This is a genomic window from Aeromonas sp. 97A, assembly GCF_051919185.1.
Taxonomy (GTDB): Bacteria; Pseudomonadota; Gammaproteobacteria; order Enterobacterales; family Aeromonadaceae; genus Aeromonas; species Aeromonas veronii.
Genome location: NZ_JBQBFF010000001.1, coordinates 1,497,140 through 1,958,512, shown reverse-complemented (window position 1 = coordinate 1,958,512; position 461,373 = coordinate 1,497,140). Strand labels below are relative to the sequence as shown.

Below are 461,373 nucleotides of genomic sequence, written 5' to 3'. Positions count from 1 at the left end.
GGGTATCAAAAGGACGGGGTACTCAGGCAAGGGACTTTTGCATATACAGCGGGACAATAATGAAACAAACAATGTCGGATCTCTCCATCTTGCAGCGAGTCTACCTTGGCTTCGCGATCCTGGTGGCCGTGATGGTGGCCAGTTCACTGCTCACATTTCGTAGTCAGGAGACCCTGGGGAACGCACTGGAGCAGGTGACCCAGCAGTCTATGCCGCTGGTGATTGCCAGCAGCCAGACCCAGATCACCCTGCTCAGCGCCAACAAGTGGCTGGGGGATGTGCTCACCGAGCAGGACCCCAAACAGCTGCCAGCCGAAGTGGCCGAACTGAAACAGGCCAAAGCTGCGGTGGGCAAGAGCCTCGACGTCTTGCGCCAGCAGGTGGCCCACCACCCCGAACTGCAAGGGGAGATGAGCAGCCTCAGCCAGCAGGTCGACAGCTATCTGCAACTGACCGATACCCTGCCCGGCGAACACGAGGCGCTGCTCACCCGGCTGCACAAGGTCAATCTGGCCAAGGGGCAGTTTCAGGTCAGTCTGCCCCAGTTCAAGAAGAGTCTGGGTGACATGATGGTCACCATCGACGACAGCTTTATCAAGATGCTCTCCGAGACCCTGACCACCAAGCTCTCCGCCATCGAACTCTCCACCATGGACGCCCTCAACCAGAGCATTCCGGCTCCCATCGAAGGGGCGCTCAAGCGCAACAAGATGCAGATCGAGGGGTTCAACAGCACCATCAAGGATCTGCAGGGGGAGCTGAAGAACTTCGAGAACGACATGGGCCACTATGTTCATGGCTTTGTGCGCGACACTACCGCAAGCGAAGGCGTGCTCTCCCAGTATCTGGCGCTGATGAAGCAGCAGGAACAGATGCGGGAGAAGAGCAAGCAGGCGAGCGCCCTGATCGTCGAGATCCAGAACCGGCTTGAGCGGATCACCGGCCAGAGTCAGCAGCTGATGAGTCAAAGCATTCAGCACGCCAAAGCCACACAGAGCCAGAGCACCCTGACCCAGGGAACCAGCATCGTCGTCGCCATCCTGATCGCCATGCTGGTGGCTTATACCCTGGGCAAGGCCATTCGCCGTCCGCTCAGGGAGTTGCTGCGGGTGCTGACCGAAGTGACCCAGGGCGACATGACCCAGCGCATCGGTTTTCAGAGCAAGAACGAATTCGGCCAGCTGGGCAGCCAGATCAACCTGTTGATTGCCCAGATGGGGGAGGTGCTGGCACAGCTTTCACAAGCGTCTGCCCAGCTTAACGATGCCGCCCACGGCAACCGCCACACTACCGAATCAGTGCGGGCGGATCTGGAGAAACAGCGGCAGGAGACCGCCTCGGTCGCCGCCGCCATGACCCAGATGGAGGCCTCGGTGCGGGAGGTGGCGCAGGCTGCCAACCAGACCCTGGAGCGGGTGCAGGATGTGGAGAAGGCCTCCGAGATGGGGCGCAAGGTGATGGCCGGCAATATCACCACCACTCATCAGCTGGCGGGCAAGCTGCAACAGACTGGCAAGGTGATTGGCGATGTGAGCGCCATGAGCAGCCAGATCGGCAATATCCTCGATGTCATTCGAGGCATCGCCGAGCAGACCAATCTGCTGGCCCTCAACGCCGCCATCGAAGCGGCGCGGGCCGGCGAGCAGGGGCGCGGATTTGCGGTGGTGGCGGATGAGGTGCGCAGTCTGGCGGGCCGTACCGCCCAGTCCACCAGCGAGATCCAGACCATGATCGAAAACCTGCAGCAGGGAGTTGCCAAGGCGGTGACCGTGATGCAGGAGTGCTCCCGCGAGATGGACAGCTGCGTGGATCAGAGTTCTCACGCCAACAACGCCATGGAGGAGGTGCAGGGGATTGTGGTGCTGATCAGCGACATGTCGAGCCAGATCGCCTCTGCCGCCGAGCAGCAACAGGCCACCAGCGCCGATATCGCCACCAACCTCAACCGCATCTCCGATATCTCGGATCTCAACTATCAGGGGATTGAGCGGGTAGCCGAGACCAGCCAGCAGCTGGACTCCCTTGCCGAGCAGCAGGAGAGCCTGGTCAAGCGCTTCCGCCTCAGCGCCTGATGGTCGAGAGTTGAAACAACAAGGCCCCGCAGATGCGGGGCCTTCTCTTTATTACGGTAGTGACAAGGGGATCAGGCGTAGGCAATCGCGCCCTTGCCGACCCCTTCATAGGCGACAATCTTGACGAACTTGTCGCCCACCATCTTCTTCACTTCGCGGGCAATATAGCAGGCCAGCAGCTCGACCGTGGTGTCGGTGTCGATCATCTCCACCTCGGTGCTGGGGATGGCCAGCTGGAACAGCCCTTGCGGCGCCACATATTTGAAGCCGCAGTGATGCTCGCCAAGCTGGGCATTGGCGCGAGGGCTCAAAGCGAGCTCGGTCAGCGCCACCTTGTCCTCCTCGGTGCCGAGGTAGATATCCCCCCAGCGTTCGGCCCAGTTGAGCTCAAGCTCCTGGTCGCGCTCGCCATCGACGTGGATCTCGATGGGAGAGCGGTGGCCGTGGGCGATGCGCTGGCAGTTGCCATCGTGCTTTTTCAGGCCGTGGCTGTAGTGGTAGAAGGCGCCGGTGATCGCCTCCTGACGCAGGGTCAGGGAGAGATCCTTGATATTGCCCGGCAGCCGTTTGGCCAGTACCGCCAGCAGGTAGCGGGTCACCGACTCTTTATCAACTTGCGGGGCCGGGATAAAGGCAAAGCCCTGGGATGGGCAGCGCAGATGGATGGAGCGACCCGGGCGCAGCAGATCCACTGTGCTTTCGTCACCATCCAGTGTCTCGACGTGGATCAGTGGGCACTCGGTCGGCACCAGCAGCTTGTGGTCCACCTCTTCATCAATGATCGACTTGATCAGCTTCTTTACCCGGCCAAAGTCCAGCAGCATGCTCATTTCGTTGAGCTCACCGCTCATTTCGATATCTACCAGCCAGCTCTCGCCCACCATGCCGCGGCGTTCGCACAGGTAGCTGGAGTCGATCACGGTCAAATCTCTTACAAATAACTTCATCAGTCAGGCCTTGCTACAGAGAAAGGGCAGTTTTGCGCTATTATGACCCGCGATTATCGGCAAAGGAACTGGAACCCCCCATGAACAAACTGCTTATCAAGAATGCCACCTTGGTCAACGAAGGCCGCATCTATGCCTCCGATGTGTTGATCGAGGGGGAACGGATTGCCCGCATCGCCCCGGATATCGAGGCGCCCGATGCGCTGGTGATCGATGCCGCAGGTCGCCATCTCATCCCCGGAATGATCGATGATCAGGTCCACTTCCGGGAGCCGGGATTGACCCACAAGGGGACTATTGCCAGCGAATCCCGCGCCGCCGTCGCCGGTGGCACCACCAGTTTCATGGAAATGCCCAACGTCAATCCCCAGACCACCACCCTCGACGCCCTCGAAGCCAAATACCAGATCGCCGCCAACTCCTCCGTCGCCAACTACAGCTTCTATCTCGGTGCCACCAACGACAACCTTGAAGAGATCAAGCGTCTCGACCCCAAGCAGTCCTGCGGGGTCAAGGTGTTTATGGGCTCCTCGACCGGCAACATGCTGGTGGACAATCAGGAGACCCTGGCGGCCATCTTCCGCGAAAGTCCGGTGATGATTGTCACCCACTGCGAAGACACCCCGACCATCGCCAAGGCGGAAGAGGCGGCACGGGCCAAGTGGGGCGAGAATGTGCCGATGGGCGAGCACGGCCGTATTCGCAGCGACGAAGCGTGCTACAAATCCTCCAGCATGGCGGTGGCGTTGGCCAAGCAGTACGGTGCCAAGCTGCACGTGCTGCATCTGACCTCGGCCAAGGAGCTGTCGCTCTTTACCGCCAGCCACGACCTGAGCGAGCTGAAGGACAAGAACATCACCGCCGAGGTGTGCGTTCACCACCTCTTCTTCAATGAAGCCGATTACGAGACACAGGGCAGCCTGATCAAGTGCAACCCTGCGGTGAAGAGTGCCGCCGACCAGCAGGCACTGCTGGATGCGGTACGTAACGACGTGCTCGACATCATCGCCACCGACCACGCGCCCCACACCTGGGAAGAGAAGCAGAACAGCTACTTCAAGGCGCCGTCCGGTGTGCCGCTGGTGCAGCACTCTTTGCAGGCGCTGCTGGAGCTCTACCACAACGGCGTGTTTACCCTGGAGACTATCGTCAAGAAGACCTCCCATGCGGTGGCCGAGCGCTTCCAGGTGCAGGATCGCGGTTATATCCGCGAGGGCTACTTCGCCGATCTGGTGCTGCTGGATCTGGGCAAGCCCTATGTGGTCAACGATGACAACATCCTCTACCACTGTGGCTGGTCGCCCTTCAACGGCTACCGCTTCCACAGCACGGTGGAGATGACGCTGGTGAATGGCCAGATCGCCTGGCAAAACGGGCAGGTGACTGACCAGATCCTGGGCAAGCGGCTGACCTTTAACCGCTGATTGTTCGCAAAGCAGGCGAACGCACCGTGGCCGAGGAATTGGCGGCGTTTCCCTGTTGACAGGGCAGGGTCATCTCCATAAACTCTGCCCCCGTCAGCCGAGCTGACTCCGTCGGTGTGTAGCGCAGCCAGGTAGCGCATCTGCATGGGGTGTAGAGGGTCGGAGGTTCGAATCCTCTCACACCGACCAAATTCCCCGGTAAAGGCCTTGTCAAACGACAAGGCCTTTTCTTTTGCCTGCGATTTGCCGCACAGGCGTGAAGCCAGTGGTGATGCATGCGGGTCTCTGTTGGCGTGAGTCGATTGTGCAGCCATCGCGCTTTATGGTGTAGTAACGATTCTGTTGCTCATTTGCCTGGCGAGGCCTCTCGTGTCTGCATCCGTATCTAAACCCTGTTGTCTGCTGATGCTCACCCTGCTGCTGGTGGGCTGCGCCACCCCTTACGAGAGTGAAAAGTCATTCTGGAACGGCCAGACCGGTTTTTCCCAGACCCGGCTTGGCCCGGACAAGTGGCAACTGGAGTTTGTCGGCAACGATCTGGTGGACAGGGAGACCGCCCGCAAATATGTGCTCAAGCGGGCAGGGGAGCTGGCACTGGCAGAGGGTTACTCCTGGCTCAAGGTCGATGAGCTGACCATTAACCGCGATGCCGTCAGGGTGACCCCATCACGGCCGATCTTTGGCTTTGACGAGGATGAACCGGATCTCTTTATGGCCCAGATGCAGGTGCAGCATACCATCTCGGCGCTGCTCACTTTTCGCCTGTTGCCACGGGCACTCGATGAGCGAACTCTGAATGCGAAATATCTCGCCGAAATCAAAATAAACAGTGATTAATATTGGTGGTTTGCAAGATCCATATCACATACACCTAATGGCAGGATAAAATTCTGGATAAAGCCTCTAGATTTACCCCCTGCTTTTAGGCATTCTCCCAGCATACCAGCCGCCAGGAATCAACGGCTCGGATCACAAAAACGGACTGTAGTGGCTCCCACGCCACTGTTTACGGCTTGCACCAATCAAAACCGGGACTCCCCCATGAAAATGAATAAACTGACGGTCGCCATCCTCATCTCCATGATGTTTGGCATCCTCACCGGCCAGGGCTATCGGATGTTTGCCGCAGATCAGGCTGCGGATTTCGCCAATAACATCACGATCCTGACCGATATCTTCCTGCGCCTGATCAAGATGATCATCGCTCCCCTGGTCTTCACTACCCTGGTGGTCGGTATCGCCAAGATGGGCGACACCCGCACCGTGGGGCGTATCGGTGCCAAGACCCTCGGCTGGTTCATGCTGGCCTCCCTGATGTCCCTGAGCCTGGGTCTGGTGATGGTGACCCTGATGCAGCCGGGTGTGGGTCTCTCGCTCTCCCTGCCCAATGACACCGCCAGCTCGGGCATTGCTGCCGGTGCCATTACCCTGAAAGATTTTGTGACCCACGCCATCCCCAAGAGCGTGGTCGAGGCGATGGCCACCAACGAGATCCTGCAGATCGTGGTCTTCTCCCTCTTCTTCGGTCTGGCTGCCGCCGCGCTCGGCGATCTGGCCAAGCCGGTGGTGGTGCTGATGGCCAGCGCTGCCGAGATCATGCTGAAAGTGACCGGTTATGTGATGAACTTTGCACCGTTCGCGGTGTTTGGCGCCATCGCCGCCATGGTGGCCAAAGAGGGGCTGGGTATTCTGGTTACCTACGGCAGCTTTATGGCTCAGTTTTATATCGCGCTGGCCTGCCTCTGGCTGCTGCTGATCGCCATGGGCAGCGTCTTCCTGCGTAGTCGCGTCATCAAGTTGCTGGCGATGATCCGCGAACCCATCCTGCTCGCCTTCTCGACTGCCAGCTCCGAAGCCGCCTATCCGAAGACTCTGGATCGTCTGGAGAAGTTCGGTTGTGACAAGCGCATCGCCAGCTTCGTGCTGCCGATGGGTTACTCCTTCAACCTCGATGGCTCCATGATGTACTGCACCTTCGCGGTGATGTTCATCGCCCAGGCGTATGGTATCGAGCTCTCCATGGCCCAGCAGATCACCATGCTGCTGCTGCTGATGGTCACCTCCAAGGGGATGGCCGGGGTACCGCGCGCCTCTCTGGTGGTGATTGCCGCTACCCTGAACCAGTTCCATATTCCGGAAGCGGGCATCCTGCTGCTGCTGGGGATCGATCACTTCCTCGATATGGGCCGCTCTGCCACCAACGTGCTGGGCAACGCCATCGCCGCCAGCGTGGTCGCCAAGACCGAAGACAGTCTGGGTGAAACCGTCGCGCTGGGCGAGAGTGAGCCAGCCAAAGCCTGATCACAAAGCCATGAAAAATAAACAACAACGGCCCGCCAATGCGGGCCGTTATTGTTTATGGCTCGTCTACACTGCTAGATAGTTTCCATCTGGAGTGTACGGTTATGAATATTGCTCGTCGACTGCAACTGATAGCGCTGCTGGTGATGCTGACGCTCATTTTTCTCAGTTGGTTCAGTATCAATCGCCTTGGGGCAGGCAACCGTGATTTGAGCTATGTGACGGACAATACGGTGCCCAGTATTTCGCTGATTAAGGAAGTACAGGCCGATTTCTATGAATTGCACTCGCTGGTGCAAACACATGTGCTCAATACCGACTCAAGCAAGATGCAGCAGATTGAAACGGGTATCACCGAGATACGGGGACAAATCAATTCGCTGCTCGACAAATATAAGGCAGAGATGCTCTCCAATGACGAAGATCGGCGCCTGACCGACGATGATCAGCGCATTGTCGCGCAATATTATCAGGAGATAGACAAGGTTCTGCAGCTCTCTCGCCAAAACAAGAATGATGAAGCCAGAGACATGCTGGCGGGAGAGGCATACGGACTGTTCAAGCAATTTGCCAAGGCCATCGAACTTCACGTCAACTTCAATATGGATTTGGGACTGGCGCTCAAGAAGCAGGGTCAGGAGAATTATGACAACAGCCTGCAAACCCTGTTGTTGATCGCCGGTGGTGCCACCGTGCTGACGATGGGGCTGTTTGTCTGGTTGTTCAATCAGGTGGCCAATCCCCTTCGCACCGCCATGGATACCCTGACCCGGATCCAGCGCGACCTCAACTTTACCCTGAGAGCTGATGTGAAACAGCAGGATGAGATTGGCCTGACCCTCAATGCGGTCAACCGGCTGCTCGATACGCTGCAACAGACATTTACCGAATTTTCCGTCGGCAGCTTGCAGATCAAGAGCACTGCCGAATCCCTCTCTCAGGCAGCGCAACACTTGGCCAGCTCGGCTAATCAGGCCAATGATGCCACCAGTCTGATAGCCGCCGGTGTGGAAGAGATGACGGTCAGCATCACAGATATCTCCCAGCGCACTCAGGAGACGAGCCGCATCACCAACGAGTCGGGGCAACTGGCGACCGAGGGGGGCCGGACCATCGAGCGCACCGTTCATGCCATCAACGAGATCGCCGACTCCATTCGGCAGGCCTCGGCCGAGGTCATTGCGCTGGGTGAGGGCATTTCGCGCATTGGCGGTGTGGTCAACGTGATCCGTGATGTGGCGGGGCAGACCAACTTGCTGGCCTTGAACGCGGCCATTGAGGCGGCGAGGGCCGGAGAGTCCGGCCGTGGCTTTGCGGTGGTGGCAGATGAAGTGCGCAAACTGGCTGAGCGCACAGCCCAATCCACCCAGGAGATCTCCGCCACGGTAGAGGCGATCCAGCAGGAGTCGAACAATACGGTCTCCCGCATGCATCTGGTGGAGGAGAAGGTGAGCCAGGGGGTCACCATGGCGACAGAGAGTGGTGCCATTATTGCCGAGATCCGCAGTGCGTCGCACCGGGTGATGGATCAGGTGGGCGAGATCACCAATGCCATCCGCGAGCAGAGTTCGGCTGCCGAGTCGATCGCTCATCAGGTAGAGCAGATTGCTCAGGTCGTGCAGCAAACCAGCAGCACAGCGGAAGAGACCTCAGCCGCCGCCGAGGAGCTTAATGTCACCACCGAGAGCATCCACCAGCAGATATCCCGCTATCGCATTCAGTAACGCCGACGGTTGTTATCCATCTGCTATCCCCGCCAGCTGGCGGGGATTTTTTATATGGCTTGCTTAGAAGCCTGAGCCCGGTTGCTGCAAAAATGTCGCCTCTTCCGGTGTGCTGGTGCGACCCAGAATGTCGTTGCGGTGGGGGAAGCGGCCAAAGCGTTCGATGATCACCTGATGACGGCGGGCAAAGTCGGCAAATCCGGCAAAGGTCGCCTGCGCCGGTGTGCCAGCCTGCTCGGCAGCCAGTGCCTCGAACAGCGCCACACTTCTGGCCTGTTGTTCGCGGGATTCGGCATGCTCTAGCGGCAGATAGAAGAAGACCCGCTCCAGTGGCGAGAGGGATTTGTCAGCCCCGATGGATAGCCCTTTTAGGCAGAGATCCCGTGCCAGCGGATCCTGGGCAAAGGCCGCAGGCGTGCCGCGATGGATATTGCGGGGCAGCTGGTCAAGCAGCAGGAGCAGCGCCAGCCGACCGCTGGGAGCATCGGCCCAGTGGGCGAGGCTGCCCTTGGCTGCCGCCTCTGCCAGCTCGCCAAAGCGGCTGGCCAGCAGGGCATCCGTTTCGCTGCTTTTTCCCCACCAGAGGGGGGCTTGCCGTGTGGCCCGCAGGACGTCATCGGCTTCGTCGCCAAACCAGAGAGCGAGCAGAGGTTGCCAGGGTTGCATGGGAACTCCTTGAGGTGATTCAGAGGGAACCAGGAACAAATGGCTCAAGGGTGCTGCCGAAACGGCGGCTTCTCGTTACACTGTGCCATCTTTTGCCCGAAAGACGTAACCCCCTGATGGCGAGCGCCGAATTCTTGGCTCGGCCGATGATGGCCTGCGATCGCCATGAGGTGGTCCTGTTGACCCAGGTGGTTATCGGGACGTAAACCTCTCTCCCGGGGGCTGTTCTCACTGATATAAGGAATCTTTGATATGGCCGGAACCAGTTTGTTGGCCCTGCTCGATGATATCGCCAGCGTGCTTGATGATGTGGCGCTGATGACCAAGTTCGTGGTGAACAAGCGCGAGACATTTTTCGGGAAGACGTTTCTCACTGATATAAGGGATCTTTGATATGGCTGGAACCAGTTTGTTGGCCCTGCTCGACGATATCGCCAGCGTGCTTGATGACGTGGCGCTGATGACCAAGATGGCGGCGAAGAAGACTGCTGGGGTGTTGGGGGATGATCTGGCCCTCAACGCGGAGCAGGTTTCCGGAGTGCGTGCCGAGCGGGAGCTGCCGGTGGTGTGGGCGGTGGCCAAGGGCTCATTTCGCAACAAGCTGATTCTGGTGCCTGCCGCCATCGCCATCAGTGCGCTGGTGCCCTGGCTTATCACGCCACTCTTGATGCTGGGAGGTGCCTACCTCTGCTTTGAGGGGGCCGAGAAGCTGGCCCACAAGTTCCTGCCCCATGAGGCGAGTGAGGGTGAGGCACACACAGCTTCTATTCCCGATGATCTGGTGGCGTTTGAGCAGCAGAAGGTGAAGGGAGCGATCCGCACCGATTTTATTCTCTCTGCCGAGATCATCGTCATCGCTCTTGGCACGGTACAGGGAGCAAGCCTCGCGCTGCAGCTCTCGGTAGTGGCGGGGATCGCCCTGCTGATGACCATCGGGGTCTACGGGTTGGTGGGGCTGATCGTCAAGCTCGATGACATCGGTCTGCATCTGCTGCAAAAGCACGATGGCAGCGCCCTGCGCCGCGCGGTGGGGCAGGGACTGTTGGTAACGGCTCCTCGTCTGATGCACCTGCTGGCACTGGTCGGCACCATCGCCATGTTTATGGTGGGCGGCGGCATTCTGGTGCATGGCTGGCCTTTTGCCCATCACCTGATTGAAGGCGCAACCGCTGTTGTCGCCACCCTGCCCACAGTAGGGGCCGTACTGGCGGCGGTGACGCCGACTCTGCTCAACGCCGTGGCCGGTGTGGTGGCGGGTCTGCTGTTGGTTGTCTTGATGACGCTGGTGAGCCGTATTGCCCCGGCCAAGGGATAAGCGAGCTTGCGGGCCATTGTCTCTTTTTTCCTCTCTTCATTTTTTGGCCAGCGGGACGCTCGGTCTCTGGCTTGCTGCCCGCAGGTCTGTTGCGCCTCCCGATAAAGGCCTTTGCGAGAAGCTATGTATCAACAGCAGTGGAATAACGACCATATCTACCCGGGCCTCGACAGCACCGAGCTGGAAGCGGACATGCGCGCCGCCCGCCACGCGCTGGAAGAGCTGGCCAGCTATATGGCGGGTCTGGACGGGGTGCGCGACGCTGACGCTGCGCTGCTGGATTTCTTGCGGGAAGTGCGGCTGCGCGCCCGTGATATTCGCCATATCGGCTGGAACGTCGCCATTCTGGCCGCGTGCCGCGGCAGTCAGGATGCGCGGGATCCGCAGGCCAAACAGCTGGCGTCCCGTGCCCGCGCCCTCAACGCCGATCTGTTCAAGACCCTGGCGCCGGTGGAAGATCTGATGCTGGCGCTGCCGGAAGATGAATTTGCCGCGCTGATGAGTGATCCGCTGCTCGGTGAGGAGGCGTACCGCCTGCGCCACGAGCGTCGTTTGCAGGATCAGCGCCTGCCGGTGGCGGCGGAGCAACTGGTGATCGGTCTGGGCACCGATGGCCTGCACGCCTGGGGCAACCTCTACAACGATCTGGTGGGCAAGATCCGCTTGACCATTGATGGCCGCGAGATGGGGCTGGCCGAGGCGAGCAATCTGCTCTCCAGCCCGGTGCGGGCATTGCGCCTTGAGGCGTTCGATGCCATCAGCGCCGCTTGGGAAGGTGAGCAGGAGACGGTTGCCGCTATCCTCAATGCCCTCAACGGCTGGCGGCTGGAACTGGCCCGTCAGCGCGGTAAAACCCGTGTGCTCGATGCGCTGGATCTCTCCTGCCACCAGAGTCATATCGAGCGAGCCACCCTCGATGCCCTGATGAGCGAAACCTGGCGAGCCCGTGGGTTGGGTCAGCGCGCCCTGGGGCTGATGGCCGAGCGCCTTGGTCTCGACGATCTGGGGCCGGAGGATCTCTTTGCACCGCCGCCAGCTTCCAGCAGCCGTGACATTCCTTTTGATGAGGCGATCGAGTTGATTGCCGATGCCTTTAGCCGATTCGATCCCGAGATGGGGGCATTTGCCCGCATGATGGCCGAGAAGGGGTGGATTGATGCGGCGCCCACGCCAAATCGCCGCACCGGCGCCTACTGCACCAAGTTTGCCGAACCGGTCGAACCGCGGGTCTTCGTCACCTATGCCGGCACCATGGACAATGTCATCACTCTGGCCCATGAGCTGGGCCACGCCTGGCACAACTGGGTGATCCGCGATCTGCCGATGAGTCAACGCAGCTACCCCATGACGCTGGCGGAGACCGCCTCCATCTTCGCCGAAACCCTAGTGCGCAGCGCCCTGTTCGAGCAGGCGCAAAGCCCGGAAGAGCAGTTGGCGATCGCCTGGGCCGAGGCCGATGGCGCAGCTACCTTCCTGGTCAATATCCCGGCTCGCTTCGATTTCGAGCAGGCCTTGGTGGCCGAGCGGGCGCAGGGTTATGTGTCGGCAGCGCGGCTCAAGGCGTTGACCGACGAGGCGTGGGGACGCTGGTATGAGGGGAGCCTGACCCGCTATCACCCCATGTTCTGGGCGGCCAAGGCGCACTTCTCCATCGCGGGGCTGGGCTTTTACAACTACCCCTATCTATTCGGTTATCTGTTCAGCCTCGGGGTCTATCAGCAGTTGATGAGCCGCAAGGCGGCGGGGGAAGAGGGCGTGGCCGAGGCGTATCGCGCCTTGTTGCGCGATACCGGCCGGATGAGCGCCGAAGATCTGGTAGCCAAGCATCTGGGGCAGGATATCCGTGAGGCCGCCTTCTGGCAGGGGAGTCTGGCACAAGTAGCGCAGGCAGTAGAGCGCTTCGCGCAGTTGCCTGCCTGATTGGGTCAGCGGTGATATTAACAACAGGCCCCCGGACAGTCTCGCAGTCCGGGGGCCTGTTTGTTATGCCTGCTCTTGCTGCGGTTTGATGGGACCAACGAACAGAGGACGGGTCTGGTGACTCAGATCCGGCTGATAGCCGTTGAAGAAGAGGTTGAGCAGCACCGAACTGATGGTGGCCAGCAGGATACCGCTATGAAAAAGCGGTTGTAGCTGCGCCGGAAGTTGTTGGAAAAAATTCCCGGAGACCGTCGGGATCATGCCAATTCCGAGACTGATGGCGACGATATAGAGGTTGTGGCGGTTGCTGTTGTAATCGGTGCGCGCCAGGATACGAATACCGGTGGCCAGCACCATACCGAACATGACGATACCGGCGCCCCCCAGCACGAAGGGCGGTATGGAGGCGACCAGCACCGACATCTTGGGGATGAGGCCAAAGGCGAGCAGGATCCCCCCGACATCACGCAGACCCAGCGACTAGATACTCCGGTCACGCTCACCAGACCGATATTCTGGGAGAAGGAGGTGTGGGGGAAGCTGTTGAATATCCCACCAATAATGGTGCCGATGCCATCCACCCGCAGCCCGCGCACGATATCACCGCGCCTGGCCGGATGGCCGACGATGTCGCCAAGGGCCAGAAACATCCCCATGGATTCGATAAAGGTGATGAGCATGATCACCGTCAGGGTGGCGATGGAGATGGGATCGAAGGTGGGCCAGCCGAAGGCGAAGGGCACTATGGGGGCAAACCAGGCTGCCTCGCCGAGGCCATCGAGGCTCACTTCGCCCATGGCGATGGCCACCACGAAACCGAAGATGATCCCGAGCAGCACCGAGATATTGCTGAAAAAGCCCTTGGTGAAGCGGGTCACCAGCAGGATAAAGACGAGCACCAGAAAGCTGGTGCCGATATAGCGCAGGCTGCCATATTCCGGATTGCCCTTGCCTCCCGCCATCCAGTCGATCCCCACCTGCATAATGCTGATCCCGATGGAGGTGATAACCACCCCGGTGACAACGGTGGGGAAGAGTGGCATCAGCCTACCTATCAGCGGCACCAGCAGGGTCGAGATGATACCGGCGGCGATGGTGGCACCGAAGATGCCCGTCAGCCCCAGATCCGGGTTGGCTCCGATGGCCAGCATCGGCATCACGGCGGCAAAGGTGACCGACATGATGACCGGCAGCCGGATCCCGGCAAAGCGGCCAATCCCGACACATTGCAGCAGGGTGACGATGCCGCAGCAGAAGAGATCCGAACTGATAAGGTAGGAGATCTGCTCCTTGGGCAGCCCCAGACTGCCGCCAATCACCAGTGGCACCGCCACGGCGCCAGCGTACATCACCAGCACATGTTGCAGGCCCAGGGTAAAGAGTTGGCCCATGGGGAGCATGCGCTCCACTTCATCCACCGGGCGCTTGCGCGTACTCGGTCGGGGGGAGGGGGGATTGGTCTCGTTCATGAACAGATCACTCCTTGAAGCCCGCGCAACTGCTACAGGCAAGATAGTGAAAGCCGCAGCTTTCCCGGTCATTGATCTCGTGTATTGACAGAGGAGCCAGATCCCTTTGCAGTGGTGAGAGGGAGCCGGTGCAGCACGGGTCAGTGCACAAAACATGCACAACGCCGCTCACGAGAGAAAACGTTTGGCGATAACGCCTTGTTTTTGCGGGATGAGTCACATACCGGCCAGATAAGTGTCCGGCTGCTGGCAGGGGAAGGAGGTGAGGGCATCTCAGATTGGTAAGGGGTTTATCATTATCGGTCTGGCGATCTCACTTTGATAGCCAGGCACCAGAGGGTTGCTCGCAATGCGCCCCTCTGCATGTGACGGCGCTCGCGGGCTGCTGGGCGCAATCGGGGGCGGGGGCGTGATCCAAAGCAAGAAAGTTGGATGTTTTGGTGGCGCACGGGGCCGCCGCTGGGGTAGTTTCGATAAAACCGACACAGATCCTGAGGTCTTATCCATGATCATCTATCTGCATGGCTTTGATGCCACCAGCCCAGGCAATCACGAGAAAGTGCTGCAGTTGCAGTTTATTGATGATGATGTGCGTTTCGTGCACTACAGCACGGTTCACCCCCGTCATGATATGAGCCATCTGCTCAAGGAAGTGAAAAAACAGCTCGATATGAGTACCGATCCCAAGCCGCTGATCTGCGGCGTGGGTCTTGGCGGCTACTGGAGCGAGCGGATCGGCTTTTTGTGCGGCATTCGCCAGGTGATCTTCAACCCCAACCTCCATCCGGAAGAGAACATGCAGGGCAAGATCGACCGGCCGGAAGAATATGACGATATCGGTACCAAGTGTGTAACTGAATTTCGTAAGAAAAATTCAGGAAACTGCCTGTGCATCCTTTCCGTTCAGGATGAAGTGCGCGATAATCGGGACACTGAACGTGAATTGAAGAACTATTACGACATCGTGTGGGATGAGCGCGAGACTCATAAGTTCAAAAATATCTCGCATCATCTGCAGCGGATGAAGGCCTTCAAAGAAGCCTGAACCATCACGTCGACCGATTTCGTTTTAGGGAGCCAATGGCTCCCTTTCGTTTTGAGGAACCGAGGAAAATCATCATGATGAATATTGTCGTTGTAGGCGGCGGCGCCGGTGGCCTGGAGCTGGCCACCAGTCTGGGTCGCAAGCTTGGCAAGAAGAACAAGGCCAAGATCACTCTGGTCGATCGCAACCGCACCCACCTGTGGAAACCCCTGCTGCACGAAGTAGCCACCGGCTCCATGGATGCGGGCATCGATGCCCTGAGCTACCAGTCTCACGCCAAGAACCACGGTTTCGACTTCCAGCTCGGCACCCTGACCGACATCAAGCGTGACGATAAACGCATCGTGCTGGCCCCGATCCACGACGACAATGGCGATATCGTGGTCAACGAGCGCGAACTGCCCTACGACTATCTGGTGATGGCCATCGGTTCTGTCTCCAACGACTTCAACACCAAGGGCATCAAGGATAACTGTATTTTCCTCGATAGCCCCTCCCAGGCGCACCGCTTCCACAACAGCATGATGAACCGCTTCCTGCAGTTCGCCACCGAATATAAGCCGGGCGACAAGGTGAAGATTGCCATCGTCGGCGGCGGCGCCACCGGCGTCGAGCTCTCTGCCGAGCTCTACAACGCGGTCGAGCAGCTCTACGCCTACGGCTTCAAGAACCTCACCACCGACAGCCTGAAGGTGACCCTGGTGGAAGCGGGCCCGCGCATTCTGCCGGCTCTGCCGGAGCGCATCAGCGGCGCCGCCCATCAGGAGCTGGTCAAGCTGGGTGTGGACGTGCGTACCGCCACCATGATCACCGAAGCGACCAGCGACGGTCTGCACACCAAGGATGGCGAGCTGATTGAAGCTGACCTGATGGTGTGGGCGGCCGGTATCAAGGCGCCGGATTTCATGAAGGATATCGCTGGTCTTGAGACCAACCGCATCAACCAGCTGGTGGTGAAAGAGACCCTGCAGACTACCCGTGACGAGAACATCTTCGTTATCGGTGACTGCGCAGCCTGCCCGCAGCCGGATGGCAAGTTTGTGCCGCCGCGCGCCCAGTCTGCCCACCAGATGGCCAGCCAGGCATTCAAGAACATTCTGGCCAAGATGAACGGCGGCGAGATGAAGCCCTACCTCTACCACGACCACGGTTCGCTGGTCTCCCTCAGCCGCTTCTCCACCGTGGGCAGCCTGATGGGTAACCTGATGCGCGGCTCCATGATGGTGGAGGGCTACATTGCCCGTCTGGTTTACATCTCCCTCTACCGGATGCACCAGATCGCCCTGCACGGTTACGTCAAGACCGGCCTCATCATGCTGGTGGGTCGCATCAACCGGGTACTTCGCCCGACCCTGAAGCTGCACTAAGCCGGGATTTGGCAACATGTTGAATACCAAAAGGAGAGGCGATGACCTCTCCTTTTTTATGGGCGCAGATCAGGAAAGAGAGAGCTACTTGCCCAGATAAGTGCGGTCGAAGAAGGTATTGACCCAGTGGGGGCGGTAGATGGCCAGCACCGTCATCGCCATGCCGTTGAGCAGGGCTTCGGGGAATAGCAGCAGTGGCCAGATGGAGAGGTAATCCGCCGTGATGGTGTGCCAGGGGTAGCTGTGACTCAGCCCCATCAGCAACGCGCTGGCGGCCACCTTGACCGAGATGGTGATGGCGCCGCCGAGAAAGGCGGCAACGAAGATATAGACAAAGAGATGGCGCGGCAGCCAGGCCCAGCTGGCCAGAAACAGCAGCCAGCTGGTGGCTACCGGCAGGGCGATGCCCACCAGTGCCTGCCAGCCAAAATCGGCCAGATTGGTGACGCCGAAGTAACCGAGCACCAGCAGGGTCAGGCAGGGGGCGAGCAACGCCAGCCGCCAGCCAAGCAGCAGGGTGAGGGAGGTGAGCCCGAGAAAATGGACCTCCAGCCCCTCATGCAGACCGGCCCTTAGATACCAGAGCGGCACCAGCGCGATGGCACTGCCCAGCAACAGGTGCTGATAGAGGGGGTTGTCATGGAGGGTCTGCCACAGGGAGCGGCGCAGGCTGAAGGCCAGCAGTACCAGCCAGATCAGGAGGGCGGCGAGTTGTCCTTCACTCATCTTGTCGTCCATTCATGCAGTAGAGTCCGGGCGGCCTTCCCGACCGCCCATAGCAGAGCAGGCTGACGAGTCAGCCTGCTTTTACCATCAATATTTGACGTTGTTGTGGTACTTGCCGAGGATGCCCTTGACCCGTTCCATGGTCTCCTTGCTGGGGGGCTTGATCCCGCTCAGCTCGTACGGGTCGCCCAGCACATCCCACTTGTGTTTGCCGAGCTCATGGTAGGGGAGCAGCTCCACCTTCTCCACGCTCTCGCCCAGCTCGGCGATAAACTGACCCAGCCCTTCGGCGCTCTCGTCGTCGTCGCTCCAGGTCGGCACCACCACGTAGCGGATCCACATGGTCTTGCCTTTGGCTGCCAGATAGCGGGCAAACTCCAGGGTGTATCTGTTGCTGACGTGAGTCAGCGGAATGTGTTTCTCGTCATTGATCTGTTTGATGTCGAGCAGCACCAGATCGGTCTGGTCGAGCAGCTTGTCCACCTGTTCGTCGAGATGGCGGACGAAGCCGTTGGTGTCGAGACAGGTGTGGATCCCTTTCTCTTTGCAGGCGGTAAAGAGTTCGGTAATGAAAGCCGGTTGCAGCATGGCTTCACCGCCGGACGCTGTCACGCCACCGCCGGAGGCATTCATGAAGTGGCGATAGCTGGTGATGTCACTCATCAACTCCGGTACGGTCACTTCGCGGCCACCTTCGGTATCCCAGGTATCGCGGTTGTGGCAGTACTTGCAGCGCATCAGGCAGCCTTGCATGAATACGATAAAGCGTATTCCCGGGCCATCGACAGTGCCGCAGGTTTCGACGGAATGGATCCGGCCAACGGTGCCGTGAGCTCCGGCTGGCTGGCTGATTTCAACGGCAGGGATCCGATTAATGACAGACATAAACAACTCCAACGATTCGAGCAGGCCGTTATTTTATTACATAAACCCCTATTGATCCTACACCTTTAGTCCGGTGCCCGGCTGCCAAGCAGCTGCTCCAGCCCCTTGACTGTGAGCGGCCGACTGGTGAGAAACCCTTGATAATGCTGGCATCCCAGCGCTTTGAGGATGGCCAGCTGCGCCTCCTCTTCCACCCCTTCGGCGGTGACGGTAAAACGGAAGACCTGGGCCAGATCGAGTATCGCCTTGACGATGGCTCTGTCCTGTTCGCTGTGTACCAGGGTCTGAATGAAGCTTCTGTCCAGCTTCACCTCATCGGCGGGCAGATCCCGCAGATAGGCCAGCGACGAGTAGCCGGTACCGAAGTCATCGATGGAGATGAGGATGCCGAGCTCCTTGAGCTGGCGCATTCTGGCGATACTCTCCTGCCGATTCTCCAATACTACCGATTCGGTCACCTCCAGCAGCAGGCGGGAGGGGGGCACACCGGTATCGCGCAAGATGTACTCCACCTGTTGTACGAAGCCCTGGGTGTGGAACTGGCGGGCACTGACGTTGACCGATAGATGGGGGATCTGCAGGCCACGGTTGAGCCAGAAGCTGTATTGGGCGCAGGCGGTCTTCATCACCCAGTAGCCGATTTCGAGGATCAGGCTGGTCTCTTCGGCGATGGGGATAAACTCCCCGGGCGGCACCATGGTGCCGTCGCTGCGCTGCCAGCGCAGCAGCGCCTCGATGCCCGACAGCGAGCCATTGTCGACCCGGTATTGCGGTTGATAGTGGAGTTGCAATTCGTGGTGACGCAGGGCATCGCGCAGCTCATTGGTGAGGGTCAGCCGGTTCTTCTCATGCTGGGCCATCGCCTCGGTAAAGAAGACGTAGTGGCCCTGACCGGCGCGCTTGGCCATGTGGGTCGCGGTGTCGGCCTGTTGCATCAGGACCAGATGATCCGTCTCGTTGCCGGAGAAGAGGCTGATCCCCACCGAGGCGCTGCAGTGCAGTTTGTGATCGCCGATGTCGAACGGGGTGCGAAACAGCCCCATCAGCTCGCGGGCGAAGTGCTCTGCCAGAATTTTGGCGGTGACCTCGCCTTGTCCGAGCTGGGTAAAGAGCAGGGCAAACTCGTCCCCCGAGATGCGCGCCTGCACCAGATTGTCCTGGGGCAGCTCCCTGAAACGCTGCACCACGGCCTGCAGCAACAGATCGCCGCAGGCGTGACCGAGGGAGTCGTTGATCGACTTGAAGTTGTCGAGATCCACCAGCAGCAGGGCGCCCCACTGGCCGTTGGTGGCGCTCAGGGTCTGCTGCAAAATATGGTTGAGGCTGCGGCGGTTGTGCAGACCGCAGAGATCGTCGTAATAGGCGAGTTGCTCGATATGTCTGGCCGCCTCTTTTTCCTGGGTGATGTCGTAGAAGCTGCAGATGAAGTGGCTGAGCTCCCCCTGCTCATCCTTGACGCCGTTCACCATCAAGCGCACCGGAAAGAGGTGGCCATCCTTGTGCAGGCAGCGCTCTTCCCCGAGCCAGAACTCCTGCTCGTTGACGGTGCGGCTGACATCTTCCTTGAGATGATCCCCGTAGTAGGTGGGACGCAGCTTGCGAATGGAGTGACCGATCACCTCTACCTCGCCAAATCCGGTGATCCGGCTGAAGGAGTGGTTGACCTTGAGGATGATGCCGTTGTGATCCATCACGATCAGCCCATCGTGGGTATTGAAGGCTACTTCCGCCAGCCGCAGGGCATCGTCGGTGGCGAGGCGCTTGAGCTCGATGGCGGCCCGCTCGTGCTGGCTGCTCAATAGATCCAGAAGCTGTTCGGGCTCCTCAAGGGGGGTATCGAGCAGCAGGGTGATCTGGCCAATGGGGGCGCCGCTTTGACCATGGAGCGGAATGCCGATGTAGGCGCTGGCATTGAGGGCAAGCAGCCGGGTCGCCTTGGGATAGCGCACGGGCAGATCTTCCACATAGATGGCCTGACCATGCTGGAACAGCTCCTGAGCGGGGCCGGGGTCGAGCTGGATGGGCTTGAGGGTGGAGCAGATCTCCTCGTTGATGACGCAGCGGGGGATGATCCAGAGATCCTGACCGCGGGGCTGGAACTCGCCGATCCAGCCCACCCGGGCACCGCTGGCGCTCATGGCCCAGCTTACCAGCGTCTTGCAGTAGTCGATGCCGGTCTGCTGGTGCAGCTCGGGCGGGAGGGCCAGCTCGGCGCGGTGCTCTTCCGGTTGAGGTTGCCAGTGGCCGAGCAGCTGGGCGCTGCTGCGCACCAGTTGCAACATCTCCTCGCTAAGCGGGGTGGGATCGAGATACTCCAGACTCAGCACCCCGAACAGCTTGTCCTGCTCCAGCAGGGCACCATCGAGGCGTGAGCGCACACCGGCACTGGTCAGATAGAGGTGATTGCTCAGCATCGGCTGGTGGGCCGCCTCCGAGAAACTCAACGATTTGCGGGTACGCAGGGCGCGGATATAGCGGCTGTCACCACGAATGGGGTAGAGCGCCTCGACCCCCAGGGTGAACACCGGGGTGAGTTGCTCGCTGCCGAGATCGCCGTTGGCCTGATAGTGCCAGAGGATGAGCCGATCGGCCCCCAAGCTCTCTTTAAGGGCCTCGAGCAGGGGCGCATACTGTTGCTGGCTCGCCATCTGGCTGAGGCGCGGCAGTTGCAATGCCAGATCGGCGATGGGCTCCTGACGAAGGTTCTGCAGACAGATGAGCCAGAAGCCATCCTGCTCGTGAGCGAGTGCGATATGCCAGAGCTGGCTGGCAAAGCGCACGGTGATCTTGCCGCCATGGCCGTTGGCCAGCAGTTGTTCGATGGGCAGGCGCAGGGCATCGGGCAGCTGGGCAGGCCAGGGGGCGCGCGGTTCGTCGAGCCAGTAGAGCGGGGTTTGCATCACGTCGGTCAGGGCGACCAGCCGTTGACTGCGCAGGTCCAGACGGAAAAAGAGCGGCGTCTGGAGGGCAGGAGGAAGATGACTGAGTGCGGTAGACGACATGAACAAACAACATCCTGTTAAGCAACCGTCGGGGTTGCAAGAATACTGCAAAATGGTGTGAAACAAAATTTCATTGAATTCTAAATTAGAAAAGTCTAATTTATTACCCATTATCATGTATGAGGAGTCTTGCAGATGAAACGGATCCTGATTATCGGTGGTGTCGCGGGGGGCGCATCGGCGGCGGCTCGTGCTCGTCGTTTGAGTGAAGAGGCAGAGATCGTGATGTTCGAGCGGGGCGAGTTTGTCAGCTTCGCCAACTGCGGTCTGCCCTATCACATCGGGGGCGATATCCCCGACCGGGATGCCTTGCTGCTGCAGACTCCCCAGAGTTTCAAGCGCCGTTTCAACGTCGATGTGCGGGTCTTCCACGATGTGATTGAGATCGACAAGGCAGGCAAGACCTTGCTGGTGCGCAACCTGCAAACCGGTGAAGAGCAGCGCGAGCATTACGATGTGCTGCTGCTGAGTCCGGGGGCGGCGCCGATCCGTCCTCCCTTCCCCGGTATCGACAGCCCCCATGTCTATACCCTGCGCAACATCCCGGACATGGATCGCATTCTGGCGGCCCTGCATCACGATCAGCCGCGCCACGTCACAGTGGTGGGCGGCGGCTTTATCGGGCTGGAGATGATGGAGGCGCTGCATCAGCGCAAGCTGGATGTCACCCTGCTGGAGCTGGCCGATCAGGTGATGGCGCCGGTGGACAAGGAGATGGCCAACATGCTCCATGCCCGCATCCGGGAAGAGGGGATCGACCTGCGCCTGCGCACCGGCCTCACCGCCATCGAGAGTCTGGATCTGCCTGCCGAGAAAACCTCCGCCGTGCCGACCGCCAAAAGCGGTGGCCTGCGCCTGACCCTCAATGACGGCTCCCATCTTGATACCGGTCTCTTGATCCTCGCCATCGGCGTCAAGCCGGAAACCCTGCTCGCCGCCAAAGCGGGGCTGGAGCTGAGCCCACGGGGCGGCATCAAGGTCGATGCCGGGATGCGTACCTCGGATCCCTTTATCTACGCGGTGGGGGATGCGGTGGAAGAGATAGATTTCGTCACCGGCGAATCTGTGCTGATCCCGCTGGCGGGCCCGGCCAACCGGCAGGGGCGCATCGCCGCCGACAATATGCTGGGCCGAAGCGAAACCTAAGAAGACCCAAGGCACCGCCATCTGCAAGCTGTTCGATCTGGCGGTGGCCAGCACCGGGCTCAACGAAAAACGGCTGGTACAGCTGGGGTTACCGTTCGAGAAGGTTTATGTCCATCCGGGCAGCCACGCCGGTTACTACCCGGGCGCCCATCCGGTCAGCCTCAAGCTGCTGTTTGCCCCGGATGGCAAGATTTATGGCGCCCAGGCCATCGGCAAGGATGGCATCGACAAGCGCATCGACGTGCTGGCGGTGGCCCAGCGCGCCGGTCTCACCGTGTTTGACCTGCAGGATCTGGAGCTCACTTATGCGCCGCCGTTCGGCTCGGCCAAGGATGTGATCAACATGGCGGGCTTTGTGGCGAGCAACCACCTGAAGGGGGACACCCTGCTCTGCCATGTGGCCGAGGTGCAGGCTCGTAACCCCCATCAGCTGGTGGTGGATGTGCGCAATGGCCCGGAGCTCGACAAGCTGGGCCGCATTCCGGGGGCACTGCATATCCCCCTCGACGAGTTGCGTGGTCGCCTCCATGAGTTGCCCAAAGAGAAAGAGCTGCTGATCAGCTGTCAGGTCGGGCTGCGCGGCCATGTCGCCTGCCGCTTGCTGAGCCAGCACGGCTTTAAAGTGAAGAATCTCTCCGGCGGCTTCAAAACCTGGCAGATGGCCACCGCCGAGTAACCGTTTTATTTCTGTGCCTGTTTGCCCCTCTCCCTTGTGCGTGCAAGATGAGGGGCTTTTTGTTTCTGCTTTTCGCCCTTCTTGCATTCCCCTCGTTGCTGCAATATTTCGACACACTTTATTTCCTGTGCCGGACAAAATTAACGTTTTGTTCAGGGGATGGGTGCTATAACCCCTGCCTCGTTCATGATGAACCGTGTAGTAGGGAGAGTGACATGCTGGATATGCTGATGGCCATTTGGCATCAGGATTTTGACGCCCTGGTTCAGATGCAGGCGGTACCCCTGCTGATCAGTTGCCTGATGCTGGTACTGCTGCTGGAGTCCGCATTCGTCTTCCTGCCCCTGCCGGGGGACAGCCTGGTATTGCTGGCCGGTGGGTTGGTTGGCATGGGGGTGTTTGGCCCCGAAGTGACTCTTGTCTATCTGCCGTTGGCTGCTGGCATAGGTTCCGTGCTCGCCTACTGGCAGGGACGGGCGCTGCAGCGCACCCGCTTTATGGAACATATCGAGCGGATGTTGCCGCCAGACAGTTTGCCCAAAGCGACCCGGCTGCTGAACCGGTATGGTTTTCTGGCTATGTTTGCCTCCCGCTTTATTCCGTTCGTCCGGGTGCTGACCCCCATGCTGATGGGGATAGGTCGCCTGAGCGTGCTGCGCATGTGCGTGGCGAGTTTCGCCAGCGCCGTGCTCTGGTCACTTTGTCTGAGTCTGGTGGGCAAGTTGGCGATGACGGTGCCTTTTTTTGTTGCCCATAGCGAACTGCTGACCCGCATGCTGCTCATTACCTCTCTGGTGCTCTTCCTTATCGCCGTCACGGCCATCCTCTTTCGCTGGTTCAAGGGCGGCGCCAAAAGAGAGCAATCCCCCCTCCGTTGATTTCGGTCTGCTGAGTGTTCGGCCGCTCTGAAAGGGCGGCCATTGTCGCAGCCCGGTGGCTTCTGCCTGTTGCCGCGAGAATCCTCTTTGTGTCAGGGGCGCTCGATGCTTTATCCTGTTTGCTGCCTCGCTGCTGTTGCAGCGGATCCCAGCCAGGATGGAATCTATGCGCCTCTTTCACGCTCGCCCGGTTTCCCGTCGCTCTGTCCAAGGAGCACACCCTCTGAATCGTCGCCGCTGGTCGGCCCTGTTGCTATCCGGGTTGGCAGGTTTGCTGCTGGCCGGTTGCGGCCCCGACAAGCCTGTCGCCAATGGGCCGACTACAAAGCCTGCCGCGCAGCAGGAAGCGGGCGCCCCAAGCGCCGTGGTACAAGCCAATGCCCGCCAATATCGGGATGCCCCGGCACTGGCGCTGGTCTTCTCCGGCCAATTGGCGCCCAAGGCGAACTGGCAGAGCTGGCTTTCGGTGAGCGAGGGGGGCAAGCAGGTGCAGGGGGAGTGGATCCTCGCCGACGATGGTCGCACCCTCTATTTCCCTAACGTCCAGCCCGACAAGAGCTATGAGGTGAGTCTCAAGACGGGGCTAGGCCCATCCTCCCAGAGCTGGACTCTCAAGACCCGGCCGCTGGAGGCGGGGGCCTCCTTTACCGCCAGCGGCATGGTATTGCCGCTGCGCGATGAGCTGCGCCTGCCCATCAGCGCGGTCAATGTGGATGAGGTCAATATCGACTTCTTCCGGGTCGATGCCGAATACCTGCCCCGTTTCCTGGCCGAGTATCGCCCCGGTGCCGGCATGGGCAACTGGGAGCTCGAGCAGATCACCAAGCGGGCCAAGCGGGTGTTCAGCGGCCGCTATGCGCTGGAGCTTGATGCCAACCGGCGCGAGACCCGCCTCATCAATGTGAAGGAGCCGCAGCTGGCGGAGGCCGGCGTCTACTTTGCGGTGATGTCGCCCCTTGGCAACTACGACTGGCGCAAGGAGACCACCTACTTCGCTGTGAGCGACATGGGGCTCAGTGCCCGCCGTTACCGCGATCAGCTGGAGGTGTTCGTGAGCTCCTTGGCCAGCGCCGATCCGCTCAAGGATGTGCAACTCTCCCTGCTCGACGAGAAGGGCAACCGGCTACAGGTGCAAACCACCGATCCCCAGGGTCATCGCCGCTTCGATCAGGTGCAGGGGGCTCGCCTGCTGCTGGCCGAGCAGGGCAGCCATCTGGCGGTGCTGCGCCTCGACGGGGCGGCGCTCGATCTCTCCACCTTCGATCTCGGCACCCAGCCCTGGCAGGCCCAGCAGTTGTATCTCTTTAGCGGGCGCGACCTCTATCGCCCCGGCGAGCGGCTCGACAGCGAGATCCTGCTCAAGGGCCAAGATGGCCAGCTGCTTCCCGGCATGGCGGTGGAGCTGGAGGTGAAGCAGCCGGACGGTCAATTGCTCGAACAGAAACGGCTGCTACCCGATAGCCTTGGCGCCGCCCACTACGGTCTGCGCCTGCCGGACGATGCGCCGCTCGGGCGCTGGACCATTAACCTCAAGACCGCCGCTGGTAGTCGTTTCGAGTGGCCCTTTTTGGTGGAGGAGTTTTTGCCGGAGCGGCTCAAACTGCAGCTTGGCAAGGGGCCGGATGGTGAAGTGACGGATCTGGGCGCCTCCCTCACCCTGCCGCTGCAAGGGGACTATCTCTACGGTGCACCGGCGAGCGCCACCAAGGCCAAGGCGGAGGTAAAGATCAGCCGCGCCACCATGCCTTTTACCCAGTGGCAGGAGTTCACTCTGGGTGACGTGCTGCTTGCCGAGCAGGCCAAGGATCTCGAGCCGCTGAATCTCACCCTCGATGCGCAGGGGCAGGGGACTTTTTCGCTTGCTGATGAACTCGATGGGGTGCGCGCCCTCGGGCCGCTGGAGGTGGCCTATCGGGTGTCGCTCGCCGAGCCCGGTGGCCGCGCCGTCAATCGCAGCCGCACCCAGTATGGCTGGCCCGCGGGCAGCCAGTGGCCGGCGCTCAAGGCCGACTTCGTGGCGGATCGGGTAGAGGGGGGTAAGCCGCTCCCCTTCCAGATCCTCAACCTTGATGAGCAAGGCCAGCCGGTGGCGGGGGCGGTGAAGGTGCGCCTTATCAACGAGTACCGCGACTACTACTGGCATTACGCCGATGGGGAGGGGTGGAAGTACGAGTTCAACAGCCAGCCCTATCTGGAACAGGAGCAGACCCTGCAGCTGGATGGCAAGGGGCCGACCCCGCTCACGCTTCAACTGGCGGCGGGCTGGTATCGATTGGAGGTGGAGAACAGTCAGGGCCATCAATCGAGCCTGCGGGTGGAAATAGGCAGTTATGCCTGGGGCGGTGGTGGCGAGCAGGCACGGCCTGACAAGATTGCCATCACCCTCGACAAGCGCGCCTATCAGGCGGGTGACAAGGCCAAAGTGACGCTGGTGGCCCCGCGCCCCGGCAAGGGCTTGCTGCTGGTGGAAGATGGCGACGGTCTGCGCTGGTGGCAGCGTATTGAACTCAAGGGGGCCGGTGGCGATGCCAAGGATGCCCGCGGCGAGTTCGAGATCCCGGTCAGTCCCGAGTGGCAGCGCCATGACTTGCATATCTCGGCCCAGATCGCCGCGCCAGACAGCGCCTCCAAACCGGCTGGCAAGCAGCAGGGGCAGAGCCTGCGCTCGGTCGGACTGGTGCCGCTCACCCTGGACCGGGAAACGCGTCGTCTGCCGCTTACCCTGAGCGCACCGGATAAAGCGGTGCCGCTCACCCGGCTGGAAGTGACCGCCACCTCCACCCCCAACAGTCAGGGGCGCGTGGTGCTGGCGGCTGTGGATCGGGGCGTGCTCAATATCAGCGACTACCAGCCGCTCGACCCGTTCGAGATCTTCTTTGGTCGCAAGCGCTTCGCTCAAGATTTGTTCGACAACTACGGCCAGGTGATCCCGCCGCAGGATGGCAAGCTGGCCCGCCTCAACTATGGGGGCGATCGGGCGCCGCTGAAAAAGGGAGGCGCGCTGGAGAGCCGGGTCGAGATAGCTGCGCTCTGGAGCGGCGAGGTGAGTTTTGACCAGCAGGGCAAAGCGGTGATCCCGCTCGGTCTGCCCAACTTCAACGGCGAGCTGGCACTGATGGCGCTGGCCTGGAATGAACAGCAGGTCGGGGAGGCCGAGCGCGCCGTCAAGGTAGTGGCGCCCTTGGTGGCCGAGATCGGCTGGCCGCGCTTTGGCGCCAGAGGGGATGAGACCCGGGCGCTGGTGCAGCTGCGCAACATGAGCGGCGAGGATCAGACCCTATCCCTTGCCTGGACCCTCAATGGCGGGCTCAAGGCAAATGGCGAGCTGCCCGGCACCCTGGCTCTTAAAAACGGCGAAGAGCAGTGGTTGACCCTGCCGCTCACCGTGACCGGGGCAAGCGGCGTGGCAAGCCTGCAGTTGGCGGCCAGCGGCAAGGATTTTGCCATCAGCCGTGACTGGACTCTGCCGCTGCGCTCCCCCTGGCCGGCCGAAACTCGCCAGCGCTATCAGATGCTGGCCCCCGGCCAGCAGATGAGCTTTGCGCCAGCTGAGCTGGCCGGGCTGGATCGCGCCAACCTGCAGGGGCTGCTCAGCCTCTCCGGCACCCCGCCCTGGGATCCGGCAGTCCAGTGGCAGGCGCTGGCCGACTACCCCTACGCCTGTCTGGAGCAGACCCTGTCACGGGCCTGGCCTTACTTGCTGACCACGGCCGATGAGCGGGCCGCCTGGAGCAAACCCGCAGAGGGCAAGAAAGCGGCGAGTGAGGCGGATGTGCAGCGCGCCCTGCTGCAACGGCTGCAGCGATTGCAACTGCCAAGCGGTGGCTTTGGTCTGTGGGATGGTCGCTCCGACGAGGAGCAGTGGCTCACCGCCTATGCCGCCGACTACCTGCTGGCGCGCAAGGAGGCGGGTGACGCCGTGCCGGAGGCGATGCTCAATCAGGCGCTGAACCGGTTGCAAAGCTATCTCACCGACAGCCAGTACGGCGAGCGCTGGAGCAGTGCCCCCGAGCACAGCCGGCTGGCCTATCAGGCCTACAGCGCCTATGTGCTGGCCCGGGTGGGCAAGGCGCCGCTCGCTACCCTGCGACTTATCTGGGAGCAGCAGGCCGATCACGCTCGCTCCGGTTTGCCGCTCTTGCACCTCTCGCTGGCGCTCTCGGCCATGGGGGATGAGCAGAACGCCGCCAAGGCCCTCCGCCGGGCATTGGCGACCGAGCGTGGGGATGACTATCTGGGTGATTACGGCTCACCGCTGCGCGATGAAGCCCTTGAGCTCTCCTTGCTGCGTCAGCACAAGCTGGCTGCGGAGCGCTGGCCGGCCCTCAGCGCCAAGGTGGCTGATACCCTGGCTCACCGTCAGTGGCTCAGCACCCAAGAGCGGCTCGCCCTGTTGCGACTCGCCCGCTTCGATCCTGCCGTCGACTGGCAGGCCAGGGTAACTTCCTCTCTTGGCAGTGGGTCCCTGAGCGGTTCGGCTTCGCTGCAGCAGGGCACCCTCGAGGCACTGGCCGCCAGCGCCGTTACCAACGAGGGCAAGGGCTCGCTTTATGTGCAGCGCACTCTGGTCGGCTACCCCGAACAGGTGCCAGCACGGATTAGCAAAGGGATGAGTGTGACCCGCAGCTGGTTCAACAGCGACGGTCAGCCGTTTGATCCCGCCAAGGTGAAGGTGGGCGATCTGGTGGTGGTACGGCTCAATGTCAGCAGTGAATCGGCCGTGCCCGATGCCCTGCTGGTGGAGATGGTGCCCGCTGGCTTCGAGCTGGAGAACCCGGCCCTTGGCAACAGCATCAAGCTCGAAGAGCTCTCCATCGAGGGGAAACCGGCGTGGCAGAGTGAGTGGAACGACTATCTCAAGCATCAGGAGTTTCGCGATGACCGCTACACGGCAGCGCTGGATCTGAGCGAGGGGAGCAACCAGCAGCTGGTCTACCTGATGCGGGCGGTGACGCCGGGTCGCTATCAGGTGCCACCGACCCAGGTGGAGGATATGTACCGGCCCGAGCTGCGGGCTGTGGGTGAGGATATCCACGAGGTGCGTATCTCTGAGTAACAAACCCTCCCTTGAGCGGGTTCGCCCGCTCACTTTCTGGCAGCGCGGCTGGCTGAAATTGGGTCGCTGTGGCCACGCTGGCTGGCGCTGGCTTGGCCGTCTACCACGCTGGCTGCGTGTCTCGGTGCTGGGGGTTGTCGCACTGCTGCTGTCATTGCTGGCGCTGGATCGACTCTTCCCGCCGCCGCCACTCGACCCAGCCTACGCACGGGTGGTGCTCGACATGAAAGGGCGGCCGCTGCGCGCCTTTGCCGATACCAGCGGCGTGTGGCGCTACCCCGTGACCCTGGAGCAGGTCTCCCCCCGCTATATCGAGGCGCTACTGGGCTACGAGGATCGCTACTTCTGGCGTCATCCCGGGGTCAATCCGGTGGCCATGGTGCGCGGGGTCTGGCAGTGGCTGCGTTACGGGCGCGCCGTGTCGGGCGGCTCGACTCTTACCATGCAGGTGGCCCGCCTCATCGAGCCCTACCACAGGAGCGTGCCCGGCAAGCTGCGTCAGATGGCCCGTGCGCTGCAACTGGAGTGGCACTACGACAAGCGCACCTTGCTCACCGTCTACCTCAACCGGGCGCCGTTTGGCGGCAACCTGGAGGGGGTGCAGGCGGCAAGTTTTGCCTATCTCGGCAAGAGCGCCGCCAAGCTCACCTATGCCGAGGCGGCGCTGTTGGCGGTGCTGCCGCAGGCTCCCAGCCGCAACCGGCCGGACCGGCATCCCGAGCGGGCCCGCGCCGCCCGCGACAAGGTGATGCAGCGACTGGTGGCGCAAGGGGTCTGGCCCGAGCCGGTGTGGTTGGAGGGACGCATCGAGCCGGTGCTGGTTCGCGGCCATTTCACCCCGATGGAGGCGCCGCTGTTTGCTCGTCTGGCCGCCGACAGCCATCCGGGCGCCCTGGTGCACACCACCATAGACGGCGATCTGCAGCGCTGGCTGGAGACGCGGGTGGCGAGTTATATCCGCCGCTTCCCCGAGCAGACCTCTGCTGCGCTGCTGCTGGTGGACAACAAAACCATGGCGGTGCGCGCCTATGTGGGTAGCGCCGAGTATGGCAATTTGCGCCGCCACGGTTATCTCGACATGGTGCAGGCAATCCGCTCTCCCGGCTCCACCCTCAAGCCCTTTATCTACGGTCTGGCCATGGATGAAGGGTTGGTGCACTCGGCCTCCCTGCTTTCCGATGCGCCGAGGCTGGGCTCGGATTACAGACCCGCCAACTTTTCCGGCGCCTTTCAGGGGCCGGTGACGCTCGCTCAGGCACTGCAGCAATCCCTCAACGTGCCGGCGGTGCAGGTGCTGGAGGCGCTCGGGCCCGACAAGCTGGTCAGCCGCCTCGACAACGCTGGGGTGCGGCTGGCGCTCTCCGACAAACCCAATCCGGCCATCGCGCTGGGGGCGGCGGGCATTCGACTCGAGCAGCTGGTGGCGCTCTACAGTGCGCTGACCCGGCAGGGGCAGGTGGCGATGCCGGTCTGGCTGGCGGGGCAGCAGGCGGTGTCACGCCCCTTGCTGAGCCCGGGATCGGCCTGGATCATCTGGCAGATCCTGAGCGCGCAGGGACGGGCTGATCAGCCCTTTGCCAGCGAGGCGACTGGCCGGGTCAACAGGCTGGCTTGGAAGACCGGCACCAGCTACGGCTATCGCGACAGCTGGGCGATGGGAGTCTCCGGTCGCTGGACCATCGGCGTCTGGCTTGGGCGCCCCGATGGTACCCCCTTGCCCGGTTTTTATGGCCAGAGCGCGGCGGTGCCGCTGCTGCTCTCGGTCTACTCGCGGCTGGCTGACAACAGCCCCTTGCCGGCACAACCCAACACGGTGAGTGAGGCCGAGATCTGCTGGCCGCTGGGGCGCAAAATGAGCGCGACCCTGCCTGAAGCCTGTTTGCAGCGCCAGAGCGCCTGGTTGCTGGAAGGGCGCGATCCCCCCACCTTGCCGGATCCCATGGACTGGCCCTCGTCGCTGCGCCAAGTAGCGCTGACCGCCGAGGGCAAGCCGACCCTGGCACGCTGCCAGGATGCGGCGCAATCCGGTTTTCGGGCGCTCTGGCCATTGTCACTGGAGCCGTGGCGAACGCCCGGCGAGCGACGACAGGCGCTGTTGGCAAGTGGTTGTGCTGGGGAAGGGCAGAGCGCCGAGCAGCAAGCTCCAATTCGCATCATGGCGCTGGGGGAGGGCAACCTTATCCGCAGTCAGCGTTACCGGTTGCAGCCCAAGGTGCTGGGCGGTGTTGGCAAGCCAGCCTGGTTTCTCAACGGCCAGCGGCTGCGCTGGGACGGGGATCAGGTGTTGAGCGTGGCGGGGCGCTATCAGCTGGTGGTGGTGGATGAAGCAGGCAACAGCGATCGCATCGAGTTTCGCGTGGTGCATCCTGACGGTGATGCCGGCACCATCACCCGTTGAGCGTTTTGCCGACAGTCATTGAGGCGAATGTAATTAACTATTTGAAATGCATCAATATTTGATTGGATGAATTAACTTGTGAATAATTACGAATTCATTCAAATCCAATCGGGAGTTCTCTTTTGCTGCGTGTTCTGTGTCCCTTGCTGGTGCTGATGAGTTCGGGCTGTGCCACTACCAATCATGGTGATCACCATGTTTCTCCTGAACGTACCGGGTTCTATTCACCTTTCGAACCCGTTTCCGAGAGTTTTGTACGTTGTTATCAGAAACAGTTTGCCTGTACCCCTGCCAATATCCGCCGTGACAGGGCGATGGAGGCGCGCAGGCAGGCGCAAGAGCGGGCCAATCACCGGGGTGATGATTGGTAGGCCGCAGAAAACGAGAGGGGTTGGCAGATGCCAACCCCTTTTTCATTCCGCCAATTCAGCCCGGTTGGCGCAGATGACCGAGCCGGGTGAAGAAGTGCTGGCTCTTGCGCTGGTGAAAGTGGCTCTTTTTGATGGGATGGAAGATGAGGTTGCTTTCGGGGTGGCTCGCCTTTAACTGGTGGAGCATGGCTACGGCGGGCAGGCTGGTGCTGACCAGGGTGGTGAGTGGCATGCTGAGGGTCTCGGGCCCGAGCAGTTGATTGAGCCCTTGCTGAGCCTGCTCAAAGCGGGTCAGGGCCGCCGGGTCGGCATAGCCGCTACCCAGCATGGCGAGCAGGTTGTCGATGGCCAGATGAAATTCGGCCAGCTGCTGGCGAAAGCCGCTGCGCCCGCGCAGGGCAATCAGCTCTGCAAACGGAATGTCGGCCAGGTGAGTGGGCACTTGCAACGGGATTTCGAGGTGGAAGCAATCCTGACCGCCGCGATTGTGGTAGCGGGATTCGAGCAGATGGAGCAGGCGGTCGAGATAGTCGTGATCGGTAATGAGCGCCCCGTCATTGGCGAGTGCCCACTCACGGGCAAGGCGCATGGAGATCAGGTTGGCAAAGCGCCGCGCCATTCTGATCCCACCCTCATCCCGGGTCGCAAAGCCGTGAGTCAGGCAAAAGCCGTGCAGTCGCTCCAGTCCCGCCTGATCCGGGCAGAAGCAGTCGTGGTTGGCCTCCTGACGCCAGCGACCAATCAGCTCCTTGTTGCCAAACACCTTGTGGCGGACGAAATCGGGGGCCACAAGGCCGCTTATCTGGCTCTCCAATTGCGGGGTAATGGCGGCAAAAAAGGCTGCATCGGGCCGCTTGGCCAGCAGATCGGTCTGCTGTTGAAGGGTATCGAGCAGGGCGGTGAGACCGCTCTTTTCGCTGACGGTGAAGACAAAGGCAAGCCGCTCCAGATAGAGCAAGGCAAATTTGAGCCAGAGCTCGTCGCGTACCTCCATGCCGGGGTAGTAGATATAGGTCTTCATCGGATCAGTCTGTTATCAAAAATCTGGCGAGGCGCAGGGTCGGGAATATACGCAAGATTGGCGCTGCACGGCAAACACTGCGTGGGGGAATGTGAGCAAACGCTCATCCAGTAGGCGCTGGCCACAAAGTTCTGATATAATTCGCGCCCTTAAATCAAGGTCACCCGAGTCATTACCATGAAGTTCATTATCAAGCTGTTCCCGGAAATCACCATCAAGAGCAAGTCGGTTCGCCAGCGCTTTATCAAGATCCTGCAGGGCAATATCCGCAATGTCCTGCGCCGCTTCGACGACGATGCCCGCGTACGGATGGATTGGGACAAGCTGATCGTGAGCTCCCGCAATGACCAGTTCCGCGAGCAGGCTATCGAAGCTTTGGCTTGTATTCCGGGCATTCAGGCCTTCCTAGAGGTGCAGGCCAGCAAGTTCACCGACCTGCACGACATCTTCGAGCAGGTGAAAGCCGTGTGGGGCGACCAGCTCAAGGGCAAAACCTTCTGCGTGCGCGCCAAGCGCCACGGTAAGCATGAGTTCTCTTCCCTCGAGGTTGAGCGTTACGTGGGCGGTGGATTGAATCAGCACTGCGAAAGCAATGGTGTGCGCCTCAAGAACCCGGATGTGAAGATCAACCTCGAGATCGACGGCGAAGAGCTCTTTATTGTCAGCGCCATCCATCAGGGCCTGAGCGGCATGCCCATCGCGACCCAGGAAGATGTACTGAGCCTGCTCTCCGGCGGTTTTGACTCCGGCGTGGCGTCGTTCCAGTTCATCAAGCGCGGCTGCCGCGTGCACTACTGCTTCTTCAATCTGGGCGGTGCTGCCCACGAAATCGGCGTCAAGCAGGTGGCCTACCACCTGTGGAACCGTTTCGGCTCCTCCCACCGGGTACGTTTCACCGCTGTGGACTTCGAGCCGGTGGTTGCCGAGATCCTCGAGAAGATCGACAACGGTCAGATGGGCGTGGTGCTCAAGCGGATGATGATGCGTGCTGCCGCCAAGGTGGCCGATGAATTCCAGATCCCGGCGCTGGTGACTGGTGAGTGTGTGGGTCAGGTCTCCAGCCAGACTCTCACCAACCTGAACGTGATCGACCGGGTGACCGACAAGGTGATCCTGCGCCCGCTCATTACTTGGGACAAGCCGGATATCATCAGTGAAGCCCGCCGCATCGGCACTTTGGAGTTTGCCGAGACCATGCCGGAGTACTGTGGCGTCATCTCCAAAAAGCCGACCGTGAAGGCCGAGCTCTCCCGCATTGAAGAGGAAGAGGCCAATTTTGACTTCTCCATTCTGGACAAGGTGGTCTCCGAGGCCCGTTACCTCGATATCCGCCGTATCGGTGAAGAGACTGCCGCTGAAGTGCAAGAGGTGGAAACCACCCAGGTGCTGGGCGCTGACGAGGTGATCCTGGATATCCGCTCTGCCGATGAACACGACGAGAAGCCGCTGGTGGTGGAAGATCGTGAAGTACTGCATATCCCCTTCTTCAAGCTGGCCACCGCCTTTGGCGATCTGCCCAAAGAGAAGACCTACCTGCTCTACTGCGATCGCGGTGTGATGAGCAAGCTGCAGGCGCTCTATCTGAAAGAGAAGGGCTTTGACAACGTCAAGGTGTATCGCCCGTAAGCGTGTTTTTTACCTTCAATAAAAAAATCCGGCCAATGTGCCGGATTTTTTTATTTCGCAGAGTGAGCAATGACTATCAGGGACAGGGAACCGGAGTGAAGGAGTCTTGCCCCTGACAACGCCAGCCCATTTCCGCCTCCCGCATCTGCCACAGGTTGTTGCTGCGATAGAGGGTCAGGATGTAGATCATGTCGCTCTTGCTGCCGTCGAGGGCGACCGAGAGCACCAGATCATTGTCCAGCTGCTGGGCATGGATGCGGCTGGGTATGTCACCATGACCGACGAATCGTAAAGCTACCTCACGGTAGTCATTAACCCAGTTTTGCTGTTGATGGCTTGCCTGGCGTATCTGCTGGTTGAACTGCTGCACCGGCGCCGAGGCCAGTCGTCCAAATACCACTTGTGCTTCGGCGTGGGCGGCCGTCACGTTCGCCAGGAGGAGGGTGGTAAGCATACCGATTTTTCGCATGAGAGTTCCGGCTAACAACGACTGCTTCTATGACAACAGAAAAGCCTATTTGGTTCAACGCGCGGCCCACAGCGACATGATGACGCTGTGGGCCTGCTCTCAATTGCGTTGCAGCGAGAAGGTGGGCAGCGACAGATGCCAGTAGATAGCCGCGACCCGCAGGCCAAACACGGCCGTCATGCAGATGAGCATGGCCGTTACCCGGTCCATGTTGGCCTCAAGCGCCAGGGTATAGAGAATGCCGCCAAGGATACAGGCGGTGGCATAGATCTCTTTTTGCAGCACCATGGGCACCTCCCGCGCCAGTACATCGCGGATCATGCCACCGGCTACCCCGGTCATGGTGCCCATGATCACGGCAATCAGCCCCGGGGTGCCGAAGTTGAGGGCCTTCTGGGCACCGATCACGGTAAAGAGGGCCAGTCCGAAGGCATCCGCTACCGGCAGTACATACCAGGGCATCCTGCGGGGCAGTTTGACCATCCACATACCGATCAGCGCCGTCGCGATGACCACCCAGATATAGAGCGGATCGCGCACCCAGAATACGGGGGTGGCTCCCAGGATCATGTCACGGATGGTGCCGCCGCCGATGGCAGTGACCGCCGCCAAAACCATGACGCCAAACCCGTCCATCCTGAGTCGGCCAGCCACCAATACCCCTGAAAACGCGAATACCGCAGTACCAAACATGTCGCTGATGTAAACAATCTGCTCAACCAGTGTCTGCATGGAGAACAACTCACGCCAAATTGTTGATGGGGCCGCGATTTTAGGGGCTGGTGAGCCCAATCGCCAACAGTGCTCGACAAAATTGAGAGTCGGGACGGATTTTTTCTCGCGGCATGAACCGGGTGAGGCTCGTGCGTGCCTGTAGCCGTTGGCGGGGCGTTGTTTCCCAAATCAACCATCAAGCCACACCTGCCCCAGCCCCAAGTGACCGCTACACGCGGGGCTTTCTGACAGGTAGGCCAAGGGTATTCAGTTTGTTTAGGCGCTTACATACGCCATGACTTCTCCCACTTGGCCGTTGTAGTTACGCAGACGGATTTTCCCCGCCAGCAATTGCTTGAACCGATACATTGCCGTCTCTGCCAGCGAGCGACGGTGATAGCCCGACATCTTCTTCCAGTGCGCCAGCCCTCCTTTGCGCATCACTAGCACCGCCTCATTTCTCGGATGTCCCTTTTCCCATAACCCCGCGCTTTTGCGAGGCGGGACACAGGCTGTCGCCCCTTTGCGCGAGATAAGTTGATGGCTGGCTTTGCTGTCATAGGCGCCATCCGCATAAGCACGTCCCAGCTTGCGCCGCAGTGGGTTGAGCAAGGTCGGCAACATCTCGGCATCATAGACATTTTCCAGCGAGACTTCCGCCGCCACGATATCGTGAGTGACCGGGTCCACAGCCAGATGCAACTTGCGCCAGACTCGCTGTTTTTCGGCGCCGTGCTTTCTGACTTTCCACTCGCCCTCCCCAAATACCTTGAGGCCAGTCGAGTCGATAACCAGGTCGGTGATACGCCCCTTACTAGGCTGCCGATAGGCAACTGTCACCGTGCGGACGCGCTTGCTGACACAACTGTAATAGGGGTCACAAAGCGGTACGTTCATCAACTCGAACAGGGAGTCGAGTAGTCCCTGAGTGGCCCGTAAAGTGAGGTTGAAAATCCCCTTGAGCATCAGGAAGGTGGCGATGGTCTGGTCAGTGTAAAGCTGGCTGCGACCCCGGTGCCCATGATGGTCGTCGTGAAACTGTAGTGGTCAACTAAATCCGGACACTTGGTTAGGCCGATCCTCGGCTTTTGCTGGCGGTATCCCGTCATTGTATTGATGTGGACGTCGCCAGTTGTAGTGATCCATCAGGTAATAACTGATATCCCGCTTTGCTTCCCGCAGGCTCATATATCCCCTTGCCGGGAGCCACTCTGACTTCAGGCTTCTGAACAACCGTTCCATCGGGGCGTTATCCCAGCAGTTGCCACGCCGACTCATACTCTGGGTCATGCGATAGCGCCACAGTCGTTGCCGAAATGCCCGGCTGCCATATTGGCTGCCCTGGTCAGAGTGAAACAGCACGCCTGACGGACAACCCCGCTGCTGATACGCCATCTCAAGTGCTTTGATGGCCAGTTCGGCATCTGGTTTATCTGACATCGCCCAGCCCACGACCCGCCGAGTGTGCAGGTCAAGCACCGCTGCCAGGTAATGCCAGCGACCACCGGCCCAGACGTAGGTGATATCGCCACACCACACCTGATTGGGTTGCTGGACATCAAATTCGCGGGCCAGCAGATTGGGTATGTCCGGTCGTTCAGACTGTGCCACCTGATAGCGATGAGCGCCCGGTTGCTTGGATACCAGACCGGCTTCCTTCATCAGGTTACGTACTTTGAATCGACCAATCTGATACCCCAACTCCCGCATCATCGACATCAAGGCGCGGCTGCCCGTTGAGTTCCGGCTCGCTTTGAACAAACGGCGCAACTCAGAGCGCTGTTGCATACGTTCACGGTTAATCGTCCGCCTGCGAGCCAGATAATCGTAAAAACAGGAGGTGGGAACATCGAAGGCGCAGCAGACCAAAGTGATGGGGGCTTGCTCCCTTAATCGGTCTATCAGCGCGTACGTGTGAACTCGTCCGTCATCAAGAGAGCAGTAGCCTTTTTTAGAATGTCCTTCTCACGTTCGAGCCGGTTGATGCGGGCTTCCAGTTCCTGAATTTTTTGCTGCTCCAGAGTCAGTGCTTTGCTGATTGGGGTAGTGCCACTGCGTTCGGATTGCAGTTGCCGAACCCAGCGGCGAAGTATGGTTTCACCGATATCCAGTGAACGACTGGCTTCGGGGACAGAATATCCCTGGTCGAGCACCAGGGATGCGGCTTCGAGTTTGAATTCGGCAGTAAATGAGCGACGTAATCTTGTCATTGAACACCTCAGGTCATGGTGGCGACTGTACCACCTAAAATGGTGTCCGGGATGATTAGACCACTACACCAGTTACTCATGGCCTCGGCATCAACCCAGAAGGTGAGTGAACCACGGTTAATCAATGATTTGTTGTATTGAGGCCAGTTGGTGATGGGTTGAAGCTGCGTGCCCATGATGCAGATTTGAAGAGGATGGTGGTGATCAGATCACCGAGTCCTCAGTTAGTTCCATTCAAGCTGCATCTATTTGGGAAACAACGTCCGTTGGCGGGCTTCAGAAGGTTGAGTCTGTCACTGGTTTAGGCCCCATCTTTTCCTTAAGTTTTCCCTTGACCCGCCGATATATAAGGTAAGCGGCGTTAATGCGATGAAGCGTTGAAAAAAATGCTAAAGACATCCAAAAACGAGCCGTTAAATAAGATGCATCGGGCATAGAAAATAATAAAGCCAGAGCAAATAGAAGAGTAAATTTAATAGCTTAGGAGAATAGTCATGGGCCTTTATATCAACACAAACGTTTCATCACTCAACGCTCAGCGTAACTTGATGAATACGACCAAATCACTGGATACTTCCTACACTCGACTGGCATCTGGTTTGCGTATCAACAGCGCCAAAGATGATGCCGCGGGTCTGCAAATTTCCAACCGTTTGACCTCTCAGATCAACGGTTTGGATCAGGGTAACCGTAACGCCAATGACGGTATTTCTGTAGCGCAAACAGCTGAAGGTGCAATGGAGGAAGTGACCTCTATGCTGCAGCGTATGCGTACACTGGCTCAGCAATCAGCCAACGGTTCTAACAACTCAGATGACCGTACCGCCTTGCAACAAGAGTACACCCAGTTAATTACAGAAATTAACCGCGTAGCTAAAGATACCACATTCGGCGGACAGAATCTGCTCAATGGTGGCTATGTGGGCTCCTTTCAAGTCGGAGCAGATGCCGGGCAAACAATTACATTCAGAATGACATCGGCTTTTACTATTAAAGGAATGGCTTCGGCTACGAAGGGGAATGCTACAGTCGCGACTACGACAACAGGTGAACCTTACACTGTGACTAAAAGCAACACTGGTAATGTCTCAACAACAAGCATCAGCACTATTACCACAGCCAAAGATGCTCAAACGGCTATGGCAAACTTGGATTACATGATTAAAGTTGTGGACAGTAAACGTGCTGAGCTGGGTGCAGTGCAAAACCGCTTCGATTCGACCATTCGCAATCAGGCGAACGTATCTGAGAACGTTAGTGCTGCTCGCTCACGGATCCGTGATGCTGACTTTGCGACTGAAACCGCCAACCTGACCAAGCAGAACATTCTGCAGCAAGCAGCATCGACCATTCTGTCTCAGGCAAATCAGCGCCCGCAGTCTGCACTGTCACTTCTGCAAGGCTAACAAAAGAAAACAGGGCGGTTGTTCAGGCCGCCCTGATCAAGAGATGGAACAAAGGGGTGTTCGGGTCGCACTCTGTTCTATCGGGAGAGATATAAATCTCTACTAGTAATGCCAAGTGTTGTCCAGTTGTTCAGTTCTGTCACGCTTGGTCATATTCTCCTGAGCATATGCTCATCTTTAGGCCGGTTTACCGGCCTCTTTTTATTGTGCCGCCAAATTGACGTCACTCTCTCAGTACCTAGCAGGAACCGTGCCAACATACTTATTCCTGTAAACAGGGTCATCATCAGTAGTGAGTTGTATGGTGATGCTGCTCAATTCATATTCAGCTGCCGCTTCCCGGAGAAAACTTGCCGCTTTAGGCAACAATTTTCCTAAAGCTTGCCTCTGTGCTGCCGTTAAATAAAGTGAAGCAATCGAGGGGTGTTCGGAATCCAACGTTTGCACTACTGCGGGTGACCTGTTCGTTCAAACAGACACCCGCCTGAAGAGACAGGCATGTTCAACCTGTTCTTCAAACGGTGGGCCGTCGTTTTGTTTGGACGACGCAACCTGCAGTTGCATGTTCTTCGGGAGAATATTTTATGGCTATGTACATTAACACCAACGTTTCATCACTGAACGCCCAGCGTAACTTGATGAATACCAACAAGTCGCTGGATACCTCCTATACCAGGTTGGCATCCGGCCTTCGTATCAACACCGCCAAAGACGATGCTGCCGGCTTGCAGATCTCCAACCGTTTGACTTCACAGGTTAACGGTTTAGATCAAGGCAACCGTAACGCTAACGATGGTATTTCTGTGGCACAAACTGCAGAAGGTGCGATGGATGAAGTGACCTCCATGTTGCAACGGATGCGCACTTTGGCTCAGCAATCAGCGAACGGTTCCAACAACTCGGATGATCGTGTGGCTTTGCAGCAGGAATATGACCAACTGACGACAGAGATAAATCGTATCTCTGGCGATACCACTTTTGGTGGTCAAAAGCTGCTTGATGGTACTTATAAGGGCTCCTTCCAAGTCGGTGCAGATGCAGGGCAAACAATTACCTTCAAGATGACATCTGCTTTCACGATCAAGGGTATTGCATCTGCGACAAAAGGGAGTGCAACAGTAACTACCACCACCACAGGTGAACCTTATACGATTGGCAAAACAACTACAGCGGTTACTACAACTAGTGTCAGCAGTATCAAAACCGCTAAAGATGCCCAGACAGCCATGGCCAACCTTGATTTCATGATAAAGGCCGTGGATAGCAAACGGGCAGAGCTGGGTGCGGTGCAGAACCGGTTTGACTCGACCATTCGCAACCAGTCCAACGTGTCTGAGAACCTGAGTGCCGCACGTTCTCGTATCCGTGATGCGGACTTCGCGACAGAAACCGCCAACCTGACCAAGCAGAACATCCTGCAGCAGGCTGCTTCAAGTATCCTGGCGCAAGCCAACCAAAGACCGCAATCTGCTCTGTCCCTGTTGGGTTAACGGGCAGTGATGAGATAGAAAAGGAGCGACGATATGGCCAATGACATTGGAATTCCCTCATCGGTCACTCCTTCTTCTCTTCAGTCAAGTAGCAAGAGCGGCCAATCGGCCGCTCAAGTGCTATCTGGCATGGCGGAAGAGCAGCGGGTGATGACACAGGATGTGGAAAAGCAACAAGCGGAGCGAGCCAAAGAGAAGGTTCGCAAATCCGATGTCTCAGATAAGGACATTGAAAAAGAGGTACAAAACTTGCAGGAGTTCAGCAAGTTGCAGGGATGGACCGTCAACTTCAGCGTCGAAAAGGATCTCGAGCAAGTTGTTATCAAGGTGATGGACGCTAATACCAAGTCAATGATCCGTCAGATCCCAAGTGAAGAGTTGCTGTCTATCAGTAAACGGCTCAAGGATCTGCGTGAAGGTGATGTAATAGGTGGTGGCTCAAGAGTCGGATTATTGCTTGATAAAGAGATTTAATACGTAAGTTTTACGAGGAGAGTGAGAATGGCCACTATTACGTCTGCTGGTGCGGGTTCACAGCTGGATCTGGAGTCTGTTATTGCTGCGAGCGTCAATGCCAAGAAAGCACAACTGATGCAGCCCATAACCACCAAAAAGACCAATGCCCAGATCACTCTCTCAGGGGTTGGACAGTTGAAATCGGCTATCGCCTCTTTTGTGACGACACTCCAGGCCATGTCCAAGGATGATGCGTTTAATAAACGCGCCATAAACATCACCCAAGACAAAGATAATCCGGTGCTCAAGGTGGAGAGCAAAACGGGTTCCTCTAACGGGCAATACGATATAACTGTCGAAAAATTGGCGAAGGCCAGCAAATTTGAAGGTAGTTTTGACTCTTCGACTACTCCAATGATCACTCAAGATGGAACCTTGACTTTTAAGGCTGGTGATAAGACCTTTGATGTGGATGTGAAGGCGGGGGATTCGCTACAGTCCATTCGTAAACGCATCAATAATGATGGTAATAATTTTGGTCTTAATGTCAACATCATGAACACATCTGATGGTAAATCTAAACTTGTGATTGACTCTGGGGTTAGCGGGAGTGGCAAGGATCTGGTGATCACCGGAAGTACCACTGAGTTGGCAGATAACTTCACTTCTAAATTGTCAAAAACTCAATCCGCGCAAGATGCTCAAATCAAGGTAGATGGAAACACGCTGACCAGTGCTACCAACACATTTGATGGCACTATAGTTGGCCTCAAACTGACAGTTTTGAGGGAATCTGATAGTACGAGTACGACTGCAAGCGATGGTTCTGTGACCAAGACTTACAAGTCCAACAAAGTTGACGTGACCACCGACAAAGCTGGCATCAAGGACATGGTCAAGAGCTTTGTCGACGGCTATAACGCGCTGGTTAAGAAGAGTAATGATCTTGGCAAGCGCAACTCTATCGTGGCAGGGAAAAGCCAGAATGATGGTGGTGCTCTGGCGGGCGATGCAACGACGCGTGCCGTGGTCAATATGATGAATGGCACCATCACCGAGCCTTCGCAAAAGTCCTCTACTTACTCAACGATTTTCCAGATGGGTATAAAGATGGATAACAAGGGGGTATTGTCTATCGACGATACCAAATTCAACGAAGCTATCGACAAGAATTTCGATCAGGTAGTGGCGGTTTTTGGCGGCAAGGATGGGGTTGCAGGTCAGCTGGCCAGCCAGCTGGAAACCTACTCCAAGACCGGTGGTTTGCTGGCGAAAAGGGAAGACTCTTTGAATTCCGATCTGCGCGAAGTGAGCCGGAAGGAGTCCGATGTTGCCACTCAACTGACCAAGTATCAAGAGACCTTGCGGGCCCGGTACGGAAGCCTGGATGCCATGTTGGCCAAGATGAACAAGTCGGCTTCATATTTGAATTTGCTGAATACCCAAAATAGTTAATTTGAATTTATGAGTGGTGTCTCATATGTATCGTAAAAATATAAAAGCCTATACCACCCAGAATCTGCAATCCGAATTGGCAGTAGCTGATCCTTACCGTGTGATTCAACTTTTGATGCAAGGGGGCCTGGAACGTCTGGCTCAGGCTCGCGGTGCCATCGAACGTCGAGATTTTGAGCAAAAATCCCAATCTATCTCCAAAGCCATGGCTATCATCAACGGGCTTCAAGATTCGCTTGATCTCTCTTATGGTAAGGTTCCCGAAGATCTTTTTGCCCTTTATGACTATATGAAGTTTCGGATGATGGATGCTAGCCGTGATATGGATATTACAGCTATCGATGAGGTGATGAATCTGATGCTGACCGTGAAAAGCGGTTGGGATGCCATTCCTGTCGAGGAGCGTGACAAGGCCTTGGCTCAACAAAAGATGGGCCGAGTCGAATGAGTAATAACCGTTTGCCAGAATTAATCGCAGCAGGTCAAGAGTTACTGACCCTGTTCGACCAGGAGGATGTGCAAACGGCTGAACAGTTGATCGATCATTATCTCATTCTCCTTGATGCTGTTTTCCAGCATATCCAGCCACATGTAGTTATTGATATGGAGCACCAGCAAGCATTGGTGCAGTTTCAAACCTTACATGAGCGGATAGAACATGCAAAGAATCAGACAGAAACAGCTTTGTGGAAACTTTCAAAAGCAGGTCGAGCATCTGATATGTACAAGCTGAACGCGGGTTAGTACTACATGGATATTCATAAAAAAATTACAGATATAGAAAATGAGTTGGCCCGACTCGCGCAGCAAAAGCAGCAAGAAACTGCAATGCAGGAGGTGCTTCCGCTGCGCTATGAACTCAACATGGCTGCGTTTGCCAAGTACATGCCCGCCATTCATGACTTTTTCAAAGCATACCAGCCTGCCAGGCCTTTTCGTTTCTTCTGTAATGAAAATGGCGTTCCCAATATTCTGTGGCTTGACGAGGGCGTCTCGCTTTATGGGGACGATCCATTTAGCGAGGTTCAGTCGCAGATTGCCGAGGTCATTGAACAAAGCGTTTTGCAGTGCATCGATTTTGTGCCTCAGTGGTATATCGACGGCCAAATCCATATCAAATACAACAATGAAATCTCCAAATTAAAAGAGAAGTCAGCGCTGGAAGGATTGCGTCTCAACGCGGCATTACATTCTGATATTCCTCTGGCACTGATGTATGGCATTGGTTTGGGCTACCAGCTCGGTTGCTTGTATGAACAGTGCAAGATCAAGAATCTGTTTGCTTTTGAGCCTGATCTTGACATGTTTTATGCCTCGCTTTTCTGCTTTGACTGGCATCAGCTGCTCGCCTACATGGATGAGGAGTCGATCAGCCTTCATCTCTTTATCGGTGTTGACGAGCAATTGCTGGTCGCTGACATGATGGAGGCGCTGCATCGCAAGGGGGCATTCTGGTCGGCAAGCTATTTCTCGTTCTGTCATTACCATTCCCCCAAGCTGCACGCCTTGATAACACAGGTGGAAAGGGAGTTCTATCTGCTCAAAACGGGGTGGGGGTTCTTTGATGACAACATCTATGCACTTGCCCATAGCCACACCCATCTGCAAGACGGCACCCCCTTTCTGAAACGGTGGCGTGATACCCGTGCCTTCGAGCAGATCCCTGTCTTTGTGATTGGCAATGGCCCCTCACTGGATCAGAGCATCGAGTTCATCCGGCAGCATCAGCAGCAGGCCATCATCATCGCATGTGGTACGGCGGTCAGTGCGCTGTATAAAGCTGGCGTCAAACCGGATATCTACGTTGCAGTGGAGCGAACTAAAAGCTCTGCGGATTTTCTGAATATTCTCAATGCCGATGACTTTATCAAGGATACGGTGTTTCTGAGCGTTGATGTCATCCATCCTGAATGCAAGCGCTTTTTTCGCAAAACAGGATTGGCATTCAAGCCCAATGAGCCGATGTTCTCCATGCTGATTAGCGCGTTTGGTCAGGCATTCGAGTACGATAATATCGAATTTTCCAATCCGTTCGTTGGTAATACCGGCCTCAATTATGCGGCCTTGCTTGGCTTCAAGCAGGTGTATTTGTTTGGTATCGACAATGGCTATAAAACAGCCGGACAGCATCACTCCAGCCTGAGTCTCTATTACAACGACAAGCAAGAGGCTAAATACCAGGAAAACTTAAAGAATACTTTCCCGGCACCGGGTAACTTTGGCGACGAAGTGCGTATCAACCATCTATTTGGACTGGCCATTCATAATATGGCCCGTGTATTGCGTGATTATCCCGAGATGCAGTGCGTCAACAGTAGTGACGGCGCTTATATCGAAGGGGCGATCCCTCGCCGTGTTGAATCGTTGCAACCAGAATGGCCGGTACTTGACAAGATCGCACTCATGGATGAAGTGATGGCGACTTGTTTCCAGCCTTTTGACATGGCCAGTTTTGATTTTGCCGCTGCGTTGCAGGTACCGCTGTTCGTTGAGCTTGTGGACAAGTTCCGTGATGACTGGCGCCAGGTAGCCTGTGAGCACAACGCGGTGCTGGCTATGATGCAACGCCATCACGACTATCTGCTTTATCTGTTGATGAGCCGCGAATCCCATCTCTATCGGGTCTTGATCGGTTCAATGAACTATTTCTATGCCAATATCATCAGCCTGATGATGTCGCAGGTGACAGCAGAACCCGAGGTACTGGCGGTCAAGATAAAAGAGGCGCAGGCAATCCTGGAGTTATTTTTCGAGGACAGCAAAGTGATGTATGCCGATGCGTTCGATGGCCATGATACCACCTACTTTACCGGCCTGGATGTGTTCAAGCGCTAGTCCTTGAATCGGATGGGGATGACTCTGTTCATCTCCATTCCCTAACAGTATGATATAGAAGTATTTAATCCTTTCAGGTGCATATATGGCCACCCTTTCCCTGGCATCCACCGCATTTCTCATGCCCGGTAATGTGGCATGGGCTCCTTTGGCCCGACATGCACAGTTGCAATTTTGTCCTCAAGGTCAATGGCAGCCGATGGCCGCTTGTGACGGACATCTGGTGCTCTGGTTTTGGGAGCAACTGCTGACCGACAGCGAATGCCAGCATTGGCACACCTTGGCTGAACCTGCATTGTCCGAAACCATCGACACCTGGTTGGAAGCATTGCTCTCGCCACTGCGGGGGCTCCCTCATCTTTATCTCGGTGCTTGTTCACTGCAAGGAGGCGGTGTGAGTGGCGCTCTTCACCCCTGGATGATGCAGCTGGATATCTGTTTTACCCGAGCACTTGCACGTCACCATATTAGGGATTTGGGGCTGGGTCGCTGGCTCTTTGAGCAGGGGCGAGCCCATTGTGTGGACGAGCGTAATCGTTACCTTCTTTCTTGTCCTCTCTCGATGCACGGCTTGACCAGCCTTGCCGACTGGATTGCCGCGCGTTGGATGCTTGATCAGGCGCCGATACGCAAGGTGCTGGTGCTCGATTGTGACAATACCCTATGGGGGGGGGTAGTGGGTGAAGAGGGGTTGACTGGCCTGTACCTTGGTCAGGACGGTCTCGGCAAACTCTATCAGTCGTTTCAGGATGCGGCGCTCTATTGGTATCAGCGTGGCGTGTTATTGGCATTGTGCTCTAAAAACGAGCCTGCAGATGTTTGGCTGGTGTTTGAGCAGCATGGCGCCATGAGACTCAAAAGGCGAAATGTTGCAGCGTCTGCCATTGGTTGGGGCTCTAAATCTCAAGGTTTGCGACATATTGCTGCCAGCCTCAATCTGGGGCTTGAGGCCTTGGTCTTCTGGGATGACTCCCCCCTAGAAAGGGCCGAAGTTCGCCATGCACTGCCACAAGTCGATGTCATTGAACCACCAGCAGATATTTGGGTATGGCCTACAACCTTGCTCACTTATGGGGGGTTCTCGCGTACCTTCAGTGGTGATGACGCTGTTCGTCAGGCCTCCTATCTGGCATTGGCAGATGCCGCCCGGTTACGTAGCGAGGTTGGCAGTGAACAACATTTTCTCGCCTCCTTGTCGTTGCGTGCGGCGATACAGCCGTTGGCGGTGGATAACCTTGCTCGTGCCGAGCAGATCATCCATAAAACCAACCAGTTTAATCTCTCCTGTCAGCGATATGAGGCGAGCGAGCTCAAACGGCTGGCGCAGTCTGGCTGGTGCTGGCTAGTGTCGTTGCAGGATCGCTTTGCCGATCATGGTTTGGTTGGCTTGGTGCTGATCATAAACCTCACGCCCAAACTGGCATTGCTCGATACGCTGGCTCTGAGTTGCAGAGTGTTGTCCAGAGGGCTCGAATATTGGTTACTGGATAGAGTCTCGGCTGCATTGCGCGAGGCGGGGATCGAGCGCTTGGTTATTGGCTCGAACCGTTGTGCACGTAATGAACCTGCGCTGACATGGTTGGCATCCCTGTCGTTGACCCCCTGTGATAATCCGGATCCCGCCCGTTTTTCCCATGAGCATTACCATAGTCTGGCGCTCGAACAGCTGAATTTGCCTTTTTTGGAGTTTTATCACCATGACTGATCTCTTCACTCTGTTGGAACAGCAGTTTCCTTCTGCAACCGTCATGCGAGGCGACTATCAATTGGGACTTGGGGCCTTTCCGGAATGGGATTCGCTCGGTCATTTCAATTTTCTGTTACTGGTTGAACAGACGTTCTCGGTTCGCTTCGAGCCTGAAGAGCTGGCGACGATGAAACAGCTTCAGGATGTTCGTGAGGCGCTGTTGCGTCGTGGTCTTGCCCTGTGATTGAAGTCTCTCTCTCATATTCTTGGCTCCCTCGGGATCGCACGAGGGAGCGCTATAATGGTTCACTCTGACGCCATGGCTGTGGCCCAGTTTCCAGGACGGGGCAATGAAGCCGGCATACATGCTTTTTGGTTGGGGATGCAGGAGTGGCTTGGAAACGAGGGCACTCTGCTGGTGCCAACATTCACGTATAGCCTGACTCGTCAGACCTGTTTCGACAGGGCGACGTCTCCCAGTGAAGTGGGCCTGATGACGGAGCAGTTTCGCACTCTGCCAGGGGTTGCGCGGACCCGCGATCCTATATTCAGCGTTGCGGTATGGGGAGCGGGGCGTGACCAGGTGGTTGCAGCAGGGGGTCATGACTGCTTTGGTGAAGAGAGCCCCTTCGCCTGGTTGGCGGTCCACGATGGCTGGATTGCCGGTTTTGCCTGTCATCCCGATCGCATTACCTTCACCCACTATGTCGAGCAGCAACTAGGTGTCGATTATCGCTTTATGAAACGCTTTGAGGGTGATGTCCGCGAGCAGGGAATGGTGCGCCCCTGGTATTGTGACTACTTTGTGCGAAGACTCGATCTGGCCAGCGAGATAGACCTCTCCCGTCTGGTTGAAGCCCTTAAAAATCAGGACAAATGGCACCAGGGGGTGTTTGGACGGTTACCTGTCTGGGCCGTACGCTGCGCCGACTTTGCCGCGGTGGCAAAAGAGCTGATCGCTGTCCATCCCCATGCGCTTATCGGGGAGGGAAGATGAAACTGCACCATATTGGACTGGTGGTGGCCGAACTGGATCTTGGCGTACGTTATTGCTGCGAGACCCTCGGGCTTTCCCGCTTTAGCGAGCCGGTGCTCGATCCGTTGCAGCGGGTGCATATCTGTTTTGCCTATGATGATGCGGGGATTTGCTATGAACTGATTGCACCGGCCAGTGATGATAGCCCCGTCAGTCAGGCGCTACGTACCCGTCATAACCTGCTCAATCATCTGGCCTATGAGGTGGCTGACTTGGCAATGGCTGCCGAAAAACTGCGGGCCCAGCGTCATCTTCCCCTCGGGCCCAGCCAGCCCGCTATCGCGTTTGGCGGCGCCCACGTTCAATTTTTCCTAAGCCCGCTTGGGCACATTGTCGAATTGGTTCAGCATACCCATGACTCCTGACACGGATTTTTTACCTGCAGACTGGCAAGACCCGACGCAGATTGGCCAGGCCATGTATGATCTGGCGGTGCGCCTTTATCCTATCAATCGCAGTCTGACCGGTAATGGCGTTCGAGAAAGCCTGGCATTGCTATGCCATTGCCTGCCGGAGTTGCAGGTTCACGAAGTGCCGACCGGTACTGAATGTTTTGACTGGCAAGTGCCTGAAGAATGGAACGTACGCGAGGCTTACATAGTGGGGCCGGATGGGCGTCGGGTAGTCGATTTTCGCGATCATAATCTGCATCTGGTGGGGTATTCAGAGCCTGTTGATACAATTCTGTCCCTGGAAGAACTGCAGCTGCACCTGCACTCGTTACCGGAGTTGCCTGATGCCATTCCTTATGTCACTTCCTACTACCGGCGTCGGTGGGGCTTTTGTCTGACTCACAGGGTTCGTGAACAGTTGCAGCCAGGGCAGTACCGGGTAGTGATCGATGCGACGCTTGCTCCGGGGTCACTGACTTATGCCGATATGTGTTTGGCAGGAGAGAGCAAGCAAGAGATCCTGCTGTCAAGCTATCTTTGCCATCCATCCATGGCCAACAACGAGCTTTCGGGTCCCTTGGTCGGTGTGTTTTTGATGGCCTGGCTCGCCAGTATGCCGCGTCGCCGGTATAGCTATCGCCTCATATTAGTGCCTGAAACGCTGGGCGCCATTGTGTACCTGTCACGCCATCTGGCATACCTCAAGGCACAGACGCTGGCGGGGTTCAACCTCTCTTGTCTTGGGGATGAACGTGGTTACTCCTATTTGCCCTCACGCCGTGGTGGCACATTGGCTGACAGAGCCGCATTGCACGCTCTTGCCCACATTGACCCGGGATTTCATCGTTTCAGCTTTCTGGACCGAGGTTCCAATGAGCGTCAGCTGTGCGCTCCCGGGGTTGACCTGCCGATCGCCTCGATTATGCGCACAAAATATGGTTGTTACCCTGAGTATCACACCTCGCTTGATGATCTCTCTCTCGTAACTCCTGCTGGCTTGGCGGGAGGCTTTATGGCGGTGCGCAGGGCAATTGAATGTATTGAGCTGGATGGACGTTATCGAGTAACGGTGCTTTGCGAACCACAAATGGGCAAGCGCGGTCTCTATCCGGATCTGTCGACCCGCTGGTCAGGATGGGCTGTGCGAGACATGATGAACCTGCTTGCTTACAGTGATGGAGAGATGACCCTGTTCGAGATTGCCGAGACGATCCACATTCCATTCTGGCAAGCCCGCCAGCTGGCAGACATGTTGCTTGAAGCGGACTTGCTCAGTCTGGTCTAGGTGCTTAACAGAGCTGCCAGCTCACCTTCCAGCCAATCGGCTAATCCAAGCCAGTCATGGCGCTCTTGACATGCCAGCAATGCGGCAATGATTCTGGCTGCCTCGCTGCGATGTTCGTGTGGGAGCGCCAGCAAAACCTGTTCGAGTAAATCAGGAAGGGTCAGAGCACTCTCCACATGGTGGCCGAGCCGAAAACGGTGGGCGAGTGTGATGCAATGGTGTTTGAGCGTCATGATACAAAGTCCGGATGATATTCACTGCCGAGCAGAGCAGCACCATCTCGGCTGCTGTTCCAGAAATGAACTTTGGGATGGGCTGCCATATAGCGTTCTAGCTCAATTTGATAGGTTGTGAAGTTGGGATTGGTGCTGACCCGGTTCCCATGACCATCCACGACCCAGCTCAGTGCCTGACTGGCGCTGGGGCCGAGAGCTCCGTCTTGCCAGCCGGCATGGGTCTGGCCACCGGGGAAGGCAAAATCGCAACCAAGCAGGAGTACCTCAGTGCATCCGATTTGTACTGCCAGATCGACGGTCGGATGAATGACGCTTCCTCCCTGATGCAGGGTTCCCTTGGGATGTTTCCGAGCCAGCGTTGCATACATGGGACTGGCTGAGTAGGTGGTAAGCCGTGGGCCTGGCCAAGCATTCAGAGTGTCGGATGGTACCATGGGCGCGTAGACAAGAGGGACTGTATCCAACCCTGCCCCTGGCAACCTGTCTGGGGTAAGCGCATCATCAATACTGACCACTAAATGAGGCGCAAGGCCATAACTGCGTAACGAAACCAGCGCTGTATCGACGCAAATCACCAGCCAGTCGGGATGATGTGCCAGCCAGCCAGCCAGTTTTGGCAGATGTTGTGCTAGGGTGGGTCCACTGGCGATGACCAGTGCACTGCTATCAGGACGAGAGCCAAATAGAGAGCTCACGTCACCATCTTTTGCCACCAGAGACATATTCTCAGCCAGCCGGCTTAAGATCCGTGGCGATGCAGGATCAAAGCGTTGGCGAGTGTACCCAGCCAGTATCTCGCTAATCAAACGCCCACGAATGCGGCAGGCCGCATCTTCGGCCACCTCCAGTTCGCTGGGGAGGGCGAAGAAGGGGAGGACAATCTCCTGTTCATCGGCCGCGAGGCTCAGCTCTACCCGGGGGTCTTGCAGCCACTCGTCGTGCTCGAGCAAGGCCAGCACCAGAGTGAAGAGATTGTGGTGCATGATATGGACATGGAGGGTTTCTAACCGGGGGCGTGTCAGCAGCACCTTCTGCAGATCGCCGAGTCCGGTGCCATAAAGGTGCAGCACGGGTACATCGGGAAGAGTTGCCGCTTGCAGTTCGGCCTCCTTCACCCGGTCGTGCCGGCTGGTGAGCTGGATGCCATTGACCAGCAGTGTGCTGCTGAGGCCTTCACACAACTCCACCTGCAGATCGCCCAGCTGTGCCACCGTGAGGTGGGCTGCAAGCCGTGGCCAACGCTGTTCGATGATTGCCAGATGGTGGCGCAGCAGCTCTTCATTCATCTTGTGCAATCCACTCCCAGTTGAGAGGCTGATTGGCTGCCATGTCTCGGCTGACCCGCTTGCCGATGAGTCGATCGTAATCGGCCGGGGGCAGGCCGAGGGCAGGGCGAACCGATTTGATGTGTTCTGCGGTGAGCAAATCTCCGGCTGCAATATCCCTGACCAGATAAAGGGAGCGGCGAAACGCACGGTTACCCTGTTCACTGGCGGTGAGCTGGTAGTCAGCCATCCCGAGGGCGGCATGGGCGGTATTGACCGAGGCCACCAGCTCGGTGAGCTCGGCCGGTTCCATGGAGAAGGCGCAATCCGGCCCGCCGTCGGCGCGGGCCAGAGTGAAGTGCTTCTCGATGAGGGTTGCCCCGAGCGCGGTGGCGGCGATGGCCGTGGCCGATCCCAGGGTGTGATCGGAGAGCCCCACCTCGACCCCGAAGCGCTGGCGCAACATAGGGATGGTACGCAGGTTGTATTCGGCTGCCGGTGCCGGATAGCCGCTGACACAGTGCAGCAGTGCCAGCTGGCCGTTGCCATGCTTGAGCGCCATCTCGACCGCGGCGGCGATCTCGGCCTCGTTCGCCATGCCGGTGGACATGATAAGCGGCTTGCCGGTCTGGGCGGCGTAGCGAATAAGGGGCAAGTCCACCAGCTCGAAGGAGGCGATCTTGTAGGCCGGGCAGTCCAGTGATTCAAGCAAGTCCACCGCACTGAAGTCGAACGGGCTGCTAAAGACCGTCAGGCCCAGCTCGCGCCCTTTGGCAAACAGCGCCTGGTGCCACTCCCAGGGGGTGTGCGCCCACTCATAAAGGTCATAGAGGCTGTGGCCATCCCACAAACCGCCGTGGATCTGAAATTCCGGTCGATCACTTTTGAGGGTGATGGTATCCGGGCGGTAGGTTTGCAGCTTGACGGCGCTGGCACCCGCTGCTTTGGCGGCGGTCATAATAGCCAGGGCGCGGTCCAGATTGCCATTGTGGTTGGCCGACAGTTCGGCAATCACATAGGGAGCATGTTCCTGGTTGATGGGGCGATGATCGATCTGCATCTGTGTTCAGATTCCTGTGCCAAGTTGCCAGCCTTGCGGCGCCGGCTGCCAGGGGGCAGGGGGCGCTATCTGCGGTGGCTCGGCAAGATAGAGGGGAAATTGGGAGAAAATTGTTTGCAAGCGATGTGCCAGCTCTTGCCACTCCGCTGGTTGAAGTGGCCGGGCGGCCTGCCATGTCAGATGCTGACCGTCCAGAGTCAGGGTTAGCAGTGGTTTGTCATCATAGCGTAGTTGCCACTGTTGACCATCAGGTAACAGCTGATAATCGGATTGTGGCAGCAACCAGGCGGTGAGCCGATCCAGCCCCAGCCCGTCGGCCTGTTGCTGACCGCGGAGGCGATAGTCATCTGCTTGCAATTCAAGTCGTTGCAGGGCCTGCATCAGCCGCTCAGGCTCATCCAGTTCGCTCAGGGTCAGCCGCTCTGCCAGCTGAAAGCGGGCGATCACCTCATCGTTAAACTGTTGGTTGTCGACGATGGGCACCGCCAGGGTCGGCAGGCCGAGACAGGCCCGCTCCCAGGTCATGCCGCCTGCAGCGCCAATGGCAAAGTCGTGTTGTTGCATCAGTTGCGCCATCTGGTCGCTCTGGCGCAGCAGCACCAGATCGAGGTCGGTCAGTTCAGCCACTCTCTGTTCCAGCTCGGGCCAGAAGGGATTGGCGCCGCCCGCCACCAGGGTCCACCGGATAGTGCGGGCCCAAGGCAGTCGAGCCAGGCTGTTGAGGGTGATGAGGCAGGCTCCGGCCGGATCGGCACCACCAAAGCAGATGAGGCCACGTTGCCACTGGCTGACCTTTTGGCGTGCAAGCTGGCGATAGGCAGGGCGCAGCAGGGCATAGTCGGTGCCCAACAGCAGCCGACAGTCGGCAGGGACGAGTGACTGGTAATCGGCTGTGCTGCGCAGTGGCCCCTGATCCAGCAGCAACTGACCATGATGAGGGCGATCGGCCAGATCGTCGATCACCAGCAACTGACCACAGTGGATTGCCAGTGTCTGCTCGATCTGTCGATCAATCTGGTAGTGATCACACACCAGCCACTCCGGGACCAAGGTGGGCAAGGGGCCTGCATCGTCCAGACTACAAAGAGCGTGATGCTGGTGGGAGTGCAGCAGTGGCAAGAGGTGCATAGGTAGCTGATGGCAGAGGAAGTGGCACTCGGCGCCAGCCGTTTTCAGCCGATCGGCAATGGCCAGACAGCGCATCAGATGACCCAGCCCAATCTCGGCCCCGGCATCGAGCCGGAAGGCTACCTTAAACGTCATCTTGGGCCAGCACTTGATAGAGCAATTCGGCCAGGTGCCAATCTTCCGGTGTATCGATATCGACCACCCTGTGTCTTGGCAGAATATGGCCGATCCCCTCTCCGCCGACGGGGCTGATCCCGCCCAACCAGGCAGCCCGCGTCCCCCAATAGAACTGGCCTGCATCCTGATAGGCAGGCTCCAGATCCTGAGAGCGTTTCGTCATCTGCTCCGGCCAGAAGGGGGTGACCCGGCCCTGCTCATCCATGCGCACGGCGCGCTGGATAGGGAAGCCGAATTCGGCCACGGTGTAGACAAATGGAGCATTACTTGCGATCAGTCGCTGATGGGCGGCCTTCAAGTCATCGGCTTGAATAAGCGGGACAGTGGCATAGATGCAGCAGTAGTGCTCTGCCTGGATGCCGAGCTGGTCGAGCCGCTGGATTGTGTCGATCACCACAGGGGTGGTACCGGTGTGATCATCGGCGAGGTTGGCTGGCCGCAGAAATGGCACATCCGCGCCCAGTTGACGGGCGACCTTGGCAATCTCCTCATCATCGGTGGAGACCACCACCTTGCTGAAACAGCCAGATTTTTGCGCCGCCAGGATGGCATAGGCGAGCATGGGCTGGCCGCAGAAGGGACGGATATTCTTGCGTGGAATGCGTTTGCTGCCACCCCGGGCCGGGATAATGGCGATGGCCATGATGGGCTCTCTCTGCTGGATTAATGACTGGCCAAAGCCAGGATAATCGATGACAACTCTTTGATTATTTTTGATATTATACTGGTTTTTCTCCTTGTATTATCGATTTTTGCTACGGAATGGCAGCTGTGTGGTCGATAAGAGAGACAGGTCATGAAAAGTGGATGGCGTTTAAGATGAGCTATGGCGTTGAGTTACGCCCGATAGAGCCGTGGGATCTTCCTGCCTTGCGACGTTGGCGCAATAAGGATGAGGTGCGAATGCAGATGGTATCCCAGACGCGTATCTCACCACGGCAACAGCGCCAATGGTTCGCCGCCACCCGTGAGCGACAGGATCAGCAGCACTGGGTGCTCTGGTGCAAGGGCGTGCGCGCGGGTTACGTCAATCTGAAAGGTGAGTGCCAGGGTAAGCTGCAGGGTCAGGCGATTGCCGATGCGGGACTCTATCTGGGCAACTCGACCGTACGGCATCCCATGTTGGCGATTGCTGCTGCCTTATCCCAGCTTGATCAGGGTTTTGATGAGCTGCACATCGGTTGTATCCGGACCCTGGTTCGGGAGAACAATCGCTCGGCCCTGCGCTTGAATGAACAACTGGGTTACCGTCAGATAGGGCAAGAGAACGGATTTTTCGCATTGGAATTGCTGCCTGCGGATTACTATGCCGCCCGTGAGCGGCTACGGAGATTTTTCAGATGACAATCGCATTGGAACAGGTTTTTGCCGAGGCTCTGGGTATCGATATCGGCAGCGTCAGCGATGGGCTGGCCTACAATAGCATCCCGCAGTGGGATTCCGTCGCCCACATGGGGCTGATTGCCCAGTTGGAGGATAACTACGGTGTATTGCTCGACACCGATGACATTATCGACATGAGCTCGGTCGGCAAGGCGCGTGAGATCCTGGCCAAATACGGGATCGCTTTCTGATGACGGGGCTGCTGCAAGGCAAACGGGTGTTGATCACCGGTGCCGGGCGTGGCATCGGCCTTGCCATTGCCCGTCAGTTTGCCTCTCAGGGGGCTGAACTGTGGCTGGGAGGCCGTGATGAGGTGGCGATGAGCCAGCTGGCTACCGCGCTCGGTTCAGAGTTTGGCGTGCCCTGCCAGCCTCTCTGTTTTGATGTGGCTGATCCGTCGGCGGTCAAGCAGGCCTTTCAACAGCTTTTTACCCAGAGCCGATCGCTGGATGTGCTGGTCAACAATGCCGGCATGCTGGAAGAGGCGTTATTGGGGATGGCGAGCCAGGTCCATCTGCAAAAGACGTTTAGCAACAACACCTTTAGCGTGATCTACAGCAGCCAGTATGCCGTCCGCCTGATGCAACGCAGCGGTGGTGGCAGCATCATCAATCTCGCCTCCCTGATGGGGCAGGTGGGGGCGGCGGGGCTCAGCAGCTATGCCGGCAGCAAGGCGGCGGTGATCGGTATTACCCAGTCACTGGCCAAGGAGCTGGCCGCCAGCCAGATCCGGGTCAATGCGATTGCCCCAGGTTTTATTGATACCGATATGGCGCACGCCATCCCGCAAGATAAGTTTGCCGAGCGGGTGGCCAGCATCGCAATGGGGAGGATTGGTACGCCAGATGAAGTGGCCAAGGTGGCCCTGTTTCTTGCATCCGACTTGTCGAGCTATGTGACCGGACAGGTGATTGGGGTCGATGGGGGGATGGTGATTTGAGCCAGCCTGATTTGTTGACACATCTGGTTGAAAGTAATAACGAGCCAGCCTGGCGAGACCCGCAAGAGGGGTGGCTCAGTTATGGGGAGCTGGCTCGGCGTGTGGCGCAGTTGGCCACCACCTATCCCGTTGGTCGTCATTTGGTCTACCTGCCATTTGTGACGTCCACCCTGCATCTGCTTCACTACTTGCTGGCCCTGCGTGATGGCCACGCCATCATGCTGGCCGATCCTGCACAGGATGCCCAGTTGCACCATGAGCAGTGCCAGCGCTTTGGTGTCAGTCTGCGGGTATTGGAGGATGGGGCAGTTGCGCATCTTGGCGATGCGCCCTCGCTTCACCCTGAGCTGGCCATGCTGCTGCCGACATCGGGCAGTACCGGCTCCTGCAAATGGGTGCGATTGTCGCGAACCAATCTTGATGCAAATGCTGCGGCCATCGCCGAATATCTGGCGCTGAACGGGCGTGAGCGAGCCATCACCTCGTTGCCACTTTTTTACTCCTTTGGTATGTCGGTACTTAACAGCCATCTTTTGGTTGGCGCCTCGCTGGTTTCATGCACTGCCAGTCCCCTTGCGCGCCAATTCTGGGATGAGGTCAATCGCCATCAGGTCACCAGTGTGGCGGGGGTACCGTTTACCTTTCAGATGCTAAACCGCTTGCGTTTTGACTGGGCGCGTTATCCCTGTCTGATGACAATGACCCAGGCCGGAGGACGACTTGAGCCAGCACTGGCAAAACAGTTTGCCGAGCAGGCCGCTGCACTGGGACGCCGTTTTTTCGTGATGTATGGCCAGACCGAAGCGGCACCGCGCATCGCCTGGTTGGCACACGATGAAGTGATGATTGCCCCGGATGCCATCGGCCGTGCCGTACCGGGCGGGTGCCTCTCTCTGCGTCATGAGCCCGGCTTCCCCGACGGGGAGGGGGAGCTGGTTTACCAAGGGCCAAACGTGATGCTTGGCTATGCCGAGCGCCCTGAAGATCTGGTTCGGGAACGTGATATGGATGCGCTCTTTACCGGCGATCTGGCTCGTTGTGATGAGGCGGGCCGATTTTATCTGACCGGGCGACTCAACCGTTTCCTGAAGCTGTTTGGCAAACGGGTAAGCTTGGCTGAAGTGGAGGCCTGGTTGCAGGGGAGGGGCTATTCCTGCGCCGCGACTGGCCGCGATGATCGCCTGCTGGTAGCCATCGAGGCAGATGCGTGCCCCAGTGACGCACTGCAGCTGGAGCTAGCCCGCTGGCTGATGGTGCCGCCATCAAGCGTACGCATCTACCAACATCATTTGCCACGACGCAGCAATATGAAGATTGATTATCCGGCCCTATTAGCTGAGCTGGAGCAGCTATGAACAGGTTGTTTGATGCGCCGGTTTTCGGGCTGCCCCAACAGGAAAAAAGTGGGCTGCTCCTTGCTCGTCTGAATGAATTGACGCAGCGCTATGCGCAGGGGTGCCCAGCCTTTGCCAATATTCTGACGGCGTTTGGCTGGGGTCAGGCCTCGACCTATCAAGAGCTTCCCTATCTGGCCGCTCGCCTGTTCAAATTGGCCCAATGGCAGAGCGTGCCGCAAGAAGAAGTATTCAAGGTGCTCACCTCCTCTGGCACAACCGGAACGCCGTCACGGATCGTGCTGGATCGAGATACAGCCGCCCTGCAGAGCAAGGTGCTGGTGAAAATCTTGCAAGAGTTTGTCGGCAAGCAACGGCTGCCCATGCTGCTGGTGGAGCAACCAGCTCTTATCCAAAACCGCAGCGGTTTTTCAGCCCGAGGCGCCGGTGCGCTTGGGCTCTCCTTCCTTGGCCGAGACCATACCTATGCCCTCGATGAGCAGATGCGGCCCAACTGGCCGGTCATCGAGGCGTTTTGTGACAAATATGCAGGCCAGCCGGTCCTGTTGTTCGGCTTTACCTTCATGGTCTGGCAATGTTTGCTGGAGCCGCTGCGTGAGCGCGGTCTGCAACTGCCGTTGACGCAGGGCACGCTTTTTCACAGTGGTGGCTGGAAGAAGCTGCAGCACCTAGCGGTGGACAATCCTGCCTTCAAGGACCGCTGCCGCGAACAGCTGGGGCTGAGTCGGGTCCACAACTTCTATGGCATGGTGGAGCAGGTGGGGTCGGTGTTTGTCGAGTGCGAGCAGGGCCATCTGCATGCGCCTCTCTTTGCTGAGCTGCTGGTGCGGGATCCGCTGACCCATCGACCGCTCGGGGTCGGCCAACCCGGCTTGTTGCAGGTGATCTCTGCCATTCCCCAAAGTTATCCAGGCCACAGCCTGCTGACCGAGGATCTCGGCGTGCTGCTGGGGGAGGATGATTGCCCCTGCGGCCGTCGTGGCCGTTATTTCCATGTATCAGGACGTCAGCAAGGCGCCGAGGTGAGGGGATGCAGCGACACTTTCCAGTGAGCCGATCAGATGTAGAAGATGTCATGTGGCAAGCGGGGCCAGAGGTTGCTTTCGCGGCTCCCGTTAGCGGCTGGCAAGGTTTTGTCACTCGCCCGCTACCAAGTTTTGCGCCCGTCATAGGTGACTTTGTGGCTGCGCTCTCTGCACGTCTGCAGCAGGGGGGGCGAGAGAATCCGGATTTGGCCGCCTTTGGTTTTTGGTTGCGGCCGCGCCAGATTGAGGTACAGCGCAAGCGCATGGCGGGACGGGCACCGCTGGGGATGGTTTTTCATCTGGTCCCCTCCAACGTGCCGACCGTCGCGTTCTACTCCTGGATCATGGCGCTGCTGATGGGTAATGGTTCCGTGATTCGGCTCTCATCGCGCATCGACCCGGTGCAAGAGGCCATGCTGACCATCCTGAACGAGCTCTTCTCTCTGCCCGAGTGGCAAGAGATTGCCTCGCGTACCCGTTTTATCCGGTATGACCATGACGAGGGCGTCACCGCCTGGCTGTCGGCCCGGTGCCGCCTTCGCATCATTTGGGGCGGTGATGAAACTATCGGCCGGGTACGGGCTATTCCGCTTTCACCCCGCGCTCAGGAAATTGTGTTTCCGGATCGTCGCTCCATGGCGGTATTTGATAGCCAATGGCTCGCCAGCCTGGATGCAGCCGCGTGGCGGCAATTGGTTGCGGCTTTGCAACAAGACTTTACCCGTTTCAATCAACAAGCCTGCGCGTCCCCCACCACCATTTGCTGGTTGGGCACTCCCACCAGTGCGTTGCGCCGTTGTCTGCTCGAAGGGAGCTTCGCCCCATTTGCAGATAATCCCTCCCTGATGATGGAACGCCTTATTAATAGTCAACAAAATGCCGCACATGATGGCCATATGAAGCTTGACACCTTCTCTGGCGTCACCTTATTGACTCCCACCGCCTCTTTGCGGCTTGCACACATCGGAGGAGGTACAGTTGCCGAATTTGTTGCCGATACCCTTGATGAGTTGCTGTTACAGCCTTGGGATATGCAGACCTGTGTCTGGGTTGGGCCAGATAAAATGCGGTTTGAGTATGCGCTACAGCTGTCGCCTTGCTGCCGTATCGATAGGGTGGCAAGTCCGGGACAAGCGCTGGCATTCGAATGGCTCTGGGACGGCATCGACATGCTGGTGGCCTGCAGCCGTCAACTTGCTCGCATTGAATAGTGGATGCCAGGTCACATAAATCAAGTTATATCAATGAATTAGCTTGGTCAGGCACGGCTCTTGCAGTAAATATTGCCATCAAGGGCAGGAAGGGTTGACAGAGACCGTGCGGTAGCCTTGTCCATTTTCTCCAATTCGCTTCTTTTTTACTCTAATTCTGGATTCTCTATGAAAGTCAGCGTACTGGTGCCGGTGTATAACCTCGGGCGCTTTATCGAGCCCTGTCTGCTAAGTCTGCTGGAACAGCAAACCAATTTCGATTTTGAAGTGATCGCCATTGATGACGGCTCGAGCGATGACTCCTGGGCCATTATGCAGCGGCTAGCGCAGCAGTGGCCGCAACTCAAGGCACTACAGAATTCGCAGAATATGGGGTTGGCCAAGACCCAGAAGCGCTTGTTGAGAGAGGCGAACGGCGAATATATCGCCTATGTAGACGGGGATGATCTGGCTCTGCCGGGCAAGCTGCAACGTCAGGCAGATTATCTGGACGTGCATTCCGGTTGCACCCTTTGCTACCACGAAGCGGAGATGTTTGATGATGAAACTGGCGCACGGATCAAGCTATTCACCCGTGATTATTACAATGCCCGCTATCTTGAACCCGTGATGACACGGGAGGCATTGATCCGCTTCGGGGTGTTCGTCAATGCAAGTTCCATAATGTTCCGCCGTTATGAAGGGATGGAAAATGCCATCGATGAGGGGTGCAAGATCATCCTCGATTATCCCTGGCACATCTTGAACCTCTCCCACAATACGGGGACGCTGGATTTTATCCCCGAATTATTGGGCCGCTATCGCTTCCATACCCAGAGCTTTGGCGGACAGACCCGCAAATCGGCAGAACGTCGTGAGCAGTCGCTGCGCGATCTGCTGCGCGCCTGTGATAACGCCGCTGCGTTTGGGGCGGATCCTGTGGCCATTGCCCAGGGGCGTGCCCATCACTATTACTCTGCCGCACTCTACTTTCTGCGGCAGGATGACGTTGCCCGCTTCACGCAGCTTATCGAACAGTCAGTTACCGAGGTAGCGAAGCTGGCGCCAGGCTGGTTCTTCGATGAGCGACACCAACTGGCTTGGATGCAGCGGGCCCATCCAGCACGGGTTATGCAACAACTGTTTGGAGAGGCGGCATGAGTTATCAGGCGATCGTCATTGGCGCCGGGCTCTCCGGTGCCGTCATGGCTGAGCGAATGGCCAGCCAGCTCGGTTGGAAGGTACTTGTGCTGGAGCAGCGCGATCATATCGGTGGCAACTGCTTTGACGAGTATGATGCGCATGGGGTGTTGATCCATCGCTATGGACCGCACCTCTTCCATACCGATAACAAGGAAGTCTGGGATTACCTGTCGCAGTTTACCGAGTGGCTGCCTTATGAGCATCGTGTGTTGTCACGCATCGACGGGCAGTTGGTGCCGATCCCGTTCAACCTGACCAGCATCGAACGTTGCTTCCAGGCCGACAAAGCCGCCGCCATGATTGATGCCTTGCGCACCCGGTTTGGTGATGGTGCCAGAGTACCGATCCTAGAGCTACGCAAAGAGGCGCATCCCCTGTTGGGTGAATTGGCTGATTTCATCTATCAGAAAGCCTTCGTCAACTACACCAGTAAACAGTGGGGGGTACCGCCCGAGCAGATCTCCCCCGAGGTGACGGCACGAGTGCCCGTGGTGGTGAGTCGGGATGATCGCTACTTCACCGATCCCTGGCAGGCGGTGCCGGCGGAAGGCTATACCGCAATGTTTGAGCGCACACTTGCGCACCCCTTGATTGACGTAAGGTTGTCGACCCCTATGGAACAGCATGTCAGGTTGGACTGGCTGCAGAAGAGGGTGCTGCTGGATGGTCTTCCTTTCGATGGCCCACTGATATATACCGGTATGCTGGATCAGTTGATGCCGGCAGAAGGGAATTGCCTGCCATATCGCTCACTGCGTTTTGAACATCGCCATCTGGCGCAAGAGCAATTTCAACCGGTCACCACCGTCAATTATCCGAATGAAGAAGCCTTCACGCGGATCACCGAATTCAAGCATTTCAGCGGGCAGGTTCATCCCGGCACCAGTATCGTATACGAATATCCTTGTGACTATCAGCCGGAACAGAGGCTCGAGCCTTACTACCCGTTGTTTACCAACGCAGCCAAACAGAACTATCAGTCTTGCCGCGATGAATTGGCCCAGTTCCCGCAACTGATTGCTTTGGGGCGCCTTGCCGAGTACCGCTATTTCGATATGGATGATGCCGTCGACAATGCGCTGCAACACTATCGACACCTGGCTCAGCCGATGACAGGGAGATAAGCATGATGAATTATCTATCGAAATTGGATGGAGCTCTGCAAGCGCAGCCGATCCGTGCCATTTCATGTGATGTCTTCGACACTTTGATCTTCCGTCACGCCGGAACCGTCGAGCAATTCTGGCATCAGCTGGCAGTACAAGCTTACCAGTTAGGTATTCTTTGCAATGACGATCCTGATGCCTTTGTCGAATACCGTAAAGAGGCTGAATCGATGGCTCGGCGTCAGATGATGCAGCGAGAAGGTCACAGAGAGGTGCGACTAGAGCACATCTATGCTTGCTGGCCCAGCGCTCAGGGGGAGCAGTTGGCCCAGCTGGAGCAGCAGCTGGAATACGACAACTGGTGGCTTAATCCGGTACTGGTCGATTGGCTGCTCAGTCAGCAACAGCGCGGCCTACTGATCGTGCTGCTTTCCGATATGTATCTGCCTGCCAGCCTGTTGCAGCGCTTCTTCAGTACTAAGGCTCCGCAGCTGTTGCTGCATAGGATCTATGTTTCTGGCGAATATCGGGCCAGCAAACAGGATGGGGGTCTGTATCAGCGCCTGCTGGCCGAGCAGCAATGGCCGCCTGAATCGGTTTTGCACATTGGGGACGACAAAATTACCGACCTGCAGATGGCAAAGGCCTCCGGGCTAAGCGCCTGTCATGTTGGGTTAGGGGATGATTACCTCGCGCAAGTGAAGTACGAGCAGCGTCTGTTTCCTCTTTGCATTCCAGGCTTAGAGCGGTTGCGGCGCCAATGGCGCTGGCTGAGTGATGGCTCGACCAGCTCAGAATTAGCTGGTCGTATCTACGCGCCGGTCCTTTACGTGTTTGCTCGCTGGCTCATAGAGAGATGCCAGCAACAGGGTATCACTACGCTGTTTTGTCTATTGCGCGAAGGTGATGTTATCGCGCGTCTTCTTGCACAGATACCCGGACACAGACTGACTGTCAAGACTTTGGCGGTTTCCCGTCGTTCCAGCTTTCTACCCAGTCGAGAGTGGTCGCTGGATCTTGTGCATCAGCTCTGTCAGCGTCGTGGATATACGCTGACTGAGTTGCTTGATGATCTGGGGTTGACATGCCCTGAGAGCTGGGTAGCGCAGCAGCATTGCACCCTGTCGGAGCTGGTACAAACGCCGCTCTGGTGTGAGGTGCTGAGCTGGTTGGAAACTGTCCAGCCGCAGATCGTTGCCCACTTGCAACAACAGCGGCAGTGGCTGCTGCAATACCTGGTGCAACAGGGGGTAAGAAACAGCTCCGAGATCGCTATTCTCGATTGGGGATGTGGTGGCAGCCTGTTACAAAATCTCCATCAGTTGGCTGGGCTGAATGATGTTAACTACTTCATGTTTTATGCCAGTCAGCGTGCGAGCCGGGTAGCGCTAAGCCAAAAACTGCAGATATTTCAGCCCGCATCATGCCAAGCATGGGCTCAGCAATTAGCGGCCTATCCTGAAATAAGCGACTTCTTGCTCAATGGTGCGCTCAGCTCGACCCGATGCTATCAGATAACGAATGATGGCCAGATCACGACCAAACCAGTTGCACAATCTGATGATGCGATCCTCGGTCGGCAATCGCGCGAGGCGTTTGTTGGCATCCTGCTGAGATGGGGTGAGCAAGCATCTGCAGCTGGCTGGATGGAGGAAGGGCCGTCACTCGCCGAGCGTCACTATCTGGTGGGAATTCTCTATCGTCTGACTCTTTATCCTATGTGGCATGAAGCGCGTGAGTTGGCCAATTTATTGTTGCCAATGGCGCCGGGATGCAGCCAGCCACTGTTGCCACATAGCCGCGTGCTCGAGCTTAAAGAACGAGTATGCAGCGGTGAGAAGGCATATCAGTTGTTATTGGATGGCACAGATCCGATTCTACGTAATACGGTTTGGTATCCTGGACTGGTAGCTCTGGCTTTCCCTGACCAATTACAGCAGTGCGGTGAGTTGGCTACCTATCAGGATGATGAGAAGGTTGCACCGTTGTTGTTACAGAAGTTACGACAGTCAGGTATTACCAAAACGGCGTTATATGGTGCTGGTGAATTGGGATTGAAAGTGTATGAGTTTCTTACTACACATGGTATCAATATTTGCTGCGTGATTGATCGTCGGGCCTTGAATAGTTGTATTCGATTGGGTGAACATCAAGTAATCACGTTGGCAGAGGCCAAAAGACGGGATGTGGACTGTTTTACGGTCGCGTCACGGGCCTTTGCCAGCGAAATAAGTGCCGAGATCCGGCTGCAGTACAATGATAAAACCGCTTGCACTAATATTATTGTCTTCAGATAGTAATATCGGTGTTTTATAAAACAAGTGAATCAATGAATTGAAAATAGTGATATTTTCGTATTCATAATATCAAGTTGTTATAGTGTTATGACTGTTTTAGTCGTGCACTAAAAGGAGTTAAAATGACTAATTCAATTAAGGCACCTGGGTTGTTTCAGGTTGAACTGACTAATTATTGCAATATAGATTGTACCATGTGCGCGCGTTCAGCAGGTCTGAATAGACCTATAGGACACATGGACTTGGATCTTTTCAAAAAAGTTGTCGATCAATCCCGTGAATATAAAATGCCGATCCATTGGTTACATCATTTTGGGGATACCTTGATTTATCCTAAATTGCGTGATGCTCTACAATATTTCAAGGCCCATGGTTATGGCCCTGGAAATGTTTCTACTAATGCAATTTTATTGAATGATGACAAGATTGATATATTGTTGGAGTACGGCGGAAATGTACTATGTTGTATTGACACTATGGATCCAGATGCTTATAAAAAAATAAGAAACAATAATCATTTTGAAAAAGTAAAAGGTAATATTGAAAAGTTCATCGCCGAACGTGACCGCAGGAATTCTGATACCGTAATTACGATACAGTTTTTACGTACTGCGCATAATATGGATGAAGATTTGACCATTATGATGGACCACTTTGGCCAACATGATAATGTTCGATTTATAGAAAAACGTACTGACAAGCATCCTAAAGGTGGAGATATTACTATTGTAGCATTGGATGACGAATTTAATCATAAACGGACTTGCTTTAAGATTCGTTCGGAGTTGTGTGTGTTATGGACTGGCGAGTGTGTACCCTGCTGTTGGGATGCTGACGGAGAGCAGATTATAGGTGATGTGCGTGATGAATCACTAGATGATATCTGGCTGGGTGAGCGACATAAAAAAATGCAGCAACAATTATATAAGGGAGAAGAAGGCGTGTTGTCGCTGTGTGATAAATGCACTGGTCCTATCAGCGATAATATTATGGGGTTGAGAGAACAGGTCAATGCCCATGCTTTACGTTGGATTGAAGAGGGGAAGACGGTTGTGCTTGCTGCCGCCAGCAAGGCCATGTTTGATTTGTACGAAAAAACACAACTACGGAACCTGAATGTAGCGGCTTTTTGCGATATTAATCCGGAAGGGAAAGTACCCCCTGTTAATATTCCAGTCCTCCCGTACTCAGAAATTGAAAGGATCAAGCCGGATGCGATACTTATTTTCTCTCCAGCCTACAGTACGGAAATATACTTCCAACAGAAACATTGGCGTGAAGAAAATATTGAGATAGTAGTTCTCGGTGAATTTCTATAATCTGGTATGGTAGCAGGAGTACTTTATGCCTTTTTGTATGCAGAGCTATCTTGCTCCTATTCCCTCTGTGGTGCTGGATAACTATCAAAAATATCTTGCACCATTGAAAAATCAGGGTAAACGTATTGTATTTGCACCACATTGTGAACTGGTATTTAATCTGGTGTATCGTGGCTATTTCTGTCATTTCACAGTCCTTGGTGCCTTGGATAAAAATAGTAAAAAAATTGGCAAAACAGGTAATGGTATTTTTGCTTATAGCTATGACAGTCTCACCGAATTGAAAACGGATATTGTTGTCGTAGCCAATACCCGCTACCACAATGAAATTGTGGTAGCCCTGCGTACAGCCGCAGAGGCGTTAAATTTTGAATTGGTTGATCTTTGTGAAGGTTACGAGCATACTGCATTTAGGCAGGAATTAGCTGAATTTCTGGACTGCAGGAAAATAAGCCAATTACGACCTGGTTGTATCGATGTGCCAGCAACAATTACCGATACAGATGTGATGGCCGTCGAAATTGTAATTGAGACAGGTTGGGGGTTAGGTGATAAATTGTGTGCACTGAGTGCTGCTCGTGAATTTGCACGCCGTAATCCCAACCTGTCGGTTTATTACAATACCTTACCAGAAATTGTTTCAGCCTATAGTGATGAACTTTTGAAGTTGGGCTCTGGGGCCTATCCTTTGCCGGAAAATTATGCGCTGTTTCATAGAGAAAAGGATTCATCGCCAGCAGCAAATTATTTAGGCTGTTATTACCTTGGTTTAGGTATTAATTTTGATTCTAATCCTGGGCTGGAGTTGCCCGCGGTACCACCTTGTGCCGGATTAATGCCCGATAGTTATATTGCATTACAGCCTACGGCTAATTGGGCAAGTCCGAATCTTTCCTTGGATAATATAAAAAGAATCATAAAGAACGCCCCTTTACCTGTCGTTTTGACAGGGAATTATATTACCAATAACTCGACAGATAATGTCTCAGGCGAAGATAAGCTACGATTCAATCAGGAGCTTGTCACTGCAGGAGCAAATGCCTCTTATATCGGTGATGAAATGAATATGCTAAAAATTATCCGTCATGCAGCACTGGTCCTGACACCGCGTTCAGCCAGTGCACATATAGCAGCAGGTTATGGTGTCAAAACCGTTGTTTGGGTACCCAATGATGGCGAGAATTGGCATCTGGATTATCCAAACTGGCAGCACAGACGTATTTCCGCTACACAAGAACATGTTTGTGATGAGCTGATTCGTGAAATGCATACCTTGATAAAGACAAAATAACACGGAGTATATATGACATCTTTTATTCATGATTGTGTATACAAGAAAATATTCAGTTTATTGCCGGAGCTCATTCGTTCGCAAGACCGAGTTTTATTGTATCCAGCAGGGGCCATGACTAAAGAGTTGATACAAAAGAATGTATTTAAAGAATGTAATCTAATCGGCATTGCAGATAAATCATGCAGTGATGGTTTCGATGCCGTACTTAATGTCACTACGTATAGCCGAGCATCCATTTTTCAAGCTAAGCCTGAATACATTCTGATCTGTTCGCTCTCATACCATAATGAAATCATGAGTGATTTTTTCGCTGACTGTTTAGCAAAGAATATAAAATTAGTTGATTTGTCAGAGTTTTTTGAAGCCGGGAAGGAAGATATAGCGGCAGCGTATATTGATAAAGTCAATGCCTTGTTATGTTCATCAGAGATTCGTGCATTGTTGGCTGATGACAAATACAAGGATAAACGACGCCTAGAGCCCTTTGGCTATAAATGTTACTCACAGCATGATGAAGACGGTATGTTAGCTGAGGTATTTCGTAGATTGGGGGCTACCTTGCCACATACATTTGTCGAGTTTGGTGTCGGTGATGGCTTAGAAAATAATTCGTTATTACTTTTAAAACAAGGCTGGCAAGGTTTATGGATTGAAGGAAGTAATACTAATGCTGCCTTGATAAAAGAGCGTTTTGCCAAACAAATTGCTGATGGAATGTTATATTTTGAACATCAGTTCATCGACAAAGATAATATCAACCAATTGATTGGTAACCATTTCAATGGTGACATAGGCATGCTGTGTATTGACATTGATGGTAATGATTATTATGTCTGGGAAAAAACTGATATTGTGCAACCTTGGGTTGTTGTAATTGAGTATAACGCCAAATTCCCTCCCCCCATGAAATGGTCAATAGAATATAACAAGAATCACATCTGGAATTTGACAGATTATCAAGGGGCCAGTCTGGCTGCACTGGCTGAATTGGGTGACAAAAAAAATTATCAACTGGTTGGCTGTAATCTCAATGGTACCAATGCAATATTTGTGAGAAAGGACAAAGTCAATGAAAAATTCCTAGTTACCGATGAACTACTGGAATATTACCACCCACCAAGATATTTCCTAACGGATGGATACCGAATGATGTGTGGTCACGTACCTGATCCTCGAATGGGTGTTATTCTATAAATTAGCGAAAAAAAATTATGGTGCATAGTGAATTTTAAACCAGCGATCTCGCATAAATAAAACCCATGTTATCAGGGGACTATAATTATGAAAGAACTTGTTCTTGGTATTAATTATTTTGGTCATGATTCAGCCGTATCGCTGGTCAATATGGATGGTGAGGTTCTGTATTGCTTAACTGAGGAGCGTTTTTCCAATATAAAGCATGATGGGGCTTTTCCCATAATATCCATTAATACAGTTATCGATCTGATCAAACAGCATACACTTGGGAATTTGAGATATATAGCATTAAATCATGATCCTGAGCTATATGTAACCGACAAGTTATTCAGCTACATTGATAGTTGTTGTGTTCATGAACAGTCATCCCTGCTTAAAAATAATATTTTGGCCGTATTGTCTGAAATGCGCGTATGTCGGCAAGGGATGTACCCACTGAATTTTTTGCAAGAATTAATTGCTCGCTTAGGTATTTATAGAGATATATCACAAGATTTGCTTCGATATATAAAGTGGTCTCTGAATCGTTATCTTTATACGCAACAAACACTTAACAATATCAAGACTATGTTTCCTGAATGCCAAGTCATTTCAGTAGCTCATCATGTTTGTCATGCGGCCAGCGCTTTCTTCTGTTCTGGTTATTCAGAGTCTGTAATCATGACGATTGATGGTTACGGCGAGCATGATACGATTACTCTGGGTTTAGGTTGTGGAAATGATATTTCAGTTATCTCGAAAAGCTGCTGGCCTAACAGTATCGGTATTCTTTATAGCATGGTGACACAATATTTAGGTTTTGATTGGTTTGGTGACGAATATAAAGTCATGGGGATGGCAGCTTATGGCGAAATTAAGTACCTTCCGCTTTTTAGAAAATTGGGCCGAGTGACAGATGATGGGGTATTTAAATTTATTCCAGGACATCTGATGTCTGGAGATGAGGTCCCTGGAGCTCCCGGAGAACAATGGTACGCTTTTACACCACTTCTTGAACAGTTATTGGGTGGACGGCGTCATCATGATGATGAGTTCGAACAACGGCATTTTGATATTGCCGCAAGCCTACAGGCATTCGTTGAAGACTGTGGGGTCTATATGGCCAAATATCTAAAGCGTATCTATCCTCATGTCGATAAAATTTGTATCGCCGGTGGTGTCGGCCTTAATGGGTTGATGAATTCTCGTATTTTGAAAGAGGCAGGCTTTTCTAGTATTTATATTCAGCCTGCTTCATCTGATGATGGGACTGCTATCGGTGCAGCATTCAGTGTGGTTGCGTCTAAATCTGAAAACCCGAAGTTTTGTCGACTACATAATATGTTTCTTGGTGTGGAACGTTCAGATGAAGAGATAAGGCAAGTTCTGGATGATAAAGGGTTGATTTATACTCGAGAGAAAAATATATCTGCTAAAATTGCGACCTTACTATCGGAAGGGAAAGTTGTTGCTAGATATGAAGGCCGATCTGAGTTTGGACCTAGAGCATTAGGGCATAGAAGTATCATGGCGAGTCCACTACACCAGGAAATGAAGGATGTTATTAATTCAAGAATAAAGCATCGTGAACGATTCAGACCTTTTGCTCCTGCCTGTTTGGCTGAGGATATAAAAGATTATTTCTATGCTGAGGATGATGCTGAATTTATGCTGATCATTCCGCAGGTTAAACCAGATAAACAGGATATTATTCCTGCTGTTGTGCATAATGATGGTACTGCGAGAGTTCAAGCTGTTCACAAGAGTAAAAACCCTGGGTTTTATGACATTATAGAAGAGTTTAAAAAAATAACTGGTGTACCTGTCATAATAAACACTTCGTTCAATGTTAATGGTGAAACGATAGTGGAATCCCCCCTAGATGCAATAGAGTGTTTTCTATATACAGATATTGATAACTTAGCCATAGGCGATTATCTGGTTTGTAAAAGCGCGAACCTTCCTGCCATGATTAAACTATCCCGCTCGGACTTCCTGGAATTGCGCAAACAGCGCTATCGCCAGCAGAGTTGGTGTCGGCAGTTGTTTTGGTCTTCTGACACAGGTTCTGTTAGTGCGTCAGAATCCGATTTAGACGCACAAGAGCAGCGTATAAAATGGCGTCGTATGGCATCGGTACTTCATCAGCATCTGGTGGCGATGCCTTATCCTGCATTCTGTATTGTTGGTGCGGGTGAGATCGGAATTGTATTTCTAAATGCATTGCGTAACCGCATGCAGATTAGTTGTTTGGTGGATAAACAGGCTGAATCTATGCAAGGATTTTCAATACCGGTAAAAACCCTCGAACAAGCTATTGCTGAGGGCGAACGCCATTTTATAATTGCATCTGAAGCCTTTGAAGCTGAGCTCAAAGCTAGGATAAATCAGCTTTTGCCGATAGAAGAAATCGTTATGTTTGGTATTTCAGATCTTATTTCTATGATGACCAAATCTGTAGAGTGAGGTACGAGTGTTGGTGTATTCCATTTGCGAGTACGCCAGCAATTTTATTGATTTATCTACTGTTCAAAGATGGTCTATGATACTCAAAATCACAAGCAATAAAAATTATGCTTTTTATGGAGGATGCTATGGATAGTTTTGGTAATAAAGTAAATTTTGATGACGTGCTTAATTATGTTAATGATGGCGATGATGTGCGTGCACTACAAATATTAAGTTCTTGCATTTCGAACAACAATGATAATTTTCTATATTGTCATTTATATGTTTGTTGTTTAATAAATACCGGCCGTTTCTCAGAGGCAATTAGTTTTTTAAAAACAAAATCATCGACACCATTTTATAATGATTCACTTTGCAGAATTTATAACCTTACTAACAATGAACATGCGGAGATTGAACTGCAAGTTACTTCTGCAAAACAGAGAATAAAATCAAAGGAATATGTTGTCAGTGTCATAAATAAACTAATTGGTAAAAACTCTAATCGGTATAATTTGATTGCCTTTGAATTGGCGCGTAATTTTACTGACATTCATCCTGATTATCCTCTTGGATGGCAATTACTTGCTAAGTTAGCCATGTATACTGATAATTGGAGGGAGGCTGAATTAGCTTACCTGAAATTGCTGTCAATGGATGAAGGTAATGAAAATATACTAAATGACTATGAAAGTTTGTTAGCCAGAAAAACTATTGAACTCAGTTTTTTTGAAAATGAAACAGGTCTGGCACAGGGAATGGAATCAGAGAATAATAAACGCTCCATTAAAAAGCCCTATGTTATGGCACGCTATCCAATGAAAGATGAATTGATGACTAGTTTTAGAGATTCTTTTTTAAAGCATGTTGCAGTGGAGTTTAACTCTAATCCACCAAAGTTTATGCCTCATGATAAGTTTGTAACATTTGGTTCGTGCTTTGCATCTAATGTAGCTGCCGAATTAAAGTCTCAAGGTAAAGATGTGTGGCATATCCCTATTGGTGAAGATCTGAATAATACATATACAAATAAATTGTTTTGGCAATGGGTGTGTGGTCATGAAGTAGGGGCTGATCTAGAAAATAAGATGTTCAAATTATTAAATGTTTCTAGAGTAGAGGTTTTTCAAAAAATAAAAGATGCAAAATGCTTTATTTATACATTAGGGTTGGGTGCTGCTTTCTTTTCTAAAAGCACTGGTGAACTTCTTGTGCCAGATTCAGATTGGGTAGGGACAAGGGCTTTGATAGAACATGGAGAATTCAAAACGACTAGTGTCAGTGATAATTATAGAAATATCTTAGAAATAATCAGTTTGATAAGAAAGGTTAATATAGGGGCGCAGATAATAATTACATTATCTCCTGTACCATTGCTTGCTACTTTTGAACGGCATTCCGCTGTAATCGCTGATTGCCTAAGCAAGTCAGTTTTACGTGTGGCGGTCAATGAGGTCATGAATGATAAAATTGATGCTGTTTATTATTGGCCAAGTTTTGAGGCTGTTCGTTGGTTAGGCCCACATATAGGTAAATGCTATGGAAGTGATGATGGTGTTTCACGTCATATAAATGAAAGCATTATTTCAGATATCATTTCTGTATTTGTTGATTCAGTTACTGTGCGTGATTGTTAGTCATCATGGTGAAACTATTATGTCCTGATTTTGGTATGAGTATGAATTGGTTCTGAAGAAGAGTGAAACTTGTCAGTGGAATAAACGTTCCCCCCATTTAATTGCTACTTTTGGTTGACGCTTCCGTTGTGCCAGACATGAGTCTTCAATAGATGACAGATTTCGCCTTGCTGCTTGGCCTGTAGCTCCGGAAAGAGTGGAAGCGTGATGGCTCCGGCATAAAACTGCTCGGTACATGGAAGAGGAGTCTGAGTCCACTTTTGATACCAAGGTTGTTTGTAAATAGGTATATAGTGCACGTTGGCGCCGATATCCTGTTCACGTACTTTTTGGAAGAGCACACTGCGTTGTTCAGGGACTACATGGTGAACATAGAGATGGAAGGCGCTACGCCGCTCGCTGTTGAAATATCGAAGTAGTTGTTGTGGTGCCAGTCTTTCGAAGTAGTAACGAGCAATCTTGTTACGCGTGTTAATCCATGTCTCCAGATTGATCATCTGGCTCAACCCTAGTGCCGCCTGAATGTCGGTCATGCGGTAGTTGAAGCCGAGTATTTGCTGCTCATAGTACCAAGGGCCGTCGGGTTCATTGATAAAGTCTTCCGGTTCACGGGTGATGCCGTGGCTGCGGAGCATACGCATCCTCTTGGCAATCGCAGGGTCGTTGGTCATGGCCATCCCCCCTTCACCGGTGGTGATGATCTTCACCGGGTGGAAGCTGAAGACGGTGATGTCGCTGTAGCGGCCATTGCCGGTAGGTTCATCGTGATAGCGAGCCCCCAGGGCGTGACAGGCATCTTCGATGATCCGAAAGCCATATTCTTGCCCCAACCGATGGATCTCTTTCATATCGCAGGGGAGGCCGGCAAAGTGAACTGGTATGACTACCTTGGGGAGTTTTCCTTCCGCCTTGGCGGCAATCAGTTTCTTCTCCAGCTCCACTGCGCACATGTTCCCTGTATCGGGTTCAATGTCGACGAAGTCGACTTGTGCACCGCAATAGAGAGCACAGTTGGCGGATGCAACGAAGCTGATGGGGGATGTCCAGACCCAATCCCCGTGGCCAACTCCCAGCGCCAGACAGGCGATATGGAGTGCTGCAGTACCTGAATTGACCGCCACCCCAAATTTAGCTCCACAGTAGTCGGCAACCGCTTGCTCGAAGCGCGGAACGACCGGCCCCTGGGTCAGGAAGTCGGACTTGAGAACTTCAACGACAGCATCGATATCTGCCTGGCTGATAGATTGACGGCCGTAGGGAATCATTTTGCTACCTTGCTCTGGTTCATCTTCTGGAGCTGTTCGATGCTGAAAAAGTGAGGGTTGCTGCGAGAGTTATATTCGAAGCCCTGTTCTACCATTTTTCCTTTTTCGCCCGCCGCTGTTTTGGAGAAATCGTTGTTGCGATTATTGAAGTTGATGGTTGGGCCAATCACGAAGAAGTCATCAAACTCGAATGTGTGATAAGAGTCATCGGCAGGGCACATTACTTCGTGAAGCTTCTCTCCCGGGCGGATGCCGATGATTTTGTGTGGCAGGTGAGGGGCCATGGCACTGGCCAAATCTGTGATCCGAACAGATGGCAATTTGGGAACGAATATTTCCCCTCCCTTCATCCGCCCAAAATTGTCCAGCACGAAATCTACCCCTTGCTGCAAAGTGATCCAGAAACGCGTCATCTCCTCATGGGTGATGGGCAACGCATCCGCATTCTGGTCAATCAGCTTTTGGAAGAAGGGGACGACAGAGCCACGAGAACCGACCACGTTGCCGTAGCGGACTACGGCAAAACGGGTGGGATCCTGTCCCGCGATGTTGTTTGCTGCAACGAAGAGCTTGTCTGATGCCAGCTTGGTGGCACCGTAGAGATTGATTGGATTGGCGGCTTTGTCAGTGGAGAGGGCAATAACTTTTTTGACTTGATTGAGCAAAGCGGCCTGGATGACGTTCTCTGCACCATGGATATTGGTTTTAATGCACTCCATGGGGTTGTATTCAGCAGCTGGAACCTGTTTCAGTGCTGCTGCATGGATCACGTAATCGACGCCACGCATTGCCATAGTGAGCCGGTTGGCGTCTCTTACATCACCGATAAAATAGCGCATGCAGGGGTCGTTAAACTCCTGTTGCATCTCGAACTGCTTCAGTTCGTCACGAGAATAGATGATAAGCCGTTTCGGTTTATAACGTTCCAGTACTGTTTTGACCAATCGTTGGCCAAACGAGCCGGTGCCACCGGTGATCAGTAGCGTTTTATCGTTGAACATTGTGGGCATCTCGTCATAAAAACAGTAGATGAATCATATGCTAGCAAATAAAGTACCAGTTTTTTTGGCAAAGAGTGTGATCCATTCACAAAAACAGTTTTAAAGGTTTGGGTGCAACCCAGACCACCTCGGATTGGCTCTCATCAGTAAAGCTTTATCAAGATGTGCCGGTGCTTTGCGAGCTTAGCTGGATAGCTTGGCAAACCTGCTCCACTGCATTGAGGGCTCTCGGGGTGAAACGGTGCAGCTCATCCGAGTTGATCAAATCGAGTCGCTGATGCTGCACCGCGTCGAGATTTGGCCACTTTCGCCAGTGACGCAGGGCGTCAGGATCTTGACTCCCAGCCAGGATCAGCGATGGATTGGCTCTGATCACCTGTTCCATGTCCACTTGAGGGTAGGGGGTCTTGGCATTCGCCATGACGTTGAACCCGCCGCAGAGTTCGATGGCCTGAGCCGGCCAGGCATTACCACTGACGCTGGTGAGCGGTGGGTACCAGAGCTGGTAGAACACCTTGACACCGGTTGGTTGGCCATAGCGCTGTTGCAGGGAATGCAGGCGTGCCAGATAGCGATCGGCAGCTTCGTCGGCGCTCTTTTCCACCCCCAGCAATTTGCCCAGCGCCCGCATCTCGGTGGCCAGCGAGGCAAAATCGGTAGGCTCAGAGTAGAACACCGAGATACCCAGCTGTTCCAGTGGGGCCAGCATCCGTGATTGAGCCGAGCGCCAGCCGAGAATTAGATCCGGCTTTTGTGCCAGCACCGCCTCGACGTTGATGCTGCGATAATTGGCCACCTTGGGCTTGTTTTTCACCACGGCCGGATAATCGGAGGCATCGTCGATGGCCACCAGTTTGTCGCCGGCGCCAATCTCGTAGAGCAATTCGGTCAGGTGAGGAACAACGCTCACCACCCGGGTCGGTGTGGCGGCCAGCAGGGCACCGGGCAACCAAGCCAGCAGCACGCAGGGCAGCCAGACAGGCAAGCGCAACACTCTACCCATGAAATAACCCCGCTACCGTGACAACCAGCGCCAATATCAACCAGCCCCAGCCGCACCCTTGCAGAATGTTGAGCAGCTTGCGCGGTGTCTCGCTATCTGGCTCAGCACCAGTGCCGATGACGGGCCAACGCTGGAGAGTCCCCTGATAGTAGCGAGGGCCACCAAGGCGGATCCGGCACTTATCTACCAGCAGAGTGAGCAACATCCCCATGACGGGATAGGGCCAGAGCGCACCATTGCGCAGCAGCTGTGCGGCCTGTTTGAGACGGCTTGCCAGCAGTGGCAGCCCCAGCAGCAAAATGACGGAGGCATTGAGCCCCTGATAGAGGGCGCTGGCGGCGCGACCAAAGTGGTCGAAGGCGGGATCTTTGCGACTCCAGCTCTGATTCATCAGCTGCACCAGCCGCCAGAGCAGGGCGCCCTGTACGCCAGCCAGGGCAAATCCCAGCAGCGGGCCAGCCCATTGGCCGACCAGACGCAGGGCGCAGCTCTCCGTCACTGCTTTGGCGAGCCCCATGGTCGAGAGTTTACCGGTCTCCCGCTTAAGCCAGGGAGCCGCCTGCAATCTCGCCAGCGGCAGGGTCTCCTGCGTGGCGAGCGAGTGAGTGGCATGGGCGAGTTCGCGCAGTGGACGAGATTCGATCATCAACAGCAGAAACAGCAGGTCGAAGATCGGCTCGCTCAGGGCCAGATTGCGCAACGACCAGAGCCCGGCGGCGCAGGGTACCCATACCACCAGCATCGCCAGCATACCTGCTTGTAGCTGCTGGCGTGGTGTGCCATCGGCCTTGTGCACCTTGTGCCCCAGCCGGGTCAGCAAGGGCGTGACGGCCGAAAGACGCAGATGGGATGGACACGGGATCACCGCCTCCAGCAGGGCTGCCCCCACCAGAATGGCCGCCATCGTAGAAAGGAGGGCGTCGGCCATCAAATCAAGCGAGCCGGTCTCGATCACAGTTTGCCGAGCATCTTGATAATCACTTCGGCGGAGTGCTTGCCGGCCACCTCGATGAAAGCATCGAAGGATTCAACCTGTTCCTTGCCTGCGATATCGGACATGGCGCGCACCACCAGATAGGGCACGTTGAACATGTGGCACACCTGACCGATGGCGGCACCTTCCATCTCGACCGCCAGCATCTGCGGGAAGTCGGCGCGAGCCTTGGCGATGGCGTCCGGTTTGCACATGAACTGGTCACCGGTGCAGATAAGGCCAACCTTGGTCTGGTGCTTGCCCTGCTCGGCGATGCAATCCTGAGCGACCGCGATGAGCTTCTCGTCGCAGGGGAAGGCGGCGGGTTGCTGCGCCATCTGGCCCATCTCGTAACCAAAAGCGGTCACATCCACATCGTGGAAACGCATCTCGCTGGCGATCACTACATCACCGATGTGCAGGTCCTGGGCAAAGCCGCCCGCAGAGCCGGTATTGATGACGCAGTCGGGGGCAAATTTTTCCAACAGCAGGCTGGTGGCCACGCTGGCGGCGACTTTACCGATACCGGAGCGGGTCAGGATCACCTCTTTGCCTGCCAGCATCCCTTGATAGAACTCGCAGCCGCCCAGTTGCAGGGTGGTGGGGTTGCTCATCTGGCTGCGCAGCAGGGCCACTTCTTGCTCCATGGCGCCGATAATACCTACTTTCATTGCTGACCTCGTCTTGATAGCCGTGTGGCTGAATTTAAGTTGCTGTAGATCATAACAAAAGATGGCGTCGGCGCCGAGAGGCACAAGCGAAAGGAGAGATGAAGCGCGGCTCTCCATATGGGAGCGCCGCAGGTGACAAAAAGCATTGATGAGATAGGAGAGGGGCCTTTAGCCGAGCGCGGTGTCGAGCGTCATCATCAGGGCAAAGCCGGCCATCAGACCGAGGGTGGCATAGGTCTGGTGACCGTTGCGGTGGGTCTCGGGGATCACCTCGTGGGAGACCACGAACAACATGGCACCAGCGGCGAGCCCAAGCCCTATCGGGTAGGCAATGGCAAGACCGCTTGAGAGCCCCACCCCGAGCAGGGCGCCCAGAGGTTCCAGCAGGCCGCTGGCAATGGCAACCAGCACGGCCACCGAGGGGCGAAAACCGGCGGCGCACATGGCCAGCGCCACTGCCAGTCCTTCAGGAATATCCTGCAATGCGATGGCGGTGGTAAGCGGCAGCCCGACCGACATATCCCCTTGGGAGAAGCTTACCCCGATGGCCATCCCCTCCGGCAGGTTGTGCAGGGCGATGGCAAAGACGAACAGCCAGACCCGGGAGCACTGCTCATGGCCGGGGCCACAGGGGCCGGTTTTGTCATGCTCGTGCGGGGTGAACTGATCCAGCCCCAGCATCAACAGCACCCCGAGGGTCATGCCGACCACCACCACGGCGGCGGCACTAAAGCCGTTGCCGGTGATCCCCTCGGCGGCCTCCAGCCCCGGCAGCAGCAGGGAGAAGGCACTGGCGGCCAGCATCATGCCAGCGGCAAAGCCCAACATGGTGTCCTCGGCCTTTTGCGGCACAGAGCGCAGGAACAGGGCGGGCAGGGCGCCAATGGTGGTGGCGGCAAAACCGGCTGCCCCCCCGATCAGGCCGTAGCGCACGCCGCTGGTTACGTCGCCGGTCGCCAACATGATCAGGCTCTGTAGCAACAGGAGCAGCACCGCGACCAGCGCGATAAAGAGGCCGAGAGCGGTGAGCGGGCGACTTTGCATCTGGCTGCGCAGTTGCTGTGACCAGGATAACGGGGGGAGGGCAGAGAGATGGTCCATGGCATGACCTCGGATGTGCAAAGTGGATGGTGGCATTACATCGACTCGGCCACCCCTTGTCCATGTCTGCAAGACGATTGTTGCTATCGGGAAAATGGTGCCAGGTGAATTTGGGGTGGTTTTTGTGATCCGGCTCCGGTTGTTGGTTTTGTTAAGTTGCTTTTAATTTTTAAAGAAAAGTGAGGAGGTGGTCGCTTTGTGCTGGCGTGCGCGCCTTTGCGGAACCCTATCTTCCCGGTGTTCTGCTATTTTTCCCGTCAGGAAGGTCCGGGTATTTGCTCATAGGGATGTGTTCGCCACACTCCATTCGCCTGTCAGCAGTAGAGGATCACCCGCCACTATGTTTTACAAGAATCTCTCCATCGGCAAAAAGATTGCCGTGGTTTTTGCGGTCATTGCCGCAGTCAACGTTGTCTTCGGTGTTTTTCTCTCCAGCGAATTGCGCGGTGTGCGTGATCGGGTGCTGAACTTTACCGACTCTACGCTGCCGAGTGTCCTGTCGGTCGAAACCCTGCTCTATGACGTCTCCTATGTCCGTCGTGCCCAGTTTGCATTGCTGATGGTGAACGATGCCGCTGATCTGCAGGCTCGCCGCAGCCGGATCCAGCAGAATATCCAGAAAGTAGACAACGCATTTCACGCCTATGAGGCGACTGTCGGTGCTGATCATGAGCGTCAGGTGTTTAATCAGGCCAAACAACAGTGGCTCAGTTACCAACGTGCAGTGAACGAGTTTGATCAACTGCTGGTACAAGGAGAACAAGAGCAGGCCAAGGCACAGTTATTTGCCTCGAATGCTGCTTTTGGTTCTTTGGAGCGGGCAGTTAATGCTCTGATCGATGTGAACCTCGGTTTTGTGAAGGAAAACCGCAGCAGCTTGCTTGGCAGCGTCAGCATGGTGACCACTTTCGCCATGGTGAGCATTGGTGCTCTGCTGGTGTTCATGGTGGTGATGACCTGGTTCCTGACCCGCCAGATCTGCCTGCCGCTGCAAGCGGTAGTGGCTCAGGCCAACGCCATTGCCGCCGGCGATCTGACTCATCAGCTGGAGCGTCAGCATATCGGCCGCGACGAGCTGGGCATGCTGGCCAAAGCTTCCCTCAAGATGCAGGACAACCTGCGTGGTCTGATTGAAGAGGTGGTGGCTGCGGTTACCCAGCTGGGCACCGCGATTGAAGAAGTGAGCGCGGTTTCCGAACAGTCCGCCAAAGGGATCCAGAGTCAGCAGCAAGAGATCTCGTTGGTAGCGACGGCTATGGCCCAGATGAAGGCGACCGTTGCCGATGTAGCGGGTAACACCGAGAGCGCTTCCGAATCGGCCAGCTCCGCCAATGCGTTGGCCCGCAGTGGCAATCAGGATGTGCAGAGTTCGTTGGTGGCGATCACCCAGGTGGCCGAAGAGATTGAGCAGGCCGGCACGCTGGTGGCTGAGTTGGAGCGCGAGTCTGCCCAGATCAACGTAGTGGTTGATGTCATTCGTGGCATTGCCGATCAGACCAATCTGCTGGCCCTCAATGCCGCCATCGAGGCTGCCCGTGCCGGTGAGCAGGGCCGCGGCTTTGCGGTGGTCGCCGATGAGGTGCGCACCCTGGCTGGTCGTACCCAGGCCTCTACCGGCGAGATCGTCGCCATCATCGAAACCCTGCAGTCCCGCGCCAATCAGGCGAAAGAGGTGACCGGACTGAGTTGCGATATGATCCGCCAGTGTGTGACCCAGAGTGAACAAACTGGACATGGAATCCAGCAGATCGAAGAAGCAGTTGAGAAAATCGCCGATATGGCGATCCAGATTGCCAGCGCATGCGGTGAACAGGATGCGGTGTCTGACGAGCTGGGCCGCAACGTCGAGCGGATCAACGAATCCGCCAATGAGGTGGCGCTGGGGGCGGATCATACTGCTCGCGCGTGTCTGGAGTTGAGCCAGCTGGCTGTCGGCCTGAGACAGACTATCGGGCGTTTCCGTCTCGCCTGATAAGCAGGTCGATGCGCTCCATCATCACACCCGGCGATATGCCGGGTGTTTTTTATCTGTCTGTTGGCAATGAATTGGTTTGCATCTGTATCAGCGAGATCAGTTCTGGGCTGGTAAGAAGGAAGTCATTGCTGTGGCATCTCTGTATGGGTCTTGGTAACGAGAGTTTGGGAAACTGCGTGTTTGATAGCGAGATATAGCTGACAACTTGGAGTGGAAGTCTGGTAATGAGGGGATATGGCATGCAGAAATGTGGGGGGGACGGGGGGCGTCATCGTTGGTGCAGTGTGGGCTGTATTTCGGAGATAAATTGCAGAGATAAAAAAAACCGGCTTGCGCCGGCTTTTTTATCTTGGTGAATGCTGGGGCGCTGGCTTATTTGGCCAGGGATTCCGGCAGCTCTTCACGGATCTTGCCTAGCATCTCTTTCAGGACGCGCGGGTTGGCAACCACGATGTTGCCGGAGTTTTCGTAGTTGTGACCACCTACGAAGTCGGTGACGATGGCGCCGGCTTCTTTGGCCAGCAGTTCACCGGCAGCGGTGTCCCAGGGCTTGAGGCCGATTTCCCAGAAACCGTCGACGCGACCGGCAGCCACATAGGCCAGATCCAGCGCGGCAGAGCCAGAGCGACGGATGTCGGCACATTCGATGAACATGCTCTGGAACATCTTCAGGTACGGCTCGATGTGGTGCTTTTGTTTGTAGGGGAAACCGGTGGCCAGTACGGTGCCAGCCAGCTCTTTGGCTTTGCCGACACGGATGCGGTAGCCGTTCAGCTGGGCGCCGCTACCACGGGTAGCAGTAAACAGTTCGTCACGGATGGGATCATAAACAACGGCTTGTTCGGTTTTGCCTTTCACGCGCAGCGCGACGGAAACGGCAAAGTGCGGAATGCCTTTGACAAGGTTGGTTGTGCCATCCAGCGGGTCAATGATCCATTGGTAGTCCGGATTGGTACCGGCAATCTCACCGGACTCTTCAGCAACAATGCTGTGTTCCGGGTAAGATTTTTTGATGGTGTGAATGATGGCCGCTTCGGCTTCACGGTCAACGTTGGTCACGAAGTCATTGCTGCCTTTTTGGATAGCCTCAATGTTCTCGGGCTGGGAGAAGGCTTTTACTACAACTTGACCGGCGTTGCGCGCAGCGCGCACGGCGATATTCAGCATCGGATGCATAGGTTCACCACTGGATGTTAAAGAACGGGGGATAAAAGGACGCGGTATGATACCAGTATTTTGTGCGATGGCAACTGTTATCCCCCTACGACCAATTGATTAGCACTGCCAGATTTGACGGCTCCAATATAGACCAGATCTGCGCTAGTCTTATCCCAGCAGCCTGATACCGGCTGTCATGAGCATAGGGATATGAGCCATGAATTTGTCATTAGTGAGTCAGAACGTGTCAGCGACCAGTGAAGGTCTGTTGGCCATTTTGCGGTCATCACCTGAGTATGGTGATCACTTTGCCCACATCGCCGTGACCCCCCTTGCCCAGTGGCAACCGGCCAAGACGGAGGCGGCGATCCTGCTGATCGACGGGGATGCCCCCTGGCAGGATGCCGGATTTGCCCGCGCAGAGGACGAGACGATCGGCTTGCCGGTCTTGCCACTGCTGATCCGCAAGGGGGACAAGGAGTTGACGGTCAGCGGGCCGGATGTGCGGGATCCCCGTTTCTATTTTGTCTCAAACGGCATCGTGCTGGATGAGTCGGAGCTGGCCGAGCCTGCCTGCAGCCGGGTGTTGCTGAGCAAGCTGGATTCCTACTTCCCGCTGCTTTCCCGCCTGATCATGCTGCGCCAGCGCAAGCCGGTCGCCATGCTCAACTAGTCACGCCTGTTTTTTGATTACACAAACAACGCACTGCAGGCCATATCGGCTCGCGGTGCGTTGCTTTTTAATGGCTCGTTGTCGGCGATTTGTTGCAAGATGAGGCGGCAACAGTTTGGTCTCGCCATCGAGCCGAGCTATCTATACCGACCCCTAGTATTTCGAGTCGTACTATTCCGATTCGAACTATCCGGCTATGACCAACAAGGAGTGAATCATGATCGACTTTTACACCGCCGCGACCCCCAATGGTTTCAAGGTGGCAATCGCCCTCGAAGAGCTGGGTTTGCCCTATCGGGTCATTCCCCTCGATTTGTCGGCGCTGGATCAGAAACAGCCCGCGTTTCTCGCCATCAACCCCAATGGCCGCATTCCGGCGATTGTCGATCGGGATAACGACGATTTCGCCGTGTTCGAGTCGGGGGCCATCCTCATCTATCTGGCGGAGAAAGCAGGTAAGTTGCTGCCCGCCGACCCCAAACGCCGCTCTCAGGCCATCCAGTGGCTGATGTTCCAGATGGGCGGGGTAGGGCCTATGATGGGGCAGGCCAACGTCTTCTACCGCTACTTCCCCGAGAAGATCCCCGCGGCCATCGAGCGTTATCAGAAAGAGGGGCGCCGTCTGTTCGAGGTGCTCGACAGCCATCTGGCCCACCATGAATATCTGGCGGATGAGTACAGCATCGCCGACATCGCCACCTGGCCCTGGGTGCGGATTTATGACTGGAGCGGCATCTCCATCGAGGGGTTACCCCATCTGCAAGCCTGGATGGATCGGATGGCAGAGAAGCCTGCTTGCCAGAAGGGGATCACCATACCGCCGCGCAAGGAGCAGCCCGATGAGCTGATCAAGCAGGCGCAGCAGATGGTAACGCGTTGATTTTTAACTACCGACGGGGCGCTTTGCCCCGTAATATTAGAAAAACTAGGGCAAGCTGATTATAAAGATTCGTTCGTTTTTTGTGAGCTGAGTCACTATGATGCCCCCATACCACCAAGCGTCCTGTGCGGTGGTCTGGCGGGCTCCCCGCCTACTGTTTCCAACACTGTTTTTGATTGCATCACAGCATCTGTGATCGGATTCCTCTGGGCTATTTTGTGCCAGAGGGGCGGCAGCATTTTTTCGATTTTTTGGGACTGATATGGATCGGCACAGTTTTTATCCGTTGTTTTTATTGACCATTCTGATGGTCGCTGTGGGCCAGATGACCCAGACCCTGTATGTTCCCTCCATTCCGATGATGGCGGGGGACTTCAATGTGGCCTCGGGCCAGTTGCAGGCAGTAATGGCCTGTTACCTGATCCCCTATGGCCTCTCCCAGTTTGTCTACGGGCCGCTGTCGGATCGTATCGGCCGTCGCCCGGTGCTGATCGTCGGCATGATGGTGTTTCTGGTGGGCACTCTGACCATCCAGCTCATCCCGCACTTCACCGCCTTGCTGGTGGGCAGCTTTATTCAAGGGCTGGGGACCGGTGCCGGTGGCGCCATGAGCCGCACCGTGATGCGCGATCGCTACAACGGCGCCGAGCTCAACCGCGCCAACAGTCTGGTGAGCATGGGGGTGATCTTCTCCCCGCTGCTGGCGCCTGTGCTGGGTGGCTGGTTGACCGAGCTGTTCAACTGGCGCGCCGGTTACTGGTTCCTGTTCGGCTTTGGCGCCGTGGCGACCCTGGCCATTCTGGCCTGGTTTGGCGAGACCCTGCCCGTTGCTGCCCGTCAGCCGCTGCGCGTCGGTGCTGCCTATCGCCACGTGCTGGGCAACCCGCGCTTTCAGGGCAACCTGCTCTGCCTGATGGCGACCTTTGCCGGTTTGGCGGTGTTTGAAGCGGCGGCCGGTGTATTGCTCGGTGATGTGCTGCAACTGAGCGCCCGTACCGTGAGCGTGCTGTTCGTGTTGCCGTTGCCCGGCTATCTGTTCGGTGCCTGGCTCTCTGCCAAGCTGAGCTTTCGCCTGAGCCAGGGCAAGCTGATGCGTCTGGGTATCGCCTTTCTGGCGCTGGGATCGCTGATCATTCTGGTGCCGGGGCTGTTCGGTGTGGTGAGTGCTGCCTCGCTGGTTGGGGGCGCGGCCGTCTACTTCATCGGTAGCGGCATTCTCTACCCGACCGCCACTTCCTGTGCCATCGAGCCCTTCCCGGGTCAGGCCGGCACCGCGGGGGCCATTCTCGGCGGGATGCAGAATCTGGGGGCGGGCGTGGTGACCCTGCTGGCCGCCGGTTTCCCGATGACTGGACAGGTGACCCTGGGGGCCATCATGACCCTGATGGTGCTGATCGTGGCGCTGAGCTTTGTCTGGCTGCGCCACCACGGCTCGCCTCACGAGCAGATGGCGATTTGATGCCCGCGCTTGCTCTCTGAAAGCCCGCCTTCTGGCGGGCTTTTTCTTTGCCAGTGTCCCGTCCTGAATATGGTTTACACCTTTCCCCCCCAATAAATGGAGAACCCGATGGGACAAGGTGTGAAACGGACACAGCGCGATTACTCGCTGACTTTTAAACTGGCACTGGTCGAGCAAATTGAAAAAGGCGAGCTCACCTACAAACAGGCTCAGGTGCGTTATGGCATTCAGGGCCGCTCCACCGTTCTGGTATGGTTGCGTAAACATGGTCGGCAAGATTGGAGCCAGGGGGCTTCTGTGCGTGCCGGCAGGAGCATCACCATGCCTGACCCCGACAACCGGACGCCCGAACAGCGCATCAAGGAACTCGAGCAGCAGCTGGCGCTGATGAGTCAGAAAGCCCAGTTCTTTGAGGCGGTCGTCGATGTACTGAAGAATGACTACGGCGTCTCCATCGTAAAAAAGCGACCCGGCAAGTCCTCTCGCAGCGGCAAGTCGAAAGGCTGACCATTGTCAGGGCTTGCCTGTTTCTGGGGATAAGCCGGCAGGCTTACTACAAGCGCAATCGGGTCGCCGACGAGCGCCATGCACAAGGGCTACAGGTGGTGCGCTTCGTGCGTCAGGTTCGACTGCGACAACCTCGGGTGGGCACTCGCAAGCTGCATTATCTGCTGCTGGGTCAGGATGATGGCGGGCTCAAGGTCGGGCGGGACAGGCTGTTTCGGATATTGGCCGAGCACCGCTTGCTGGTGCAGCCTAAACGGGCGTATCACAAGACCACCCACAGTTTTCACCGTTTCTACCGTCATCCCAACTTGCTCAAGTCGGGGCCAGAGCAGGTCACGCCGGTGGCCCCGGAGCAGGTCTGGGTCGCAGATATCACCTATCTGCCAGCCAGGAGCGGACCGCTGTACCTGAGCCTGGTGACGGATGCGTACTCACGCAAGATAGTGGGCCATCACGTGCACGAAGGGATGCACGCCGAATCGGTGGCGATGGCGTTCAAGAAAGCCCTGAAGCAACGACGTGGCGGCGGTGAACTCATCCATCACTCTGACCGCGGCGTGCAGTATTGCTCGGGGCTGTATCAGTCATTACATGAACGGTACGGAGTGAAATGCTCGATGACGGATGGGTATGACTGTTACCAGAATGCGTTGGCGGAGCGGGTGAACGGGATTTTGAAAGGAGAGTTATTGTTGCAAAGCCCGCAGGATTTGACGCAAGCGCGGGAAATGGTGCGTGAAGCGGTGGATATTTACAACGTGGAGCGGCCGCATCATGCGTTGAAATACAGAACCCCCGATGCGGTACATAGGGGGTTCTGAGTAGAGAAATGCTAGTTGAAAATGTGTAAACCTATTTCAGGACTAGACACAGAACCTAATGCGGTCTATTGCTCGGCCTGCGTCAAGGCGCGTTTGCCGGTTCACCTTCAGCCACCAGTTCAAGAAAGGCGCGCATGGCGGGGGTGATGCTCTGCTGGCGGGTCAGAAAGGCGGTATGGCCGATATTCTCCAGCGGAGCGAGTGGCAGGCAAACGAGGTCCGAGAGTTTGCTGGCTGAGCGGGCGAGGCCGGCGCTGACGATGGCCCAGCCCAGCCGGTGGCGTACGGCGCTGACCAGATGGAACAACGAATCGGTCTCGAGTATCACGTTGAGCGAGTTTCCTCCCTGCTCGGCGGCGCGATCCAGATACTGACGAAATTGCATGGTACGGCTGGGCAGCACCAGCGGCTGTTGCTGCAGTTCAGCAAGCGCAATGTCGAAGCTGTGCGGGTACTGATCCGCTTCGTCACGGTTCATCAGCACCGCCATCTGGTTGGCGCCTTGCGGGTAGACATGAAAGGCGCGCCGGCCAGCGCCGCCGGCGGGTTCATCAAATCCCAGTCCGATATCGCACTGATGCAGCTCCAGCTGTGATAGCAGGGCTTCGTTGCTGAGCACCGACAGACGAATGACGATGTCGGGATAGCGCTGCTTACAGCGGGCGATAAACGGCATGATGTCGAGATTGGACTGGGGCACGATGCCGATGCGCAGGGTGCCGGAGAGTTCGCCCTGGAACAGGGCCAGCTCCTGCTTGAGCGCCTCCTGTTCCAGCAACATCCGTTCGGCATACTGGCGTACCAGCTCGCCGGCCTCGGTCAGGGCGACAAACTGGCTGGTGCGTACCACCAGATCGGTGCCGACACTCTTTTCCAGCGCGGTAATGCTGGCCGAGAGGGTCGGTTGGGTGATGTGGCAGGCTTTGGCCGCTTTGGCAAAATGCCGGTGTTTGGCCAGCTCGTGAAAGTAGTGAAGTTGCTTGATGTTCATCTGGTTGTAGTGGAGGCAGTGGAACCGGCTATTGAAGAATTAATCAATTGAAAAAACATCTTCGATAGAACAACTCTATCAGGATATAGATTTATTTCATTGGTTTTGCGTCAGTCGCCTCTCTAAACTTGAATGCAGTTTGCATTTTTAGGCCAACCTGCATGCCTGCCCATTCTCCCGTCGCAACCCCCGCCAACTTGCCGTCACTGGGTCATCTGGTGGAAGAGGTGGCCGTCGCCATCAACATCAATGGCATCAATCATGCGGTGATGATGGCGACCCCGGACGATCTCGACGACTTTGCCGTCGGCTTTCTGTTTGGCGAGGGGATCATCCGGCATAACCACGAAGTCCACGACATCCAGGTCGCGCCAGCCGAACAGGGTATTGTGCTGGATGTGACCATTGCTAACCGTTCCCTGGCTGCTTTGGCTGAGAACAAGCGTCGGCTGACCGGGGTGACCGGTTGCGGCATCTGCGGCGTAGCGGCGGTGGAGCAGGCGCTGCCCGCATTGCCGGTGTTGCCGCTGACGCCGCCACTGGATGGGGCCTTGCTGGCAGGGCTGCGTGCTCAGATCGCCCAGTGGCAGCTCAAGGGACAGCAACACGGCGCCCTGCATGCGGCGCTGGCGCTGGATGCCGAGGGGAGGATCCTGCACTGCCGGGAAGATATCGGGCGCCACAATGCCCTCGACAAGCTGATCGGCCTGCTGCTGCGTCAACACAGTGCGTGCGACACCCTGGTGGTGACCAGCCGCTGCGGCAGCGAGCTGGTGCAAAAAGCCGCCCGCTTCGGTACCCGTCATCTCATCTGTCTGGCATCGCCCAGCCAGTTGGCGATCAGGCTGGCCCTCAAATACAACCTCAACGTCGTTCATATTCCCAAGTTTGATGCCCCGGTCAGCTATTCGAGCTATCGCCCGGCGGATCCCATCGGAGAGTGCCATGAGTCATATTGAAAAGCCCGCCAAAGCCGGCGGTTTTTCGTCCCTGCAATCCACCATGAAACAGGTGCTGCGCAGCCAGAAGACCCGTCAGAACATCAAGAATCTGCTGCGGGTCAACCAGACCGACGGCTTCGACTGCCCGGGTTGCGCCTGGGGTGACAACGACCACGGTACCTTCCAGTTTTGTGAAAACGGCGCCAAAGCGGTAGCGTGGGAATCCACCGGCAAGACGGTGGGGGCCGAGTTTTTCGCGGCCCACTCGGTGCGCCAGCTGGCCACCCAGAGCGACTACTGGCTCGAGTATCAGGGGCGGCTGACCGAGCCGATGCGCTACAACCCGGCGACCGATCACTATGAGCCTGTGAGCTGGGACGACGCCTTCTCCCTGATTGCCGACACCCTCAAGGGACTGAATAGCCCGGACGAGGTGGAGTTTTACACCTCGGGGCGTGCCAGCAACGAAGCTTCCTACCTCTATCAGCTGTTTGGTCGCCTGTTTGGCACCAACAACTTCCCCGACTGCTCCAACATGTGCCATGAGGCGAGCGGGGTAGCGCTGATCCAGTCGGTCGGCATCGGCAAGGGCACTGTGGTGCTGGATGACTTCGACCAGGCCGATGCGGTGTTTGTCTATGGCCAGAATCCGGGTACCAACCACCCGCGCATGATGAATGCCCTGCGTCAGGCGGCGCGTGGCGGCTGCAAGATCATCAGCTTCAACAACTTGAAAGAGGTGGCGCTGGAGCGCTTCGCCAGCCCGCAGAGCCCGCTTGAACTGCTGACCCCGGCGGCCACCACCATCAGCCACCAATACCTGACGCCGAAACTGGGTGGCGACATGGCCGCCATCCGCGGCATGGCCAAGTACATCCTGGAAGAGGCGCCAGAGGCGGTGGAGCGCGATTTCATCGCCCGCCACACCCACCACTTTGCCGAGTACGAGGCGCAGGTGCGTGCCACCGACTGGGCGGCGATCGAGCAGCAATCCGGCCTGACTCGCGCCGAGATCGTGCAGGCGGCCCGGGTATTTGCCGCAAGCCAGCGCATCATCAGTTGCTGGGCCATGGGGGTGACCCAGCATCTGCACTCGGTCGATACTATTCGCGAAATAGTCAACCTGCACCTGATGTGCGGCCAGATTGGCAAGCCGGGGGCTGGGCTCTGCCCGGTGCGGGGCCACAGCAATGTGCAGGGCAACCGCACCATGGGTATCAACGAAAAGCCGACCGCTGCCTTTATCGAGCGGCTCGAGCGTCACCTGCAGGTGAGCCTGCCGCGGGCCTGTGGTCACAATGTTTACGAGGCGCTCAAGGCGCTGCACGAAGGCAAGAGCAAGGTGCTCGTCTGCTTGGGCGGCAACTTGGCGGCGGCTGCGCCCGACACCGACTTCACTTACGGGGCGATGAAAAAGGCCGAGCTCAACGTGCAGATCAGCACCAAGCTCAACCGCAGCCATCTGCAGGTGGGCAAGGCTGCGCTGATCCTGCCCTGCCTTGGCCGTACCGAGCTCGATATCCAGCGCACTGGCAACCAGAAGATCACGGTGGAAGACACCTTCAGCATGGTGCACGCCTCAACCGGGGCGGCCGAGCCGGTATCGCCGCTCTGCCTCTCGGAGACTGATATTGTGGCGCGGATGGCTCACGCCACCGTGGGCAGCGAGCGGGTCGACTGGTTGGCTCTGCGCGATGACTATGCCCGTATCCGTGATCTTATCGAGCAGACCATCGCCGGTTTTGCCGATTTCAATGCTCGCATCCAGCAGCCGTGCGGTTTTCATCTCGATAACTCAGCCGCGCAACTGACGTGGAATACCCCCAGCGGCAGCGCCGAGTTTCGTGCCAGCACCCTGCCGCGCTCTGTGCTGCCGGAGTGTACCCGCCTTGCCGAACAGATGAGCGATCAGCCAGTCCTGCTGTTGCAGAGCCTGCGCTCTCACGATCAGTACAACACCACCATCTATGGCATGGATGACCGTTATCGCGGCATCAAGGGCCAGCGCAACGTGGTGTTCATGAACGAAGCGGATGCCCGTCGCCTCGGTTTTGCCGAAGGGGACAAGGTCGATATGGCGGCCATCTGCAACGATGGGCGCGAGCGTATCGTGAACGGCTTTAGCGTGGTGATCTATGACATTCCGCAGGGCAACATCGCGGCTTATTACCCGGAGACCAATCCGCTGGTGCCCATCGACAGTATCGGGGCCGGGTCGTTTACCCCGACCTCCAAGTCGATCCCGGTGCTGGTGACGGCCTCCCGCCAGTCAGAGAATCTGTTGCTGGTCAAATAAAAGCGTTAACGCGACTGGCTGCGTTAACACAGCCTGCACAGTGAATGCGGTGATGCCCCGAGTGAGTTTTTCATCCGGGGCATTTTTCAGCTCTGAAAGGGGTAGGGTTCGTTGATCATCAGGCAAAGAAAAAGCCCGTCACGCTGGTGACGGGCTTTTGCTGTTGGTACCCCGAGATGCCGTTGCCGGTTTGGGCCCTTGAACCGTCGGTTCAAGGCGGGGATCGGATCTGACCGCAGGCTTCTCGGTCGTGCCGAGCATGCGCAATAGCCAGAAGGCAGATCCCCTGTTTGGTATGAATATCGGCTCGGGGACTTGAACCGGCTGACAAACATCCCAGGGAATTTTAAAACGGTTTGCGATTAGGGCTGTTGCCCCTCTTCGCTGGAATCACCATATTGTCCGTGCTCGATCAGAGCCGCTTCGATGGTGCGCTGCAGCATCTTGATCCGCTTGTCCATGGTCTCAGAGTATTGGTGGTTCTTCTCTTTTTCAAGGCAGAGCTCATGACAGAAATTGAGCGCCGCCATGATAGCCAATTGCTCGTTGCTGGAGACTTTGGAGCGTTGACGCAGGTCGATCAACTTGTCGGTCAGCTGCTCGGCGGCCTGGCGCAGGGCATCCTGCTGTCCCAAGGGACAGGATACCTTGTAGGGACGTCCCAAAATGACGATTTCTACGGCCTCTGTGCTCATGCCTTCCTCAATACGGCGGAGCTGATTTCCGCCTTTATCCACGTGGACAACTGGGCGGGACTATATAGCGCAGATGCATAAGTTTCAAGGCCTTGCTGGCTCTGCAAGAGGGAGAATGCTAGGATCCTGACCATTAATTCTGCAAATTTGACTGAACTTTGAGCGGATCCTCGATGAGCAAAACGAACCCCCTTAAATATGCGGCAGTGGCCGACATCATGGAACAACATGAGCTGATGGCCAGCGCAGTAGAGGCCCATGGTGTGATCTGCGGTCTGGTGTGCGGCGGTGTGGCACTGGACGACAAGAGTTGGCTGCCCCATTTCAACGATCTGGTGAACGACGGTTTCGGCCTGCCGGCCCCGGTGCGCCAGGTGATGACCGATCTTTATCACAATGTGGTCGAGAGCCTGATGGCCCAGAAGGGCGTCGAGCTGCTGCTGCCAAGTGATGATGCTCCCCTCGACGAGCGCATCGATTCGCTGGTGGACTGGTCACAGGCGTTTCTGGCCGGTTTCGGCGTGGTGCAGCAGGAGTTGTCGCGTGCCTCGGAAGAGCTGCAGGAGATGATCCAGGATATCGCCAGCATCACTCAGGTCTCCGCCGAGTTCGATCAGGAAGATGACGAGAACGAAGCCTCTTTCCTGGTGCTCTACGAACACGTCAAACTGGGTGTCATGATGGCCTTCGAAGAGTTTGGCAAGCGCCCCGATACCCCGAGCGCGCCGCCGACCCTTCATTGAGGGGCGGGTCAACGAGACCCTTACTGAATCTGCAAGAGCGCCTGATGGCGCTCTTTTTTATTTCCTTGTGGTGGCTAACCCTGTGAGGCGCAACCGGTTTTTTGCCGGTGACCTCGCATTCGGCCAGCGGCTTTGTGATAGCATGAGGCCACCTTTTTCACTTCTTCCTCTCTGCTTATGTCTCAATCTGATGTGCGACAGGTCGATGTCACCCTGGTCGGCGGTGGAATGAGCGGCGCCGTGCTGGCCCTCTCGCTGGCAGCCCTGCTTAGATCCGATGGCTCCCCCCTCGAGATCCTGCTGCTGGAGGCAAGCGTCCCCGAACAGCACACCCATTCAGGGTTCGACGCCCGCGCCATTGCGCTTTCGGCCGGTACCTGTGATGCGCTGTTGCGACGCGGACTCTGGCCGCTGTTTGCCCCCCATTGCGCCCCCATTGCCCAGATCCATGTCTCGGATCGGGGCCACTTCGGTCAGGCTCGCCTGTCGGCTGCCGAATACGGTCTGCCCGCGCTGGGCCAGGTGATCGAGCTTGCATCCGCTGGCAAGGAGCTGCAACGGGCGATGGCGGCCTCTCCCAATATCCGGGTCTGTTGTCCGGCCCGGGTGAGCGAGATTGCGCCCGATGAGGAGAAGGTGGCCCTCACCCTCGAGAGCGGTGAACAGATTGAGACCCGCCTGCTGGTGGCGGCAGACGGCGGCAACTCCTTTGTGCGTCAGCACTTCAAGTTGCCGGTGACCCGCCACGACTTTGAGCAACACGCCATCATCGCCACGGTCAAAACGGCGCAAGACCCTGAGGGACGCGCCTTCGAGCGTTTTACCGAAGGGGGGCCGCTGGCCCTGTTGCCGATGCAGGAGGGGCTCTCCTCGCTGGTGTGGAGCGTCGGGCAGCATGAGGTGGATGAGCTGACGGCCCTCGATGAGGCGGCGTTTCTTGCCCGTCTGCAGCAGGCCTTTGGCTGGCGGCTTGGTCGCTTCGAGCGATGCGGCGTGCGTAACGTCTATCCGCTCATTCTGACCGCCTGCGACTACCCGCTGGCCCAGCGCACCGTGCTGGTCGGTAATGCCGCCCACGCCCTGCACCCGATTGCCGGACAGGGCTTCAACCTCGGGATGCGGGATCTCGACCTGCTTACCGGCGCCGTAGCCAAGGCGTTGGCAGAGGGGGAGGATATCGGCAGCTTCAAGGTACTGAGTGGCTACTGGCAGCAGCGCAAGCAGGATCAGGAGCAGACCGTCTGGCTCACCTCTTCGCTGGCCCAGCTCTTCTCCAATGGTCACGATCCGCTGGTGGCGGGGCGCAATCTGGCGCTCACCCTGATGGGGCGATTCCCGTGCCTCAAGGCGCCGCTTGCCTCGCGCACCCTGGGTTTTGTCGCCGATGTGTGCGGCAACTAGCCAGCACTTGTTGAGTGGAACCTGTTGACCGGAAGATGGTGACCGCCATTCGTTGATCAAAACCTATTGAATAAAGAGGTGATGCCTGCGGGTGTCCCCTCGCTGGCCAGCCGGTCAGCCCTGAAAGGATGAGATGATGCAGATGCAAAATGTGGATGTGGTGATTGTCGGTGGCGGCATGGTGGGGCTGGGGCTCGCTGCGGCCCTGAAACATAGCGCCCTCAAGGTGCTGGTGGTGGAGGGGCAATTGCCCGATCCGCAGCTGGGGGAGGTGGCCGATAACCGGGTCAGCGCCCTGAGTCTGGCCAGCCAGCAGATCCTGCGTCATGTTGGCGCCTGGGACGGCATTGAAGCGCGCCGCTTGCAGGCCTACGACAAGATGGCGGTGTGGGAGCAGGACAGTTTTGGCCATATCGACTTCGATGCCGCCAGCCTGCGTCAGGCCAACCTCGGCCACATCGTCGAGAATCGGGTGATCCAGCAGGCGCTGTTTGAGGCGATTGAAGGTGCCAGCAATATCCAGTTGCTGACCCCTGCCAGAGCCAAGAGCCTGCAGAGCGGCCCGGCGGGCGCCCTGCTGCTCCTTGAAGATGGTCAGGCCATCTCGGCCAAACTGGTGGTGGCTGCCGATGGCGCCCACTCCTGGGTGCGCCGTCAGGCTGATATCCCGCTTACCAGCTGGGATTATGGCCACCACGCGCTGGTGGCGACGGTGCGCTGCGCCGAACCCCATGAGGCGGTGGCACGCCAGATCTTCACCCCGGATGGCCCGCTCGCCTTTTTGCCGCTGTGGCAGGAGAACCTCTGCTCCATCGTCTGGTCACTGCCTGCGGCCCGCGCCGAGGCGCTCTGCACCTGCGATGACGAGCAGTTCAATCGCCAGCTTACCGCCGCCTTCGATGCCCGGCTCGGTCTGTGCAAGGTGGAGGGGCCGCGCAGCGCGATTCCTCTTACCGCCCGCTATGCCCGCGACTTTGCCCGCGAGCGGCTGGTGCTGGTGGGAGATGCCGCCCACACCATCCACCCGCTGGCGGGGCAGGGGGTCAACCTTGGCCTGCTGGATGCTGCCGCGCTGGCGGAGCAGATCTTGCAAAATCATGCCGCGGGTGAGGATATCGGCCTGCTTGCCAACCTGCGTAGCTACGAGCGCTGGCGCAAGAGCGAAGCGGCTCGCATGCTGGCTGCGATGGAAGGGCTCAAGCGGCTGTTCAGCGGGGCCAACCCGCTCAAGAAGCTGGTGCGGGGCGTGGGATTGCGCGCGGCCAACCTGCTGACTCCGTTCAAGGAGGGGGTGATCCGCGCCGCCATGGGGCTGGAGGGCGAGTTGCCCGCATTGGCCCGGCCTGACTGGACTGTTGCTGCGACCAAGGGCAGTGCCATGCAGGCCAAGGGTGAAAAAAACTAATATTACTCGCCGTTTTTGACAACAAAAGTAATCCGACAAGGCTGATGACCCGTTTTGGGTGTCAGCCTTTAATTTTGCTCTGGAGCGAAACGTTTTTCTGCAAATTGTGACGAAACGGTAAAAATCAAAATTTAATCTCGCCTGAGTCGGCTTATGGCTGTTTTTATCACTGCATTTATCTTAGTGTCTGGAGTCAGTTTTACGGGAGGGGATTAGTTTTTTTTGAGCGGCACGCTCGCCTGCTTGTCATATAATCCGCTCCGTTCAAGGAATCCCTCTTGCCTGGCAAGGGCAGGAGCGAGCACACACTTTTGGATCCGGTCGCTTTTTGCTGTACGTATTGCAGTCAGAGCGGTGGCGCGGGTCGCAAGGGTGGTCGCCAAAGCGAAAAGGCTTTTTGCTAAGGAAAGAATGCGATGATCCAGACTACTGTACTGCATCCCAAACACCTGGAAGCCGGCGCCAAGATGGTGGACTTCCACGGTTGGGAAATGCCCATCAACTACGGCTCCCAGCTGGAAGAGCACCACGCGGTGCGCAGCGATGCCGGTATGTTCGATGTCTCCCACATGACCATCGTCGATTTGACCGGCGAACGGGTCAAAGCCTTTCTGCAACACCTGCTGGCCAACGACGTGGCCAAACTCACTGCCCCCGGCAAGGCCCTCTACAGCGGCATGCTCAATCCGGAAGGCGGCGTGATCGATGACCTCATCACCTATTACCTGACCGATACCTTCTACCGGCTGGTGGTCAACTCCGCTACCCGCGAGAAGGATCTGGCCTGGATCCGCCATCACGCCATCGATTTCGACATCACAGTGACCGAGCGTCCCGAGCTTGCGATGATTGCGGTGCAGGGCCCCAACGCCAAGGTCAAGGCTGCTGCTGTGCTGAGCGCCGCTCAGCGTACCGCCGTGGTGGGGATGAAACCCTTCTTCGGCGTGCAGGCTGGCGATCTCTTTATCGCCACTACCGGCTACACCGGCGAAGATGGTTATGAAATCGTGGTGCCGCAAGAGAAAGCCTGCGAGCTGTGGCAAGCGCTGCTGGATAACGGCGTCGCCCCGTGCGGCCTCGGTGCCCGCGATACCCTGCGCCTCGAGGCGGGGATGAACCTCTACGGTCAGGATATGGACGAGTCAATCTCTCCACTCGCCGCCAACATGGCCTGGACCATCGCCTGGGAGCCGAGCGATCGCAACTTCATCGGCCGTGACGTGCTGGAAGCGCAGAAAGCGGCGGGCAACCAGCCCAAGCTGGTGGGTCTGGTGATGGAAGAGAAAGGGGTGCTGCGTGCCGGTATGCCGGTCACCTTCACCGCGGCAAACGGTGAGAAGCGGGAAGGTGTGATCACCTCCGGCTCTTTCTCCCCCACCCTGGGCTACAGTATTGCCCTGGCGCGGGTGCCCCGCGATATCGGTGAGCTGGCCGAGGTGGAGATCCGCAAGAAGCTGGTCACCGTGAAGGTCACCAAGCCCGCTTTCGTCCGTAACGGCCAGAAGCTGGTTTAATACCGTCTTGGGGGAGGGCAGTGCCTCCCCCATCCCTTTTCATATTCGTTTTTAAACGCGACTCAAAGATCAAAGGAAGCACAAATGAGCCATATCCCGAGCGAACTGAAATATGCCACTTCCCACGAGTGGATCCGTGTTGAAGCCAACGGCGAGGCCGTGGTCGGTATCACCGAACACGCCCAGGAGCTGCTGGGTGACATGGTGTTTGTCGAGCTGCCGGAAGTGGGTAAGCAGGTCAGTGCCGGTGACGACTGCGCCGTGGCCGAGTCGGTCAAGGCGGCCTCCGACATCTACAGCCCGGTGAGCGGCGAGATCATCGCCGTCAACGACGAGCTGGAAGGGAGCCCCGAACTGGTCAACTCCGACCCCTACAGCGCTGGCTGGCTGTTCCGCATCAAGCTCGATGACGAGAGCGAGCTGGCCAACCTGCTGGATGCCGAAGGCTACCAGAATGTGGTGGACGAAGAGTAATGCCCCCGGGCCCTGCCAACACAGCAGGGCCCCTTTGTATGACCGCCAGCCGGGCAAGCACCGGTCGGTGGAAGGGTGAAGTCGTCCGCGCCTGCCGTTTGCCAGCCTAGGAGGCTAGGGGTAAACAGGCCGGTTCGCAACAAGGCGATCCCCTCTCGATGCTGCCGCAGCATCCGGTGCCGCACCCTGTCTGCGGGACCCAGAACATGAGTGGCGTCGGTATCAACCGACGATCAGGAACATCAGGTCTTGGTTATCAGGATGTCATGCCAGGACTTATTTATCAGGAAATAGGGAAATGACCCAGTCACTGTTTGAACTCGAGCAAAAAACCGATTTTGTCCGCCGCCATATTGGCCCGGGCGAGGAAGAGCTGCGCCAGCTGCTGGCGACCGTCGGGGCCGAAAGCCTGGACGATTTGATTGAACAGACCGTGCCCGCCGCCATTCGCCTGCCGGGCCCGCTGGGGATCGGTGCCGGCATGACCGAAGTGGAAGCGCTGGCCAAGCTCAGGGGCTATGCTGCTCAGAACAAGATTGCCAAGAGCTATATCGGCATGGGTTATCACGATACCCATGTGCCCCACGTCATTTTGCGCAACGTGCTGGAAAACCCGGGCTGGTATACCGCTTACACCCCGTACCAGCCCGAGCTGGCGCAGGGCCGTCTCGAAGCCCTGCTCAACTTCCAGCAGCTGACGCTGGATCTCACCGGCATGGATCTGGCCAGTGCCTCCCTGCTGGATGAAGCGACCGCCGCCGCCGAGGCGATGGCGCTGGCCAAGCGGATGGCCAAGTCCAAATCCAACCTCTTCTTCGTGGCCGATGACGTGCACCCTCAGGTGATCGATGTGGTCAAGGAGCGCGCGGTTCACTTCGGTTTCGACGTGGCGGTTGGCGCCGCGAGCGATGCGGTGAGCGAAGAGGTGTTCGGTGCCCTGTTCCAGTACCCCACCACCACAGGTGAGGTGAAAGATCTGCGCGCTCTGATTGCCGCGGTACAGGCCCAGAAAGGGCTGGCCTGTGTCAGCGCCGATCTGCTCTCCCTGCTGCTGCTCAAATCCCCGGGCGAACTGGGTGCCGACGTGGTGTTGGGCTCCGCCCAGCGCTTTGGCGTGCCCATGGGTTACGGTGGCCCCCACGCCGCCTTCTTCGCCACCCGCGATGCCTACAAGCGTTCCATGCCGGGCCGCATCATCGGTGTCTCCAAAGATGCCCGCGGCAAAGCCGCGCTGCGTATGGCGATGCAGACCCGCGAGCAGCATATCCGCCGTGAGAAGGCCAACTCCAACATCTGTACCGCTCAGGTGCTGCTGGCCAATATGGCGAGCTTCTACGCCGTCTACCACGGTCCGGTGGGGCTGAAAACCATCGCCTCCCGCGTGCACCGTCTCACCACCATTCTGGCGCTCGGCCTCAAGGCCAAGGGTGTTGCCCTCAAGCACGCCAGCTGGTTCGATACCCTGACCGTGCTGACGGCAGATAAAGCAGCACTCATTGCCAAGGCCGAGGGGCTCGGCATCAACCTGCGTGCAGACCTAGATGGTGCGGTAGGGGTGTCGCTGTCTGAAACCACCACCCGCGCTGATGTGGCCGAGCTGTTCGATCTCTTCCTCGGCCAAAGTCATGGACTGGATATCGAGGCCCTCGACAAGGCGGCTCAGACCCATCACGCTATCCCGCAGGATCTGCTGCGCACCGACGCCGTGCTGACCCACGAGGTGTTCAACAAGTACCACTCCGAGACCGAGATGCTGCGTTATATCCACCGTCTCGAAGCCAAAGATCTGGCGCTCAACTACGCCATGATTTCGCTCGGCTCCTGCACCATGAAGCTCAACGCCACCGCCGAGATGATCCCGGTGACCTGGCCCGAGTTTGGCAAGTTACACCCGTTCGCCCCGCTGGCGCAGGCCAAGGGCTACCAGTTGCTGCTGGCCGACCTCGAAAACTGGCTGGTAAAGGTGACCGGTTACGATGCGGTCTGCATGCAGCCCAACTCCGGGGCGCAGGGCGAGTACGCCGGTCTCTTGGCCATCAAGAAGTACCACGAATCCCGCGGCGAGGGGCATCGCGACATTTGCCTCATTCCGGCTTCTGCCCACGGCACCAACCCGGCCTCAGCCCAGATGGCGGGGCTCAAGGTGATCGTCACCGCCTGTGACAAGTCCGGCAACGTGGATCTCGACGACTTGCGCGCCAAGGCCGCCGAGGCGGGGGATCAGCTCTCCTGTCTGATGGTGACCTACCCCTCCACCCACGGGGTGTACGAGGAGACCATCAAGGAGGTGTGCGACATCGTTCACCAGCACGGTGGTCAGGTCTATCTGGACGGCGCCAACATGAACGCGCAAGTTGGATTGACGGCACCGGGCTTTATCGGGGCGGACGTCTCTCACCTCAACCTGCACAAGACCTTTGCCATTCCTCACGGCGGTGGCGGCCCGGGCATGGGCCCCATCGGTGTGAAGAAGCATCTGGCACCGTTCGTGGCTGGTCACGCCGTGGTCAAGACCGACAAGGAGAGTCGTGACAACGGCGCCGTGTCGGCTGCACCGTTCGGCTCGGCCAGCATCCTGCCCATCAGCTGGATGTATATCGCCATGCTGGGTGACGAGGGGCTGAAGAAATCCACTCAGGTCGCCATCCTCAACGCCAACTATCTGGCCAAGAAGCTGGGTGAATCCTTCCCGGTGCTCTACTCAGGCCGCAACGGTCGGGTGGCCCACGAGTGCATTCTGGATATCCGTCCGCTCAAGGAGGCTTCCGGCATCAGCGAGATGGACGTGGCCAAGCGGCTGATGGACTACGGCTTCCACGCACCGACCATGAGCTTCCCGGTAGCGGGCACCCTGATGGTCGAGCCGACCGAGTCGGAATCCAAGCGCGAGCTGGATCGCTTCGTCGAGGCGATGACGTCCATCCGCGCCGAGATTGCCAAGGTGCAGGAGGGGCAGTGGAGCCTCGCCGACAACCCGCTGGTCCATGCGCCGCACACCCAGGATGACGTGATGGATGCAGAGTGGTCCCGTGGCTACAGCCGCGCCGAGGCGGTGTTCCCGTCCGACGCCGTGCGCGCCGCCAAGTTGTGGCCCTCTGTGAACCGCATCGACGACGTTTACGGCGATCGCAACCTGTTCTGTGCCTGTATCCCGACTGAGGATTACGCCAAGTAAGTGGCGTCTAGGAGCAACAGTTAAGCCGTATAAACAACAGGGCCACCCAGACGGGTGGCCCTTCGTTTACATGGACTTTATCTGCATGCTGCTATCCGAATGTCCGGCTTAAGTCCTTGAGCTGGCTCGCTTTGCTCTGCAAGTTGGCACTGGTTTCACTCACCTGATCGATTTTGAGGCTGTTATCGTGAGAGAGCGAGGATATCTGGTTGATATTGCGACTGATCTCCTCGATGACCGCTTGTTGCTCGGTGGCCGCGGCGGTGATCTGGTTGGAAAAATCAGAGACCTTGTCTATCTCGACCACAACCTGATTCAGATTGCCGGTGCTTGCCCGGGTGGTGGCGAGGCAGGCGTTGGTTCTGGTCACATTGAGATGCATCATCTCTTTCCATCCCCCCAGGGTTTGCTGGATATGGCCAATGCTGTTCTGGATCTGCTCTGTCGCCTTGTGGGTTCTGGTCGACAGGCTGCGAACCTCGTCCGCCACCACTGCAAAGCCGCGGCCCTGATCGCCTGCCCGTGCGGCTTCGATGGAGGCATTGAGCGCCAGCAGGTTGGTTTGATCCGCAATGCCGCGAATTTCGCTCATGATGGTGCCGATCCGCTCGGATTCGCTCGCCAGCTCGACAGCTGACTGGAAGGCTTGCTCCGCCTGGGTGGCCAGCGCCGACATCTCTTCTCCCGCTTCCGAAAGCTGGGTGCTGGTGGTGATGCAGTGGCGGCGGGCCTCTTCGATCTGGCTGTTGCTGTCTTGAATATTGCGGTTGATCTCCTCGGCGGCCGAGGCCATCTGGGTGACGGCGGTGGCAATCTGCTGGATCTGCGTGTCTTGCGAAGAGATATCCTGGCTGGCCAGCGAGGCGGAGCCGCGCAGGTCATTGGCCATGGCATTGAGCGACGCGGTGGTGTCATCCACCCGGCCGAGTACGGTACGGATCTTCGCTTGCCCGAGCTTGATATGGAAATCGGCGATGCTGTGGGGGGCATCCCCCGAGAAGATAAGGCGGCTGATGCTGTCGTAATCCTGCTCGAGCTGCTGCAAGAATCGCGGCGTGAGGAAGAGAGGGTGGCGATTGAACCAGATTATTGCCAAGAGGGGTATGATGACCCAGAGCGCCTGCAGCGGTGAGATCAGCCAGAGCGCGCTGATCACGCTGACGAGCAGCAGGGGGATGGTCATCATGGCTGGCGTGAGTTGACGCAGGCCCATGTGAATGGCAGAGCCGGTTTCACGGGCTTTAAGGGTTTTGTACATCTGGCTGGCACGCGCTTTGTGCTCTGCGGCGGGACGGCAGCGGACGGATTGGTAACCCACCATCTTGCCATCTTCATAAATCGGGGTGACATAGGCATCAACCCAATAATAGCGACCATCCTTGCAGCGGTTTTTTACCATGCCTCGCCATGGTTTACCCGCCTGTAGGTGGGCCCAGAGATCGGCAAACGCTGCCTTGGGCATGTCGGGGTGGCGCACCAGATTGTGATGCTGTCCCAACATCTCTTCCAGGCGATAGCCTGCCACCTGACAAAACGCCGGATTGGCGTAGGTGATGTCCCCTTTGAGATCGGTCGTCGATACCAACTGGATATCGTCGGCAAATTCAACCTCGGTATCTGTGGTGTGAAGCGAGCTGGTTACCATGATCAGGCTCCGGTTTCGGCGTAACGGAATACTTCGTTTGAGTATGGCAGAGGATGTTCATTTATTGTGTTGTTGCACATTAACTCTTGTGCTACTGCGTGGGGACGGGATGGGTCTCACATTTTTACAGCGCGGTTTGGCGAGGGGAGGCAAGCCAAGTAACATGGCGTGACTTATGGCTGTGAAGCGAGACAGGTAACGCAATGAAGTTGGATGCGATTTTATGGGATTATGACGGTACTCTGGTCAATTCGGTGCCGAAGAATATCGATATCACCAAGCAGATCCTGGCTGAGGTCGCCCCCCATCTGACCGGAGAGTATCTGCCGCGCTATCTGCGCAGCGAAGCGGAGTATCACCATGCCAATCACGCCGCCAAAAACTGGCAGGCGCTCTATATGGATTACTACGGTTTGTCGCGGGACGAGATGGTGCTGGCTGGCAGTCTGTGGGCCAAGCATCAGGAGATGAACCGGACCGAGGTGCGTTTTTTTGCGGGGCTGGAGGCGGTGATTGACCATTTCTCTGCCATTCCCCACGGAATTTGTTCGCAGAACTCCCAAAAGAACATTCGCCGGGTACTGGAGCAGCATGGCGTGAACAGCCTCTTCAAGGCTGTGGTCGGCTATGATGACGTGCCCGGACAGCAGCAAAAACCCCATCCTTACGGTGGCCTCAAATGTCTGGAGTCTATCTTCGGCCCAGCTAGGTGCCAGTCGCTGATCTATATCGGTGACCATGAAGCGGATGTGCAGTTTGCCCGTCATTTGCAAGGGGCGCTTGGCGAGCAGAGCCGTGTGATCTCGGTGGCTGTCGCCTATAGCCGCGCGACCCCGGAGCGCTGGGAACACCAACCCGACCATATCGCCCGTGACGTCGAGGATCTGCTCCCCATCGTCGGGCAATATCTGTAACGCCGGTTGCAGATTGCCGTACGGAATAGACAAACGCCGATCAGTTGATCGGCGTTTGTCTATGGGAAGCCTGATGGTTTCACACTCAGCTGGCTTAACACCCTGTCTGTTTAATGATGGGCAACTTAAAACAGCAGTTGTGTCAGGTAGCCCATCAGGATCGCCATGCCGAGTATCACGGTAAGGAAGGCCGTAATCATCGGGGTTCTGAACATCGATTTGAGCAGGATCACCTCGGTCAGGCTGGCACCGGCACTGCCGATGATCAGCGCCATGACGGCGCCCATTCCCATCCCTTTACCCAGTAGTACCGACGCCAGCGGGATCACGGCCTCGGCACGAATATAGAGCGGGATCCCGACGATGGCGCTGAAGGGGATGGCCAGCGGGTTGTCGGCGCCAGCATGGGCGGCGATCCACTCGGCCGGAATAAAGCCATAGATAAATGAGCCGATAAGCACCCCCAGCAGCAGGAAGGGCAATACCGCTTTGAACTGCTGCCAGGCATCGAGGCGAGCTTTGACCCAGGCGGTGGGGAGCTGTGGTGCACGGGTAAGGGTTGCCGTGCCATCGCCGCAGCAGGAGAGGGTGGCCTGTTCTGCCATCTCTGGTTGAGGTGCCGGGCAGCACGCTGCCCCGTTGAGGGGTTTGATTGCGCGAATGGCACTGCGTTGGTTGTCACTGCAATGTGCTTGAGTGGTGGCGCGGGTTGCCGGGCCACAGCCGCTACCGCAAGAGGGGGTGGCCTCTTTGGGGTCGATGACATGGCGCTCGAACCCCAATCTGTCGAGCAGCATGCTCGCCATGACGGAGACGCTGGCGGCGATCACGGCGTAGAGCAGGGTCACTTTCCAGCCAAAGGTGGCCCACATCAAGCCGACGATGATGGGGTTCAGCAGTGGCGAGATAAACAGGAAGGTGAGGGTGGGGCCAAAGCCAGCCTTGGCCGAGAGCAATCCTCTCAGCATGGGGATGGTGGAGCAGCTGCAAAAGGGGGTGACGGCACCGAGCAGGGCCGAGAGCAGATAGCCCTTGCCATGGCGCGCCCCCAGCATCCGCTGGATCTTCTTGTCGGGGAGCTTCTGGCGGATCAGGCTGACCCCGGCGCTAATGACCAGAAACAGCACCGACAGCTCGACAGCCAGAAACAGGAACATCTGGGCTGCATCGGTCAGCATGGTTAACCACTCATTCATTGTCGTATCCTCACTTGGTTTCTATATTTCCAAAATAATCGAAATGAATGGCCGGTCAAGATATTTCTGGTATTATCGAAATATCAAATTCGTGGAGGGCGCAGAGATGCAACTGGAAGAGGTCGCCAAGGCATTGAAAGAGCTGGGTCATCCGACCCGGTTGTTTATCTTCAAGCATCTGGTCAAGGCGGGAGAGCAGGGGCTGCCGGTGGGTGAGCTGCAAAAGCAGCTGGCGATCCCCGCTTCCACCCTCAGCCACCATATCGCGGCGCTGGTCTCGGTGGGGCTGGTGAAGCAAAACCGGGAGAGTCGCACCCTGCTTTGCGTCTCTCAATACGCGGTGTTGGAGGAGATCATCGCCTTTTTCCGCGATGAGTGTTGCGTCAACAGCCCGGAGCATCGGCAAGATCAAAGGCAAGAGCTGCCTTCCTGAGGGCTATGGCTGCTAGTAGTGCTGCGCGCAATAAAAAAACGCCGATCATGCGATCGGCGTTTTGCATTGTTTTTCTCAGCTGCGGGCATTAACCCAGATTGGCTGCGACCTTGCTTTGGGCTTGTCCTTTGCGCTTGATGACAAAGCCAATGCCCAGTACCACCAGCCAGGCGGGGATCAGTTCGACTGAGATGCGGAAATCGGGGGTCATGTACATGATCACCAGGATACCAGCCATGAACGCGAGGCAGAGGTAGTTGCCGAAGGGATACCAGAACGCCTTGAACTTGGGCTGGACGCCTTCTGCGACCTTGGCCTTGCGGAACTTGAGGTGCGCGAGGCTGATCATCGCCCAGTTGATCACCAGTGCGGAGACCACCAGCGCCATCAGCAGGCCGAACGCCTTGCCCGGCATCAGGTAGTTGATCAGCACGCAGAGCAGGGTGGCGATGGCCGAGACCGAGAGGGCAACCAGTGGCACGCCGCTCTTGTTGGTCTTGAGCAGGGCTTTCGGGCCGTTGCCCTGTTTGGCCAGACCGAACAGCATCCGGCTGTTGCAGTAGACGCAGCTGTTGTAGACCGACAGTGCCGCCGTCAGCACCACGATGTTGAGTACGGTGGCGACCAGATTGCTGTCCAGAGCGTGGAAAATCATCACGAACGGGCTGCCGCCTTCCACCACTTTACCCCAAGGGTAGAGGGACATCAGGATAGCCAGAGCACCGATGTAGAAGATGAGGATGCGGTAGATCACCTGATTGGTGGCCTTGGGAATGCTCTTCTCGGGGTTGTCCGCTTCGGCGGCGGTAATGCCCACCAGCTCCAGACCGCCGAAGGAGAACATGATCACCGCCATCGCCATCACCAGACCGCTGATGCCGTTGGGGAAGAAACCGCCCTGAGCCCACAGGTTGGTGACGCTCGCCTCGGGTCCGCCGGCACCGGAGAGGAGCAGATAGCCGCCAAAGCCAATCATGCCGATGATGGCGACCACCTTGATGATGGCGAACCAGAACTCCATTTCGCCAAACGCTTTGACGTTGGAGAGATTGATGGCGTTGATCAGCACGAAGAAGAAGGCGGCCGACATCCAGGTCGGGATCTCGGGCCACCAGTACTGGACATAGATGCCCACCGCGGTCAGCTCGGCCATGCTCACCAGCACGTAGAGCACCCAGTAGTTCCAGCCGGACGCGAAACCGGCAAACTCACCCCAGTATTTGTAGGCAAAGTGGCTGAAGGAGCCGGCTACCGGCTCTTCCACCACCATTTCACCGAGCTGGCGCATGATCAGGAAGGCGATAAAGCCGCCGATGGCATAACCCAGCAGGACTGAGGGGCCTGCCATCTTGATGGTTTGGGCAATGCCCAGAAAGAGGCCGGTGCCGATGGCGCCGCCCAAAGCAATCAACTGAATGTGGCGGTTTTTAAGGCCGCGTTTCAGCTCCTCACCGTCTTGTTTCAAATCCATGGGTCTGTCCTTACGTCTCTGTTGTCTCTGGTTGGTGTTGGGCTCATCCTGAGCAGGCCGCAGTGCGTAGCCAAAACCTGACGAAAGCTGTATTTATTTCGTTACGCCATGCCATTTTCAATTTTTAGTGTTGGCTGGCAACCGAAGCAGAATAGTGATAATCCGCCATGAATGCACCTATTTTCCATCTCTAATGGCCGTATTTTGTACCAAAGGCAGCTTTTTCATGATTTGAAGAGGCTTCTTGGTAGTTTTTGGTTGATGTTTGTGCAATCGAATTCTGTTTTGTTGACATTTTGTCTTGTTGGTGTGCTTTTGTTGTGCCAAGCCACAAATGGATGCAAATGATGCCAAACAAGCAAGAGTACAGGGAAGAGTGCAGGGAGTTGGAGTACAGAGAGCGCGAAAGCGTGCTGCAACAAGGGGTTGCCCGGGGTGTGCTGGTGGCGCTCTGGTTAGGGATTGCTGCCAGTCCGCTGTTGTTGCTGGTGGCCGCCACCATGCTGCTGGGCTGGCTCTCGCTCGGTGATCAGGAGTTGCTGCACTACTGGCAGCTGCTGTTGCTGGTGGGTGGGGTAACGGGGGCGCTCGTTGGCGGCTGGTTGGCGGAGCGGGTTCGCCTGCGCCACGGTTTGCTGGCCTTCTATGCCCGGTTGATGAACAACCCTGAGCTCAATCGTTAGTGAACGCTGGCTGTTTGCCGAGCGCAGCAGAACGGAATCGAATAGCGGCTAACTGGCAGCGGGTGACAAGGGCACAACGCCAAGGTCGACAAGAAGAGGGATAAGCATTTGTGGTGCTTATCCCTTTTTTATCCACGCTTTTCACTGTCATCGATGTGAATTGCAGTTCGCCACAGCTGACTTTCGCCGCGACACTGTAATTTTTATCTTTTGTTGATGCCGATAGCTGTCAAGCTGGCTTAACAGAGCTGGCGGCGCAGACCGGTCGCCTCGAGGACCTTGGCGCTGATCTCCTCCACCGAGTGGGAGCTGGTATCGAGGAAGCGGATCGCCTCCTGGCGAAACAGCCTCTCCACGCAGGCCAGCTCCTGCTCGCACTGTTCGATGGAGGAGTAGCGGCTGTTAGCGCGGCGCTGGTTGCGGATCTCGTGCAGCCGCTGCGGCGCTATGGTGAGGCCAAACAGCTTGTGACGGTTGGCCTTGAGGGGGGCGGGCAGCTCCAGCATCCCCATGTCCTGCTCGATAAAGGGGTAGTTGGCGGCGCGAATGCCGAACTGCAGCGCCAGATAGAGGCTGGTGGGGGTCTTGCCGCAGCGGGAGACCCCGATCAGGATGATGTCCGCCTCATCGTACTCTTTGGTGGTGATGCCATCGTCGTTGGCCAGTGCGAAGTTGACCGCCTCGATGCGATCGTCATAGAGCTTGCGGTTCTCCATGCCGTGGGTGCGGTGGAGGCGGGGCTCGGCTTTGACCCCCAGCTCCTGCTCCAGCGGGCTGACGAAGGTGTTGAGAAAGTCGTGGCCGCACGCTTCCGATTTCAGTACCTCTTCCCGTACCTGCGGGTCGACGATGGTGTGAAACAGGATGGGGCGTACCCCGGTCTGGCGAAACTGCTCGTCGATCCGCATCCGTACCTGACGGGCTTTCTCCAGTGTCTCCACAAAGGGGATAGTGATCTGCTCGAAGGCCAGCGGAAACTGGCTCAATACCGCGTGACCGAACACTTCGGCAGTGATGGCGGTTCCGTCTGAAACATAAAATACGGTGTGCACGTAGGGCTCCTGTGATACCGCGGGTGGGGTCGCATGGGGTAAGGGGTGAGAAGTATCTCCCGAAACCATACCAGTTTTGTCAACCGGTCTGCTGTGCCCAAGTTGTGAAGTGGCTTGCAAACCTGAATCGTTATCTTTTTGTGTCGCCATTGTAGAATGTTCCGGTCATTCGACCATCCCCACCTCTTGCTCGGGGATTTTTTTGAAAACCAATAGAAAACGTTTTCATGGTCGTTGGCAACAAAAGAAACAGACAAGAACGCACCTGACTTACCCATAACCTCATCGATTAAATCGGGCGCACGAGGTGCTATGGCATCGGTGCCCACCAACCTGGAGACATCCAAGTGCAACAGTACGTGCTCTGGTACGAACAACTCGGAATGCAGGACGTAGAACGAGTTGGCGGCAAGAACGCATCCCTTGGCGAGATGATCAGCAACCTCTCTGGCGCCGGCGTATCCGTGCCGGGGGGCTTTGCCACCACCGCCTTTGCGTTTAACGAGTTTCTGGAGTCAAGCGGCCTCAACGGCAAGATCCACCATCTGCTCGACAATCTCGACGTGGACGATATCGCCGCCCTCAACCGGGCCGGTCAGCAGATCCGCGACTGGGTGATCGACGCCCCGTTCCAGCCCGAGCTGGAGCAGGCTATCCGGGTTGCCCATGAAAAGTTGAGTGCCGGTGTCGAAGCCTCGTTTGCGGTGCGCTCCTCCGCCACCGCCGAGGATATGCCGGACGCCTCCTTTGCCGGTCAGCAGGAGACCTTCCTCAACGTACGTGGCATCGATGCCGTCATGACGGCGGTCAAGCATGTGTTTGCTTCCCTGTTCAACGATCGCGCTATCTCCTATCGGGTGCATCAGGGCTACGACCACAAGGGTGTTGCCCTCTCGGCCGGGGTTCAGCGGATGGTGCGTTCCGATCTCGCCGCCTCCGGCGTCATGTTTACTCTGGATACCGAGTCCGGTTTCAACGACGTGGTCTTTATCACCGGCGCCCATGGTCTTGGCGAGATGGTGGTGCAGGGCGCGGTCAACCCGGATGAATTCTATGTGCACAAGCCGACCCTCAAGGGGGGGCGCCCGGCGGTGGTGCGCAAGACCCTCGGCTCCAAGCTTATCAAGATGACCTACTCGGACGATGCCGGTCACGGCCGCCAGGTGAAGATTGTCGACACCAATGAGGCCGAGCGCAGCCGCTTCTGCATCAGCGATGAGGAGGTGATGGCGCTGGCGAAACAGGCCCTCATCATCGAGCAGCACTATGGCCGCCCGATGGACATCGAGTGGGCCAAGGATGGTCAGGATGGCCAACTCTACATCGTGCAGGCCCGCCCGGAAACCGTGCGCAGCCGTCAGGAGGCCAACACCCTCGAGCGTTTTGCCCTCAAGCAAGCGGGCAAGGTGCTGATCGAGGGACGAGCCATCGGCCACAAGATTGGCGCGGGCCCGGCGCGGGTCATCTCTTCCATCAGCCAGATGGACGAAGTGCAGCCCGGCGATGTGCTGGTGACCGACATGACCGACCCGGACTGGGAGCCCATCATGAAGCGGGCCTCCGCCATCGTCACCAACCGGGGGGGGCGCACCTGTCACGCCGCCATTATCGCCCGCGAGCTGGGCATTCCGGCAGTGGTGGGCTGTGGCAACGCTACCGATCATATTCAGCCGGGCCAGCGGATCACCGTCTCCTGCGCGGAAGGGGATACCGGTTTTATCTATGACGGCGAGCTGGACTTCGACGTGGCGGTGACCGAGGTGGGCAATATGCCGCGCCTGCCCATCAAGATCATGATGAACGTCGGCAACCCGGACCGCGCTTTCGACTTTGCCCAGTTGCCCAATGCCGGGGTAGGACTGGCACGCCTTGAATTCATCATCAACCGGATGATCGGGGTGCACCCCAAGGCGCTGCTGGAGTTTGACCAGCAAACCCCAGAGCTCAAGGCCACCATCGGCAAGATGATCGCCGGTTACGACAGCCCGTGGGAGTTCTACGTGGCCAAGCTGACCGAGGGGATCGCCACTCTGGGGGCCGCGTTCTGGCCGGAGCGGGTGATCGTGCGGATGTCGGACTTCAAGTCCAACGAGTACGCCAATCTGGTGGGCGGTCGTGGCTACGAGCCCCACGAGGAGAACCCGATGATCGGTTTTCGTGGTGCGTCCCGCTACATTGCCGACAGCTTCCGCCCCTGCTTTGCCCTCGAGTGCGAGGCGATCAAGCGGGTGCGCGATGTGATGGGGTTGACCAACGTCGAGGTGATGATCCCCTTCGTGCGTACCGTGGGCGAGGCGGAGCAGGTGATCGACATCCTGGCCGAGAACGGTCTGCGCCGCGGCGAGCGGGGGCTCAAGGTGATCATGATGTGCGAGATCCCGAGCAACGCCCTCTTGGCAGACAAGTTCCTCGAGCACGTGGATGGCTTCTCCATCGGTTCCAACGACATGACCCAGCTCACCCTTGGGCTGGATCGGGATTCCGGGCTCATCGCCCATCTGTTCGACGAGCGTAACGAGGCGGTCAAGGCGCTGCTGGCGATGGCTATTCAGGCTGCGCGCAAGGCGGGCAAGTACGTGGGGATCTGCGGTCAGGGCCCATCCGATCACCCGGACTTCGCTGCCTGGCTGGTGGAGCAGGGGATCGACTCGGTGTCGCTCAACCCCGATACCGTGGTCGATACCTGGCTCTATCTGGCGGAGCAGCATGGCGCCAAGTAAGTCACTGTCAAAATGAGCAGCAGAAAGGGGGCCATGATGGCCCCCTTTGTTATTTGTCTGTCGCGACCTATTTCGGCTGCTGTTCGGCCCCCGACAGCTCGATCTGCACATTCACCCCTTCGCTCTTGAGCTTGGTGGCGATGGCGTTGAGATCGGTGCCCGATTTGGCCTCCAGCAGGGCTATGCCGCCGCTGCTCTGCTTGAAGTTCAAGCCGTGGCGAGTCGCCAGCGCCTTGGCGGTGGCATCGTCAGCTTCCACCAGCAGGGTGCCGCTGACGGTGAGCTCGGGGCTGGCGGCCCCTTGCATCAACACGTCACCGCGGCGCAGGGTCTGTTGCGGGACCTTGCTGTCAAGGCTGCGGGCGACCCGCTTCTTGCTGCCGTTGTCAGGAATGAGGTAGGTCTGGCCGTTCACCTCTATGGTGCTGTACTGCTTGCCATCCATGGTGACGGACTCCTCGGCGCAGAGCTGTCCCGAGAGGGGGGCCAGCAGGGTTGCCAGAAGCAAGGTAACAGGTTTGTTCATGGTAATACTCCTAGCGTGTTAGCTGCGGTTGGCATCGTGACCCAGGACCCGCAGGGACCATGAGATCAGCTTGCCCGGTTGGCGATTGTTGCGCTCGGTCAGGGTGGTACGCTCACGGGTCTCGCGATTGAGCAGAGAGACCTGACGGGTACCGTTGGCAACGTCGGTCACTTCCAGTCGCCATGTGCCTTGCGCCGATTCGCCGTAGAACTTGTTGGATAGCATCCGCATGTCGCGCAATCCCTTGGTTCGCACAAAGCCCAGTTGCTGCTGGTCGAGAGATTGGCCGACTAGGCTGTTGAAGGGGCTCAGCAGGATGCTGCGGGTGCCGGCGGGGGAGACCAGTTCGATCAGCAGATCGGGCAGACGCTGATGATCCAGACTCACCATCACCTGAACCGCTTCTACCGTCAATGGTGTCGCGATGCGGGTTGTTGAGCTGGTCGGGCTGTTGCCCACATCCGCAATGGCGGCGGCACTGCCGCTGACATTGATCTTCTGCCATGGCAGCTGTACCAGCGGGGGGAGGGGCTGGTGATTGGCTACCAGCTCAAGCGCCTTGTTGACGTCGATCAGACCGAAACCGTAAGTCGGGTTGAACCACATGCCGGCGGCATTGCGCTCCCACCCTTCCAGCCCTTTCACATCGCGCACCTTGCCGGTGCTGCTGGTGTAGCTGACCATCACAGGTTTCTGTGTGGCATCGACCCGGGTTGCGCTGCGCGCCAGCAGATCCCGCAGGTCACGTACCGACAGATCCGGGTAGGCGGACATCAGCAGCGCCATGGCGCCGGAGGTGCTGGGGGTGGCGGAGGAGGTGCCGTTCATCACGCCGTTGTAGTCGCAACTGGCATCCAGTTGCGGGTTGCCGTGCAGCCGGTTGGTGCTGGGATCGTCGGTGCGGTTGTAACCCATGTCGCAGCCGGGCAGATCCGTGGTCACCATCGCCGGAGCGTCGGTACCGTACTCGCCGCCGGTCGCGCTCAGGAAGATGTTGCTGCCGACGCTGGAGTAGGAGGATCTGACGCCATCGGCGTTGAGCGCGCTTACCACCAGGTTCCAGAAGTTGCTGTTGGAGGGATCGAGGTTGCTGTTTTCAAACGGCAATTTGGGGCCATTGCCGGTGCGGTTAAGCACATAGCCGCCCGCCGCTATTTTGTTGAAGCCGTTGCCGGCGGCCTTTATATAGGCCGCGCCCTGCGCCTTGAGGGTCTGCTGTTCAAACAGACGATCAAGCTGGGATTGATCCAGAGAGTTGGCAGAGCGGGGATCCACCACACTCATGCCGTAGCTCTGGTTGAACACCCGGTTGTCGCGGCTGGCATCGCTGTCGCCAAGGGCGTAGAGCCAATCTTTCTGCAACTGCTGGCTGTTGTCATCCAGCAGGTTGAACCCCTGCAGCTGAGCTCGCGGGGCAATCCCCTTGGTCCCGATGACGTTGTCTACCGCCGCAATGATGCCGGAGACCGAGGTGCCGTGGGCCGTATCCGGATCGGTCGGTGTCGGGTCATCGCTGCCGGTCACCACGTTTTTCGAACCCGGACGCACGTTGTCCGCCAGGTCCGGGTGGGCGATGGCCAGACCATCATCCACCACGGCCACATTGACTCCCTGGCCCAGCACGCCGGTGCGATGAGCCCACCAGAGGTTGAGATCATTGCCCGCTATACCGCCACGGGCGCTGAATCCATCCTGGCCACTGTTGAGCAGATACCACTGCTGATCCTGCAGGGGATTGGCTCCTGGCAGGCAGCGCTCGGTGCTGCTGCGTCCGATATCCATGCCGCTCTCCTTGCCGGTGAGCGGCGCACAACCTTCATTTGCCTGAACGAGCGCACTGGGCAGGGTCGACAGCAGTGCTGTGATCGCCAGTGCTAACGATGTTTGCTTCATTATTTTTTTAACTCCATCTTGGATCGCACCATCCTGAGTGCGACGGAAATCTATACACGGGTGGTAGGGGTTCAAAAAGAGCCATTTTCAAAAAACGCAATGCGGTTCAAAGAAATCCGATCTGGTTTATGGTAGGTATTCCAATGGCGCTGGTTATGTGTTTTATTGAGAATGGTTCTCACCGCTCACTACTGATCTTTTTATCTGTAATTCACTCCTCTCGCGGCTCTCCTTCGCCGCAGCCATCTCGATTCGGGGCAATCCCGAGGGGAGCTCGTGCGCTCTTGAACGTGAGCGGCATGGTTGTGTGTGCCAACGTGAGTACAGCTATGCATTCGGGGGTGACAGCAAGGGTGATGAGGTGGAACCAGCGGTTTATTGCTTGGCGGCGGTGGATGGCTCTGTTATGGTAATTAAAATAGCCGTTTGGATGGCTAGATTGCTGCGGTTTGAGGGGGTTAATCTCTGAGAGCCACCCCGCCGCAGTCCCATAGCTTGATGCGTACCTGACAGGGAGTCCCTATGCCGTTTCGTTCCTTCTTATCTTCTCCTTTGACTGCTTCCTTGCGCGCCACTGCTGGCGCCAGCACCTTTATTGCCGCGATGGCGGTCGGGAGCCTCTCTTTTTCCGCGGTTGCCGCCGATGCGTCCTTGCCGACCAAACAGGAGATCGTGATTGGTACTACGGTGGGGGATTTTGCCGACATGGTGACCGACTCCATCAAGCCGCAGCTGGAGGCCAAGGGGTACAAGGTCAAGCTGGTGGAGTTCACCGACTATGTGACTCCCAATATTGCTCTGGCTGACGGATCACTGGATGTGAACTGCTTCCAGCACAAACCCTATCTGGAGAGTTTTGCCAAAGATCGCGGCTTGTCGCTGGTGCCCATTACCCAGGTGCCAACCGGTCCGATGGGACTCTATTCCGGCAAGTTGGCAGCACTCGACAAGGTGAAAGAGGGGAGCACGGTGGCCATCCCCAACGATCCCACCAATCAGGCGCGGGCTCTGTTGATGCTGCAGGATCTTGGTTGGCTCACTCTCAAGGAGGGGATAAACCCGCTAAAAGCAAGCGAGTTTGATGTGGTGAACAATCCGCACAATCTCAAGCTGGTGTTGCTGGAGGCGGCGCAGTTGCCCCGCTCGCGGGAGGATGTGGACTTCTCGGTGATCAACGGTAATTTTGCTGCCTCCAGCGGTATCCCGTTCAGTGAAGGACTGTTTCTGGAGCGCAGCTACGATTTTATCAACTGGGTGGTGGTGAAAAGCGCAGATGCGGATCAGCCGTTTGCCAAAGATGTGGCGGCGGCCTACAACTCGGCGGCTTTCAAAGCCTATGCAGCCAAGCGTTTCGTCGGCTACAAGTACCCGCAAGGGTGGGGTGGCTAACTGTCGTGAACGTGGCCGGCTATACAACGAAAAACGCCCCGAATTCGAGGCGTTTTTTATGGCTCTGTCCCAATTACGTGTTGAAAGGCTAATCTTGAAGTAGGCCATCACCTTGAGGTCTACCATCATGGATACCCCAGCCTTTCAACACCTGTTGTCCCTTTTTCCCCAGTTAACCCTGCGCCAGCGCCGTGTTGCTCAGCAGGAGCTCACTGCACCCCACACAATTACCTCGCTCAATACTCAGTTACCGGCATGCAGTGGCTGCCCACATTGTCAGGCTGATGTCACCCAGCTGGCGCCTTGGGGATGGAGTCGGGGACTGCGCCGTTACCGTTGCAAACTGTGTCTGCGCACCAGCACCGTTCTGACCAAGACGCCCTTGGCCAGATTGCGTAAAGCACAGTACTGGGAAGACTACGCGCAAGCCCTCATCGAGGGACTGACTGTCCGCCAGGCCGCGCGGCGCTGTGGGATCAGCAAAAACACCGCGTTTCTCTGGCGTCACCGCTTCTTGCGCGCGATGGCAACCCATCAGGCCACCCGGGAAGAGGGCATCGTTGAGGTTGATGAGACCTTCTTCCTTGAATCGTTCAAGGGGCAGCGGGGACTGCCGCGTCCACCACGTCATCGCGGTGGTAAAGGTCAAACTCGTGGAACCGGGCCAGATTACATCCCGGTGATGGTGGTACAAGACCGTGCAGGCCACCATGCGGATTTCCAGTTGGAGAAAATAGATGCCGAGACGGTCATCGCGGTGTTGAAGCCGTTGGTGTCACCGGATGCGGTGCTGTGTAGCGATGGGGCGGGTGTGTATGCCTGTTTCAGCAAGGAACAGGGTATAACCCATCAGGTGGTGCGCAATCGTCAAGGCGAACGGGTGGTCGGTGCGTATCACATCCAGCACGTAAACGGGTATCACCATCGGTTGAAAGAGTGGATGGAGCGGTTCCATGGCGTGGCGACGCACTACCTGAAGCACTACCTGGGTTGGCGCAGGATGCTGGAGCGTTACGGAAAAGGCGTAAATATCAAAGCATGTTTACATGAGGCGCTGAGGCGCCCCATGCAACACGTAATTGGGACATAGCCTTTTTTATGGTATCAAGCCATCAACGGGCGCTTCACTGGTTGCGATAGAAGCGGTTCAGCTCGTTCATCACCTGGATCATGGCGCCCATATCCGGTGTGCCGTGCTTGATCGGGCGATAGCTGTTGCGCTCCAGCAGTTCGAAGTCACCCTGCTTGTTGAAGTGGGTGATGGTCTCCCCTTCATAGATGGCGAAGTCGTTCTGATCCCCGGCCAGCAGCCAGTTGCGCGGGCTGGTATCAAACAGCGAGCGGCCAACGCTGTAATCGCGCGCCGGATTGCGCACGCCCAGCATCCCCTGCATCAGGGTCGGCGCCAGATCGAAATGGCTGCTAGGTTGTTCCCGAACGTCACTGCCGCGCCCCGGCCAGGCCAGTACCAGCGGTACCTGCACCTGATAGGGTGAGTAGTTGCTGCCTGCGCCCCAGCTGTTGCTGCGGGTGTCGTTGAACTCCTGACCGTGGTTGGAGGTGATGACGACGATGGTGTTGCTGTCCATCCCCTGCGACTGCAATTTGGTCAGCATCTGCTCAAGCAACTGGTCGGTATAGAAGACCGAGTTCTTGTAGCGGTTCTCCAGTTTTTGCAGGTTCTCCGCCCGATAGGCGGTCGCCGGATTGAAGTTGGCAAGCTCCGGCTGGAACGGCCCCTTCATGGTGGCGGGCAACTGGTAGTCGCCGGGGCTCGAGAGATAGACCAGCGAGAACCAGGGACGCTCGGGAGAGCGCTTCTCCAGCCACTGTTGCCAGTCGGTCAGCAGCTTGCCATCGTCACTCTGTTCGGAGACAAACACCTGTTTGCGCAGACCGGCGAGGATGCTCTTGCGATACTTCTGGGCATCTTCCATCGCGCCGAACAGCCCGAACTGGTAATCCTGGCGCAGCATCTCGTCGAACAGCACCGGCGGACGTTTGTCGCTGCTGATGTCCTTGTAGTAGTGACCGGGCAACCCGTAGAAGAGGCTGAACATGCCCATCAGGTCGTCGTTGCCGCCACTCAGGTGATTGCGGAACGTCAGATGCTGATCCGCATAGCGCTGCAGATTGGGCATGTTGATGTTGTTGAGCATGTCAAAGCGCAGCGAATCGACCACCACAATCAGCAGATTGTTGTGAGTCAGGGGGGCGTTGACGTTGAGCGGGCGCAGCGGATAGTGCATCCGGCTGTCGCTGTTATCCCCCTGGGAAGCAGCCTGCTTCTCGTACTGATCCAGATCCAGCCAGCCATGTTTGGCCAGGAAGGAGCGGGCCGTCATGGGGTAGGAGAGGGGGAAGTTGGCTCTCTGCATGGTGATCGGCTGATAGAGGGTCGCATCCGCCCAGCTGTTGACCACGTGGGTCAGAATAAAGCAGATCAGCAGGGCCAGCCCCACCTGATTGCCGTACTGGCGGCGCTTGCGCTTGTTGATCTTGCGCCAGACATAGGCCGACAGCAGCAGTTGCAGCAGGAAGATGGTGGGCACGGCAACGAAGATGATGCTCCAGATTGAGCCCTCTTCGGTCTGCGCCTGATCCAGCAGCAACTGCCATACCTGACTGTTGAGGTGGAACTTGAACAGCCGGAATACCTGGGTGTCGATCAGCAGCAACACCAGCGCCAGGGTAGCGATGATGGCCGAGATGAACCGCAACGACTTCTCCTTGGGCAGCACGAAGCTGAGCGGGAAGATCGTCAACAGGTAGGTGACAAAACTCAAAAACGAGAAGTGGCCAATCCAGCTTACAACGAGATAGATCACGCCAAGCGTGGTCGATGGCCAGCTGATGGCACCCAGATAACGGGTGGCGATGAGCATGGCCAGAATAATGTTGAAGAAGGAGAACCAATGCCCCCAGGTGATCAGGCGAGAGACATTATCACGATAGGGGTTACCGGTTTCGACCATAGTGATCCATCTGCGTTGAGAAACGTCAAATCAACAGAGTCGGGGACTCAGTGTGCGTCGTGGCGATTATCGACCGATGCGGTCAGGGCCTGGACAAACTTTTCAGTGATGGCCTGGCGTTGGGCCGGTGCCATACCGTTGATGATATTGGTGGTCAGATTGCCAAGCACCATAAGGCTGAGATCTACCGGCGCTTTATGCTTTTCCAGCGCGGTGATCAGGTCGTTCATCAGGGCGTCAAATTGCTCGTTATTGTACTTTGATACGATAGGCATAATCTTCAGTTCATCTCGGTTCAAAGCGCCTTATAATACTTCACCCTTTCGGCTAACACTATGGCTTTGTGACATGAGTCTCGATATCGACAAGATCATTCTTCACTCCTTGCGCCAGGGCGGCGATGGTCAACCCCACGCCGATACCCGCAGCCAGACCCTGCCCCCTGATGAGGCGGTACAGGGACTGATGGCGGAACTGCATCGGATCTACAACGGCAAGGGCGGCAAGGGCTTTGGCTTCTTTGCCGACCCCGAGGCCGCCGTCGCCGAGCTGGCCGACGGTGAAGAGGCTCCCAAGCAGCCTTCACCCGCGTTTCGTATCGCCCTCGAACAGCTGCTCGCCGAGCAGACCGAATTCGTTCCCTTCTCGGTCACTGTGACCCAGATGCTGGTCAAGCAGCTGGTGGAGCACGCCCTCGATGAGCAGGGGGTGCTGCTGTTTGCCAAATATAACTACGTCGGGGTCGATTATCTGCTGATTGCTCTGCTGGAGGGCAAGGAGAGCGTCACCGTCAGCGAAGCGCTGGAATTGCGCCATATCCAGTATCTGGATATCGGCAAACTCAATCTGGTGGCCCGCATTGATTTGACCGAATGGAAAACCCAACCGGATTCGCGCCGCTATATCACTTTCAGCAAGGGGCGCATTGGTCGCAAACTGGGCGACTTCTTTATGGATCTGCTGGGTGCCCGCGAGGGCATGGATGCCAAGGTACAAAATAAAGGCTTGCTGCAGGCGGTCGAAGATTATTGCGACAGTCGTCAGCTCGAACCGACCGAGCGCAATGACTATAAAAAGCAGGTCTTCAAATATTGCACCGAACAGGCGAGTGCCGGTGAAGAGATCGAAATCAAGGAGCTGTCTGCAGAATTGCCCGGCGACGGTGATCTAGATTTTTACAGCTTTATCGGTCAGGAGTATGAGCTGGAAGAGCGCTTCCCGGCGGATCGCTCTACTCTGCGTGGTTTGACCAAGTTTGTCGGCTCCGGTGGCGGCCTGACTCTGAGCTTTGAGCAGAAGCTGTTGAACAGCCGGATCTTTTACGATCCCCAGACCGACACCCTGACCATCAAGGGTGTGCCGCCCAATCTCAAGGATCAGCTGCTGCGCCAGTCGTAGTCATGCTCCCGAGTGTGATCAACTCGTCATTTCTGGCAAAAAGAGACTCCGCCCCGGCGGGGTCTCTTTTTTTATTGCGCCCGGGCAGACCTCGAAACTGGCGCGGTACTTTGTTAACAAATCAAACAAAATAAACCATCTGAAAGGGTTTTCATTGAGGTGAAAACCCTTTCACTAATGAAATTTTATTTCATTTTGGTAATTATTATTCTGTGGTTGTCTGGAATTAAGCCGATAAATGGCCGTAATTCCCTGAAATAAGAAAATGTTTTCAAAACTTTCTGGAAGGAAATACGTAATTGCATTTCAAAAATGCGAGTTGCGTCATGTGAGCCGTTTGCCGCTTGGGATAATATTCATCTCGCACACAATGCTCTTACAGCGCGGAACTAATACAAGGAAAGGCTCATGAAAAAGAAATTGCTGTCATCCCTGATCGGTCTGGCCACTCTTGGCGTCGCTTGCTCTGCTACTGCTGCCATCGATGAAGGCCAGCTGACCATCTGGATCAACGGTGACAAGGGATACAACGGTCTGGCTGAAGTGGGTAAGAAGTTTGAAGCAGAAACCGGCATCAAGGTTACTGTGGCTCACCCGGATCAGGTTGAAGTGAAATTCCAGCAAGCCGCCGCCACTGGCAACGGCCCGGACATCTTCTTCTGGGCTCACGACCGTTACGGTGAGTGGGTCAAAGCCGGTTTGCTGGTTCCGGTAACGCCGAACGCTGCCACCAAAGGCAAATTTGAACAGCTGGCATGGGATGCCATGACTGTTGATGGCAAAACCTATGGCTACCCGGTTGCCATGGAAGCAGTCAGCCTGATTTATAACAAGGACCTGCTGCCCGAGCCGCCGAAAACCTTCGAAGAGATCGCCAAGATTGACGAGACTCTGAAGAAAAACGGCAAGCGCGCCATCATGTGGGCTTATGACACCCCGTATTTCAGCTATCCGCTGGTGGCTGCCAACGGTGGTTACGCCTTCAAGAAAACCGCTACCGGTTATGACGTCAAAGATACCGGCGTGAACAACGCAGGTGCCAAGATGGGCGTGGGCTACATCTCCGAGATGATCAAGTCCGGTCACCTGGAAAAAGGCATCGACTACGGTGTGATGGACGCCAAGTTCAACAAGGGCGAAGTGGCCATGATGATCAATGGTCCCTGGGCCTGGAGCAACCTGGACAAGAGCGGCATCAAGTACGGCGTAGCGCCGCTGCCGACCCTGAACGGCAAGCCAGCCAAAGCCTTCGTTGGCGTACTGGGTGCCACCATCAACGCCGCCAGCCCGAACAAGGATCTGGCTATCGAGTTCCTGGAAAACTACCTGCTGACCGATGCCGGTCTGGCGCCGGTTAACGCCGACAAGCCGCTGGGTGCCGTTGCGCTGAAATCCTTCCAGAAGACCCTGGAATCCGATCCGCACATCAAGGCCACCATGCTGAACGCCCAGGCTGGCGAGCCGATGCCATCCGTTCCCGAGATGAGCCGTTTCTGGTCTTCCTTCGAAACTGCCCTCAAGAACGTGACCTCCGGTCGTCAGGGTGTTGACGAAGCTCTGGATACCGCTGCCAAGCGTATCGTTCAGTAAGCACGCACTACCCGGGAGGCCGTCATGGCCTCCCACTCTCTCAAATCTCTCTTGGCGTTATAAAGGTTAATTGGCATGGAAGTAGTACCTTCTGTTGAGTCCTATGCCGGTCCGAAGGATAAGCACACCTGGCTTAAGTGGACCATAGCGGCCCTGGTTGCCATCCTCAACGGCTACGCAGCCGTGATGATGTACGCCAGTGGCGAGTGGGTATTCGCGCTGCTGGATCTGGTGGTGGTTTCCGTCGGTCTGTATGTCTTCATGAACAAGAAGACCTATGCCCATCGCTACATCTTTCCGGGTGTTGCGGGCATGGTTGTGTTTATCATCTTCCCTCTTGCCTACACCATTGGCATTGCCTTCACCAACTATTCGGGGTCCAACTTGCTCTCCGTGGAGCAGGCGCGGGACTACCACCTGAAGAAAACCTACAAGGTGGCGGGCGGTGAATTCGATTTTACCCTGCTGGGTGGCGACAACGGCCAGTTCCAGTTGCTGCTGACACAGGATGATCAATCCTTTATCAGCCAACCTGTTTCCCTGATGACCAACAAGGCCCGTGAGCTGGCGTCCCGCGAGGGCCGTGTGCAGAACACCCAGCAAGTGGTCGAGCTGCAGCCCTTCACTGGCGAAGCGGCCAGCAAGGCCGCACCGATCCGCGCCATTGTTGAGCATCGTACTCACCTGAGTGACCTTGATCTGGTGCTGCCGGATGGCGGTACCCACCTGACCCTGAGCAGCCTGCGCAAGTTTGCCGCCCAGAAGCAGCAATACATCCGCTTGGTTGATGGTATCAAGCTCGAATCCGGCGTGGTGATCAAAGACAGCAACCTGCTGCGTGATACCCAGAATGGCGAGCTGATGCTGCCCAATGGCGAGACCGGCTTCTATCAGTACATCGACGAACAGGGTCAGTTTGTCGGCAAGGGTATTGCTCCGGGCTTTGTGGTGAGCGTCGGTTGGAAGAACTTCGCGCGCATCGTCACCGATCCGGGCATCCAGTCACCCTTCCTGCAGATCTTCATCTGGACCGTGATCTTTTCAACCTGTTCTGTCGCCTTCACCCTGGCTATCGGCATGGTGCTGGCCTGTCTGGTGCAGTGGGAAGAGCTCAAGGGGCGCGGTTTCTATCGAGTCATGCTGATCCTGCCCTACGCGATTCCGGCGTTTATCTCCATCCTGGTGTTCAAGGGGTTGTTCAACCAGAACTTCGGTGAGATCAACATGTTCCTGGAAGCGGCGTTTGGCATCAAACCGGACTGGTATACCAACCCCTTCCTGGCCAAGGTGATGATCCTGATTGTCAACACCTGGCTCGGCTACCCCTACATGATGATCCTCTGCATGGGCCTGCTCAAAGCCATTCCGGAAGATCTCTATGAAGCGTCCGCCATGGACGGTGCCGGCCCGGTACAGAACTTCTTCAAGATCACCGTGCCGCTGCTGATGAAGCCGCTGACACCGCTGTTGATTGCCTCGTTCGCCTTCAACTTCAACAACTTCGTGCTTATCCAGTTGTTGACCAACGGTGCGCCCGACATCATCGGCGCCAGCACCCCGGCCGGTACCACCGACCTGCTGGTGAGTTATACCTACCGGATTGCGTTCCAGGGATCGGGTGGTCAGGACTACGGTCTGGCCAGTGCCATCGCCACCGCTATCTTCCTCATCGTGGGTGCGCTGGCGCTGCTCAACCTGAAATTGTCCAAAGCCGACAAGCAGCTGTAAGGAGGCTTCAACATGGCAATCGTACAACCCAAATCAGTCAAATACCGGGTGTGGGCAACCCACCTGGTCATGTGGGGCTTCCTGGCGCTGATCATCTTCCCGTTGATCATGGTTATCGCCATCTCGTTCCGTAACGGTAACTTCGCGGTAGGGGAGATCATCCCCTCCAATCCGACGCTGGATCACTGGAAGCTGGCGCTGGGCATGTCCATCACCAACGCCGACGGCAGCATCACGCCGCCGCCGTTCCCGGTGCTGACCTGGTTGTGGAACTCCATCAAGATCGCCGGCATCACAGCCCTGATGATCGTGACGCTCTCCACCACTTGTGCTTACGCCTTTGCCCGCCTGCGTTTCCGTGGCAAGTCCACCATCCTGCAGGGCATGCTGATTTTCCAGATGTTCCCGGCGGTGTTGGCGCTGGTAGCCATCTACGCGCTCTTTAACAAGATTGGTGACTATATTCCCTGGCTGGGTCTCAACACCCACGGTGGCCTGATCCTGGCGTACATGGGGGGGATTGCCCTGCACGTCTGGACCATCAAGGGCTACTTCGAGACCATCGACTCCTCCCTGGAGGAGGCGGCGGCCATCGACGGTGCGACCCCGTGGCAGGCATTCCGTCTGATCCTGTTGCCCCTGTCGGTGCCCATCCTGGCGGTAGTGTTTATTCTGGCCTTTATCGGTTCCATTACCGAGGTGCCCATGGCCTCCATCCTGCTGCAGGATGTGAACAATCTGACCCTGGCGGTCGGGGCCCAGCAGTACCTCTATCCGCAGAACTATCTGTGGGGTGATTTCGCGGCGGCCGCAGTGCTCTCCGGTTTCCCCATCACAGTGGTCTTCCTGCTGGCACAGCGCTGGTTGGTTGGCGGTCTGACTGCTGGTGGTGTGAAAGGTTAAGTTTATGGCCGGGGGAGCTGACTCCCCCCGCTATCACGATTTGCAAAGATTCAAGAGCGGAGCTCGTCATGGCTGAAGTAGTACTCAACAACGTTCGCAAAAATTACGATCCGGCTGTTCACAAGGACACCCTGCGCAATATCAATCTCTCCATCAAGGAGGGCGAGTTCATCGTCTTCGTCGGCCCGTCCGGCTGTGGTAAATCCACCCTGCTGCGGATGATCGCGGGTCTGGAAGACATCACCAGCGGTGAGCTGACCATCGGTGGTCGCTACATGAACGACGTGCCGCCGGTAGAGCGCAACGTCGGCATGGTGTTCCAGTCCTACGCCCTTTATCCGCACATGAACATCTACGAGAACATGGCCTTTGGTCTGAAGCTCAAGAAGATGGACAAAGAGAACATCCACAAGCGGGTGATGCGCGCCGCCGAGATCCTGGGTCTCGAGCCGCTGCTGGACAGAAAGCCCAAGGCGCTCTCCGGTGGTCAGCGTCAGCGGGTCGCCATCGGTCGCTCCATCGTGCAGCAGCCGCAGGTGTTCCTGTTTGACGAACCGCTCTCCAACCTGGATGCCGCCCTGCGGGTCAAGATGCGGATCGAGATCGCCAAGCTGCACAAGGAGCTTAACTCCACCATCATCTACGTGACCCACGATCAGGTGGAAGCGATGACCCTGGCCGACAAGATTGTGGTGCTGAGCCCGCTCAAGGCCGAAGCTGCCACCAACCTGGAACAGTTCGGTTCACCGCTGGATCTCTACCACAACCCGGACAACAAGTTCGTGGCGGGCTTTATCGGCTCTCCCAAGATGAACTTCCTGGCGGGCGAGTTGCTGGAGATTGGCGAGCAGGAGTGCCTGGTCAAGTTGACCTCTGGCGATACCGTGCGGGCTCGGGTCGATGCCCGCAGTGGCGCTGTGGGTGACAAGGTGGAGCTGGGTATTCGCCCCGAGCACCTGATGCCGCTGGATCACCCCCATGCGCACAGCAAGGTGAGCGGGATCGTGCAGGTGGCCGAGCACCTGGGCGCCGAGTCCTTCGTTTATATGGATGTGGATGGTCACGACTTTACCGTCAAGGCCACCTCGGATGTTGATGTGGCGACCGGTCAGACCTACAGCGTGGGTATCCCGGCCGAAGCCTGCTACCTGTTCGATGCCAAGGAGCAGGCGTTCCCCCGTACCGCCAAATATATCCGTACCTGATTTTTTGTTGTGCCGGTTTTCCTTTCTTAATAATCAATGCCTTTTTGCCGGTCGTCAGACCGGCTTTTTATTGCCTGCGATTTGAACACGCAGATAGGCAAGGTAACCCGGTTCAAGCCTCGAGTTCGGCGGTAATATCGGGCACAAAGGTCTGGCTGGCCAGCGGCGGGCGTTCATACCCTTCGGTCTTGATGGGGGGGAGTTTGATGGGCTCGTAGTGGATCGCCTCGTAGGGCACCTTGCTCAGCAGATGGGCGATGCAGTTGAGGCGGGCACGGCGCTTGTCGTCCGCCTCCACCACGAACCAGGGGCAATCCTCGGTGTCGGTGTAGGTGAACATGTCATCCTTGGCGCGGGAGTACTCCACCCAGCGCGAGCGGGACTGCAAATCCATCGGGCTGAACTTCCAGCGCTTGATGGGGGTGTTGATCCGCTCTTTAAAGCGCTTCTCCTGCTCCTCGTCACTGACCGAGAACCAGTATTTGATCAAGGTGATGCCGGAGCGGATCAGCATCCGCTCAAACTCGGGGCAGGCGCGCAGAAATTCGCGATACTCGGCGTCGCTGCAAAATCCCATCACCCGCTCGACTCCGGCCCGGTTGTACCAGGAGCGGTCAAACAGCACCATCTCGCCAGCGGCGGGCAGGTGGGCCACATAACGCTGAAAGTACCACTGGGAGCGCTCCCGATCGGAGGGGGCGGGCAGCGCCGTGACCCGGCAGACCCGGGGGTTGAGCGGCTCGGTGATCGCCTTGATGACGCCCCCTTTACCGGCGGCGTCCCGTCCCTCGAACAGCACCACCACCTTCAGTCCCTCCTGCTTGACCCACTCCTGCAGCTTGACCAGCTCCTCCTGCAGATGGGCAAGGTGGTGCTCGTAGCACTTCTTGTCCAGACGCGGCCGCTTCTTGCTCTTCTCCTTCGCCATGGGCTTCTCCTTTTGGCATCCTTTCATGGGTGACTTCTTTGAGTCACTGTCAGCTTGCACTAGGGAGGCGTCACCTGCCAAGGGGGACGTGATACACTGCCCGCCCATCGCTGGCAACAGGAGATAACATGAAGCATTTTATGGAGATAGCGGGCCGTCGGATGGCCTATCTGGACGAAGGGCAAGGGCCGGTACTGCTGTTTGGCCACAGTTATCTGTGGGACAGCGCCATGTGGGCGCCGCAAATCGAGGCGCTCAAGGGCAGCTATCGCTGCATCGTTCCCGAGCTGTGGGGCCACGGCGATTCCGACCAGCTCCCCGAAGGTGGCTGCACCTTGGCGACTCTGGCGCGGGATCACCTGGCGCTGCTCGATGCCCTCGGGGTTGACGAGTTCGTACTGGTGGGCCTCTCCATCGGCGGCATGTGGGGTGTTGAGCTGGCGCGCATGGTGCCAAACCGCCTCAAGGGGCTGGTGCTGATGGATAGTTTTGTCGGCTTGGAACCGCAGATCACCTGCGAGCGCTACCTCGGCATGCTGGCGATGATCGAGCAGCTCGGCACCGTGCCGGCGCCCATCATCGAACAGGTGGCGCCTATCTTCTTTGCCAACCAGCCCGATGCCGACTTGCTGGCCGATTTCAAGGCGCGTCTGGCCGCTTGGCCAAACGAGAAGATTGCCGCCATGGTGGCGGTGGGCCGCAGCTTTGTGACCCGCGAAGATCGTATCGAGTGGCTGGAGGAGATCACCACTCCCGCGCTGGTGATGACCGGCTGCGAGGACAAGGCCCGTCCGGTGCTGGAGGGCTATCTGATGGCCGAGGTGCTGGGTTGCCCGTTCAGGGAGATCCCGATGGCTGGCCACATCTCGTCGCTGGAAAATCCGTCCTTCGTCAATCAGGCGCTGGCTGAGTTTCTGGCCGAGCTGTAAGCCTGAATAGGCAGCTTGAGCAGGCTGTACTACCAGCCTGATGATGGCCGTGAAAAAGGGAGCCGAGGGCTCCCTTTTGTTTGTTCTTATCTCACGGTGCATCACCGTTACCAGATATAGCCGAGCGCAAAACCCGCATAGAGCTCACCATCGTGCTGGACGATGGGGCTGTTTTTGATGTCCCGATCATACCATTCGTAGTTCATGGCAAACATGCCAATCCAGTTGGGGCTGAAGCGGTAGCTGGTGATGAGGGCCGCCATTGGGGATAGGGTGGTACCGGTATCCCAAGCGGGCCGCTGTGCGGTTGCCTCGCTCTCGGAGATGCCGCCGAAGTAGTAGTTGGCCATCTTGTCGCTGCGCAGCATCAGCCCCATCCCCGGCATGATCAGCAGGTTGTCGCGCAGGATGGGGAAGTCGGCCCACAGCAGCAGCTCCTGCCCCTTGCTGCGGCCGGTGACATCGCTGTTGGCCCGCACGGTCAGCAGGGCATAGGGGGTGATGATGTTGCCACCGATCCCGCCTTCCAGCTGCCATTTTCGCTGCTCCATACCACTGAAAGCGGGCGAGTCCTCGGGATCCAGATTACCAAAACGGACCCGACCATAGCCGTAGAGGGCCACGTTATCATCCTTGTGGAAGTAGTAGCGCGCCCGATCGCCGAGAAACATGAATTGCTTGCCGAAGTAGATAAAGCCCGGGATGGCGTAGGTGGCATTATCCTGCGCCTCATAGCGGGCCTGTCCCCCGATGAGCGCCGCTCCGGCGACAAAGCCTTGTGGCACCGGGCTGGTGGGGCTGTCGCTGGTGAGCAGATCCATGGAACCAAGGTCGATATCGGCGCGGGCGGGCAGGGCGGCAGCGAGGAGCAGGGCCGTCAGCCCTGCTGCTCTGATTTGACGAAAAAAGGTCATGGACACTCCGTTGTCACGATTGCAGGGGAAGCAGGTTATTTTGCGGCACTAGGCATCTCTTCACGTTTTGGCCAGGCATTGATCACCGCCTTGACCAGAGTGGCGAGGGGAATGGCAAAGAAGACCCCCCAGAATCCCCACAAGCCGCCAAACACCAGCACGGCGATGATGATGGCCACAGGATGGAGGTTGACCGCTTCCGAGAAAAGCACCGGCACCAGCAGGTTGCCATCGAGGGCCTGAATGACCAGATAGGCCACCATCAGCCAGGCGAATTCGGGGGTGAGCCCCCACTGGAACAGGGCCACCATGGCTACCGGAACCGTCACCACGGCGGCGCCGATATAAGGGATCAGCACCGAGAAGCCGACCGCGACCGCCAGCAGCACCGAGTAGCGCAGTCCCATCAGGGCGAAGGGAACATAGGTGGCGATGCCGACGATGAGGATCTCGATCACCTTGCCGCGGATGTAGTTGATGATCTGGTTGTTCATCTCGACCCACACCCGGTTGACCAGGGTGCGGTTGCGCGGCAGGAAGCGGCGCAGGCTGCCCATCAGTACCCGCTTGTCTTTGAGCATAAAGAAGACCATCAGCGGTACCAGAATGAGGTAGATCATGATGGCAACCACGTTGACCAGCGAGCTGAGGGAGGCGCTCACCAGATGCTCGCCGCCACTGAGGATACGCTGGCGAATATTATCGATGACGGTCTCCACCAGACTGACGTCGATGAGCTCGGGGTAGCGGTCGGGCAGGGTGCGCACATAATCCTGAGCGTGGGTCAGCATGGCGGGCGCCTCTTTGGCCAGATTGATCCCCTGACTCACCAGCGTCGGGATAAGACCCAGCAAGGAGGCCACAGCCACCGCAATAAAGAGGATCAGGATGACGCTGGTGGCCAGGGTGCGCGACAGCCCCGCTTTTTGCAGCCGGGCGACCGGCCACTCCAGCAGGTAGGCCATTACCAGCGCCACCAGCAGGGGAGCCAGCAGGTCGCCAAACAGCCATAGCACCGCAAAGCCAAACACCAGCAACAGGAACAGGGTAACGGCATCGGGATCGGAAAAACGGGTCTGATACCAGCGCTTCAATACTTCTAACATGACTGCATCCTTACATCACTGGGGCTCAAGATGGTTGCTTCGCCCCGACAACCAACTGCAAAGAGAGGGTATTGTCCGGTTGTTGCTGCATCTCGACATGGTGGCCCTGACGGTGCAGATAGGCCGGAATATCCTGCCGGGAGCCCGCATCGGCCAGCCGGATGGTGACGGTTTGACCGCTTTGGGCCTTCCTTAACCAGAGCTTGAGCCGGATCAGCGGCTCGGGGCAACGCCAGGGGGTCAGGTCGAGAATTTCCATGGGGGCTCCATCAGGCAGGTGGCCGCTATTATGGCCGTGATAAGAGCATGAAACAACGCTTGTAGCCCTTGATGGGCAAGGGTATTCTGCCGAGGCCCTTTCTGATGGAGATAGAGATAACGTGGCACGTTTTTCCCCCTGATGGCATCGCTTCCCCTGCTGGCTTCCCTGATGGGCGCCACGTTTCATGCCGAGGCCAACAATCAGCTTCCCGACATCGGCACGGCCGGGGTGGCGGCCCTGCCCATCGAGCAGGAAGTGCGTTACGGCAACGCTTTTATGCGCTTTGCCCGTGCGGGTCTGCCGATCATCGATGATCCGGTGCTGAGCCAGTACATTGATGATCTGGGTCAGCGATTGCTGACCAACGCCGATGGGGTGCGTTTCCCGTTTACCTTCTTCCTCATCAATGATCCCAGCATCAACGCGGCCGCCTTCCTCGGCGGGCGAGTCAAGGTGCACACTGGCCTCTTCCTCTACGCCGACAGCGAGAGCGAGCTGGCCTCGGTACTGGCCCACGAAATCACCCACGTGACCCAGCGCCACATCGCCCGTTATATGGAGGCGCAGGCGAGCAGCTCGGCGGTGACCCTGGCCGGTCTGGTGGGCTCCATCGCGCTGGCGGTGATCAACCCGACTGCCGGTATCGCTGCGTTGCAGACTACGCTGGGTCTCTCCATGCAGTCGGCCATCAACTACACCCGCGACAACGAATATGAAGCGGATCGCATCGGCATGAAGACTCTTTATGATGCCGGTTTCGACCCCATGGGGATGGCCAACTTCTTCCAGAAACTGGCTGCCGAGTACCGTTACGCCAGCAAGCCGCCGGAAATGCTGCTCACTCACCCGCTGCCGGAGACCCGGATCAGCGAGGCCCGCGCCCGAGCAGGCAGCTATGGCCGCCGCGACTTGCCGCCCAGCCTCGACTTCTGGCTGGCCAAGGTGCGGATTCAGGTGCGTTTTGGTACCGATACCCCGCAGGGGCTGCTGAGCTACTTCGATAGCCGGATCCAGAAGGGGGATTACCCGCTCAAGGATGCCGCCATCTATGGCAAGGCGCTGGCGCTGATCCAGCTCAAGCGTACCGACGAGGCTGATACCCTGATGCAGGAGCTGGCGGCCCGTCATCCGGAAGATCTCTTTATCGTCGATGCCCAGACCGACATCGATCTGGCCAAGGGGCGCAGTGCCCAGGCCATCGCGCGCCTCGAGAAGTTCCGCAGCCGGATGCCGGATAACGAAGTGGTGGTAGTCAACCTCGGCAACGCCTACCTCGAGAGCGGCAACTACAAGAAGTCCATCGCCATCCTCGACCCCTATGCCCGTGCCCATGAGGAGAACAATCTGGCCTGGAACCTGCTGGCCGATGCCTATCGCAAGGCGGGCAGAATGACCGAGCTGCATATGGCGCGGGCCGAGATGCTCGCACTGCGCGGGGATTATCAGGCGGCTATCGACGAGCTGATCGTGGCACGCGGTACCACCAGCGATCGGATGACCCTGGCTCGTCTGGAGGCGCGCATCACCGAGCTGGAGCGGGCCAAGAAGGATCTCGACAGCCTCAAGGGCTAACGAAACCTATCAAACAAGGGCGCACTATGGTGCGCCCTTGTTGTTTATGGCGGTGGCGTTGATGTGGGGGACGGTGATAGCAGCGATGGGCTAGTGACTCATGCCGCTGGCGGTCGCCTTGAGCATCTCGATCTGCTGCTGGTCGAGCTCGCCGACCAGCGTCTGCTTGAGCTTGCCCTCGCTATCGAGCAGATAGCTGGTGGGCAGGCCGCTTGGGCGAGGGAAGGGGAGCCTGGCATCTTCATTGGCAATAAGGAGGGGCACCTTGATGTGATACTGCGCAGCCAGCTTGTCCAGCTCTGCTGGCGTGGTCGGGTCGTAGTTGATGGCCACCACTGTGATCTGGCCTTCTGCCGCCAGCGCGTTGAGGCGCGGCATCTCCCGCAGGCAGGGGGCGCACCAGGGGGCGAAGTAGTTGACCAGCAGCGGCTTGCCGGCAAAGTGGCGCAGGCTGACCGACTGCCCTGTTGCATCGGTAAATTCGGGGGCGGGTGTGCAGGCGCCCAGCAGGCCCGCCACAATCAGCCAACAAATTCGTTTCAATTCCTTTCCACTGCCGCTTACCCTGACCATCACTTTCCCCTACAATAGCGCCGTTTCTAGTCCCATCTTGCGATTAATCAGGGAGTTACCATGAGCGAGACCCAAATCTACCATAATCCGCGCTGCTCCAAGAGTCGCGAAACCCTGGCCCTGCTGGAACAGCACGGGATCGCCCCTGATGTGGTGCTCTATCTGGAGCAGGCCCCGAGCGAAGATGAGATCCGCAACCTGCTCTCTCTGCTCGGTTTTAGCGATCCCCGCCAGCTGATGCGCACCAAGGAGGATCTCTACAAGGAGCTGGGATTGGCCGATGTCAGCGGTGATGCCCTTATTCGCGCCATGCACCAGCATCCCAAGCTGATCGAGCGCCCCATTGTCATCAAGAATGGTCAGGCCCGCATTGGTCGCCCGCCGGAGCAGGTGCTGGAGATCCTCAAGTGAGCACCCGCTTCGCACGTTGGCTGACTCTGGTCGGCTTCTTTGGTCTGTTGGGCTGGGTCATCCTCTGGCATCTGTGGCTATCACCCCATCCGGACCTCAACCCTTGGCTGCTGCCGGTGATCTGGACGGTCCCGCTGCTCTTCCCTCTCAAGGGGATAGTGCAGGGCAACCCCTACACCCACGCCTGGGGCAACTTCGTGTTGATGCCCTATTTCCTGCACGCCCTTACCTTGATCACCACGGATGAGGGGGAGCGGTGGCTGGCGGTGGTGGAGCTGGTCTTCACCACTCTCGCCTTTGTCGGCACCATCTATTACGCCCGACTGCGTGGTCGGGAGCTGGGCTTAAGCATTCGCAAAAAGAAAGACGAAGCCAACTGATGGCAAATGCCCCGCAAGGGGCGTTTTTTATGGGGAAGCAGCGTTATCCAGAGGGATCACTGTGCCCCGTGGGCTGCCCGATATTGGGCCAGCTGCTGCTGGCTAAAGTCCATCAGCGCGGGATAGAAGCGCAGAAATCCCGCCTCGCATGTTTGCCACTGCGACTCATCGAGGGTCAGCAGCGCCTCTCCCAGTTGTACCGGGCGGCGCAGTCGGCGACCGATGCCATTTAGCGCTTGCCCCAGCCCCTCCCTGTGGCGGTAGGAGGCGATCCAGTTCTGCTCGGCCATCCGTTTGAGGGGGAGTGGCAGTCCGTCCGGCAGGCGTGGGTGATCCGCCAATAGCTGCTCATAACTGCGTTGCAGGAAGCGGGACAGGGGCTCGGTGCTGAACAGTCCCCAGTGCAGGCTCAGCAAGTGGTCGTAGATCATATCAACCACTATGCCGCCAAAGCGGCGCCAGGGGGCCTCGAAACAGGCGACGGCCGCCTTGTGCTCGGGGTGGCTGTCGGTGAAAGCGTCAATTTTGCGGTGTAGCCAGATCCCCTCATCGAAGTGGGCGGCAAGCCCCGTGGGCAGCGTGCCTTTGACGAAATCGCCGAGCAGATTGCCGGTGAGGGAGCTTCGGGTGTGGGCAGCCAGATGGAGATGGGCCAGAAAATTCATCGGTTGTTGTGGGTCTGTTATGGGATGGCAAGGTGCTTCGAGCCTAACGGATCCCGCCTGCCTTGACCATGATCGGGATTTTGCTACTGCCCTGTGGCTGCCTCTTGCCGGGCAAATTTAGGGCGTGCTAAGGTGATTGCCATCTTTGTCACAGGACGCGACAAACCACCATGATGCGCAAAGCCAGAGGTTTTTTTCTGGCCTTCTACTTCAAGCCTTTCTATCTCTCCGAGTGGTTCGACGAATAGATCGAACCTCTGGAGCAGTTCACTGACGCCCGCTTGGGCGTGATCTCGCTCATCCAGATTTTGCCGCTTTTGGTCATCGCATGTATTCGCCTGCGGTGCCTTGTCCGCGCCTGTGCGCTTTTTATGTAATGGAGTACACATGATGAAGATCAGACTGACCCTCTCAGCCCTGTTTGTTGCCAGCCTGCTGGCCACCCCCGCCATGGCCAAGGAGTGGAAAACCGTGCGCTTCGGGGTGGAGGGGGCCTACCCGCCCTTCTCCTGGACCGATGCGTCGGGCGAGATCAAGGGGTTTGATATCGATCTCGCCAACGCCCTTTGTCAGCAGATGGCGGTCAAGTGCGAGTTGGTGGCGCAGGATTGGGACGGCATGATCCCGGCCCTGCTGTCGCGCAAATACGATGCCATCATCGCCGCCATGTCGATCACCGACGAGCGGCGCCAGAAGGTCGATTTCACCGAGAAATATGCCCATATTCCCAATCGCTTTGTTGCGGCCAAGGGGACCGAGCTGACGCTGACCCCGGAAGGCATGGCGGGCAAGCGCATCGGGGTGCAGCGGGCCACCACCCACGATAAGTACCTGACCGACAATTTTGGCTCGAATGTCACCATCGTCCGTTACGGCAATGCCGATGAGGCCTATCTCGATCTGAAGGCGGGTCGGGTGCTGGCCCTGCTGGCCGATGCCTCTGCCATTGAGCAGGGGCTCCTTGGCAAAGAGGGGGGCGACAAGTTCGATTATGTGGGGCCCGCCCTGACCGATCGCCAGTGGTTTGGTGATGGCATGGGGATCGCCGTGCGCAAGAGCGATAAGGAGCTCAAGGGCAAGCTGGACGAGGCGATCAAGGCCCTGCGTGCCAATGGCACCTATCAGCAGATCAACCAGAAGTACTTCAAGTACGATATATATGGTGGTTGACGGGGGAGGGAGCTTGCTCCCTCTCTTTTCATTGGACAAGCGACAATCGTGCAAGGAGGATCGCCATGTTGACCCTGATCGAGGGAGCCGAGATCTTCAGCCCCACCCACCTTGGCCAGCAGGATCTGCTGGTGACCGATGGCCGTATCGCCTGGATGGGCAAGGGGTTGACGGTGCCCGCAAACTGGCCGCTGCACAGGGTCGATGGTCGTGGCCGCTATCTGGTGCCCGGACTGGTGGATCCGCTGGCCCATATCACCGGCGGCGGCGGTGAGGGGGGCTTTGCCTTTCGCACCCCGGAGCTGGCGGCGAGCGAGGCGCTCAGGGCCGGCGTCACTACCCTGGTGGCGGCGCTTGGCACCGACAGCCTGACCCGCACTCCCGCGCAGGTGCTCGGCAAGGTGCGCGAGTTTCGCGCCGCCGGGGTGAGCGCTTTTATGTATACCGGCTCTTACCATCTGCCGGTCAAGACCCTGACCGGCACGGTGGAGTCGGACATCATCCTGATCCCCGAGGTATTGGGGGTGGGGGAGGTGGCCATCAGTGACCACAGATCCAGTGCGCCGACCCACGACGAGCTGGCCAGGCTTGCCAGCGAGGCGCGGGTGGCCGGGCTACTTGCGGGCAAGAGCGGGGTCAGCTTCTTTCATGTCGGGGATGGCAAGGGGGCATTGGCCCCCCTGCGGGCCCTGCGCGATAAGACCGATATTCCGCTGCGCCAGCTCTATCCCACTCACTGCAACCGCAACCCCTGGCTCTTTGCCGAGGCCATCGAGTGGGGCAAGGCGGGAGGTTGGGTCGACCTCACCACCTCGAGCTTTCCCGATCTGCTGGAGGATGGCGAGCGGCTTGCCGCCGATGCGCTCGTCGAGCTGCTGGCCGCCAATGTGCCTGCCGAGCGCATCACCTTCAGCTCGGATGCCAACGCCAGCCTGCCGCGCTTTGATGGCGAAGGGCGGCTAATCGAGATGCGCTGCGGCCAGATTGCCAGCCTGTGGCAGCAGTGCGTGCGCGCGACCCGGCTCGGTGTCTCGCTGGAGAAGGCATTGGCCGCGGTGACGAGCAATTCGGCGCAGGCGCTGGGGCTTGGCAGCAAGGGGCGTATCGGGGTTGGGCAGGATGCGGATCTGCTGCTGGTGCACGACCGGACGTTTGCTATCGAACGGGTGATGAGTGGCGGCCAGTGGCGCGAATAAGGCTGTGGGCAATATCGCAGCCAGTGCGAGAGCATGGTTGCTCCAAACAGCAAAAGCCCGACAACAAGGTCGGGCTTTTTTATCTGCAATGTGGGAATAAGGCTTAGATCGCCAGAAACCCGAGGATCAGGATGGGGCCGAGCAGGCTCAGGATAAAGCCGGAGACAATGGCCACCGGCACCACCTGAATGCCCCCTGATTTCTGGATAACCGGCAGGGTGAAGTCCAGCGCCGTGGCGCCGCCGTAACCGATGGCCGCCGAGGGGTGGCGTCGCATCAGGACCGGGATGATCAGAATGGCGATAAGCTCGCGCCCAAGATCGTTGATAAAGGCAGCAGAGCCGAGCACCGGCCCCAGTTTGTCGGCCACCAGAATGCCGGAGAGCGAATACCAGCCGAAGCTCGAGCTCATCGCCAGACCATGGGCAAAGGGCATGCCCAGCAACTGGGCCGCCAGCAGGCTGCCCAGCCAGCTGCTGAGGATGACGGTGGCGGCTATCTTCATCCCCCAGGGGTTGAGCAGGATCTGGCGCAGCCGCATGCCAGAGTTGCGCATCTGCACCCCGATGAGAAACAGCAGCAGCATCAGTGCCCACTCGCTCCACTTGTCGATGGGCAGGGCGCGCAGATCCAGCAGTAGACCCAGCAGCACGCCGCCGAGCACCACAAAGCAGAGCTGCAGGGATTCCCACAGCAGGTGCAGCTTGCTCGGCATCTTGGCATCGCTCGCCTCATGGGTCGGCGGTGTGCGCTTGTCGAGCCACCAGAGGGCCAGCAGGTTGCAGAGCGTGATCGCGGTGAGCATCACCCCGGCGACCTTGAAGATCACCGCCAGATTGCTGCCCAGGTTCTCCACATAGGCAAGCCCGAGCCCCATCAGAAACAGAATGAGGTAGACCATCTTGCCCAGACTCTGGTTGACCAGCTTGATCAGCCGGGCAGAGGAGAGGGGAACCAGATAGCCGATTGCCAGTGGCAACAGGATCAGCAACACATTGAGCAGCATCGAGGCCTCGATCACAAAAACTGATAAAAACACCACCTTATCATTACTTATTGGCTCTGTGTCACATATCTATCGCTTTCATGGCCGAAAACAGCCCTTTTGGGGGCAGATTGTTACTTTTTTGCCACAACCTCTCTGTTTGATAAGGTTCTGTGCGAGCCCGAGTGCACCAATGAAATCAAGTTGATCCGATCGGGGGGCCGATAATTCGCTCGGCAAGGGGATGCATAAAGCCATTTTGGTGCCGGTTTGGCACACATCACGCTTTTCTCTTGCCACTGATATGATTGGGGTATAAAAATGCGGTATCGGAATAGCCATTGAAACGGCTGTTTATGCAAACAAAGTGCTGAAAAATACGCAAAGAGCGAATAAAAATAGAGCGAATCCCCTGAAGACCCTCGTTCTGTATTGTTTTTTCACTATCCGGGTGATATTTTCGCTGAAGGTTGCCATCGGTTAACTTTTTGTTAAATGGACGATGGTTGAGTCACGCCCCCTGCGGCGTCTAGGGACAGACAAGGTTGTAATGGATGAGCGACGTTGCCGCACTGGAAGTACGTGATCTGCACAAATATTTTGGCACCCACGAAGTGCTCAAGGGCATCGACATGACCGCCCACAAGGGGGATGTGATCTCCCTTATCGGCTCCTCCGGCTCGGGGAAGTCGACCTTTCTTCGTTGTATCAATCTGCTCGAAACCCCCTCATCCGGCACAGTCTCGCTCCATGGCGAGTTGATCCGGATGAAAACCAGCCGCGCCGGCGAGCGGTTGCCCGAGGATATGCGTCAGGTGGAGCGGATCCGCAGCCGACTGGCCATGGTGTTTCAAAGTTTCAATCTCTGGTCACACATGACCATCATGCAGAACATCATCGAAGTGCCGATCCAGGTGCTCAAGGTGCCTCGCGCCGAAGCACTGGCCAAGGCAGAGCAACTGCTCAACCGGGTTGGACTCTGGGAGCGGCGTGACTACTATCCCGGCCACCTCTCCGGTGGTCAGCAGCAGCGGGCCGCCATTGCCCGTGCGCTGGCGGTAGAGCCCGAGGTGATGCTATTCGATGAACCCACCTCGGCGCTGGATCCCGAGCTGGTGGGGGAGGTGCTCGGCTTGATGCGCGAGCTGGCCGAAGAGGGGCGCACCATGCTGGTGGTGACCCACGAGATGTCGTTTGCCCGGGATGTATCGAACAAGGTGATGTTTCTGCATCAGGGGCGGGTGGAAGAGGAGGGCAACCCCAAGGAGATTTTCGCCCATCCCAAATCCGAGCGGTTCAAGCAATTCATCTCATCCATCTACTGATGGCGGGATGCCTGGTTACCCAATCAACTGTTTTATCAAGGAGAGATACATGAACAAGCTGATGCTGGCGACAGCCGTAGTTACTGCCCTCGCGTCCGGTAGCCTGATGGCCAAGGAGTGGAAAGAGGTCCGGATCGGGGTTGAGGGTGCCTATCCCCCCTTTTCCTGGACCGAGCCCAGTGGCGAGGTGAAAGGTTTTGATATCGACATCGCCAACGCCCTGTGCGAAGAGATGAAAGTGAAGTGCACCCTGGTCAAGCAGGACTGGGACGGCATCATTCCGGCGCTGCTGTCACGCAAGTTTGACGCCATCATCGCCACCATGGACATCACCGAAGAGCGCAAGAAGAAGGTGGACTTCACCCAGAAGTACCAGCACATTCCGGCCCGCTTTGCCGCCAAGAAGGGCACTGATGTGCAGCTCGACAAAGCCTTTATGGAAGGCAAGTCCGTCGCGGTGCAGCGTGCAACCTCCATGGATACCTTTATTACCGACAACTTCCCCAACGCCACCATCAAGCGTTACGGTACGGCCGATGAAGCCTATCTCGATCTGAAATCCGGTCGTGTGGACTATGTGCTGGCCGACTCTGCCGCCATCACCGACGGTCTGTTGAAGAAAGAGGGCGGTGATGCCTTTGAATTCGTCGGCCCGAAACTGACCGATCCCAAGTGGTTTGGCGAGGGTGCCGGTATTGCGGTGCGCAAGGCTGACAAGGATCTGAAAGAGAAATTCAATGCCGCCATTCTGGCGCTGCGTGCCAACGGCAAGTACAAGGAAATCAACGACAAGTACTTCGAGTTCGACGTATACGGCGAGTAAGTCCAAAGACGTCTACGGCAAGTAACGACAGGTTGATCCCGTCAGTAGTCATCGGGCCCGTCACCTCCCTGAGGGAGTTTACGGGCCCGCATTGATTGCAATGGAACTGCACATATTTCATTCGGACTGCTATGGAGCCTTCTGGTTAGCAGGTGCGTGAAGATTCAGTGGCGATGGAGCTGCATATGTTTGATTTGAAAGGATACGAAGCCTCGCTGCTGGAGGGCGCCTGGGTCACCCTGGAAGTGGCGCTGGCCTCCCTGCTGCTGGCGTTGCTGCTGGGGATGCTGGGGGCGCTGGCCAAACTCTCTCCCTACAAGTGGGCCCGGGCCATCGCCACCGGCTACACCACCATTATTCGCGGTATCCCCGATCTGGTGCTGATGATGCTGCTCTTCTTTGGCGGCCAGGTGCTGATCAACGGTATCTGCACCTGGGTCAACGAGACTTACAACAGCTGGTTACTGGAGAGTAATCCCAATCAGGAGTGGGTCTCCCTGCTTCCGGACTATATCGACATCAGCCCCTTTGTGGCCGGTGTCGCGACCATCGGCTTTATCTTCGGCGCCTACATGACCGAGACCTTTCGCGGCGCCATTCTGGCGGTGGACAAAGGTGAGCTGGAGGCCGCACGGGCCTTTGGCATGCGGGCAACCCAGGTGTTTGTCCGGATCCTCTTCCCCCAGATGATGCGCCACGCTCTGCCGGGGTTTGGCAACAACTGGCTGGTGCTGCTGAAAACCACCGCGCTGGTCTCCATCATCGGCCTCGATGACATGGTGCGCAAAGCCTCGTTGGCGGCGGGCTCGACCCAGCAACCCTTCACCTTCTACATGGCGGTGGCGTTAATTTTCCTGATCTTCACCGCAGTCTCCACCTCGGCGCTCAAGTGGGCCGAGCGTCACTATGCCATCAAGACGAGGTAAGCCATGTCGTACTCAATGCAGTCATCCGTTTACTGTGAGCGTCGCGGTGCCAGTGCCGAGCGTCACTACATCACGATGAAGACGAGGTAAGCCATGGATTTCTCAATCATTCTCAAAGAGTGGCCCACCTACTGGGAGGGGCTCTATACCACCGTCTGGCTGGTGGCCCTCTCTCTGATCCTTGGGTTGATGCTGGCGGTGCCCATGGGCATTCTGCGCAACAGCCGCAACTGGTTGATCAAGGGGCCGATCTGGGCCTATATCTACTTCTTTCGCGGCACCCCGCTGCTGGTGCAGCTCTTTATCATCTACTACGGCGCTGCCCAGTGGGAGTGGCTGAAGAACAGTGCCGCCTGGTCGCTCTTCTCCGAAGCCTGGTTCTGTGCGCTGCTGGCCTTCACCCTCAATACCGCCGCTTATACCGCCGAGATCGTGCGCGGGGCGGTACACAATATGCCGCGCGGCCAGATTGAGGCTGCCAACGCCTTTGGCATGACCCGCTGGCAGACCCTGACCCGGATCATTTTGCCCAACTCGTTTCGTCGGGCGCTGCCGGCTTACAGCAACGAGGTGATCTTCATGCTGCAGGGCTCGGCGGTGGCGGGCATCATCACCATCGTCGATCTGACCGGCGCGGCGCGGATCATCAACTCCCGCTACTACAGTCCGTTCGAGGCGTTTTTGACCGCAGGGCTGCTTTATATGCTGCTCACCTTTGTCATCGTCTGGCTGTTCAAGAAGTGGGAAGCGCGCTGGCACGCCCACCTGCGTCCGCGCAATGTGTGATTGTTGTGGGATGAAAATAACGTGTCATCCTACATGGAATCAAAAGCCGCCAATAATGGCGGCTTTTGATTCCTATTCGAGAGTAAAGCATCAAAGCGATTGATATAGTTCAATCCCTCCAGATGAACATATAGTCTCATCATGTTGCTTAACTTTTTCCTCAAACATCTAGAATGACTGCGCTTATTTAACCTCTGGCATTTCTGCCCGGTTCATCTTCTGCAACTCTCCATCTCCAGTAGAAGTCTGGTTTCACCCACACTACGCTGTCTTTTGTCTTGGTCAAAAATGCATCTAGAACTTGCTTGGCTAAGACTTGATTTCCATCAACATTTTCGCGCAAGAGCTCGTCACTGCTATTTTTAACCAGATAGTCCACAACGTCATCTTGGTATAAGCACCCATCACGTTCGAGCATTTGGACCATCCACTGAGACACATCAGTTGGCGTCACTCCTATGTCCCCTTTTTTCGTACCAGCGTCAAAGATTCTTCAGGAAATTTACTTTTATCAATTTTCTTCCCTGCGAACCATTGAGCGTAATAGGTGCCTTTGAATTCATCGGTGCTACCATGGAAGACTATTGATTCTATGGCCATATCTGGGCCACCTGCAGATAGTTTTACAATGTCACCGATTTCATAAAGTGGTTGGCGTTTTTGAGTCATAGCTTGTCCTTATCTTGGTTTATGTCTCAAGTCTATTTGGGGGCTGTGTATTGAAAAATCAACATGTATTTAGGTGTTTTATGAATCCTTATAGAAAATTTTATTTTCAAGAATGAAACTCTATATTCATCTCACAACTGGCAACCGAAATAACAGCAGCCCCACCATATTGGCGGTTTTTTTAGCCCCACCATGTTCAGGTCAATGGTTTTGCTGTGTAGTCACAGAGCCGTGCCCTATGCCTACCCGGTTTGCTAAATAGTGCCCGAGCAGGGAGAATGCAGCACTCCCGAGCGCAGCCAGCCGTTGGCTGTGAGCCTTATCCCCCAGTTCCCGAGGTTTTATGTACCGGATATTGTTTGAGCATCCCGCTTTCCTGGTTATCGACAAGCAGCCCGGCATCGGCATGCATAACGAGAAGGGCGACGGTGAGTCGGTCAATCCGGGACTGGTTAATCGCGTGAAGGCAGATACCGGGCTCACCCTCTATCCGGTGCACCGGCTCGACAAGATGACCTCCGGCTTGGTGCTGCTGGCCCGCACCACAGAGGCGAATCGCGAGCTGAGCATGGCCTTTGCGGCCCGTGAGGTGAGCAAACAGTATCTGGCGCTCTCCGATCGCAAGCCGAAGAAGAAGCAGGGCTGGGTGAAAGGGGATATGCAAAAGGGGCGCGGTGGTAGCTGGATGCTAGTGCGTACTCTGGATAACCCTGCCATCAGCTGGTTTGATTCGGTGTCGGTGCGCGAGGGGCTGCGGCTCTATCGCATCAAGCCCCAGACCGGCAAGACCCACCAGATCCGGGTTGCCCTCAAAAGCATCGGCGCCCCCATTCTCGGGGATGAGCGCTATGGCGGCACACCAGCCGATCGCGGCTATCTGCACGCCTGGCGACTGAGTTTTACGCTGGCGGGCGAGCCGTTCGACTTTGTCTGCCCGCCCGATGTGGGGAGTGAATTTGTCACTCCCGAACTCACGGCAGCCATCGCAGCCCTTGCGCCCTGATGCTTATGCGCCCAGCGTCTGACACCATGATCCATTCAGCGAAAGAGCGTGATCCTGACGGACGTGCACCGCGCTGGATCCTGGCCGACTTTGACGACACCCTGGCCCCCGGCGACAGCCACGCCGGTCTGCTGCGCTATATCCTGTGCCGCCGGATCTGGCCGCTGCTGCTGTTGCCAGTGATTGCGCTGGGTGGGTTGGTCTATTTGTTGCCAAGTCAGCGGCTACCCAGCCAGCGGCGGCGCGGTATCTCCCTTATCTGGTGGGCCATCACGTTGGGGCTTTCCCCTTTGGACTGGCGCAAGCTGGTGCGCGCCTATTGCCGCATCAGGCCGGGACTGTTTCGTCAGGCTCGCGAGCTGCTGCAAAGCGAGGGGGCGCGCTGCTGGGTGATCTCCGCCAGCCCCTGCGCGCTGGTGCGAGCCCAGCTCTATCAGCAACTGCCCGGCCAGTTGCCCCACCGGATCATTGGCTCGCAGATGCACTACCGTTTTGGCGGCCTGATGCCCCGCTTCTATTGCCACGGCCAGCACAAGCTGCTGCCGGAGATCTGCGCCCTCGATGCCGAACTGGCGCTTAGCGACAGCCTGCACGATCTGCCGCTGCTGGGGTTGGGGAAAGAGGCGTGGTTGATCAATCCGACGCCCACGCGACTGCAAAAGGCCCGGGCCTGCTTGCCCCATCTGATGGTCAAAAACTGGCAACTGTAAGGCAAAGCTGACAGTCCTGCGGGTCGTTACCGTTTGATCCGCAAGGCTGCGGCTCGAATGTCACAATCCATTTACATCTTTTGCTGCCAGCTGCGAAAAACTATCTGCAACCCGCCTCTTCTCTTCCTGCTACGCCCTGCTTCTAATGAAACAAGTTGTTAACACTTGCCGCGCCGCTGGGTGCCGCAATCCGTTTTAACCGAATCAAGAGCAAGGAGCGCCCGATGAATGCCACCTCTTCCGCCACCCATACCATCAATCCGTTAGGCACTGACGGTTTCGAGTTTGTCGAGTACACGGCCCCCGATGCCAAAGGGATTGCCGCCCTCAAGAGCCTGTTCGTTTCGCTCGGGTTTGCCGAGGTCGCCAAGCACAAACACAAGCAGTGCTGGCTCTACCGGCAGGGGGATATCAATTTCGTGGTCAATGCCGAGCCTCACTCCCAGGCGGAGCAGTTTGCCAGCCTGCACGGGCCGAGCGTTTGCGGCATGGCATTTCGGGTGAGCGATGCGGGCAAAGCCCAGCAGTACGCCATCGCCAAGGGGGCCAAGCCCTTTGTTGGCAAAATTGGCCCCATGGAACTCAATATTCCCGCCATCTACGGTATCGGCGAGAGCACTCTCTCCTTTGTCGACCGCTATGGCGACAAGGGCTCCATCTATGACGTGGATTTTGTCTTCTACCCCGACTGGCAGGCCCGGATGGCCGAGGTGGATGCCGGTCTTATGGAGATCGATCACCTGACCCACAACGTCCATCGCGGCAATATGGATGTCTGGTCCAACTTCTACGAGCGGATCGGCAACTTCCGTGAGATTCGCTACTTCGATATCGAGGGCAAGCTGACCGGGCTGCATTCACGCGCCATGACCGCCCCCTGCGGCAAGATCCGTATCCCCATCAACGAGTCGGCGGATGACAAGTCCCAGATTGAGGAGTACCTGCGTCAGTACAAGGGGGAGGGGATCCAGCACATCGCCATGGCCTCCAGCGATATCTACCACACCATCCGTACCCTGCGCAGTCGCGGTACCGGCTTTATGCCGACGCCCGATACCTACTACGAGAAGGTGAACAGCCGGGTCGAGGGGCATCAGGAGGATCTGGCGGCCCTCAAAGAGCTGCGCATCCTCATCGACGGCTCCCCCACCAAGGATGGCATCTTGCTGCAGATCTTCACCGATACCGTGATTGGCCCAGTCTTCTTCGAGATCATCCAGCGCAAGGGTAACGAAGGGTTTGGCGAGGGCAATTTCAAGGCGCTGTTTGAATCGATCGAGCTGGACCAGATCCGCCGCGGCGTGCTGGGTGGCGGCGAGGATGAGAAGGGTGCCCGCAAAGAGGGAGCGAGCGATGCGTAACTGGATTAACTTCCCCCATCGGGAGGGAACCCACTCCCGGCAGGCCCATGCCGACCTGCCGGAACAGGCCATCTATGAGCGCGAGTTGGGGCGCAGCGGCTTTTTCGGCCCAGCTACCCACATGCACCACAAGCATGCCCCCACCGACTGGAGCAGTTGGGAGGGGCCGCTGCGGCCACGGCTGTTTGACCTCAATGCCCTGCAAGAGGAGGTAAGCTCGCTCTCTCCCTGGATTGCTCCCGATATTCTCAGCAACCCCCACTGCCGCTATCGCATCTGGCGGCTCTCCGAGGCAATGCCGTTTCTGGTGCGCAACGCCGACGGTGACGAGCTGCTCTTTATCCACGAAGGGAGCGGAGAGTTCTTCTGCGACTACGGCCACCTGACTCTTCGCGATGGCGACTACGTGGTGATCCCCCGTGGCACCATGTGGCGCATCGAACCCAGTGCGCCCATGTTCATCCTGATGATCGAGGCGACCAACGACAGCTATCAGCTGCCGGATAAGGGGCTGGTGGGCAATCACGCCATCTTCGACCCGGCGGCGCTGGATGTACCCGCTATCAACGAGCGCTTTTTGGCCCAGCAGGATGAGAATCCCTGGTCGCTGCAGGTGAAGCGCCACGATCAGGTGTCGGTCATCACCTGGCCGTTCAACCCGCTGGATGCGCAAGGTTGGCACGGGGACTTGTGTGTGGTGCGCCTCAACTGGCGGGATATCCGCCCGCTGATGAGCCACCGCTACCATCTGCCGCCATCGGCTCACTCCACCTTTGTGGCGAGCCGCTTCGTGATCTGTACCTTCGTGCCGCGCCCCATCGAGAGCGATCCCGGTGCCCTCAAGGTGCCCTTCTATCACAGCAATGATGATTACGACGAGGTGCTTTTCTACCACGCAGGGGATTTCTTCAGCCGCGACAATATCGAGCGGGGCATGGTCACCTTCCATCCCGCCGGTTTCACCCACGGCCCCCATCCCAAGGCGTTTGCTGCGGGGCAGGCCTATGCCAAGAAGTTCACCGACGAGGTGGCGGTTATGCTAGATACCCGCGATGCGCTGAACGTCGGCAGTCTGTGCGAAGGGATAGAGAACACCCGGTATGTCTCCAGCTGGCAGCGCCCGGACGCTGCTGCCGGCAAATAAGGAATCGCTTATGAAATTGGCAACATTGAACAATGGCAAGCGCGATGGCGCTTTGGTGGTGGTGAGCCGGGATCTGACCCGTGCGGTACGGGTGAGCGAGATTGCCCCGACCCTGCAGGCCGCCCTCGATGAGTGGGCCGAGGTTGCCCCCAGGCTCGAGGCTGTCTATCAGCAGCTTAACGAGGGCCGTGCGGTAGAGGCGTTCCCCTTTGATGAAGCGTCTTGCCTCTCTCCGCTGCCGCGTGCCTATCAGTGGGCCGATGGCAGCGCCTACGTCAACCATGTGGAGCTGGTGCGCAAGGCGCGCGGCGCCGAGATGCCCGAGAGCTTCTGGCGCGATCCGCTGATGTATCAGGGGGGCTCCGACAGCTTTTTGGCTCCCCGTGGGCCGATTGTGATGGGTTCGGAAGAGTGGGGGATCGATTTCGAGTCGGAGGTCGCCATCATCACCGACGATGTGCCGATGGGGGTGAGCGCGGAGGGGGCCGCCAGCCACGTCAAATTGCTGATGCTGGTCAACGATGTGAGCCTGCGCAACCTCATTCCGGCGGAGCTCGCCAAGGGATTTGGCTTCTTCCAGTCCAAACCATCCAGCGCCTTCTCGCCGGTGGCCATCACCCCGGATGAGCTGGGCGATGACTGGCGTGATGGCAAAGTGCATCTGCCGCTTCTGACTCACCTCAATGGTGCCCTGTTTGGTGCGCCAGAAGCCGGGGTGGATATGACCTTCAGCTTCTTCGAGCTGATTGCCCATGCCGCCAAGACCCGTCCCCTAGGCGCTGGCTGCATCATTGGCTCGGGCACCGTCTCCAACTACGATCGCAGCGCCGGTTCATCCTGCATCGCCGAGCGCCGCATGCTGGAAATTCTTGATTGTGATCAAGCTATAACCCCCTATTTGCAGTTTGGTGATAGAGTGTCGATCGCGATGGAGGATCGCTCTGGCCAAAACCTGTTTGGCACCATATCTCAACAGGTGGTGCCAGCGAGCGGTCAGGGAGGTTGATGGCCAGCGCCGGTTGGCGGCAAGGATTTTCGGGATATGTCCGGATCACGACGAGCCCTCAACCGGTGCCGGATACACAAGGAGGCAGGTGGCGAGCACCTGCCGGGCTTCGGGCCCAGATAAGATGCAGGGACAGATTATGTTGCAGTTGTTTGGCTATTGGCGTTCGTCGGCAAGTTTTCGGGTGCGGATCGTGTTGCAGCTCAAGGGGCTCGCCTACGAGCAGCATCCCATCAATTTGCGGCAAGGCGAGCAGAGCGAGAAGGCTTATCGCCGGATCAACCCGCAAGGGCTGGTGCCGTTTCTGGTGGATGGCGATGTGCAGATCGGTCAGTCGGTCGCCATCATGGAGTACCTCGACGAGACCTATCCCGCCTACTCACTGATGCCCTCTTCCCCCGACGCGCGGGCCCGAGTGCGTCAGATCGTCAACATGATCGCCTGCGATATCCACCCGCTCAACAATCTGCGGGTACTCAACTATCTGGAAGAGCACTTCAGGGCCAACAACGAGCAGGAAGCCCGCTGGTATCGCCACTGGATTGACGAGACCTTCACCGCCCTCGAACAGCTGTTGATGACTACCGCCGGTGTCTACTGTGTTGGCAACGAAGTGACTCTTGCCGACTGCATGCTGGTGCCCCAGGTTTACAACGCCCGCCGCTACGACATGACCCTGGACGATTACCCCACCATCCGCCGCATTGTCGCCAACTGCGAACAACTGCAAGCTTTTATCAAGGCGGCCCCCGCCAACCAGCCGGACGCGCAGTGACCTACTGACTTGAATCGCGGGATGGCATCAACACGCCATCCCGCGCGTTATATCTCCTCATCTCTTTATTTCCCTTCTGTATGCGCCTTGCGTGCCTCGTGTTGACGGCTGAATGTCGCCAAGGATCCTGCACTTGTCACACTTATCAATATTTTGCATCGATTGAGTCTTTGTTGTTGGTGTTTTGGGCTGCCAGTCACACTTAAGTCAGTTGATTGGGCCTAGTATCGCCACGCCAGCGGAACAGCGGAAAGCAGAAATGCGCACAGGTCGCCTATCAGGGGGCCTTGGCTACCTCCCTGGTTTCCACGGTTTATCCGCACTGCTCTTTTTCGTGTTTACGGTTTGATGGCCCGCACTGTCCGGCCCGTGTCACTGCGCAGATCCCTTGTGACAGCGGCAGGTTGACTGGCGTGCCACCGCTTATTTGCAACCACTCTGTGCAACAAGGAGATCTCATGTATTCCGTCAAAAAGTGCGTCGTCGCACTCTCCATCAACCTTGCTCTCTTCTCGTCGGCGTTCGCCTGTACCACCTTGCTGGTCGGCAGTGAAGCCAGCGCCGATGGCTCCATGATGGTGGCCCGCAGCGCCGACAGCGATGCCCTGAAAGCCCAGCATTTCGTGATCCATCCGGCCAAGCAGGGGCAGAGCGGTATGCACAGCTCCAAGGCTCACAACGGTGCCAATGATTTCAGCTATCCCTTGCCGAAAAACTCCCTGCGCTATACCACGGTACCGAACTGGAAGACCCAGCTGCACGGCGCCACCGGATTCAATGAGAAGGGGGTAGGGGTGAGCGGCACCGAGTCCATTTTTGCCTCACCCGAAGCGCTCGCCGTCGACCCTTATGTCGAGGACAAGGGGATCACCGAGGATGACATTCCCGATGTGCTGCTCTCCCGGTCTACGTCGGCCCGCGAGGCGGTCGCCCTGCTGGGCAACATCATCGAGACCATAGGTGCGGGAGAGGGATTTGGCGTCGCCGTGGTGGATGATAACGAGCTCTGGTATCTGGAGACCGCCACCGGCCACCACTGGATGGCGCAGCGTCTGCCGAAAAATCACTATTTTGCCACCGGCAATCAGGGCCGCCTGCAGCAGTACGATCCGGCCAGTGCCGACATGATGGGCTCGAAAAATCTGATTGAATTTGCCACCGAGAAGGGGCTCTACCATCCGCAAAAGGATGGGGCGTTCAACTTCTCGAAAGCCTATACCCGCGATGACGAGCGGGATCGCACCTATAACGATCCGCGGGTCTGGACCATCCAGCAGATGTTCAACCCCTCGCTCAAGCAGGCGGTGGATGCCGGTCGCCAGTTCCCGGTCACCCTCTCCCCCGAGAAGAAGATGACGCTGGAGGAGGTCAAGGCGGTGCTGCGCAATCACTATGACGGCACCGAGCACGATCCCTACAGCAAGGGGTTGAACGGTCAGGAGCCGTGGCGCCCTGTCAGTGTGTTTCGCACCTACGAGTCCCACGTGATGCAGGTACGCCCCTGGATGCCGCGCGAGGTGGGGGAGGTGACCTATCTGGGCCTCGGCATGGCGGATCTGACCGCCTTCGTTCCCTACTACAGCGGTCTGGAAGCCTATCCGGCGCACTATGCCATAGGTAGCGACAAGGCCGACAGCGACTCCATCTACTGGAAATATCGCAAACTGCAGACCCTGGTGATGACCGATTACCCCAAATTGGCCCCCATGGTGAAGCAGGCGTACCAGAGCTGGGAGGCTAAGATCGCCAAAGAGCAGAAAGAGATGGAAGCCAACTACCTGAAAACGGTCAAGACCGACAAGGTTGCCGCCAACAGCATGCTCAACGACTTCAATCTGCGGGTGATGCAGGAGGCCGAAACGCTGACCGAGGATCTGACCAACCAGATCTTCACGGTGCGCACCCAGGATATTCAGGCCGATATCTTCTTCGCCAACAAGGCGAAGAAGGATTAACCGCGACGCACTTATCATGCAGAAGGGGGGGCGGTCGGTTTGAGCAGCCGCCGGGCTAACCGGCCCCCAGCTCATTTTTCCTCTATCGATGCCGGAGCCTGTGCTCCGGCATTTTTCCTTGATGACATCCCGCCAATGTGTCTGGCCCGGGCAGTGGATTTCGCTACCCGATACGAAAGCAGAGACTTTCATTCAGGTTTTTATTTCGCCTTTCAGCATATCAGGCATGTGATCAGCTACCCACTTTTGGTTATCTGATGGCTTTTATGCAGCTTTTCTGTGTTATTTATCACTAACCATTGATTCGACTGTGATGGGCACTCTCTTTATCCATCTCATTTTTTCTCGTTAATCCAAGGCGTTATCGCTTCATCAGACGGCTGTTTGCAGAAAAAGGCGGCTGCTTTCTGAATAAGGCGACCGCGCCGCCGGATCTCGTCACGGCATCATATCCGTCACTACTCACAGGACTACCGCAATGCATATTGTCGACAGATTTTTGGGATACACCGCCATCAATACCACCACCAATCGTGAAGCGGGCGCCGCCGGGGTAATGCCCTCCTCCCCGGGGCAGCGGGTGCTGGCTGACAAGGTGGCGCAGGAGCTGATCGCCCTGGGGTTGACCGTGGAGGTGGCGGATAACGCCATCCTGACCGCCACACTTCCTGCCAATGTGGGCGGGGATCTGCCCACCGTGGCCTTCTTTGCCCATCTTGATACCAGTGCCGAACACACCAACGATACCCATGCCCAAGTAGTGGCCTATGAAGGGGGGGATATCTGCCTCAATGCCGAGCTGCAGATCACCCTGCGCCAGAGCGAGTTCCCCGAGTTGGCCAACTATGTCGGCGATCGGATCATCGTGACCGACGGCACCAGCCTGCTGGGGGCCGATGACAAGGCGGCCATCGCCGCCATCGTCAATGCGGTGGCCCATCTGCAGGCACACCCGGAGATCCCCCACGGCACCATCAAAATTGGTCTGGTACCTGACGAGGAGCAGGGGCTGCGCGGCGCAAAGGCGTTTGATACCGCCCGCTTTGGCGCTGACTTCGCCTATACCCTCGACTGCTGCGGCATTGGCGAGCTGGTCTATGAGAACTGGAATGCGGGGGATGCGGAGTTTGTCTTTCACGGTGCCTCGGCCCACCCCATGTCGGCCAAGGGTAAGCTGAAGAACTCGCTGCTGATGGCGCACAAGTTTATCGCCATGCTGCCGGGGGGCGAAGCGCCCGAATATACCGAGGGGCGCGAGGGTTACTACTGGGTCAAGCAGATGCAGGGCAACAGCGCCCAAACTGTGCTCAAGCTGGATGTGCGCGACTTCACTCAGGATGGGTATCAGCAACGAATGACCCTGCTCGACACCCTCGGCAAGAGCTGTCAGGCCCTGTGGGGTGAGCAGAGCGTGAGTTACCACTTGAGCGATCGCTACAGCAATGTCTTCAACAGCCTGCAGGGGGAGAACCGCTATCCCATCGAACTGGCGCTGGCCGCTTACCAGACGCTGGGGATCACCCCCAAGCCCATCCCGATGCGCGGTGGTTATGATGGCGCCGTGCTCTCCCAGAAGGGATTGCCCTGCCCGAACCTCTTCACCGGTGCTCACAACTTCCACTCCATCTATGAGTACCTGCCGGTCAGCTCCCTCGAGGCGGCCAGTGCCGTGGTGATCGAGATAATCAAGCTCACCCACGCCAGTTTCAGCCGCTAAGGAGTCGTCATGTTTCAGGTAGTGATTGCAGTGCTGGTCATCGTGCTGGTGGCCAGACTGATCCTCAAAGGCTATCGGGCCGAGCCGGTGCTGTTTGCCGCCGGACTGGTGCTGATGGTGGCAAGCCAGCTGGCAGGGTGGGGGAGTGTGCTGCCCAAAGGGGTCGAGAGCACCGGGATTGCCCTGTTCGATCCGTTTGAGGTGATGCGGGATCTCTTCAGTTCGCGGGCGGCCGATCTGGGGCTGATGATCATGGCGCTGATGGGCTTTGCCCATTACATGGATCATATCGGTGCCAACGATGCGGTGGTGCGCATTGCGATTCGTCCGCTGCGCCGGTTGCGCTCCCCCTATGTGTTGCTCTTCTTCTCCTATCTGCTGGCCAGCGCGCTGCAACTGGCGATCCCCTCGGCGACCGGTCTGGCGGTACTGTTGATGGCGACCCTGTTCCCCATCATGGTAGGGCTTGGCCTCTCTGCGGCCTCGTCGGCCGGGGTGATTGCTACCTCCCTCGGGGTGGCTTATACCCCGACCGCTATTGACGCCATCCGTGCAACCGATGCGGTGGGCATGGGCCACAACGTGATCGAGTATGTCTATACCTATCAGGGCCCTGCCGCGCTGGCGACAGTGCTGGTGGTGGGCTTGATGCACGTATTTTGGCAACGTCGTTGCGATCTGCAGGACGGACACCAGCATCAGGGCGCGGCTACGGTGGATGAGTCGGCGCAACAGGTCGGAGTTCCCGGCTTTTATGCCATTTTGCCGATGCTGCCCATCATCATGGCGGTGGGCTTCTCTTCCCTGTTTGTCGATCACATCAAGCTTAACGTCATCACCATAGTCATGATTTCGATGTTTATCAGCATGGTGGTGGAGGCAGCCAGAACCCGTGACATGAAGCAGGTGTGCGGCGGTTTCAGCCACTTCCTTAACGGCATGGGGTCAGCGTTCAGTAACGTGGTGGGGCTGCTGGTGGCGGCGGGGATCTTCGCCCACGGCATCAAGGTGCTGGGGGTGATCGATATCCTTATTGTCGGCGCCGAACATGTAGGTTTGCCCGCCTTTGCCATGGCGATCGTCTTTGCGCTGGTCACCCTTGCGGCGGCCATCATTATGGGCTCCGGCAATGCGCCCTTCCTCGCCTTTGTCGAGCTGATCCCGCAGATCGCAGCCAGCATGGGGGTAAATACCGCTGCCATGATCCTGCCTATGCAGCAGGCGTCTCATATGGGGCGCGCCATGTCGCCAGTTTCCGGGGTGATTATCGCCGTCGCCAGCGGTGCCAAGCTGACGCCGTTTGCGGTGATCAAGCGCACCTCGGTACCCCTGATGGTCGGCTTTGTCTTCCATACCCTGATCGTGGGGATCTTCTATCTGTAACTGCCCCTTCGGTTATCAGGAGATGAAATAACCAAAAGCCCTTCACCATGGTGAAGGGCTTTTTGCATCGTGTTATGCCACTTGCAGTGGGGGGCGTCCAGCTAAAAACGGTACTCGATATGGAGGGTATGGCTGTCCAGCCCCGGGTTCTTGTCATACATATAGGCGTTGGACATGTGCTCATACTGATAACCGATCAGCCAATTCTTGGTGATGGCGTAACCGAAGCCGATACCCAGGGCGAACTGGAAGGGGCCGCCGTAATCCTTGTAGCCGTGGCCGCGGGTTCCGAATTGATACTGATCGAGCCAGACCATTTCGCCGGGGAGCCAGGTCACCCAGTTACCCCATTGGCATTCTATACGGGCGCCACCTCCCAGTCTGGCGGTCTCTTCATCTTCTACCTTGAGCGTCCCACCACGCACCCCCAGTCCAAATTGGCAGCCAGAATCTCCCCAACGCCAAAACATATGGTGGAACTTGGCATCGGCGATTTTAATGTCTAGCTTTTCCTTGCTGAAGGCCTTGCCAAGCTGCAGCACCACGATATTTTCATTGGCCATCGTAGCTGGACTGACGAGCAGTGCTGTCAGTAGGCCAATCCTTGATAGAGTGTTAGCGTCCATGCCCCCTCCCGATCCTTGTTGTCATCGTGGTGATCCTGTTGATCACCCTTCAGGCATAGTCAATCGACGCGCTCCCTGTCAATGCATGGTCACTCGGTAAAAAAATTAAATATTTATGAAAAATCAACTATCTGCGATGGTCTGATGTGATTTGGCAGGCGTGACCGCGGGGAGATGAAAAAGCCCTTCACCATGGTGAAGGGCTTTTTGCTATCTGGCGTTATCCGCTCGCTTTGGCGTGCAGGCTCAGTAGCCCTGCTGGTGCACGTCCATTACGGCGCGGCCGGACGGGTCGGCCATCTCTTTGAACTTGGCATCCCACTCCAGCGCGGTAGGAGTGGAGCAGGCGACCGACTTGCCGTAGGGCACGGTGCGGGCTGCGGCTTCCAGCGGGAAGTGCTCGTCGAAGATGGCGCGGTAGAAGTAGGCCTCTTTGGTGAGCGGGGTGTTGATGGGGAAGCGGAAGGCCGCTGCTTCGAACATCTGATCCGTCACCTCTTGTTCCACCATGGCTTTCAGGCTGTCGATCCACGAATAACCTACGCCGTCGGAGAACTGCTCCTTCTGACGCCATGCCACTTCATGGGGCAGCAGATCCTCGAACGCTTCGCGCAGGATGTGCTTCTCGATTTTGCCTTTGCCACACATCTTGTCGGCAGGTTGCAGGCGCATCGCTACGTCCATGAACTCCTTGTCGAGGAAGGGCACGCGACCCTCCACACCCCAGGCGGCCATCGACTTGTTGGCGCGCAGGCAGTCATAGAGGTGCAAAGAGGCGAGCTTGCGCACGTTCTCTTCGTGGAACTCTTTGGCGTTGGGTGCCTTGTGGAAATAGAGGTAGCCACCAAACAGCTCGTCGGAGCCTTCACCGGAGAGCACCATCTTGATCCCCATCGCCTTGATGTAGCGTGCCATCAGATACATGGGCGTGGAGGCGCGGATGGTGGTGACGTCATAGGTCTCGAGGTGATAAATGACGTCCCGCAGGGCATCCAGACCCTCCTGCACGGTGAAGTGGATCTGGTGGTGGATGGTGCCCAGATGATCAGCCACCTTGCGGGCGGCGGCGAGATCCGGCGACCCTTCCAGACCGACGGCGAAGGAGTGCAGTTGCGGCCACCAAGCTTCGCTCTTGCCATCGTCCTCGATGCGGCGCGCCGCATAGAGCTTGGTGATGGCGGAGATGACGGAGGAGTCCAGCCCGCCGGAGAGCAGCACGCCATAGGGCACGTCGCACATCAGCTGGCGTTTGACCGCCGCTTCCAGCGCCGCTTTCAGCTCGGCCTTGTCGCTGACGTTGTGCTCGACCGCGCTGTATTCCATCCAGTCGCGCTTGTACCACTGTTTGAGCTCGCCATCCTTGCTCCACAGGTAGTGTCCCGGCGGGAAGGTCTCGACGCTCTTGCAGACCGGTACCAGCGCCTTCATCTCGGAAGCGACATAGAAGTTGCCGTGCTCGTCGCGGCCGGTATAGAGGGGGATGATCCCCATGTGGTCGCGACCAATCAGGTAGGCATCCTGTTCAGCGTCATAAAGAATGAAGGCAAAGATGCCGTTGAGATCGTCGAGAAACGCCGGGCCCTTCTCCTTGTAGAGAGCGAGCAGCACTTCACAGTCGGATTTGGTCTGGAACTGGAAGTCGACCTTGAGGGTTTTCTCCAGCTCTTTGTGGTTGTAGATCTCGCCGTTGACCGCCAGCACATGGGTGCGCTCGGGGTTGTAGAGCGGCTGGGCGCCATTGCCCGGATCGACGATGGCCAGACGCTCATGCACCAGAATGGCTTTGTCGGAGCTGTAGACGCCGGACCAGTCAGGCCCGCGGTGACGCAGTCGCTTGGACATCTCCAGCGCCGATTTGCGCAGGGCTACTGCATCGGACTTGATATCCAGAATGCCGAAAATTGAACACATTGGCGGTAATCCTCTTGATTTTTATATGAGCCCCCCACGTTTGGGCTCGAAATTCCATTTACATTCCTCGTCAGACACAATGCCTAGCGGAAAAACCTTTTGCAAGCGGGAAAACCGCAGAAAATCATGCCGTAAGCGTCAAGCGGATCAACTGGATAAGGGTTACTGCAACGGGGCAGGGTGACGTGGACGTCAAGCCGAGGCGGGTTCGAAGATCACATAAACCTTGCGACAGGGGGTGAGGGTCTCCCACTCTCCGACAAAGCCGGCGGGAATGACAAATTGATCGCCGGGTTTGAGGGCAAGCTGGCCGCCCTGACGGTCGTGGATCACCACATCCCCTTCCAGCAGCTGGCAATACTCGTGCTCGGTGTAGTGGATGGCCCAGCGGCCCGGCTCGCAGGCCCAGAAGCCCACGTGAAACTGCTGGCTGGGGTCGGAGTAGTGATTCCAGATATTTTGCGTCGGGTTGCCCGCCCTGATGCGCTCGGGGGCGGGCATCAGCGGGGTAGGGGCCGCCTCGTGGCGGTCGAGCAGGATCCAGTCGTTGAGGGTCTTCATGGTGCCTCCCTGGTAATGAGATATGAAAGCGGGGCCATCCCGGCCCCGCGTTTGTTCGTTTTATTAAACGAGGTTGAGCATAACTTAAACGATGCACATCTCCTTGCCAAGAGCCCTTGCCAAGAGCCCTTGCCAAGGGCTGCTGGCCGACGCTTCAACGCGGCTGCAAGCGGCGGATCACATGGCGGGCAAAGCCGCTGCCCGCTTCGTTGTAGACGTTGAACACCGCATCTACCCCCTGCTCCTGCAGGGAGGCGATATCATCCTCGAAGCGAACGATGGCGGCGATCTTGCCGTTAAAGCCGTGGCTGCGCAGCTTCTCGATGGCGTAGAGGTTACCCGAGTGGTGGGGCATCGCCAGCAGCACCAGATTGACCTGATTGGAGAGCAGCACCTTGTCCCAGAAGTCGGTATCGGTGGCATCCCCCTCGATGACGTTCATCCCCTGGGCACGCAGGGTAGGCAGCTTCTCGCTGTCGTTCTCCACCCCGAGGATGACGTTGCCGTATTTGTTCTCCAGCTCGAAGTAGGCCCCCTGACCGATCCGCCCCATGCCGAGGATGATCACCTCGGCATCGCCCAGCTCGATGGGCCTGTCTTCCGGATGGAGGTTGCTTGCCTGCAATCCCCGCAGCCAGTGGCCGATGCGGTGGTAAATGCGCTCGCTCTGGGCATTGAGGGGAGCGGAGATCATAAAGCTCGCCGCCAGTGCCAGCGAGACTGCCACCAGCCACTCGTGGGAGAGCCAGCCTGCCTTGGCGGCGATGGCGGCGACGATCAGGCCAAACTCCGAGAAGTTGGTGAGCGCCAGGGTGGAGAGCAGCGCGGTACGCACCCGCAGGTGAGCGCCGCTGTAGACCAGATAGTAGAGGACACTTTTGAGCGGCAGGGCCAGCACCAGCGCCAGTGCCAGCAACATGGTGTCGTGGGTCGGCAGGCCGTTGAGGCCGATGGTGAGAAAGAAGCAGACCAGAAAGAGGTCTTTGAGATTGAAGAGCGCCTTTGCAAGCCCTGCCGCAGCCGGATGAGATGCGAGCAGCATGCCGATGATGAGGGCCCCCAGATCCGGCTTGAGGCCGACCACTTCAAAACCGGCAGCCCCGACCACCAGCGCCAGAAAGACTCCGAACAGCACCTGCAGCTCGCCGTGACCGGCCCGCTCCAAGAGCTTGAAGAGCAGCGGGCGCAGCAGCGGCAGCCCCAGCACCCAGAGTGCCCAGATACTGGGCCATTTGCCGCTGGAGAAGGCCAGAAACGCCACTGCGAATACATCCTGCATCACCAGCACACCGATGGCGATGCGGGCGTAGAGGGCGTTCATGTCGCTGCGATCTTCCAGCACCTTGACCGCAAAGACGGTGCTGGAGAAGGAGAGGGCAAAACCCAGCAGCAGCGCCAGCTTCCAGTCCAGCGAGAGGGCAAGTTCAAGCCCCAGTCCCTTGCAGACCAGCAGAACTACGGTAAAGAGCAGGGTGGAGAGCAGCAGGTGCAGGCTGGTAGCGCCCCACACATCGCGCCGCATCAGGGTCTTGATATTGAGCTTGAGACCGATGGTGAACAGCAGCAAGGTGACGCCGAGATCGGCTACCTCGCTCAGGGCAGGAGTATTTTCATATCCCATGCCGTTGAGGATAAAACCGGCGGCCAGAAAGCCGAGCAGGGGGGGCAGGCCAATCAGATTGACTACCATGCCGCAGCCAAAGGCCACAGCGATCAGAATGGGTTCCATAACAGATCCTGCAAGGGCAGGAGAGACCTGCCCTGTTTAACGCTTGGGTGGTGATTAGACGATATCGATGTCGACCACGGAGTCGAAAATATGGTTCGGGCGAAACGGCATGCGGTCGATATCGGCGACCTTGCTCACCCCGGAGAGCACCAGCACCGTTTCGAGACCGGCCTGAAAGCCCGCCAGAATGTCGGTGCGCAGGTTGTCGCCGATGATGATGGTGTCGTCGGAGTGGGCCTCCATCCGGTTGAGCGCCGCACGGATGATCCAGGCGCTCGGCTTGCCGACATAGAACGGCTTCTTGCCGGTCATCCGCTCGATGGGGGCGCACAGGGCGCCGCAGGCCGGGTGCATCATGGGGCCGTGGGTATCGGGGTTGGTGGCGATAAAGCGGGCCCCCTGATCGACGAACTTGGCGCCCTGTTGCATCATGGTCCAGTTGTAGTTGCGGGTCTCGCCCACCACCACGAAGTCCGGGTCGATATCGGTGATGGTGAAACCGGCCTTGTAGAGCTCGTGGGTCAGCGCCCCTTCACCGATCACATAGGCCTTCTTGCCATCCTGTCGCTTGAGAAAGTCGGCGGTGCCCATGGCGGAGGTGTAGAAGCACTCCTCCGGCACCTCGATCCCGGCGGAGCGGAAGCGGTTTTGCAGATCTTTCTGGGTCTGGGCCGGGTAGTTGGTGAGGAACAAGAGCTTGCTGCCCTGCTCCAGCAGGCGATGGACGAAACGGTCGGCACCGGGGATGAGATCGTTGTTGTGCAGGATGACACCGTCGATATCGCAGATGACGTTCTTCTTCATGAAAACTCCTTGTCAGGGCGCAGGCGAGCCGCCAATCGTTAAGATGTTCAATCATTTATGATTTTTGTGACGCCATTATAAGTCTGTTTGATGACAAGTCTCCCCTGTCTCGCCACTTCGGTGCACAATAAAGCTGCCGTCGGGTCAGTCTGGTGGAGGGGCTGACGCCGGATCACTTTGCTGATGGAGCCGTCGCTATGGACACCCCGATTCCCAAGCCAGTCACCCCCGAACACCTCACCGCCGCGCAATTTATCGCCGGACTGCCGAAACTGGAGCTGCACCTGCATATCGAGGGCAGCCTCGAACCCGAGCTGATATTTGAGCTGGGCCGCCGCAATAATGTGCCACTGCCCTGGCCCGATGTGGCCAGCGTGCGCGCCGCCTATGACTTTGACTGCCTGCAATCCTTTCTCGATCTCTACTATTGCGGCGCCAGCGTGCTGGTGACCGAGCAGGACTTCTTCGACCTCACCTGGGCCTATCTTGAGCGGTGCGCCGCCGACAAGGTGGTGCATGTAGAGATCTTCTTCGACCCGCAGACCCACACTGCCCGCGGTATCCCCTTTGCTACCGTGCTCGGCGGTATCGAGCGGGCGCTGCAGCGCGGGGAGCAGGAGTTTGGCATCAGCTGGCGCCTTATCATGAGCTTTTTGCGCCACCTGAGCGAAGAGGAGGCCTTTGCAACGTTGGCAGAGGCTATGCCCTTCTTGTCACGCATTCACGGCATCGGCCTCGACTCGGGGGAGAAGGGCAATCCGCCGACCAAGTTTGCCCGGGTCTTTGCCAAATGCCGCGAGCTGGGGCTGCCGGTGGTGGCTCACGCAGGTGAAGAGGGCCCTGCCGACTACATCTGGCAGGCGATCAACGAGCTGCAGGTATGCCGCATCGATCACGGGGTACGCTCGGCCGACGATCCCGAGCTGCTCCGTTATCTGGCCGACACCCGGCTGCCGCTCACCGTCTGCCCCCTCTCCAACACCCGGCTCAAGGTGTTCGGCAATATGGCCCAGCACAATGTGTTGCGGCTGCTGGAGCAGGGGCTCTGCGTCACCATCAACTCGGACGACCCCGCCTACTTTGGCGGCTATATGAATGCCAACTTTGCGGCGCTGGCCGATGGCCTTGGCGCGACCATGAGTCAGCTCTGCCGCTTGTCGCTCAATGCGGTGGAGGCGAGCTGGCTAAGCTTGGCCGACAAGGCGCGGCTGACCCGGGAGATCCGCAGTTATGCCGCGACTCACGGGGTGATCCTGCATTGAGTCAGGCGCCAATGAAGTCGAGATGAGATGCAGTAGATATAAAGAGAGGCCCGTCATCACTGGCGGGCCTCTCTTATTTCAATGGCTGGTGTGGTTGCTTGAGGAGGGCTGTATTACGCCACTCGCACCAGAAACTTCTCGCCCTGTCCTTCGCGCTTGAAGCGCTCGAGCAGGGTAGGCAGTGCCTCGAAATTGCCCACCACCAGCGGCGGCAGGGTCAGCTCACCGCTCGCCATCTGCTCCATCATGGCGACACCGGCGGCCACCAGTCGGCTCCACTGCTTGTCGGTGCCAAAGGCGTGCTGGGCACCGAGCGCAATCTCGTGCAACGAATGGCAATGGGCAAAGGCGGGCAGCGGATTGTGCGGGATGCGCCCGAGCACAGTCACCATATGACCGTAGTAGCCAAGGGCGGGCAGCAGGCTCTCTGCCTGCTGGCTGGAGACCAGATCGATGATCCCCTCGAACGGCTCGTTGCCGTTGGCCACCTGCAAGGTGACCAGCCAGTCGGGATCCCGATAATCGGCCACCCCCTGCACGCCGATCTGTTTGAGCCAGTGATGGTGGTGTGGGCTAGCGCTGGCAAAGACCCGCGCTCCTTGCTGGAGGGCGAGCTGCACCGCAAAACGGCCGACGCTGCTGCCAGCACCTGTGATGAGCAGCGCTTCCCCGTGCAGCCGCGGCAGCTTGGCCAGCGCCTGCCAGGCGGTGAGGCCGGGACAGGGCAGGGCGGCGGCGGCCTCGTCACTCAGGGCATCGGGCACCGGCAGCAGGGCGCGGGCCGGTACCCGGGTGTGGCGGGCAAAGCTGCCGTGGTGGCGCAGGTCGGTGTGATAGGCGACCCGGGCGCCGAGACGCAGATGGCTGACGTTGGCGCCGAGGGCCACGATAGTGCCCATGCCATCGACGCCGGGCACCTGACCATCCTGCCAGTTGGAGTGGCCATATTCGGTCAGCTTCCAGTCCACCGGATTGAAGGCGATGACCCGGTTTGCCACCAGCACCTCGTCAGGGGCGAGCGGTGCCAGGGGCAGATCGGCGAGGGTAAGCTGGGTCGGTTCACCGGGGGCATGCCAGCACCAGGCTTGGGTGTGATTCATGATGACTCCTTGTGAAAGCGAGGGGAGATAACAACGAGATCATTGCAACAGTGATTCGGTCAGTCATATCACTGTTGCTAATGCGCAACAATACGGCAGGCCCCAACCAGTGGGGCCTGCGTTACGTGGCCGGTTGGCCATTGGCAATCAGCGGCTGGTCGCTGCGTCATCGGCCTGATAGACGGGGTAGTCGGTCAGCCCTTTTTCGCCGCCGCCAAACAGGGTGGCTGGATCGTGGGGGGCCAGCGGATAGCCGTGGCGCAGCCGGTTCGGCAGATCCGGGTTGGCAACGAAGGGGCGGCCAAAGCCAATCATGTCGGCCCAGCCCGCGTCGAGGGCGGCGCGTGCCTGCTTGCCATCATATTTGCCGGCGTAGATCAGGGTGTTGGGGAAGGCATCCCGCAGACCCAGCTTGAAGTTCTCCGGCATCAGGGGGGCATCGTCCCAGTCCGCCTCGGCAATGTGCAGGTAGACCACGTTGAGCTGGCCCAGCAGACGGGCGGCCGCCAGATAGGTCTCCTGCGGGTTGGCATCGACTGTGCCGTTGAGGGTGGTGAGCGGCGCAAGACGCACCCCGACACGTTCGGCCCCGATTTCGCTACTGACCGCCTCGGTCACCTCTTTGAGAAAGCGCAGCCGGTTTTCCAGCGATCCGCCATAACTGTCGGTGCGGGCGTTGGATTCGGAGTCGAGGAACTGGTTGATCAGATAACCGTTGGCGGCGTGTAACTCGATGCCGTCAAAACCGGCGCTGATGGCGTTGCGAGCCGCCTGACGGAACTGGCCCACCACCGCATCGATATCGGCTTGAGTCATGGCGCGCGGAGTGACGGTCTCGACAAAGCCCGGCGCATCGCTGCCGTTATCGACGAACACCTTGACGCCCACTGCGGGCAGGGCTGAAGCGGAGATGGGCTGGGCGCCGCCGATGTTATCCGGATGGGTGACGCGGCCCACGTGCCAGAGCTGGGCGAAGATGGTGCCCCCCTTGGCGTGCACGGCATCGGTCACCCCTTTCCAGCCAGCGATCTGCTCGGCGCTGTAGATGCCCGGCGTCCAGGCATAGCCCTTGCCCATGGGGTCGATTTGGGTGCCTTCGCTGATGATCAGGCCCGCCTCGGCGCGCTGGGCGTAGTAGCTCGCCATCATGGCGTTGGCCACATCACCCGGCTGACTGGCACGGGAGCGGGTCATGGGGGGCATGACGATGCGGTTGGCAAGGTGCAGCTGGCCGAGGCGCAGCGGGCAGAACAGGTGATCGTGGCTCATCTTGAGTTCCTCATGGTGGAAGTGAGGCCACTTTATGCCGCCATCTTGTTGTGAAAAAGAGGGGTAATTGCACAAGAGAATTGTGCTTGATGCAGCAATCAGTGCAACCCGCCGGGAAAGAAGGCGTTGAGGCATAAAGTTGAAGCATAAAAAAGAGGGCCGTCTGGCCCTCTTCGGTTTTCTGCTGGTGGCAGGCTCAAGCCGTGGCGGGCATCACTTTCACCCGCTCGATGCGCCGCTCGCTCACCTCGATCACCTCGAAGTTGAGCTGCTGCAGTTGCAACTGCTGACCCGGGGTGGGCAGAGTGCCGAAGTGGGAGAGCAGCATGCCCGCCAGGGTCACGTATTCATCGCTCTCGCTCACCAGTCCCTCGTGCTCCAGCACCTGCTCCACATGGTGGATGTTGGTGCTGCCGTTGATCAGCCACCCTTCGCCATCGCGCACGATATCCGGGGTTTCGTCCTCGTCCGGCAACTCGCCGACGATGGCCTCCAGCAGATCGTGGGTGGTGACCAGCCCCTGGATCACGCCAAACTCGTCGGAGACCAGAATAAGGCTCCCCTTGGCTTTGCGCAGCTCCGCCAGCAGCTTAATCACGTTGATGGTCTGCGGCACGATAATGGGGTCGTTCTGCTTGGCCAGTTCGCTCAAGGATTGCCCTTCGTTCAAGGCAAACAGCAAGTCGCGCGCCTTGACCACCCCGATCACCTCGTCCAGATCCCCGTCACAGATAGGGAACAGGCTGTGGGGCTCGCGCTGCAGCAGGGCGCGGATCTCGTCGCTGGAGTCGTTGATATCGATCCAGGCCATCTCCGAGCGCGGGGTCATGATGGTGCGAATGGAGCGCTCGGCCAGCGACAACACGCCGGTCACCATATAGCGCTCCTCCTCGCCAAAGCTCACCGGCGCTACGGCAGGGGCATCCAGATCGTCATCCGGCTGATCCTGATAGGCCTTGCTGCCCATCAGCTTGAAGATGGCGGCTGTGGTGCGCTCGCGCAGCGGCTGTTTGGATTCGTGACGTGGCGCTGCGCTGGGCCAGCTGGTTGAAAAACTCGATCAGCACCGAGAAGCCGATGGCTGCGTAGAGGTAGCCCTTCGGAATGTGGAAACCGAACCCTTCCGCCACCAGGCTGAAGCCGATCATCAGCAGGAAGCTCAGACAGAGCACCACCACGGTGGGGTGGGCGTTGACGAAGCGGGTCAGCGGTTTGGAGGCGAGCACCATCACCACCATGGCGATGGTCACGGCGGCCATCATGACGCCGAGGTGTTCCACCATGCCGACGGCGGTGATAATGGAGTCGAGCGAGAAGACCGCATCGAGCACCAAAATTTGGGCGATCACCACGCCGAAGCTGGCGTAGGCGCCGACCGGGCCGTCATCCTGAGGTTTGGCTTCCAGCCGCTCGTGCAGCTCGGAGGTGGCCTTGAACAGCAGGAACAGGCCGCCCCCCATCAGGATCAGGTCCCGACCGGAGAAGGGGTGATCCCACAGGTGCAGAATCGGGGTGGTCAGGGTGACCAGCCATGACATGACGCTCAGAAGTCCTAGTCGCATCAGCAGGGCCAGCGACAGGCCGATGACGCGGGCCTTGTCCCGCTGGGCGGGGGGCAGTTTTTTCACCAGAATGGCGATAAAGACCAGGTTGTCGATCCCCAGCACGATTTCCAGAATGATCAGGGTAAACAGACCGATCCAGATATGGGGATCCAGCAGCAATTCCATTGTATGACCTCAATAAAAACAGACAGAGCAGAGAGTGATCACGGCGCGCGATGGCCGCAGTAACAGCAAGGCAAAGGTGTTATTCAGAGGCGCTGATTAAGCAGAAAAAGATAGGCTTTGACAGAGAGAGACGAAGGGCAACTTCGGGGATTGTCCATGATGGGCAATAAAACCTCGGGTGAAAAATGAGCCCTGATGATAACGGCTGGCGCCAATTTGGCAAGAGCAGCGTCAGCGAGGCGTGATGGGGTTGTGATGCGACAGGGGAGGCGGCGGTGCCGCTCTCCCCCGTGCGGTCGTTACAACCAGCGCTTTTCGCGGGTGAAACAGACCGAGAGCCAGGCATCGCCCAGAGTGTCGCCAAGGCGAGACCAGAGCTCCTGGCGCAGGGCATCCTGACGTTCGACGGGCCACTCCTGACCCGGCGCCACCAGAATGTTCAATTCCAGATCGAAGCGGCGACCGCTTTTGGCCAGATGGCTGTAGCACTCGATGCCGTGGCGCTGGCGCAGCGCCTCGATCTCCTGCTCGACTTGCCGTGGCACATCCCCCTTGGGGGCGATCTTCAACACTTCCCGTAGGTTGCGGCCGAGCACCTTGATGGGAATGAGAGTTGCGCAGAGGGCCAGCAGCGAGACCAGCACCGGGTCTATGTAGCGGTTGTATTGGCCGTAGCCGATGGCATCAAGGCCAATGGCGACCACAAAGCCAATCAGCAGGGTGGCGCTGAGCAGGGTATCCACCAGCCACTCCTTGGAGTCGACCCGCACCAGCTCGGAGTCTACCTGTTCGGCAACCTGGGCTTCGATGCGATAGATGATGGCGCAGAAGAAGGTGGAGACGGCGGCATAGATGAGAGCGTGGCCGAGATCGATCTCTCGTCCGCCATCCAGCAGGGTGGTGATGCCGCTATAGAGAGCGCCAAGGCAGAGCAGCAGAATAATGGTGCCATTGATGACGTTGGTGATGGGCTCGAAGTGGGCATAGCCGTACTGGAAGCGCGCATCGGAAGGGCGGGTAACGAGATAGGCGGTAACAAGACCGAGGCCCGTCATGCCCATGCTGAACAGGGTGAAGATACCATCGAGCATGATGGCGTTGGAACCGACGAAGAGGCCGTAGCCGATGCCGAAGATGGCAAAGGTGATACAACCGAACAGCGACAGGGTAAGCGCCTGTTTTTCGGTGGTGACCAGCGTACTGATAACATGGCTGTGGTGAGCCATAAAAGTCCTCCTTTCAAATGGTGAATATTGCCAAGCGCAAGCGGTTTTCTAGCTGATATACTGCCCGCTCACATGTGAGCGGACTGGCCTGATTGCCATTGACAGGCGGCTGGCCAGTCGTTGTCGCCGGCGTGCCGGCATCAAGCAAAGGATGGGAACAAGGATTCATGATCCCGAGACTCGATTACCAGGACAGTTTGTCACCCACAACCCTGCAGTTTCTTGAGTTGCTAGAGCGCAGCGCATTTCGTGGTGATATCGAAAAGTCTTATGCAAGCCGGTTGGCGATGGCGACGGATAACAGCGTCTATCAGGTAGTACCTCAGGCGGTTCTCTATCCGCGCAGTGCGGACGACATAGCAGCAATGCTCAAGCTGGCCGCAGAGCCGGCGTTCGCCTCCTTGAGTTTTTTCCCTCGCGGTGGCGGTACCGGCACCAATGGCCAGTCATTGGGCGGCGGCATTATCGTCGATCTCTCCCGTTATATGAACCAGATCATGGAAATTAATCTGGAGGAGGGGTGGGTGCGTGCCCAGGCCGGGGTGGTGAAAGACCAGCTCAACGCCTATCTCAAGCCCCACGGTTACTTTTTCTCGCCGGATCTCTCCACCTCCAATCGCGCCACCTTAGGGGGCATGATCAACACCGATGCCTCGGGGCAGGGGTCTCTGGTCTACGGCAAAACCTCGGATCACGTGCTGGGCCTCAAAGCCGTGCTGGAGAATGGCGACATCATGGCGACCGAGCCGCTGACCGGTGAGCGACTGGCCGACAAGCTGGCGCTGGAGAGTCGCGAAGGAGAGATCTATCGCACCCTCTATCGTATCGGCAAGGAGCGCCGCGCCGACATCGAGGCGACCTTCCCCAAGCTCAACCGCTTTCTGACCGGTTACGATCTCAAGCACCTCTATCAACCGGATACCGACACGCTGGATGTGAGTCGGGTGTTGTGCGGCTCGGAAGGATCCTTGGGATTCATCACCGAAGCCAAACTCAATATCACCCCCATCCCGCGTTATCGCACTCTGGTCAACGTCAAGTACGACAGCTTCCCCTCCGCCCTGCGCAATGCCCCCTTTATGGTGCAGGCGCAGGCTCTCTCGGTGGAGACGGTGGACTCCCGGGTGCTCGGGCTGGCCCGCGCCGACATCATCTGGCATTCGGTGAAAGAACTTATTCAGGATGTGCCCGGCAAGGATCTGCAGGGACTCAACATTGTCGAGTTTGCCGATACCGACGAGGCGGAACACAAGGCCAAGGTGGCGGAGCTCTGCCGCCGTATCGACGCGCTGCTGGCCAAGGGCGAGGCGGGGATCATCGGCTATCAGGTGTGTGACCACCTGCCGAGCATCGAGACCATCTACACCATGCGCAAGAAGTCGGTGGGGCTGCTGGGCAACGCCGAAGGACGCAAGAAGCCGGTGGCCTTCACTGAAGACACCGCCGTGCCGCCCGAGTCACTGGCCGATTTCATCATGGAGTTTCGCACCCTGCTCGACGCCCACGGCCTCGACTACGGCATGTTCGGCCACGTCGATGCCGGTGTGCTGCACGTGCGCCCGGCGCTGGATTTGTGCGATCCCGAGCAGGAGGTGCTGCTGCGCCGCATCTCCGATCAGGTGGTGGCGCTCACCGCCAAATATGGCGGTCTGATGTGGGGCGAGCATGGCAAGGGCTTTCGCTCCGAATACAGCCCCGCCTTCTTTGGAGAGCTGTGGGAAGAGCTGCAGCGGGTCAAGGGGGCGTTCGACCCGGCCAACCGTATCAACCCGGGCAAGATCTGTATCCCCTACGGTAGCGGCGCCGAGCTGGTGTCGGTGGATGGCCCCAAGCGCGGCAAGTATGACCGCCAGATCCCGCTCGCGGTGCGCACCAGCTACACCCGCGCCATGGATTGCAACGGCAACGGCCTCTGTTTCACCTTCGAGACCGACTCCCCCATGTGCCCCTCGGTCAAGATCAGCCGCGATCGCCGCCACTCCCCCAAGGGGCGGGCGGGCCTGATGCGTGAATGGTTGCGTCAGCTGGCGGAGCAGGGCTTCGATCCGTTGGCGGAAGAGGTGGCACTGCAATCCGGTGGTGTGCGCTTCAAACAGCTGGTGGACAAGGTGCGCAACAGCTGGGCTAAACAGCGCGGCGAGTATGATTTCTCCCATGAGGTGATGGAGGCCATGTCGGGCTGTCTGGCCTGCAAGGCATGTACCAGCCAGTGCCCGATCAAGGTGGATGTGCCCGATTTTCGCGCCCGCTTTATGCAACTTTATCACGGCCGCTACCTGCGCGCCCCCAAGGATTACTTCGTCGGCACCGTTGAAAGCTATGCTCCGTTGCTTGCCAAGGCGCCGAAGCTGGTCAACTTCTTCCTCGAAAAAGAGTGGGCCCAGAAGGCGACCGAGAAGAGCATCGGCATGGTGGATGTGCCGCTGCTCTCGGTGCCGACCCTGGCCGAGAGCCTGCATGACAACCGCGCCCGCTATTTTGATCTGCCTGGACTGGAGCGGATGAGCGTCGAGCAGCGTAAGCAGGTTGTGCTCATCGTGCAGGATCCCTTCACCAGTTATTACGATGCCCCCGTGGTACGCGACCTGGTGAAACTCGCCAGCAAGCTCGGTTTCCAGCCCTATCTGCTGCCCTTTAAACCCAACGGCAAGCCCCAGCATATCAAGGGGTTCCTGCGCGCCTTTGCCCGCACCGCCGCCAACAGCGCCAAGTTCCTCAACAAGGTGGCGGCGCTTGGCATTCCCATGGTGGGGGTGGATCCGGCCATGGTGCTCTGTTATCGCGACGAGTATGCCAAGGCGCTGGGGTCGGCTCGCGGTGATTTTCAGGTGTTGTTGCCGCAGGAGTGGCTGCTCTCGCTGCCGGCAGATCAACTGCCTGCTCGAACCGACAAGACCAGGAGCGAGGAGGGGGGCGAGCCCTGGTATCTCTTTGCCCACTGCACCGAGAAGACCGCCAAGCCCTCGACCCACGGCGACTGGAGCACCCTGTTTGGCCGCTTCGGGGCCAGCTTGCAGCCGGTCTCTGTGGGTTGCTGCGGTATGGCGGGCACCTATGGTCACGACGTCAAACAGGTGGAGAACTCCAAGGGCATCTATGGGTTGAGCTGGGCTGACCCGCTCGCCCGTCTACCCAAAGCGCGCTGCCTGGCGACCGGCTATTCGTGCCGCAGTCAGGTCAAGCGGATGGAGGGGGAAAAGCTCAAACATCCATTGCAAGCCCTGCTGGAGCTGCTCTGATGCTGACGTTTCCCAAGCGGTTTCGGGTGCCGAAGGCCTATCGGCATCCACGTTTCTTGCTGTTACCCGCCACTCCTGCTCAGGCGGTGGTGGAGTTTGTTGCCATGTTGCGCGAGCGCGAGCAGCTCCATCAGCTGTTTCGCCCGCACGATCTCTGGCCCTCAGCCAACTTCAGCCTGAGCCAGCACGAAGGAGATCTGGAGTGGCAGCAGTCGGAGTTTCTGGCCAAGCGCTCCTTTGCCTATGGCCTCTGGAGCCCGGATCGGGAGCCGCAATTTTGGGGCGGGGTTTATCTCTACCCCTCGGTGCTGCCGGAGGTAGTGGTGGAGCTCTTCTTCTGGAAGGTGGCAGAGGCGCCTATCACGGATGAGGAGTTGGAGATTCAGCTGCGCGACTGGCTCGCCAGGGTGTGGCAGTGGCCAGAACCCCGTCTGCCGGGGCGAGAAGTGCCTTGGTCCGAGTGGCCCGGCGTTACCTACCCTTGGTGATATCCCGCTTAAAGGCATGATTGTGTAACACGCAGCGCCGGGTCGGAGCTGCGTTGTTACCACGTCACCCGGTAACCAACAACTCACATAACCGAACCATTTTGCCGATGGAGGGTGTTTCACTCATATCGGTACGCATTCATCGCTTACATAAGGAGTCTGCTCGCAATGAGTCACGATATTGCGCCCATCTGGCGTAAACCCATGAGTCTGGAGGGGCTCAATGCCACCTCTCGCAACACCCTGATGGCCCATCTCGATATCGTCTACACCGCTTTTGGCGCCGATTGGCTGGAAGCGACCATGCCAGTGGATCACCGTACGCACCAGCCCCTTGGCATGCTCCATGGTGGCGCGTCCGTGGTGCTGGCGGAAACCTTGGGCTCGATTGCCGCCAACATGGCGGTGGGACCAGATAGCTACTGTGTGGGGCTGGAGGTAAATGCCAACCATCTGCGAGCCAAACGGGAAGGGGTGGTGACTGGGCGTTGCACGCCGCTCCATCTGGGAGCAACAACCCAGGTGTGGCAGATTGAAATTCGGGACGAACGTGAGCGTTTATTATGCACCAGTCGGCTGACCATGGCGGTGCTCAAACACAAGCGGGGCAAGGACTCCAGCGAGGAGTGATCTGCAATAACGCACTATGAGTGCAAAATAAGCAAGCCATACTCGTCAGATCCCTCTATAATTGCCAACGTCTTGAGAGGCTTATCACATTTTTCAAGACAGCAGAACAAAGTGGCGCTATAATCGCCGCCTTTTTGCTATTCCGCGGTGTTAGCCGCCTGCCTTAATCTGGAAGAATCTATGTCTGATACCGAACAACTGCCCCTTTTTAGTGAGCTTGGACTGGCCGCGCCTGTATTGAAAGCGCTGCAGGACGTGGGCTATGAGCGCCCGTCACCGATCCAGGCCGCAGCAATTCCCCACCTGATGGCGGGACACGATCTGCTGGGGCAGGCGCAAACCGGTACAGGGAAGACCGCTGCTTTTGCCTTGCCTCTGTTGTCTCGTCTGGAAGCTGGTAACCGCAACACCCAGATCCTGGTGCTGGCGCCTACCCGCGAACTGGCGCTGCAAGTGGCTGAAGCGTGCCAACGCTACGCCCACCACATGCCCGATTTCCACGTACTGCCCATCTACGGTGGTGCCTCCTACGAAACCCAGACCCGCGCCCTGCGTCGCGGTGCTCAGGTTGTCGTCGGTACTCCGGGCCGCGTGATGGACCTGATCCGTCGCAAGAACCTGGATCTCTCCGGCCTGAAAGCTCTGGTACTGGACGAAGCTGATGAAATGCTGCGTATGGGCTTCATCGACGACGTTGACTGGATCATGGAGCAGTGCCCGAGCACTCGTCAGGTTGCCCTGTTCTCTGCCACCATGCCGGAGCAGATCCGTCGCGTGGCCCAGAAGCACCTGAAGCAGCCCAAAGAGATCAAGATCGCCTCCAAGACTGCTACCGCGACCACTATTCGCCAGCGCTACTGGCAAGTGACCGGTCTGCACAAGCTGGACGCCATGACCCGTCTGCTGGAAGTGGAATCCTACGAAGCCCTGCTGGTATTCGTACGTACCAAGAACGCTGCCGAAGAGCTGGCTGGCAAGCTGGCCGCCCGTGGTCACGCCTGTGAAGCGCTGCACGGCGACATCCCGCAGAAACTGCGTGAGCGTACCGTCGACAAGCTGCGTCAGGGCCAGCTGGACATCCTGATCGCCACCGACGTTGTCGCCCGTGGTCTGGACGTTGAGCGCATCACCCACGTAGTGAACTACGACATTCCGTACGACACCGAATCTTACGTACACCGTATCGGCCGTACCGGTCGTGCCGGTCGTAAAGGCGAAGCCATCCTGTTCGTCGCTCCCCGCGAGCGTCGTATGCTGCGCGCCATCGAGCACGCAACCCGTCAGGCCATCGAGCCGATGAAGATGCCGAGCACCGAGGACATCAACCAGCATCGTCTGGCCAAGTTCAAGGAGCGCATCCGCGAAACCATGATGGGTGAAGAGCTCGAGATCTACCACAACCTGGTGAACGAGCTGATCGAAGAGGATTCTGCCGATCCGCTGGAGCTGGCTGCCGCACTGGCCAAGCTGGTACAGGGTGACCAACCGCTGCTGCTGGATGACTCCATTCCAGATCCGCTGCTGAATGCTGGCAACGATCGTGGTGGCTTCGAGCGCCGTGACTTCAACGACCGTGGTGGTCGTGACTTCGGTGACCGTGGCGATCGTCCTGCCCGTCGCATGCCGTCCCTCGAACCGCGTCCGCTGAAAGACAACCCGGATGTGGAGATGGAGCGCTATCGCGTAGACGTGGGTGCGCATCACGGCGTCAAGCCGGGCCAGATCGTAGGCGCCATCGCCAACGAAGCGAACATCGAGAGCCGCTTCATCGGCAACATCGACATCGCTGATGATTTTTCCACCGTCGATCTGCCGAAAGGCATGACCGCCGATGTACTGGAAGTGATCAAGAAAGCCCGTGTTTGCCAGCGTCCGCTGCAGATCACCCGCTACACCGAAGTGCCGGCCGGTGGCAACACCAGCAGCCGTCCGCCCCGTGGTGATCGTCCGTTCCGTGGCGACCGTCCTTTCAACAAGGATCGCCGTCCCCAGGGTGACCGTCCGTTCAACAAGAGCGGGGAGCGCCGTGAAGGTGGCTTCAACAAAGATCGCAAATTCGGTGGCAAGCGTCGCGAAAGCTGATTGCTGATCCCGTTATGAAGAAGGCCGCTCATTGAGCGGCCTTTTTTTGTATCTGCGATAGGGACTGTACCGTCAGTTTGCCTTTGTGGGGGTCATATTTTTGTTCCACAACCCAGGTCGTGAGCCAAAGGGGCATGAATATTTTCCGATGCAGTTGTGACATTCGGAGCCAGGATGCCATGCTTTTGGTGGCATTCGGGTACAGCCTGATGCTGGTTGCCTGTTGTGGTGAGCTGGTTGCAGCAACATTGTTTTGCATTATGACTCTGCCGTTTTCCTGTGGGTGGACAGAGTGAAACCAATAAAATAAACAGTATGATACGGAGGTCTATCATGGGTGGATGGCTTGGCAGGATACTGCTGTTATCCGGCTGTCTCGTTTCTGGCATGGTGTTGGCTGATGATCCCTTTCTCAAGATCAAGGGGGATGGCTGTTGCAATGGTAAAGGGGAGGTCGTGTTGACCCGGGCCGAGTTTGAGGCTTTACCTCAGACAGAGGTCAAGACCCAGACCCCCTGGACCGAGGGGGACCACACCTATCGTGGCGTGCTGCTGCGAGAGCTGGTCAAGATATATGGTCTCAAGAGTGGGGAGGTCAAGGCGGTCGCCATCAATGACTACTGGGCGGCGGTGCCGCTGGAAGATGGAGATAAGTATGCGGTACTGCTGGCCGAGAAGCAGGATGGCAAGGCGTTGACCCTGCGCAACAAGGGGCCGCTCTGGATCATCTATCCCCTCTCTGATCACCCGGAGCTGAACAAGGAGCTCTATCACAGCCGGATGGTGTGGCAACTGACGGCGATCGAGAGCAAATAAGATGCTGCGCGGCAAGTTTCTGAGCTTGATCCTGATGGTGACTACCTTTTTGGGGGTTGCCATCTGGTCGGTCTGGAACTATGACCGTGCATTCAATGCAGTGACTCGCTATACCCAGCTCTCCGCCTGGGCGTTGGCGCAGCTGGAGTTGGAAATCCATGGCTTTGATGAAGCGCTCTCTCTCTATCGCACCGGTTCGACCAGTCAGGAAGAGATGAACAAGCGCTTTGATATTGCCTGGAACCGGCTCGATGTCTTCCTGCACGGGGAGGAGGCCAAGCCGGTGAGAACCCGCTTTGGGGCTGAACAGGCAGCAGGCAAGATCATGACTCTGTTCGAGAAGTATGAGCAGGCCGTGGTCAACGGAGAGCGAGATTCAAAAGAACTTGCTCGTTTTGCCGAGGAGTTGGCTCGGGATCTGGCTGCGATCCGCGATGTGATGGTGAAAAATTTCACCGGCCCATCCGCTATTGCCCAGCGGGAGGTACTCAACTCGTCGCGTATCCAGAACTTCTTCATTCTGGCTTTCTTGATGTTGGCGACCGTGGTGATGCTGCTGATGCTGTTTCGCGAAGTGCGCCACCAGCACTTTCTTGCGTGGAATGATGCGCTAACCCGCTTGCCGAACCGGGCCTCCTTGATCAAACACCTCAAGCAGCTGACGAGACATAAAGGGGGGCGCAGTAGCGTGACCGTCTGTCTGGTGGATCTTGGCCATTTCAGGGAGGTAAATGACAGCCTGGGCTACGAGGTGGGGGATGCATTGCTGACGCAACTGGCCGAGCGGATCCGCGCCGTATCGGTTGACGGTATCTTTGCCGCCCGCACCGGTAGCGATGAGTTTGCCATCATTATTTCCGGCGTTATGCCCACCTATTTGCGCTTTCCATTTCTGGAGCAGCTGCGTAACGAACTTGCCGGGCTCGCCTTGGCTACTGATCCCGCCCACCGGGTGCGGGTCTTTATGGGGGTCAGCCAGTACGTGCGACCGGTACACACGCCGGAGGAGATGCTGCTGTTTGCCGATATCGCCCTCGACAGTGCCAAGCGCAAGCGGCTGAATCGTTACGTGGTTTTCTCCAGCAGCATGTATCAGCACTATCTGCGTAACCGCCGTTTGTCGACCGAGTTGCGCGAGCTGATCCAGCACCACAGCAATTTGCAGTTGAGCCTCTACTATCAGCCCATTGTCCGTGGTCAAGGTAGGGTGCGACTGGGGGCTGAGGTACTGATCCGCTGGAATCACCCGGAGTACGGGTTTATTCCGCCCCTCGATATCATCTCGCTGGCGGAAGATAACGGGCTGGGGGAGGCGCTCGGGTTATGGATCTTCCGGCGCTTGCAGCTTGATCTTGCCACTTTTCCGAGCGACTTGATTGAACCGCTGGAGATCTCGGTCAACCTCTCGAGTTCCATGTTCACTATGGAGTTGGCAGCCCAGCTGGATGAGAACATGAGAGAGGGGCCGCTAAGCCTGCAACAGCTGATCGTCGAGCTGACCGAAACGATTGCTCTGGATGATATCGAGCTGAGCAAGCAAATCATCGACACCCTGCGTCAGATTGGAGTACGGGTTGCCCTTGATGATTTCGGTACCGGCTGGTCATCGTTCTCCTACTTGCGGGAACTCTATTTCGACAAACTCAAGATCGACCGCTCATTTATCACTGCCATCGACAACGATACCCGTCAGGCCTTGTTCGTCGAGGCGATCACCAGCCTCTCTCATCAACTCGGTGTGCGGGTGGTGGCGGAAGGGGTGGAAAACAATGATGAGCTGAAGGCGGTGCTGAGCATAGGGGTGGATGAAATTCAGGGCTATTTCTACTCGAGGCCGTTGCCGTTGCAGGACTTTTTGCTGTTCTGCCATCGCTATTTTATCAATCGGAGCATCATGCAGGAGGTTGCGCTGGGTTAGCGAGCGGTACCTTTTCACCGTCACCACAAGCTAACGTGCTGTTGTTTATCTAGTCGAATACAACAAGAAGGCGACCATCTGGTCGCCTTCTTGTTGTGCATTGTGACGTGCAGAGTTCGCAGCCCGAGGGGCTATCAGAGCACCATGGCGGCAATCCAGCCGAAGATCACCAGCGGGATGTTGTAGTGAATAAAGGTGGGTACCACACTGTCCCAGATATGGTCGTGCTGGCCGTCGGCGTTGAGGCCGGAGGTGGGGCCCAGGGTCGAGTCGGAGGCCGGTGAGCCCGCATCCCCCAGCGCGCCAGCGGTACCGACCAGTGCGATGATCGCCATTGGTGAGAAGCCGAGCTGCAGGCAGAGCGGCACATAGATGGTGGCGATGATGGGCACGGTGGAGAAGGAAGAACCGATCCCCATGGTGATGAGCAGACCCACCAGCAGCATCAGGAAGGCGGCAATGCCTTTGTGCTGGCCGATGCCGGAGGCGACCACCTGAACCAGAGAGTCGACCCCGTGGGTTGCCTTCATCACCGCGGCAAAACCGGCTGCGGAGATCATGATGAAGCCGATCAGCGACATCATCCGCACCCCCTGAGTGAAGGCATCCTGGCTTTCGCGAAACTTGATGACGCCTCCGCAGGTGAAGATGACAAAACCGGCCAGCGCACCCAGTACGATGCTGTTGGTCATCAGTTGTAGCCCCAGCGCCACGCCAATGGCCAGCAGGGCCACCCAGATGTGGGTGAGGTTGAGCTCGACCGCTTCGGGCTCGGCATCCAGGATCTTGGCCAGATCGTACTGGCGCGGTTTGCGATAGCTGATGAATACCGCAATCAGCAGGCCCAGTACCATACCGGCAACTGGAATGGCCATCGCCAGCGGGATCTGGCTGGTGGTGATGGGCACGCCGTTATCGATCAGGTTTTTGGCCAGAATGTTGTTCAGGAAGATGCCACCAAAGCCGACCGGCAGCACCATATAGGTAGCTGTCAGGCCAAAGGTGATGACACAGGCCACCTGACGACGGTCGATCTGCATCTGCGCCATCACATGCAGCAGCGGCGGGATCAGGATGGGAATAAAGGCGATGTGAACCGGGATCAGGTTCTGGGAGGAGATCGCCACGGCCAGCACGGAAGAGAGCAGCAGGGTTTTGACCCACATGATGCGGGTCGAGCTGGCATCCTTGCCCAGCTGGTTGATCACCTTGCGGGCCAGCAGGTCGGTGATCCCGGAGCGGGAGATGGCAACCGCAAAGGCGCCCAGCATGGCGTAGGAGAGAGCAATCTCGGCGCCACCGCCCAGGCCACCGCTGAAGGTGGTGAGGGTATCGGTCAACGACAGCCCACCGACCAGGCCGCCAGCAATGGCCCCCAGCGCCAGCGAGACCACCACATTGATCCGCAGCAGACTGAGCACCAGCATCAGCCCGACTGCGATAACAACTGGATTCATTTGATTTCCTTATAGTTTGTTATTGCTGTCTGTCATGTGAAGGGGAGTTAGTTTGCGAAAAATGTGACAAATGTCGAGAAAAAAATCAGTCAAACCCCTCATATCGCAGCAGCATGTGGCACAAGGTTGCTCAACATGAGGGTTTGTGACCTGCTTGTCTCCGTGCATCCCGTACGCAGCGGTGGATAGTGACGTTGATAGCGATTTCCGGTGCGCTGTGCAATCAATCACTTCCCCAAAAAGCGAAGGCTGCCAGTGGCAGCCTTCATCCGTTTATTCTTGCCCCTCATCATCGGCAGGGGCATCGGTTGTGTCATCATCCGGATGTGCTGGCGGCCAACCCCCCATGCTCTTCCAGCGGTTAACGATATGACAGAACAGCTCTGTGGTGCGTTCGGTGTCATAGAGGGCAGAGTGCGCCTCTTTATTGTCAAACGGGATGCGGGCGCTCTGGCACGCTTTGGCCAGCACGGTCTGACCCAGCGCCAATCCGGAGAGAGCTGCGGTGTCGAAGGTGGCAAACGGGTGGAACGGATTGCGCTTGAGGCCAGCGCGCTCGGCGGCAGCCATCACGAAGCCGTGATCGAAGGTGGCGTTGTGGGCCACTATGATGGCGCGGCCGCAATCTTGCTCCTTCATCCCCTTGCGGATCCCCTTGAAGATCTCGGTCAGCGCCTCTTTTTCCGAGACAGCGCCACGCAACGGGTTGTAGGGGTCGATGCCGGTGAACTCCAGCGCGGCCTTTTCCAGGTTGGCCCCTTCGAAGGGCTCGACATGAAAGTGGAATACCTGATCGGGAACGAGCCAGCCCTGCTCATCCATTTTCAGGGTGTAAGCCGCGATTTCGAGCAGGGCATCGGTCTTGGCGTTGAACCCGGCTGTTTCAACATCGATGACGACGGGGTAAAAACCACGGAAACGGCCCTTGAGGGTATGAACTGCGTCGGTCATGGGATCTCGGTCGGGATAAAATGAGGCGGCATTATGGCAAAAAAGCACAGGCTTGTCCCCCCATCCCACGCAGTCGGCTGCGGCAAGGTGGCGCTCGATTTAATATCTGTGCAGCCACCAGCGGGCGGCAATCAGCGCCGTGAGCGTGCCCAACAAGGCGCTGGCCAGCACATCCACCGGCCAGTGCATCCCCATTACCATGCGCGACAGACCAACCCCCAGTGCCCACAACGGCAGCAGCCAGACGCCTGTGGGGGCGCGGGCCAGCCAGATAAGGCCAAAGAACTGGGCCAGGCTGATGGCGGCGATACTGTGGCCGGAGGGGAAGGCGTAGTTCACCTCGTCCTGCCAGTGGTGGCCGAGCCACTCTGGCAGGGCCAGCAGCTGGCTGGCGGCGTGAATCTGTTCGCTGCGCACATCGACGCTACTGGCGTAGAAGTGCTTGATGGCCGGGATCAGCGCCTGACTCTCAAGCCAGAGCAGATAGGGTCTGGGCTCTTCGGTCAGGTGTTTGATCAGGCTCTTGAGCACCCAGTCGCTGGCAAGCAGGGCTGCCAGCGCACACCCCAGCGCAATGAAGGGGGCCAGCTCCAGTTTGAGTTTATAGCGGGTCAGCAGCAGCAAGATGGCGCCACTGACCCCGACCCCGGGAATATCGACCATGCGGGTGAGGGCGTATGACCACCATAACCAGCCTGATTGCAGTGAACCGATCAGAAAAGGCTGCCAGGGCAGGGTGGCGAGCAGCAGCAGGGGCAGGATCAACAGGGCAGTGAAGCCAAGCACCTGACTGCGGGTGAGTGAAGCGGTTGACATTGGGAGCGACGAAGCGTGTGGCAGCATGGCGGGTATGGGCGATCGCGAAAAAGAGGGGCATTGTGCCATCGCGGCATACCCGCACCAAGCTGAGCAGTCAGTTTGTTACCTCTGCTTACACATTTGTGGCGACATCCTCTGTTTGAGCGGGCGGATGGAGCGGCTGCCGCGCAATGTGGTCCCCTTTCGCGCCGGATTGCATCACAGGCTGAAATCTCGGGCAGCTTTGCGCTAGAATGGCGCCCCCGTGGCGGTTGTGACCAAAGAGAGCCCGATGAAGATAGTCGTTGATGAGAATATGCCCCATGCCGTGGAGCTGTTTGCCGAATTTGGCGAGGTGATCCCCTTGCCCGGACGGCAGATGCAGGCCCGCGATCTGCTGGATGCCGATGTGCTGCTGGTGCGTTCGGTCACCCGCGTCAACGGCGATTTGCTGGCGACCAGCCCCAAACTCGGGTTTGTTGGCACCGCCACCATAGGCACCGACCATGTGGACAAGGCGTTGCTGGCAAGCCGCAATATTCCTTTCTTCAGCGCCCCCGGTTGCAACAAGTATTCGGTGGGGGATTATGTGCTCTCAGCCCTGCTGGTGCTGGCCGAGCGTTACGAACTCGACCTCTCGGCCATGACTTTGGCGGTGATTGGCGCGGGCAATACTGGCGAGTGTGTGGCTGGCAAGGCCCAAGCGCTCGGCATGCGGGTACTGCGCTGCGATCCACCCAAGGCGCGTAATACCCCCGATGCGGGCTTTGTCGATTATCAGACCGCCCTTGGCGCCGATATTGTCAGCTTCCATGTGCCCATTACCCGTGAAGGGCCGGATGCCACCTACCATTTGCTCGATGCCGAACAGATTGCCGGGCGCCCTGCCGGACAGATCCTGATCAACGCATCCCGTGGCGAGGTGTGGGATAACCGGGCCCTGCTGGCGCGCCAGTTGAGCGATAAGCCGTTGCGACTGGTGATGGATGTATGGGAGAACGAGCCCGAGCCACTGGCAGCGCTGGTGCCCCATACCGAGATTGCCACCCCCCATATCGCCGGTTATAGCCTGGAGGGGAAGGCCCGCGGTACCTGGATGCTCTATCAGGCGCTCTGCCAGCAGCTGGGACGCCAGCCTCGTCAGGATTTGAGTAAGCTCCTGCCAGCCCCCGATGTGCAGGCGGTGGTGCCGGGCCGCACACCGGATCAGGCGCTGATCAAGCAGCTGGTGCATCTGGTCTATGACGTGCGCCGCGATGATGCCCGTTTCCGGGCCCGACTCGGCCTGCCCGGCAGCTTTGACGAGCAGCGCAAACACTATCCCGAGCGCCGTGAACTATCCTCCCTGCAGGTTGAGGGTGCGTTTGCCGACCAGGCGCTGGGCGAGCTGGGATTTGCGCTGTCACGCCCCTGAATCGGGGACTAGGAGTTGGAAGATAACCGGAAGGGGTGAGCCGTACTGGCTACCTCGACCCCATTTTTTACTGAGCTGGCGCAGATGCTACTGCGCCGGCTCAGCCATATCAGGCAGCGTCATCTCGCCGTGCGGGAGCCTGCCGACCATGGCGCCATCCGGCGCCATTGCAGCATTATCAGAGGAGAACAGAATGAGCCAGCAGTTTAACGTAGCGGTATTGGGTGCCAGCGGCGCCGTGGGTCAGGCGATGATCGAGATCCTGGAAGAGCGCGAATTTCCGGTAGCGACCCTCTATCCGCTGGCTTCCAGCCGCAGCGCCGGTGATACCGTGCGCTTTGGCGGCAAGAACCTCGAGATCCTCGATGTGGAGGAGTTTGACTGGAGCCAGGTGCAGATCGCACTCTTCTCCGCCGGTGCCGAGGTCTCTGCCAAGTGGGCGCCGATTGCTGCCGAACACGGCTGCATCGTCATCGACAACACCTCCTGCTTCCGTTACGACGAAGATATCCCGCTGGTGATCCCGGAAGTGAACCCGGATGCGCTGGCCGATTTTCGCAATCACAACATCATCGCCAACCCCAATTGTTCCACCATCCAGATGCTGGTGGCTTTGAAGCCGCTGCACGACGAAGTGGGCATTGCCCGCATCAACGTGGCCACCTATCAATCCGTATCAGGCTCCGGCAAAGAGGGGGTCAGCGAGCTTGCGGGACAGACTGCTCATCTGCTCAACGGCCGTCCGGTGGAACCGACCCTCTATCCGCAACAGATCGCCTTTAACCTGATCCCGCAGATCGACAGCTTCACTGACAACGGCTACACCCGTGAAGAGATGAAGATGGTGTGGGAAACCCAGAAGATCCTGGGGGATGCCAGTATTGCCGTGAACCCGACTTGCGTGCGGGTGCCGGTCTTCTACGGCCACGCCGAGGCGGTACACGTCGAGCTGCACCAGCCGCTCGATGCCGAACAGGTCAAGGACCTGCTGCGCAGTGCGCCGGGCGTGACCCTGTTTGATGACGAAGGGGATTATCCGACCCCGGTGCGTGACGCAACCGGCAAGGATGAGGTGCTGGTGGGTCGGGTGCGCCAGGATATTTCTCACCCGAGTGGTATCAATATGTGGATCGTGGCCGATAACGTTCGTAAGGGCGCGGCAACCAACAGTGTACAGATTGCCGAGCTGCTGGTTCGCGACTATCTGTAAGGCTGGTCAGATGCCACAGATGCGCAGCAGGGAGTGCTGCGCATCCGGCCTGTGATCAAACCGGGGTGTGACCCATGCCGCACTCCGTCACTTCAAGATTCTGTTGCGATATCAACTGATTAAGTTTTTTCCTACACTCAGGGTCAAGTTGGGTGCTAAATGTGTCGGACTGCTGGCTTGCCAGGCGAGCCTGATTTATATTGAACCGACTGTTTTGGGGTAACTATCCAGATTTTTCAATGTGATAGGGCCGTCATACGAAGGAACGAATATGGGACATTCCCGCATAACATTGGCAACGCTACTCGCATTGGGTCTGCTGGGCACCGTCCAGGCTGAAGACTCGGCGCGGGAGCCTTTTTTTGTCGAGCTAAAAGGCCCTGACGAACCCGCACCTCCCGCCGTCAATTCCCAGCCGCTGGCGCAGCCGGTCGCCAGACCCGTCGCACAACCGGTGCGAGCAACCGCCCAGCCGGTGGTGCGTCAGGTCACTGCCAATGCCGGTAGCTATGGCCCTGTTCGTCCGACCGATACCCTCTGGAGCCTGGCGAGCAAATATCGCCCCTCCAATCGGGTCAGCGTCTACCAGACCATGGTGGCGATTTACGAGAAAAATCCCCGCAGTTTCGCCGATGGCAATATCAACCACATTCTGGTGGGATCCCGCATTCTGCTGCCGACCGCGGCCGAGGCGAGCGTCATCACTGATGCTCAGGCCCGCGCCAAGTTCCGTAGCGACAACGCCAGCTGGAAGGGGTTAAGCCCCAAATATCTGGCTGACAAGCAGGCCCATACCGCCAAGCCGGCTGCCGCCAAACCCGCGAAGGTTGAAGCCGCCAAGACCGAGCCGGTGAAGGCTGCGCCTGCGCCGCTGCCAGTGGCGAAAGCCGCCCCCATTCCCGCTCCGGTGGTGGCACCGCAACCGGCGGCTGAAACCAAAGAAGTGGCCAAGGTGAGCGAGCCTGCGCCGAAAGAGGCGGTAGCACCTGCTCCGAGCGCTGCAGAAGGCACCACCCCGGCGCCTCTGCCTTCCGATCTGGATAAACCGGTGGGCAAACCGGCCACCGAGATGGCGCTGGCACTGGAAGATGCCAATGCCCAGCTCGGCCAGGTGACCGAGATGAATCATAGGCTCAAGCTGCGTCTGCAATCCCTGACCGAAGAGGTGGAGACCCTCAAGGCCCAGTTGCAGGATCAGACCGCGCTGCAAAAAGAGATTGCCGAGCTCAAGGCCCAACCGGTCCCGCCGGTGGCAGCCGAGCCTGAGCCTGAGAAAAACTGGTTGATGGATCTGCTCTCCTCACCGCTCAACCTCGCCATGATCATCCTGCTGCCGGTGCTGCTGGTATTGGCGCTGGTGACCCTGTGGCTGCGTGCCCGTGCCCGCCGCGAACTGGAAGAGCAGGAGAAGAGCCTCTCCGAATCCACCGCCATGATGATGGATCAGGAGCAGAGCGAGTTTGATGATCTGCTGAGCGTCGATGTGACCGACAACGATCCGGTGCGCCCGGTGCCGGATCTCAACACCCCGGATGGCTTTATGCCGATGGAGCCTGACGAGCCGGCCGCCAAGCCGGATGTCGATCTGGTGTTCAGCGACGAGGGCGAGATGGAGCTGCAGGGCTTTGAGCCCGAGCGGATGGCGGCCCAGCCAGCCAGTCGTGACCCGGATCTGGTGCCGGATCTCGATCTCTCGCTGGATGAGCCCATTGCGCTTGCCAACGAGCCCGCCATGGATCTGGCCAGCGAGTTCAAGCCCAAGCCCAAGGCCGCTGACGAGATCATGAGCGAAGAGGAGCTGCAGGCAGCCCTGTTTGCCGAGCTGGATGCGGATCTCTCCGCCGACCTCGAGCCCGATTTGAGCTCCATCGACGAAGTCGGCGCCGCTGACGACGATCTGGCGAGCTTCGATCTCGGCGATTTCGACAGTGCCCTCGACGAGCCTGTTGCTGGCAAAGATGATAACGCCATTGATCTCAGTGCCGCAGAGGACGCTGACGAGAGTGCGGATGCCATGCTGGCCGAGCTCGGTCTTGAGCCTGTCAAGGCGAAGGAAGCCGAGCTGGATCTGGAGTGGGATCCCAACGAGCTGGCGCTCTCCGATTTCGAAGATGCGTTTGCCGAGGTGGAGTCTCATCCGGCAGATCTCCAGCCCCGTGAGCAGGCACAGGAGAGTGGCTACGTCGAGATCGACAAGCTGCTGGCCGAAGCGGATGCCACTGCGCCGGAGCAGGAGCCGTATCAGGGCTTCTCGCTGGATGTGGGGCTGGATGGCTTCCCCGAGGTGCTGCCGGAATCCACCGGATTTGACGTGGATGCTGACGACGGCGGTGTGGGGGCCAAGCTGGATCTGGCCCGTGCCTACCTCGAGATTGACGACAAGGATAGCGCCCGCGAGCTGCTGCAAGAGGCGGCGGAGCAGGGTAGCGATCACCAGCGCGCCGAAGCCGAGAAGTTGCTCAAGCGGTTGGGCTAAAGCATCTCCCATCACGGGATCAGCAAAACGGGGGCAGCCAGCAGGCTGCCCTCTTCTTTTGGCGATTTGCGATGGGTGGATCATGGCCGCGCAGGCTGACCATCCAGGCCAATTGCGCGTGTGGTGGGACTTTTCAGGCTGAGCGCGTATAATGCGCCCCGTTTCTTTCACTGCGTTTTCACAACAAGACAAGTTTATCCATGCGAATTGCCCTAGGTATTGAATATGACGGCAGCCGGTATTTCGGCTGGCAGCGTCAGCGTGAAGTGATCAGCGTGCAGGCTGAACTGGAGACGGCGCTGAGCCGGATCGCCAACCACCCTGTCTCCATCCAGTGTGCCGGACGCACCGATGCCGGTGTCCATGCGACAGGTCAGGTGATCCACTTCGATACCGAGGCGAACCGCGCCGAAGGGGCCTGGACCCTGGGGCTCAATTCCAACCTGCCGCCGGATATCGCCGTGCGCTGGGTCAAGCAGGTGGACGAGAGCTTCCACGCCCGCTTCAGCGCCACCGCCCGTCGATACCGCTATGTCATCTACAACCACAACTACCGGCCGGCGATCCTCGGCAGTGGCGTCAGCCACTACCACGAGACCATCGATGCCGAGTTGATGCACCGGGCGGGCCAGAGCCTGCTGGGGGAACACGACTTCAGCACCTTCCGTGCCGTCGCCTGCCAATCCAACACCCCGTGGCGCAATGTGACCCATCTGTGTGTCAGCCGCTCCGGCCCCTACATCGTGCTCGACATCAAAGCCAACGCCTTCCTGCACCACATGGTGCGCAACATCACCGGCTCCCTGCTGCTGGTGGGGCAGGGGCTCAAACCGGTGGAGTGGATTGCCGAGGTGCTGGCTGCCAAGGATCGCAATCTGGCCGGGCCGACCGCCAAGGCCGGTGGCCTCTATCTGGTCGATGTGGATTACCCGGCCGAGTTTGCTCTGCCGCAGTTGCCGCTCGGCCCGCTGTGGCTGCCCGACTCGGCACCGGGTACGACCAGTTTTTAGTAACTGCGCCCGAAAAATTGTGGTTTAATGACCCGTCATTTGTTGCCATCGAGCTATTAAGTCATTGAACAATCTAGGCTCGATGCGTTTTGTCAGGCACAAAAGCATTAAGGAATTCCATGAGCTGGCTTGAGAAGATTCTTCCCAAGAGCAAGATCACTGCGCCCCGTCGTCACAACATTCCGGAAGGGGTGTGGACCAAGTGCAGTGCTTGTGAACAGGTGCTCTACCGGGCAGAGTTGGAGCGCAACCTCGAAGTGTGCCCCAAGTGTGATCATCATATGCGCATCAGCGCCCGCGCCCGTCTCGAGAGCTTCCTCGATGAGCAGGGTCGTACCGAGATCGGTGCCGAGCTGGAGCCGCAGGATGTACTGAAATTCAAGGATTCCAAGCGCTATAAGGATCGTTTGTCTGCTGCTCAGAAAGAGACGGCGGAGAAAGATGCGCTGGTGGTGATGAAAGGGACCCTCAAAGGGGTACCGGTTGTCGCCTGTTCGTTCGAATTCTCCTTCATGGGTGGCTCCATGGCCTCCGTGGTCGGTGCCCGCTTTGTGCGCGCCGTCGAGGAGTGCATCAAGGAAGGCCGTGGCCTGGTCTGCTTCTCCGCCTCTGGTGGTGCTCGCATGCAGGAAGCGCTGTTCTCCCTGATGCAGATGGCCAAGACCAGTGCAGCGCTGGACCGACTCACCAAGGCGGGACTGCCCTATATCTCCGTGCTGACCGACCCCACCATGGGTGGCGTCTCTGCCAGTCTGGCGATGCTGGGTGACATCAACGTGGGCGAGCCCAAGGCGCTGATCGGCTTTGCCGGTCCGCGCGTTATCGAGCAGACAGTGCGCGAGAAACTGCCGGAAGGCTTCCAGCGCTCCGAGTTCCTGCTGGAAAAGGGTGCCATCGATATCATCATCGATCGCCGCGAAATGCGTAACCGTCTGGCCAGCCTGCTCGCCAAAATGCTGAATACTCACGTCATCGAAGAGTGAAGATGAGTTCAAACATGCAACAATCCCAAAGCCGGTCGCTTGTCGACTGGCTTTCTTATTTGGAGCAGATCCATCCGGTCAATATCGACATGGGGCTGGATCGGGTCGGTGCTGTCGCCCGGCGTATGGGGCTTACCCAGCTGCCGTTCAAGGTGATCACGGTGGCGGGCACCAACGGCAAGGGCTCCAGCTGTGCCATGGCGGCCAGCATTCTGATGGCCGCAGGCTATAAGGTCGGCGTCTACTCCTCGCCCCATCTGCTGCGCTTTACCGAGCGGGTGCGGGTCAACGGGCAAGAGCTGGCCGACAGCAATCACTGCGCCGCCTTTGCCGAGGTGGAAGCCGCTCGTGGCGAGATTGCCCTTACCTTCTTCGAGTTCGCCACCCTGGCTGGCTTGTGGCTCTTCTGCCGCGCCGCCCCCGATGTGCTGCTGCTGGAAGTGGGGCTGGGTGGTCGGCTCGACGCCACCAATGTGGTGGAGTCCGATGTGGCGATGATCACCTCCATTGCCCTCGATCACTGCGACTGGCTGGGTGATACCCGCGAAGCTGTGGCGGTGGAGAAGGCTGGGGTCTATCGCGCCGGTAAACCCGCCATCAGTGGCGAGCCCAATCCGCCTGCGACTATCGCGAGCGAAGCACAACGTCTTGGCGCCAACCTGCGTCAGGTCGGTATCGATTTTCGTGGCGATGAGCACGAGAGCGGTTGGGATTATCACGGCCTCAACCAGTGGCGGGATCTGCCAAAACCAGCGCTGCCGCTGATGAACGCTGTAACCGTGCTGGCGGCGTTGGAATCCCTTGGCTTGCCGCTGCCGGAGTCCGCCATTCGTGACGGGCTTGCCAATGCCCGGTTGGCTGGCCGGATGCAGCAGTTGCAAAGTGCGCCGCTGGTGATCGTCGATGTAGCCCACAACCCCCATTCGGCGGCCTATCTGGCCGCGCAATTGCGCAAGATGCCCTGCACGGGTGTGCGCCGCGCCGTGGTCGGCATGCTCAAAGACAAGGACATGGCGGGATCCCTTGCCGAACTCGATGGTCTGATCGGCGAGTGGTATCTGGCCAGCCTCACCGGCCCGCGCGCCGCCACTGCTGCGCAGCTGGCTGCGGCGTTGGGAGAGGACAAGGGGCCTGCCAGGGAGTTTGATGATGTCAGCGCCGCTTATCAGGCAGCGTTGGCCGCATCGAGTCCGGACGATATGGTCATTGTGTTTGGTTCGTTTTACACTGTCGCCGACATTCTGGCGGGTGTCGCCGTCTAGGCCACACCCCGGCTCCCCGGCCCTCGGGCGGGGAGCCAAATCGCATATTGAGTTACGTAAAGGTAGGATTCAACTTGGCCTCGAAGTTTCAAAACCGTCTGGTGGGCACCGTCATCCTGGTGGCCCTGGTTGTTATTTTCCTGCCGGACTTGCTGGATGGTCACAAGCTGGCACAAAAGGAGGAGGCCTTTGCCAAAATCCCGCTGCGCCCCGAGCTGGAGCCTGCCAAGCCTGCGCTGCAGGTCTCGGCAGCCAGCAGCCTGCCCGCCGATCATCTGGCCAGCCAGCAACAGGCCTCTGCGGCCCAGCAGTGGCAAGTGGAAGAGGTGGCTGACCCCATGACCCTCGCCGGTCAGGGCAACGGTGCGCAGCCGGCGACAACCCCTGCCGCACCGGCGCCGGTCCAGCCGCAACAGAATGCCCAGCTCAAGCCACAGCCCAAGCCGGAAGTGGTGGCCAAAAAGCCGGTAGAACCGCCCAAGCCAGCACCCAAGCCGACGCCAGCCAAACCGGTTGAAGTGGCCAAGGCGCCCGCGCCGGCCAAGCCGCAGGCGGGTCAGATCAAGTCCCTCGACGATCTGATTGAAAGCAAGATGACCCAGCCGACCACACCCGCGCCTGCTGCGGCACCGGCACAGGGTAGCTGGATCCTCCAACTTGGCGCCTTCAAGAACGTCGACAGCGTCAACGCGCTGGTGAGCAAGCTGCGGGCAGCGGGCTACTCTGCCCACACCTCGCCGCGCACACCGGTGCAGGGTCAGCTCAACCGGGTCTTTATCGGACCGGATGTCTCCAAGGCCAAACTGCAGGGCATGCAGGGCGGATCTCCCAGATGACCGGCCTCAGTGGCTCGGTGGTTTCTTACAATCCGTGACGGCTTGCCGTTGGCAATGGCCCTCTGAAACAAACACCGCGCCCTTTGCGCGGTGTTTTTTTATCTGGCCGTCGTGATTTTTAAGGACGGCGTCGTACAGGTCACCCCCTGGTTGGGGTTTTCGGGCAGTTGGGGTAGTCTGGGGCCTTCTGCTACTCACAGGAGTTCAAGATGATCCTCTCGACGACCCCCACGCTGGAAGGCAAAACCATTCGTGAATACCGCGGCATCGTGGTTGGCGAAGCCATTCTCGGCGCCAACATTTTCAAGGATCTCTTTGCCGGGATCCGTGACATCATCGGCGGCCGCTCCGGCGCCTATGAAAAAGAGCTGGCCCGTGCCCGCGAGATCGCCTTCGATGAGCTGAAAGAGCGCGCAGCGGCCCTTGGTGCCAACGCAGTGGTCGGCATCGATATCGACTACGAGGTGGTGGGGCAAAATGGCAGCATGCTGATGGTCAGCATCAGTGGCACCGCCGTGGTGGTCTGATCGGGCACCAGCCTATGCATGGGCAATGAGCCGATAACCGGGTTATCGGCTTTTTTATTGCCTGTCTGATACGTGGCGGCTGGCAGGGTTATCACTCAACCCATTGATTTTAAATATTTATATTTATTAATAATTCCCCTATCCGGTTTTATTTTTTTTAACTGGGTAGCCCGAGAGGGTCAAGCTAGAGTGCCGCCATCAGGAACGACACCGCTCACGGACGAGGTTCTCTTCTCTTGAAGGCGTATCACTATGAATCAAAAACCTGCTCTGCTGATCCTTGTCATGTTGGCCATGACCGCCCATGCCGGCAGTGCCCTCGCGGGGCTGCCCAACTTCAGCGCCACTTGTCCCACCGATATTCGGGTCAAGTCGCAAGGGGGCAACGTCTTTATCAATGGCAAGAAGGCGACCCTGAAAACGCTGGCGCCCGCCGCCTATTCGGCCACAAACGGCAAGGTGGTCATCGGGATCTCCTTCGATCTGCCCGCCAGCGAACCCACCCTGGATTACGTCATCAAACATGATCGCCGGGCTCATGGCTTTTGCACCGTGCACGCCTGGTCGGCGGGCAAGGCCGCCGCATTGCCGATGGCCAAGGGGGACTCGCCCTATCAGGGCAAGTGGGTAGCCAAGAACCGCGAGACCGGCGCCACGGTGGCCAATATTCAGGTGGATGGCAAGGAGCAGGTGTGGGTTAACGGGGTCAAGGTGAAGGCGAAACGGGCCAATGGTGCGCTGCAGTTTCGTCAGGGCACCATCCTCTACACCTTGCAGGGGGATCCGCGTATTCGCGATGAGAGCGACTGGAATGACAGCGATGTTCAGAATACCGGCCCCATCAGGCTCGAGTAACAGACGTGCCGTGCCACGGCTTGGTCATTGATGCAAAAAACAGAGAGCGGCATGGCCGCTCTCTGCTTTGTTGTCTCTATTGGTTGATAGCCGTGCGGGGTTAGATGCCGTGGATGGCGTTGGCTTCCCCATACCAGTCCAGCTTGTCGGCCAGAGTGACCACCGAGCCGATGATGATGAGACTCGGGCTCTTCACCTGACGGGCCAGTTCGGCCAGCTGTTGCAGCTCGCCGCGCACCACCCGCTGACTGAGCTGGGTGCCTTGCTCCACCAGCGCCACCGGGGTGTGGCCGAGCATGCCGTGGGTTTGCAGCGCATCCTGAATGCGGGCGGCGTGGGCCAGCCCCATGTAGAACACCAGGGTCTGGCGTGGGGCGGCCAGCGCCGACCACTCCTGGGCGATATTGCCCTCCTTGTCATGCCCGGTGATGAATTGCACCCGCTGGGCGTGATCACGGTGGGTGAGGGGAATGCCGCTGTAGGCGGCGCAACCCGATGCAGCCGTAATGCCCGGTACTACCGAGAAGGGGATGCCCGCCTCGGCCAGGGTTTCCAGCTCCTCGCCGCCCCGGCCAAAGATAAAGGGATCGCCCCCCTTGAGCCGCACCACCTGTTTGCCCAGCTGCGCTTGTTCCAGCAACAGTTGGTTGATCGCCTGCTGGGGCACACAGTGGCGGCCCGCCTCCTTGCCAACAAAGATCCGCTCGGCATCCCGGCGAACAAGTGCCAATACCTCCTGCGACACCAGCCGGTCATAGACCACCACATCCGCTTGCTGCAACTGCTGCAGACCGCTTAGGGTAAGCAGCCCAGCATCGCCGGGGCCTGCTCCCACCAGGGTGACGCTTCCCTTGCTCTGCAGCGGCTCATCGAGCAGCTCTGCGACGCTCTGCTCGGCAGCCTGCTGTTGGCCACGGGCCAGTTGGCGGGCGAGGCGATCGTGGCGGAACAGCCGCTCCCAGAAGTGGCGGCGGGCCAGCTTGTCCGGAATGAGTTTGACCCGCTCGCGCAGCTTGCCCGCCAGCGCCGCGAGCTGGCCGAGGTGTTGCGGCAGCAACGCTTCGAATTTTTCCCGCAGCTGGCGGCTCAGTACCGGCGCCGCGCCTGCGCTGGAGATGGCCACCATCAGCGGCGAGCGGTCAATGATGGCGGGCATGATGGCGCTGCAGTGGGCCGGAGAGTCCACCACATTGCAGAAGATCTGGCGCAGGCTCGCCTCATGAAAGACCTGATGGTTGACCTCTGGCTGGTTGGTGGCGGCGATCACCAGCCACTTGCCATCGAGCAGTCCGGGATGAAAATCGGCGGCGCAGACGGTCAGGCGACCCTGCTCGGCCCAGCTCATCAGCTGGGGTTCCAGATGCGGGGCATTGATGGTGATCTTCGCCTTGGCATCGAGTAGCAGGCGCGCCTTGCGCACCGCCACCTCACCGCCGCCGACGATCAGGACCGGCTTGTTTTGCAGCTGACAGAAGAGAGGGAGAAAGTCCATAACAGGCTCCGGATGCTGGCCCGCTCGCAATGCCGCGCCGGGCGAGATAGCAGGGCGCGCTGTGACGCACCCCGGATGGTCGGGGGAAAGATCCCCCGACGGGAATAAAAAAGGGGAAGGGTGATCTACGCCCGGGCCAACGACAGATCCCCACCGGTGTCGGCCACTTGATCACGCTTCCCCAAACGAGGTTTTTCCTATTGCACCGCTTTGACGTGCATGTTGGCGACGTACTGATCTTCGGCCCAGAAGATGCGGTCAGCGACCATGGCTTCCGGGTTGAGGGTGACGCCGCGCAGCACCCGCTCCTTGAACTTGTGATAACCGGCTCGGTCGATAAGGTGACCCATGTGCAGGTAGATGGGTTTGCCATCCAGCATCTCGGCCTCGAACTCGAACAGGTTCTTGATCACCGCATGCAGCACCTCTTCGGTGACCCAGTTGAGGAAAAGCTTGCCGGTACGAGGGGTCTTCTTGCTGGTGCGTCCCCCCAGCTTGACCATGTAGAGCTGCTTGGGATCCCGCTGCCAGGCGAGGGTCGGGCAGGCCAACACGCACTCGCCACAGCCGATGCACTTGCTCTCCTCCTTGACCGCCTTGCCATGCTTGATGGCGAGGCAATCCACTGCGTGGTGGCTGCATGCCTTGACACAGGCGCCGCAGCCGATACAGCGCTCGGCATTGAAGTGGATTTTGGCGATGCCGAGGATACCGAAGTCGGCCATGTTGGCCTTGGCGCAGTCGTTGGGGCAGCCGGCGATCACCATTTTGAGGTGATAGGGGTTGGGGTAGAGGTGTTTCTCCATCCGCTGGGCCAGCCCGGTGCAGTCGATATTGCCCTTCTGGCAGATGGTGTTGCCCTGACAGGCGACGATATTGCGCCCGCCGATGGTCTGGTAACCGGCTGTGGTGTCCTCTACCTCGATGCCGCAGGTCTCCACCTCGATCTCCTTGATAAAGGGTTCGAGGGCGGCGTTGACCTTGTCCATGTCCTGATACTTGATGCCGGGCATCGCCAGCTTCTGGCGGGTGGTGAGGTGGATCAGGCCGTTGCCGTACTGTTCGGCGATCTGCTGGGCCACTGCCAGCAGGTGGGCGGGCATGATCCCGCCGGGAATGCGTACGCTGATCATCGCTTCGCCGCGCACCTTGGAGAGGCGGTATTCATTCTTGGCGCGGGCCTTGATGATGTCGATATCGAGACTCATGGTGTTCTCCCTCAGTCGATCAGATGCTGGGCCTGGTCAAAACGAAAGACCGGTCCATCCACGCAGATATAGGTGTCGCCCATCCGGCAGTGGCCACACTTGCCAACGGCGCAGGCCATGCGGCGTTCGTAGTCGACCCAGATGCGATCCTTGGGGATGCCCCGTTCGAGGAAGGCGAGCACCACGAAGCGGATCATGATGGGGGGGCCGACCACGATCACCTGGATATCCTCCTTGTCAGCGAGATCCAGCTGGCCGATGTAGTCGGTGACCCGGCCGATGCGAAACTGCTCGCTCTCCTTACCCTCGTCCAGGGTGACGATGAGGTTCTGCTGCTCGGCCCAGAGCGGCATCTCGTGGCGATAGAGCACCGCCTGCTCGTTCTTGAAGCCGAGGATCATGTCGAGGGATTTCACCTCTTCCGGATGTTTGCTGAAGCGGCGCAGCAGCCCCTTGACCGGCGCGACGCCGGTACCGCCCGCCACCACGATGAGGTGCTGGTTGCGGTAGGTCTCCAGCGGATAGCCGTTGCCGTGGACGCCGCGCATCCACACCTTGTCGCCCACATCGAGGGCAAACAGCGCATCGGTCACCTTGCCGACCTTGCGGATCAGCAGATCCACATAACCATCGCCATAGTCGGAGACCGAGATGGGCGCTTCGCCGACGGTGGGCAGGGAGATCTCCACAAACTGGCCGTAGTGAACATCAAAGTCACGGGAGACCCGAAAGTTCCACTCAAGCTCGGTGTGACGCTCGATGGCCAGAATGGTGTAGGCCTTGGGCAGCAGGCGGTTTTCGACTGCTTCCTGCTGCGGTTCTGCTGTTGCGGTTTGCTGGCACTGGCACATATCAGTTCGCCCCCTGCGCGTTGTCGGCTGCGATGGTCTGTTCGACCACATCGGTCATCTTGTTGATGATGTTGCTAAAGGAGATGTAGTGAGGGCAGCGATCGTCGCAGCGGCCACAGCCGACGCACATGTGCTCCTCTCCCTGACGGGCCTTGTAGTCGTTGACCTTGTGCAGGGCGCGATAACGCAGGCGCTCGCCATGCTTGGCGCGAAAACCGTGGCCACCGGCCATGTCGCTGAAGCCATCCACCATGCAGCTGGCCCACTGGCGACGGCGCTCGCCCTGCTGGGGGTTCTCCGCATAGGTGAGGTCATGCACGCTGTAGCAGCTGCAGGTCGGGCAGGAGGTGGTACAGCGGCCGCAACCGATGCAGCGGCTGTCGTACTCGGCCCAGACCGGATGGGCGGTGAGGATCTGGCGGATCCGCTGGGGGTCGTCACAGACGCTGTCCGGGGTGCGAACCTTGACCGGATTGCTCTGGACAAATTCCGGGGTGAAGTCATCGGATTCACCCAGTTCGGCAAAGTAGCCGAGCAGCTCGGGATCCTTCACCTCGATGCGGGCACCCTCATCGCTCAGACGAATGGCTGCGGCGTAGTCCTGGGGCTCGTTGCTGCCCATGGAGACGCAGAAGCAGTTCTCGAAGCTCTCGCGGCACTCCAGCAGCACCAGCTTGAGCTTGCTGCGCAGCCGAGCGTAGTAGACGTCGCTGTTTTGGCCATTTTTCAGGTAGACCTGATCCAGCCTGCGCAGGGCGTGGATATCGCAGCTGCGCAAGAACAGCAGGGTGGGCTTGGCCTCCACCTTTGATTCGCGCAGCTCCAGATTGTCGAAGTGGAACAGGGTTTGGGTGATGGGGATCACCACCTCTTTCGGGGAGAAGTGGGACTTCTCCTGCCACACCAGATCGGCCGGATGGCGGATGCTGTGGTAGGTGACGTTGTCGGTGTCGGAGAAGCGGCCGCCCCGATATTCGGCCGCGGGCGCCATGATCCGGTAATTGGGCAGCAGCCGCTCGAACAGCTGCGCCAGCGCGGGATGGGTGAGAAGAAACGACATAAATAAACACCTTGTATGAGGGTGAGATGCCCTGGCATAGGGATGAGGCGCGGGCCGGTCAGGGTGTCTGGCACCGGTTCTGGCCGCGCTTGCCTCGCCACGGTCTGTTTTTATGACTCATGTTGCTCAACTGACCCGATTGTTATTGTGTTGGCGGCGCGTGCGTCGCGGCAGGTCGGGTCATGCCTGTAAAACCCTTATCAATTGAGCAGGGCGGCCTGATAGCCTGCGCACTTGCCCATCACGTATCCCATCTCCAGCTTGTTGATATCGCGGGTAAAACGGGAAACGGGGAAGGAGTCGGCCGGGGCAATCACCTCGATCTGGCAGTCCTCCGGCGGATTGGCGATAAAATCGAGCGCCTCGTTGTAGCTGCGATCCCGCTGCTCCAGCGCCTGTGCCAGCGCGGGACGGGTCTTGAGCAGGGTACGGATCATCCAGGGGAAGGGCATCGGCTTGAGCCGGTAGCCAAGCGGCTCGGAGAGGATCACCGTCAGGTGACGGGCACCGCGGCGGTAGGCCTCGATCACCGGGATGGAGTCGGCCACCCCGCCATCTGTCATCGGTACCCCGTGCACTTCCGGGTATTCGTGGGAGGCGAGGGGAATGGCGCAGCTGGCCGGCAGCACCTCGTTCATGTTCTCCGGCTTGACCCGGATGTACTCCGCCTTGCCGGTCAGGGTATTGGTCACCACCGCATAGAAGGGGATGCCGGTCTCCCGGTAGGCGTGAATGTCGAGGGGATACTTGCGGCAGCTGGTGTTCCACAGCCAGTGGATATCCACCAGATTGCCTCCTTTGGCAAAGCGCAGGGGATCCATAAACTGCTGGCTGCACGCCAGTTTGGTCAGGATCTCGTGGCTGCGACCATGCTGGCTGGCGAGATAAGCCAGCAAGTTGGTGGCTCCCGCCGAGACACCGATGGCGAAGTCAAAGGGGCGATAGTCATGCTCGATAAACGCATCCAGCACGCCGCTGGCAAATATGCCGCGCATGGCGCCGCCTTCTACAACCAATGCGCTGGGGGATGCGTTTTTGTTCATGACAGGCACCTCATTGATAAGTCAGAGAGAAAAAGTGGGAAAGAGAACGTTCGGGCTGTCAGGCCGAGCATTCTGACAACCAACCGGGGTTGGCCATCGCAATGAGGTCATTCTAGGAAGGGGATGGTGTTTAGAATATCTGTTAATAATGAATTAAGTGTTTTGTATTTCTAAACGACAGTGATAAACCCGTTGTGATCAAAGGGATTGTGTAGGAGTCTCAACGACTCTGTGATGGCTGGATATTGGCAAGGATGAGTGTGTCATGACGTTATTGGTTCCCCCGCTGCTCCAACGTGGCGATACCATCGCTTTTTTCTCCCCCTCCAGCGCGGCGACCGCCTGGGCACCCAACCGTTTTGCCCGCGCAAAAGCCTTTCTTGAGGGGCAGGGCTTTAGGCTCAAGGCGGGCAGCCTCACCGGCCAGCAGGATCACTGGCGCTCCGGCTCCATCGCCACGCGGGCCGAGGAGCTCAACGCCCTTATTCGCGACCCAGAAGTGCGCTGCATCATGTCGGTGATTGGCGGCAGCAACTCCAACTCCCTGCTGCCCTACCTCGATTTTGAGGCGCTGAGGCGCGACCCCAAGATCATCGTCGGCTACTCCGATGTGACGGCGCTGCTGCTCGGCATCCATGCCCAAACTGGCCTGGTTACCTTTTATGGCCCGGCGCTGGTGGCCTCCTTTGGCGAGTTGCCGCCGCTGGTGGATGAGACGCTGGCCAGTTTTTTACGGATTGTGCTGGCCGATGAAGCTGGCGTCCCCTGCACGTTGTCCACCCCGGCAAAGTGGAGCGATGAACGGCTCGATTGGGAGAACCAGACCCGGGCCAAGCAGTGCCAGCCCAATCGGCTGATCTCGGTGGGCTCTGGCCGGGTAGTGGGGCGACTGATGGGCGGCAACTTCAACACCATGGCGGGGATCTGGGGCTCCCCCTATATGCCGCCCATCGAGCACGGCGACATTCTGCTGCTGGAGGACAGCCTGAAATCAGCCGAGACGCTGGAGCGCTCCTTTGCTCACCTCAAGCTGTGCGGGGTGTTTGAGCGGATCGGTGCGCTTATCCTCGGCAAGCACGAGTTGTTCAACGATCAGGGTAGCGGCAAGCGCCCCCTCGATATCCTGCTGGAGGTGGTGGGGGAGCCGAACTTCCCCATTCTGGCGGAGTTTGACTGCGCCCATACCCACCCCATGCTGACGCTGCCGCTGGGTATCGAGGTAGCGCTCGATCTCGACCGCCAGCAGCTCACGCTACTTGAGCCCTGGTGGCGAGCAGAATGAGGGCGAAATGAATGTCCAACAACAAGGCCGCTGATGCGGCCTTGTCTGTTTTTGTGGGGCGTGATCAGGGCAGGGCATCGGGCCGGAAGCTGGCGCGGATCTGCGGCACCAGGCTTGAAGGGTCGAACCCTTTCTCCTCGCCTAGCACCGGATGGAGCAGGGGCTTCTCTTCGATGGGGGTGATATCCCCCGCCAGCAGCTGGCGGGTGGCCTGACCCATCTGGTAGAGCTGGCGCACCGGCGCAAACTGGGTCGCCAGATTGAGGGGATCATCGGCGCGGGCAAAGGCCATCATGGGGATCTGGTAGGTGGCATCGCGCGTCGGCTTGTCACCGTGAATCCCCTTGCCGGCGGACATCAAAAACGGCTGGTGATCGCCAAAAGCCACCACCAGATAGCGCTTGCCTGACTGATCTAGGGTCTTGAGCAGTCGCTCCAGCGAGGCCATGGCATCCACCACCCCTGTGTAGTAGGTGTTGAGCAGCTGGGTGTCGCTCTCGCTCTGGTTCGGGCAGGCGCCGCTGCGCTCTTGCCCCTGATAGCGGGGGCCATCGAAGGGGCCGTGCCCCTGCATGGTGACCGCATAGGCAAACAGCGGTTTGTCATCCTGTTCGCTGCGCTTGAGTATGTGGTCGATGAGGGCATCATCTGAGATATAGAGTCCCTTGTGCTCAAGGGTGGTGAAGCGGGTGTCGAACCAGCGCTCCTCATAGCCGAGCGCCGGGATCGCCTTGGCGCGGCCCCAGAATTTTTCCACATAGGGGTGGGCGAACAGGGTCTGGTAGCCGCTCTGTCTGGCGCTCTGGGCCAGTCCCGGCACCTGCTCAGAGAGGTAGTAGTAGGGCACCACGCCCTGCTTGAGCAAGCCCACCGGCAGGCCGGTGTTCATCTCGAACTCCGCCAGTACCGTCATGCCGCCGGTGGTGGGGGAGTGGATGGTTTTTTGCCACTGCTGCACGCTGGCGGGCAGGGAGAGGGTGGGAGCCGGGGCGCAGATCTGCCCCTTCCAGTCGAGCCAGAGCGACTCATATTGCAGCACGATCACCAGATCCCAGCGCGGCGCTATGCCCTGGGGCGGATAGCTCAGCTGTGGGGCCAGCTCGTTGATCTGCAAGGGGTAGCGAAACACGCTGCCGCTTTGCAGCATCTCGTCCACCAGATTGAACAGATAGAGGCCAGGGCCGGAGCGGATGATGTCCCTGTGGTAGTTGACCGCGCGATCCACGTAGCGAATGTTGGCTCCCAGCAGCTTGTTGCCAGTCTGGGTGGCAAAGACGCAGAGGGCAAAGAAGGCGACGGTGGCAGCGGCTGTGCGCAGCACCCAGCGTGACAGGGCAAAGCGCCAGCAGAGAAACAGTGCCAGCAACACGGTGAAGATGGGCAGGATGGGGTGCTGGTCGAGCAGGATCCGCAGCAGCGCCAGCAGGTTGCCAAAATCATCACCCCCGAGCGGCACGCCGTAGATGGCGATCTTCATAAAGTTGGCCAGCAGACCTATGCCAGAAAGCGCGGTAAAGACCAGCCCCATATAGAGGTTGAAGCCCGCCAGCGCGCAGAGGCTCCAGCCCAGCACCATGCTGCCCCAGGCCAGATAGTAGTGCTCCGGCCGAAAGCCTGACCAGAGCAGAAACTCCCCCAGCTTGAACACCACGAAGCCGTGCAGCAGCACGAAGGTGAGGTTGCCGAGCAGCAGGCTGCCGATGATCCGCCAGCGCAGGCTGCGGCGCAGCTTTGGCAGCACCGTTTTGAGCACGGCGGCGCTCAGGGCCAGCACCAGGGTCAGGCTCACCACCAGATAGGTGAGGTTGAAGCCCTGCTCCGGCAGGGTTTGCAGGATCTGGCTGAAATCGCCGCTCTCGGGGCGATCCTTGAGCAGCAGACCGATGCGCAGCTGATAGCGGCTGGCCAGCGCATCATCCGGGGCGCGCAGAGTGCTGTTGAGATCCAGGGTGCAGCGGTTATTGCGGCACACCTGACGTTTATCCACCGCTTGACTCAGCTGGTCAATCCGCTCCCCCTTGTCGTTGAGCAGCTCTACCCGCACCTTGTCCCCCGCTTGCAGCGGCCCTCGCAACTGCCACTGACTGCGTACCACCAGATAGAGGCCGCGGCTGTCGCTTTTATAGAGCAGGGCGTGGCGGGTGAGGGTAGCCAGCGGATTGTCGGCGGGGCCCAGCACCAGCGGCTGTGCACGGCCCAGCCAACTGCCGGGATTGATCAGCGGCAACAACAGGGTCAGCAGCAGCAATCCGCCCAGCAGGGCAAGCAGCAGAGAGGGCAGACTCAGGACGCGGGGGCGGCCTGAGGAGGGGCGATTCATATAAGCTCATCCTTTGAGCGAGTGAGGGAGAGATCGTTCATCCGCATAGAGTTTGACCCGATGGTGCGGGCCTTGTTTCAGCTTGTCAATTTAATGACCACTTAATGAATATTTGGTTACAGCTCAACCTTGCAAATTGTGATCCCGATCGAGGGGTTGTTCGGAATATGTGATGAAAGCGTCATCATGGGGTTTTGCCACTGGCTTGGGAGGGATCTGCTGTTTAGTCTCTCGATAGCGACTGGAGGTACATGTATGAATCCCAAAGTGATGGCACGTCAGGCCAGATTGCTGCGCATGCTGGAGAGCAAGGAAGAGATCCGGATCGGACGCGAGCGCGACTGCCCGCTGCCGCTGGCCCAACTGGTCAAGCTGAAGGATAGCCATCCGGCTGTGGTAAAGGTCTATCGCCACGGTCTCACCGCCGAGGTGTTTCACCTCAAGGTGGAAGGGCATCACTGGTGCCTCAAGCGGCGCCGTCAGGATTCACTGGTGGCCAACCTTGATGGCAAGACCGCCTTTCTGACCGAGCTGGAGCGGCGGCGCGAAATCGAGGCGCTGCGCGAGCTGCACCCTACCGTCCTCTCCCACGTGGTCTGCACCAGCTTCGGCTCGGCGCGGGCCGGTGTGCTGGTCTCCCCCTGGTTGCGGGGGGTGCCGGTCCATCAGCTCAACGAGCGCAATCTGGCCCAGATGCTGGAGGTGCAGGGGGAGCTGGCCCGCTGGGGCTGGTTTGACTGGGACCCGAGCCCGGGCAACCTGCTCGATGACGGCGAGCAGATCTGCGTGTTCGACTTTGGCTATATGTGGACCTTCGATCCCCGCTTTGAATACAACTCCAACGGTCTGGTCGACCCGCAGTTCCATGTGCCGGAGCGGTTGGAGACCCGCACCCTCTCCGGACTCTGGCTCGATGAGGCCGATCCTCTGCCGCAATTTCGCTACTGGCGTGAACTCTGCCTGAAATGGGTAAAACGGGAGATCCATCACCTGATCCGCGAAGGGGCCAGCGCGCCCGTGCTGGCACGCCTGCACGCCCTGCAAGGGGAGTGGAGCGCCGCGCTGGCGAGCGACGAGGCGCTGGTCGCCAACTGGTGGCGGGACATGTATCGTAGCCACCGGCTCGATGTGGCCGATGATCTGAGCGGCCAGAGCTGCGGCCCGCTCACCCTGCGTCGCCTCGACTGGTTGATGCAGGCGGTGACGGATCACTATCCGCTGCTGGTGGACAATCTCTCGCCTCAGGAGACGGAGCTCGGCCAGACCGGGCTGCTGGCCCGCTTGCAGCAGCTGCGCCGCGAAGCTGTGGCCTGCCAGTTGCCTGCCACCAGCCTTGCCTGAGCCAATACCTTGGCGGAGTACAAATGAACAGGGCGCCTTGCTGGCGCCCTGTTGCGTGTTCGAAATTGCCTAGCGGTGAGGGTCAGTCCAGCAACTCCTGATGGAGGCGATTGACGATATTGCCCGCCTCGCTCTCCTTGACCAGGAAGCAGAGGTTGTGGGCGCTGGCGCCGTAGCAGATCATCCGGATGTTGTGCTCGCGCAGGGCGTCAAAGACCTGACTGCCCACGCCGTTCACTTCGCTCATCCGGTTGCCGATGAGCGCCACCAGTGCCAGACCGGTTTCCACCTCCACCTTGCAAAGCTGGCCCAGCTCGGCCAGTACCTTGTCGCTCATGATCGGTTCGCCGTTACTCTGGCTGCCGGTGTGATCCAGCGTCAGTGACACGCTCACCTCCGACGTGGTGATGAGATCGACCGAGATACGGTGACGGGCCAGAATGCCGAACACTTCGGCCAAAAAGCCGTAGGCGTGGAACATGTTGAGGCTGTGCAGGGTCACCAGCACCTGATGGCGGCGCAGGGCGACGGCGCGAAACAGCGGGCTTGAATCTGTGCTGGCGCGGATCCAGGTACCACCGGCGGCCGGATCCTTGGCGGAGCCGACAAACACCGGAATATTCTGGCGCACCGCCGGTTGCAATGTGGCGGGGTGCAGCACCTTGGCGCCGAAGGTGGCCATCTCGGCCGCCTCGACAAAGCTGATTTCGGGAATGGGGCGGGCGCGGGTGACGAGGCGCGGATCCGTGGTGTAGATGCCGGGCACATCGGTCCAGATCTCGATACTGGCGGCATCGAGCGCTTCGGCGAGCAGGGCTGCGCTGTAGTCAGAGCCGCCGCGCCCCAGCGTGGTGGTGCGGCCATCGCCATCAGCACCGATAAAGCCCTGGGTGATGATGAGACTGTCGCCAAGCTGCGGGCCCAGCGTCTGCTGGCAGAGGGTACGGGTAGTGGCCAGATCGACGGTGGCCTTGCCAAAGCGGCTGTCGGTGCGCATCAGCTGGCGCACATCCTGCCAGTGGGCCTTGACGCCGCGCTGGCGCAGCAGTTCGGTAAAGAGGCGGGTAGACATCAGCTCGCCGCAGGCGATGAGGCGATCGGCCAGCTCCGCATCGGTATGCTGGTGGGCTTGCTGGGCCATGAGGCGAATTTCGTCCAGCTGGCCATGAATGAGGGCGCTCACATCAACGGGGTTGTCGAGATCGGCCAGAATGGCCTGCTGGATCCCGGCCAGTTTGGCCAGCTGCTCGTCGCGGCCCGCTTCGTCCAGCTCCCCTTGTGCCAGAGCGACCAGCAGGTTGGTGACACCGGCGCTGGCGCTCAGCACCACCACCCGGGTGGCGGGATTGGCCAGCACGATATCGGCGCAGTGATTCATGGCCGGGAAGTTGGCGACACTGGTTCCGCCAAACTTGGCGACATTGATCGGGCTCATTGCTTACTCCTGTCTTATTTTAAGATTCCGGTTCCATCGGGCAAAAAAGAGAGGAGGAGGCTGAAAATGGCAGGAATGAACGAAGCTATCCCGGCCAGAAGCACTCCACCTGAAGAGCCCATCCCGTACCGCCCCTGACAGGGCGCGGTGGGGGATGATCACTACCGATGACAACCCGGGGGATTCAGCCCCCGCAGCCGACGTTGAGGTTACCAGTCTCCTCACTCGTCTCGGCGCTGCTCCCCCTGACCCAAGTTCACCGGACGCTGGCGTCCTCCCTTGGGCTGCCTGGGCAGCGCTCCTCTTCTGGCTCCACCAGGGCGGTGGAGTGCATTTAGAAATACCCTGCGTTGGATTGCACTGTCAATCGAGTTTGTGAAAAAGTTCAAATTGTCAGCTAACTCAACGCAGGATCAATGACTTAGGCAATGGTCTTTGACAAAACCTTGGAACGGCGCTGCCAGTTGTAGAGACGCTGACGCGCCACCGGCAGATCTTCCACTTCCAGCGGATCGAAGCCCCGCTCCCGGAACCAGTGGATGGAGCGGGTGGTGAGCACGAACAGGCGGCGAATGCCAAGCCGCTTGGCCCGCTCGGCCACCTTGGCCACCAGCTGATCCCCCCGGTTGGAGTTGCGATAGTCGGGGTGGATGGCGACGCAGGCCATCTCCGCCATCGCCTCTTCCATAAAGCAGTAGAGGGCCGCGCAGCCGATGATGAGACCATCGCGCTCGATGATGGTGAACTTGTCGATCTCCATCTCCAGCTGCTCGCGGGAGCGGCGCACCAGAATGCCTTCCTCCTCCAGCGGGCGAATGAGATCCAGAATGCCGCCGATATCCTCGATGGTGGCGGCGCGGGCCTGCTCGGCACTTTCCCGCACGATCTGGGTGCCGAGGCCGTCGCGGCTGAACAGCTCCTGCAGCATGGCGCCATCATCCTGATAGCTCACCAGATGGGAGCGGGGCACGCCGCCACGGCAAGAGGCAATGGCCGCACGCAGGTAGCGGGCGGTGCCGGACATCTCTTCGCCAGCCTGCTCCAGCTCCACCAGCAGCTCTTCGGCCTGCTCGGGGAAGAGCTCGGAGATGGCTTCGCCGCGTCTGTCCATTACCCCCTGGGTGCTGCTGAAACAGATAAGCTTGTCTGCCTTGAGGTCGACCGCCACCCGGCGGGCCACCTCTTCCGAGCTCAGGTTAAAGCTCTCGCCGGTGACCGAGCAGCCGATGGGGGAGATGAGCACCAGACTCTTCTGGTCGAGCTGGCGGGTGATCCCCTCCACGTCGATGCGGCGCACCCGGCCGCTATGGCAAAAGTCGATGCCATCATCCACCCCCAGCGGCTGGGCAGTGACGAAGTTACCGCTCACCACGCTGATCCGCGCTCCCTGCATGGGGGTGTTGGCGAGCCCCATGGAGAGCTGGGCGGTGATGTCGTATTGCAGGCCGCCACACACCTGTTTGATGATGGTGAAACTCTCGTCATCGGTGACCCGGATCCGCTTGTGATACTGGGCCTCGATACCGGCGCGGGCCAGCGCTTCATCGTTTTGCGGACGTGAACCAAACACCAGCACCAGGCGTATGCCCAGTGTCTGCAGCAGGGCGATATCGCTGACGATATTGGCGAAGTTGGGGTGGCAGATGGCTTCTCCCCCCATCATCAGCACAAAGGTGGCACCCCGATGCACATTGACATAGGGGGTGGATTGCCGGAAGGCATTGACCAGACTGGGTTCGCGTTCACGCACTTGATATTTCTTCCATAAAAAAACAGCGATTGGCTCAATATATGAAAATTAATTCACAAATCAAGACTAAATATTGATTTTGGCAGTTTCTGGTCTACGAGGGGCGGCTTGGCCGTGCGGATTGGGAAAGGATGGTTGGAAGCGCAGATGGCCGTTGGGGCGAGCGGGGAGGGGCCCGCCGGTTGATCCGGCGCGATAAACTGCTATCTTCGATGCTCCTTTTCGTCAGCTGTGTGATTTCACAGGGTTTTATACAAGGACAGAATTCATGGAACAGATTATTTCACCGGCAGATGCCCTGCCGGGACGACGCGAAGCGATGGTGATTGGTCAGCAGCATGCGGTGAATGGCAACCCGACCCAGGGTCCCTGGCCCGAGAACATGGAGATCGCCTGGTTTGGCATGGGCTGTTTCTGGGGCGTGGAGCGCCTGTTCTGGCAGCAACCTGGCGTCTACTCCACCGCGGCAGGTTATCAGGGCGGCGTGACCCAGAATCCCACCTACAAAGAGGTGTGCAGCGGCCTGACCGGCCATGCCGAGACGGTGCAGGTGGTGTTTGACCCGGCGGTGATCAGCTACGGCGACCTGCTCAGACTGTTCTGGGAGCAGCACGATCCGGCGCAGGGGATGCGTCAGGGCGGGGACATTGGCACCCAGTACCGCTCGGTGATCTTCTATGGCGACGAGAGCCAGCAGATCATTGCCCAGCAGAGCATGGCGGCCTATCAGCAGGCGATGGCGGCAAGCGGCGACAGTCGTGCCATCACCACCCGCATTCTGCCGCTGGCACCCTTCTATTACGCCGAGGATTACCATCAGCAATATCTGGAGAAAAACCCGGATGGTTACTGCGGATTGGGTGGCATTGGAGTCTGTTTGCCGCCCAGCCTGAACCGCTGAACAGGTTTGTAGTCGATTTCTTAATAAAAGTGAAAATAAATGGTCGGAGGAGGGAACTTATTGCGACCAGTCGGGACTAACTAGGTAGCGTCCAGGGATCGGATGCAAAGTCCAGACACATTTCTTGCCTTGATAACCGCCTGATGAATGAACGCACTGGCGGGTTGAAAATGATAGCAAGCAGGGCTGCCCACCAAGGCGGCCCTTTTCCTTATCTGCTGTTCTGAAATCTTGCGTTGGGCGGGAAAACCGGACGGCAGATCAGCCGATGGCGCTGTCGAACAGGTTCTTGATGAGATCGATAAACTCGATGAGGAAGGTTTTCTGTTCTGGGGTCGGGGCGCGCAGCCAGACGGCGGAGAGTACCTCTTCCAGATCGGCGACCACGGCGTCGGCCTCCTGCATGATGGCGAAACGCACCTTGGGATCGAGCTGGGGGTTTTGCTCGCAAATGGCCATCAGGTTGCTGGCAACACGGCCACTGACCAGATCTTCGATGGTCTCTTCACCATCGTTCTGCTGCTGGGATTCAAACAATCCCAAACTCTCCACCAGATACTCGATCAGCGAGATATAGCCTTCACTTTCTACCACCATGGTTGCTGCCTCAATACAGTAACAATACGAAAATTAAGCGTATTTTAGTGGCTTGCCCTAGCTTGGCAAGCAGCAGTGCAGGCGATGGCGAGTAAAACTGACTCCGCCCCGCTCCACGCACTCCAGCCCGGTCAACGTAAAGCCATGTCGTAAAAATAGCTCATAACTGAAGGCGCTGGCCTCGGTGGTGATGAGTGTCATACCGAGCCCTCGGGCCCCCGCGAGCGCCGTGGTGAGCAGCAGATTGCCCAGTCCCTGGCGCTGATGGTCGGCGCTGACATAGAGCAGGCTGAGGTGGCCATCGGGGCTCAGAGTGACAAACCCGAGGGGCACATTTGCCTGCTCCGCCACCCAGCCGTGGTGCTCGCGCAGCTGGCTGACAAAGCCCGGATGTTGTGAACCGAGGGCCCACTGCTCAACCTGCTCGGCGCTGTAGTGCTCGGGGCCGCTGCGTCGCACCGCCTGATCAAACAGGGTTACGAGAGCGGGGATATGTGCCTCACCAAGGGGGACAATGCAAAGTGCTGGACTAAGTGCTGGGGTCATAAGGTTGGGTCGTCAGTGGGGTCGAGGGGGCGCGGCGCCTGTGGCCGTTTGGCTTTGGGCAGACCCGCGACAACCCGCTCATAGGAGTGGTGCACCCAGCCTTGCCACAGATCATCTGGCAAGGTGCTGTTCAGGGTCACTGTGTTCCAGTGTTGTTTGTTCATATGCCAGCCCGGTTTGACCTCGGGGTGGATCTCGCGCAGCAGCAGCGCCAGCTCTGGCTCGCATTTGAGGTTGATGGTAAGCGGCTCGGCCTGCCAATCCACCAGCGCGAACATCTTGCCCGCGATGCGGTAGACCAGGATCTCCGGGCCAAACGGGGTATCTTCGGTGGCGCCCGGCAGGGTCAGCAGAAAGTGGCGCAAACGGGTCAAATCCATGGAAAGTTCTCGCGCAAGGGGTGATCCGGGTCATGTCAGGCGCATATCTATCGGCGGGCCTGTTCTGTTAATATGCGCGCAGCCGAGTATACCCCCCATCACCAAGGGAGCCTATTGGATGTTGTATCACAAGACTTTCGAACTGGGTCCCGAGCGGGATTGGGTGGTGTTTGTCCACGGCGCCGGTGGCAGCTCCTCCATCTGGTTCAAGCAGCTGCGCGCCTATCGCGAACACTTCAACGTGCTGCTGCTGGACTTGCGCGGCCACGGCCAGTCCCACCAGCTGCAACAGGTGGTCAAGGGCCACTACAGCTTTCGGGAAGTGACCGAAGATATCGTTCGGCTGCTCGATCATCTCGACATCCGCCGCGCCCACTTTGTCGGCATCTCCCTTGGCACCATCCTTATTCGCCATCTGGCCGAGCTCTGCCCGGAGCGGGTCAAGAGCATGGTACTGGGCGGCGCCATCCTGCGGCTCGATATCCGCTCGCGGGTGCTGGTGCAATTGGGCCGACTCGGCCAGCACTTCCTGCCCTATATGTGGCTCTACCGGCTGTTTGCCTTCATCATCATGCCGCGCCAGCACCATCAGGAGTCGCGCAACCTCTTTGTGCGCGAGGCCCGCAAGCTCTGCCAGAAAGAGTTCAAACGCTGGTTCCGCCTCGCCACCGAGGTTAACCCGCTGATGCGTTACTTCCGCGAACGCTCCCTGCCCATACCCACCCTCTATGTGATGGGGGAGGAGGATCATATGTTTCTGGCGCCAGTGCGCGAACAGGTGGCCCGCGATCCTTACAGCCAGCTCGAGATCATCGAAAACTGCGGTCATGTCTGCAATGTGGAGCAGCCGGAGCACTTTAATCGGCAGTCGTTGGCGTTTTTGCAAGGTAGGTAGGGCTGAGCAAAGCGAAGCCCAACGTTTGTGAGGGAACAAGGATGAGGTCGCATGCTTCTATCGATACGCAATATATTCATGGCCGTAAAGTTCGCGGTATAAGCCAAATCTACAGCTCTAGTCTTCTAACTGCTAACTTGTGAGGGCTGCATAGCAGCCTTATACCAAGTCCTTATGCATTTTTTGCGCAAGCAGCAATTTTGTCCAATAGTTTTTTAGTCTTTGATTCAAAAATTTTTTGTGAAGCTATATACGGTTTGACAAAAGATGAAGCAGCAGGTTCACCAGAAGTGAAACTTTTTTTGAAATTGCTTCCAATTGAATTCAACGATGTTCTTGCAGCTAAAACTTCCTCATAAATATCTTCAAATGCTGAACCGTAGACTTTAATGATCATTTCTAATCTTCCGAAATCATAGCTTCTTGTTTTATCGTCTTTTATAGTTTTGTCTAAATATTGGTTGTACGTTAATTTCCCATCCATAACCATCATTAGAGTTAAATAGTGACCAGTAATAACGTTAGCCCATTCATTGATGCCGGTATAGAGTTCCTCCAGTCTATTTCTATTTAACTCGCTATTCATTCTCTCTTGATTAAATTGAAGCTGAATTGTTAATTGCTTTAGTGATGCCTTATTTGAAAGCCAAGTACCAAATATACTAAGTATTGCACCGATTAGAACGCCAGCAAAACCAGCCCATGCTTCTGGTGGTACAGATTTGAGTGTTTCAAAATTCATAGTATCTCGTTTGTTGTGTATGAAAAATTACAATTTAAGCGGCCAAAGCCCAACGTTTAATTTTCCGAGCTAAAAGAATAATATATTGTTCTCGGCGAGCATTTTGTCAATGCGCCATATATCAATGACACATAAAATATGTGGTATGCATTGAGCTTAATAAATTTAGGCCAATCTACTAATGTTGTTACACGTTGTATTATTCTTTTGGCAAAATTATATAATAAGGATTGTCGTCTCCACCATATTTAGTTGAAAGATCAACTTTAATGCACGGTTTTTTTTCATCACCACATGATGATAAATCTCCATATTCTTTCAAACGATATATTTCTTTCTCTAAAAAAGTCTTTTCTTCCTTTAAAAAATTAACTTCGCTAATTGTTGGGATCTCTTTTATAAAGAACAGCCATAAAAGAGCTCCTGACAATAAAAAGAATAAAAAGAACATGGAACCTAATTTTAAAACTGAGAATTTTGCTGCGCTTTCGTATTTCTGGGCTGCCTTTTCTGCGGATTCATTTGCCGCAGCTAGTTTTGAAATAACTTCTTTGGAGATTATTTCTGCATATTTTTCACTATGGTTTTTAACTGTAATTGCAATTTTCTTATCAAGATACTTGATGTTATCATCAAGAAGTTGGATGTTTTGATCCAGTTTTTTTATTGTTTTGTCGACGCTATCCTGATTTGTTTTGCTTGCTTCTAAAAGATTAAAAGTTGAATCAACAAGAAGATTAAACTTATCCATCAAAATTTCATCCCGTTATTTAAAATTTCTTCTTGCTTGTATTCACGTTGTAGTTTTTTTTCCATAATCGAGGTGTACTCTTTTTCAACTTTCATAACGTAGTCCTTATGCTGAAGTCTGAGTTCCATGATATCTGAAAGTTGAACATATCTTATTCCCTGTTTACTTACAGATACAACCAACCCACCAGTACCTACATTCCCTGAACCTTGACATTTTGAAACTAACGCTAAGTAAGCCTTAAGCTCGTTTGAAGATATAGTTAAATTGGGATTTATGACTGAGCTGGCTATGTCAGTGATAAGGGACTCAATAGTATGCATGGATGCAGTTTCGGAAAAAGCATCTAAGTATGGCTTAATGTTGTTTAAACAAATTTCTTTGAACGGATTCGTTTCAACATACCAATGAATCTCTCTTGATATTTCTTTAATTTTATCATTTTTACCTATAGCTACAGTTAATTGATCACACCTCTTTTTTTCTTTCTTTAAATTGCTAGCGCCATTTTTGAATTCAATTAATCTAACCACACCAGGAAACTCTAATAGCATATCCCCCAACTCTTTGTCTGCGGGAGTTTGTTGTAGCAAACTAATTACAGAGAGCTGGGTTTTTTCAGGTGTAGAAATCCCAATCGAATGACCTAAACAATATAAGAAATTTCCAATAACAACATTTTCATATAATTTCATAAAATAACCCCTCTCATGTGAATGTGTGAAAAATCAATATGTGGAAACTATCCACAGTAATCTTATCTGATTGCTTATGTCAACAAAATATATCTCGTATGTTGGGTTTCGCAAGCTCAGTACTAACCTACGTACCAAATTACTAATATCGTAGGTTGAGGTTGAGGTTGAGGTTGCGCGTAGCGAAACCCAACGTTTACCGATTGGTAATTTTCCATATCAAAACCAACTTCGATAGCCCAGTCATTGTTTATCCATCCCTATGAGGAATAGATCATCCCGATATCTACAACCATCGAGAATTTGGAAATTTCAGCACAATATTCCCAGCAATTGAATAAGCATGGCGAGGGAAGTAGTGCAATGCGCTTCGTTTATTGGAACCCTACGGCCGGATGGCTACCGCACTGGGTTTACAGCTCCTTGCGTACTCTTTCTAACCGGTGCAGGTAGGGGCGATCCATAAGCATTCCTGAGTCGTGCAAAGGTTCCGGAACGGGATGATACCAAATTCCAATTGACTCTGGTGAATGAAACCTTATCTAACCGGTGGAATTTGAATGATTTTTGAAGGCGGTCAGGTTTTAAGGCCGTTGTCCTTGCATTTGGATAGAGAAGGAGAAAGGGCCAACAGCGTGACCCCCACCCCTCAGTAGCCGGTCATCTCCAGATAGCCGACCCCCTTGGCATCCCCCGAGACAGTAACAGCCCCCTCCCAGTAGTCAAAGCGACCTGTCATGGCCTGATTGGGCTGACGGGCTTTGATGGTGAGGCTCATTCCGGCGGCGTTTAGCTGCCACTCGACGGGGTAATTCTGCCCCTTGGGGCCGCGCCAGGTGTTGCCCGGGGTAAGGCGAATCGCGTCGGGGGCGAGCACCCGGCTGCTGCCATCCCGCTCAATCAAAATACCGTAGCGGTTCTCAGGCTCTGCGCGTCCCGATTTGGTGCGCAGGCGAAACAGCATCAGCTCGCGGCCATCGGCCAGTTGCAGCGAAAACCAGTCCCAGCCCGATTGCCACTCGGCCAATACCGAGCTGCTCCACTCGTGATCAAACCACCCTTGTCCGCTGACGGTGCGGGTCTCGCCATCGCGAGTCAGGGTGCCGCTCAGCTGCAGGCGTGGGTAGGAGTAGTAAAAGGAGGCGTTGCCCGGGCTCTTCTCGCTGTAACCGGCCTTGCCTTGCAGCACCCGCGGCTTGGCGGCAGTGACGGTGAGGTTTAGCTCGCCAATCTTGCTCTGCACCTTGAGGGTGGCGGGGAAGAGTGCCGCCCCTTGCGAGGCAAGCCGCCACTCCCTGAGCCAATATTGGCCGCCGCTGGCCCCTGCCAGTCCCGGCCCCTGCCGACTGGCCCGCTCATCTTGCTGGTGGGTGCCACGGTCGAGATCCGTGATGGCAAACTGGGCCAGCCAGAGCTGGGGAGTGAGCCAGGGGTTGCTGGTGCGAAGATCTTGCTCAATCCCTTGGCGAAACAGGGTCCACTGCATGCCATATTCGCGCCCCTGTTCATCCTTGAGGTTGCCGGTGAGATACCACCACTCGGAGCGGTAATCGGGGTGGGCAGCGTGATCCTCCGGCAATTGGATGGTTTGCCCCGGCAGCACCTTTTTAAAGCTGTCGCTGCCGCCGCCGAGCAGGGCGCCCAGATCGCTGGCAGCGATAGCCCCGCTATAGAGCGTCCAGAGCATACCCAGCGCCAGCGGCCATCCTTTGATCTGTTTCATACCACTCTCCTTGCCGCATACCAGGATGCCAATGCGCCACAGACCGGCGCTAGCAACAGGGCGGTGACCGCATGAAGGGGGGCGGCCTCGAAGGCGAGGCGCCAGCCAAAGGCGCGGGGGTTAACCACCTCGATCAGCACCCAGGCGAGGCCATACCCCACCGGCAGTGCCAGCAGGGCGGTGAGCAGCCCCAATCCCGCCCCTTGCCACACCAGCAGCTGGCGGCAGTGGCGGGGGCTCAAGCCCAGACTCTGCAAGGTCTGCAGCTCGCCACGGCGTGCCAGCCCCAGTACCATAAAGGCCGAGCCGATCCCGACAAAGGCGATGCCAAGGATCAGCAGTTTCAATAGCTCGGTCACCACAAAGGTCTGGTCAAACACCTTGAGCGCCGCGCTGTGAATGGCGGGGGCGGAGAGCAGATTGAGCTGCTCGCCAAAGCGCTCGCGCAGGCGGTCGGCCAGCTGCTCGGGGTCGTTGCTAAAAAGGGCGAGGGATTGCACCGCTCCCGCCTCGAAGGCATGCAGGATCTGCCCCTTGTCGTTGCCGTAATCCTGATAGACGCCGGTGACGGTGAACTGCCTTGGCCCCTGCTCGCCGCTGATCGCCAATGTCTGGCCCACCTTGACCCCGAGGCGCACCGTCAGCGGCTCGCTCGCCAGCACCTCGTCAGGACGGGTCGGCCAGCGTCCGGCCAGCAGCGGATAGGCCGCTTTAAGCTGGGGGATAAAGTCCATCTGCGCCCACTCGATGGGTTGCCCCTGCCAGCGGGCAGGATGCACCGAGCGGCGCGAGGCGGCGCTCACCAGCGGGTTGGTGAGCAGGGTCTTAAGGGTTGTATCGCTCAAGGTGCCCTTGCTGCCCGCCACCCCCTTGGGGGCGGTGATATAGAGATCGGCGGCCAGACGCTGGCCGAGCCAGATCTCCACGCTGGAGCGAAAACTCGACACCATGACCCCGATGCCGATGGCCGCCGCGATGGCCAGCTGCAATGCCATCACCGCGATGGCGGTGCGATCGAGGTGATAGAGGGTCTCGGCCACCCCGAGCCGGGCGGTGAGGGGGCCGCCCGCGCGCCGTCGCAACCAGCCAAGCAGGCCGCGCAGGGCATCGGGCAGCCAGAGCGCCATGGCCAGCAGCCAGCCGCCGGCGATAAAGAGGGCGCCACTCAGACCCGTTTGCGGCAGCCAAAGGCACAGAGCGCACAGCAGCAAGATGGCGATGGCCAGCACGCGCCGTCGCCACGGGTGAGCGGGGGGGCGGCTGCTGCCGGCACGCAGTTCGAGGGGGGATTGGCGCAGCAGTTGCCACCAGCCGGGCAGGTTGGCGGCCAGCGTGCCGAACAGCCCGATCAACAGCGCCTTGAGCAGGCTCACAGGGGAGAGGCGAAGCAGATCGATGGGGTTGGGCCCATAGAGATCGGCCAGCGCCTGGGTCAGTTGCCCCATCAGCGCCAGCGCCAACAGGCTGCCGAGCAGCACCCCGAGCAGGGTGCCGATGGTGGCAAGAATAAGCAGCTCCAGAATGAGCCAGCGGAGCACCCGGCTCGGCCCCATCCCCAGAATGATCAACTGGGCCAGCTGGGGGCGGCGCACGCTCTGCACAAATCGCTGGGCGTTGAACACCAGAAACAAGCCCACCGCCATGGCGAGCAATGAGAGCGCCGTCAGGTTAAGGGCCAGTGCATCGCCAAGCTGGCTGGCATCGAGCGCCGGGCTGATGGGCTCAAGCCACAAGGGCTGGTTCGGGTAATCGGTTTGCAGGGTGGCCTGCAGGGTGCGAGCCTCTGGTTCGCTTAGCTTGAAGACGATGCGATCGAGCCGACCCGCTTTGCCCAGCAAGGGCTGGGCGAGGCCGATGTCGGTTATCAGCAGCCGCTCCATGGGCACGGCGCCCGGTTCAAAGGTGCCTGCCAGCGTCAGGGTCAGGGTTCGGGCACCATCTCTGCCGCCCAATACAAAGCGGCGGCTCTGGCCCGCTTGCCAGCCAAGGCGCTCCGCTTCGGGGGCCGCCAGCCAGATGCTGTCGGCACGGTTTAAGGAGAACGCGGGCTCGCTCTCCCGAGTGGCGCCAAACAGCTGGCGCAGCGGGCCGGGGTTGAAGAGATCCATCCCCACCAGCTGAAAGCTGCGGCCCTGATCATCTTTGAGCCAGCCATGGAGCTGGGGCATGGCATCCAAGGCGGGCTGGCTGGTCACCAGTTGCACGTAAAGCTGCTCATCCAGCCCGCCAGCAGGGGCCAGCCGGTAGTTGGCTTCCCCTGCCAGCTGGCTGCGGGCGGCGACAAAATTGGTGCGGGCACTGTGATTGAGCAGCTCGATGGCCACCACCAGCGACACCCCCAACACCAGCCCGGCCAGACTCATCAGCAGCAACCAGGGGTGGCTGCGATAGAGGCGCAGCAGCGCTTTAAGTGGCAGCATCAGCGTGACTCCGGCAGGCGCAGTCGCTGTTTAGTCATGACGGGGCCCCTTGAGCTCGATAAGTTGGCCCCCTTCGAGGCGCAGCACCCTGTCGGCCAGCTCGGCATAGGCGGGGTTGTGGCTCACCAGCAGCAAGCCTGCGCCGGTATCGCGCACCGCCGCCACCATCAACGCCATCACCTGTTCGGCATTGTGCTCATCGAGGCTGCCGGTGGGTTCGTCGGCGAGCAGCCAACTGGGTTGATGGATGAGGGCGCGGGCCAGCGCCACCCGCTGTCGCTGACCGCCGGAGAGCTGCTCCGGCCAGGCATGGCGCTTGTGGCTCATATCGAGCCGATGCAGCAACTGGTCAATCCTTGTCTCATCCGGTGGCATACCGTTGATGGCGAGCGGCAGGACCAGATTCTCGGCCACGTTGAGGGTCGGCAGCAGGTTCAAATCCTGATAGACGATACCGAAATGGCGACCCCGCAGGCGCGCCCGCTCGTCGGGGGAGCGGGTGTCGATCCGGGTCTCCCCCAGCCAGACCTCCCCTTCATCCGGTGCAATCAGCCCGGCGATCAGATTGAGCAGGGTGGACTTGCCGCAGCCGCTTTGGCCCAGCAGCAGGGTGATCTCGCCAGCAGGGAGGGCGAGATCGAGATGGTGGAACAGCGGCAGTCGTTCACTGCCGTTATCGAAGCTCTTGCAGAGGTTGCGCAGGGTCAGCATGGGATAACCGTTTGATGGTCAATGGCTTTCATCATGCTTGGTACGCTAGCACGGCCAGCATTGATCAACACCCCTTACGGTTGATCAAGAGTGCCAGTTAGTGATCAAGGCGGCAAAAGAGCAGTGGATCCTCGCTGGATCCCGCTTGCCCGAGGTGGTTAGAATAGGGGCTTCCATGGGTCACAGGATGAGCAAGGATGTTACACAAGCAAGTCAGTTTTATCATCGATAGCAAGGGCAACAAGCAGGCTGCCGTCGTCCCCATCGAGATCTACAACGAGCTGATGACCCTGCAAAAGGCACTCTCCGACAACCGGCCGGGGGAGCGCGAGCTCTACCACTTCAACGGCAAGGGGGCCGAGGCCCACGGTTATCCGGTGGGCAAGCGGCAAAATCCGGGCTTTATGGTGCTGGCCGGTTCCACCGCCAATGGCGAGGATGCCGCCTCTTTGCGTGAAGCGGTGATCGAGCTGCGTCACGAGCTGCTGGAGAAGGGGGTCATAGTGCCCCGCAGTCAGGGCGGTTTTGTCTTTACCGCCGATCAGCTGTTCAACAGCCCGAGTCTGGCCGCCAGTCTGGTGGCGGGCAATAACCGCAGCGGTCTGGATGCCTGGCAAAACAGCGCAGGCTATACCCTCAAGCAGTCGGGTTTCGGCAAGAAATAATCCCGCGTTTCGACAGCAAACCAATTAAGCGTTAATTGACCTGGATGAATTTTTCTTTTCATCCAGGTGCTAGCATCATTGCCAGACGGTTCTAAAAGGAAGAGACCATGTCTGCGCTCACCCCTGTTATTTTGCTGCTGTCCCTGTTTATCCCTCCCGCCCATGCCAGTAGTGGCCCTGTTTTGTTGACATCCTCCTCAATCGGACTTTTTTGTGTCGGATTGTTTGTGTTGGCCTACGCCCTGGTGATGGCTGAAGAGTATCTGCAACTGCGCAAGTCCAAACCTGTGCTGGTGGCCGCCGGGGTGATCTGGATCCTGATCGGTATCGCCTATGCACAGCAAGGGATGAGCCCTGTCGCCGAGCAGGCATTTCGCCATACCCTGCTGGAATATGCCGAGCTGATGCTGTTCCTGCTGGTGGCGATGACCTATATCAACGCCATGGAGGATCGGCGGCTGTTCGATGCTCTGCGCGCCTGGCTGGTGCGATCCGGCTTTCACCTGCGCACCCTGTTCTGGTTGACCGGCGGGCTTGCTTTTTGTATTTCGCCGGTGGCAGACAACCTGACCACTGCGCTCTTGATGTGCGCCGTGGTGTTGAAGGTGGCCAACGGTGATCGGCGTTTTGTCAATCTTGCCTGCATCAACATAGTGATCGCCGCCAACGCCGGAGGGGCGTTCAGTCCCTTTGGCGATATCACCACCCTGATGGTGTGGCAGGCGGGCAAGGTGCAATTTGGCCAGTTCTTCACCCTGCTTATTCCCTCTCTGCTCAATTTTCTGGTGCCAGCCATCCTGATGAGCCTGATGGTGCCGCGTCATGTGCCGGAGGCTGATAACGAGGTGGTCGATCTCAAGCGGGGGGCCCGTCGCATCGTCGCGCTGTTCTTGCTGACTATCATCACGGCGGTGCTATGCCACAGTTTCCTCCACCTGCCACCCGTACTGGGCATGATGCTGGGGCTCGGTTATCTGCAGTTTTTCGGCTTCTATTTGCGCAAATCGCTGCCGCGATCCCTTGCCCGCAAGCGTGCGCTCTATGAACGCAATGGGGATGAGGTGCGGTTACGCAGTCTGGGTTCTGTGGTGCCATTTGACGTGTTCAACAAGGTGGCCAAGGCGGAGTGGGATACCCTGCTCTTTTTCTACGGGGTGGTGATGTGTGTCGGTGGGCTGGGCTTTATGGGGTATCTGGAGCTGGTATCACACTGGTTGTATGACGCTGGGGATCCCACCATGGCCAATATCTTCATCGGGGTCTTGTCCTCTGTCATCGACAACATTCCCGTGATGTTTGCCGTGTTGTCGATGAACCCGGATATGGCGCTGGGGCAGTGGCTGCTGGTGACCCTGACCGCCGGAGTGGGCGGCAGCCTGCTCTCCATCGGCTCTGCGGCCGGTGTTGCCCTGATGGGACAGGCCCACGGCATGTATACCTTCTTTGGCCACCTGAAGTGGCTGCCGGCCATCTTGCTCGGTTATCTGGTGAGCATAGGGGCGCACCTCTGGCTCAACAGTGCCCAGTTCTGAACGTCTGACCACCAGTACGAAAAGAGGCTTCCGTTGACGGAAGCCTCTTTCGTTTTCCCTGACAGGTGGCGGGTGATCAATCGCCTCGCTTGCCGGTCAGCAGCCAGTAACTCAGGGTGGAGCCCACGCCGCAGCAGGCGATGGCAATGGCCATGGGCAGCGGCGAGTGGGGCGGATTGAGGTTGACCAGAATGCCGACCAGGGCGCCGATGCCAAAGCGCAGGGTGCCCGCCAGTGCCGAGGCGGTGCCCGCAGATTGCGGGAAGTGGCCCATCAGGCCGGTCATGGCGTTGGCGCCCACCAGACTGATGTGGCCGACAAACAATACCACCGGAATGACGATGCCCCACAGGCCGCCGGTCTGGCTCCAGGCGTTATAGACCAGCAGAGCGCCCGCGCAGGGCAGCACCAGCAGACCGTATTGCAGCATCCGCTCGGCGCCCACCCCTTTCACCAGTCGGCTGTTGACGAAGGTGACCACCATCATCAGCAGAATATTGAGGCCAAACAGCCAGCCGTAGTGCTCGGTCGGCACCTTGAAATACTCGATATAGACGTAAGGGGAGCCGCTTAAGAAGGCGAACATGCCGGAGCTGGAGAGGGAGCCGCACAGCACATAACCCATGGCGCCGCGATGGGAGAGCACCCCCCAGTAGTTCTTGAGGATCTGGCCCAGATTTAGGGGTTGGCGATGTTCCGGTTTCAGGGTCTCCTGAATTTTCCACTGCATCACCAGACAGATCAGCAGGCTGATCCCCACCAGCAGCCAGAAGATCACCCGCCAGTCGGCGTGGGCACTGATATAGCCGCCCACCACCGGCGCTACCAGCGGCGCGAGCGTCATCACCAGAATGACGAACGACATGGCGCGGGAAAACGCATCCTTCTCGAACAGGTCTCGCAGCAGGGCATTGACCACCACAGAGCCCGCCGCGCCGCCCGCCGCCTGCAACATCCGATAGGCCAGCAATTCAGGCAGGGAGTCCGCCATGGCACAGCCCACCGAGGCGATGGCAAACATCACCAGCCCCGCCAGGATCACCGGCTTGCGGCCATAGCTGTCGGCCAGCGGGCCGTAGAAGAGCTGGCCGATGGCAAAGCCGCCCAAAAAGGCGCTGATGGTGAGCTGGGCACCGTCGATGCTGGTGGCCAGATCCCGGGCGATGGCCGGAATGGCCGGCAGATACATATCCACAGCCAGCGGGGTCAGACCCGCGAGAGCACCGAGCAGGATAAACAGGAAACGGGGGGAGAGGGCGGCAGCCTGAGCTGTTGGCGATTGGGGCATAGGGTGTCCAGTTGATGCGAAACGTCGGGTTGAAAAGCGCGAAAAAAGCAGTCTATCAGTTTTGTCGCGGCTATGGATCCGGTATGGCGAGCCAGAGTCCGGGCTCGGCGGCAAAGCGCGGGGCAAACCAGTGCTGGCGCACCGCGCTGGGCATCTCGCTCGCGGCGATGGGGCGGCGACTGAGGCGACAGGCTCCCAGAGAGAGCGCCAGCGCCGCATCCCCCTTGTACCAGCCATCGGTCACCGGCAGAGCTGTGGTCTCCCGCAGCAATCTCACTCCCCACTGGGTCACCAGCGCCGGGCAGCTTTTCTCTGCGAGCCTTGCTGCCTGCACCATGGCGGGTGGACGGGGCAGGGTAAAGGTCACGCCGAGCAGCAGCAATCCGGCGACTGCGACCACCCACTCACCACGGCGTGGCAGCCAGCCTGCCAGCAGCACAATACCGAGCAGGGTGATGGGGGCCAGATGGCGGGGATTGTCAGGGTTCTGGCCAAACAGGGTCCAGAGCAGCAGGGCAAACCAGTAGAGCGTCCAGAGCGGGGGGAGGGCGGCAGTGTGGTTTTTTGCTCTTTGCCAAAGCGGCAGTACCAGCAGTGTCCCGACAGTCAAGGGCCAAAGCGGGGTGAGCTGATCGTTGAAGGTGCTCGCCCAGCTAAGCAGCCGATCGCCGTGGGCCGCCGCCGTGTTGCCCCACAGGGTAAAGTGACCATCGGTAAAGCGCCGCCCCTCGCTGAAATAGGCCCAGCCATCGGCCTGCCAGACAAACAGCAGGCAGGCTAGCCCCACCAGCACGATGGGGAGCACAAACCTGACGCGCGTTTCCTTCTGCGCCAGCCCGAGCCACAGGGGCAGCAACGCCAGCACAAAATAGGAGGGACGCAGCGCCAGCATAAGGCCCAGTAACAGACCCGCCAGCGCTCTCTTGCGCTGCTGCAAGGCCAGCAGCGTTCCGAGCCAGGCGGCGAGCGCGGGTCCGTCCGAAAGGCCGGAGAGCGCCAGCGTCGGGGTGAGCGGCAGTGCCAGTACCAGCAACCAGACGGGGGCGAGCAGGCTGGGCCGTTGCCACAATCTGACCGCCAGCAAGGCGGCGAGCGGCGCCAGCAAACTGCTACCCAAGAGGCTGGCCCACTGCACCGCGCGGGCCGGATCGTCTACCGCCAGATTGATCAGCCGCGCCAGCCAGATAAAGGCGGGGTAGCCCGGAAAGTGGGGGGAGAACTCCAGCACGCTAAAGCGCGTCACCCCGTGGGCGAAATTGAGGGCATCGTCGGAATCGAGCGCCACCGGGAAGGCCAGCAGCCAGCCGAGCCAGGCCAGTTGCAGCAGGATCAGTAAGTAGGGTCGATTAGCGAAGCGTAATCGGCCGTGGTGACGCCCCCCTTCTCCCCTTGCGGGAGAAGGGTTGGGGATGAGGGGGGCTGTCATCATCGATGAGAGGCCATCAAAGCGGCGCCAGCACGGCCATCAGCGCTTTTTCTGCATCGCTAAAGGCGGCGGCATCAGCGGGCTTGGCGCCCACCCCGAATACCCCCGGGTTACCGATGGCATCCAGCACCTTGGCCAGCGCCTGTTCCGCTGCCTTGCGATCCCCTTCACTGAGTGATGGGAGGATCAGATCGAGGAAGCGCTTGCTCTTGACCACCAGCACCTTGGCGGTCTGGTAGTCGCCAAGATTCTGGCTGGCCCCTTCGAGGCGGCGCTCGATCTCCACCTTGTAGGCGCGGTTGAGCAGGGCGGCGGTTGCTGCGGCATCTTGGGCCTTGATGGCGGCGGCCAGCGGCCCTTGCAGCTCCACCTTGTGGTGCTGCTCCAGATAGGTCAGTTCGTCGGCAATCTCGCTCAAGGTGGCGCTGGCATCCTTGCCGCCAGTGGCGGCGCCCAGCAGTGCCTCGCGGGCGTCGATCAGTGGCTCCTTGCCGGCGGCGGCGTAGGAGTAAGCTTGCGCCTGCCCGCTGAGTGTCAGCAGCAGGGTAAGGGCGAGTAAACCCGGGCGGATGGTCATCCTGTTCTCCTTACTTATGCCAGTGGCGCGGCACTCAGGCCACGCTCTGGGTTTCAATCACGGTATTTTCGTTGCGATGGTTAAAGATGGCGTGGCGTCGGTCCACCCCGTCGATCACCATGTCGGCCGCCATCATCCCCATCTCCATGGCGGTGTCGGTGAAGATGTAGCGGAATGTCCCCTGACGGCCGGTCATGATGAGGTTTGTGATGGGCATCAGCGCCTTGATCGCTTCGTTACGACGGGCCTGATAGCCCAAATCCATCAGCGGATAGGCGTATTCGCTACGCGCTTCAAAAGTTTCATCGCCAAGCTTGGCGGTATCGACACCGAGGCTCGCGAGATCGGCGGTGACCCGACCGCGCAGATCGGCCAGCGGCGCCTGCCAGGTGGCATCCCCCGGATTGCAGGGGATCTCCAGCATCACCGAGGTCTGGCCCTGTGGCGCCATAAAGGGGCTGCGGCGGCGCGGCTCCTGCAGGCGGGTGGCCAGAATATGGGGATCGGAGAGGTACTGCCAGGTGTTGTCCGACAGGTTCTCTGTTTTAAGCGGCATATTGACGAAGCGAAGCGACCGGTAGTGCAGATCGCACGGCAAGCCCAGATGCTGGCAGGTGAGCGGCAGCGGCAGGGTGGAGATCACCTGATCAAAGCGCTCGCTCTGCTCAACGTCATCTTGTTTCCAATAAACCCGTTCGATGCGGCCATCAGCCTGCTCAAGGCGGGTGATGGTAGCGCCAGTTTTCAGCTCAACGCCTTCGGCTACCAGCCGCTCCCCCAGAGTGGTGAAGATCTGGCCGAAGCCATATTTGGGGTAGCGGTATTTGCGGGCATAGGTGCGCACCGAGATACTGCCGTTGCGTCTTGGCAACAGGCGGCGAGCCACGTCTTTCAAATCGATCAGGCTGATGCGCTGACCGGCCCAGTCGGCGGAGAGCTTGTCCGGGTTGATACCCCACAGCTTGCCGGTGTAGCCCTCGAAAAACTGGCGATAGAGGGTGCGGCCGAAGTGGCTCTGGATCCACTCGGCAAAGCTCGCCTTGGCAAAATCATCCGGCTTCTTGCTAAAGGGCAACAGCAGCAAGTCTTTCACCGCACCGGCCATCAGGGCGAGCGGCGCCGTCTTGAGCAGGTTGGGCAGGTTCAATGGGTAGTCATAGGTGCGCCCGCCAAAGCGGATCACGCTCTTGCGCTCGGCGTGGAGCAGGTCGTCCCCCATCAGCTCGTCGATAAAGGCGAGCAGCTCGGGGTTCTTGGTGATAAAGCGGTGGCCGCCGTAGTCGAAGCGATACTCCCCATCGCGTCCCTTGAAGGTCTGGGTGGCGCACATGCCGCCGACCACCGGCTCCTGCTCGAACAGGGTGACGGCAAAACCGGCGCGGCGCAGGCGCCAGGCCGCCATCAAACCGGCGGGGCCAGCGCCCAGCACTGCAATGCTTTTCTTGTTGTTATCGCTCATGACCTACCGAAACTGCTTGATAGATAAGGGAACCGCGCCAAGGCGCGGCTCCCGAATGATGTTGTTACCCCGTGCCCTTGTTGCTACAGGGCGTGCGGGCTCAGCCCTTGCTGGATGCGGCGCTCACCTGCGGGCGATAGCTGCGCTGCCAGAGGGTAACGAAGATCGCCAGATAGAGGGCCCAGGTCAGCAGCTGCAAGCCAGCGGGTGAGGCATTGTAGCCAAACAGGGCGCGCAGGAAGGTACCAAATACCCCCTGATCGTCGAGAATGTGGCTGATGTCGAACACCGGCGTGGTCCAGAAGGTGATGATATCTGCCGCCTGCAACATGTTGACGGCAGACGATAGCAGACCTGCGGCGATGATGATGATAAGCAGGCCGGTCCAGCGGAAGAAGGGGGCCAGCGCCACCTTGCGGGTGGAGCGCAGCAGCCCCCACACCAGCGCGATGGAGACCAGCAGCCCCGCCAGCGCGCCCATCAGGCCCGATTGCAGATCCACCCCTTGCCCCGAATAGAGCAGGGCGGAGAAGAAGAGCACGGTTTCAAACCCTTCGCGCATCACCGCGAGGAAGGCGAGCAGCACCAGACCAAACAGGTTGCCGCCATCGATGGCCGCATCGATGCGCGCTGTCATGGCCCCCACCTGGGATTTTGCCTGCTTTTGCATCCAGATCGCCATATAGGTGAGCACCAGAGTGGCGAAGATGAGGATCCCCGCCATCAAGAGGTGGTTGTAACGCTCGCTCTCGAACTGGCTCACCACCACCTGGAACAGGAAGGCGACGATCAGGGAGGCGATAAGGCCGAGCCCCACCCCCAGATAGATGAATTTGTTGTAGCGGCTCGCCCCCAGCTTGGCGAGGTAGGAGAGGCAGATGCCGACCAGCAGGAAGGCTTCCAGCCCCTCGCGCAGGGTAATGAGAAAACTTGCAAACATCAGGATTGAGGCTCCGTAGCGGGCGTGACGGGGAGAGGCTGCAAGGCAAGTTGCAACCGATTTAGCTGCACTATGGGTGGCTCCGGCAAGCTCGGCTCGGCGGCGCGCACCGCATCATTGACCCACTTGGGGTAGGTGCGGAAATTGAGTTTGATATCGGCCTTGAAGGGCCCTTGGGCATCTGCGGGTAGCGGCCAGGCTTCATCGCGCCAGCCATCGGCCGGAATGCGGGTATCTTCCAAGAGCTTGGCGTAGCGCCAGAACTTGAGCCCCACCGGCTTGCCCTCGGCATCGCCGAATACTTTTCTGAACAGTCGCGCATCCTCAGGGACAGCACCATCCACCGGTTGGCCGCTGGCAAGCACCAGCTTGCCGCTGGCGTCGGTGACGGTCAGCTCCAGCCAGAGTTCACGAAAATCGGCCACCCCGGTGGGCAGGGCATGGCCCGCGCCGGTATTGGCGACCCGCACCACCAACCGCTGACTATCGGCAGTCTGTTCGATACGGGCGGAGAGGGTAGCGCTGGAGCGCAGCAGGGCCAGACTTTCCTGCTCGAGTTCAGGATTGCGCAGCCCCACCAGTTGGTGCTGGGCGCCGGTAAAGTTGTGGCGATAGAGCCGCGCTTTCATGGTGCCGTTTTCGGTGGACTGGCCCGCCACCGGCGCACCGCCATTGCCCGGCTCCGGGTTCATATGGCAGTCGATACAGGTGCGCCGCTTGGTGGGATCCTCCGCGTTCGCGAAGCTGGATTTTTCCCACTCGTCCCAGGTGTTGACGATGTTGGCACCGGTGCCGGGGGCAAACTCGTTGTGGCACGACTTGCACAGGGCCGCGTCGCGGTAGAAATCCTTCTGATAGGAGGCTTTGTGGGTCGCCGGACGGGCGTTGATCTGACGCTCGGCCAGCCAATGCTGGAGGCTGCCGCCCGCGGCATCCTCGAACACATAGCTCTCGCGGTCTTTCAGATTCACGGTAAAGGCGCTGTTGCCGCCCGCATCTTCTACCTTGGTGATGCGATGGCAGAGCACGCAGCCGGTCCCTTCCTCAACCACAGGTTCACCCGCCTTGTGGGCGGCAATCAGCGAGGCGCCACCCTGCTCGAACATGTGGGAGCCCCTGGGCAGATCCAGCTGGCCGGTCATCACCTGCTGGGGCATGTGGCAGCCCTGACACCACTGGCCGAACGCTTCCCCTTCGGTTTCGCGGGCCAGCGCCTGCACCACCTTGTAGTAGGGGTGTGAGTTGCCCATCAGCCGGTGGTTGCTCTCGCTCCAATCCTTGAACGCCTGTTGGTGGCAGTTCTGGCAGGAGGCGGAGTTGAGCCACTCTTTCGGGTGAGTGGTCGGCGCCTTGGCGGGATCGGTGCGCGGGGCATCGAGCCGCAGCCAGTTGGCGAGATAGGGGAGGTTGCCATCGGCGGTGACGAAGGCGTGCAGATCTTCCATCATCGCTTTCACTTCCGGCTGGGGCTTCGCGGGGTCAACTGCCTCGGCCCCATCGCGGGGGTCGTGCCCCATGCCGCCCTGGGTCTGCTGGGTCATGCGCAGGTATTCGCCGACAAAATCCCCCGCCACCATGTTGGTGAGGTTGGCGTGGCCGTTTATGGCGTTGTCGCCGCTCTTCTGGCGATGGGCCGCCATCAGATAGCGGTTGGTGAAGTTGAACCCGTCCAGATGGCAGGAGTTGCAGCTCATCCAGTTGTCCCCCGCCATGGGGAAGCGTGAGTTGGACGCTGTGTTACCAAGGTTGAACAGCCGCTCGCCGCGCTGAAGCGGCTCGGGGCGCGGATCCGTCTCTACCAGCCTGGCAAAGTGGGGCACATCGACGGTGACTCGGGCAAACGGGCCGCTGCCGCCGCTATTGAGGCGGGTAAGATCCTGCCCCATGGCGTTGTGCACCAGAATATGGTCGCCATCGATCAGCAGATCCCGCGGATTCTGGCCCGGCAGGTGACGCAAGAGCTGGGTCGCCTTGGCGCCCCCCTGAAACTTCTTGCGGCGGTGACGGTTGTTGTTGGACTTGCCGCTGCGGGAGAGATCAAACACCAGCAGATCTTCCGAGCCCGCCAGGGTCAGATAGACCCGCTTGCCGTCGGCGGCAAAGCGCGCCGCGAACGGGTTGGAGACGATCTGGCTGCGGTTGCCGACGCTTGGCAGATTGATCTGCAAAAAGAGCTGTTTTCTTTCATCGACCCGCTCTTTCTCCTCATCGAGATCGATGATGGAGACCGCCGGAAAGACGGTGCTCTGAAACTGGAAGGGGTGCTCGAAGCTCCACAGCACATGGGGCAGCCAGGCCTCGCTGCCATCGGGGGAGAGGGCGATGCCATCGAGCAGGCGCGGCAATCCCTGAGAGTCGCTCGGCGTGTCGCTGTGGGTCTCGGCCAGGGTAATGAGCTTGGGCTTGGGAAGCGAGGAACCCTTGGCGCCGTGGCCAAGCTTGGCGAGATCATAGATGGCGAGCTGGCCGGTCATGGCGTGGGTCAGCAGCAGGCGATCGTTGTTGGTCAGGGCTAGTCCACGGGGAGTCTCGGCGGTTTCTGCATCCAGCTGGAGGTTGCCGGCGCTGTCGTAAGCCTGCAGACGAGCTGATTCGAACAGCGTGACCCAGAACCACTGCCTCTTGGTATCGAAGATGACCCCATAGGGGCGGTGGCCGGTGGGGATCGCCTTTTCCAGATCGAGATCATCATCCAGCAACAGCAGGCGATCACCGCTGTAGTCAGTGACCAGCAGGGTACCGTCATCGGCGCGGGCAAGCTGGCGCAGATCGCCCCCCAGCTGCACCTCTTTTAGGCGCTTACCACTATCGCGCTCAAGCAGGGTGACGGAACCTGCACTCAGGTTGGCGGTGACGAGGCGCGGGCTTTGCCCCTCCTCATAGGCAAGCATCCCTGCGCCCATCTGTTGGGCAAACGCGAAGGGGCTGGCTAGCAGTAGGAGGGCCAGCAGGGGTGACAAATATGCAGAGAACGAAGACTTCAACATGGGATCAGGAGCGCCATTTCAAGATGGTCCAGCGCCAGGCGTGGCGTAGCACCAGAGGAGTTAACGCCAACGCGCTCAACCAGTGGGCCCAGCTGGCGAGGTTGCCCATGGCATCGCCCGGGGTGCCGTGCAGCACCAGCAGCATGCCGCTGGCCAGACAGATCAGCAGCAGGGCTTCGATAATCCGCCCTGTGGTGCGTAAAAAGGGTTTGTTGCTGCGGTTCAACAAGCTGCGGTGGGAGAGCCAGAAGGCGCCAAACAGCAGGGGAAACAGGGTGAGCGAGAGCATCACATGGAAAAACAGATTCCAGCGTGCCAGCGACCAGAGCGGGGTCAGCGGCTCCCACAGCAGCAGGCCGGAGAAGAACATCAGATAGAGGGTGCCCTCGGCGGCCTGATGGTGGTAGGCCAGCCACTGCCAGAATTGTCGGGGTGAGAGAGAAAGGCTTGTCATAAAGGCTCCAGCACCCGGGCGGGGCAGCCCGGGGGGAGCAAGTTTATAACGCAGTAAGAGTAATGAAAAGTGTTATCAATTGTATTGCTGGTGAATCAAGGCTGAACAAGCACAGTGATCAAACTCGACTATTTATGCTCCGCCATCCGCTCGGTCACCGCATAGATGAGCGCGGCCAGCGAGAAGGCGAGAAACACCACCACGGACCACTTCATATCGACTTCGTTGATGATGCCATCTTCGAGAAACGCCTTGAGCACCTCCACTCCGGCGATGGTCACCAGCGAGTTAATGACGATGAGCTTGAGGGAGGCAAAGTTGATCTTGCTAAGCCAGTTGCTGCTAAGGGAGGCGCGCTGCTCTTCCGTCTGGATAAATTGCACATAGCCACAGATGGCGACCAGGATCAGCATCTGGGCCACCAGTATAAAGTCCACCAGGGTCAGCACGCCGGTAATGAGATCCAGATAGGGGATCTCGAAAATGTTTACAGAAAGCTGATAGAGCTGCATGGCAAATTTCACCATCAGCAATACCACGCAGATGAGGATGCCAATGTAGAAGGGGAACATCATCAATCTGCTGCCATTGAGCATGAAATTGAATCGACGCATGAGAACTCCGATGTTGGGAACAGGGCTAAATAGAGTGAGTATGGCGCGAGCAGCCCGCAGCGTTGCAAGGCTGTGGGGGCTCATTATGCCGGGTCGCCCCCTGCTTGCGCCTATAAAAAAATAAAAAGCCATCATAAAAAATAAAACCGCATCCCGCTGTCTTATTTGTGATTTTTCCCTGCCGTAACATGCCGCTTCTCAATTCAGGGGGGCGACTGTCTCCCTCCTATTTATCAGGCTCGGCCCACCGAGAGTGGCCGCTTGCCAGGAGTGTTGCGATGCGTATTGGTCTGCTGTTGAGTATGGGGATGCTGGTTGCAAGCGGGGTTCAGGCTGAAGCTCTGGGTGCCATTCCTGAGGAATCTGGCTTTTCCGGCAGTGTGCTGGCGGGAGCCAGCGTTGGCGAGACCAAGTCCAATTTTGCCACGGGGAGTGCAGGTAGCGAGCGTATTGACGCTTTGAGTGCTGCGGCGCAGCAGCGCCACCTTGATCCGGTGATCAACGGGGATCTGCGCTACACCTTTGCCTCCACCGGTAGCCAGCTGTTCCTGGGCAACCTCATTCAGGATGCCATTCGTGGCGACGGTACCCAGCAGTTCGGGCTGCGCCAGCAACTGGGGGACAAGGGGATCGTGGCCGGTTCGCTGGTGTTCAATGCCACCCCGGTCAAGGTCTGGCGCGATCCCTTTGCTGTGGGTGTGGAACGCGAGCAGAGTGACGTGCGATCCCGCGGCGCCCGTCTGGCGTGGGACAACATCTGGGGCAGTGCGCTCAGTGGCAGCATCACCAGCCGCGACGTCAAGGTGGATGGGGAGTCCAGCGGCGAGCAATATGGTCGCGCTGTGATGGGGATGCTGGATCGCAATGGCCGGGTCAACTCCGCCGAGGTCTCCTACCAGTTCCGGCTAACAGACGATCAGTTCCTCGAGCCAGCATTGCGCTATGAGAAGGCTGATCTGGCGGGCAGTGCCGAGTCTTATGTGAGCAAGGGGTTGCAGCTCACCTACGCCAAAACCTCGCCTCGCTGGTCGTTCGTCAGCAACCTCTATCTGGGCAAGCGCGACTATGACGAGGCCAATCCGCTGTTTGGCCTGTGTGCCGACAGCCGCGACATGGCTATCGATGCCACCCTCTTCTGGCACCAGCTGTTTGGCATTGCGCCGCTCTCTGCACTCCTGAGCGCCAGCTACGCCAATGCAGACTCCGGGATCGACTTTTACGATATTCGCGCCACCAGCATCACCACGGGTCTGCTCTACCGTTTCTGATCCCGGCATCCGGCAGTGAGATGAGGTACACACACAGGGGCTGGTCAATCCAGCTCTATTGTTTATGGGATGGAGCTCAATAGACAATTCAAGCTGTATGCAGGTTGGTCATCACATGCAGACAAGAGACGTTATGACAGAGGGCATTTGAAGGGCGCGCGTGACAGGGAAGGGGGCGAACAGCAGATACGAAAAAGCCCAGCCAAAAGGCTGGGCTTTAGAATTTGGCTCCCTCGACAGGACTTGAACCTGTGACATACGGATTAACAGTCCGCCGTTCTACCGACTGAACTACGAGGGAATTGGCTCCTCCTACTGGACTTGAACCAGTGACATACGGATTAACAGTCCGCCGTTCTACCGACTGAACTAAGGAGGAATTGCCTGTCTCGTTAAGACGGGGCGAATATTAATGACCAGGGCGGCGGGTGTCAACCCGCGAATTTCCCGAAAACCGGATTTTCGGACTGTTTGCCCAAAAGTTGCGCTTTGTGGTTTATTTTCAGCACAATCAGTCTCTTGCCATCACCGCCCCCAACCGGCCCAGGGGGCATTGGTTCGGTTCGCATCAACCTGATGATGCCAGCATGATGTCGCGAACGTGCTGGCAATCTGGTGAGGCTCAAATGGTAATCTTTGTGGCTAAAAGGGGGAGAGCTGGAGTCAAGATCGGCGATTTGGCGGCAAATAGGCCAAATAATGGGTGAGCGCGCGTTTCATTGATCCTGCCCATCGAAAAAATGGCCCGTCTGGAGTAAGGTTACGCAGGATACCATCGCCGCGTCGACAGCCCTGCCGGCCCTTGATGATGATCGGGCGCCGGATCTCTCCGGCCTTTATCTCCCTCTTCTGGTATTACGATATACATGCACAAGCAAGCCTCTTTAAATAGCGTGAAGCTCGCCATAGCCTTACGCCAGTCCTGTATTGATGAACCCTATAGCATGGCCCGCTTCGGCCGTGATCTTATTGCCGGTGTGACGGTGGGCATCATCGCCATCCCGCTCGCCATGGCGCTGGCCATTGCCAGCGGTGTACCGCCGCAACACGGTCTCTATACCGCCATCATCGCCGGTATCGTGATCGCCGTGACCGGTGGTTCCCGTTACTCCATCTCCGGCCCGACCGCTGCCTTTGTGGTGATCCTCTATCCGGTCGCCCAGCAGTTCGGGGTCGGTGGTCTGTTGATGGCAACGCTCATCTCCGGCCTCTTTCTGGTGGCGATGGGGATGGCCCGTCTTGGCCGCCTTATCGAGTACATTCCTCCGTCAGTGACGCTGGGCTTTACCGGTGGTATCGCCATCGTGATCGCCACCTTGCAGATCAAGGACTTCTTCGGCCTGAGCGTGCCCGAGATGCCGGAAACCTATCTGGGCAAGGTCGAGGCGCTGGCCGCCGCCCTGCCAAGCTGGCAGTGGGGCGATACCCTGGTGGGGGTCGCAACGCTGGCCGTGCTGCTGCTCTGGCCGCACCTGCGTCTGCCTGTGCCCGGCCACTTGCCCGCGGTGCTGGTCGGGGTGGGTCTGGGTTTTGGCCTCCATTACTTCGGGGTGGATGTGGCCACCATCGGCAGCAAGTTCAGCTATACCCTGGCCGATGGCACTCAAGGGATGGGGATCCCGCCCATCGCTCCGACCCTGGTGATGCCCTGGGCCTTGCCCGGACCGGATGGTTTGCCGGTTGAATGGAACCTGGCGGCTGTTGAGCGGCTGCTGCCTGCCGCCTTCTCCATGGCAATGCTGGGGGCGATCGAGTCGCTGCTCTGCGCCGTGGTGCTCGATGGGATGACCGGTCGCAAACACAGCTCCAACGCCGAGCTGGTAGGGCAGGGGCTTGGCAACATCTTCGCTCCCTTCTTTGGCGGCATTACCGCTACCGCCGCCATCGCCCGCTCTGCCGCCAACGTGCGTGCCGGCGCTACGTCCCCCATCTCGGGGATCGTCCATGCGCTGGTGGTGCTGGCCGCCATTCTGGTGCTGGCCCCCTGGCTCTCCTGGTTGCCGCTCTCGGCCATGGCTGCCTTGCTGCTCATCGTGGCCTGGAACATGAGTGAAGCGCACAAGGTGGTGGAGCTGATCCGCCGCGCGCCCAAATCCGATGTGCTGGTGCTGCTGGTCTGCCTGTCGCTCACCGTTATCTTCGACATGGTCATCGCCATCACCTTCGGGGTGATCTTGGCGTCCCTGCTCTTTATGCGCGAAATCGCCAAGATGACCAAACTGCACGATTTGGCTGAGCACAAGCGCTATGCCCACGAGGTGCCGGACAACGGCCTGCTCTACAAGATCAACGGCCCGCTCTTCTTCGCAGCGGCCGAACGGGTCTTTGCCGAGCTGGAAGCGCAAGTGAAAGGGCACAAGGTGCTGGTGTTGCAGATGGAGGCGGTTTCCATCCTCGATGCGGGCGGCCTGTCTGCCTTCCTCCACTTTGGCAAGCAGATGGCCAAAGCCGGTGTCGAGTTGCGGGTGGCCGAGTTGCAGTTCCAACCGCTCAAGACCCTGGCACGGGCCAAGGTGCGGCCGCAGCCCGGCAAGCTGGAGTTTTACGGCTCGCTGGAAGAGGCGCTCAAAGGTGAACATTTGCACGAAGCGGCAGTAAATTGATTGAAAGGGATACGAAACGGCATATTTTTGGTCACTTAGTTCGGATATTGAGCAAACGAACGCAAAAAGTAAAAAATTGCATTGACCAAAAGCCATCGTATCCCTTACATTACGCCCCGTCGCCGCGGCATGGTTCGCAAGCGAATGTGCAGCTCAAGCACATAAAGCAGTGAGCAAAAATTTGGTGAGGTGTCCGAGTGGCTGAAGGAGCACGCCTGGAAAGTGTGTATACGGCAACGTATCGAGGGTTCGAATCCCTCCCTCACCGCCACATTGCAAAGCCCTGATGGAAACATCAGGGCTTTTTGCTTTCTGGCTAAATCCCGAGCGGTTGTCAGCATAGGACTGCAAATCTTCATTCTTAATAGCCCAGCATCTGGCTGAACCGCTTGGGCAATCGCAGTGAAAAGCCTCGGTGACCTTGACGCCACGGCCAGCCCATTGGTCGCTCCTTTTAAAGTTTCCGCCCGATTCAGTACAAGGGCCTCTCGCAAGAGAGGCCCTTTTCATTGCTCGCTGATTTGCCCTGCTCGGCACTTGAAAGGCATTCCGTGGTGATACCGATTAATGCTCCACAGTCAGCGGATCCGGGGGCAGGTTCAGATGCTTGGTGATGGCCTGATAGAGCTGGGGGTAGTTATCGTCAAAATGGTGTCCTCCCGGCAGGGTGACGGTCGTGACGTTGGGTTGGTTGAGACGGGGGCAGAGGCGGTCGTCGTCATCGTCATCGGCACCTTGCAGGCAGAGCATCGGCAGATCCCGGATGGTTTTCACCTGCGGCTCGGTCGGATAGCTGCGCGTCTTGTGGGTCAGCATGTCGCTGACGTGGATCTCGAAATCCGAGCTGGTGGAGGGGGAGAGCATCACGGCCCCGACCAGTCCCTGACGATAGTGCTCCGGCAACCGGTTGATGACGAAGGGGACAATCTCGGCACCAAACGAGAAGCCTACCAGCAGCCAGCGGGGGCGCTGCCAGCGAGTCTGGTAATCATCGAGGATCCGCTCCAGATCGGCGGTCACCTGCTCCGGGTTTTTTTTCTTCCAGTAGTAGGTGAGGGAGCTCCAGCCCACGACCGGCATGCCGTGCAGCTGAAACTGGGTGCTCAACCCCTTGTCGAGGGCTGCCCAGCCACCATCGCCGCTGAGAAAGATCACCATGGGGGCGTCGGAGGGCTGCTTGACCGGCAGCTCAATCAGGCTCAGGTCATCCTTGACCGGGGCGGCGTGCGCCGCAAAAGATGAAACGGGCAGTACGAGACTGAGTAACAGCAATATCAAGGCTCTCATTGGCCATGCTCCTATTTCTTGATCAGCCCCAGCGGGCCGCGGCTAATCAGGGTGATCAGGTGAGTCAGGGTTCTGGGCAGTACCAGCTTGCTGCTGCAGAGCAGGTAGCGGGGTTCCCAGCGGGGCGAAAATTTCTCCTTGTAGCGTCTGAGCCCCTGGAAGTTGTAAAAGCGGCTGCCGCGCACAAACAGGGTATTGCCAAGGCGGGCCCAGTAGCTGCCGAGCGGGTGATCGTTGAAGCCGGACATGGGGGCCATCCCCAAATTGAAGCTGGCGTACCCTTGCGCCTTGCCCCACAGCAGCAGCTCGACAAAGAGAAAATCCATGATGGGGGCGGTGCCGGTATCCAGGCTGTAACGCATCAGATCGATGGAGAGCATCTCCTTGTTATCGCTCACCCAGAGGTTGGCAAAGCCGACAATCTGCCCCTCGTGCCACACCAGTGCAGCCGGGCTCAAGGTCAGGTAGTCAGGCTCGAAGCGGCCGACCGAAAACCCCTTCTCCTTGCCCATTTTGCTCTGCAGCCAGGTATCTGAGACGGTCTGCAATCTGGGCAGCAGGGGAGCCACGGCGCTCGCCTCGACCACCTCGAAGGTCAACCCTTCCCGTTTGCCCTTGGCGTGGCTCTGGCGCAGGTTGCGCAACCGACTGCCCGCCAGATCGAAGGTAGCCAGATCGACCATCGCCTCTTCACCGAGCTTGAAGGGGATCAGCCCGAGCTCCAGATAGAGCGGCAGATAGCGGGCCGAGACCTGATAAAAGACCGGGTTGGCGTCGTGCTCGTCGCACCGCTCGCGAAATTGCCAGAGCAGCTCTTCGATCTGCTCGGGGCGACCGACCGGATCCCCCATTACAATCCAGCTGTTGCCCTCGATGCCATACATCAGGAAGGCGTCACCGGCGGGGTGGAACAACAGGGACTTGTCCTGCAGCTGGGCCAGATAACCGTGGAGCCCCCCTTCGCGCACCACCAGCTCGTGAGCGCGCGCCAGCGCTTCCTTGTCCGGCTTTTCACCGACCACGCGCAGCGGTGCAAGCAGCTGGGCAACCCCGGCCACGGCTAGCACGGCCACCACGCTCCCCATGGCGCGCAGGCCGCGGGCCGCCCCGCCGTGGGGCGAGAAGTGGAACCAGAGGGCGTGGTCATACTCCACCTGACGGTAGGAGAAGAGCAGCAGCCACAGAGCTCCCAGCAGCACGGCGCCGACCGAAATGAGCCAGCCCGGAGTGTACTGGGGATAGAGCAGCGACCCCTTGCGATAGAAGAGTGAGCGGCAGGGGGTCATGATGAGCAGGAAGCTGCCGAGCAGCAGGGCTGACTCCCAGTCCCCCCCCTTGAGCAGGGAGAAGGCGATCCCCAGAGCCAGCAGCAGCTGGGTGATGCGAAACGCGGCGTCGTGACGGCGATAGAGGCTGCGCGCCAGCAGGATCAGGAGGATACCGCTCACGCTGCCGAGCACGTGGGAGAGCTCGAGCAGATGGAGCGGCAGCACCTGCAGCCACACTTCGATGTGGCTGCGCATGGTCGGGATCATGCCCGAGCAGAGCAGCAGGCTACCGGCGGCGAAGGTTCCCATGCTGATAAGGGCGGGCAGAAATTCGCGTACTGCGCTCATCAGCCCCTGTAGCAGCTGCCAGCGCGCTTTTTGTTGCAGCATCTCCTGACTCGCAAAGAGCAGCAGGGCACAGAGAAAGGGAAGCAGATAATAGATGCAGCGATAGAGCAGCAGCGAGGCGAGCAGCTTGTCGGTTGGCAGGTAGTGGGCCAGCAGCAGGCTCATACTCGCTTCGAACACGCCGATCCCTCCCGGCACGTGGGCCAGTACCCCGAGGAAGCTGGCCAGCACGAAGGCACTGAGCAGCACAGGGTAGGGAACGCTATCTGCAGGCAGCAGCACAAACAGCACGGCAGCGGCGGCCATCCAGTCGGCCAGCGCGACCAGCAGTTGCAACAGACGTATCCGAAAGCCCGGCAGGGTCAGGGTGTGTTTCCGCAAAGAGAGACGTGGGGCGGGCCAGCAGAGGTAGCAGGTGACCAACAGCAGTGCCATGACGCCCGCCAGCCTGAGCAGGGTATCTGCCCACTGCGGCCAGTCAGGCAGCAGCTGTGATACATCGCAGGTCAGTAGGGCGCCACCTCCCCACGCCAGCAGGCCGAGGAAAAAGGTGATGGAGCAGAACAGCACCACTCGGGCTACCTCACCGGTCGCCAGACCGAGAGCTGAGTAGAGCCGATAGCGTACCGAGGTGCCGGTCAGCAGGGCAAATCCCAGGGTGTTGGAGAAGGTGTAGGCGATAAAGGAGGTGATGCTGACCTGTTGCCAGGGAAGGCGCTTGCCCAGCGCATGGAGCGCCAGCATGTCATAGCTGCAGAGGCAACCATAACTGAGCAGGGTCAGCAACAGGGCGCCCGCCAGTCGCAGCAGGGGTTGGGACCAGATGGCCACACGAATATCGTGCCAGTGCCATGCCTGAGTCAGGTGATACAGCACGGTCAGTGCGGTGCCGAGCAGCAGCAAGCTGCACAAGGGGCCGAGCCATTTAAGCAGATGACGCCACATGCCATGTTCCTGTGGTCATTGACCGTTTCCCGCAAAGGGGCTGGGTCGTGGATCCGGTTTGGACGAGGGAGGCGCTCGTCAGGATAATTTCGGGAAGAGATGGAAAGGGAGGCGTCAGCCTCCCTCTGTGTTATCCAGTGACCGGTTGGATCACTTGGTTTTCGGCGCGACTTTGACGGTCGGGGTCTTGGCGTGGGTGGCTTTATGGTGTTTTTTCACCACCTTGGTCTGGGTAGTCTGCGGTGTGGCTGTCTTGGTCGGGGTGGCCGCCATGGTGAAACCGGAAGTGAGGGCGAAGACGGCTGCCAGGGTCAGAGGAATGATCTTTTTCATGTTCAATTTCCTTATTCGGGTTGATGGTATGGAGCGTTCTCCATGACAGTCATCCTATGACGGTTGCAGCGGCCCTTCAGTGAGCGGTTGGTGACGGTTTGTATCCAAATGTACAGGCAGGGTGAGGCAGAAGCGGGCGCCGTGGTCACTGGCCAGCAACGCCACATCCCCCCCGTGATGACGGGCAATGCTGCGCACGATGGCCAGCCCCAACCCGGTGCCGCCGGTGCGACGATCCCGGCTCTGATCAAGGCGTACGAACGGCTCGAAGATCTGGGGCGCCAGCGCGGGATCGATCCCCGGCCCATCGTCGCTAACCTCCAGCAGATAGTTCTCCTGTAGCCGCGAGATGGAGAGGGTGACCTCGCTCTCGGCGTAGCGCAGAGCATTGCCGATCAGGTTCTCCACCGCGCGCGTCAGTAGACGCTGATCGCCGCACCAGGGCATGTGACGTGGCGGCAGATCGAGGGTGAGCTTCTTTTCGGGGGCCAGCGCTTGCCAGTCGCCGAGATGCGCTTGTGCCCAGTTGCTGAGCTCCAGCTCGTCCTGCTGCAGCGGCAGTTCGGGTCTATCCAGCTTGGCGTAAGTGAGCATCTCTTCGATCAGGGCGTCCAGCGCTCCCAGATCTCGCTCCAGCGCCTGCTGCTCCTGCTCGGCAGGGGCAGGATCGAGCATGGCAAGCCGATAGCGCAACCGGACCAGCGGGGTGCGCAACTCGTGGGCGATGGCATCGGTCAGTTGCTTGCGGCTGGCAATCATGGCCTGCAATTGGGTCGCCATTTGATCGAAGGTGCGTCCCACCCGGGCCAGACTGCTGCCCGGTGGCAGATTGGTTCGGCAGGAGAGATCCCCATCGCCTACGCGACGTGCGGTCTGCTCCAACTGTTGCAAGCCGCGCCAGTGGGGACGTAGCCACAGAAGGATGGGCAGGCCGAGGGATAGGCCGATCACCAGCAGCAGGCCCACATCGACCCAGTGCAGCTCGTGCAGGTAGGAGAGATAGGGAACCGGGCCGACAATCAGCACCCGATCGGTATCGGGGATGCGTTGCAGGAAGGTGTCATCCTCCTCGACGATGACAATGTTGCCGGCGGCCAGAAAGGCTTGATCCTCGCTGGCCAGGGGCTGGCGCACCAGCTCGCCGATCCTGAGGGGGAGGGTAAACTGACTGCTCTGCTCGGCCAGCCGATCGGGCCAGCGCTCTGGCGGGGTTCTTGCCAACTCGCCGGTCAACAGGCCAAGAGAGCCCTGCATCATGCGTTCGAGATAGCGATCACCCGCCCGTTCGGCGGTCACCTGATAGACCACACCCACCAGCAGGATGGCCAGGGTGAAGCAGCCGATCAGCAACAGATAGAATTGGATAAAGAGACGGCGCATGGCGGTGCTCCCGAAAGAGGGTTATTCCCAGGCGTGGGGGACGAAGAGGTAGCCTTTCTGGCGCACCGTCTTGATCCGGGTCGGGTTGTCGGGGTTATCACCCAGTTTGCGGCGCAGGCGGGAGATGGCCACATCCATGCTGCGATCCTGACCGTCGTACTCCCGGCCGCGCAAGCTGCGAAAGAGGGCTTCCCGACTCAAGATTTGGCCCGCGTGGCAGGCGAGCTCCCACAGCAGATCAAAGTCGGCGGTCGAGAGAGCAATGCTCTCGCCATCGAGCCGCACATCTCGCCCCGGGCCATCCACCCGGAGCCGACCAAATTGCAGCTGCTGGGGAACGCTGCTGGTGGCGGCCGGTTGGGTTGATGTTTGCTGGTGTTGGCGAAACTGCACCCGAAGTCGGGCCAGTAGCACGGGGGGCGGGGTGGTTTTAAGGATGTAGTCGTTGGCGCCCAGTTCCAGACTCAGGATCTGGTTCATATCGCTGTCCAGCGAGGTGAGCATTACGATGGGGCCGTCGAAGCGCGGCCGCAGATCCCGACAGAGGGACATGCCATCCTGCCCCGGCAACATGATATCGCAGCAGCACCAGATCGGGCTGTTCGGCCTCGACCCGGGCCAGCGCCATGTCTCCTCTGGGCTCGAGGATCACTTCCATATCGTGGCGGCCGAGCCAACTGCTGATGAGCTGGCCAATCTCGGGATCATCTTCGACAAAAAGAATGCGTTGCATAGAAAAGCTCCAACGGGAAGCAGGAGAGAAGAAGAGCGATCAGCATATCAATGGCGCTTGGGAAATACAGAAAAAGAACCGGGCTGGCTGATGTGTGGGGGAGAGTGGCGGTGTGTATCGATGAGGAGGCGCGAATCGTGACAAATGGGCGGAGCCGCGTTTATCGATCTGGAGGATGATGGCCTTGCAGACAAGGCATGGCACAGTCGAGCGCAAAACAAAAAACCGGCCAAGGCCGGTTTTTCGCGGAGCATACCAGAAGGTCACTGCACCAAGTCGATGGACATCACCTTACGGCGATTATCGACAGAATAATGGGGTGGCTGATGGGGCTCGAACCCACGACAACCGGAATCACAATCCGGGACTCTACCAACTGAGCTACAGCCACCACTGAAATTTTCATCAACGCTCGCCAATCCAGAAGAATTGGGGAATATCAATGGCGCGCCCTGCAGGATTCGAACCTGCGACCCACGGCTTAGAAGGCCGTTGCTCTATCCAACTGAGCTAAGGGCGCTTTGTATCAACACGTCTTAAGGACGAGTCGATGAACATGGTCGGTGATAAAGGATTCGAACCTTTGACCCTCTGGTCCCAAACCAGATGCGCTACCGGACTGCGCTAATCACCGAAAATCCCTGACCAGCATATCGACATGAGTCGTACTGGGCAACGGGCGGGCATCATAGCCAAGCGTAAGGGCCAGCGTCAACGACTTTTTCCCCCAGTAAATTCAAGTGCCTACTTATTGCCCGCTACAGGTATGGCGTGCGTCTGCCGCTAACATCCCGGCTAAAAAAATGCGACAATGCGCGGCAGTTGAACACATGGTGAGTGGAGAACGATGTCTGCCAAAATCATAGATGGAAAACAGGTTGCGCAAACGATTCGCAGCCAGGTCGCGGCGCAAGTCCAACAGCGGTTGGCGGCAGGGAAACGGGCTCCAGGGCTGGCAGTCATTCTGGTGGGGGCGGATCCCGCCTCTCAGGTTTATGTCGGCAGTAAACGTCGGGCGTGCGAGGAGGTGGGTTTTCTCTCCCGCTCCTATGATCTGAGTGCAACCGCCAGTCAGGAAGAGCTGCTGGCGCTGATCGACCAGTTGAATGCGGATAGCCACGTAGATGGCATTCTGGTTCAGCTGCCGTTGCCGGATCACTTTGATACCACTCAGGTGTTGGAGCGGATCCAGCCTGACAAGGATGTAGATGGATTCCACCCGTATAACGTCGGTCGTCTGGCCCAACGTATTCCGGCGCTGCGCCCCTGCACTCCGAAAGGGATCATGACGCTGATCGAGACCACCGGCGTGAAGACACATGGTCTGCATGCGGTTGTGGTGGGAGCGTCCAACATAGTGGGGCGTCCCATGACCCTCGAATTGTTGCTGGCGGGCTGCACAACCACGACCTGTCACCGTTTTACGCGGGATCTGGAAGAGCAGGTTCGCCGTGCCGATCTGCTGGTTGTCGCAGTCGGCAAGCCCAACTTCATTCCTGGCGAGTGGATCAAACCGGGGGCACTGGTAATCGATGTGGGCATCAATCGCCTAGCTGATGGCTCGCTGGTCGGGGATGTGGAGTTTGAGACGGCGCGCAGCCATGCCTCCTTCATTACTCCGGTACCCGGTGGCGTGGGCCCGATGACGGTCGCCAGCCTGATGGAAAATACCCTGATCGCCTGCAGTGAATATCACGACTGATCATGGCTGGTGATAACCCTGTGATCCCGTGAGGAGGCAGGATTCGCCAGAAATCTGACAATAAAAAACCGGTTGCTCAGAGAGGAACCGGTTTTTTATTTATCCAACGGGTGTTATTTACATATTTTGTGCTTCGTTTGGCACAATCACAGAGGCGTGATTTCCTTTCGGCCCCTGTTGCAGTTCAAAATTGACAGCTTGACCCGCTTTCAGGGTCTTGTAGCCCTCCATTTGAATCGTGGAGTAGTGAGCGAATATATCCTCACCGCCCCCTTCCGGACAGATAAACCCAAATCCTTTTGCGTTGTTAAACCACTTAACTGTGCCGGTTGCCATACTTCTACATCCTTTTATTGATTACCCAGAAGTCGTTGAGTAACCTGCGCCAGCCCTTTATAACTAGGGACATGGGCCCATAGCAGACGGGCACAGATTAGCAAGTAACCAATCTAGTCTAACTTTTGAGCGAGTCAAGAAGTTGTTAACAGCTGATGTGATCTGGTTAACAAGTCTATTGACAACCTTGTGTTAGACGGTAGTAATCTAGAGGTACCAAAGCGCGATTATGAGCAAGCAGAAAGAACTCTTTGCTAATGAAGAGATTGCAGAAGCAGAGAAAACAAAGCTGCAGCCGCCACCCATGTATAAAGTTGTGTTGAACAACGATGACTACACCCCGATGGAGTTCGTGGTGGAGGTGCTGCAAAAGTTCTTTGGTATGGATTTGGACAAGGCGACTCAGGTCATGCTGAGTGTGCATTATAGTGGTAAGGGTGTCTGCGGCATGTTTACCGCAGAGATTGCCGAAACCAAGGTTGTCCAGGTCAACACCTATGCACGTAACAACGAACATCCACTGCTCTGTACTATGGAAAAGGCTTGAATCTGATGACTTGATGGCGAGTGTGACACCACATTGTAGCTGTACTAGGGGAGGTGCCTATGTTGAATAAAGATCTAGAAAAGACGCTGAACGAGGCTTTCAAACTGGCCCGTGACGAGCGCCACGAATTCATGACCGTCGAGCACCTGTTGTTAGCCCTTCTGGATAACAGTTCAGCCCATGAGGCGCTGAGCTCCTGTGGTGCCGATGTCGAGCAGATGCGCAAGGAGATCCGCGCATTTATCACCCAAACTACTCCGCTCATACCGCGCGATGATGAAGATCGGGAAACCCAGCCGACACTGGGCTTCCAGCGCGTGTTGCAGCGTGCCGTCTTCCATGTGCAATCCTCCGGCAATACCGAAGTCAGCGGCGCCAACGTGCTGGTTGCTATCTTCAGTGAGCAGGAGTCACAAGCTGCCTATTTCCTGAAAAAAGCCGAGATCAGCCGTCTCGACGTCGTCAATTTCCTCTCCCACGGGGTTCGCAAGGACAGCAAGCCTGATCTCGGCAGCAATAACAATCCCGAGTCTGATGATGATGTCTCGGCCGCCCAGATCGAGAGCTTTGCCACCAACCTGAACCAGCTGGTGCTGGAAGGGCGCATCGATCCGCTGATTGGTCGTGATCAGGAGCTCAACCGTACCATTCAGGTGCTCTGCCGTCGTCGCAAGAACAACCCGCTGCTGGTGGGTGAAGCGGGTGTGGGGAAAACCGCCATTGCCGAAGGTCTGGCCTATCGAATCGTTAAAGGCGATGTGCCCGAGGTGATTGCGGGCAGTACCATCTATTCGCTGGATATGGGTTCTCTGCTGGCGGGCACCAAGTACCGTGGTGATTTCGAGAAGCGCCTCAAGGTACTGCTCAAGCAGATTGAGCGTCAGGAAGGGGCCATCCTCTTTATCGACGAGATCCATACCATCATCGGTGCCGGTGCGGCATCCGGTGGTCAGCTGGATGCAGCCAACCTGATCAAGCCGCTGCTCTCCAATGGTTTGCTCCGCTGTGTGGGATCCACCACTTATCAGGAGTACGCCCAGATCTTCGAGAAAGACCGTGCGTTGGCCCGTCGCTTCCAGAAGATCGATATTGTCGAGCCGACTATCGATGACACCACTCGCATCCTGATGGGCCTCAAGAGTCGCTATGAAGCTCACCACGGCGTGCGCTATACCGCCAAGGCGATCCGGGCAGCTGCCGAGCTCTCTGCCAAGTACATCAATGATCGTCACTTACCCGACAAGGCGATCGATGTGATCGACGAGGCGGGCGCCGGTCAACGGTTGCTGCCTGCGAGCAAGCGCAAGAAAGTGATCAATGTGCAGGAAATTGAGTCCATTGTGGCCAAGATCGCCCGTATTCCGGAAAAATCAGTCTCCTCTTCAGATAAAGAAGTACTGAAGAACCTGGAGCGCAATCTGAAGATTGTGGTGTTTGGTCAGGATAAAGCCATCGAGGTGCTGACCGATGCGATTCGCCTCTCTCGTTCAGGTTTGGGTAACGAGCGTCGCCCGGTTGGTTGCTTCCTGTTTGCCGGTCCTACCGGTGTTGGTAAAACAGAGGTGACCCAGCAGTTGGGCAAGGCATTGGGTGTCGAGATGCTGCGCTTTGATATGTCCGAGTACATGGAGCGTCACACCGTCTCACGTCTGATTGGTGCGCCTCCCGGCTATGTTGGTTTTGAGCAGGGTGGTCTGTTGACTGATGCGGTGATCAAGCATCCTCATTCCGTTGTGTTGCTTGACGAAATTGAGAAAGCTCACCCGGACGTATTCAATCTGCTGTTGCAGGTGATGGACAACGGCACCTTGACCGACAACAACGGGCGCAAGGCGGATTTCCGTAACGTCATTTTGGTGATGACTACCAACGCCGGTGTGCAGGAGACTCAGCGCAAATCTATTGGCTTCCAGCAACAGGATTTGAGCCACGATGCCATGGCGGTGATCAACAAGACCTTCAGTCCGGAGTTTCGCAACCGGCTTGATCACACCATCTGGTTCAACCATCTGGATATGACAGTGATCCATCAGGTGGTCGACAAGTTCATTGTCGAATTGCAGGTTCAACTGGATGCGAAGGGAGTTTCTCTCGAGGTGTCAGAGCGTGCCCGCCACTGGTTGGCAGAGAAGGGATATGACAGAGCCATGGGCGCCAGACCGATGGGTCGGGTGATCCAGGAGCACCTCAAGAAGCCCCTGGCCAACGAGATCCTGTTTGGTTCACTGGTTGACGGGGGGGTAGTGAAGGTTGAGTTGGTAAATGACAGCCTCAGCTTTGATTTTCAGGTCAATGTTGAAGCTGTTTCCCACTAAGCATCAGTGATCAGAAAACGACAAAAAACCCCAACCGAAAGGTTGGGGTTTTTTGCTGAATTCCTGGCTTAGCGAGAGCGGAAAACAATACGTCCCTTGGAGAGATCGTAGGGAGTCAGTGCTACCGTTACTTTGTCTCCAGTCAGGATACGAATGTAGTTTTTGCGCATCTTGCCTGAAATATGAGCGATAACCACGTGACCATTCTCCAGTTCCACACGGAACATGGTATTGGGCAGGGTTTCGAGAATAGTGCCCTGCATCTCAATACTGTCTTCTTTAGCCATTGAATCCTCTTGATAAGCCACAACAAAAAACCGCTGGATCATGCCGGATTTAAGGCTATGTGTAAAGTTTACTCGGGCTTGGTGTCGATATTTTTCCATTCCCCCTGAATTAACAGCTCATGAGGGAGGTAATTGCGTTTGTAATTCATCTTGCGACACGCCTCTACCAGATAGCCAAGATAGAGCCAGCTTCGCCCGGTTCGCCTGGCCAGATCGAGCTGGCAGAGGATGGCAAAAGTGCCCAGGGAGCGATCGGCATAGTCAGGATCGAAGAAGGTGTACATGGCGCTCAAGGAGTGGGGCAGCAGGTCTGTGGTGGCGACACCGATAAGGCGGCCATCTTTGCGCATCTCCAGGTAGAGCGGCGGCATCCAGTCACAATGGAGAAACCCACGATACTGGCTGCGGTTGGGGGGATACATGCTGCCATCGTGGTGGCGTTCGCGGATATAACGTTCGTAGAGCAGGTAATACTCGGGCTTGTCGTCGTAGCTCAGGACGATCTCGATATCTTTGTTGAGCTGGCGGATCCGCTTCTGGCCACGGCTGGGACGAAAGCGCTCGCTGTGAATTCGAAGGGATTGGCAGGCATGGCACGCCGGGCAGTGGGGGCGATAGATGTCGTTGCCACTGCGGCGAAAACCGGCAGTCAACAATCGCTCGTAGCCGTTGGCGTTGAGCAGATTGTGATCCATCAGTACCAGCAATTGCTCCTGCTCATGGTCCAGATAACTGCAGGGATGCTTGGGAGTCAGCCCTACTTTAAGGATCACTTCTTCAGTCATAGGCTGATCTCCCCTTCTTGCCAGCAGGAAGCCAATAGTGGTTGATGCCCAAGGCGTGCCAGCTCGGCCAGAAAACGGGCCCTTGGCCACTCCTCGATACCCAGGGTCGCCAGAAACGGGTTTTGCATCTGGCAATCGATGAGGGCGCCGCGATGGCGTGCGAAGTGGCGACAGAGTGCCACCATGGCAAGTTTGGCGCCGTTATCAATCCGGCTGAACATGGATTCACCGCAAAACAGTCGGCCGATAGAGAGGCCATACAGTCCCGCTTGCAGCTCTCCCTCCTGCCAGATCTCGATAGAGTGGGCATGACCCAGCCGGTGCAACTGCTGGTAGGCCTCGATCATGGGTTGACTGATCCAGGTGCCATCGGCAGTGCGACGAGGGGCGGCGCAGGCGGTAATGACTTCATTAAAGGCGCGATTGACGGAAATATCGAATGGGGTTCGACGGATAATCTTCTGCAGTGTCCGCCCCACATGGAGTTGGTCGGGACGGATCACCCCGCGGGGATCCGGTGACCACCACAGGGTCGGTTGGTGGGGTTCATTCCACGGGAAGATCCCCTTGTGGTAAGCTGCCAGCAATCTGGCAGGGGAGAGATCCCCGCCGATCGCCAGCAAGCCGTTGGGTTCTTCCAGCGCATGGCTGGGGTCGGGAAACCAGCAAAGCTCATCATCCAGTTGGGTAAGATAGCGAGACATAAGGCAACGAGGTTCATAGATGAAGGCCATTATCCTGATAGTATCCAGCTTGCTCTGCTTTGTCACGGCGCCCGCCGGGGCGGAGGTTTACCAGCGCAATACCGCGCGGCCGGTCAATCAGGTGGTGTTTGGTCAGGTCGAAACGGTGCGCAATATTACCCAGCGCCAGATCCTGGAGTCAGAGCACTCTGGCTGGAAGACGCTGGGTGGTGCCGTGTTGGGCGGCCTGCTTGGCAACCAGTTTGGCGGCGGTCATGGCCGTGAAATCGCCACCGCCGTCGGCGCACTCGCGGGGGCTGCGGCTGCGCAGCAATACCAGTCCGGGGGAACCGTGGTGGAAAACAAGCTGGTGGAGCTGCTGATCCGCAACGAGCAAAATGCCCTTATCAACGTGATCCAGGATTATGATCCCGCCATGGTCTTTGCCAATGGGGACAAGGTGCGCATTCTCTACTTCGATGATGGGGTGCGGGTCGACAAGACTTACTGACTTTCGATAGTCATTGTGATGGGGAGACTGTGGCAGTAAAGGAACCCGCAGACTCTCCTGCTAGAAAGTCTGTCGGGCGGTAATACACGGGACTGATGCCCTGAGGATTCAGATAGCTGTCTCTTGAGAGACTATCTTGTCGCGACCGGTGTTCTTTGCCTGATAGAGCAGCCGATCCGCTACGCTCAGCGCCTCGTCCATGGATATCCGCCCGACGCTGATCACGCCGTAACTGGCGCGAACAAAGAGCGGGGTTTCCGGTGACAAGGGTTGCTGGCGCAGCTGCTGACGCAGCCCTTCAAGACGCTTGATCAACACGGGGACGGTACAGTGAGGCACCATCATGGCAAACTCCTCTCCGCCAAACCGGGCGATCATGGCATCGGGGAAGAACTGGGTCAGTAGCCGGGTCAGATGGCAGAGCAGTTGATCGCCGATGGCATGGCCCCAGTGATCGTTGACCTGCTTGAAGTGATCCACATCGAGCACACAAAGTGCCAGAGGCGTCTGCTGGCGCTGATGCTCTTCAAACCATTTTTGCCCTTCGTTGAACCAGTAGCGCCGGTTGTAGAGACCGGTCAGGTAGTCACGATTGGCTGACTCCTGAATGCTGTTGAACTGCTCGAGCGCCTCCAGATTGTGGCTGACCCGACACTGCAGCTCTTCCGGCTCGAACGGCTGGTTGAGAAAGTCGTTGGCGCCTTGCTTGAGGTAGCGAGCAGAGAGACCGCGCTTGTCCGAGACCGAGATCCCGATAATCGCGAGCTGCTGCTTGCTGTAACGCTCTCTCAGCATCCGCACCAGACTGATGCCATCGATATCCGGCATATAGTAGTCGACCAGTGCCAGCCGGATGTCCGGGTGTTGCTCCAGCATCGCCATCGCTTCACGGGCATGACTGGCCTCATGCACCTGCAACAACTGCTTGCGCAACTGGGCCATGGTGCGGTGACGGGAGGTGCGTGAGTCGTCGACCACCAGCACTTCGATGGATTGGTTGAGATAGAGGCGGTGCACCAGACTGACGGCATATTGCAGCGAGTGGCGCGAATCCTTCATCACATAGTCCAGCACGCCGGTTTCCAGCCAGGCGGCACGTTTATCCTCGCTGATGTCGGCAGTGAGGATCACCACCGGCAAACCTCGAGCCAGCAGCTCGTTGACCGCTTCGCCACGGGGCGCATCCGGCAAGGTCAAGTCCACCAGCGCGACCACATACTCCTCTCCCCGACAGTGACGGGCACCTTCGAGGGTATCGAAGGCGTCAATCTCGAGGCCAGTTTGCTGGGCAATGGCCTGAGTCAGCATACGGCGGATGGTCAGGCTATCTTCGACAATCAATATCTTCTGTTTCATTAGACTCCTTTAAATAAAAAAGGCATACCGACTGGTATGCCTTATATCACATCTGCGCTTGTTTATTGCGCGTCGAGGTAGCGTTCGGCATCAAGGGCAGCCATGCAGCCGGTACCGGCAGAGGTGATCGCCTGACGGTAGTTGTGGTCGGCCACATCACCGGCAGCGAAGACACCTTCAATGCTGGTCTGGGTGGCAAAACCGTCGAGGCCGCCACGTACCTTCAGATAACCGTTTTGCATCTCCAGCTGGCCATCGAAGATCTGGGTATTGGGCTGGTGGCCGATGGCGATGAAGACGCCCATCAGCGGCAGCTCGCTGGTGCTGTTGTCCTGAGTGTTGCGCAGGCGCACACCGGTGACCCCCATCTGATCGCCCAGCACTTCGTCCAGGGTCTGGTGGGTGTGCAGCACGATGTTGCCGTTCGCAACCTTGTCGTGCAGACGCTTGATCAGGATCTTCTCGGCACGGAACTCGTCGCGGCGGTGGATCAGGTGCACCTTCTTGGCGATGTTGGCCAGATACAAGGTTTCTTCAACTGCGGTGTTGCCGCCGCCAATCACCGCCACTTCCTGATTGCGGTAGAAGAAACCGTCACAGGTGGCACAGGCGGAGACGCCGCGCCCCTTGAAGGCCTCTTCGGAGGGCAGACCCAGATACTTTGCGGAGGCGCCGGTCGCGATGATCAGGGCATCGCAGGTGTACTCGCCGTTGTCGCCCTTGAGGCGGAACGGGCGCTGAGTCAGTTCGACACTGTTGATGTGATCAAACAGGATGCGGGTGTCGAACTTCTCTGCATGCTCTTTCATGCGCTCCATCAGGGCAGGGCCGGTCAGCCCTTCCGGATCACCTGGCCAGTTTTCCACTTCGGTGGTGGTGGTCAGCTGACCCCCTTGCTGCATGCCGGTGATGAGCAGGGGATTGAGGTTGGCGCGGGCGGCGTAGACGGCCGCGGTGTAACCGGCCGGGCCTGACCCTAAGATCAGCAATTTGCTGTGAGTGACTTGGCTCATGATGTCATTTCCGGGATGTGATGAGTTTGCGCGATTGTAGGTAATTCGTGATCCGGGGTCAAAGGCTGGTGAGTCGATTGCACTAATCGTGTTCACAAGGGGTGACATGCAAAATAAAGGAATAAAAAAACCGCCCATCGCGGGCGGATTTTCACTCATCTCCAACTGGCGCAGGCCAGCGCAGATCAGTTCAGCAGGGTCAGGGGATCCGTGTAGGCAAGGCCATGTGCCACGGCCACTTCCTTGCAGGTGAGTTTGCCCTCCATCACGTTGAGCCCGTGCAACAGGTTCGGATCGCTCAGCAGTGCCTGACGATACCCTTGCTGGGCCAGCTTGATGATAAAGGGGAGGGTGGCATTGTTGAGCGCCACGGTCGAGGTGCGGGCCACCGCCCCCGGCATGTTGGCGACACAGTAGTGCACCACCTCATCGACAATATAGGTCGGATCCTGGTGGGTGGTGGCGTGGGAGGTTTCCACACAGCCGCCCTGATCGATGGCCACATCGACGATGGCAGAACCCGGCTTCATGCGCGCAATGTGGTCACGGCGGACAAGTTTTGGCGCAGTGGCACCCGGTACCAGCACACCGCCGATGACCAGATCGGCCGCCAGCAGATGGCGTTCCAGCGTCTCGCTGTTGGAGTAGACCACTTTGGCCGCTCCCTGGAACTCGTTATCGAGACGGCGCAGGGTATCGACGTTGTTATCGAGGATGGTCACATCCGCGCGCAGGCCAATGGCCATGCGGGCTGCATTGGAGCCGACCACGCCGCCACCGATGATCACCACCTTGGCCGGTTCGACACCGGGTACGCCGCCGAGCAGCACACCGCTACCACCGCGCGATTTTTCCAGCGCTTGGGCACCCGCCTGAATAGACATGCGTCCGGCCACTTCCGACATGGGGGCCAGCAGGGGCAGGCCGCCACGGCCGTCGGTGACGGTTTCATAGGCGATACAGATGGCGCCGCTTTTCAGCAGGGCTTCGGTCTGGGGCAAGTCTGGCGCCAGATGCAGATAGGTGAACAGGGTCTGACCCGGACGCAGCATGGCACATTCGACAGGCTGAGGTTCCTTGACCTTGACGATCATCTCGGCTTTGGCGAAAACCTCTGCTGCAGAGGCCAAAATTTCGGCTCCAACAGCGATATAATCTGCATCGCTGAAGCCAATGCCGTTTCCGGCACCGCTTTGGACGAAAACAGTATGGTTTCGTGCTGTCAGTTCACGTACACTGGCCGGAACCATGCCTACGCGGTATTCATGGTTTTTTATCTCTTTAGGTACACCGATAATCATGCTATCCCTCGTCTATAGATTGGTGTTTCATGTTGCCAAAATGTTAACCAACATTTGCGCCTAGTATATTCAGGTATTGACAGGATTTGTGACCATAATTATAAAATGACTGGTGATTCTTACCAAAAAATAGCCAAAGGATGGAATAAAATGATGGAAGCTAAGAGTCGGCTAAAGGATTTGGACAGGATTGACCGCAACATTCTTAATGAACTGCAAAAGGATGGCAGGATTTCGAATGTTGAGTTGTCCAAGCGAGTTGGCCTGAGTCCTACACCGTGTCTGGAACGGGTTCGTCGCCTCGAGCGACAAGGTTATATCGAAGGATATGCCGCTATTCTGAACCCTCATTATCTGGACGCATCTCTGCTGGTGTTTGTAGAGATAACCCTCAATCGCGGGGCGCCTGATGTGTTTGAACAGTTCAACAAGGCTGTTCAGGTACTCGAAGAGATCCAGGAGTGTCATCTGGTTTCCGGTGACTTCGACTATCTGCTCAAGACCCGAGTCAGCGACATGTCGGCTTACCGCCGTCTGTTGGGGGAAACCCTGCTGCGTCTGCCCGGTGTCAATGACACCCGCACCTATGTGGTGATGGAAGAGGTCAAGCAGAGCAGTCGTCTGGTGATCAGCACCCGATAAAGCAGGTTATGCCGTGGTATCTTTTCCATATGAGACACCATGACAGTCAGAAACGAGCGGCCGGTCCGCTCGTTTCTTCTTGTAAAGATAATTGCAAATATGGCCCCGTCCCATCAGGCTCTGGCTGACAATCGATGGGCTTTTCGGGGATACTAGGCCCCCTTATTTCCTGCATTACATGTTTTCAGAAAGGAGCCGGAGTTTGGCCGATAAAAAGCTGTTTACTCCTTTATCAGGTACACAACGGATCTTCGAAGCCGTCTTGATCGCCATCACCCTGATGGCTGCTTATCTTCTGCTTGCCCTGTTGTCCTATCATCCCGCTGATCCCGGCTGGTCCCAGACCTCCTGGCAAGGGGAGGTGAAGAACCTCGCCGGTAGTGCCGGTGCCTGGCTCGCCGACATCACCATGTTTACCTTTGGTGCCTTCTCCTATCTGGTGCCGCCGCTGGTGGTACTGCTGGGCTGGAGTCTCTTCTGGCGTCCGAGCCGGCTGCTTGATGTGGATTACCTCACCCTGGGGGTGCGGATCATCGGCTTTATCCTGACCGTGCTCGGCATGTCGGCCATTGCCAGCATGAACTTCAACGATATGCAGAACTTCTCCGCTGGTGGTCTGGTGGGGGATGTGATCGCTTCTGCAGTGGTACCGCTGTTTGGCGGCGTCGGGGCCAACCTGATGCTGCTCTGCTTCGTGGCAACCGGGATCACCCTGTTTACCGGCTGGTCCTGGCTCACCATCGTCGAGCAGATCGGCGCGGCCTGTACCGGTTCTGTCAGTGCTGTTTACCACTTCCCGACCACCCTCGGCCGCTGGCTGACCGGTGGCTGGCGTCAACCCCGCAACGAGGGGCCGGATCCCTTGCTGGAAGGCGGGGTAGGGGCCATCGCGTTTGATGACGAGGAAGATGAGCCGCACACCAGCTGGACTCGCAAGCCCAAGGCCAAGAACCAGAAGGCTGCCTCCGAAGAGTGGCTGCCCGAACTCGACGATGATACCTTCGAGTTCGATCCCCAGTTTGATGATGAAGATGATGAGCCGGCTCCGGCTGCCAAGCCTAAACGTGCGGTGGCGGCCGCCAATGGTCGCCGCCAGCCGGTACTGGCTGTGGCCGATGACGATGATGAGGACGATCTGGATCTGCCCTGGGCCGAAGGGGACGACGAGGTTGCCGCGCCGGTAGCCGTCGCACCGACCAAGCCCAAGCGTCGTCCGCAATCTACGCTGCCGCCGTTGCCGAGTATCGAACTGCTCGACCGTCCACCCGCCAAGACCCAGATGATGAGCAAGGATGAGCTGGATCGGATGGGCCGTCTGGTGGAGGCCAAGCTTGCCGACTACAACGTGCAGGCCAAGGTGGTCGGTGTCTATCCGGGCCCGGTTATTACCCGTTTCGAGCTGGATCTGGCGCCGGGTATGAAGGCGAGCAAGATCACCAACCTCTCGCGCGATCTGGCCCGCTCCCTCTCTGCCAGCAGCGTGCGGGTGGTGGAAGTGATCCCGGGTAAAACCTATGTCGGTATCGAGCTGCCCAACCGGGTGCGTCAGACCGTTTACCTGCGCGAAACCCTTGACTGCGATGCCTTCCGCGATAGCCGCAACCCGCTCACCATGGGCCTGGGTCAGGACATCGCAGGGGAGCCGGTGGTGGTGAACCTGGCCAAGATGCCGCACCTGCTGGTGGCCGGTACCACAGGTTCCGGTAAGTCGGTGGGGGTCAACACCATGATCATCTCGATGCTCTACAAGTCATCCCCCGATGATCTGCGCTTTATCATGATCGATCCCAAGATGCTGGAACTCTCCGTCTACGAAGGGATCCCGCACCTGCTGACCGAGGTTGTGACCGATATGAAGGATGCCGCCAACGCCCTGCGCTGGTGTGTGGGCGAGATGGAACGCCGTTACAAGCTGATGTCGGCAGTCGGGGTGCGCAACCTCAAGGGCTACAACGACAAGGTACTGGCCGCCATTGAGGAGGGGGAACCCCTGCTGGATCCGTTGTGGCGCCCGGGTGACTCCATGGATCAGATGCCGCCGGAGCTGGAGAAGCTGCCCCACATCGTGGTGGTGGTGGACGAATTTGCCGACATGATGATGATCGTCGGCAAGAAGGTGGAAGAGCTGATCGCCCGTATCGCCCAGAAGGCACGGGCCGCCGGTATTCACCTTATTCTGGCGACCCAGCGTCCGTCGGTGGATGTCATCACCGGTCTTATCAAGGCCAACATCCCGACCCGGATCTCGTTCCAGGTGTCGAGCAAGATCGACTCGCGCACCATCATTGATCAGGGCGGCGCCGAATCTCTGCTCGGTATGGGCGACATGCTCTACATGCCGGCCGGTACCTCCAACCCGACCCGGGTACACGGTGCCTTTGTCGATGACCACGAAGTGCACAAGGTGGTGGCGGACTGGAAACTGCGCGGCGAGCCGAACTACATCGAGGAGATCCTCTCCGGTGAGTCGGGGGGCGAAGGTGGCAGCGGCGAATATGGCGGTGGTGGCGATGAAGAGCTCGATCCCCTGTTCGACGAAGCGGTCGCTTTTGTGGTGGAGTCCCGCCGTGGCTCGACCTCCAGCGTCCAGCGCAAGTTCAAGATTGGTTACAACCGGGCAGCCCGTCTCATCGAGCAGATGGAGAATCAGGGCATCGTCAGCTCACCGGGTGGCAATGGTCAGCGCGACGTGCTGGCACCGCCGCCGGTGCGGGACTAAGCCTCACCGTTTCATACTATCCCTGGCCATGCCCTCCGCGGGCGTGGCCTTTTATCGAGAGCGTCTTTATGAAGAGCGTGATGAAAAAACAACTGTTGATGGGTACCGTGCTGCTGATGGCCAGCAGCCAGGTGTGGGCCGATGCGGCCAGCGATCTCAAACAGAAGCTGGCGGGTGTCAGCCTCTTCTCCGCCAAATTTGCCCAGACCGTCTATGACAGCAAGGGCAAGGAGCTGCAAAAGGCCAGCGGCGATCTGCTGGTGCAGCGGCCAAACCGTTTCAACTGGCACACCACCTCGCCGGACGAGAGCCTGATCGTTGCCGATGGTCAGGATGTCTGGGTCTATGATCCCTTCGTCGAGCAGGTGACCGCCCTCAAGCTGAAAGATGCGGTGCTCAACACCCCCTTTATTCTGATCGCCGGCAATGACGACAAGTTCTGGAAGAACTATGACGTGACCCAGCAGGGGGATGTCTACACCGTCACCAGCCGCAACAAGGATGAGCTGATTGCCTCCTTCCGTGTCACCTTCGACAGACAAGACAACATCAGTCGTTTCGATGTGAAAGAGGCGCAAGGGCAGTGGAGTGAATTCACCCTGAGCAGCTTCAACCGCAAGCCGGTGCTCAAGGGCAACGAATTTGTTTTCAAGATCCCGAAGGGGGTCGAGCTGGACGACCAGCGCTAATGAGCAAGCGGTCGTTGGATTGCTCGCCACTGCGCCAGTCAAAGGCGAGTGGCGTGACGCTGGGTGATCAATACAGATGAGCAACTTGTCGCTGGATTTCTCGTCGGACTTTCGTCCGCTGGCGGCCCGGATGCGGCCGCAAAACCTCGACCAGTATATCGGTCAGCAACATATCCTGGGGGCTGACAAGCCCCTGCGCAAAGCCATTCTGTCGGGTCACTGCCACTCGATGATCCTGTGGGGACCGCCCGGTACCGGCAAGACTACGCTGGCGGAGTTGATGGCTCACTACTGTCAGGCGGAAGTGGAGCGACTCTCTGCGGTCACCTCCGGTATCAAGGAGATCCGCGCCGCCATCGACAAGGCGAAGGAGAATAGCTGGCGCGGGGTTCGCACCATTCTGTTTGTGGATGAGGTGCACCGCTTCAACAAGAGCCAGCAGGATGTGTTCCTGCCTCATATCGAAGATGGCACCATCACCTTTATCGGTGCCACCACTGAAAACCCCTCGTTCGAACTCAACAACGCACTGCTCTCCAGGGCCCGGGTCTATCTGCTCAAGCGACTGGAGGAGAGCGATATTCTCGCCATGCTCGATCAGGCGATGACCGATCCCCGTGGTCTCAATGATCCGGCACTCACCTTTGCCCCCGGCGTCAAAGAGGCGCTGGCCAAGGCAGTTGATGGGGACGGGCGAAAATCCCTCAACTATCTGGAGCTGTTGGCCGACATGGCCGAAACCGACAGCACTGGGAGGCGGGTGATCGACAGTGCCCTGCTCGCTGCCGTGGTGGGGGAGCACGTGGCCCGCTTCGACAAGGGGGGCGATCACTTCTACGACCTCATTTCCGCGGTGCACAAATCCATTCGCGGCTCGGCGCCGGATGCGGCGCTCTATTGGTACGCCCGCATGGTGAGCGCTGGTTGCGATCCCCTCTATATCGCCCGCCGCTTGCTGGCGATTGCCTCGGAAGATGTGGGCAATGCCGATCCGCGCGCCATGCAGGTCGCCCTGTCGGCCTGGGATTGTTTCCATCGGATCGGTCCGGCGGAAGGGGAGCGGGCCATCGCCCAGGCGATCGTCTATCTCGCCTGCGCCCCGAAAAGCAATGCGGTCTATACCGCCTGGAAGGCGGCGCTTCATGATGCCAAGAACCTCCCTGACTTCGAGGTGCCGGTACACCTGCGCAATGCGCCGACCAAATTGATGAGCGATCTGGGCTATGGCGCCGAGTATCGCTACGCCCATGACGAGCCGGGCGCCTATGCTGCGGGCGAGCAGTATTTCCCGCCTGAGCTGGCGGGCAAGCAGTACTACCAGCCCACCGATCGCGGCCTTGAAAAACAGATTGGCCAGAAGCTTGATTACCTCCATGAGCTGGACAGGCAAAGTCCGCAGCAAAGGGGCAAATAGCCCCTTTGTTACCCCGCATGGCTGAAAATTGGTCAGGCGTTTGAATATGCAGGACGGTTTGCGTGCCAAAGTCGGTAAAAACGACACAAATAGTCCCTGTTCGGGCGGGGGGGCGGTCTGCTACACTGCCCGTCTGACCCCGCTTGTCTTGGCCTTGCGCCATCTTCTTGATCTCGAAGGCCTGATTGTTGAGGCCCGATTCTGAAGACGATTGGGGTGCGCCAACCGATGTTAACTTCCGGATCTGTTTCCCAGCCCGTCATGACGACTCAGGCCCAGATCCCATTTTAAAAAAGTAGGTAAACCATGCTGGATCCCAAATATCTGCGCAGCGATATCGAAGAGGCTGCCGCTCGTCTGGCGACACGTGGCTACGTTCTGGACGTAGCGGCTGTCAATGCTCTGGAAGAGAAACGCAAGGATCTGCAGTCCCGTACCCAGGAGCTGCAGGCCGAGCGCAACGCCCGCTCCAAATCCATCGGTGAAGCTGCCCGTCGTGGTGAAGATGTTGCCCCGCTCAAGGCCGAAGTGACCAAGATCAACGACGAGCTGGAAACCAGCAAGGTCGAGCTGGATGCCCTGCTGGCCCAGCTGAAAGCCATTGCCGACGCCATCCCCAACCTGCCGAGCGAGACCACTCCGGTGGGTCGTGACGAGAACGACAACGTGGAAGTGCGTCGCTGGGGGACCCCGCGCGAGTTCAGCTTCCCGGTACGCGATCACATCGACCTGGGCGAAGCGGCCAAGGGCGTTGACTTCAAGAATGGCGTCAAACTCTCCGGTACCCGTTTTGTGGTGATGAAGGGTCAGATTGCCCGTCTGCACCGTGCCTTGGCTCAGTTCATGCTGGATCTGCACACCCAGCAGCACGGTTACACCGAGTGCTACGTGCCCTATCTGGTGAACCCGGACAGCCTCTATGGCACCGGCCAGTTGCCGAAATTTGCCCAGGACCTGTTCAATACCGGTATTGAAGGTGAAGGGGAAGAAGAGGGCAAGCTGCGCAAGTTCTCCCTGATCCCGACCTCCGAAGTGCCGCTCACCAACATGGCCCGTGACGAGATCTTTGACGCCCAAGAGCTCCCGATCAAGATGACCGCTCACAGCCCCTGCTTCCGCTCTGAAGCCGGTTCCTACGGTCGTGATACCCGTGGCCTCATCCGTATGCACCAGTTCGACAAGGTCGAAATGGTTCAGCTGGTTCACCCGGAGAAATCTTGGGATGCACTGGAAGAGATGGTGGGTCACGCCGAGAAGGTGCTGCAACTGCTGGAGCTGCCGTATCGCGTGATGGCGCTCTCTACCGGTGACATGGGCTTCTGCGCTTCCAAAACCTACGATCTGGAAGTGTGGCTGCCGGCCCAGAACACTTACCGCGAGATCTCCTCCGTCTCCAACTGCACCGACTTCCAGGCGCGCCGCATGCAGGCTCGCGTGCGTGTCGATGGCAAGCCGCAGCTCATTCACACCCTGAATGGCTCCGGTCTGGCTGTAGGCCGTACTCTGGTGGCGGTGATCGAGAACTACCAGCAGGCAGATGGCCGCATCGCTATCCCGGCTGCGCTGCAATCCTACATGGGCGGCCTGACCCACATCGGGTAAGTTCACGCCGCAGACCACAACGCCATGGCATTGCCATGGCGTTGTGCATTCTGGCGCCGATCAACCGTTTTAGTGCTGAAAAAATGCGGCTTTTCGGCGTCGCTTTGAACAGTTAACACATTTTTATCAAGCAATGCGCAATCGTTTTTGTTAGACTGCGCCGCAATTTCGCAGGACATCTTTTTCTATGGTCTGGATTGATTACGCCATCATCGGCATCGTCGGTTTCTCTGCTCTCATCAGCCTGGTGCGCGGCTTCGTCAAGGAGGCCATGTCTCTTGTCACCTGGTTCGTCGCCTTCTTTATTGCCAGCCATTTCTATCCCGATCTCGCCGTCTATTTCACCTCCTTCTCCGACGCGCTGGTTCGCAACGGTCTGGCCATCGCAGCCCTGTTTGTGGCGACCCTGATCCTCGGCAGCGTGGTCAACTATGTGGTGGGCCTGTTGGTGGACAAGACGGGTCTCTCCGGTACCGATCGGGTGCTGGGGGTCTGCTTCGGTGCAATTCGCGGGGTGCTGATCGTCAGTGCCCTGCTTTTTTTCATGGATACCTTCACCAGCCTCTCCCAGAGCGACTGGTGGGTGGCGTCCAAGCTGGTGCCGGAGTTCAAGCCGGTGATCCAGTGGTTTTTCGGGTTCATGTTGAACTCATCCAGTTTTCTTAAACAGGTATAGTGACTTCGAGGTAGCAAAGACATGTGTGGTATTGTCGGTATAGTTGGCACCACCCCCGTCAATCAGGCCCTCTACGACGCCTTGACGGTGTTGCAGCACAGGGGACAGGATGCCGCCGGGATCGTGACCATTGATAGTGGAAACTTCCGGCAACGCAAGGCCAATGGCCTGGTGAAGGACGTGTTTGAAGTGCGCCACATGCAGCGTCTGCAAGGGAACATCGGCATAGGTCATGTCAGATACCCCACCGCAGGCAGCTCAAGTGCCGCAGAAGCCCAACCTTTTTATGTGAACTCACCCTACGGCATGGTGCTGGCCCATAACGGCAACCTCACCAACGCCAAGGAGCTCAAGGAGCAGCAGTTCAAGGTCGCCCGTCGTCACATCAACACCACCTCCGATTCGGAAGTGTTGCTGAACGTGCTGGCCCACGAACTGGATCGCTGTGACAAGATGGCCCTGCGCCCCGAAGATATCTTCGCCGCGGTGCGCAGAACCCATCAGCAGATCCGCGGTGCATATGCGGTGGTCTCGCTGGTGATTGGCCATGGTCTCATCGGTTTTCGTGATCCCAACGGCATTCGCCCACTGATCCTCGGTCGTCGTCAGGACGAGCAGGGCCAGGTGGAGTACATGCTCGCCTCCGAGAGCGTGGCGCTCGACGCCATCGGTTTCGAGACGGTGCGGGATATTGCGCCGGGTGAAGCCATCTACATCACCGAGCAGGGCCAGCTCTTCTCCGAGCAGTGTGCGGAGAACCCGCAGATGAGCTCCTGCATCTTCGAATACGTCTACTTCGCTCGTCCCGATTCGTGCATCGACAAGGTCTCGGTCTACGCCGCCCGCCTCAACATGGGTCGCAAGCTGGGTCAGAAGATTGCCCGCGAGTGGGAAGATCTCGACGTCGATGTGGTTATCCCCATTCCCGAGACCTCCTGTGACGTGGCGCTGGAGATCGCTCACACCCTGGATCTGCCATACCGTCAGGGCTTCGTGAAGAACCGCTACATCGGCCGTACCTTCATCATGCCGGGCCAGACCCAGCGCAAGAAGTCGGTGCGTCGCAAACTCAACGCCATCAGCTCCGAATTCAAGGGCAAAAAGGTGTTGCTGGTGGATGATTCCATCGTGCGTGGTACCACGTCCGAGCAGATCATCCAGATGGCCCGTGAAGCGGGGGCTGCCAAGGTCTACTTCGCCTCGGCGGCGCCGGAAATTCGCTTCCCCAACGTCTATGGCATCGATATGCCCACCGCCAACGAGCTGATCGCCCACGGCCGTGAAGTGGAAGAGGTGTGCAAGCTGATTGGCGCTGACGGTCTGATTTTCCAGGATCTGGAAGATCTGGAAGCCGCCGTGCGGGAGATCAACCCGGATCTGCGTCACTTCGAGACCTCGGTCTTCAATGGCCACTACGTCACCTCCGACGTGGACCAGTCCTATCTGGATCACCTCAATGCCCTGCGCAACGATGACAGCAAGGCGGTGCGCGAGTGGCAGGAAGGGACCAGCAATCTGGAAATTTTTAACGAAGGCAGTTAAACGTTTTCCTTCTAACTGGTTTGCATAACGCAATGGGAGCCTTGGCTCCCATTGTTGTTTTTGCTGGGAGATGACGAAAGGGGAGAGATGGCATCTGTTTGAAAAAACAGCGCTTATCTTGCCAGATATGGGCATGCAACGGCTGATCCGCTAGCATAGGGCCACTTTTCTCATACGCCTTTAACGAGAGTTCAGATGGATGATCTGCTAGCCCCCGTGCGCCAGTTCTTGCAGTGTGAAACCCCTGACGAGTGGGTGGAAATGGCGCGGGATCCGGCCCGTTTGCCAACCCTGCTTATCGATCACGCCAACTGTGAAACCAAGGCTGCACTCACTGCCCACAGTCTGGTGCGTCGCTACTGCCTGCCCAAGGGCAAGCGCCATCTGCTGCCCAAGCTGGAGTTCTATCGCGAGCTGGATGCCATTCCGGAGAAGGCCGAGATCCTGGGCAAACGCAGCATGGGGGAGTCTGATCGCACCGTCTTTGCCGAGCTGGAGCGCAATCCACTGCTGTTTCCCATGGTGCGGCTCATTCAGGAGGAGCTGCATCATTTCGAGCAGGTGCTGGAGATCATGCAGGCCCGCGGCATCGAATACGGGCCGGTGACGGCCTCCCGCTATGCCCGCCAGTTGATGCAGCATGTGCGCACCCATGAGCCGGCCACCATAGTCGACAAGATGATCATCGGCGCCTATATCGAGGCCCGCTCCTGCGAGCGGTTTGCAAAGTTGGCGCCCCATCTGGACGAGGAGCTGAGCCGCTTCTACGTCTCTTTGCTGCGCTCCGAGGCGCGCCACTATCAGGATTACCTGAGCCTGGCCGAACAGTACGCAGGGGAGGATATCAGCGAACGGGTGGCCTTCTTTGGCAAGCTGGAAGCCGAGCTAATCTGCTCGCCGGATCCGCAGTTCAGGTTTCATAGCGGCCTGCCTGTCACATCTGACAGTTGTTGACGCACAGGGGGCAAACTACTATTGCCCTGTTCCTACTACGAGCGACAAGTAGTTACTTTTGAGCGCAATTCCCGGCCCTGAGCCGGGATCTTTTTTTCTGTCGTACCTCCCTCCTGCTTTTGGCGCTCTATGCTGAATCCCTGGCTATTTTTGCGTCTTCCCCTTGCGATGAAATCCTGTTCGATCAGCCGGTTATTGTGGTGATAAAGTGCTCATTCAGGTGGCTCACCCTTGTAGAAACGGGCGAAACCGTGTACTTTTTTGCCTTCGCAAGATTTGAATAACCAATCAATAGGAGCGTGTATGCGCATTGTTCTGTTGGGGGCTCCGGGCGCCGGCAAAGGTACCCAGGCTCAGTTCATCATGGAAAAACACGGTATTCCCCAGATCTCCACCGGCGACATGCTGCGTGCGGCGATCAAAGCGGGCACCGAGCTCGGTCTGAAAGCCAAAGCTGTGATGGACGCAGGTCAGCTGGTCTCTGACGACATCATCATCGGTCTGGTCAAAGAGCGCATCGCTCAGCCGGACTGCGCCAAAGGCTTCCTGTTGGACGGTTTCCCGCGCACCATTCCCCAGGCGCAAGCCATGAAGGACGCCGGTGTCGTGGTTGATTTCGTGCTGGAGTTCGATGTGCCGGACGAAGAGATCGTCAAGCGCATGAGCGGCCGTCGCGTTCACTCCGGCTCCGGCCGTACCTACCACGTGGTGTTCAACCCGCCGAAAGTGGAAGGCAAGGATGATGTGACCGGTGAAGATCTGGTGATCCGCGCCGACGACGAAGAGACCACAGTACGCAAGCGTCTGGATGTATATCATCAGCAGACCGCGCCGCTGATCGGTTTCTACGGCAAAGAGGCGGAAGCGGGCCACACCCGTTACGTCAAGATCGACGGCACCCAGCCGGTTGATCTGGTCAGCAAGCAGCTTGCCACCATTCTGGGCTGATCTTTGCTGCCGGCACTGTTTCCCGTGCCATCAGATAAATAAAGAGAAGGGCCCTGTCGGGCCCTTTTTGCATAATGACAGATAGACAGGAAGCCAACGTGACCACGAAAACCGGAATATTGCTGGTCAATCTGGGTACCCCAGCCGCACCGACCACCGCTGCCGTCAAAGCGTTCCTCAGCCAGTTCCTGCACGATCCCCGTGTGGTGGACCTGCCCCGTTACCTCTGGTGCCCGCTGCTCCACTTCATCATCTTGCCGACGCGCTCGCCCAAAGTGGCCAAGCTCTATCAGCAGGTGTGGACCGAGCAGGGCTCGCCGCTGATGGTGATAAGCAAGCAGCAGCGCGCCGCACTGGAGCAGGAGCTCAAGCGGGAGGGGGTTGAGGTGCCGGTGGAGCTGGCGATGACCTATGGTTCCCCGTCGGTGAATGATGGCTGGCAGGCGCTCAAGGCCAAAGGGGTCAACCGGGTGATCCTGTTGCCGCTCTATCCGCAATATTCGGTCAGTACCACCGCCTCGGTCTTCGATGCCTGGGGCAAGGCGATGAAGAGAGAACGCAATCTGCCGGTGGTACGGCTCATTCGTGATTACCATGCCCACCCCGAATACATTCAGGCGCTGGCCATGAGCGTGCGCCGTCACTGGGAGCTGCACGGTCAGGGTGATCACCTGCTGATGTCGTTCCACGGTATTCCCGAGCGCTACGAGAACGAAGGGGATCCCTATGGTCACCAGTGTCGCCATACCGCCAGCTTGCTGGCCGAGGCGCTCGGGCTGGAGGCCGGGCAGTGGACGGCCAGTTTCCAGTCCCGCTTTGGCAAGGAGGAGTGGCTCAAGCCCTACACAGACGTGACCATCGGCGGTATGCCTGCTGCGGGCATCAAGCGGCTCGATGTGATTTGCCCCGCCTTTGCCGCCGACTGCCTCGAAACCCTCGAGGAAATTCAGGTACAGAACCGGGAGATCTTCATGGAGGCCGGTGGCGAGCGGTTTGAATATATTCCGGCCCTCAACAGCGATCAGGCCCACATCAGGATGATGGTCTCGCTCATTTGCCGCGAATTGGCATGAGTGACCGGCAGACAGTCAAACAAGGAGTCGAGTCATGGTACATATCACGCTGAGCTACGCAGGCCTGCTTGGGCTGCTGTTTCTAGGGCTCTCCTTCTGGGTGGTCAAACGCCGCGCCCAGTTCGGGGTGATGATAGGGCAGGGGGAGGCCCCCGAGCTGCTGGCGGCGATCCGGGCCCACGGTAATTTTGCCGAGTATGTGCCGCTGACCCTGCTGCTGATGGCGCTGTGCGAGCTCTCCGGTGCCGATGCGCTCTGGCTGCATGCCGGTGGCGCCATGCTACTGGTTGGCCGCATCCTGCATGCCATCGGCATCCAGATCCCCAAAGCCCCCAATGTGCCCCGTTTTCTGGGCACCTTGCTGTTCTGGCTCGCCCTCGGCCTCTTCTCGGTGCTGGCTCTGTTGCAGGGCATGGCGGCCGCCTGAAAACCGGCGCTTTTGTATGCTACGGAACCACCCTGGGTTGGGTGGTTTTTTTATGGTGAAAAGGCAAACGTTTTTCCTTGCAAGCCTTGTCTATACTGACTCCATTATTTAAACAGGGCGACTTTTCGGGGCGGCGGATTGTGTTAAAATCCCGCCCCTCTTTCCCCCAGAGCACAGAACATTGCCATGAAATTTCCCGGTCAGCGCAAGTCCAAACACTACTTCCCTGTCGACAGACGCGATCCCCTGGTTCCGCAAAATCCCCTGTTAACCGAGCTGGGCAAAGCCTACGTGGTCGGGATTGATCAGACCCTGGTTGATATCGAAGCCCATGTGGATGAAGACTTTCTGACCCGTTATGGTCTGAGCAAGGGACACTCCGTCGTCATCAATGACGACGTGGCCGAACGGATTTATGACGAGCTCAAGGCCAATAACATGGTGGTGAGCGAGTTTGCCGGTGGCACCATTGGCAACACGGTACACAACTACTCGGTACTGGCCGATTCCCACTCCATCCTGCTGGGTGTGATGAGTCAGGACATTCGCATCGGCTGCTACGCCTACCGTTATCTGTGTAACACCTCTTCCCGCGTCAATCTGGACTATCTGCAGCCGGTTGATGGCCCCATCGGCCGTTGCTTCACTTTCATTACCGAGTGCGGCGAGCGCAGCTTCGGTATCAACGCTGGCAAGATGAACCAGCTGGATGTGCAGCACATTCCGGAGGATGTGATCAAAGGGGCGTCTGCACTGGTGATCACCGCCTATCTGGTACGCGGTGACGATGGTGATCCGATGAAAGAGGCGGCCATGACCGCGGTGCGTTATGCCCGTGAGGCCGGTATTCCCGTGGTGCTGACCCTGGGCACCCGTTTCGTCATCGACGAAAATCCCCAGTGGTGGCGCGACTTCATTGCCGAGAACGTGACCGTGCTGGCGATGAACGAAGACGAAGGGGAAGCCCTGACCGGCATCGCTGATCCGCTCGGTGCTGCCGACAAGGCGCTCGACTGGGCCGATATGGTGCTCTGTACTGCTGGCCCCATCGGCCTCTACATGGCGAGTTATACCGACGAGGACTACAAGCGCGAGACCACCCATACCCTGTTGCCCGGCGTTATCCCCGAGTTCAACATGTATGAGTTCAGCCGCCCGATGGCCCGGGCCAAGTGCCGCAAACCGGCCCGTATCTACTCCCACATCTCCCCGTACATGGGGGGCCCGGAGAAGATCAAGAACACCAACGGGGCAGGGGATGGCGCCCTTTCCGCCGTGCTGCACGACATGGTGGCCAACTCCTATCACCGAATGAATGTGCCCAACTCCGCCAAGCATATCTCCGAGTTCCTGACTTACTCCTCACTGGCTCAGGTATGCAAATACGCCAACCGCGTCAGCTACGAGGTGTTGGCCCAGAGCAGTCCCCGTCTCTCCCGCGGTTTGCCGGAGAAAGAGGACAGTCTGGAAGAGGTTTACTGGGAGCGTTGATCTCCTGAATCTGCAAGGCGCCTCCATCGGGAGGCGTTTTTGCAGGCAAATATGAGTTATCCCGGCTTTTTTCCCGGAATAACCCCAATATGCTTGAGTCCATGTCACTTTTGCGACACCATTTGGCCATCGTATTGTCGCCCGACAATACCGCAGCACCCGAAAGAAAGAGAGAATCCCATGAGCATGCTTAACGACAACCTTGACGCCAATTTCCAACTGTTTATCGAACAAGTCCGCGAGTCGGGTCAGGTGTGGGGTCTGCGCTATGGGGAAGACTGGGTCGTCTGCCGCTCCGCCGAATTTGAAGATGCCGACGTGATGCCGCTCTGGTCTGCCGAAGAGGACGCCCGTCTGCACTGCGTCGACGAGTGGGCCGATTACGAGCCGGAAGTGATCGATCTGGAAGAGTTTCTCGATATCTGGATCAACGATCTGGATGAAGACGATGTACTGGTCGGCCCGAACTGGAACGCCGATCTGGAAGGCCAGGAGCTCGAACCCATCGAGCTGGCCAAGGCACTGGTTGAACTGGACGCCTGAAAGCGCCTCCATTGATGGCCTGAACACACAGGCCATCGGGACAAAGACCGGCACCCGTGAGGGTGCCGGTCTTTTTTATGGTCGAATGGCCCGATTGATGAGTTAAAAGCCGATTTGCCTTTGCACCTGTCAGGGGGATGGTCCATCATCAACCTTTTGCCAAGGGAGGAGCGCCATGTTTGTATTCGACGTAACGGGAGCTGCGGGTGAGAAGGCCAGCATTCGGGTGCAGGCGCTGGATTGGGCGCAAGCCGGGCCTGTGACCTTCCAGTGTGATGATGATCAGCTGGCGGTCGTACTCCTGAGTGGTTGTCGTTGCGATGCGGTGGGCTTTTTCAACCTGTTGGCGGGGTGTAAACCCCTCTATATCGAGCAGTGGCTCAGCTATCTGCAAGAGAGCGGTCGCATTGGCAAGTGGAGTCACCAGACCGAGAGTCCCGCCGATGGGGACTATCTGGCCAGAGCCGGTCTGGAGCACGATGAGCTCAATACCCTGCTTGGCCAGGTCTATCAGGTGGCGGGGTTCAATCGCCTGCAAATCAACCGTTACCTCAAGAATCGCCACAACCCCACCACGCTGGCGACCCGTTACGATCAAAAAGAGCTGGAGCGCTATCGCCAGCTCAATGACATCATTCTGACCCTTTTGAAGCTGAAGCATCCTCAGTAAAGAGCCCCAGCTGGCTGATATCCGGTCGCAGCGGTTGCGGCCGGGCGATCAGATAGCCCTGCAAGCCATCCACATACATCCCCTGCAGCAGCTGTTTCTGGCCAAGCTGTTCCACCCCCTCTGCAATGACCTGACACCCCATCCGATGTGATACATCGACGATCATCCGCACGAACTGTTGGTTGGTCTGATCCTGCTCCAGTCCGGTGATCAGGGCCGGGTCCAGCTTGATGTAGTCGGGCTTGAGCTCGCGAAACAGGGTAAAGGAACCGATCCCCTTGCCGAAATTGGCGATCGCCGAGCGACTGCCGTTGCGGCGCAGCAGTTCAAACACCCGCTTGGCGCCGGTCAGGTTGCGTTCCAGATGCTCTTCATCCAGTTCGAACACCAGATTGGCGCTGGTATTGGGATCTTTGAGCAGCTGGCGGTCAAGCCAGATCAGGAAGGCGCTGTTTTGCAGCAGGTTGGGGGAGAGGTTGATCCCCCAGCGACTCTGGTTGGCACCAAAGGCCCGGTACTGACGCATGATGTGGGTAATGACCAGCTGCTCCAGCCGCATCACCATATCCAGCCGCTGGGCCATGGCAAATAGGGTGTCGGTGGGCAGGGCGGTGCCGTCATTGCCGCTGAAGCGGGTGTAGATCTCGTTGTAAGCCAGCATGCTGCGGTGCAGGGGCTGGATCGGCTGGTAGGTAAAGCTGAGTCGCTCCTGCGCCAGCACGTCGGTCAGCACGTCGCGCCAGTGGTGTTGGCCCTGCAGATCGGAGGCGCTGTCATCCTGCTGGATGGCCCAGCCGTTGATGGTTTCGGTCTGGGCGCGAGCCAGCGCCAGATCCGCTCTGGCCAGCACGGCTTCAATTTTCTGGCCGCTGCTGAGCTTGGTCAGCCCCGAGTAACCGGTGCTCTCCAGCTCGTGCTGATCCTGATAGTGATCGAAGGCCACCTTCAAATCCTGCCCCAGCAGATGGGGAGGAATATTGGCCACCGGTTGCACCAGCACGGCGAAATCAGCCCCCGAAATGCGGTAGACCTGATTGCCTGGGAAGCGGCTTACCACCCGCTTGATAAGGGCCGCCATGTCCTTGATGTAGGCATCACCAGACTGGAATCCGCGCTGGGCGTTGATCTTGCCAAGCTCGGTGGCACGGATCAGCACCAGGGTCGCGGTCTGGGTGTCCTGATCCCGCTGCAGCAACTCGGTCATGTCGCGGCGAAATGCGTGGCGGTTGAGAAGCTGAGTCAGCTCGTCGGTGGTGGCCAGGTTGCTGAGCTCGGTCAGCTGGCGATGAGCGCTCTGCTCGGCGCTTTCGAACTGTTCCAGCAGCTGTTGCAGCACCTCCTGGGAGGCGGGCTCATCGAGTTGTGAGGGATCCCGTCCCCTGATCGCCTTGACCCAGGTGAGCTCCTGATGCTGGAGCATGCCATCCATGGTGCGGATGGCCAGCATCAACAGCAGGATCATGCCAAGCAGTGTGGTGGCCAGAATAATGGCCAATGTGAGCGGTGTGCTCTGAAGGGCCAACCAAACTGCTTGCAGGAACAGCAGGGGTATGGTCACTATGGTGGCGATCAGAAAGAGGGTACGTCCGAGCTTGTGAACCATCTTGTCATCCTTGAAGTGGCTGCTTTGTGGGGGAATTTTAACCAAGCTGGCGGAGCAAAGCATGCTATTCCTCGCAACTCGGTGAAAAGGGTCAATTGAGATCGGTTAAATGTGAGTGAAACCACTTTCACAGGTGCCGAAACAGGCGAAGATGAGTTGAAAATAGATCAAACAAGGCAGAGGTAAATCATGTTGTTAGAGCCCGAAAATAGTGCCAAAGCACGACAATTATTGAACCAGAGTATGGCACTGGTGCTGGCGGGTGGACGTGGTAGTCGCCTGAAGCAGTTGACTGACAACCGCGCCAAGCCTGCCGTCCATTTCGGTGGCAAATTCCGGATCATTGATTTTGTGCTCTCCAACTGTATCAACTCGGGGATCCGCCGCGTTGGTGTAGTCACCCAATACAAATCTCACAGCCTGCTGCGTCACCTGCAATCGGGCTGGTCCTTCCTGCGTTACCAGATGAACGAATTCATCGACCTGCTCCCTGCCCAGCAACGGGTGGACGAGGTGCACTGGTATCGCGGCACCGCCGATGCCATCTACCAGAACGTCGATATCATCCGTGACTACGGCCCCAAATATCTGGTGGTGCTGGCGGGGGATCACATCTACAAGATGGATTACGCCGCCATGTTGCTCGATCATGTGCGCCTCGGTGCCAAGGTGACGGTCGCTTGTATCGAGGTGCCGCGGGCTGAGGCATCCGCCTTCGGGATCATGGATATCGACGAGCAGCGCAAGATCCGCGCCTTCGTCGAAAAACCGGCCAATCCGCCCGCCATGCCAGGTTGCGAAGATCGCTCGCTGGCCTCCATGGGGATCTATATCTTCGAGGCGGAGTACCTCTACCAACTGCTGGAGGAGGATATTCACAATCAGGACTCCAAACACGACTTCGGGATGGATGTGATCCCCCGCATCGTGGAGGAGGGGATGGCATTTGCTCACCCCTTCAACATGTCCTGTGTCGGGGCGCGCGAGGGGCAAAAGCCCTACTGGCGTGACGTGGGTACGCTGGACTCGTTCTGGGAAGCGAACATGGATCTCGCATCCGTGCTGCCCGAGCTCGACATCTACGATCAGAACTGGCCCATCTGGACCAGCCAGACCCTGACGCCACCGGCCAAGTTCGTGCAGGATCGCAATGGTCAGCATGGCATGACCATCAACTCCATGTTCTCGGGCGGTACCATCGTCAGCGGGTCGTTTGTGCTCAACTCGGTGCTCTTTACCAATGTGCGGGTGCACTCCTTCTGCACCCTGGATCAGGCCATCATCTTCCCCGGGGTCGAGATTGGCGCCGGTTGCCGTCTGCGCCGGGTGGTGGTGGACAAGGGATGCGTGCTGCCCGATGGGCTGGTGGTGGGCGAGAATGCCGATGAGGATAGCCGCCGCTTCTACCGCTCCGAGCAGGGGATTGTGCTGGTGACCAAGGAGATGCTGGACAAGCTGGTTTGAGGAAGTCCTTGAAACTGTGTCAGACGCTGTAATGCAAAGGGAGCCAAGTTGGCTCCCTTTTTCATGCTGGTGAATGGCGAGGATTATTCGCTGACCACCGCTTTGGCGGCCATCACCATGGCGGTGCCGTGCTTGCCACCGGCGGCGGTCACTTGCGGTACGCCATCTTCGTCGGTATCGCTGCCGGCACCTTCGATGATGTTCTCGCCGGAGTCACCGATCCACTCGGCCATCTGCATGCCACCGTTGACGGTGCCACGGAACCAGCTGACGTACTGACCGGTCAGCTTGGCCAGCTCCAGCTCGGGCGCCTTCTCGGCCCCTTCGTTGCGCAGGTTCAGCATGGCTGAGCGCAGTGCGCCGGAGATGGCAGCCTGGGTCCAGGGAGTGTATTCACCCTGTTTACCCGCCAGCCAGGTGCCCGCCTTGGCATTGAAGTAGGCCTTGTCGGTGGCGATGAACAGCTCGCGGGCAGCGGTGCGGTACTTGGCATCGGAGGTAGCGAGGAAGGCGGCAGTCAGACCACGGATGGCGGCGAACTGTGCATCGATGGAGTGGCCGGCATCGAGCTTGCCACCCAGGGTGATGCCGTCATGCACCAGACCATTTTTGCCCTTGAGGTTGGCAAGGATGAAATCGGCCTGTTTGCGGATCAAGTCGAGCGCCTCTTGACCCTGCTTGGTCTTGAGGTTCAGTTCGCCATTGTCACCAGCGGCGTAACCGACCGGCAGCGCATCCTGAGCGCGCTGGAAGATCTGCAGGGCGACCAGTGCGTAAGCGGCGTCAAAGGTGGTGACGTGCTTGCCCTGTTTGCCTGCCTGCCAGCTGTTGACCAGGGTGCCAGCCTTGGCATCAAAGTGCAGGGCCGCTAGGTTCTTGAAGGTGAGGTTGGAGAGGTTGATCGCCAGCGAGAAGGCATCGCTGCCCGCAACCGCTTTGCCCAGGTCATTGACCTTGTTGGCAGCCGGTGCGGCGGCAAACGGCGCACCGTCAAACACGGCGTGGAAGGCCGGGTTCTGGTTGGTGTTGGCGCTGCGCTGATCGCTGAAGGCATAGAACTCGGAGAGCGGCCACAGCATCATCCAGGCATCGCGCAGCTGGGCGGAACCATCCACCACCTCCAGCTTGCCGATGGCACCGGCATCGTTGTTGCTGGTTTCGGTCACTTTCACCTGATGGGGGAAGTAAATCACGCCCTTGGCCGGATCGTACTGCGGGATGATCTTGGCGCCCAGTTGTTTGCCATCGAAGCCAAGCTGGTTCTGCATGATGGCCAGCTTGTCGATGGATTGCTCGGTCAGCATCATGCCGTTGAAGCCATCGGCGGCAGAGACGCCCAGCTTGTGTTTGCCATCCTGATCCATGGTGGCGGAGGCGGCTTCTACCTCTTCATCGGTCTCGGCCACGTGCATGCCGCCGAGGAAGTCCTGGGACCACATCACCTCTTTGAGCAGGATGCCGCCCACCGCTGCGGGCACCAGCAGGTTGTCGCTACCGCTCCAGCGCAGGGTGCTGTAGTCACGGAAGTAGGCGGGCACCTGGGTCTTGACGGTCTTCTCGGTCCCTTTGGCGGTCTTGATGGTGATCTGGTCGCCATTGACCGGAGTGGCGTTAACGGACTGGGCAAACTCCGGATTGGCAGAGGCGTAGGGCAGGGAGAGGGGATACATGCCCTGCGGCACTTCATCAGCCGGGAAGCCAACGGCATCGGCCATGGCCAACACCCGTTGCCCCAGAGAGGCCATGGTGCCGCCACGGGCCAGGTTTTGCGGCCCGTTCACCAGATGCGGGCCCATTCCGGATTGGTAGTTGAGGGCGTACATCGCCTCTTCGGAGTATTCGTAGGATTCGATGCCGGCAGCGAAGTCGAACGGGGTTGGCTCATCGGCACGGTTGGCATCCAGCACGTCCAGATCCAGCCCCAGCGCTTCGGCCAGCGGCTCACCGGAGAGCTCGAATTCGGTATAGGCCAGCATGTTGGCGGCGGTATTGAATGTCTTGTCTTCGACTTTGACGGCAGCGTGTGCGGCGCCGCTGATCAGTGCGCAGGCGATCGCCTGAACCAGTACGGTTTTTCTCATGTCCCTTCTCACCATTGGTTTTATTATTGACGCTTCTCATGACGAATCTAAATGAGAATGGTCTGCATTATGCTGTGTTGGCGGGGACTTGAGAAGTAAAAAACCGCCCCATTCGGCTGCACGTTGAACCGGATGTGCGCTGTCGAAGAGGACGGTTATCTGTTTATTGCGATGAAAGTGCCGGTGCGACGGCGATCAGAGCAGCTTGAACGGGATGACCAGACGGCCCGGCTCTACCTTGAGGGCTTCGACCTTCTCCTTGATCCTGGCTTCGTTCTTGCGGCTGCTGTCGAGGCGGTAGACCGGCGTTTGCGACAGGAACAGGGAGAGCGACTGATTGAAGGTGGGCAGCAGCGGGGTGAGGGCGGCCCCGATATCGGCCGGCTCGGTCTTGACCGAGACCAGCTCAAGATCGCGCAGATAGATGGCGCCCTGATCGGCCACATAGTCCGGGCGGGCACTCAGGGCAAAGCGGATCTTCATCTGCTGGCTGCCAAGGGGGCTGCTCACCTGCAGGTCGCCAGCGGCGTCCAGCTCGATGCGATCTGCTTGTTTGCGGCCGATACGGCTCTGCATCTCATCCAGACGGATCTTGCTCGACATGATGCCGGGGATCCCCAGCTGTTTTTCAAAAGAGACCTGATCTTTGAGGTACTGGTTGATTTCGGCCTCGCTGACGTTGTACTGGGTCAGGGAGCAGGCTCCCAGCAGCAGGGCGAGGGGGAGTAACAACAGCTGTTTCAACATGATGGATTCCGCTTGGGCAACTATGATGGCGCTATCTTACGCGATAACGGGCGTGGAATGAGAGCCTCATACCGTGAGAAATCACGGAGTTGCTGCATTCCCGATTGTTTTTTGGCAACCGCCGGGTTCATCATCGACGGGTGAGCGGAATAGGGCTGAGCTGTTGGCTGCAGGCGTAGGTCTACGCCTTAAGCAGAGAGAAGAGAACAGAGTGTGAGAAGAGCACAGAGAACGAGGAGAGCGTAATGGTTCGGATGGGCAAGGTTGGCCGCAGGGCGCTGCTGTGGCTTGGCTGCATGATGGGACTGTGGAGCCCGTCGCTGTGGGCTGAGGTGAAAGTGATCCCGGTCTTCGAGGCGCAGGCGGCGGTGCAGACCCTCAAGGAGATCTATCCCCAGCTTGGGGTGAGTGCCATGGGGAATCAGCTGGTGCTGAGCGGGACGCCAGCCCAGCTGCAGGAGGCCGAAGCCACGCTGGCGCAGGTCAACCAGCCACCGCAAAGCCTGCTTATCGAGTGGCGGGTCGATGGTGCCGCCAGCGGTCAGCAACTGGGGGGCTCAATCAGTCGCGACGAGGCCAAGCGACAGTGGCTGGTCGATGGCAACGCCCGGCAGTACCAGCGCAGCCAGAACGACAGCTGGCAGGTGCGCGGGCTGTCGGGCCGTCCCGTGTTGCTGCAGATGGGCTCCTATCAACCGGTCACCTTCTATCAGTGGAATGGGGGAGCCGTGGTGGGGATGATGCCGCTGGTGAACGGCCTCTATGCCACGGCCACCTTGATTGGGGATCGGGTGCAGATTGCGCTGAGCAGCGAACAGGCGAGGCTGGATCAGGGCACCATCAATCGTGGGCAGAGTGCCACCGAGGTGAGCGGGGCCCCGGGCCAGTGGCTGACGGTGGGGGAGCTCTCGACCAGCTCAGCGGATCAGGGGAGTAGCCTCGGCACCCAGCTACAGGGGGGGCGAGGCAGCCAGAGCGAGCGCCAGACCCTGCAGATCCGGGTCACTCGTCAATAGGTATCAGCCCCGTTAGTGGGGCTCATCGGCAGCATATTCGCGCAACTGGCGACTGCGCAGCAGATACCAGAGCGCCCAGAGGCTGGCGACCAGCACCAGTGCGGTGGGCCAGCTGAACGACCACTTTTGCAGATTGAGGCTGTGCAGTTGCATCAGCAGGCCGCTGACGGCAGAGCAGAGTAGCAGCAGCGGGCTGTGGCGCCGGAGTCTGGCGCGAATGCTTTGGGTTTGCTGATAGGTGCCGCCGCAGGCGAGCAACGCCAGCATGGCGGGCACGTCGGTCAGCAGGCTGATGTAGAGGGTGATCTTGTCCGGATAGAAGAGGGTCAGGATCTCGCTGCCGCTCTCGCGGGTGACCCCTGCCATCAAAAAGAGCCAGACCGAGCGGGTCAGCAACAGGGCGATGGGCCAGAACCAGAGAGGCGGGCGCAACTGGCCGTGATCGTCATATCGGTGTTCGGGGTAGAGGGTCATGGTTGCCCGTTATCCACTTGAATTGAGTGATGGAAGGGATATGGGGCGACGAAGCGTCCTTTGCAAGGCGTTGGGCGTGGCGCAAATTAATCGGGGGGCCATGCCCCCCAATCCGTTTCTTCAGATATCGCAGCGTGCGTCGGCGGCGTTACAGCCAGCCTTTGCGCTTGAAGAAGAGGCCGGTGCCGAGCGATGACATCACCATCAGCACCAGTGACATGGGATAACCATACTCCCAGGCGAGCTCCGGCATGCGGCCGAAGTTCATGCCGTAGATACTGGCGATCAGGGTCGGCGGCAGGAAGATGACCGCGGCCACCGAGAAGATCTTGATCACCTTGTTCTGCTCCAGATTGGTCACCCCCATGGAGGCCTCCAGCTGGAAGTTGATCTTGTCGAACAGGAACTGGGTGTGGGGCAAGAGAGACTCCACGTCGTGCAGCATCTCGTCGATCCACTTGTTCTGCTCAAGGCTCATGCGCTGGCGCAGGCTGCGTTTGAGGAAACGCAGGGCGCGGCGGGTATCGTGCAGAGAGAGACGGATCTGGCCGTTGGCCTCTTCCTGTGCCATCAACTCTTTCAGCATGGGGTTGATCTGATCCGGCTCGAAGATCTGATCGGCGGTGTTTTCCAAGGTCTTGTAACCATCTTCGATAAGGTCGGAGAGGTACTCCACCTTGAGGTTCTGCACCTCCAGCAGGATGTCGAGGGCATCCTCCACCTCCAGCCGATCTTGGCGCATATAGTGACGCAGCAGGCGCACCAGCCCGATGTCATCTTCACGAATGCTGATCAGCAGGTTGTTGCGCAGGGTAAAGGAGACGTGGACACCCTTGGTGTCACGACCGATCCGCTGGGGAAACAGGGAGTGAATGTGCAGACCATCGGTATCCCAGTAAAAACGGGCGGATGCTTCGATGTCGTCGAGCTCTTCCTTGTCGGGGACCTCTTCCAGGAACAGGCCCGTCAACCATTCTCGCTCTGCCGTGTCCGGCTTGTAGGCATCCAGCCAGACCGTGTTGTCAGGTACTATGTCGTCAGGCCCGAGCGTGACTATGTCCAGCACCTTGTTGTTGAGAATGTAGGCGGTGATCATCTGTCCCCCCTTAAAAAGTCATGGGTAATCAGGGATGGTTGCACAGGTCATGCGGCCTTAGATCGCTGCAGAAGGCGATCCCGTGGATAAGCAGATCGGGCCGATGGAAAACCTGAATGCGGCGAACTATACAGGGGCGGGCCGCGCTTGTCAGGGGCTATTCATCAGGGATTCAGCTTGTTTGTTCAAAAAAACAGCGAGGTCGGATCACCTGAGCGGCTATGCGGGGTAGAACCCAGCCTTTGGCTGGGGGAGGGCTAGCTGGGGCTGCTTGTTGCCGCTGCCCCGCTTCATCACATATTCGGATAATTGGGCCCGGAGCTTCCCTGTGGTGGTGTCCAGACGATGTTTTGACTGGGATCCTTGATATCACAGGTCTTGCAGTGAATACAGTTGGCGGCGTTGATCTGCAGTTTGGCCGCGCCTTCCATTTCCAGTACTTCAAACACCCCTGCAGGGCAGTAGCGTTGAGCGGGTTCTGCCCAGGTGGGCAGATTGACCTCGATCGGAATGCGCTCGTCCTGCAGCTTGAGGTGACAAGGCTGATCCTCGTCGTGACTGGTGTTGGCCAGATACACAGACGAGAGTTTGTCAAAGCTCAGCTTGCCATCGGGTTTGGGATAATGGATGGGCTCGCAGCGGCTGGCCACGCGCAGCTGACGGTAGTCGTGAGCCTTATCAAGCAGCTTGAAGGGCGAGTTTGCGCCAAACAGCCGTTGCTCCAGCCAGTTGAAGGCACCGCCCAACCAGGGACCATAGCGGTGAAGCGCCGCGCCGAAGTTGCGCGCCGCCTTGAGTTCGCGGGCCAGCCAGCTCTGGTGCAGCTCGTCACCATACTGGACCAGATCCCGGCCTCCCTCATCGCCCCCCCGCAGGGCCATCGCGACGGTTTTTGCCGCCAGCATCCCCGATTTCATGGCGGTGTGGATCCCCTTGATGCGGGAAAAGTCGAGGGTGCCGGCATCGCAGCCGATCAGCAGGCCGCCTGGGAAGTGCATGCGGGGCAGGGCGTGCCAGCCCCCCTTGGTGATGGCGCGGGCGCCATAGCTGATGCGTTCACCCCCTTGCAACACGCCGGCGATAAGCGGGTGATGCTTGAAGCGCTGGAATTCGTCGAACGGGCTGAGCCAGGGATTCTGGTAGTTGAGATCGACAATCAGCCCGACCGCCACCTGATCCCCCTCCATGTGATAGAGATAGAAACCGCCGTGACTATTGCCGCCCCCCTGCTTGCCAAGGGGCCAGCCACTGCCGTGCAGCACCTGTCCCGCTTTGCCTTGCCCTGCAGGCAGTTGCCACAGCTCCTTGAAGCCGATGGCATAGTGCTGGGGCTGGGCAGGGCTTGCCAGATTGAATGCGGCGATCAGCTGTTTGCCAAGATGGCCTCGGGCCCCTTCGGCAAAGAGGGTGTAGCGGCCGAGCAGTGCCATCCCGGGCACATGATCAGCTTTTGGATTGCCCTCCCGATCCAGCCCCAGATCGCCGGTGATCACCCCCTTGACCCGGCCCGCTTCCATGATAAGTTCGCTGGCGGTAAATCCCGGGTATATTTCGACTCCCAGTTTTTCCGCATGTTGGCCAAGCCAGCGGCAAAGATTGCCCAGACTGAGCACGTGGCAACCCTGATTGTGCATCCGGGGTGGCACCGCCCAAGCGGGGAGTTGCATGGAGTGTTGCTCGCTTTGCAGCAGATGAACCTGATCGTCGCTGACCGGCACGCCGAGCGGCGCTTGCTGCCAGCAATCCGGCAGCAGCTCTTGCAAGGCGACGGGATCAAACAGGGCGCCGGAGAGCAGATGGGCGCCAATTTCCGCCCCTTTCTCCAGCAGACAGACAGAGAGAGTGGCATCCTGCTGTTTCAGGGCGATGGCTGCACTGAGCCCCGCCGGACCGCCGCCGACGATGACGACATCAAATTCCATTGCTTCCCGTTCCATCTTGCCTCTGCGCTCTGGTTGGCCTAGGGTAATGCTGGTAGTTTACGTAAACGTAAAGCAGTTGTAAGCAAAACTGAGCAAGAAAAAGCAAAAAATCAGGGAAGAGCGTACTGCAACAAACGCAGAGGCACACTAATGAATTCAATCCAAAGAGACGAGGCATGACCCCATGAAGCTGCTGGTCGCAATCAAACGGGTAGTCGACTACAACGTCAAGATCCGGGTGAAGGGAGACGGCTCCGACGTGGAGCTGGCCAATGTGAAGATGGGGATCAACCCCTTTTGTGAAATTGCGGTGGAGGAGGGGGTCAGGCTGCGGGAAGCCGGGGTTGCCAGCGAACTGGTGGTGGTGACCTTCGGCCCTGACGCTGCCGCCGAGCAACTGCGCCATGGGCTGGCGTTGGGGGCGGATCGGGCGCTGCATTATGTCACCGATGAGACGCTCACCCCGCTGACTGTCGCCCGCGCCTTGCACAAGGTGTGTGAGCAGGAGCAGACGGATCTGGTGCTGCTCGGCAAGCAGTCCATCGATTCAGATAACAATCAGGTGGCCCAGATGCTGGCTGCCCTCAATGATTGGCCGCTGGCGACCTGCGCGTCCGCCCTCAAGGTGGAAGCGGGAGAGCTGCTGGTGACTCGCGAAATCGACGGTGGCCTCGAGACCCTCGGCATGCCGTTGCCTGCGGTGGTGAGCGCCGATCTGCGTTTGAATGAACCGCGCTTTGCCTCGCTGCCCAACATCATGAAGGCCAAGCGCAAGCCGCTTGATAGTGCTCCATTCTCGACACTCGCTGTTGAGGTGGCCAACCAGACCCGTTTGCTCGGGGTGATGGCGCCGCCAGCCCGCAGCGCCGGGATCAAGGTGGGCTCGGTGGACGAGCTGGTGGACAAACTCAAACACGAAGCGAAGGTGCTGCCATGAGCGTGCTGATCATTGCCGAACATCATCAGGGCCATCTGGCCGACAACGTGGCACAACTGGTCACCGCCGCCGTCTCCATCGGCGGCCAGGTTGACCTGCTGTTGCTCGGGCAGGGGCTGACCGAGGCGGGTGAACAGGCGGCAGCTCTCGGCGGCGTCGACAAGGTGTTGCTTGCCGAACATTCCCGGCTGGCCGACGGGCTGTTGGATGGGGTGGACAAGCTGCTGGCCTGCTGGTGTCAGGGGTACAGCCACTGCCTGATGGCGGCGAGTGCCATGGGCAAGGCGCTGCTGCCACAAGTGGCGGCTCGGCTCGGGGTGGAGATGCTCTCCGAGGTGACGGCTATCGAGAGCAGCGACACCTTCCTGCGCCCCATCTATGCGGGCAATGCCATTGCCAGAGTTGTAAGCTCGGCGCCCGTCAAAGTGATGACGGTGCGGGCTACCGCGTTTGCCAAGGCGGCGACGGGCGGGCAGGCTCCCATCGAGCACTTGGCCGTGCCCGAATTCGCTGGTCGTACCCGGTTGGTCGAGCGCCGCGCGGTGCGCTCCAGCAGGCCCGAACTGACCGCCGCCCGGGTGGTTGTCTCAGGTGGCCGTGCTCTGGGCTCCAAGGCGCAGTTTGCCCTGATTGAGGCGCTGGCCGACAAGCTGGGCGGCGCCGTGGGGGCATCGCGAGCCGCCGTTGATGCAGGATATGTCGCCAACGATCTGCAAGTGGGGCAGACCGGCAAGGTGGTGGCGCCCGAGCTCTATATCGCGGTCGGTATTTCGGGCGCCATCCAGCATATGGCGGGGATGAAGGAGTCGAAGGTGATCGTGGCCATCAACAAGGACAGCGATGCCCCCATCTTTCAGGTAGCGGACTACGGGCTGGTGGGGGATCTCTTCACTCTGCTGCCGGAGCTCACCGCCAAACTGTAAATTTGTCAGAAATGGCTGAGCTGTGGTCGTTTATGCGCTCTGCCCGCCATTTCTGTGCATGTTCCCTGCAAGCCCTGACTCGTTCAGGGCTTTTTCTACTGCAAGGGGGACGCAGAGTGACGGTAAAAGGTTGAGCCAGCTCCCAAAAAGCCTTTGATCCGCTGGCTGCTCTTGTGTAAAACCTGACAAGTCATCGATTACTCTCATCTACTCACGGAAAGCGTCATGAGCAAACAGATTTACAACTTCTGCGCCGGCCCCGCCATGCTGCCGGTTGAAGTCATGGAGCGCGCCCAGCGCGAATTTTGTAATTTTCAGGGGCTGGGAGCCTCGGTCATGGAGCTTTCCCATCGCGGCAAGCCCTACATGGCGGTTGCCGAGAAGGCTGAAGCGGATCTACGTGAGCTGCTGGCGGTGCCGGACAACTACAAGGTGCTCTTCATGCACGGTGGCGGCCGCGGTCAGTTCTCCGCCGTGCCCATGAACCTGCTGGGCGGGGCCAACAAGAAGGCGGACTTTCTGCTGACAGGTGTCTGGTCCCAGAGTGCTGTGGATGAAGCCAAAAAGTATGGCGATATCCAGACCTTCCAGGGGGTTGCCAAGAACGAGCAGGGGATCTCCCACCTGCTGCCGACCCCGGCATTTCGCGCCGATGCGGCCTATGTTCACTACTGCCCGAACGAAACCATCGACGGCATCGAGATGTTCGACATCCCGGCCACCGGCGAGGTGCCGCTGGTGGCAGATCTCTCTTCCACCATTCTCTCCCGTCCTCTCGACGTGAGCCGCTTTGGCATCATCTATGCCGGTGCCCAGAAGAATATCGGGCCGTCCGGGCTTGCCATCGCCATCGTACGCGATGATCTGCTGGATCAGGCGAGAGCCGATGTCCCCTCGATTTTTGACTACAAGCTCACTGCCAAGAACGACTCCATGTTCAACACGCCGCCCACCTACGCCTGGTATCTGGCCGGCCTGGTGTTCGAGTGGCTCAAGGAACAGGGTGGCCTCGAGGCGATGGAAGCGCGCAACAAGGAGAAGGCCGACTTCCTCTACGACTATCTCGATCAGTCGAGCTTTTACGGCAATCAGGTGGATGTCAGCTGCCGTTCGCGGATGAACATCCCGTTCCAGCTGAAAAATGCCGAGCTGGACAAGCAGTTCCTGGCCGAATCGGAAGCGGCCGGCCTGCTGGCCCTCAAAGGGCACCGCATCGTCGGTGGCATGCGCGCCAGCATCTACAACGCCATGCCGCTGGAGGGAGTGAAGGCCCTGGTGAGCTTTATGGATGGCTTTGCCAAGCGCAACGGCTGAGAACAGAGCCCCTATGTGTTTGCTGGTGGCCTCTCGTGACAACCAGTGAGCCGCTTCCAGCTATTGCAGTGATTCAAGACGCCGGGGATACCCCGGCGTCTTTTTTTCAACAGAACCAGCGCGCTGGCGTTTGCCGTGCGATTTCCCCTGAAAGTGCCCTTGCCGAGCGGGACGCAGGCTGTTAACGTCCGGACAGGCGTTTATTTTTGAGATAGCACAGGAAGTCTATGAATTCGTTGCGTTTGGAACCCATTTCTCGTGTGGCTGGTGAGGTCAATCTGCCCGGCTCCAAGAGTGTCTCTAACCGTGCGCTGCTGTTGGCGGCGCTGGCTCGTGGCACTACCCGTTTGACCAACCTGCTCGACAGCGATGACATTCGTCATATGCTGGCTGCGCTGACCCAGCTCGGGGTCAAGTACAAGCTCTCTGCCGACAAGACCGAGTGTACCGTGCAGGGTCTGGGTCGCAGCTTTGCGGTGAAAGAGCCGGTCAATCTGTTCCTTGGCAACGCCGGTACTGCCATGCGACCGCTCTGCGCCGCCCTGTGCCTCGGCTCTGGTGAATATACCCTGGGTGGCGAGCCGCGCATGGAAGAGCGTCCCATCGGCCATCTGGTGGATGCCCTGCGTGAAGCGGGTGCCCATATCCAGTACCTGAAACACGATGGTTATCCGCCGCTGGTGGTGGATGCCAAGGGGCTGTGGGGCGGCGATGTGCACGTCGATGGCTCCGTCTCCAGCCAGTTCCTGACCGCGTTTTTGATGGCGGCGCCGATGGCGGCCGGTGATACCCGGATCCACATCAAGGGGGAGCTGGTCTCCAAGCCTTACATCGACATCACTCTGCACATCATGAAGCAGTTCGGGGTGGTCATCGAGCACGACAACTACAAGCTGTTCTACATCAAGGGCAACCAGACCTACATCAGCCCGGGTGACTTTCTGGTGGAAGGAGATGCCTCCAGCGCCTCCTACTTCCTCGCGGCCGGAGCCATCAAGGGCAAGGTGCGGGTCACCGGTATCGGCAAGCACAGCATTCAGGGCGATATCCATTTCGCCGACGTGCTGGAGAAGATGGGCGCGCGCATCACCTGGGGCGATGATTTTATCGAGGCGGAGCAGGCACCGCTGCACGGAGTGGATATGGACATGAACCATATTCCCGATGCGGCCATGACCATCGCGGTTGCCGCGCTGTTTGCCGAGGGGCCGACCTCCATTCGCAATATCTACAACTGGCGGGTGAAGGAGACCGATCGTCTGCACGCCATGGCGACCGAGCTGCGCAAGCTGGGTGTTGAAGTGGAGGAGGGGCATGACTTCATCACCGTGACCCCGCCGACCCAGCTCAAGCATGCCGAGATCGATACCTACAACGATCACCGTATCGCCATGTGCTTCTCGCTGGTGGCGCTGTCGGATACACCGGTCACCATCAATGATCCCAAGTGCACCTCGAAGACCTTCCCGGATTACTTCGACAAGCTGGCCAGTATCAGCCAGCGTGGCTGATCACTGACAAACCCGTCATCACCGACGCTTCGGGCCCGCGCTGAGCGGGCCTTTTTGCCTTCCTCATCCGCACTTTCATTTCGCCTAGCATTATTTCAATAACTTGCAAGATTGATATATAAAATAGTTTTGTGATTGCTGTAATTTCCTATTTACACATGCCCTGTCGCGGGCTATGTTGAGATTTCCTAATCGCAGTCATCTAGCAGGAAGCCTTGTCATGCAGCATCAAACCGACGACGTTCGTATCAGTGAAATCAAAGAGTTATTACCCCCGGTTGCGGTGCTTGAGAAGTTTCCGGCTACCGAGGTAGCCTCGTCCACCGTTTTTGAATCCCGTCAGGCCATTCACAATATCCTGGCCGGCGAAGATGAGCGTCTGCTGGTGGTGATTGGCCCATGCTCCATCCACGATCCGGTTGCCGCGCTGGAGTACGGCAAGCACCTCAAGGCGCTGCGCGACGAGCTGAAAGATCAGCTGGAGATCGTGATGCGGGTCTATTTCGAAAAACCGCGTACCACAGTGGGCTGGAAGGGGCTGATCAACGATCCGTACCTCGACAATAGCTGCAAGATCAACGATGGTCTGCGCATTGGTCGCAAGCTGTTGCTGGATCTCAACGACATGGGGCTGCCGACTGCCTCCGAGTTCCTCGACATGATCACCCCGCAATATGTGGCGGATCTGATGAGCTGGGGCGCGATCGGTGCCCGTACCACCGAATCCCAGGTACACCGCGAGCTGGCCTCCGGTCTCTCCTGTCCGGTGGGCTTCAAGAACGGCACTGACGGCACCATCAAGGTCGCCATCGATGCCATTGGCGCTGCCAGTGCGCCGCACCACTTCCTTTCGGTTACCAAATACGGTCACTCCGCCATCGTGGCGACCCGCGGCAACCCGGACTGTCACATCATTCTGCGTGGTGGTCGTGAGCCGAACTACAGCGCTGCCCATGTCAGCGAAGTTGTGAAGGGGCTGGAGAAGGCTGGTCTGCCACAGAAGGTGATGATCGACTTTAGTCACGCCAACAGCAGCAAACAGTTCAAGAACCAGATGGTGGTGGCTGAAGATGTAGCCGGTCAGCTGCGTGCCGGCAGCAAGGCGGTGTTTGGTGTGATGGTGGAGAGCCATCTGGTAGAAGGCCGTCAGGATCTGGTGGAAGGGTGTGAACTCACCATCGGCCAGAGCATCACAGATGCCTGCATCGGTTGGGCGGATACCGAAGTGTTGCTGCGCAACCTGGCGGATGCCGTTGCAACCCGCAACGCCCGTTAAAGCTATCTTGGCGGCGCTGTTAATCGTCAACGCGCCGCTGGAATAGCAACGCGGCCGCTCGGCCAAATCGAATCCATAAAGCAAAAGCGCGACCCTCGGGTCGCGCTTTTTCGTTGGTGAAGTGCATTACCAGCGGTAGGTTTTCAGCAGTGCCTCCAGTTTCTGGCACTGCTCCACCAGCTGGATGCTGGCGAGGTTGGCGGCGTGCGCCTGACCCAAGGTGTCGTTGGAGGTGTTGCGAATATCGCTCACCGAGCTGTCTACCTCATGGCAGACCCTGTCCTGCTCTTCGGCCGACTGAGCCATCTGGGCGTTGAGGTCATTGATGCGGGCGATGCGCTCGATGATGTTCTGCATGGCTGCCAGGGTCGCTTCGGTCTTGCTGATGCTCTCATCGGCTTTGCTTTTTGCATCCCCGATCACCGTAACTGCGCTCTGGGCTTCATTTTGCAGGGCGGCGATCATCTGGGAGATCTCTTCGCTGGCCGCGCGGCTGCGGTTGGAGAGGGCCCGCACTTCATCGGCCACCACCGCAAAGCCACGGCCTTGCTCACCTGCCCGGGCCGCTTCAATCGCAGCGTTGAGGGCCAGCAGGTTGGTCTGATCGGCAATCCCCTTGATCACCTCTAGTACACCGTCAACCGCAAGACAGCGGCTGTCGAGTTGCTGGATCACCTGATCCACCCGATCGATCTCTGCCGACATCTCGCCCATATCGGTGATGGAGTGCTGGGCGAGGCGGCTGGTGTCGGCGGCATCCTGATTGGTGAGGGCGGAGAGCTCGGCGCTATGGCGGGCATGTTCGCGGACTTCATGAGAGCTGGCGGCCAGCTCGCTGACTGCGGCGGCAACCTGGGTGGTCATCCCCTCTTGCTGGCGGGCCGAGTTTTCGGTCTGGGTCGCCACCTGACGGATCTGGTTCGACTCCTGATAGAGCTGGTGGGTTGCCCCTTCCACCTCCTGCAGGCTGTGGCGGAATCCCTGCACCATGTCATTGACGGCGCGGGTCATCTGGCCCAGTTCATCCCGGCTGTGATTGACCAGGGGGAGGGCGAGGTCGCGCTCTTTGGCCATCCGGATCATGGTGAGTTGCAACTGGCGTAGGGGGTGTTTTACGTAGCGTTGCAATACCCACCAGAGCAAGCCGAAGCCGAGGCTGAAGACAGCGGCCAGGCTGCCGCTCAGGATCAGGTTGTTGTGGCGGATCTCGCCGAAGGTGTGGCTGAGGTCATAACTGATCCGCACTGCCCCCATCACGGTCCCTTCATTGACCTGGTGACAGGTGAGGCACTGGGTGCCGCGATACTCCTTGTAGGCTTTGAACGGTTTGATCAGTGTGAGCCGGTTGCCCTGCTGCTCCAGAATGGCTTCACCCTGATTGATGGCACGCTCATCGAGGGGATCCTGCGCTTTCTGATCCGGATGACCCGGGCCAAACAGGTTGCTGACGGCCGGCGCGCGCACCAGACGGGCTTCAACGATGCCCGCTTCACTCTTGAGTTTGGTCTGCACTATCTGCCGGTTGGCCATGCCACCTGTCATCATCAGCACGTTCACCTGATCCATATAGGTGTTGGCCATGCTCTCAACCTTCTCCTCTGCCAGCCGGATGGCGAGATCCCGTTGCAGCCAGGCGGAGAGTTCGAAGCAGAGGCCAAAGGTAGTGCTGATGACCAGCGCAAGAGGGAGGAATATTTTCCAGTTCAAGGAGAGGTTATGCATTTTGGGCAAGTTCCATGCGCTTGGTGTTGTTATGTGATCCCGTATCATCTTGATCGTAGACGAAGAAACGGCGGGAGATGGTTCTCTATCGGCACACGATAACCACTCTTGAGTAAATAATCTGTTAAGCAGATCGGTAATGCAGGTTGCCAAAATGCCTTTCGGGAGGGGGGGCTGCTCCTCAGGTTGATCCAGAACAAATTTCCAGTAACGATAATCGTTATCATTGTCATTATTTGCTGATAATAGTGACCATCATGAATCTGACCCCTTCCATGACCGGTATTGCCACGCCGGATCCCCTCAAGTTTGCTTTTAGCGCCAAGACCTCGGCTCACGCCAGTCGGGGAGGGATGCGCCCCTTCCCTCTGGATGAGGCTGGCTGGCAGAGCTGGTGGCAGCGAGAGAGTGAAGCTGAGGAGCGCGCCCTCTACATCCATATTCCGTTTTGCCGAAAGCGCTGCAGTTTCTGCAATTTTTTCGAAAATGGCGCCAATCCGGCGCGGATAAACCGCTATGTCAACGCCCTCTGCGCCTCCCTTGCGCAGGCGGCTGACACCCCGCTGGCGCAGAGCATGCCGTTTTCAGCCGTCTATGTAGGGGGCGGTACGCCGACCGACATGAGTGCCGACGAGCTGGCTATGCTGGCCGCCGTGATCCGCCGTTTCCCGTTGGCGGCCGATGCCGAGGTGACGCTGGAGGGGCGTCTCAACGGCTTTGATGATGAGAAATGGCAGGCGGCGCTGGCAGGGGGCTTCAACCGCTTCTCCTTCGGGGTGCAGAGCTTTGATACTAGGGTGCGTCAGCAGGCGGCCCGTTTCGATGACAGGGAGACCCTGCTGACCCGCCTTAGCGAGCTGACTCGAGATGATGCGGCAGTGATCGTGGCGGATCTCATCTTTGGTCTCCCCGGTCAGGATGATGCCGTGTGGCAGCAGGATATCCGCGATGTGATGGCGAGTGGTGTGCACGGGGTCGATCTCTACCAGCTCATCGCCATGCAGGGCACCAATCTGGAGCGGGCGCAGGAGAAGGGCACCTTGGATTGGCTCGCCGATGGTCAGCAGCGTGCCGCCATGTATGCCTATGGCGGAGCGCAACTGGAAGCCCACGGCTGGGAGCGCCTCTCTTGCAGTCACTGGCGGCGCAGCCCGGCCGAGCAGAGCCGTTATAACCAGATGGCCAAGCGCGGTGCCGAGATCCTCCCCTTTGGCGCTGGCGCGGGGGGTAGCATTCTTGGCCATGGCTTGATGTATGGGCGGGATCTGGCTCCTTGGCATGATGCGCTGGCCAACGGCGAGCGGGCACCCGGGATGGTGATGGGGCGCAATCCCAATGCAAGGATGGATGGTCTGCTGCGCGGTGCCCTCGACAGCGGCGTGCTGGCACTGGATCGTCTGCCGATCTCCTTGCGTGCTCATCTGATGCCGCTCTTCTCTGCCTGGCAGCAGCATGGCTTGGCCGAGATAAGCCATGAGCGACTGCAACTCACCCTCGCCGGCCGCTTCTGGAACGTCAATATGCAGGCTGGCTTGTTCGAGTTCTTGCAGCTCAATCCGCTCGATGGTTCTGCACCGCCCAGCCATGGTACCGCCGCGGTGCGCCATTCGCTGGTCTGAGCCCGAGCGGAGCATTTGCACGGAGCACTTGCCCGGCTCAGTGCGATCCATAACAAAAGAGGGAGCCTTGCAGGCACCCTCTTTTGGCTTGGCAGTTAGCGTCGCGCGAGCTTACTCGTCGCTGCTCTCCTGATAGCTGTCGCGCATTGCTTTGGGCAAGCGGCGCATTGGCGCAAAGCCGATATCCTCGCCCACCACTTCCCGCTTGCGGGACTTGTTTTGAGGAGACTGGGCGGGATTTTTGCTGGCGTCACCTTTGGCTTTGCCCTTGCCCGCGGCTGGCTTGCCCTTGGCATTGCTGCTCTTGGCGTTGGCATGACCGCGAGCCCGAGGCGGGTTCTGCACCGGCTTGCTGCCCGGCAGAGTCTGGCGACTCGGCTTGCCGCTTGGCTCATACCCTTCCAGGATCTCCAGGGACAGGGATTGGCCGATCAGGGCTTCGATAGCCTTGAGCTGACCCAGCTCGTCCTGGCTGACCAGCGAGATGGCCTCGCCGCCACGACCGGCGCGGCCGGTACGGCCGATACGGTGGATGTAATCTTCCGCCATCTGGGGCAGTTCAAAGTTGATCACGTAGGGCAGTTGATCGATGTCCAGACCGCGGGCGGCGATATCGGTCGCCACCAGCACCCGCACCTCGCCACTGCGAAAATCGGCCAGCGCCCGGTTGCGGGCACCCTGGCTCTTGTCACCGTGGATCGCCACGGTATTGAGACCATCTTTTTGCATCTGCTGGGCGAGGCGGTCGGCGATCTGCTTGGTGCGGACAAACACCAGCACCCGCTGCCAGTTGCCACGGCCAATCATGTGGGAGAGCAGCTCGCGGCGGCGTTCCCGATCCACCTGAATGATGCGTTGGGTCACCTGTTCGGCGGCGGTGTTGCTGGGGTCCACCTCGATGAGTGTGGGGTCGTTCAGCAGATCATCCGCCAGCGCCTTGATGTCGTTTGAGAAGGTGGCAGAGAAGAGCAGGGTTTGCCGCTCTGCAGGCAGCGCCTTCATGATGCGGCGGATGTCGACGATAAAGCCCATGTCGAGCATGCGGTCCGCTTCATCCAGCACCAGCATTTCCAGCTGGCTCAGGGTCAGGGCGCCCTGGGTCAGCAGATCCAGCAGACGGCCCGGGGTGGCGACCAGAATGTCCACCCCCAGCTTGATGGCGTCCAGATTGGGCTTGATGCTGACACCGCCATAGGCGATCAGAGTCTTGAACGGCAGGTGGTGGGCATACTTGATGATGCTCTCGCCCACCTGGGCCGCCAGTTCACGGGTCGGGGTCAGTACCAGTGCGCGCACCTGACGACGGCCACGACCGTGGTTGGCCAGCAGACGCTGCAACATCGGCAGGGTGAAACCGGCCGTTTTGCCTGTGCCTGTCTGAGCGCCGCCGAGCACATCCTGACCGGCCAGAATGGCCGGAATCGCTTGCTGCTGGATGGGGGTTGGCTGTTCGTAACCCAGCTCCTTGACGGCCCGCAGAATATGCGGAGACAGACCCAGTTCGTTGAATGACATGTTCGAGAGAAACTCCTGAGATGAGCCTTTGGCTCAACGGGCAGCCAGCATGTTGGGGCCAGCCACGATATGGAAAAGATAGTGGGGCCGTAATATAGCAAAAGAGCGGCCGCTGCGCAGTAGCTGTCGCACCGACCGCCACACAATCGTTCAACGCAGTGGCGTAAAACGGTGCGGTAGCATCAGAGCATCTCGCGGATCTGCTCGGCCAGACTCTCCGGTTTGGCCTGGGGGGCGAAACGCTCCACCACGTTGCCATCGCGGTCGATCAGGAACTTGGTGAAGTTCCATTTGACGTTTTCCAGCCCAAGAAATCCCGGTTTCTGTTGCTTGAGCCACTGGTAGAAGGGGTGGGCATGCTCACCGTTGACATCGCACTTGGCCATGATGGGGAAGGTGACCGGATAGTCGAGGGAGCAGAAGCGGGCGATCTCGTCCGCATCCCCCGGCTCCTGATTGCCAAACTGGTTGCAGGGGAAGCCCAAAATCACCAGCCCCTTGGGGCCGAGCTCCCGATAGAGCGTTTCCAGCCCTTCATATTGGGGAGTAAAGCCGCAGCGACTGGCCACATTGACCACCAGCACCACCTTGCCTGCCAGTTGAGTCAGCGGATAGGGGGTACCATCCAGTCGTTGTAAAGTGAGAGCGGGCAGAGGCATGAAAAGATCCTTTCGTGGGTGATGCGCGGGTTGTGCCGTGAGTGGTTCGGTCGGTGACAGAGACAAGCGCCGGATGAACAGCAACATGGCGATGCGGATACGGTATCGGCTGGCTCTTGGTACCGCAAGGAGGCCGCGGCGCCTCCTCGTCCCGATTGCAAGTGCCATCACAGTTTCGACAGCCAATACGCTCTTTGGCAGGGCGGGATCACAACTGGCGACAAAAATTCGGGGAGGCGGGCAGCAACTCGCGTATTGATGTTGGGACTTCTCAAGAGAAGCAAACCGGTTTGTGACTTTGCCGGTAAGTCGCTACAAAGCGCCCTCTTTCCACTCATTGTGAGCCAATCTTGGACTATCAAGCTGCCATGGATGCCATTTACACCCGGGGATGGGTGATAGTGGATGATTTTTTGACCGCCGCCGAGGTGGATGCCCTCAAAGCCTGTTTGCCAAGCGAATGGCAACCGGCCGGGATCGGCCGTGACGCCCTGCACCAGGGCAATCCCGATATTCGCCGTGACCAGATCCACTGGCTGGAGCCCTCCCTCGGTGCGCCGGTGGCCGACTACCTGGCCCGGATGGAGTCCCTGCGTCTTGCCGCCAACCGGATGCTGATGCTGGGATTGTTCGACTACGAGGCCCACTTCGCCCGCTATCGCAGCGGGGATTTTTACGCCACCCACCGGGATGCCTTTGCCGGTCGCTCCAACCGCCGTCTTACCACCGTGTTTTACCTCAACAACGACTGGCTGCCCGAAGCGGGTGGAGTGCTGCGCATGTATGACGACAAGGAGCAGTTTCTGATGGATGTCAGCCCCAAGGGGGGGCGGCTGGTCATGTTTCTCTCCGAGGAGTTTCCCCATGAGGTGCTGCCTGCCAATCAGGAGCGCTACAGTATTGCCGGCTGGTTTCGGGTCAATGGCAACGGCATGGGAAGGGTCGATCCCCCGCGCTGAGGGGCAATGTGTCCCGATTTTGACACAGGGGAGACTTTTCACTGCAAGAAGTGGGGTCATGGGTCTCCCATCAGCTGACAAGGGTTGATCTCCCTTGCTACACTGGCGCGCACTTATGTTCGTATCTGGCTTCGTCCGGTTTTTATGGTGGTTGGCTTATCAAATGGTCATGACGAGGCCGCTTTTCCCAAGGGATCACATCTAATGAAGAACATGCATGTCTTGCTGCTGTGCGGCGGCGGTGGCTCAGAGCACGAAGTTTCTCTGCGCAGCGCCAATTTCCTCGAGCAACAACTGGGCCTTCTGCCCGGTGTCGAAGTGACCCGCGTCGAGATGTTCGCCGATCGCTGGCTAAGTGCCGATGGCCGCGAGTGCAAGCTGGGGCTCGACAAGCTGCTTTCGTTCGACAGCGTGGCCCGTCCGGTGGATTACGTGGTGCCCTGCATCCACGGCTACCCGGGTGAGACCGGCGATCTGCAATCCTTCCTCGAGCTGGCCGGATTGCCTTATCTCGGTTGCGATGCCGAGGCGAGCAAGATCTGCTTCAACAAGATCAGCACCAAGCTGTGGCTCTCCGCCATCGGCATTCCCAACACCCCGTACCTGTTCCTGACCGAGCAAAATGAGGCGGCGCTTGCCGAGGCCAAAGCCGCGCTGGCCAAGTGGGGCAAGGTCTTTATCAAGGCCGCTTCCCAGGGCTCTTCCGTTGGCTGCTACTCCGCCAGCAACGAAGCGGATCTGGTGAAAGGCATTGCCGATGCCTTCGGTTACTCCGAACAGGTACTGATCGAGAAAGCGGTCAAGCCGCGCGAGCTGGAAGTGGCGGTTTATCAGTATGGTGACGAGCTGGTGGCGACGTATCCGGGCGAGATCTGCGTGCCGCAGGACAAGTTCTACACCTATGAAGAGAAGTACAGCAGTGCCAGCCATACCGAGACTGCACTGCGTGCCGAGGGGCTGACCGAGGCGCAGGCTGAAGCTATTCACGAGTATGCCCTCAAGGCGTTCCGTCAGCTGAAACTGACCCATCTCTCCCGCATCGACTTCTTCCTGACCGAGGAGGGGGAGATCCTGCTGAATGAAATCAACACCTTCCCGGGCATGACCTCCATCTCCATGTTCCCGAAACTGCTGGAGCATCACGGTCACCGCTTCGCCGACTACCTTGAGCAGATCCTGCGCAAGGCCAGCTAAGCGCGCTCTCCCGCTCGCGGGATGAAGCAGAACCCAATAAAAATCCCCGCCAATTGGCGGGGATTTTTTTATGTCTTTATCAAGCGGGGCAGGCCAGCTTGAAGGGATAAACAGGCGGGGATGACTCTTCCCCGCCTGTTGCTACCTGTGGGTGTTACCGGCGGTTAGCCGCGAGCCACCCGAAAGCGCACGCTGCGGGAGTGGCACGGCGCCAGCTCGCCAAACTCGCCAGCGGCCAGTTCAAGGGGCAGGGGCTGTTCGTCCATCCGCACCGCTTGCCAGTCGCTCAGGGCGTGCTCGCAGCTCACTTTGCCACCCTTCAGCACAGCCTGCTCGCTCGGGTTGTAGACCCGGATCACCAGCGCCTCTTCATCTTCGGCTTTCTTCAGGGCGCTCAGCACCGGACCGGACGGGTCCATGGAGAGCAGGCTGAAGTGGAGCGGGGTGGTGAAGCTCGCCTTGTTGAGCTTCATTGCATCGAACGGGATCTTGTTGTAGCAGCGCACCGGGGTGAGGTAGCTGCGCGCCGCCTGCATCACGTTGGCGCTGATGTGATCACCGGCAAACGCCAGCAGGCTGAAACGGCAGCTGAGCTTGCCGTGCACCTGAGAGTCCGGGGTCGGCAGCTTGATGCCGGAGGGGCGACCCGGGCGTAGCAGCAGCTCCTCTTTACCGAGCACGCCGACCCCGCGCAGCAGGGTGAGCGCCAGGGTGTCGCACTGCTCGCCGATCACTTCAAACTCGCGCAGACCGTCGCTCAGCACCGCCAGCCCCTGCTTGCCATCTTGCAGGGCGACGAAGTTCATCAGCTGCCAGACCGGAATGGGGGCCTCTTTCCAACCTTCCGCTTCCCAGTTCGCCATGGCGCTGTCGCGGGTGGGGCGGGTGATGCAGCCAAACTGGTTGTCGGAGACCACTGTTTCGCTCGGGAAGGGGGTGGGGATCAGCACCCGCACCCGGTGATCATCGGCCTGATTGTCGAGCTCCAGCTCGATGTCGATGCGTGGGCTCTCGTTCGCCAGTGTAATGCGGCAGGTGACATCAAGGTGACCGCTGCACTGGCGGTTGGCGCGCTCGGCGAGGTTGGCTGGTACGACCATGCGAAGCTTGAGGGTCGCAATGCTCTGCCATGCCTGATGAGTGACCTCGCGGGTCACGGCAAACTCGGTGGAGTAGCGCAACCACTCGTCCCGCGACGGCGAGTAGTCATACTCGTCACCATCATCGGAACCCTCTTCCAGCGTGAGCACCTGATCAAAGGTGGTGCCGCTCTGTTTATCCAGGATTTGCAGGGTGCCGTTGTTATTGAGGGCGATGCGGTAAAAATCGTTCTCCAGCAGCTCGCCGCTGGCCGTCACCGGTTGCTCCAGTCCCGGCTGATTGCCCTCGATATGGAGGGTGCAGTAGCCCATGGCCGGCAGCGGATGGCAGAGCTGGATGTCGTACTCCATAAAGGGGTCGTAGTTGCCGTAGTGAACGATCTGTCTGTCCACCAGTCCCGGGTCAATCTCGCGTTTGGCGCGGATGAAGTAGGGGACCGGCTGGCCCGCCTCATCGCGCAGGGCAAAGGATTGGGCGCGAATGCGGATGCTGGTGTTGATCACCTCCTGACGGGGGAAGGGCATCAGGTTGAACAGGCAGAGTTTGTCGGCTACCTGCACACCGTCTTCGCACAGCGCCACCGGCATGTTGTCGACAATCTTTCGCATGTAGAAGCGGATCAGGTTCTCGGCCATGTCGTCGGCCAGAATGAAGCGGGTCATCACCTCCTGATGCACCTTGTCGCTGCAGCAGCAGCCGATGCTGTCGTGGGCGTGGTTCTTCATGATCTCCTTCCACATCTTCTCCAGAAGTCCGTGGTGGTACTCAAAGCCGAGCGCCCAGGCGATGCTCGCCAGCGGTTCGAGGATGTTGACGATCTTGTTCTCGATAGCGGCGTGGGCCAGCTTGATGTCCATCCGGGTGGAGGAGATGGTGCGGTGTACCCGCATGTATTTGCCGTCGTTGAACTCCCCCTTGAGAGTGGCCAGCTGGTCGCGGCATGCCTCGATGCGCTCGAAGACCTGCTCGAAGCGGCTCATGTGGAATTCACGCTGGGGGTAGATCTCGCGCAGCTTGTCGATGATGGCGAAGATGTTCTGCTGCAGCGGCATCTGGTCGTGGCCGTTGGGCAGCAGGATATCCTTGGTCACCGAGGCCTTCTCCAGCACCTCGAAGTAGGATTCGAGCCGCTTGCGCAGGCCCGCTTCATCTTCCGGCAGGTACTTGCCGATGGCGTAGCCGAGCGGCAGCACCTGGGCGGTCACTTCGCTGCCATCGTTGCTCTGCCAGAGGAACTCGGTCTTGTTGGTGCCGTGGCGCTCGGAGCAGCCACGCCAGAACATGGCACGCTCGATCCCGAAGCCGTTGAAGATGTGGGGCAGTTGGGAGGACATGCCGAACGAGTCGGGCAGGTAACCGATCTTCATCGGCTCACCAAGGCTAAGGCAGTCGCGCATCCCGTAGAGCAGGTTGCGCAGGATGGACTCGCCGCTCACCTGCATGGTGTCGGTCTGGGTGTACCAGGGGCCGATGATGAGCTTGCCCGCTTCTACCAGTGCCTTCACCCGGGCCTTGTTCTCGGGCTGGATGGCGAAGTAATCCTCCAGCACCGCGGTCTGGCCGTCCAGCACATAGAACTTGTAGTCGGGGTCGGATTCAAGACGCGCCAGGATCTCAGCCATGTTGTTGACCAGCAGGATGCGGGACTCCTCGGTGGTGAAGTACCACTCCCGATCCCAGTGCATGTGCGGCGTGATGTGAACTCGTGAAACTGTCATGACAATGATCCTTTGCTGACGCACGGCGGCTCTTGCCTGCCGTGCGGAAAAATAGTCTGTTGAAAAAGCGGTGGTGAAGATGAGCCTTACTCTGCGGCAACCACCTGATAAGTGCCGCGCTGCATGGCGTGACGGCGCCAGCCGATCAGCACCACAGTGGAGATAAGGGTGCCCACCAGCGCCGCACCGAGCCAGACGGCGGCAGCCATCAGGGCGCCGTGGCCGCCATCGTGGAGCAGGAACAGGGAGAAGATGCCGGCCCCCGGGGTGGAGAGACCAATTCCCATGGCACCCACCATGGCGCCGGTGACCACCGATCCTGCGAGGAAGGAGCCGATCACCCGGATCGGATCTTCGATGGCCATCGGAATGGCGCCCTCGGTGATCCCTGCCAGCCCCAGCAGCCAGGTGGACTTGCCGGTCTCGATCTCGAAGGTCTGGAACAGGCGCGGTGCCAGCAGGGTGGAGAAGGTGACGGTAAAGGCCGAGACCATCTTGACCGCGCCGAAGATGGCGTAAGGGCCATAGACCCCGTTGGCCATGGCGCCGAGGCAGAAGGCGTAGGCCGCCTTGTTGACCGGGCCACCCAGGTCAAACGAGCACATAAAGCCGAGCAGGGCGCCCAGCACCAGCGCATTGGTGCCGGAGAGGCCGTTGAGCCACTCGGTGAGGCTGTTGTTGAGCCAGGCCACCGGCTGACCGATGACAAACAGCATCAGGCTGCCCGCCACCAGGGTGCCGATCACCGGATAGAGGTAAAAGGTGAGAAAGCCGTTGAAGTTGGGGCTAAGGCGCACATGCTGTTTGACCCAGCGCATCAGGTAACCGGCGATAAGGCCACCGACCACGCCGCCGAGGAAGCCGGAGCCAATCATGTTGGCGGCCAGTCCCGCCGCAAAGCCCGGGCCCAGCGCCGGTTTGTCTGCCAGCGAATAGGCGGTGTAGGCCGCCAGCACCGGCACCATCAGGGTGCCCAGCATGCCGCCGCCCAGCTTGCGGTACATCCAGAGCCAGGAGTTCTCGGTATCAAACAGATGCTGCAGGCCGAAGATCTGGGCCAGCAGCACAGAGACGGCGAGCACGGTACCGCCCGCTACGATCAGCGGCACGGCAAAGGAGATGCCGCTCAGCAGCGCCTGCTTGAGCTCGGTCTTGAGGCCCACCTTCTTGCTGGTCTGCGCGTCGCTCTGGCTGGTGTTGGGCGTCGGGGCGGTGCGACCGGCCTTGGCCGCGTCCAGCGCATCATTGAGGATCCGCTCGGCATGGCGGATGGGCTCGGCCACCGGCGTCTCGATCCGGGGGATGCCAGCAAAACGCTCCTGCTCCTTGATGGCCACCTCGGCGGCGAAGATGCAGGCCACCGCAGCATCGAGTGCCTCTTGCGGCAGGCGCTCCTCGATGCCGTTGGCACCCTGCTTCTCGACCAGTACCCGAAGGCCCAGCTTGCGCCCCGCCTTTTCCAGATATTCGGCAGCCATATAGGTGTGGGCGATCCCCGCCGGGCAGGCGGTGACACAGACCACTGTGGGTTGATTTGTATCTAAGTTGTCTTCTTTTGCTGGTTGCTTGCCGCTATCCCCTTCACCATCGAGCAGTGCCATCAGCTGCTCGGCACTTTTGGCTGCCAGCACCGCCTCGCGGGTATCGTCATCCACCAGGGCTGTGGTGAGGGTGGTGAGCAACTGCATATGGGTCGAGCCCGCCTGATCGGTCGGGATCGCCAGCATGAAGATCAGATTGACCGGCTCGGGGCCGTCGATCCCCTCCCAACCCAGCTCCTCGCTCAGGGTCGCGACGGCAAAGGCTGCTTCGCGCACCGCATCGCACTTGCCGTGAGGTACAGCAAGCCCTTCGCCAAGGGCGGTGGGGCCCTGCGCCTCGCGGGCCATGACCGCAGCCAGAAAGGCGGCCTTGTCGTGCAGCTTGCCGGCCTGATCGAGCCGATCAGCCAGAGCATGAATGGCCGCATCCCGATCGGCAAACCGGGTTTGCAACGTGATGAGATGGGGGCCGGTAAGACTGGTCAGATTCATGATGATCCTCTGTCAGGTTGGCTTGCCAGCAAGCCGTCATGGTGAAAGTGACAGCGATGCTAACAAACCGGCCGACTGATTTTTGTGAGTGGTATCATACAATTCATTATTTGTATTGTTTTTGTATTGTTCGTTCAAGGTGATTTGTTAGGTCAAATGGGGCCGAGCCGTTTTGTCTGCCGGGCAACTGGGGTAGAATGGCGCCTCTTCCATTTATCATGGTGCAGAGCCGACGAGGTGGCCTTTCGTGTCGAAAAAACCCATGTATCGCCAGATAGCCGACACCATCCAGCAGTGGATTGCGCAAGGGGAGCTGGCCCCCGGCGATGCCCTGCCCACCGAAGCCGAGCTGCGCGAGCAGTTCGGGGTGAGCCGGGTGACGGTGCGCCAGGCCCTCAAGCAGCTGACCGAACTCAACGTCATCGAGAGCATTCAGGGCAGCGGCAGCTACGTGCGGCAGGAGAAGGTGAACTACGACATCTATCAGCTCACCAGCCTCTACGAGAAGGTGACCGATCCGGCGGCCGAGACCCACAGCGACATTCTCGCCTTCGAGGTGATCAAGGCGAGCCGCGAGCTGGCCGAGCGGCTCAATCTGCTGGAAGGGGCGCTGGTCTATTACGTCAAGCGGGTGCGCTTTATTCGCCAGATTGCGGTGACGCTGGAGGAGACCTGGATGCCGCTCGCCCTCTTCCCCGACCTCAGCTATGCGGTGATGCAGGGCTCCAAGTACCACTACATCGAAGAGGTGAAGCAGCTGGTGATTGACCGCAGCGAGCAGGAGATCATTCCGGTGCTCCCCTCGGCGCAGGTGGTGGAGGCGCTTGGTATCGATCCTGCCAAGCCCATTATCGAGAAGGTTTCCCGTGGCTTCTTGCAAGATGGCACAGTGTTCGAGTTCAGTCGCAACTTCTTCAAGAGCGATGATTACAAGTTCACGCTGGTCGCCCGCCGCGCCAAGGGCTGAGCGGGCGCCAGCACCCGAGATGAAAAAGGCCACCACTGTGTTTGCGGTGGTGGCCTTTGTTTTTGGCAGATTGCCGGGCTGAATAGCAGATTGGCTGGTGGTTTGATGTAGCCGTTCTACTGCGCAGAGTCTTTGATAACTTCCTCGACCCGCACCTGCAGGCTCCCTTGCGCCAGGGTGGTGATGAGCTGGTCGCCACTGTTGACCTGATCGGCGCGGCTGATGACTTCGCCGCGCACAGTGCGGGTGATGGAGTAACCGCGCCCCAGGGTGGCGAGCGGGCTCACCCCGTCGAGGCGGGCGGTGAGCATGGCGAGGCGGTGGCTCGCAAGGTCTTGCCGCTTGGCAATCAGGGCATGAAGCCGCTCCTCGGCCAGCTGGTGGCGGCGCTTGCCAGCTGCCAGCAAGCGCTCCGGGCTCTTGCCCTGCAGGCGCAGCTCGAGGTTGGTGAGGCGCCGCTCACCCTGATGCAGCCGCTGGCGCAATAGCTGTTGCAAGCGGGTGGAAAGCTCATCGAGGCGCTGGGATTGCTGCTCCAGCCGCCGCTTCGGATCCTGATGGTCGAGCCGCTTTTGCAGCAGGATGAAATCGTGGCGGGCGGCGGTCTGCTGGTGGCTCATCGCCTGCAGCAGTCGCTGCTTGAGGTGGGCGAGGCGCTGGATGCGGGCCTGATTGTCCGGCGCCACCAGCTCGGCGGCGGCCGATGGGGTAGGGGCGCGCAAGTCGGCGGCAAAGTCGCTGATGGTGATATCCACCTCGTGGCCCACCGCGCTCACCACCGGTATGGCTGAGTGGGCAATGGCACGCGCCACCGCCTCTTCGTTGAAGCACCAGAGATCTTCAAGGGACCCGCCGCCACGGCCTACGATCAGCACATCCACCTCGGCGCGCTGGTTCGCTTTGGCGATCGCCGCGACGATCTGGCTGATGGCGGCGCTCCCCTGTACCTGAGTCGGGTAGATAAAGACCGGCAGGTCCGGCGCCCGCCGTTTGAGCACGGTGAGCATATCGTGCAGGGCGGCACCGGTGGCTGAGGTAATAAGGCCCACCGCCCGCGGTTCGCGGGGCAGCGGCCGCTTGCGGCTCTCGTCAAACAGCCCCTCGGCGCCGAGACGGCGCTTGAGCTCTTCAAAACGCAGCGCCAGCACGCCATCGCCCGCCGGCTGCATCGACTCGATGATCAGCTGGTAGTCGCCGCGCGGCTCATAGAGGGAGACCCGCGCCTGCACCAGTACCTGCATGCCATCCTGCGGGCGAAACGCCACCCGCCGGTTGTTGCCCTTGAACATGGCGCAGCGTACCTGCGCTGACATGTCCTTGAGGGAGAAGTACCAGTGGCCGGAGCTTGGCATCGCCAGATTGGAGAGCTCGCCGGTCAGCCACACCAGCCCCAGATCCTGCTCCAGGATCATGCGCACGGCGCTGTTGAGGCGGGTGACGGTAAAGACCTGCTGCTCGCGGCCGCTCGCCGCACTGGATGGGGTAAATCGGTTCAATGGCGTACCTGTGGTCTGCTCCGGCGTGGCCGGGATAAAACGATGGCCGCTATCTTAACCCGAAACAGGGGGAGGGCGTTAAGCAGGAGGCGCCAGCAGCAGAAAAGCAAGATTGGAAACGCTGCCGTTTATTCGGGCAGGCAGTATGGCTCCCGATAAAAGCCCTCGTGCTTGCCTGCATCTGGCCAAGTCGCGGCTTGCCTAGATGCCGTTGATCTCTCAGGTGTTGCTGATGTTCACGGCGCCACCATCTTGACCAACGTTTACTCGCCCCCTGTTTGGAGTAGCTTATGAATCCCTCAACCCACTTAAGTTTGACGACCCGTTTGCTGCACTGGTCGGTTGCCTTGCTGATGATTGGCCTGACCCTTGTCGGTTATCTGATGGTGAAATTTGAAATATGGGATCTCTATGCCCTGCATAAATCTCTGGGGGTGATTGCACTGATCTTGATCCTACCCCGCGCCATTCTCCGCCTTGTTAAAGGGTGGCCTGAGCCTGTTCGTCAATATCCTGTTTACGAGGCATTGGCAGCCAGGGCGATCCACTGGGGTTTGCTGATTTCAACGCTGCTTATTCCGGTGTCCGGTCTCTGTTATTCCGCAGCGGCTGGCCGAGGTGTCGCGATATTTGGCTGGTCTATTATTCCGATGAATCCAAATATCCATGATCCTGCCAATGTGATTCCATTCAGTGAATCTGTTCGGGATATTGCTCACACAATCCATATTTATTTGCCATATGTCATGCTGGCATTTTTGCTGGTGCACATTGTCGGGGCGTTGAAACATCATCTGCTGGATAAAGATAATACCTTGCTGCGGATGGTGGGGCGAAAATAATAATGAGAGGCACCCCTTGTTGTGCCAGAAAATATATACTGGCAGCGGGCTAAATTTATTATTCAGACCGAGCAAAGGACATTGAGAAGAGAATGATACCGGTGCGAGTGGTCGCCGCGAGGGCAAGAGACAATACAGGGACACAAAACAAGGGGAGGGTGGTCAGAGGCCGCTTGCCCCCTGAGCCCCTGTCGATCATCCCGTTGCATGGGGGTTGGGCTGTGTCGGCACCTACCGGTTTTGCATAAATCACCGGTTAGCCAACTCTTTTGCCCCGAAATGGCGCTTTTCGTACTGATAATCTTGGTTTTTTGGCGTTTTGGCCGCCTAAAAGAGGGCTATGCCATAAAAAATTCAAAAAACTTCTTTACCAGTGACCAATGCGTGAGTAAACTTCGTCGGCAATATTTTACACCCCCACTTCCTCAACGGTGAGATATTGCCATGCTCAGGATTGCCAAAGAAGCGTTAACCTTCGACGATGTACTGTTGGTTCCCGCCCACTCCGAAGTTCTTCCCAATACTGCCGATCTGCGTACCAAGCTGACCTCCGCCATCAGCCTGAACATCCCGATGATCTCCGCTGCCATGGACACAGTGACCGAAGCCCGTCTGGCTATCGCACTGGCCCAGGAAGGCGGTATCGGCTTTATCCACAAGAACATGTCCATCGAGCAGCAGGCTGCCGAAGTGCGCAAGGTCAAGAAGTACGAGAGCGGCGTGGTCACTGACCCCGTCACCGTGCGCCCTGACATGACCATCGCCCAAATCAAGGAGCTGAGCCACAAGAATGGCTTTGCCGGTTACCCCGTGGTGACTGACGGCAATCAGCTGGTCGGTATCATCACCGGCCGTGACGTGCGCTTCGTGATTGACCTCTCCCAGACCGTTGAACAGATCATGACCCAGAAAGATCGTCTGGTCACCGTGCGTGAAGGGGCCCCTCGTGAAGAGGTGGTTGCCCTGATGCAAAAGCACCGTATCGAAAAAGTGCTGGTGGTGAACGCCGACTTCAAACTCAAGGGCATGATCACCGTTAAAGATTTCCAGAAAGCCGAGCGCAAGCCGCACGCCTGTAAAGATGACAAGGGTCGTCTGCGGGTCGGTGCTGCGGTTGGTGCCGGTGCCGGCAACGAAGAGCGCGTCGCTGCGCTGGTGGAAGCCGGTGTTGACGTGCTGCTGATCGACTCCTCCCACGGCCACTCCCAGGGCGTGCTGGATCGCATCAAGGCCACTCGCGACGCCTATCCGGATCTGCAGATTATCGGTGGCAACGTGGCGACCGCCGCGGGCGCCAAGGCGCTGGCTGCTGCCGGTGTCAATGCGGTCAAGGTCGGTATCGGCCCGGGCTCCATCTGTACTACCCGTATCGTTACCGGCGTGGGTGTGCCCCAGATCACAGCCATCTCCGACGCCGTTGACGCGCTGGAAGGCACCGGTATTCCGGTGATTGCCGATGGCGGTATCCGCTTCTCCGGCGACATCGCCAAGGCCATCGCCGCGGGCGCCAGCTGCGTCATGGTAGGTTCCATGTTCGCCGGTACTGAAGAAGCGCCGGGCGAGATCGAGCTCTATCAGGGTCGCTCCTTCAAATCCTACCGTGGTATGGGTTCTCTGGGCGCCATGTCCAAAGGCTCCAGCGACCGCTACTTCCAGACCGACAACGCCGCCGACAAGCTGGTGCCGGAAGGCATCGAAGGGCGCGTGCCGTACAAGGGGCGCCTCAAAGAGATCATCCACCAGCAGATGGGCGGCCTGCGCTCCTCCATGGGCCTGACCGGCAGCGCCACCATCGACGACATGCGCACCAAAGCTGAATTCGTGCGCATCTCCGGCGCCGGGATGAAAGAGTCCCACGTCCACGATGTGACCATTACCAAAGAAGCCCCCAACTATCGGATGGGCTGATAAGACGGGGCCCTGCGCCCCGTTTTTCCACCCTTTTTTTATCCCGTGCCCTTTGTGACAACATCAGCCTGATGCAGGAATAAAATGACTAAAGACATTCACCAGCACCGTATCCTTATCCTCGACTTCGGTTCCCAGTACACCCAGCTGATCGCCCGCCGCGTGCGCGAAATCGGCGTTTACTGCGAACTGTGGGCCTGGGACGTAACCGAAGAGCAGATCCGCGAATTCAATCCGAGCGGCATCATTCTCTCCGGCGGCCCCGAGTCCGTCACCGAAGCGGGCAGCCCGCGCGCCCCCGAGTATGTGTTCAACGCCGGTGTCCCTGTGTTCGGTATCTGCTACGGCATGCAGACCATGGCCGAGCAGCTGGGTGGCAAGGTGCAATCCTCTACCGAGCGTGAATTCGGTTACGCCAAGGTGGAAGTGCTGGGCGAAGCTGGCAAGAGTAGTGCGCTGCTGCGCAACATCGAAGATGCCATCGCCGACAACGGCAATGCCCTGCTGGATGTCTGGATGAGCCACGGTGACAAGGTCACCACCATTCCGGCCGACTTCACCACCATCGCCCAGACCCCGACCTGCCCCCACGCGGCCATGGCCAATGAAGCCAAACGCTTCTACGGTGTGCAGTTCCACCCGGAAGTGACCCACACCCGTCAAGGTGCCCGCATGCTGGAGCACTTCGTCAAAGACATCTGTGGCTGCGAATGCCTCTGGACCCCGGCCACCATCATCGACGACGCCGTTGCCCGCATCCGCGAGCAGGTGGGTGACGATGAAGTGATCCTCGGCCTCTCCGGCGGTGTCGACTCCTCCGTGGTCGCCATGCTGGTGCACCGCGCCATCGGCGATCGCCTGACCTGCGTCTTCGTGGACAACGGCCTGCTGCGTCTGAACGAAGGCGAGCAGGTGATGGAGATGTTTGGCGATCACTTTGGTCTGAACATCATCAAGGTTGAAGCGGAAGAGCGCTTCCTCTCTGCCCTGGCCGGTGTTGACGAGCCGGAAGCCAAGCGCAAGATCATCGGCCGCGTCTTCGTTGAAGTGTTTGATGATGAAGCGAAAAAGCTGAAAAACGCCAAGTGGCTGGCGCAAGGCACCATCTATCCGGACGTTATCGAATCCGCTGCCAGCAAGACCGGCAAGGCCCACGTCATCAAGTCTCACCACAACGTCGGCGGCCTGCCGGAAGAGATGAAGATGGGTCTGGTCGAGCCGCTGCGCGAGCTGTTCAAAGACGAAGTGCGCCGCGTTGGTCTGGAGCTGGGTCTGCCCTACGACATGCTCTACCGTCACCCGTTCCCGGGCCCGGGTCTGGGTGTGCGCGTCCTTGGCGAAGTGAAGAAAGAGTACTGCGATATTCTGCGCCGCGCTGATGCGGTCTTTATCGAAGAGCTGCGCAAAGCCGACCTCTACAACCAGGTCAGCCAGGCGTTCGCCGTGTTCCTGCCGGTGCGCTCCGTTGGCGTGATGGGCGATGGTCGCAAATATGACTGGGTCATTGCGCTTCGCGCCGTCGAAACCATCGACTTTATGACCGCCCACTGGGCTCACCTGCCGTACGACTTCCTCGGTCACGTATCGAACCGCATCATCAACGAGATCAACGGTATCTCCCGCGTGGTGTACGACGTCTCCGGCAAGCCGCCTGCAACCATCGAATGGGAATAAGCGGCGCGCGCCCTTCTGCCCATCGAGCATAAAAATGCAAAAAGACGCCCTTGAGGCGTCTTTTCTTTTCTTAATCGTTTGCGCCACACATCTTCTTTTTTCGAGCAGCTTTTTTGCCACCTTGCCCCTGTCATATGTGACAGGGGCATTTTTGCCATCTCGCACTAGGCTCTCTCATGCCAATTGAGCCCGCAGTCAACAGCGGCTCGTGGCTGGGGGGAGGGCTGATCCAGTTGCAGACAGCTGCGTAAATTTGCCTATCGTTATCGCGCCAACCGGCAGTGATGACACCCCGGTGGAGACCGGAAACCACTTGAATCAACGGGGCGCAGCCCGAACGGCCAAACGAGTCGGGATCATAGAGCACGGAGAGTTTGATATGTCAGAACAAGCAGTGTTGGTGGGTGGATGGACCGCATATCACAAGCTGACCGCCGAGGATCAGGCGGTATTTGATCAGGCGCTGAAAGGATTTGTCGGGGTGCAGTATGTACCCTTTGAAGTCGCCACCCAGGTGGTGGCTGGCACCAACTACCGCTTCAAGTGCAAGAGCACTGTGCCGCTTGCCAAACCGATCCATGGCGAAGCCGTGGTACAGATCTTCAAATCACTGGACGGAGATGCCCATATCACCTCCATTACCCCGATCTGATTTGGTGGTGGGGCACGGCGGGGAGGGGAAAGCTCTCAACCGGTTTGCTCCAGACTCCAGCAATAAGAAAGACGCCTTAGGGCGTCTTTTCTTTATCTACGGTCCGGCACCTCTGGTATGTGATCAGTATTGCTGTTTATTATTCAATTTGTTAATATTATTGTGCTTCATTTCGCTCATTAATCACTTCGTTTGGCAACTATCTTTTCGGGTTGACTGGTATGTGATACCCGAGAAGAATTGCAGATGAAAAGGAGCTCATGAAATATGCATAAGATGCAAGAAAAAGATTGGTGAGTTTATTTTTTTTTGAATGAGTTTTTGTGATTATATATTTTAAGTAGGGCTATTAAAAAAGCTCTGAAAATATAACTGGAGCTGGCTTTCATCTAATTAATTCTAGAAGAACTAAGTATGGATATATTATTGGTTGCAGAGATTCGTAATTGGTTGATGTTTGGACTAGGTGTAATTGGTGGGGTTATGGCCTTACTGACCTATTCTCGGGGCAGAATCAGCGCAGATTAGAGAATAGTTTTCGTATGATTCAGCTTTTCCGAGATACTATAACTGCACAGGATTTTGAGCAGTGGGTTAAGTTATTCAATGCTTCGTCTGAGTCTTCTGGTGCAAAGGTTGGCCATTTTGTTTCCGAGGATGGGCTTCAAACCCCATTTTCAGTTTTGTATGCAGAAGGTTCGCCCGATGATGGTGCTATAGATAGAATCGCTCAGGTTTTAGATTTGGTTTCCGAACATGCATTAATATACACATTCGATCTAAGAATTTTCTATCATGAATATGGGCAGCTGATGGATACAATTCATAGATGGCTTTCTAAGGCGGTTATTTCAGATGAGAAATACTTGCTTGAAGAACTCTACCCAAATTTAAATTTGATATACGTGAAGAAAAAGATTGATCCAGATTGGAGTTGCCGTAGATATGTTTATTGCGGCTAGCAATGAGCTTTTTAATCAGTATCTTCGATATTCGAAGCTCTTACTCGGTGATTTTTCCTATATGAGCATGGAGCTGTATAGCTTCACACTTGATTATTAAGGCATGATTGAGTAATTATGAGTAAAAATAATCCTTTGGAAGTTGCATCATGGATAGCTGGTATATCTGGAGTACTACTTACTGGATATTTTCAGTTTTTCCCTAATACGTCAGATAAAGATAATTTAGTTTCTATTGATGAGCCAAAAATTAGTGAAAATCGAGTTCGAGAAGCTAAATTACCCAACATTGAATCGGCCCCACAAGGTGATTTTAAAAGCTCTCGTGGTAGTGGCTTGGATAGTATGGATAGATCTACTTGCAAAGATGTAAAAATACTTGAAAATAAGTTCTCTCTTGCAAGAACTCTATCTACCTATGACAAACGTGATTCAGTTTATACGCAATTAATTGATGATTATCTATGTAACAAAAACCATGATTCAGCATTGAAAATTGCAGAGCAATTGTCGACTTATGAAAAACGTGATGATAATTACATGAAAATACTAAAGTCATTAGTGCTATCTGGTGATGTTGAAGAAGCGATTAAAATCTCATCTAAAATGAGTGCCTATGACAAAAGAGATGAGGCAAAAAAATATATTATTAGCGGCTTGTGATTTAGCTCGGTGATAAATTTACACATTAGGTGACAGCCCACCCCGTAGGGTGCAATGGAATTGCACCGCTATTTTGCTTTCTGTTGTTTTACACAAAAGCCACTCGGCAAACTGTGCAATGCGCTGCGCTTATTGCACCCTACGTCTCTTCGTCAATTCGCTGGGGGGGCTGAGCCTTGCCAAAGCACCAAAAGGGGCGCTCTGCGCCCCGATTCTTCTTATGTCCCCGTTTTATATCGCCACACGCTGTCTGGCGCTGCCTGATTGTTTGCTGACTCACTACCAAGATTCCTGTTTTCCTCATCAGGCGGGCAGAAAAAGCCACCTTCACTCATACCTCGCCGCTTCCCAGGCGTGGATCGCCTGTTTACGGGTCTCGCCCCAGTGATAGCCGCCGAGTTTGCCGTTTTGCTGGATGACCCGGTGGCAGGGGATCATCAAGGCGACGGGGTTGGCGCCCACCGCCAGTCCCACGGCGCGCGCGGCTTTGGGATTGCCGACGGCGCTCGCTACCTGGGCGTAGCTCACCACCTTGGCGGGCGGGATCTGCAGCAGCGCCCGCCAGACGCTGATCTGAAAATTGGTGCCGCTCACGTGCAAGGAGATGGGGCGATCCGGCGCCTTGCTGCCATCGAACATGGTGTTGATGACGTTCTGGGTGCGTGATGGCGCCTCCCTAAGCTCTGCCTCGGGCCAGTTATGGGCGAGGGCGGCCAGCGGCACCTCTGGGGCCTTTTCATCGAGAAACGAGAAGTTGCACACCCCCCGCTGGGTCAGGGCGACGAATGCCTGACCAAAGGGGGTGTCGTGCACCCCGTGATCGATAACCAGCCCGGCCCCGCGCTGTTTGTACTCGCCCGGCGTTACCGCTTCGAGCTGCACGAAGTGATCGTAGAGCCGCGAGCCGCTGCTAAGGCCTAGGGTATCGGCCACCTCAAGCAGCGGACGCGACTCCTGCAGCAGCGCCTTGGCCCGCTCCAGGGTCAGCACCTGCAGATAGCGTTTGGGCGTCACTCCGGCCCAGCGGCTGAACAGCCGCTGGAAGTGGAAGGGACTTAAGTGAACGTGCGCCGCTACCTCGTCCAGAGTGGGCTGGCGCTCCACCTGACTTGCGATAAAACGGATGGCATCGGCGATGCGGGCGTAATCAGACATAAGGCGCTCTCACGATAAGGTTGCGGTCGCAGGGTGTGGGGGGCGACAACGTCATGTGCGACAAATTGATACCCCACCATCGGCCAGCAGGGCAATGCCGGTGGTAAAGCTGGATGCATCGGACGCGAGGTAGAGGGCCGAACGGGCGATCTCCTCCGGTTGGGCCAGCCGTTTGAGGGCATGCATATTCTGCACAAAGGCGAGGCTCTCTGGCGTATTGGCAAAAGCCCGCCCCATGGGTGTGTCGGTACCCCCCGGCAGCAGGGCGTTGACCCGCACCCCTTGTGCCCCATACTCGGCAGCCAGCACCCGGGTCAGACCGATGAGGCCCGCCTTGCTCGCCGCATAGGCCGCCATGCCGGGCAGCCCCAGGGTATGGCCGACAAAGGTAGAGGTAAAAATAAGCGAGCCGCCGCCGCGCGCCTGCATGGCGGGGATCTGGTACTTGGCTCCCACAAAGGCGCTGGTGAGGTTGGTATCCAGCGTTTCCTGCCACTGCGTCAGCTCAAGCTCCTCTATGCTGCCCGGCGTGCCTGTGGTACCTGCGTTGTTGAAGGCGATATCGAGCCCGCCGAAACGGGTTAGCGCGAGATCAACAAGGTCGCGGGCGTAACTCTCGCTTTTCACATCTCCCGCCAGACTCACCGCCTGGCCCCCCTCGTGGCGGATCTCCTCCACCAGTAGATCCAGTTCGGGCTGGCGGCGGGCGCCGACGACGACGCTGGCCCCTTCGCGGGCAAACAGGATGGCGCTGGCGCGACCGATGCCGGAGCTGGCGCCGGTGATGATGGCGACCTTGTTGGACAGTAATGACATGGCAGTTCCCTCGCTGAGTGTGTTGTGCGCCTGCTAAGTGGTACACAGGGTTGGCTGTGGGTTGGATCCAACCGACTTGGGTTTGGCCCCCACTATGGCAACCACTCCTCGCTGGAACGACCCGAATCTTGCTCTCTTTGTTCCCAAGTCGTTTTGCTACATGTCGATACAGGCCTTCGTGGCAACAAAAGGGGAGAACTGAGCCCCGAATTCTTTATAATGCCCCCCTTTAAAATCGCCGGACCCGGGTTCGGCGCGCTGATGGCTGGCTACACCATCAGACAGATCATCAGGATTGAGAAACGGTTATGCATACTCTGGAACAGCTGCGCGCAGGTGAACTGTGCGGTGCCCGCCATTTGAAGCTCTCTGAAAATCTGACGGAGTTTCCCAGCGAGATTTTGAGCCTGAAAGAGACGCTGGAGGTGCTGGATCTCACCGGCAACCAGCTAAGCGCGCTCTCGGACGAGCTGGCCGGGTTTGGCAAACTGCGCATCATCTTCTGCTCCGAGAACCGCTTTACCGCGCTGCCCGAGGTACTGGGGCGCTGTCCGGCGCTCACCATGGTGGGTTTTAAGGCCAACCAGATTGCTACCGTCTCGGCCAAGGCGCTGCCCGCCGGTTTGCGCTGGCTGATCCTGACCGATAACGCAATTGAGCAGTTACCTGATGAGCTGGGCCAGTGCGACGCCCTGCAAAAGTTGATGCTGGCGGGCAACCGCCTGCGCGAGTTGCCCGCCAGCCTTGCCAATTGCCGCAATCTTGAGTTGTTGCGTATCGCCGCCAACCGCATCGAATGCTTCCCCGAGTGGCTGCTCTCGCTGCCTCGCCTTTCATGGCTTGCCTACTCCGGCAACCCCTTTAGCGAAGGGGCGGAGGCGCGGGTCATCGATGATGCCCATGTCGCTCCCCTTGCCTGGGAGAGGCTGGCGCTGGGCGAGCTGCTGGGGCAGGGAGCATCCGGCGTTATCCATCGCGCCACCCTTGTGGGCAATCCTGCTGATGAAGTGACTCAGGCCAGCGGCAGAACCGATGCCAGTCAGGTGGCGGTCAAGCTGTTCAAGGGGGCGGTGACCAGCGATGGGCTGCCTCGCTGTGAAATGGCGGCGTCGCTGGCGGCGGGCACTCATCCCAACCTTATCAAGGTGATAGGCAAGGTGGCGGATCACCCCTCCGGTATTCCGGCGCTGGTGATGGAGCTGATCGACCCGGCCTTTGCCAATCTGGCCGGGCCGCCTAGCCTGGACTCCTGCACCCGGGATGTCTATCCCGAGGGGCTGCATCTGAGTGTGCCGGATGCGCTGGCGATGGCCCACGGCATCGCCTCGGTGGCGGGCCATCTGCACCGCGCGGGCATCATGCACGGGGATCTCTACGGCCACAATATTCTGTTTGCCCGTGGGTCTGACGCACCGGCTCGCGCCCTGCTGGGGGATTTTGGTGCGGCTTCTTTATATGACCGCAGCGACCGCAGCGACCGCGAGCGGGCGCTGGGCCTTGAGCGACTGGAAGTGCGTGCCTTTGGTTGCCTGCTGGAGGAGCTGCTGGCCCATTGCGATACGCAAGACTCACCGCTTGATGGGTTGCATCAGCTCAAAGCGGCCTGCCTCTCGGAACTCCCCGCCGAACGCCCCGATTTTGCTTATATCGAGTGCCAGCTGGCGGCCGCTCGCGCCACGCTGTCGTGATCTTTCTGGCGTTGGCGGGCACGTTTTGTCCTGCCAACGTCATTCCCTTCTTTCATTAATGGCTATCAATGCATGACGTATTTGCATGGGTTGGTATGTCTTGTCCGTCATAAACACAGCCAATAGCGCCCATTGCGACAGCTAGGCGCACGGCAAGGGGGCGTCCCGTCATTCGCCCGATAACACGCAGAGGCTGCGCGGCAAAAAGGGGAGGGCAGAGGGTTGCGCGGTGCCGGTTAAGTTGTGATATTGAGGCATCTTTACTACAGAAGGGTAATAACGATGGAAGCTGCGTTTTGGCATCAGCGTTGGGAAGAGAACCGGATTGGCTTTCATCAGGCGGACTTCAACTACTGGCTGCAATCCTGGTGGTCGGCCCAGCAAGCGGACGAGCCGGTGCTGGTTCCCCTGTGCGGCAAATCCCGCGACATGCTCTGGCTGAGCGCTCAGGGTCATCCGGTCGACGGTTTCGAGCTATCGAGCCTTGCCGTCAGCCAGTTCTTCAGTGAAAACCAGCTCGCCGCGACCGTGAGCGAAGTGGGCCCTTATCAGTGCCATCAGGTGGACAGCCTGCGCATTTTTCAGGGGGATTTTTTCGCCGCCCCCAGTCTGGGTCGCCGTTACCGGCTGGTCTATGATCGCGCGGCGCTGATCGCCCTGCCGACCGCGATGCGCCGCCAGTATGCAGCCCTGATCAGTTCGCTGGTCGAGACCGGTGGCCAGATCCTGCTGGTGACCCTTGAATATCAGCCTGAGCAGCAGAGTCAGCCCCCCTTCTCGGTGGGTGAGATGGAGGTGCGAGCCCTGTTCGAGCGCGATTTTCGTATTGAGGTGCTGGGGCGCGCCGCCGAGGTGGATCACCCGCGGGTGCTGTCGGGTCAGCTCTCCTACTTCGATGAGGTGGCCTACCGACTGGTTCGCCGGGGTTAACGGGCAGCTAGCGGGCGGCCAAAGGGTGATCTGCGCCGACAAATCATCGGGTTGCAAGCTCTTCGCTACCTCCTTTGACGTAGATCAACGTGACTGACGGGGGGAGTGCCTAATATGAGGCTGTTTCTCAATCACTGTTGGCATTGCAAAGCGAGTATCGGGTCTTTCCCGCTTGCTGATCAGCAACTCAGTGTCTGATTTTCACGCTCATGTTCACTTTTGGCGGCTTTGGTCGCAATTGTTATGGTTTTTCCAGCCGACCCTGATGGGTCGGCTTTTTATTGCCTGCGATTTGCCGTGGGCAGGAAAAACGGGGGATGTCGAGGCCTGATCAGGCCTCGAAGGTGGCGGCATTGAGCCGAAATGCCCGTGGATCATCGATAAACTGGCCGGTGATCCGCTCGTCATGTTCGTGCCCCTGACCATAGCTGCAGAGGATCAGCCGATCGGAGGTGCGCGATCGCAGTTGGGTGATAAAGCGCACCAGATCGGCGCGGCTCAACTTGCCCACCTCGTCGCAGACTCTTTCGCGCTGATCAAACCCCAGATCTTTGTTGCCGATGCTGACCCACAGCCGCTGGCCGCGACTGCGCAGGTTGGCATCCCGCTCACTGAGCTGCGCTTGCAGCCCCGCCTTGCTCTCTTGCCATTGCTGCTCGGTAAATTCGAGCATGGCCAGTGGGAAGAGGTCGATAAACTCCTCCACCGCATCGAGCAGGATCTGCGGCCCCGCCACCGGCGACTGGATATAGAAGATCAGGCCCGGATGGCGATTGAGGGGCAGGTTACCGGCGCCCACCACATACCCCAGTTGCTGGCGGGTGCGCAGCTCGTGGAAGAAGGTGGAGGACATGATGTGGTTTGCCAGAGTGAAGCAGGCGAGATCCCGCGCCCGGGTGGTGCGGGACTGGTAGTAGACCAGCAGTGCCGAGTCCTCGTGATCGCAACCCTGCTCGCGAATAAGGGTGCCCCTGTCCTGAATGGAGATGAGCGGGCGGCGGGTCTCGCCGCTCGGCTTGCTGCTGGTGCCATTGATATCGCTCAGGTGACGCTCCATCAGAGCGGCCAGCTCCAGCGCTTCGGCGGCAGTCCAGTCGCCGTGTACCAGCGCCTCGACATGCACCTCGCCAAACAGTTGGGCCACGAAGCCGGGCATCTCCTCCAGCTCGACGGTGCGCAGGTGGCGCAGCAACTGCTCGAACGGCGGGTTGTTCGGCTGCAACAGGCTGGTGAGCTGGTTAAAGAGCTGGGAGATGGGGCGCGCCTTGGACTGGTTGTCCCAGTTGCGGATGAGCTGCTCCTTGATCTCGGCGAAGCGACCCGGATCCGGATAGCCCAGGGTGCGGTTGCCGAGGATCATGTCGAGCAACAGCGGCTGCTTGTCGGCAAAGCCGCTCAGGTTGATGGTAAAGCCCCCCTGATGGGCATAGATCTGGTAGCCCAGCCCCGCCAGCTCCGCCGGATAGGTGAGGGCGTTGAGGTGGTCTGCCAACAGCTCCACGGCGAGGCGCGCCATGGCGATATTGCGCGGATTTTTGACCGCATGTTCGCTGTCGATGGAGATATAGAGATTGCCCTTGGGCACGCTGAACAGGTGCTCATGAAGGTGCCAGAGGCGAAAACCGGGGCGATCGATAAGACAGGCGGGCATGTTGGCGGCAAGCTCGGGCGTGCGCGGATCGAGCCTACTGCTGATAAAGGGGTTGGGCTTGGGTAGCGCCAGTGCCGGATCCGGCTCGCTCTGCTGCCAGCGAATTTTCTCGGCCTCGGTAATGGTCGCCACGCTGTAGGGGGTCTGATACCAGCGGGCCAGCCGATCGGTCGCCACTTCCGGCGCAGTGATGGTGATACGCAGGTTGTGCGGGGTGAGCTTGGCGAGGAAGCGGCGGATCAGCCCCTCGTCATATTCGCGCATCATGTAGTCGCCGTAGAGCAGATCCTCAGGTTTGTAGCTAAAGAGGTTGAGCACCAGCCCCGACACCGTATCGAGGGGGCGGCCGCGCTCCTGAAAACGGAACGCCGATTCGAGCACGGTCCGTTTTTCGTCGTAGCGCCAGCTCTGCAGCCCTTCGCGGCCAATCAGTTTCAGATAGCCAAACAGGGCGGCGAGGATGTCATCCACATGTTCAAGGCCCAGAGGGGTGAGGCCGAAGTTGACGCCAAAATCCTTGAAGTTGGCGCCGCTTATGCCACCGCCCGCCGAGAGCTGGTTGACCCAGCCTTTCGCCTTGAGCAGGGAGAGCAGGCTGCCATCCCCCTCATAACCGATCAGATGGCTCAGGAAGGTGAGGGGCTTTTTGTCGTAAAACTCGTCCACATTGGGCAAGGGGAAGCTGAGCGACAGCTTGCGGGTCTCCTTGACCGGATTGATGTGGATGCGCACGCCGAGATCGTCGAGCCGGTAGAGCGGCATGGTGAGGGTCGGGGTTCCCAAATTGCGATTCAAAATGGGAGCAAAGTAGCGACAGCACCACTGCAACTGGGTATCGATGGATTCCGGCGAGATCATCACCAGCGCCATGCGATCCGCGCTGTAGTGGCTTTCGTAAAAACGGATAAGGTCGGAGCGCAGATCCCGCCCCGGCAGATCGGCCAGGGTATCGAGGTTGCCCACCGAGAACTTGGAGAAGGGGTGTGCCGGGTTGACCGTCTCTTTATGCACCTGATAGCTGCGGCGCATGTCATCCTGCAGCTTGAGGCGATACTCGGAGTCGACCGCGTTGCGCTCCTTGTCCACCCACTCCGGATCAAAGGTGGGGCAGATAAAGAACTGGGAGAAGCGATCCAGCCCTGCTTCGAAGAAGCCGTTGTCGATCTCGAAGAAGAAGTTGGTGAATTCGGTGCCGGTCCAGGCGTTGTTGCTGCCGCCATGACGGCTCATAAATTGCTGGTACTCACCAGGCTTGGGGTAGGTGCAGGTGCCGAGAAACAGCATGTGCTCCAGAAAATGGGCCATTCCCTGCCGGTCGGCGGGATCGTCAAAATGGCCGGTATTGACCGCCAGCGAGGCGGCGGATTTGTCTGTGTCGGGATCACAAATCAACAAGACCCTGAGCCGGTTGGCCAGCTCCAGAAAATGGTATTGCCGATGGTCATTGGGACTGGCATATGGGCTCATTGGCGTGTGACTCACGTTGGATTTATTTGAATTTAAACATGATTATCGACCCCGCTATCCCGTCAGGCAAACCCTTTTCTGAGAGGTAGCGCAATTGTTTCCACACCCGTGGCGGGGTAAGATCCCCCGGCTATCAAAACAGGCCCGTTGGGCGAGGTTGTAATGAATATCTATATCATGCGTCATGGCCAGGCTGGCATGAATGCGAAAACAGATGAACAGCGTCCATTGACCGAGCAGGGTATTGAAGAGTCTATCCAGATGGCCCGCTGGCTGGCGCCTCAGCTGATTGGCCCGCTGGATCGGGTGATCCACAGCAACTATCTGCGGGCACGACAGACCTGGCAAGCCATATGCAGTGAATTACCTGACGCAGCAGCCGTTGAAGAGAGTGGCGACATTACCCCTTACGGTGATCCCGCTTTCGTGGCCAGCTACCTCACCACCCTGGCACAGCAACATGACCAGATCCTGATGGTCAGCCATCTGCCGCTGGTGGGTTATCTGGTGCAAAGCCTCTGCCCGGCCGCAGGAGCACCCATGTTCGCTACCTCGGGGATCGCTTGTATCGAGTGGCACGATGGCAAAGGAGCCTTGCTCTGGCTCGAAGGGCCGCATACAATAGGCTAAAAGTTAATAAAAAGTTATAGATTGAATTTTTTGGGAAGAGATGGGCGATTTTTCCGGATTTTTATAAATACTTTACGGAATTAATTCGCAGAAGCTGCTGTCATACGGATACAACTGCAAGAGGTTGCAAACGATGAGAGTGTTCAAGAAGTACCTGCCACTGATGGTGGCAAAGCATGTCAAAACCTTCTTTAAAGGTCGGATTTACATCCATGGTCGGGGGCGGTTTGATTTCCAATCCGGTTTGTTGCTGATGCCGAATCCGGCGGATATTCCCCACCGCCAGACAGTCACCGAGGTCAACGAGCTGATCTCCAGACTGCACATGGATGCCGCGTGATGCGCTTCTGAACCTGTTTCTGCACTGATATGCCCGCACTTTTGCGGGCATATTTGTTTCTGGCGACTGGCGTTCACCATGTGGCTGTTTAGGCCCACACCTTTGTTTCTCTCCCATCGCCCCCTATACTGGCCCGCTGTTGTCTCTTCGGTCTGGATCCTCTCATGCCCCTTGCCTTTCTGTTTCCCTTCTCCTGCATTGCCATCTGGGCTGGCAATGGCATCGTCAGCAAACTGGCGGTTGGTGTGTTGTCCCCGGCAGCCTTGGCCTGGTCGCGCTGGGTGGTGGCTGCGCTGGTATTAAGTCCGTTTCTGGCCCGTCGGGTATGGCGTATGCGTGCCCGCTTGCGCGCCGGCTGTTGGCAGATCGCCATGCTGGCTTCGCTGGGCATGGTGCTCAACCAGACTTTTGGGTACTACGCGGCGCAAACGTTGGGGGCCACAGAGATGGGGTTGATGATGGGACTGACGCCGCTGCTGACCGTGTTGTTCAGCATCTGGCTGCTGCGCGAGCGGCCCACCTGGGGCGCCGTGTTGGGGGCGCTGCTCTCTATCCTTGGCTTGTCTATCTTGCTGGGGCAGGGGGATCCGACCCGGCTGTTTACCCAAGGCATTCATATCGGCTCTGTCTATATGCTGATTTCGGCCGGTACTTATGCCCTTTACAGCGTGCTGCTCAAGAAGTGGGATCTGGGGCTCGACAACTGGTCGCTGCTCTACGGTCAGGTGATCTGCAGTGTGGTGATCCTGACCCCATTCTTTTTGCTGGTGGATGGCCAGTGGCCGGATGGTCGGGCCCTGTGGCTGATCCTCTATGCCGGTATCCCCACTTCGGCACTCTCGCCCTGGCTCTGGATGCAGGGTATCGCTCTGCTCGGTGCCAACCGTACCGCCATCTTTATGAACCTGCTGCCGGTGATGACGGCTGGCCTTGCCATCACCCTGCTGGGTGAGCGGTTAACCAGCTATCACCTGATCGGGGGTGGGCTGACCCTGCTGGGTGTCTTGCTGGCACAGCTGCTGGTGCGTCCGGTGGTGATGGGTCGCCGCCGGGTGGTGCTGGCACCCTGTCCCGAAGAGTAATCTTGCGTGAAGGTGTAAGTAGGCCCAATGGCCCGCTTGGCTGCCAATGAAAAGCGCCTGCAGCAATGTAGGCGCTTTTTATTTTGCTAGGATTTTACTGAGTAATGATGGCAATGGCTTTGTCGTTGCAGCCATGCCCAAGAATGGGCCAAATTTTAACTTAGTGATTTAGATAAATATCTTGCTCTGCATAGGCCAGCAGAGGTGTGCCGAGGTTAGTCCGTTTCGCGCCAAAGAAGCGGGTGAGTACGCCAGATTGCTGTCCCAGTCGCTGCAGCTTGACGTGATCCAGCTCGATCTGCTCGGGTAGCCAGGTAAATACGGCGGCGCAGTGACCATTGCCCAGACTGCGCTCTAGGGTTTGCTGCCAGTTCTTGATTTTGGGGCTATGTACCACCAGCACTCTCTTGGGATCGATACCTCGCTCTTCCAGACGGCTGACTGTGGGGCGTCCCGGCGGGGCGATCAACAAGATCCAGCCGGTATGAGCCTCCCCAAGCTTTGTCAGCTCGCTCAGAAACTGATCATCAGACTGGATAGTCACACCATAATGAGCCAGCTCCGCTTTGCAGGCGGTTCTGGTTGGCCAGGGCTTGCTCATGACACGATTCATCGCAAAGGGCAGTGAGTGCAGGGGCTGGTTCATATATGGGGTTCCTGTATGAATATCCAAGCTGTATGTGCATACAGTAGTTCTATCCTGTGGCAGTGACAAGGTGTTTTTGCTGAAAAATGTGATGGTGTTGGCATGTGTCGTTAGTAAGGTTATGTTTTTAAACACTATTTAATACAAAGCTGGTTGGGTGTTTTTCGTACTATGGACAAACCTTGCGTAACCGCCCATGGTTATACAGGTCATTTACAGGAGGTGCCGCCATGGATATCAGTACCTTGCAACGTCTTGATGCCAACATCTTGCTGGGCATCATCAATGAGAAGCTAAGGCTTGAGTGTGACGGGTTGGAGGAGCTGCTGGCCTATTACAATATGAGTGAAGAGCAGTTGGCAGGACGTCTGGATCAGATTGGGTACCATTACGATCCATTGAGTAATCAGTTCAAAGCACATCTTTAAGGGTGCAATGATTGCTTCATATTTATACGGTAATTTTTCAGGCACATTGAAACCGGTTTCAATGTGCCGTCTTGCTGCCTATTTTCAGGGATTTTCAAGGCTTGGCAATCTCTGAAAACCTATTCATGCCAGAATATTTTTATTATTTCATTAAGTTACTGATAATAAAGAGAATATTTGTTTTTGCTCGATCAATTAAAGGAAAGGGTTTTCAAGCTTTTCAGGCTGTTTTTATCGGTTAAAGTGTGACTTGCGTTAACTTTTAATTCTGCCGCTTTAGTTAGTATTCTCACGCCGGTACATATTTTGAGATAACAACAGCGCCGGTCCCGCAAGCGGGATAACAATTTTATTTGTAACGAAGGAATATGGTTTATGGCTACCAAGAAGAAGACAGACCAGGATCTCCAACTGGATAAAGATCAGCTCAAGGCGAGTATCGTGCGTCACCTGCGTTCTACCTTGGGAACAAGCGAACAGAAAGCCTCTCCCGAAGCGTGGTGGAAAGCCACAGCTGCGGCTGTCAATGAACAGGTGTACGAGCGCCTGACCCGCACTCAGCAGACTCATTTCAAGAAAGATACTCGTGCGATTCACTATCTCTCTGCTGAATTCCTGATGGGACGATTGACTTCCAACAACCTGCACAACCTCTCACTCTACAAGACTTGCGAAGAGGCGCTGGGCGAACTCGGTCTGGAACTGACCGACCTGTGCGAACAAGAGCCGGACATGGCACTTGGCAACGGCGGCCTGGGTCGTCTGGCTGCCTGCTTTATTGACTCGCTGGCCACTCTGAACTATCCGGCGGTTGGTTACGGTATCCACTACGAACACGGTCTGTTCCGTCAGGAAATCCAGGATGGCCGCCAGATCGAGCGTCCGGACTCTTGGCGTGAATATGGCAACCCCTGGGAGATCTGCCGTCCCGAGTCGGTGCAAGAAGTGCCGCTCTATGGCTACGTCGAGACCGTGTTTGGTGACAATGGCGGCCTGAAAAAGGTATGGCACGCCGGTCGCAAGATTAAAGGGGTGCCTTGGGATATTCCGGTGGTCGGTTTTGGCGGTCATACCGTCAACATCCTGCGTTTGTGGGAATCCCGCGCCTCCGAGTTTTTCGATTGGGATGTGTTCAACGCTGGTGGTTATATCGACTCCCAGGCTGAAAAAGCCCAGGCCGAGACCATCTCCAAGGTGCTGTATCCGAACGATGAGACCGATGCAGGTAAAGAGCTGCGTCTGATCCAGCAGTACTTCTTCTGTGCTTGCTCCATCAAGGACATCATGCGCCGCTACAAGCGGGTCCATGGCAGTGACTTCAGCAACTTTGCCGCGCAAATTGCCATTCAGCTCAACGATACTCACCCGACTGTCGCCATCCCGGAACTGATGCGGGTGCTGGTTGACGAGGAAGATCTGAACTGGGATGCCGCTTGGGCTATCTGCTATCAGGTCTTCTCTTATACCAACCACACTCTGCTGCCGGAAGCGCTGGAGAAGTGGTCGGTTAGCCTGTTCGAGAAAGTACTGCCTCGCCATCTGGAGGTGATTTACGAGATCAACGCCCGCTTCCTGAACGAGTTGGTGGAGCCCAAGTGGCCGGGCAACGATGCTATCAAAGCCAAGCTCTCCATCATCGAAGAGGGAGATGTGCGCAAGGTTCGCATGGGCAACCTGTGCGTGATCGGTTCGTCCAAAGTGAACGGTGTGGCCGAGATCCACTCCAAGCTGGTGAAGGAAGATCTCTTCCCCGAGTATGCCGAGCTGTGGCCGGAAAAAATGTGCAACGTGACCAACGGGGTGACCCCGCGTCGCTGGCTGCTGGCGTGCAACCCGGAACTGGCTGGCCTCTACAACGAAGTAGTGGGCAAGGAGTGGCCGCTGCAACTGGACAAACTGCGTGGCGTGGTGAAGTTTGCCGACGACAAGGCGTTCCAGCAGCAGTTCATGACCATCAAGCGTCACAACAAAGAGAAGCTGGTCAAGGTCATCAAAGACGAAACCGGTATCGATGTCAGTGCCGAGGCGATCTTTGACGTTCAGATCAAGCGTCTGCACGAGTACAAGCGCCAGCAACTGAACCTCATTCACATCATGGCACTCTATCGTCGTCTGCTGGCCAACCCGGACTATGACATGCATCCGCGCGTGTTTATCTTCGGCTCCAAAGCGGCGCCCGGTTACAAGCTGGCCAAAGACATCATCTATGCCATCAACAAGCTGGCGGATCGGGTCAATAACGATGCTCGTATCCAGGGCAAGCTGAAAGTGGTGTTCATGCCGAACTATCGCGTGAGTCTGGCCGAGAAGCTGATCCCGGCGGCAGATGTCTCCGAGCAGATCTCCACTGCAGGTTATGAAGCATCCGGTACCGGCAACATGAAGATGGCACTCAACGGTGCAATCACCATCGGGACGCTGGATGGAGCCAACATCGAGATCGCTGAAGAGGCGGGTGCCGAAAACTGTGCCATCTTCGGTCTGAACGTGGACGAAGTGAAGTCGCTGAAGGCGCGCGGTTACAACCCGTACGACTTCTACTATGCCAACTCCGAGCTCAAAGCCGTGCTGGACTGGTTTGATACCGACTACTTCACGCCGGGTCGTCCGGGTGAGCTGGCCTCCATCAAGCGCTCCTTGCTGGAAGGGGGAGACCCTTACCTGACCCTGGCGGACTTCCAGTCCTACTCGGATGCACACAAGCTGATCGATACTTGGTATCGGGATCCTGCACTGTGGGCGAAGAAGGCCATCATCAACTCGGCCACCATGGGTAAGTTCAACTCAGACCGTTCCATCCAGGACTATGTGGATCGGATCTGGGATCTGAAGGCCTGCAACATCGGCTAATCGGATTCATAAATGAGAAAACCCCCGCAATGCGGGGGTTTTTGTTTATTGGGGGGAGGTGGATCAGAGGATATCGCCAACGAAGTAGGCCAGCAGGGCGAGCAACACGGTAAAGACCACGTTCAGAGCCATACCGGCTTTCATCATCTCCCTCTGGCGGATGTGGCCACTGGCAAAGACGATGGCATTGGGCGGCGTGGCGACTGGCAGCATAAAGGCACAGGAGGCACCGATAGCGATCAACACCGACATCACCACAGGTGATACACCCAGCGCCTCGGCGACACCGGCAAACAGGGGAACCAACAGTGCGGCGGTGGCGGTGTTGGAGACCAGCTCGGTCAGGTACACCACGAAGGCGGCCAGCATAAGCAACACAACAAAAATGTTGGCGTTGGAGAGTACGGCCGACAGATGGCTGGCCAGGAATGCGCTGGTACCAGTGGCCTTGAGAATGGCGCTCAGGGTCAGACCGCCGCCAAACAGCATCAGCACGCCCCAGTCGGTGTTCTGGTTGACGTCATCCCAGCTGGCGACACGGCTGACCACGATGGCCACGATGGCGCCCATGGCAATCAGGGTGTCGAGTTGCGGAATACCGCCAAAGGCGTTGGAGATGGGTTGTGATCCGATCCAGAGCACAACGGTGGTCAGGAAGATTGCCAGCGTCACTTTACGCTCGCGGGTCCAGTTGATGGTGACATCCTGGATCTCGACGCGGTGGCTGAGACGCGGGCGGGTCACCAGATAGAGCAGGGCAATGCCGCAGGGCATCAGGATCAGCACAACTGGAACACCGAATTTCATCCAGTCAGTGAAGCCAATCCCCATCTGGGCGGCTGCGATGGCGTTGGGTGGGCTACCCACCAGGGTGCCGATGCCGCCGATACTGGCGCTGTAGGCGATCCCCAGCAATACGAAGACGAAGGTGGCGCGCTCTTTTTTGCTATCGAGGCGTGCCAGCATACCGATCGCCAGTGGCAGCATCATGGCGGTGGTAGCGGTGTTGCTGATCCACATCGACATGGCGGCTGTGATGGTAAAGAGCAGGATGACGCCCCAACCCAGATGACCATTGGCCAGGTGCATCACCTTGCCTGCCATCAGGGTATCCAGTCCCTGTTTTGAGAGGGCTGCCGCGAGGGCGAAACCGCCAAAAAAGAGGAACAGGATCGGGTTGGCAAAATCGGTGAGGGATTTGCTCATGTCAAACACCCCGAGCACGGTAGCCAGCAAGGGCACCAGCAGCGCGGTGATGGTGACGTGCAGTGCTTCGGTCAGCCAGAGGATGGCGATAAAGACCAGAATGCCCAGCCCCTTGTTGACCATGGGGTCAAACGGGAGCCAGGCGAGCATGGCACAAAGTAGCAAAACATCCAGGATGACGATCCCTGATTTGATGTCCAGCCAGCGAGATGGAGCAGAGGGTACAGCTGATGTGTGCATAATGTTCTCTCGGTTAATTTATGGTTGTTTTTGTGTTGCCGAGATTACATCCATTCACTTGTTTGAAACAGACTCACATGTTGAAAATCAGCCTCTACTCACATACTCATTGATAAAAATGAGGAAATGAACACATAAATAAAACATGTGCGAAATATAAATCAAACATCCATGAACTGTTCCAGCCATTGCTTGAACATGCTCTTGGGCAAGGAGCCATTTATCTGGTTCACCAGTTTGCCCTGTTTGAAGACCATCAGGGTGGGGATGCTGCGAATGGCGTAACGGGCGGCAATGGTGCTCTGCTGCTCGGTATCGACTTTGACAAAGCGCATCCGTGGTTCGAGTTCATGGGCAACCTCATGAAATACCGGAGCAAACTGCTGGCAGGGGCCGCACCAGCTGGCCCAGAAATCGACCACGACCGGGATGTCTGAGTTGATCAGGGTATCGAAGTTATCCGCATTCCCGAGGCAAGGGGTCTGGCTGAACAGGAGGGCTTTGCAGCGCCCGCATTTGGCAGATGTATCGATATGGGTACCGGGCAGGCGGTTCCTAGTAAAGCAGTGGCTACAATAAGTAGTGATAAATGACATAATTGGTTCCTTCTAAATCAGCTCTGGCCGGGGATATGATGAGAAGCCAGAATGAAGCAATCGCGAAACAATAGCGAAATATCAGAGCAATAACGGTAACACAGTGCCCAGCGGGAGTGGATAATTCCCCCAGGGTTCATTGCCTAACCGGATAATTCAGCGACCACCAGATGAGAGTCGAGACGGGATGAATAAAGGATCACGGAAAAACCGTGCTGTGCCAGGGCTGATCGTTGCCTTGCTGCTCGCCTTTTCGGGCTACTGCTGGCAGTCGCTCAGTCAGCAGCAACAGGCCCACGACCTGAACGACGCGGCCGAGGTGGTGCTGAACCGGATCAACGCCGATACCGTCTATCTGCTTGGGCGGGAGCAGGCCAATGACAGCAATGTCCAGCAGCGCCTGAACCAGTTATCCATCACCCTTGACGGTTTTGTACGGGAAGTCAGAAGCGATCCCGAGCTGGTGCAAGAGGAGCTCTCCCAGGCACTGCTTGATGACATGGACACCTATCTGATGGCGCTGGCCAGGCTTCATGCCATTGAGATGGCTATCGAGTACCTCAATGCGCCCCTGCAGGCCCAGATTAAAAAGGTGCGGGGGATAAGCCCGTCAGACAGTGCGCTTCATCGAGACCTGGAGGAGCTGGCGCAACTGAGCAACTATCTGCAGCGCAGTTGGGACAAACGTGAACAGACTACGCTGGACCAGCTGCAACAGCAGTTGCAATCCCGTTATGGCAACTTGCCGGAGATCGCTACCCTGATCCGCCTGAGCAGGGAGGTGAGTCAGCAGGTGATGGCCTATCACACCTTGCGTTACCAGCTCATCGACATGCATGTGATCGAGAGTCTGGTGCGCTGGAAACTCGACAAGCTGGAGCGCGCTTCCTCTTTGATGAACCGCTTCTATCTGATGGTGCTGTGCGGGGCCTTGATCTGCTTTGCGCTGGTGGCCTTCACCCTGTGGCGTCGCAACCAGAAGCTGAGCGAGTTGTCGCGCCAGACCGGCTTGCTGGCCCAGGCCAAAAGCGATTTTCTGGCCAACATGAGCCACGAGATCCGCACCCCCATGAATGCCATCATAGGTTTTAGCTCGCTGGCACTGCAGACCGAATTGGATCAACAACAGCGGGACTATCTGGGCAAGATCAAATCCTCATCCGATACCCTGCTGTTGCTGATCAACGACATCCTTGATTTGACCAAGGTGGAGTCAGGCAAGCTGACGTTGGAGGAGATCGACTTCGATCTCAGCGAGCAGCTCGATTCGCTGGCGGGCATGTTTGCCGATCTGGCGGAGCGCAAACACGTGGAAGTGGTTATTCGCAAGTCACCGGAGGTGCCGGTCTTCTTGCGTGGGGATCCCTTGCGACTGGGACAAGTGCTGGTCAATCTGGTGAACAACGCCATCAAGTTTACCGAACGCGGTGAAGTCGAAGTCTGCATCGAGCTGGCCAATCCTCACCCAATGCGGATCCGCTTCAGTGTTCGCGATACCGGCATCGGCATTGCCGAAGAGAAGCAGACCCAACTGTTTCAGGCGTTTACCCAGCTGGAGGCGGGCAATACCCGCAAATATGGCGGCTCGGGACTCGGGCTCAATATCTCCCAGCGGCTGGTGGAGCTGATGGGGGGGCGGATCACCGTAGAGAGCAAGCCTGGCGTCGGCTCTCTGTTCAAGTTCGATATCCCGATGGCGCAGGCGGTCTACGGCGTGGCTGGACGGAAAGTCTTCTTCGAGAACCAGCCGTTGGTGATGGTGATGGATGACAACGAACTGGTGCTGGATCTGGCCCGGGACATTCTGACACGCGCGGGAGTGCGAGTGCTGCCGGTTAACTCCCTTTCCCGCGCCCGTCAGCTGCTCCGTGAAGAGGGACCGAATCTGCGGTTGGCGATCCTCGACTGGCGCATGGGTCAGGAGGATGGGCTCGATCTGGCGCTGGAGATGTATCAGCACAGCCAGTGGCGGCGGATCCCCATCCTGATGATCAGTGCCTGGGCCAGAGAGGGGCTACACGCCAGGATGGACAGCATGGGGCTGACCCATTTTCTGCCCAAACCGATGACCGAAAATGCCCTGCTGGCCAAGGTGGACGAACTGCTCAACGGCAGCTCTTACGAGCTCAACCTGCGCAAGGCCGAGGCACAGGGGGATCAGCAACACTTCAAATCCCTGTTGCAGGGTACCCGAGTGCTGTTGGCGGAAGACAACCGGGTCAATCAGCAGCTCATCATCGAGTATCTGCGGCGCGTCGATGCGGTAGTGTGTGTGGTCAGCAATGGTCGGGAGGCGGTGGAGCGGGTCGCCGAGCAGCCTTTTGACGTGATCCTGATGGATTTGCAGATGCCGGTGCTGGACGGACTCGATGCCACCCGCCAGATCCGCAAGATGGTCGACAAACACGATGTGCCCATCATTGCCCTCACCGCCAGCGCCATGCCCGGTGACAAGGAGCGTTGCCTGGGGGTGGGGATGAATGGCTATGTCACCAAGCCGGTGAGCAAGCTGGATCTCTACAACAACCTGCTGCAGTGGGTAAAGCCGCAAGGGGTGGAGCAGGCGGGGATCATGGAGGTGAAACCGCCGGATATGATCGGGATCCTCGATCTGCAGGATGCCCTCAAGCGGCTGGAGCAGGACAAGGAGGCGTTGCAGATCCTGTTCAAGCTGTTCATGTCGGAACACAAGGACGATCTGTGGGAGATCCGCTCCGCCCTGCGCCGTCAGCAGCCCGAGGTGGCCAGCAAGCTGCTGCACACCCTCAAGGGGGTGTCTGCCAATATCTCGGCGGCCCGTCTGCAATTGGTGGCTGGCGAGCTGGAGTGGCGCTTGCGGCAAAACGAGGTGCTAAGCGAGACGGATCTGGAGCAGTTGCAACAGGTCTTTAGCCAGACCCGGGAAGAGGTGTCACACTTCCTGTTGACCGGTGAGCAGCATGAAAATTCGTATAATCCCTATTCATCAGGGGATGATCGCATGTCACAGTGAATTAAATAGTAATTATTCTCAACCATTCCGGTTCGGGATATGATGAGCTTTCGTTCGAATCGCCTCCAGCCGGAGGCGATTGTTTTCATTCTTCTATTTCTGCGTGGCTTCTCTGATGGCCGTTCCTTGGAGCGGTCACGGGCAGAGAGCGCTAAAGGTTGGTGGTGTGAGCGTATTTCTACGATTGAGCTGGTTTTTCAAGGAGCAGTGGCCCCGTTATCTGGCTGCCATCTCCCTGCTGCTGATGGTGGCCCTGTTGACCGTGATTCCGCCCAAAGTGGTGGGCTGGGTGGTTGATGGCATCACCAAGGGCGGTCTCGACAATGGCACCCTGATGCGCTATCTGGCGGGACTGTTTGGTCTGGGTGTGCTGATTTATCTGCTGCGCTACGTCTGGCGGGTGATGCTGTTTGGTGCCTCTTACCGTCTGGCCTATGTGTTGCGCAATCGCCTTTTCAGCCATTTCACCCGGATGAGCCCAGATTTTTATCAGCGCCACCGTACTGGCGATTTGATGGCCCATGCCACCAATGACATTCAGGCGGTGGAGATGACCGCTGGCGAAGGGGTGCTGACTCTGGTGGACTCCATCATGGTCGGGGTATTGGTGCTCTCCATCATGTGCAGCCAGTACTCCTGGCAGTTGACGCTGGTCTCCTTGCTGCCGCTGCCGGTGATGGCCTATTTCATGAACCGCTTCGGCACCCAGATCTACACCCAGTTCAAGGCGGCGCAAGGGGCCTTCTCCAGGCTCAACAACAAGACCCAGGAGGCCCTTTCCGGCGTGCGGGTGTTGAAATCCTATGCGGTTGAATCGCTGGAAGATGAAGGCTTTGCCGAGCTGACCAAACAGGCGGGGGAGCGCAATATGGCGGTGGCCCGCATCGATGCCAAGTTCGATCCGGTCATCTATCTCTGTATCGGTTGCTCCTACTTCCTCGCGGTGGCGGGGGGCAGTGTGCTGGTGCTGCGCGATGAGTTGACCCTGGGTGAGCTCACCAGCTTCACCATGTACCTTGGCCAGCTGATCTGGCCGATGTTTGCCATCGCCTGGCTGTTCAACATCATCGAGCGGGGCAGCGCCGCCTACTCCCGTATCGAAAGCCTGCTGGGGGAGCGTAGCGATATCGAAGATCCCGCCCAGCCGGCGGCGTTTATCTCTGCCTTTCCTTTGCAGATCAAGGGGGTGAGCTATCGACTCGAGCAGCGCACCCTGCTTGCGGATATCGACGTTACCCTCAAGCAAGGGGGGATGCTCGGGGTGGTGGGGCGCACCGGGGCAGGCAAGAGCTCCCTGCTCAAGCTGTTGATGCGCCTTGCCAATCCGACTCACGGTTCGATTGTCATGGGTGGCGTTCCGATTGACCAGCTGCCGCTCGCCACACTGCGCAGCCAGTTTGCCTATGTGCCGCAGGAGCCATTCCTGTTTTCCACCACTATCGCCGCCAATATCGCCCTCGGCAAACCCGATGCGAGCCGCGAGGAGGTCGAACGGGTGGCGCGCATTGCCTGTGTCCACGATGATATCGTGCGTTTCCCCAAGGGCTATGAGACCGAGGTGGGGGAGAAAGGGGTGACCCTCTCCGGCGGCCAGAAACAGCGGCTGGCCATTGCCCGCGCCCTGCTGCTGGATGCGCCCATTCTGGTGCTCGATGATGCGCTCTCGGCGGTGGATGCCCACACCGAGCAGCAAATTCTGCACGCTCTCAAAGCCCATCGTCGCACCCTGATCCTGGTCAGCCATCGCATGACGGCGGTGGAGCAGGCCGACGAGATCCTGGTGCTGGAGCAGGGGACCGTTAGCGAACGGGGTCATCACGGTGCCCTGATGGCGCACAATGGCTGGTATGCAGATATGGTGCGTTATCAGCGTCTCGAAGAAGCGGTGGAGGAGAGCCTGTGAATCCGACCATTAAACGACTGCTCGCCTACTGCGCCCAGTATCCTCGCTGGCTTATTCAGGCGGGGATCTGTTTGCTGCTCGCAACCGGCGCCGAAGTGGCCGGACCGCTACTGATCAAGCTCTTTATCGATGACTATCTGGCGCCTCGCAATATTGTGCTGCCCACCATTGCCCTGATCGCAGCGGGCTATCTGGGTTTGCAGGTGCTGTCGGCGGCGGGTTTCTATTTGCAATCCTTGCGCTTCAATCGCATCGCTCAGGCGGTGGTGCAAACCCTGCGCGAGCAGGTATTTGCTACCGCCATCCGGTTGCCAGCCCGCTATTTTGACAAGCATCGCTCCGGCTCGCTGATTTCCCGCATCACCAACGACACCGAAGCGATCATGAACCTCTATGTGCAGGTGATCGGCTTGCTGGTGCAAAAGGTGGTGCTGCTGTGCGGCATCCTCATCTCCATGGCGCTGCTGGATCTGCGGCTGATGCTGGTCTGCTCCCTGTTGCTGCCCGCAGTGGGTGGGGTGATGTGGCTCTACCAGAAACTGAGCGTGCCAGTGGTGCGAGCGACCCGGAGTCTGCTTTCCGACATCAACAGCCGCCTCAACGAATCGCTGCAGGGGATGCCGGTGATCCAGGCCATGGTGCAGGAGCGCCACTTTGCCAACGCCTTTGCCGAGGTGAACCAGCAACACTGGTCGGCACGGATCAAGAGCCTCAAGATCAACGGCATTTTGCTGCGCCCGCTCATCGATCTCTTCTACATGCTGGTGCTGATTGGCCTGTTGGCGCTGTTTGCCCACGAGGGATTGAGCAGCACTGGTGCCATTCAGGTAGGGGTGCTCTACGCCTTTATAAGCTATCTGGGCCGGATGATCGAGCCGCTCATCGAGATGACCAACCAGCTCAACCAGCTGCAGCAGGCGATGGTGGCGGGGGAGCGGGTCTTTGCCCTGCTCGATGAAACCCGCGAGAGCACCGACGGCGAGATGATCCCGCTGGAAGGGCGGGTCAGTTTCGAGCGGGTGAGCTTCTCCTACGATGGTGAGCAGCAGGTGCTGCGGGAGGTCAGTTTTGCCGCGAAACCGGGCCAGATGCTGGCGCTGGTGGGCCATACCGGCAGCGGCAAGTCCACCATTATCAGCCTGCTGATGGGCTTCTATCCGCTGGATCAGGGGCAGATCCGCTTCGATGATCACGCACTGGATACCCTGTCGCTGGCGGCGGTGCGCCGCAGCATCGGGCTGGTGCAGCAGGATCCTTTTATCTTTGTCGGCACCCTGGCGGAGAACCTGCGTCTCGGCCGCGCCGGCATAGATGACGCGCGGCTCTGGCAGGCGCTGAGCGAGGTGCAGCTGGCCGAGTTTGTGCACAGCTTGCCACAGGGGATCAACACCCTGATGGAGGAGGGTGGCAAGAACCTCTCCGCCGGTCAGCGGCAACTGCTCTCCTTTGCCCGCGCACTGGTGGGAGATCCGCGTATCCTCATTCTGGATGAAGCGACGGCCAGCGTGGACTCCCAGACCGAGTTGGCGCTGTCGCAGGCGATCTCTGCTGCCCGTCGTGGCCGCACCACCATCGCCATCGCCCACCGCCTCTCGACCATCGTCGATGCGGACGAGATCCTGCTGCTCTCCCGCGGTCAGGTGAATGAGCGGGGTACCCATGGTGAGTTGATGGCCCTCGGCGGTCACTATGCCCAGCTGTTCGAGATGCAGAGTCAGGGGGCTTGGCTCGAAGAGAAGCGCGCCTGATCGGCACATTTGCTGTAACAGCGACATGAGTGAAAAGAGGGAACCGGTGCGGTTCCCTCTGTTTTTTTGCGTTGGGCAAAGGTCGTAACCGTGATCCCTGTGCTTGTCGAATGGCGCAGATGCAGGCAACATGTTGTTTACATTAACTCATCGGATCAGTTCGCATATGGATTTGCAACGCTTCAAAGCCAATCTGGCGCTTCGGCTGTTTGCCTGGCGCTATATTCCCGTCATCGGGTTTTGTGCCCCGATCATCGAAGAGATGAACGCCAAAGCGCTGCGCATTCGCATTCCTCTTGGCTGGCGTACCCGCAACCACCTGGGCAGCATGTATTTTGGCGCGCTGGCGACCGGCGCCGATCTGGTAGGTGGTCTACTGGTGATGGAGAAGGGGCGGCAGCGGCGCAAGAAGGTGCACTTCGCCTTCAAGGATGTGCAGGGGGAGTTTTTGAAACGACCGGAGGGGGATGTGCAGTTCGACTGCGCAGCGGGGGAGGAGATTGACGCCATGATCGACGAGTCGCTGGCAAGCGGTCAGCGCATTAATCGCCCCATCCGGGTGGTGGCCACCTGCCCGTCATTGAACGGGGATGAGGCGATGGCGCGTTTTGTGCTGACCCTGTCGATCAAGGCCAGCTAGCGGGTTGCCGGAGAGTGGCTCCCCGAAACGGGTTTAGCCAATCTCCGGGCTGACACCCTCTTTCACCACGACCTTCATGCCGTTGAAGTTGACCACCTGTTCGGCCACGATCTTGCAGCGCTTGCGGGTCTCCACCTGACCGTCCACCTCGACCAGCCCTTCGGCAACGAGGGCTTTGGCGGCGCCGCCACAATCGGCCCACCCCTGATGTTTGATAAGGTCACACAAGGCAACGAAGGGGTGACCTTCGAGCAGAAACGTCTCCATGGGAAATCCTCTAGATGGATGAATGCCGGATACAGCAGGGCGACTATTTTAGGCAGTTCGCTCAGGCAAAGAAAGGAAGAGGGGCCACTCGCTGCGAAAAAGTGGCCGATTGTCTTTAAGGTGGCGCTTTCGCAAGACCTGATGGAGAGGTGAGAGGGCCACCCGTGACGTATCGTGACGCACCTCGTCCCTGCTGGTGTGCCCACATTAGCCCCTGACTGTTAGGATCGGGCCACTCTCAATGGCCCAAGGAACTTTCCATGACACTCTCCCGCCTGCTGCTGGCATGCAGCGCCCTGACTCTGTGCGGTGTCGCGCAGGCCAGTACTCCGGTGCAGGTCTCGCTGCCTGGGGTCAATTTGCCCGCGTCCCATCAGGTGGAAGGGGCGCGCGCCTCGCTGCTCTACGGCCGGACCGGTCAGGTGAAGGGTATTGATCTGCCGATCTTCGCCCTCTCCGATGTGGATCAGTTCAGCGGCCTGCAGCTCGGGATCTTCCTCGGTGCTGGTCGGGTGCGCCACCAGTTTGGCGGGGTCGCCATCAACGCCATCAACTGGCACGAAGGGCAAGATACCGGCGTCAATCTGGGGCTGGTCAACCTGACCAACAATGTACAGGGGCTTAACTGGGGAGCGGTCAATATCGCCAAGGGCAATGCGCTGGCCAACGTCGGCTTCGTCAACTATGCCGAGCGTACCACCTTCCAGATTGGCTTTATCAATGCGACCAAGCACCTCGATGGCTTGCAGATCGGGCTGGCCAACTATGCCGCCAACGGCGTGTTCCCCATTCTGCCACTGGTGAACTTCCAGAAATCGTTCTGAGTGGGCGGTTCGCTTTGCGTTAAGGGCCTCTGCTGATTACCCTGTGCCTCTTGCAACTTGTGACAGGCGAACAGAGGTAATTGATGACGGCAGGGCAAATGAGTGCAATCGGGATCGGCTGGGATGTGCGTGGCTGGCAGGGCAGTGCCCAGGCGGTGGCCGTGGTGGGCTGGCAGGCCGAATCCAACCGCCTGCACTGGCTCGGGGTGTCGCCGCTGTTTCGTCTGAGCTCGCGGGTGGCGCCGGATCTGGCCGCCCTGCTGCGTCCGGCCCTGCAAAACGAGCTGACCCTGATGCAGGTAGAAGCCTGCCCGCAACTGGCGCTCGGTATCGATGCTCCGCTCGCCTTTCCCCGCGCCTTGCGGGATCTGCTCAACGGCCAACAACACAGCTGCGCCGCTCCCGAGCGGGAGATAGACAACCCCTATGCCTATCGCGACTGCGAGCGCTGGCTGTATCAGCAGTACGGCAAGAAGCCGCTGTCGGCTACCTTCGACCGGCTCGGCAACAACGCCACTCTGGCGCTCTCTATGCTGCCGCAGCTCTCTGATCTGCAACTGGTGCCGACCGTTGCCCCGAAGGCCAGTCGTGCCGTGCTGGAGGTCTATCCGGCATTGGCCAAATTGGGCGGCAAGGCCTCCCCGGCACGACCCGAGCTGGCGGCCTTACTGCCTGCGGACGTGATGGTCGGCACCGATCGCTACGATGCGGCGCTCTGCGCCCTGATGGCGCTGCAATATGCCGCTGGTGGCAAGGTGACTGTGTTGCCTGAGCTGATTTCGCCACCCAGTGACATGCCTTGTGATGAGGGATGGGTCTATCACTTTGCCCGTCATGCTGTTGAACGCAACGGCATGTGACGGACGGACGCGGCGCATCATGGCTCCGCTCATCCTGTCGACGCGGGCCAAATGGCGCAAAAAACCTGTCTTTAGTCAGGAAATTGCCTGTTCATCCCGCGCCAAGGTGGCGCATCGTTATCTTCATCCGATATATTGCCCACCTTGCTGATCCTTTGCTGTGGTATTCCCGATGAAATCCGTTCTCTCTATTCAGTCCCACGTGGTCTTTGGTTGTGCCGGCAACAGCGCGGCCGTCTTCCCCATGCGCCGCCTTGGTATGGATGTATGGCCCATCAACACGGTGCAGTTTTCCAACCACACCCAATATGCCCAGGGGTGGCAGGGAATGGCGATGCCGGCAGGTCATATCAGTGCGCTGGTGAAAGGATTGGGCAATATCGAGGTGTTGAGCCAGTGTGACGCCGTGCTGAGCGGCTACCTTGGCTCCGCCGAGCAGGGGGACGAGATCCTGACCGTGGTCAACGCCGTCAAGGCGGCCAACCCCGATGCCATCTACTTCTGCGACCCTGTGATGGGTCACCCGGAGAAGGGGTGCATCGTTGCCCCCGGCGTCGCCCGTTTCCTGACCGAGCAGGCGCTGCCGGTGGCCGACATGATGGCCCCCAACCTGCTGGAGCTGGAGACCCTCTGTGATACCCATCTGGCTGATCTGGATCAGACCCGCGCGGCTGCCCATCAGCTGCTGGCCCGCGGCGTCAAGCTGGTGCTGGTCAAGCATCTCGGTCGTGCGGCGCAGGACTCCAGCCGCTTCGAGATGCTGCTGGCCACCCCGCAAGGGGATTACTTGATTGCCCGTCCGCTCTATGACTTTGCCCGCCAGCCGGTGGGGGTGGGCGATCTTATCAGCGCCCTGATGCTGGCCAATTTGCTGGCCGGTCACGATGCGGTCAGCGCGTTCGAGCGCACCAACGCCTCGGTAGATGCGGTGCTGCAGGAGACCTGGCGTCAGCAGGCTTACGAGCTGCAACTCATCGCCGCGCAAGATGCCTTCGCCCTGCCAGAGGTTGCGGTGCGAGCGGTGAAACTGCCCTGAGTCAGCGCGGACGTTCGTCTATCCCGACAAGGGATGGGATGCAAATGAAAAAGGCTTGCCAATGGGCAAGCCTTTTTACTGTTTGCCTGTTTAGTGCGGCAAGCAATCAGGCGCGGGGATGGCGGAGGCGATAACGCTCAGCCATGGCATTGGCCGCTACCATGGCGGCGTAGACATCCTGTTCACTCACTGTCATCGGCATGTTGCCCATGGTATCGAGGGGATCGCAGGCCAGCTGCGCCACCTTGCGCCACTCGCTTTCATCAAAGTGGGTGAGCCCCAGCTCTTGCAGCGTCATGGGCAGACCTGCACAGTCGATGATGCGAAACACCTCATCAAGTTCATGTTGCGGGGCGCGCTCAAGCACAAGTTGGGTCAGCAAGCCGAAGACCACCTTCTCGCCATGCTGGGCACGATGGAGCTCAGCGATCAGTGACATGCCGTTGTTGACGGCATGAGCGGCGGCCAGTCCACCGGCTTCTGCGCCGACCCCGCTGAGGTAGATGGTGGCCTCGATAACCTGCTCAAGCGCCGGGGTCGAGACATGGTGGCGTATCGCATCCATGGCCAGCTCGATGTTCTCACCAAGCAGCTCGTAACAGAGCTTTGCCAGACCAAGGCCAGTGCGTGAAGGGCGCTTGCCGACCAGATTGAGCCCGTCCGACCGATAGCAGGCGCGCGCCTCGAAATAGGTGGCCAGGGCATCACCAACGCCTGCGGAAAAGAAGCGGGGAGGGGCGGCGGCAATGATGGCCGTGTCAGCCAGCACCACGTCCGGATTTTGCGGCAGGAACAGATAGCGCTCAAATTCACCCGCCTGGTTATAGATCACCGCCAGTGCCGTGCAGGGGGCGTCCGTGGAGGCAATCGTCGGGAATAGCACAACCGGACGGCGCAGATAGAAGGCCACGGCCTTGGCGACATCCAGCGTCTTGCCGCCGCCGATCCCGACAATCACGTTCGCACCATATTGCTCTGCAAGGTGGGTCAGGCGGTGGATCTCCTGTTCTGTGCATTCATAGCGAAACTTGTCGACCACTCCCCTGAGGCCTGCCTGCAGGAGCCCCGCCAAAGCTTCTTCCCGTACCCGCTCCAGAATGAACTCATCGCTGATGAGCAACGCATAGTCACCAAAATCTTTAACGTGCTCATGGAGTTGCAGGAGAAGGTGTTGACCGATGATGAACTTTTTGGGGGAGGTAACTGTACGGGGCAAAGTGGGCATCCATTATTCCTCAAGGCAGTGAACAACATAGATTTGATTATCAAATGGGTCTCTCACGATACGCCTGATGAAGCAATAGATGAAGAAGAAAAAGGGGGGCGTTTTAATCATTAATTAATCTTTCTGTTTGTTTGGTTGTATTTTGGGGCGAGCGATTGGCGGTGTTGAGGCATACAGGCGCAATGGCCGTATCGTGGCAATCCGTCGCAAGCCATATTGCTGCAACAAACAGTCACGCAGCAACAAGCAGGACCGCTTGGTGCGACCCTGCTGTATTTGGATAAGGGATAGGAGATCGTCAGAGCAGTTTGTAGAAGATGGCGGTCGCAGCAAGGGAGCCATCGGCGTTGCGTGCACTTTGGTAGGTCGCTGCACTTTTAACTTTCACAATATCCATCTGACATCCTTGTCGTTGCGCTGTTATGTGGCTGATTGCCACCGTTGGTTCATATGAGGTAGGTACTTATGCTCGCCGCAAGCACGGCTTGTCAGCGGATCAGCCCCTGCTCAACCAGCCAGGTAAACAGCAGGCGGGAGACGGGGGATAGCTCATCGAGGTGAGAGCTGTCGAGCCAGCGCAGCTCGGCAATCTCGGCCGAGGCGATTGGGGTGCCGCTCGCTTCGCCGGTGTAGCAGCGCAGTCTCACCTCGACTCCTGCCGGTTTGCCATCGGCCTGAGCGCTGAACTCGCAGGCAAAGCGCAGGGTATCGGGCTGCAGGGAGACAGCCAGCTCCTCCTCAATCTCGCGGATCAGCGCCGCCTCGTCGCTCTCGCCCGGTTCCCGCTTGCCGCCCGGGATGTAATAGATGTCCTTGCCGTGGGAGCGGGCGCAGAGCAGTTGCTGATCTTTAAAGGTGAGCCAAGCGAGTTTGTCGATCATCCGTTTTCTCTCCAATGGGGTTGCCGTGATGAGCAGTGGCGCACTTAAGCGCACAGTTGTTTTGCATGCCGGCAGCCTAACAAAGATGAAGTTGAGTCCCAAGGAGAAAGAGGGGATAGGCCGGAAACGCACTGTTTCCAGCGCGGTGACTGCGTAGCTGAATGAGTGCGCAATCGCTGGTTCGCCACAGCTTTCTCGTCCCTAAAAAAGTGGACTGGCGCACATCACTACAGGGCCGGACTGGGCGAAGGCGGGGCCCTTGTGGTTTAATCTTGCCACTTTAGCGGTAGTAGGCGACGAGCCTGCTACCTTGCGTTGGCAAGATGCAGGTGAGCAAGATGCAGATAGCAGCAGAGAGCAAGTTTATCGGACTCGGGGTCGCGGGCAATTTCGCCGGTCATCTGGAGCAGGCGGGTGAAGCGTCAGACTTCGTAGCGGTCGTGGTGCGCGATACCACGGCGCCCAAGGCGCTGTTCCCCTTCTTCGTGCCGGGCCATCCGGGTCAGCTCGGGGTATTCCCGTTGAGCGACAAGGCGATCTTCCTGCCGGAAGCGGCGGTCAGTGGTGACGAGAAGGTGCAGATCGAGCCGGAAGTAGCCCTCTGGTGCGAGCTGGAGTATGCCGGCAAGCAGGTGGTGGCGATCCATCCCCGCGCCTTTGGTGCCTATAACGATTGTTCCATCCGCCGTCCCAACGCCAAGAAGATCAGCGAGAAGAAGAACTGGGGCGAAGAGAGCAAGGGGTTGGCGGCCAACCTGCTGCCGCTTTCCGGTTTTGCCGCCGGTTGCGAGCTCGATGACTATCGCATCGCCTGCTATCTGGAGCGCGATGGTGAGCTGCACGCTTACGGGGTAGACAGCGCCGCCATCGACTACAGCTACTTCCACGGCAAGCTGCTCGACTGGGCCATCGACAAGTTCAACCATCAGCAGGATGAAGGTCCGGCGGAGCACATTCAGGGGCTGCTGGCGCAGGCGGGGCATCCTCCCCACGCGCTCATCAGTATCGGCGCCACCCGTTATACCCCGTTTGGCGAGACCCACTTCCTCAAGCCCGGCGACACCTCCTGCGTGGTGGTCTATCCGGGCAGCCGTTATAGCGAAGCGGATATCCGCGAGGCGATCCGTACCCGCAGTTTTGGTGCCGATGTGTCGGTGCTGCTGCAGGCGGTGCAGGCGCGCTAATCAGATTGGCCCGCGGGGAGGCCACAGCCATCCTGCGGGCTGCAACAAAGAGTCATTGATGAAGATTGATACTGTAACGCGGGCCGATTATCCGGCCCTGATCGCGCTGTGGGAGGCCTCGGTGCGGGCGACCCACCACTTTCTGCCCGAGGCCGAGATCCTCGCGCTTAAACCGCTTATTCTGGAGCACTACTTCGATGCGGTAACACTGCACTGTGCCCGTACAGAAGAGGGGAATATTGCGGGTTTTAGCGGAGTGCACGAGGGCAAGTTGGAGATGCTGTTTGTGGCTCCCGAGGCGCGCGGTAGTGGCGTGGGGCGTTTGCTGGTGGCGCATGCGATCACGCAGGGCGGCGCGACGCAGGTTGACGTCAACGAGCAGAACGAACAGGCGGTGGGCTTCTATCTGAAGATGGGATTCACTGTGACGGGTCGCTCGCCGCTGGATGGTCAGGGCAAACCCTATCCGCTGCTGCATATGGCGCTGGCGCCGACCTGATCGTGCCTGATGAGGCGCAGTACCCATAAACCTACGGGGGATGGCATCAGCCATCCCCCGTTTTTTGATCGTGTTTGTTACTTGCTGGCGACCTTGTTCACTACCTTGATCAGCTGATAGCGCACGGAGGGGGCATCGGCCGGCACATCGGTGAGCTGCTCCTTGCTGACAGTGAGCTGGTAGCGATAGCCAGGCTCGAACTGGAAACCTTCAATATTCTGGTAGAACAGCGTCCAGGGCTGCTGCTCATCACTGCGAACCTGCATGCACTGCATCGGGCCAACCCCGACGCAATCGACCAACTGGCTGTTGATATAGAGGGTCTCCCCCTGTGACGAGGCGGGGGTGCTCTGGCAGGCGGTCAGCAGCAAGGCTGCGCTGATAAACAGTGGTTTCATAATGGACTCCTTAACGCGAAAGGGGGCATTAGAGCGGCAAACAAAAAGGCGGTCAATGACCGCCTTTGTAACAAACCATATCAGCGCAGTGGTTAGCGCTGCTCGAGCGGAGTGAACTCGCGCAGCGGGTGACCCACGTAGAGCTGGCGTGGACGACCAATCTTGCTGTCCGGGTCTGAGTGGAACTCGTTCCAGTGGGCAATCCAGCCGATGGTGCGGGAGATGGCGAAGATCACGGTGAACATGCTCATCGGGATGCCGATCGCCTTCATGATGATGCCGGAGTAGAAGTCCACGTTCGGGTAGAGTTTCTTCTCGACGAAGTAGGGGTCGGAGAGCGCAATACGCTCCAGCTCCATGGCCACGTCCAGCAGCGGATCCTTGATCTGCAGCTCGGTCAGTACTTCGTGGCAGGTTTCGCGCATCACGGTGGCACGGGGGTCGTGGTTCTTGTAGACGCGGTGACCGAAGCCCATCAGGCGGAACGGATCATTCTTGTCCTTGGCCTTGGCGATGTACTCGGGGATGCGATCCACCGAGCCGATCTCTTCCAGCATGCGCAGGCAGGCTTCGTTGGCACCACCGTGGGCCGGTCCCCACAGGGAGGCGATCCCCGCGGCGATACAGGCGAACGGGTTGGCACCGGAGGAGCCAGCCAGACGAACGGTGGAGGTGGAGGCGTTCTGCTCGTGATCCGCATGGAGGGTAAAGATACGATCCATGGCGCGTTCAACGATGGGGTTGACCTTGTACTCTTCGGTCGGCACGCCAAACATCATGTGCAGGAAGTTACCGGCATAGGAGAGGGCGTTACGCGGCTGCATGAACGGCTGGCCGATGGAGTACTTGTAACACATGGCTGCCAGAGTCGGCATCTTGGAGAGCAGACGGAAGGCACAGATCTCGCGATGCTGCTCGTTATTGATGTCGAGGGCATCGTGATAGAAGGCGGAGAGGGCGCTGACTACACCGCACATGATGGCCATGGGGTGGGAGTCGCGACGGAAGCCGCGGAAGAAGAAGGCGATCTGCTCGTGCACCATGGTGTGGCGGGTGACCAGGCGTTCGAATTCGGCATATTGGGCCTTGGTCGGCGCTTCGCCGTACAGCAGGATATAGCAGACTTCCAGATAGGTGGCCTGGGTGGCCAACTGGGCGATGGGGTAACCACGGTGCAGCAAGACACCCTGATCCCCGTCAATGTAGGTAATGGCAGATTTGCAAGAACCGGTCGCCATAAAACCGGGGTCAAAGGTGAAATACCCCTGTGATCCCAATTTTCTGACATCGATGACATCCGGGCCGATGGTGCCGGAGAGGATCGGCAGTTCGACCGGATCTTTTCCGGGCAGGTGTAGGGTGGCTATCTTATCAGCCATAGCACGTCTCCTTTGCTCTTTATAATTTGGTTCCAGTCCTACTTTATTACGACTTTTATGACGCTGGCAAAGGTTGTTACCCATACCGAAGTGGCTGGAGCGCCTTATTTGAAACAGAGTTCCTTATCAATGTCAATTTTGCTGGAACCCCATTAATGGCATTAATGAAATGTTAAATTAAATATGCGATCGAGTTTGCGGTTTTGTGTTTTCTTTGTAGCTAATTGATTGTCTTCGGTTAAGGCCGCCGATATACTGCGCCACGTGGGTCATGGCTGCGGGTGTTTGAAACGCTTTGGCAAAGCCTGATGTGAAACCGAAAACTCGCGTTTTGGCTTTTTCAGAGTGTTTTGGTAACAAAAAACCAACAATCACCATTCCGTGCCCTCAAGTGTGAGTTAAAACAATAACTAACGTGCTCAATGGAGCTGAGTGGGCAAGCGTGAAAAACAAACAGAGACCGGTCAACCTCGACCTACAGACGATCAGCTTTCCTGTCACTGCCATTGCATCCATCCTGCACCGTGTTTCAGGGGTCATTACCTTTGTTGCACTGGGCATCTTGCTGTGGATGCTTGGTACTTCACTCGCCTCTCCCGAAGGGTTTGAAACCGTGGTTGCCATCATGGACAACTTCCTGGTCAAACTCGTGCTGTGGGGGATCCTGACTGCGCTGGCATACCACATTGTGGGCGGCTTGCGTCATCTGGTCATGGATATGGGCTATTGGGAAGAGCTGGAATCCGGCAATCAGAGTGCCCGCGTGGCCTTCGTGATCACCGCGATCCTGGCTGTATTGGCGGGAGTGCTTGTATGGTAACCAATTCTGCAACCTTCGGGCGCAGCGGCGTTCACGATTACATCCTGATCCGCGCCACCGCCCTCATCATGACCTGTTATGTCCTCTATCTGGTGGGCTTTGTCGCGTTCAACGACATCACCTACGAGGTGTGGGCAGGCTTCTTTGCCAAAACATTCACCAAGGTATTCACCCTGTTGACCCTGCTCTGCGTACTGATCCACGCCTGGATTGGTCTGTGGCAGGTGCTGACTGACTATATCAAGCCGGTAGGGCTGCGCGGGGCGCTGCAATTTGCCCTGGTCGTGGTGCTGTTTGTCTATCTGATGACGGGTTTCGTCGTGCTGTGGGGTGTGTAAGGTGACTATTCCAACTCGTGAATTTGATGCGGTGGTGATTGGTGCCGGTGGTGCCGGTATGCGCGCCGCGCTGCAGATTGCCCAGTCCGGCAAGAGCTGCGCTCTGTTGTCCAAGGTTTTTCCAACCCGTTCTCACACTGTCTCCGCCCAGGGCGGGATCACGGTTGCGCTGGGCAATGCCCACGATGACAACTGGCAGTGGCATATGTATGACACGGTAAAAGGTTCCGATTACATCGGTGATCAGGAAGCCATCGAGTACATGTGCAAAACCGGCCCCGAGGCTATCTATGAGCTGGAGAACATGGGGCTGCCCTTCTCCCGTTTCGACAACGGGTCTGTCTACCAGCGCCCGTTTGGTGGTCAGTCCAAGAATTTCGGTGGCGAGCAGGCTGCCCGAACTGCCGCTGCGGCCGACCGTACCGGTCACGCCCTGCTGCACACCCTTTACCAACAAAACGTCAAGAACAAGACCACCGTCTTCTCCGAGTGGTATGCGCTGGATCTGGTGAAAAACCAGGATGGCCACGTGGTAGGTTGTACCGCCATCGATATGGAGAGCGGTGAAGTGGTCTACTTCAAGGCCAAGGCCACTGTGCTGGCGACTGGCGGTGCCGGTCGTATCTACCAGTCCACCACCAATGCCCACATCAATACAGGTGACGGTGTCGGTATGGCGCTGCGTGCCGGCGTCGGCGTGCAGGACATGGAGATGTGGCAGTTCCACCCGACCGGCATCGCCGGGGCAGGGGTGCTGGTAACTGAAGGCTGCCGTGGTGAAGGCGGCTATCTGCTCAATAAAGATGGCGAGCGCTTCATGGAGCGTTACGCCCCGAACGCCAAGGACTTGGCCGGTCGCGACGTGGTGGCCCGCTCCATCATGATCGAGATCCGTGAAGGCCGTGGCTGCGACGGTCCCTGGGGTCCACACATCAAGCTCAAGCTGGATCACCTCGGCAAAGAGGTGCTGGAATCCCGTCTGCCGGGCATCTGCGAGCTCTCTCGCACCTTTGCCCACGTGGATCCGGTCAAAGAGCCGATCCCGATCATCCCGACCTGCCACTACATGATGGGCGGCGTGCCGACCAACGTGAATGGCCAGTGCCTGACCCAGGACAAGAACGGCAACGATGTGCCGGTAGTCGGTCTGTTTGCGGTGGGCGAGATTGCCTGCGTCTCGGTGCACGGCGCCAACCGTCTGGGTGGCAACTCCCTGCTGGATCTGGTGGTGTTCGGCCGCGCTGCCGGCATGCATCTGGTCAACACCCTGGGCGAGATGGATCACGGCCGCGATGCTTCCGAGTCGGATCTGGATGCCGCACTGGCCCGCTTCAACCGCTGGGAAAATTGCCGTGACGGGGAAGACCCGGTGCAGATCCGCAAAGACCTGCAGCGCTGCATGCAGAACAACTTTTCCGTATTCCGCGAAGGTGCGGCGATGGCAGAGGGGCTGGCCGAGCTCAAAGTTATCCGCGAGCGCCTCAAGTCAGCCCGTCTGGATGACACCTCCAAAGAGTTCAACACCCAGCGCATCGAGTGCCTGGAGCTGGACAACCTGATGGAGACGGCGTTTGCCACGGCGGTTGCCGCCAACTTCCGTACCGAGAGTCGCGGTGCTCACTGCCGCTTTGACTTCCCGGATCGCGACGACGAGAACTGGCTGTGCCACAGCCTCTATCATCCGGACACCGAGTCCATGACCCGTCGCGCTGTCAACATGTCACCCAAGACCCGTGAGGCGTTCCCGCCCAAGGTCCGGACTTACTGATTGCGGAGCCAGCCCTATGAACGTCACATTCTCTGTCTACAGATACAATCCGGATGTTGATAACGTCCCCCATATGAAGGAATATCGTCTTGATATTCCTGAAGGTTCCGACATGATGGTGCTCGACGCACTGATCCAGTTGAAAGAGCTGGATCCCACGCTCGCCTTCCGCCGCTCTTGCCGCGAAGGGGTCTGTGGATCAGACGGTCTCAACATGAATGGCAAGAACGGTCTTGCCTGTATCACCCCGCTCTCCGACCTGCTGAAGAAGGGCAATAACGTCGTTATCCGCCCCTTGCCCGGCCTGCCGGTGATCCGTGATCTGGTGATCGACATGACCCAGTTCTACACCCAGTGGGAGAAGGTCAAACCCTTCCTCATCAATGATGACAAGTTGCCGCCGGTGCGTGAGCACCTGCAATCCCCCGAAGAGCGCGCCAAGCTTGACGGCCTGTACGAGTGCATTCTCTGTGCCTGCTGCTCCACTTCGTGCCCCTCCTTCTGGTGGAATCCCGACAAGTTCATCGGTCCGGCCGGGCTGCTCGCCGCCTACCGCTGGCTGGCTGACAGCCGCGACACCGCGACCATCGAACGACTGGGGAATCTGGACGACGCATTCAGCGTGTTCCGCTGCCATGGCATCATGAACTGCGTGAACGTCTGTCCGAAAGGCTTGAACCCGACCAAGGCGATTGGCCAGATCAAGTCGATGTTGCTCAATCGGGCTGTTTAGTATCAGGGCCGGCCAGGTGCTGGCCCGACCTCTGGATAGCCATCCCACCCGTGGCAGGATGGCTATTTGACCCCTACAAGCTGCGCAGCAGTAACAAGAAGTACAAGGGATAGAAATGCATAACGGCGTGATGAAGGCCTGGTTGGAGTCATCTCACCTGGCTGGTGCGAATGCAAGCTATATCGAGGATTTGTACGAATCCTTCCTGGAAAATCCTGACTCCGTGTCCGACGAGTGGCGCAGCCTGTTTAGCGAGCTGCCCCAGGTCAATGGCCATGCGGTTGAACAACCCCACTCCCAGGTCCGCGATTATTTCCGTCGTCTGGCCAAGGATCCCTCTCGCTACAGTGCCCCCGTCTCCGATCCGCAAGTGGATGCCAAGCAGGTGCGGGTATTGCAGCTGATCAACGCCTTCCGTTTCCGTGGTCACCAGAATGCCAATCTGGACCCGCTGGGCCTGTGGCAGCGTGAAACCGTTGCCGAACTGGATCCTGCGTTCCACAACCTGCAGGGCGCAGATATGGAGGCCACCTTCAATGTGGGCTCCTACGCCATCGGTCGCGAGACCATGGTGCTCTCCGACCTCTACGCCTCGCTGAAGAAGACCTATTGCGGCTCCATCGGCGCCGACTACATGCACCTCACCTCCACGGAAGAGAAGCGCTGGCTGCAACAGCGTCTCGAATCCATTGAAGGGAAGGGGAGTTACACCCTCGAAGAGAAGACCCGTTTCCTCGAGAGCCTGACCGCCGCCGAAGGGTTGGAGAAATATCTGGGCGCCAAGTTCCCGGGAGCCAAGCGCTTCTCGCTGGAAGGTGGCGACGCCATGATCCCCATGCTCAAGGAGCTGATCCGTCGCGCCGGTGAGCAGGGCTGCAAAGAGGCCGTTATCGGTATGGCCCACCGCGGTCGCCTCAACGTGCTGATCAACGTGCTGGGCAAGCGCGCTCAGGATCTGTTCGACGAGTTTGCCGGCAAGCACGGTGAATCCTGGGGTACCGGTGATGTGAAGTACCACATGGGCTTCTCCTCCGACTTCGCCACCCCGGGTGGCAACGTCCATCTGGCGCTCGCCTTCAACCCCTCCCACCTCGAGATCGTCAACCCCGTGGTCATCGGCTCGGTCCGTGCCCGCATGGATCGTCGCGGTGACAAGGATGGCTCCAGCGTGTTGCCCATCACCATTCACGGTGACTCGGCCATGGCCGGTCAGGGCGTGGTGGCCGAGACCTTCAACATGTCCCAGACCCGCGCCTATGGTGTCGGCGGGACGGTGCGCATCGTCATCAACAACCAGGTCGGTTTCACCACCTCCTATATCCGTGACCTGCGTTCCACCGAATATTGCACCGACATCGCCAAGGCGGTGCAGGCGCCGGTGCTGCACGTCAACGGGGATGATCCGGAAGCCGTGGTGCTGGTGACCCAGATTGCCTTGGATTACCGCAATACCTTCAAACGCGACGTGGTGATCGAACTGGTCTGCTACCGTCGTCACGGTCACAACGAAGCGGACGAGCCGAGCGCGACCCAGCCGCTGATGTACCAGAAGATCAAGCAGCACCCGACCCCGCGCAAGATCTACGCCGATCAGCTGGTGGCCGAGGGGAGCCTCGCTCAGGAGCGGGCGACCGAACTGGTCAACGAGTATCGTGAAGCGCTGGATCGCGGCGAGCGGGTGAGCAAGGAGTGGCGGCCGATGGAGCTGCACTCCGTCGACTGGACCCCTTATCTGGGCCACGACTGGAACATGGCCTATGAGAGTGCCGTGCCGATGGATCACCTCAAGAGCCTCGGCGAGCGGGTGAGCCAGTATCCGGCGACCCACGTGCTGCAGCGTCAGGTCGAGAAGATTTACGAAGACCGCCGTCTGATGGCCGCTGGCGAGAAGCTGGTGGATTGGGGCTTTGCCGAGACCCTGGCCTACGCCACTCTGGTGGACAAGGGGTCCCGCATCCGCTTTACCGGTGAAGATTCCGGCCGTGGCACCTTCTTCCACCGCCACGCTGTGCTGCACAGCCAGACCGATGCCAGCACCTACACCCCGCTGTGCAACCTGCACGACGAGCAAGGCCCGTTCGAGGTGTATGACTCTGTGCTGACCGAGAACGCGGTACTGGCCTTTGAATATGGTTACGCCAGCGCCGAGCCGGCTGGCCTCACCATCTGGGAAGCCCAGTTCGGCGATTTCGCCAACTGTGCCCAGGTAGTGGTGGATCAGTTCCTCTCCTCCGGTGAGCAGAAGTGGGGCCGGATGTGCGGCCTGACCATGCTGCTGCCGCACGGTTACGAGGGGCAGGGCCCGGAGCACTCCTCCGCCCGTCTGGAGCGTTATCTGCAGATGTGCGCCCAGCACAACATGCAGGTGTGCGTGCCCTCAACCCCGGCGCAGGTGTTCCATATGCTGCGTCGTCAGGTTGTGCGCCCGATGCGCCGTCCGCTCATCGTCATGACGCCCAAATCCCTGCTGCGCCATCCGCTGGCGGTGAGCAAGCTCGAAGAGCTGGCGGAAGGTACCTTCCAGAACGCCATCGGCGAGATCGATGCGCTGGATCCGAGAGCGGTCAAGCGTGTGGTCTTCTGCTCCGGCAAGGTCTACTACGACCTGCTCGATGCCCGTCGCAAGGCCGAGCAGCAAGATGTGGCACTGGTGCGAATTGAGCAGCTCTACCCCTTCCCGGAAGAGGAAGTGCGCGCCATTCTGGCCGATTACAGCCATGTCACCGACTTTGTCTGGTGTCAGGAAGAGCCGCAGAACCAGGGCGCCTGGTACTGCACCCGCCACCACTACGATGGCGTGCTGCCAGCCGGAGCCACCCTGCGTTATGCCGGTCGCCCCGCGTCAGCCTCACCGGCCGTCGGTTACATGTCTGTCCACGCCAAGCAGCAAAAAGCCTTGGTGGAAGATGCCCTTACCCTGTAAAGCCTCTGGCATAGAAGTAAAAAGGAACTGATTGGATGACTATCGAAATCAAGGTACCGGATCTGCCGGAATCAGTGGCCGATGCCACTATCGCCACCTGGCACAAAAAACCGGGCGATCTGGTCGCCCGTGACGAAGTGCTGGTCGACATCGAGACCGACAAGGTGGTGCTGGAAGTGCCGGCACCGCAAGCCGGTGTGCTGGGGGATATTCTGCAAGGGGAAGGGGCGACCGTGTTGTCCCGTCAACTGATTGCCATCCTCACCGCCGCCCCGGTGGCCGGTGAAGAGACCAAAGAGAAACCCGCTGAAGCGGTTGCCGATGATGGTGCCGATGGCTTGAGCCCCTCGGTGCGCCGCCTGATTGGCGAGCACGACATCGATGTGACCAAGCTGACCGGTACCGGCAAGGGCGGTCGCATCACCAAGGATGATGTGGAAGCCTTCATCAAGGCCAAGAGCCAGCCTGCGGCAGCCGCACCGGTCGCAACTGCAGCCCCGGCAGCCAAGGTTGCCCCGCTGGGTGGTCGCACCGACAAGCGGGTACCGATGACCCGTTTGCGCAAGCGCATTGCCGAGCGTCTGCTGGAAGCGAAAAATACCACCGCCATGCTGACCACCTTCAACGAGGTCAACATGAAGCCCATCATGGATCTGCGCAAGCAGTACGGCGAGATCTTCGAGAAGAAGCACGGCATCAAGCTCGGCTTTATGTCCTTCTACGTGAAGGCGGTGGTGGAGTCCCTCAAGCGCTATCCGGAAGTGAACGCGGCGCTCGATGGTGATGACGTGGTTTACCACAACTACTTCGACGTCAGCATCGCCGTCTCTACCCCCCGTGGTCTGGTGACGCCGGTGCTGCGCGACTGCGACAACATGAGCCTGGCGGACATCGAGAAGGCCATCAAGGATCTGGCGGGCAAGGGCCGTGACGGCAAGCTGACCGTGGATGAACTGACTGGCGGCAACTTCACCATCACCAACGGTGGCGTGTTCGGCTCCCTGATGTCCACCCCGATCATCAACCCGCCCCAGAGCGCCATTCTGGGCATGCACAAGATCCAGGATCGCCCGATGGCCGTTGACGGCAAGGTCGAGATCCTGCCGATGATGTATCTGGCGCTCTCCTACGATCACCGTCTCATCGACGGACGCGAATCGGTAGGCTTCCTGGTCTCCGTCAAGGAGCTGCTGGAAGACCCGACCCGTCTGTTGCTGGACGTCTAAGCCTGTGGCACCCGGGCAAGGGGTTTGCGCCCCGAGCTGAGTGTGCTGCTGGACGTTTGAGTAATACCCGAGCGATTGAAAGATAAAGAGGGGCCGCCCAGGCCCCCATTCACAGGGGATTGAGAAACACCAGCCCCGGACGGAAATACCTACAACACGGATAGAGCATCTATGAATCTGCATGAATATCAGGCAAAACAGCTGTTTGCCGAGTATGGCCTGCCGGTCTCCGAAGGTTATGCCTGTGCTACCCCACAAGAAGCGGCCGAAGCGGCCGACAAGATTGGCGGCAATACCTGGGTCGTCAAATGCCAGGTACACGCCGGTGGCCGCGGTAAAGCGGGCGGCGTGAAAGTGGCCAAGAGCAAGGATGAGATCCGTGCTTTTGCCCAAAACTGGCTTGGCAAAAATCTGGTGACCTACCAGACCGACGCCAACGGCCAGCCGGTCACCAAGATCCTGGTGGAATCTTGCACCGACATCGCCAAAGAGCTCTACCTGGGCGCCGTAGTTGACCGTGGTTCGCGCCGCGTGGTCTTCATGGCCTCAACCGAAGGTGGCGTGGATATCGAGAAGATCGCCCACGAAACCCCCCATCTGATCCACAAGGCGGCCATCGATCCGCTGGTGGGTCCGCAGGCTTATCAGGCCCGCGAACTGGCCTTCAAACTGGGTCTGGTCGGCGATCAGATCAAACAGTTCACCAAGATCTTCATGGGTCTGGGCCAGATGTTCCTGGATTGCGATTTCGCGCTGCTGGAGATCAACCCGCTGGTGATCACCGCGCAGGGCAACCTGCACTGCCTGGATGGCAAGATCAACATCGATGCCAACGCACTGTATCGTCAGCCCAAGCTGCGCGAGATGCACGACCCGTCACAAGATGACCCCCGCGAAGCGCACGCCGCCCAGTGGGAGCTGAACTATGTGGCCCTCGATGGCAACATCGGCTGCATGGTCAACGGCGCGGGTCTCGCCATGGGTACCATGGACATCGTCAACCTGCACGGCGGCAAGCCGGCCAACTTCCTTGACGTCGGCGGCGGTGCCACCAAGGAGCGCGTAACCGAGGCGTTCAAGATCATCCTCTCCGACAGCAACGTCAAAGCGGTGCTGGTCAACATCTTCGGCGGCATCGTGCGCTGCGACATGATCGCGGAAGGCATTATCGGTGCAGTCAAGGAAGTGGGGGTCAAGGTGCCCGTCGTGGTCCGTCTGGAAGGCAACAACGCCGAGCTGGGTGGTATCAAGCTGGCCGAGAGCGGCCTCAACATCATTGCGGCCAAGAGTCTGACCGATGCCGCGCAGCAAGTCGTAAAAGCAGCGGAGGCCAACTGATGAGCGTACTGATCAACAAGGACACCCGAGTCATCTGCCAGGGCTTTACCGGCGGTCAGGGTACTTTCCACTCCGAGCAGGCGCTCTCCTACGGCACCCAGCTGGTGGGCGGCGTCTCCCCGGGCAAGGGTGGCACCACCCATCTGGGCCTGCCGGTGTTCAACACCGTCCGTGACGCGGTCGAAGCGACCGGCGCCACCGCCACTGTCATCTATGTTCCGGCACCGTTCTGCAAGGACGCGATCCTGGAAGCGATCGACGCGGGCATCAAGCTGATTGTCACCATCACCGAAGGCATCCCGACGCTGGATATGCTGGACGTCAAAGTGAAGCTGCAAGAGACCGGCGTGCGGATGATCGGCCCCAACTGCCCGGGCGTGATTACTCCGGGTGAGTGCAAGATCGGCATCATGCCGGGCCACATCCACAAGCCGGGCAAGGTGGGCATCGTCTCCCGCTCCGGCACCCTGACCTACGAAGCGGTCAAGCAGACCACTGACGAGGGCTTTGGCCAGTCCACCTGCGTCGGTATCGGTGGCGACCCCATCCCGGGCTCCAACTTTATCGACATTCTGGAGATGTTCCAGAACGACCCGCAGACCGAAGCGATCGTGATGATCGGCGAGATCGGCGGCAACGCCGAGGAAGACGCTGCCGCCTATATCAAGGCCCACGTCACCAAGCCGGTCGTATCTTATATCGCCGGAGTTACTGCCCCTCCTGGCAAGCGGATGGGCCACGCTGGCGCCATCATCTCCGGTGGCAAGGGTACTGCCGCCGAGAAGTTTGCCGCGCTGGAAGATGCTGGCGTGAAAACCGTCCGCTCCTTGGCCGATATCGGCAAGGCCCTGCGCGAAGTGACCGGATGGTAATTCCTTTAGCCCGTTTTCTCTAATAAAAGTGCCGCCCGATGGGCGGCATTTTTTATGGGTTTTAAAGTGGTTTGATTTAATCAATCATCGCGATTCAGGCGCTAAACGAATTTTATTACAGGAGACCAGAAACAGTGTGGATACTAAAATAGTCTGCGATTTGAACTTGTCAGATTGATTGGTTCCTTTACCCATTGCATCGAGTGACCTGTTTGTGGGTAATGCTAAAAGTCACGTAAGGATGTCAGTGAGATAACGTAGTGTCAGGAGGACATAATGATTTCACGTATTTTGGGAATTGGCTGCCTTACCAGTATCTGCTTGCCAACAGCATGGGCGGTGGATTGCCCGAACAGGCAACCGGGGCAGCATCTAGAGTTTCTTGGGCGTTCGGCTGACAATTCGGTATCACTATGGCTTTCAAGTCCAGGTTCCGGGGGTAATTTTCGCCTCTCTGCTCCCGGGGTATCTGAAATCGATAGCTGGAATGCAAACCGCGCGTCGTTGCACCTGAGTGTCTCACCTGTAGTACTTGATGACCTTAACGGGACTCACAAACTGGATCTCCTCAATGCGGATGGTTCTTTCAACTGCTTCCTCGATTCGAGAAACCAGAACAATCCTGTATTTCCAAATATTCCCCCGATCGATGGGGGAGATAGTAACGGTGGCACTGGTGGCGGAACCGGCGGTGGGGATGGCGGCAATGGTGGAACTGGTGGCGGAACTGGCGGTGGGGATGGCGGCAATGGTGGAACTGGTGGCGGAACCGGCGGTGGGGATGGCAGCAATGGTGGTAGTGGTGGTGGCACCGGTGGTGGGAGTGACCCGATCCGCAATATTGTGACCAGTATCAGTGCAGATGCCTTGATGGGCTATTTGAGCGGCTCCCTCAGTATTTCAGATCGTGTCGTTGTCGGGCTTGACCAATTTGAAGATATTGCCAGTCAAAAGGGGTTGTGGCAGGTATGGACTGATGTACGCCATACCGGAGTCTCCGATGATCGTAACGAGATAGACACATCCGGACATGCCAACAGCTTTTTGATCGGTATACACAGATCCCTTGGTAAAGACGGGTTGGGCGGTATTGCATTTGCCAATAGCAAAACCTCTCTTGGCACGTTTGGCAGTTCGGTACGAAATGAGGGGGACAGCTTCTTTGTTGGGCCATATGGCGGCTATAGGCTAGATACGCACTGGCTGCTGGATGGCTGGGCTGCATGGGGACGAACTGATAACGATACCGAACTCGATGTCCTTAAAGGGAGTTTCAAGACAACGACCGGGTTGATCTCAGCCAACCTGACCGGTGGCTACGACGTTGGTGAATATCTGCTGCGGCCCAAGCTTGCCCTCTTTTACAGTCACAATAAATCCGATGCGTTTGATTACACAGGCTCATTGCCTTATGCAAACCAGATTTATAACGTGACATTGCGGGTTAATGAAAACTCTTTTGAATATGCCACCAGTGAAGCATCAGGGGATATCAGTCGTATTTTCACCACAACCGATGGTGTTCAAATTATACCGGCCCTGCGTCTTGGGGTTCGTTATGATATTGAGCGTCCCAATGATGGTCAGATCCTGAATGAAAATCTGACAATGGAAAGTACGACCCCGTGGAGTGGATCTGCACGGATTACACTGGCGGTAGCCCCTCAGCGTCATCAGCGTTTTGAAGTTATCACCGGTTATTACAGTATCGGGCGTCAGGACCTTGACCTCTGGGATATTAGATTTAACGCCGCTGTGAATTTTTAATTAGAGTTGTAACAATATATGTGCTGACCTTCGGGTCAGCACATTGTTATGGATGATTGCCGATGAAGATGTTGATAGCTCATCCACGATGAGGTCGCCTGAGAGGCCAAGCGTTAGAGCCTGGTGCAATATCAAGGTTAAGAGAAATAACTTATTTATCCGCCTTGCCCGCCGCATCGGCAAGTTTGGCCAGCTGTTTGTCATACCAGGCCACCGGACGGTTCTCATCTTCCGCCCGCTCCTTGCGCCTGATTGCGTTGCGAACCGCCATGGCGCCCAGCCAGCGAAATGGCTCGGGCGGAAAGTAGCCGCGGGGGCCGCTGACCAGCGCGCAGTCGCGCCACGGCTTGTCCGCTTCCCGCACTTCATCGCGCACCAACGCTGCCAGGATCTGGCCGCCCATCCAGCTTTGCGCCACTCCGTTGCCGGAATAACCGAGGCCATAGACGATATTGGGCTGCCCTCGCCAGTGGCCGAAGAAGGGGAGACCGTCCACCGAGCGGTCGGAGGCGCCGCACCAGCTGGCGGCGATGGGCACCTCTTTGAGCGCCGGAAAGAAGCGGCGCAGGGTGCGGGTGAGGGGGGCAAGATAACGGCTCGGCGCATCAAACTCGGCCAGATGGCGGTTGGCAAAGGCGAAGGTGTTGCCCCCCTTGCCCAGCATCAGCCGACCTTGCGGGGTGGAGCGGTAGTAATGCACAAAGGTGCGGCCATCCACCACGGAGCGGCCGTGCTCAAGCTGCTGGGCAGCCAGTGCATCCGGCGCGGGGTCGGTTATCACCATATCGGAGGAGACCAGCACTATGCTGCGGCGAAACTCGCGAAAGTGCTGCACCATGGCGCTGTTGAGGGCCAGTACCACCTTGCGGGCACGTACCTCACCCTGCGGCGTTGGCACCCGCGCTGGCTGGCCCGCCTCAAGGCGCTGCATGGGGGAGTGCTCATAGACCTCGACCCCCAGTTCCCGCGCTACCCGCAGCAGGCCGCGCACCAAGAGCGCCGGTTGCACCGAGCCCGCGTGGGGGCTGTAGAGCCCCTCCAGATGAACGTGGGAACCGCTCTGGCTCGCCAGTTCACCCTCCGCAATCGCCTGCCACTGGTTAAGGTCGGCTCGCTGTAGCTCCCGCAATACCGGCTCCATCAGGCCGCGCTGGGCCTCGCTGGTGGCGGTGTAGCAGGTGCCCTCGACCCTCAGCTCTGCCTCTATGTTGTGCGTTTCGCAGAAGCGGGCGATCTCGTGTACCGCCTGCTCGGATCTTTGTACCAGCCAGGCAGCCTGCTGCTCGCCAAATAGGCGTTTTAAGGTCAGGTATTTGGCCGACCAGGTGAGCAGGCAGCCGCCGTTGCGCCCGGAGGCGCCGCTGCCGCAGCGATCTTTTTCCAGCACCATGATGCGTAAGGCAGGCTCGGTCTGTTTAAGGGCGATGGCGCTCCATAGCCCGGTAAAACCGCCACCGACGATGCAGACATCGGCCTCGTGGTTGCCGACTAGGGGCGTGGGCGGCGCGGGCTGTTCGGCGGCGAGCGCTTCGGCCAGCCAGAAGGGGAGAGTGGACATGATGACTCCTCGATAAGGTTATTGGTGGCGCCAGCGCTGGGTGCGATCCAGCAGGGCGCGGCTCAAAAAGAGCTGGAGCAGCTTGACGGTGGCGGCGGCCAGCAGGATCAGGGTGGCCATGGCGGCGGCCGCGGCGGTATCGCCGGAATCCTCCATGTTCAGCACGGCGATGGAGGCGAGCACGCTGTCGCTCGAGTAGAGGAAGATCACCGCCGAGGTGGTGGTCATGGCGTTGACGAACAGATAGATAAAGATCTCCAGCAGTGCGGGCAGGGAGGCGGGCAGGGTGACTCGCCAGAACGCCTTCCAGAGCGGAATGCGCAATGAGATGGCCACCAGCTCCAACTCCTTGGGCAATTGCTTGAGGCTGGTCAGCGCCGTCATATGACCCACCGTGTAGTAGTGGATGACGCAGGAGAGCACCATCAGTGGCAGAGTGCCGTAGAGGCCGCCAAAGAGCGGATTGCCGTTGAAAAAGAAGATATAACCCAGCCCCAGCACCATGCCGGGTACCGCCAGCGACAGCATGGCGAGCAGATGCAGCAATTGGCGCAGCGGCGCGAAGTGGCGTCCCTTCTCCTGCGCCCAGGCCAGCACCATCACCAGCGCGGTGCCGATCAGCGCGGTATAGAGGCCCAGCTGCAAGGTGTTGGTAAATGGCTGCCAGCCGTAGACGCTGTTGCTGTCAAAGGCGTAGTGATCCAGCGTCAGCCCGAGGTTGTAGGGCCAGAACTGCACCAGGGAGCCGTAAACCGCCATCCCCACCAGCGCCAGAAACAGCAGGGCCCAGAGCGTGCACCAACCGAGCGCCAGCAGATCTCGCAGCCGATGGGGTTTGGGTTGATGGGGCACCGCCTTGGTGCTGCTCTGCTCCTGCATCTTGCTGCGCACTCTGTGCTCCAGCGCAAAGCTCAAGAGTGCCGGCAGCAGCAGGGTGACGCTGGCAACGGCGCCCAGCGAGAAGTTCTGCATCCCGATCACCTGCCGGTAGATATCGGTGGCCAGCACGCTGTACTGGCCGCCAATCACCTTGGCAACCCCGAAGTCGCAGATGGTGAGGGTGAAGACGGCGATGGCGGCGCTGAGCAGGCCATAACGGGCGGTAGGCAGGGTGACGGTGACAAAGGTACGCCAGCCGCTGCTGCCCAGCACCCGGGAGGCTTCATAGAGGCGGGCATCGCTCTGACCCAGCGCCGTGATAAGGATCATCAGGGCGTGAGGGAAGCACCAGAAGCCAAGACCGATGACGATGCCGATGGGGCCGTAGATGCTCTCGCCGCCGAGCAGCCCCTTGGCGATCCCCTGATTGCCAAACCAGTAGACCAGACTGATGGCGGGCAACAGGGAGGGCATCAACAGCGGGATCAAACCGATGAGGCGAAACAGGGGCTTGCCCGGCATACAGGTGCGGGTGAGGGCGTAGGCGTAGCCAAAGGCGATGGTCACCACCAGCGCGGTGATCAGCACCCCGAGCCAGAGGGTGTTGCCGATGGTGCGCCCCAGATGAGGGGAGTCGAAGTAGGCGCTGAAGTTGGCAACGCCCACCCAGAGGCCGTTCTCATCCTGCAGACTCTTTTGCAGCATGGTGAGCAGTGGCAGCAGCAGACCGCCGCTGAGCAGGGCGATACCGAGCACCAGCAGGAACAGTTGCAGCAGCTGATCCCGGCTCCAGCCGCGACAGAGCCGCTGCCAGCGAGAGTCTTGGCGGGCTGTCACTGGTGGCAGCAGGGAGGAGGTCGCAAAGGGGGCTGTCATGGGCGATCTCCTTCAAACAGCTGCATCGCTTCGGCGGGCCAGTGCAGCGAGCAGCGCATGCCGCTGCGCCAGCCACCTTGTTCGTGGCGGGGCAGCTCGTGGGTCGGGCGCTCCACCAGGATCTGCTGCGGGCCCAGATAGGTGTCGGCGGTGCAGATAAGACGCTGGGCGGCGCCGAGAAACTCCACCTGATCGATGGTTGCTTCAATGCCATGTTGGCCAAGATGCGGCTCGCTCGGCGCACTCAGGGTGATTGCCTCGGGGCGGATCGCCACCTGCAATTTGCTGCCGGCTGCGGCCTGATTGGCGAGTTGCAGCGGTTGTTCGTTGAGGCGCACCTGAGTGGGGCTCAGCACCAGGGTCTCTAGGAAGTTCATGGTACCGACAAAGCTTGCCACGAAGCGGCTGGCAGGCTGGTGGTAGATCTCCTGTGGAGTGCCCACCTGCACGATGCGGCCGCCCTCCATCACCACGATGCGATCGGCCATGGTCAGCGCCTCTTCCTGATCGTGGGTCACCATGATGGTGGTGATGCCAAGGCGCTGCTGCAGGGCGCGGATCTCGCTGCGAAGATGGGTGCGCACCAGCGCATCCAGCGCGCTGAGCGGTTCGTCCAGCAACAGCAGGCCGGGGGAGAGGGCCAGCGCCCGGGCCAGCGCCACCCGCTGCTGCTGGCCGCCGGAGATCTGGCTCGGGTATTTGTGGGACTGGGCCGTGAGATCCACCAGCCCCAGCCAGTGATCGACCCGCTCCTTGATGAGATCCCGCGCCAGCCCCTGATTCTCAAGGCCGAAGGCGATGTTCTGGGCCACCGTCAAGTTGGGGAAGAGGGCATAGGATTGAAACACGATGCCAAAATCGCGCTCCTGGGGCGGCAGGCGGGAGATATTGCGCCCCCCTTGCCAGATCTCGCCGTTGTCCGGCAAATCCAGCCCGGCGATGGCTCTGAGCAGAGTGGTCTTGCCGCAGCCGGAGGGGCCGAGAAAGCAGATAAACTCCCCCGGCTCAATGGTCAGAGAGATCCCCTTGAGGGCCTGAAAAGCACCGAACTGCTTGTTGAGATGTTGAATGTCCAGATAGGGCTGGGTCATGGTTCGACTCGCTACTGATTTGGTATATACCAGTTTGTGGGTGAAGTGTGACGGTCAGGTGATCGGGGGATGACAGCTTGATGACAGTCAAATGACATCGGGTCGCCAGCAAGTGGCTGGGCACTGTGCGAATGGACTAAGCATCGCTAATTGAAGGCAATGTAAACTGGGGAAGTTAAAACCAAAAAGCGAAGGCCAACAGCTGTTGGCCTTCGACTGGCAGTTTATTGGCAGCGGTGTGTCTGGCGTGAACAAACCGCCGACCCTCACGCTTACTGCTTGGCTTCGGTCTTGCCGTCAAAGCTGGCGCTCCACTGGGCCAGGATGGTATTGCGCTCGCGGGCAGCCCAGCTAAAGTCGTTGTCGATCATCTGGCCTTTGATATCCGCCGGATAGCCCGCTCTCGGTTGGGCTACATCGGGGATGGCGACCACGGCGAACGACTTGTTGTAGAGGGCGTTGGCCTGTTCGGTGGCGGCAAAGTCGAGCAGCTGTTTGGCGGCTTCCAGCTTGGGGGTGCCCTTGATGATGGCGGCGGCTTCCATATCCCAGCCCGACCCCTCTTTCGGGAACACCACCTCGATGGGGGCACCCTTGGCCTTGAGGCTGGTAGCCGGGAAGTCGAAGGAGATACCGATCACCGTTTCACCGCTGGCGGCCAGCTTGCAGGGGGCGGAGCCCGAGTGGGTGTAACGGTCGATGTTCTGGTGCAGGCCGTTCATGAATTGCCAGCCCTGCTGCTCACCCATTGTCTGCAGCCAGCCCGCAACGCTCAGGTAACCGGTGCCGGAGGAGCTGGGGTTGGGCATGATCACCTTGCCCTTGTAGATGGGCTTGGTGAGGTCGGCCCAGCTGGTGGGCGCCGGGATCCCCTGTTTTTCCGCCTCTACCTTGTTGAAGCAGATGGCGCTGAAGAAGGCGTCCAGACCGATCCAGTGCGGCTCGGCCTTGCTGTCGCGAAAGCGGCTGTCGAGATTCTCCAGTCCTTTCGGTGCATAGGCATTGAGCATCTGCTGCTGATCGAGCTGCATCAGGCTGGTAGCCGCCAGTCCCCACACCACATCTGCTTTGGGCTGGGCTTTTTCTGCCAGCAAGCGGGCGGTGACCACGCCGGTGGAGTCACGCACCCATTTGATGTTGATGTCCGGATGCTGGCGCTCGAACGCGGTTTTCAGCTCGTTGAGCTGCTCCGGTTCGAAGGCGGTGTAGACGGTGAGATCGGTCGCGGCCAGTGCCGGGGCGGTCATGGCAGCCAGCACGGCGGCGGCCAGCAGATGGGTTCCCTGTTTCATCCTCTTCTCCAGTTAAATTGGTTTGGTATAAACCAGATTGGTCGAGAGAGAGGCTAGGGGATCTTTATGACGTGACCGTGACAGCCCCGTGACGTTTTGCCGTTCCTGATTTATCCGTGACTAATCCTGGGTATCCACTTCGATCTCCAGGCTGTCGTGGCGCCAGTACTCCAGATCGAAGTCGAGCACCCGTCCGTGCTGATCGAAGTTGAGCCGCTCGAGGCGCAGGGCGGGCAGGCCGGCGGTGGCTCCCAGCGCCTTGGCCACCTCGTCCGGCAGGGCGGTGGGGAAGAAACGCACCTGCATGCGGGCGTAGTGAAGATCGTAATGGGCCTGATAGATCTCGGTCAGGCTGCCGTTGAGATCCAGCTCCAGCAGGCCCGGGACCCGCTCTGGCAGGCAGTGGTTCTCGCAGTAGCAGATGGCGCGCCCGTTGGCGTAGCGCAGCCGTTTTAGCAGAAACAGGCTGTCGAACGGCTTGAGCTGCAGTTGCGCCATCAACGCGGGCGGCACCGCCTGGCGGCTTTTCTCCAGCAGCTTGGTACGCGGCTCACCCCCTTGCTCCCGCACTATCTGGTGAAAGTTGGAGGTGCGTCTGGGGTTCAAGCGAAAGCGCGGCGGGGTGACGAACCAGCCGCGGCGATCCTCCCGATAGATAAGGCCGTTTGCCTCCAGCTGAACCAGTGCCTCGCGAATGGTAACCCGGGTGGTGCCATAGAGTTCCCCCAGCAGCCGCTCGGAGGGGAGCTTGTCGTTGGGGGCCAGGCCCCCCGCCAGGATCTGGTTGGCGAGGGCATCCTTGATCTGCAGATATTGGGGTTTGCTCATGAAAATCCCTGGTTTTGCAATAAGTTGTGCAATGAGTTGGGCAATGGGCTGGGCACAGGGCAGGTCATCTGCCCGGTCGTTAAAGGGCAACATCAACATGCGTTGGTAGATACCAGCGTCGCCCCTGTTGTTCAGGCTTCCTAGATTATCGCGATCCCGGCGCTGAAAATGAATTTTTTGTTGCACGTAGCGCCACCCATTTGACCTTGACGGGGCAGTTACCCACAATGCGCCCACTATGGTATATACCAAAAAGGAGCGAAGTCATGACCCATATTCCTGCGGCCCCCGCCGCCGTCGATTACCTGCTGCTGACCCCGGGCCCCCTCTCGACCACCGCGACGGTGCGCGCCGCCATGCTGCAAGACAGCTGTACCTGGGATGCGGACTACAACCAGGGGGTGGTGGAGCCCATCCGCCGCGAGCTGGTGCGGCTGGCAACTGGCCCTGAATATGAAAGTGACTACAGCGCCGTGCTGCTGCAGGGGAGTGGCAGCTATGTGGTGGAGAGCGTACTGGGCTCGGCGATAGGCGTCGATGAGTGTCTGCTGATCATCAACAACGGCGCCTACGGTGCCCGCATGGGGGAGATGGCCCGCTGCCTTGGCCTGCGTCACCACGAGCTGGATTGCGGCGAGACCACCCGCCCGGAGCCCGCCGCCATCGAGGCGATGCTGGCGCGCCACCCCGAGATCACTCATCTGGCCATGGTGCACTGCGAGACCACCACCGGCATGCTCAATCCGCTCGATGAGGTAGCTGAGCTCTGCCAGCGCCGCGGCATTCGCCTGATCGTCGATGCCATGAGCAGCTTTGGCGGTATCCCCATCGACATGGGACGCCTTGGCATCGAGTTTCTTATCAGCTCGGCCAACAAGTGCATTCAGGGGGTGCCGGGTTTTGGCTTCGTCATCGCTCGCCGCGCCGCGTTGGCGGCCTGTGCCGGGCGCGCCCGCTCGGTCTCCCTCGACCTGCATGCCCAGTGGCAGACCATGGAGCAGCAGGGGGGCAAGTGGCGCTTTACCTCGCCCACCCATACCGTGCTTGCCTTTGCCCAGGCCCTGCGCGAGCTGAACGAGGAGGGGGGCATTGAAGCCCGTCATCAGCGCTACCGCGAGAATCAGCGCACGCTGGTGGCGGGGATGGCGGCGCTCGGCTTTGCGCCGCTGCTGCCAGAAAAATGGCAATCTCCCATCATCACCGCCTTTTACTCTCCGGCCCACCCTGACTACCGCTTCGCCGACTTCTACCAGCGGCTCAAGGCGCAGGGTTTTGTTATCTATCCAGGCAAGGTCTCCCAGGCCGATTGCTTCCGTATCGGCAATATCGGCGACGTGACCCCTGAGCGGGTGCGCGATCTGCTCGCCGCCATGGCCAGCGCCTGCTACTGGCAAGGGGACGCGCGATGACCAGCATGCTGGCTCAGGGTCGTGATCTGCGTGGCCGCGATTTGCATGACCATAAGCTGCACGGCAGCGGCCGTGCCGACAGCGAAGGGGATATCAACCTCGGCGAGGGGCGGGCGCGTTGGTGGGCGGGCCAGAGCGAAGATGTACGGGCAGGATTGGCGGAGGATAGCCGCTATTTCCTCCATCAGGCGCTCTCTACCCCCTGTCTGGATCTGCTTGAGCGCGCGCAGGGGAGCTGGTTGACCAGTGTATCGGGCAAGCGTTACCTCGATTTTCACGGCAACAGCGTTCATCAGCTGGGTCACGGTCACCCCAGGGTGGTGGCCGCGGTGCAGCAGCAACTCGCCGATCTGCCGTTCGCGCCCCGCCGCTACACCCATCAGGTTGCCATCGACTGCGCCCGCACCCTGGCCGAGCTGGCTCCCGGCGATCTCAACCGGGTGCTGTTCGCCCCCGGCGGCAGCGAGGTGGTGGGGATTGCCTTGAAGCTTGCCCGTTTCATCACTGGCAACAGCAAGGTGGTGTCCCTGTGGGATGCCTTTCACGGCGCCTCCCTCGATGCCATCTCGGTCGGCGGCGAGGCCTGTTTTCGCGCCGGTATGGGCCCGCTGATGGCCGGGGTGGAGCGCATCCCGCCACCCACCCGCTATCGCGGTATCTGGTATCGCGGGGAGGGGGATGACCTGCACTACGCCGATTATCTGGAATACGTCATCGAGAAGGAGGGAAGGATCGGCGCCTTTATCGCCGAGCCCATCCGCAACACTGACGTGCAGGTGCCCTCGAAGGCCTACTGGCAGCGGGTGCGAGAGATCTGCGATCGCCACAAGGTGCTGCTGATCGTCGACGAGATCCCCAACGCCCTGGGCCGCACCGGCCACTGGTTCAGCTTTGAAGAGTTCGGCATCGAACCCGACATCATCTGTCTGGGGAAGGGGCTGGGGGGCGGGGTGGTACCGTTTGCAGCGCTCATCACCCGCGACCGTTTCAATCAGGCCGCAGCTATTTCGCTCGGTCACTACACCCACGAGAAGAGCCCTATCGGCTGCGCGGCGGCCCTCGCGACCATCGCGACCATCCGCGAAGAGGGGTTGCTGGCAAAAGCGCAGGAGGATGGCCGCTTTATGGCGGCAGAGCTCGGCAAGTTGGCCGAACGTCACCCGCTGATCGGGCAGGTGCGCGGTATCGGTATGCTTTGGGCGCTCGATCTGGTGGTCGATCACCAAAGTCGCACCCGCAACAGCCAGGCCGCCGAACGGCTGCTCTACCGCTGTCTGGAGCTGGGGCTCAGCTTCAAGGTCTCCCAGGGCAACGTTATCCAGCTCTCGCCACCGCTCAATATCGCCCGCGCCGATCTGGTGCGCGCCATCACCATTCTCGATCGCGCCCTTGGCGAGATCGCACTTTCACCGAAACAGGAACATCACCATGACTGACTTGCAGACTGCCATCGACCCGACCACCGACGTGGAGGCGCTGATCCTCGACTGGGCCGGCACCGTCGTCGATTTCGGCTCCTTCGCCCCTACCTCCATCTTCGTCGAGGCCTTCGCCCGCGCTTATGACTTTCCAGTGACCCTGGACGAAGCACGCCAGCCCATGGGTCTTGGCAAGTGGGATCATATCGCCGCGCTGGGCTGTCTGCCCTCGGTGGATGCGCGCTGGCAGGCCCGCTTTGGCCACCCCATGAGCCACGCCGAGGTGGACCACATTTATCACACCTTTATGCCGCTGCAGATTGCCGCCGTGACCCGCTTTGCCACCCCCATCCCCGGTGTGCTGCCGGTGTTGGACGCTCTGCGGGTGCAGGGGATGAAAATCGGCTCCTGCTCCGGTTATCCCCGTCCGGTGATGGAGGCGCTGGTACCTGCTGCGGCCGATCACGGCTACCGCCCGGATCACTGGGTCGCCACCGACGATCTCAAAGCCGGTGGTCGCCCCGGCCCCTGGATGGCGCTGGCCAACGTGATTGAGCTGGGAATAAGCGCCGTGCATCGCTGCATCAAGGTGGATGACGCCGTGCCGGGTATCAGCGAAGGGTTGAACGCGGGCATGTGGACGGTGGGGCTGTCGGTTTCCGGCAACGAATTTGGTGCCACCTGGGACGAGTTTGCCGCCATGAGTGAGGCTGAGATCGCCGCCCGGCGCGCACCGGCCGAGGCCAAACTGCGGGCGGCGGGGGCACACTATGTGATTGATACCCTGGCCGACATCGCCCCGGTTATCGCCGATATCAACCGTCGTCTGGCCGCTGGCGAGCGGCCGTAGGCCATCGGTGGGGTCTAACAAAAGCGCTTGGCTGGCTTGAGATACAACACGCCCCCATCCGGGGGCGTGTTGCATTTACAGGGGGAAGCCGCGCGCGGTCAGCGGATATCGATCCGCATCAGGGGAGAGGGGGCGTTGTCGACAAAGTGGTGCCAGATATGGTCGTAGAGTGCCTTCTGGCCGGGGAAACTCACCAGCGCCTTGGCCTCGGCCAGGGAACACCAGCGATATTCGGTGTGCTCGTCGTTGAGGGTCACCGCCTGATTGGGCGGGCAATAAATCACAAAGACCGGCACCATCTCTATCGTATTCAGGCTCGCCTCGTAAAACTGCTCCAGATACTGGCCGTTGTAGAGCTCGGTGACCCTGATACCCGTCTCTTCGCCAAACTCCCGAATAATGGTCTGCCAGCCGGTTTCACCCGCCTCCACCGTGCCCGCCACATGGCACCAGAAGCCCCCCTTGACCCGTTTCATCACCAGCAATTTTGTTTCGCCATCGACAGTGGTAAGGGCAACGCCGGAGACGGCCTTGCAGCGAATGGGGATCATGATGTGACTCCAGAGGTTGGCCAAAGAGAGCCGTATTGTTTGGCGGACGAGTCAGAGTGGCAAGTGATTTTACGGTCGGCACTGGTCTGTGCCGACGGGTAGGGCCAAAGTGACAGGAGGCGGTCAGCCCCCCATTATGCTTGCCGTCTGGATCGCCTCAATCAGCGCGGCTCGGTTGATGCGGGGGCGCTCTTCATCGAGCAGTTGCTGCCACAGGGCAATGGCCTGGCTGTAGCGGCCATGCAGGAAGTGATCGGAGGCGAGCAGCATCAGGGCGCTCACTTCCCCCGCGTCCTGCTTGAGGGCGCTATCGAGCAGGTGCAGTGCCTCGGGAGTCAGCTGCTGGCCCGCCTGATAGTAGAGCACGGTGGCCTGCGCGGCCTGGGTCGCTGCACTGGCGCTCCCCTCCAGCAGCGCGAGGCGCTGATAAGCGAGCAGGGCGTTGTCATATTCGCCCCGATAGAGATAGAGCTGGCCGAGCGCCGCCCAGCTGTCGAGATTGGCGGGGTTGCGCTGAAGTTTCTGATGCAGACTCCCCAGCTCCTTGTCTTGCAGATCCCGCGGGCTCAATCCCGCCAGCGGATCGGGACGGGATGCATAATCCTGCCATGCCTGATAGCGGCTGGTGCTGAGATACACAGCGGTAACGGCCGCGATGGCCAGGAGGCCAAGCAGCAACAAGGCCCGCCCGTGCCGGTTATTGCGACCGCGATTGTTATGCTGGTTGGCCAGTTGCGCGCGCAGGGCCAGCTCAGCCGCCGGGATAGCGCTGGCCAAGCGGGCGGCGCTCAGCTCCCTGTAGAGTGGTTGGTCGGGGGAGAGGCCTGCCTGCTCCCCGTGCATGATCAGCAAATTCAATTCGCTGCGCGGATCGGCGGCGGGTTGAGGGGGGGCCTCAACGATGGCCTTAACGACAGGGATGGGTTGTGCCTTTGTGCGCGTCAGGCGGCGAAACAGGGTCAACAGCGCCAGCCCCAACAGCAGCAGGGGACCGCCCCACAGCAGCGTCGTGTTGGCCTTGAAGGGGGGATCGTAGCGGACGAAATCGCCGAAGCGCTCCGTCATGCGGGCGATCACCTGCTCGTCAGACTGTCCCTCATCCACCCAGCGGTAGACTTCGAGTCGCAGATCCCGCGCGATGGGGGAGTTGGACTCCACCAGATTCTGGTTCTGGCACTGGGGGCAGCGCAGGGCGCGGGCCAGATCTTGCGCCCGATTTTGCAGCTCGGGGTGGCGAAACTGATAGGTATCGACCCCGCTGGAGTATGCAGTGGCACTCAGCAGCATGCCGAGGGCCAGCAGGGCGCAAGCAAGAGAGCGGCGCATCATGGCTGTGTCTCCCGAGCTGATGTTGCAATAGATGGCGCAATTGCGTGTGCCGTTGTAGCGGCCTTCATTTGCGCGTCGGTTCGCGCCTTGTCGAGCAGGGGGGCAAACTGGCGTTGCCAGATCCCTTTGGTAAGCTCGCCGGTATGGCGGGCTAGCAGGGTGCCATCGGCATCAAACAGATAGGTTTCCGGCGTGCCGTAGACGCCGAGCTCCAGCGCCAGTTTGCCGTTGGGGTCGGCCAGTACGGCGCGATAGGGGTTGCCCGCCTGGGTAAGCCAGGCGCGGGCGGCATCCCTCTTGTCCCGGTAGTTGAGACCGTAGAGGGGCACGGTGCCCGCGAGCTCGATGAGCAGCGGATGTTCGGCGCGGCAGTTGGTGCACCAGCTGGCCCAGACGTTAAGCACAAAGGGTTCGCCCTTGAGGCTGGCGGTCTGGATCGGACGCCCATCCAGCAGATTGTCGCTCTGCCACGCAGGCAGGGTACGCCCGAGCGTCGCCTCATCCTGGCTGTAGGGGTTGTTGCCAAGGCCGAGCCAGAGCAGGACGCCAAGTCCCAGAGTGAGCACGAGCGGCACGAACAGGCGCAGACGGGCATTCATAAGGACTCCTGCTCAAGCCGAGGGCAGGGGGCGGTAGCTGGCGCAGGATGGCTAGCCAGCAGCGGTCGGCGGGCGAGCAGACGCAGGGTGCCGCCTGCCATCATCAACAGGCCGCCGAGCCAGATCCAGCGCACCAGCGGCTTGTAGTGCAGCCGCATGGTATAGGCATCTGGCCCCATCTTCTCACCCAGCACCACGTAGAGATCGCCGAGCATTCCCCACGCGATGCCCGGTTCGTTCATGTTCATGGTGCGCACGCTGTAGTGGCGCCGCTCCGGCGTCAGCCGCGCCACCTCTTTACCGCTCTTGTGCACGCTAAGCGTGATCCGCTCGGCGGTATAGTTGGGGCCGATGATCGGCTCGCTCCCCTCATAGCGAAACTCGAAGGCGCCGAGCCGATAGGGCTGGCCTGCGGCGAGTACGGCGCCCCCCTCCTGACTGTGGTGACTCACCTGCGCGATGCCAAGGGCGCACACCGCCACCCCGAGGTGGGTGAGCAAGCTGCCGAGCCGATTGAGGGTGAGCTCGCGCCGCGACGTCGGCTGCAAGAGCGGGAGCAGCAGGCTGGCCATCAGCCAGAGGCTCACCATATTGGTGAGGATGCCGCTCCAGCTACCGGAAAACGATCCCTGTTCCAGATAGGCAAGGCTAAGCAACCCGCCGCCAAGCAGGGCAAACAGCGGTGGCAACAGAGCGTTGAGTCGGGAATGTGCCGCAAGCTGCTGCCAGCGCAGGCGTGGCAGCTGGGTCATCAGCGCCATCAGGCAGAGGGCCAGCGGCACGAAGATGGTATTGAAATAGGGGGCACCCACCGAGAGCGAGCCCAGATGGAGCGACTGGAACACCATGGGGTAGAAGGTGCCGAGCAGCACGCTGGCGCAGGCCACGCAGAGCAGCAGGATGGCGGCGCCGAGCAGCCCCTCCTTTGACAGCAAACCAAAGCGGGCATAGGGGGCGCGAATGTCTGCGCGCAGGGCAAACAGGGTGAGGGCGCAGGTCAATAGCAAACCGAGCAGCAACAAGAGGGTGAGGCCGCGGCTGGGGTCCACCGCAAAGGCGTGCACCGAGGTGAGTACCCCGGAGCGCACCACGAAGGTGCCGAGCAGGCTCAAGGCGAAGGTGAAGATGGAGAGCAACAGCACGGCGTGACTATAGGCGCCGCGCTTCTCGCAGACAATCAGGGCGTGCAGCAGGGCAGTGCCGAGCAGCCAGGGCAAGAGGGAGGCGTTTTCTACCGGATCCCAGAACCACCAGCCGCCCCAGCCGAGCTCGTAGTAGGCCCACCAGGAGCCCAGCACTATGCCGGCGGTGAGAAACACCCAGGAGCCGAGCGCCCAGGGGCGGCTCCAGTGGGCCACGGCGCCATCCAGTCTGCCCGAATGGAGCGCCGCCATGGCGAAGGCGAAGTTGACCGCAAAGCCGACGTAACCGAGATAGAGCAGGGGCGGGTGGATGATAAGGCCGATATCCTGCAGCATGGGGTTGAGATCGCGCCCCTCCAGCGGCCCCGGGAACTGGCGGTCAAACGGGCTGGAGAAGATCAGGGTATAGAGGGCGAACAGCCCGACGATCAGCCCCATGATGGCCAATACCCGGGCTGTAATAAGCGGATCGACCCGCCTGGAGCAAAGGGCCACCAGAGCGCCCCACAGCCCCAACGCAAAAACAAAAAAGAGCATGGAGCCCTCGTGACCGCCCCACACCGCCGCCAGCTTGAAGCCCAGCGGCAGGGCGCTGTTGGCGTGTTGGGCCACATAGCTGACGGTGAAATCATCCTGGGCAAAGCAGCTGGCGAGCAGCAGCAGGGAGGCCAATAGCAGGACGGCATTGATCAGCGCCAGCGGCGCTGCGCTGCGCAGCAGGGTCGGGGAGGCGAGCCGTAATCCCAGCCAAGGCAGTGTGCCCTGCAGCAAGGAGAGTGCCGCCGCCAGCAACAGTGAGAGATAGCCGAGCTCCGCCAGCACACAACCTCCAGTCAATCATTCGTCTATGTTATCCCCCAGCACCGTACCGGCGCTGGGGGATAACATCCACATTCTTGGCAACAACTCATCGCAACAAATAAGCGCCAGTCACCCGAAGGGCGGCTGGTGCTTATCCCCAGCTTTCAATAACCGGTTCACGATCCGTCGTGAGAGGTCGTCAGCAAGGTAAAGAGCAGCGCAGGAACCGCAATGTATGTGAATACATGAGGATTCCGAGCAGCACATGAGCCTTGATCACGGCCTCGCAACAGGAGCGTGAACCGGTTTTTAAACTACCGTCATCTGGCCGGCATAAAGCACGAAGTAGCGCAGCAGCAGGATCCCCACCAGGGTCAGGCTGCAGACCAGCACCAGATGGCTGTTTCGCTCCCGCAAGGGCGCCGGGGTCAGCAGGGCCAGCAGCTGGGGCAGCAGCATGCCGATGCCCACCACCCCGAGCCAGAACACCTGAGCCCAGAAGCCGCTGCCGATGGCGGCCCACATGGCCACCTCTTTCTGGCCGCCACCGAAGTAGAGGCCGGTAAAGAAGCAGACCAGCAGCAGCACCTCCACCGCCAGCACCGGCCGCTCGAAGCGATGCACGAAGCTCACCCCCTGGCTGTGATGGTTCTCCTTGAAGAGCGTCACCGCCAGCAAGATGGTGGAGGCGATACCTGAGCTGATGCCCGAGACCAGAAACAGCACCGGCAGCACCGGGTTGTTCAGGAGCGGATAGGTCTTGAGCGCAGAGAGCAGAAAGCCTGTGTAGGCCCCCAGCAGCACGGCGAGCAGCAGCAACAGCGGGGCCAGCAGCCGCTCGATGCGGGCAAGCCAGCCAATCAGCCCATCCACAAAAGCGAACTTCTCTTTCAGCAACCGGCTGCGCATTGTCTCGATCTCGGTGCGAAACACCACCGCCAGCCAGGCGAATAGCACCGCCATGTAGAGCTGAAACAGCATGACCCCCATCGACATCACGGAGTCGAACTGGTAGTGGAACATCAGCTTCCAGAAGGTCCAGGGGCGGGCCAGATGGAAGATAAGGATCAGCAGCCCCAATATCACGCTCGCTGGCGCCAGAATGGCGGTCGCTTTGATGATGCCGCTCTCGCTGCCTGCCCCCTTGCGGCGCAACAGCACCGAGAGGGTGGTGGCCCCGGCGGAGATGCCGAGCAGAAAGAGATAGATGGCGATGGGCCAGTCCCAGACCAGTGAAGGGAAGTGAAATGCGTCATGCCACATGGTCATTCCCTCCATCGGTTATTGCCGTGGTAGATGGCGATGGGGCAAATCCCCACACCAGCGAGGGGAAGTGAAATGCCGCTTGCATGGTCATGACGTTATCTCCCCTTTGGGCACGCGGTACATCTTGGGTGAGGTGCCGAGTGCTTGCTTGTAGCGATAGGTGGTCTCCTTCACCAGCCGTTGGGCGATGGGGCTGTCCGGATCATCCAGATTGCCGAACACCAGCGCCTTGGTGGGGCAGGACTCCACGCACGCTGGCTCCTTGCCCGCCGCCAGGTTGGTCTTGCGGCAAAAGTCGCACTTGTCTGCCACTCGGGTGACCGGGTTGATAAAGCGCACCTGATAGGGGCAGGCGGCGAGGCAATACATGCAGCCGACGCAGAGATCCGCGTCGACATCGACGATGCCATCCTCCTTGCGGATATGGGAGGCGCCGGTGGGGCAGACATGCACGCAGGGTGCGTTGTCGCAGTGCTGGCAGGACTTGCGAAAGAAGCGGTACTCGGCATCGGGAAATTCCCCGATGGGGCCTGAGCGGATGATCTCGAGGCGCGAGACCCCTTCTGGCACTTTGTTCACTTCCCGGCAGGCATCCATGCAAGCGGTGCAACCGATGCAGGCCGTCTCATCGTGGATCATGCCATAGCGTATCCCGTCGATGGTCTGGCTGTGGGCAAGGGGGGTGGCAAGGGAGCGGGTGTTGGCACGAGCAGTCCCCGTCATCATGATAAGGGCCCCTGCGCCCATGCCCGCCATAAAGTCACGGCGAGAGCAGCTCATGATGCCTCCTTGCCGGTAGCCGGTTTGGACTGCTCCTGCCGGGCCTTGCTGGCCTCATGCTGCTTGCTGTGGCAGTCGACGCAGAGCTTGATGCGGGATTTTTCCGGGATACCCACCATGGGCTCCTTGGCCGGATGCAACTGGTGACAGCTGGTGCAGGTGAGCTTGGTGGCGTGCACGTCGTGGGCCCAGAGCGCCTCGCGCAGTGGTTTGGGCTCGTGGCAGCTCATGCAGACCCCGTTCTGCTCGCTGATGGGATAAAGCTTGATGCTCTCTTTATCCTTCAGGCTGTGGCTAAAGCGCATCACATCCTTGACCCCTTCCCGGTGCTGGGGGGAGGGCTGGCCGTGGCAGCTGGTGCAGGTGACAGGTGCCAGGTTGTTGGGATTGGTCGCCTGACCATGCTTGCCGTGCATCCCCTCGCTCTGCTCCTTGTGACAGTCGGTGCAGGCCTTGTCGGGATTGCGTAAAAATTCCACCTCATGTGTAGCTGGTACAGGGGCTGCTGCCGGTTCGGCCGCCTGACCCTGCAGGCTGGTGAGCAGCATGGCTGCCATCAGCATCAGTCGTAAGAAATCCATCGTTAAATCACCCATAGGAAGCCTCCATCCATTGCGGGCCAGGTTTGGCCGGGCCCGCAGGCGCCGTTACTGTGCCAGCCGTCCGGCCGCTTTGGCCTCGGCATCCCAGGCGGGGACCGTGGTCTTGAGGAACTGGGCCTTGTCGCTGTTGAACTGCTTCATATCCATGCCAAGGGCGGCTTGCGCTTTCTCCTTGGTGGAGATGTCGGGGATGGCGATTTCGTGGCTGATCCCCTTGCTGGCCAACAGGCGCGCCAGCTTGGTGCGGGCGTCAGCGGCTTTATCCAGCGCGCCACCAAGTACCTTGAGGGCCACTTCGGGGGCGTGCATCTGCACCCCGTGGGAGGCGATGGCGTAGTCCCAGCGCCACTGGGCGTGACGGATGTCCTGCAGAATATCCTTCATCTCTGCCTCGGTGGCGCCGGCATCCCAGGCCGCCTTGGCTTCAAAGTGGGCGTGTACCAGCTGCTTCTCGACCTTCAGCTTGGTCTCGATCACCGCCTCTTTGCGCTGCTTGACGATCCCTTGCAGCATCTCCTTGCTCTGGGTGTGGCAGTTGCGGCAGGTCTGCTCGAAACGATCGAAGGGGTTGCCCACTTTGTGATCCGTGTAGACCTTGCCCTGCTCGTTCTGCACCTTGGGCATGTGGCAGTCGACACAGGCGACGTTGTTCTGGCCGTGAATGCCGGCGTGCCAGGTTTCGTACTCGGGGTGCTGGGCTTTCAGCATGGGGGTTTTGGAGAGGGCATGGGTCCAGTCGGCAAAGCCGATTTCATCGTAATAGGCCTCCATCTGCTCAACCGTGGTGCCCTTGTCCCAGGGGAATTTGACCGCCTTGGTGGGGCCGCTGAAGTAGTACTCCACGTGGCACTGGCCGCACACCTGGGACTGCTGATCAAAGCGCCCCTGCTCCTTGAATGGCTTGCCGATGGCGGTCATGGCCCGATCGGCATAGGGACGGGAGAGGTGCAGGGCTGGTTTACCCTCCTTGAACTCCTTCGAAGCGGTGTCGTGGCAGTCGGCGCAGCCGATGGTGTTGACTACTTCCGGCCCGCCCTTGGCCCACATCCCTTTGAAGTAGCCATCCTCACCTTTCTCATCGATAACGCGGGCCACGTCCGGGCCTTTACAGCTCCAGCAGGCCATCGGCAGGGGGCCATCTTCGGCGGTCTTCGGGGCGCCGGTACGCAGGGTTTCCCGCACGTCGGTCAGCGCATAGAAGTGGCCACGCGGTTTGTTGTAATCCTTGGCGAAGGGGTAACCGCCCCACAGCACCACCATATTGGGATCTTCCGCCAGCGCATCGGTGCGTTCCCTGCTTTCGCTGGTGGCTTGCCAGCTGGTGAACTGATCGGCGTGATCCTTGGCGAACAGCTCGCTGCGCGCCTCTATCTTGCCCTTGGTGGTTGCGTCATCAGCCAGTGCCAAGCCGCTGGCGTCAAGCCAGCTGGTCAGCAGCAGGGCGGCGAGGCCCAGTTTGATATGCCTGTGTTGTGAACCCACGTTTATCACTCCCAGATAAATGTTTTGGTCTCGTCTGACCCGTTCCATCTTGGTGTGGATCTTCCCCCGTCGGCGGGGTGGGCAGACATTCGCTTGCGGGTGAATAAAACCGCGCAATATATGATTGCTCGAGGGTTACCCTAACAAATAGGTAAATTTAATGATGATTTATCGGAGGGAGAGTTGTGCCAGATCAATTGGTGCACAGGATTGATCGCTGAAATGAGATCTGGATTAAATTTTATGGAAACTCAACTTCTTGTTAACTGCAGAGCATTAGATGGCAGGCGTTTGATCGATACAGTTACGTACTGGCAATTTTGCCAGCTGAGCTGGATTGCTGCCCTATTGTTCACAGATTCTGACAATGACTTATGCTGATAATTGACTGAATATGCAAATTCTCGGTGTCGTGCTGTGAGCTTTCGACCTTCGGATTATGATCCATTTATTGAAGCTGCAGTGGATTTATCGTCAAACGACAGAAATGGTCACATGGAGTCTGATAGACCTGTTAATAAAGGTGATGCAATTGGGGTCATCCAAATCTCATTTCATTTAAAAAGGCCTGTTAGATGCACAATCTTGTAAGTTATGGCCATTTTATGGCAATCATTGTCGAAAATAGCGAAAAGACCCACTTAGTCTGGTGCGGGATGATTATTGAACAGACAAGTACCCTGTAGGTACTGATGTTGGTGGTTAAGGTTTTGCTGGAGGTTGTATGGCAGAGTTGCAAATTGAAAAGTCCACGGTGATCACCCAACTCGAGGGCTCCGTGTTTGTCATCAGTGCAGATGGATCTGTCATGCGAGCAAAGGTGGGGATGGCGCTGCAGCCGGGGGATCGCCTGCAATCCGTTCAAGGGAGCAATTTTCAGCTAGCCGAGCCGGGCAGTGATCCTGCTGGCGTGCAAGAAACGGCCGCCAAACCTGAGCCCGTCACGCCTGCTGCTGATGGGCAACCGGCCGATCCGGAACTGGCCTCATTGCAAGAGGCGATCCGTCAGGGTATTGACCCGACCGAATTGTTCCAGGAGACCGCCGCCGGTAACGCAGCCGCTGCGGGCAATATCGGTGGTGTAGCCGGTTCCAGCTCGGGTGGATTTGTGGTGGTCGATCGTACCAATGACGCCACCCTGGCCGAGGCCGGTTTTGATACCGACCATACGGTGCAACCTGTGGGCGATGAGCTGCTGTTTTCCGAAGAGCGCGATTTCTTTGCCGCCATCATCATCACCGAGCCCCAAACCAGCGACAACATTATCAACGCCGATGAAGCGGCTGGCGTCATCATTCGTGGTGTGGTGGATGATGTGGAGGTAGGCCAGCCAGTCACTGTGACCCTTATCGATCAGACGGGAAATTCACTGACGGTGACGACAGTGGTGCTGCCCGGCCTGGTGTGGGAAGCCAATTTTGGCGATGTGACCGGCAAGCTGGTGGATGGCCCGTTGCAGATTGTGGCCAATACCCAGGATCAGGCGGGCAACAACGCCAGCGATACCGGACAGACTCTGCTCGATACCATCACCACCATTACCCTCGATCTCGCCGATGAGAGCGACACCGGCGCCAGCCAGACCGATGATCTGACCCGCGACAATACCCCGCTGCTGCAAGGGAAGGGGGAGCCCGGTGCCACCGTGACCCTGAGCCTTGGCGGTAGCGTGCTCACCGTCCTGACGGTGGATGCCGCCGGTAACTGGCAATATCAGCTGCCGCAGACCCTGGCCGATGGCCAGTACCAGTTTCAGGTCAATTCCGTGGATATTGCCGGCAACCGCGCCAGCGATACCCTCATTATCAATGTCGATACCCAGGCCTTTATCGATATCGATGATCTCGATTCCGCAGCCCTGTTTGGCAACAGCAGCGCCACCCTGAGCGGTTCCACCAGCAAGGTGGAGGCGGGTCAGAGTGTCATCATCACTCTGGTCGACAGCAATGGCCAGCCGCTGTTGACCACCTCGGCACAGGTCGGGGCCGATGGCCGCTGGCAGGTATCAGGTCTTGATCTCTCCGGTATCAATCAATCCTTTGAAGTGCGTGCCAGTGTCACCGATCTGGCGGGCAACAGCGCCAGCGATGGTGCACCGCTGATTGGTCAGAGCGAAACCCTGACGCTCTCCGAAGCCGGATTGGCCGATGGCCCGATCACCGCGACCGGTAGCCTCAATACCGGTGCCGGTCAGGATGGCAATCTGCAAGTCCAGTTCGCTGCTGATCAGAGTGCCTTGGAAGGGCTGGGGCTCGTCAGCCATGGCGCGCCTCTTGGCTACACCATCAACGGTCAGACCCTGACCGCCAGTGCTGGTGGGGCGACTGTCTTCACCCTGACCCTCAACAATGACGGCAGTTACCGCATCGTCTGGAGTCAGAGCCTGGATCACGGTCAGGACGCGTTGCGCCTGCCGTTCAACCTCGAATATCGCGACAGCGACGGCGATCTGGTGAAGGCGCCGTTGGTGATCAATCTGGTGGACAGCAATCCGCCTAGCTTCGAGATCCCGGCCATTCCTCTGACTGAAGATGCCTTTACCAACGGCGCCGCCGTGGCGGGCGAGAGCAGCTTTGTGGTCAAACACACCGCCGATCCTCTGCTGGTGGATTCGTTGGTGTTCAGCAATCAGAACAGTACCCTGACTACCCTCAACGGCTCGGGTCTTGCCAGCGATGGTCATCCGCTGACGTTTGAATTTGCCGATGATCGCACCCTGGTGGGTTACTACCTGGATGGCAGTGGCCAACGGGTGGAGGTGCTGCGCGCCGAATTGAATGCGCAGCAGCAGGGCAGCGATCTGGCTGGACGGGTGGTGGTCACTCTCACCGGCCCGCTCGATCATCAGGGCAGCGACACGCTTTCCCTCGGTTTGCAGGTGAGCGCCAACGAGATCGATGGCGACAGCACCAGCGCCAACCTGACCCTGACCGTCAATGATGGCAGTGATCCCGCATTGGGCATCGATAAGGGGGTCGCCCTGCAAGAGGGGGGCAACCAGAGCATCGATGGCCAGCTGCCGGTGACGGTGGGGAGCGATCGTCTGGTCTCCCTCAACTTTGAGGCGAGCCAGCTGGCGTTGGCGGGGCTCACCAGCCAGGGCAAGGCGACGAGTTACGAGGTTCAAGACAACCGGCTGACCGTCAAGGATTGGCAGGGCAAGGCAATCCTCACCGTTACCATCGGACTGGATGGCAAATACAACGTCTCCCTGACCGGCGTGTTTGACGAGCCGGAAGCGACCAACAGCCTCAACCTTGGCCTGAAGGTACAGGGCTCAGATTTTGACGGCGACAAGAGCAATCTCGGCACCCTCAATATCACCATTACAGATGGTGCCTTGCCGCAGGTTAATCCTGTCTCCCTCACGCTCACCGAAGATAGCAACTGGCAGCAGGGCCAGACCCTTAACGGCGATCTGACTATCACTGCGGGCAGCGATCCGCTGGCCAGCATCACCTTCGATGCCAATCAGCCGGGGCTGCAAGGGTTCACCTCGGGCAAGCAGGCCGTGACCATCACGGTGGCCGATCATCGTATCGAGGGGCGTACCCCAGATGGCAAGCTGGTGTTTGAGCTGACCCTCGGTAACGATGGCAAATACAGCTTCACCCTCCATCAACCGCTGGATCAGGGCAGTGCCGACAGCCTGCTCAAGGCGGGCTTTACCCTGCTCGACAGCGATGGTGACAAGGTCTCCTCCACCATTACTGTGGCGGTGGGTGATGGTGCCAATCCGACCATCTCCGCCGTGACCGGCACCACCATCACCGAGATGGCGCAAGGGGAGACGGCTGCCGTCAGCACCATGAGTTTCTCGGTCGCGCACGGCAGCGATGCCCTTGACCCTAACTCTCTTGGTTTTGATATCGCCGCTATCCAGAGCACCCTGACTGGGCTCACCAGCCACGGTAACCCGGTCACTTTCGCCGTTGATCCCGCAACCGGCCAGCTGGTCGGAACCGCCGGTGGCCAGGTGGTGCTGCGCGCCGAGCTGAGCCTGGTCGATAACAATGGCAACTGGAGCGTCACCGCCAAGGTCACCCTGAGCGGCGAGCTGGATCACAAGGGGAGTGAATCCCTCAACCTGCCGCTTGCCGTCACCCTGGCCGACAAGGATGGCGATCGCATCGGTACCACGTTGCCGCTCACAATCGTGGATGGCAAGGCACCTAGCTTTATTCCGGGCAAAGGCGTGTCCCTGGATGAGGGGGACCTCACCGGCAGCAACAGCCTGAGTCAAACCGGTCACTTCGATGTGCAAGCCGGGTCGGATCGGGTGGTGGAGGTGGTGTTTGCCGATGGCAGCCAGCAGCCGGCGCTCACTGCACTTGGCCAGCCCGTCAAATACGAGCTGGTTGATGGGGACTCCGCCATCCCCGGTAGCCAGCTGATCAAGGGTTATGTGATGGTGGATGGCCAGCGGGTCGAGGTGTTCGAGGTCAAGCTGATTGGCAGCCTCGATCAGGCGGGCAAGAACGGGTTTGACTATCAGGTCACCCTCTATCAGGGGCTTCATCAGGGCGGCAACGCCGTGACCGAGCTGCCCATCAAGGTGATCGTCAACGACTACGATAAGGCAGGTGGTAACAACGACAGCACCAGCGGCACCCTCAATATCCAGATTGGGGAAGGGGAGAAACCAACCCTGACCCTGAGCGATGTAACCCTCAATGAAGGGCGCTTCGATGGCGCCAACTCGGCCGTGGATGACCAGCAGACGAGCGGCAAGATCACCATCAAGGCTGACTCGGATCCGGTGACTGATGTGCGATTGACCCTCTCCGGTCAGGTCATGGATGCCAGCGGCAAACCCATCACCCATAACGGCGAAACCCTGACCTGGAAAGCGGTTGGTACCGATGGTCACACCTTCCAGGCGGTGACCAGTGGCGGTCTGGTAGTGATGACGGTCTCCATCCCCACTGTGCCCGCCACCATCGCCGCTCACACCAGCGCAGAGATCGGTTATCAGGTGACGGTGCATACCAACCTGGATCACGGGGCAGACAACAAGCTGGAACTGAATCTGCCGGTAGAAGTCACCGACAGCGATGGTAGCAAAAATCAGGGAACCGCCACTGTCACGGTGACTGATGGCATCAACCCGATCATATCCGCCATTGAACCGGTTCGGGTCGAGGAGTCGGATCTCGATGCAGTGAACGGTCAGCATCCGGGGACCACACCTGCAGAGAATGGAGAAACCGATAGTGGCAAGGTGACCATCACAGCCGGTTCGGATCGGGTTGCCTCCCTGGAGCTGGATGTGGCTGCATTCAATCAGGCCAATCACCTCACGTCGGGTGGCAAAGCGGTTACGCTGGCGGCACACAGCACCGGCTGGTATCTGGCTACGGCCGAGGGGGGCAAACCCGTTTTCTGGGTCCACCTCGATGTTAACGGCAGTTACAGCGTCCATCTGGTAGGCCAGCTTGATCACGGTGCACAGGGCAAGGATGAGTTGACCATCGAAGTGCCGCTGTTTGTCACCGATCACGATGGCGATCGCAGTCCGAACGTCAGTGTGACCGTGACGGTACAAGATGACATGCCTATCGGCACTGTGCTGGCACATACCCTGAGCGAGGGGAGCAGTACCGTGACCGGCGATCTGCTGCCTACTGCCAATGAAGGTGCGGATGGTGCCCGCGTCGAGTCGATTACCATCAATGGCCAGACGTACGCCATCAATGGCTCTTTGATACAAGATGTGATGAGCCCCGATGGCAAGCAGGTGATGGGAACCCTGACCATCTCTGCCGATGGCTCCTACTCCTTCAAGCCTGCGGCCGGTTTCAATCACGATGCAAGTCAGCTCAGTCAGCTCAGTCAGGTGGTGACAGCCCATCTGGTCGATGGCGATGGCGATCGTGCAGACAGCACACTGACCCTCAATCTGCAGGATGAAGCGGTGCGCTTTACCGTTAGCGCAGCCATTGGTAACGAAGATCAGGGGTCGCAAGACCCGAGGCTGGGTATCCCTATCAACATGCAGCTCGATATTGGCGATTTCGATCGCGGTGAGCATGTGGATCAGTTGCTTATCCAGGCGCCTGCCAATGCCCATGGCACCTTCTATTACAACGGCGTTGCCCTCACCACCACGGCTGATGGCAAGTGGTTTATCGTGCCGCCAGCGGCCATGGTGACCAGTGATAATGTTCACTACACCACTCAGGGGGTGACCTTTGTGCCTTCAAGCAACTGGTCGAGCTGGAGCAATGGCGGTCAGCCGCTGCACTTCCAGGTGCAACTGCAGGTCGGTGTCACCGAAGGGGCGGCACCTGCGGCTGTAACAGGCGATCTGGCTGTGACAGTGCGCGGCGTGGCCGACAAGCCGATGTGGGACACAGCCAACACCACTCGCCACTATGACACCAATGAAGACAGCACGGGTATCAAGCTGGACGTCAAGGCGAGCCTGACTGACACCGACAGCTCCGAGACGTTGACCTATCAGATCAAGCTGGAAGCGGGCAAGGGAACCCTGATGCTCAACGGAGTCGAGCTCAAGCCAAATAGCAGTGGCATCTACACCGTTTCGGCCGGCAACATCAACAAGGTGACTGTTGTTCCGGGCAAGGATTTCAGTGGTGACATCAAGCTGTCGGTGACGCCGATCAGCACCGAGAAGAACCCGATCGCTCAGGGTCAGGGTACGGCGCAGGGAGACAAAATTGATCTGGTGATCAATGTCAATCCGGTGGCCGATGACGCCAAGCTCACCGTGCGTGACATTCAGGGCAAGGAAGACACCCTGCTCGATCTGGGCAGCAAGATCGCCCTTGCTCATCTGGGTGACAAACTCGATGGCTCCGAGCAGATGTTTGTCCGCATCAGTGGTCTGCCTGACGGTGCAACCTTGTTGCTGGGTGGTTCCGCCGTTGCACAGAACATAGCCGGTTACTATGAGGTTCCTTTTGATCGGATTGGCGAACTCAAGCTGCAACCGCCGAAAAACAGCAACGTCGATTTCGATCTGACCATCAAGGGGGTGGTGAAAGACACGGCGATATTGACCGATGCGAACGGCCAGACCCATACCGTGGTGAACGAAAAAGAGACGGGCTCCCAGACCCTTCATGTGGATCTGGTGGGGGTGGTGGATCAGCCTCACTTCGAGCTTGGCAATACCGGCTGGGAGGCCGAAGGGACAGGCTATGCCATCACAGTGGGTGAGGATGGACGGGCGCCGCTCAACTTTACTCTCACCTCGGGCGAGTGGGTCGATACCCCGCATGACACTTCCGAGAGCCTCAACGTGGTGCTGCAAGGGCTGCCGGAAGGGGCCCGGGTCTTTGATGCCAATGGCAAAGAGCTGACTCTTACCTTTGCCGGACTCGACGCCCATGGCAAGCCGACCTATCAGGTCGATGTATCCGATTTTGGCAACCTGCTTATTCAGCCGCCCCATAACAGCACGGCGGATTTGAACCTGATCGCCAAGGTGGTGGTGACCGAGAACGATGGCGATCACCAGAGCTTCGATGTGCCGCTGCATATCAAGGTGGAACCGGAGATTGACGCCACCGACTACAGCAAGACCAGCCATGGCCTAGAAGATCAGTTCACCGTGCTGGACTGGCATCCGACCCTTACTGACGGCGCCGAGAAGGTCACGGCACTGAGTCTCTCCGGGGTGGAAGATGGCTACCAGATCTGGCTGCGAGTCGGCGGTGTCGAGAGCCAGCTGACCGTGGTCAGTGGCAAGGTCACCCTGACAGCCGCCCAGCTCGACAGCCTGCTCAACGGGGGGCAACTGCTGGTGAAGGCGCCGGAGGATAGCGATCGGGATACCACTATCCAGAGCCATGTTACCGTGACCCAGCATGATGTGGATTCGGGCGCGGTGGCCGAGAAGGTGATCGATGGCAATCTGCATGTCGATATCCAGGCCGTGGTGGAGCCCGATGGCGTGCTGACCCAGAGCGGTGGAGCTCTCGTGGGGCAGAGCGGTGCTGATATAGACCTGACTGGACGCTTCGTCTTTACCGACCTCGATCCCTCGAGCGTGGAGGAGATCGACTATCTGGTGATCAACCTGCCGGTGTTGAACGGTGGTGCAGGCGATCAGTTCGTGGTGGTTGGCGGTATCAACAACGGTAACGGCAGCTGGATCGTGCCGGCGGGCAACCTCGGCAGCTTCAAGCTGCATGCGCCGGACGGGTTTGTCGGCAAGGTTGAACCGATCCGCATCGATGCCATGGTGATCGACCGTGGCGACGATGGCGATGCCAGTGCCCATGTCAAAGTGAGCCTGCAAACCAGTGCCGAATTTGAAAACAAGCCAGTGACGCCCAAGACACCGGCGGCGACTGTCGATATCGACGACAACGCCGTGCTGGTGGGCAAGGAGGATATCCGGGTTGATTTTGGTCAGCAGCTCAAAGGCGTGATCCATATCGGCGGCGCCGACCAGGCCAGCGACGAGGTGACCATTGTCCTCAAGGGATTGCCAGCAGGCGTCACCATCAGCGGGGCCGAGTACAACATCTCGACCGGTGAATACGTCATCAAGGTGCCACCGTCACTGGCGGGCCTGGAAGGGTTGACCCTTGGTTTGCCACAGGACTTTGCCGGTTCGCTCAATATCGAGGTGAAGGTGGTGAATACCGATACCGCCAGTGGCGATATCAAGGTCGACAGCAGCACGGTTAGGGTCGATGTGGCCCCCGTGGTCGATGTGAATGGTGGTCGTGGCGAGCATCCGGAACTGACACTGACCGTGCAGGACACCAATCAGGACGGGCAGCCGGACAATCTGGAAGATAGCGAGATCCACCTCGATCTCTCGGTGAAACTGGCCGATATCAGCCCCTCCATCGCGGGCGGCGGTCTCGAAACCGTTGAGCGGGTCACCATCACGGTGGATGCCAAATATGGCTACTTCCTCGATGGCAGTGGCAAGCCGGTCAACACCCTGGTGGTCAACGGTGTGGCAGCCCTCAAGGATTTGGTGTTTGTACCCAAAGAGCACTTCAGCGGTCAGGTGCCGCTCGACATCAAGGTCGATATTGTCGATACCGCGCTGGTCGGTGGCCAACAGGTGACCGACAGCGGCAGCTGGAGCGGGCAGGTCGGCTTTGAGGTGAGACCGGTCAACGATCGGGCCCAGCTCTCGGTGCACAGCGTCACGGGGAGCGAGGATGGCACGGTCAACCTTGCCGGATTTGGCGCAACCCTAATCGATAATGATGGCTCGGAGCAGATCGTCGCGCTGCAGATCAAGGGGGTACCGGATGGCTTCACCCTGTCGGCTCCGGCGGTCAACAATGGCGGCGGCGTCTGGCAGATCCCGGTGGGGACCGATTTCTCCAAGCTGACCCTGATCCCGCCAGCTGATTTCAGCGGCACCGTGGAGCTGTCGCTGAGCGCCTTTACCCTCGACAAGGGGCTCACCATTCCGCTCGAAACCAGTGGCAGCTTTACCGTCACCGTCAATCCGGTGGGGGATGCCCTTATCGCCGACATTCAGGGTCAGGCGAGCGGTACCGAAGGGGATGTGATCACGCTGGATCTGGGGCTGGAGACCCGGGATACCCAGCCAACCGGCGGCAGTGCGGGTAATGTGCATGAGAACAAGCCCGAGCAGGTGCGGGTCACCATCGAAGGGGTGCCTGATGGTGCCGAGATCCGCTTGCCAAATGGCGTGGCGGGGACGGTTGTTGATCTGGGTGGCGGTCGTTGGCAGGTCACTACCGAGGGCGGCAAGCTGGGTGCAGTCGAGCTGGTGACCAATGATGCCAACGGTGCACTGGATCTCAAGATCACCGCCCAGAGCCTCGACAACGGCGCCCTTGGCCCCGAGGTCAATGGCACCATCCATGTGGATGTAAGCCCGGTCAACGATGCGCCAATCAACGTATTGCCAACGACCCCTCAGGTCGCGCAGGAAGATCAGCCCTTCGTCATCCACGGTTTGCAGGTGAAAGATGTGGATGCGGGCAACAGCCCCATCAAGATCACCCTGTCGGTGAACATGGCACCCTGACGCTGCCTGCTGGCAGCGGCGTGACGGTGGTCGGCAACGGCACCGGTTCGCTGGTGCTGACCGGCACGCTGGCCGATCTCAATGCCTTGCTCTCTGGCGGGGTCACCTATCAGGGCAACAGTGATTTCTACGGCAATGACGCCCTGACCATGGTCACCAACGATCAGGGGAACACGGGGAGTGGCGGGGCACTCAGCGATACCGATGTGCTACCCATCGAGGTGCAGCCGGTCAATGATGTCCCGGTCAATCAGCTGCCTGGCAGCATGACGGTGAAGGAAGATGGCTCACTGTCGCTCTCCGGCGTCAGCGTGAAGGATGTGGATGCAGGCAGTGCGCCTGTCTCCATGGTGCTGCGTGTCGAGCATGGTGTACTGACCTTGCTGGGTGCAACCGGTGCCGTGATGGTGCAGGGGGCGGGTACCAGCGAGATCACCCTGGTGGGGTCGCTGGCTGATCTCAACCAGTTGCTGGCAAGCAACCTGCACTATGAACCGGCCAAAGATTTCTGGGGAGAGGATACCCTTACCGTCACTACCTCCGATCAGGGCAACACTGGTGCGGGTGGCCCGCTGAGCGACACCGATCAGGTGACCATCACGGTCACTCCCGAGCCGGATATGCCGGGTCTGACGGTGGCTCAGCATGAGTTCCATGCCTTGCAGGGGGCCGTTATCCCCCTTGGCATCAACGCCAGCGTGGTCAACCCGGCCACCGGTGAACTCTCCATCCGCATCAGCGGCCTGAATGGGGCGCAGGTGCAGGACGAGCATGGTCAGAGTGTCGGTCATGCCGATAGCAATGGCGACTGGCTGATCCCGGCCGATCACTCGGTTCCGCTCTACTTCAGCGGTTTTGGCGACGGTGACCATGTGCTGGGGATCAGTGCCGAGTCGAGTGTCGGCGGCTCAACCGTCAGCACGCCCCTTGAGACCATCACGGTGCACGGCCAGAGTGGTCATGAGCTGGTCGGTTCCGATCAGGGGGATTGGCTGTTTGGCTCCTCTGGCGATGACCGTCTATTGGGGGGGCATGGCAACGACATTCTCACCGGCGGGGCTGGCAGCGATCTCTTCGTTTGGCAGCACGGGGATGAGGGGAGTCAGGGGCAGCCCGCCATCGATACCATCACCGACTTCCATCCGGAACAGGGGGACAAGATCGATCTGGCTGACATGCTGCAAGGGGTCACTGGCAATGGTGTCGATGATCTGCTCAAGCATCTCTCAGCCTCGGTGACCACGGGGAGCAATGGCCTGAGCGATGTGAATCTCTCGGTTTCACCCGCGGGTGATGGCCAGATAACCCAACAGATCACCCTGAAGGATGTGGACCTGACCAGCTGGAATCTCACCAGCACCTCGTCCCACGATATCCTGCAGAGCATGCTGGAAGATCAGCATAGCCTGATCATCCAGCACCCCTGATAGCGTGCGTGAAGCGTAAAAAAGAAGAGCCGGCAATTGCCGGCTCTTTGTTTATCTCTGCGTGGATTGTTTTTATGCGACCGCAAGGGCCGGGGGGATTCAGGCCAGCGCCTGGGCCAGCAGGTGGATCGGATGTTCACAGCGGAAGCTGGTGCTCATCTCGATCTGCCATTTGCAGGTCTCGCAATCGGTGATCACCAGATCGGGGGAGAGGCGGTTGATTTGATCAAACAGCCCCTCGCCGATGGTCTGGCTGGTCTGGTAGTTCTCCGACTTGAAGCCGTAGGTGCCGGCGATGCCGCAGCACTGGGACTCCAGCACCGTCACCTTGACTCCGGGAATGGCGCGCAGCAATTCGAGGGTGTAGATGACGCCCCCCATCTTCTCCATGTGGCAGGGGGTGTGGTAGGCGATGTGCAGATTGAGCGGCTTCATCGCCGGTTTGTTGCCCTTGTAGAACTCGTTCCACAGGAAGCGGGTCACCAGCGAGATGCGATCCCGCACCTTGTGGTTGTCCTGCTCCAGCAGGTGGGGATATTCATCGCGCAGGGTAAAGCCGCAGGTGGAGGAGGTGGCCAGCAGTGGCATCTCGTTGCCCAGCAGGGAGCTCTCCATCTGCTTGATGTTGAAGGCCGCCTGCTGCTTGGCCTTGTCCATGAAGCCGTTGGCAATGAGCGGCACGCCGCAGCACTTCTCCCGCTCAAGCAACTGCACACCGATGTTCATGGCGTTGAGCACCTGTACCAACTCCTTGCCAAGCTGCGGGTGGTTGTAGTTGACGTAGCAGCCGTGGAAGTAGGCGATCTGCCGCGCAAAGCGGGCCTGAGATTCTTTTTGCTTCTTGTACCAGCCGCGGAAGGTGCCCTGGGAGTATTTGGGCAGGTCGCGGTGGGATGAGACCCCCAGCGCCTTGTCCAGCACCAGCTTCATCGGCTTGAGGCCGGTGGTGAAGTTGACCACCGGGGCCATCAGGGTAGACATGCTGCCCATCAGATCGGTGTGGGAGAGGACGAACTCGCGGATCCCCGGTTTGAAGCCGCTGTACTGGTGTTTGGCCTTGGCGATGATGTCGCCGATGCGCACCCCGCTCGGGCAGGCCACTTCACAGCGTTTGCAGTTGGTGCAGTGCTTGAGGGCGCTGTCAAAGAGCTCGGGGCTCTTGATCCGCAGTCGCTCGCCATCCGGGCCCGCCTGTTTCGGGCCGGGGTAGGCGGGGTTGGCCTTGGCCACCGGGCAGTAGGCGGTACAGACGGTGCATTTGATGCACTGATCGAAAGTTTGGTTGGCGTGATCCAGTAGCATGTCAGTTCTCCTCCCGTAGGGTGTGAAGGCACGGGATATGGGACAAAATCATCATTGAGCTGAACTCAAAATGTGACCGGCGGCCTGCCAGCCGGTGGCAACGGCAACACCGGAGCCGGAACCTTCACGAATTGGGTCGTAATGGGCCAAGACACTGCCCGCGCCATAGAGGTTGGTGAGCGGCTTGCCGCCACGCAGCACTCTGAGTTTGTTGTCGGTCTTGACCCCGAAGCCCATGAAAGGGTGATGGTCAAACAGGCGACGACCGGCCCAGGCATCACGCTCCTCCAGACTCAACACATCGGCATCGAAGATGGGCTCGCGAATGCCGCGCAGACGGGATTCCAGCCCACGGCTGAAGAAGCTGCCGGAGGCAAGCACGAAGTTGTCCGCCTCGAACAGCTGATCATCGCCATTCTGGGTATGTACGCCGACCACCCGGTCACCTTCGTAACGGGCGCCCAGCACCCGCTCGCTGGTGAGGAAGGTGCCACCAAGGGCCATAAAGCGGCGCTTGAGCGCCTCCTGCATTCTCATTCCGATCAGAGACGGCGGCATGGTGGCCACCTCCTTGATGGTGCAGCCGGTGCGCTGCTCCAGCTCCGCCAGACGCGGGCCAACCAGCCCCAGCGACAGGCAGGCGGGCAGCACGATATGGCGGCAACCGGGTACACCGCTCTCCTGCACCATGCGGCTGATCTCGCGGGCCAGATCGGCCACCAGATGATGCTTGTCACACAGGCGCGCGATGTCGGCTGAGCGAAACTCGTGGGGGTTGCGGCTGAATTCGGCCAGTTGGGGCAGACGGATTTCGCCGGTCAGAATGCGGCAGTGGGCAAAACGCGGATGGGTCGCCAGATTGGCGGCCGCCAGTGCCGGATGAAAGTCGCGAAAGCCCTCGAGGGTGGCCAGCAGCAGTACATCCGGGATCGGCGCATCGGTGACGCAGGCACAGGTATCGGGGGAGAGCCAGGTGCGCTTTAGGGTACCGATGGGAGTCAGGCGCTGGTGATTGGTGTCGTGGCGAACCAGCGGCAATCCCTGCTCGGCGCAGTGGCGCTGCAGATCGGCTAGACTCGCTTCGATATTTTGCATTCCTACTTTGCTGTAGGGGTGATCCGGATGGGCAGCCATAAAGGCGGGCAGGGCGGCGCGGGGATCCCCCTCGCTCTCCAGCAGATCGACCGAGCCGGAGGAGAAGTGCAGCGCACTCTGGCCGGAGGCCATCAGCAGGGTCTTCTGGCCCGCCTCTACTAGCCGCAGGGCGGCCGAGAGTCCCGCCATACCACCGCCGATAACGATATTGTCAAACTTCATGACGGCTCTCCTTGTGAGTGGTCTCGCTGGTTGGGCCGCGTGGGGTATCGGCAACCAGCTGCGGCGCCGTCCATTCTCCCAAGCCAAACAGCCCTTCGTAGATCCAGTAGGTGAACTCGGCCTCGCGCAGGGCATCGCCCCACAGGACGGGGCGGGTTCCCTTGTAACGCTCCTCAAGGAACTGGCGCAGCATGACGCAGGCCTGACGGCCATCGGCCTTGCCGTACTCCTGCATCAGACCGGCGGCGCGGTAGGCGCACAGCTCGCCCTGACAGGGCCCCATCCCCAGACGGGTGCGGCGGCGCAGATCGATGAGGTTGTCCACATCCAGCTCGCGCAGGGCGTATTCGATTTCGCCCGCGGTGACCATTTCGCACTCGCAGATCAGGGCGTTGGCTTTGGGATTGTCACGGAAGAAGGCGATGACCCGCTCGCCGTGGCGGTACTGGGCCGACCCTTCGACCGGCACCGAGAGACCGGGAGCGGAGATCTTTTCCGGATCCCGCGAGCCGGGCAGGCTCAGCTCGGCGGTCTGGCAGGGTTTGCTGTTACCGAGCTTCTTGGCCAGCAGATCGGTGGCCCACTCCGCCATCAGGCGGTAGGTCATCAGCTTGCCGCCAGTGATGGTGTTGAACCCCTTGAGGCCGTCGCGCTCGGCGTGATCGAGCAGCACGATACCGCGGCTGATGTTGCGGCCGGTGTCGTCACCGTCCACCGCTACCAGCGGGCGCACCCCGGCGTAGGCGCGCAACAGACGGGTGCGGGCCATGATGGGGGCGAGCTTGATCCCCTCGCGCAGCAACACTTCGACCTCTTCGGGTTCGACGGTGAGCTGGTCAATCTTGTTGTAATCGATGCGACTCGAGGTGGTGCCGATGAGGGAGATGGTATCGCCCGGCACCAGAATGTCCGCATCCGCCGGTTTGCGGGCGCGGTTGAGCACCAGCTGGTTGATGCGGTAATCCATGATGAGCAGGGATCCCTTGGCCGGGAACATGCGGATGCCGAGATCGGCGTATTCGCAAATTTGCTGGCCCCAGATGCCGGCGGCGTTGATCACCTCCTGACACTCCACCTCGAACGCTTCGCCGGTGCGGGTGTTGATCGCCTTGACCCCGTGTACCCGATCCTGGCTGCGCAGCAGCCCCAGCACCTTGCTGTGGGTGAAGATGCGAGCGCCATGTTCTTTCGCGTCCAGCACGTTGGCCGCGGCGAGGCGGAACGGGTCGACCGTGCCGTCCGGCACATGGATGGCGCCGATCATCGCCGGGTTGGCGTTGGGCTCCATGCGCAGGGCTTCACCGGGATCGAGCTGGCGGGTTTCGATACCGGCCAGAGCGCAGGCATCCATAAAGGTGGTTTGGAAATTGATGTCATCTTCCGGCAGGGTAAGGAAGAGGCCGCCCGTGTCTTCGACACAGTGGCTGGCAATCCGCTTGAGGATGCGGTTTTCCTGGATGCATTCGCGGGCGGACTCCTGATCCGTCACCGCGTAGCGGGCACCGGAGTGGAGCAAGCCGTGGTTGCGGCCGGTGGTGCCGGCGGCGATATCATCGCGCTCGAGCAGGATGCAATCGATGCCGCGCAGTGCGCAATCGCGCATGATGCCGGCCCCTGTGGCACCGCCGCCTATGATGACGACTTGTGTAGTTATTCTATTCATTGTTGCCCGTCTCATCTCTTCCAGATGAGGCCAGTGTGGCCGACTTCTGAGTGGAAATGTTTGATATGGGCCAAATTTGCGCTCGTAAACGCTCATTTGCTCGTGCGTTAATGAGCATTATGTGACATTTGTCACGCTTGTTATCGCATCGGTTTGTGGGCTGGTGGCGAATAACAGGCACAAAAAAGGGGCATCGGATGCCCCTTGTCACTGTTTGACGAGTCTGGAGGGGGTGTGATGGGTCAGCCGCAGCACTTCTTGTGCTTTTTGCCGCTGCCACAGGGGCAGGGATCGTTGCGCCCCGCCTTGAGGGGGGCCGGATCCTGCTCCCCCTCGGTGTAGACCCAGCGCCCCTGATAACGCACGAAGCGAGAACGCTCATGGAGGCAGTGACGCTCATCCCCCTCCAGAAACCAGGCTTTGAACTCCACCATCCCGGTTTCATCCTCCGGGCCGCCCTGGCTGGCGATGATCTCGAGACCATCCCAGCGGGTGTCGATGCGTGAAAGCTCTTCGGCGGTGAGACCGCCAAGGTGAGCCGGGTGCCAGCTATGGACCAGATACTCTCCCAGACCCAGCACAAAAGCGCTGTAGCGCGAGCGCATCAGCTGTTCCGGGGTGTCAGCCACTGCGCCACTGTGACGTGAGCCACAGCACAATTCGAGAGAAAGGGTTGAGCCGCAAGGACAAAGATTCATGATTTTCACGTTCTGGCCGATTTGTTTAAGGGAATTGTAACGAAAGCTGGGCTCGCCCTGCCAGCACCTATACTGATGAGTAAGCAAGGAATTCCAATAAAAACAGCTGCAAGGATGTGAAAGATGACGCTAAAGCAGAAAATCCTGTTACTGGGTGCAGTACCCGTGCTGTTGATGGCCCTGGTGGTCAATCTCAGTAACTACATGGTCTCCAAGAGTGATCTGGAGTCTGATCTGGTGGTGGCGAGGGAAAATGCTATCAAGGAGCGTAAAGCGCTGCTAAGCAGTTACATCATGATGGCCAAAACCGCCGTCGATGCCGTTTATGCGCTGCCGGATTCTCCGGAAAATCGTCAAAAGGTCAAAGAGTTGCTCAGGCCGCTGCGTTACAGCAGTGACGGCTACTTCTTTGTCTATGACTTCGAAGGCAACACCATACTGCTGCCGGTGCGTACCGAGCTGGAGGGGAAAAACCGCTGGAACGACAAGGATGCCAAGGGCAAGTTGCTGATCCAGGAGATCCTCAAGTCGGCCCGTCAGGGGGATGGTTTTACCGAATACTGGACGGCCAAGCCCTCCATCGGTCGCGATGCTCCCAAACTGGCCTTTACTCTGGTGCTGGACAAATACCAGTGGGCCATTGGCACCGGTTTTTATATCGATGATATCGACAACGAGCTGGCGGCCTTGCGGGCAGAGCGCGAGAGCAACATGCATGCCTCGTTGCAGAGCAGTGTGCTGGTGATCCTGCTGATCCTGGGTATCACCCTGGCGGCGACCGTCATTGTGGGCAACCGGGTCACCAAGCCGTTGGCGGATGCGGTGCTGGCATTGAACGATATTGCCAACGGCGACGGGGATCTGACCCAGCGTCTCAAGGTGCAGAGTCAGGACGAGATTGGCCAACTGGCCAGCGCCTTCAACCGCTTTGTCGAGCGGATCCAGTCGGTGGTGAGTCAGGTGGGCGAGACCAGCAACCACCTCTTCAGCGCGGTCGACAAGTTGCACCATCTGAGCGAGCACTATGACCATCAGATGCAGGGCCACAGTCGCGAGACCGATCAGGTGGTCACTGCGGTGACCGAGATGAGCTCCACCGCTCAGGAGGTGGCGGCCAGTGCCTCCAATGCCGCGACGGCAACCAGCGATGCGGCCCGTGAGTCGGACGCCGCCCGGGGGGTGGTGAGCGGGGCCATCAACAGTATCAACCGGCTGGTGGGGGAGGTACATACCGCCTCCGGCGTTATCGAGCAATTGGCGCAAGAGACCGCCAAGATTGGCTCTGTGGTGGAGGTCATTCGCGGCATTGCCGAGCAGACCAACCTGCTGGCGCTGAACGCCGCCATTGAGGCGGCCCGTGCCGGTGAGCAGGGGCGGGGCTTTGCGGTGGTGGCGGACGAAGTGCGTTCGCTGGCCGGTCGTACTCAACAGAGCACCAAGGAGATCAACGAGATGCTGCAACGTCTGCAGGGCGGGGTGAAGCAGGCGGTGGAGGTGATGCAGGCGAGCGAGGAGCGCAGCCAGGAGACGGTGCAGGAGGCGAGCCATATCGCCAGCTCCCTCGACAGCATGGTGATGGCGGTCAGTACCATCAACGACATGAACATTCAGATCGCCACCGCCGCCGAGGAGCAGCACGCGGTCTCCGAGGAGATCAACAAGAACCTGGTGGCCATTCAGCAGATTGTCAGCGAGCTGACCAGCGCGGCGGTGGAATCCAACAGCACCACCCGCGATCTGGCCAGTACCGGTGACAAATTGCGCAAACTGGTGTCGCAATTCCGTTATTGATCTTGCAATGGTCCGTGACGGCCACCACAAGATGCGGCCTGACCCCCGGTTCAGGCCGCACTTTATTTGGGGATTGACCAATAATGTGTGAAAATTGCCAGCCTCTTTTTTTCAGCCTTTGCCCCATACCCTATGAATGAGATCGTGAAAGGTAGTATCGATTTGATCCGGCAGCTCAACTACGGCCTGGTCTATGCCAGCCTGGAAGAGCACAAGGAGCTGTCGCGCACCGATCTCTCCCGCCTGACCGGCCTCTCGCCTGCCAGTATCACCAAGATCACCCGGGAACTGCTCGATGGGGGTCTGGTGGTCACCTGTGGTGAAAGTTCGGTGGGGCGCGGCCGTCGTCAGACCTTGCTGCGCATTAACGAGCGCCGCTTCCAGTTTCTCTCCATGCGTCTTGGCCGTGGCTACGTGGATATGGCGCTGTTTGACTTCTCCGGTCGCTCGCTGGCCCGCCAGCGCCACCTCTTTACCGAGGAGGAGCGCGCCGATCTGCTGGGCAGTCTGGTGCATGCCATCAAGGTGTTTTTGCCGAGAAAGTCCCTCAGTCTGGCCTGTATCGCCCTCTGTCTACCGGGTCAGGTAGAGCGCCACTCCGGCATGGTCAAGCACTTCCCCTTCTACGATCTGCGCAACTGGCCCCTTGGCCCGACTCTGCAACAGGCGTTCTCGGTACCTGTGCTGGTGAGCGGTGACGTGCGCACCTGGATCCAGGCCGAGCGGGAGTGGGGGGCCGCCAAAAATTGCGCCGATGCGGTGCTGGTGTTTGTCCACAACGACATCGGTGTTGGCATGGTGGTCAATGGCCAGCTCATCGAGAGCGAGAATGCACTGCTCGGGGATCTCAGCCACCTGCAGCTCGAACCTTATGGCCAGCGCTGCTACTGCGGCGGCTTTGGCTGTGCCTGCACCCTGGTGACCAATCAGGCGCTGGAGGCGCAATACCGGGATCTGCGCGAACGGATGCAGGAGCACGACTTGCCCGAGAGCGTCACCATCCGCGAGCTGTGCGAGCTGGCGCTGGCGGGCAACGGCCTTTGTCAGGATATTCTCCATCAGGCGGCGGGCCGCCTCTCCAAGGTGCTCTCCAATCTCATCTGCCTGCTCAATCCGGGCAAGCTGCTGCTCGGGGGCGAGATCACCCGTGCCGATCGGCTGCTGTTCCCCATGCTGCACCAGTCGCTGGCCAGCCAGCTGCCCGCCGAATATCTGGTGCGGCTGCAGATTGAATCGACCCACTTCTACGAAGACCCCACCAAGCCCACCTCGGTGCAGGTGCACAAGGCGCTGCGCGATGGCAGCCTGTTGCTGGAGCTGCTGCGCAGCTGTCAGGAGTCGTAAGGCAAGAGGGGTTGGCACTGCGTTTGGCGAAAGGGGAAGGGATTGCTGTTCCGCCAGCGCGTAACTCGGTACAATCTTGCCCTTTTCCGGCAGCCCCCCTGTTATCACGCCCCGTAGCGCCATGACATGTTGGCACCGCTGCCGTTCCTGTTTTGACTCCAGTTGTGAACCTAGATGAAGCCTGTTCCTGATCACGCCGTCAACCGCCTGCGGGCCTGGCGCAAGAGTATCTCTACCCGACCGTTTCTCGCCCGTGGCGGCACCCTGGCCCGCTGTCCGGCCTGTCAGTTGCGCGAGGATTGGTGTGCCTGCGAGTGGCGCCCCGAGCTCAAAGCGGAGGCCGGTTTCTGCCTGCTGATGTATGACAGTGAGCCGATGAAACCCTCCAACACCGGTCGCCTCATAGCCGATGTGTTGCCGGATACCACCTGGGCCTTTCTCTGGTCGCGCACCCAGCCCCATCCCGAGCTGCTGGCTCTGCTGGCCGATCCCGCCTGGCAGCCCTATGTAGTCTTTCCCGCTTGCGAGAAGGAGCCTGCCCGCCTGACCGGCGAGGTGACGCTGGCACCGGGTAAAAAACCGCTCTTTATCCTGCTCGACGGCACCTGGCCGGAGGCACGCAAGATGTTCAACAAGAGCCCCTATCTGGACGGTTTTCCGGTGCTCGCCATCAAACCCGATACGCTCTCCACCTATGGTATGCGGGTGGCCAACTGCGATGAGCACCTCTGCACCGCCGAAGTGGCGGCCTGCGTGCTGGAAGTGGCGGGGGAGCTCAAGGCGGGGCAGGCACTGCAGCACTGGTTCAACTTGTTCAGCAGCCGTTACATGGCCGGTCGGGTCAGCCGTTTCCCCGGTGCCGATGAGGATCATCTCTGTGAGGCGCTGGCAGCCATCAAGGAAGCGAACGTCGCTTCACCGGCTTGCTAACTGGCCCTCTGAGGGGGGGCCAGGGGCATGGCTGCTCAAATTAATGAAAATCAAGAATCAATTGGCTGCCACTGTTTCGTTAGATTCATGGTCAGTGGCTCGCTAGGATAGCGGACAGCCTGTGCCCCCCCGCACAACGTCGTTTTGGTTAGCTCCGGTTGCCCGGCCCCTTCGGGCAACCCACTCTCGTGAGGTCTATGGATGGAATTGGAACTGGTTACCCTGTTTGCCCTGTTCGGTGTGGCGCTCATCGCCGGCTTTATCGATGCCATCGCCGGTGGCGGCGGCCTGTTGACGGTGCCGGCCCTGCTGGCGACCGGCATGCCGCCCGCGCTGGTGCTCGGCACCAACAAGCTGCAGAGCAGTTTTGGCTCCTTCTCCGCCACCTGGTTTTATGCCCGCAAGGGGCTGCTGGAGTGGGCCATGATCTGGCCTGCGGTGATCTGCACCTTTATCGGTGCGGCCATCGGCACGCTGGCGGTACAGACCATAGACGCCGCCATTCTCGAGCGCCTGCTCCCTTTCCTGCTGATGGCCTTTGCCTGCTACTTCTACTTCTCGCCGCGGGTAAGCGATGCCGAGAGCTCCCGCCGTCTGACTCCCATGCTGTTTGCGCTGTTGGTGGGGGGCGGTGTCGGCTTTTATGACGGCTTCTTCGGGCCGGGCACAGGTTCGTTTTTTGCCATTGGTTTCGTGGCGCTGGCGGGCTTTGGCATGGCGCGCGCCACCGCCCATACCAAGCTGCTCAACTTCACCTCGAATATCGCCTCCCTGCTGTTCTTTGCGCTCGGTGGCAAGGTGGTGTGGAGTGTCGGTTTTTGCATGGCGCTGGGGCAGTTCATTGGGGCCCGCTTCGGCTCCAAGATGGTGTTGAAAAAAGGGGTGAAGCTGATCAAGCCGCTGCTGGTGACCGTCTCCTTGCTGATGTCTGCCAAGCTGGTGTGGAGCCAGTATCCGGAGCTGTTTGTCTGGATCTGATGTGCGCCTTGCTTGCCGCATCGCAATTGTTAACGGGGCCCTTGGGCCCCGTTGTCATATCTGGTGTTTTACAGCGCTAGCGCGGCGTGTCGCTGCGGTGGCGAAAGTGTTGGTGCAGGGCGCTCACCAGCCTGGCAATGCGCTCGCGCTTTAGGCTGTTTGGCCGGTAGACCAGATGAAGGGGGCGGCCTAGCCCGGGCAGTGGGCGGGCCATCTCCCCCTGTTCTCCCACCAGCCCCAGCAGGCCAGCGGGGAGTAGCACAGGGCCAATACCTGCCTTGGCGAGTTCGATGAGCGCCAGATAGGAGTCGAGCTCCATGGCGGGCTCCAGCCCCATATCAGCCAGCGGTTCGCGCAGGTAGCGGTTGGAGGGGTTCTCCAGATCCATGGTGAGGATCTTGCGCCTGCTTTCTGTGTTGGCTGGTGGCAGGCTCGGCTGCGCCTCGCCCACCAGATAGAAGGGCTCCTCAAGCAGCAGATCGGCGCCGAGGCCATGGCCGGGAGGGAGCCGACCGGCGCAGATGCCGAGCAGGGCATCACCGCTGCGCACCCGCGCCAGAATGACCGGCGTGTGGTGGGTAGAGAGGGCAAGGTGGGGATCGCGCTCCAGATAGTCGCGCATAAAGTGGGCGAGATAACCGGCCAGCAGGGTTTCGGAGCAGGCGATGGGGAGGGGGCTGTGATCCGCCAGATCCTGACTATCGGCCAGCACTCCCTTCATTTCGGCCAAGCTCGGGGCCACTCGTTCCAGCAGCTCCTTGGCCTGCGGGGTGAGCCGGATCTGGCGCCCCTCCGGCTCAATCAGCTTCTTGCCAAGGCGCAGCTCCAGCTGGGCAATCCGCTTGCTCACTGCCGACTGGCTGATATAGAGGCGACTGGCCACCTTGGCCATGGTTCCTTCACTTGCCAGTAGGCTCAGCGTCTCCAGCCCTTCCAGTAACATCTCGCCCCCTTGTTTATCGCCATCAGGATCGTCACAGATTGATCAGCGCTACCTTAGGGGCTGACTGGCTCAGGAGCAAGGGTCGTTTGCTGCCTTGGCCGGTCGAATGCGCCATTCACTTAAGGGCGGTGCGAAGATCACCAGATTGCCGATGAGGCTGATCACCACTCCGGCCACCGAGACCGGCTGCCAGACAAAGCCTTCATAGAAGGTGGAGAGGGTAAGCGCCACCGACGGAAAGAGCACGGTGGCGTAGGAGGCCTTGCTGGCACCGATGCGCCCCACCAGCGTCAGATAGGCGGTAAAAGCGATCACCGAGCCAAACAGGGCGAGGTAGACCATGGCCGCCAGATAGTGGCCATCGGTCGGCACCACCAGTTGCTGCCCGAGCAATGTGACCCAGCCCAGCAACAGCACCACGCCGTAAACCATGCCCCAGGGCACCAGTTGCAGTACGTGGTAGCCGTGGCGCTGGCCCCGTGCCGAGACCAGATTGCCCAGCGAAAAGCAGAGGGTGCCGCCGCAGGCGAGCAGCAGCCCCTTCCAGCCGTTTGCACCCAGTTGCGCATCTGCCAGCACCGGCCAGAACAGTAACAGGGTGCCAAAGAGCCCCAGCAAGGAGCCTTGCAACCAGCGCAGGGTGGGGCGCTTGTTCTCGAACAGCCAGAGGTTGAGGCCGTTGAAGATGCTGGCACTGGCGAAGATCACCGCCGACATGCCGCTCGGGATATAGCGTGTGGCGTGGTAGAAGCAGAGAAAGTTGGTGGAAAAGAGCAGGGCACCGAGCAGCGCCGCATAGCGCTGGCCATGCCACGGCAGGCGCGGAAAGCGGCCGCTGGCGGTGAGCAGTGCAAACAGTGCCACCGCTGCCAGCAGGAAGCGATAGAGCACCGACACCTCGATGGGGATGGGGCCAAGTTGCCAGGCGATGGCAATCCAGGTGCTGCCCCAGATAAGCACGGTGGCAAGATAGAGCATCAGATTCATCACTGTTCCGGTGAGTCAGGGAGAGATGACCCACTATGGGGCGAGCCCTGATGGCTGGATTGCACCATCTTGCGGTTTTTCATCGTCACGCGCTGTCATCTGCGGGCGCGGTCGGTAAGATGGATGGCAGCGGGATAACCCGTACACATAACCGGAACAGGCGGCAGGGGCGAATGAAAACAGCAGGGGTATTTGATGCACTGGTCAGCACCGGCGCCCGGCTGGAGGACGCTTGCTGGCTCGAACCCGGGCTTGGCGTCGCCAGTTGGCGCAACTGCTATGACCAGACCCGCTACCACAAGCCGGGCCACCACACCCTGAGCGTCTATCTGCAGGGGGGCGAGCAGACCGAGCGACTCGATGGGACGGGTGGCCACGGCGGCACCGGCAAGGTGTGCATCATGCCGGATCACCACAGATCCGAGTGGCTGGTGCGCGAAGAGTTTCGCTTCTTTCATCTCTACTTCACCCCGGCTCACCTCACCCGTATCACCGAGGAGGCGTGTGACAAGGAGGGGCGCCACCTGCAACTGGTGGACAAGACCTTTATCGACGATCCGCAGGCGGCCGGACTGGTGCAGCGCCAGTTGATGCAACTGCAGTGGCAGCACGGGGTCGATCGGCTGGCGCTTTCCCACGGCGCCTGGATGTTGATCCTCCACGCCTACCGCCACCACACCGAGGAGGCTCCCGGTCTGCCGCCTCTGCGCGGCGGGCTGGCGCCCGTGGTGATAAAACGGGTGCAGGAGTATCTGCAGGCCCATCTGGCCGATTCGATCACGCTGGCAGAGCTGGCGCAGCAGGCGGGGCTGAGCGAGTATCACTTTGCCCGCATGTTCGGTCAGAGTCTCGGCTGCCCGCCCCATCGTTATCTGCTTGGGCTGCGGCTCAAACGGGCCAAGCAGCTGTTGGCTGGCCCCGAGCCGCTGGCCAGTATCGCCAGTCAGTGTGGCTTCTCTTCCCAGGCCCATTTCGGCAATCGTTTTCGCGAGGCGTTTGGTTTGACGCCGGGGCAGTGGCGGGCACAATTGTCATCTTCCCGTCACAGATAACCCTGAGACTTTGGGCAAAAGAGGTGTACTCTCTACCACTTATCCATTGAAAGGAATGCCCATTGAATTATCGCAAACGTCAAATCCGTACCCGTCATCTCTGGTTCAGCCACTGGAATGCCCCGCAAGATCGCACCGCTGTCGTTACCCCTCCCGAACCTGCAGTGCCTCACAGTTCACGTTGAAAAAGCCCCACCTGCGATAGGATTTTTCCGGTAACTTTGCCACTATTGCCCCATCACAATGATGTGGACATGGCTGGATGTTTCTGGAACGTATTGAAGTCAAAGGTTTTCGCGGTATAAATCGCCTGTCGCTCGGGCTGGATCAGACCACAGTGCTGATCGGCGAGAATACCTGGGGTAAATCGAGCCTGCTGCGCGCCCTCTGGTGTCTGCTGGGGCAGGATGCCGAGCCCTATCAGTTCACCGCCGAGGATTTTCACCAACCGGAAGATCCCGAATTGGCCCCGGCGCGCCACTTGCAACTGGTGCTCACCTTCAGTGAGCACAGACCCCAGATGTGTCAGCACTCCCGTCGGCTGGCCCGTCTTTGCCCCTCCTGGGTGCTGCACAAGGACAAATTCCACCGCATTCACTATCGCGCCAGCGCCGAGCTGCAGGCGGATGGCTCTGTGCTCACCATTCACGACTTTCTCGACGGGGTAGGCAAGAGCCTGCCCATCGCCAACACCCACGAGCTGGTCTGCATGCTGATCACCATGAACCCGGTGTTCCGGCTGCGGGACGCCCGTACCGCTCGCAACGGGGTGGAGACATTGCAGTGGGGAGATCTCTCCGAGCATCGCCTGAGCGAGCTGGCGGACAAGCTGATCGACGAACCCCAGCGGATCGGCGAACCGGAGCTCAAAGAGGCGTTGCAGGCGGTGCGCCAGCTGATGGATCACTACTTCAACGCTCTGGCCCCCATCAAGAACAAGCCGCGCAGTCAGCGCGACATCATCAATCGCCCCATGACATTGCGCAATCCTGGCAACCTGCATACCCTGCTGCGCCGCGCCGATAACCGCGCGCTGCAGCTGGCGATGGCGGGGATGGCGGCTACCTTGTTGCAGGCGCGGGGCAACCGCGAGCTGGAGGAGGGGGCCCGCCCCATCATGATCTTGGAGGATCCTGAGAGCCGGCTGCACCCAACCATGCTGGCGCTGGCGTGGGGGCTGCTGGAACAACTGCCGGGCCAGAAGCTGCTCACCACCAACTCGGGGGACTTGCTCTCTTCCCTGCCGCTCAATCAGGTGCGGCGGCTGGTGCGCCGTCAGCAGGATATCCTCTGTCACCAGCTGGGGGGCGAGCGTTACAGCAGCGACGATCTGCGCAAGATCGCCTTCCATGTGCGGATCAACCGCCCCATGTCGCTGTTTGCCCGTTGCTGGCTGCTGGTGGAGGGGGAGACCGAGATCTGGCTGCTCTCCGAGTTGGCGCAGATCTGCGGTTACAGTCTGCGGGCCGAAGGGGTGCGGATCATCGAGTTTGCCCAGTGCGGCCAGTCGCCGCTCATCAAGGTGGCGCGGGATTTTGGCATCGAGTGGCACCTGCTGACCGATGGCGACGAGGCGGGGCTCAAGTATGCCACCTCGGCCCGTGGCCAGCTCAAGGGCGAGCGGGAGCGGGACCGACTGACTCAGCTCCCTGCCGCCGACATCGAGCACTACCTCTATCACAACGGTTTTGAAGCTGTGTTTCGCCGCGAGGCGGGGGTGGGCGGGCGCGCCATGTGGAGCGCCAGTCACATCATCAACAAGGCGATCCATCACCGCAGCAAGCCGGGAATGGCGCTGGCGGTGGTGGAAGAGGCGGAGCGGCTCGGCGCCGAGCATATTCCGCCGGTGATCCGCCAGATGTTTGCCCGGGTGGTGGCGCTGGCCCGTGGTCAGGGCTAACGCCAGCGCCGCATCCCGTCATTATGGGCATGGCTGCCAGCAGGACGCCCTTCAAGGTGGGCCGTGCTGGCGGAAATTGCCCCGGATTGTTTGCCCACGATTGTTTGTCGCGATTGGGGATAGCCGCCGGTTTGGGTATACTCGCCCCTCTCTGGCGCCCCGGTGGCGCACCTCGAATCTTTACTGCTGGAGGCGTCGTGTTCGTCCAACTCCCTTTTTGGCTCTTTCCTCTCACCGGATTGATGGCGCTTGGCGCCCTGATCGCCCTCGGTATCGTGCTGTGGCGCGGTGATATCTGCCCTGGCCAGCGCTCGCGCATCAGTCAGCAGCTCTTCTCCATCTGGGTCATTACTGCGCTCTCCCTGATGCTGGCGGTTGAGGCCAAGGCGGCCAGCTGGCTCATCTGGAGTGGTGGGGCTGCACTGGTGCTCGGGGTTGGCTTGTCGCTGGCCCAGTCACGGCTGGAGGGCAAGCGTTCAGTCCCCTCGACACTGCTCTGGCTACCGGCGTTGCCGCTCGCTCTCTATGGCATCGGGCTGCTGCAACTGCAGGGCTGGGTGAGCGGTCTGCTGCAGATGGCGATGCTGGGGGCGGCTTTTGCCCATCTGATGCTGCTGCGGGCCCGTCATCGCCTCAAGGCATTCAATACCCTGTTGCCGCTGGCCGGTCTGGTGGGGGCGATGGCCAGCCTTGTCTGGCTGGCAGTGCTGGTGGGCTGGCAAGGGGGTGAGGCCAATCTCGATGCCCTGATCCCGGCGGTGGTGACCCAGGCAGCGCTGCTGGTGGCCTCTCTGCTGCTCTGGTTCAGCCCACTCTACTTGCAGCGTGATACCGCGCCAGTGGTGGTCTCCACCTCCCTGTGTGGCCTGCTGATCGCCCAGATTGCCGCTACCAGTGTGTTGCACCAGCTGATCTGACACTGGCGCTGAAAAGAGAAAGCCCCGAGCCAACACTCGGGGCTTTTGTATATCTGGCTTGCAGGAATCGCAGCAATCCATTAGCAGCAATCAAGCAGCAGCTATCGATCAATAGAAGTCGTCGGCCCCGCAGATAAAGAGGCAACTGCTGCGCGGCTGGGCCAGATATTCCCGGGTCAATCCCTCCAGCGGCATGCCGAAGGTGCAGATATCTTGCGGCGAGGGGAGGGCGGTATCGAGGATCCGCCGCCAGTAGCCGCCGACCCCCTTTGGCGGGCTCGGCAGGTTGAAGGTGAGGGGCTCCCAGTAGGCGTTGAACAGCACATAGAGCGCCAGCTTGGTTTCGCTCGACAGCGCCGACATGGCGATGGCGTGGGAGTGGGGGCTGAAATCCGGTTGCCCGGCGTTGACCCCGTGCCAGCAGATCTCGCTGTGGCGCAGGATCTCGGTGAGCGACAGCGGCATGCTCTCCTGCTCCGGGCGCTGGAACAGGTGTTTGCGGTACTGGATCAGCTCCTTCATAAAGCGGAACATCTCCTGACTGCGGGCATTAGGCAGCCAGTTCATCCAGCAGGTGGCATTGTCCTGACAGTAGCCGTTGTTGTTGCCCCGCTGTGTGCGCAGCAGCTCGTCTCCCATCAGCAGCATGGGGGAGCCCACCGAGAGCAGGGTCGCCACCATCATGTTTTTGGCCTGGCGCATCCGCAGAGCGTTGATCTGGGGATCTTCCGTTACCCCTTCATGGCCGTGGTTCCAGCTGAAGTTGTGATCGCAGCCGTCACGGTTTTCCTCCCCGTTGGCCTCGTTGTGCTTGCTGTTGTAACTGGCCCAGTCCCACAGGGTAAAACCGTCGTGGCAGGTAACGAAGTTGATGCTTTTCTCGGGATCGGCGTGGTGATAGTGGTAGATGTCGGGACTGCCGCAGAGCCGCTCGACAAAGGCGGTGACGCTGTTGTCATCCCCGCGTAGGAAGCGGCGTACATCATCCCGGAACTGGCCGTTCCACTCACGCCAGCGGGCGCCGGCCAGTGACCCCACCTGATAGAGCCCCCCCGCGTCCCAGGCTTCGGCAATCAGCTTGATGTCGGCGATGTTGGGGTCGGTATCTATGGTGCGTAAGGTGGGGGCATTGGCCTGCGGCTGACCCGATTCATCCCGCGACAGAATGGCGGCCAGATCAAACCGAAAGCCATCGACGTGCATCTCCTGACGCCAGAAGTGGAGGCTGTCCATGATCATCCGCAGCACCACCGGATGGGCGCCGTTGAAGGTGTTGCCGCAGCCCGAATAGTTGGTGTCCTTCTGGTTGTTGTCGAGGATGTAGTAGGCCTCGTTGTCGATGCCGCGAAACGAGAAGGTGGGGCCATCATCTCCCCCTTCGGCGGTGTGGTTGTAAACCACGTCCAGGATCACCTCGATATTGGCCTTGTGCAGCGCCTTGACCATGTCGCGAAATTCGGTCAGCGGATCATCGCCGCAGGCGTATTGGGCGTGGGGGGCGAAAAAGGACATGGGGCTGTAACCCCAGTAGTTGGAGAGTCCTTTGGGCGCATCCTGAGGATCGAACTGGAACACCGGCAGCAGCTCGACGGCGGTGACACCGAGAGATTGCAGATAGGGGATCTTCTCAATCAGCCCGAGATAGGTGCCACGCAGCGCCGGATCGACCCCGGAGCTCGGGGACTTGGTAAAGCCCCCCAGATGCAGCTCGTAGATCACCGAGCGGGAGAGGGAGTGAGCGGGCAGTTTGTCTCCTTCCCAGTCGTAGTGGCGAGTATCGACCACCTTGTTCTTGGCGCAACAAGCCAGATTGCTGCCTGGACGGGCCGCCGCCCATCGATCGTAATTGGCGCCAAGCTCGATGCTGCGGCCGTAAGGGTCGAGCAACACCTTCTCGGCATCGAAGCGGGTGCCGCCATATGGGCGCCACGGGCCCTGAATGCGATAGGCGTAACGCTGCCCGACCGAGATCCCCTCCACATGGATATGCCAGTAGTAGGCGGTGCGGTTAAGGCGCGGGGATAGGGGGATCACCTCGGGGGTCGCATCGTCTGCGCTTGCGAAGAGCAGCAGTTCGACCCGGCTGGCGAGGCGTGCCCAGATCGCGAAGTTGACGCCGTTACTGTCGGGTGTGGCCCCCAACTGACGGCAGTGACCGGCGGAGATGCGCATATTCTACCTACCCAAAATGAGGAGTGTTCACCTTATTGAGTGTAGTGCCGGATGCCTGGCAAGGACTCGATTGCCTGAAAAAACAGCATGATGCTGCTAATGACCGCACTATTTGTCCGATTAATCTACGAATAAACTTTTTTTGAGATATTTACTTGCAATCTGTGCGCTGGCGCCTATTATTGGCGACCTCAGACGCGGGGTGGAGCAGCCCGGTAGCTCGTCGGGCTCATAACCCGAAGGTCGTCAGTTCAAATCTGGCCCCCGCAACCATCTGAGATCCTGACCAGTCAAGCCGGTGTAACCGGTTGGTGGGAAAGGAGAAATCGAACTGGCTACTGCTCGGCCACTTCGAGAAAAAATTCGGACGCGGGGTGGAGCAGCTCGGTAGCTCGTCGGGCTCATAACCCGAAGGTCGTCGGTTCAAATCCGGCCCCCGCAACCAACTTTTTCGTCAGCCTGCGATTGCGTAAACAATCTAAGGCGGACAAACGCCATCAAGCTACTGCTCGGCTTGAGGGTGACAATTCGGACGCGGGGTGGAGCAGCTCGGTAGCTCGTCGGGCTCATAACCCGAAGGTCGTCGGTTCAAATCCGGCCCCCGCAACCAACTTTTTCGTCAGCTTGCGATTGTATAAACAGTCGAAAGCAGACAAACGCCAGCAAGCTACTGCTCGGCTTGAGTGTGACAATTCGGACGCGGGGTGGAGCAGCTCGGTAGCTCGTCGGGCTCATAACCCGAAGGTCGTTGGTTCAAATCCGGCCCCCGCAACCAACTTTTTCGTCAGCTTGCGATTGTATAAACAGTCGAAAGCAGACAAACGCCACCAAGCTACTGCTCGGCTTGAGGGCGACAATTCGGACGCGGGGTGGAGCAGCTCGGTAGCTCGTCGGGCTCATAACCCGAAGGTCGTCGGTTCAAATCCGGCCCCCGCAACCAACTCTTTCGTCAGCTTGCGATTGTGTAAACAATCGAAAGCTGACAAACGCCACCAAGCTACTGCTCGGCTTGAGGGCGACAATTCGGACGCGGGGTGGAGCAGCTCGGTAGCTCGTCGGGCTCATAACCCGAAGGTCGTCGGTTCAAATCCGGCCCCCGCAACCAACTCTTTCGTCAGCTTGCGATTGTGTAAACAATCGAAAGCTGACAAACGCCACCAAGCTACTGCTCGGCTTGAGGGTGACAATTCGGACGCGGGGTGGAGCAGCTCGGTAGCTCGTCGGGCTCATAACCCGAAGGTCGTCGGTTCAAATCCGGCCCCCGCAACCAACTCTTTCGTCAGCTTGCGATTGTGTAAACAATCGAAAGCTGACAAACGCCACCAAGCTACTGCTCGGCTTGAGGGTGACAATTCGGACGCGGGGTGGAGCAGCTCGGTAGCTCGTCGGGCTCATAACCCGAAGGTCGTCGGTTCAAATCCGGCCCCCGCAACCAACTTTCTGTACATTCCCTTCCTGTATTGCCAATCATTGAACAATCCTTCTTGATGCTCGTCACCATCTGGTGATTGCTGCTATTTCTGACGCTTTTTCAAGACCAAAACTGGTCGTATCAACCATTTGTTGGGTATCATCAGGTATCTCTTCATGGATGAGGCACGCGCCTGTGATCACTCCCTTCACCTATCTTCCTCCTGCTATTGAAAGCCGGGATGCCACGCTGGCCGAAGCCCTTGCCCAAGGGCTGCCGTTGCAACTGCTGATGATCGCTGAAGAGCAGAAGGAGTCCTTGCTTTCGCTCCCCGCCCTTGCGGGTCTCCAGACCCAGCTTGCGCTGGGGAAAAAAGCGCCCTTTACCCTGATGCATGGCAATACCCTGTTGCAGGTGATGTTTGTGGCCGGCAGTGTGACGCGGGATCACCGCCTCTATAAACAGATCAGAGGCTGGATTGCTCCTCTTTCTGGGCTCAATGTGGAGCGGCTCGGGCTGCATCTGGAAGGTTTTTCTCCCTCCGAGCGAGTGATGCTGGCCGAAGTGATGTTGTCAGCCCTACTTGCCGCCAATATTTCGTTGCCCACCAGCAAGCGACGCAGTGAAAGCAGCTGGAGCTATCAGCAGATCAAGGTTTCACCCGCAGTGGTGCTGGACCTGGCACGCCTTTACAGCGAAGCGGGGGGCAACGGGCTGGCTCGCCATCTGGCGGTGTTGCCTGCCTCCGAGCTGACGGCCGCCAGCTATCGCGAGTTTGTCAGCAAGCTGGCGCAAGATGAGGGGTGGCAGTGCCATCACTATGATCAGGCGCAGCTGGCCGAGCTGGGGGCGGGGGCTTTTCTGGCTGTTGCTCGTGGTTCGGAAGACAATCAGGGGGCCATGGTCAAGCTCAGCTACTATCCACCCAAGCCGGTGCGCCGCATTGCGTTGGTGGGCAAGGGGATCTGCCACGACTCTGGCGGTTACAACCTCAAGGTCTCCGGCAGCATGTATGGCATGCATTTGGACATGGGGGGCAGCGCGGTGGCGCTGGGGGCCCTCTACGCCATCAGCCGAGCTCAGCTACCCTACGAGGTACACTGCTGGCTGGCCATTGCCGAGAACCATATCGGCCCTCACGCCTATCGTCCTGGCGAGGTGGTGACTGCCATCAATGGCACCTCCATCGAGGTGGTCGATACCGATGCCGAAGGGCGAATGGTATTGGCCGACACCCTGGCGATGGCGGTGCAGGATACTCCGGATCTGCTGCTCGATTACGCGACCCTGACAGGGGCCTGCAAACGGGCGCTGGGTAGCCGCTACAGCGGCGTCTTTACCAATCGCAGCGAATGGATGGCATCACTGGTCAATCTGGGTCAGCGCAGCGGTGAACGAGTCTGGCCCTTCCCGCTTGATGACGATTATGACGACAACATCGAAAGCGAGTGGGCCGATCTGTTGCAGTGTGCGCCGGGAAGTTCGCCGGATCACATTGATGCGGCCCGTTTCCTCGCCCACTTCGTGCCCGAGCAGACCCCCTGGCTGCACTTCGACCTGAGCGGTTTTCGCAACAAGGGGGGCAATGGGGTGGTCTCCAGCGAAGTGACCGGCTTCGGCGTGCGTCTCACGCTGGATCTGCTGGCCAGTCCGCTTGGCAGAGTTGGTCGCCAAGCCTCTGAACAATCTGAATGATAACAAGGAGTTCTGTGAAACAACCAAGCTATGACTGGGTGCTGTTCGATTTGGATGAAACCCTGCTCGATTTTCCGGTCGCCTCTGCGCTGACGCACACCTTGCAGATCTATGGCGTACAGGCTGATGACGCCAGCATGGCGCAGTACCACGCCCTCAACCACGGGCTCTGGCAGCAGTACAACGACGGCGAGATCGATGCAACGGCGTTACAGCAGACCCGCTTCTCCCTCTTTGCCCAGCAGGTTTCCGCCGATCCCATGGCGATGAACAACACCTTTCTGGAGCAAATCATTGCCCTTAGCATGCCTCTCGAAGGGGTGGTCGAGACCCTGCAGCAGCTGCGCAGCAAGGTGCGGATGGGGATCATCACCAATGGTTTCAGCGTGCCCCAGCGGGGGCGGCTCGGCAAACTGGGCTGGAGCGAGTGGTTCGAGCCGCTGGTGATCTCCGACGAGATCCGGGTGACCAAGCCGGCGCCAGCTATTTTCCAGCACACCCTCTCCCTGATGGGGCAGCCGGATCCTGCGCGGGTGCTGATGGTGGGGGATAATCCGAAAACCGATATTGCCGGGGCGGCGGCGCAGGGGCTGGCAACCTGCTGGTACAACCCGGCGCGGCAAGCGGGCGAGTGCGATGCCACACACGAAATCCACCACTTCGCCCACCTTGCCGACATTGTGCTGGGACGCTGATAGCCAAGTTTAACTATCACGTTATCGGTGACCAAAACGTCCTGGCAAGTTGCAACCAGGGTTGTTTGAGACAGGATTGGGTTTGCTTGAGACAGTAAGGGGAGCTGATGCTCCCCTTACTTATGAGTGTTTTCCTGTGAATGCAGGGATCTGAACTGATAGCGATCGAGGATCTGCTGATAGTCGGGACTCTGTTTCAATTGATCGATAGCCTGATTGATCCGCTGCAGTTGCGCCTCTGTGGTGCTCTCTTTGCTCAGCATCAGGTGAACCGGCGTGACTTCGATACGCAGCAGGGTATGCAGCTGATCCTGCGCTTCATCCTTATCCTGCCACCCCTGCAGTCCGTGGGGATCCAGAATAAACCCCTGGATCCGACCCCCTTGCAACATCTTCAGCAGCTGATCCAGCCGCAGGCGCATCTGCAAGCGAGGCTGCAGCTCGGGCCTTGCCATCAACTGGCGGAAGGTAGTGCCGTAATCAAAGCCCTTGAGCACCCCGATATGGAAGTTGGGGGTGTTGATCAACTGCTCGAGGGTGGTGATCCCGCGCCAGCGTTCGGCATCTTGCCGGCGGATGATGATGGCCGTCTCCTCTTCCCGATAGGGGTGGCTGAAGCGGGCATATTGCTGCCGCTCGGCGGTGATATTGGCTGACATGGTCAGCTGAACCGTGCCGAATTTCAGCTCGTGCAGCACGCGAGCCCAGGGCATTTCATTGAATTTGGCCTGATAACCGGCCCGCAGGAAGATGGCATTGAGCAGCTCCACATCCAGTCCGCGGAGCTGTTGTTGTTCATTGCGATAACTGAAGGGCTGCCAGTCGACCCAGCCCACGACCAATGACTTTTGTGCCGTAGCCTGGCAACACAAACACCATAACAACAAGAGTCTGTACACAACGCATACCCTCGAACAGGCTGATACGGTGAGTATTGGACAGGAACGACGGAGTAACCAGTGCTGAGGGTTGAGCGGATGCACAGATGTGCATCCCTCACAGTTCGTGGGCGTGGAATCCCTTGCGATAGCGGGTTTCACAGCGCGGGCAGCGTTGCAGGGTCGGATCCTGTTCCAGCTGTTCGATGGAAAGCGGCTCTTCACAATCGGAGCAGAGGCCATAGAGGCCGAGATCCATCTGGCAGAGTGCCGCATCGATCCGCTTGAGGCGGGCCACGCTCTGTTCAACCTTCGGCAGATCCAGCCGGCTGGTCAGTTCCACCAGTTGATCCTGCTCGCAGTGACCGACCTGCTCGGCCCACTCGTCACGGCGGCAGGCTTTGAGCTGACCGATCAGCGTTTCTCGTACTTGGGCCCAGTCTGACAGCAGGCGATTACGCCAGACAGTCAACTGTGCTTGCGTCATTTCACACACATTATCCCCCACAGGACAGACGACAGATTCGGGGCAGTATAGGGATCCGATAACTCTATCAAGATGATATGCGTCAAGTTAAACGTGGTTAGCCGTGGCTTTTGGCTGCTCGCAGCAGGGCATCGCGGATGGGAGCCGTCTCTTTGAGCACCCGGATCTCCTGAAACAGCAGGTCCGCTTCGGGATATTCCCGCTTGAGATAGCTGAACCACTGTTTGATGCGGCTGGGGTAGTAGTCGGCTTTTTCGCTGGCCAGATCCTGCTCGGTATAGCTCACCATCAACTGCAGCACCTCGGCCCAGCTCATGTGCGGGCAGCCGGTTTTCATCACGTTGGCCAGATTGGGCAGGGAGATGGCGCCGCGCCCGACCATCAGGGCATCGCAACCCGAGACCCTGGCGCAGGCGAGGGCATCTTTGTGATCCCAAATTTCGCCGTTGGCGGTGACGGGGATGGACAGGGCGCGGCGAATGGCGTCCACATATTCCCAGTGGGCGGGGGCCTTGTACCCTTCGCGCTTGGTGCGGGCATGAACGGCCAGCTCGTTGGCGCCCCCCTTGAAGACCGCCTGAGCGTTCTCCAGATAGAGATCCTTGTCATCGTAACCGAGGCGAATTTTGGCGCTCACCGGCAGATGGGCGGGCACCGCCTCGCGCACCGCCTTGACGATGCGGTAGATGGTCTCGGGCTCTTTGAGCAGCACCGCACCGCCCTTGCTCTTGTTGACCGTAGGGGCGGGACAGCCGAAGTTGAGATCAACGCCGGGGGAGCCCAGCTCGATGGCGCGCACGGCGTTCTCGGCCAGCCACTCGGGGTGTTGGCCCAGCAGTTGTACCCGCACCGGGGTGCCTGCGCGGGTTTTGCCATCTTGCAGCAGTTCAGGGCAGAGGCGGTAGAACACCTTGGCGGGCAGCAGCTGATCGACGACCCGGATAAACTCGCTCACGCAGAGATCGTAATCATTGACGGAGGTGAGTACCTCCCGCATCAGGTGATCCAGTACCCCCTGCATGGGGGCCAAAATAACGCGCATAACGGCTTTCCGACGAGAGTGGGGAGAAAAAAGAGCGCAGATTGTAGTGGGGTTGCGGCCCGCTGTCAGCACCCGCTCAAACTCTGTTAGGCTAGAGGGAGATAAATCACGCAAGGAGAAGGAATGAAGCGTTGGTGTCTGATGGCGCTCGGGTGGCTGGCATTTGCCACCGGTATCGTGGGCATTGTGCTGCCGCTATTGCCGACTACCCCCTTCATGTTGCTGGCTGCCGCCCTGTTTGCCCGCTCGTCGCCCCGTTTTCATCGCTGGCTGTTGACCCATCCCTGGTTTGGCCCGCCCATCGTGGATTGGCAACAGTATCGCGGCATTCGTCGTCAGGCCAGACGGCGCGCCATTATCTTCATTTTGCTCACCTTTTCGGTGTCGCTGGCGGTGGTGCCACTGCTGTGGGTCAAGGGGTTGCTGGTTATCATAATGGTGATCCTGCTCACCTGGTTAATGCGTCTGCCGGTGCTGGAGCCAGTTGCAATGGTGAAGTGAAGTCCCTAAGCTATTGCAGCAATAATGCTATGGAGTCGGCCTGTCATTTTTGCGTGACAGGCTTTTTTATTTCCCGCAGAAGGGAATTGAGAAAAAATGGCCACCCTTGGGTCAAAAAAATAAGCGGTCAACACATGAATCCGGAAACCCTGAAATTTATCGAAGCAAGCATCAAGACCATTCCCGACTATCCGAAGCCGGGCATTCTGTTTCGTGACATCACCAGCCTGATCGAGAACGCCGAGGCCTTCAAGGCCACCATCGATCTGCTGGCCAATCATTATCGTGATCAAGGGATCACCAAGATTGTTGGCACCGAAGCCCGCGGCTTCATCTTTGGCGCGCCGGTTGCTTATGCCATGGGGCTGGGCTTCGTGCCGGTCCGCAAGCCGGGCAAGCTGCCGCGCGAAGTGATCGAGGAGTCCTATGCCCTCGAGTACGGCACCGACACCCTGCAACTGCACACCGATGCCATCGTGCCCGGTGACAAAGTGCTGGTCGTGGACGATCTGCTGGCGACCGGTGGTACCGTTGATGCGACCGTCAAGCTGATCCGCCGCGCCGGTGGTGAAGTGGCCGATGCGGCCTTCATCATCTCCCTGCCGTCTCTGGGCGGTGATGCCCGTCTGACTGCCGCTGGCATCAAGGTGGTCTCACTGGTCGAGCTGGCTGGCGAGTAATGCCTCTTCGGCCCGATCCTCTGCATCGGGCCTGCATTGAACCGGTGCCCGTGCGGGCATCGGTTTGAAAATCAAGCGATCCCTCCCGCTCTCACCGATAGCCGATACAGCCAGCCCGCCATTTGTGTTAGCATCCGGCCTCAATGCCCTGTCTTCCCTGCATGATGGATTTATGAGCTATCAGGTTCTGGCGCGTAAATGGCGCCCCCATACGTTTGAACAAGTGGTAGGCCAGCAACATGTGCTGACCGCCTTGACCAACGCCCTGGATCAGGGACGGCTGCATCACGCCTATCTGCTGAGCGGTACCCGTGGGGTCGGCAAAACCACCATCGCCCGTATTCTGGCCAAGAGCCTCAACTGCGAGCAGGGGATCAGCAGCCACCCATGCGGTGTCTGCGATACTTGCCGCGAGATCGATCAGGGCAACTTTGTCGACCTGCTGGAGATTGACGCGGCGTCCCGCACCAAGGTGGAAGATACCCGCGAGCTGCTCGACAACGTGCAGTACCGTCCGGCCCGCGGCCGCTTCAAGGTCTACCTCATCGATGAAGTGCACATGTTGTCGCGCCACAGCTTCAACGCGTTGCTGAAAACCCTGGAAGAGCCGCCCCCCTATGTGAAGTTTCTGCTGGCCACCACGGATCCGCAGAAGTTGCCCATTACCATTCTCTCGCGCTGCCTGCAGTTTCATCTAAAGAGTCTGGATCAGACCCAGATCGCCAAGCAGCTCGAATGGGTGCTGGATCAGGAGGGGCAGCCCTTCGAACCGCGCGCCCTGCTGGCTTTGGCCAAAGCCGCTGACGGCAGTATGCGAGATGCCCTGAGCTTGACCGATCAGGCGCTGGCTCACGGCAATGGTAGCGTGCGCCTCGAGAGTGTGCTGGCGATGCTGGGCACGCTCGATCACCGCCATCTGCACCAGCTGCTGGAAGCCATTTTGCGGCAAGATGCCCCCGCGACCATGGCCAAGATCACCGAGATCGCCACCCTGGGCCCCGATTTTGATCAGCTCCACGCCGAGCTGGAAGGCTTGCTCCATCGCATCGCCATGGCGCAGCTGCTGCCTGCCAGTGTGCAGGAGCAGGGGGCGGATGCCGATTCCCTGCTGCAACTGGCCAAGGCGATGAGCCCGGAAGAGGTGCAGCTCTGCTACCAGATCGTGCTGGGTGGTCGTAAAGATCTGCCCTGGGCCCCCGATGGCCGCACTGCGCTGGAGATGACCTGCCTGCGGATGCTCGCCTTCTCCCCAAGGCGCGATGCCCTGCATCCGGCCAGCCTCACCGCGTTGCCCCCGTCAATGACGAGCAATGCCACTCCGGTAGCCTCCTTGCCGGGAAAGCGCCCGGCCGCTGAATCGGCCGCACTGGCACCGATCAGCGGCGCCGTGCCCGCGGTTGATATCTCCATGCCAGCGATGGCGGATGATATCGGCAACCCCGCCGATAGCGAGGAGGAGGCGCAAGCCGCCGAGCTGTTCAGCCAGCAGGATGAGTTGCTGCGCGAGGCTGCGGGCATGGGGTATCAACCCGAGCCCGCGTTGCCCCATGCGCAGCCTGATGTGCCAGTGCACTCAGCCGCACAGCCCGTTGATGCTGATGATCGAGTGCCTTCCGCAGTCGATATGGACTATTCCCGTAGCGAGCCGCTGACCGCCCCTTTCGAACCCGCGCTCGAACCGACAACCGAGCCGGTTGCCGCACCTGAAGCTGTGTCTGCGGTATCGAGCATGCAGAGCCTGCTTGGCAAGCGAAATATGCTGCGCAGCCGCCAGCGTGGTCAGGATGCCCCGGCGGCGCCCGCACCGCGCGCAGTGCGCGCAGTGCCGGTTGCGCCAGCTCGTCCTGTCGCGCCCGCTGCTGCTCCGGCCGTCACCCAACAGCCAGCTCCGGTCGGCCAACCGGCCGGGCAGGGGATGGCGGCGATGGGTCACTATGTTGATCTGCCACCGGTGGATCTCTATGGCGACGGTTACGAGCCGCAGGGTGACAACGGGGAATACGAGGAGTACCTCAGTCAGGGCTTTGCCGAGCAGACTCAGGTGATGAGCCACGCCCCCGTCACGGCGCCGGCCCAGCCAACCGATCTGCCCCCCTGGGATCTCGACGGGCAGCCGAGCTATCGACCCGGTGAACGCAGTGCTGCGGCGCCTGCGGTGACGCCAGCCCCTGCGACCCAGCCGCCCGTTGCCAGCACGGCAGTGGCTGCTGCCCTTGTGACGCAGGATGAACCCCCTCAGCCAGTGATGGAGACCATCGACTGGGATGAGCTCGAGAGCGACAGCGAGCCGCAAGAGGGAGAGGCGACTCGCCTTATCCCCTCCTCGCTGCTCAATGGTTGCGGCGACCCTTGGGCCGAATTGATCGCTCACACTCAGGTGGGAGGGCGGCTGCGCCAGTTGGCCATCAACTCGGTGATGACGCGGGAAGGGGACAAGGTACTGCTAACCCTCAAGCCCGAGCAGCGCCATCTGGTGAGCGACAAGGCGCGCGCCGATCTGGCCGAGATCATCGGGCCAGCGCTGGGGCAACCGGTGCAGGTCGAGGTGACGCTTGGTGTGGTGCCTGACCAGGAGACCCCCCTCGAGATCGAACACCGCCTTTATCTCGGGGTGCGCGAGCAGGTGACCCGGGATCTGGAGCGGGATCCCAACGTACAGTTTTTAGTTCAGCGGTTTGGTGCCGTGCTTCATCACGAGAGCATCGAGCCACTCAACCGCTAAATTCCGTGGCCGGGAGCTTGCTTCCGGTTGAAAAGCAGTTTGGCTGTCCCCATCTAGGACAGACAAGCCCACAGCCCGGCGCTGGATGCCGGATTTCAAGACGAGAGACGACATATGTTTGGTAAAGGTGGAATGGGGAACCTGATGAAACAGGCCCAACAGATGCAAGAGCGTATGCAGAAGGCGCAGGAGCAGCTGGCTCAGATGGAAGTGACCGGTGAAGCCGGTGCTGGCATGGTCAAGGTCACCATGACCGGTAGCCACAGCGTCCGTCGCATCGAGATCGACCCCTCCCTGATGGAAGATGACAAGGAGCTGCTGGAAGATCTGGTTGCCGCCGCTTGCAACGATGCCGTGCGTCGTGTGGAAGAGCAGAACAAGGCCAAGATGGGCGAGCTGACCGGTGGCATGCAACTGCCGCCAGGTTTTAAAATGCCCTTCTAAGGCGACTCTCCCCGCGCATTCTTGCTCCCTTGTCGCTGGCCATTCGGGTCACGGCAAGGGGGACGGCCGAGAGACCCAAAGATGCAGCGTTATTGCTCAGGCGATACGCTGCGTTTTTTTATGGGCGCCATGCTGGTGTGGACGGGCTCTAACTATCCCTTCTGGGGAGAGGTTGCTACAGAGCAGGCCGATTGCGCCATGAAACGCAGCGCCTTGTATAGGCGGCACTATTTGTCGATACCCGCTATCGGATATCCCGGTTTGGCGTGGCCGGGCTGGATCGGCATAATGGCGGCTTGCCGTATCGAGGAGATTGTATGAAATATATCGGAGCCCACGTCAGTGCGGCCGGCGGGGTGGAGAATACCATCGCCCGCGCCCAGGCCATCGGGGCCAACGCGTTTGCCCTCTTTACCAAGAATCAGCGTCAGTGGCAGGCTGCCCCCTTGTCGGATGCCACCATCCGTGCCTTCAAGGCGGCTTGTGACAAGGCCGGTTTTCTGCCGGAGCAGATCCTGCCCCACGACAGCTATCTCATCAATCTGGGCCACCCGGATCCCGATGGTCTGGCCAAATCCCGCGATGCGTTTCTCGACGAGATGAAGCGTTGCGAGCAACTGGGGCTTTGCTATCTGAACTTCCACCCCGGTAGCCATCTCAAGCAGATCCCTGAGGCGGCCAGCCTCAAGCTGGTGAGCGAGTCCATCAACTGGGCGCTGGAGCGCAGTGAAGGGGTGACGGCGGTGATCGAGAACACCGCCGGGCAGGGGACCAACCTCGGCTGGTCGTTCGAGCACCTCGCCACCATCATCGAAGGGGTGGAGGACAAGAGCCGGGTCGGGATCTGTTTCGATACCTGCCACGCCTTTGCCGCCGGCTACGATCTGCGCACCGCCGAGAGCTGCGCTGCCGTCTTTGCCGAGTTCGACCGCACGGTGGGTTTTCATTATCTCAAGGGGATGCATATCAACGGCGCCAAGTGTACCTTCGGCAGCCGGGTCGATCGCCACCACAGCTTGCGGGAGGGCAATCTGGGGGAGGCAGTTTTCCACCACATCATGAATGATGAGCGCTTCGATCGCATTCCGCTGATCCTCGAGACCATTGACGAGTCCATCTGGGGCGAGGAGATCAGCTGGTTGCGCAGTCTGGTGAAGTGATAGTCAGCGAGCTGTGATAGTAAAACCAAACAACTGCCACACCCAGAATTCCTATCATGGCTTCATGTACCGGATCTTTAGCGGCAACCAATTGAAATAGATGTAAAAAAGGCTTCGATGGTGATCTGATTTTATCGCTAAACACAATCAACACACGCGAAGCCTATGACCATTATCAATGCTAATCACTATCTGGAGCAATGCCCGGCTCCCGCCCGCTGTACTCGAGCTCATTGCTCGGCTCGGCAAGCTTTGTCTGCGTTACCTCTGCACTGCTGCGGGCCATGAGGGGCTGTTTACATCGTCATTTCAATGCCTTGCAACTGGTGAACGCGCATCAGGTTTCCTACAAACTGTTTCACAATCAACTGCACTGGTTTGCCCCCTTCTCCCCTTGCGGGAGAAGGGTTGGGGATGAGGGGGCCGGTAACTGGGTTAACGGAAACAAGAGAGGGAGGCCAATGCCTCCCTCTCTATTTGCTGAGGTTTTCTATGCCATCAAGAGGCCATCAACCCGCCATCAGATATCCACCTGCGAACCCAGCTCGATAACCCGGTTGGGCGGGATCTCGAACTGATCCGGCGCGCGCAGGGCGTTGCGCTGCAGCAGCATAAAGAGCTTGCCGCGCAGATAGAGATACCAGGGGCGGTCTTTCATGATGAGCGACTCGTGGGCCATAAAGAACGAGGTCTCCATCATCCGGCAGCTCAGCCCCTCGGCGTTGCAGCGGTGGAAGATCTCCTCCACGTTCGGGGTCTCGCGCCAGCCGTAGCTTGCCACTACCCGCCAGAAGGTGGGGGAGAGCTGCTCGATGCAGACCCGGCGCACATTGTGGACGTAGGGCACATCCTCCACCCGCAGGGTGAGCAGGATGATCCGCTCGTGCAGCACCTTGTTGTGCTTGAGGTTATGGAGCAGCGCATGGGGGATCACATTGACCACCCGCGACATATAGACCGCAGTGCCAGCCACCCGGGTCGGCGGGGATTTCTCCAGCGAGGCGATCATCGGCTCAAGGGAGTTGCCGTGCTCGTTCAGGCGGCGAATAAGCTGGAAACGCTCGCTCTTCCAGCTGGTCATCACGGTGAACATCACCGCCCCCAGGGTGAGCGGCAGCCAGCCGCCGGAGAAGATCTTGGCAAGATTGGCGGCAAACAGCGGCACGTCGATACAGAGCAGCGCGGCAAACAGGATGGCCACCAGATACTTGTTCCAGTGCCAGCTGTTCTTGGCCACCGAGCAGGAGAGGATGGAGGTGAGCACCATGGTGCCGGTCACCGCGATGCCGTAGGCCGCCGCCAGATTGCTGGAGTGCTCGAAGCTCATGATGACGATCACCACCGAGATATAGAGCATCCAGTTGATGACCGGAATATAGATCTGGCCGGACTCCTGCTCGGAGGTGTGAACAATGCGAATGGGGGAGAGATAACCGAGCCGCACTGCCTGCCGGGTCAGCGAAAAGGCCCCGGAGATCACCGCCTGCGAGGCGATCACCGTCGCCATGGTTGCCAGCAGCAGCAGCGGCACCAGCGCCCATTTCGGGGCGAGCAGGAAGAAGGGGTTGGCAATGGCGGCGGGGTTGCTTAGCAGCAGCGCCCCCTGACCGAAGTAGTTGAGCACCAGCGAAGGCAGCACCACGATAAACCAGGCGAGGCGAATTGGATTCTTGCCAAAGTGGCCCATATCCGCGTAGAGCGCCTCCACCCCGGTGATGGCCAGCACCACGGCGCCGAGGGCAAAGAAGGAGGTGGTCTGGTACTGGATAAAGAAGCGCACCGCCCAGATGGGGTTGAGCGCACCCAACACCTCGGGGTTGTGGATGATGCCGCGCAGCCCCAGCACCGCCAGCGTCATAAACCAGATCAGCATGATGGGGGCAAACAGCTTGCCCACCATGGCGGTGCCATGTTTCTGGATGGCGAACAGCAGGGTCAGCACCAGCACCGAGAGGGTGACGATATAGGGGTCGAGGGCGGGGGTGAGAATGCTCAGCCCCTCGATGGCCGACATCACCGACATTGCTGGGGTGATCACCACCTCGCCATAGAAGAAGCTGCCGCCAATCAGGCCGAGGATGATCAGCAGCGGTGTCCAGCGGGTGGAGGCGTTGCGGGTTGCCAGCGACATCAGGGTGAGAATGCCCCCCTCGCCGGCGTTGTCGGCCCGCATCACAAAGGAGAGGTACTTGACCGACACCACCAGGATCAGCAGCCAGAAGATCAGCGAGAGAAAGCCGAGAATGGAGGCCGGCTCGACGCCGAACCCGAATTGACCTGACAGGCACTCGCGCAAGGTATAGAGCGGGCTGGTGCCGATATCGCCATAGACTACGCCAATCGCCGCCAGCATGACGCCGGGGGTGGCTTGTTGTTTATCACAGTTCATGAGTTCATCTTGTCAGTTTGATGTTTACACGTTTGCCAACGCACAGCTGCCCGACCTACCAGGAAAGTCGTGATATTTAATCGGGAGAGAATTAATGGATTGCGATGGGAAAGGGCGCTAACGGAATAGTGATCTGCTTGTCATGGAACACAGTCTGTTCATCTTTCATTAAGCTTATAATGACACACACTCTGCGGGAGTATGCTCAGTTATAAATAATCAAAAGTTCAATTTGAGTAAGGGAATTAATTATCCGGCGATTGAAATAGGCCGCGATAATGCAGGCAACAGTTTGTTTTATCTAGCGAAGTGGTTTGGCTACTTTCTTTTGCCAAAATGGATAATAAATAGACGATAAAGTAATCACTAATTAAATGCTTGCAGGATGGCAAAGGGGAGGGTGTTGGGTAGCAATGGAGTCTTTATTTGGGCGGGGAAAATGTAGGGTGCAATGAACGAAGTGAATTGCACCGCTAATTAAATAAGTAAGAGTAGAGGTGCAATGCGCAGTGCATATAGTATCTCACTGCTCTAGTCTTTTTGCTATGAAGATTGCTTTTTATGTAATAACTCTTTCATCTGCGATATTGTTTTCATCGGATTTGTTCGATGAATCATTCTGTGACAATTAGAGCAAATTACTGCCAAATCAGAAATCTTTGTATCAACTTGCTTTTCGGCATCGGCAAGTTTCTTGAGATGATGAACCTCACAAAAATCCTCGCCTAGAGCACCATAAAAAGAGTGAAAATCAAAATGGCATACTTCACATATAAGTGCGCCAGTATTTTCAAGTGTCTGCTTTTTTTTAAGATAAACAAGTTTCTGATTTCGCTCTCTTTTCATATGTGCTAAGAGTCTAGGATTCCCTTCAATGGCAGAAAAATCTATATCAGGTATATTGTTACTTACATCATAATTTTCAATAAATTCAAAAATTGGTCTAGTGTATTCCTCACTTTCTTTAGTGTTAGCGTACCAAATATTACTTTGTCCAATACCTCCCTTTACTGCTCTGGGGATCATGAGGGACCGCTGCCACATTGGTAGCAAAGTCACGTTATCCTTATGAGCTTGAATACGGAAAATGTTAATTTCATTACTTTTATGTTTTGTACTTACAACATTTAATGTCTGTTCTCGCCTGAATACCGTTGCGTTTTTATACCAACCTATGACGGCTGTTCCACCAGCATCTGGCCCAGCAGTCCAAATAACTAATACATTGTCTATTGAATCATCATCTTTAGATGCGCCTAAGTTTTCCAGTTTAATCTGTCCTGTTGGTCTAACATAGCCAAAAACTTGATCTCCAACTATCGTGAAATTACATACTTCATGTCCGATATCATCCTCGTTATAGGCACCTCCTCGTTCAAGAGTATCGTCTTCAATACCATCATATCGACTCATCCAACCTACATTACAGAATAAAAACTTCATTTTTCCTCCTAAAAATAAGATTACCTATAGGGCGTGGTGCAGTATATACGCACTTTATTTAGACTTGTTTTCTGGATTCTGTTTATTTGTTGCATTCGAAACAGCAGTAATCATTTGTGTTACTTGTTCAACGATCTTTGGTTCAAAATTAGAAGTTTCTACTTTGGTAAATGCACTATCACTATTTAAATTCCAGTTTTCAAAAATAGCTTTCATATCGGATTGGGAAACGTTATTACCATAAACCTCTAAGTAAAATTTACCAAAGTTAATGGCATGCATTCGGTCACTACGTTTTAGTGATTCATGCATATATGCGTTACCTAGATTATATGCATGTTTGGCCCAAGCTCCGAATAGTGTAACCACTATTAACCCCTTTAACAAAAGGAAGGAAAAGAAAAACCAATCAATATTTTCCTTGGCTGCTGAATGGAATGCTATTCCGCCGTAAATTAATGCGCCTATAGCAGATAGGATAGCTAATCCTAAAGCTATAGAGCCCTCTAAATTCCAGTTTTTAGATTTTTTAGAGAATTCATTCTCTTTTTTTCTAAAACATTAACAGCAGATTTGACAAATTCTGGCACTTTTAATTCTATTTTTTCTTGTACTTGTTTTTGATATTCCTCTTGTAGTTGTCTAATACTATCTTTTAGTTCTAACTCACGTTTTACAAAGCTACTTTCAATACTTTTTAATTTGTTTTGACGTTGGTGGAAATCTTTTTCAGCAATAGATATTTGATTTCGTAAATGTTCTAGTTGCTCAGTTAATTGTTCTTCTCTAGCTCGTTGGCGGCGCTCTAAGTAGCGCTCTTTATCTTCAAGTTCTTTTATACGATCAAAAGCATCTTTCTCAATTGAATTTTCAAACTTTTGAGTTAAATAGTGCTTATAGTTATCCTCGAGATCAGACTCCTCTTCTGCAATTTCTAGAATCATATGACGATCTTCAATTGGTAGCATTTTAAGCAATCTATCTCGTACATCTGAGCTAGTGCTGCGAATAACACGAATCAAGTTATCTCTACTAATAACTCTAAGTAATTTAGCTAGGGAATTTGTTGAACATAATAACAAAACCTTATTTATGGTTCGATTGCTAAGAGTTGAAAAAAGTCTATTTGCAGCATCTTCATTAAGGTTGGAAATTAATACCTGCATCCCCTTTTCGGGGAGATGCCCCATAAGCAGAGACAATTCTTTATCGTTGCTACTAGTAATCAACTTGTTTAGTTGACTAGGTTCCATTAATCGCCATATTTCACTTAAGTCGTTACGTGAAATATTACTAATTCTTATGTTTGTTTCGTGAGTCATAGTTGCCAAATTAATTATTTTTAAAAAATATTCCAGACATTCTGAAATATGCTAATAGGGTTTTGTATCAAAAGGAATATTTGATCAAGCACTAGGCTATAATAAAATCGCTAAGTAACTCATGTGGCTAGTGAACGACCATTTTTCTCATACTTAGCAAACTTTTTCTGGCCATTATTTTTAGAGCGTTAGTGATCACCTTTATCATTTTCTAGCATCGCTTCGTTGCATCTAATCCACATAATTTATCACTTATCTGATGAAAACGATCCCAGCGAAGCTGGTTGTCAACTGAAGCATGCTATCCAATCGGGTAGGGGGTAAAAAGGGCAATCGGCGCATAATCTGTCCGAGATCAATAAATTAGTCATTGATTGGTTGTTATTTGTTCGCTTGAGCTGAAAGGACAGGGTGATAGCCTTTGTCAGCCGGTGTCGAGCTCGTCACTTTTGTCGTGTCGATCACACTTCCCACCCCGTCGTCACCCTCGTCAGTAGCGGTAAACAGCACGCTGCTCTTGCTGATTACTTCTTTATTTTCAGATGGTTGTGAATTTTTATCGCGCCATTGGCCTGTTTTGGTCTGATAAATGCTTTGTGGGGGGCTGGCCGCCTCTTTGCCTGTCGGCGGGCGGCCCGGTGTAACGAACCATTTAGGATCCCTCTCTATGAACAGCTTCGTGATTGCAGATCCCAGTCTCTGTATTGGGTGTCGTACCTGTGAGGTGGCCTGCGCCGTTTCACACCAGTCAGGGTCTTGCAGCGGGACCCTTGAGCGGGAGGGCGGCCTGCATCTTGCCATCGAGGATGGACATCTGGTCTCCAAGGACAGCTACTTTCAGCCGCGCCTGAAGGTGATCGTGGGCAGCAAGGTGACCACGCCGGTGCTCTGCCGCCAGTGTGAAGACAAGCCCTGTGCCATGGCCTGCCCGAACAATGCCATCGTTAGTGAGGATGGTTGCGTCAAGGTGTTGCAGGAGCGCTGCATTGGCTGCAAGTCCTGCGTGGTGGCCTGTCCTTACGGCGCCATGGCGGTGGTGCTCAAAGAGGTGCCCCCAGCTGCTGATTCGCTCTTCAAGCGTCCGCAGACCAAGGCGCAGGCGCTCAAGTGCGATCTCTGCCGTCACCGCGAGGCGGGCCCGGCCTGTGTCGAGGTGTGTCCGACCCAGGCGCTCAGGCTGGTCACGCCGGAGCATCTTGAAAACCTGAACCGGCAGAAGCAGCTGGCCAGTGCCGAGGCACTGCTGGCGATGCCGGCGCGGGTGTGAGCGGGCTTGCCGAGCCGTTTTTCGTTAACAAACAAGAGTGTGAGTCATGAAAAAAGTCATTACCGTGTGCCCCTATTGCGGCACCGGTTGCAAAATCAACCTGCTGGTTGAAAACGACAAGGTGGTGGGGGCCGAAGGCGCCAACGGCCGGACCAACGAGGGGCAGCTCTGCCTCAAGGGCTATTACGGTTGGGATTTTTTGAACGACACCAACCTGCTGACCCCCCGTCTCAAGAGCCCGATGATCCGCCGCGAACGCGGTGGCAAGTTCGAGGCGGTCTCTTGGGACGAAGCCATCGAGTTCGCCAGCAGCCGTCTCTCTGCCATCAAGGCGAAATATGGCCCGGACGCCATCATGACCACCGGCTCTGCCCGTGGCCCGGGCAATGAAGCCAACTATGTGATGCAAAAATTTGCCCGTGCGGTGATTGGGACGAACAACGTCGACCACTGCGCGAGGGTGTGACACGCACCCTCAGTCTCCGGTCTGGAGACAACTGTAGGCAACGGCGCCATGAGCAACGCCATTCCCGAAATTCAAGAGACCAAGTGCCTGCTGGTATTTGGTTACAACGCTGCTGACTCTCACCCCATCGTGGCCCGCCATATCCTCAAGGCGAAGGCAAACGGGGCCAAGGTGATTGTGTGTGATCCCCGCATGGTGGAGACCGCCCGTATCGCCGATCAGTGGCTGCCGCTCAAAAACGGTTCCAACATGGCGCTGGTTAACGCTTTCGCCAACGTGTTGATCAATGAAGGGCTCTACAACAAGGCATTTGTCGCCAACTACACCGAAGGGTTCGAGACCTTCAAGGCGACGGTGGCCAAGTACACCCCGGAATATGTGGAGGGGATCACCGGCCTCAAGGCCGCCGATATCCGCGCCGCTATTCGCACCTATGCCGAGTCGCCTGCGTCCATGATCCTGTGGGGCATGGGGGTGACCCAGTACGGTCAGGCGGTGGACGTGGTCAAGGGGCTGGCGGGTCTGGCGCTGCTGACCGGCAACTTCGGTCGTCGCGGTACCGGTTGCGGGCCGGTACGTGGTCAGAACAACGTGCAGGGCACCTGTGACATGGGGATGCTGCCGCACCAGTTCCCGGGTTATCAGTCGGTAGCCGATCCCGCCATCAGCGCCAAGTTTGCCAAGGCGTGGGGCGTGGCGTCGCTCTCCCAGAAACCCGGCTATCGCCTGACGGAGCTTGGCCACAAGGTGGAGGAGGGCAAGTGCAAGGCCTTCTACATCTTCGGTGAAGATCCGGCCCAGACCGAGGCTGATTTGGGTCAGTTCCGCCGCACTCTGGCGGGGATGGAGCTGGTGATCGTGCAGGATATCTTCATGACCCAGACTGCCGAGATGGCTGACGTCATTCTGCCCGCCACCAGCTGGGGCGAGCATGAAGGGGTCTACAGCTCGGCGGATCGCGGCTTCCAGCGTTTCTACAAGGCGGTGACGCCCCCTGAGAACGTGAAGCCGGACTGGGCGATCTTCTCGCTGATGGCGACCGCCATGGGTTATCCCATGGAGTACCACAACACCGAAGAGATCTGGGACGAGATGCGTGCGCTCTGCCCACTCTACGCCGGGGTCGGCTACGACAAGATGGCCGATCTCAAGAGCGTGCAGTGGCCCTGTCCGACCGAGGATCACCCGGGCACCAGTACCCTGTTCGAGGGGAATGTGTTCACTACCCCGAGCGGCAAGGGTCAGCTTATTGCCTCCGAGTGGCGGCCGCCGCTGGAGCAGCCCTGTGCCGAGTACCCGCTGGTGCTCTCCACCGTGCGCGAGGTGGGTCACTACTCCTGCCGCTCCATGACCGGCAACTGCTCGGCACTGCAAACCCTGGCCGATGAGCCCGGCTATGTGCAGATCCACCCGAGCGATGCTAGGAAGCTCGGGGTGAAGGATCAGGCGCTGGTCTGGATCTCGTCGCGCCGTGGCAAGGTGATCACCCGCGCCAACTACAACGACCGGGTCAACGCCGGGGTGGTCTACATGACCTACCAGTGGTGGATCGGGGCCTGCAACGAGCTCACCATCGAGCACGTCGATCCCGTCTCCCATACGCCGGAGTACAAGTACTGCGCGGTGAAGATTGAGCGCATCGACAATCAGCCTGAGGCGGAAGTCTACGTCCAGACTGAATACAGCGCGCTCAAGGCGAAATTGCGCAGCGCAGCCAAGGGCTGATCGCCCTAAAAACGAGGTTCTGCACAAATAAGGGAACCCGACTCGGATTTATCGAGTCGGGCACCCTTTTATTACCCAAAAAAAGGGGAGTAAATGATGCAACATGAAATTGGTCGCTTATTCGGACTTTTCTATATTGGCACCTATCTGGCGGCGATATTGCTGGGAATAGGTTGCTATATTTGGCGCGACGAGATGATATTTCTGCTCGGCTTCGGTTTTTTCGGCTGTTTTATGGCGGCACGGCTTGCCATGAGCAGCGTATTTTCTGCCTTGAGTATTTCCAGTGCCTGGCTGATCGGGTTTATCTCCACCACCTTGATCAACGGCCTGCTGCTGGGGGTGATCACCCTGCTGATCTACCTCACGCACCAGAGCGTCACCGCCGAGCTTGCCGACAACGCCAGCTGGCTGCTGATGGCCTTCCAGAGCCTGTCGGCCCTCTTTATCTTCGGTGGCCTGAAGTGCTGCCACAGCCGGATCATCACTTCGTAAATTGCTGATGGATGGGCAGCAAATGCCATCTCGAAACCCGCAGTCAGCGAAGAGGAGAGGCAGATCTGACAGTTGACGGCGGCCCACTTTTCGGGCGCCTTAATTGAGATCAAGAACTGATGAAATAACCGGTTAAATATGGTCATCAGATATATTAAATCGGATTGTAATGAAATTTGAGCTCATCTATGATGAGTCGCCATTCCAATATATCCCCCGATAACGATGTTACTTTTTGTTGTCGTTCGTTAATAATAACTCTGGAATTGCAACATGCGACAATTTTCGTCACCGCTTTTCTTATTGGCAGCCACTTTTACGGGCTGCGGCTATTTATTTTGGTGACGGGTGCTTGTCGTGATGCGATGGCATGGACAGCCTGACTGGTGACTAAATCGATATAACGTGAGGCCGCAATGCTAAATGTGAGTGCCATCCCCCTGGACGAGATCTCTCCCATCTGGGACGACGGTTTCCTCCTGCTCTCCAAATCCCTCCTGTCGGCCGTGACGCTCGATGATTTTATCCACAAACTCAACAAGATAGATGCCAGCTTCGGCGGCGTGACCCGGGTCAACCTGATCCTCAACATGGGTGCGGACGAGGAGGCCATCTTCTACTTCATGGGACATTCCGGCCCAAAGCATCTGGTCTGCCCGAAGGCAGAGCTGCACCTCTCCCCCCGTCCTACCAAAGAGACCCCGGAACAGGCCATCATTCTCGCTGCCGCCCGCTTTGAGAATCGCTGCCCGGCGCTGGATCGCGAAGGGGTCTACGGGGGGCTGCGCTCCTACTGCCAGCTCCCCATTACCACCGCCCGCAGTCATCTGGGCGGGGTCGAGTTTATCAACACCCAGCTCGACAGCTTCACCATGGAGACACTCGCCAAGCTGACCCAGCTGGCGGCCATTATCGCCATTGCGCTGGAGAACGTACTCGACAAGGAGCGCACCCTGGAGCAGGCCAATTCCCTGCGTCTTGAGCGCGACAGCTGCAAAATTCTGGTGGATGTGACCAACGCGGTGATCAAACTGGTGCGCATTGCCGAGCTGCCCAAGAGCCTGTTTACCATCCTGCATCACCATTTCGGCATCAGCAGCTTGTGTCTGGCGGAGTACAACGCCACCTCCGACAGTTTCAAGAGCTATCTGGTCAATCAGCACCAGAGCGAGCAGCCGGGCATCATCGATCACTCCTGTTTTGAAAAGAAGTGCCTGCAGGGGGCCCTTGGCCACAGCGAGCCGTTTTTTGTCTATCGCGAACACGGCCACGGCTGTAGTAATCGCTGCCGCTTTACCTCCCAGATCCTGCCACCCGAGGCTGACAGCTCCTGCATTTTGCCGCTGCGCTATCGGGGCAACCTGCTGGGGGTGTTGATCCTCTCCCATCCCAACGCCGACTTCTTTGCCGATATCGATATCTCCTTGCTGGAACAGGTGGCGGCGCGCACGGCCATTGCCATGAACAACGTGCAGGCCCAGCAGGAGATCTCCAACACCAACGGCGCCAAAGAGAAGACCATTCGCATCAACGAGCCGCAGATGCAGGGGGAGTTCCCCCACATCATCTACCAGAGCGCGGTGATGGAGAGTGTGCTGGAGAAGGTGCGGCTGGTGGCCGAGAGCGACAGTACCGTGCTGATCCTCGGCGAGACCGGTACCGGCAAGGAGCTGATCGCCCAGGCCATTCACGCCCTGAGTGCTCGCCACGATCACGAGATGGTGAAGGTGAACTGCGCCGCCATTCCCACCGGCCTTATCGAGAGCGATCTCTTTGGCCACGAAAAGGGGGCCTTTACCGGCGCCCTGACCCAGCGGATCGGCCGTTTCGAGCGGGCCCACAAAGGCACCCTGTTCCTCGACGAAGTGGGGGATATGCCGCTGGACTTGCAGCCCAAACTCTTGCGGGTATTGCAGGAGCACGAGTTGGAGCGGGTGGGCAACAGCAACCCCATAGCGGTGGATGTGCGGCTGGTGGCCGCCACCAACTGCGATCTGCTCTCCATGGTCAAGAACAAGCGCTTTCGAAGCGATCTCTACTACCGCCTCAACGTCTTTCCCATCGAGCTGCCGCCGCTGCGGGAGCGGCGCGAGGATATTCCGCTCTTGGTCAATTTCTTTATCAAGAAGATCGCCAAGCGGATGCGCCGCACCATCACCTCGATCCCCGCCGATGCCATGAAGATGCTGGTGTCACTCCCCTGGTACGGCAATATCCGCGAGCTGGAGAACGTCATCGAGCGCGCCGTGGTGATGACCCGCGGCCATGTGCTCAACCTCTCGCCCGATGAGCTGATGCCACTCAAGGGTTATCACAAGATTGAGACCCTGGTGTATGACGAGCCCGCCACGCCGCTCTTTGCCGAGGAGGGGCCGATTGATGAGCGCGAAGCGATCATCGCCGCCCTGCGCGACTGCAACGGCATCGTCGCTGGCGAGCGGGGGGCGGCCAACCGCCTCGGCATGAAGCGCACCACCTTGCTTTCGAAAATGAAGCGGCTCGGCATTTCGGCCCGGGATCCCGAGATCATTGATGGGGTCGCACCATGAGAGAGCTACTTGAGCTTGAGGCGCGTGACGAGCTTAGCGAGCAGAGCGAACAGAACGAGCTGGCCCGCTGCGCCATCCATCGCGAGGTGGTGCACTACCGCGCCGATACACTGACCTGCGACAGCGAAATGGCGCTGCCTTCCGAGACGCCGGTGGCGCTGGTCTACAACGGCATCGCCCACAGCGTGATGATGTGCTCGGCCTCCGATCTGGAGGATTTTGCCATCGGCTTTTCGCTATCCGAGGGGATCATCGACAGCCTGCTCGATATCCACGACATCGAACAGATTGACGGCTGTCAGGGGATTGAGCTGCATATCACCTTGGCCAATCGCTGCGTCCATCGCCTCAAAGAGAAGCGGCGCACGCTGGCGGGGCGCACCGGTTGCGGCATCTGCGGCAGCGAGAGTCTGGAGCAGGTGATCCGCACCCAGCCAAGCTTGCCCGATAGTCAGCGCCTGGCGGTGGGCCATATCGACAAGGTATTGACCGCGCTGCGCCCGCTCCAGCTATTGGGTCAGCGCACCGGCGCCACCCATGCGGCTGTGCATCTGGATGGGGAAGGCAACATTCTCGCCATCCGCGAAGATGTGGGGCGCCATATTGCGCTGGACAAGCTGGTGGGCCATCTGTGCCGCAGCGGTCGGCGGGATGGCGCCATTCTGGTAACCAGCCGCGCCAGCTTCGAGATGGTGCAAAAGTGCGCCAGCGCCGGGGTGGAGATCTTGCTCGCCATCTCGGCTGCCACCGAGCTTGCAGTCGAGCGGGCCGAACAGACCGGGCTCACCTTGGTCGGCTTTTGCCGTCCCGGTCGGGCCGAGATCTACAGCGGCTGTCAGCGTATTCTGCTCAAGTAGTGACAAGGCCGTGACCCGCTAAACAGGGCACGAAAACTGGCAATAAAAAAGGGCGGGGAGTGTGACTCCCCGCCCTTGTTGTATCTGCTTCTTGAGCGGATTAGCGCGCCAGCAGGATACGCAGCATGCGGCGCAGCGGCTCGGCGGCGCCCCACAGCAGCTGGTCACCCACGGTAAAGGCGGCCAGATACTCAGGGCCCATATTGAGTTTGCGCAGACGGCCCACCGGAATGCTGAGGGTGCCGGTGACGGCCGCCGGAGTCAGCTCGCGGGCGGTGATGTCGCGATCGTTGGGGATCACTTTTACCCAGTCGTTGTGGGCAGCCAGCAGGGCTTCGATCTCCGCCAGCGGCACATCTTTTTTCAGCTTGATGGTGAAGGCCTGGCTGTGGCAGCGCAGGGCGCCGATCCGCACACAGAGACCATCCACCGGAATGACGGCGTTCTCGATACCCAAAATCTTGTTGGTCTCGGCCTGACCTTTCCACTCTTCACGGCTCTGGCCGTTGTCGAGCTTGGTGTCGATCCAGGGGATAAGGCCACCGGCCAGCGGCACGCCGAAGTTGTCTACCGGCAGGGTGCCGGAGCGGGTCTTCTCGGTGATCTTGCGCTCGATGTCGAGAATGGCGGAGGCGGGATCCGCCAGCTCGACCGCCACTTCGTCGCGCAGCATCCCCATCTGTGTCACCAGCTCGCGCATATGACGGGCACCGCCACCGGAGGCAGCCTGATAGGTGGCCACGCTCACCCACTCCACCAGATCGGCCTTGAACAGGCCGCCGAGGGCCAGCAGCATCAGGCTGACGGTGCAGTTGCCGCCGACGAAGGTTGATGCCATCGTTCAGGGCCTGCGCGATAACGTCGCCGTTGACCGGATCCAGAATGATGACGGCGTCTTTCTCCATCCGCAGGGAGGAGGCGGCGTCAATCCAGTAACCCTGCCAGCCGGCGGCTTTCAGGCGCGGATAGACATCCTTGGTGTAGTCGCCGCCTTGCGCGGTGATGATGATATCCTGCTTGGCCAGCGCCTCGATATCGAAGGCGTCTTGCAGAGTACCGGCATCGACGCCGAAGTTGGGAGCGGCCTCACCGGCCTGGGAGGTGGTGAAGAATGTGGGTTGAATATGGGCGAAATCCTGCTCTTCCTGCATCCGGCTCATCAGAACCGATCCCACCATGCCACGCCAACCGACCAAACCTACTTTTTTCATATTGTCCTACCCTGGATTGCTGCTAAAGAAACTTGCGATGACACCCGTAACCCCTTGTCCGGCGACGCCTGTTTACAAGCTGTTTACAGGCCATTTAAAAAATATGCGCTGCGAAAAATGCGTCTATCCACATTACGGATTGTGACGGCTTGCGCAAGTCGAATTGCGCAATATTCTGTGCCGTTTGCTGCATTAACCGGCAGCCAGCGCACCGCTCAGGTAGGCGGGGAGGGAGAAGGTCAACATCAGACGAAAAGGCCACCGCTTTTGGCGGTGGCCTGTCAATAAAGTGGTTGGGAACGTCCTCTGCTGTTGTCTGAGGGCGCAGTCGGCGAGTGAAGCAGCCCGACAGCGTAGGTGCTTAGCCGTAACGAGCCAGAGTGAGCCCCTCATCGCTGATGGCGGGCTCGCTGCCGCTGATCAGATCGCACAGAAGCTGACCCGAACCGGCCGCCATGGTCCAGCCCAGGGTGCCGTGGCCGGTATTGAGCCAGAGGCCGGGAATGGGGCTCGGCCCCACCAGTGGGGTGCCGTCCGGCGTCATGGGACGCAGGCCGGTCCAGAATTCAGCCTTGCTGATATCGCCCCCTTCGGGAAAGAGATCGCCGACCACCATCGCCAGCGTGTCGTGGCGCCTCGGATTAAGGGCGAGGTTGTAGCCCGACAGCTCCGCCATGCCGCCGACCCGGATCCGCTCGTCAAAGCGGGTGATGGCCACCTTGTAGGTCTCGTCGAGCACGGTACTGCGCGGCGCGGCCTCGGCGTTGATCATCGGCAGGGTGAGGGAGTAGCCCTTGACCGGATAGACAGGCAGCTCCAGCCCGAGCGGGCGCAGCAGCGGCCGTAAAAAGCCGGTGGCAAAACTGCCGAGCGCACAGACGATGGCATCGGCGCGATAGCGCTGCTCGCCCGCCCGTACCGCCACGGCGCGGCCGCGGGCTTGCTCAATCTCGTCGATATCGCAGTTGAAGACGAACTGGACCCCGAGCTTCTCGGCTTCAAGGGCAAGGGCCTTGGTGAAGCGGAAGCAGTCGCCGGTCTCGTCGCCGGGCAGGCGCAAGCCGCCGACGATTTTGCCGCGCACCCGCGCCAGCGCAGGCTCTGCCGCTTCGCAGCCGCTGGCATCCAGCGACTGGTAGGGGACGCCATACTCCTCCAGCACCTCGATATCGCGCTGACTGGCATCGAGTTGGGATTGGCTGCGAAACAGTTGCAGGGTGCCGAGCTGGCGCCCTTCGTAATCGATGCTCAGCTCGTCGCGCAGCAGCTTCATGCAGTCGCGGCTGTATTCGGCCAGACGCACCATGCGCCCCTTGTTGGTGGCATAGGCGGTCGGGGTGCAGTTGGCGAGCATTCTGAGCATCCAGCGTAGCTGGAAGGGGTCGGCAGTGGGGCGCACGGTGAAGGGGGCATGCTTTTGCAGCATCCACTTGGCGGCCTTGAGCGGGATACCCGGGGCCGCCCAGGGGGCTGCATAGCCCGGGGATATCTGCCCGGCGTTGGCATGGCTGGTTTCAAGGGCGACGCCCCCTTGTCGCTCCAGCAGGGTCACCTTGTGACCCGCCTTGGCCAGATACCAGGCGCTGGTTACCCCAATCACGCCGCCACCGAGAACCACTATCTCCATATCGTCTTTCCTTGACTGATCTCCTGATGTGGCCACCACCATAATCAGCCGCCACAGGATATTCAACCGCTCTGCGCAGGATTGAGATCTCCGTCTGCTTGCCAGTCACAAGCTGGTGTTTGGTGCGATGGTGAGCCTGATTGCCAGCGTAAATCGCTGCGCTGTGGTCAGTGTGAATGTGCCAGGGGGCATGGCCCGCTTACAACTGCTCCAGCTTGATCAGGTACTGCTCCGCAGTGGCCAGAATGGCCTGCTGCTGCGCTGCGGCTTGGCCATCCCAGTTGGCATAGGGGAGGGCGAGGCGGGGATTGCCGTCCAGTTTGTCCCGATTGCGCCAGAGAAAGTGCCAGTAGAGGCTGTTGAAGGGGCAACTTCCGTCGCCGTGGCGGGCTTTGACCTGATAGTGGCACCCCTTGCAGTAGTGGCCCATCCGCTCGAGATAGGCGCCGCTGCTGGCGTAGGGCTTGCTGCCCATCAGGCCGCCATCGGCAAACTGGCTCATGCCGCGGGTGTTGGGCAGCTCCACCCACTCGATGGCATCCACATAGATACCGAGATACCACTGATCCACCTCGTCAGGATCGAGCCCCGCCAGCAGGGCAAAGTTGCCGGTCACCATCAGCCGCTGGATATGGTGGGCGTAACCGTGTTCCAGAGACTGATGAATGGCGTGGCGCACGCAGGCCATCCTGGTTTCGCCATTCCAGAAAAAGCCGGGCAGCGGCCGGTCGGCCCCGAGAAAATTGGTCTGTTTGTAGTCAGGCATCTTCTCCCAATAGAGGGCGCGGACAAACTCGCGCCAGCCGAGGATCTGGCGGATAAACCCCTCCACCTGTGCCAACGTGATGGTTGCCTGATTGGCCTGCCAGTGGGATTCGGCGGCGCGGATCACCTCAAGCGGATGAAGCATCTTGCTGTTGAGGGAAAACGACAGGCGGCTGTGAAACAGACTCCAGCCGCGCTCGCTCAGGGCATCCTGATAGCGGCCAAAGTGGGGCAGGCAGTGGGTGAGAAAATGGGCCAGCAGCTCACGACTCTGGCGTCTTGTGATAGGCCACGGCTGTTGGCTGGCATCCGCCTCGCCTATGGTACTGACCCGGTGGCGGGTCAGCATGGCATCGATGTCGCTCACCTCGTTGGCAAAGGTGAGGGGTGCCGGGATTGGCTGACGCTCCGGCAGCTTGGCGCGATTCTCGTCATCAAAATTCCAGCGCCCGCCAAGGGGTTGGCCGCACTCATCGAGCAGCACTTGGTATTGCTTGCGCAGGGCGCGGTAGAAGAACTCCATCCGGCTGTGGGGGTAGCGCTGCCAGCCATCGCGGGGGGTGAGAAAATGCTCGCTCTCCACCTCGGTGGCAGGGATGGCAAGATCCGCCGCCCAGCTTTTCAACTGGCTGGCAAGGCGCCACTCGTCCGGGCTCTGCCAGGCAAAGCTGTCGGCCTGATGTGCTTCGAGCTGAGCCTCCAGCAAGCTGGGCAAGTCGGGCCAGCGGGCGCTCTCATCGAGGGTCAGGTAACAGACGCGGTGGCCCGCTTGGGTGAGGGCTGCCGCGAAGGCGCGCATGGCGGCAAAGAAGGCCAGCACCTTCTGGCGATGGTGGCGGCAGTAGTCAGTCTCCTGACGCAGCTCTGCCATCAGATAGCAGACCGCCGGATCCGGGGTGCGAAACCAGCTGTGACCGGCGTTCAGCTGATCGCCAAGAACAAGGCGCAGCTCCATCAGACTCGCTCCCCCTCAGGTTGCTGGCTGCGGTGACGAGCGTGGCGACAGCGTTCGCTGCAGTAGCGAACCTCCTCCCAACTGCGCGCCCACTTGCGCCGCCAGCTGAAGGGGCGCTGGCAGACGGGGCAGATCTTCTCGGGCAGATGGGGTTTGCGATGCATGATGGCTTACGGCCTTGGCTGATGGGGGATGTGGCGTGTGGGTAGGGAGAATAACGAAGCGGGAGCGCGGGCGGATCAACCTCACTGCCGGTTTGCCGCGCAGATGCCCACTTTGTGAGCGGGCGCACAGCCCGTCGGTGCACCCCTTGTTTGCCAATTAACCAGCCGTTAACGTGGCGAGGCTGCCTGTTGGCAGCATCCATCAATGGATCTTGTTGGCCACCGACTGTCTACAACCGATATGGAGGGGAGTGATGCCAATCATGACAGCTACGCCCCGGGCAGCTTGCCTGCTCGCCCACTGGTATACCCGGGATCCCATTCTCACCTTCGATTTTCCTCACCGCTGATTGGTGGCACCCGCCGTTTGAATTTGTCAGCCGGACGACCCTGATCGCCCCGGTCTCTTTTCCAATCCCGATTTCAAACACACTGGCCCAGCGCCGGTGAGGAGTCTTTTATGCGTCGTATACCCGAGCCGTTTCGTATCAAGATGGTCGAGCCCATCAAACAGACCACTGGCGCCGAGCGCCGTGCCGCCCTCGAGGCCGCTGGCTGGAACCCCTTCCTGCTGCTGGCCGAGGATGTCTATATCGATCTGCTGACCGACAGTGGCACCGGCGCCATGTCCGACCGCCAGTGGGCCGGCATCATGATGGGAGATGAGGCCTATGCGGGAAGCCGCAATTTCGTCGAGCTGGAGCGCACGGTGCGCGAGATCTTTGGCTATCAGCATGTGATGCCCACCCACCAGGGGCGCGGGGCCGAGCAGATCCTCTTCCCCGAGCTGGTCAAGCGCTGCAAGGGCAAGGCGCCTGTGTTTATCTCCAACTATCACTTCGATACCACCAAGGCCCACGTGGAGTTGGCCGGCGCGCGGGCCATCAACCTGCTCACCCCGAAAGCGCTCGACACCACCGCCCCCTACGCCTGGAAGGGGGATTTTGATCTCCCTCGCCTGACCGACACCATCGAGACGCTGGGAGCCGACAACGTGGCCGGTATCATCATCACGGTGACCTGCAACAGCGCCGGTGGCCAGCCGGTCTCCATGGCCAATATGGAGGCGGTCTCCGAGTTGGCCCGTCGTCACCAGATTCCGGTGGTGATCGACGCCGCCCGCTTCGCCGAGAACGCCTGGTTTATCAAGGAGCGGGACCCGGCCTATGCCAAGCGCAGCATCAAGGAGATAGTGCGCCAGATGTTCGCGCTGGGGGACATCTTCACCATGTCGGCCAAGAAGGATGGGCTGGTCAATATCGGCGGACTCTGCTGTTTCAAAGAGGATCTCGACCTGTTCCGCGCGGTGCAGGTGCGCTGTGTGGCGATGGAGGGGTTTGTCACTTATGGCGGGCTTGCGGGACGGGATATGGCGGCGCTTGCCATCGGCCTGCGGGAGGGGATGGATGAGGAGTATCTCACCTACCGCATCAGTCAGGTGGCCTATCTCGGCGAGCGGCTGGCCGAGGCGGGCATCCCGATCCAGACCCCCACTGGCGGCCATGCGGTGTTTGTTGATGCCAAAAAGCTGCTGCCCCATATTCCGGCCGAGCAGTTCCCCGCCCATGCGCTCGCCTGCGAGCTCTATCTGGAAGGGGGCGTGCGCGGGGTGGAGATTGGCTCCCTGTTGCTGGGGCGTGATCCCGCCACTGGCAAGCAGGAGGCGGCTGACTTTGAGTCGCTGCGTCTCACCATTCCGCGCCGGGTCTACACCCGGGATCACATGGACTATGTGGCCGACTGCCTGATCGCGGTGAAAGCGCGGGCCAGCGACATTCGCGGGCTCACCTTTGACTACGAGCCGCCGCTGCTGCGCCACTTCACCGCGCGGCTGAAACCGGTCTGATCAGCAACTGGTTAGACGGGGTGAACAACCGCGCCAAACTGTGAAGACCAAGAGCCGTTCCCGGTTAAACGGCCCAGTAAAAAAGCCCCCGCACCAAGGTGCGGGGGCTTTCGTTTATCGAAGCAAACTGGGTCAGACCGCTTGATACTCCAGCTCGACAGAGCCCAGCGCCTTGAGGGTGGACTGGGCGGAGTCACGCTGGCTGATCTGACCGTTTTTATTCTCCAGCAGCACGGCGCGGCGGATGGTGGCGAGATCTTCGCCGTTAAGCACCGCATGGGCGCAGGCCATCTGCATCGGTGGCAGGCTGGGGTTGAAGGCAGCGTTCTCGGCGTAGCGGCCAGAGAAGATGCGGCCATCGGCAAACTGCAGCGCCACCGCGGCATAGCCCTGACTGTAGGGGGCGTAGCTTTGACGGGCGGCGGCCAGCGCGGCTTGCCAAAGCGGGTCTTCGCTTTGAAGCTCGAGCTCGGCGTGATCCTGCGGGCTCATCAGCGCATCCGTGATGTCGAGATCCGCCGGCCCAAACGAGTGGGGCAGGAAGGATTGCAGGGCGCTCAGGTCATCGGGCAGAGAGACTTTCAGGATCTTGGCGGTGCTCAGCTCGTTCATAAACTGACGGCAGTGGCCACAGGGGGTGTAGTTGACGGTGATTTCGCTGATCCCGGTCTCGCCACCCAGCCAGGCATTGGAGATGGCGGACTGCTCGGCGTGGACCGAGTGGAACAGGCCTTGTCCCGCAAACTCCATGTTGGCACCGAAGTACCAGGTGCCACTCAGGCCGCAGGCGATGGCACCGACGTAAAATTTGGAGATGGGCGCAACCGAGCAGGCGGCGGCCAGCGGCAACAGGGCGAGGCGCAGGGCGCGATCATCGAGACCTGTGGCGGCTTTCAGGGTGGCGACTTGCTCCGGCGTGAAGCGGGCGTTGAAGTCGGCACTATCCAGCATGGGCTGCACGGCTGCTTTTAGCGGGGCAGAGAGTGTATCGAATGGCTTGGCAAAACGGGGATGCATAGTGTGTCCTCAAAGGCCAATTGGGCGGCCATTGTAGGGAGCAAGCTCGGGTAAATGTGTGAGCAGGCTCACGCCCTGACGGGCAAACGGAGGGGGATGGTAATGGAAACGTTTGTCTTGTGCAAATTGTGCGGCAGGTCGCACCCCGAGAGGCCAGCAGGCCCCTCGGAATGGTCAACAGGTGGTCAATGGGGTGATCAGATCAGCCAGTGATAGATGGCAAAAAGGAGGGGCGCGACGGCCGCGGTGAGAATGCCGCACACCACCATGGCGAGCGATGCAAAGGCGCCTTGGGTGATCCCCTTCTCGGCGGAGGTGGCGGTGCCGATGGCGTGGGCACAGGCCCCCATGGCGAGCCCTTGCGCTTCCGGGTCGGTCACTTTCAGCAGTTTGAGCAGTGGATAGCCGATCAGGGCACCCACAATCCCCACCACCACCACCACGGCGGCCGCGATGGCGGGAATGCCGCCGATGGACTGGCTGACGCTCATGGCGAGCGGGGTGGTGATGGACTTGGTCGCCAATGAGGCGAGCAGCGCCGGATCTGTGCCCATAAAATGACCGATCAGCAGGGTTGTGCACACCGAGATCAAGACGGAGGCGAGGGTACAGATTAGGATGGGCTTGAGTTTGGCCTGGATCTGGCGCGCCTGCTGATAGAGCGGCAGCGCCAGCGCCACCACGGCGGGCTCCAGCAGCATGGTAATGGGGCTGCTGCCGCGCTCGTACTGCTCAAGGGGCAGGTTGAGCCAGAGCAGCAGGCCGATGATCACCGCGGTCGGCACCAGCACAGGGTTGATGATGGGCCAAGGCAGGCGGCGATAGAGGGCCCGGGTGGCGAAATAGAGCGTCAGGGTCAGAGGGATAGCGAGCCAGAAGATCATTTGTTCATCCTCTGGTAGAGCCGACCGACGGTGGCGAGGATCAGCACGATACCGAGCACGATGCAGAGCATGATGACGCCGAAGGATTGGCGCAATGGCTCAAGCCAGGCCACCAGTCCGACCGCTACCGGCACGAACAGCACGCCCATGTGGCGCAGCAGCAAGCCTGCCCCCAGCTCGACCCAGTGCAGCTTGATCAGTTGCAGGGAGAGCAGCACAAACAGCAGCAGCATGCCGATGATGCTGCCGGGAAAGGCAAACGGCAGGATGGCTGCCACGGATTTGCCTGCCAGCAGGCAGGCGACGATGACCATAAAGTCACGAAAGTACAGCAAGGCGCGTTGCGCGATCACGTGAACCTCATCGACTGGGAAGAAAAATCGCAGTTTACCAGAGAGGTCGGGTCGCGGCATTAAAACAATAACAACTGAAATCAGTTCATTTGAAGCTGATTTGATTGGCATTTTTTGAAAAGTGCCTGATAGAACCCCTTTTTCGAACTACAAGGAGTAGTGATGACATCCCTCTTGTCCCGAGTTCGCCAGCTGGCGAACGATAATGCGTTGCCACCCCATCTGCTGCAAACCCGTCAGTGGGAAGGGCCCCTGTGTCGGGTGCGACTCGACAACACCGGCGCTGATGCCACCCCGGTTGAGCGCTGGGTGCTGTTTGACGGCAAGCTTGGCCTGCCGGTAGAGAGCGCCATCTATGGCGAAGGATTCCAGATGCTGGCCCAGACTATGGGTAGCTGGCAATCACCACAACATGTCGGCCGTTGCCCCGATGCCAGCGTCTATCGCATTACCGATGACAACGGCTATCACACCATTCACAACCTGCTGCTGGTGGAGCATAACAAGGGGTGGCTGCTGCTTGCCTTTGCCAGTTGCCACCGTTTTGGCGGAGAGTTTCGCCTCTACCCCGATGGTCGCTTGCAGATCCTGATGAACTGCGAAGGGCGAAAACTCGCAGCCGGTGAGCACTGGCAGAGCGAGGCGCTGATCTGCCTCGAAGGAGCGGAGCGAGAAGATCTGCTGGCCGAGCTTGCACAGCTGATCGAGGCCGAGCACGGCTCATTGATCGGCCAGGTGAGTGATCGCCCGAGCGGTTGGTGCTCCTGGTATCACTACTACGCCGAGGTGAGCGCTGCCGATATTCGCGAGAACCTGCAGGTGCGTGCCGAGCGCTTCCCGGCCCTGCGCTATGTGCAGATTGACGACGGCTATCAGGCCAAGATGGGCGACTGGCTCACTCCGTCGGCCAAGTTCGAGCAAGGTGTAGCCTCACTGGCTGCCGAGATCAAACAGGCTGGCTGCGAGCCCGCCCTCTGGGTCGCTCCCTTTATTGCAGAGCCCGGTTCACAGGTGTTTCAGGATCACCCCGATTGGTTTGTGAAGGGGGATGACGGTCTGCCGTTGCCCTCCGAGCGGGTCACCTACGGCGGTTGGCGTTGTACTCCCTGGTATGTGCTGGATGGTACCCACCCCGAGGTGCAGGCGCACCTTGAGCAGGTGTTCCGTACCCTTCGCGAACAGTGGGGCATCCGCTACTTCAAGCTCGATGCCAACTTCTGGGGCGCCATCCACGGTGGCCGTTTCCACGATCCGGCAGCCACCCGGGTTGAAGCCTACCGGCGCGGCATGGCCGCCATCCTGCGCGGTGCTGGCGATGGCGCTTTCCTGCTCGGTTGCAACGCGCCCATCTGGCCAAGCCTTGGGCTGGTGCACGGCATGCGGGTGAGTGACGATGTGGAGCGCAACGGCCACCGCTATCGCCAGATCGCCCGCGAAGCCTTCTGCCGCGCCTGGCAGAACGACAAGCTCTGGGCCCTCGACCCCGACTGCTTTTGCCTGCGGGATCTACCGAGCCAGCAGGCAAGCAAGGCGGATTACAGCTTCCATCTGACAGCGCTGGTGGCGAGCGGCGGCATGATGCTGGCCGGTGATCGACTGCAAGATCTCGATGAGGAGCAGGCGGCGCAACTGCGCAAGCTGCTGGCGCTTTGCGTTGCCCGGGCACCCTCTGCCCGTTTCGAGTCGATGGACTTTGCCTGTGGCGAAGTAAGCCTGCCCGAGGGCGGCACTCTGCTCTGCCTCTTCAACTGGGAGGGGCAACCACAGGAGTTTCTGCTGCCGGAAGGGGGAACCGATTTTTGGCATGGGCAGGCAGTCGGTACGGCTGTGACCCTGCAAGGGGGCGAGGGGCGGGTGATCCGCTACGCCTGATCACAGTGTCACCACATACAATTCAGGCTCCATCACGGAGCCTGAATTGTTTCAATCAGCGGTTATCAGCCATGGTTCTCAGTAACGCCACTCAAAACCGACGGCGTATTTGGCGGAGCCATAGCCCGGGATATCACTGCCGGAGGCGATCGCCTTGAGGGTTAGCAACGGGGTGATGGGCACCCCCAGACCAAAACCGATGGCCAGCTGATCATTGGGGTTCCCCATCAGATCGACCCGCATCACCCGATAGAGGGACATATCCTCGCTCAGGTGCATATAGGCTTGCGAAGCGCGGTTATAGACCTGACCAAACACCTCCAGCTGGAAACCTGACTGTGCGCTGATGGCCAGCGGTACCCCGACAAACTTGTAGAGATGGGAGCCGTTGAAGTAGCTGTTGGTGATCAGGGGAGTGAAATCAGTCTGCTGATAAAGGGTGTTGAAGTTCTGTTCTACGATGCGATAGGTCTGCTCGGGCAGGCGAGCAAGATAGTCCGGCACATCGAACCGGTATGCGGCGTTGGCTGCCAGCGGCAGTAGGGCCAGTAATCCGAGCAGTGCGTGGTGACGAGGCATCAGCAAATGGCTTCCGTTCGGCCAAAGAGATCTCTTGCTTGGGAGACATCCGCTCAGGATGTTGCAAGATATTGGTTTTTGGGGAAATCCCCTTCGTCATTATGACCTGAAGAAGGGGATGGGCGGGAAGGATTTATTGTGAAACTACTCACAACTCATAAATCTTCCAGATAGTGGTAGAGACTCTTTAGAATCGCAAAGTTCCGTTCGTTACTCTGGTTCTGCTCGGCCAGCGCCTCGAGATGGGGCACGTAGTCCGGCAGACGGCGGCTGAAGTAGTCGCTGCAGTGCAGGCGCCAGCGTTTCTGCTCCGCTTCGCTCAAGGTGTGCTGCCAGTTGCGGGCGCGATAGCGGAACAGCATCTCCGGCAGCCGGGCGTCGGTAAAGGCGAACTCCCGTTCACCTAGCAGATCCGCGGGGGTGGCGCGCACCAGATCCATGGTGGACTTGTCGCCATGGCCAAAGAATCCGGCGTAGAGCTGGGTATCGGGGTCGCTGTCATTACTGCCGGCGAACTCCTGATTGAATACTTCCACCAGTTTTTCCCGTACCTCGGGGTGGGCGCGCAGCAGATCCAGGCTCTTGCGGCACTGCTCCCGATTGATGCCGAGCTCGTCGGCGCGCTCCGCCGTCAGGGTGGCGGCCGGCGCCAGCACCGGGCACTTGTTGATGTGCACCAGTTTCACCGGAATGCCCGCCAGATCCCCCAGCTCCTCTTTTTTGGTATAGAGGCGCTCGCGGATCTCCTCGCTGGAGAGTTCAATGAGCGGGGTGGGGTCACGGGTCAGATCCACCATGATCACCGCGTTCTGGTTGGTGGGGTGCCAGGCAAGTGGCGAGACCCAGCTTGCACAACCCTGCCAGGGGGAGAACATGCCGGAGACATGCACCAGCGGCTTCATGGTCACCACGTCAATCAGCGCCTTCACCTTGTTCTTGTTGCGAAGGTCAAAGAGGTAACCAAACAGCTTGGGTTGGGCTTTTTTCACCAGCTTGGCCATCTCGATGGTGGCCAGCACGTCGGAGAGCGCATCGTGGGCATTGGCGTGAGTAACGCCGTTGGCGACTGTCAGCTTCTCCAGCCGGAAGCTCGGTTTGCCTTCATCATCAAAGGCCCACTCGATCCCCTCCGGGCGCAGGGCATAGCAGGCCCGCAGCATGTCGAGAATATCCCATCGGGAGTTGCCGTTCTGCCAAGCGTAGGCATAGGGGTCATAGAAGTTGCGATAGAGGGTGTAACGGGTCACTTCATCATCGAAGCGGATGCTGTTGTAGCCAAGCACACAGGTATTCGGCGTGGCGAACTGCTCGTGGATCTGGCGAATGAAATCCGCCTCGCACAGCCCATCCTTCATCGCCTTTTGCGGCGTGATACCGGTAATCAGGCACGCCTCAGGATCCGGCAGATAGTCCGCCGGCGGCTTGCAATAAATCACCAGCGGCTCGCCAATGATGTTGAAATCCGCATCGGTACGAATACCGGCAAACTGCGACGGCCTGTCCTTGGCGGGGCTGATGCCGAAGGTCTCGTAGTCGTGGAAATAGAAGGTAGGATTTGTCTGCTGGTTCATTTCGTGGTTCTGAATTGTGTCTATATGCTTGAAAAACAAGTCGTTATACGGAGTGTTATCTCAGATTGTCTCACTTTGTCCGACCTTGATTCAGTCCGTTTCAGACCAGTTTGGTACATATCTGTGTACACGTTAGGACGCGTTAATGTGTCAGTGAAAAATCAGATGACCAGTCACAGGAGAGTCATATGTCACTTACTGATACGAAGCTACGGGCCCTCTATGGTAAGCCCTACTTTGGCAAGACGGAATTGTCAGACCGTGATGGATTGTCAGCTCGGGTCACCGAGCGAGGCACCATCTCGTGGCAATATCGCTATCGCTGGCAAGGAAAAGCGGCGAGACTCAAAATTGGACGCTATCCCGACCTTAAACTCGCAGATGCCAGGGCGTTGATCCCTGCAATCCGTGGTGCACTTGAGCGTAATGAACATCCCAGAGTTTTCTGGGATAAGCTCCACCAGAAGCATGATGTCACACTTAAACAGTGCTGCGAGCATTTTCGTGAACACCATCTGCCCAAGCTGCGGCCTCGTACGGTCATGCTCTATGAGCATACCATGCAGCGCTATTTCGAACCTCTGTTTATTGGTATTCCGGTTGAACAGATCCCGTTTTCGAGCTGGCTGGAGTGGTTTGATAAGATTGGCAAGAAAAAGCCGAAAAACGCAGGGCATTTATTGCGCAGGTTAAAATCCATTCTTAGTTTTTGTATTCGGCGTAATCCCCCGGTGCTGCAATTACGCACCGAAGATGTGGGCTCTCAACCTGAGAGAGGCACTCGTGTGTTGACCATGCGTGAACTCGCTCAGATTTGGATTGCATTTGAACAGAGCAGGGCCAGCCGCGGATTAAAATTGGCAGCCAAATTGGTGATCCTGCTTGGCTGTCGCTGCGGTGAGGCATTGGGTGCACAGTGGAGTGAGTTCAATATGGAGGAGCAAATTTGGACGGTTCCCGCTGCTCGCGCCAAATGTGGGGCGCCAATACGTCGGCCTATTCCCAGCAGGGTGATGATGCTGCTGCAAGAAGCGGCAGCGAGATCTCGGCTAAAGGGAGGGCCAGTATGTCGTTCGCCAGTGAATCCGAAAAGATCGTTGAGCAGTGCGTCCCTGATCCAGTTAGCAGAGCGTGTGCGAGATAAACTGGACCTGCCGTATTGGCGTATGCATGACATGCGTCGAACGTTGAGTACGCGTTTATCGGAGGAACGAGTTCTACCACAGGTAACCGAAAAAATTCTTGGCCACATGATGGCGGGTGTCATGGCTATTTACAATCTCCATGATTGGATTGATGAGCAACGTGAGGCATATGAGTTATGGGATACAAAATTAATGGAAGCAATAAAATCCTTGCAGGATATTTAAATATAACTGAACCATAAGATGGTGTGACTCATCATCTAAGATGAGTGCTTTTCCCTTGATATCCAGCTATTTATCGCTGCGACAGAATAAAAGCTCTTATTGATAGGTGGTGGGAATTTGTCTTCTTTAATCCATCTGTACAGCGTCGTTCTGGATATGCCAAGTTTTTTTAATAGTGTTTTTGTCCTTATTAGTGCTGGTTCATTGTTGTTCATATATCCTCCTATTTTTTTTAGGAGGTTAAACATGATTGGTATATGTGTCAATTTACCATATTTTTAGACGGTTTGCTTTTATGATATAGAAAAACAAGTCGTCATTTTCATACTGAGAAAATCAATTCAATAATTGTTTTTGTGTATTATAAAAGCAATAAAAATGGCTATGGAACAATATGGCTTATGGTCATGACTGTAGTGGTCAACTAAATCCGGACACTTGGTTAGGCCGATCCTCGGCTTTTGCTGGCGGTATCCCGTCATTGTATTGATGTGGACGTCGCCAGTTGTAGTGATCCATCAGGTAATAACTGATATCCCGCTTTGCTTCCCGCAGGCTCATATATCCCCTTGCCGGGAGCCACTCTGACTTCAGGCTTCTGAACAACCGTTCCATCGGGGCGTTATCCCAGCAGTTGCCACGCCGACTCATGCTCTGGGTCATGCGATAGCGCCACACTCGTTGCCGAAATGCCCTACTGCCATATTGGCTGCCCTGGTCAGAGTGAAATAGCACACCAGATGGGCAACCCCGCTGCTGATAGGCCATCTCCAGGGCTTTGATTGCCAATTCTGCATCAGGTTTATCAGACATCGCCCAGCCCACGACCCGCCGAGTGTGCAGGTCAAGCACCGCTGCCAGGTAATGCCAGCGACCACCGGCCCAGACGTAGGTGATATCGCCACACCACACCTGATTGGGTTGCTGGACATCAAATTCGCGGGCCAGCAGATTGGGTATGTCCGGTCGTTCAGACTGTGCCACCTGATAGCGATGAGCGCCCGGTTGCTTGGATACCAGACCGGCTTCCTTCATCAGGTTACGTACTTTGAATCGACCAATCTGATACCCCAACTCCCGCATCATCGACATCAAGGCGCGGCTGCCCGTTGAGTTCCGGCTCGCTTTGAACAAACGGCGCAACTCAGAGCGCTGTTGCATACGTTCACGGTTAATCGTCCGCCTGCGAGCCAGATAATCGTAAAAACAGGAGGTGGGAACATCGAAGGCGCAGCAGACCAAAGTGATGGGGGCTTGCTCCCTTAATCGGTCTATCAGCGCGTACGTGTGAACTCGTCCGTCATCAAGAGAGCAGTAGCCTTTTTTAGAATGTCCTTCTCACGTTCGAGCCGGTTGATGCGGGCTTCCAGTTCCTGAATTTTTTGCTGCTCCAGAGTCAGTGCTTTGCTGATTGGGGTAGTGCCACTGCGTTCGGATTGCAGTTGCCGAACCCAGCGGCGAAGTATGGTTTCACCGATATCCAGTGAACGACTGGCTTCGGGGACAGAATATCCCTGGTCGAGCACCAGGGATGCGGCTTCGAGTTTGAATTCGGCAGTAAATGAGCGACGTAATCTTGTCATTGAACACCTCAGGTCATGGTGGCGACTGTACCACCTAAAATGGTGTCCGGGATGATTAGACCACTACAAGTGTTGCCGAGAATAATTACGGGCGTCCCCAAAACACGAATTCCGATTAAACGATTTATTACAGTCAAGGCTCCCGCCATGTCGGGAGCCTTTCTTATTTCTATCTCTCTTTGCCGGATGTGCGGAGAAGCCGGACATCATGGCGCCAGGGTTAACTTGGTCGCATTTGTAGGTCTGCACTCTTGAGCTTGAAGGTACAGCCTTGCTGGATGAGCTCCTCCCGATTTGCCAGCACCAGCGGGTAGAGCAGGGGTTATTGTTGGTGTTCGCCGTTATAGCTCACCTGCATCCTTTCTAATGCGTAATGCACCAAGGGGATCCGTTGGCTGATCAATAGTTGGTTCCCGGTCATTGCATAGTCGCTGACGATGATGGCTTGCTGCCCTTGACTAAGGTTTGGATTGGGAACGACTACCGCAGTTACTTAGGTATTTTACTCCAGATCCGGAGCCTGTAGTGGGCGATCGTCTGGTTTGCGCTGACTTCTGCCTGAAAATGTGACATGTGGTTTTATACACTGATTCCGAAAGGAGCCTTTTGGTGTAGTATTATTCCACTCGAAACCAGCCATGAGTACTGGTTTGGAATGTAGGGCTTTCTATCCTTTTGATGGGGAGCGGCACAACAGATGTATATGAAATACATGAATGCTGAAATAGTTCTTGATATGGGTGTAAGTTACTAGGGAAATAATATTTTTTTCATAAGGCTAGGTCTTAATAAATTGGGGTTTAAATATGAAAGAAGAACAACTGCAGGTGTTGTTTAGTAGAGCAAACAATCTGTTGCAACAAGAGCTCGGTGGAAGTAAGCCAACAATTGCTGCTTGGGGATTGATGAATGCGGGTAAGAGTTACTTGCTTAATATGCTTACTGACCATATTCAGACTGAGTGCTTCCGAACTCGTGATGTGCGTGAAACTGCAGAGCTCAAACAGTTTGAGACCGAACAATATATTTTTCTTGATACTCCAGGGCTGGATGCGAACCAAGAAGATGATTTTGTGGCACAACAAGGTGCTGCCAAGGCTGATATTGTCTTGTTTGTTCATCAGCCACAGGGTGAGCTGGAGAAAATAGAGATGGATTTTTTACGCGCTCTAAAAGAGTCCTTTGGTGAGTATGCCGAACAGAATATCATCATTATTCTCAGCAAAATAGACTGTGAGGATAGAGAAAAGATCAATACTATTGAAAAACGTATATTGGAACAGTGCCAACAAGATCTTGGTTTTCAGCCTGATTTTTTCAAAATATCCGGAACTCGTTTCCATAAAGGGGTGCAGAAAAAAGAAGATAATTTGGTTCGTGCTAGCCATATAGATGATTTGAAAGTACATCTAAATAGTATCAGGGGTGATTATTCGGCGGTGAAGGTTAGTCGCCAGCGTCAAGCTTTAGATGACATCATCACCGAAATAGAGCAATGTGAGTTGGCATTCCGACAAACTATAGTTGCGACCAAAAAAACATTGGCGAAAGAATTTGATGCATTTAACAATGCGTTAACCACCCTTGATGTGGCATTAGAAAATACTCGAAACTACTACCGTTCAATTAATTAACAATTAAGGAGATAAAAATATGGCACTACCTTGGTTAATCGGTGCAGCAGTAGTCGGTGCCGTTTCATATGCGGCAAAAAAGCTCAAAGAGGAAGAGGAAGAGCGTGAATGGGAAGCGCGCCAAGAGAGAAGGCGTGAGCGTGAAGCAGAAGAACGGGCCGAACAGGCGCGGCAGGCTAAAGCTCTCGAAGAGCGGAAACAAGCGACGCTCAGAAAATATGTAGAGCAAGGTGAAGAGCAAACAGGTGATTTTAAACAACTGCTGGATGGTTTGGTTGAGGTGAAATATACCAAAGTACCTGCATTTTGCGCCGACTTGCTCAAGGGGGCTCGCCAAATAAGAACACCCTTTATCACTGCTTACAAACTAGATTTTATGGATAAAGTAACCAAAGACAGTCTAACCCGTTTTGAAACCTTGTATCAGGTTGAATTGCAACCCGATCCTGCCATCTATGATGCTCATAGTCAGATTAATAATGCAGAAGAGGTTTTAGGTAAATTGAAAAGTGTACGTCAACGGCTAGAAAAAAAACGCGATCAACTGTGCAAGCGTTGAGAGGGGAGTTAGATGTCTGAGGTTATGTTACGCGAAAACCTGATTGCATCGTTTCATGCTCTCCAGGGGCAATTCGAGACGTCGTTGGCTGAAGCGCGTGAGCTCGATCAACAATTCACGGATCTACGTCAACAGTTTCACCGTCATATGGAGACACACCTTACTACCGCCCAAAAAAATTTGCCAAATGATAATCCATTGAGCACCCAGCTTAAGGGATTTCTCTCGGCAGTCGCAGCTACCGACACCGCTTGGAATAATGAGATCAGCAAGCGTGATAAGGGCATCAAGTTTCGTAAGGGGTTTAACGACTCTCTACTGGTGTTTATCTATGGCAAGGTGAAGTCAGGTAAAAGCTCATTAGGTAATTACATGGCTTGGGGTCATACTGACCCCGACCAGAGGGTTAAAGAGGCGCTACCCACAGATAGCCATCCAAGTTATTTCACCCATGAAAATACCTGTGCCTCAAACGGCGATAGCCAAGATGAGGCTTTGAATCGTCGGGAGTTTCGCGTCGGCGCCACCGAAGCAACCAGCTCGATACAAGGTTTTCGTTTGCCTGGCCTGACCTGGGTCGATTCACCTGGCCTGCACTCGGTGAACGAACAGAATGGTCGTCTCGCCCAAGATTATGTGGAACACGCCGACCTTATTCTCTATACCATGCGCTCCGATGCACCGGGCCGAGCCAGCGATCTTAATGAAATTCGCAGCCTTAATACCCAGGGTAAAGAGATGCTGATCCTGGTCACTGGCAGTGACCTCAATGATGAGGATTGGGATGATGAGCTTGAAGAGATCAAGGTCACGGTGCAGATGAAGAGCGCTGAGCGTCGACAGGATCAGCGTGATGTTATTTCCCGCGAACTAGGTTTTATCAACAGCAATCATCTGCTTTCTATTTCGGCTCGGTATGCGCAGGAGCATGCCAATGATTTTGAAAAACTGGCTGATAGTGGTATGGGGCAACTTTTCTCCACATTGCATCGCATCTCGCAAGATAAAGGGCTACGGTTGAAAAAAAATGTGCCCATGCAAAATTTTTATAATTTTATGCAGGGGTGCCAGATGGAGTTATCACCCTATAAGGATTTGATCGCTGATCTCGAGACGACAATTAGCAGGTTACAGGCAGATGTACCTAAGGCTGTAACGCGGGAAATTCGCGTTGCACAGGCCACGATGCGCCGTACGATCGATATCGATTTTGATGAGCTTGCTGGGCGGCGCAACGAAGAATATCTGATGAATGTGGCGCTGCGTAAAGCTCATCGTAACTGGGACAGTTTGTTGCAAGGTGTGATCGGGCAGGCGCTAAGTAACGTCTTCGCTCAGATAACAGAGGATTTTAAAGATGCCGTCAGTAAGACCTGGCACGCAGCTGCACTGAAGCTGCCCGATTTCAACCTCGACAAGGCAATGGAGCAGATCCCAGGGGGAGTGCGAAAGGGGAATCGTGGTCTTACTAGTGGAGTTGGGACTTTGATTGGTGCTGGTTTGGGCTTCGTTGCTGGTGGCCCCGCAGGGGCTGCCATTGGGGCCACTGTAGGTGGGAGCCTTGGTGGTGTTGCTGGCCGAGGTGCCGAGGTCAGCATGCGTGAGGTTGAAGTGATCACCGGAGATAACCTTGAACAGCTCCTTGCACAGACACATACCGCCTATGCTCAGGCTATTGAGGCAACTGTTCGTCAGCACGCTGACTTTTCGTTAACGCGTCATCTCGATGCTGCACTGCAAACTGCTCGGATACTGACCCAAGAGGTCACTCGTACCCAGCTGGGTTTCGAGGAACTCAAACAGACAGCACAACAAAAAATTCAGAAATAGTATTTATGTCAATGTGAACGCTATTAGTGAGGTTTCATTATGCAGATTACATCCAGTCAGCTTTACGATACCTATAAACTGACTAGTCAATTGATTGCCGATTACCCAGTTATGCAGAAGGAATTTGAGACTGTTATCACTCAGTTTGAAGACAAGCTGCAGACTCCCGGGATTTGCGTCATGGTATATGGCATATATAACGCGGGTAAAAGTACTTTGATCAACGCTCTGCTTGGTGAGGAGGCTGCTCCCACTGGAGATATACCCCTCACTAGCACGGTGGGAGCATATCGCTGGAACAATCACACCATTCTAGATACGCCTGGTGTCGATGCCCCGCTTGAGCATGAGGAGGTAACCAAGGTACAGATGATGAAGGCCGATGCCATCATTTTTGTGGTCAATCCGTCTGGTGCGGCAGAAGAAGAAAAGACCTTGAAAAAGTTGATCGATCTGCTGGAGGAAAAAAAGAAACTGTTCTTGGTATTCAACGAAAAAAATCCACTTGGGCAGGAAGATTTTATCCGTCTTAAGGATCAGACTCGCTCCCGTTTACAGGTTCTGGCGGCGGACAGAGGCATGGGCGGCGTATTGCAGGATATCCCCATCATGCGAGTTAATGCAGCGCGGGCACTGAAAGGAAAACTTTCTGGTCAACAGGGCCTTGTCAATAATAGTGGTTGTCCGGAGCTGGAAACTGCGCTAAACGACTTTATTGGTAGCATTGACCTGAATGATGTAAATCAACGGTTAGCCAATACTTTACAGACTTTTTTGAGTGATTTTCTGGCTCAGTTGTCTAATTCGAGCAGCAGTGACATGGTGCGCAAATATGACGAACTACTCAAGCGCCTAGTTAAAGATCAGAATCATTGCCGTCACGAAGTGTCAAACCAGATAAGCCGCAGTAGCAAACAAGTTTATGAGCGTAGCAAGAGTGCAATTCGGCAAGATCCCTCACAATCTCAGCCTATCATCGAACAGATCTATCAAGAGGCTTCCTCTCAGGTGGTACTCAGCCTTGAGGATGAGCTGAATTACCTCGTTTCCAGCTTCAGAGACGAGATCGAGATTTTGGAAGCTGCGCTCGACAGGGAACAACTAAATCTTAACAGCAAAGCCGATATTCCCTCATTCACCGAACAACACGATGCATCAAGAGCGCCTCGTGAGAGCGTGTTCTCACGTATTGATGGTGACATGATTGGTCAAGGGTTCAAGACGTTGAGCGGGGCGGCAAAACCGGAGCATATCATTTCAGCTCTCAAGCTCACTAAAGAGTGGTTTCCTTCACTCATGAAGGGGATCGGGCCAAAAACAATGGAAAAAATTGGTGCTAAAGTCGTTGGAAAATACATCCCCTATGTCGGTACGGGCATTACCGTGCTGATGTCCATGTGGGATCTCTATCAAGGTGACCCCGCGAACAAGCAAATGCAGGATCAATATGAGCAAATGCAGCGCGAACGTGAACGCTTCGAGCGGGAAGTAGAAGATATTGCTCAAAATCTCAGCAGTCAGTTTGATATGGAGATGCGCACAATTGTTCGTGCTGAACTTGATCCTCGATTTACTCAGATGAGTGAAAAATTGGAAACCTCACTCACTGCCGCCAGCGGGCAGGATAATGCGATCCGGGCTACCACATTGGCTGCACAGGATCTCCTTACTCGTCTGCAAGTAGCTTGAATTGCCATGCAACCAGTATTGCCCCCATTTCCCTGCACCGCCTGTGGTCAGTGCTGTCGTAGGGTGAGTGAGAGCCCTCAAACTGTTTTCCTGGATGCTGGTAATGGTGTCTGCCGTTATTTCAACGAGCAGAGCCATAATTGCACGATCTATGCAAATCGTCCCCTCGTCTGTCGAGTGGAAGACTACTATCGTGTCAAGTTGGCGGAGGTAATTTCTTGGGATGAGTTTGTTAAGATCAACGTGGAAATCTGTCTGCGCCTTCAACAATGACTGGCATAGATGAACAAGAATAAAAATGAGTGATATTGTAGTGTCTAATGCCAGTCAGGCCTGACTGGCATTGTTTTATGGGCTTTTTTCACACAATATTTCTATTGTTCCTACTGTGGGAGTATTTGCAAATCCGCACTCTTGAGCTTGAAGGTACAGCCTTGCTGGATGAGCTCCTCCCGATTTGCCAGCACCAGCGGGTAGAGCAGGGGATGTTGTTGATGTTCTCCGTTATAGCTCACTTGCATCCGTTCCAGTGCGTAATGCACCAAGGGGATCCGTTGGCTGATCAACAGCTGGTTCCCTGTCATCGCATAGTCTATGGCAATGATGGCCTGTTGTCCTTCACTGAGCCCGGGATTGGGAACGACTACCGCAGTCACCTGGGTGTTCCACTCCAGATCTTGATCCCGGCCGTGAGGGGAGGCATCCAGCAGATCCGGTTCGCCCCGAAAACGACTCATCACAAAGTCCAGATATTCCCCCTTCTTCTCGCAGTAGGCGCGTACGTGCCAGCGGATCCCGTCATAGACCAGAGTGTGAGGCACGATATTGCGGCCACTCTGCTCCTCTGAACTGAGGGATACGTAATCGACATCGACCCGCAGTTGGCCGCGCGCCGCTTGCACCAAGCCACGCACGATTTTCGTGTCGATATGGCGGTTTGGCACATCCAGGATCTCGATGTGGCCGTAGCGCAGATCCATCAGCGGCAGTGTCAACAGGCCCGCTTCATGTTGGCGCTGGTGCTGCTTTTCACGGTGTAGCAGCATCAGGTACTCATCGACTTTTCCCTCACTAAAACGCGGCACAAAGTGCGCTGTGGGTTTGTATCCCTTCAGGCTTTTGTCATAGACCAGCCCTTCCGGCGAGTAGTGTGTCAGGTAGTGGTTGATATCCCGTGACGCCTGTTGACGGCCGATATTGAAAGCGGTTGTCAGGTGGTTGGTGGTCAGCCGTCCCTCCCACTGCAATACGATTTCCAGCAGACGAAAACGCAGGGTTTGATCCCAGGTGAGCTCTTTGGGTGCCATACGTGCTCCAAAATGCGACATGTTTATGTAACCAGTATCGGCATGAGTATACAGGCTACATATAATGAGTCCATCGAAATGAGCGCCAAAGGAGCATGTCATGAACGGGAAGCTGGACAGTGCATACAGCCATCATGCCGCGTGCCGGATGCAGCAGCGCGGCATTGCTCCCGAGCTGGTGGAGCTGCTGCTGAGCATCGGGCGTTCTGCTTATCACCGGGGGCGCGAACTGGTTTATCTCGATCGCAAAGCGTTGGCCATGCTGCAAGCCGGTTGCGGATTGCCAGCGGAATACTGCCAGCGTCTGCGCCGCCACTATCTGGTCCTGCAAGACGGTGAGATTGTCACCGTCGGTCATAAAACCACTCACTTCAAACGCGATCGTCACTGAGGCGCTATGAATTCAACTCTGTTATTGGATCAGGCGGCTATGCCCTTGATCAGGGGGCTCTATTGCCTGTTGTCCGCGGAGCAAGTCACGGCGCTGACCTCCTTGCTGACTAACGGTGCATCTCACCCTAAGGGTGAGACTTCACCGTTGGCGGTGGTGACGGCATTGGCTATCCATGTCGAGCAACATCGGCTGGATCGCACTTCACAGCCCATCTACCAAGGGCGTGAGCAACTGATGGCGGGTACCGCCAGTTTGCTTGGGGAGGATGCTTGTTTTGAAGATCAGGATGCGTTTCGTCTGTTGGCGCTGCTACTCGACAAATTGCTGCGAGGAGGGCGTGGTAGTCGCCAGGCCAAGCTGGATGGACTAACGGTAAGCGTCATGGAGCAGCGGGCACTGGCGGCCACATCCCCGAATAGCTGCGCCGTGGTGCGCGGCAGCTGGCGGCGCAAGTCACGCAATCAGCTGGGCCATGCCAGCTGGCTGGATGTAGTGGAGGCAGCCCTCTGGTGCTTCTGGCATGGTGACGATTTAGCAAGCGGCGAAGTGCTACTCGGTGTGCTGCTGGGCAGGGATGAGCGGGTGCGGTTTGTCTATGGTCTGTTAGCCGGGGCTTTCTATCTGTCAGATCGGACGGATTGAAGCCGCGGGGCCATCGCAGCCCGCCATCTTGCGACTGATTAACCATCCAGCTCAACCACCGGATAACAGGCATCTCCCCACAGGGTATCAGGATGGGTCATCATCAACTCGATGATCACCGGCACCAGTTTGCCGAGCAGGTTGGCACAATCCTTCAGTTGTTTGCGATTGACCGAGCTGTTCCAGGTCGCACCGCCATGGATTAGCTGGTTGCGCAGGGTATAGAGGCGGTTAAACACCACGCCCAGCAACTGTGGGGAGTTGCTGCTGGCGAGGGCCTGGTTTGCCATCTTCTTGCCTTGTGCCAGCCGCTCCTTCCACTGGGCTTCGCTTATTTTGCCACTGTGATAATCCCAGAAGCCTTGCAGTACAAACGGGGTATCCAGCAGTATGCGGATACTGCCAGAGAACTCCTGCCAAACCAGATGCTCGATCTTTTTGTGCTCATCCAGATCGCACAGTTTCTCCAGAAAGCCTTTGAAGGTCTCCTGTTCAGAGAGGCGACGATCGTCATCGATTTCAGTGGCATAAGCCGCATTGAACGCAATCCAGAGAAAGATAAAGCGGCCATCTTCATCTTCGGCCATTTCAGCACGTTGCAGCCAGCTTAAGGCACGATGAACTCGCAAGTTGAGGTTGCTGGGAGAGTGTTCACGCAGAGTCCGGTGACGAGTTTTCAACTGTTCAAAATTCAACGACGATCTCCTTCTCAATCAGATGAATAGCCAGCTTTGACAACCATACTCTCTGTCCTGCTGCTTGATCATTGTAGTGGTCAACTAAATCCGGACACTTGGTTAGGCCGTTCTTCGGCTTTTGCTGGCGGTATCCCGTCATTGTGTTGATGTGGACGCCGCCAGTTGTAGTAATCCATCAGGTAATAACTGATATCCCGCTTTGCTTCCCGCAAGCTCATATATCCCATAGCCGGGAGCCACTCTGACTTCAGGCTTCTGAACAACCGTTCCATCGGGGCGTTATCCCAGCAGTTGCCACGCCGACTCATGCTCTGGGTCATGCGATAGCGCCACACTCGTTGCCGAAATGCCCTACTGCCATATTGGCTGCCCTGGTCAGAGTGAAATAGCACACCAGATGGGCAACCCCGCTGCTGATAGGCCATCTCCAGGGCTTTGATTGCCAATTCTGCATCAGGTTTATCAGACATCGCCCAGCCCACGACCCGCCGAGTGTGCAGGTCAAGCACCGCTGCCAGGTAATGCCAGCGACCACCGGCCCAGACGTAGGTGATATCGCCACACCACACCTGATTGGGTTGCTGGACATCAAATTCGCGGGCCAGCAGATTGGGTATGTCCGGTCGTTCAGACTGTGCCACCTGATAGCGATGAGCGCCCGGTTGCTTGGATACCAGACCGGCTTCCTTCATCAGGTTACGTACTTTGAATCGACCAATCTGATACCCCAACTCCCGCATCATCGACATCAAGGCGCGGCTGCCCGTTGAGTTCCGGCTCGCTTTGAACAAACGGCGCAACTCAGAGCGCTGTTGCATACGTTCACGGTTAATCGTCCGCCTGCGAGCCAGATAATCGTAAAAACAGGAGGTGGGAACATCGAAGGCGCAGCAGACCAAAGTGATGGGGGCTTGCTCCCTTAATCGGTCTATCAGCGCGTACGTGTGAACTCGTCCGTCATCAAGAGAGCAGTAGCCTTTTTTAGAATGTCCTTCTCACGTTCGAGCCGGTTGATGCGGGCTTCCAGTTCCTGAATTTTTTGCTGCTCCAGAGTCAGTGCTTTGCTGATTGGGGTAGTGCCACTGCGTTCGGATTGCAGTTGCCGAACCCAGCGGCGAAGTATGGTTTCACCGATATCCAGTGAACGACTGGCTTCGGGGACAGAATATCCCTGGTCGAGCACCAGGGATGCGGCTTCGAGTTTGAATTCGGCAGTAAATGAGCGACGTAATCTTGTCATTGAACACCTCAGGTCATGGTGGCGACTGTACCACCTAAAATGGTGTCCGGGATGATTAGACCACTACACATCAGGTTGGTGAGGAACTGGCTGGAATAGCAATGTGGTGATAGCAGTGGCTACTTGCGGATGACACCCTTCAGCGTTGCAATGGCCAGCTCCACCATGGTGGCCGACGATTGTTCCAGTGGGGCATGGTGGCACTCGGGACAGGCCTCAAACCAGGTGTGGCCACGTACCATAACATCGCTCTTGGGGACAACCGTCTTGTGCCAGCCACAGGTTGGACAGCGATAAGTAGAAGGGGGTGGTTGTATCGGCATGATATCCCTCAGGCAAGTTCCATTTGGCCTAGAGTAACACGGCTCAAATTATTGCAGTGAGCTCCTTGTTCACACTCTTTAGAGTCAAAGTTGTATCCGCCTGAAAACACGACATGTGCAAAACCCCAGTATCGAAGCTGTGCGGCTGGCCCGGTATAGTCAGCCGAGTTCACATCAGAGGGGATATGCGATGAGTAACCAACCCTGCTTTTGGTTAGCGACACGCCCGTTGTCATTAATCGTCCTGTTGCTGGGCCTAACGCCGCAAATCGTGTTTGCTGCAGACTTCACCTATCGGGAGAATGCGCTGGGCAACATCAAAGACTCGGGTACCGGCATTACCTGGCGCACCGATCCGTTGGGCAACCTCAAGGGCAGCGATGGCACCACCTACCGCAAAGACGCACTGGGCCATGTGCGTGGCAGCAATGCCAAAACCGGCGAACGGGTGACGTGGCGTGAGGATAGTCTCGGTAACCTGCGTGCCTCCGATGGCTCCGTCTGCCGAACCAACTCGCTGGGGCAACTCAAATGCCGTGGCGAGAGTACACCGCCACCCTTGCTTGAAGGCAAATGATGGCTTTTGCAGCAAACGGTCGGCGATCACACTCTGATGTGATATCAGGCCTGGTTGCAACGGGGCCAAATGGGTAAACTCGTCGGCAATTTCTGGCTCCGTAACCGGCAAGGTTGTGAATCTCTGCCTCTTTTCGTTTTCCAGGCGCCCTTGGTGTACACAGACTCTTATCGGAATACCTGACTCATGGCTATCAAGAAGAACGAACTCTACTCCTCCCTCCTGAAACAGGGGCTGATGCAGTGGTTGTTGACCGGCTGCATCCGCCTACCGCAGGAGGCATGATGGAGAGCATCAATAATCAGGTGCGGTCGGTACGCCAGTTGCTGGCCATTCCCCAACTGGCTATCCCAAACTATCAGCGGCCGTACCGCTGGGGCGCCAAGAATATCTCGGATCTCTTCAGTGATCTGGCGACCCATCAGGACAAGAGCGCCTACCGGCTGGGCTCGGTGGTGTTTCATCAGCACACCGATAGCAAGCTGGGCGAGATGCTTGATATCGTCGATGGTCAGCAACGCACACTGACCCTGATGTTGACCGTCAAGGCGCTTATCGGGGTGCTGGATAACGAAACTCGCAATGGCAAAGAGAAGAGTATCCGGTTTCAACGTCAGGATCTGCGTGAGCAATTGCAGGCCTTGCGGGGACCTATCGATGCGTTTATGCAGCGCCAGCACTTCCCCAGCCGTGATTCGGAGTTAAACCTCAGACGCAACTATCTGGAACTGCGTCGGCTGGTGGCCCGCCCTGAGTTTGACGAGCAGCAAATCGACTTTCTGCTCAACCGCTGTCAGGTAGTCTGCTTTGTGCTGCAGGATATCTCGGAGGCGTTCCAGTTCTTCGATTCACAAAATGCCCGGGGGCGCGATTTGGCCCCCCACGATCTGCTCAAGGCATTTCACCTGCGCGAGTTTGCTGACCATGAGGCCAACCTCAAGGCCGAGGCGGTTGCCCATTGGGAGCGCCTGCCAAGCGATGAGCTGGCCAATCTGTTCGCCCTCTATCTCTATCGGGTACGCCAGTGGGCCGAGGGCAAGTCGGCCCGTTATTTTGGCAAGGGGGAGGTAGATCTCTTCAAGGGGGTCAACCTCGACCGGGTGGGACATTATCCCTATGTGGAGTCGCTGCGTATCGCCCACCACTTTGTCGATGAGTACAACAGCCAGTACCAGCGCAAGATAGATGGCCAGCGAATGACGTTTCCCTTTCATCTCGACCAGATGATCATCAATGGTCGGCGCTTTTTCGAGATGGCCGAGTACTACCAGACGCGGGTGGCCGCCATCGTGGCCGAGGAATCTGATTCCGGTAAGGCGCAATCTGCCACCCTGCTCGGCGAAGCGCTGACGCCGATGGCTAGCAAAGTTCTGTTTACCTTGGGCAGTTATGCAAAGCGCCTCCGCACTGGGGATCGTTATGTGCGGGCCATGTTCGACTGCGCCCTGATCTTCTATATCGACAAGTTCGGCAGCCAGGGGCTGTCACTGGCCATCGAGAAGTGCTTTATCTGGGCCTATCGTTGCCGTATTCGCCAGCAGGTGGTGCAACTGGCGACCATGGATAACTACGTGCTGGAGCACAATCTGATCCGTGCCATTCGTGATGCCCGTTTGCCGGGAGACCTGCATGGTTTCCCTTTGCCGAGCATGAGCAAGAAAGAGAACCAGAACAATATTCGAAGTGGCACCGAAGATGAGCTGGTCGGACTGTTTCGGGAGATGAAATATTATGAGTGATGCAGGCGTTCGCCCCTTTTCCATCCGTGCACTGCTCGAAGACAGCGCCCGCTATCTGGTGCCCATGTACCAGCGTAACTATGCCTGGGGCGAGGGAGAGATCACCCAGCTGCTGCAGGATGTGCTGGATTATCAGCAAAAATCGGTCGGTGCCAAGGGACCGCAAACCTACTATATCGGCACCTTGGTGGTGTTTGCCCGGGACGATAGTAGCTTCGAGGTAATCGATGGTCAGCAGCGCTTTACTACCCTCTCTCTGCTGGCCAATTGGCTCAAACACCCCCCTAAAGATGCGGTAGGTGCGGTGGATATGAGCTGGTATCAGACCATCAACCTCGCTTTTGAAAGTCGCCCGATATCGAGGCATACCTTCGAGTGCTTATGGCTGGGGGTGGCTCCCCACGATTTGCGGGGGAGTGCCTTCAATGAAGGTCTTGTGAACGGTTTTGAACTGATTGGCAAGGCAATGGCGGATCTTGGTTTGGTGGGGGCTAAACTGACGGCCTTTTGTGACTACCTCTTCACGCATGTGCAGATCTCTCGTATCGAGGTACCCAAGGATACCGATCTCAATCACTTCTTCGAGGCGATGAACAATCGCGGTGAACAGCTGGAAAAGCATGAGGTGATCAAGGCGAAGCTGATGGCTGTGCTAAACGACAAGATACCCGAGGAGGAGACTCGTCGCCAAAACATTTATGCACTGACCCGGGTATGGGATGCCTGCGCCAATATGGAGCGCTATATCCAGTACGGTTTTACCCCAGAGGAGCGTCATCGCCTGTTCGGTGAGAAAGACTGGGGTCAGTTTGTTCCCCGGGATTTTGCCCATCTACTTGATCTGCTAGCACCCTCTTATTGCCCCCCATCTGCAGATAAAAGCGATGATGATGTGATTGACGCCAGCCAGGGGCGCACCTTGTTGGCCATTTTGCAGGATGACAATCTCGATGGAGAGCAGAAGGTGGAGGAGGAGAGTGCAGGCTCCGAGCGCTTTAATAGCGTCATCAACTTCTCCAACTTTTTGCTCCATGTACTGCGACTCGTTAGCCGCGACCCCATGAATACAGAAGGGGTGCCGCTCGATGATAAACAACTGGTCGATCAGTTTGAGCTGCGGGTGATCGGGCAGACGGACCCAGTGGCGGCAGTTCAGCGTTTTATCTATGGCCTGTTGAAGAGCAAGTATCTGTTTGATCAGTTCATCATCAAGCGCGAGTTTGCCGATGGCAAGGATGGTTGGAGTCTGAAGCGGCTGCACTGGTATTCGGAAAAGAGCGTCAGTTACATCAATACCTTTGACAAGGATGAAAATGAGAATGGTTTCTCTGGTGTTAACCGGCGGATCCTGATGTTGCTGTCGGCGTTTCATGTGTCGACCCCGACCCTGGTTTACAAACATTGGCTGAATGGTGCACTGAGATATCTGTTCGACAATTGTCACCCTGATCAACCGGTGGAGGCCGGGGCTTATCTGTCCTATCTGGAAAGTCAGGCTCGCCGCTTTGTCTTCCAGCGCTTTTTGGCGCCGAGTGAAGGGGCTTCCTATTATCAGATGCTCTACCTAGATAACGCCCTGTTGCCTGCCATCAATGTGGATGAGAGCTGGCACGAGGTGATTACATCCAAACTTCGCTTCGGTCATATCGAGAACAACTTTGTCTTCAATTTCCTCGACTACCTGCTGTGGGTTACGAATCGAAATCAAGATAAAGATCGTGATATGGAGTTGTATCGCCGTTTCGAGTTTACATTCCGCAGTTCGGTGGAACACTTCTCACCCCAGCATCCGATGGATGGTTATAAACCGGTCGAGCAGAGTGCACTTCATTCGTTTGGCAACCTTTGCCTTATCAGCCACAGCAAGAACTCGCGCCTGAGTAACTTCCAGCCGCAACAGAAGCAGGAGCACTTTGAAGCGAGCCTTGCCAACAACCAGATTGATAGTCTCAAGTTGCTCGCAATGATCAGGCTTATGAAGCAGAAGAAGGGTCGCTGGCAGGAGGATGAGATAGCTGAGCATCAAAAGCAGATGTTGCAAGTGTTGTTATCCAGCCAGATTGTGCAATAAGAGGCTATTTGGCCGACTATCAACTAAATAACTGATCCTAATAGTGCTACACCTTCGCTGTGCCATAGCCATTCCCCGGGAAAGGAGACACGGTATCCATGAAGTGTTTCACTCGGGCCAGCAGGCTGGCCATTCCTCTGCATTGATGATTGCGCGTGATGGTTTCATGTAACTTGTGCCACAGCCGTTCTATGTGATTAACCCAAGGGCTGTAAACTGGCTGGAACACCAGGCAGAACTTGGGGTTCTTCTTCAACCATCGCTCGGTCTGTTTGCTTTTGTGAATGATGTAGTTATCGAGGATCAGCGTGATGGTTTTGGCTCGTCGGTAGTGGCGACGCAGCTTTTCCAGCATGGCGATAAACAGGGATGAGTTTTTCTTTATCCCGCTGACGTAAAGTACTCTTCCATTGCCTGCATGGAGAACGCCTGCCAGGTAATGTTTGGCGTTCTGTCCCGGTGTGACAACCCGCTTTTGCTGCGCTCTGAACATCCAGTCGGCTCCTAATTTTGGATTGAGGTCTATATCGACTTCATCCTCATAAAACACCGGATTATCGGCATCACAGCGGGCCAGCGCAGCCTCGATATTCGCCATTTTATCCTGATAGGCCGGGTCTTTTATCCGCAAGGTCGGCACGGGCCTTCGCCAGACAATACCCATACGAGGTAACCATCGGCGGAGCGTGGATGCTGCCATATTGAGCCCCGTTAACCGATTGATTTTGATAGCCAATAGCTCGGTACACCAGCGGCTGCGCTGATAACCAAAATCTTGCGGAGAAAACTGCATGAGCAGCGCCGGTAAGGTGATGAACCTCAGTGACCGTGCGTCCTTCATGTTGCAGCAAGATAGCCATCAAGCGACGAGCATGCCCTTTATCACGGGTGGCATGGATGATTTTGTGAATGCGGCGGCGCTGTGGCCGTGGCAGGGGTGGTAGGATAGGCATCAACTCAGTCCTTTGTGTGTGGCTTGTTTTGTTTGGCGACTAATGAGATCGCACAAACTGGACTGAGTTCCCTTCCTCCAGTGATCTACTATTCGGAACAGCTATTTAAGTGGCTCGTTTTCTTACCAGTTGGTGTCAATCCGTTTCCCTTTGAACGCTGTCATTATCTCTTCCGTCAGCCAATCCGGCTTTGTCACAGGAGAGAAGATGATGGAACTTGCCCATCTCGAGCAGAGTCTGCTCACCAACCCCGCCCCGCGTTGCCCCTGTATGTTGCTGCTCGACACCTCCGGGTCGATGCAGGGACGCCCTATTGCCGAGCTGGGGGATGGGGTCGGGCAATTTATCGTCGAGCTGCAGGGCGATGAGGTGGCCGCCAGTTCGGTGGAGCTGGGGATTATCAGCTTTGGGGGCCAGGTACAGGAGCTTCAGCCATTGGCCTCGGTCGCCGAATTCGATTCTCGCCCGGCCCTGGTGGCTGATGGAGTGACGCCACTGGGAGAGGCGATTGCCCTCGGCATCGAACGATTGGCGCAGCGCAAGCAGGCTTATCAACAGGCAGGGGTGAGCTATTACCAGCCGTGGATGGTGATCATGAGTGACGGGGTGCCCACTGACAGTGGTTGGCCGGTACGGGCGGCTGAGCTCAGGGCGCTGGCTCAGGCGAAGAAGATGGTGGTGCTCTGTGTGGCCATCGGTGCCGAGGCGGATATCGGTGAGCTGTCGCGTTGCGCCCTGTTGCCACCCAAGCGTTTGGCCGGATTGCGCTTTACCGAGTTTTTTATGTGGCTCTCCCAAAGCATGCAGCGGGTGAGCGCATCTATCCCCGGTGACAAGGTGCAACTGCCTGCCACCTCAGGCTGGGACAGTATCGATGTGTAACAGGAGACCGGCAGAGCATGCGTTGCATGGGGCGCAAGCCCCCCATTTGGCATTGAGGAGCCTGTTATGACGGTGGCGTCTTATTATCATCCCCTGTTGGCCCAACTGCCTCGTTATCTTGAGCAGTTGTCAACAGCGCCGCTGGGACTGTCGGATTGGCATGGGGTGGCTAGCCAGGCAGTGGGTTACCGCCATCTACAGCATGGTTTGCCCTGTCAGGATCATGGGGTCATCCACTGTCAGGGACGGCCGTTGCTGGTGCTGTGCGACGGGGCAGGATCGGCCCTGTGCGCCGAGTTGGGGGCCCGTACGTTAAGCGAGGGGTTACGGCGGCTGCTGATCTCGCTGGAACCTTGTTTGGCCAAGTGGCTTGATGAGGAAGAACAGAGCGCTGAGCTGGCGCAACTGGCCATGTTGTTGGTACGGCATGCCAAGGGGATCAATGCCGATCTGGCCGCAGCCGGTCGGCGCAGTGGCGATGATTTTCGTGCCACCTTGCTGTTAGCAGTAGCAGGCAAGCACTCCCTGTTCTGGCTGCAAGTTGGCGATGGCCTGTTGGCGTTACGGGAGCGGGGTTACGCTGAATCGTCCTGGCGTCAGCTGGGCCAGGCGAACAAGGGGGAGTTTGCCAACCAGACTGCGTTCATCGATCCGCAGTTGAGTATGGCTCAGGTCAGTTGGGGTGCTGAGCCCGCAGGTAGGGTGGAGGCGGTTGTCGCGATGAGTGACGGGGCTGCCGAGCGACTCTATAGCAACGCACAGAGTCGGTTTGCCCCCATGCTCGATCAGTGGGTTGAGCAGAAGGTGACCGTACGCGAGCTCTATGAGTGCTTGAGCCAGGGGGAGTTATGGCTACGCACAACCGGCGATGACAAGTCCGTGGCCTTGCTGGTTGGCCCGGGTGTTAAGACCGTCTGATAGATCCGCCTGCTTTTGCTGCGATGGGGAAGAGACAAGCGCTGTTTTTCCCTAGTGGCGGGACGCGCTTTATCGCCGAGCTCTGTTGCAGTTTCCAGGCATCTTGATGAGCCAACCTTGCTTCATTATCAATTATCACTGGAGTGTCATGACATTGACGCCGGGATCGGATCAGCTGGCCATGCCACTGATCAGGGGGATCTATTGCCTACTGTCAGCCGAGCGAGCTAGGGAGCTGACCGCTCTGCTTGCCAAAGGCGCGTGTCACCAAGAGGGTGAGACTTCACCGCTGGCGGTGGTGACGACATTGGCTATCCATGTCGAGCAACATCGGCTGGATCGCACGTTACAGCCCATCTACTGGGGACGTGAGCAACTGATGGCGGGTGCTGCCGATTTGCTGGGGGAGGTTGCCAGCTTTGAAGATCAGGATGCGTTGCGCTTGTTGGCACTACTGCTCGACAAATTGCTACGGGGAGGGCGTGGTAGTTGTCAGGCCAAGCTGGATGGACTCACACCAAGCGTGATGGAGCAGCGGGCGCTGGCGGCCAGATCCCCGAATACAGGTTCGGTGGTGCGTGGTAGCTGGCGGCGCAAGTCACGCAATCAGCTGGGCCATGCCAGCTGGCTGGATGTAGTGGAGGCAGCCCTCTGGTGCTTCTGGCATGGTGACGATTTGGCAAGCGGCGAAGTGCTACTCGGTGTGCTGCTGGGCAGGGATGAGCGGGTGCGGCTTGTTTATGGTCTGCTGGTTGGTGCTTTCTACATGAGGGAGCATTTCAGGCTCGAGTGAGGTTGTTTGAATTATTCAGTAAGTGATTTAAATATAACAATAAAATGAACTTCTGCAGTTTATGTATACGAACTTTTGCATGTGGTGTTTCAAATATGAAACAACTGGACAGGTCTGGCTTGGCGCTATTACGGCAAAAACGGATGAAGTCCTGTCTGTTAAATTTCTCAGACTGTATGGAGATGGTATTCACCTGACAGTTGCCCGCAAAAGGGAGTGGTTATACTGCTTCAGGCCAGATAACACAGAATCAAACTAACGGTCGTTATTTTGGGGGCACCGATGGATATAAAACCATTTTTGATAATGCTTTACATATGTTTAGATGATACCTTGAATAAGTCGAGTGCATATCAATCATTGGACTTTGTATAAGGAAATATAGATAGGGTTATATGTCGTCTTGGGAAAATCATATTGTATTAAGTTTGGTTAGATGACGAGCTGAGTATGATAGATTACCTATAATTTTCTGACTTGTTTTTCATTAATTTTCGGCTGTTATGCTGTTATCATTGTGGGTTATGGATATTTTTGTGTGCATCTTGTGAAATGTATTTCATCAACAGGTTGATAATATGTCGCGCAACAGGAAAGCAATTCCAAATAAAATAAGCTGAACCACCATGGTAAATAAGTTGGAATAATTTCCAACATGATTAGAGTAGAACGTAAGTTAACAGTATTGAAACAATATAAATGCCATAACCAAAGATGTTTTTTTGGGATATCTATCAAAATGGCGACATGTGGTGGATAAAGTGCATATCTTGACCCCTATCAAGAGGGAATCGTTTGAGTTGCTGTTAGGTGGGCTGGTTATAATTAATGCCATCCCATTGTACTGTTGTTGGACAGTGCATAGAGAGCAGTGCTTTAATGATTCAAGAGTCAATTTGTTTGAATTTATATTCATCAGTTGGCGTTTTTCATTGGGTGGGGTGGGACATTGGTGGAACAAGCAGGTTCAGCCAAGTGGTTATGTGGAAGTGTCTGCCACCATATGGCAGAGCCAAACGCTTATTGCCATATGGTGGCACGTGTTTTTGACATGGCGTCAGTAGACTTACAATCATAACTAAATGTTTTTTAAGGTGAAGTTGTTATTGCGATCAGAGCTTGTGTACATGATGAAATTATAGAGTAAATCCTGGAAAAAACACCGCTAAAAATTGCCATAATATGGCAATCGCCTCTCTTGTATGCCATCAAACAGGCATTGCTATTAACACATATCTGTCATGGTGCTTATATGGTTGTTGAGTAAATATCCATCGGCAAAGCCGAGGGGTTACCTTATTTATATGAATAAGGCGATAGAGACTGTCAGGGGGAGGGCTATCAATGAGCATAGATAAATAACTATGGATTAGCGTCCGAAATGGACCAGGGTTGACCGTGAATTCAGATAAAAATACGATGTCCATGGCGCATAAATTGATAAGGCCTAGGCTGGGTGCAATCGAAATATTTGGGAGCCTAAAGAAATTGTGCGCAGGCTGTTCGCGTGGTAATGCTTGGCCGATAGGCTTTCTACAGGGCAACCCGATGAGCTGGCAAGGTTAAATCAACCCTGACATGGGACAACTTATTATCCTTGCCCTGGTTATTGCTGTGCCATGTGACTCACACAGAGCACTTGCTTGAGTTTTGAATAATTTCATTATCTTAAACGATATACTTCAGAATGCGCTTGCACCCCTCTTTTACTTTTACACGACCAAAGTCAGTAAACCAATGCTCAAAATATTGCAGATAGTCATCTTCTAGGAATGTCATTTCGCGAATCAGCTTACGATTCTCATCAAGCGAAAATGCTTGGGCCCTCAGGAAACATTTGCAATTACCGACAGAAAATTCAAATACATTTCTAGCATCACCAATAAAACCGTCTCGTCTGATATTTTGTCTTTGGTTTTGTTTGATTGTTAGCAAAAGCTCAATTAAATATGGTTTATTATTTTTGTTTAGCTCATTAGTAAATGTATTTATATCACCAGGGGAGAAATCACACCCTTCGGTTCTCATAAACTCCATATCGCCCTCATGAGCAAGATAGGGATGAGTATGAAGACTTCCAATTCTCTCAAATCCCATCTGTTCAGCAAGATGCTCTTTCAGATATTGCGTTTCATTATTTGACGCTACGAAGCCACCATTCATATCTGCAGTGGTATCCACCGAAATAAAATCCACCTTGTACTTGGTCTTTTCTTTTCCTCTTTTAACTTTACCGTAGACTGATGCGTGCAATTCTATACCACTGCGTACTTGTCCCTGATGCTGGACAACAAAAGCCTCAAAGCCATTTAACAGCAATTGAGATACAACCGGTTTTGATAAATGAATGTGGTGTTCCATTATTAAATCTCTGTACAAGTTTAACGATTGAGAAAGTGACCGCACAAAGCGATTTTTCACCTGCATTGTACAGTGCATTAAATAGCCATCCATATTGCCCACCACATAAGTGATAATGCAGTTCAATGTACTCAATTGCGGCGCTAGTTCGCAAGCGAGATCGGATTGTTCAAGTCGTGGTGGTTAAAGAACTGTCTGCTGCTTCTTGCGCCTCATGTAAAGGCTTTGGAGTATCCTTCTCCATTTAACAGTAGGAAAAGACATGTGTACTTGGCCAGCTTCAAGTTCGGATTGACGCCATAGTTTGTGGCTAAAAAATGTACAGCCAGGGCCAGCCAAACAACATCCATGGAGGCGATGATGGTCTGCGAATCGAATCGAATGAAGATCTTTTAACCTATCAATTGATATGCCATTACCAAACCATTGAAAAGCATGATATCGGTCAGGTTTTATCGTGTAGGGTTTATTACGCCTGTATCCCGTGTATGGTACTCTTTTGTTTCCTTTTTATCTCAGTGCTACTTGCGGTATGCAGAGTTGCATATTCCACCCCTGAGGCGCTGTTCAAACATTAAGATAAACTCATGAACGAGCATAACTTTGCACCCGGTATGCGGGTGGTGATCCGGGATGCAGAGTGGCGCATCCGTCGAGCAGACAACAGTGGTGATGGCGGTCACTTATTAACCTGTGATGGCGTGTCTGAATTGGTGCGTGGCAAAGAGGGACTGTTTTTAACCCGACTGGAACAGCGCATCGAAATCCTCGATCCCGCCACTACCCAACTGGTGGAAGATGAATCGGCCAATTATCAGGCCGCACAGCTGTATATCGAAAGCCAGCTGCGCCAAAGGGTACCAACCGATGCCAAGTTGCACTTTGGTCACCGGGCTGCGATGGACTCGATGGCGTTCCAGCTTGATCCCACCCGCATGGCACTGGAGCAACCGCGCCAGCGCATCCTGATCGCCGATGCCGTGGGGCTGGGTAAAACCCTGGAAGCAGGGATCATGGTTTCCGAGCTTATTCGCCGTGGCCGTGGCAAGCGGATCTTGGTGCTGGCGGTTAAATCCATGCTGACCCAGTTTCAAAAAGAGTTCTGGAGTCGGTTTGCCATTCCGCTCACCCGGCTCGATTCTCAAGGGTTACAGCGGGTGCGCAATCGCATTCCCACCAACCACAACCCGTTTCACTACTTCGATAAAAGCATTATTTCCATCGATACCCTCAAGCAAGACATCGAATATCGCCACCATTTAGAGAATGCCTGGTGGGATATCATCGTCATCGACGAGGCGCACAACGTTGCCGAGCGCGGCAGCAGCTCACTGCGCAGCAAGCTCGCCAAATTGCTGGCTGGGCGCAGTGACACCCTGATCATGCTCTCTGCCACCCCTCATGATGGCAAGCCAGAGAGCTTCGCCAGCTTAATGAACATGCTAGACCCGACAGCCATCGCCAATCCCTCTAATTACCAGCACAGTGATTTTGCCGACAAAAATCTGGTGGTTCGGCGCTTTAAAAAAGATGTCAAAGATCAGATGGCCGGTGAATTTCCCGAGCGCGAGATCAAGCAGATCGCACGTCAGGCCAGCGCACAAGAAGAAACAGTCTTCCGCCGGCTTGTTGAGAGCGAGCTTAAAGATGATGACAGCAGTGCCAAGCGTGGTCGCCTGTTTAAGGTCACCCTCGCCAAGGCCCTGTTTTCAAGCCCTATGGCCTGCGCCAGCGTGGTGAACAACCGGCTCGCCAATCTGGCCAAGCGCAAGGTCAATAACTGCCAAAGCCAGATCAACGAGTTGCAGTCGTTGCAGTTGGCGCTGGCACGCATCGATGCCGGCAGCTTTAGCAAATACCAACTGCTGCTCGACACCATCCGCAACGATCTGCAATGGCGCGCCAATCAGGCTGATGACCGCTTGGTGATCTTCACCGAAAGCATCAAGACTCTGGAGTTTTTGGCAGACAACCTGACGCGCGATCTCAAGCTCAAGCCTGAACAGCTCGCCACCTTGCGCGGCGACCAGGGCGATGTCGAACTGATGAACACCGTCGAAGCATTCAGCAAACAGAGTGCTCCGGTGCGCTTGCTGGTGTGCTCCGATGTTGCCTCCGAGGGCATCAACCTGCACCATCAAAGCCACAAGATGATCCATTTTGACATCCCTTGGTCACTGATGGTGTTTCAACAGCGTAATGGCCGTATCGACCGCTATGGCCAGCAGCATGTACCGCAGATCCGCTACCTGCTCACCGAAGCCGAGCAGATCAAGGGCGATATGCGGGTGCTGGAAGTGCTGATCAACAAAGATGAGCAGGCACAAAAGAACATCGGCGACAGCTCCGAGTTCACCGGTAAATACAGCCAGGAAGAAGAAGAACTGCAGACCGCTGACTTTATGCTGCAGGGCGCCCAAGATGGCGCCAGCCTGTTAGATATGCTGCTTAACCACAATGCCAGCGAGCAGGAGCAACCCGGCGATCTACTGGGTGCCCTGAGCAATCAGGTCAGCCAGGATGCCAGTCGCCTCACCACCCAGGATCTGTCACTGTTTGCCAGCGAACAGGCCTATTGTGAAACGGCACTCGGTTACCTCAAACAAGCCGGTCAACGGGTGCAATTCGAGCGTCTGCCCGATGGCTGTCTCTCATTGGTGGCGCCTGATGAACTGCGCCGCCGCTTTGCTCAGCTACCGCCTGAAATTGAGCCCGACAACTGGCAACTGCTGCTCAGCGAAGACAAACAGGTGATCAACCGCGCCATTATTGCGGCGCGCGGCGAGCAACATGCCTGGCCGAGCATTCACTATCTGTGGCAGATCAACCCGGTAGTGCAGTGGCTCGATGACAAGGTGCAAGGCGCCTTTGGCCGTCATCAGGCGCCTGTGCTGCGCATGAGCCATGCCATGAACGCCGATGAAGACCACTTTATCCTCTCGGGGCTGTTCCCCAACCGCAAATCCCACCCCATGGTCAACCCCTGGCTGGTGGTCAGCTTTAAGCAAGCGCAGTTTGTGGGCAGTCAGCCGTTTGCCGATTTTGTCGCCCAGCAGCCCGCTTTGTGCAGTAAGTTGAGCAACCCCGGCGGCAAGCAGCGCAACCACCAACGCCAGCAAGATCTGCTGCGCGAAGCCATTGACCATGCTCGCAGTGTGTTTGTGCAGGAGCGCAACGCGTTTGAAACCGAGATCAACCTGCGCTTAACCGCGCAGCTAAAGAAACTCGACGCGCTGAAAACCCGCCAGCTCCAGCAACTGACGCTGGATTTTGCCGATAACAAACAGGTCGAAGCGGTGAAACAGAGTCGCCAGGCCCAGCGTCAGCGCGAAATTGACCACAACTTTGAAAGCTATATCGAGTGGATCGAAGAGACAATGACCACCGAAAAAGAACCATATATTCAGTTGATTGCCGTTATCACCGGCGCGGAGGGTTAACCATGGCACTGGTCGGCATCATTAACGAAAACGAATTTTACTCCAATCACTACCTCGACGAGGTGTTTGGCAGTGACATCCGCAGTGTGCTCGAACCCTGGCAGGCGCAAGAGCAAGCCGCCCGCGACCAGGAACGTGCCGCCAGGGAGCTGGGCAAAACGGTCGCCCCCGGTTATCGTGCCCCATGGAACCAGCTCGCTAGTCTCGCCAGCGGCTATTTTCGCCAGCTCAGCGAGCAGGAGAAACAACGCGATATCGCGCAGCAACTTAGCCAGCAGCGCGCGCGCCAAGCCACAGTGCTAAGCGCGCTCGGCTATCAGCTCGCGCCCACCTTGCAGCCGCTCGATGAAGGTTGCAGCTTGCCGCTGCTGGCCCGTTATGAGAGTGCCGATGGCAGCCCCTGGTTGTGGATTGCCGAAGCGTTCGACAGTGAAGAAGAGGGCGATCCGCTTGCCCAGGCCCTGCATGCGCTGCAACTGCCCGCTGACAGCGACCCGAAACAGAACCAACTGCTGCGCCACAACAGTCGCGGTGAGCCGCGTAGCTGGCAGGAATTGCTCTCCTCTGTGGTGTTTACCCAGGCCGAGCCGCCACGCTTTGTATTGCTGCTTGGTAACCGGCAACTGCTGCTGCTCGACAGAACCAAGTGGGCGCAAAACCGCCTGCTGCGCTTTGAACTCGATGAGATCTTAAGCCGCAAAGAAGATGCCACCCTCAAGGCGCTGGCCGCCTTGCTGCACAAAGACTCCTTGCTGCCCGGCAGCGGCGCACCCTATCTTGACTCCCTGGATGACAACGCCCACAAGCACGCCTTCGGGGTATCGGAAGATCTCAAATTTGCCCTGCGCGAAAGCATCGAGCTGCTCGGCAACGAGGCGATGCGCTATCTGATTGAACACAATCAGGCCGGTTACAGTGGCCAGCGGGCGGTCAGCCCTGATGAGCTCAGCCGCGAATGCTTGCGCTACATGTACCGTTTGCTGTTTTTGTTCTACATCGAGGCGCGCCCCGAACTCGGCTTTGCGCCGATGACCGCCAAAACCTACCTGCAAGGCTATAGCCTGGAGAGCCTGCGCGATCTAGAGATGATCACCCTCACCAGTGAGGAAGATCGCCACGGCCGCTATTTGCATGACAGCTTGCAGATGCTGTTCAAGCTGGTGCGCGAAGGCTACGCAGGCGGCATCGCGGTGCAAGCGGATGCCCTAAGCGGCGAGCAGATCAGCCAGCACCAGAGCCAATTTAGTGTGCCGCGCCTCGATAGCCACCTGTTTGCCAACAGCAACACCCCGCACCTCAACAAGGTGGTATTTCGCAACGAAACCCTGCTTAACATCATCAACTTGATGTCGCTAAGCCGCGCTGGCAAGGGGCGCCGTGGCCGCATCTCCTATCGCCAGCTTGGCATCAACCAGCTGGGCGCCGTCTATGAGGCGCTGCTCTCTTACCGCGGTTTTTTTGCCAGCGATGACTTATATGAAGTGAAAAAAGCCGGCGAGGAGTTTAACCCGCTGGAGACCGGCTACTTTGTAACGGCCGCCGAGATTGGCAAATACCGTGACGACGAAAAGGTGTTTAACCCAGATGGCAGCCTGCGTATCCACCCCAAGGGCAGCTTTATCTACCGCATGGCTGGCCGCGATCGGGAAAAATCCGCCTCCTACTACACCCCGGAGGTGCTGACCCGATCCTTGGTCAAATACGCCCTCAAAGAGCTGTTTAAGGCGCAAATCGACCCGATTAGCGACCCCCATGCCAAGGCCGATGCCATCTTGACGCTCACCGTCTGCGAGCCCGCCATGGGCAGCGCGGCCTTCTTGAACGAAGCCATCAACCAGTTGGCCGAAGCCTATTTGCAACTCAAGCAACAGGCCGAGGGGCGGCGTATCCCGCAAGATAGCTATCCGCGCGAATTGCAGCGGGTGAAGATGTTTATTGCTGATAACAATGTGTACGGGGTGGATTTAAACCCGGTGGCGGTGGAGCTGGCCGAGGTGTCGTTGTGGCTCAATGCCATCAGCGGCGATGCCTTTGTGCCCTGGTTTGGCTATCAGCTGCACCACGGCAACTCGCTGATTGGTGCGCGCCGCCAGGTGTTTAGCAAAAGCGGGCTCAGCTATAAAAAGCAAAAAGACCCGAGCTGGCTGAACAGCGTGCCTGGCGAGCTGGCGATGAGTGAGCCGCGCGCCCCTGGGCAGGTGTTTCACTTCTTGCTGCCCGATTTAGGCATGGCCAGCTACAGCGACAAAACGGTCAAGGCCCGTTATCCCGATGATATAAAAGCACTCGATGGCTGGCGCAAGGCGTTTTGCGCCAGCATCACCGCCGATGAGCAAGTCGCCCTTGACCGCATCAGTGCCAAGGTGGATAAGCTGTGGCAAGTGCACCGCCAGCAGCTCACGCAGGAGCGGGCGCAAACCTGCGACAGCCACCCGGTGTGGCCGGCGCCAAGCACGGCACAGCCGTTATCGAGCCTTCGCGACAAGGATGCACGCCTGGCCGGGCGCGGCCAGGAGAGCAGCGCCTACCAAAAGCTGCGCTGGGTGATGAATTACTGGTGCGCGCTGTGGTTTTGGCCGATAGACCAGGCCGAACACCTGCCCAGCCGCGATGAGTGGCTGTTTGAGCTGGAAACCCTGCTCGATGGGGTGATGTTGACCTGCGCGCCGCAAGAGACCCCGGCCACCGCACAGGGGCAGTTATTTGCAGAGGAGTTTGCGCAAGAGGCAGAGCAGGCTCCGGCGCAGCAGTTGGCGCTGTTTAGCCAGCAGGGGGTATTGCAACGCAAGCAGCTGTTTGCGTTGTTACCACGGCTGAAATTGGTGGATGAGATTGCCAGCGCCCAGCGTTTTTTCCATTGGGACCTCGAATTTAGCGATCTGTTTGCCAAGCGCGGCGGTTTTGATCTGATGCTGGGTAACCCGCCCTGGCTTAAGGTGGAGTGGCAAGAGGCTGGAGTGCTCGGCGACTTTGAGCCGGAGTTTGTGCTGCGCAATTTGACTGCAGCGAGATTGGCTACCTTGCGCAGCGACATCTTTGCCCGCATGCCAGCGCTGGAAGAAGCTTGGCGTACTGAATATGAGGGCTGTGAAGGCACCCAAAATTACCTTAATGCCCTGCAGAACTATCCGCTGCTCAAAGGGGGGCAGACCAACCTCTATAAATGCTTTTTGCCACAAGCCTGGAGGCTGGGGGCTGCGCAAGGGCTCGCAGGTTTCCTTCATCCCGAGGGGATCTATGACGATCCCAAGGGAGGCTTATTGCGGGCGGCAATTTATCCAAGATTGCGGGCACATTTTCAGTTTCAGAATGAAATGAATATGTTTCCAATTGGAAATCAGAAGCTGTTTAGCATAAATATTTATGGCCAAGCTTCCGAACAACCTTATTTTGCGAATATATCAAATTTATTTATTCCGCAGACCATAGATGCCTGTTACCAGCACGCAGGGGGCGGTGTTGTGCCAGGCATAAAGGAGGAAACCGAGGTCGATGGCAATATTAAGGTCAAGTGGTGTTTTGAGGGCCATAAAGACCGAGTGATTTACATTGAGCGCGCGCAACTGGAACTTTTTGCTCGACTTTACGATGTTGAAGGAACTCCAGCCATTCAGGCGCGATTGCCTGCTTTGCATGCGGAGCAATTGGTTGCGGTATTGGAAACGTTTGCCTATCAGCCCAAGCGCTTGGGGGATCTACAGGGTGAATATTTGTCACTGGAAATGTGGCATGAAACCAATCAGCAAAAAGATGGCACAATCGAACGTCAGACTCAGTTTCCTGATAATGCCTCGCAGTGGATTCTTTCCGGCCCGCATTTCTTTGTTGGTAATCCTTTTTACAACACACCTAGAGCGGTGTGTGATACGAATAAGGCTTACGACAATCTCGATCTGCTGACCCTGCCGGACGATTACCTGCCGCGCACCAACTATATACCGGCTTGTGATGCGCAGGAGTATGCCCACCGCATACCGCGCGTTAATTGGTCTGAACAAGGGGGAGATAAACCCAAGAAGGTGACGGATTATTATCGGCTTTTTATAAGGGCAATGCTCGCTCCGTCCGGTGAACGCACATTGATTGCGACAGTTTTCCCCCCCGAGAGTGGACATGTGAATGGTTCTCGTTCATACGTATATTCATCGACAGATTTGCTGTTAAACCATGCGTGCCACGTATTTTCTGTGCCATACGACTTTATGTGTAAGTTAACTGGCAAAGCGAACCTGCATCAAATGCTTGATGATTTTGCTCTTGCCTCTCTCTCTGAACATCATAAAAAGTCCGCATTTGTACGAGTACTTTCACTTATTTGCTTGGTCAACAACTATTCCACTATTTGGGGTGCTGCGTTTGATACCTGCTTTAACCGTCTGCGCTGGAGCCGCAATCTGCCGCAATTGCCGCAGAGTTTTTTCTCCAATCTGACGCCTAAGTGGCAGCGCGACTGCGCATTGCGCACCGACTACAGCCGCCGTCAGGCGCTGGTGGAGATCGATGTGCTGGTGGCGCAGGCGTTGGGGCTGACCATTGATGAACTTTTGACCATCTACCGAGTGCAGTTCCCGGTGATGCGCCAGTACGAAGCCGATACCTGGTATGACCAAGTGGGCCGCATCGTGTTTACCCCGAGTAAGGGGCTGGTGGGGGTTGGCCTGCCGCGCAAGGCGCGCAAAGCCGACCTCAAGGCCGGTATCGTCTATGGGGTGGATAGCCCCGATTGGACGGGGGCTGATTCAGGCAAAGCGGGCGCTGATCTGGTCATCGGTTGGGAGGATATCCAGCATCTGAAAACCGGCTCGGTCAGCGTCACCTTTGACGACGATACCCGTCCGGGCGGCGTGGTGCGCCGTACCATCACTTGGCAAGCTCCCTTTATCAAGCCGGATCGCGAAGATGACTATCGGGTTGCCTGGGCATTTTTTGCCGAGCAGTCAGTATAGGCGCCAGCGAACAAGAGAAGACAGCATGACGCCGACGCGGTGAGCACCGCGTTGGCAACCGTTTAGGAAAAAGAGATGAGCCAATATCGATTACCCGATGAGCTGGACAAGGTCAGTCCGCAACAAGCAACCGCAACCAAAGCTGTGGTCGAGCATGAACTCGACGCGCTGGATATTGTGATCTCCGAGGCTGAACAAAAACGGCGTGATCCTTATCTAAGGGGTTACGAGGAGGTATACCGCCATGGCTTCGGTAAAACAGTCGTCATTGATACCGAGTTTAAAGGGACGCTGAGCTATCGCGTTTCTCAAGTGACCAGTGACTATGCCAACACCAAGCTAGGTATTTCTTCACCGAATACACACATAGGGCGGTTATGTCGTGGTGCTCGGTTGGGGGCAATTCATGAAAGTGATGAATGGGGTGAGTACACCATTGTCGAGATCCGCAACTTTTCCCGTTTTACTGGCCAGGAGGCTGCCGAGCATATTCGCAATTTCCGGGTGATGGAGTCCAAGTCGTTGATTTTGAGTGAAGAATCCACACCCTTTCAGGCCACGGTGGCCAACCTGCGTGCCGCGTTAGGCCGCTGGTTGGCCAAGGGGGATAAACCGCAGGTCGAGGCTAGTTTGCCTGTGGAGGATATGGACCGCGCCAAGACGGCAGGGCACAAGACGCTGGAAGGGATTGGCATTGAGTTTGACTTCGATTTCGATGAACCGGCGCTGTTTGCTGACGATGATACCGAGCAAGAGAATCACTACGATATCTTTGGCCGCAGCGAGCAGGAGCAGGATGATTACTATGGTCTGAGCAATTACTTCTTCCTCAACCCCACCGATGAACAATTGGAGGTCATGACCAATACCGTACATGCTGGCCCCATGCTGGTGGAAGGGGTCGCCGGTTCAGGCAAGACCTGTGCCGCCTTGGGCCGGGCCAAGACCTTGTGTGATCTGGCCCGCTCGCCCGATGACGAGCAGTTCAACAGCGACTTTCTAGCCGAGAGCAGTGTCGGTTTCGTGCGCACCGGTGAACTGGTGCAATACCTTCGCGCCTCTTGCCTGGAGCTGGATATCTCTCAATTGCCTATCGAAGAGTATGCGGGGCTGGTGTATCAGTTGGGTCGTGCTCGCAATCTGTTTATCGAGCAAAGCAAGCCTGTATCTCCCTTACTAACCCATGTGAGCGAGCGAGAAGATGAGGAGGGCGACGATGAGCAGCTGGAGGCGAGGGGCGAAGAGGTCGTTGCACCGGCTGCGGCGTTGAAACCAAAGGCTAAATATCACAATTTGGGGACTATTCCTGATTACGGTTTTCAAGATGAGACGCGGATGCTGTGGCTAAGGGTCATCAGTGCCGTGATTGGATGGCGAATAGCTGACGATTTGCAGCAACAACTTGACTCGCTCGTTATCCCCGACAAATTGGCAAGCGACAAGTTTGTCTCCAAACCCGGTAACGTTGAGGCGTTGCTGGCCTTGGTCAAATCCAGGCTAACTGCACTCTACCAACCACTCATATCGCAACTGCGGGAGCAGTCACCGGCGCCCTTTGCGCTTGATCGGGTGATCCACCATATCTATCAAGCACAGAGCCAGCTTGGGTTGGAGTTGTTTGACAAGCATGCCAAATGGGTTAATCCCTCTGCGGGGGAGTGGCGCCAGGTTCGGGATACCAAGGGCGCAGTCGACTTGTTACGCAAGAACGGCGCTGCTTTTGTGGTTTGTGAAATAGAACGCAACCAGATGACCATGGTAGAGGTGATGGTCGATGTGAAAGAAGATCTTCTCAACCTGTTCAAACAGGGTGTCGAGATTCGTTCGGCTGAGAGCATGCAGCCTTGGCAAGCTGGAGCTGCCGAGGAGCTCTGGGCGCAACTGCAAAGTGATGATGATTCGTTCAATTGTCGATTCCCCGATGGTCAGCCAGTCCCCATCAAACGAGCGAGGGATTTTGATGACCTCAATATGCGTTTGATAACTAAAAAGCTCTTCGCACGCATCAGTCATAGGGTATTCCAGGTTCATGAAGCCAACCCTTTCTGGCGCCAGATCCAGGATGGCCAGAAGCAGACTTCGCTGGCGAAATGGTTCAATGCTCAATTACGCCGTATCTATAGCAAATGGCACTTTGCCGATCTCTATCGGGATGCGCTGTTGCAGCCTTATGGGGATGATGATCGCAAAGCCCAATCCTGCGTGCAGAGTTTTTCACATTGGCAAGCAGCCGCGGCTCGTTTGAAAGATCGGCTGCTGGCCGAGCACGACAAAGACTTGTTGTTGGCACTGGCGCACATTATGACTCGTGAACTGACGCAAGATGCGAAAGTGCCAGCACATTTGCATGTATCGCCTTGCTACCGTTCGGTCTTTATCGATGAGGTGCAGGATTTTACCGAGTTACAAATATTCCTGATGGCCGAGCAGGCTGATCCCAAGTATCACGCCGTGACCTTGGTGGGGGATATGCACCAGCAATTGGGACGTGGCAATGTGCACGATATCGCAGCCTGTTTCCCTTATCGCCCCCTGAACCGCTACTTGCTGAAAGAAAATAAACGGCAGGAGCGGATGCCGCAGTTGGCGGCTACCGCCATGTTGTTCCGTACCCTCGTGCAGCGAGATAGCCGACTGGCAGATGCCGGTTTGGTGGAAACATGGAAACATGAGGCAAAGACGGGCGGCAGCAAGCAGTTTTACGACGCTCAATTTGATGATGTTGATCATCAGTTGTTAGATGTGCTCGCCGTGCAACCCCATGGCCGCACCATTGCTGTGGTGTGCCCAATTCAGGAGATGGCGAGCGAGTTGGAAGCGCGTTTGCGTGAATCTCTGGTCACTCAGACCACGCGTAACTCACAGGTCTCTGATCGGATCGATTTGGCTAAGAAGTACATGGTGCATTTCTCCTGTGCCGAGCATGTTAAGGGACTGGAGTTCGATACCGTTGTTTATGCAGGCCTGGAGTTTATTGATTGGGATGATGCGCATGACTTGAACAAGCTCTATGTCACCCTCTCGCGCCCTCGCAAACAGTTGATATTGTTTGGTGATGCCAGCCTGTTACCTTCCCATGTGCATGACTGTCTCGTGCCTGAATCCGACTGGGAGATGCATTGATGTTACCGTCTGTTGTCAGTCGGCAGGTGGCCGACAGTGTCGCCGAGTTTTTGCGCGCCGCCTTCCCGATGAATAGCCCGCTGTTTAACCAGGCTGCCGGCGACCCTGAGCAACCGGAGCACCACACCCTCGAGGCGTTTTTGCAAGACCCGGATACCTTGCTGAAGGGGCCCTATTTTTCGGCGCAGTTGCCTTTTCGCCAAAGCGCACTGCCGCTGGATTTTTTCAGCCAGTTGCGGTTGCCCTTCCCGCCGCACGCCCATCAGGCGCGCGCCTTTGAGCGTTTAGGCGGCGCCAACCCCCAGCCAACCCTGGTGGCCACCGGCACCGGCTCGGGCAAGACCGAATGTTTTATGTATCCGCTGCTTAACCACTGCGCCGCCACTGCCGGCGCGGGGGTCAAGGCGATCATCATCTACCCGATGAACGCGTTGGCCACCGATCAGGCCAGCCGTTTTGCCAGTGCTATTGCCAGTGATCCCAAGCTGCATGGGCGGGTGACGGTTGGCCTGTTTGTCGGCGACAGCGATGAGTTTCCCAGCAAGGTGATGGGACCCAAGCAGGTGCTCACCGACAAGCCAACCTTGCGCCAGAACCCGCCGGATATTCTGCTGACCAACTACAAGATGCTCGACTACTTGTTGATGCGGCCGGTGGATCAGCCGCTATGGCGCTACAACACACCGGGTTGCTTGCGCTTTTTGGTGGTCGATGAGCTGCACACCTTCGATGGTGCTCAAGGCTCTGACCTGGCGTGTTTGGTGCGCCGCTTAAAGCATCATGTGGCGGTGGATAACGGCCAGTTCGCCTGTGTGGGCACCTCGGCCACGGTGGGCGATGAGCTAGGCCAGTTGCTTGACTACGCCAGCCAGATCTTCGAGCAGCCGTTTGATGACAGCGCGGTGATCCGCGAAGACCGCCTCAGTGCCGCCGAGTTTTTGCAAGACTCACCGGTGCGTTTTAGCTATTTCCCCGAGCCGGATAGCCAGCTCGAAGCAAGCAGTTACGCCGATCATCACGCTTACCTGAATGCCCAGTTGGCTCTGTGGTTTCCCGCAGAAGATCTGGTGCTGCCCGCCGATCTCGACAGCGATACCGGGCGCGAGGTGCGTATCCGCCTAGGTGAGTTGATGCGCCAGCACAGTGCCCTGCATCTGCTGCTGGCCGATCTGCAGGGAGGGATCCTGACCGAGCACAGCTGCGCTGAACGTTTTGCCGTGATGCTGTCACTGCCAGCGGTGCAGGCACGCCTGTTGCTGCAAAGTTGGCTGGCACTGTTGGCGCTAGCGCGCAGCCCGGTTAATGAATCGCCAGAGGCGCGTGCGCAACGGGAACTCGCTGGTAAACCGCGTCCGGTGCGCCCCTTGGTGCAACTGCGGTCTCAACTGTGGCTGCGCGAATTGCGCCGGCTGGTGGCTTCGGTCGAGAAGCAACCCAAGTTACGTTTCGCCAGCGATCTGCTGGCTGATGAACAAACCAATCACCTGCCGGTGGTGCACTGCCGCGACTGCCACGCTACCGGTTGGGCCAGCATGCGCCACGGCCAGAGTCGCCAACTCGAAACAGACCTGGATGATATCTACCGCCAGTTCTTCGATAGTGGCCGCGCGTTGGCGCTGGCATTCCCCGATCTCAGTGACAAGGCGGTCAGCGGCGTTCATCAGCACTTATGCCCGCAGTGTTTGACTCTCAATCGTGCCGATAAGCATGCCTGCGAGCAGTGTGGCCATGAAGGCCTGTTGCGGGTATTGGTGCCGGATCTGCTCAAAGAGCGCAAAGATACCCTGGTCTCATCCACCGATTGCCCGTACTGCGGCAGCTCGAAAGGCTTGTCGATCATGGGATCGCGCGCCGCCAGCCTCTCGTCAGTGATAATCCACCAGCTCTATGGCAGCCGCTTTAATGAGCACAAAAAGCTCATTACCTTCTCCGATTCGGTGCAAGACGCGGCGCACCGCGCCAGTTTCTTTACTGCCCGCACTTGGCCTTTGGTGCTGCGCGGCCAGATAGCCAGTACCTTACCTGAGCAGGGCGCACTAACCCTCGATGCGTTTGCCGCCGCCGTGCTGGCTGATGCCAAGGCCCGCAGTCAGGATGAGGCCGAATTTGTCGGCCGCTTTATCGCCCCCAATATGCTGTGGCTGAACGATTATCAGACGCTGGTGCAAGACAACGTGCTGCCCGCGGGCTCGGATCTGCCCGAGCTGGTGGCCAAGCGACTTGACTGGGAGGTATGCAGCGAGCTGACATTGCGCGCCGGCATTGGCCGCACTCTGGAAAACAGCGGTTTTGCCTGTGTGGCGCTCGATGCCGCAACACTCGATGCGCTGTTGCCGCCCCTACATGCTAGGTGGTGCGAGGAGCTGGGGGAGCTGATGCAGGGCGTGAGCCTTGAACAGGTCACCCATTTTGTGCTCGGGGTGCTGCGGCACTTGACCCACGCCGGAGCCGTAATGCATCCGGCTTTTGAAAGTTACCGCGAAGATGGCGGTGATACTTTTCGCATGATGCAGCGTGAACGCACCTCACGCTACATGCCCGCCATCGGTCCGCGCACCCGCAAACCGGCCTATGCCACCTTCGAGCGCAATAAAAGCTTTAGCCAGTTGCTCGGCGCCAAATCCAACCCCAGCTGGTATCAGCACTGGCTCAACCTTACCCTTGCCCAGGGTGAGCGTCTGTTTGTTAGCAGCGTCAGCGAAACCGTGCTGTGCCAGCTGCTGGAGACCTTGACCAAGGCCGGATTGATGGCCCGTTTTGACAGCAAAAAGGGCGAAGCCTGGGGCATAGTGCCC

General features: G+C 58.1%; 365 protein-coding genes, 15 tRNA genes, 1 other RNA gene, 11 pseudogenes and 1 riboswitch (1 of these 393 running past the window's edge). Of the genes and pseudogenes, 224 read left to right on the top strand and 168 right to left on the bottom strand.

Going from position 1 to position 461,373, the window contains the following annotated elements:
• Positions 1–59: 59 nt before the first annotated feature.
• A complete protein-coding gene (locus ACTG27_RS08685) occupies positions 60–2,072 on the top strand; it encodes a methyl-accepting chemotaxis protein (RefSeq protein WP_439979502.1) in 2,013 nt (670 codons plus the stop codon).
• A 71-nt stretch (positions 2,073–2,143) separates the two neighbouring features.
• Here the strand turns inward: ACTG27_RS08685 and ACTG27_RS08680 are convergent, their stop codons facing one another.
• Positions 2,144–3,019, bottom strand: a complete 876-nt coding sequence (locus ACTG27_RS08680; RefSeq protein WP_335819417.1) for a 6-pyruvoyl trahydropterin synthase family protein — start codon at positions 3,017–3,019, stop codon at positions 2,144–2,146.
• A gap of 80 nt (positions 3,020–3,099) precedes the next feature.
• On the opposite strand from ACTG27_RS08680, the gene ACTG27_RS08675 reads away from it, so the two are divergent.
• From ACTG27_RS08675 to ACTG27_RS08655, 5 genes are all read left to right on the top strand, one after another.
• On the top strand, positions 3,100–4,443 hold the full coding sequence (locus ACTG27_RS08675; RefSeq protein WP_005353068.1) for a dihydroorotase: 1,344 nt from the start codon (positions 3,100–3,102) through the stop codon (positions 4,441–4,443).
• Positions 4,444–4,555: 112 nt separating this feature from the next.
• Positions 4,556–4,632 (top strand) — tRNA-Pro (locus tag ACTG27_RS08670).
• Positions 4,633–4,848: 216 nt separating this feature from the next.
• On the top strand, positions 4,849–5,280 hold the full coding sequence (locus tag ACTG27_RS08665) for a CC0125/CC1285 family lipoprotein (protein ID WP_041235087.1): 432 nt from the start codon (positions 4,849–4,851) through the stop codon (positions 5,278–5,280).
• A 204-nt stretch (positions 5,281–5,484) separates the two neighbouring features.
• Positions 5,485–6,744: a dicarboxylate/amino acid:cation symporter gene (locus tag ACTG27_RS08660; RefSeq protein ID WP_108611819.1), complete on the top strand. Its 1,260-nt coding sequence runs from the start codon at positions 5,485–5,487 to the stop codon at positions 6,742–6,744.
• A 104-nt stretch (positions 6,745–6,848) separates the two neighbouring features.
• Complete coding sequence (locus tag ACTG27_RS08655; protein WP_043819406.1) at positions 6,849–8,468, top strand: methyl-accepting chemotaxis protein; 1,620 nt, start codon at positions 6,849–6,851, stop codon at positions 8,466–8,468.
• A 63-nt stretch (positions 8,469–8,531) separates the two neighbouring features.
• Here ACTG27_RS08655 and ACTG27_RS08650 read toward each other — a convergent pair whose 3' ends face one another.
• Positions 8,532–9,134 carry a DUF924 family protein gene (locus ACTG27_RS08650; RefSeq protein WP_201950356.1) on the bottom strand — a complete coding sequence of 201 codons (603 nt, stop codon included), beginning with the start codon at positions 9,132–9,134 and terminating at the stop codon, positions 8,532–8,534.
• A 252-nt stretch (positions 9,135–9,386) separates the two neighbouring features.
• Here ACTG27_RS08650 and ACTG27_RS08645 point away from each other — a divergent pair, with 252 nt between their 5' ends.
• From ACTG27_RS08645 to ACTG27_RS08635, 3 genes are all read left to right on the top strand, one after another.
• The gene (locus tag ACTG27_RS08645; protein ID WP_167572119.1) at positions 9,387–9,527 is read left to right on the top strand and encodes a hypothetical protein; all 141 of its coding nucleotides are present in this window, start codon (positions 9,387–9,389) and stop codon (positions 9,525–9,527) included.
• Between the two features lies 1 nt (position 9,528).
• On the top strand, positions 9,529–10,449 hold the full coding sequence (locus tag ACTG27_RS08640; RefSeq protein WP_439979501.1) for a DUF808 domain-containing protein: 921 nt from the start codon (positions 9,529–9,531) through the stop codon (positions 10,447–10,449).
• Between the two features lie 123 nt (positions 10,450–10,572).
• On the top strand, positions 10,573–12,369 hold the full coding sequence (locus tag ACTG27_RS08635; RefSeq protein WP_439979500.1) for a M3 family oligoendopeptidase: 1,797 nt from the start codon (positions 10,573–10,575) through the stop codon (positions 12,367–12,369).
• A 63-nt stretch (positions 12,370–12,432) separates the two neighbouring features.
• Here the strand turns inward: ACTG27_RS08635 and ACTG27_RS08630 are convergent.
• Positions 12,433–13,838 (bottom strand): annotated as a pseudogene (locus tag ACTG27_RS08630) (nucleobase:cation symporter-2 family protein).
• A 505-nt stretch (positions 13,839–14,343) separates the two neighbouring features.
• Between ACTG27_RS08630 and ycfP the strand changes: the two are divergent.
• Together ycfP and ACTG27_RS08620 are read left to right on the top strand one after the other, a co-directional pair.
• On the top strand, positions 14,344–14,883 hold the full coding sequence (gene ycfP / locus ACTG27_RS08625; RefSeq protein ID WP_005334000.1) for an alpha/beta hydrolase YcfP: 540 nt from the start codon (positions 14,344–14,346) through the stop codon (positions 14,881–14,883).
• Positions 14,884–14,957: 74 nt separating this feature from the next.
• Positions 14,958–16,250 (top strand): NAD(P)/FAD-dependent oxidoreductase, encoded by a 1,293-nt coding sequence (locus ACTG27_RS08620; protein WP_005333998.1) that lies wholly within the window; start codon positions 14,958–14,960, stop codon positions 16,248–16,250.
• A gap of 84 nt (positions 16,251–16,334) precedes the next feature.
• Here ACTG27_RS08620 and ACTG27_RS08615 read toward each other — a convergent pair whose 3' ends face one another.
• The 3 genes from ACTG27_RS08615 to ACTG27_RS08605 form a co-directional block, all read right to left on the bottom strand.
• The gene (locus ACTG27_RS08615; RefSeq protein WP_043819419.1) at positions 16,335–16,976 is read right to left on the bottom strand and encodes an energy-coupling factor ABC transporter permease; all 642 of its coding nucleotides are present in this window, start codon (positions 16,974–16,976) and stop codon (positions 16,335–16,337) included.
• Positions 16,977–17,063: 87 nt separating this feature from the next.
• Positions 17,064–17,861: a pyruvate formate lyase 1-activating protein gene (gene pflA / locus ACTG27_RS08610; RefSeq protein ID WP_005333994.1), complete on the bottom strand. Its 798-nt coding sequence runs from the start codon at positions 17,859–17,861 to the stop codon at positions 17,064–17,066.
• 65 nt (positions 17,862–17,926) lie between these two features.
• A complete protein-coding gene (locus tag ACTG27_RS08605) occupies positions 17,927–20,863 on the bottom strand; it encodes a sensor domain-containing phosphodiesterase (RefSeq protein WP_047437415.1) in 2,937 nt (978 codons plus the stop codon).
• A gap of 135 nt (positions 20,864–20,998) precedes the next feature.
• Here ACTG27_RS08605 and ACTG27_RS08600 point away from each other — a divergent pair.
• The 4 genes and pseudogenes from ACTG27_RS08600 to pbpC all read left to right on the top strand — a co-directional run bounded on the left by ACTG27_RS08600 (position 20,999) and on the right by pbpC (position 31,017).
• Positions 20,999–22,685: pseudogene (locus ACTG27_RS08600) on the top strand (FAD-dependent oxidoreductase).
• Positions 22,686–22,900: 215 nt separating this feature from the next.
• Positions 22,901–23,563 carry a DedA family protein gene (locus tag ACTG27_RS08595; RefSeq protein WP_439979499.1) on the top strand — a complete coding sequence of 221 codons (663 nt, stop codon included), beginning with the start codon at positions 22,901–22,903 and terminating at the stop codon, positions 23,561–23,563.
• Between the two features lie 166 nt (positions 23,564–23,729).
• Complete coding sequence (locus ACTG27_RS08590; protein ID WP_439979498.1) at positions 23,730–28,619, top strand: alpha-2-macroglobulin family protein; 4,890 nt, start codon at positions 23,730–23,732, stop codon at positions 28,617–28,619.
• A gap of 52 nt (positions 28,620–28,671) precedes the next feature.
• Positions 28,672–31,017, top strand: a complete 2,346-nt coding sequence (pbpC, locus tag ACTG27_RS08585) for a penicillin-binding protein 1C (protein WP_439980506.1) — start codon at positions 28,672–28,674, stop codon at positions 31,015–31,017.
• Positions 31,018–31,443: 426 nt separating this feature from the next.
• Here the strand turns inward: pbpC and ACTG27_RS08580 are convergent, their stop codons facing one another.
• Entirely contained in the window at positions 31,444–32,409 is a 966-nt protein-coding gene (locus ACTG27_RS08580) for a hypothetical protein (RefSeq protein WP_439979497.1), read from the bottom strand.
• 177 nt (positions 32,410–32,586) lie between these two features.
• Between ACTG27_RS08580 and thiI the strand changes: the two genes are divergently transcribed.
• Entirely contained in the window at positions 32,587–34,035 is a 1,449-nt protein-coding gene (thiI, locus tag ACTG27_RS08575; protein ID WP_139463962.1) for a tRNA uracil 4-sulfurtransferase ThiI, read from the top strand.
• Between the two features lie 76 nt (positions 34,036–34,111).
• On the opposite strand, the gene ACTG27_RS08570 is transcribed toward thiI, so the two are convergent.
• The 5 genes and pseudogenes from ACTG27_RS08570 to ACTG27_RS08550 all read right to left on the bottom strand — a co-directional run.
• Positions 34,112–34,504 (bottom strand): hypothetical protein, encoded by a 393-nt coding sequence (locus tag ACTG27_RS08570; RefSeq protein WP_150996485.1) that lies wholly within the window; start codon positions 34,502–34,504, stop codon positions 34,112–34,114.
• Positions 34,505–34,603: 99 nt separating this feature from the next.
• Positions 34,604–35,236: a trimeric intracellular cation channel family protein gene (locus ACTG27_RS08565; protein ID WP_005333975.1), complete on the bottom strand. Its 633-nt coding sequence runs from the start codon at positions 35,234–35,236 to the stop codon at positions 34,604–34,606.
• A gap of 211 nt (positions 35,237–35,447) precedes the next feature.
• Positions 35,448–36,256: pseudogene (locus ACTG27_RS08560) on the bottom strand (IS5 family transposase); the annotation flags it as partial.
• Between the two features lie 9 nt (positions 36,257–36,265).
• Positions 36,266–37,428, bottom strand: a protein-coding gene (locus ACTG27_RS08555; RefSeq protein ID WP_439979496.1) for an IS3 family transposase whose coding sequence is annotated in 2 segments (ribosomal slippage) — positions 36,266–37,173 and positions 37,173–37,428 — 1,164 coding nt in all. Because the reading frame shifts where the segments join, the coding sequence is not laid out codon by codon here.
• Positions 37,429–37,496: 68 nt separating this feature from the next.
• Positions 37,497–37,604: pseudogene (locus tag ACTG27_RS08550) on the bottom strand (IS5/IS1182 family transposase); the annotation flags it as partial.
• Between the two features lie 318 nt (positions 37,605–37,922).
• On the opposite strand from ACTG27_RS08550, the gene flaA reads away from it, so the two are divergent.
• The 12 genes from flaA to ACTG27_RS08490 all read left to right on the top strand — a co-directional run bounded on the left by flaA (position 37,923) and on the right by ACTG27_RS08490 (position 49,470).
• Positions 37,923–38,834, top strand: coding sequence for a flagellin A (flaA, locus tag ACTG27_RS08545; RefSeq protein WP_127007629.1), 912 nt, complete (start codon positions 37,923–37,925; stop codon positions 38,832–38,834).
• 584 nt (positions 38,835–39,418) lie between these two features.
• A complete protein-coding gene (gene flaB, locus ACTG27_RS08540; protein ID WP_111899735.1) occupies positions 39,419–40,324 on the top strand; it encodes a flagellin B in 906 nt (301 codons plus the stop codon).
• 33 nt (positions 40,325–40,357) lie between these two features.
• Entirely contained in the window at positions 40,358–40,798 is a 441-nt protein-coding gene (locus ACTG27_RS08535; protein ID WP_330124509.1) for a flagellar protein FlaG, read from the top strand.
• A gap of 27 nt (positions 40,799–40,825) precedes the next feature.
• Complete coding sequence (gene fliD / locus ACTG27_RS08530) at positions 40,826–42,235, top strand: flagellar filament capping protein FliD (RefSeq protein ID WP_368152538.1); 1,410 nt, start codon at positions 40,826–40,828, stop codon at positions 42,233–42,235.
• A 25-nt stretch (positions 42,236–42,260) separates the two neighbouring features.
• On the top strand, positions 42,261–42,683 hold the full coding sequence (fliS, locus tag ACTG27_RS08525; RefSeq protein WP_127007621.1) for a flagellar export chaperone FliS: 423 nt from the start codon (positions 42,261–42,263) through the stop codon (positions 42,681–42,683).
• Complete coding sequence (locus ACTG27_RS08520) at positions 42,680–42,979, top strand: hypothetical protein (RefSeq protein ID WP_139123810.1); 300 nt, start codon at positions 42,680–42,682, stop codon at positions 42,977–42,979. Before fliS ends, ACTG27_RS08520 begins: the two co-directional genes overlap by 4 nt.
• A 6-nt stretch (positions 42,980–42,985) precedes the next feature.
• On the top strand, positions 42,986–45,070 hold the full coding sequence (locus ACTG27_RS08515) for a motility associated factor glycosyltransferase family protein (RefSeq protein WP_439979495.1): 2,085 nt from the start codon (positions 42,986–42,988) through the stop codon (positions 45,068–45,070).
• Between the two features lie 85 nt (positions 45,071–45,155).
• Entirely contained in the window at positions 45,156–46,775 is a 1,620-nt protein-coding gene (locus tag ACTG27_RS08510) for an HAD-IIIC family phosphatase (protein ID WP_330124507.1), read from the top strand.
• Positions 46,768–47,001, top strand: coding sequence for an acyl carrier protein (locus tag ACTG27_RS08505; RefSeq protein WP_439979494.1), 234 nt, complete (start codon positions 46,768–46,770; stop codon positions 46,999–47,001). The genes ACTG27_RS08510 and ACTG27_RS08505 overlap by 8 nt, the downstream gene beginning before the upstream one ends.
• Before the next feature lie 57 nt (positions 47,002–47,058).
• On the top strand, positions 47,059–47,754 hold the full coding sequence (locus tag ACTG27_RS08500; RefSeq protein ID WP_439979493.1) for an AAC(3) family N-acetyltransferase: 696 nt from the start codon (positions 47,059–47,061) through the stop codon (positions 47,752–47,754).
• Positions 47,751–48,158: a VOC family protein gene (locus tag ACTG27_RS08495; protein ID WP_111899744.1), complete on the top strand. Its 408-nt coding sequence runs from the start codon at positions 47,751–47,753 to the stop codon at positions 48,156–48,158. The genes ACTG27_RS08500 and ACTG27_RS08495 overlap by 4 nt, the downstream gene beginning before the upstream one ends.
• Positions 48,148–49,470 carry a DUF4910 domain-containing protein gene (locus ACTG27_RS08490; RefSeq protein ID WP_235664761.1) on the top strand — a complete coding sequence of 441 codons (1,323 nt, stop codon included), beginning with the start codon at positions 48,148–48,150 and terminating at the stop codon, positions 49,468–49,470. The genes ACTG27_RS08495 and ACTG27_RS08490 overlap by 11 nt, the downstream gene beginning before the upstream one ends.
• Here ACTG27_RS08490 and ACTG27_RS08485 read toward each other — a convergent pair.
• From ACTG27_RS08485 to pseF, 5 genes are read right to left on the bottom strand one after another with little or no spacing between them, the layout of a single operon-like run.
• On the bottom strand, positions 49,467–49,703 hold the full coding sequence (locus tag ACTG27_RS08485) for a hypothetical protein (RefSeq protein WP_127007613.1): 237 nt from the start codon (positions 49,701–49,703) through the stop codon (positions 49,467–49,469). The genes ACTG27_RS08490 and ACTG27_RS08485 overlap by 4 nt on opposite strands.
• Entirely contained in the window at positions 49,700–50,992 is a 1,293-nt protein-coding gene (locus ACTG27_RS08480) for a motility associated factor glycosyltransferase family protein (protein ID WP_439979492.1), read from the bottom strand. Before ACTG27_RS08480 ends, ACTG27_RS08485 begins: the two co-directional genes overlap by 4 nt.
• Positions 50,985–52,031 (bottom strand): pseudaminic acid synthase, encoded by a 1,047-nt coding sequence (gene pseI, locus ACTG27_RS08475; protein WP_439979491.1) that lies wholly within the window; start codon positions 52,029–52,031, stop codon positions 50,985–50,987. Before pseI ends, ACTG27_RS08480 begins: the two co-directional genes overlap by 8 nt.
• A 6-nt stretch (positions 52,032–52,037) precedes the next feature.
• Positions 52,038–53,294, bottom strand: coding sequence for a UDP-2,4-diacetamido-2,4,6-trideoxy-beta-L-altropyranose hydrolase (gene pseG / locus ACTG27_RS08470; RefSeq protein ID WP_439979490.1), 1,257 nt, complete (start codon positions 53,292–53,294; stop codon positions 52,038–52,040).
• Positions 53,284–53,979, bottom strand: a complete 696-nt coding sequence (gene pseF / locus ACTG27_RS08465) for a pseudaminic acid cytidylyltransferase (protein WP_159143515.1) — start codon at positions 53,977–53,979, stop codon at positions 53,284–53,286. Before pseF ends, pseG begins: the two co-directional genes overlap by 11 nt.
• 164 nt (positions 53,980–54,143) lie before the next feature.
• On the opposite strand from pseF, the gene ACTG27_RS08460 reads away from it, so the two are divergent.
• From ACTG27_RS08460 to ACTG27_RS08395, 14 genes are all read left to right on the top strand, one after another.
• Entirely contained in the window at positions 54,144–54,680 is a 537-nt protein-coding gene (locus tag ACTG27_RS08460; RefSeq protein ID WP_043819461.1) for a GNAT family N-acetyltransferase, read from the top strand.
• Complete coding sequence (locus ACTG27_RS08455; protein ID WP_139459750.1) at positions 54,677–54,910, top strand: acyl carrier protein; 234 nt, start codon at positions 54,677–54,679, stop codon at positions 54,908–54,910. Before ACTG27_RS08460 ends, ACTG27_RS08455 begins: the two co-directional genes overlap by 4 nt.
• On the top strand, positions 54,910–55,659 hold the full coding sequence (locus tag ACTG27_RS08450) for an SDR family NAD(P)-dependent oxidoreductase (RefSeq protein ID WP_159143516.1): 750 nt from the start codon (positions 54,910–54,912) through the stop codon (positions 55,657–55,659). Before ACTG27_RS08455 ends, ACTG27_RS08450 begins: the two co-directional genes overlap by 1 nt.
• On the top strand, positions 55,656–57,014 hold the full coding sequence (locus ACTG27_RS08445; RefSeq protein WP_439979489.1) for an AMP-binding protein: 1,359 nt from the start codon (positions 55,656–55,658) through the stop codon (positions 57,012–57,014). The genes ACTG27_RS08450 and ACTG27_RS08445 overlap by 4 nt, the downstream gene beginning before the upstream one ends.
• Positions 57,011–58,066, top strand: a complete 1,056-nt coding sequence (locus ACTG27_RS08440; protein ID WP_439979488.1) for a LuxE/PaaK family acyltransferase — start codon at positions 57,011–57,013, stop codon at positions 58,064–58,066. Before ACTG27_RS08445 ends, ACTG27_RS08440 begins: the two co-directional genes overlap by 4 nt.
• Positions 58,045–59,250: an acyl-CoA reductase gene (locus ACTG27_RS08435; RefSeq protein WP_439979487.1), complete on the top strand. Its 1,206-nt coding sequence runs from the start codon at positions 58,045–58,047 to the stop codon at positions 59,248–59,250. Before ACTG27_RS08440 ends, ACTG27_RS08435 begins: the two co-directional genes overlap by 22 nt.
• A 168-nt stretch (positions 59,251–59,418) precedes the next feature.
• The gene (locus ACTG27_RS08430) at positions 59,419–60,390 is read left to right on the top strand and encodes a glycosyltransferase family 2 protein (RefSeq protein WP_139444493.1); all 972 of its coding nucleotides are present in this window, start codon (positions 59,419–59,421) and stop codon (positions 60,388–60,390) included.
• Positions 60,387–61,556, top strand: a complete 1,170-nt coding sequence (glf, locus tag ACTG27_RS08425) for a UDP-galactopyranose mutase (protein WP_439979486.1) — start codon at positions 60,387–60,389, stop codon at positions 61,554–61,556. The genes ACTG27_RS08430 and glf overlap by 4 nt, the downstream gene beginning before the upstream one ends.
• Positions 61,557–61,558: 2 nt before the next feature.
• Positions 61,559–63,835: an HAD family hydrolase gene (locus tag ACTG27_RS08420; protein ID WP_439979485.1), complete on the top strand. Its 2,277-nt coding sequence runs from the start codon at positions 61,559–61,561 to the stop codon at positions 63,833–63,835.
• A 122-nt stretch (positions 63,836–63,957) separates the two neighbouring features.
• A complete protein-coding gene (locus ACTG27_RS08415; protein WP_439979484.1) occupies positions 63,958–65,154 on the top strand; it encodes a radical SAM protein in 1,197 nt (398 codons plus the stop codon).
• Between the two features lie 25 nt (positions 65,155–65,179).
• Complete coding sequence (locus tag ACTG27_RS08410; RefSeq protein ID WP_439979483.1) at positions 65,180–66,445, top strand: hypothetical protein; 1,266 nt, start codon at positions 65,180–65,182, stop codon at positions 66,443–66,445.
• A gap of 12 nt (positions 66,446–66,457) precedes the next feature.
• Positions 66,458–67,642: a hypothetical protein gene (locus tag ACTG27_RS08405; protein ID WP_330124493.1), complete on the top strand. Its 1,185-nt coding sequence runs from the start codon at positions 66,458–66,460 to the stop codon at positions 67,640–67,642.
• An 87-nt stretch (positions 67,643–67,729) separates the two neighbouring features.
• The gene (locus ACTG27_RS08400) at positions 67,730–70,090 is read left to right on the top strand and encodes a carbamoyltransferase family protein (RefSeq protein ID WP_439979482.1); all 2,361 of its coding nucleotides are present in this window, start codon (positions 67,730–67,732) and stop codon (positions 70,088–70,090) included.
• Between the two features lie 128 nt (positions 70,091–70,218).
• On the top strand, positions 70,219–71,709 hold the full coding sequence (locus tag ACTG27_RS08395; protein WP_330124491.1) for a GSCFA domain-containing protein: 1,491 nt from the start codon (positions 70,219–70,221) through the stop codon (positions 71,707–71,709).
• Between the two features lie 104 nt (positions 71,710–71,813).
• Here ACTG27_RS08395 and pseC read toward each other — a convergent pair whose 3' ends face one another.
• The 6 genes from pseC to ACTG27_RS08365 form a co-directional block, all read right to left on the bottom strand.
• A complete protein-coding gene (pseC, locus tag ACTG27_RS08390; protein ID WP_439979481.1) occupies positions 71,814–72,974 on the bottom strand; it encodes a UDP-4-amino-4,6-dideoxy-N-acetyl-beta-L-altrosamine transaminase in 1,161 nt (386 codons plus the stop codon).
• Entirely contained in the window at positions 72,971–73,975 is a 1,005-nt protein-coding gene (gene pseB, locus ACTG27_RS08385; RefSeq protein WP_127007581.1) for a UDP-N-acetylglucosamine 4,6-dehydratase (inverting), read from the bottom strand. The genes pseC and pseB overlap by 4 nt, the downstream gene beginning before the upstream one ends.
• 157 nt (positions 73,976–74,132) lie before the next feature.
• On the bottom strand, positions 74,133–74,978 hold the full coding sequence (locus tag ACTG27_RS08380) for a cobalamin-binding protein (RefSeq protein ID WP_439979480.1): 846 nt from the start codon (positions 74,976–74,978) through the stop codon (positions 74,133–74,135).
• Complete coding sequence (locus tag ACTG27_RS08375) at positions 74,971–75,933, bottom strand: cobalamin biosynthesis protein CobD/CbiB (protein WP_201950434.1); 963 nt, start codon at positions 75,931–75,933, stop codon at positions 74,971–74,973. The genes ACTG27_RS08380 and ACTG27_RS08375 overlap by 8 nt, the downstream gene beginning before the upstream one ends.
• Positions 75,930–76,622 (bottom strand): 5'-methylthioadenosine/S-adenosylhomocysteine nucleosidase, encoded by a 693-nt coding sequence (gene mtnN / locus ACTG27_RS08370; RefSeq protein ID WP_005333935.1) that lies wholly within the window; start codon positions 76,620–76,622, stop codon positions 75,930–75,932. Before mtnN ends, ACTG27_RS08375 begins: the two co-directional genes overlap by 4 nt.
• 168 nt (positions 76,623–76,790) lie before the next feature.
• Positions 76,791–77,723 carry a ZIP family metal transporter gene (locus ACTG27_RS08365; RefSeq protein ID WP_429218244.1) on the bottom strand — a complete coding sequence of 311 codons (933 nt, stop codon included), beginning with the start codon at positions 77,721–77,723 and terminating at the stop codon, positions 76,791–76,793.
• Between the two features lie 340 nt (positions 77,724–78,063).
• Here ACTG27_RS08365 and ACTG27_RS08360 point away from each other — a divergent pair, with 340 nt between their 5' ends.
• Entirely contained in the window at positions 78,064–79,695 is a 1,632-nt protein-coding gene (locus ACTG27_RS08360; RefSeq protein ID WP_439979479.1) for a methyl-accepting chemotaxis protein, read from the top strand.
• A 375-nt stretch (positions 79,696–80,070) separates the two neighbouring features.
• On the opposite strand, the gene suhB is transcribed toward ACTG27_RS08360, so the two are convergent.
• On the bottom strand, positions 80,071–80,874 hold the full coding sequence (gene suhB, locus ACTG27_RS08355; protein WP_234601586.1) for an inositol-1-monophosphatase: 804 nt from the start codon (positions 80,872–80,874) through the stop codon (positions 80,071–80,073).
• Positions 80,875–81,073: 199 nt separating this feature from the next.
• Between suhB and ACTG27_RS08350 the strand changes: the two genes are divergently transcribed.
• The 4 genes from ACTG27_RS08350 (at position 81,074) to ACTG27_RS08335 (ending at position 85,196) form a co-directional block, all read left to right on the top strand.
• The gene (locus tag ACTG27_RS08350; RefSeq protein ID WP_429218242.1) at positions 81,074–81,529 is read left to right on the top strand and encodes a hypothetical protein; all 456 of its coding nucleotides are present in this window, start codon (positions 81,074–81,076) and stop codon (positions 81,527–81,529) included.
• 217 nt (positions 81,530–81,746) lie between these two features.
• Positions 81,747–82,409 carry a glutathione S-transferase family protein gene (locus ACTG27_RS08345; protein WP_439979478.1) on the top strand — a complete coding sequence of 221 codons (663 nt, stop codon included), beginning with the start codon at positions 81,747–81,749 and terminating at the stop codon, positions 82,407–82,409.
• A 262-nt stretch (positions 82,410–82,671) separates the two neighbouring features.
• A complete protein-coding gene (emrD, locus tag ACTG27_RS08340) occupies positions 82,672–83,868 on the top strand; it encodes a multidrug efflux MFS transporter EmrD (RefSeq protein WP_270693997.1) in 1,197 nt (398 codons plus the stop codon).
• 108 nt (positions 83,869–83,976) lie between these two features.
• Positions 83,977–85,196, top strand: a protein-coding gene (locus ACTG27_RS08335; protein WP_429218240.1) for an IS3 family transposase whose coding sequence is annotated in 2 segments (ribosomal slippage) — positions 83,977–84,325 and positions 84,325–85,196 — 1,221 coding nt in all. Because the reading frame shifts where the segments join, the coding sequence is not laid out codon by codon here.
• A gap of 82 nt (positions 85,197–85,278) precedes the next feature.
• Here the strand turns inward: ACTG27_RS08335 and ACTG27_RS08330 are convergent.
• Positions 85,279–86,187 (bottom strand): LysR family transcriptional regulator, encoded by a 909-nt coding sequence (locus ACTG27_RS08330; RefSeq protein WP_429218238.1) that lies wholly within the window; start codon positions 86,185–86,187, stop codon positions 85,279–85,281.
• 161 nt (positions 86,188–86,348) lie between these two features.
• On the opposite strand from ACTG27_RS08330, the gene fdhD (ACTG27_RS08325) reads away from it, so the two are divergent.
• Entirely contained in the window at positions 86,349–87,146 is a 798-nt protein-coding gene (gene fdhD / locus ACTG27_RS08325) for a formate dehydrogenase accessory sulfurtransferase FdhD (protein ID WP_429218236.1), read from the top strand.
• A complete protein-coding gene (locus ACTG27_RS08320) occupies positions 87,133–89,424 on the top strand; it encodes an FdhF/YdeP family oxidoreductase (RefSeq protein WP_429218234.1) in 2,292 nt (763 codons plus the stop codon). The genes fdhD (ACTG27_RS08325) and ACTG27_RS08320 overlap by 14 nt, the downstream gene beginning before the upstream one ends.
• Before the next feature lie 164 nt (positions 89,425–89,588).
• On the opposite strand, the gene ssrS is transcribed toward ACTG27_RS08320, so the two are convergent.
• Positions 89,589–89,770, bottom strand: a non-coding RNA gene (gene ssrS / locus ACTG27_RS08315) — 6S RNA.
• Between the two features lie 16 nt (positions 89,771–89,786).
• Positions 89,787–90,119, bottom strand: a complete 333-nt coding sequence (zapA, locus tag ACTG27_RS08310) for a cell division protein ZapA (RefSeq protein ID WP_005333910.1) — start codon at positions 90,117–90,119, stop codon at positions 89,787–89,789.
• Positions 90,120–90,292: 173 nt separating this feature from the next.
• Between zapA and ACTG27_RS08305 the strand changes: the two genes are divergently transcribed.
• The 3 genes from ACTG27_RS08305 to ACTG27_RS08295 all read left to right on the top strand — a co-directional run bounded on the left by ACTG27_RS08305 (position 90,293) and on the right by ACTG27_RS08295 (position 93,668).
• Entirely contained in the window at positions 90,293–90,862 is a 570-nt protein-coding gene (locus ACTG27_RS08305) for a UPF0149 family protein (protein ID WP_005333908.1), read from the top strand.
• Between the two features lie 177 nt (positions 90,863–91,039).
• Positions 91,040–92,263, top strand: coding sequence for a 2-octaprenyl-6-methoxyphenyl hydroxylase (gene ubiH, locus ACTG27_RS08300; RefSeq protein WP_429078895.1), 1,224 nt, complete (start codon positions 91,040–91,042; stop codon positions 92,261–92,263).
• 136 nt (positions 92,264–92,399) lie between these two features.
• The gene (locus ACTG27_RS08295; RefSeq protein ID WP_429068252.1) at positions 92,400–93,668 is read left to right on the top strand and encodes an FAD-dependent 2-octaprenylphenol hydroxylase; all 1,269 of its coding nucleotides are present in this window, start codon (positions 92,400–92,402) and stop codon (positions 93,666–93,668) included.
• Between the two features lie 212 nt (positions 93,669–93,880).
• Here ACTG27_RS08295 and ACTG27_RS08290 read toward each other — a convergent pair whose 3' ends face one another.
• Positions 93,881–94,108: a hypothetical protein gene (locus ACTG27_RS08290; RefSeq protein ID WP_021230880.1), complete on the bottom strand. Its 228-nt coding sequence runs from the start codon at positions 94,106–94,108 to the stop codon at positions 93,881–93,883.
• On the opposite strand from ACTG27_RS08290, the gene gcvT reads away from it, so the two are divergent.
• From gcvT to gcvP, 3 genes are all read left to right on the top strand, one after another.
• Positions 94,085–95,182, top strand: a complete 1,098-nt coding sequence (gene gcvT, locus ACTG27_RS08285) for a glycine cleavage system aminomethyltransferase GcvT (RefSeq protein ID WP_058056652.1) — start codon at positions 94,085–94,087, stop codon at positions 95,180–95,182. The two genes, ACTG27_RS08290 and gcvT, sit on opposite strands and share 24 nt — an antisense overlap.
• Positions 95,183–95,266: 84 nt before the next feature.
• A complete protein-coding gene (gene gcvH, locus ACTG27_RS08280) occupies positions 95,267–95,656 on the top strand; it encodes a glycine cleavage system protein GcvH (protein ID WP_042060204.1) in 390 nt (129 codons plus the stop codon).
• A gap of 298 nt (positions 95,657–95,954) precedes the next feature.
• Positions 95,955–98,831 (top strand): aminomethyl-transferring glycine dehydrogenase, encoded by a 2,877-nt coding sequence (gene gcvP, locus ACTG27_RS08275; protein WP_429068239.1) that lies wholly within the window; start codon positions 95,955–95,957, stop codon positions 98,829–98,831.
• A 91-nt stretch (positions 98,832–98,922) separates the two neighbouring features.
• Here the strand turns inward: gcvP and ACTG27_RS08270 are convergent, their stop codons facing one another.
• Positions 98,923–100,476, bottom strand: coding sequence for a methyl-accepting chemotaxis protein (locus tag ACTG27_RS08270; protein WP_416014244.1), 1,554 nt, complete (start codon positions 100,474–100,476; stop codon positions 98,923–98,925).
• A 203-nt stretch (positions 100,477–100,679) separates the two neighbouring features.
• Between ACTG27_RS08270 and ACTG27_RS08265 the strand changes: the two genes are divergently transcribed.
• Positions 100,680–101,390, top strand: a complete 711-nt coding sequence (locus tag ACTG27_RS08265) for an HAD family hydrolase (protein ID WP_429068242.1) — start codon at positions 100,680–100,682, stop codon at positions 101,388–101,390.
• Positions 101,391–101,515: 125 nt separating this feature from the next.
• Here the strand turns inward: ACTG27_RS08265 and ACTG27_RS08260 are convergent, their stop codons facing one another.
• A complete protein-coding gene (locus tag ACTG27_RS08260; protein ID WP_439979477.1) occupies positions 101,516–102,586 on the bottom strand; it encodes a permease in 1,071 nt (356 codons plus the stop codon).
• A gap of 106 nt (positions 102,587–102,692) precedes the next feature.
• On the opposite strand from ACTG27_RS08260, the gene ACTG27_RS08255 reads away from it, so the two are divergent.
• A complete protein-coding gene (locus ACTG27_RS08255; RefSeq protein ID WP_005344826.1) occupies positions 102,693–103,019 on the top strand; it encodes an ArsR/SmtB family transcription factor in 327 nt (108 codons plus the stop codon).
• An 88-nt stretch (positions 103,020–103,107) separates the two neighbouring features.
• On the opposite strand, the gene ACTG27_RS08250 is transcribed toward ACTG27_RS08255, so the two are convergent.
• A complete protein-coding gene (locus ACTG27_RS08250; protein ID WP_005352966.1) occupies positions 103,108–104,490 on the bottom strand; it encodes an amino acid permease in 1,383 nt (460 codons plus the stop codon).
• 386 nt (positions 104,491–104,876) lie between these two features.
• Here ACTG27_RS08250 and ACTG27_RS08245 point away from each other — a divergent pair, with 386 nt between their 5' ends.
• Positions 104,877–105,173 carry a hypothetical protein gene (locus ACTG27_RS08245; protein WP_234915263.1) on the top strand — a complete coding sequence of 99 codons (297 nt, stop codon included), beginning with the start codon at positions 104,877–104,879 and terminating at the stop codon, positions 105,171–105,173.
• A gap of 239 nt (positions 105,174–105,412) precedes the next feature.
• Here ACTG27_RS08245 and ppsR read toward each other — a convergent pair whose 3' ends face one another.
• Positions 105,413–106,225 carry a posphoenolpyruvate synthetase regulatory kinase/phosphorylase PpsR gene (ppsR, locus tag ACTG27_RS08240; RefSeq protein WP_064336694.1) on the bottom strand — a complete coding sequence of 271 codons (813 nt, stop codon included), beginning with the start codon at positions 106,223–106,225 and terminating at the stop codon, positions 105,413–105,415.
• A gap of 347 nt (positions 106,226–106,572) precedes the next feature.
• Between ppsR and ppsA the strand changes: the two genes are divergently transcribed.
• Complete coding sequence (ppsA, locus tag ACTG27_RS08235) at positions 106,573–108,945, top strand: phosphoenolpyruvate synthase (protein ID WP_323914963.1); 2,373 nt, start codon at positions 106,573–106,575, stop codon at positions 108,943–108,945.
• 67 nt (positions 108,946–109,012) lie between these two features.
• Here ppsA and ACTG27_RS08230 read toward each other — a convergent pair whose 3' ends face one another.
• Positions 109,013–109,471 (bottom strand): serine protease chaperone, encoded by a 459-nt coding sequence (locus tag ACTG27_RS08230; RefSeq protein WP_107684434.1) that lies wholly within the window; start codon positions 109,469–109,471, stop codon positions 109,013–109,015.
• A gap of 18 nt (positions 109,472–109,489) precedes the next feature.
• The gene (gene asp, locus ACTG27_RS08225) at positions 109,490–111,364 is read right to left on the bottom strand and encodes a serine protease Asp (protein ID WP_439979476.1); all 1,875 of its coding nucleotides are present in this window, start codon (positions 111,362–111,364) and stop codon (positions 109,490–109,492) included.
• A gap of 603 nt (positions 111,365–111,967) precedes the next feature.
• Between asp and ACTG27_RS08220 the strand changes: the two genes are divergently transcribed.
• On the top strand, positions 111,968–112,753 hold the full coding sequence (locus tag ACTG27_RS08220) for a MetQ/NlpA family ABC transporter substrate-binding protein (protein ID WP_429076256.1): 786 nt from the start codon (positions 111,968–111,970) through the stop codon (positions 112,751–112,753).
• 127 nt (positions 112,754–112,880) lie between these two features.
• The gene (locus ACTG27_RS08215) at positions 112,881–113,843 is read left to right on the top strand and encodes an IS1595 family transposase (RefSeq protein WP_439979475.1); all 963 of its coding nucleotides are present in this window, start codon (positions 112,881–112,883) and stop codon (positions 113,841–113,843) included.
• Positions 113,844–113,877: 34 nt separating this feature from the next.
• Here the strand turns inward: ACTG27_RS08215 and ACTG27_RS08210 are convergent, their stop codons facing one another.
• Positions 113,878–115,728, bottom strand: a complete 1,851-nt coding sequence (locus ACTG27_RS08210; protein ID WP_042053125.1) for a DUF3413 domain-containing protein — start codon at positions 115,726–115,728, stop codon at positions 113,878–113,880.
• A 47-nt stretch (positions 115,729–115,775) separates the two neighbouring features.
• Positions 115,776–116,003 carry a YejL family protein gene (locus ACTG27_RS08205; protein ID WP_005333874.1) on the bottom strand — a complete coding sequence of 76 codons (228 nt, stop codon included), beginning with the start codon at positions 116,001–116,003 and terminating at the stop codon, positions 115,776–115,778.
• Positions 116,004–116,076: 73 nt separating this feature from the next.
• Here ACTG27_RS08205 and yejK point away from each other — a divergent pair, with 73 nt between their 5' ends.
• From yejK to ACTG27_RS08180, 5 genes are all read left to right on the top strand, one after another.
• Complete coding sequence (gene yejK / locus ACTG27_RS08200) at positions 116,077–117,126, top strand: nucleoid-associated protein YejK (protein WP_019445372.1); 1,050 nt, start codon at positions 116,077–116,079, stop codon at positions 117,124–117,126.
• Positions 117,127–117,534: 408 nt separating this feature from the next.
• A complete protein-coding gene (malE, locus tag ACTG27_RS08195) occupies positions 117,535–118,716 on the top strand; it encodes a maltose/maltodextrin ABC transporter substrate-binding protein MalE (protein WP_005333871.1) in 1,182 nt (393 codons plus the stop codon).
• A gap of 75 nt (positions 118,717–118,791) precedes the next feature.
• Positions 118,792–120,444, top strand: a complete 1,653-nt coding sequence (gene malF / locus ACTG27_RS08190) for a maltose ABC transporter permease MalF (protein ID WP_042053124.1) — start codon at positions 118,792–118,794, stop codon at positions 120,442–120,444.
• Between the two features lie 12 nt (positions 120,445–120,456).
• Positions 120,457–121,347 carry a maltose ABC transporter permease MalG gene (gene malG, locus ACTG27_RS08185; protein ID WP_005333868.1) on the top strand — a complete coding sequence of 297 codons (891 nt, stop codon included), beginning with the start codon at positions 120,457–120,459 and terminating at the stop codon, positions 121,345–121,347.
• Between the two features lie 68 nt (positions 121,348–121,415).
• A complete protein-coding gene (locus ACTG27_RS08180) occupies positions 121,416–122,552 on the top strand; it encodes an ABC transporter ATP-binding protein (RefSeq protein WP_005333867.1) in 1,137 nt (378 codons plus the stop codon).
• 112 nt (positions 122,553–122,664) lie between these two features.
• Here the strand turns inward: ACTG27_RS08180 and ppk2 are convergent, their stop codons facing one another.
• The gene (gene ppk2 / locus ACTG27_RS08175; protein WP_005361444.1) at positions 122,665–123,480 is read right to left on the bottom strand and encodes a polyphosphate kinase 2; all 816 of its coding nucleotides are present in this window, start codon (positions 123,478–123,480) and stop codon (positions 122,665–122,667) included.
• Between the two features lie 128 nt (positions 123,481–123,608).
• Here ppk2 and ACTG27_RS08170 point away from each other — a divergent pair, with 128 nt between their 5' ends.
• A complete protein-coding gene (locus ACTG27_RS08170; RefSeq protein ID WP_439979474.1) occupies positions 123,609–124,409 on the top strand; it encodes an alpha/beta fold hydrolase in 801 nt (266 codons plus the stop codon).
• 107 nt (positions 124,410–124,516) lie between these two features.
• Here the strand turns inward: ACTG27_RS08170 and ACTG27_RS08165 are convergent, their stop codons facing one another.
• Genes ACTG27_RS08165 through ACTG27_RS08155 form a run of 3 tightly spaced genes read right to left on the bottom strand, consistent with a single transcriptional unit; the run spans position 124,517 to position 126,688 of the window.
• The gene (locus tag ACTG27_RS08165) at positions 124,517–125,323 is read right to left on the bottom strand and encodes a MipA/OmpV family protein (protein WP_439979473.1); all 807 of its coding nucleotides are present in this window, start codon (positions 125,321–125,323) and stop codon (positions 124,517–124,519) included.
• 35 nt (positions 125,324–125,358) lie between these two features.
• A complete protein-coding gene (locus ACTG27_RS08160; RefSeq protein WP_216977475.1) occupies positions 125,359–126,429 on the bottom strand; it encodes an AI-2E family transporter in 1,071 nt (356 codons plus the stop codon).
• 25 nt (positions 126,430–126,454) lie between these two features.
• Positions 126,455–126,688 carry a sulfurtransferase TusA family protein gene (locus ACTG27_RS08155; RefSeq protein ID WP_139405324.1) on the bottom strand — a complete coding sequence of 78 codons (234 nt, stop codon included), beginning with the start codon at positions 126,686–126,688 and terminating at the stop codon, positions 126,455–126,457.
• A gap of 141 nt (positions 126,689–126,829) precedes the next feature.
• Here ACTG27_RS08155 and ACTG27_RS08150 point away from each other — a divergent pair, with 141 nt between their 5' ends.
• Entirely contained in the window at positions 126,830–128,263 is a 1,434-nt protein-coding gene (locus ACTG27_RS08150) for a beta-barrel assembly-enhancing protease (RefSeq protein WP_026034933.1), read from the top strand.
• A 90-nt stretch (positions 128,264–128,353) separates the two neighbouring features.
• On the opposite strand, the gene ACTG27_RS08145 is transcribed toward ACTG27_RS08150, so the two are convergent.
• Positions 128,354–128,836, bottom strand: a complete 483-nt coding sequence (locus tag ACTG27_RS08145) for a TlpA family protein disulfide reductase (RefSeq protein WP_216977476.1) — start codon at positions 128,834–128,836, stop codon at positions 128,354–128,356.
• 60 nt (positions 128,837–128,896) lie between these two features.
• Between ACTG27_RS08145 and arsC the strand changes: the two genes are divergently transcribed.
• Together arsC and ACTG27_RS08135 are read left to right on the top strand one after the other, a co-directional pair.
• Entirely contained in the window at positions 128,897–129,247 is a 351-nt protein-coding gene (arsC, locus tag ACTG27_RS08140) for an arsenate reductase (glutaredoxin) (protein WP_042657676.1), read from the top strand.
• Positions 129,244–129,627 carry a DUF2069 domain-containing protein gene (locus tag ACTG27_RS08135; protein WP_005333836.1) on the top strand — a complete coding sequence of 128 codons (384 nt, stop codon included), beginning with the start codon at positions 129,244–129,246 and terminating at the stop codon, positions 129,625–129,627. The genes arsC and ACTG27_RS08135 overlap by 4 nt, the downstream gene beginning before the upstream one ends.
• Before the next feature lie 56 nt (positions 129,628–129,683).
• Here the strand turns inward: ACTG27_RS08135 and ACTG27_RS08130 are convergent, their stop codons facing one another.
• On the bottom strand, positions 129,684–130,292 hold the full coding sequence (locus ACTG27_RS08130; protein ID WP_429195428.1) for an ACP phosphodiesterase: 609 nt from the start codon (positions 130,290–130,292) through the stop codon (positions 129,684–129,686).
• A gap of 387 nt (positions 130,293–130,679) precedes the next feature.
• On the opposite strand from ACTG27_RS08130, the gene ACTG27_RS08125 reads away from it, so the two are divergent.
• Positions 130,680–131,462: an ABC transporter substrate-binding protein gene (locus tag ACTG27_RS08125; RefSeq protein ID WP_019445361.1), complete on the top strand. Its 783-nt coding sequence runs from the start codon at positions 130,680–130,682 to the stop codon at positions 131,460–131,462.
• 65 nt (positions 131,463–131,527) lie between these two features.
• On the top strand, positions 131,528–132,658 hold the full coding sequence (gene iadA, locus ACTG27_RS08120) for a beta-aspartyl-peptidase (protein ID WP_439979472.1): 1,131 nt from the start codon (positions 131,528–131,530) through the stop codon (positions 132,656–132,658).
• Between the two features lie 103 nt (positions 132,659–132,761).
• Here the strand turns inward: iadA and ACTG27_RS08115 are convergent, their stop codons facing one another.
• Positions 132,762–133,664 carry a lysine exporter LysO family protein gene (locus tag ACTG27_RS08115; RefSeq protein ID WP_439980505.1) on the bottom strand — a complete coding sequence of 301 codons (903 nt, stop codon included), beginning with the start codon at positions 133,662–133,664 and terminating at the stop codon, positions 132,762–132,764.
• A gap of 533 nt (positions 133,665–134,197) precedes the next feature.
• Between ACTG27_RS08115 and ACTG27_RS08110 the strand changes: the two genes are divergently transcribed.
• From ACTG27_RS08110 to ACTG27_RS08095, 4 genes are all read left to right on the top strand, one after another.
• A complete protein-coding gene (locus ACTG27_RS08110; RefSeq protein ID WP_005337310.1) occupies positions 134,198–134,968 on the top strand; it encodes an ABC transporter ATP-binding protein in 771 nt (256 codons plus the stop codon).
• A gap of 49 nt (positions 134,969–135,017) precedes the next feature.
• The gene (locus tag ACTG27_RS08105) at positions 135,018–135,791 is read left to right on the top strand and encodes an ABC transporter substrate-binding protein (RefSeq protein ID WP_005337307.1); all 774 of its coding nucleotides are present in this window, start codon (positions 135,018–135,020) and stop codon (positions 135,789–135,791) included.
• Positions 135,792–135,976: 185 nt separating this feature from the next.
• On the top strand, positions 135,977–136,717 hold the full coding sequence (locus ACTG27_RS08100; protein ID WP_005352911.1) for an ABC transporter permease: 741 nt from the start codon (positions 135,977–135,979) through the stop codon (positions 136,715–136,717).
• Between the two features lie 93 nt (positions 136,718–136,810).
• Positions 136,811–137,503 carry an ABC transporter permease gene (locus tag ACTG27_RS08095; RefSeq protein ID WP_005337302.1) on the top strand — a complete coding sequence of 231 codons (693 nt, stop codon included), beginning with the start codon at positions 136,811–136,813 and terminating at the stop codon, positions 137,501–137,503.
• A 187-nt stretch (positions 137,504–137,690) separates the two neighbouring features.
• On the opposite strand, the gene ACTG27_RS08090 is transcribed toward ACTG27_RS08095, so the two are convergent.
• The gene (locus tag ACTG27_RS08090; protein ID WP_421283368.1) at positions 137,691–137,942 is read right to left on the bottom strand and encodes a DUF6953 family protein; all 252 of its coding nucleotides are present in this window, start codon (positions 137,940–137,942) and stop codon (positions 137,691–137,693) included.
• 17 nt (positions 137,943–137,959) lie between these two features.
• Entirely contained in the window at positions 137,960–138,172 is a 213-nt protein-coding gene (locus ACTG27_RS08085; protein ID WP_159143550.1) for a DUF2158 domain-containing protein, read from the bottom strand.
• Positions 138,173–138,515: 343 nt separating this feature from the next.
• Between ACTG27_RS08085 and ACTG27_RS08080 the strand changes: the two genes are divergently transcribed.
• The 9 genes from ACTG27_RS08080 (at position 138,516) to dcuC (ending at position 149,226) form a co-directional block, all read left to right on the top strand.
• The gene (locus ACTG27_RS08080) at positions 138,516–139,175 is read left to right on the top strand and encodes a TIGR01621 family pseudouridine synthase (RefSeq protein ID WP_439979471.1); all 660 of its coding nucleotides are present in this window, start codon (positions 138,516–138,518) and stop codon (positions 139,173–139,175) included.
• Between the two features lie 26 nt (positions 139,176–139,201).
• Positions 139,202–139,885 (top strand): HAD family hydrolase, encoded by a 684-nt coding sequence (locus tag ACTG27_RS08075; protein ID WP_439979470.1) that lies wholly within the window; start codon positions 139,202–139,204, stop codon positions 139,883–139,885.
• Between the two features lie 224 nt (positions 139,886–140,109).
• Positions 140,110–141,246 carry a 4-hydroxyphenylpyruvate dioxygenase gene (hppD, locus tag ACTG27_RS08070; protein ID WP_335841118.1) on the top strand — a complete coding sequence of 379 codons (1,137 nt, stop codon included), beginning with the start codon at positions 140,110–140,112 and terminating at the stop codon, positions 141,244–141,246.
• A complete protein-coding gene (locus tag ACTG27_RS08065) occupies positions 141,239–142,390 on the top strand; it encodes a homogentisate 1,2-dioxygenase (protein ID WP_422840651.1) in 1,152 nt (383 codons plus the stop codon). The genes hppD and ACTG27_RS08065 overlap by 8 nt, the downstream gene beginning before the upstream one ends.
• Before the next feature lie 10 nt (positions 142,391–142,400).
• Positions 142,401–143,396, top strand: a complete 996-nt coding sequence (locus ACTG27_RS08060) for a fumarylacetoacetate hydrolase family protein (protein ID WP_439979469.1) — start codon at positions 142,401–142,403, stop codon at positions 143,394–143,396.
• Positions 143,397–143,535: 139 nt separating this feature from the next.
• Positions 143,536–144,171, top strand: a complete 636-nt coding sequence (gene maiA, locus ACTG27_RS08055) for a maleylacetoacetate isomerase (protein WP_005361400.1) — start codon at positions 143,536–143,538, stop codon at positions 144,169–144,171.
• Positions 144,172–144,629: 458 nt separating this feature from the next.
• Positions 144,630–146,126 (top strand): C69 family dipeptidase, encoded by a 1,497-nt coding sequence (locus ACTG27_RS08050; protein WP_227096291.1) that lies wholly within the window; start codon positions 144,630–144,632, stop codon positions 146,124–146,126.
• Between the two features lie 478 nt (positions 146,127–146,604).
• The gene (gene pepT, locus ACTG27_RS08045) at positions 146,605–147,843 is read left to right on the top strand and encodes a peptidase T (RefSeq protein ID WP_227096292.1); all 1,239 of its coding nucleotides are present in this window, start codon (positions 146,605–146,607) and stop codon (positions 147,841–147,843) included.
• A 9-nt stretch (positions 147,844–147,852) separates the two neighbouring features.
• On the top strand, positions 147,853–149,226 hold the full coding sequence (gene dcuC / locus ACTG27_RS08040; protein WP_439979468.1) for a C4-dicarboxylate transporter DcuC: 1,374 nt from the start codon (positions 147,853–147,855) through the stop codon (positions 149,224–149,226).
• A 101-nt stretch (positions 149,227–149,327) separates the two neighbouring features.
• Here the strand turns inward: dcuC and ACTG27_RS08035 are convergent, their stop codons facing one another.
• From ACTG27_RS08035 to ACTG27_RS08015, 5 genes are all read right to left on the bottom strand, one after another.
• Positions 149,328–149,852, bottom strand: a complete 525-nt coding sequence (locus ACTG27_RS08035) for an acyloxyacyl hydrolase (RefSeq protein WP_439979467.1) — start codon at positions 149,850–149,852, stop codon at positions 149,328–149,330.
• Positions 149,853–150,098: 246 nt separating this feature from the next.
• Positions 150,099–151,763, bottom strand: coding sequence for an asparagine synthase B (gene asnB, locus ACTG27_RS08030; RefSeq protein ID WP_005344767.1), 1,665 nt, complete (start codon positions 151,761–151,763; stop codon positions 150,099–150,101).
• A 192-nt stretch (positions 151,764–151,955) separates the two neighbouring features.
• Entirely contained in the window at positions 151,956–152,324 is a 369-nt protein-coding gene (locus ACTG27_RS08025) for a cupin domain-containing protein (RefSeq protein ID WP_439979466.1), read from the bottom strand.
• A gap of 154 nt (positions 152,325–152,478) precedes the next feature.
• Positions 152,479–154,053 carry a cation:proton antiporter domain-containing protein gene (locus ACTG27_RS08020; RefSeq protein WP_439979465.1) on the bottom strand — a complete coding sequence of 525 codons (1,575 nt, stop codon included), beginning with the start codon at positions 154,051–154,053 and terminating at the stop codon, positions 152,479–152,481.
• A 54-nt stretch (positions 154,054–154,107) separates the two neighbouring features.
• Positions 154,108–154,857, bottom strand: a complete 750-nt coding sequence (locus ACTG27_RS08015; RefSeq protein ID WP_005337281.1) for an HAD-IIA family hydrolase — start codon at positions 154,855–154,857, stop codon at positions 154,108–154,110.
• Between the two features lie 197 nt (positions 154,858–155,054).
• On the opposite strand from ACTG27_RS08015, the gene ACTG27_RS08010 reads away from it, so the two are divergent.
• Entirely contained in the window at positions 155,055–156,119 is a 1,065-nt protein-coding gene (locus ACTG27_RS08010; protein WP_439979464.1) for an adenosine deaminase, read from the top strand.
• A gap of 113 nt (positions 156,120–156,232) precedes the next feature.
• Here ACTG27_RS08010 and ACTG27_RS08005 read toward each other — a convergent pair whose 3' ends face one another.
• The 4 genes and pseudogenes from ACTG27_RS08005 to ACTG27_RS07990 all read right to left on the bottom strand — a co-directional run bounded on the left by ACTG27_RS08005 (position 156,233) and on the right by ACTG27_RS07990 (position 161,444).
• Positions 156,233–157,219: a zinc-binding dehydrogenase gene (locus ACTG27_RS08005; protein WP_439979463.1), complete on the bottom strand. Its 987-nt coding sequence runs from the start codon at positions 157,217–157,219 to the stop codon at positions 156,233–156,235.
• Between the two features lie 147 nt (positions 157,220–157,366).
• Positions 157,367–158,488 carry an alkene reductase gene (locus ACTG27_RS08000; RefSeq protein ID WP_439979462.1) on the bottom strand — a complete coding sequence of 374 codons (1,122 nt, stop codon included), beginning with the start codon at positions 158,486–158,488 and terminating at the stop codon, positions 157,367–157,369.
• A 196-nt stretch (positions 158,489–158,684) separates the two neighbouring features.
• A pseudogene (locus ACTG27_RS07995) lies at positions 158,685–160,218 on the bottom strand (TerC family protein).
• 299 nt (positions 160,219–160,517) lie between these two features.
• Positions 160,518–161,444: a cation diffusion facilitator family transporter gene (locus tag ACTG27_RS07990; RefSeq protein WP_005361338.1), complete on the bottom strand. Its 927-nt coding sequence runs from the start codon at positions 161,442–161,444 to the stop codon at positions 160,518–160,520.
• A gap of 167 nt (positions 161,445–161,611) precedes the next feature.
• Here ACTG27_RS07990 and ydiJ point away from each other — a divergent pair, with 167 nt between their 5' ends.
• The 6 genes from ydiJ to ACTG27_RS07960 all read left to right on the top strand — a co-directional run bounded on the left by ydiJ (position 161,612) and on the right by ACTG27_RS07960 (position 170,617).
• Positions 161,612–164,683 carry a D-2-hydroxyglutarate dehydrogenase YdiJ gene (gene ydiJ / locus ACTG27_RS07985; protein WP_439979461.1) on the top strand — a complete coding sequence of 1,024 codons (3,072 nt, stop codon included), beginning with the start codon at positions 161,612–161,614 and terminating at the stop codon, positions 164,681–164,683.
• On the top strand, positions 164,683–165,171 hold the full coding sequence (locus ACTG27_RS07980; protein WP_439979460.1) for a hypothetical protein: 489 nt from the start codon (positions 164,683–164,685) through the stop codon (positions 165,169–165,171). The genes ydiJ and ACTG27_RS07980 overlap by 1 nt, the downstream gene beginning before the upstream one ends.
• A gap of 168 nt (positions 165,172–165,339) precedes the next feature.
• On the top strand, positions 165,340–165,801 hold the full coding sequence (locus ACTG27_RS07975; protein WP_005352771.1) for a hotdog fold thioesterase: 462 nt from the start codon (positions 165,340–165,342) through the stop codon (positions 165,799–165,801).
• Between the two features lie 180 nt (positions 165,802–165,981).
• Positions 165,982–167,883 (top strand): DEAD/DEAH box helicase, encoded by a 1,902-nt coding sequence (locus ACTG27_RS07970; RefSeq protein WP_005337260.1) that lies wholly within the window; start codon positions 165,982–165,984, stop codon positions 167,881–167,883.
• 333 nt (positions 167,884–168,216) lie between these two features.
• Positions 168,217–168,699, top strand: a complete 483-nt coding sequence (locus ACTG27_RS07965) for a molybdopterin-binding oxidoreductase (RefSeq protein WP_058058505.1) — start codon at positions 168,217–168,219, stop codon at positions 168,697–168,699.
• Between the two features lies 1 nt (position 168,700).
• Positions 168,701–170,617 (top strand): putative bifunctional diguanylate cyclase/phosphodiesterase, encoded by a 1,917-nt coding sequence (locus tag ACTG27_RS07960; RefSeq protein WP_439979459.1) that lies wholly within the window; start codon positions 168,701–168,703, stop codon positions 170,615–170,617.
• Positions 170,618–170,751: 134 nt separating this feature from the next.
• Here ACTG27_RS07960 and ACTG27_RS07955 read toward each other — a convergent pair whose 3' ends face one another.
• The 3 genes from ACTG27_RS07955 to ACTG27_RS07945 all read right to left on the bottom strand — a co-directional run bounded on the left by ACTG27_RS07955 (position 170,752) and on the right by ACTG27_RS07945 (position 173,868).
• Entirely contained in the window at positions 170,752–172,074 is a 1,323-nt protein-coding gene (locus ACTG27_RS07955; protein WP_005361308.1) for a Na+/H+ antiporter family protein, read from the bottom strand.
• A 273-nt stretch (positions 172,075–172,347) separates the two neighbouring features.
• Positions 172,348–173,025 (bottom strand): ribonuclease T, encoded by a 678-nt coding sequence (gene rnt / locus ACTG27_RS07950; protein ID WP_005333780.1) that lies wholly within the window; start codon positions 173,023–173,025, stop codon positions 172,348–172,350.
• Positions 173,026–173,124: 99 nt separating this feature from the next.
• Complete coding sequence (locus ACTG27_RS07945; protein WP_439979458.1) at positions 173,125–173,868, bottom strand: phosphatase PAP2 family protein; 744 nt, start codon at positions 173,866–173,868, stop codon at positions 173,125–173,127.
• Positions 173,869–174,115: 247 nt separating this feature from the next.
• On the opposite strand from ACTG27_RS07945, the gene ACTG27_RS07940 reads away from it, so the two are divergent.
• The 9 genes and pseudogenes from ACTG27_RS07940 (at position 174,116) to ACTG27_RS07900 (ending at position 184,396) form a co-directional block, all read left to right on the top strand.
• Positions 174,116–175,237 (top strand): 4-phosphoerythronate dehydrogenase, encoded by a 1,122-nt coding sequence (locus ACTG27_RS07940; RefSeq protein ID WP_439979457.1) that lies wholly within the window; start codon positions 174,116–174,118, stop codon positions 175,235–175,237.
• Between the two features lie 193 nt (positions 175,238–175,430).
• Positions 175,431–176,447: an aspartate-semialdehyde dehydrogenase gene (locus ACTG27_RS07935; protein ID WP_439979456.1), complete on the top strand. Its 1,017-nt coding sequence runs from the start codon at positions 175,431–175,433 to the stop codon at positions 176,445–176,447.
• A 271-nt stretch (positions 176,448–176,718) separates the two neighbouring features.
• Positions 176,719–178,923, top strand: coding sequence for a FimV/HubP family polar landmark protein (locus tag ACTG27_RS07930; protein WP_439979455.1), 2,205 nt, complete (start codon positions 176,719–176,721; stop codon positions 178,921–178,923).
• 200 nt (positions 178,924–179,123) lie between these two features.
• A complete protein-coding gene (gene truA, locus ACTG27_RS07925) occupies positions 179,124–179,933 on the top strand; it encodes a tRNA pseudouridine(38-40) synthase TruA (protein WP_005333773.1) in 810 nt (269 codons plus the stop codon).
• A 119-nt stretch (positions 179,934–180,052) separates the two neighbouring features.
• Positions 180,053–180,916, top strand: coding sequence for an acetyl-CoA carboxylase, carboxyltransferase subunit beta (gene accD / locus ACTG27_RS07920; RefSeq protein WP_005333765.1), 864 nt, complete (start codon positions 180,053–180,055; stop codon positions 180,914–180,916).
• Between the two features lie 2 nt (positions 180,917–180,918).
• Positions 180,919–182,178 carry a bifunctional tetrahydrofolate synthase/dihydrofolate synthase gene (gene folC / locus ACTG27_RS07915; RefSeq protein ID WP_252413007.1) on the top strand — a complete coding sequence of 420 codons (1,260 nt, stop codon included), beginning with the start codon at positions 180,919–180,921 and terminating at the stop codon, positions 182,176–182,178.
• Positions 182,179–182,252: 74 nt separating this feature from the next.
• Positions 182,253–183,052 (top strand): annotated as a pseudogene (dedD, locus tag ACTG27_RS07910) (cell division protein DedD).
• Between the two features lie 171 nt (positions 183,053–183,223).
• On the top strand, positions 183,224–183,541 hold the full coding sequence (locus tag ACTG27_RS07905) for a heavy metal-binding domain-containing protein (RefSeq protein WP_005333757.1): 318 nt from the start codon (positions 183,224–183,226) through the stop codon (positions 183,539–183,541).
• Between the two features lie 252 nt (positions 183,542–183,793).
• Entirely contained in the window at positions 183,794–184,396 is a 603-nt protein-coding gene (locus tag ACTG27_RS07900) for a hypothetical protein (protein WP_439979454.1), read from the top strand.
• A gap of 100 nt (positions 184,397–184,496) precedes the next feature.
• Here ACTG27_RS07900 and cysG read toward each other — a convergent pair whose 3' ends face one another.
• The 5 genes from cysG to ACTG27_RS07875 all read right to left on the bottom strand — a co-directional run bounded on the left by cysG (position 184,497) and on the right by ACTG27_RS07875 (position 190,050).
• Positions 184,497–185,888 (bottom strand): siroheme synthase CysG, encoded by a 1,392-nt coding sequence (gene cysG, locus ACTG27_RS07895; RefSeq protein WP_439979453.1) that lies wholly within the window; start codon positions 185,886–185,888, stop codon positions 184,497–184,499.
• A gap of 197 nt (positions 185,889–186,085) precedes the next feature.
• Positions 186,086–187,096 carry a sulfite reductase subunit C gene (gene asrC, locus ACTG27_RS07890; protein ID WP_040066440.1) on the bottom strand — a complete coding sequence of 337 codons (1,011 nt, stop codon included), beginning with the start codon at positions 187,094–187,096 and terminating at the stop codon, positions 186,086–186,088.
• 11 nt (positions 187,097–187,107) lie between these two features.
• A complete protein-coding gene (asrB, locus tag ACTG27_RS07885; RefSeq protein ID WP_439979452.1) occupies positions 187,108–187,947 on the bottom strand; it encodes an anaerobic sulfite reductase subunit AsrB in 840 nt (279 codons plus the stop codon).
• A gap of 1 nt (position 187,948) precedes the next feature.
• Positions 187,949–189,007 (bottom strand): anaerobic sulfite reductase subunit AsrA, encoded by a 1,059-nt coding sequence (asrA, locus tag ACTG27_RS07880; protein WP_439979451.1) that lies wholly within the window; start codon positions 189,005–189,007, stop codon positions 187,949–187,951.
• Positions 189,008–189,207: 200 nt separating this feature from the next.
• Entirely contained in the window at positions 189,208–190,050 is an 843-nt protein-coding gene (locus ACTG27_RS07875) for a patatin-like phospholipase family protein (RefSeq protein ID WP_439979450.1), read from the bottom strand.
• 265 nt (positions 190,051–190,315) lie between these two features.
• On the opposite strand from ACTG27_RS07875, the gene ACTG27_RS07870 reads away from it, so the two are divergent.
• Positions 190,316–191,332, top strand: a complete 1,017-nt coding sequence (locus ACTG27_RS07870; RefSeq protein WP_439979449.1) for a S66 family peptidase — start codon at positions 190,316–190,318, stop codon at positions 191,330–191,332.
• A gap of 64 nt (positions 191,333–191,396) precedes the next feature.
• On the opposite strand, the gene ACTG27_RS07865 is transcribed toward ACTG27_RS07870, so the two are convergent.
• Positions 191,397–193,652 carry an LTA synthase family protein gene (locus ACTG27_RS07865; RefSeq protein ID WP_439979448.1) on the bottom strand — a complete coding sequence of 752 codons (2,256 nt, stop codon included), beginning with the start codon at positions 193,650–193,652 and terminating at the stop codon, positions 191,397–191,399.
• 255 nt (positions 193,653–193,907) lie between these two features.
• On the opposite strand from ACTG27_RS07865, the gene ACTG27_RS07860 reads away from it, so the two are divergent.
• The gene (locus ACTG27_RS07860; protein WP_005333743.1) at positions 193,908–194,993 is read left to right on the top strand and encodes a hypothetical protein; all 1,086 of its coding nucleotides are present in this window, start codon (positions 193,908–193,910) and stop codon (positions 194,991–194,993) included.
• 82 nt (positions 194,994–195,075) lie between these two features.
• On the opposite strand, the gene lysC is transcribed toward ACTG27_RS07860, so the two are convergent.
• Positions 195,076–196,428, bottom strand: a complete 1,353-nt coding sequence (gene lysC / locus ACTG27_RS07855; protein ID WP_439979447.1) for a lysine-sensitive aspartokinase 3 — start codon at positions 196,426–196,428, stop codon at positions 195,076–195,078.
• 90 nt (positions 196,429–196,518) lie between these two features.
• Positions 196,519–196,742: riboswitch (Lysine riboswitch) on the bottom strand.
• A 107-nt stretch (positions 196,743–196,849) separates the two neighbouring features.
• Positions 196,850–198,178, bottom strand: a complete 1,329-nt coding sequence (argA, locus tag ACTG27_RS07850) for an amino-acid N-acetyltransferase (RefSeq protein ID WP_005345063.1) — start codon at positions 198,176–198,178, stop codon at positions 196,850–196,852.
• 268 nt (positions 198,179–198,446) lie between these two features.
• Here argA and msrA point away from each other — a divergent pair, with 268 nt between their 5' ends.
• The gene (gene msrA / locus ACTG27_RS07845) at positions 198,447–199,079 is read left to right on the top strand and encodes a peptide-methionine (S)-S-oxide reductase MsrA (RefSeq protein ID WP_005352745.1); all 633 of its coding nucleotides are present in this window, start codon (positions 198,447–198,449) and stop codon (positions 199,077–199,079) included.
• A 261-nt stretch (positions 199,080–199,340) separates the two neighbouring features.
• On the opposite strand, the gene ACTG27_RS07840 is transcribed toward msrA, so the two are convergent.
• From ACTG27_RS07840 to ACTG27_RS07830, 3 genes are read right to left on the bottom strand one after another with little or no spacing between them, the layout of a single operon-like run.
• A complete protein-coding gene (locus tag ACTG27_RS07840; protein ID WP_005333735.1) occupies positions 199,341–199,676 on the bottom strand; it encodes a DUF3802 family protein in 336 nt (111 codons plus the stop codon).
• A 57-nt stretch (positions 199,677–199,733) separates the two neighbouring features.
• Complete coding sequence (locus ACTG27_RS07835; protein ID WP_439979446.1) at positions 199,734–200,222, bottom strand: GNAT family N-acetyltransferase; 489 nt, start codon at positions 200,220–200,222, stop codon at positions 199,734–199,736.
• On the bottom strand, positions 200,219–200,602 hold the full coding sequence (locus tag ACTG27_RS07830) for an MmcQ/YjbR family DNA-binding protein (protein ID WP_335863568.1): 384 nt from the start codon (positions 200,600–200,602) through the stop codon (positions 200,219–200,221). Before ACTG27_RS07830 ends, ACTG27_RS07835 begins: the two co-directional genes overlap by 4 nt.
• Positions 200,603–200,720: 118 nt before the next feature.
• Here ACTG27_RS07830 and ACTG27_RS07825 point away from each other — a divergent pair, with 118 nt between their 5' ends.
• Complete coding sequence (locus tag ACTG27_RS07825; protein WP_335832526.1) at positions 200,721–201,497, top strand: alpha/beta fold hydrolase; 777 nt, start codon at positions 200,721–200,723, stop codon at positions 201,495–201,497.
• Between the two features lie 172 nt (positions 201,498–201,669).
• Here the strand turns inward: ACTG27_RS07825 and ACTG27_RS07820 are convergent, their stop codons facing one another.
• The 6 genes from ACTG27_RS07820 to ACTG27_RS07795 all read right to left on the bottom strand — a co-directional run bounded on the left by ACTG27_RS07820 (position 201,670) and on the right by ACTG27_RS07795 (position 208,539).
• The gene (locus tag ACTG27_RS07820) at positions 201,670–202,239 is read right to left on the bottom strand and encodes a hypothetical protein (RefSeq protein ID WP_335832525.1); all 570 of its coding nucleotides are present in this window, start codon (positions 202,237–202,239) and stop codon (positions 201,670–201,672) included.
• Between the two features lie 199 nt (positions 202,240–202,438).
• Positions 202,439–202,990 (bottom strand): hypothetical protein, encoded by a 552-nt coding sequence (locus ACTG27_RS07815; protein ID WP_439979445.1) that lies wholly within the window; start codon positions 202,988–202,990, stop codon positions 202,439–202,441.
• Positions 202,990–203,685, bottom strand: coding sequence for a hypothetical protein (locus ACTG27_RS07810; RefSeq protein ID WP_335832523.1), 696 nt, complete (start codon positions 203,683–203,685; stop codon positions 202,990–202,992). The genes ACTG27_RS07815 and ACTG27_RS07810 overlap by 1 nt, the downstream gene beginning before the upstream one ends.
• A 649-nt stretch (positions 203,686–204,334) precedes the next feature.
• On the bottom strand, positions 204,335–205,408 hold the full coding sequence (locus tag ACTG27_RS07805) for a lipocalin-like domain-containing protein (protein WP_439979444.1): 1,074 nt from the start codon (positions 205,406–205,408) through the stop codon (positions 204,335–204,337).
• On the bottom strand, positions 205,405–207,828 hold the full coding sequence (locus ACTG27_RS07800) for an FtsX-like permease family protein (protein ID WP_439979443.1): 2,424 nt from the start codon (positions 207,826–207,828) through the stop codon (positions 205,405–205,407). Before ACTG27_RS07800 ends, ACTG27_RS07805 begins: the two co-directional genes overlap by 4 nt.
• A gap of 30 nt (positions 207,829–207,858) precedes the next feature.
• Positions 207,859–208,539, bottom strand: a complete 681-nt coding sequence (locus tag ACTG27_RS07795) for an ABC transporter ATP-binding protein (RefSeq protein WP_439979442.1) — start codon at positions 208,537–208,539, stop codon at positions 207,859–207,861.
• Between the two features lie 197 nt (positions 208,540–208,736).
• Here ACTG27_RS07795 and ACTG27_RS07790 point away from each other — a divergent pair, with 197 nt between their 5' ends.
• Both ACTG27_RS07790 and nhaD read left to right on the top strand, forming a co-directional pair.
• Entirely contained in the window at positions 208,737–209,204 is a 468-nt protein-coding gene (locus ACTG27_RS07790) for a DUF4357 domain-containing protein (protein WP_005333716.1), read from the top strand.
• Positions 209,205–209,311: 107 nt separating this feature from the next.
• Positions 209,312–210,736 (top strand): sodium:proton antiporter NhaD, encoded by a 1,425-nt coding sequence (nhaD, locus tag ACTG27_RS07785; protein WP_058060016.1) that lies wholly within the window; start codon positions 209,312–209,314, stop codon positions 210,734–210,736.
• 76 nt (positions 210,737–210,812) lie between these two features.
• Here the strand turns inward: nhaD and ACTG27_RS07780 are convergent, their stop codons facing one another.
• From ACTG27_RS07780 to ACTG27_RS07745, 8 genes are all read right to left on the bottom strand, one after another.
• Positions 210,813–212,024, bottom strand: coding sequence for a Bcr/CflA family multidrug efflux MFS transporter (locus ACTG27_RS07780; RefSeq protein ID WP_042055658.1), 1,212 nt, complete (start codon positions 212,022–212,024; stop codon positions 210,813–210,815).
• 70 nt (positions 212,025–212,094) lie between these two features.
• Positions 212,095–213,453 (bottom strand): hypothetical protein, encoded by a 1,359-nt coding sequence (locus ACTG27_RS07775; RefSeq protein ID WP_439979441.1) that lies wholly within the window; start codon positions 213,451–213,453, stop codon positions 212,095–212,097.
• Positions 213,454–213,466: 13 nt separating this feature from the next.
• Complete coding sequence (locus tag ACTG27_RS07770) at positions 213,467–214,027, bottom strand: hypothetical protein (protein WP_206877152.1); 561 nt, start codon at positions 214,025–214,027, stop codon at positions 213,467–213,469.
• Between the two features lie 34 nt (positions 214,028–214,061).
• Positions 214,062–215,486: an NAD(P)/FAD-dependent oxidoreductase gene (locus ACTG27_RS07765; protein ID WP_439979440.1), complete on the bottom strand. Its 1,425-nt coding sequence runs from the start codon at positions 215,484–215,486 to the stop codon at positions 214,062–214,064.
• Positions 215,487–215,586: 100 nt separating this feature from the next.
• Complete coding sequence (locus ACTG27_RS07760) at positions 215,587–216,426, bottom strand: FTR1 family iron permease (RefSeq protein WP_201992594.1); 840 nt, start codon at positions 216,424–216,426, stop codon at positions 215,587–215,589.
• On the bottom strand, positions 216,426–219,413 hold the full coding sequence (locus tag ACTG27_RS07755; protein ID WP_439979439.1) for a YncE family protein: 2,988 nt from the start codon (positions 219,411–219,413) through the stop codon (positions 216,426–216,428). Before ACTG27_RS07755 ends, ACTG27_RS07760 begins: the two co-directional genes overlap by 1 nt.
• Before the next feature lie 4 nt (positions 219,414–219,417).
• On the bottom strand, positions 219,418–219,867 hold the full coding sequence (locus ACTG27_RS07750) for a hypothetical protein (RefSeq protein WP_439979438.1): 450 nt from the start codon (positions 219,865–219,867) through the stop codon (positions 219,418–219,420).
• A gap of 128 nt (positions 219,868–219,995) precedes the next feature.
• On the bottom strand, positions 219,996–220,481 hold the full coding sequence (locus ACTG27_RS07745) for a YqhA family protein (protein ID WP_005333692.1): 486 nt from the start codon (positions 220,479–220,481) through the stop codon (positions 219,996–219,998).
• Positions 220,482–220,759: 278 nt separating this feature from the next.
• Here ACTG27_RS07745 and ACTG27_RS07740 point away from each other — a divergent pair, with 278 nt between their 5' ends.
• Positions 220,760–221,749, top strand: a complete 990-nt coding sequence (locus ACTG27_RS07740) for a DUF2860 family protein (RefSeq protein ID WP_439979437.1) — start codon at positions 220,760–220,762, stop codon at positions 221,747–221,749.
• A gap of 225 nt (positions 221,750–221,974) precedes the next feature.
• On the opposite strand, the gene ACTG27_RS07735 is transcribed toward ACTG27_RS07740, so the two are convergent.
• Positions 221,975–222,050, bottom strand: a tRNA-Asn gene (locus tag ACTG27_RS07735).
• A gap of 2 nt (positions 222,051–222,052) precedes the next feature.
• Positions 222,053–222,128: transfer RNA gene (locus ACTG27_RS07730), tRNA-Asn, on the bottom strand.
• 487 nt (positions 222,129–222,615) lie between these two features.
• Between ACTG27_RS07730 and dauA the strand changes: the two genes are divergently transcribed.
• A complete protein-coding gene (gene dauA / locus ACTG27_RS07725) occupies positions 222,616–224,352 on the top strand; it encodes a C4-dicarboxylic acid transporter DauA (RefSeq protein WP_439979436.1) in 1,737 nt (578 codons plus the stop codon).
• A 183-nt stretch (positions 224,353–224,535) separates the two neighbouring features.
• Positions 224,536–224,623, top strand: a tRNA-Ser gene (locus ACTG27_RS07720).
• 293 nt (positions 224,624–224,916) lie between these two features.
• Here the strand turns inward: ACTG27_RS07720 and ACTG27_RS07715 are convergent.
• From ACTG27_RS07715 to ACTG27_RS07680, 8 genes and pseudogenes are all read right to left on the bottom strand, one after another.
• Positions 224,917–225,639 (bottom strand): AcvB/VirJ family lysyl-phosphatidylglycerol hydrolase, encoded by a 723-nt coding sequence (locus ACTG27_RS07715; RefSeq protein ID WP_439979435.1) that lies wholly within the window; start codon positions 225,637–225,639, stop codon positions 224,917–224,919.
• Positions 225,640–225,650: 11 nt separating this feature from the next.
• Positions 225,651–228,200 carry a bifunctional lysylphosphatidylglycerol flippase/synthetase MprF gene (gene mprF, locus ACTG27_RS07710; protein WP_439979434.1) on the bottom strand — a complete coding sequence of 850 codons (2,550 nt, stop codon included), beginning with the start codon at positions 228,198–228,200 and terminating at the stop codon, positions 225,651–225,653.
• Positions 228,201–228,350: 150 nt separating this feature from the next.
• On the bottom strand, positions 228,351–228,533 hold the full coding sequence (locus ACTG27_RS07705) for a hypothetical protein (protein ID WP_058057432.1): 183 nt from the start codon (positions 228,531–228,533) through the stop codon (positions 228,351–228,353).
• 54 nt (positions 228,534–228,587) lie between these two features.
• The gene (rstB, locus tag ACTG27_RS07700; RefSeq protein ID WP_439979433.1) at positions 228,588–229,913 is read right to left on the bottom strand and encodes a two-component system sensor histidine kinase RstB; all 1,326 of its coding nucleotides are present in this window, start codon (positions 229,911–229,913) and stop codon (positions 228,588–228,590) included.
• Between the two features lie 21 nt (positions 229,914–229,934).
• A pseudogene (rstA, locus tag ACTG27_RS07695) lies at positions 229,935–230,646 on the bottom strand (two-component system response regulator RstA).
• A gap of 315 nt (positions 230,647–230,961) precedes the next feature.
• Positions 230,962–231,037 (bottom strand) — tRNA-His (locus tag ACTG27_RS07690).
• A 52-nt stretch (positions 231,038–231,089) separates the two neighbouring features.
• Positions 231,090–231,166: transfer RNA gene (locus ACTG27_RS07685), tRNA-Arg, on the bottom strand.
• Between the two features lie 37 nt (positions 231,167–231,203).
• A tRNA-Pro gene (locus ACTG27_RS07680) sits at positions 231,204–231,280 on the bottom strand.
• A 213-nt stretch (positions 231,281–231,493) separates the two neighbouring features.
• Between ACTG27_RS07680 and folD the strand changes: the two genes are divergently transcribed.
• Positions 231,494–232,348, top strand: coding sequence for a bifunctional methylenetetrahydrofolate dehydrogenase/methenyltetrahydrofolate cyclohydrolase FolD (gene folD, locus ACTG27_RS07675; RefSeq protein ID WP_005337113.1), 855 nt, complete (start codon positions 231,494–231,496; stop codon positions 232,346–232,348).
• 117 nt (positions 232,349–232,465) lie between these two features.
• Here the strand turns inward: folD and cspD are convergent, their stop codons facing one another.
• Positions 232,466–232,684, bottom strand: a complete 219-nt coding sequence (cspD, locus tag ACTG27_RS07670; protein WP_005300025.1) for a cold shock-like protein CspD — start codon at positions 232,682–232,684, stop codon at positions 232,466–232,468.
• A gap of 229 nt (positions 232,685–232,913) precedes the next feature.
• Between cspD and clpS the strand changes: the two genes are divergently transcribed.
• Both clpS and clpA read left to right on the top strand, forming a co-directional pair.
• Positions 232,914–233,231 carry an ATP-dependent Clp protease adapter ClpS gene (clpS, locus tag ACTG27_RS07665; RefSeq protein WP_005337111.1) on the top strand — a complete coding sequence of 106 codons (318 nt, stop codon included), beginning with the start codon at positions 232,914–232,916 and terminating at the stop codon, positions 233,229–233,231.
• Positions 233,232–233,290: 59 nt separating this feature from the next.
• Positions 233,291–235,546, top strand: a complete 2,256-nt coding sequence (gene clpA / locus ACTG27_RS07660) for an ATP-dependent Clp protease ATP-binding subunit ClpA (protein ID WP_439979432.1) — start codon at positions 233,291–233,293, stop codon at positions 235,544–235,546.
• Between the two features lie 68 nt (positions 235,547–235,614).
• Here the strand turns inward: clpA and infA are convergent, their stop codons facing one another.
• The 3 genes from infA to aat all read right to left on the bottom strand — a co-directional run bounded on the left by infA (position 235,615) and on the right by aat (position 237,322).
• Entirely contained in the window at positions 235,615–235,833 is a 219-nt protein-coding gene (gene infA, locus ACTG27_RS07655) for a translation initiation factor IF-1 (RefSeq protein WP_005300033.1), read from the bottom strand.
• Positions 235,834–235,901: 68 nt separating this feature from the next.
• A complete protein-coding gene (locus tag ACTG27_RS07650; RefSeq protein ID WP_127006603.1) occupies positions 235,902–236,618 on the bottom strand; it encodes an arginyltransferase in 717 nt (238 codons plus the stop codon).
• Positions 236,615–237,322: a leucyl/phenylalanyl-tRNA--protein transferase gene (gene aat / locus ACTG27_RS07645; protein ID WP_019445527.1), complete on the bottom strand. Its 708-nt coding sequence runs from the start codon at positions 237,320–237,322 to the stop codon at positions 236,615–236,617. Before aat ends, ACTG27_RS07650 begins: the two co-directional genes overlap by 4 nt.
• Positions 237,323–237,341: 19 nt before the next feature.
• On the opposite strand from aat, the gene ACTG27_RS07640 reads away from it, so the two are divergent.
• Positions 237,342–237,812, top strand: a complete 471-nt coding sequence (locus tag ACTG27_RS07640; RefSeq protein WP_005337104.1) for a glycine zipper 2TM domain-containing protein — start codon at positions 237,342–237,344, stop codon at positions 237,810–237,812.
• Positions 237,813–237,920: 108 nt separating this feature from the next.
• Here the strand turns inward: ACTG27_RS07640 and ACTG27_RS07635 are convergent, their stop codons facing one another.
• From ACTG27_RS07635 to ald, 3 genes are all read right to left on the bottom strand, one after another.
• Entirely contained in the window at positions 237,921–239,168 is a 1,248-nt protein-coding gene (locus tag ACTG27_RS07635) for a diguanylate cyclase (protein ID WP_005351207.1), read from the bottom strand.
• Between the two features lie 62 nt (positions 239,169–239,230).
• Positions 239,231–240,181, bottom strand: a complete 951-nt coding sequence (gene trxB / locus ACTG27_RS07630; protein ID WP_439979431.1) for a thioredoxin-disulfide reductase — start codon at positions 240,179–240,181, stop codon at positions 239,231–239,233.
• A gap of 185 nt (positions 240,182–240,366) precedes the next feature.
• On the bottom strand, positions 240,367–241,482 hold the full coding sequence (gene ald, locus ACTG27_RS07625; RefSeq protein ID WP_005337098.1) for an alanine dehydrogenase: 1,116 nt from the start codon (positions 241,480–241,482) through the stop codon (positions 240,367–240,369).
• Positions 241,483–241,632: 150 nt separating this feature from the next.
• Here ald and lrp point away from each other — a divergent pair, with 150 nt between their 5' ends.
• The 5 genes from lrp to serS all read left to right on the top strand — a co-directional run bounded on the left by lrp (position 241,633) and on the right by serS (position 248,548).
• Complete coding sequence (gene lrp, locus ACTG27_RS07620) at positions 241,633–242,124, top strand: leucine-responsive transcriptional regulator Lrp (RefSeq protein ID WP_005300047.1); 492 nt, start codon at positions 241,633–241,635, stop codon at positions 242,122–242,124.
• Between the two features lie 202 nt (positions 242,125–242,326).
• A complete protein-coding gene (locus ACTG27_RS07615; protein ID WP_201992583.1) occupies positions 242,327–244,843 on the top strand; it encodes a DNA translocase FtsK in 2,517 nt (838 codons plus the stop codon).
• An 80-nt stretch (positions 244,844–244,923) separates the two neighbouring features.
• Positions 244,924–245,532, top strand: coding sequence for an outer membrane lipoprotein chaperone LolA (gene lolA, locus ACTG27_RS07610; RefSeq protein ID WP_041202312.1), 609 nt, complete (start codon positions 244,924–244,926; stop codon positions 245,530–245,532).
• 76 nt (positions 245,533–245,608) lie between these two features.
• Positions 245,609–246,946 (top strand): replication-associated recombination protein A, encoded by a 1,338-nt coding sequence (locus ACTG27_RS07605; protein ID WP_429054031.1) that lies wholly within the window; start codon positions 245,609–245,611, stop codon positions 246,944–246,946.
• A 306-nt stretch (positions 246,947–247,252) separates the two neighbouring features.
• Complete coding sequence (serS, locus tag ACTG27_RS07600) at positions 247,253–248,548, top strand: serine--tRNA ligase (RefSeq protein WP_323892449.1); 1,296 nt, start codon at positions 247,253–247,255, stop codon at positions 248,546–248,548.
• Between the two features lie 2 nt (positions 248,549–248,550).
• Here the strand turns inward: serS and ACTG27_RS07595 are convergent, their stop codons facing one another.
• Entirely contained in the window at positions 248,551–248,727 is a 177-nt protein-coding gene (locus ACTG27_RS07595) for a hypothetical protein (protein WP_155395816.1), read from the bottom strand.
• An 8-nt stretch (positions 248,728–248,735) separates the two neighbouring features.
• Between ACTG27_RS07595 and ACTG27_RS07590 the strand changes: the two genes are divergently transcribed.
• The 9 genes from ACTG27_RS07590 (at position 248,736) to ACTG27_RS07550 (ending at position 256,872) form a co-directional block, all read left to right on the top strand.
• Complete coding sequence (locus tag ACTG27_RS07590; RefSeq protein WP_005337086.1) at positions 248,736–249,224, top strand: CvpA family protein; 489 nt, start codon at positions 248,736–248,738, stop codon at positions 249,222–249,224.
• Between the two features lie 21 nt (positions 249,225–249,245).
• Entirely contained in the window at positions 249,246–250,766 is a 1,521-nt protein-coding gene (gene purF / locus ACTG27_RS07585) for an amidophosphoribosyltransferase (protein ID WP_439979430.1), read from the top strand.
• Between the two features lie 195 nt (positions 250,767–250,961).
• Positions 250,962–251,720, top strand: a complete 759-nt coding sequence (gene miaE / locus ACTG27_RS07580) for a tRNA isopentenyl-2-thiomethyl-A-37 hydroxylase MiaE (RefSeq protein ID WP_005346385.1) — start codon at positions 250,962–250,964, stop codon at positions 251,718–251,720.
• Between the two features lie 303 nt (positions 251,721–252,023).
• Positions 252,024–252,668 carry an adenylate kinase gene (gene adk, locus ACTG27_RS07575; RefSeq protein WP_005337083.1) on the top strand — a complete coding sequence of 215 codons (645 nt, stop codon included), beginning with the start codon at positions 252,024–252,026 and terminating at the stop codon, positions 252,666–252,668.
• 98 nt (positions 252,669–252,766) lie between these two features.
• Positions 252,767–253,741, top strand: coding sequence for a ferrochelatase (gene hemH, locus ACTG27_RS07570; protein ID WP_338711488.1), 975 nt, complete (start codon positions 252,767–252,769; stop codon positions 253,739–253,741).
• Positions 253,742–253,775: 34 nt separating this feature from the next.
• Positions 253,776–254,168, top strand: a complete 393-nt coding sequence (locus ACTG27_RS07565) for an MAPEG family protein (protein ID WP_204383414.1) — start codon at positions 253,776–253,778, stop codon at positions 254,166–254,168.
• Between the two features lie 186 nt (positions 254,169–254,354).
• Positions 254,355–255,659, top strand: a complete 1,305-nt coding sequence (locus ACTG27_RS07560) for an inosine/guanosine kinase (RefSeq protein WP_005337079.1) — start codon at positions 254,355–254,357, stop codon at positions 255,657–255,659.
• A gap of 180 nt (positions 255,660–255,839) precedes the next feature.
• Positions 255,840–256,202: a DUF2750 domain-containing protein gene (locus tag ACTG27_RS07555; RefSeq protein WP_005337077.1), complete on the top strand. Its 363-nt coding sequence runs from the start codon at positions 255,840–255,842 to the stop codon at positions 256,200–256,202.
• A 175-nt stretch (positions 256,203–256,377) separates the two neighbouring features.
• On the top strand, positions 256,378–256,872 hold the full coding sequence (locus tag ACTG27_RS07550; protein WP_042055706.1) for a hypothetical protein: 495 nt from the start codon (positions 256,378–256,380) through the stop codon (positions 256,870–256,872).
• Here ACTG27_RS07550 and ACTG27_RS07545 read toward each other — a convergent pair.
• Positions 256,835–258,475: an EAL domain-containing protein gene (locus tag ACTG27_RS07545; RefSeq protein ID WP_376867475.1), complete on the bottom strand. Its 1,641-nt coding sequence runs from the start codon at positions 258,473–258,475 to the stop codon at positions 256,835–256,837. The two genes, ACTG27_RS07550 and ACTG27_RS07545, sit on opposite strands and share 38 nt — an antisense overlap.
• Positions 258,476–258,664: 189 nt before the next feature.
• Here ACTG27_RS07545 and glgC point away from each other — a divergent pair, with 189 nt between their 5' ends.
• On the top strand, positions 258,665–259,939 hold the full coding sequence (gene glgC, locus ACTG27_RS07540; protein WP_005337070.1) for a glucose-1-phosphate adenylyltransferase: 1,275 nt from the start codon (positions 258,665–258,667) through the stop codon (positions 259,937–259,939).
• A gap of 83 nt (positions 259,940–260,022) precedes the next feature.
• Here the strand turns inward: glgC and ACTG27_RS07535 are convergent, their stop codons facing one another.
• Both ACTG27_RS07535 and ACTG27_RS07530 read right to left on the bottom strand, forming a co-directional pair.
• Positions 260,023–262,020, bottom strand: coding sequence for a hypothetical protein (locus ACTG27_RS07535; RefSeq protein ID WP_439979429.1), 1,998 nt, complete (start codon positions 262,018–262,020; stop codon positions 260,023–260,025).
• A 195-nt stretch (positions 262,021–262,215) separates the two neighbouring features.
• A complete protein-coding gene (locus tag ACTG27_RS07530) occupies positions 262,216–262,767 on the bottom strand; it encodes a lipoprotein (protein WP_005337065.1) in 552 nt (183 codons plus the stop codon).
• A gap of 296 nt (positions 262,768–263,063) precedes the next feature.
• Here ACTG27_RS07530 and ACTG27_RS07525 point away from each other — a divergent pair, with 296 nt between their 5' ends.
• Positions 263,064–263,783: a hypothetical protein gene (locus ACTG27_RS07525; protein WP_371878974.1), complete on the top strand. Its 720-nt coding sequence runs from the start codon at positions 263,064–263,066 to the stop codon at positions 263,781–263,783.
• A 12-nt stretch (positions 263,784–263,795) separates the two neighbouring features.
• Here ACTG27_RS07525 and ACTG27_RS07520 read toward each other — a convergent pair whose 3' ends face one another.
• From ACTG27_RS07520 to ACTG27_RS07510, 3 genes are all read right to left on the bottom strand, one after another.
• Positions 263,796–264,257, bottom strand: a complete 462-nt coding sequence (locus ACTG27_RS07520; RefSeq protein ID WP_019445541.1) for a DUF2919 domain-containing protein — start codon at positions 264,255–264,257, stop codon at positions 263,796–263,798.
• A 148-nt stretch (positions 264,258–264,405) separates the two neighbouring features.
• Positions 264,406–265,353, bottom strand: a complete 948-nt coding sequence (gene corA, locus ACTG27_RS07515) for a magnesium/cobalt transporter CorA (RefSeq protein ID WP_005337059.1) — start codon at positions 265,351–265,353, stop codon at positions 264,406–264,408.
• Positions 265,354–265,646: 293 nt separating this feature from the next.
• A complete protein-coding gene (locus tag ACTG27_RS07510) occupies positions 265,647–267,290 on the bottom strand; it encodes an electron transfer flavoprotein-ubiquinone oxidoreductase (protein WP_439979428.1) in 1,644 nt (547 codons plus the stop codon).
• A gap of 169 nt (positions 267,291–267,459) precedes the next feature.
• Here ACTG27_RS07510 and ACTG27_RS07505 point away from each other — a divergent pair, with 169 nt between their 5' ends.
• The 5 genes from ACTG27_RS07505 (at position 267,460) to aroG (ending at position 273,236) form a co-directional block, all read left to right on the top strand.
• The gene (locus tag ACTG27_RS07505; protein WP_439979427.1) at positions 267,460–268,212 is read left to right on the top strand and encodes an electron transfer flavoprotein subunit beta/FixA family protein; all 753 of its coding nucleotides are present in this window, start codon (positions 267,460–267,462) and stop codon (positions 268,210–268,212) included.
• The gene (locus tag ACTG27_RS07500; RefSeq protein WP_439979426.1) at positions 268,209–269,135 is read left to right on the top strand and encodes an electron transfer flavoprotein subunit alpha/FixB family protein; all 927 of its coding nucleotides are present in this window, start codon (positions 268,209–268,211) and stop codon (positions 269,133–269,135) included. Before ACTG27_RS07505 ends, ACTG27_RS07500 begins: the two co-directional genes overlap by 4 nt.
• A gap of 225 nt (positions 269,136–269,360) precedes the next feature.
• The gene (gene serC / locus ACTG27_RS07495) at positions 269,361–270,449 is read left to right on the top strand and encodes a 3-phosphoserine/phosphohydroxythreonine transaminase (RefSeq protein WP_120414429.1); all 1,089 of its coding nucleotides are present in this window, start codon (positions 269,361–269,363) and stop codon (positions 270,447–270,449) included.
• Positions 270,450–270,676: 227 nt separating this feature from the next.
• Positions 270,677–271,960 carry a 3-phosphoshikimate 1-carboxyvinyltransferase gene (aroA, locus tag ACTG27_RS07490; RefSeq protein ID WP_005351267.1) on the top strand — a complete coding sequence of 428 codons (1,284 nt, stop codon included), beginning with the start codon at positions 270,677–270,679 and terminating at the stop codon, positions 271,958–271,960.
• 220 nt (positions 271,961–272,180) lie between these two features.
• Entirely contained in the window at positions 272,181–273,236 is a 1,056-nt protein-coding gene (gene aroG / locus ACTG27_RS07485; RefSeq protein ID WP_439979425.1) for a 3-deoxy-7-phosphoheptulonate synthase AroG, read from the top strand.
• Positions 273,237–273,362: 126 nt separating this feature from the next.
• On the opposite strand, the gene ACTG27_RS07480 is transcribed toward aroG, so the two are convergent.
• The gene (locus ACTG27_RS07480; protein WP_005360022.1) at positions 273,363–274,958 is read right to left on the bottom strand and encodes a methyl-accepting chemotaxis protein; all 1,596 of its coding nucleotides are present in this window, start codon (positions 274,956–274,958) and stop codon (positions 273,363–273,365) included.
• A 257-nt stretch (positions 274,959–275,215) separates the two neighbouring features.
• Between ACTG27_RS07480 and hutW the strand changes: the two genes are divergently transcribed.
• Positions 275,216–276,577 carry a heme anaerobic degradation radical SAM methyltransferase ChuW/HutW gene (gene hutW / locus ACTG27_RS07475; protein ID WP_167569417.1) on the top strand — a complete coding sequence of 454 codons (1,362 nt, stop codon included), beginning with the start codon at positions 275,216–275,218 and terminating at the stop codon, positions 276,575–276,577.
• A gap of 111 nt (positions 276,578–276,688) precedes the next feature.
• On the opposite strand, the gene ACTG27_RS07470 is transcribed toward hutW, so the two are convergent.
• Together ACTG27_RS07470 and ACTG27_RS07465 are read right to left on the bottom strand one after the other, a co-directional pair.
• Positions 276,689–278,092 carry a DEAD/DEAH box helicase gene (locus tag ACTG27_RS07470; protein WP_257699782.1) on the bottom strand — a complete coding sequence of 468 codons (1,404 nt, stop codon included), beginning with the start codon at positions 278,090–278,092 and terminating at the stop codon, positions 276,689–276,691.
• Between the two features lie 182 nt (positions 278,093–278,274).
• Positions 278,275–278,751, bottom strand: a complete 477-nt coding sequence (locus ACTG27_RS07465) for a glutathione peroxidase (RefSeq protein ID WP_167573120.1) — start codon at positions 278,749–278,751, stop codon at positions 278,275–278,277.
• A gap of 350 nt (positions 278,752–279,101) precedes the next feature.
• On the opposite strand from ACTG27_RS07465, the gene ACTG27_RS07460 reads away from it, so the two are divergent.
• Both ACTG27_RS07460 and ACTG27_RS07455 read left to right on the top strand, forming a co-directional pair.
• The gene (locus ACTG27_RS07460) at positions 279,102–279,710 is read left to right on the top strand and encodes a 2OG-Fe(II) oxygenase (RefSeq protein WP_005344994.1); all 609 of its coding nucleotides are present in this window, start codon (positions 279,102–279,104) and stop codon (positions 279,708–279,710) included.
• A 204-nt stretch (positions 279,711–279,914) separates the two neighbouring features.
• Positions 279,915–280,904, top strand: a complete 990-nt coding sequence (locus ACTG27_RS07455; RefSeq protein WP_042055738.1) for a D-alanine--D-alanine ligase — start codon at positions 279,915–279,917, stop codon at positions 280,902–280,904.
• Positions 280,905–281,068: 164 nt separating this feature from the next.
• On the opposite strand, the gene mngB is transcribed toward ACTG27_RS07455, so the two are convergent.
• Both mngB and mngA read right to left on the bottom strand, forming a co-directional pair.
• Positions 281,069–283,723, bottom strand: a complete 2,655-nt coding sequence (gene mngB, locus ACTG27_RS07450) for a mannosylglycerate hydrolase (protein ID WP_439979424.1) — start codon at positions 283,721–283,723, stop codon at positions 281,069–281,071.
• 86 nt (positions 283,724–283,809) lie between these two features.
• Positions 283,810–285,756, bottom strand: a complete 1,947-nt coding sequence (mngA, locus tag ACTG27_RS07445) for a PTS 2-O-a-mannosyl-D-glycerate transporter subunit IIABC (protein WP_439979423.1) — start codon at positions 285,754–285,756, stop codon at positions 283,810–283,812.
• A 247-nt stretch (positions 285,757–286,003) separates the two neighbouring features.
• On the opposite strand from mngA, the gene ACTG27_RS07440 reads away from it, so the two are divergent.
• Positions 286,004–286,723 carry a GntR family transcriptional regulator gene (locus ACTG27_RS07440; RefSeq protein ID WP_069553902.1) on the top strand — a complete coding sequence of 240 codons (720 nt, stop codon included), beginning with the start codon at positions 286,004–286,006 and terminating at the stop codon, positions 286,721–286,723.
• 116 nt (positions 286,724–286,839) lie between these two features.
• Here ACTG27_RS07440 and xseA read toward each other — a convergent pair whose 3' ends face one another.
• Positions 286,840–288,219 carry an exodeoxyribonuclease VII large subunit gene (gene xseA, locus ACTG27_RS07435; protein WP_439979422.1) on the bottom strand — a complete coding sequence of 460 codons (1,380 nt, stop codon included), beginning with the start codon at positions 288,217–288,219 and terminating at the stop codon, positions 286,840–286,842.
• A gap of 290 nt (positions 288,220–288,509) precedes the next feature.
• Here xseA and ACTG27_RS07430 point away from each other — a divergent pair, with 290 nt between their 5' ends.
• The 6 genes from ACTG27_RS07430 to ACTG27_RS07405 all read left to right on the top strand — a co-directional run bounded on the left by ACTG27_RS07430 (position 288,510) and on the right by ACTG27_RS07405 (position 294,920).
• Positions 288,510–289,061: a cytochrome b gene (locus ACTG27_RS07430; RefSeq protein WP_439979421.1), complete on the top strand. Its 552-nt coding sequence runs from the start codon at positions 288,510–288,512 to the stop codon at positions 289,059–289,061.
• A gap of 444 nt (positions 289,062–289,505) precedes the next feature.
• Positions 289,506–290,969, top strand: a complete 1,464-nt coding sequence (gene guaB, locus ACTG27_RS07425; RefSeq protein WP_005360033.1) for an IMP dehydrogenase — start codon at positions 289,506–289,508, stop codon at positions 290,967–290,969.
• A gap of 84 nt (positions 290,970–291,053) precedes the next feature.
• Positions 291,054–292,643 (top strand): glutamine-hydrolyzing GMP synthase, encoded by a 1,590-nt coding sequence (guaA, locus tag ACTG27_RS07420; RefSeq protein WP_040066364.1) that lies wholly within the window; start codon positions 291,054–291,056, stop codon positions 292,641–292,643.
• Between the two features lie 379 nt (positions 292,644–293,022).
• A complete protein-coding gene (locus ACTG27_RS07415) occupies positions 293,023–293,295 on the top strand; it encodes a hypothetical protein (protein WP_042657913.1) in 273 nt (90 codons plus the stop codon).
• 542 nt (positions 293,296–293,837) lie between these two features.
• Complete coding sequence (locus ACTG27_RS07410; protein ID WP_439979420.1) at positions 293,838–294,257, top strand: hypothetical protein; 420 nt, start codon at positions 293,838–293,840, stop codon at positions 294,255–294,257.
• Positions 294,258–294,374: 117 nt separating this feature from the next.
• Positions 294,375–294,920, top strand: coding sequence for a hypothetical protein (locus tag ACTG27_RS07405; protein WP_439979419.1), 546 nt, complete (start codon positions 294,375–294,377; stop codon positions 294,918–294,920).
• Positions 294,921–295,247: 327 nt separating this feature from the next.
• Here ACTG27_RS07405 and ACTG27_RS07400 read toward each other — a convergent pair whose 3' ends face one another.
• Positions 295,248–296,075, bottom strand: coding sequence for a bifunctional transcriptional activator/DNA repair enzyme AdaA (locus ACTG27_RS07400; RefSeq protein ID WP_439979418.1), 828 nt, complete (start codon positions 296,073–296,075; stop codon positions 295,248–295,250).
• Positions 296,076–296,126: 51 nt separating this feature from the next.
• Positions 296,127–296,891, bottom strand: a complete 765-nt coding sequence (locus ACTG27_RS07395) for an SDR family oxidoreductase (protein ID WP_421333395.1) — start codon at positions 296,889–296,891, stop codon at positions 296,127–296,129.
• A 308-nt stretch (positions 296,892–297,199) separates the two neighbouring features.
• Between ACTG27_RS07395 and ACTG27_RS07390 the strand changes: the two genes are divergently transcribed.
• Both ACTG27_RS07390 and ACTG27_RS07385 read left to right on the top strand, forming a co-directional pair.
• Positions 297,200–298,579 carry a leucine-rich repeat-containing protein kinase family protein gene (locus ACTG27_RS07390; protein ID WP_439979417.1) on the top strand — a complete coding sequence of 460 codons (1,380 nt, stop codon included), beginning with the start codon at positions 297,200–297,202 and terminating at the stop codon, positions 298,577–298,579.
• Positions 298,580–298,861: 282 nt separating this feature from the next.
• A complete protein-coding gene (locus tag ACTG27_RS07385) occupies positions 298,862–299,509 on the top strand; it encodes a thiopurine S-methyltransferase (protein ID WP_139401688.1) in 648 nt (215 codons plus the stop codon).
• A 331-nt stretch (positions 299,510–299,840) separates the two neighbouring features.
• On the opposite strand, the gene ACTG27_RS07380 is transcribed toward ACTG27_RS07385, so the two are convergent.
• A complete protein-coding gene (locus ACTG27_RS07380) occupies positions 299,841–302,627 on the bottom strand; it encodes an insulinase family protein (protein ID WP_236352863.1) in 2,787 nt (928 codons plus the stop codon).
• Between the two features lie 162 nt (positions 302,628–302,789).
• Here ACTG27_RS07380 and sixA point away from each other — a divergent pair, with 162 nt between their 5' ends.
• The 3 genes from sixA (at position 302,790) to ACTG27_RS07365 (ending at position 304,679) form a co-directional block, all read left to right on the top strand.
• Complete coding sequence (gene sixA, locus ACTG27_RS07375) at positions 302,790–303,257, top strand: phosphohistidine phosphatase SixA (RefSeq protein ID WP_439979416.1); 468 nt, start codon at positions 302,790–302,792, stop codon at positions 303,255–303,257.
• Positions 303,258–303,390: 133 nt separating this feature from the next.
• Positions 303,391–303,597, top strand: a complete 207-nt coding sequence (locus ACTG27_RS07370) for a DUF1107 domain-containing protein (protein WP_005336998.1) — start codon at positions 303,391–303,393, stop codon at positions 303,595–303,597.
• 164 nt (positions 303,598–303,761) lie between these two features.
• Positions 303,762–304,679, top strand: coding sequence for a DMT family transporter (locus ACTG27_RS07365; protein WP_127006572.1), 918 nt, complete (start codon positions 303,762–303,764; stop codon positions 304,677–304,679).
• Positions 304,680–304,839: 160 nt separating this feature from the next.
• On the opposite strand, the gene ACTG27_RS07360 is transcribed toward ACTG27_RS07365, so the two are convergent.
• Positions 304,840–305,325 carry a cell division inhibitor gene (locus ACTG27_RS07360; RefSeq protein WP_005333614.1) on the bottom strand — a complete coding sequence of 162 codons (486 nt, stop codon included), beginning with the start codon at positions 305,323–305,325 and terminating at the stop codon, positions 304,840–304,842.
• A gap of 230 nt (positions 305,326–305,555) precedes the next feature.
• On the opposite strand from ACTG27_RS07360, the gene ACTG27_RS07355 reads away from it, so the two are divergent.
• On the top strand, positions 305,556–305,753 hold the full coding sequence (locus ACTG27_RS07355; RefSeq protein ID WP_127006571.1) for a DUF4250 domain-containing protein: 198 nt from the start codon (positions 305,556–305,558) through the stop codon (positions 305,751–305,753).
• A gap of 375 nt (positions 305,754–306,128) precedes the next feature.
• Entirely contained in the window at positions 306,129–308,603 is a 2,475-nt protein-coding gene (locus ACTG27_RS07350) for a glycogen/starch/alpha-glucan phosphorylase (RefSeq protein ID WP_005361122.1), read from the top strand.
• A gap of 63 nt (positions 308,604–308,666) precedes the next feature.
• On the opposite strand, the gene ACTG27_RS07345 is transcribed toward ACTG27_RS07350, so the two are convergent.
• On the bottom strand, positions 308,667–310,049 hold the full coding sequence (locus ACTG27_RS07345) for an SLC13 family permease (protein WP_439979415.1): 1,383 nt from the start codon (positions 310,047–310,049) through the stop codon (positions 308,667–308,669).
• A gap of 161 nt (positions 310,050–310,210) precedes the next feature.
• Positions 310,211–310,645, bottom strand: coding sequence for a thioredoxin TrxC (gene trxC / locus ACTG27_RS07340; protein WP_439979414.1), 435 nt, complete (start codon positions 310,643–310,645; stop codon positions 310,211–310,213).
• Between the two features lie 187 nt (positions 310,646–310,832).
• Between trxC and ACTG27_RS07335 the strand changes: the two genes are divergently transcribed.
• From ACTG27_RS07335 to ACTG27_RS07320, 4 genes are all read left to right on the top strand, one after another.
• On the top strand, positions 310,833–313,637 hold the full coding sequence (locus ACTG27_RS07335) for a response regulator (RefSeq protein WP_439979413.1): 2,805 nt from the start codon (positions 310,833–310,835) through the stop codon (positions 313,635–313,637).
• Positions 313,638–313,803: 166 nt separating this feature from the next.
• Positions 313,804–315,540 carry an ABC transporter transmembrane domain-containing protein gene (locus ACTG27_RS07330; RefSeq protein WP_439979412.1) on the top strand — a complete coding sequence of 579 codons (1,737 nt, stop codon included), beginning with the start codon at positions 313,804–313,806 and terminating at the stop codon, positions 315,538–315,540.
• Positions 315,537–317,288, top strand: coding sequence for an ABC transporter transmembrane domain-containing protein (locus ACTG27_RS07325; protein ID WP_439979411.1), 1,752 nt, complete (start codon positions 315,537–315,539; stop codon positions 317,286–317,288). Before ACTG27_RS07330 ends, ACTG27_RS07325 begins: the two co-directional genes overlap by 4 nt.
• Before the next feature lie 166 nt (positions 317,289–317,454).
• Positions 317,455–317,928: a DUF4442 domain-containing protein gene (locus ACTG27_RS07320; protein WP_005352552.1), complete on the top strand. Its 474-nt coding sequence runs from the start codon at positions 317,455–317,457 to the stop codon at positions 317,926–317,928.
• A 33-nt stretch (positions 317,929–317,961) separates the two neighbouring features.
• Here the strand turns inward: ACTG27_RS07320 and ybcJ are convergent, their stop codons facing one another.
• Positions 317,962–318,195 (bottom strand): ribosome-associated protein YbcJ, encoded by a 234-nt coding sequence (gene ybcJ, locus ACTG27_RS07315; protein WP_005361116.1) that lies wholly within the window; start codon positions 318,193–318,195, stop codon positions 317,962–317,964.
• A 260-nt stretch (positions 318,196–318,455) separates the two neighbouring features.
• Here ybcJ and ACTG27_RS07310 point away from each other — a divergent pair, with 260 nt between their 5' ends.
• From ACTG27_RS07310 to pdxY, 3 genes are all read left to right on the top strand, one after another.
• Positions 318,456–319,019 (top strand): VC2662 family protein, encoded by a 564-nt coding sequence (locus tag ACTG27_RS07310; protein WP_005333596.1) that lies wholly within the window; start codon positions 318,456–318,458, stop codon positions 319,017–319,019.
• Positions 319,020–319,102: 83 nt separating this feature from the next.
• Complete coding sequence (locus ACTG27_RS07305; RefSeq protein WP_439979410.1) at positions 319,103–319,879, top strand: DUF429 domain-containing protein; 777 nt, start codon at positions 319,103–319,105, stop codon at positions 319,877–319,879.
• Positions 319,880–320,051: 172 nt separating this feature from the next.
• Complete coding sequence (gene pdxY, locus ACTG27_RS07300; RefSeq protein WP_150996407.1) at positions 320,052–320,915, top strand: pyridoxal kinase PdxY; 864 nt, start codon at positions 320,052–320,054, stop codon at positions 320,913–320,915.
• Positions 320,916–321,021: 106 nt separating this feature from the next.
• Here the strand turns inward: pdxY and ACTG27_RS07295 are convergent, their stop codons facing one another.
• On the bottom strand, positions 321,022–322,140 hold the full coding sequence (locus ACTG27_RS07295; protein WP_150996405.1) for a glycerol dehydrogenase: 1,119 nt from the start codon (positions 322,138–322,140) through the stop codon (positions 321,022–321,024).
• Between ACTG27_RS07295 and ACTG27_RS07290 the strand changes: the two genes are divergently transcribed.
• Positions 322,087–322,254, top strand: a complete 168-nt coding sequence (locus ACTG27_RS07290) for a hypothetical protein (RefSeq protein WP_258720683.1) — start codon at positions 322,087–322,089, stop codon at positions 322,252–322,254. The genes ACTG27_RS07295 and ACTG27_RS07290 overlap by 54 nt on opposite strands.
• 374 nt (positions 322,255–322,628) lie before the next feature.
• Here ACTG27_RS07290 and ACTG27_RS07285 read toward each other — a convergent pair whose 3' ends face one another.
• A complete protein-coding gene (locus tag ACTG27_RS07285; RefSeq protein WP_150996403.1) occupies positions 322,629–323,021 on the bottom strand; it encodes an NUDIX hydrolase in 393 nt (130 codons plus the stop codon).
• 338 nt (positions 323,022–323,359) lie between these two features.
• Here ACTG27_RS07285 and ACTG27_RS07280 point away from each other — a divergent pair, with 338 nt between their 5' ends.
• Positions 323,360–324,205: a DUF5718 family protein gene (locus ACTG27_RS07280; protein ID WP_150996401.1), complete on the top strand. Its 846-nt coding sequence runs from the start codon at positions 323,360–323,362 to the stop codon at positions 324,203–324,205.
• A gap of 58 nt (positions 324,206–324,263) precedes the next feature.
• The gene (locus ACTG27_RS07275) at positions 324,264–324,704 is read left to right on the top strand and encodes an acetyltransferase (RefSeq protein WP_439979409.1); all 441 of its coding nucleotides are present in this window, start codon (positions 324,264–324,266) and stop codon (positions 324,702–324,704) included.
• Positions 324,705–324,781: 77 nt separating this feature from the next.
• Here ACTG27_RS07275 and ACTG27_RS07270 read toward each other — a convergent pair whose 3' ends face one another.
• The 3 genes from ACTG27_RS07270 to ACTG27_RS07260 form a co-directional block, all read right to left on the bottom strand.
• On the bottom strand, positions 324,782–325,102 hold the full coding sequence (locus ACTG27_RS07270) for a DUF4377 domain-containing protein (protein WP_139407808.1): 321 nt from the start codon (positions 325,100–325,102) through the stop codon (positions 324,782–324,784).
• 92 nt (positions 325,103–325,194) lie between these two features.
• Positions 325,195–326,481, bottom strand: coding sequence for a citrate synthase (locus tag ACTG27_RS07265; RefSeq protein WP_005333572.1), 1,287 nt, complete (start codon positions 326,479–326,481; stop codon positions 325,195–325,197).
• 177 nt (positions 326,482–326,658) lie between these two features.
• Complete coding sequence (locus tag ACTG27_RS07260; protein WP_124929313.1) at positions 326,659–326,859, bottom strand: hypothetical protein; 201 nt, start codon at positions 326,857–326,859, stop codon at positions 326,659–326,661.
• A 64-nt stretch (positions 326,860–326,923) separates the two neighbouring features.
• Here ACTG27_RS07260 and sdhC point away from each other — a divergent pair, with 64 nt between their 5' ends.
• The 9 genes from sdhC (at position 326,924) to ACTG27_RS07215 (ending at position 338,266) form a co-directional block, all read left to right on the top strand.
• Positions 326,924–327,301 (top strand): succinate dehydrogenase cytochrome b556 subunit, encoded by a 378-nt coding sequence (gene sdhC, locus ACTG27_RS07255; protein WP_005333571.1) that lies wholly within the window; start codon positions 326,924–326,926, stop codon positions 327,299–327,301.
• Positions 327,295–327,639, top strand: a complete 345-nt coding sequence (gene sdhD / locus ACTG27_RS07250) for a succinate dehydrogenase, hydrophobic membrane anchor protein (RefSeq protein WP_005333558.1) — start codon at positions 327,295–327,297, stop codon at positions 327,637–327,639. The genes sdhC and sdhD overlap by 7 nt, the downstream gene beginning before the upstream one ends.
• A gap of 1 nt (position 327,640) precedes the next feature.
• A complete protein-coding gene (gene sdhA, locus ACTG27_RS07245; RefSeq protein WP_040066317.1) occupies positions 327,641–329,407 on the top strand; it encodes a succinate dehydrogenase flavoprotein subunit in 1,767 nt (588 codons plus the stop codon).
• Positions 329,408–329,423: 16 nt separating this feature from the next.
• A complete protein-coding gene (locus tag ACTG27_RS07240) occupies positions 329,424–330,140 on the top strand; it encodes a succinate dehydrogenase iron-sulfur subunit (RefSeq protein ID WP_439979408.1) in 717 nt (238 codons plus the stop codon).
• Between the two features lie 115 nt (positions 330,141–330,255).
• On the top strand, positions 330,256–333,063 hold the full coding sequence (sucA, locus tag ACTG27_RS07235) for a 2-oxoglutarate dehydrogenase E1 component (protein ID WP_439979407.1): 2,808 nt from the start codon (positions 330,256–330,258) through the stop codon (positions 333,061–333,063).
• A 35-nt stretch (positions 333,064–333,098) separates the two neighbouring features.
• Entirely contained in the window at positions 333,099–334,289 is a 1,191-nt protein-coding gene (odhB, locus tag ACTG27_RS07230; RefSeq protein ID WP_005333546.1) for a 2-oxoglutarate dehydrogenase complex dihydrolipoyllysine-residue succinyltransferase, read from the top strand.
• 171 nt (positions 334,290–334,460) lie between these two features.
• On the top strand, positions 334,461–335,627 hold the full coding sequence (sucC, locus tag ACTG27_RS07225; RefSeq protein WP_005361097.1) for an ADP-forming succinate--CoA ligase subunit beta: 1,167 nt from the start codon (positions 334,461–334,463) through the stop codon (positions 335,625–335,627).
• Positions 335,627–336,499 carry a succinate--CoA ligase subunit alpha gene (gene sucD / locus ACTG27_RS07220; RefSeq protein WP_005346088.1) on the top strand — a complete coding sequence of 291 codons (873 nt, stop codon included), beginning with the start codon at positions 335,627–335,629 and terminating at the stop codon, positions 336,497–336,499. Before sucC ends, sucD begins: the two co-directional genes overlap by 1 nt.
• Before the next feature lie 276 nt (positions 336,500–336,775).
• Positions 336,776–338,266 carry an autotransporter outer membrane beta-barrel domain-containing protein gene (locus ACTG27_RS07215; protein WP_439979406.1) on the top strand — a complete coding sequence of 497 codons (1,491 nt, stop codon included), beginning with the start codon at positions 336,776–336,778 and terminating at the stop codon, positions 338,264–338,266.
• 151 nt (positions 338,267–338,417) lie between these two features.
• On the opposite strand, the gene ACTG27_RS07210 is transcribed toward ACTG27_RS07215, so the two are convergent.
• From ACTG27_RS07210 to phnR, 5 genes are all read right to left on the bottom strand, one after another.
• The gene (locus tag ACTG27_RS07210; RefSeq protein WP_439979405.1) at positions 338,418–339,824 is read right to left on the bottom strand and encodes an FAD-dependent oxidoreductase; all 1,407 of its coding nucleotides are present in this window, start codon (positions 339,822–339,824) and stop codon (positions 338,418–338,420) included.
• Positions 339,825–339,842: 18 nt separating this feature from the next.
• The gene (locus tag ACTG27_RS07205) at positions 339,843–341,579 is read right to left on the bottom strand and encodes a putative 2-aminoethylphosphonate ABC transporter permease subunit (protein ID WP_439979404.1); all 1,737 of its coding nucleotides are present in this window, start codon (positions 341,577–341,579) and stop codon (positions 339,843–339,845) included.
• Positions 341,576–342,670, bottom strand: a complete 1,095-nt coding sequence (locus ACTG27_RS07200; RefSeq protein WP_439979403.1) for a putative 2-aminoethylphosphonate ABC transporter ATP-binding protein — start codon at positions 342,668–342,670, stop codon at positions 341,576–341,578. The genes ACTG27_RS07205 and ACTG27_RS07200 overlap by 4 nt, the downstream gene beginning before the upstream one ends.
• A 272-nt stretch (positions 342,671–342,942) precedes the next feature.
• A complete protein-coding gene (locus ACTG27_RS07195; protein ID WP_439979402.1) occupies positions 342,943–343,962 on the bottom strand; it encodes a putative 2-aminoethylphosphonate ABC transporter substrate-binding protein in 1,020 nt (339 codons plus the stop codon).
• 120 nt (positions 343,963–344,082) lie between these two features.
• Positions 344,083–344,790: a phosphonate utilization transcriptional regulator PhnR gene (phnR, locus tag ACTG27_RS07190; protein ID WP_064335908.1), complete on the bottom strand. Its 708-nt coding sequence runs from the start codon at positions 344,788–344,790 to the stop codon at positions 344,083–344,085.
• Between the two features lie 266 nt (positions 344,791–345,056).
• Here phnR and phnW point away from each other — a divergent pair, with 266 nt between their 5' ends.
• The 3 genes from phnW to phnX are packed head-to-tail and all read left to right on the top strand — an operon-like array spanning position 345,057 to position 348,467.
• Positions 345,057–346,199 carry a 2-aminoethylphosphonate--pyruvate transaminase gene (gene phnW, locus ACTG27_RS07185; RefSeq protein ID WP_439979401.1) on the top strand — a complete coding sequence of 381 codons (1,143 nt, stop codon included), beginning with the start codon at positions 345,057–345,059 and terminating at the stop codon, positions 346,197–346,199.
• The gene (locus ACTG27_RS07180; RefSeq protein ID WP_439979400.1) at positions 346,196–347,635 is read left to right on the top strand and encodes an aspartate aminotransferase family protein; all 1,440 of its coding nucleotides are present in this window, start codon (positions 346,196–346,198) and stop codon (positions 347,633–347,635) included. The genes phnW and ACTG27_RS07180 overlap by 4 nt, the downstream gene beginning before the upstream one ends.
• A complete protein-coding gene (phnX, locus tag ACTG27_RS07175) occupies positions 347,628–348,467 on the top strand; it encodes a phosphonoacetaldehyde hydrolase (RefSeq protein WP_439979399.1) in 840 nt (279 codons plus the stop codon). Before ACTG27_RS07180 ends, phnX begins: the two co-directional genes overlap by 8 nt.
• A 98-nt stretch (positions 348,468–348,565) precedes the next feature.
• Here phnX and ACTG27_RS07170 read toward each other — a convergent pair whose 3' ends face one another.
• The 8 genes from ACTG27_RS07170 to nrfA form a co-directional block, all read right to left on the bottom strand.
• Positions 348,566–349,018, bottom strand: a complete 453-nt coding sequence (locus ACTG27_RS07170; RefSeq protein WP_439979398.1) for an NUDIX hydrolase — start codon at positions 349,016–349,018, stop codon at positions 348,566–348,568.
• 123 nt (positions 349,019–349,141) lie between these two features.
• Complete coding sequence (gene nrfF / locus ACTG27_RS07165) at positions 349,142–350,347, bottom strand: heme lyase NrfEFG subunit NrfF (RefSeq protein ID WP_439979397.1); 1,206 nt, start codon at positions 350,345–350,347, stop codon at positions 349,142–349,144.
• On the bottom strand, positions 350,344–350,946 hold the full coding sequence (locus tag ACTG27_RS07160; protein ID WP_159159118.1) for a DsbE family thiol:disulfide interchange protein: 603 nt from the start codon (positions 350,944–350,946) through the stop codon (positions 350,344–350,346). The genes nrfF and ACTG27_RS07160 overlap by 4 nt, the downstream gene beginning before the upstream one ends.
• Complete coding sequence (gene nrfE, locus ACTG27_RS07155) at positions 350,943–352,910, bottom strand: heme lyase NrfEFG subunit NrfE (RefSeq protein ID WP_439979396.1); 1,968 nt, start codon at positions 352,908–352,910, stop codon at positions 350,943–350,945. The genes ACTG27_RS07160 and nrfE overlap by 4 nt, the downstream gene beginning before the upstream one ends.
• 288 nt (positions 352,911–353,198) lie before the next feature.
• Entirely contained in the window at positions 353,199–354,152 is a 954-nt protein-coding gene (gene nrfD / locus ACTG27_RS07150) for a cytochrome c nitrite reductase subunit NrfD (RefSeq protein WP_439979395.1), read from the bottom strand.
• Positions 354,153–354,242: 90 nt separating this feature from the next.
• Positions 354,243–354,935: a cytochrome c nitrite reductase Fe-S protein gene (gene nrfC, locus ACTG27_RS07145; protein ID WP_139732247.1), complete on the bottom strand. Its 693-nt coding sequence runs from the start codon at positions 354,933–354,935 to the stop codon at positions 354,243–354,245.
• Positions 354,932–355,531, bottom strand: coding sequence for a cytochrome c nitrite reductase pentaheme subunit (nrfB, locus tag ACTG27_RS07140; protein ID WP_421289575.1), 600 nt, complete (start codon positions 355,529–355,531; stop codon positions 354,932–354,934). The genes nrfC and nrfB overlap by 4 nt, the downstream gene beginning before the upstream one ends.
• 51 nt (positions 355,532–355,582) lie before the next feature.
• Positions 355,583–357,019 carry an ammonia-forming nitrite reductase cytochrome c552 subunit gene (nrfA, locus tag ACTG27_RS07135; protein WP_407704230.1) on the bottom strand — a complete coding sequence of 479 codons (1,437 nt, stop codon included), beginning with the start codon at positions 357,017–357,019 and terminating at the stop codon, positions 355,583–355,585.
• 724 nt (positions 357,020–357,743) lie between these two features.
• On the opposite strand from nrfA, the pseudogene ACTG27_RS07130 reads away from it, so the two are divergent.
• A pseudogene (locus ACTG27_RS07130) lies at positions 357,744–368,440 on the top strand (retention module-containing protein).
• Positions 368,441–368,539: 99 nt separating this feature from the next.
• Here ACTG27_RS07130 and glpC read toward each other — a convergent pair.
• From glpC to ACTG27_RS07110, 4 genes are all read right to left on the bottom strand, one after another.
• Positions 368,540–369,742, bottom strand: coding sequence for an anaerobic glycerol-3-phosphate dehydrogenase subunit GlpC (glpC, locus tag ACTG27_RS07125; RefSeq protein ID WP_429219949.1), 1,203 nt, complete (start codon positions 369,740–369,742; stop codon positions 368,540–368,542).
• Positions 369,743–369,793: 51 nt separating this feature from the next.
• Positions 369,794–371,059 (bottom strand): glycerol-3-phosphate dehydrogenase subunit GlpB, encoded by a 1,266-nt coding sequence (gene glpB, locus ACTG27_RS07120; RefSeq protein WP_421277586.1) that lies wholly within the window; start codon positions 371,057–371,059, stop codon positions 369,794–369,796.
• Positions 371,049–372,722: an anaerobic glycerol-3-phosphate dehydrogenase subunit A gene (glpA, locus tag ACTG27_RS07115; protein ID WP_439979394.1), complete on the bottom strand. Its 1,674-nt coding sequence runs from the start codon at positions 372,720–372,722 to the stop codon at positions 371,049–371,051. The genes glpB and glpA overlap by 11 nt, the downstream gene beginning before the upstream one ends.
• A gap of 242 nt (positions 372,723–372,964) precedes the next feature.
• Entirely contained in the window at positions 372,965–373,420 is a 456-nt protein-coding gene (locus ACTG27_RS07110) for a YchJ family protein (RefSeq protein ID WP_075115082.1), read from the bottom strand.
• 123 nt (positions 373,421–373,543) lie between these two features.
• Here ACTG27_RS07110 and ACTG27_RS07105 point away from each other — a divergent pair, with 123 nt between their 5' ends.
• From ACTG27_RS07105 to ACTG27_RS07090, 4 genes are all read left to right on the top strand, one after another.
• A complete protein-coding gene (locus tag ACTG27_RS07105) occupies positions 373,544–375,211 on the top strand; it encodes a methyl-accepting chemotaxis protein (protein WP_439979393.1) in 1,668 nt (555 codons plus the stop codon).
• A 132-nt stretch (positions 375,212–375,343) separates the two neighbouring features.
• Positions 375,344–376,555 carry an ROK family protein gene (locus ACTG27_RS07100; RefSeq protein ID WP_042055876.1) on the top strand — a complete coding sequence of 404 codons (1,212 nt, stop codon included), beginning with the start codon at positions 375,344–375,346 and terminating at the stop codon, positions 376,553–376,555.
• A 174-nt stretch (positions 376,556–376,729) separates the two neighbouring features.
• Positions 376,730–377,485 carry a tRNA-uridine aminocarboxypropyltransferase gene (locus ACTG27_RS07095; RefSeq protein WP_129503924.1) on the top strand — a complete coding sequence of 252 codons (756 nt, stop codon included), beginning with the start codon at positions 376,730–376,732 and terminating at the stop codon, positions 377,483–377,485.
• A gap of 201 nt (positions 377,486–377,686) precedes the next feature.
• Positions 377,687–378,463, top strand: a complete 777-nt coding sequence (locus ACTG27_RS07090) for a TSUP family transporter (RefSeq protein ID WP_257700815.1) — start codon at positions 377,687–377,689, stop codon at positions 378,461–378,463.
• Positions 378,464–378,539: 76 nt separating this feature from the next.
• On the opposite strand, the gene ACTG27_RS07085 is transcribed toward ACTG27_RS07090, so the two are convergent.
• Complete coding sequence (locus tag ACTG27_RS07085) at positions 378,540–379,406, bottom strand: LysR family transcriptional regulator (RefSeq protein WP_265062736.1); 867 nt, start codon at positions 379,404–379,406, stop codon at positions 378,540–378,542.
• A gap of 69 nt (positions 379,407–379,475) precedes the next feature.
• Positions 379,476–380,393, bottom strand: a complete 918-nt coding sequence (locus ACTG27_RS07080; RefSeq protein WP_439979392.1) for a DMT family transporter — start codon at positions 380,391–380,393, stop codon at positions 379,476–379,478.
• Positions 380,394–380,566: 173 nt separating this feature from the next.
• Between ACTG27_RS07080 and ACTG27_RS07075 the strand changes: the two genes are divergently transcribed.
• The 3 genes from ACTG27_RS07075 to ACTG27_RS07065 all read left to right on the top strand — a co-directional run bounded on the left by ACTG27_RS07075 (position 380,567) and on the right by ACTG27_RS07065 (position 384,262).
• Positions 380,567–381,445 carry a helix-turn-helix domain-containing protein gene (locus ACTG27_RS07075; protein WP_439979391.1) on the top strand — a complete coding sequence of 293 codons (879 nt, stop codon included), beginning with the start codon at positions 380,567–380,569 and terminating at the stop codon, positions 381,443–381,445.
• A gap of 262 nt (positions 381,446–381,707) precedes the next feature.
• Positions 381,708–383,345 carry an ATP-dependent endonuclease gene (locus tag ACTG27_RS07070; RefSeq protein ID WP_005333463.1) on the top strand — a complete coding sequence of 546 codons (1,638 nt, stop codon included), beginning with the start codon at positions 381,708–381,710 and terminating at the stop codon, positions 383,343–383,345.
• 197 nt (positions 383,346–383,542) lie between these two features.
• Positions 383,543–384,262, top strand: coding sequence for a hypothetical protein (locus tag ACTG27_RS07065; protein ID WP_088868835.1), 720 nt, complete (start codon positions 383,543–383,545; stop codon positions 384,260–384,262).
• 108 nt (positions 384,263–384,370) lie between these two features.
• Here the strand turns inward: ACTG27_RS07065 and glgX are convergent, their stop codons facing one another.
• Positions 384,371–386,434, bottom strand: a complete 2,064-nt coding sequence (gene glgX, locus ACTG27_RS07060; RefSeq protein ID WP_058058466.1) for a glycogen debranching protein GlgX — start codon at positions 386,432–386,434, stop codon at positions 384,371–384,373.
• Between the two features lie 196 nt (positions 386,435–386,630).
• On the opposite strand from glgX, the gene ACTG27_RS07055 reads away from it, so the two are divergent.
• From ACTG27_RS07055 to yjjG, 10 genes are all read left to right on the top strand, one after another.
• A tRNA-Met gene (locus ACTG27_RS07055) sits at positions 386,631–386,707 on the top strand.
• A gap of 95 nt (positions 386,708–386,802) precedes the next feature.
• Positions 386,803–386,879 (top strand) — tRNA-Met (locus tag ACTG27_RS07050).
• A gap of 88 nt (positions 386,880–386,967) precedes the next feature.
• Positions 386,968–387,044: transfer RNA gene (locus ACTG27_RS07045), tRNA-Met, on the top strand.
• Between the two features lie 88 nt (positions 387,045–387,132).
• Positions 387,133–387,209, top strand: a tRNA-Met gene (locus ACTG27_RS07040).
• Positions 387,210–387,297: 88 nt separating this feature from the next.
• Positions 387,298–387,374 (top strand) — tRNA-Met (locus tag ACTG27_RS07035).
• Positions 387,375–387,462: 88 nt separating this feature from the next.
• A tRNA-Met gene (locus tag ACTG27_RS07030) sits at positions 387,463–387,539 on the top strand.
• 88 nt (positions 387,540–387,627) lie between these two features.
• A tRNA-Met gene (locus ACTG27_RS07025) sits at positions 387,628–387,704 on the top strand.
• Positions 387,705–387,792: 88 nt separating this feature from the next.
• Positions 387,793–387,869 (top strand) — tRNA-Met (locus tag ACTG27_RS07020).
• Between the two features lie 171 nt (positions 387,870–388,040).
• Positions 388,041–389,540 (top strand): M17 family metallopeptidase, encoded by a 1,500-nt coding sequence (locus tag ACTG27_RS07015; RefSeq protein WP_439980503.1) that lies wholly within the window; start codon positions 388,041–388,043, stop codon positions 389,538–389,540.
• Between the two features lie 14 nt (positions 389,541–389,554).
• Entirely contained in the window at positions 389,555–390,235 is a 681-nt protein-coding gene (yjjG, locus tag ACTG27_RS07010) for a pyrimidine 5'-nucleotidase (RefSeq protein ID WP_005361017.1), read from the top strand.
• 116 nt (positions 390,236–390,351) lie between these two features.
• Here the strand turns inward: yjjG and ACTG27_RS07005 are convergent, their stop codons facing one another.
• The 3 genes from ACTG27_RS07005 to dusC form a co-directional block, all read right to left on the bottom strand.
• Entirely contained in the window at positions 390,352–391,071 is a 720-nt protein-coding gene (locus ACTG27_RS07005) for a substrate-binding periplasmic protein (protein WP_081043461.1), read from the bottom strand.
• Positions 391,072–391,231: 160 nt separating this feature from the next.
• Positions 391,232–391,600, bottom strand: coding sequence for a TraR/DksA family transcriptional regulator (locus tag ACTG27_RS07000; RefSeq protein ID WP_005333451.1), 369 nt, complete (start codon positions 391,598–391,600; stop codon positions 391,232–391,234).
• Between the two features lie 97 nt (positions 391,601–391,697).
• Positions 391,698–392,642: a tRNA dihydrouridine(16) synthase DusC gene (gene dusC / locus ACTG27_RS06995; protein WP_439979390.1), complete on the bottom strand. Its 945-nt coding sequence runs from the start codon at positions 392,640–392,642 to the stop codon at positions 391,698–391,700.
• Positions 392,643–392,765: 123 nt separating this feature from the next.
• Here dusC and ACTG27_RS06990 point away from each other — a divergent pair, with 123 nt between their 5' ends.
• The 7 genes and pseudogenes from ACTG27_RS06990 to ACTG27_RS06960 form a co-directional block, all read left to right on the top strand.
• Positions 392,766–393,143, top strand: coding sequence for a YbaN family protein (locus tag ACTG27_RS06990; protein WP_064335934.1), 378 nt, complete (start codon positions 392,766–392,768; stop codon positions 393,141–393,143).
• Between the two features lie 134 nt (positions 393,144–393,277).
• The gene (gene apt, locus ACTG27_RS06985) at positions 393,278–393,823 is read left to right on the top strand and encodes an adenine phosphoribosyltransferase (RefSeq protein WP_005352403.1); all 546 of its coding nucleotides are present in this window, start codon (positions 393,278–393,280) and stop codon (positions 393,821–393,823) included.
• A 172-nt stretch (positions 393,824–393,995) separates the two neighbouring features.
• The gene (gene dnaX / locus ACTG27_RS06980; protein WP_439979389.1) at positions 393,996–396,545 is read left to right on the top strand and encodes a DNA polymerase III subunit gamma/tau; all 2,550 of its coding nucleotides are present in this window, start codon (positions 393,996–393,998) and stop codon (positions 396,543–396,545) included.
• A gap of 114 nt (positions 396,546–396,659) precedes the next feature.
• Positions 396,660–396,989 carry a YbaB/EbfC family nucleoid-associated protein gene (locus tag ACTG27_RS06975; RefSeq protein WP_005333445.1) on the top strand — a complete coding sequence of 110 codons (330 nt, stop codon included), beginning with the start codon at positions 396,660–396,662 and terminating at the stop codon, positions 396,987–396,989.
• Positions 396,990–397,070: 81 nt separating this feature from the next.
• Positions 397,071–397,310, top strand: a complete 240-nt coding sequence (locus ACTG27_RS06970) for a hypothetical protein (protein ID WP_107684866.1) — start codon at positions 397,071–397,073, stop codon at positions 397,308–397,310.
• Entirely contained in the window at positions 397,307–398,149 is an 843-nt protein-coding gene (nfo, locus tag ACTG27_RS06965) for a deoxyribonuclease IV (protein WP_127005489.1), read from the top strand. Before ACTG27_RS06970 ends, nfo begins: the two co-directional genes overlap by 4 nt.
• A gap of 165 nt (positions 398,150–398,314) precedes the next feature.
• Positions 398,315–398,520: pseudogene (locus ACTG27_RS06960) on the top strand (IS4 family transposase); the annotation flags it as partial.
• A gap of 149 nt (positions 398,521–398,669) precedes the next feature.
• Here ACTG27_RS06960 and kup read toward each other — a convergent pair.
• From kup to ACTG27_RS06940, 4 genes are all read right to left on the bottom strand, one after another.
• Positions 398,670–400,538 (bottom strand): low affinity potassium transporter Kup, encoded by a 1,869-nt coding sequence (gene kup / locus ACTG27_RS06955; RefSeq protein WP_439979388.1) that lies wholly within the window; start codon positions 400,536–400,538, stop codon positions 398,670–398,672.
• 543 nt (positions 400,539–401,081) lie between these two features.
• Complete coding sequence (locus ACTG27_RS06950; RefSeq protein WP_439979387.1) at positions 401,082–401,981, bottom strand: HNH endonuclease; 900 nt, start codon at positions 401,979–401,981, stop codon at positions 401,082–401,084.
• 54 nt (positions 401,982–402,035) lie between these two features.
• Positions 402,036–402,350: a hypothetical protein gene (locus tag ACTG27_RS06945; protein WP_439979386.1), complete on the bottom strand. Its 315-nt coding sequence runs from the start codon at positions 402,348–402,350 to the stop codon at positions 402,036–402,038.
• 137 nt (positions 402,351–402,487) lie between these two features.
• On the bottom strand, positions 402,488–403,303 hold the full coding sequence (locus ACTG27_RS06940; protein ID WP_439979385.1) for a magnesium transporter MgtE N-terminal domain-containing protein: 816 nt from the start codon (positions 403,301–403,303) through the stop codon (positions 402,488–402,490).
• Positions 403,304–403,970: 667 nt separating this feature from the next.
• On the opposite strand from ACTG27_RS06940, the gene ACTG27_RS06935 reads away from it, so the two are divergent.
• The 5 genes from ACTG27_RS06935 (at position 403,971) to fdhD (ACTG27_RS06915) (ending at position 410,662) form a co-directional block, all read left to right on the top strand.
• Positions 403,971–404,570: a 4Fe-4S dicluster domain-containing protein gene (locus ACTG27_RS06935; RefSeq protein ID WP_201914457.1), complete on the top strand. Its 600-nt coding sequence runs from the start codon at positions 403,971–403,973 to the stop codon at positions 404,568–404,570.
• A 46-nt stretch (positions 404,571–404,616) separates the two neighbouring features.
• Positions 404,617–406,761: a formate dehydrogenase subunit alpha gene (gene fdhF, locus ACTG27_RS06930; RefSeq protein WP_439979384.1), complete on the top strand. Its 2,145-nt coding sequence runs from the start codon at positions 404,617–404,619 to the stop codon at positions 406,759–406,761.
• A gap of 96 nt (positions 406,762–406,857) precedes the next feature.
• A complete protein-coding gene (locus ACTG27_RS06925; RefSeq protein ID WP_064337654.1) occupies positions 406,858–407,256 on the top strand; it encodes a hypothetical protein in 399 nt (132 codons plus the stop codon).
• Positions 407,257–407,672: 416 nt separating this feature from the next.
• Complete coding sequence (locus ACTG27_RS06920; protein ID WP_069553995.1) at positions 407,673–409,805, top strand: sigma 54-interacting transcriptional regulator; 2,133 nt, start codon at positions 407,673–407,675, stop codon at positions 409,803–409,805.
• A complete protein-coding gene (gene fdhD, locus ACTG27_RS06915; RefSeq protein WP_439979383.1) occupies positions 409,802–410,662 on the top strand; it encodes a formate dehydrogenase accessory sulfurtransferase FdhD in 861 nt (286 codons plus the stop codon). Before ACTG27_RS06920 ends, fdhD (ACTG27_RS06915) begins: the two co-directional genes overlap by 4 nt.
• Before the next feature lie 100 nt (positions 410,663–410,762).
• Here fdhD (ACTG27_RS06915) and asd read toward each other — a convergent pair.
• From asd to ACTG27_RS06895, 4 genes and pseudogenes are all read right to left on the bottom strand, one after another.
• Positions 410,763–411,873, bottom strand: a pseudogene (gene asd / locus ACTG27_RS06910) (aspartate-semialdehyde dehydrogenase).
• Positions 411,874–412,234: 361 nt separating this feature from the next.
• Positions 412,235–413,542: a D-amino acid dehydrogenase gene (locus tag ACTG27_RS06905; RefSeq protein WP_335813339.1), complete on the bottom strand. Its 1,308-nt coding sequence runs from the start codon at positions 413,540–413,542 to the stop codon at positions 412,235–412,237.
• 157 nt (positions 413,543–413,699) lie between these two features.
• Entirely contained in the window at positions 413,700–415,220 is a 1,521-nt protein-coding gene (locus ACTG27_RS06900; RefSeq protein WP_439979382.1) for a cryptochrome/photolyase family protein, read from the bottom strand.
• Complete coding sequence (locus ACTG27_RS06895; RefSeq protein ID WP_080741246.1) at positions 415,220–415,384, bottom strand: DUF2256 domain-containing protein; 165 nt, start codon at positions 415,382–415,384, stop codon at positions 415,220–415,222. The genes ACTG27_RS06900 and ACTG27_RS06895 overlap by 1 nt, the downstream gene beginning before the upstream one ends.
• A gap of 460 nt (positions 415,385–415,844) precedes the next feature.
• Here ACTG27_RS06895 and ACTG27_RS06890 point away from each other — a divergent pair, with 460 nt between their 5' ends.
• Positions 415,845–417,230, top strand: a complete 1,386-nt coding sequence (locus ACTG27_RS06890; protein ID WP_439979381.1) for a tryptophanase — start codon at positions 415,845–415,847, stop codon at positions 417,228–417,230.
• A gap of 132 nt (positions 417,231–417,362) precedes the next feature.
• Here ACTG27_RS06890 and cdd read toward each other — a convergent pair whose 3' ends face one another.
• The 3 genes from cdd to ACTG27_RS06875 all read right to left on the bottom strand — a co-directional run bounded on the left by cdd (position 417,363) and on the right by ACTG27_RS06875 (position 419,484).
• Positions 417,363–418,247 carry a cytidine deaminase gene (cdd, locus tag ACTG27_RS06885; protein ID WP_005333283.1) on the bottom strand — a complete coding sequence of 295 codons (885 nt, stop codon included), beginning with the start codon at positions 418,245–418,247 and terminating at the stop codon, positions 417,363–417,365.
• Positions 418,248–418,444: 197 nt separating this feature from the next.
• The gene (locus ACTG27_RS06880; protein WP_439979380.1) at positions 418,445–419,131 is read right to left on the bottom strand and encodes an LrgB family protein; all 687 of its coding nucleotides are present in this window, start codon (positions 419,129–419,131) and stop codon (positions 418,445–418,447) included.
• A complete protein-coding gene (locus tag ACTG27_RS06875; protein ID WP_005333279.1) occupies positions 419,128–419,484 on the bottom strand; it encodes a CidA/LrgA family protein in 357 nt (118 codons plus the stop codon). Before ACTG27_RS06875 ends, ACTG27_RS06880 begins: the two co-directional genes overlap by 4 nt.
• Positions 419,485–419,646: 162 nt before the next feature.
• On the opposite strand from ACTG27_RS06875, the gene ACTG27_RS06870 reads away from it, so the two are divergent.
• On the top strand, positions 419,647–421,356 hold the full coding sequence (locus ACTG27_RS06870) for a glycoside hydrolase family 36 protein (RefSeq protein ID WP_439979379.1): 1,710 nt from the start codon (positions 419,647–419,649) through the stop codon (positions 421,354–421,356).
• 78 nt (positions 421,357–421,434) lie between these two features.
• On the opposite strand, the gene ACTG27_RS06865 is transcribed toward ACTG27_RS06870, so the two are convergent.
• Together ACTG27_RS06865 and sbcB are read right to left on the bottom strand one after the other, a co-directional pair.
• Complete coding sequence (locus ACTG27_RS06865; protein WP_005360277.1) at positions 421,435–421,935, bottom strand: hypothetical protein; 501 nt, start codon at positions 421,933–421,935, stop codon at positions 421,435–421,437.
• A 155-nt stretch (positions 421,936–422,090) separates the two neighbouring features.
• The gene (gene sbcB / locus ACTG27_RS06860) at positions 422,091–423,506 is read right to left on the bottom strand and encodes an exodeoxyribonuclease I (RefSeq protein ID WP_439979378.1); all 1,416 of its coding nucleotides are present in this window, start codon (positions 423,504–423,506) and stop codon (positions 422,091–422,093) included.
• A gap of 188 nt (positions 423,507–423,694) precedes the next feature.
• On the opposite strand from sbcB, the gene ACTG27_RS06855 reads away from it, so the two are divergent.
• Complete coding sequence (locus tag ACTG27_RS06855) at positions 423,695–424,876, top strand: tyrosine-type recombinase/integrase (protein ID WP_439979377.1); 1,182 nt, start codon at positions 423,695–423,697, stop codon at positions 424,874–424,876.
• 35 nt (positions 424,877–424,911) lie between these two features.
• Here the strand turns inward: ACTG27_RS06855 and ACTG27_RS06850 are convergent, their stop codons facing one another.
• Both ACTG27_RS06850 and ACTG27_RS06845 read right to left on the bottom strand, forming a co-directional pair.
• The gene (locus tag ACTG27_RS06850; protein ID WP_439979376.1) at positions 424,912–425,091 is read right to left on the bottom strand and encodes a helix-turn-helix transcriptional regulator; all 180 of its coding nucleotides are present in this window, start codon (positions 425,089–425,091) and stop codon (positions 424,912–424,914) included.
• Positions 425,092–425,296: 205 nt separating this feature from the next.
• Positions 425,297–426,459 (bottom strand): IS3 family transposase gene (locus tag ACTG27_RS06845; protein WP_439979375.1). Its coding sequence is split into 2 segments (ribosomal slippage): positions 425,297–426,204 and positions 426,204–426,459, totalling 1,164 coding nucleotides; the frame shifts between segments, so codons are not numbered across the junction.
• 806 nt (positions 426,460–427,265) lie between these two features.
• Between ACTG27_RS06845 and ACTG27_RS06840 the strand changes: the two genes are divergently transcribed.
• The 5 genes from ACTG27_RS06840 to ACTG27_RS06820 are packed head-to-tail and all read left to right on the top strand — an operon-like array spanning position 427,266 to position 432,444.
• A complete protein-coding gene (locus ACTG27_RS06840; RefSeq protein WP_275919077.1) occupies positions 427,266–428,093 on the top strand; it encodes a GTPase in 828 nt (275 codons plus the stop codon).
• 19 nt (positions 428,094–428,112) lie between these two features.
• Positions 428,113–428,652 carry a hypothetical protein gene (locus ACTG27_RS06835; RefSeq protein WP_439979374.1) on the top strand — a complete coding sequence of 180 codons (540 nt, stop codon included), beginning with the start codon at positions 428,113–428,115 and terminating at the stop codon, positions 428,650–428,652.
• A 12-nt stretch (positions 428,653–428,664) separates the two neighbouring features.
• Entirely contained in the window at positions 428,665–430,482 is a 1,818-nt protein-coding gene (locus tag ACTG27_RS06830; RefSeq protein WP_439979373.1) for a dynamin family protein, read from the top strand.
• Positions 430,483–430,521: 39 nt separating this feature from the next.
• Complete coding sequence (locus ACTG27_RS06825; RefSeq protein ID WP_439979372.1) at positions 430,522–432,171, top strand: GTPase; 1,650 nt, start codon at positions 430,522–430,524, stop codon at positions 432,169–432,171.
• 6 nt (positions 432,172–432,177) lie between these two features.
• A complete protein-coding gene (locus tag ACTG27_RS06820; RefSeq protein WP_439979371.1) occupies positions 432,178–432,444 on the top strand; it encodes a YkgJ family cysteine cluster protein in 267 nt (88 codons plus the stop codon).
• 110 nt (positions 432,445–432,554) lie between these two features.
• Here the strand turns inward: ACTG27_RS06820 and ACTG27_RS06815 are convergent, their stop codons facing one another.
• On the bottom strand, positions 432,555–433,478 hold the full coding sequence (locus tag ACTG27_RS06815; protein WP_439979370.1) for a WYL domain-containing protein: 924 nt from the start codon (positions 433,476–433,478) through the stop codon (positions 432,555–432,557).
• A 100-nt stretch (positions 433,479–433,578) separates the two neighbouring features.
• Between ACTG27_RS06815 and ACTG27_RS06810 the strand changes: the two genes are divergently transcribed.
• Both ACTG27_RS06810 and ACTG27_RS06805 read left to right on the top strand, forming a co-directional pair.
• The gene (locus ACTG27_RS06810; RefSeq protein WP_439979369.1) at positions 433,579–433,869 is read left to right on the top strand and encodes a DUF4258 domain-containing protein; all 291 of its coding nucleotides are present in this window, start codon (positions 433,579–433,581) and stop codon (positions 433,867–433,869) included.
• Positions 433,870–433,875: 6 nt separating this feature from the next.
• Positions 433,876–434,514 carry an ADP-ribosylglycohydrolase gene (locus ACTG27_RS06805; RefSeq protein ID WP_439979368.1) on the top strand — a complete coding sequence of 213 codons (639 nt, stop codon included), beginning with the start codon at positions 433,876–433,878 and terminating at the stop codon, positions 434,512–434,514.
• A gap of 38 nt (positions 434,515–434,552) precedes the next feature.
• Here the strand turns inward: ACTG27_RS06805 and ACTG27_RS06800 are convergent, their stop codons facing one another.
• From ACTG27_RS06800 to ACTG27_RS06790, 3 genes are all read right to left on the bottom strand, one after another.
• Positions 434,553–435,209 (bottom strand): hypothetical protein, encoded by a 657-nt coding sequence (locus ACTG27_RS06800; protein WP_439979367.1) that lies wholly within the window; start codon positions 435,207–435,209, stop codon positions 434,553–434,555.
• An 80-nt stretch (positions 435,210–435,289) separates the two neighbouring features.
• Positions 435,290–436,452, bottom strand: a protein-coding gene (locus tag ACTG27_RS06795) for an IS3 family transposase (protein ID WP_439978977.1) whose coding sequence is annotated in 2 segments (ribosomal slippage) — positions 435,290–436,197 and positions 436,197–436,452 — 1,164 coding nt in all. Because the reading frame shifts where the segments join, the coding sequence is not laid out codon by codon here.
• A gap of 119 nt (positions 436,453–436,571) precedes the next feature.
• Entirely contained in the window at positions 436,572–436,694 is a 123-nt protein-coding gene (locus tag ACTG27_RS06790; protein WP_257621997.1) for a hypothetical protein, read from the bottom strand.
• Between the two features lie 310 nt (positions 436,695–437,004).
• Here ACTG27_RS06790 and ACTG27_RS06785 point away from each other — a divergent pair, with 310 nt between their 5' ends.
• From ACTG27_RS06785 to ACTG27_RS06775, 3 genes are all read left to right on the top strand, one after another.
• On the top strand, positions 437,005–437,352 hold the full coding sequence (locus ACTG27_RS06785) for a hypothetical protein (RefSeq protein ID WP_439979366.1): 348 nt from the start codon (positions 437,005–437,007) through the stop codon (positions 437,350–437,352).
• A gap of 281 nt (positions 437,353–437,633) precedes the next feature.
• A complete protein-coding gene (locus ACTG27_RS06780; protein WP_439979365.1) occupies positions 437,634–439,091 on the top strand; it encodes a DUF262 domain-containing protein in 1,458 nt (485 codons plus the stop codon).
• Entirely contained in the window at positions 439,084–441,162 is a 2,079-nt protein-coding gene (locus ACTG27_RS06775; RefSeq protein WP_439979364.1) for a DUF262 domain-containing protein, read from the top strand. The genes ACTG27_RS06780 and ACTG27_RS06775 overlap by 8 nt, the downstream gene beginning before the upstream one ends.
• A 46-nt stretch (positions 441,163–441,208) precedes the next feature.
• Here the strand turns inward: ACTG27_RS06775 and ACTG27_RS06770 are convergent.
• Positions 441,209–442,115: pseudogene (locus ACTG27_RS06770) on the bottom strand (IS630 family transposase).
• A gap of 207 nt (positions 442,116–442,322) precedes the next feature.
• Between ACTG27_RS06770 and ACTG27_RS06765 the strand changes: the two are divergent.
• From ACTG27_RS06765 to ACTG27_RS06755, 3 genes are all read left to right on the top strand, one after another.
• Entirely contained in the window at positions 442,323–442,997 is a 675-nt protein-coding gene (locus ACTG27_RS06765) for a vWA domain-containing protein (protein ID WP_439979363.1), read from the top strand.
• 66 nt (positions 442,998–443,063) lie between these two features.
• Entirely contained in the window at positions 443,064–443,915 is an 852-nt protein-coding gene (locus ACTG27_RS06760) for a PP2C family serine/threonine-protein phosphatase (protein ID WP_439979362.1), read from the top strand.
• 148 nt (positions 443,916–444,063) lie between these two features.
• Positions 444,064–444,708: an ADP-ribosylglycohydrolase gene (locus ACTG27_RS06755; RefSeq protein ID WP_439979361.1), complete on the top strand. Its 645-nt coding sequence runs from the start codon at positions 444,064–444,066 to the stop codon at positions 444,706–444,708.
• Positions 444,709–446,376: 1,668 nt separating this feature from the next.
• On the opposite strand, the gene ACTG27_RS06750 is transcribed toward ACTG27_RS06755, so the two are convergent.
• Positions 446,377–447,069: a hypothetical protein gene (locus ACTG27_RS06750; protein ID WP_439979360.1), complete on the bottom strand. Its 693-nt coding sequence runs from the start codon at positions 447,067–447,069 to the stop codon at positions 446,377–446,379.
• Between the two features lie 587 nt (positions 447,070–447,656).
• Between ACTG27_RS06750 and ACTG27_RS06745 the strand changes: the two genes are divergently transcribed.
• The 4 genes from ACTG27_RS06745 to ACTG27_RS06730 form a co-directional block, all read left to right on the top strand.
• Positions 447,657–450,509, top strand: coding sequence for a DEAD/DEAH box helicase (locus tag ACTG27_RS06745; RefSeq protein ID WP_439979359.1), 2,853 nt, complete (start codon positions 447,657–447,659; stop codon positions 450,507–450,509).
• A gap of 2 nt (positions 450,510–450,511) precedes the next feature.
• Positions 450,512–455,455 carry an Eco57I restriction-modification methylase domain-containing protein gene (locus ACTG27_RS06740; protein WP_439979358.1) on the top strand — a complete coding sequence of 1,648 codons (4,944 nt, stop codon included), beginning with the start codon at positions 450,512–450,514 and terminating at the stop codon, positions 455,453–455,455.
• Between the two features lie 75 nt (positions 455,456–455,530).
• Positions 455,531–458,578, top strand: coding sequence for a hypothetical protein (locus ACTG27_RS06735; protein WP_439979357.1), 3,048 nt, complete (start codon positions 455,531–455,533; stop codon positions 458,576–458,578).
• Positions 458,578–461,373, top strand: partial view of a DEAD/DEAH box helicase gene (locus tag ACTG27_RS06730; protein ID WP_439979356.1) — the 5' portion only. The gene runs 1,380 nt beyond the window's last position; 2,796 of the gene's 4,176 nt are visible here — the first part of the coding sequence; it begins with the start codon at positions 458,578–458,580; its stop codon lies beyond the right edge, outside the window. The genes ACTG27_RS06735 and ACTG27_RS06730 overlap by 1 nt, the downstream gene beginning before the upstream one ends.

What these genes read in the sequence shown, in the direction of transcription:
- ACTG27_RS08685 (WP_439979502.1), top strand. Translation starts at nt 60, where the DNA reads ATGAAACAAACAATGTCGGATCTCTCCATCTTGCAGCGAGTCTACCTT.
- ACTG27_RS08680 (WP_335819417.1), bottom strand. Translation starts at nt 3,019, where the DNA reads ATGAAGTTATTTGTAAGAGATTTGACCGTGATCGACTCCAGCTACCTG.
- ACTG27_RS08675 (WP_005353068.1), top strand. Translation starts at nt 3,100, where the DNA reads ATGAACAAACTGCTTATCAAGAATGCCACCTTGGTCAACGAAGGCCGC.
- ACTG27_RS08665 (WP_041235087.1), top strand. Translation starts at nt 4,849, where the DNA reads ATGCTCACCCTGCTGCTGGTGGGCTGCGCCACCCCTTACGAGAGTGAA.
- ACTG27_RS08660 (WP_108611819.1), top strand. Translation starts at nt 5,485, where the DNA reads ATGAAAATGAATAAACTGACGGTCGCCATCCTCATCTCCATGATGTTT.
- ACTG27_RS08655 (WP_043819406.1), top strand. Translation starts at nt 6,849, where the DNA reads ATGAATATTGCTCGTCGACTGCAACTGATAGCGCTGCTGGTGATGCTG.
- ACTG27_RS08650 (WP_201950356.1), bottom strand. Translation starts at nt 9,134, where the DNA reads ATGCAACCCTGGCAACCTCTGCTCGCTCTCTGGTTTGGCGACGAAGCC.
- ACTG27_RS08645 (WP_167572119.1), top strand. Translation starts at nt 9,387, where the DNA reads ATGGCCGGAACCAGTTTGTTGGCCCTGCTCGATGATATCGCCAGCGTG.
- ACTG27_RS08640 (WP_439979501.1), top strand. Translation starts at nt 9,529, where the DNA reads ATGGCTGGAACCAGTTTGTTGGCCCTGCTCGACGATATCGCCAGCGTG.
- ACTG27_RS08635 (WP_439979500.1), top strand. Translation starts at nt 10,573, where the DNA reads ATGTATCAACAGCAGTGGAATAACGACCATATCTACCCGGGCCTCGAC.
- ycfP (WP_005334000.1), top strand. Translation starts at nt 14,344, where the DNA reads ATGATCATCTATCTGCATGGCTTTGATGCCACCAGCCCAGGCAATCAC.
- ACTG27_RS08620 (WP_005333998.1), top strand. Translation starts at nt 14,958, where the DNA reads ATGATGAATATTGTCGTTGTAGGCGGCGGCGCCGGTGGCCTGGAGCTG.
- ACTG27_RS08615 (WP_043819419.1), bottom strand. Translation starts at nt 16,976, where the DNA reads ATGAGTGAAGGACAACTCGCCGCCCTCCTGATCTGGCTGGTACTGCTG.
- pflA (WP_005333994.1), bottom strand. Translation starts at nt 17,861, where the DNA reads ATGTCTGTCATTAATCGGATCCCTGCCGTTGAAATCAGCCAGCCAGCC.
- ACTG27_RS08605 (WP_047437415.1), bottom strand. Translation starts at nt 20,863, where the DNA reads ATGTCGTCTACCGCACTCAGTCATCTTCCTCCTGCCCTCCAGACGCCG.
- ACTG27_RS08595 (WP_439979499.1), top strand. Translation starts at nt 22,901, where the DNA reads ATGCTGGATATGCTGATGGCCATTTGGCATCAGGATTTTGACGCCCTG.
- ACTG27_RS08590 (WP_439979498.1), top strand. Translation starts at nt 23,730, where the DNA reads ATGCGCCTCTTTCACGCTCGCCCGGTTTCCCGTCGCTCTGTCCAAGGA.
- ACTG27_RS08580 (WP_439979497.1), bottom strand. Translation starts at nt 32,409, where the DNA reads ATGAAGACCTATATCTACTACCCCGGCATGGAGGTACGCGACGAGCTC.
- thiI (WP_139463962.1), top strand. Translation starts at nt 32,587, where the DNA reads ATGAAGTTCATTATCAAGCTGTTCCCGGAAATCACCATCAAGAGCAAG.
- ACTG27_RS08570 (WP_150996485.1), bottom strand. Translation starts at nt 34,504, where the DNA reads ATGCGAAAAATCGGTATGCTTACCACCCTCCTCCTGGCGAACGTGACG.
- ACTG27_RS08565 (WP_005333975.1), bottom strand. Translation starts at nt 35,236, where the DNA reads ATGCAGACACTGGTTGAGCAGATTGTTTACATCAGCGACATGTTTGGT.
- flaA (WP_127007629.1), top strand. Translation starts at nt 37,923, where the DNA reads ATGGGCCTTTATATCAACACAAACGTTTCATCACTCAACGCTCAGCGT.
- flaB (WP_111899735.1), top strand. Translation starts at nt 39,419, where the DNA reads ATGGCTATGTACATTAACACCAACGTTTCATCACTGAACGCCCAGCGT.
- ACTG27_RS08535 (WP_330124509.1), top strand. Translation starts at nt 40,358, where the DNA reads ATGGCCAATGACATTGGAATTCCCTCATCGGTCACTCCTTCTTCTCTT.
- fliD (WP_368152538.1), top strand. Translation starts at nt 40,826, where the DNA reads ATGGCCACTATTACGTCTGCTGGTGCGGGTTCACAGCTGGATCTGGAG.
- fliS (WP_127007621.1), top strand. Translation starts at nt 42,261, where the DNA reads ATGTATCGTAAAAATATAAAAGCCTATACCACCCAGAATCTGCAATCC.
- ACTG27_RS08520 (WP_139123810.1), top strand. Translation starts at nt 42,680, where the DNA reads ATGAGTAATAACCGTTTGCCAGAATTAATCGCAGCAGGTCAAGAGTTA.
- ACTG27_RS08515 (WP_439979495.1), top strand. Translation starts at nt 42,986, where the DNA reads ATGGATATTCATAAAAAAATTACAGATATAGAAAATGAGTTGGCCCGA.
- ACTG27_RS08510 (WP_330124507.1), top strand. Translation starts at nt 45,156, where the DNA reads ATGGCCACCCTTTCCCTGGCATCCACCGCATTTCTCATGCCCGGTAAT.
- ACTG27_RS08505 (WP_439979494.1), top strand. Translation starts at nt 46,768, where the DNA reads ATGACTGATCTCTTCACTCTGTTGGAACAGCAGTTTCCTTCTGCAACC.
- ACTG27_RS08500 (WP_439979493.1), top strand. Translation starts at nt 47,059, where the DNA reads ATGGTTCACTCTGACGCCATGGCTGTGGCCCAGTTTCCAGGACGGGGC.
- ACTG27_RS08495 (WP_111899744.1), top strand. Translation starts at nt 47,751, where the DNA reads ATGAAACTGCACCATATTGGACTGGTGGTGGCCGAACTGGATCTTGGC.
- ACTG27_RS08490 (WP_235664761.1), top strand. Translation starts at nt 48,148, where the DNA reads ATGACTCCTGACACGGATTTTTTACCTGCAGACTGGCAAGACCCGACG.
- ACTG27_RS08485 (WP_127007613.1), bottom strand. Translation starts at nt 49,703, where the DNA reads ATGACGCTCAAACACCATTGCATCACACTCGCCCACCGTTTTCGGCTC.
- ACTG27_RS08480 (WP_439979492.1), bottom strand. Translation starts at nt 50,992, where the DNA reads ATGAATGAAGAGCTGCTGCGCCACCATCTGGCAATCATCGAACAGCGT.
- pseI (WP_439979491.1), bottom strand. Translation starts at nt 52,031, where the DNA reads ATGCAGATCGATCATCGCCCCATCAACCAGGAACATGCTCCCTATGTG.
- pseG (WP_439979490.1), bottom strand. Translation starts at nt 53,294, where the DNA reads ATGACGTTTAAGGTAGCCTTCCGGCTCGATGCCGGGGCCGAGATTGGG.
- pseF (WP_159143515.1), bottom strand. Translation starts at nt 53,979, where the DNA reads ATGGCCATCGCCATTATCCCGGCCCGGGGTGGCAGCAAACGCATTCCA.
- ACTG27_RS08460 (WP_043819461.1), top strand. Translation starts at nt 54,144, where the DNA reads ATGGCGTTTAAGATGAGCTATGGCGTTGAGTTACGCCCGATAGAGCCG.
- ACTG27_RS08455 (WP_139459750.1), top strand. Translation starts at nt 54,677, where the DNA reads ATGACAATCGCATTGGAACAGGTTTTTGCCGAGGCTCTGGGTATCGAT.
- ACTG27_RS08450 (WP_159143516.1), top strand. Translation starts at nt 54,910, where the DNA reads ATGACGGGGCTGCTGCAAGGCAAACGGGTGTTGATCACCGGTGCCGGG.
- ACTG27_RS08440 (WP_439979488.1), top strand. Translation starts at nt 57,011, where the DNA reads ATGAACAGGTTGTTTGATGCGCCGGTTTTCGGGCTGCCCCAACAGGAA.
- ACTG27_RS08435 (WP_439979487.1), top strand. Translation starts at nt 58,045, where the DNA reads ATGCAGCGACACTTTCCAGTGAGCCGATCAGATGTAGAAGATGTCATG.
- ACTG27_RS08430 (WP_139444493.1), top strand. Translation starts at nt 59,419, where the DNA reads ATGAAAGTCAGCGTACTGGTGCCGGTGTATAACCTCGGGCGCTTTATC.
- glf (WP_439979486.1), top strand. Translation starts at nt 60,387, where the DNA reads ATGAGTTATCAGGCGATCGTCATTGGCGCCGGGCTCTCCGGTGCCGTC.
- ACTG27_RS08420 (WP_439979485.1), top strand. Translation starts at nt 61,559, where the DNA reads ATGATGAATTATCTATCGAAATTGGATGGAGCTCTGCAAGCGCAGCCG.
- ACTG27_RS08415 (WP_439979484.1), top strand. Translation starts at nt 63,958, where the DNA reads ATGACTAATTCAATTAAGGCACCTGGGTTGTTTCAGGTTGAACTGACT.
- ACTG27_RS08410 (WP_439979483.1), top strand. Translation starts at nt 65,180, where the DNA reads ATGCCTTTTTGTATGCAGAGCTATCTTGCTCCTATTCCCTCTGTGGTG.
- ACTG27_RS08405 (WP_330124493.1), top strand. Translation starts at nt 66,458, where the DNA reads ATGACATCTTTTATTCATGATTGTGTATACAAGAAAATATTCAGTTTA.
- ACTG27_RS08400 (WP_439979482.1), top strand. Translation starts at nt 67,730, where the DNA reads ATGAAAGAACTTGTTCTTGGTATTAATTATTTTGGTCATGATTCAGCC.
- ACTG27_RS08395 (WP_330124491.1), top strand. Translation starts at nt 70,219, where the DNA reads ATGGATAGTTTTGGTAATAAAGTAAATTTTGATGACGTGCTTAATTAT.
- pseC (WP_439979481.1), bottom strand. Translation starts at nt 72,974, where the DNA reads ATGATTCCCTACGGCCGTCAATCTATCAGCCAGGCAGATATCGATGCT.
- pseB (WP_127007581.1), bottom strand. Translation starts at nt 73,975, where the DNA reads ATGTTCAACGATAAAACGCTACTGATCACCGGTGGCACCGGCTCGTTT.
- ACTG27_RS08380 (WP_439979480.1), bottom strand. Translation starts at nt 74,978, where the DNA reads ATGGGTAGAGTGTTGCGCTTGCCTGTCTGGCTGCCCTGCGTGCTGCTG.
- mtnN (WP_005333935.1), bottom strand. Translation starts at nt 76,622, where the DNA reads ATGAAAGTAGGTATTATCGGCGCCATGGAGCAAGAAGTGGCCCTGCTG.
- ACTG27_RS08365 (WP_429218244.1), bottom strand. Translation starts at nt 77,723, where the DNA reads ATGGACCATCTCTCTGCCCTCCCCCCGTTATCCTGGTCACAGCAACTG.
- ACTG27_RS08360 (WP_439979479.1), top strand. Translation starts at nt 78,064, where the DNA reads ATGTTTTACAAGAATCTCTCCATCGGCAAAAAGATTGCCGTGGTTTTT.
- suhB (WP_234601586.1), bottom strand. Translation starts at nt 80,874, where the DNA reads ATGCATCCGATGCTGAATATCGCCGTGCGCGCTGCGCGCAACGCCGGT.
- ACTG27_RS08350 (WP_429218242.1), top strand. Translation starts at nt 81,074, where the DNA reads ATGAATTTGTCATTAGTGAGTCAGAACGTGTCAGCGACCAGTGAAGGT.
- ACTG27_RS08345 (WP_439979478.1), top strand. Translation starts at nt 81,747, where the DNA reads ATGATCGACTTTTACACCGCCGCGACCCCCAATGGTTTCAAGGTGGCA.
- emrD (WP_270693997.1), top strand. Translation starts at nt 82,672, where the DNA reads ATGGATCGGCACAGTTTTTATCCGTTGTTTTTATTGACCATTCTGATG.
- ACTG27_RS08330 (WP_429218238.1), bottom strand. Translation starts at nt 86,187, where the DNA reads ATGAACATCAAGCAACTTCACTACTTTCACGAGCTGGCCAAACACCGG.
- fdhD (WP_429218236.1), top strand. Translation starts at nt 86,349, where the DNA reads ATGCCTGCCCATTCTCCCGTCGCAACCCCCGCCAACTTGCCGTCACTG.
- ACTG27_RS08320 (WP_429218234.1), top strand. Translation starts at nt 87,133, where the DNA reads ATGAGTCATATTGAAAAGCCCGCCAAAGCCGGCGGTTTTTCGTCCCTG.
- zapA (WP_005333910.1), bottom strand. Translation starts at nt 90,119, where the DNA reads ATGAGCACAGAGGCCGTAGAAATCGTCATTTTGGGACGTCCCTACAAG.
- ACTG27_RS08305 (WP_005333908.1), top strand. Translation starts at nt 90,293, where the DNA reads ATGAGCAAAACGAACCCCCTTAAATATGCGGCAGTGGCCGACATCATG.
- ubiH (WP_429078895.1), top strand. Translation starts at nt 91,040, where the DNA reads ATGTCTCAATCTGATGTGCGACAGGTCGATGTCACCCTGGTCGGCGGT.
- ACTG27_RS08295 (WP_429068252.1), top strand. Translation starts at nt 92,400, where the DNA reads ATGCAGATGCAAAATGTGGATGTGGTGATTGTCGGTGGCGGCATGGTG.
- gcvT (WP_058056652.1), top strand. Translation starts at nt 94,085, where the DNA reads ATGATCCAGACTACTGTACTGCATCCCAAACACCTGGAAGCCGGCGCC.
- ACTG27_RS08290 (WP_021230880.1), bottom strand. Translation starts at nt 94,108, where the DNA reads ATGCAGTACAGTAGTCTGGATCATCGCATTCTTTCCTTAGCAAAAAGC.
- gcvH (WP_042060204.1), top strand. Translation starts at nt 95,267, where the DNA reads ATGAGCCATATCCCGAGCGAACTGAAATATGCCACTTCCCACGAGTGG.
- gcvP (WP_429068239.1), top strand. Translation starts at nt 95,955, where the DNA reads ATGACCCAGTCACTGTTTGAACTCGAGCAAAAAACCGATTTTGTCCGC.
- ACTG27_RS08270 (WP_416014244.1), bottom strand. Translation starts at nt 100,476, where the DNA reads ATGGTAACCAGCTCGCTTCACACCACAGATACCGAGGTTGAATTTGCC.
- ACTG27_RS08265 (WP_429068242.1), top strand. Translation starts at nt 100,680, where the DNA reads ATGAAGTTGGATGCGATTTTATGGGATTATGACGGTACTCTGGTCAAT.
- ACTG27_RS08260 (WP_439979477.1), bottom strand. Translation starts at nt 102,586, where the DNA reads ATGAATGAGTGGTTAACCATGCTGACCGATGCAGCCCAGATGTTCCTG.
- ACTG27_RS08255 (WP_005344826.1), top strand. Translation starts at nt 102,693, where the DNA reads ATGCAACTGGAAGAGGTCGCCAAGGCATTGAAAGAGCTGGGTCATCCG.
- ACTG27_RS08250 (WP_005352966.1), bottom strand. Translation starts at nt 104,490, where the DNA reads ATGGATTTGAAACAAGACGGTGAGGAGCTGAAACGCGGCCTTAAAAAC.
- ACTG27_RS08230 (WP_107684434.1), bottom strand. Translation starts at nt 109,471, where the DNA reads ATGAACAAACCTGTTACCTTGCTTCTGGCAACCCTGCTGGCCCCCCTC.
- asp (WP_439979476.1), bottom strand. Translation starts at nt 111,364, where the DNA reads ATGAAGCAAACATCGTTAGCACTGGCGATCACAGCACTGCTGTCGACC.
- ACTG27_RS08220 (WP_429076256.1), top strand. Translation starts at nt 111,968, where the DNA reads ATGGCGGTCGGGAGCCTCTCTTTTTCCGCGGTTGCCGCCGATGCGTCC.
- ACTG27_RS08215 (WP_439979475.1), top strand. Translation starts at nt 112,881, where the DNA reads ATGGATACCCCAGCCTTTCAACACCTGTTGTCCCTTTTTCCCCAGTTA.
- ACTG27_RS08210 (WP_042053125.1), bottom strand. Translation starts at nt 115,728, where the DNA reads ATGGTCGAAACCGGTAACCCCTATCGTGATAATGTCTCTCGCCTGATC.
- ACTG27_RS08205 (WP_005333874.1), bottom strand. Translation starts at nt 116,003, where the DNA reads ATGCCTATCGTATCAAAGTACAATAACGAGCAATTTGACGCCCTGATG.
- yejK (WP_019445372.1), top strand. Translation starts at nt 116,077, where the DNA reads ATGAGTCTCGATATCGACAAGATCATTCTTCACTCCTTGCGCCAGGGC.
- malE (WP_005333871.1), top strand. Translation starts at nt 117,535, where the DNA reads ATGAAAAAGAAATTGCTGTCATCCCTGATCGGTCTGGCCACTCTTGGC.
- malF (WP_042053124.1), top strand. Translation starts at nt 118,792, where the DNA reads ATGGAAGTAGTACCTTCTGTTGAGTCCTATGCCGGTCCGAAGGATAAG.
- malG (WP_005333868.1), top strand. Translation starts at nt 120,457, where the DNA reads ATGGCAATCGTACAACCCAAATCAGTCAAATACCGGGTGTGGGCAACC.
- ACTG27_RS08180 (WP_005333867.1), top strand. Translation starts at nt 121,416, where the DNA reads ATGGCTGAAGTAGTACTCAACAACGTTCGCAAAAATTACGATCCGGCT.
- ppk2 (WP_005361444.1), bottom strand. Translation starts at nt 123,480, where the DNA reads ATGGCGAAGGAGAAGAGCAAGAAGCGGCCGCGTCTGGACAAGAAGTGC.
- ACTG27_RS08170 (WP_439979474.1), top strand. Translation starts at nt 123,609, where the DNA reads ATGAAGCATTTTATGGAGATAGCGGGCCGTCGGATGGCCTATCTGGAC.
- ACTG27_RS08165 (WP_439979473.1), bottom strand. Translation starts at nt 125,323, where the DNA reads ATGACCTTTTTTCGTCAAATCAGAGCAGCAGGGCTGACGGCCCTGCTC.
- ACTG27_RS08160 (WP_216977475.1), bottom strand. Translation starts at nt 126,429, where the DNA reads ATGTTAGAAGTATTGAAGCGCTGGTATCAGACCCGTTTTTCCGATCCC.
- ACTG27_RS08155 (WP_139405324.1), bottom strand. Translation starts at nt 126,688, where the DNA reads ATGGAAATTCTCGACCTGACCCCCTGGCGTTGCCCCGAGCCGCTGATC.
- ACTG27_RS08150 (WP_026034933.1), top strand. Translation starts at nt 126,830, where the DNA reads ATGGCATCGCTTCCCCTGCTGGCTTCCCTGATGGGCGCCACGTTTCAT.
- ACTG27_RS08145 (WP_216977476.1), bottom strand. Translation starts at nt 128,836, where the DNA reads ATGGTCAGGGTAAGCGGCAGTGGAAAGGAATTGAAACGAATTTGTTGG.
- arsC (WP_042657676.1), top strand. Translation starts at nt 128,897, where the DNA reads ATGAGCGAGACCCAAATCTACCATAATCCGCGCTGCTCCAAGAGTCGC.
- ACTG27_RS08130 (WP_429195428.1), bottom strand. Translation starts at nt 130,292, where the DNA reads ATGAATTTTCTGGCCCATCTCCATCTGGCTGCCCACACCCGAAGCTCC.
- ACTG27_RS08125 (WP_019445361.1), top strand. Translation starts at nt 130,680, where the DNA reads ATGATGAAGATCAGACTGACCCTCTCAGCCCTGTTTGTTGCCAGCCTG.
- iadA (WP_439979472.1), top strand. Translation starts at nt 131,528, where the DNA reads ATGTTGACCCTGATCGAGGGAGCCGAGATCTTCAGCCCCACCCACCTT.
- ACTG27_RS08115 (WP_439980505.1), bottom strand. Translation starts at nt 133,664, where the DNA reads ATGCTGCTCAATGTGTTGCTGATCCTGTTGCCACTGGCAATCGGCTAT.
- ACTG27_RS08110 (WP_005337310.1), top strand. Translation starts at nt 134,198, where the DNA reads ATGAGCGACGTTGCCGCACTGGAAGTACGTGATCTGCACAAATATTTT.
- ACTG27_RS08105 (WP_005337307.1), top strand. Translation starts at nt 135,018, where the DNA reads ATGAACAAGCTGATGCTGGCGACAGCCGTAGTTACTGCCCTCGCGTCC.
- ACTG27_RS08100 (WP_005352911.1), top strand. Translation starts at nt 135,977, where the DNA reads ATGTTTGATTTGAAAGGATACGAAGCCTCGCTGCTGGAGGGCGCCTGG.
- ACTG27_RS08095 (WP_005337302.1), top strand. Translation starts at nt 136,811, where the DNA reads ATGGATTTCTCAATCATTCTCAAAGAGTGGCCCACCTACTGGGAGGGG.
- ACTG27_RS08085 (WP_159143550.1), bottom strand. Translation starts at nt 138,172, where the DNA reads ATGACTCAAAAACGCCAACCACTTTATGAAATCGGTGACATTGTAAAA.
- ACTG27_RS08080 (WP_439979471.1), top strand. Translation starts at nt 138,516, where the DNA reads ATGTACCGGATATTGTTTGAGCATCCCGCTTTCCTGGTTATCGACAAG.
- ACTG27_RS08075 (WP_439979470.1), top strand. Translation starts at nt 139,202, where the DNA reads ATGATCCATTCAGCGAAAGAGCGTGATCCTGACGGACGTGCACCGCGC.
- hppD (WP_335841118.1), top strand. Translation starts at nt 140,110, where the DNA reads ATGAATGCCACCTCTTCCGCCACCCATACCATCAATCCGTTAGGCACT.
- ACTG27_RS08065 (WP_422840651.1), top strand. Translation starts at nt 141,239, where the DNA reads ATGCGTAACTGGATTAACTTCCCCCATCGGGAGGGAACCCACTCCCGG.
- ACTG27_RS08060 (WP_439979469.1), top strand. Translation starts at nt 142,401, where the DNA reads ATGAAATTGGCAACATTGAACAATGGCAAGCGCGATGGCGCTTTGGTG.
- maiA (WP_005361400.1), top strand. Translation starts at nt 143,536, where the DNA reads ATGTTGCAGTTGTTTGGCTATTGGCGTTCGTCGGCAAGTTTTCGGGTG.
- ACTG27_RS08050 (WP_227096291.1), top strand. Translation starts at nt 144,630, where the DNA reads ATGTATTCCGTCAAAAAGTGCGTCGTCGCACTCTCCATCAACCTTGCT.
- pepT (WP_227096292.1), top strand. Translation starts at nt 146,605, where the DNA reads ATGCATATTGTCGACAGATTTTTGGGATACACCGCCATCAATACCACC.
- dcuC (WP_439979468.1), top strand. Translation starts at nt 147,853, where the DNA reads ATGTTTCAGGTAGTGATTGCAGTGCTGGTCATCGTGCTGGTGGCCAGA.
- ACTG27_RS08035 (WP_439979467.1), bottom strand. Translation starts at nt 149,852, where the DNA reads ATGGACGCTAACACTCTATCAAGGATTGGCCTACTGACAGCACTGCTC.
- asnB (WP_005344767.1), bottom strand. Translation starts at nt 151,763, where the DNA reads ATGTGTTCAATTTTCGGCATTCTGGATATCAAGTCCGATGCAGTAGCC.
- ACTG27_RS08025 (WP_439979466.1), bottom strand. Translation starts at nt 152,324, where the DNA reads ATGAAGACCCTCAACGACTGGATCCTGCTCGACCGCCACGAGGCGGCC.
- ACTG27_RS08020 (WP_439979465.1), bottom strand. Translation starts at nt 154,053, where the DNA reads ATGGAACCCATTCTGATCGCTGTGGCCTTTGGCTGCGGCATGGTAGTC.
- ACTG27_RS08015 (WP_005337281.1), bottom strand. Translation starts at nt 154,857, where the DNA reads ATGAAGAAGAACGTCATCTGCGATATCGACGGTGTCATCCTGCACAAC.
- ACTG27_RS08010 (WP_439979464.1), top strand. Translation starts at nt 155,055, where the DNA reads ATGGACACCCCGATTCCCAAGCCAGTCACCCCCGAACACCTCACCGCC.
- ACTG27_RS08005 (WP_439979463.1), bottom strand. Translation starts at nt 157,219, where the DNA reads ATGAATCACACCCAAGCCTGGTGCTGGCATGCCCCCGGTGAACCGACC.
- ACTG27_RS08000 (WP_439979462.1), bottom strand. Translation starts at nt 158,488, where the DNA reads ATGAGCCACGATCACCTGTTCTGCCCGCTGCGCCTCGGCCAGCTGCAC.
- ACTG27_RS07990 (WP_005361338.1), bottom strand. Translation starts at nt 161,444, where the DNA reads ATGGCTCACCACAGCCATGTTATCAGTACGCTGGTCACCACCGAAAAA.
- ydiJ (WP_439979461.1), top strand. Translation starts at nt 161,612, where the DNA reads ATGATCCCGAGACTCGATTACCAGGACAGTTTGTCACCCACAACCCTG.
- ACTG27_RS07980 (WP_439979460.1), top strand. Translation starts at nt 164,683, where the DNA reads ATGCTGACGTTTCCCAAGCGGTTTCGGGTGCCGAAGGCCTATCGGCAT.
- ACTG27_RS07975 (WP_005352771.1), top strand. Translation starts at nt 165,340, where the DNA reads ATGAGTCACGATATTGCGCCCATCTGGCGTAAACCCATGAGTCTGGAG.
- ACTG27_RS07970 (WP_005337260.1), top strand. Translation starts at nt 165,982, where the DNA reads ATGTCTGATACCGAACAACTGCCCCTTTTTAGTGAGCTTGGACTGGCC.
- ACTG27_RS07965 (WP_058058505.1), top strand. Translation starts at nt 168,217, where the DNA reads ATGGGTGGATGGCTTGGCAGGATACTGCTGTTATCCGGCTGTCTCGTT.
- ACTG27_RS07960 (WP_439979459.1), top strand. Translation starts at nt 168,701, where the DNA reads ATGCTGCGCGGCAAGTTTCTGAGCTTGATCCTGATGGTGACTACCTTT.
- ACTG27_RS07955 (WP_005361308.1), bottom strand. Translation starts at nt 172,074, where the DNA reads ATGAATCCAGTTGTTATCGCAGTCGGGCTGATGCTGGTGCTCAGTCTG.
- rnt (WP_005333780.1), bottom strand. Translation starts at nt 173,025, where the DNA reads ATGACCGACGCAGTTCATACCCTCAAGGGCCGTTTCCGTGGTTTTTAC.
- ACTG27_RS07945 (WP_439979458.1), bottom strand. Translation starts at nt 173,868, where the DNA reads ATGCTGCCACACGCTTCGTCGCTCCCAATGTCAACCGCTTCACTCACC.
- ACTG27_RS07940 (WP_439979457.1), top strand. Translation starts at nt 174,116, where the DNA reads ATGAAGATAGTCGTTGATGAGAATATGCCCCATGCCGTGGAGCTGTTT.
- ACTG27_RS07935 (WP_439979456.1), top strand. Translation starts at nt 175,431, where the DNA reads ATGAGCCAGCAGTTTAACGTAGCGGTATTGGGTGCCAGCGGCGCCGTG.
- ACTG27_RS07930 (WP_439979455.1), top strand. Translation starts at nt 176,719, where the DNA reads ATGGGACATTCCCGCATAACATTGGCAACGCTACTCGCATTGGGTCTG.
- truA (WP_005333773.1), top strand. Translation starts at nt 179,124, where the DNA reads ATGCGAATTGCCCTAGGTATTGAATATGACGGCAGCCGGTATTTCGGC.
- accD (WP_005333765.1), top strand. Translation starts at nt 180,053, where the DNA reads ATGAGCTGGCTTGAGAAGATTCTTCCCAAGAGCAAGATCACTGCGCCC.
- folC (WP_252413007.1), top strand. Translation starts at nt 180,919, where the DNA reads ATGAGTTCAAACATGCAACAATCCCAAAGCCGGTCGCTTGTCGACTGG.
- ACTG27_RS07905 (WP_005333757.1), top strand. Translation starts at nt 183,224, where the DNA reads ATGATCCTCTCGACGACCCCCACGCTGGAAGGCAAAACCATTCGTGAA.
- ACTG27_RS07900 (WP_439979454.1), top strand. Translation starts at nt 183,794, where the DNA reads ATGAATCAAAAACCTGCTCTGCTGATCCTTGTCATGTTGGCCATGACC.
- cysG (WP_439979453.1), bottom strand. Translation starts at nt 185,888, where the DNA reads ATGGACTTTCTCCCTCTCTTCTGTCAGCTGCAAAACAAGCCGGTCCTG.
- asrC (WP_040066440.1), bottom strand. Translation starts at nt 187,096, where the DNA reads ATGAGTCTCGATATCGACATCATCAAGGCCCGCGCCAAGAATGAATAC.
- asrB (WP_439979452.1), bottom strand. Translation starts at nt 187,947, where the DNA reads ATGTGCCAGTGCCAGCAAACCGCAACAGCAGAACCGCAGCAGGAAGCA.
- asrA (WP_439979451.1), bottom strand. Translation starts at nt 189,007, where the DNA reads ATGTCGTTTCTTCTCACCCATCCCGCGCTGGCGCAGCTGTTCGAGCGG.
- ACTG27_RS07875 (WP_439979450.1), bottom strand. Translation starts at nt 190,050, where the DNA reads ATGAACAAAAACGCATCCCCCAGCGCATTGGTTGTAGAAGGCGGCGCC.
- ACTG27_RS07870 (WP_439979449.1), top strand. Translation starts at nt 190,316, where the DNA reads ATGACGTTATTGGTTCCCCCGCTGCTCCAACGTGGCGATACCATCGCT.
- ACTG27_RS07865 (WP_439979448.1), bottom strand. Translation starts at nt 193,652, where the DNA reads ATGAATCGCCCCTCCTCAGGCCGCCCCCGCGTCCTGAGTCTGCCCTCT.
- ACTG27_RS07860 (WP_005333743.1), top strand. Translation starts at nt 193,908, where the DNA reads ATGAATCCCAAAGTGATGGCACGTCAGGCCAGATTGCTGCGCATGCTG.
- lysC (WP_439979447.1), bottom strand. Translation starts at nt 196,428, where the DNA reads ATGAGCCCGATCAATGTCGCCAAGTTTGGCGGAACCAGTGTCGCCAAC.
- msrA (WP_005352745.1), top strand. Translation starts at nt 198,447, where the DNA reads ATGGAACAGATTATTTCACCGGCAGATGCCCTGCCGGGACGACGCGAA.
- ACTG27_RS07840 (WP_005333735.1), bottom strand. Translation starts at nt 199,676, where the DNA reads ATGGTGGTAGAAAGTGAAGGCTATATCTCGCTGATCGAGTATCTGGTG.
- ACTG27_RS07835 (WP_439979446.1), bottom strand. Translation starts at nt 200,222, where the DNA reads ATGACCCCAGCACTTAGTCCAGCACTTTGCATTGTCCCCCTTGGTGAG.
- ACTG27_RS07830 (WP_335863568.1), bottom strand. Translation starts at nt 200,602, where the DNA reads ATGGATTTGACCCGTTTGCGCCACTTTCTGCTGACCCTGCCGGGCGCC.
- ACTG27_RS07825 (WP_335832526.1), top strand. Translation starts at nt 200,721, where the DNA reads ATGTTGTATCACAAGACTTTCGAACTGGGTCCCGAGCGGGATTGGGTG.
- ACTG27_RS07820 (WP_335832525.1), bottom strand. Translation starts at nt 202,239, where the DNA reads ATGAATTTTGAAACACTCAAATCTGTACCACCAGAAGCATGGGCTGGT.
- ACTG27_RS07815 (WP_439979445.1), bottom strand. Translation starts at nt 202,990, where the DNA reads ATGGATAAGTTTAATCTTCTTGTTGATTCAACTTTTAATCTTTTAGAA.
- ACTG27_RS07810 (WP_335832523.1), bottom strand. Translation starts at nt 203,685, where the DNA reads ATGAAATTATATGAAAATGTTGTTATTGGAAATTTCTTATATTGTTTA.
- ACTG27_RS07805 (WP_439979444.1), bottom strand. Translation starts at nt 205,408, where the DNA reads ATGAAACAGATCAAAGGATGGCCGCTGGCGCTGGGTATGCTCTGGACG.
- ACTG27_RS07800 (WP_439979443.1), bottom strand. Translation starts at nt 207,828, where the DNA reads ATGCTGCCACTTAAAGCGCTGCTGCGCCTCTATCGCAGCCACCCCTGG.
- ACTG27_RS07795 (WP_439979442.1), bottom strand. Translation starts at nt 208,539, where the DNA reads ATGCTGACCCTGCGCAACCTCTGCAAGAGCTTCGATAACGGCAGTGAA.
- ACTG27_RS07790 (WP_005333716.1), top strand. Translation starts at nt 208,737, where the DNA reads ATGTTACACAAGCAAGTCAGTTTTATCATCGATAGCAAGGGCAACAAG.
- nhaD (WP_058060016.1), top strand. Translation starts at nt 209,312, where the DNA reads ATGTCTGCGCTCACCCCTGTTATTTTGCTGCTGTCCCTGTTTATCCCT.
- ACTG27_RS07780 (WP_042055658.1), bottom strand. Translation starts at nt 212,024, where the DNA reads ATGCCCCAATCGCCAACAGCTCAGGCTGCCGCCCTCTCCCCCCGTTTC.
- ACTG27_RS07775 (WP_439979441.1), bottom strand. Translation starts at nt 213,453, where the DNA reads ATGATGACAGCCCCCCTCATCCCCAACCCTTCTCCCGCAAGGGGAGAA.
- ACTG27_RS07770 (WP_206877152.1), bottom strand. Translation starts at nt 214,027, where the DNA reads ATGACCATCCGCCCGGGTTTACTCGCCCTTACCCTGCTGCTGACACTC.
- ACTG27_RS07765 (WP_439979440.1), bottom strand. Translation starts at nt 215,486, where the DNA reads ATGAGCGATAACAACAAGAAAAGCATTGCAGTGCTGGGCGCTGGCCCC.
- ACTG27_RS07760 (WP_201992594.1), bottom strand. Translation starts at nt 216,426, where the DNA reads ATGTTTGCAAGTTTTCTCATTACCCTGCGCGAGGGGCTGGAAGCCTTC.
- ACTG27_RS07755 (WP_439979439.1), bottom strand. Translation starts at nt 219,413, where the DNA reads ATGTTGAAGTCTTCGTTCTCTGCATATTTGTCACCCCTGCTGGCCCTC.
- ACTG27_RS07750 (WP_439979438.1), bottom strand. Translation starts at nt 219,867, where the DNA reads ATGACAAGCCTTTCTCTCTCACCCCGACAATTCTGGCAGTGGCTGGCC.
- ACTG27_RS07745 (WP_005333692.1), bottom strand. Translation starts at nt 220,481, where the DNA reads ATGCGTCGATTCAATTTCATGCTCAATGGCAGCAGATTGATGATGTTC.
- ACTG27_RS07740 (WP_439979437.1), top strand. Translation starts at nt 220,760, where the DNA reads ATGCGTATTGGTCTGCTGTTGAGTATGGGGATGCTGGTTGCAAGCGGG.
- dauA (WP_439979436.1), top strand. Translation starts at nt 222,616, where the DNA reads ATGCACAAGCAAGCCTCTTTAAATAGCGTGAAGCTCGCCATAGCCTTA.
- ACTG27_RS07715 (WP_439979435.1), bottom strand. Translation starts at nt 225,639, where the DNA reads ATGAGAGCCTTGATATTGCTGTTACTCAGTCTCGTACTGCCCGTTTCA.
- mprF (WP_439979434.1), bottom strand. Translation starts at nt 228,200, where the DNA reads ATGTGGCGTCATCTGCTTAAATGGCTCGGCCCCTTGTGCAGCTTGCTG.
- ACTG27_RS07705 (WP_058057432.1), bottom strand. Translation starts at nt 228,533, where the DNA reads ATGAAAAAGATCATTCCTCTGACCCTGGCAGCCGTCTTCGCCCTCACT.
- rstB (WP_439979433.1), bottom strand. Translation starts at nt 229,913, where the DNA reads ATGCGCCGTCTCTTTATCCAATTCTATCTGTTGCTGATCGGCTGCTTC.
- folD (WP_005337113.1), top strand. Translation starts at nt 231,494, where the DNA reads ATGTCTGCCAAAATCATAGATGGAAAACAGGTTGCGCAAACGATTCGC.
- cspD (WP_005300025.1), bottom strand. Translation starts at nt 232,684, where the DNA reads ATGGCAACCGGCACAGTTAAGTGGTTTAACAACGCAAAAGGATTTGGG.
- clpS (WP_005337111.1), top strand. Translation starts at nt 232,914, where the DNA reads ATGAGCAAGCAGAAAGAACTCTTTGCTAATGAAGAGATTGCAGAAGCA.
- clpA (WP_439979432.1), top strand. Translation starts at nt 233,291, where the DNA reads ATGTTGAATAAAGATCTAGAAAAGACGCTGAACGAGGCTTTCAAACTG.
- infA (WP_005300033.1), bottom strand. Translation starts at nt 235,833, where the DNA reads ATGGCTAAAGAAGACAGTATTGAGATGCAGGGCACTATTCTCGAAACC.
- ACTG27_RS07650 (WP_127006603.1), bottom strand. Translation starts at nt 236,618, where the DNA reads ATGACTGAAGAAGTGATCCTTAAAGTAGGGCTGACTCCCAAGCATCCC.
- aat (WP_019445527.1), bottom strand. Translation starts at nt 237,322, where the DNA reads ATGTCTCGCTATCTTACCCAACTGGATGATGAGCTTTGCTGGTTTCCC.
- ACTG27_RS07640 (WP_005337104.1), top strand. Translation starts at nt 237,342, where the DNA reads ATGAAGGCCATTATCCTGATAGTATCCAGCTTGCTCTGCTTTGTCACG.
- ACTG27_RS07635 (WP_005351207.1), bottom strand. Translation starts at nt 239,168, where the DNA reads ATGAAACAGAAGATATTGATTGTCGAAGATAGCCTGACCATCCGCCGT.
- trxB (WP_439979431.1), bottom strand. Translation starts at nt 240,181, where the DNA reads ATGAGCCAAGTCACTCACAGCAAATTGCTGATCTTAGGGTCAGGCCCG.
- ald (WP_005337098.1), bottom strand. Translation starts at nt 241,482, where the DNA reads ATGATTATCGGTGTACCTAAAGAGATAAAAAACCATGAATACCGCGTA.
- lrp (WP_005300047.1), top strand. Translation starts at nt 241,633, where the DNA reads ATGATGGAAGCTAAGAGTCGGCTAAAGGATTTGGACAGGATTGACCGC.
- lolA (WP_041202312.1), top strand. Translation starts at nt 244,924, where the DNA reads ATGAAAAAACAACTGTTGATGGGTACCGTGCTGCTGATGGCCAGCAGC.
- ACTG27_RS07605 (WP_429054031.1), top strand. Translation starts at nt 245,609, where the DNA reads ATGAGCAACTTGTCGCTGGATTTCTCGTCGGACTTTCGTCCGCTGGCG.
- serS (WP_323892449.1), top strand. Translation starts at nt 247,253, where the DNA reads ATGCTGGATCCCAAATATCTGCGCAGCGATATCGAAGAGGCTGCCGCT.
- ACTG27_RS07595 (WP_155395816.1), bottom strand. Translation starts at nt 248,727, where the DNA reads ATGTCCTGCGAAATTGCGGCGCAGTCTAACAAAAACGATTGCGCATTG.
- ACTG27_RS07590 (WP_005337086.1), top strand. Translation starts at nt 248,736, where the DNA reads ATGGTCTGGATTGATTACGCCATCATCGGCATCGTCGGTTTCTCTGCT.
- purF (WP_439979430.1), top strand. Translation starts at nt 249,246, where the DNA reads ATGTGTGGTATTGTCGGTATAGTTGGCACCACCCCCGTCAATCAGGCC.
- miaE (WP_005346385.1), top strand. Translation starts at nt 250,962, where the DNA reads ATGGATGATCTGCTAGCCCCCGTGCGCCAGTTCTTGCAGTGTGAAACC.
- adk (WP_005337083.1), top strand. Translation starts at nt 252,024, where the DNA reads ATGCGCATTGTTCTGTTGGGGGCTCCGGGCGCCGGCAAAGGTACCCAG.
- ACTG27_RS07565 (WP_204383414.1), top strand. Translation starts at nt 253,776, where the DNA reads ATGGTACATATCACGCTGAGCTACGCAGGCCTGCTTGGGCTGCTGTTT.
- ACTG27_RS07560 (WP_005337079.1), top strand. Translation starts at nt 254,355, where the DNA reads ATGAAATTTCCCGGTCAGCGCAAGTCCAAACACTACTTCCCTGTCGAC.
- ACTG27_RS07555 (WP_005337077.1), top strand. Translation starts at nt 255,840, where the DNA reads ATGAGCATGCTTAACGACAACCTTGACGCCAATTTCCAACTGTTTATC.
- ACTG27_RS07550 (WP_042055706.1), top strand. Translation starts at nt 256,378, where the DNA reads ATGTTTGTATTCGACGTAACGGGAGCTGCGGGTGAGAAGGCCAGCATT.
- ACTG27_RS07545 (WP_376867475.1), bottom strand. Translation starts at nt 258,475, where the DNA reads ATGGTTCACAAGCTCGGACGTACCCTCTTTCTGATCGCCACCATAGTG.
- glgC (WP_005337070.1), top strand. Translation starts at nt 258,665, where the DNA reads ATGTTGTTAGAGCCCGAAAATAGTGCCAAAGCACGACAATTATTGAAC.
- ACTG27_RS07535 (WP_439979429.1), bottom strand. Translation starts at nt 262,020, where the DNA reads ATGAGAAAAACCGTACTGGTTCAGGCGATCGCCTGCGCACTGATCAGC.
- ACTG27_RS07530 (WP_005337065.1), bottom strand. Translation starts at nt 262,767, where the DNA reads ATGTTGAAACAGCTGTTGTTACTCCCCCTCGCCCTGCTGCTGGGAGCC.
- ACTG27_RS07525 (WP_371878974.1), top strand. Translation starts at nt 263,064, where the DNA reads ATGATGGGACTGTGGAGCCCGTCGCTGTGGGCTGAGGTGAAAGTGATC.
- ACTG27_RS07520 (WP_019445541.1), bottom strand. Translation starts at nt 264,257, where the DNA reads ATGACCCTCTACCCCGAACACCGATATGACGATCACGGCCAGTTGCGC.
- corA (WP_005337059.1), bottom strand. Translation starts at nt 265,353, where the DNA reads ATGATCACCGCCTACATTCTCAACAACAAGGTGCTGGACATAGTCACG.
- ACTG27_RS07510 (WP_439979428.1), bottom strand. Translation starts at nt 267,290, where the DNA reads ATGGAACGGGAAGCAATGGAATTTGATGTCGTCATCGTCGGCGGCGGT.
- ACTG27_RS07505 (WP_439979427.1), top strand. Translation starts at nt 267,460, where the DNA reads ATGAAGCTGCTGGTCGCAATCAAACGGGTAGTCGACTACAACGTCAAG.
- ACTG27_RS07500 (WP_439979426.1), top strand. Translation starts at nt 268,209, where the DNA reads ATGAGCGTGCTGATCATTGCCGAACATCATCAGGGCCATCTGGCCGAC.
- serC (WP_120414429.1), top strand. Translation starts at nt 269,361, where the DNA reads ATGAGCAAACAGATTTACAACTTCTGCGCCGGCCCCGCCATGCTGCCG.
- aroA (WP_005351267.1), top strand. Translation starts at nt 270,677, where the DNA reads ATGAATTCGTTGCGTTTGGAACCCATTTCTCGTGTGGCTGGTGAGGTC.
- aroG (WP_439979425.1), top strand. Translation starts at nt 272,181, where the DNA reads ATGCAGCATCAAACCGACGACGTTCGTATCAGTGAAATCAAAGAGTTA.
- ACTG27_RS07480 (WP_005360022.1), bottom strand. Translation starts at nt 274,958, where the DNA reads ATGCATAACCTCTCCTTGAACTGGAAAATATTCCTCCCTCTTGCGCTG.
- hutW (WP_167569417.1), top strand. Translation starts at nt 275,216, where the DNA reads ATGAATCTGACCCCTTCCATGACCGGTATTGCCACGCCGGATCCCCTC.
- ACTG27_RS07470 (WP_257699782.1), bottom strand. Translation starts at nt 278,092, where the DNA reads ATGTCATTCAACGAACTGGGTCTGTCTCCGCATATTCTGCGGGCCGTC.
- ACTG27_RS07465 (WP_167573120.1), bottom strand. Translation starts at nt 278,751, where the DNA reads ATGCCTCTGCCCGCTCTCACTTTACAACGACTGGATGGTACCCCCTAT.
- ACTG27_RS07455 (WP_042055738.1), top strand. Translation starts at nt 279,915, where the DNA reads ATGAAGAACATGCATGTCTTGCTGCTGTGCGGCGGCGGTGGCTCAGAG.
- mngB (WP_439979424.1), bottom strand. Translation starts at nt 283,723, where the DNA reads ATGACAGTTTCACGAGTTCACATCACGCCGCACATGCACTGGGATCGG.
- mngA (WP_439979423.1), bottom strand. Translation starts at nt 285,756, where the DNA reads ATGAATCTGACCAGTCTTACCGGCCCCCATCTCATCACGTTGCAAACC.
- ACTG27_RS07430 (WP_439979421.1), top strand. Translation starts at nt 288,510, where the DNA reads ATGAATCCCTCAACCCACTTAAGTTTGACGACCCGTTTGCTGCACTGG.
- guaB (WP_005360033.1), top strand. Translation starts at nt 289,506, where the DNA reads ATGCTCAGGATTGCCAAAGAAGCGTTAACCTTCGACGATGTACTGTTG.
- guaA (WP_040066364.1), top strand. Translation starts at nt 291,054, where the DNA reads ATGACTAAAGACATTCACCAGCACCGTATCCTTATCCTCGACTTCGGT.
- ACTG27_RS07415 (WP_042657913.1), top strand. Translation starts at nt 293,023, where the DNA reads ATGTCAGAACAAGCAGTGTTGGTGGGTGGATGGACCGCATATCACAAG.
- ACTG27_RS07410 (WP_439979420.1), top strand. Translation starts at nt 293,838, where the DNA reads ATGATTCAGCTTTTCCGAGATACTATAACTGCACAGGATTTTGAGCAG.
- ACTG27_RS07405 (WP_439979419.1), top strand. Translation starts at nt 294,375, where the DNA reads ATGAGTAAAAATAATCCTTTGGAAGTTGCATCATGGATAGCTGGTATA.
- ACTG27_RS07400 (WP_439979418.1), bottom strand. Translation starts at nt 296,075, where the DNA reads ATGTCTGATTACGCCCGCATCGCCGATGCCATCCGTTTTATCGCAAGT.
- ACTG27_RS07395 (WP_421333395.1), bottom strand. Translation starts at nt 296,891, where the DNA reads ATGTCATTACTGTCCAACAAGGTCGCCATCATCACCGGCGCCAGCTCC.
- ACTG27_RS07390 (WP_439979417.1), top strand. Translation starts at nt 297,200, where the DNA reads ATGCATACTCTGGAACAGCTGCGCGCAGGTGAACTGTGCGGTGCCCGC.
- ACTG27_RS07385 (WP_139401688.1), top strand. Translation starts at nt 298,862, where the DNA reads ATGGAAGCTGCGTTTTGGCATCAGCGTTGGGAAGAGAACCGGATTGGC.
- ACTG27_RS07380 (WP_236352863.1), bottom strand. Translation starts at nt 302,627, where the DNA reads ATGAGCCCATATGCCAGTCCCAATGACCATCGGCAATACCATTTTCTG.
- sixA (WP_439979416.1), top strand. Translation starts at nt 302,790, where the DNA reads ATGAATATCTATATCATGCGTCATGGCCAGGCTGGCATGAATGCGAAA.
- ACTG27_RS07370 (WP_005336998.1), top strand. Translation starts at nt 303,391, where the DNA reads ATGAGAGTGTTCAAGAAGTACCTGCCACTGATGGTGGCAAAGCATGTC.
- ACTG27_RS07365 (WP_127006572.1), top strand. Translation starts at nt 303,762, where the DNA reads ATGCCCCTTGCCTTTCTGTTTCCCTTCTCCTGCATTGCCATCTGGGCT.
- ACTG27_RS07360 (WP_005333614.1), bottom strand. Translation starts at nt 305,325, where the DNA reads ATGAACCAGCCCCTGCACTCACTGCCCTTTGCGATGAATCGTGTCATG.
- ACTG27_RS07355 (WP_127006571.1), top strand. Translation starts at nt 305,556, where the DNA reads ATGGATATCAGTACCTTGCAACGTCTTGATGCCAACATCTTGCTGGGC.
- ACTG27_RS07350 (WP_005361122.1), top strand. Translation starts at nt 306,129, where the DNA reads ATGGCTACCAAGAAGAAGACAGACCAGGATCTCCAACTGGATAAAGAT.
- ACTG27_RS07345 (WP_439979415.1), bottom strand. Translation starts at nt 310,049, where the DNA reads ATGCACACATCAGCTGTACCCTCTGCTCCATCTCGCTGGCTGGACATC.
- trxC (WP_439979414.1), bottom strand. Translation starts at nt 310,645, where the DNA reads ATGTCATTTATCACTACTTATTGTAGCCACTGCTTTACTAGGAACCGC.
- ACTG27_RS07335 (WP_439979413.1), top strand. Translation starts at nt 310,833, where the DNA reads ATGAATAAAGGATCACGGAAAAACCGTGCTGTGCCAGGGCTGATCGTT.
- ACTG27_RS07320 (WP_005352552.1), top strand. Translation starts at nt 317,455, where the DNA reads ATGGATTTGCAACGCTTCAAAGCCAATCTGGCGCTTCGGCTGTTTGCC.
- ybcJ (WP_005361116.1), bottom strand. Translation starts at nt 318,195, where the DNA reads ATGGAGACGTTTCTGCTCGAAGGTCACCCCTTCGTTGCCTTGTGTGAC.
- ACTG27_RS07310 (WP_005333596.1), top strand. Translation starts at nt 318,456, where the DNA reads ATGACACTCTCCCGCCTGCTGCTGGCATGCAGCGCCCTGACTCTGTGC.
- ACTG27_RS07305 (WP_439979410.1), top strand. Translation starts at nt 319,103, where the DNA reads ATGACGGCAGGGCAAATGAGTGCAATCGGGATCGGCTGGGATGTGCGT.
- pdxY (WP_150996407.1), top strand. Translation starts at nt 320,052, where the DNA reads ATGAAATCCGTTCTCTCTATTCAGTCCCACGTGGTCTTTGGTTGTGCC.
- ACTG27_RS07295 (WP_150996405.1), bottom strand. Translation starts at nt 322,140, where the DNA reads ATGCCCACTTTGCCCCGTACAGTTACCTCCCCCAAAAAGTTCATCATC.
- ACTG27_RS07285 (WP_150996403.1), bottom strand. Translation starts at nt 323,021, where the DNA reads ATGATCGACAAACTCGCTTGGCTCACCTTTAAAGATCAGCAACTGCTC.
- ACTG27_RS07280 (WP_150996401.1), top strand. Translation starts at nt 323,360, where the DNA reads ATGCAGATAGCAGCAGAGAGCAAGTTTATCGGACTCGGGGTCGCGGGC.
- ACTG27_RS07275 (WP_439979409.1), top strand. Translation starts at nt 324,264, where the DNA reads ATGAAGATTGATACTGTAACGCGGGCCGATTATCCGGCCCTGATCGCG.
- ACTG27_RS07270 (WP_139407808.1), bottom strand. Translation starts at nt 325,102, where the DNA reads ATGAAACCACTGTTTATCAGCGCAGCCTTGCTGCTGACCGCCTGCCAG.
- ACTG27_RS07265 (WP_005333572.1), bottom strand. Translation starts at nt 326,481, where the DNA reads ATGGCTGATAAGATAGCCACCCTACACCTGCCCGGAAAAGATCCGGTC.
- ACTG27_RS07260 (WP_124929313.1), bottom strand. Translation starts at nt 326,859, where the DNA reads ATGGTGATTGTTGGTTTTTTGTTACCAAAACACTCTGAAAAAGCCAAA.
- sdhD (WP_005333558.1), top strand. Translation starts at nt 327,295, where the DNA reads ATGGTAACCAATTCTGCAACCTTCGGGCGCAGCGGCGTTCACGATTAC.
- ACTG27_RS07240 (WP_439979408.1), top strand. Translation starts at nt 329,424, where the DNA reads ATGAACGTCACATTCTCTGTCTACAGATACAATCCGGATGTTGATAAC.
- sucA (WP_439979407.1), top strand. Translation starts at nt 330,256, where the DNA reads ATGCATAACGGCGTGATGAAGGCCTGGTTGGAGTCATCTCACCTGGCT.
- odhB (WP_005333546.1), top strand. Translation starts at nt 333,099, where the DNA reads ATGACTATCGAAATCAAGGTACCGGATCTGCCGGAATCAGTGGCCGAT.
- sucC (WP_005361097.1), top strand. Translation starts at nt 334,461, where the DNA reads ATGAATCTGCATGAATATCAGGCAAAACAGCTGTTTGCCGAGTATGGC.
- sucD (WP_005346088.1), top strand. Translation starts at nt 335,627, where the DNA reads ATGAGCGTACTGATCAACAAGGACACCCGAGTCATCTGCCAGGGCTTT.
- ACTG27_RS07215 (WP_439979406.1), top strand. Translation starts at nt 336,776, where the DNA reads ATGATTTCACGTATTTTGGGAATTGGCTGCCTTACCAGTATCTGCTTG.
- ACTG27_RS07210 (WP_439979405.1), bottom strand. Translation starts at nt 339,824, where the DNA reads ATGTCCACTCTCCCCTTCTGGCTGGCCGAAGCGCTCGCCGCCGAACAG.
- ACTG27_RS07205 (WP_439979404.1), bottom strand. Translation starts at nt 341,579, where the DNA reads ATGACAGCCCCCTTTGCGACCTCCTCCCTGCTGCCACCAGTGACAGCC.
- ACTG27_RS07200 (WP_439979403.1), bottom strand. Translation starts at nt 342,670, where the DNA reads ATGACCCAGCCCTATCTGGACATTCAACATCTCAACAAGCAGTTCGGT.
- ACTG27_RS07195 (WP_439979402.1), bottom strand. Translation starts at nt 343,962, where the DNA reads ATGAAACAGGGAACCCATCTGCTGGCCGCCGCCGTGCTGGCTGCCATG.
- phnR (WP_064335908.1), bottom strand. Translation starts at nt 344,790, where the DNA reads ATGAGCAAACCCCAATATCTGCAGATCAAGGATGCCCTCGCCAACCAG.
- phnW (WP_439979401.1), top strand. Translation starts at nt 345,057, where the DNA reads ATGACCCATATTCCTGCGGCCCCCGCCGCCGTCGATTACCTGCTGCTG.
- ACTG27_RS07180 (WP_439979400.1), top strand. Translation starts at nt 346,196, where the DNA reads ATGACCAGCATGCTGGCTCAGGGTCGTGATCTGCGTGGCCGCGATTTG.
- phnX (WP_439979399.1), top strand. Translation starts at nt 347,628, where the DNA reads ATGACTGACTTGCAGACTGCCATCGACCCGACCACCGACGTGGAGGCG.
- ACTG27_RS07170 (WP_439979398.1), bottom strand. Translation starts at nt 349,018, where the DNA reads ATGATCCCCATTCGCTGCAAGGCCGTCTCCGGCGTTGCCCTTACCACT.
- nrfF (WP_439979397.1), bottom strand. Translation starts at nt 350,347, where the DNA reads ATGATGCGCCGCTCTCTTGCTTGCGCCCTGCTGGCCCTCGGCATGCTG.
- ACTG27_RS07160 (WP_159159118.1), bottom strand. Translation starts at nt 350,946, where the DNA reads ATGAATGCCCGTCTGCGCCTGTTCGTGCCGCTCGTGCTCACTCTGGGA.
- nrfD (WP_439979395.1), bottom strand. Translation starts at nt 354,152, where the DNA reads ATGTGGCATGACGCATTTCACTTCCCTTCACTGGTCTGGGACTGGCCC.
- nrfC (WP_139732247.1), bottom strand. Translation starts at nt 354,935, where the DNA reads ATGAGCTGCTCTCGCCGTGACTTTATGGCGGGCATGGGCGCAGGGGCC.
- nrfB (WP_421289575.1), bottom strand. Translation starts at nt 355,531, where the DNA reads ATGGGTGATTTAACGATGGATTTCTTACGACTGATGCTGATGGCAGCC.
- glpC (WP_429219949.1), bottom strand. Translation starts at nt 369,742, where the DNA reads ATGCTACTGGATCACGCCAACCAAACTTTCGATCAGTGCATCAAATGC.
- glpB (WP_421277586.1), bottom strand. Translation starts at nt 371,059, where the DNA reads ATGAAGTTTGACAATATCGTTATCGGCGGTGGTATGGCGGGACTCTCG.
- glpA (WP_439979394.1), bottom strand. Translation starts at nt 372,722, where the DNA reads ATGAATAGAATAACTACACAAGTCGTCATCATAGGCGGCGGTGCCACA.
- ACTG27_RS07110 (WP_075115082.1), bottom strand. Translation starts at nt 373,420, where the DNA reads ATGAATCTTTGTCCTTGCGGCTCAACCCTTTCTCTCGAATTGTGCTGT.
- ACTG27_RS07105 (WP_439979393.1), top strand. Translation starts at nt 373,544, where the DNA reads ATGACGCTAAAGCAGAAAATCCTGTTACTGGGTGCAGTACCCGTGCTG.
- ACTG27_RS07100 (WP_042055876.1), top strand. Translation starts at nt 375,344, where the DNA reads ATGAATGAGATCGTGAAAGGTAGTATCGATTTGATCCGGCAGCTCAAC.
- ACTG27_RS07095 (WP_129503924.1), top strand. Translation starts at nt 376,730, where the DNA reads ATGAAGCCTGTTCCTGATCACGCCGTCAACCGCCTGCGGGCCTGGCGC.
- ACTG27_RS07090 (WP_257700815.1), top strand. Translation starts at nt 377,687, where the DNA reads ATGGAATTGGAACTGGTTACCCTGTTTGCCCTGTTCGGTGTGGCGCTC.
- ACTG27_RS07085 (WP_265062736.1), bottom strand. Translation starts at nt 379,406, where the DNA reads ATGTTACTGGAAGGGCTGGAGACGCTGAGCCTACTGGCAAGTGAAGGA.
- ACTG27_RS07080 (WP_439979392.1), bottom strand. Translation starts at nt 380,393, where the DNA reads ATGAATCTGATGCTCTATCTTGCCACCGTGCTTATCTGGGGCAGCACC.
- ACTG27_RS07075 (WP_439979391.1), top strand. Translation starts at nt 380,567, where the DNA reads ATGAAAACAGCAGGGGTATTTGATGCACTGGTCAGCACCGGCGCCCGG.
- ACTG27_RS07070 (WP_005333463.1), top strand. Translation starts at nt 381,708, where the DNA reads ATGTTTCTGGAACGTATTGAAGTCAAAGGTTTTCGCGGTATAAATCGC.
- glgX (WP_058058466.1), bottom strand. Translation starts at nt 386,434, where the DNA reads ATGCGCATCTCCGCCGGTCACTGCCGTCAGTTGGGGGCCACACCCGAC.
- ACTG27_RS07000 (WP_005333451.1), bottom strand. Translation starts at nt 391,600, where the DNA reads ATGACGCAAGCACAGTTGACTGTCTGGCGTAATCGCCTGCTGTCAGAC.
- dusC (WP_439979390.1), bottom strand. Translation starts at nt 392,642, where the DNA reads ATGCGCGTTATTTTGGCCCCCATGCAGGGGGTACTGGATCACCTGATG.
- ACTG27_RS06990 (WP_064335934.1), top strand. Translation starts at nt 392,766, where the DNA reads ATGAAGCGTTGGTGTCTGATGGCGCTCGGGTGGCTGGCATTTGCCACC.
- apt (WP_005352403.1), top strand. Translation starts at nt 393,278, where the DNA reads ATGAATCCGGAAACCCTGAAATTTATCGAAGCAAGCATCAAGACCATT.
- dnaX (WP_439979389.1), top strand. Translation starts at nt 393,996, where the DNA reads ATGAGCTATCAGGTTCTGGCGCGTAAATGGCGCCCCCATACGTTTGAA.
- ACTG27_RS06975 (WP_005333445.1), top strand. Translation starts at nt 396,660, where the DNA reads ATGTTTGGTAAAGGTGGAATGGGGAACCTGATGAAACAGGCCCAACAG.
- ACTG27_RS06970 (WP_107684866.1), top strand. Translation starts at nt 397,071, where the DNA reads ATGCAGCGTTATTGCTCAGGCGATACGCTGCGTTTTTTTATGGGCGCC.
- nfo (WP_127005489.1), top strand. Translation starts at nt 397,307, where the DNA reads ATGAAATATATCGGAGCCCACGTCAGTGCGGCCGGCGGGGTGGAGAAT.
- kup (WP_439979388.1), bottom strand. Translation starts at nt 400,538, where the DNA reads ATGAACTGTGATAAACAACAAGCCACCCCCGGCGTCATGCTGGCGGCG.
- ACTG27_RS06950 (WP_439979387.1), bottom strand. Translation starts at nt 401,981, where the DNA reads ATGAAGTTTTTATTCTGTAATGTAGGTTGGATGAGTCGATATGATGGT.
- ACTG27_RS06940 (WP_439979385.1), bottom strand. Translation starts at nt 403,303, where the DNA reads ATGACTCACGAAACAAACATAAGAATTAGTAATATTTCACGTAACGAC.
- ACTG27_RS06935 (WP_201914457.1), top strand. Translation starts at nt 403,971, where the DNA reads ATGAACAGCTTCGTGATTGCAGATCCCAGTCTCTGTATTGGGTGTCGT.
- ACTG27_RS06925 (WP_064337654.1), top strand. Translation starts at nt 406,858, where the DNA reads ATGCAACATGAAATTGGTCGCTTATTCGGACTTTTCTATATTGGCACC.
- ACTG27_RS06920 (WP_069553995.1), top strand. Translation starts at nt 407,673, where the DNA reads ATGCTAAATGTGAGTGCCATCCCCCTGGACGAGATCTCTCCCATCTGG.
- fdhD (WP_439979383.1), top strand. Translation starts at nt 409,802, where the DNA reads ATGAGAGAGCTACTTGAGCTTGAGGCGCGTGACGAGCTTAGCGAGCAG.
- ACTG27_RS06905 (WP_335813339.1), bottom strand. Translation starts at nt 413,542, where the DNA reads ATGGTGGTGGCCACATCAGGAGATCAGTCAAGGAAAGACGATATGGAG.
- ACTG27_RS06900 (WP_439979382.1), bottom strand. Translation starts at nt 415,220, where the DNA reads ATGGAGCTGCGCCTTGTTCTTGGCGATCAGCTGAACGCCGGTCACAGC.
- ACTG27_RS06895 (WP_080741246.1), bottom strand. Translation starts at nt 415,384, where the DNA reads ATGCATCGCAAACCCCATCTGCCCGAGAAGATCTGCCCCGTCTGCCAG.
- ACTG27_RS06890 (WP_439979381.1), top strand. Translation starts at nt 415,845, where the DNA reads ATGCGTCGTATACCCGAGCCGTTTCGTATCAAGATGGTCGAGCCCATC.
- cdd (WP_005333283.1), bottom strand. Translation starts at nt 418,247, where the DNA reads ATGCATCCCCGTTTTGCCAAGCCATTCGATACACTCTCTGCCCCGCTA.
- ACTG27_RS06880 (WP_439979380.1), bottom strand. Translation starts at nt 419,131, where the DNA reads ATGATCTTCTGGCTCGCTATCCCTCTGACCCTGACGCTCTATTTCGCC.
- ACTG27_RS06870 (WP_439979379.1), top strand. Translation starts at nt 419,647, where the DNA reads ATGACATCCCTCTTGTCCCGAGTTCGCCAGCTGGCGAACGATAATGCG.
- ACTG27_RS06865 (WP_005360277.1), bottom strand. Translation starts at nt 421,935, where the DNA reads ATGCCTCGTCACCACGCACTGCTCGGATTACTGGCCCTACTGCCGCTG.
- sbcB (WP_439979378.1), bottom strand. Translation starts at nt 423,506, where the DNA reads ATGAACCAGCAGACAAATCCTACCTTCTATTTCCACGACTACGAGACC.
- ACTG27_RS06855 (WP_439979377.1), top strand. Translation starts at nt 423,695, where the DNA reads ATGTCACTTACTGATACGAAGCTACGGGCCCTCTATGGTAAGCCCTAC.
- ACTG27_RS06850 (WP_439979376.1), bottom strand. Translation starts at nt 425,091, where the DNA reads ATGAACAACAATGAACCAGCACTAATAAGGACAAAAACACTATTAAAA.
- ACTG27_RS06840 (WP_275919077.1), top strand. Translation starts at nt 427,266, where the DNA reads ATGAAAGAAGAACAACTGCAGGTGTTGTTTAGTAGAGCAAACAATCTG.
- ACTG27_RS06835 (WP_439979374.1), top strand. Translation starts at nt 428,113, where the DNA reads ATGGCACTACCTTGGTTAATCGGTGCAGCAGTAGTCGGTGCCGTTTCA.
- ACTG27_RS06830 (WP_439979373.1), top strand. Translation starts at nt 428,665, where the DNA reads ATGTCTGAGGTTATGTTACGCGAAAACCTGATTGCATCGTTTCATGCT.
- ACTG27_RS06825 (WP_439979372.1), top strand. Translation starts at nt 430,522, where the DNA reads ATGCAGATTACATCCAGTCAGCTTTACGATACCTATAAACTGACTAGT.
- ACTG27_RS06820 (WP_439979371.1), top strand. Translation starts at nt 432,178, where the DNA reads ATGCAACCAGTATTGCCCCCATTTCCCTGCACCGCCTGTGGTCAGTGC.
- ACTG27_RS06815 (WP_439979370.1), bottom strand. Translation starts at nt 433,478, where the DNA reads ATGGCACCCAAAGAGCTCACCTGGGATCAAACCCTGCGTTTTCGTCTG.
- ACTG27_RS06810 (WP_439979369.1), top strand. Translation starts at nt 433,579, where the DNA reads ATGAACGGGAAGCTGGACAGTGCATACAGCCATCATGCCGCGTGCCGG.
- ACTG27_RS06805 (WP_439979368.1), top strand. Translation starts at nt 433,876, where the DNA reads ATGAATTCAACTCTGTTATTGGATCAGGCGGCTATGCCCTTGATCAGG.
- ACTG27_RS06790 (WP_257621997.1), bottom strand. Translation starts at nt 436,694, where the DNA reads ATGGTACGTGGCCACACCTGGTTTGAGGCCTGTCCCGAGTGCCACCAT.
- ACTG27_RS06780 (WP_439979365.1), top strand. Translation starts at nt 437,634, where the DNA reads ATGATGGAGAGCATCAATAATCAGGTGCGGTCGGTACGCCAGTTGCTG.
- ACTG27_RS06775 (WP_439979364.1), top strand. Translation starts at nt 439,084, where the DNA reads ATGAGTGATGCAGGCGTTCGCCCCTTTTCCATCCGTGCACTGCTCGAA.
- ACTG27_RS06765 (WP_439979363.1), top strand. Translation starts at nt 442,323, where the DNA reads ATGATGGAACTTGCCCATCTCGAGCAGAGTCTGCTCACCAACCCCGCC.
- ACTG27_RS06760 (WP_439979362.1), top strand. Translation starts at nt 443,064, where the DNA reads ATGACGGTGGCGTCTTATTATCATCCCCTGTTGGCCCAACTGCCTCGT.
- ACTG27_RS06755 (WP_439979361.1), top strand. Translation starts at nt 444,064, where the DNA reads ATGACATTGACGCCGGGATCGGATCAGCTGGCCATGCCACTGATCAGG.
- ACTG27_RS06750 (WP_439979360.1), bottom strand. Translation starts at nt 447,069, where the DNA reads ATGGAACACCACATTCATTTATCAAAACCGGTTGTATCTCAATTGCTG.
- ACTG27_RS06745 (WP_439979359.1), top strand. Translation starts at nt 447,657, where the DNA reads ATGAACGAGCATAACTTTGCACCCGGTATGCGGGTGGTGATCCGGGAT.
- ACTG27_RS06740 (WP_439979358.1), top strand. Translation starts at nt 450,512, where the DNA reads ATGGCACTGGTCGGCATCATTAACGAAAACGAATTTTACTCCAATCAC.
- ACTG27_RS06735 (WP_439979357.1), top strand. Translation starts at nt 455,531, where the DNA reads ATGAGCCAATATCGATTACCCGATGAGCTGGACAAGGTCAGTCCGCAA.